This window comes from Sorangium sp. So ce1014 (genome assembly GCF_051521505.1).
Taxonomy (GTDB): Bacteria; Myxococcota_A; Polyangia; order Polyangiales; family Polyangiaceae; genus Sorangium.
Genome location: NZ_CP150356.1, coordinates 978,784 through 1,440,156, shown reverse-complemented (window position 1 = coordinate 1,440,156; position 461,373 = coordinate 978,784). Strand labels below are relative to the sequence as shown.

Below are 461,373 nucleotides of genomic sequence, written 5' to 3'. Positions count from 1 at the left end.
GTCGACTCCTGCCAGGGGCCGTTCACGCGGTGCACCTGGATGACGCCGGCGTTCGCCTTCCACGTGTGCGAGAACGAGAGGACCGCCGAGTCGACGTCGGAGCCTGCGGGGATGAACGACAGATCGAAGGCCATCACGCCCGGCTGCTCGCCCTCCGGCAGCGTGTTCGTGACGATGTACGGGTAATCGCCGTAAGGCCACGAGACCCCGGGCTGGATATGCGCATCCTGCACGGTCCCGTAGGTGCCGCGCTGCACGACGACGCACTGGGAGGACGGGGGCTCGCAGGCGTTGCCGATGCCGTCTGCGTCGGCGTCGGCCTGGGAGGGGTTGGCCAGCGCCGGGCAGTTGTCGCACGAGTCGAAGACCCCGTCCTGATCCGTATCGGCGGCGACCACCCTGACATGATCGAGGAGCGTCCCCTGGCCGTTCGAGATGCCCAGATCGTTGAACTGGAGGCGCGTCGTCGTGCCGGAGGCCACGAGGGTATAGGTATAAGTGACCCATGTGGTGCTGCCGGTCGTGAGCGTGGCCACCGGCTGGCCGCCCCAGACGACGCCGAGCACGTTCTGGCTCGCGTTGGTGCCGGGGCGCGCGGCGAAGGCGAACCGGAGCTGGTATGTCGCTCCCGGGACGGTCGTGAGATCCTGGTAGATGCCGCTCGAGTTCGTGGCGTCCAGCTCGGCGTGCTGGTTGCCGTGCGCGGGGCTCATGCCGCTCGAGTGGTCATGGATCTGGATCTGACCATAGGCAGCCTGCCAGCCGGAGATCGAGCTGTACAGCGACGACGAGCCGTTCGACACGTTCGGCGACTCGAAGCTGCCGTTCGTGACGATGTCGCCGGAGGGCAGCACCGAGCAGGAGACGAGCGCCGCCGCGCCCTCGCCGATGGCCTCGTCGTTGCCGTCCTGCGGCTCGGGTGCCGCCATGCAGCCGGAGATCATCAAGGCGAGCGCGAACGCAGAGATCGACGAATAGGTGGTTCTCATGGGAGAGCTCCTCGCTGGGGCGCCGGCATAGCTGGCGCCATGCAGTGCGGCGAGCTGCCGCACGCTGTGGATTCAAAAATACTTTTTCGATGCGTAAGCGATGCGTAAGCGATGCGTGAACGATGTGTAAACGATGCTTGAGAAGAGGTTGCTTTGCCCGAAGGCGGCTCGCGGAAGGCTCTATCCGTCAACCAGCGCTTGCAGCATGCACGACACGCCGGGACGGCCGTTACGAGGCGCTCGCCTCCCGGATCGTGGCCGACCTCGAGCTCCCCGGCCCCAGGAGGATCTCGCCCCCTGAAGCGGTGAGGGTCGTCGCCGGCCAGGCGATCGATGGAAGGAGTCGGGCGACCCCGGTCACGAAAGATTCTTGGAGCTGCCAGCCGTAGGGCTGTCTCGTTATATCATGAAATGGGCGCGCGGATCATCGTCTTTCGCATCATCGACCACATCGGCGACAAAGCTCGCCCCTCGGGTCTCACGACAAAAGGCACAATAGAGGGCGCCGAGGGCGCCGAGGGAAGAGGAGGGGTAAAAAAAATTCTACGCTCTCCTCTTCCCTTGGGTCCCTTGGGTCCCTCGGTTTCCCTCAGTTTCCCTCGGTGCCCGGGGTACCTCTGTGGTTCAATTTCTCCCCGTCACGGAAGCGGGCGACGGCGCGACGACAGGTCGCAGCCCTCGGGCACGAGGGTCCGCGCGCCGGGTCGGCGATCGGGAGGAGAGGGCGATGAACCAGGGACGAGATCCTCACGCGCGGTGGACCGAGGCCGACATTCCCAGCCAGGCGGGCCGGATCGCGGTCATCACGGGCGGAAACACCGGTATCGGCCTCGAGACGGCCCGAGCGCTGGCGGAGCGCGGGGCCACGGTCGTGCTCGCGTGCCGCGACAGGGGCAGGGCCGGCGCCGCGGTGGAGCAGATCAAGGCGCGCGTCCCGGGCGCGACCGTCCGCGCCGTGCGCCTCGATCTGGGCTCGCTCGCGTCGGTTCGCGAGGCCGCCGACGAGCTCCGGGCCACGTACGACCGCATCGACCTGCTCATCAACAACGCCGGCGTGCTGTCGTTCAAGCGCGAGGTCACCGCCGACGGCTTCGAGCTGCAGCTCGGCGTGAACCACCTCGGCCACTTCGCCCTCACCGGGCTCGTGCTCGATCGGATGCGTGAGGTGCCAGGATCGCGCGTCGTGACGGTGAGCAGCGTCGCGCATCGGCGGGCCGAGATCTCCTTCGACGATCTGCAGAGCGAGCGGGCGTTCCGGGGGTTCTCCGCGTACGGGCAGTCCAAGCTCGCGAACCTGCTGTTCACCTACGAGCTCCAGCGCCGGCTCGCGGCGGCCGGCGCGAAGACGATCGCGCTGGGGGCTCACCCGGGCGGGTCGCGTACCGAGATCGCGCGGAGCGCGCCTGGGTGGTTTCGCGGGGTGAGCCAGCTCGGCTCGTGGCTCCGGCTCGGGCAGAGCGCCTCGATGGGCGCCCTCGCATCGGTGCGAGCGGCCGTCGATCCGGGGGCGAAGGGCGGAGAGTACTACGGGCCGATAGGGTCGTTCGGGATGACGGGGTTTCCGGTGCCGCACGCGTCGAGCGCGCGGTCCTATGACGAGGGCGCGCAGCGCCGGCTCTGGGAGGAGTCCGAGCGGCTCACCGGGGTGAGGTATCCCCTCTGACGGAGACGAGGTGCCCTGTCGACCGGCGGCTCGACCGGCCAGGTCTCCTCACCCCTCGCCCACGCGCCGCTCACGCAACCCACGCAAGGGGAGCAGCAGCCCGAGAAAGACCACCGAGATCGCGGTCCCCAGGGCAAACAGGCCTGCATAGCCGAGCCGCTGGGCGAGCGTGCCCGACAGCCACACCGCAGGCGACTTCCCGAGCACCTCGACGCTCGCCAGCAGCGTGTAGTGCGTCGCGCCGACCGTTCGCCGGACGCGCGACATCATGAAGGCAAACACCGCGGTCGTGAGGGCGCCGCCGAAGAGGTGCTCGGCCACGGTGACCGCGATGACGGCCCCGGCGGTGGGTGGGCCCGCCGCGGCGAGGTACCACTCGCCCGCCATCGCGGCGGACCGGAGCGCCGAGGTCACGCCGACGGCGGCGAGCAGCGGTATGCGCTGCGACAGGAGCCCCCCCGCGAGCGAGCCGGCGATCGACGCGACAAGGCCGTACGTGCCCACCCAGAGGCCGATCCGGTGCGGCGGGAAGCCGGCGTCGACGAGGAAGGGCTTGAACATCATGTCGACCATCGCCTCGCCGAGCTTGTAGGTCCCGAGGAACGCGACGACCCAGAGCGCGCCCGGCGCCCGCAGGGCGACGAGCACCGTCGCGAGCACCTCGCGCAGCGAGCGGCGCGCGCGCGCCTCGGCCTCGCTCGCCGGCGGCTCGCGCAGCGCGAGCGAGGCGAGCACCGACAGGAGGATGAGCGCCGCCATCGCGCCGAACTGGCCGCGCCAGCCGATCCAGGCGCTCGCCCAGACGAGCAGCCCGCCGGCGACGAGCATCCCGACCTTGTACCCGACCGCCTGCGCGGCGTTCGCCAGCCCGAGCTCGCCATGACCGAACAGGTCGATCGCGAGCCCGTCGACCGCGATGTCCTGGGTGGCCGCGAGCAGGTTCATCAGGAAGACAAGCGCGAGCAGGGCGCCGAGGTGGCGCGACGGCGGGACGAACGCCGCGGCCGCGCACGTGAGCGCGAGCAGCACGCCGAGCGGCAGGATCCACGAGCGGCGCCTGCCGAGCCGCTCCCACCCGAAGCGGTCGACGAGCGGCGCCCAGAGCGCCTTCGCCACCCACGGCAGCGCGAGCGCCCCCGCGAAGCCCACGCCGGAGAGGGAGACGCCGTTCGCCCGCAGAAAGACGGGCAGCGCCGTCGCCTGGAAGCCGAACGGGATGCCCTGAGCGAAGTACAGCGCGCCGAGGGCGGCGATCTTGCCGGCGCGCGTTCGGTCTACCACGACCGGCGATCGTAACCGAGCGGACGAGCCTCGGTCGCCCGAAACACGGACACTGGGGGGGTCGATCTCGTTTCAATTGCGATCCGGTCTCGATCAGCACGCCGCGCCGGGCGCCGCCGAGCCTCCCCCGCCCGCAGGCCAGCCCCCGCGGCTCGGATGACGCTCCGGCCGCGCGGTGGCAGGCTCCCACGAGCATGAGCGCCCGTTCGACCGTCATCGAAGTACCGCCTCGGTTTCGTGTGATCCTCGGCGCGTGGGACGCGGAGATCGACGAGCGCACCATCGTCCTCGGCCCGAGCCACGCATTCGGCGACGGCCGGCACGAGAGCACGCGGATGTGCCTGCAAGCGCTCGCGTCGTTCGCGCCGCGAGGCGGCTTCCGCCTCTTCGACGTCGGGTGCGGAACAGGCATCCTCTCGATCGCCGCCGCGAAGCTCGGCGGCGAGGCGATCGGGGTCGACATCGATGCCGCCGCGCTCGCTGTCGCCGAGGAAAATGGACGGCGGAGCGCGGTGGAAGGCCGCGTGCGCTTCGCGACGACGTGGCCGGACGGCACGTTCGACATCGTCGTGGCCAACATCCTGCGCGGTGTGCTCGCGGAGCTCGCCCCCCGGATCGTGGCTCGCCTGGCCCCGCTCGGGACGTTGATCCTCTCGGGGCTCGTGTCCACCGACGCTCCCGAGATCGTCGCGCGGTATGCGCCGCTCCTCGCCGGCCGCCGGCCGGAGATCTTCGAGCGGGACGCGTGGCGTACGCTCGTGTGGCGCCTGAGCGCCCGACCCTCGCCCTGAGCCCGATCCGAAGCGAGGCGCGGAACAGAGCGTGTCCCGAGCCCCCCTTCGTGTCACCCGAAGCGCACGCTGTAGATGGGCGGCAGGTTCTGGGCAATGGCCTGCCAGCGTTCTCCGCCGTTGCTGCTCACATAGAGATTGCCGGTGGTGCTGCCGAAGGCGAGCTCATCGCCGCGGAGGGCGAGGGCGTGCCTGTACACGACATCGTAGGCGTTCTCCTGAGGCAGCCCCTCCCGGAGCGCCTGCCACGACTGTCCGCCGTCGCGCGTGCGGGCCACGAAGAGGCCGCCGCCGATGGTCATGCGCTGTTGATCCGAGACGCCGGGCACCACCCAGGCGGTGCGCCCATCCTCGTCGTGCGGGACGATGGGAAAACCGAAATGGACGCCCTGCTCGGGCTGGCTCACCTTCTTCCACGTCGCGGTGCCATCGCTGCTGTAAAAAACGCCGCAGTGGTTCTGCTGCCAGACGTGCTCGGGTTGACCGGGGCAACACTGGATGAAGTGAGCGTCGTGCCCCCACTCGGCTTGCTGCTCGGGCAGATAGTCGTTTGTCAGGCCCTTGTTTCTGCCGTGCCAGGTCTTGCCGCCGTCGCGGCTCTCGAGCACGCCTGCCGTCGAGATCCCGACCCGCACGCGGTCGGGGTCGCGCGGGTCCACGTCGATCGAGTGGATGCCGGCGGCGAACTCGCCGCCCTCGGACGCCGGCGTGCCGAACCAGTGCGTCTTGCCGCTGCCGTCCCCGTCAAACAGGTTTCCACCGCGGCTCTCGTGGTCCCAGAGCGGACGGTTGAGCTCGAAGCGTTCTCCCCCGTCATCGCTGACGAAGAGCCCTCCCGGGATGGTGCCGACGTAGACGCGGCCCGGCGCGCCGAAGCCGATGACCCATAGCTTGAGCAACGTGGCCGGGCGCATCGTGAAGCGGCTCTCTCCCTCGCCCTCCTGCCCCGGGTCCGGCGGCGACAGGTACCGTGCGCCTTCGGGATACTTGATCTGCGAAGGGGCGTCCTTCCACGTCTGCCCTCCGTCCCGCGACATCGACAGCTTGGCGCCCCAGTGCCCGAAGCCGAGCGCCGCCCACAAGGTGCCGTCGTGTGGATTGGCCGCCACATAGTTGGCGCACACGCCCGCATGACCCGCGAGGCGCAGGCGATAGCCGGTCGCCCCGCGCTCCGCGATGAAGGTGCCTTTGCGTGTACCGATGAGAAGTCGCTGGACCATGTTGTCGAGAGCTCCTGTCTGGGGTGGTTCAAGCCGGGGCCGGCGTTCGGGGACGTGCCGCGGCGCGTGGCTCAGCCGCCGCTGAGGGCTTGAGCGATGAAGACGCCCGTGTCCGAGGAGACGGCGTCGGAGAGGGCGCGTCGATCGACGATCATCTCCCCCGCCACGAACACATTGACGTGTTTGCGCAGCCGGCCTCGCTCGTCGCAGATGTAGAACGCCACTCCGGGCGCGAGCTCTTCGAGGCGCTGGATGACCTCGGCCACGGTCGACGCTTCGACGGAGAGCGGGCCTCCGGCGAGCTGAGGAAACAACGTGGGCAGATGAGTGCTGAACTCGACGCGCGCCATCGGCCGACGATCGCACATCGGGCGCCCTCCGTCGAGCCCAGAGGGGCGGCCGCGCCCCGGCGGCTCGCGGACCTGCGGAGCGTGCTCACAGAGCGCGCCTTCCTCCCGGCGTGGCGCGCCCTTCATCACGGTCCTGCCCTGTCAAGCGCGCAGCAGCAACTGGACGTCGCTGGCGCCACGGTCGGGCCCGGTCACGACGCCGGAGACATCGCGTGTCGTCATCGTGTCTGCCGGTCGACATGAATGGACGCGCGCTGGTACCGTCCTGCCGGCTCATCCATCGGAGAGCGGCGTGTGGCGCGTCCGCCGCCATGGCCGTCAGGAGGTGCTTCGTGACATCGTCTTCGTCTTCCAGTCGAGCTTCGTTGTTCGTGTTGGCAGGGTGCGCCGCGGCGTGCAGCGCCCCCGGATCGCAGGCGGTCGGGAGAGGTCCGGCCGAGCGTCCCGCGGAGAGCGCGCTCCGGCCGAGCGGCGCGGCGCCGCTCGATCTCGGGCAGATCGTGAGCCGGGCGCGGGCGCGCTTTCGATCCACGCCGCAGGGGCTCTCCGCCGAGGGCGCCGCCCATCGGATCGACCTCGAGGGCGGCGCGGCGCGGATCCGCGCGAGGTCCTCGGCGACGGCCGCGCGCAGGGAGCGAGAGAGGCAGGTCCAGGCGCTCCTCGAGGTGCGCACCGCCGCCGAATTTGAGGCGCGCCGCCGCGCGCTCCGGCGGACTCTCCTCGACGGCGCGTCCGGCGAGCTGGAGCCGGGGGGCGCGCTCACGCTGGCGACGCGGTCGATCGCCCGCGCCGGCTACGAGTGCGTGAACGGCGAGGGCCACGTGCGCATCGCCGCGGACGGCGGCGCGGAGCGCGCGTTCGAGACGTGCAGCGAGCTCTGGAAGAACCACGAGGCGAACGCCGAGCAGGCGTTCCGGTTCCCCGAGCGACCCGGCGGGCGCGGCGATCTCGTCGTGCGCGTGAGCGCCCGGCTCGGCGCCGCGGACGCCCCGCCCCCGGTCGCGAGCGACGCGCGCGGCCTCGTCCTCGGCGCGGCGCCCGAGCAGCGGTTCGTGTACGGCCACGGCACGTGGATCGACGCGTCGGGCCGCCGCGTGCCGGTGCCGGCCCGCTGGTCGGACGGCCACATCGAGCTGCGCGTGCCCGCCGCGGTCGTCGAGGAGAGCGGCTATCCGGCGCTGCTCGATCCGGAGGTGGGCCCCGAGATCGGGACGGAGCCGCCCGTGCCCGTCCACCACGACGTCGGGTTCGATCCGGAGATCGCGACCGACGGGGCCGGCTACGTCGTTGCCTTCGAGGATCTGGCGCGCATCCGCGCGGTCCGCGTCGACGCGAGCGGGAACGTGCTCGACCTCGACTGGCTGGATCTCAGCGAGGAGGGCGTCGGGCAGTTCCTGCCCAGCGTGGCGTACGGCGGCGGCCGTTACTTCTTCACGTGGTGCCAGTACGACGACGGCGGGTACACCATCCAGGGCCGCATGATGCGGCCCGACGGCACGCTCGAAGGGTCGGCGAGCTTCGCGATCCCGTCGTCCGGCGAGGGCCTGTTCCCCTCGGTCGAGTGGAACGGGGAGCGCTTCGTGACCGCCTGGCTCCGCCTCGCCGGCGACGGCGTCGGGGACGTCCACGCGACGCTCGTCGAGCCGAGCGGCAGCGTCGTTCCCGGCGCCGAGCGCGCCGTCTCCACGAGCGGCCAGGCGTCGCGCCCGGTGCTCGGCGCCGGGCCGGACGTCTCCGTCGTGGCCTGGGACGAGGCGAGCGGCGACGAGCGCGCTGTCCGCGCCGCGCGGGTGGCCGCCGACGGGACGGTGCTCGATGTCGGCGGCGTCCAGCTCTCGGAGGGCCCGGCCAACGCGCGGCTGGCCGCGCTCGCGTCCGGCGGGGCGAGCTTCCTGGCGACGTGGGTCCGGGACGATTGGCCGAGCGCGATCCGGGGCGCGGTGCTGAGCGCGGACGGCGCGGTCACAGCGCGGGACTTCCCCATCTCCCGGTCGAGCCCGGGCACCGGGGCCCCCACCGCGGCGTTCGACGGCAGCAGCTACCTCGTGGCCTGGGCCGATGAGCGGGACCGTCGCTCGATGTACGGGGCCCGCGTCTCGATTGACGGCGTCGTGCAGGGGACCGACGACGTCCGGCTCGCGGACGGGTCGCCGCGCTCTGTCTGGGATTCCGATCGGAACTCGCTCGTGTGGAGCGGCTCGCATTTCCTGCTCGCGTTCCACGGCCAGGGCGTCGAGGGCAGCCTGATCGGCCCGGATCTCGCGCTGGCCGCGGGCCGGATCGGGCTCAGCCCCCTGCCGAACCAGCAGTGGAGCCCGCGCGTGGTCTGGACCGGCGAGAGCTACCTCGTGGCCTGGACCCACCAGCCGGGCCTGGACCCGGTGCTGGCGCAGATGAGCGCGCGCGCGGCGCGCGTGAGCGCCGCGGGCGAGGTCATCGACCCGGTCGGGATCGATCTCGTGAGCCGCACCTTCGCGTTCGATCTGGCCTCGAATGGCGAGGGCACCTCCGTGCTCACCTGGCAAGAGCCGAGCGGCGAGAATTATCTGCGGCCGATCGCGAGCGACGGCACGCCCGGAGACAGGGTGGCTGTCTCGTCCCTCACCCTGGTTTCGTCGTCATCGGTCGAGGGCAACGGCGACGGTTATCTGGTGACCTTCGTGGAGCGGAGCGGGGATTCCCCCTACGTTTACACCGCGGCGGGCCGCCTGCTCGACGCATCGGGGAGCGCTGGCCCGGCGTTCCCCATCGTGCCCGCTGCCGGGTCGGAGTCGTACGCGCACCCGCTCCGTGCCGGGCAGGACTACCTGGTGGTCTACCGGAACGGGAGCGCGGGCGTGCGTCTTGTGCCCGTGAGCCGCACGGGAGAGGTCGGGGAGAGCTTCCTCCTGTCGGAGTCACCTGTCCCCGTCTCCGCGGCGACGGACGGCACGGACACGCTCGTGGTCTGGACGGAGGCCGCGGAGCGGCCGAAGCCCACCGGTAGGCTGGTCCACGGTCGAATCTACGCGGCTGGCGGCTGGCGGGGCGAGGCATTCGAGATCTCGCCGACGAGCGCGGCGTATTCGACGGCCGTGGCCTGGGACGGCGCGAGCTACCAGCTGGTGTGGGAAGAGGCGGGGACCCACAGGCTCCGTATCCGCGCCGTGGCGCCCGACGGGACGCTGGGCACGGAGACGCTGCTCATGGACGACGAAGGCAGTTCGCCGACGCTGGCCCGCGGCGAGGACGGCCGGTTCCTCCTGAGCTATGAAAAGCGCGGCCTCGCCGGGCTCATGCGACGCGTCGTGTCGCGCCTGCTCACCCTGGAGCCCTCGTCCGCGACCGGCGCGGGCGGCGGCGGGGGCGCGGAGGCCGGCGCGGGCGGCAGCGGTGGCGCAGAGGCCGGCGCGGGCGGCGGCGGGGGCGCGGAGGCCGGCGCGGGCGGCAGCGGTGGCGCAGAGGCCGGCGCGGGCGGCAGCGGGGGCGCAGAGGCCGGCGCGGGCGGCAGCGGGGGCGCGGAGGCCGGCGCGGGCGGCGGCGGTGGCGCGGCGCCGGGCACAGGCGGCAGCGGTGGCGCGGAGGCCGGCACAGGCGGCAGCGGTGGCGCGGAGGCCGGCACAGGCGGCAGCGGTGGCGCGGAGGCCGGCACAGGCGGCGGCGGTGGCGCGGCGCCGGGCACAGGCGGCGGAGCGGGCACGGGCGGCGGCTCCTCCAGCGTCTCTGCTACCAGCGGCGGCAACGACGGGACCGACGGCACCGGCGACGACGCGCAATGCAGCTTCCGCGGCGGCGCCGACCCGTCCGGGCATCTCGGGCTCACCGTCTCCCTGTTCGGCCTCGCCCTCGTCGCGCGACGCCGCGGCGCCGGGAGCGCGCAGGACGCGCGCTCGCGCGTCTTCCGACGCTGACACCACGTCATCTCAGACGTTGCCCTGGTAGCAAGCTCCACTCTGACACCTGGTGACATGGCGCCCGGCGGCCTGGGCCCTCCGCCTGCTGGTCCCCTCCGGACCGGCGGCCGCGCGCCTCGCGATCTCCATTGCAGCTGGCCCGCGACGGTGGCCTCCTGGATCTCGGGGACGAATGTTCGAACATCAGGATGACGTCGCCGCATGGTGGAGACCCGAGCCCGGGAACGCGGGGGTGAGCTCCTCGAACGGGGTGGGAAGCGAACGCGGCTCCACGGACAGGGCCATCGGACGCTCGCGGTGCCCGGTCCGTGTCATGGGCGCAGGCGCCAACCGCATCATCGCGACGTCAGGAGGAGCAGCGTCATGGGCTTTGCGAGGAAGGTAGTGTGGATCACCGGCGCGTCGTCGGGCATCGGTGAGGCGCTTGCGCTCGCGTTCGCCAGAGAGGGGGCCAGCGTCATCCTCTCGGCGCGGCGCACCGATGTCCTGGAGCGCGTGGCGAGCTCGTGCGCGACGCCTGCTCTCGTGCTCCCGTTCGACGCGACGCACCTCGACGCGCTGCCGGCCGTCGTGCACCGCGCCTTTGCGTGGTCGGGCGCCGTGGACACGCTCGTCAACAACGCGGGTATCTCGCAGCGCTCGCTCGGCGTCGACACGTCGTTCGATGTCTACCGGCACATCATGGAAGTGGACTTCTTCGCGCCCGTCCGGCTCACGCAGCTCGTGCTCCCGCGGATGCTGGAGCGCCGCTCGGGTCACCTCGTGGCGGTGGCCAGCATCGCGGGCAAGCTGGGCGTTCCTCACCGGACCGGATACTGCGCGGCCAAGCACGCCCTCGTGGGGTATTTCGATGCGCTCCGCGCCGAGGTGGCGGCCCGGGGCGTGCAGGTCTCGGTGGTCACGCCGGGGTTCGTGCGGACCGCCATCGACGTCAATGCCATTCGCGGCGACGGGACCACGGCGGGCTCGGTCGACCCGAACATCGAAGCCGGCATGGCTCCGTCCGCGGCTGCGGCCATCATCCTGAATGGGCTCGACAAGGGCAAGCGCGAGATCGCGGCAGGCAAGCGCCGTGATCTCGCGGCCCTGCTGCTCAAGCGGCTGTGGCCCGAGAGGCTCTTCGACGTCATGGCCGCGCGGGTCTCGAAGCTTGCTTGATCCTCATCGCAACCCACGCAAGGAGCACTCCATGCAGTCCCGAGCGACAGCCAGCGACGCACCCCTCGCCCCCTATTGCCTGTCCGGCGCGCCGCCGATCGACATGGCGCTGAACCACGGCACCTACTGCTCCGAGCGGTGCGCGGACGTCATGCGGCGTCATGACGGCAACGTGGCGCTGCGGCGCTATCCAGCTGCAGACAACGGAGATCTCCGGCGCGCGCTCGCCGAGGACGCAGGCGTGCGGCCGGAGAACGTGCTCGTCGCCAACGGGAGCGGCCCGCTGCTCAAGGCATGCATCCCGTTCCTCATCGAGGACAAGATCAAGCGTTCGGCGATGCGGACCCTGCGCTTCCTGTTGAGGCGTGTCGCGTACCCCATCATCACCACGCGGCTCACCTATTCCAAGGTGCCTGCCGCCGGCGTCCGGGTGGGGCTGCGATGCGTGCTGCTCCCGCTGGGTCCGGAGAACGGCTTCGCGCTCGACGTGGAGGGGCTCGCATCACGGCTCTCACGGCAGGACGGCCTTGTCTACCTCTGCAACCCCAACAACCCCACGGGGAACGTCCTCATCACGAGGCGAGAGCTCGAGCCGCTGCTCGCCCGGTTCCCTGACTCCTGCTTCTTCATCGACGAGGCGTATGTCCACTACCTCGAGGACAGCCCGGGCACCCGCATGACGGATCTGGTGCTGCGCTATCCCAACCTGACGGTGCTGCGCAGCTTCTCCTTTGCCCACGGGCTCGCGTCGGCGCGCGTCGGGTACGCCGTGGCGGACAAGCAGCTGGTGGCGCAGATGGAGGCCAGGCTGACGCCTCACCGTGTCGGGCAGCTGGCCGCCGAGCTCGCGATGGCGTCGTTGCAGGACAGAGGACACCTCGGGTTCGTCCGGCAGCAAACCGGGAGGGAGCGAGCCAGGCTCATGGCGGCCATCGGCGGTCATCGCCCCCTGGAAGCCTTCCCGTCACAGGCCAATTTCATCCTGTGCCGCGCGCGCGGGGCGTGGTCCGGGGCGAAGGTCCACGACGCGCTGCTGGCCCGAGGCGTGAAGGTGAAGGTCTTCGAGCCGTTCGGCGAAGAGCGATACGATGAATACTTCCGCGTGACCGTCGGCCTGCCGGCGGAGAACAGCTGTTTCATCGAGCAGCTCGACGCCGTGATGAGCCCGCGCCGCGCAGCGGCGGCCAGCGTGGCGGCGTGGTGCGAGGCGCCGCGCGCCGCTACCGTCGAGATTCAAAAACTCGGCGAGAGCAGAGAAATTGGGTAAGCGAGTGGGTCGTTGGAGGACAAAAGTGTTCGCGATCGACTCGTGATGTGTGGCTGACCGGACAGGTTCTGGTAGGTTCTAACCTCGGCGCTGTTGAGTCTCGGCGCCGGGAACCCATGTCAGCGCCGATCCATGGGGTCGGCGCTCGCACCAGCTCGTGCCTTTCGTCGGGCGCGGCGTGGAGGACACGGTGAACCCCGAGCATCACACGCATCGCTGGCCTTTCGAGCTCCCGGGCTCAAGACGCAGGTACGCTGCGCCGCTCTTGCTCGCGCTCCTCGCGGCTTGCAACGGCCAGATCGGCGGACCTGGCCAATCCACGCCGCCCGGCTCGGGCTCCGAGAGCGGCGGGGTCACGCCTGGAAGCGCCCAGACCCCGGAAGACGTGCTGGCCTCGCCCTTCTGCCAGACGCCGCAGCCCGGCGCGACGCCGCTCCGCCGCCTCAGCAACTACGAGTATTCCAATACGCTGAAAGATCTCTTCTCCGGCGTCTCGGGCGTGGCCTCCACCATCGACACGGTGGTCGCCACGTTCCCGAGCGAGCCCGAGTCGCTCGGCTTCCGCAACAACGCGAGCTTCTTGACCGTCGGCTCGCTCGTCGCGCAGAAGTACCTCGACGCCGCGGAGCAGATCTCCGCCGTCGCGGCGCAGGCTCCGGGCCTTGTCTCCTGCGATCCGGCGGCGCTCGGTGAGCTCGAGTGCGCCAGCGACTTCATCCGCACCTTCGGCGCCAGGGCGTACCGGAGGCCGCTCACCGAGGCCGAGGTCCAGAGCTACGAGGAGCGCTTCACCGCGGGCTCGGACGGGCACACCTTCAAGGACGGCATCGAGTGGGTCGTCTTCAGCATGCTGCAGTCGCCGAACGTGCTCTATCGCGTCGAGCTCGGCCAGGCGAGCACGGGTGACGTCACCGAGCCCACGCCGTACGAGATGGCCTCGCGGCTCTCGTACCTGATCTGGCAGTCGCAGCCGGACGCGGAGCTCACACGCGCGGCGGCGGCGGACGAGCTCGGCACGCCGGCGCAGGTCGAGGCCCAGGTGCGGCGCATGCTCGCCGATCCCCGGGCCGACCGCTTGCTCGAGTACTTCGACCAGTGGCTCGACATCGACCTGCTGAGCGGCATGACGCGCGATCCGGCGGTGTATCCGGACCTCGTGCCCCGCCTGCCCGACCTGCTGCAAGAGGAGACGCGCACGTTCGTGAAGAGCTTGTTCTCGAGCCCGAGCGGCTCGTTCGACGAGCTCTTCACCGCTGAATACAGCTTCGTGAACGGCGCGCTCGCGCAGCACTACGGCGTGGGCGGCGTGAGCGGCGACGGCTTCGTCCGGGTCGACATGCCCGGCCGCTCGGGCGTGCTGACCCAGGGCATGATGCTCACGCACGACAAGGCGACGCGCACCTCGATCGTCCGGCGCGGCCTCAAGGTGCGCACCGATCTCCTGTGCGCGATCGTGCCCGCTCCCCCCAACGACGTGAAGCTCGATCTCGAGGGCCTGGGAGAAGGGCTCTCGCAGCGCGAGCGCCTCGAGCTCCACCGCAGCGAGCCGAGGTGCGCGGGGTGCCACGCGATGATGGATCCCCTCGGCGTGGTGTTCGAGTCGTTCGACGCCGTGGGCCGCTCCCGCACCACGGACGAGGAGGGTCGTCCGGTCGCGACCTCGAGCGACATCTCGCTCACGCGTGACGCCGACGGCCCCGTGGCGAACGCCGCCGAGCTGGGCCAGCGCCTCGCGCAGAGCGAGCAGGCGCGCGCCTGCTACGTGCTGCAGAACTTCCGCTTCTCCCACGGCCGCGACGAGACCGACGCCGATCGCTGCTCGATGGCGGCGCTCTCGGTCGCGTTCAAGGAGAGCGGCTACAGCCTGTCCGAGCTCGTTGTCGCGCTCACGCAGACCGACGCCTTCCGCTACCGCCCCGTGATCACCCCGGAGAGACAATGAAACCGCTGAGCCGCCGTACTTTCCTGCGTGGCGCATCCGGAGTTGCGCTCGCGCTTCCGTTCCTCGACGCCATGCGCCCGAGCCGCGCGCGCGCCCAGACGACGCCCTCTCCGCGCCGCATCATGTTCGTGTTCCAGGCGAACGGCGACGAGACGGCGAAGCGCTTCAGCGCCGGCGGTGAGACGAGCTTTGAGCTCGGCGAGTTCCTCGCCCCGCTCGAGCCTTACCGCGAGGATCTCGTCTTCCTCAACAAACTGCACAAGCATTTCTACGACTTGCCGGAGGCCGAGCGGGCTGACAACCACCAGCAGGGCGGCAGCTCGCTCGCGCCGTGGAAGTCCGGCACCGGGTCGTTCCCGATCGGCGGCACCGAGTCCACCATCGGTTACGTGGAGGGGCCGAGCGCCGACTACGCGATCGGCGGTCGCGTGCTGGAGGCCGACGAGAGCGTCGCGCACCGGCACCTCGTGTTCCGCGTCGGGAACAAGCGGAACGACATCTGGAACACGCACGCCCACGCGGGTCCCGTGGGCAACCAGAGCCCGATCCCGCCGGAGACCGACCCGTACGAGGCCTACGCCCGCATCTTCGCCTTCTCGTCCGGCGAGGGGACCGCGCAGCAAGAGGTGCTGAGGCGCCTGGCGAAGAAGCAGTCGGCCATTGATCTTGTGCGCGAAGAGGGCAACTCCCTCCTCACCCGGCTCGGCGCCGAGGACCGCGCCAAGATCCAGCAGCACCTCGACGCGATGCGCGACGTCGAGCGCGCGCTCCAGACCGGCAACGACGCGGCCGCGTGCGTGCAGACCTCGCTCGGCACGAGGCTCGACCCCTACGCCGACGACAACCACGTGATCATGGGCGAGCTGTTCTTCAAGATCAGCGCCCTGGCGTTCGCCTGCGATCTGACGCGCGTGGTGAACTTCAACTGGAGCGGCAACACGAGCAACCGCGTCTACTCGAGCCTGGGCCTCAGCGAGGGTCACCACGACATCTCGCACAACAGCGACGCCGCCGCGTTCGCCGACGTGCGCAAGATCCACAGGCACCTCTGGGAGCAGAACACGAAGCTCTACGAGATCTTGAAGAACACGAGCGACGGCGACGGCACGCTCTGGGATCATACGCTCGTCGTGCACTGGAACGAGCTCGGGCAGGGCGACACCCACAGCATCGAGGACAGCCTGGTCGTCTTCGCGGGCAAAGCTCACGACCACTTCCGGCGCGGGCGGCTCGTCGACTTCCGGGGCGATCGCTCCTTCGCCGACATGCTCGTGAGCTGCTTCAATTACATGGGCTTCGACGACGTCACGAGCTTCGGCGAGGACGTCTTGAACGCCGGGGGCGCCCTGCCGCTCACCTGAGCAGGCGCCCCGACGGCTGCGGCCCGCTTCCTCTGCCACGCAGCAAGCCGCCGGGGCCACCCCGATGCCACGGACGCCCCGGTAATTCTCCTCTTCCGAGAGCCAACCCCTGTGCGCGCGCTCCCCCTCTTCGGGGCCGACGCGGGTCCGGATGGACCGGCGCTTGCTCCCTTCCCCGGCGCCGTGAACCGCGCGCCCACGAGCGGAGGCCACGGATCCCCGACGACGGCCTTGGCTGCCCTGCACGGGCTGAGGGCGAGGGAGGCGAGCCTGAGAACGTCCATGCATGTCGTGAGGGCGCTGGGGGTGGCCGCCGCGATCCCCGCGACGGCCGCCTGTACGCGCGGCGTCGACCCGGCCAGCGAGGGCTGTCTCATCGCGCCTTCGGCCCCATCCCCCGGCGCCGCGACGCAGCGGCGCCACGGCGACGGGTGGGAGATCGCCCAGACGGCCGACTTCAACGCCGACAGGATGGCGGATGTTGTCTGGTACGACGCCCAGCGAAACCGGATCGCCGTGTGGTTGATGAACGGAAGCGACCTCCTGGCGCCCGGACCCTTTATCCCGGGGCCCGGCGGCGACGGCTGGGTCGTCTGGGCGAACGATTTCGACGCCGACAGCATGGCGGACCTGCTCTGGTCCCATGACGAGCGGGGCCTGATGGCGGTCTGGCTGATGGACGGCAGCCGCCTGCGCGCGACCGGACCGTTCATTCGAGGACCGATCGGCGGTGGCTGGACCGCCTTGCCCGGCGATTTCAACTTCGATCGGATGTCGGACGTGCTCTGGATCAATTCCGATCGGAACCAGATGGCGGTCTGGCCGATGAACGGCACCCAGCGGCTCGCGGCGGGGCCCCCGATCCCGGGGCCGATCGGCGACTTCAGCTTCGGCTTTCCGGTCGACGTCAATGTCGATGGAATGGCGGATGTGATCTGGATCGATATCGAGCAGAGCCTGCTGCTTGTCTGGCTGATGCACGGAGGCCAGCCGCTCGCGGCGGGGCCCGTGATCCCGGGCCCGATCGGCGACGGCTGGGTCGCCACCGGCGTGGGCGATTTCAACGCCGACGGCATGATGGACGTGCTCTGGAGCCACGATGAGAGCGGGCGGATAGCCGTATGGCTGATCGAAGGGAGCCAGCTGCTCGCGGCGGGGCCCGTGATCTCGGGGCCGATCGGCGATGGCTGGAGCGCGCGCGCCGCCGGCGACGTCAACCTGGATGGGATGGCGGATGTGATCTGGCAGAGGGCCGGGACGACCGAGATGGCCGTATGGCTGATGGAGGGGAGCCGCGTCCTCGCGCCGGGGCCGGTGATCCCGGGCCCTCGCGGCGGTGACTGACCGGCGCCGCCTGTTCGCAACGGGAAGCCGGAATTTAACGCAAAGGCGCTCGGGTAGCCCTGGGGGATTGCTCCCCCAGGGCCCCCACAGATCCGGACGTGCGGGGCTACCGCATCCGGCTCTTCGCGACATGGATTCGCTACGCGGGTGAGTACGGCCTCGCGACCCGGGCAAGTGGGAGGGGGTAGCGTTCCAGCAGCATGTGCCTGCGGTCCCAGTTGATCCGCGCTCTCTGGGAGCGACGACCGAGCCACTTGCACCAGATGCCGATGACCCGCTCACGGAAGCGGCTGATCGCCTCGGAGTTCCCCGTGATGCCGAAGTACCCGAAGTGACCTCGCAGCTTCTGCGAGAGCGAGCGCTGCTGCTCCCCGATCGCCTGGTGCCGATGCTGCCGACACCACTCCGCGATCCGCTTCAGCGCGCGGCGGAAGCGATCGGAGGCGGTCTTCTGCTTGACCACCCACCTGCCTCGACGAGACAAGCCCCAGTAGTGGGTGAAGCCCAGCAGGTCGAACGTGTTGGGTCCACGATCCGATCGATCCTCCGGGGGAGGCCGACGGTCGGGCCGACGGAATTCGACGAGCCGGGTCTTGTCCGGGTGGAGCGCAAGGCCGTACTTGCCGAACCTCTTCGGGAGCACGGCCAGAACGCGACGAGCGTCTTCCTCGTGCGAGAACGCCAGGACGAGTCGAGTAGCCCGGGGGAATCGCACCCCCGGGCCCTCCCAGAACCGGACGTGAAGCTCTCGCCTCATCCGGCTCCTACGACCCAGCCTCGGGCCGGACGCCGAGCTGCCACAGGACGAACAACTTCGGATCCCGCTGCGCGATGCGCCCCAGCCAGTGCATCGACGCGCGCTCTCGACGTCGCAGCCGCTTGTACTTCCGTCGCGCCCATGCTGCGAGGGCCTCGTTGAGATGGCGAAGGACCTGGACGCACTTCGAGCGGTAGAACCGCCCGTAGTAGTTCATCCAACCCCGCACCACCGGATTGACGAGCTGCGCGAGATCTTCCAGGCGCTGGTTGTTCCTGGTCGACGCCATCCGCCATCTGCGGATGGTCTCGCGGACCGCCTTGGCTGCCTTGGTGCTCATCGCTGGCAGGAAGCTCACGAAGTGCTTCCCCCAGCGATTCTTCGCCCGTCGAGGTTGGAAGGTGTAGCCCAGGAAGTCGAACGCGACGTGCTCGAACTCCCCGCACCGATCGTCGTCCTTGCAGTAGACGATCCGGGTCTTCGTCGGATGAAGCTCCAGACCGCACTGCTCGAACCGACGACGGATGGCCTCCAGCACCATGCGGGACTGCCGCTCGCTCCTGCAGTGGACGATGGCATCGTCCGCGTAGCGCTCGAACGGGACGCTCGGGAAGGTCCTCCGCATCCAGTGATCGAACGCATAATGCAGGAATAGATTGGCCAACAGCGGACTGACGACCCCGCCTTGCGGCGTGCCCCTCGTACGCTGCTCCACCGTGCCATCCGGCTTCTGCACGGGGGCGCGGAGCCACCGGGCGATGTACAGCCGGATCCAGGGGTTGTCCGTGTGGTGCGCCACGGCGCGCTCGACCAGCTCATGGACCAGCGCATCAAAGAAGCCCTTGATGTCAAGGTCGATGATCCAGTCGGCGCTCCAGCATCGTCTCCTCGCCACCGCCACCGCGTCGAGCGCCGACCGACCGGGCCGATAGCCGTACGAATCCGGATGGAACATGGGCTCCACGACCGGATCGAGGACCATCTTCACGACCGTCTGCGCCACGCGGTCCCCCACCGTGGGGATGCCGAGGGGACGTGTGCCTCCGTTGCCCTTCGGAATCTCGACGAGCCGCACGGGCGGCGGAAAGTACGAGCCCGACGACATCCGGTTCCAGACCTTGTAGAGGTTGCCCTTCAGGTCCTTCTCGAACATCGCAAGCGACTCGCCGTCCACGCCCGCTGCGCCTCGGTTCGCCTTTACCCGCTGGTACGCATCCCAGACGAGCTGCTTCGGAATGTCGTAAGGCTTCGCCTCAGACATGGGCTCCTCCCGTTGCCGGTTGACCCATGCCCGCGGCCAGGTCGTTGGGCCCCTTCGCTCCGCCCGCGTTACCAGGCTTCAACGCTACTACGAGCCCATCCGCCCCTGCGCCCCGCATCGGTACTCTTCCCCCTCGTGGGTCCACCACTCGGAGTTCTCCCTTCGCATCGGAGCGACAGGTTCCCACGTTCCGCACGAGAGCCTGAGCCGGGCTCGCGCCGCCTTCATGCCGGTCACCGCTCGGGCAGCAAGCAGGAATCCCCCGAGCTTTGTCCCAGGCCAACGACTGGAGCCTGGTTTCGATGACGTCCCTACGCTTTCGACACGTCGTCAGCGGTTCACTCACGTTCGCCTTCCCGGCTCTCACCTGACGGGTTTGTCCCGCCTTTTCCGTGAACGCTCACCACCCGGGCCATTGGGCCCAAGCAGCTTCCGGTGGTTTGGGACCTGGCCCTGCGACCCGATCCCGAGGGGTCCTCCCTCATCTCTCGTGCAGCAAGGCTGCTTCAGGCGGCCATCAAGGCCTCCTTTCCGCGCCGTCGTGGCGCACAATCGTCCGCGTACCGGATGAGAAACGCGCGGCCTTGCAGCCGCGGCTTCACCTCCTGCTCGAACCACACGTCCAGCACCTCGTGCAGGTAGACGTTCGACAGCAGCGGCGAGATCACGCCGCCTTGAGGCGAACCAGACTCCGGGAAGGACACGGCCCCGGATTCCAGCACGCCCGCATGCAACCACTTGCCGATGAGCCGCAGCAGCACCCCATCGCGCACCCTTCGACGAAGGATCTCCTGGAGGTGGCCATGGTCGAGGGTGTCGAAGAACTTCCGGATGTCGACCTCCAGGACCCAGCCGCCGCCCATGCGCATCACCTGGTCACGGAGCGCGTGCAGCGCTTGATGCGCCGAGCGCCCCCTCCGGAAGCCATACGAGCCGTGTAGAAAGTCCTGCTCGTAGATCGCCTCCAGCACCATGACGACCGCGCGTTGCAGGACCTTGTCCTCGAAGGTCGGGATGCCGATGGGCCGCGTCTGCGACCCGTCCCCCTTCGGGATGAGGACCCGCCTCACGGGCGGCGCGCGGTACGTGCCGGACTTCGCGCGTTCATGCAGCGACCGGAGGTTGTCCTCCAGGTGCGCCGCGTACTCGTCCGCGGTCTGCCCGTCCACGCCCACAGCGCCGTCCTTGCGCGTGCGACGGTACGCCTCGCGCAGCCACTCGATATCGATGTGGTGCGCGAGCGTCGTGAACGCCGTACCAGGCGCTTCCCTCGCCAGCTTCGCTATCTGCTCGAGTTTCGTGGAGATGTTCTGGGAGCCCGGTGTCTCCTTCATCTTTCCCTCCAGCAGCCCCATGCCCCGGCACCCCCTTCCCTCCACGGGGTCCCTCGGGACGGTTCCCCCGCTTCATCGGTACTACGAGGTGCTCGGACGCCTCGTCACCCTTCCCGCCTCGCTTCGTTCCCTTCGCTCGGCGGTACCGCACCCGCCGTTGCGGCGGGCTCTTCTCGGAGGCGACGGGGCCTCCCAGGTTCCTGGGGAACCCTTGCGTGCACGCCCTGGTCTCCGACCCCGGGGGGTCCAACGCGCCGAGCCCTTCGCCGCGCGCGGCGTTCCAGCGCGCCGGTGTTGCCTTCCGCTCCTTTGACAGCTTGGGCACCCGCCGAGCATTGCATTTCGAGGCTCAATACAAGGCTTTCACGCTCGCTGTCTACGCTTCGCAGCCCGGGGTCTGCCCTCCGGACCACGCAAGACTCGCTTCCGGCTGGGGGCTAGCCTTGGCCGGGGAGATCCGCAGGACCTCCATGGGTTCCATCGCAAGGTTTCAGCTTTCTACATGAGCTTCCTCCTCGCCCAGGCTTGCCTGGCGCACCAAAGGCGCAAAAAGGCAAGGGCGAGGGGGAAGTCATTCCTGCAATCCGTCGACCACGCGATGGATACCCTGCCTCCAAGGCTGCGATGCACCTCGATCGCCGCGTCGACGACGATCTTGGCCATCTCATTCTCGTTCATTTCCTCTCCGTCGTTTTGCGCCTTTGCGCCTTTGCGCCTTTGAATTCTGGCTGCTCCGCAGAATATGCGCTGTGCGTACGGATAATGTCTCGAGATGTCCTCGACCGCCTCGATGTCGCGCAGCTGCTCGGCAAGACCGTCGATGCCGTACGTCGCGACGAGGTCCATGCTCTCAGGAAGGCAGGACAGCAGGCCGTGCTGACGAAGACACGCTGGATTCTTCTCAAGAATCGTACAGATCTCGCGCTCCGCGCACGGAGCGCTTTCGCCCACGGCGCCACCCCAGGCCTGGCCCCCTCACGACCCGGCGCGCAAGAACGCCACCTTGATCCGCTTCTTCCCCCACCCCGAGAACTTCACCGTCGCGATCGGATCCGCCCCCGGGTCCACGCTCTCCACCACGCCCGGCCCGAACCGCTCGTGGAACACCCGCGTCCCGCGCCGCAGCACCAGCCCCTCGCCGCCCTCACCGCCCGCGTCGACCGCCTCCCGCTCGACATAGCGCTCGCCCGGCGCCCGCTCGGGTCGCTCGACGCCGCGCGGGGCCGGCGCCCTCGCGGGCTCGCCTTCCGCCGCGAACCGCGACCACGCCAGCCGCTCCTCGGGCTGCGCCGCAGGCCTCCGATCCCGGCCCTCCCAGAAGCCACGGGTCTCTCCCGCGCCGCCGGACCTGGACCCGGCGTACCCGCCGCCCCCGACGTCGCCCCGGCGCTGCGCCATCATCGCCGTCGGCGTCGCCATCGGGCGCACTGCGGCCGGCGGGAGGTCGGCCAGGAAGCGGCTCGGCAAGCCGTAACGCGTCTGGCCGAAGATCGCCCGCCGCGCCGCATGCGTGATCCAGAGCCGCGCCCGCGCCCGCGTGATCGCGACGTACGCGAGGCGGCGCTCCTCCTCGATGTCCCCCTTGCGGTTCGGATCCTGGCTCCGGAACGGGAAGAGGTCCTCCTCCATGCCGGTCAGGAACACGGCATGAAACTCCAGCCCCTTCGCGGCGTGGATCGTCATCATCGCGACCTTCGGCATGTCCACGAGCGCGTCGACGTCCGACACGAGGCTCACCCGCTCCAGGTAGCCCGAGAGCGTCGCCTGGTCGCCGGCGGCGATCGCCTCCTGCTCGTAGTCCACGAGCGACTGCACGAGCTCGCGCAAGTTCTGGAGCCGCGCCTCGGCCTCGACGCTGTCGTCCTGCTCGAGCATCCTCGCGTAGCCCGACCGCGCGAGCACCTCCTCCGCGAGCGCGCTCGGCGACGCGCTCTTCGCCTCCGTCATGAGCCCCTGCATCAGATCGCGGAAGCCGAGCAGGCTCCGCTTCGCCGCCGTCGGCAGCGGCGGCAGCTGGCCCCCCGGCATCTCCGACGGCGGCACCGCCCCCTCCACGAGCGGCGTGATCGCCTCGTAGAGCGACACGCCGAGCACGTCCGCCGCCTGGATGAGCTTGTCCACCGTGCTCTGGCCGATCTTGCGCGCCGGCACGTTGATGATGCGGTTGAGATCCACGTCGCTGCGGGGGTTGGCCACGACGCGCAGGTACGAGAGCAGGTTCTTCACCTCCGCCCGCTCGAAGAAGCGCGTACCGCCGATGATCTGGTACGGGATGCGCGCCTCGCGCAGCACCTCCTCGAGCACGCGCGACTGCGCGTGGATCCGGTAGAACACCGCGATCTCGTTCGGCGAGACGCCCTGCGCGATGAGCTCGCGGACGCACTCGACGACCCACGCCGCCTCGTCGTGCTCGCTGTCGGCCGCCACCACGTCGATCTGCGCGCCGTCCTCGTTCGACGTCCAGAGCTCCTTCGGCTCGCGGTCCGAGGCGTGCCGGATCACGCCGAGCGCGCCGCGCACGACGTGCCCCACAGAGCGGTAGTTCTGCTCGAGCTTCACCACCTCCGCGTGCGGGAAATCGCGCCGGAAGCCGCGGACGATCTGGACGTCCGCGCCGCGCCAGCGGTAGATGCTCTGGTCGTCGTCGCCGACCACGCAGAGGTTGTCGTGGCTCCTGCAGAACGCCCGGACGAGCCGGTACTGCACCTGGTTCACGTCCTGGAACTCGTCGACGAGCACGTGGCGGAAGCGCCCCCGGAGATCCTCGCCGGCCAGGCTCGCCGGGTCCTCCGCGAGGCGGAGCACGGAGAGCAGGAGGTCGTCGAAGTCCACCGCGCTCGCCGCCTTGAGGTGCCGCTCGTAGGCCTCGAAGCACCGCACGATGGCGTCGTCGAAGTAGCCCTTGCGCTCGAACTCGCCGGGCCCCCGCCCCTCCTGCTTCTCGGCGTGGATGCGCGAGAGCACCTGGCGGGGCGGATAGCGCCGATCGTCGAGGTGAAGCTCCTTGAGGACGCGGTTCATGACGGCGCGCTGGTCGTCGTCGTCATAGATGACGAAGTTCTTGTCGAGCCCGGCCGCCTCGTGGTGCCGGCGCAGGAGGCGCGCGCACACGGAGTGGAACGTGCCCACCCAGAGGTCCTTCACGATGTCGGCCCCGATGAGCCCCTCCAGCCGGCGCTTCATCTCGGACGCCGCCTTGTTCGTGAACGTCACCGCGAGGATCCGGTAGGGCGGGACACGGTGCGTCACGATGAGGTTCGCGATCCGGTACACGATGACGCGCGTCTTTCCGCTCCCCGCGCCCGCGAAGATGAGCAGCGGCCCCGCCGCGTGGCGGGCCGCGCGCGCCTGCGGCTCGTTCAGCTCCTCGTAAGGGAGGCCAGGCTCGGGCGGCGGGGGGCGGTCGGCGTCGTGTGCGGCAAAACGATCCACACGGGGGTCGCTAGCACGACCATCGCGCGAGCGGGAGCCCGGCCAGTCCCATCGTATGCCGCCAGGCATCCCCGTTTTTTCCGCCGCAAATCAGGCGCGCTCACCGTAATCTCGCACGCGCAGGCGCCTCCGACAGAGCACAGGAGGCGCGGCCCGGACGAGCGGCACAGGAGAGAGCATGCGTATCGCGGTCACGCACAACCTGAAGATCACGGGGTCCGCCGAGGAAGCAGAGTTCGATAGCCCGGAGACGATCGCCGCCATCGCCGGCGCGCTCGAGCGGGCCGGGCACGAGGTGGAGCGGATCGAGGTCAGCGGGCCGGCCTCCCGGGTCCTCGCGCGGCTCGAGGCGGTCCAGCCGGAGCTCATCTTCAACACGGCCGAGGGCCACAAGGGCAAGACGCGCGAGGCGTTCTATCCGTCGCTCTTCGACGAGCTCGGCATCCCGTACACCGGCTCCGACGCCTACACGCTGAACGTCGCGCTCGACAAGTCGCTCACCAAGCGCGTCCTCGCGAGCTACGGCGTCACGACCCCGCGCGCCCGCCTCGTCAACCGGACCACCCTGGAGAGCGGCGCGCTCGACGACATGAGCTTCCCGGTCATCGTGAAGCCGAACTTCGAGGGCTCCTCGAAGGGGATCTCCCGGGAGTGGAGCGTCTGCGAGGACGCGTACCACCTCGCCGAGGTGGTCGAGCGGCAGCTCACGCGCTTCGAGGCGGGGCTGCTCGTCGAGCACTACATCGCCGGCGTCGACGTCGCGTGCTCCTTCGTCGACGGCCTCAAGGAGGCGAGCGGCGCGCGGCCGAACGGCGCGGGCGTCCCCGAGGGGGTCCTCACGCCCATCGAGTTCGTGATCGACCCCCAGGTGCCGGGCAACTACAACGTGTACGACTTCAACCTGAAGCACGGGAGGCCCGAGCAGGTGACGCGCCGGCCCGCGCAGCTGCCCGCGCCCGTCATCGAGCGCATCCGGTCGCTCACCGCGCGCATCGTGCGCGCGCTCGACCTCAAAGACCATGCGCGCTGCGAGTTCCGGGTCACGCCGTCGTCGATCCGCGGCCAGGGCCACGACGTGCACTTCCTCGAGGTCGACGGGCTGCCCACGCTCCAGCCGGGCGCCAGCGTCTTCGTGGCCGCGGCCCAGCGCGGCGTCGACTTCGACGGCGTGATCCGGGCCATCGTGAGGAGCGCCTGCAAGCGGCGGGGGCTCTTGCCGCTCCTGGAGAGCAGCCTGCCGCGCCGGGCGAAGCGGACCGCGCTCCGCGTCGGCTTCACCTACAACATGAAGCGGGGCGAGCCCGCCGCGGCCGACGGGGGCGCTGGCAAGGCGGGCGCCGGCGCCGCGTCCGACTCCGAGGCCGAGTTCGACTCGCCGCGCACCATCCAGGCGATCACGAGCGCCATCGAGAGCTACGGCCACACCGTGGTCCCGCTCGAGGCGACCCCGGATCTGCCGCGCGCGCTCGCCGCGTCCGGGGTCGACGTGGTCTTCAACATCGCCGAGGGGCTCCGGGGCCGCGGCCGGGAGGCGCAGGTGCCGGCGCTCTGCGAGCTGCTCGGCATCCCCTACAGCGGCTCGGACGCGACGACGCTCTCGCTGGCGCTCGACAAGGGGCTGACGAAGCAGATCCTGCGGGCCGCCGGCATCGAGACGGCCGAGTGGCAGGTGGTCACGACCGGGCGCGAGAAGCTGAAGCCGTTCCGCTATCCGGTGATCGTGAAGCCCAACGCCGAGGGGACCTCGAAGGGGATCAGCTCGTCGTCCGTGGTCAAGGACGAGGCCGCCGCGCGCGCCGCGGCGAGGCAGCTCGTCGATCGCTACCACCAGCCGGCCCTCATCGAGGAGTACGTCACGGGGCGCGAGTTCACCGTGGGCCTGCTCGGGGAGCGGCGGACGAAGGTGCTGCCGCCGATGGAGGTCGTCTTCGTCGACCCGCCCTCCTATCCGGTCTACGGCTACGAGGAGAAGCAGGCGGACACGCCGCGGGTGCGCTTCGATTGCCCCGCGCAGCTCACGCCGTCCGAGCTCCGCCGCATCGAGAAGGTCGTGCGTGACACGTTCGCGGCCCTCGGCTGCCGCGACGTGGCGCGGGTCGATCTGCGCATGACAAAGGACGGCAGGGTGTACGTCATCGAGATCAACCCGCTGCCCGGCCTGACCCCCGACTTCAGCGATCTCTGCGTGATCGCGAAGGTGGCGGGGATGGATTACCGCACGCTCATCGGCGAGATCATGGCCGGCTGCCTCAAGCGCCACCGCGAGGCCCGCGCCGCGGCGCCGCAGTCCGCCCTCGCCGCCGCGGCCCCTGCCGCCGCCGCGGCCCTCGCCGCCGCGGCCCCTGCCGCCGCGGCCCCTGCCGCCGCGGCCCCTGCCGCCGCGGCCCCCGCCGCCGCGATCTCGGCGGGCGCCTCGCCGACGGCCGAGCCGGGCCTGCAGGCCTCGCCCCAGCCGGCGCTCGCCGCGCCCGCGCCGGAGCCCGCCCCCCTCTCCTCCACGGCGTCCACGGCCGCCGTCGCGGGCCGCGAGGTCGCCGGCCCGTGAGCGCGCCCTCGACCTCGATCAGGCGCCCTCGGCTGCGCGATCTCGGCGTCGCGATCGGCCGTTTTCCGACCGGTCCCGAGAACGCGATCACGGACGTCACCGGGGTCCGGGTCCACCATGTGACAAAGATCGAGGGCGAGGGCGAGCTCGTCCCGGGCATCGGCCCGGTGCGCACGGGCGTGACCGCGGTGATCCCCGCCGACGGCGACATCTTCCTGGATCGGGTGTTCACCGCCAGCTACGTGCTGAACGGCGCCGGCGAGGTGACCGGCCTCTCGCAGATCAACGAGTGGGGCCTCTGCGAGACGCCGATCCTGCTCTGCAGCACGCTCTGCGTCGGCCGCGTCCTCGACGCGAGCGTCGCGTGGCTCTCGCACCGTCATCCGAGGATCGGCAGGGAGGACGACGTCGTGATCCCGGTCGTCGCCGAGTGCGACGACAGCTTCCTCAACGACACGGTGGGGCGCCACGTGACGCAGGCCGACGTCGAGGAGGCGCTCGACAATGTCCGGGGTGGCCCTGTGGCCGAGGGGAGCGTCGGCGCTGGCACGGGTATGCAGACCTTCCACTTCGCGGGCGGGATCGGCACCTCGAGCCGCTCGGTCCCGGTCGGCGGGGTCGAGTCCACGGTCGGCGCGCTCGTGCTCTCGAACTTCGGCGATCGCGAGCTGCTCCGCGTCGACGGGGTCCCGGTGGGCCGGCTGATCAGCGACCGCTTCACGCACATCCCGCGGCGGGGCCCTGCCGGCTCCATCATCGTGCTCGTCGCCACCGACGCTCCGCTCATCCACCGCCAGCTCGCGCGCCTGGCGCGGCGCGCCGCGCTCGCGATCGGCCGGACCGGCGGGTACGCGGCCAACAACTCGGGCGAGATCGTCCTCGCGTGGAGCACGGCGAACCGGGTGCCTCGCGTCGCCACCGAGCGGTGGAGCGCCCCCCGGTCGAGCCGCTCGCTCAGCGTGCACCCTCTCGCGCCCGGGCGGCACATGGCCGAGCTCGTCCTCGACACCGAGATCGACGAGCTCTACGAGGCCACCGTCGACGTGGTGGAAGAGGCGATCCTCAACGCCATGTGCGCCGGCGTCGACACGACCGGCCACAGCGGCCACCACGCCCCCGCCCTGCCGCTCGACGCCGTGGCCGAGATCCTCGCGCGGTACCGGCCGCCGCACCCGTGCGACCCGGCCCCCCTGTTCTAGCGCCGCGGCGCCCGCGCTCTGGCGTTATTCCGGATCTCCGTGGAGGAGCCACTCGTGGGCCGCGTCCTCGTCCCAGAAGCGGCGGAGGACCTTGTCCGTGCCGCTCTCGCGCGCCACGCGGTTGAGCTGGAGCGCGACGATGTCGCTCTCGATGATCTCGGCCACGCGCATCACCCCGAGCTCCAGGCCGAACTCCTGGACGGCGCGGATCTTCTCCGCCACATCGGGGGACATCGGCCGGAAGCCCCGGACATCGGCCTTGATCTTGATCTCCCGCCCCTGGAGGCCCTCGCACGCCTTCCTCAGCTCGCTGACGAAGTTCTGCATCTCTTCGAGGCGGACACGCCCCTCGAGGAGGAAATCCACGATGGCGTGGATCCGGTCGACTTTGATCTCGAACACGTTGAGGGACCTCCTGCCAGTTCCCGAAGGGGCGGGATGGGGCCGCGGAATCATACCCCGGATCGCGCGGGAGAGCCTCGGGATCGCGCCGCGCGCCGGAGAGCCTCGGGATCGCGCCGCGCGCGCGCGCGGCGCGATCTCCGGAGCCTCACGCGCGCAGGGAGCGCGCCCGGAGCCGTGCCTGCCGGGCGCCTGCTCCCTGTCGCGCGCGGCCGTTCACGCCGCGCGCGCCTCGCCGACGGGCGACTTGCCCTGTCCGCGCCGCGCGGCGATCGCCTGCTCGTAGATGGCCTGGTACTGCGAGAGCAGCGTGGGCCATTGCCGCTCCTTCAGGATCCACTCCCGCGCGTTCTTGCCGACGCGATCGAGGCGCTCCGGGTCCTTGAGCGCCTCGACGCACCGCCTCGTCAGGTCGACGCTGTCGCCCGCCTTGAAGACGAACCCGGTCTCGCCATAGCGCACGAGCTCGCCCATCGCCGGCACGTCGCTGACCATCACGGGCCGGGCCATGGCCATCGCCTCGAGGGGCTTCAGCGGTGTCGTGAGCGCGGTCGTCCGGGTCCGGATGCGCGGATAAACGAGCAGGCTCGCCATCGCGTAGATGTTGAACACCTCGTCGTGCGGCACCCGCCCCGTGAACGTCACCTTCGACTCCACGCCTCGCTCGCGGGCAAACGCCTTGAGCTCCATCTCCTGGCCGCCGGCCCCCGTGATCACGACGTGCGCGTCCGGGATCTCCCGGGCGATGTCGCCGATCGACGCGATGAGCGTCTGGAGCCCCTCGTACGGCTGGAAGGTGCCGACATACCCGATGAGCCTCTTCCCGGCGAGCCCGAAGCGCTCCCAGGCGCCGGGCGGGGCCTCCCGCGGCGCGAACTTGTCCGCGTCGACGCCGTTGCCCACCACGTGGAGCGCGTCCGTGCTGCGCACCCGCGGCGCGACCGCGTTCCTCAGGCTCTCGCAGATCGTCACCGTCGCGTCAGCGTACCTGTACACCACCGTCTCGAGGCCGGCCGCGATCTTGTAGGGGACCGAGTCCTCGGCGAACTTGCCCCGGTCGACGGAGGCGTTCTCCCAGAGGTCGCGCACCTCGTAGACGAGCGGCAGCCCGAAGCGGCGCGCCGCCGCGAGCGCCGGCAGCCCGACGAGCATCGGCGAGTGCGCGTGCACGACGTCGGGCTGAAACTCCCGAATCGCGTCCTCGACGCGCGCCTCCAGCGCCCGCACGAGCGAGAGCTCGCGGAGGAGCGGCAGCTTCTTGCCGGAAGGCTCGCGCGTCCGCCAGTACGAGATGCCGCCGATCTCCTCCTTCAGCGCGTCCCCGGACCCCTGCTGCCCCGAGGTCACCACCGCCGGACGCATCCCGTGCTCGGCCTGATGCTTGACGATGTAGTCGCTGCGGATCGTGTACCCCGCAATGACAGGCAACGACGTATGAAGAACATGAAGCACGCGCACGAATCACCACCCTTCTCTCTGATCGCCGCGCAGCCTACCCGAGGCCGTCGCGACCGTCACCAGGCACGTCCACGCAGGAGCGCCGCGAGCGGCAGGGCGACGCGCGCGATCCTCCGTCCGCCGCGCCGCCGCGGCCCGCCCGGCCCCCGGAGCGAGTGCCGGGCGCCGCCCGCGCGCGGCGAGGCGCCCGAGAGCCTAGCTCTCGCCTGCCCCGTTGCGGTACGCTCCGCCGCCCCATGACCCTCAAAATCGCGATCGTCGGCTGCGGCAAGATCGCCGACGGCCACATAGAAGAGATCCAGAAGATGCCGGAGCGGGCCCGGGTCGTCGCCGTATGCGACCTAGAGCTCCTGATGGCCGAGCAGATCGCGGTGCGCTACGGCATCCCGAGCCACTACGACTCGTTCGACCGGATGCTCGACGTCGAGAAGCCCGATGTCGTCCACATCACCACGCCTCCGCAGTCGCACCTGTTCCTCGCGCGGCGGGCCATCGAGGCGGGCGCCCACGTCTACGTGGAGAAGCCGATTGCGCTCAACCTCTCGGACGTGCGGCGCCTCATCGAGCTCTGCACCGCGGCCGGGAAGAAGATGACCCTCGGCTGGGAGTACCAGTTTGATCCGCCGGCCATCGAGATGCGGAGGCTCATCGGCGACGGCGTGCTGGGCGACCCCGTCCACGTGGAGAGCTGCTTCGGCTACAACCTCTCCGGCCCCTTCGGCACGGCGCTCCTCGGCGACGGCACGCACTGGGTCCATCGCCTGCCGGGCAAGCTGTTCCACAACAACATCGATCACCTGCTGAACAAGATCGTCGAGTTCGTGGACGACGAGCAGCCGAAGGTCACCGCGACGGCCTACGCGCTCCGCGAGAAGCGGTATGGCGACGCGCGCGACGACATGCTCGACGAGCTCCGCGTCACGGTGCAGGGCGCGCGCGTCAGCGCCTACGGGACCTTCTCGTCGCACGCGCGGCCGCCCGGGCACTTCCTCCGCGTCTACGGCACGAAGAACACGCTCCACGTCGACTACACGAGCCGCACGGTCACGCTCGACGCGTCGCCGAAGCTCCCGAGCGCCATCGGGCGCGTCGTCCCGGCCTTCGATCAGGCCCTCTCGTACCTGCGCGAAGGGGGCAGGAACGTGGTGAGGTTCGCCCGCAGCGACTTCCACTTCTTCTCGGGGATGAACCGCCTGATCGGGCTCTTCTACGACAGCATCACGCGGGGCGCGGAGCTGCCCATCTCGTACCGGGACATGATCCGGGTCGCGTGGATGATGGATGAGATCTTCCGGCAGGTCCCGCAGGAGAAGGCGCGCACATGAAAGTCCTTGTCACCGGCTCGAACGGCTTCCTTGGGTCGGCCCTCGTCGACCGGCTGCTCGCTCACGGCGAGACCGACATCCGCTGCCTCGTCCGCCCCGCGAGCAACCGCGCGCGGCTCGAGGCGATCGAGGAGCGGCACGGCGCCCCCCTCGAGGTCGCGGTGGGCTCCCTCGCCACGAAGGAGGCCGCCGAGCGCGCGGTCGAGGGCGTGGACGTCGTCTACCACGTGGCCGCGGCCATGGGCGGCGCGCCCGCGGACATGTTCCTGAGCACCGTGGTCGCCTCGAAGAACCTGCTCGAGGCGCTGGTCCACACCGGCCGATCGCCGCGCGTCATCCTCGTCAGCTCCTTCGGCGTCTACGGCGTGGCCGACCTCCCGCGCGGGTACATCGTCGACGAGAACACCCCGCTCGAGTCGCGGCCCGCGCAGCGCGACCTCTACTCGCAGGCGAAGCTCCGGCAGGAGAAGCTCTTCTGGGAGTACCAGGCGCGCTACGGCTTCCCGCTCACGGTGCTCCGCCCCGGCGTCATCTACGGCCCGGGCGGCAACGCCTTCTCCGGCCGCGTGGGGATGAGCCTGTTCGGCGTGTTCCTGCACCTCGGCGGGCGCAACCTCCTCCCGCTCTCGTACGTGGACAACTGCGCCGAGGCGATCGCCATCGCCGGCCGGAGCGAGGTCGCGAAGGGGCAGGTCTACAACGTCCACGACGACGACCTGCCCACTGCCGACGTCTACCTCGCCCGCTACAAGCGCGAGGTGAAGCCGATCCGCTCGCTCTCGGTGCCCTATGTCGCCCTCACCGGGATATCGAAGCTCGTCGAGCGCTATCACGCCTACTCGAAGGGGCAGCTGCCGGCCGTCTTCACGCCGTACAAGACCGCGACGTCCTGGAAGGGGAACCGGTTCGACAACACAAAGCTGAAGGCGCTCGGCTGGAAGCCGCTCGTCTCCACGGAGGAGGGCCTCCAGCGGGCGTTCGCCTATCTCCGGGAACGCGCGACATGACGCGCCGGGCGCCGTTCGCGTCGCTCGCCGTGGCGCTCGGCCTCGCGGGCCTGCTCGCCGGGTGCGACCGGCGGCAGACCCCGGGGCCCCCGGCGGTCCACAGCGGCGCCGACCCGCAGACGCAGGCCGGCGCCGCGGCGCTCGGGGTCGCGGCGCCGGGCGTCGCGGCGCCGCGCTTCGAGGGGCCGCCCGCGCCGGCCGCCGCGCCGGCCAAGGGGCACCCGCGGCTCTGGGTGCGCGCGGCCGACCTGCCGGGGCTCCGGGCGCGCGCCACGCCGGCGAACCCCCTCTTCAAGGAGCTCGCCGCCGTCACGGCCGAGGCCGTGGCCGCGATGGACAAGGGGAGCATCCCCTCCGAGGGCGACTGCGCCTTCAGCCGCGTCTACTGCGAGGCGCACGCCGAGCTGTTCGCCTTCATGTCGCTCGTTTCGAGCGACGAGGCGGCCCGCAACGACTACGCCGCTCGCGCGCGGAAGATCCTGCTTTACATCGTCGACCGCGTGAACAAGGGAGATCCGAAGGACCCTTTCAACCACAGGTTCTCGACGGGCGACCGCGCCCGCTGGACCGGCGAGTCGTTCGGCCTCACGGTCGACTGGATCTACGGGTACCTCTCGGCCCAGGACAAGGCGGCGATACGGCCCGTGTTCCTGCGCTGGGCCGAGGATCAGCTGAAGTCGTCGACGACGAGCCACGACCACCCCGAGCCGGTGGGCAAGCTGAACGACCCGGCGATGCTGAAGGAGCCGCGGAAGCGCAGGTACGCCGTGAACAACTACTTCACGTCGCACATGCGCAACCTCACGCTCCTGTCGCTCGCGTTCGACGAGGCCGACGATCCGCCGGATCCGAAGCACAGCGGCACCTACCCGCGGCTCAGGGACTACTTCGCGAACGTCACCGGGGCGTGGCTCTACATGACCGACCACATCCTCCGGAACGACGCGCGCGGCGGCGCGCCGCCGGAGGGCTTCCAGTACGGCCCCGCGACGCTCGCCTACGTGAGCCAGACGCTCCTCGCCATCCAGACGGCCGGCGAGGCCGATCCGGCGAAGTGGGGCCCGCAGGTGCACCTCGACGGCAACCCCTTCTGGCACGAGTTCATCCCGGCCCACGTCCACAGCCTGAGCCCCGCCGCGCCGGCGGGCCGGATCGGGCCGACCCACGAGGCCGCGTGGACGGGCGACGGCCAGCGCTACGAGTACACGGATCACATCGATCCGTTCGCGGCGCTCGGCCTCCACGCCCAGAACAGCGGCAACGCCGAGCGCCTCAACGCGCTCCGCTGGATGGCCGTCCACGCGAGCCCGGGCGGCGCCGCCGGCCTCGCGCGGCGCGCCCGCTCGCAGCTCGGCCAGGTCCACAAGCGCCACTCGATCCTGTACTTCCTGCTGCTCGACCCGGCGGTCACCCCGACCGATCCGCGCCCCTCCATCCCGCTCACGCACTACGGCCCCGGCCTCGGCCAGGTCTTCGCGAGAACGAGCTGGGGCCCCGAGGCGGCGTGGCTCCAGTTCCAGCTCGGCTGGGAGCACATCGACCACCAGCACGGCGACGGCCTCAGCTTCGGCTTCTACCGCGGCGGCGAGTGGCTCACGAAGGAGCGCATCGGGTACGGCGCCTTCTTCGGGAGCTCCGAGCAGCACAACACGCTCGCCGTCGAGAACGACCGGAACCGCCGCCACGACGACCCGAACCGCGGCGGGCTCTGGCGGAGCGGGTCCCAGTGGCCGCTCGTGCACACGAACGATCCCCGGGTGCTCGCGAAGAGCTTCGCGCAGGACCACGTCTACGTCCTCGGCGACGCGACCCCGCTCTACAACTCCGACTACGAGAACATCAACGACGTCACGCACGTCAGCCGCTCGCTCGTGTGGCTCAAGCCGGACCACCTCGTGATCTACGACCGCGCCGCGACGGGCAAGGAGGGGCGCTTCAAGCGGTTCTTCCTGCAGACGCCGAGCACGGCGCAGGTCGCGGGCAAGCTCGCGACCGTCACGACGGCCAAGGGGCAGAAGCTCTTCGTGACCGCGCTGCTGCCGGAGAGCGCCGTCGTCGTGGCCGAGCCGTACAAGCCGACCGGCACCTGGGACACGAAGCCGGCCGAGTTCGAGCCGATGCTCGCGACCCTGCGGACCGAGCCGCCGGCCCCGATGCCGAAGACCACGCGCTTCCTCCACGTGCTGGAGGGCGCCGCCGGCAACGCCGCGGCGGCGCCGGCGACGCTCGTGCGCACGAAGCAGGGGACGCCGTTCGCGGGCGCGGCGGTGAAGGGCACCCTGGTCCTGTTCCCGGTCGATCTGGGCGCCGTGTCCCAGGTGCAGTTCACCTCGCTGCCCGGCGTGACGAAGCACCTCGTCACGGGGCTCGCCCCCGGCGCCTCGTACGACGTGATCAGGAAGCCCGCGGGCGGCGGGGACGAGATCACGATCCGCCCCGGCTCGGCCGCCAAGGCCGACGAGGGCGGCGTCCTCACCTTCTGAGCCGCTCGCCCTGCCGCCCGCGGTGGACCTGGGTGGCCCCGCGCGCGGGCGGAGGAGCGAGGCGCGCGGGCGGAGGAGCGGCTCCCGGCCGGCTTGTCCTCGGCGCGGCGCGCTGCGATAATTCAGGTTCCCTGCCCGCATCCGCCACGGAGATGTCATGAGCAAGAAGCACCTCGTCTCAGCCGGCGCATTCCTCGTCGCGCTGGGCGCCCTGTTCATCCCCATCGAGGGCAAGGCCCCCGCGGCGACCGGCCCGATCGCGAAGGCCAGCGCGATCGATCTGTCGGGCTTCTCGAGCGCCCGGCCCGACACCCCGCTCGATCTCCTGTTCATCCATCACTCCTGCGGTGGCCAGCTGCTCACGGACCCAGGCGCCGAGAAGGAGAAGGCGTCGTGCGTCTACGAGGCGCACCCGAACGGAGGGGGCCTCAAGAAGAAGCTCACGGAGCACGGCTACCGCGTCCACGAGGCCTCCTACGGCAGCGAGATCGGCGAGAACACCGACCTCTTCGACTGGGCGCCCAAGTTCCGCGACAAGATGGACAAGGTGCTCCGGGTCGCGCTGAACGACGAGATGCACCCGGACGGCGTGGTGAACCGGATCGTCGTCTTCAAGTCCTGTTATCCCAACAACCGCTTCGTCGGCGAGGGCGCCGCCCCCGGCAACCCGGCCGGCCCGGAGCTCACCGTCTGGAACGCGAAGGCCACGCTGGCGTCGCTCCTGCCCGACCTCGCGAAGCGGAAGGACACGCTGTTCGTCTACGTCACCGCCCCCGCCAACGTCCTCAAGCGCTCGAAGGAGCCCGCCTGGAAGTGGACCGCGAAGCAGATCCTCGGCAAGCCGTCCGAGGCCGAGGTCGCGCAGCGCCAGGCCGACCTCGCCCGCTCGTTCAACAACTGGGTCAAGTCGCCCGACGGCTGGCTCAGCGGCTATGCGGAGAAGAACGTCGTTGTCTTCGACTACTACGATGTGCTCACGAACAAGGGCGAGTCCAACTTCTCCCTGTTCGGCTCGGAGGGGAACACCGACAACCACCCCTCGCGCGAGGGCAACGAGAGGACCGCGGACGAGCTCGTGCCGTTCCTGAACCAGGCCGTGCGCCGCATGGGCCTCAGCACGTAACGTCGAGAACGCGGTGAGCGCGGCGACCGATGTCGCCGGGAGGAGCGAGCGCAAGTTGCTTGACGCGGGCCGCGATTCTCCGGAACGTCCTTCTTCACCCGAACCGCGTCTTCGCTGAGGACCCTCGTCATGCTCGCGCTCCCCGGGGTCATCCTTCTCATCATCTTCATCTACGGCAGGCCCCAGGAATGGGACGAGCGCTTCGAGAGCCTGCCGTTCCTGTACCTCTGGTTCGCCCTCTCCTTCATGGGCATGGGCCTCGACCTCGCCATGGGCAAGGTCCGGCTGAAGGCGACCCCGCAGCTCCGGTGGGCCATCGTCGTCTACATCTGGTGCGTGATCACGCTCGGCCTGCGGAATCCCGGCGATTTCTCCGCGAACTTCGTCGCGATCAGCGTGACGTTCGTACTCTTCTTCCTGATCGGGCACAGCCCCGACGGCTTCAGGGGCTTCCAGAAGCTCGCGACCACGGTGCTCGTGATGGGCCTCTTCGTCGCGGGCGTCGCGGTGCACCAGGGGTTCTCATCGTTTCAGTGCCTCGCGATGACGCAGACCATCGGCGGCTCGCGCGGAGAGGCGGGCATCCCCGACGGCCGGCCCTGCGAGATGCGCGTGGACTGCCGCGAGGGGCCGGGCGCCGATCCCGAGGCCGAGTACCTGTGCGAGCGCGTCGGCCTCTTCAAGACATCGACGATCAACGGCCGCGTGCGCTGGCGCGGCGTGCTCCAGGATCCGAACGAGCTCGCGCTCACGTCGGGCATCGTGCTGCCGTTCAGCTTCGCCCTGTTCGAGCAGAAGCGCTCGTTCATGCGAGCGCTCCTGGTCCTCGCCTCGCTGCTCGTGATCGCGACCGCGATCATCCTCACGCAGTCGCGGGGCGGCCAGCTCGTCTTCGCGACGGTGCTGGGCGTCTACTTCGTCAAGAAGTACGGCCTCCGCGGCGCGGTCTTCGGCGCGGTCTTCGCGGCGCCGCTCATGCTCCTCGGCGGCCGCGGCGGCGGCGAGGCGGACGAGTCGGCGAACGAGCGCACGGAGATCCTCTCCGAGGGCCTCCTGATCTACCGGATGTTCCCGCTGATCGGCGCGGGCTACCGCCAGTTCACGGAGCACCACTGGCTCACGGCGCACAACGCGTACCTGCTCGCGCTCTCGGAGCTCGGCCCGCTCGGGATGTTCGCGTGGACGGCGATGATCTATCTCACGCTGAAGATCTCGCTTGTCGCGCTCAAGCGGTACGAGCACGGCGCCCAGTTCGCGATGATCCGCGCCTGGTCCATGGCGATCATGGCCGGGTTCTGCGGGATGATGGTCGGGATCTTCTTCCTCTCCTTCACCTACCACTACGTGCTCTGGATCTACTTCGGCCTCGCCGGCGCGCTGTATTGCGCCATCAGGAGCGTCGACCCGAACTTCTCGATCCGGCTCGAGAAGCGCGACGTGTACCGGCTCATCCTGGCCGACGTCGTCGTGATGCTCGTGATCGTCGTGCTCAGCAGGAGGGGCTAGCTCCGTGCGCCCGAAATCCCGCCGGGGATCGCTGGTGCGCAGAGCTCGGGCGCCCGCCACGCGGGCGCCGGGGTGCGGGGCGCGCGACGCCTGCTCAGCGCCCGAGGCCGAGGACCATCACGAGCGGCGTCTTCAGGATGATCGAGAGCTCCATCTGCAGGAACGTCGAGAGCTTCTCGAGCGAGGCGGCGTACGCGAGATCGAAGAGCAGCTTCATCCGCATGTCGTCGGCCTCGGCCCCTTCCGCCTCCTCGAGGCCGAACGGGTTCGTCAGCGTCGCCTCGAAGGCGGCGACCTCGCTCTCCGCCGGGGCGCGGCCGGTGTAGCCCAGCGACACCTGCGCGAGCCCCGTGATGCCCGGCTTGATGTCGCGCATCCGCTCCTCGAAGAAGGGAATGGCGAGCGCCAGGTTGACAAGCAGCTCCGGCCGCTCGGGGCGCGGCCCCACGATGCTCATGTCGCCCATGAGCACGCTCCAGAACTGCGGGATCTCGTCGAGGCGCGTCTTGCGCAGGAAGCGGCCGACGCGCGTGATGCGCGGGTCATCCTGCTGGGCGAGCACGGGCCCGGTCATCTTCTCGGCATCCACGCGCATGGAACGGAACTTGCGCATATGGAATTCGACGAACCGCGGGTAGCAGACGCCGTCCCGCACTTCCGTGCCGATGAGCATCCCGGCGCGGCGCTGCAAATAGAAGATCGGCCCGGGCGACTCGAGATAGATGGCCGCGCCGATGAAGGGGTAGAGCGGGAGGGTCAGCGTGAGACCCACGAGCGAGCCCGCGAGGTCGATCGCACGTTTCGCTACACGAACGCCAGGTGTCACTGTTTACCTTGTGGCTCCCATAGTCGAGAACGTGGTAGGGTACAAGCTCGGATGGAGGTTTGGGCGTGATCCGACTCCGCGTACCAGGTTCGTTGACCTATCGCCACCTCGCCCTCCGCGTGGTGGCGGCCGCATGCAAGATGGCCACGCCTGGGAGGGTCGAAGGCGGATCGCCCGGCATGACCCAGGAGGAGTTCGAGGACCAGACGGTCTCGGCGTTCGGCGAGGCGTTCAACAACATCGCCATTCACGGATACCGCGATGGGCCGCCGGGCGACGTCGACATTGAGATCGAATCCGACGCGGACGGCATCATCATCCGCTTGATGGACACGGGTTGCAGCTTCGATCCCGCGGCCATCGACAACCCTCCCATCGACGACCTTCCCGAGTCCGGGATGGGGCTCTTCATCATCAAGTCATTCATGGATGAGGTCGATTACTGTCCTGGCAGCCCGAATGTCCTCCGCCTGGTGAAGCGGCGGGAGGGCAGCTCATGCATCGCCGGCGACGACAGTGAAGGCAGCAGCGAACAAGAGCATTCCGACGCCGATTTCGCCGGAGCGACGGGGCATCGGACGAGCAGTTTTCGAATGCGGAGCGTCTCCCGCTTGGGCGCAGCCCGCGCCGCAGGGGGAATCAAAATCCAATGAGCTATACGCGGACCGATAACGGCAGTGAGACGGTTGTGCAGTTCGAGGGGACCCTCGACGCGGTGACCGCACCGGAGTTCAGGACGTTGGTGGACGAGCTGGTGGCCGAGAGCCGGCAGAACATCACGCTCGAGCTCTCGTCGCTCCGGCTGATCGACAGCTCCGGCGTCGGCGTCATCGTCTCGCTGTTCAAGCGGGTACGAGCCAACGGCGGCCAGGTGCGCATCGTGGGGCTCCGGGATCAGCCGCGCGCCATCTTCCGCCTGCTGCGCCTCGATCGGGTGTTCCCCACGTGACGCTCGGGGGCGGCGCGCGCGCCGCCGGCCCGGCGATAGCGTCCGCGGCGGCGCGCCGCGACGGGAGCGCCGGGAGCGCCGCTGCGACCGGGGCCGTGGCCACGCCGCTCCCTGCGTGCGCCGGGGGCGTGATGGGCGTGAGCTAGCACGCGGTGAGCACAGGCCGCGTGCAACAAGCTGGCGCCCGGGCGTCGCACGTCTACCATAGGCAGCCGTCTGCCGGACTGGGGTGCGCGTTCTCCGGGTCGGGCGGAGCAAGGGCAACGCAACCTTCAAGGAGCGCGGAATATGGACAAAGAAGATGAACCAGCAGACCTCCGGGCCTAACCCGCCCCAGGAGGCGCTCGGGGCGCTTCCCGTCGATGCAACGGCGCGACCTGGGGGCCCGCAGCCGCCCAGCATCAGCGCGATGATCAACCGGACCCTCGCGCACTGGTACGTGGCGGTGCTCGTGGCGCTCGCGGGGATCGGGTTCACGGTGCTCGTCGTGCAGTCGAGGAAGCCCGCGTACCGCTCCGAGACGGTGATCTTCTACCGGGAGGGCGTGAAGGCGACGTACCTCGGGCCGGACGGGCCCGACCCGCTCCGCACCCTCTCCGCGCGGCTGAAGGAGACGCTGCTCGCGCGCTCCAACCTCGAGAAGGTCGTGACCGAGTTCAGCCTCTTCCCCGAGGTCCTCGAGAAGCGGGGCATGGTCGACGCGGTCGACCGGCTCCGCCTCAAGATCACCTTCAAGGCCCGCTCGACCGACACCTTCGCGATCTCTGCCGAAGGCGAGACCCGCGAGCAGGCGCAGGAGGTGACGCAGCGGCTCGCCGACATCCTCGTCGAGGAGACGACGCGCATGCGCAGGTCGCAGGCGAAGCTGACGAACGAGTTCCTCGACGCCGAGCTGAAGCGCGCCGAGCAGGACGTCGAGAAGGCCGAGACCGAGCTCGCCGCGTTCCTGGCCGAGCACCCCGAGTTCGCCGCCGAGCAGAACACGGCCGGCGGCGCGCAAGGCGGCGCCGCCATCCGCGAGCGGGAGCGCCGCTCCACCACCACCGACCCGACGCTGGAGGCCCTCGAGCGGCAGGTACCCCGCCTGCGCAGCCGGCTCACCGGCAAGCCGGAGCAGGTGGCGCCGAGCGCCACGGGGGTGCCCTCCCCCGCGCTCGTCCGGCAGAGGGATCAGGCGGAGCAAGAGCTCGCGACCGCGCGGCGGGATCTGGGCGACAAGCAGTCCCGCTTCACCGAGCAGCACCCCGATGTCCGGGCCGCGGCCGCCCGCGTGAGCAACGCCGAGGCGGCGCTGCGGCGCGCCGAGGCGGCGCTCCTCCTGCCTCCCGCGCCGGAGCCCGTGATGGAGGTCCCCGCGACCGACGAGGCCGAGAAGGCGAAGATCAGGGCCCAGCTCGCCAAGATCGAGCGGGAGATCGCGGCGCGCAGGGGCGCGAAGATAGGGACCGCGGCCGACGCGAGCGAGACGGCGAAGGCGATCATCAACACCGAGACCGACTGGTCGCGGCTCAGCCGCGAGAAGGTGCGGGCGCAGCAGCGGCTCGCCGACCTCGAGGGCAAGTCGTTCCGCGCGGAGATGGCCGCGAGCTCGGAGCAGGGCGGCTACTCGGCGCAGATCGAGGTGCTCGATCCGGCGTACAGGCCGAGCGCTCCCTCGAGCCCGTCGCGGCTGATCCTCGCCGTCGCGGGGCTCTTCGTGTCCGTTGCGGCCGGGATCGCCGCCGCAGCGGCGCGTGGCATCGTGCTCGACGATCGGGTTTACGACATGGAAGATATCGATCGAATGGCGCTCGCTCCGGTGCTCGTCGTCGTGCCCGCCGCCGCGCGCGGGTCCCGAGGGCGCCGTGGCTGAAGCGGGCGGAGCTGAGCCGGGAAAGCCCCCGCCGGTCGCTTCCCTGGAGCGGGCGCTCGATCAGGTCTGCGACTTCCTGAGTCGCGCGGAGCAGACCGCGCGGGTCCGCGCGCTCGTCATCGAGGCGCGCCGGCTCCGCAACGTGGTCGGCAACTGGCGCTCGATCGCGCCGGATCCGGACGTGCGCGAGGAGATGATCGCCCGCGTCCTGCGCCTCGCGAACGACGCCGAGGACGTGGTCGCGGCGGAGCGCCCGAGCTCCAGCCACGAGGACCCGAGCGCCGCGTTCGACTCACCGACCATCCGCCAGGACCTGCCGCACATGGGCCACCAGCCCCCGCACGGGATGGGGCTGCGCCTCGGCGCCGCGCCGATGCCGGGGGGCCATCCCGGCATGCAGGCGCCGATCAAGGGGCCGCCGCAGGCCGCGGCGATGTTCCTGGCGGGGCTGTCCGGGGAGCACGGCGATCCGCGCGGCGCGCCCCAGGGCCACCCGGCGATGCACGGCGCGCCTGCGCCGGCGCTGCCGCCCGGCCCCGAGCGGCACTTCGCGGGCCCGGTGGTGACGCGCGTCGTGGACCTGAGCGCCACGCTGAGCAGCCCCGGGCTCGTGTCCAGCGGCCCGGGGGCGGCGAGCTCGCCGGCGCTGCCGGGGCCGATCGATCGGGTCATCGCGCCGCCGGCGCGCGACGCGGGCGTCCGCAACGCGGCCGGGCCTCCTGCGGGCGCGCCGCCGCTGGAGCGCGCGTTCAGCGCGACCTTCCGCTCGCCGCCGTCGCTCGTCTTCGATCGCGTGGTGCCGCGCGAGGTGACGGCGCGCGAGGTGACGGTGCGCGAGGTGCCGCCGCCGCCACGGCAACAGCAACAGCAGCCGCCGCCCGAGAGGCCGCTGGAGCGCTCGGGCACCGCCGCGTTCTCCTCGCCGCCGTCGCTCATGTTCAACCGCGTTGTGTCGACCCCGGCGCAACAGGCCGTGGACGCGAAGCTGCAGTCGCTGGACCCGACGTTCGAGGAGCCGCCGTCGCTGCACATCGAGCACATGCGCTCGCTGCCCGGCGCGCCGGAGAGCGCCGGGCTGCTCCCGGCGGAGCCCCTGGGCGGCCCGGGCGAGGTCACCGTCCGCCCGCTTCCGCTGCCGGACGCCGTGGATGCGAACATCGTGATGATCCACGCGCCGTACTCGCCCCAGGCCGACGCCTACCGGACGCTCCGGCGCAAGCTGCCGTCGGGCTCCGGGACCACGATCGCCGTGACGAGCGCCGGGCCGGGCGAGGGCAAGACGTCGTGCGCCATCAACCTCGCGCTCGCCCTCCGCGAGACCGTCCGCGGGAAGATCCTCCTCATCGAGGCGAACATCCGCAAGCCCGGCATCGCGAAGGCGCTGCGGTTCGAGCCCCCGAGCTGTTTCACGGAGCAGCTCCAGCGGCACGCCTCCGACCGGTTCGCCCCCTGGGTCGTCGTCGACCAGGCGGCGCCGGCGCCCGCCGTGGCGCCCGGCGACGACGGCATCGATCTGTCGGACCGGAACGCGGCGCCGATGGGCGGCAGGTCGCCCGACCCGAGGCTCTCCGTCCAGACGCCCGTCCACATCCTGGCCGTCGATCCGCGCACCGAGCGGCCGCCGATCCTCGACTCGGTGGCGTTCTCGACCGCGATCGAGAGCCTCAAGCGCGCGGGCTACTCGTACATCGTCATCGACACGCCGCCCGTGCTCGGCAGCATGGACATGAACGTGATCGGCGACTCGGTGGACGGCGTGCTCCTGACGTCGCTGGTCAAGAAGTCGACCCGCAAGGCGATCCGCCAGGCCATCGACCAGCTCCGGCCGGCGCCCATCCTCGGTGTCGTCCTGCTCGACGCCTGAGCGCTCGGCGCGCGGCCGGCGACTTCCCTGCCCGAAAGGTCGGGGAGGCGTAGCCGCGCGCCGGCTCCATTGTTACCTTGCGACCCTCATGCGCTCCGGACGAGGTATTGCGGTCGCGGCCTTCGGCTGCGCGATCCTCACCCACGACGACGCCCGAGCGCAGGACGCCTATCTCCAGGGCGTCTTCACCGGGTCGATCGGCATCACCGACAACGTGCGCTCGGCGGCGGAGCCTCCGGCCGGGCCCGGCCCCGACGCCGACGGCTTCGGGACCGCGAGCCCCGGCCTGATCTTCACCTACACGACGCCGCGGACCGCGCAGACGCTGTCCTACACGTTCTCGACGAGCTTCTTCTTCCTGCACTCGGAGGCGAGCTCGTACTCGAACATGGCCCTGTGGTCCGGCCGCTTCGTCACGTCGCCGAGGACGTCGCTGACGCTCGGCGCGGCCGGGTCGCAGGGCCAGCTCAACACCTTCCAGCTGGAGCAGGCGCCGGGGACCACGACGATCCAGGGCACCGCGGGCGGGACGACGAATTTCGTGCAGGCGTCGTTCAACGAGGGGTTCTCGTTCCAGGCCTCGCCGGTCTGGGCGCTCGGGCAGGCGGCGACGTTCCTCGTCTACAACCCGCTCCAGGATCGCCCGCAGCGCACGTACAGCGCGGCGAACACGCTGAGCGCGCAGCGCATCTTCCGCCACGACACCGCGGCCCTCGCGCTCTCGGTCGGCTACACCCATTTCGACAACATCCCGGTGACCGACACCGATCCGGCGACCGAGGACACGACCACGGCGCGCGACCAGCTCCTGACCACGCTCGTGGCGAGCTGGCAGCACGACCTCGGCCGCCGCTTCTCGAGCCAGCTCGACCTCGGCGGGGTCGTCGCGACGGACCTGACCGGCGGCGCCGACTCGCTCGTGCGGCCCGCGGGGCTCGCGGCGCTGCGCTACACGCACGATCGGGGCGAGGCCGAGCTCGCGTACGCCTACTCGGCCACGCCCAACGTCTTCCTGCAGCAGATCCAGCTCTCGCATCAGCTGACGCTCCGCGCCGCCGCGCCGCTCCGCCCTGCCTGGCACCTGTCGGTCGAGGGCTCGGCCGGCGGTCAGCTCGCGCAACCTCTCGAGGCGAACGCGGCCGGGGAGCTCGAGACGGGGCCGACCACGATCGCCGTGCTCACCGACGTCGCGCTGCTCTGGAGCCCTCCCCTCGTCATCCCCGACTTCGCGCTCGCGCTCCGGTACCAGCACACGAACCAGCGCACCGCGGCGAGGACGGCGGAGCTCCCCGACACGCGCATCGTCCGGAACGCGCTCCTCCTGTCCGTGTCGGGCGCGTTCCCGCGGCGGATGGAGCCGGGCTCGCGCATCTCGATGACCCAGCCCTTCGGCTCGGCGGGCCCCGTGGGCGCGCCGCGCCGGGAGCCGACGCCGATCGAGCCGACCGAGGGCGCGGAGCCGTCGTCCGCCGGCGACGCCGCGCCCTGAGCGCGAGGGCGCTCAGGTGCGCCGCGCGAGGAGGAAGGCCCTGTCGTCCTCGGGCAGCTGATCGCCGCGGAACTCCTCGAGCATGTGCGTGAGCTTGTCGGCGATCGACGCGACCGGGCGGCCGGCGTTCGTGGCGCACAGCTTGGCGAAGCCGGTGCCGAGCGCGTGCAGGCCGAGCATCTGCTTGGACGAGTTGCGCAGCTCGGTGAGCCCGTCGGTGTACATCGCGAGCACCTCGCCCGGCGCGAGCACGCTCTGGTGCGCCTCCATGGGCACAAGGCCGATCCCGAGCGCCGGGTTGACGGCCGCCTGGAGGTGGCGCAGGCCGCCCTCCGCGGTCGCCACGAGCGCCGGCGGGTGCCCTGCGTTGACGCATTCCATGCGCCCCGTCGCCGGGTCGAGCGCGACCGCCACCATCGTCACGAACGACTGCTCGGGCAGGTACTCGCAGAGATAGGCGTTCAGCCGATCCATCATGCCTGTGATGCCGCGGCCCGCGTCGACCGTCGCCCGCACCATCGTGTGCACGCTCGACCCGATGAGCGCGGCCTGGAGCCCCTTGCCGCAGACGTCCGCCACCGCGAGCATCATGCGGCCGTCCGGCATCGGGACGATGTCCACGTAGTCGCCGCCGACCCACCGGCACGGCTCGAAGCCGAGCGCCACGTCCAGCGCCTTGAACTCCAGCCGCTTCGGGACGAACGTCCGCTGGATCTGGTGCGCCATCTCGAGCTCGCGCTCGATCGCCGCGTGCGCCTGCGCGTGGCGCCGCGCCTCCCACGCCGACTCGGCCTGCTGATAGACCTCCGACGCGAGCGCGATGAGCCCGAGCCACTCGACGCTGCCGAAGTCGGGCGGCAGGGTCACGTAGAGCAGGTTCATCAGCTGCTCCTCGACGCGCAGCGGACAGGCGACGACCCAGAGCGCCATGACGTCGCGCGACATCGTGAGCTCGACCGTGGCGCTGTCGCTTACCAGGTTGCCGGCGAGCACCGGCTCGCGCGTGTCCTGCACGGCCGCGAGCACGCGGCGCGAGATGTACGGCGGGGCGACGGAGTCCTCGCGCCGGAGCGACTGGAACGGGCGGTGCGGCCCGGACAGGATCGTCAGCGCGCCGTTCTGCCGGAGCCGCAGCGCGAGCGCCATGCTGCCGTGGAAGTCCTCCCGGACCATCAGCTGGCAGAGCGCGTCGAACCGATCCGTGGCGTCCTCGATGCTGAGGAGCCGCCGTGACAGGTCCATCAGGGTGAACAGGTGCTTCGCCGCGATCCGCGGCGGGTCGAGCTCGCCGAGCTTGCGGATCGCGGTCGGTTTGTCCTCCTCGAAATGGAGCCCGCCCGGCTCGATCGGCACGCGGGGGGCGCGCGCCGTGAGCTGGAACTCGAGGACGTAGTCGCCGATCCCGATGCGATCCCCTGGCTTCAGCACCTTCTCGTTGACCCGCTCGTCGTTGACGAGCGTGCCGTTGGTGCTGCCGAGATCGCGGATCCACCACCGGCCGAACGGATCGCAGAAGAGCTCCGCGTGGCGCCGGGAGACCGTGTAGTGGTCGAGCGTGAGCTGCACGCCCGGCGCCCTGCCGATGACGATGTGAGACTCCGTCAGCGGCCGCCGGGTCGCCGGGAGATCGCCGAGCCGGATCTCCAGGTGGCCCTTCCAATCCGAGCTCGATGGCGCAGGGCCCAGGCTGTCATCTGCAGGCGACATCGTTCGACCTGGCCCGACCATGGGCGGCGGCGTGGACATGGACCGTCCTCGATGGGTACCGAACCGGCGCCCTGACATCAAGGGGATGCTCGCGATTTCGCGAGCGCGGCGAGATCCGCATCGGTGAGGCCGTGAGGTGAGTGAGCGGCCCCGCGCCGCGAGCGGCCCCGCGCCGCGAGCGGCCCCGCGCCGCGAGCGGCCCCGCGCCGCGAGCGGCCCCGCGCCGCGCCGCCCACAGCGCGGGCGTCGAGCGACACATCGCGGTGCGGGAGCGCGAGCGAGGCGATGGCGCCGCCGAGGGGTGCCCGGTCACCAAGCCCGCCGCGCTCTGCTGCGGCGCGCGCGGGCAGGCGACGCGGATCGAGCGCGCTCGCACGGGCAAGGCAAGGCGGAGCGCAGGCGTGCCGCTCGGGGCGCCCTCCGCTAGGCCTTGATGACCTTGGGGTTCGCCGCGCGGTAGACGCCGCGGGCGTCGACGATCAGGGCGGCGTGCTTGAGCACCATGTCGTAATCGACCACGGAGTGATCGGTGACGAGGAGGACCGCGTCGTGGCTCTTGAGGGTGTCCTCGTTGAGCGGGAGCGACGCGAGCTCCGGCAGGTGCGGCCAGGTGCGCATGCGGGGCAGCTTGGGCACGTGCGGGTCGTGGTAGCTGAGCACGGCGCCGAGCCGGCGCAGGAGCTCGATGATCTCGAACGCGGGGCTCTCGCGCGGATCGTCGATGTCCTTCTTGTAGGCGACGCCGAGGAGCAGGACCTTCGTGCCCTTCATCGGCTTGCCGCGGTCGTTGAGCCCGAGCTGGAGCTTGTCGACGACGTAGTGCGGCATCTCGACGTTCACCTCGCCCGCGAGCTCGATGAACTTCGTGGACACGCCGAACTCGCGCGCCTTCCAGGCGAGGTAGAACGGGTCGAGCGGGATGCAGTGGCCGCCCCAGCCCGGGCCCGGGTTGAACCGCATGAAGCCAAACGGCTTTGTCGCGGCGGCGTCGAGCACCTCCCAGACGTCGATGCCCATGGCGTCGTAGACGACCTTGAGCTCGTTCACGAGGGCGATGTTGATCGCCCGGAAGATGTTCTCGGTCAGCTTCGCCGCCTCGGCCGCGCGCGCCGACGAGACGGCCACGACGCGAGCGATCGCCTGGGAATAGAGCGCCTGCGAGAGGACCAGCGACGCGCGATCGACGCCGCCGACGACCTTCGGGATGGTCGCTGTGCTGTGATCGCGGTTGCCCGGGTCCTCGCGCTCGGGCGAGAAGGCGAGATAAAAATCCTCGCCCATGCGCAGGCCAGATTGCTCGAGGATGCCCAGGACGAGCTCATCGGTCGTGCCGGGGTACGTCGTGGATTCGAGGACGATGAGCTGCCCCTTCCGCAGGCGCTCCTTGATCTTCTGGGCCGAGCCGACGACGTAGCTCATGTCGGGCTCCCGCTGGGCGGTCAGCGGGGTGGGGACGCAGATGAGGATGGCGTCGGGCTCGCCGAGCCGCCCGAAATCCGCCGTCGCCTCGAGTCGACCCGTCTTGGAGGCCGCCGCGACGCGCGAAGGGTCGAGGTGCTTGATGTAGCTCTTCCCCTCGCCGAGCGCGGTGACCTTCGCCGGGTCGACGTCGAACCCCAGCACGCGGAAGCCCTTCTCGATGAACGTGAGCGCCAGCGGCAGGCCGACATAGCCCATGCCGATGATGCCCACCTGGGCTTCGTGCGAGGTGATCTTGGCCAGGAGGCTCTCGACCGCAGCGGGATGCGTCTCTGCCATATCCGTTTATCTCCAGTGGTGGAGGGGAGCCGCCACGCGGATCCCGACCCATGTTCGAAGAGAGGGGCCCGACGCTACCACAGGCCCCCAAAATTCGCTCGAGTGTCGAAAGGGTCCCCACGAGCGCCGGAAAAGGGCCTCCTCGTGAGGGTCGGCCGGTGACATGGACTTCATCTCAGCGACGGCGGCGCACCGCTTCGCGGGCGAGCTGGAGGAAGTCGCGCGACGCCTGCCGCGCGATGATCAGCGCGGAGCCGGCGAAGACCAGCCCGCCCGCGACCACCTCGGCGCCGAGGCGGAAGCCGCGGGGCAGCTCGCCGAGCGAGCGCATGCCGTAGCGGACGGCGAGCACGGCGGCGACCATGGGCAGGCACGCGACGAGCGGGCGGATCAGCGGGCGCACGAGCCGCATGTACGGCACGCCGTCGGCGCGCTTCACCACCCAGAGGCTCCCCAGGGCGTGGACCCCGAACGCAACGCCGACCCCGCCGCACGCCCAGAGGACGCCGCCGATCGAGCCGAGCAGCGCGATGCCGCCGATGATGGCGATCACCTTGAGCCACTCCAACACCATGATCGCCCGCGTCCGGCCGTAGACCTGCATGTACGAGGACATGACCCAGCCGATCGGACGGGTGACGCCGAGCGCCGACAGCACGGCGAGGAGCGGGCCGGCCGGCTCCCAGGCCGCATTGAAGAACGTGTCGTTGAGGATCGTCGGGGCGACCGCGCCGAGGCCGATGGCGAGCGGGAAGATGAGGAGCGAGAGCAGGGTGAGCGCGCGGACGAGGGCGACCTTGCGCTGCTCCGGCTCGATCTTCGAGAACGACGGGACGAGCACGTCGCCGATGCGCTCGCCGACCTGGGAGGCCGGGATGTCGGCGAGGTTCCACGCGAGGTTGTAGAGGCCGCCGACATGCTCGCCGAAGAGGCGGATCATGACGAGGTTGTCCCATTTCGAGGCCCCGAAGTTCGCCAGCGACCCGAAGTTGAGCGGGATGCCAAAGGCGAACAGGTCGCGCGCCTTCTCGCGCGACAGCGGGCTCGGCGTCAGCCACTCGGCGAGCTTCACCGCCGGGACCGTCGTGACCACGCGCACGACGGCGCGCAGGACCGTCGCGACAACGATGGCGTTCCCCCCCCAGCCGCGCATGGCGAGGACGACCGACGCCGCCGTGTAGGTGAGCTCGCCGGCCGCGTTGCGGAGGCTGACGCTGCGGAAGCGCATCTCGCGGATGAGCAGGCGATCGGGGATGTACCAGAGCCGATCGATGATCATCGCGACGATGAGCCAGGGCATGAACTCGAGCATCCCGGGCGCGCCGACGAGGTGCACGGCGATCGGCTCCCGGAGGAGGTACACGACGCTGATGGCGAGCAGGCCCGCCACATGGAAATAGATGGTGGCGTTGAAGACGGTCTGGCGGTCGAGCTCGGGCCTCGAGGCGATGTACTGGCCGATCCCGAGGCTCGACACGAAATGCGCCGTCATGATGACGACAGAGGCGGCCGAGACCTCGCCGTACACGTCCGGCGCGATGAACCGGGTGAGCACGAGGGTGCCAATCAGGCCGATCACGCGCGAGCCGAGCCCTGTCCCGATCGTCCAGACCGCGCCGAGGACGGCCTTGCGGGCGAGCGCGGAGGAGCCGGCCACGATCAGGGCACGAAGATGGTATCGCCCGACTTGAGCACGAGGTCCTGCTCGGGCCGCTTGCGGGAGGCGATATCGTCGTAGTTGATGGGGATGTGCCGGAACTTGCCCGGGCTATCCATGCGGATGAGCAGGATCTGGTCGGTCGAGGCGAACTGGTTTGGACCGCCGGCCATCGCGAGCGCCTCGGAGACGGAGACGAAGTAGTTCGAGTTGAAGATGCCGGTGCGCGCGACGTTGCCGCTGACCACGAACCGGTAGCTGTTGATGCCGGTCACGGCGACGGTGATCACGGCCGTCTCGTCCTTCACGAACTCGGTGAGCCGCTTCTTCATCTCCTCGCGCACCTGGGTCGGGGTCCTGCCGGCCACGTAGAGGTCGCCGATGAGCGGCATCGTGATGAAGCCGTCGGCCCTGACCAGCGCTTCGCTCGACAGGTCGGCCATGCGCCACACGTTGACCCGGAGCTGGTCCCCCACCCCGATCACGTACTCGTGCTTGCGCGGGTCGTACTCCTTCGCGTAGTTCGCCGGGTTGTAGACGTACGTGGGCGCACACCCGGCGGAGAGCGCGGCGAGGGCGAGGCCTGCCGCTGCTGTCAAAAGCACTCCTCTCATGAAGGACCGTTTCGTGGGACGGGCTGTGCCTTCCATGGGCGTCTGCATTGAGGAGGATGTCAGGCAGTCCGGGGTTGCGCTTACGAGGCTTACGAGGCGAGCGCGGCCGCGCGGCCGCGCGGCCGCGCAGCTCACGAGCGGCGCCAGCATTGCAGGAAGGCCGTCCGCCGCCAAGGGGAAGTTTTCATGCTGCGGCAGGACGCGGGATCCTTGGCGAGGAACCAACTTGACGGCCCGATGACGGCTCTCAAAGCTCGGCTTTGATGCTGCTTCATCTCCAACGGATCACCGTCCCCTTCGAGTACCCCGTCTATCTCACGAACGGCGTCTTTTCGCCGTGCAACGGCGACCTTGCGTCCGCCGTCGCGTCGAAGGAGCCGCGCCGGCGTCACCGGGTGCTGCCGGTGATCGACGGCGGCGTCGCCGCGGCGTGGCCGTCGCTCGCGGAGGACATCGCGCGGTACGTGGACGCGCACGCGGATCGGCTCGCGCTCGCGGCCGAGCCGATCGTGGTGCCCGGCGGCGAGGCGGTGAAGAACGACGCCGCGGCGACGGAGGCGCTGCAGGCGAGGCTCGACGCGCTGGGGATGGATCGGCAGTCGTTCGTGATGATCGTCGGCGGGGGCGCGGTGCTCGACATGGCCGGCTACGCGGCCGCGACGGTGCACCGCGGGGTGCGGGTCGTGCGCATCCCGACCACGGTGCTCGCGCAGGCCGACTCCGGCGTCGGCGTGAAGAACGGCGTCAACGCGTTCGGGAAGAAGAACCTGCTCGGCACGTTCGCCCCGCCGTTCGCGGTGATCCTCGACCCGCGTTTCCTGGAGACGCTGCCCTTGCGCGACAAGGTGGCCGGGATGGCGGAGGCGGTGAAGGTCGCGCTGATCCGGGACGCGAGGCTGTTCTCGTGGCTGTCCGAGCATGCGCCCGCGCTCGCGTCGGGCTCGGTCGGGCCGCTCGCGGAGCTGGTGCGTCGCTCGGCGGAGATCCACCTCCAGCACATCGCGAGCGCGGGCGATCCGTTCGAGCTCGGGAGCGCGCGGCCGCTCGATTTCGGGCACTGGGCCGCGCACAAGCTCGAGTCGCTCACGAAGCACCGGCTCCGGCACGGCGAGGCGGTCGCGATCGGGATCGCGCTCGACACCCTCTACGCCGAGCTGGCCGGCCTCTGCAGCGAGTCGACGTCGGCCGCGGTGCTCTCGACGCTCGAGGCGCTCGGCTTCGCGCTGTGGGACGACGCGCTCGCGCTCACGCGGCCGGACGGCGAGCGGGGCGAGCGGGGCGAGCGGGGCGAGCGGGGCGAGCGGGGCGAGCGGGGCGAGCGGGGCGAGCGGGGCGAGCGGGGCGAGCGGCTCTGCGTGCTCGACGGGCTGGACGAGTTCCGCGAGCACCTCGGCGGAGAGCTCACGGTGACGTTGCTCGAGGACGTGGGGCGCGCGCGCGAGGTGCACGCGATGGAGGAGCGGCACATCGTCGCGGCGATCGCGCGGCTGCGCGAGCGCGCCGGGCGGCGGGGCGCGCTGGTGGCGGCCGGGGTGGCCGGGGCGGCGCGATCATGAGGCTCGCGTGCGCGGGAGCGCCGCACCTGACGTACTGCACGAACATCCACCCGGGCGAGACGTGGGCGGAGGTGAAGCAGAGCCTGGAGACGCACCTGCTCGAGATCTGGTCGCGCGCGGCCGGAGGACGGGAGGGCGCGCAGCCGCGCGGAGGCGCCGGACCGGGCGGGGCGGGCGGAGGCGGCGGGGTGGAGCGCGCCGGGCACGGCGAGCGACGCCGCTGCGGGGTGGGGCTACGGCTCTCGGCGAGGGCGGCGGCGGAGCTCGCGGCGCCGGCGGAGCTCGAGGCGTTCCGCGATTTTCTCGAACGAAACGGCCTGTACGTGTTCACGCTGAACGGCTTCCCCTACGGCCGGTTCCACGGCGCGCCGGTGAAGGAGCGCGTGTACCTGCCGGACTGGCTGGACGACGAGCGCCTCGCATACAGCGATCTCCTGGCGACGCTCCTCGCCGCGCTGCTGCCGGCCGAGGAGGGCCTGATGGGGAGCGTGAGCACCGTGCCCGGCGCATTCAGGCCGCGGGTGCGCGGGCGGGAGGACGCGGAGGCGATGGCGCGGCGGCTGGTCAAGCACGCGGCGCACCTCGTCGAGCTCCGCCGCCGCACGGGCAAGCGCGTCGCGCTGGCGCTCGAGCCGGAGCCGTGCTGCTTCCTGGAGACGACGCCCGAGGCGATCGCCTTTTTCACCGATCACGTGTTCGCGCGGGAGCGCGCGCGGGAGCTCTCGGCGCTGGCCGGGATGAGCCTGCCGGACGCGGAGGAGGCGCTCCACACGCACCTCGGCCTCTGCTTCGATGCGTGCCACATGGCGGTGGAGTTCGAGGACGCGCCGGCGTCGCTCGCGGCGCTCCGCGCGGCGGGCGTCGGCGTGCACAAGGTGCAGATCAGCGCCGGGCTGCGCGCGCGCGTGGCGGAGCGCGATCCGGCGACGATGGCGAGGCTGCGCGCGTATGCGGCGGACATCGTCTACCTGCACCAGGTGGTCGAGCGGCGCGGGGGCGCGGGCGAGCTCGTTCGCTACCTGGATCTGCCCGAGGCGCTGTCGGCGCTCGAGGGCGCGGGGGCGGCATCGACGGAGGCGCGGGCGGAGGAGTGGCGTATCCACTTCCACATGCCGATTTTCCGGGGGATCGAGGGCGCGCTCGCGACGACGCAGCCGGAGCTTGCGACGCTTCTCTCGCACCTGCGAGAGTTGCCGGCGACGCAGCACCTCGAGGTGGAGACCTACACCTGGGATGTCCTGCCGGAGGATCAGCGGCGCGGCGGCCTGGTCGAGGCGGTGGCGAGGGAGCTTCGCTGGGTGGAGGAACGGATGGTGGTGGAAGGGAGCGGCGGCGCCGGAGCCGGCGCGGTCAGCGGAGGCGACGCTCGCGGCGGCGTCCTCGGCGCGGGTGGCGGAGAGGGGGTCTGACCATGAGCTCACGCGCGCGGGTGTATCTGCGGCTAGGCCGCGTCTCGAACCTGCCCACGGTCTGGACGAACGTGCTGTGCGGCATGGCGCTGGCGGGGTCCGGCCTGCGGGCGCCCGAGGTGGCGCTGGTGGGGCTTGCTGTGTCGCTGATGTACGTGGGCGGCATGTTCCTGAATGACGCGTTCGACCGGGAGATCGACGCGCGTGAGCGCCCCGAGCGGCCGATCCCATCCGGGCTGGTGAGCGCCCGCGAGGTCTTCGCGGTGGGGTACGGCCTGCTCGGCGCGGGGGTGCTGCTCGTGGGGGGCCACGCGTACCTGGAGGGCCGGGGCGCGGCGCCGATCGTGGCGAGCGCGCTCCTCGCGGGGGCGATCGTGCTGTACGACGCCTGGCACAAGGGGAATCTGCTGAGCCCGGCGCTCATGGGGCTATGCCGCGTGCTGGTCTACGCGACGGCGGCGCTCGCGGCGGGGGGGCGGCTCGGGAGCGCGGTGATCGGAGGAGGGGTGGCGCTGCTCTTCTATCTGATCGGGCTGACGGCGATCGCGAAGCAGGAGAATCTGCTGGCCGTGCGCAGCCTGTGGGCGCTCGGCTTCATGGCGGTGCCGTTCCTCTCTACGATCGGGGCGCCGCTCACCGGGTGGGTGGGGACGATCGCGTACGGCGCGCTCGCGGGCTGCGTGATCCACGCCCTGAGGCTGCTGCGGGGGACGCGGAAGGACCGGATCCCGCGCGCCGTGGTGACGCTCATCGCCGGGATATCGCTGCTCGACGCGGTGCTCATCGCGAAGAGCGGAGCGCCTGGAGCCGGCGGCGCGGCGGCGCTGGCGCTGATGGGATTCCCGCTGACGCTGGCGATGCAGCGGGTGGTGCGGGGGACGTGAAGCGTCGTGGCGTCTTGAAAGGACGCGACGAGGTGGACAAAGTTGCTGCTGGGAAGCGCTCGTTCAAGATACCAACGTAAAGGGCGATGAGCCGGGCGCAGCTCTCTCTTCTGCCTCATGCCATCGGTAGCTTCTCTGCTGGTCGGGAGCGTTCCCCGGGATCGATACCAGGAGCATATGTCAATGAGGTCTCATTCGTTCGGTGGTGCATTCAGTATCGCCCTCTTCGCCGCAGTTACGTGCGGCGGCTGCGGTCTCCTCCTCGGGTTGGATGAGTTCGAGGACACAGAGGCAACGACGGGAACTGGTCCAGGAGGAGGAGGCCAGCGAACGTGCGAGCCGGAAAGCATTGAGACCTGCCCGTACGGAGGTCCTCCCGAACGAGTCGGCATCGGAAACTGCAAAGCTGCCACACGGCAGTGCCTTTCAGATGGTGACAGCTGGAGCGCATGCGCGGGCGAAATACAGCCGAGAGACGAGGACTGCAACGAGCGCGGCGACGAAGACTGCGACGGCATCTCCTGCAGCGATGCGATATGGAGCAGAAGTTACTCAATCCCACGAGGGAGCATCAAACACATCGCCATCGACCAAGAAGGCAAAACGATCATCTCAGGACTGTTCGCAGGCACCATATCCATCGGAGAAAAAACACTGGAATCAAATACAAGCAACGAATTCGATTATTTCATTGCAAAAGTAGACAAAGAAGGAACAACAGAATGGATCAAGCACATCGAAGGCATCGGAGACAACGGCTACAATATCGACGTAGCCGTTGATGACAACAATAACATTCTCGCGGTCGGCGAGCTATCGGGAACGATTAGCATCGACTCCATCAGCCTGGAAGGGCCAGCTCTATACCGAGGGACAAGCATATTCATAGCTTCCCTTGCACCCGACGGAAAACACCGATGGAGCAAGGCCTTCCGATTCGAAGAAGGAGAGGCAGAGCTCGCCGCGCCCGCGATCGTTATAGATTACAACAACACCGCTATAGTATCAGGACCGTTCGCGGGCACAGCAAATTTTGGTGGACCCAGCATAGAATCCACTGAATGGGACATCTTCCTAACAGGTCTTTCCACCATCGACGGATCACATCGATGGACCCAACAAATAACCGATACACCTGGGGAAACATCAACTCATCACAAACAGCTTATCAGTGATATTACAGTCACCAAAAACAACAGACTGGTCATCACAGGATCGTTCGACGACTCCATCAGATTTCCAGGCGGAATGTACGACATCGGCCGAGACATCGCCAGCCCCGGAACACACGGGTTTGTCGCAAGCCTATCGAGCAGCAATGGAACTATACAGTGGAGCAAAGAGCTCGCAGGGTGCAACAACGTGGCCGTGGATACCGACCCAGAAGGGAACATACTCATCACAGGTGGGCTGACCACCGAGACTGATTTTGGCGGCGGAAGCAAGCTGTCCCCAAGTGGTGAAAGCGACATCTTTATCGCAAAATATGACGAGGACGACGATCATCACTGGAGCAAACGCTTCGGAGAGTTCAATACGAACGAAGGACTCGCCGTTGTAGCAGACAGCTCTGGCAACGTAGTAGTGGCTGGAACACTCGCGTCAAACGTAGACTTCGGCGGCGGTGTGCGTCGAGCAGAACCGCCGGCCGATCTTTTTCTATTGAAGATGAATAAGGGAGGGACGCACGTCTGGAGCAAGACATTTGAGGATTGTCACATCCAGCAATTCGCCGAATCTCCGCTTGCTTACGCGCTCGCGAAGCACCCGTCCGAAGACATTGTGGCACTCACAGCGAGGTGCACAAACGTCGACTTTGGGAATCGTCCACTGGAATCAGGTTCAGTCGTCGTCCACATCACTCCGTGATCGAGGGCGGAGTGGCCTTCTTCAGCGGTGCAGACTCATCCCGCGGTGAGATGCGACAGCACGATCCCTTTGATATCGCATGCGTGAGCAACATCAGGTGGCGCGAGGTGAGGCTCTGAGGTCAAGAACACCGGCCCCTGATCAAGACGATCGGTTAGCCTCCCATGCGATCCTTGAACAAGGCTAGAATTCAACGGCGTCAATCTCATCAAATATCGAAATCCAAGCTTCTTCTTCGCCAGTGTAAAGAGAGCTCGCGCCGGCGCCAAAGACAATCTGGGATCGACAAACAGCTCAACTGGATCATAACCTGGCTTCCGATGAATATCGACTGTGCGCGCGAACTCTGGCGCTTTGTCGTCATCGAGCCAATAGTAGTAACTGAACCATCTGTCCTGTTTGGCAATGGCCACGAGCTCGCCGGAGCGAGGATGGAGGAGCCCCATAGCCCGCTTTCCTTCCTCGTCCAGCACCGCCTCCACGCCCGGAAGAGCCTCGATCAACGATCTTACTTCGGCGACACGTGTTGACCTTCGCACGTAGACGTGCGCTACTTGGTGATCCGCCACCGCGAAGGCGTCGGACCCACCGGCGTCGAGCTTCTCCAGCCCGCGCTCCACGCGGACTCGCAAGAGACCGTGCTCCCGCAGCACGCGATTGATGTGCACCACGCCCGACACGCGCGTGATGCCGTACTCGGACAAAACCATCACCCGCGTCCCGTCGTTGCGCACATGATCGATGAGCTCCCCGCACGCGGCGTCGACCGCGCGGAGGTCGTCTTGGATCGCCGGATGGTCCGGGCCGAGCCGTTGCAGGTTGTAGTCAAGGTGTGGAAGGTAGACGAGCGTCAGCGTCGGCCGCCGAGTGTCGTAGACGTGACGTGCGCACCGTGCAATCCACTGCGTCGACTTGATGTTTGCGTTCGGTCCCCAGAAGTTGAACAGAGGAAACTCGCCCAGCCGGAAGACGAGCTCATCGCGCAACGACGCCGGCTCGGTGTAGATATCCGGTAGCTTGAGCCCGTCCGCCCAGTAGATCGGCCTCGGCGTCACCGCGTAATCCGCCGAGCTGTACATATTGTACCACCAGAACAGCTTGGCGCAGGTGAACGACGGATCGAGCCGGCGCGCAGTCTCCCAGATCTTCTCCCCCGCCACGAGCTGGTTCGCCTGGCGCCACAGGTTCACCTCGGCGATGTCGCGAAAGTACCAGCCGTTCGCGACGCAGCCGTGCCCGCTCGGGAGGAGGCCTGTCGTGAAGGTCGACTGGACCGTACACGTGACCGCGGGCACCACGGTCTGCAGAGGGCGCATCGCCCCTTCGCGCGCGAGCCGCTTCAGGTTCGGCGTGGCATCGCCGAGGAGCTCGCCGGTCAGCCCGACGACGTTAAGGACGACGGTGCGGTGCATGGGTGTGCTCGATCAGCTCTTCACGACAGGGGCCTGCCCGCGCAGGACCGAGTTCCCCTCGAACAGGACGCGCTGGTCCACCGCAGGCGCCTCGCCGAACTCCGCGAGGTCGAGCCGGCCGCTCTGGGCGAAGAAGGCGAGCGGGTTCTTCCAGACGATCCGCTCGATCACCTCGTCCGCGATGCCGTTCTCGCGCATCCGCGCCGCCGTCTTCGGCACCTTCAAGGGATCGCTCACGCCCCAGTCCGCCGCGCTGTTGATCAGGATCCGCTCCGCGCCGTATTTCTTGACCAGCGCGACCATCCGGTCTTCGTCCATCTTGGTGTTCGGGTAGATGGAGTGACCGGCCCAGCATCCGGTCGCGAGCACGAGCGGCAGCGTCTCCTCATTGTTGTGATCGATGAGCACGCGCTCCTCGGGGAATTTGAGCTCCCGCACCAGGGCCAGCGTCCGCTCGGTCCCCCGCTTCTTGTCGCGGTGCGGCGTGTGCACGAGGACGGGTAGACCGTGCTCTCGCGCGAGCTCGACCTGCTGGACGAAGTACTTCTCTTCCTCGGGCGTCATGTCGTCAAACCCGATCTCGCCGACCGCGACCACGCCCTCCTTATCCAGATAGCGCGGCAAGAGATCGATGACGCCCTGCGCTACGCGGGGGTTGTTGGCCTCCTTCGGGTTGAGCGCCAGCGTGCAGAGGTGGCGGATGCCGAACTGGCTGGCCCGAAAGCGCTCCCAGCCGAGCAGGGACGCGAAGTAGTCCTCGAACGTGCCGACGTGCGCCCTCGGCTGACCGAGCCAGAACGCGGGCTCGAGGACGGCGACGATGCCGGCATCGGCCATCGCCTGGTAGTCGTCGGTCGTCCGCGATGTCATGTGGATATGAGGATCGAATAGCTTCACTTGTCTCTCCGCCTCGCGCGCCTTCACTCGGGGATCCGAGTCGCGCGCTCGTGCTCGTGCTCCGGGGAGAGCAGGCCGATGTCGGCCGGAACGCTCCGGCCAGCCGCCCTCCGCTCACTCGCGAAATCGTTCGCCATCCTGGCGAGCTCGCTCGACCGCCGCTGTTCCAGCCCGACGATCCGCGCGAGCGCCACCCCCATGAACATGGCCTTGAGGACCATCTGGTTGAAATTGAGGTCCGGGAAATATGCCGCCGGATAACGGCTCTCGCAGGCGATCGCCTCGAAGACAGGCAGCTCGTTCGTGCGGCACGCATCGACCGCGAGCGGGAGGAAGCGCTCCGCTTCAGTCAGGAACGGCAGGGCCCGCAGGAGCGCCTGCCGCTCCCGGCTGTCGCCCTGCTGGTAGCCAATCGAGAGCAGCGGCTCGAGCTCCGTTGCGGGCAGGCGCCTCGACACAAGCGCCAGCATGGTGACCCGGCCGAGCTCGTCCATCCGCCAGCCATCCACCGTTCTGGCGGCCCCCGCAGCTTCCAGGGCGTCCCGCTCGTCGGCGTGGAGCCCGAGCGGCGCCTTGCCGAGCACCCGCGCGGCGGCAGTGAACGTCGACAGGAAGCGGTCACGATCGAACCAGGTAGACGTCTCGTTCGCCCCTGCGTCAGGCACCTCGCCACGTCGCACGCCAATCCCGGTCACCTGTTCGACGCGCTCTCGCCAGGAGCCGGCCGCAGGCGGAATCCGGCGTGACAGGATCTCGAGCAGCGGTAGGGAAGGGTCTTGCATTGTAATCGCGTTCACCGGTCCCGGCGGCATGGGAAGCCGCAGACGCGGCGCCATGAGGTGGAAAGTTATACCAAGGGGCGCGCGCTTCGGATAGTCTCCTAAGCCATGATGGACCAGAAGCGTTTCCTTTTGTCTTTCGTGCCCATCGCAGCCGCCGTCGTCGGTCTGAGCTTCACCTTGAATGGCTGCGGGGGCAACGACGCCGGACCAGGATCAGGGGGCAGCGGAGGAGCCGGTCCTGGCGGAACCGGCACCGGCGGCGGCGCTACCACGGGCGCGAACACGGGCACCGCCACAACTGGCAGCGGAGCCGGTACGACCACCAGTGGAACGGACGGGGCGGGAGCCGGGACCGGGACAGGAGCCGGCCCCGGGACAGGAGCCGGCCCTGCGACCGGAACCGGCGCGGGTGGGCATGGGACGATCGAGTGCGACGAGCCGGGCGGGACCGTGCCGCCGCTCAAGCTCACCGAGGTGGTGAGCGGCTTCGACCGGCCGCTCTACGTGACCAGCGAGCCTGCCGACGCGAGCCGACTCTACGTTATCGAGCAGGTCGGAAGGATTCGCCTCGTGAAGGACGGAGCGCTTCAGGAGGCATCGTTCCTCGACATCACGGGGCTCGTCACGCCGGTTGACACGAGCTACGATGACGAAAAGGGGTTACTCGGCCTTGCGTTTCATCCCGATTACGCAGAAAACGGGCGCTTCTTCGTGTACTTCAACGCACGCCGTCAGAGCGCTGAGCTACCGGCAGGCCTCACTCTCATGGAATTCTCGCGCTCACCGAGCAACCCGGACGTCGCCGTCCCCGAGAGCAAACGCAGTTTCTTTCGCATCACCTCCGGCGTCATGGGCAATCACAACGGCGGCATGCTCGCGTTCGGCCCTGACGGCATGCTCTACATAGGCGTCGGCGACGGCGGCGGTCAGAGCGACAACCCGGATCCGAACAACAATGGGCAGAACATCGAGGTGAAGCTCGCCAAGATCCTGCGCATCGACGTTGACAATCATCCGACGGCGCCGGCCGGGAATGTCACCGGTGGAGATCCAGACATCTGGGATTACGGCTTGCGCAATCCGTGGCGATTCAGCTTCGACCGCTGCCGAGGCGATCTCTACATCGGAGACGTCGGTGGGCGCCTGTTCGAGGAGATCAACATCGAGCCGCGCGGACAGGGTAACAAGAACTACGGATGGAGCGTCACCGAGGGGGCGACATGCCTGAAGGACGGCCAGGCGCCGGGCTGCGCTTCGCCGATGATCACTCCGCCCGTCAAGCGATACGATCACGACAACGGCGACGGCTCCGTGACAGGCGGTTATGTCTACCGCGGCAGCAAGATCCCCGCACTCCGTGGGAAGTACCTGTACGGCGATTTTGCATCGGACAGGATGTGGATGTTCACGTGGAAGGACGGTGTCGCCACGCCCGCGATGCCGACCGAGCTGGGGACGTCGCTCAGCCAGGATCTCGACTCCGTGAGCACCATCGAAGGCCTCGCCTCCTTCGGCGAGGACGCCGCGGGCGAGCTCTACATCGTCTCCTATGGAGGCACGATCTTCCGGATCGATCCGGAATAGGGCGCTCCGCGGACCGCATCACCGTAACGCCGTTCGTCATCGGTTCACGCTCTCCGAAGGGCAGCTTGCCAGAGCTGAATTCAAGCCATGCAGAAAAGGTCGAGACTCGGGGTCGGTTGGGTGCTCGCGTTCGGGCTGCTGAGCCGCGAGGCGGCGGCTGGAATCGATGACCTCCAGGGGACGGAGGCGGGCGCGATGCCAGAGCAGAACAACCTCGGCACCGCCGAGCGCTGCGCTGGATGCCATCGCGCCGAGGACGAGAGCGCCATGGATTACATGCCCACGGACACGTGGGCAGGTACCATGATGGCGAACGCGTGGCGCGATCCCGTCTTCAAGGCCGCCCTCGCCATCGCCAACCAGGACGCTCCGGGGGTCGGCACGTTCTGCTTGCGCTGTCACTCCCCGGTCGGCTTCGTGAACGGGCGGGCGACGCCCCCGGATGGCTCTGGATTCGACCCCAACGCCGCGTCCGACGGAAAGATCGTCGATGGCCAGGGGGTCAGCTGCAGCGTGTGCCATCGCGCGATGACGACCCTCGGCCCCGACGATACGAGATCGTACCTCCTCGGCAACGCTCAACTCGTGTTCGATACCACGCCGGAGGCTGCTGGATTCACAACTACCCCCTTGATATACGGTCCATATACAGAAGTCGTTTCTGAATCTCACACGGGAGCAGAAGAACCCATGCTCGCCGAATCCGAGTTTTGTGGCCAATGTCATCAAGTCACAAATCCGGGGGTCATGCTGAGGGACGCGAGCGGAAGCCCCACCACCATCGAGTTTCCGCTCGATACGACCTTCGAGGAGTGGGCCTCCAGCGACTTTCGTGATGGCGGCTCGGACCCTCGAAGCTGCGTCGACTGCCACATGCGCAGGAAGATCGGCGAGTTCCCTGTCGCCGATCTCGGCCCCGTCCGCGCCGACCCGCGCGACCACGTCCTCGTCGGCGGCAACCACTGGGGCATCCAGGCCGTCATGGCGGCCGACAAGACCCGCGCCGCGGAGTACGCCGACTCCTTCCAGCTCGCCCTCGACCGCACCCTCGAGAGCCTCGCCTCGGCCGCCTCCGTCGCGCTCGTCGAGGCCCCTCAGGAAGCGGAGGCCGGTGACGACATCACCCTCACCGTCCGCGTCGAGAACCTCACCGGACACAAGTTCCCGACCGGCTACGCCGAGAGCCGGCGCGCCTGGATCGCCGTGGTCCTCGTCGACGAGGACGGGCGCGAGCGGCCGCTGCTCGGCGGCTATGACGCGGACACCGGTGAGATCCAGCACGAGCCGCCCACCCACGAGTACCGGGCCGTGCACGGGCTCTGGAACAGCGGCGCGGGCGTGGGCGAGAAAGAGGAGCACCTCGCGCGCCACGACATGATCATCTCCGATACCCGCATCCCGCCGAAGGGCTTCGTGCCGTCGCAGAAGACCCAGCCGACGCCGGAGATCGACTTCAGCGACGGGAACGGCGGATTCCGCAACTACGATGAGGCGCGCTTCACGCTCACCGTGCCCGCCGGCACCTTCGGTACCCAGACGCTCTCGGCGCGCGTCTACTACCAGTCGATGACGAGGGAGTACATCGAGTTCCTGCGAGCCGAGAACGTCACCGACGACACGGGAGATCGGCTCCTGGAGATCTACGAGGAGACCGGCGAGGCGCCGCCGATCCTCGTCGCGAACGCCGATGCGCCGATCGATCTGGGAGCCCCGCCCGCCACCACCACCGGCGGGGGCAACGGCAGCGGCGGCAACGGCAGCGGGGGCAGCGGCGGCGACAGCCCGACCGGCAGCGGCACCGACGGCGCGCGCGACGCCGGCGGGTGCGGCTGCCGGACCCCCGGCGACGGCCACGACGGGTGGCTCCCCGCAGGCCTCGCTGGGCTCGCCCTCGCCTCCGCCGCAGCCCGGCGGCGGCGAGCGCAGCGGCGACGCTGAGCACCCACCCGCCATGAAAGGCAGCGCCGGAACGGGCGCATCGCCGCTCGCTTCCGTCCCGCCTTCGCAACGCGCCTCTTTTCGCTCGCGTCGCTCCCCGGCGACAGCATAGATAGACCTCCACCGAGCGCCTCACGGCGAGCCTCGCCTTGCCCATCGCCCGCCTCGTCGATCCCCTGTTCGTGCTCCTCGTCGTCGCGGGCCTCGGCCTCGCGCTGTCCGGCGGCGGGTGGACCTACCGCGCGCGCCGGGCGAAGGTCGGGCGGGCGCTCGCGTGGAGCGCCTGGCTCGCGCTGTGGCTCCTCTCCATGCCCTGGGTCTCCAGCGGGCTCGTGCGCCGCATGAGCACGCAGCCGAGGGACCTCCGCGCGGAGCTCGCCGGCAGCTCGCCCGAGCGGCGGGTCCTGGTCATCCTCACCGCCGGGATCGACGCCGACGAGTTCGGCACGCCCGCCATGGAACGGCAGTCGGCGAATGGCATCGAGCGCGGCCTCGGCGCCGCGCGCGTCTACCGCACCTACGGCTTCGGCCACGTCATCGTCTCAGGGCAGGACGTCCGGCTCGAGCGCACCGAGCTCGCCGGCGCCATGGCCGACCTGCTCGTCGAGCTGGGCGTGCCGAGGAAGAAGATCCTCCTGGAGACCGAGTCGCGCGACACCCGGGAAAACGCCATCTACTCCGCCAAAATCGCCCGCAGCCTCTCGGCCGAAGCCGTGGTCGTCGTGACGAGCGCGCTCCACATGCCGCGCTCGATCCGCATGTTCGAGCGCGCGGGCCTCGACGTCCTCCCCGCGCCGATCAGGTTCGAGGCCCTGCCGCACAAAGGGCCGGGGCAGCTGATCCCATCGTCGCTCACCCTCCGGCGATCGCACCGCGCCGTCCACGAGCTCGTGGGCCTGCTCGAGCCGTAGCCGCAGCCACAGCGATCACGGCGCGCGCTCGCGCGCCGCGCTTACCACGTGACCTTCTGCGAGCCGCGGACGAAGCGCCAGAGACCCACCACGGCCGCCGCGTTGAGGACCACGAAGGTGCGCGCGAGCGAGCCGAGCTTGCCCGCGGCGCCCCCGAGCGCCGCGAGCAGGTAGAACGCCGCCTGGCCCCCGAACATCGCGCGCGTCGCGTAGAGCGTCCACGAGACATCGCCGCTGGCCTCGGCGCCGATCCACGCGGCGGTCGACGCGATCAGCAGCGCGACGAGCGCCCAGGGGCACACGAGGCGAAGCAGCTTGTGAGAGAAGATCTCGAACCACGACGGGTTCCTGAACGGGACGAGCAGCGCCGGGAGCAGCGAGAAGAGCTGGTAGTTGCCCGCCAGGGTGCGCACCTTGCGGCCGAACTCGCGCTCGTCGCCGAAGGCGTCGTCGTACGCGATCGCGTCCTGCGCGAAGAGGATGGAGCGGCCCTCGAGCCGGAGCCGCATCGGCACCCACATATCGTCGAGGATGACGCCCTCCGGGAGCTGGCTCATGTCGGCGCGCCGGATGGCGTAGATGGGACCGGTCACCCCCACCATGCTCCTGAACCTCCCCTCCTGGAGGCGGATCCAGTTCTCGTAACGCCAGTACGCCCCCGAGCCCGCCGAGCCCTTCAGGACCAGGTTGCCGGAGACGCAGCCCGCGTTGGGATCGGCCAGGAGCCGCATGAGCGCGCGCAGCGCCCCGGGCACGAGCGGCTGGCGGATGTCCGTCATCAGCAGCACCTCGCCCGTCGCGACCCCGAGCATCGTGTTCACGCCGATCGGCTTGCCGCGCCGCGCCTCGTTGACGATCACCTTCACCCGGGGGTCGCGCTCCGCCAGCTGCCGGGCCACGAGCACCGTGTCGTCGGTCGAGCCGTCGGAGTAGAGCAGGACCTCCAGCTTGTCCCTCGGATAGTCGAGCGCGAAGAGGCTCTCGACCTTCGCCTGGAGATACGACGCCGCATTGTAGACGGGGATACACGCCGTCACGGTGGGGACGTAGCCCGGATCCTCCCTCCGCTGCGCAGGCCAGAGGCGCGCCAGGATGCCGATCACGATCGGGTACCCGAAGTACGTGTACACGAGCACCGCGACGGCCAGAAAGGAGGCAATGACCACGCTAAACTGTAAAGCGCCGGTCGGGGGCGGTTGTCAATCGACATGGATGAGCGCCGCCGCGACCCAGCGGCTCGCGTCTCCCGCGCGCCGCGATCAGTCCCGCACCTTCACGCTCCGGACGACGTCCCCATCCACGAGCGCAGCCCACGGCCCGGCGGCGACGCCGACCGCCGCGTACTGGCCGTCGAGGTGCGGCGCGCGAGCGTGCATGACGAAGAGCTGGCTCGATCCGGTGTCGCGGCCGGCGAGGGCCACGCCGACGCGCAGCGGCTCGAACGGGACGGGCGACGTCTCGCAGCGGAGCGCCGGCCTGCCGGGCGGACCGCCGGCGCCGTCGCCGAACGGAGCGCCGAACTGGGTGACGAAGCCGGGCACCACGCGATGGACGATCTTGCCGTCGTAGTAGCCGGAGCGCGCGAGATCGATGAAGCGGGTCACCGCGACCGGCGCGAGCGCGGGGTCGAGCGTCATCGTGAGCTCGCCGGCGTCCGTGTCGAAGGTCAGCACCGCCGGAGCGCGCACGAGCGCGGAGGCCTCGGCCGGCAGCTCGCCGGCCGGCGGCGCGATGGCCGGCCGCCCCGCGTCGCCCGGCAGCCCGGAGTCGCACGCGATCTTGCGGCCCCGGAGCACGCCGAGCGCCGTCCCCGCGCGCGCCCGCGTCGTGGGGTAGCTCGATCGGCAGAGATCCTCCAGGCGAGCCTCGGCCGGCTTGAGCGCGAGCGCCCCCACGGCGTCGATGACCGCGCCGATGAGCTCCGGATCGTCGCGCACGCCAGGGCGATCGAGCAGCGAGAGCAGCGCGCCCTCGATCGCCGGCGACGTGACCGCGGCGGGCGCGTCCTTGTCGTCGCGGCGCCGCTTGCGCTTCCGCTTCCCCTGCCCCGGCGCCTCCGACGCGCGCTGGGGCTGCCGCGCGATGACCGCCGCCGCCGCGGCGACGAGGCCCGGCTCCTCCGCGGCGAGCGCCTTCGCGAGCAGGTCGGGCGCACCGGCGATCTCCTCGTGCGAGGCGATGAGCTCGATCGCGGCCTCCCGCGCGCGCAGCTCGCCCGACTCGGCGTAGGCGCGGAGCGCGGCGAGCCGCGCGCCCGTGATCGCCCCGCGGCCGATCACCTCGACGACCGCCCGGGCGCCGATCGAGCCGCGCACCGGCGCGGCGGCGTCCGGCTTGCTCGCCGGATCCGCCGGCGCCGTGACGTCGCAGCCGAGGAGCAACGGTTCGCGGTGGTTCGCGCCCGCGAGGAGCCTGGCCGCGCCGCAGCGGAGCCACGCGACGCGACGGAGGATCGCCGCGGGCGCGCTCGGCGGCGGCGGCAGGGCGGCGAGCTCGCGGAGCGGCTTGCGCGCGGCGCCTGCAGATCCGAGCGCGTCGAGGGCGGTGAGCAGGACGCCGAAGTCCTCGCTCACGAGGCCCGTGAGCGCGATCGGGTCCGCGCTCGGGACGAGCGCGGCGAGCGCGTCGGCGAGCGCGCGCTGGCCGGGCGCGCCGAGCCGCTTGAGCGCGCGCGCGGCCTCGGCGCGCTCGCTCGCGGTGAACACGCCCTTCGTGCCGAGCACGCGCGCGAGCTCGGAGGCGGCCGCCTCCCCTGCCCGGCCGAGCGCGCGCACCGCGAAGAGCCGCGCGTCGCCCGCCTCCGCGAGCCGCGCGGTCGCGACGTCGCGGATGCGGGGGATGACCGTGAGCGGGACGTGCTCGAGCCGCCCGATCGGGTAGAGCGCCTCCGGGACCGGCGGGCTGGCCGCGCTGCCCGAGGCGAGGTTGAGCAGCGCGACGAGCGTCTCCTCGCGCAGCTTGAGCTTGATCGCGGCGAGGTCGCCGAGCGCGTACGCCGCGTGGATCGCGCGCTCGCGCGGCCCCTCGAGCCACGCGACAAGCGTCGGCTCCGACGCCTCGGCGCCGCACCGCCCGATGGCGCGGGCGAGCGCGCCGCCCGCGTCGAGCGGCGGCGCTCCCGCGGAGGCGCCGCCGCTCGCGGCAGCGGCGGCGCTCGGCGCGGCCGTCGTGCCCGGGCGGGCGTCGCGGGCGAGAGCGCGCGCGACGAGCGCCGAGACCGTCTCGCCCTCGTGGCCCTTGCACGAGAACCCGAGCCCGTAGGCGGCCCACGCGACAACCTCGTCGTCCTCGTCGGCGAGCGCGCGCCCGAGCCCGGGCCGCGCCGCGTCGCCGCCGATGCGCGCGAGCGCCCGCGCGGCGGCGCGCCGCACGTCGACGTCGCGGCTCTGCTGGGCTGTGGGGCTCACCTCCAGGGCGGCGCGGCGCTGCTCGGCGGCGAGGAGGGCGTCGAACCGCGCCTGCGCCCCGGCGCTCGTGGCCGGAGCCGCCGCGGAGCTCCCCGCGTCCGGCGCGGGGCCGGGCGCCGGTTGCCCGGTGCAGGCCGCGAGGGACAGGGGCAGCGCGAGGAGAAAGGAGGAGCGCCTGCTCGGCATGATCACGTTTCACCCCGGCGCGCGCGGTCGAGCAGCCAGGCGGCGCTCTCGCAGAGGATCCGCCGGCGGCGCATCGCGCGCGCGTCGAGCCACATCGAGACCACCTCGTGACCGCGCTGCCACGCGCGCGCAACCACCGACGCGCTCACGTGCGGCGCCGGCAGCGCGCAGGCGTCGATCCCGACCTCGCGGAAGTTCTGGAGAGCCCTCGTCATGTGCCAGGGGCAGGTGACGATCGCCGCCCGCCGCGCGCCCATGCGGCGCAGGAGGGCCGCGCTGAAGATCGCGTTCTCGTGCGTCGTCAGCGACCAGAGGTCCTGCAGGATCGCGTGCGCCGGGACGCCGGCGCGCCGCAGCTCGGCGGAGAGCACGCGCGCCTCGATCTGCGCGCCCCAGCGGCGCCCGCCGCTGGCGATCACCCACGGCGCGACCCCGTCGCGGTAGGCCTGCGCCGCGCGCGCCGCGCGGCGTGCGCCGGGGGCCGCCGGGCGCCCGGACGGGAGCATCCTGCAGCCGAGGACGACGATGGCGTCCGCGTGGAGCGGCATGCGCCCGACCATAGCCCATCGGCCGTGGCCGTCGCGCATCTGCTGCGCGGTGGCGTCCTTCCCGCCGGACGCCAGGTCGCCGCCGCCCCCGCCGCCGCCGCGACCTCCCGCCGCCGCGCCTCCACCGCCCCGCCGCCGCGCCCTCCCGCGCCGCCGTCCCCGGGCCGAGCCGTGGCCGCCTGCCAGGGGGGCTGCCGCGCCACCGCAGCCCGCGCCCCTCCGGCGCCCCCCCGCCTCCGCCTTCGCGGCCCTTCCGCCGCTGCCGCGGGCCTGCCGCTGCCCTGCGACCTACCCCGCAACTACATTGGCGCCGTGCCCCTGCTCCCCCGGCCAGGTCACCACGTCTGCGACCTTCCTTGCTCCCGGTGCACCAGGCAGCTTGACGCTGCCCGCGCTCGGAATCTAATAGCTCTACCTTGAAACGGGCGGGGTTCAGCGAGCGAGGCAGGATGCGGATCAAGATGTGGGGGGTTCGCGGAAGCATCCCCACGCCCGGTGCAGGCACGGTCGAAGTAGGCGGCAACACGAGCTGCTATGAGATTCGTGCCGGCGAGACGCTGGTCATCCTCGATGGCGGGACGGGGCTCCGTCTCCTCGGCCAGGACCTGGTCAAGGAGATGCCCTTCGAAGCCTGGATGTTCTTCAGTCACGTGCACTGGGATCACATCCAGGGCTTCCCCTTCTTCACCCCCGCGTTCGTGCGCGGGAACAAGATCCATCTGTACGGCGGCCTCAACGTCTCCCGGACGCTCGAGGAGACGCTCGCCGGGCAGATGGACTACCCGAGCTTCCCGGTGCACCTCACGGAGATGGGCGCGGCGATGACCTTCCGCGATCTCTACGAGGGCGAGGTCGTCACGATCGGCCCGAACGACGACGTGCGCGTGACCAACGCGCGCGGCAACCATCCGAACGGCGTGTACGCGTACCGCGTCGAGCACGAGGGGAAGGTCGTCGTGTACATCACCGACTCCGAGCACTACGCCATCGTCGATCCGAAGCTGAAGAAGCTCGCGATGGGCGCCGACGTGCTGATCTTCGACGCCATGTACACGCCCGAGGAGTACGCGGGCGAGGTCGGCGGCGGTCCGAAGACGGGCTGGGGCCACGCCACGTTCGTCGCGGGCTGCCAGCTCGCGAAGGAGGCGGGCGCCAAGCAGCTCGTCCTGCACCACCACGACCCCAACCAGACCGACGCCATGGTGCGCGAGAAAGAAATGCGCGCCCGCGAGCTCTTCCCGAACACCATCGCCGCCCGCGAAGGCACGGTCATCGAGATCTAGCGCCCCGCCGGGCTCGTGGCGCGCCCCCCTCGGCGCGCCGCGGTCGGCGACGGCTCGCCTACCCGAGCGCGCGCCGTCCAGGCCGCGGAGCGCTGCGCCGCCTCACGCGCTCTTCGCCAGCGGCGCAACGGGCTCGCGGGTGATCTCCTCGATGCGCGCGCGCATCCGCTTCTTCGCGCGCTCCTCGATCTGACGCACGCGCTCCTTGCTGACGCCGAAGTCGGCGCCGAGCTGCTCGAGCGTCACGGGGCTGTCGGTCAGCCAGCGCTGGCTCATGATGCGGCGCTCGCGGGGCGACAGCTCGCTCACGACCTGGAGCAGCGCGCGCGAGAGCTGCTCGCGCTCGTCGGCGGCGCAGGCCTCCTCCTCCGGCGTGTGCGAGCTCGACGCGAGCCGCTCCACCGGCGCCACACCGTCGTCGCTCGGAGAGCGCTCCAGGCTGACGTCGCGCGCCATGAGCAGCGGCAGCAGCTCGGTCGCCCGCTCCTCCGACAGGCCGCTCAGCTCCGCCAGCACCGCCGGGTCCTTCTCGTGCGTCTTGCGGTAGATGCGCAGCGCGCGGCGCTCGCTCTTCGACGAGCCGAGGCGCACGATCCGGTACCCCCGCGCCACGTGCTCGCGGATCTCCGCCCGGATCCAGTAGGCCGCGTAGGTCGCCAGGCGGCAGCCGCGGTCCGGATCGAAGCGCTCCGCGGCCTTCAGGAGGCCGATGTTCCCCTCCTGCACGATGTCCTCCATCGGGAGCCCCCACCGGCGGTACTCGAGCGCGATCGTCATGACGAAGGGCAGGCACGCCTCGATGAGGCGCCGGCCAGCATCCCGGTCGCCGGCTCGCCAGCGGAACGCGAGCTCCCGCTCGGCCTCTGGGCTCAGGGTGGCGTGGTTCGCGAGCTCCGTACGATAAGCCGAGAATGCCGCACGATCCCAGGTGATGCTCATGGTCTCTTCGTTCTCCGCCGCGCGCGCCGATCAAGGAGGCCTTGGGTTGGGAGACCCCTGCAAGCCGGTGGGCGGCACCGGGCCAGATGCAGGCGCGATGCCGGGATAAACCCTACAAAATCGCCTTTTTTTGCGCTGGAATGCGCAACGTGTTCGGATCTCCCGAGGGACGCGAAAGCTTTGCGGGAAAGCGGAGGAGCACGAATGCGCGGCGCTGAGCCCAGATCCACGGCGCGCGAGCGGCGAATGAGAACGGGGCGTGGCTTCCAGGTTTCGGGCGTGGACAGCGCCCGCCGCGCTCCGCGAGCGCGCGCCCCGATCGCCGCGGTCGCCTCTGCCCCCGCCGCCCGCGCCATGATATTCGGAGAGCCGTGAGGACACGCGTCGCGAGCTCCGTCGCGTGCATCGCCGCAAGCCTTGCGGCGCTCGCCTTGCTCTCGCGCGAGGCGGAGACGCCCCTCGCGAAGGCGCGGCGCGGGCTGGCTCGGCCCCTGCTCCACGCCATCGCGCCCGACGACGAGGAGATCGACGGCGCCGGCTGCGATCCGAACGCCCTCGACCGCGGCATCGCGGTGCCGACCGGGGCGCCGACCTCGCTCGGCTGCGAGCAGGCGCGCGCCATCGTCGCCCAGGCCCGCACCACGCTGGCCGCTCCGCCGCTCCGCGTCGATCCCGCAAAGTTTGCCGAGGCGACCTCCGACTGGCTCGATCCGCACGGGCTCTGGTCGGTCGCGCCCGACGCGCCCGTGGGGGCCTCGCTGGGGCGGGAAGCTGCCGCGCTCCTCGCCGAGCTGCAGGCGCCCGTGGGCAGCGGGCCGTGCTCGGCGGCGCTGCGCGTGGGCGAGGAGCTCTCCCGGTGGTCGCGCGAGCTCGATGGGCTCTTCGACGAGGGCTACCGGCGCGGGCTGGCCAGCCCGCCCGCGACCTCGGCCCAGGCGTGGGAGCTGATCTCCGCGGCGCCGTTCGAGGACGGCGAGGTGACGCGGAGCGCCCGGGATCTCGCGCGCGAGCTCGGTCGGGAGGTCGGCGGGCTGCGCGCGCGCTTCGGAGAGCCGCTCGCCCGCTACGCCGACGCCGTGCGCGAGCGCGCGGCGCCCTCGCTGAGCGAGGACGGCTGGGCGCGCACGGTGATCGCGGCCGCGGTGCGCGCCTACGTGCCCCAGCTGGACGCCCACGGCGCCTGGGCGCCGCTCGAGGAGGAGGTCTCCATCTACGACCTCGACCTCGAGGCGCGCCCGCCGGCCCGGCTCTGGCAGGAGATGACGCGCACCGCGATCGGGGTGCGCATCGACCGCGGCGCGCTCGCGCCGCTCGCGGACGGCGACGTGGTGATCCGGATCCAGGATCTGCCGATCTCCGGCATGAGCGTCGAGCAAGCCGAGCAGCTCGCCGTGCTGGCCGACGTGCGCCCCGGGACGACCGCGCGCGTGGCGCTGCTCCGGCGCGGCGCCGCGGCGCCCCTCGAGCTGGCCGTGGCGCCGCACCCGATCGGACCGCAGCCGGCGGAGCCCGCGCCGGCCTCGCTGCCGCTCGATCTCGTGCGGTTCGGCGACGGCAAGGTCGCGGTGATCACCATCCCCGACGTCCCCGACGACCTCGGCGATCGGGTGGCGGCGGCGCTCCTCCTCGCGCGCGCGCAGAGCGACACGCGGGGCGTGATGCTCGACGTGCGCGCGAACGGCGGCGGCTCGACCGACGGGGCGATCGCCGCGCTCGGGCTGTTCCTGCCGGGCGTGCCGCTGTTCCCGATGCGGCGCCGCGACGGCGGCGTCGAGGTGGAGCGCTCGCCCGACGTGCCCGAGGGGCGCGGGTGGAGCGGGCCGCTCGCGGTGCTCGTCGACGGCGACTCCGCGAGCGCGGCGGAGATGATCGCCGGCGCGATCGGCAGCTACCGGCGCGGCGTGGTCATCGGCGATCGCACCTACGGCAAGGGGTGCGCCCAGGAGTACCTCGACGACGACGCCCACGTCGGCGTCCTGCGCCTCACCACGCTGCTCTACGCGCTCCCCGACGGCGCGCCGGTGCAGAAGGTCGGCATCGTGCCGCAGGTGCAGCTCTCGCTGCCGGCGACGAACGAGCGGGAGGCGCGCGTGGACCGGGCGCTCGGCCCGTGGCGCGGCCCCGACGTGCGCGATCTGCACCGCGTGCGCGAGGTGCCGTGGTCGGCGCACGCGGGGCGGGTGGGGCCCTGCCGCGACGAGACGGTCTGCCGCGCGCTGCGGTCGCTCGGCGCGGTCCGGGCGGCGGCGCGCTGACGCGCGTCAGCGCTTCCAGAACTTGCCGAGGAGGCCGCCCGCGGGCGTCGGGTCGGTGCTCGCGCGGCTGCGCATCTCCTGCACGCGCACCTCGCGGATGGCGTCGAGGTTCTTCGGGTTGATCTCGGCCGCCAGGCGGAAATCGCGGCTCGCCCGGTCGACCCGCCCCGTGCGCTTGAGGAGCATGCCGCGGTAGAAGAGCGCCCGCTCGTAGCGGGGCTCCTTCCCCAGGACGACGTCCAGCGTCTCGATCAGGTCGTCGTAGTGCGCGCTCGTGGCCCCCTCCGCGAACGCGGGCGGCTCGCCGCGCCGCTGCGCCTGGATCCAGACGAGCAACGTCATGTACTCGGGCTGCTCCGGGTCGGCGTTCAGCGCGCGCCGCGCGCGGATCTCGGCGCCCACGAGGTCGTTCTTCTTGAGCAGGATCTCGGCCTTCTGGAAATCGAGCGCGGCGTCGACGACGCGGGCGATCTTCTCGTCGTCCTCCGCGGGGACCGCGGCCTCCTTCGGCGCCTGCATGTACTCGGCGCGCCGCTTCGGATCGCTCAGCGTCTGGTAGGCCTCGCTGATGCGGGCGAACACGCGCGCGACGAGCGGCTTGACGTCCTGGAGCTCCGCCGGCGTCCGGTCGGGGTGCCACTGCTTGGCGAGCGCAAAGTAGACGCCCTGCACGCGCTCAGGAGGGGTGTCCTCCGCGACGCCGAGCATCTGGAAGAAGCTCTCGCCGTCGATCGCGGCGGCGCGCGCCTCGATCTCGGCGCGGCGCGCGGCGAGCTCGGGGCTCGGCGCGGCGCGCGGCAGCGGCGGGAGATCGGGCGGGGGCGCCGCGGGCCCCTGCGGCCGCGCGGGCTCCGGGGCGCGCGCCGGCGGAGGCGACGTCGACCCGGCGCGCCCCGCCCCCCGCGCGGCCCTGCCCTCCTGGCCGACGGCCGCCATCTTGACGGTGGGCGCCTGCGGCTGCGGCGGCTGCGCGCGGGCGCCGGCAAAGGACGGCACGGGGGGCTGCTTCGGCCCCTTCGGATCCGCGCCGCGGGGCGCGCCGCCCGGATCGCCGCCGGACGCGCGCGGATCGAACGGCGCCGCGGGACGCGGGATCGGCGCGCCGCGGCCGTCCAGCGCCCCGGACGGGGGCGGCACGGTCGAGCGGCGCGGGACGAGCGGCTCGGCGAACGGCGCTCCCGGCCGCCTGCTGGACGGCGCCGGGGGGGCCTCGGTCTGCCGCGGCGAGGCGCGGCCGTCGGCCTCGCCGCGCGCCGGGCGCGGCCCGGGCATCGTCGAGCCCGAGGTGGGGCGCGGCGACCGCGCCGCCGCGCCGGCCGGCTCGCGCTGGGGGGCCTGGCCCGCGTCGGCCGGGACGGCGCCGGCGGCCCGCTCCCGGCCAGATCCACCGGACCCGCCGAGCCCCACAGGGCGACGGCCCGGCGCGCCGAGATCGAGGTGCCGCGTGATCGCGAGCGCGTAGATCGTCAGCCGCACGACGCGCTCCTGCGCGACGCCGGCCCCGAGGAGCTCGGCGAGCGTCATGCGCCGCGTCCGCAGCAGGTCGACGACGGCCGCCTCGTCGCGGTGGAGCTGGAACCGCTTCATCTCGGCCTCGACGTGCAGGCCGAGCTGCCGGCTCTGGATCCGGTCGAGGGTCGCGTCGATCAGCGGATCGTCGGCGTGGAGCCGGACGCCCGCCGCGATCACCGCGAGCGGCTCGCATCCGATGAGCTCCGGACCGCCGTAGGACGACAGCAGGTTCTGGCCGTCGTAGTAGGCGTACCGCGTCTCGGGCGGGAGATCGTAGAGCGCGACGAGCTTGCGCACGAGCTGCTCGCGCAGCACGGCGTAGACCGTCTCCCGGTCGAGCAGGCCCCGGGAGACGAGCAGCCGGCCGTGCAGCACCCGCCGCTTCGTGATGTCCCGGAGCGTCTCCCGGAGCGTCGCCTCGTCGAGGAGGCCGAGATCGAGGATCACCCGGTCGAGCGGGGCGATGATCGTCCCGGTCCAGATCTTGGCCGGCACGCCGTCGCTGAAGAAGATGCCGTGGCGGACGCCCCCCGGGTCGATGAAGCACGTGGTGCCGGTGAGGCGCCGGTCGAGCATGTACACGAGCAGGTGGACGAGCGGCGTGCGCGCGAGCGCGCCCTCCGCGGTCGGCGTCTCGCCCGGCAGCGACAGCACCGCGATGGGGCCGGCCATGGCCGAGGGAGGCAGGTCCGACACCGGGGTGCGCTCGCGCCGCGGTGACGGCTCTCCCCAGCCGCGGGGGCGCAGCGCGAGCGGCCGCGCGCTCTCCTCGGGAACCTCGTCTGGATCGCTGTCTGTCTGCACCGACCACGACTCCTCTCCGTGAGCGCCCGGCGGGGGCGAGTACCGGTCCGCCGCCGCGGCGGGCTCCTGCTGCTGCGGTGGATCCGGCCAGCGCGCCGTGGTGCGCCCGGGCCGCAACGTCGGCGAGCGCTTGCCGGACGGCGCCGGCGGCAGGTCCGCGAGCATCCTGGCCTCTTCGCCGCCGTCGCCGGCCGGCGCCGCCGGCGCAGCCTCGGCCGGCGAGGCGGGGCCGCGGCCGGCGTCGCTGGACCGCGGCTGCGTCCTCCGGCTCCCCGGCGAGCTGGTCACCGGCAGCGTGGGCGACGAGGGCCGCGTGATCTGCTGCGGCGGCGGCATGCGCAGGCTGGCGAGCGGCGACGCCGGCGCGGAGCGGATGGGCGGCTCCGCCGCGATCGCCGGCGACCGGAGCGACGCCTCCTGGACGGCCGCGTGGGCGCGCATCGACGCGGCGGCGGGGTCGTCGCTGGTCGCGACGATCCGGCGGATGTGCCGCGTCGGCTCGCCCTGGCGAGGCCGCTCGGCGAGATCGACCTCGAGCGCGCGCGCGGCGATAGGACCGCCCGACGCGTCGAGGACCAGGCGGACGCGCGGCTGCGAGTAGCGGGCCGGGTGCGCCGGCGTCTGCACCACCAGCGCGACCTCGCCGGTCGAGAGCTCCACGAGCGTGCCGGTCGGAAAGATCCCGAGCGCGCCGACGAGCAGCCGCAGCACCGTGCGGTCCGCCGGATCGGTCGCCTCCTGCTCGAGCTTGGCGATCGCCTCGTCGGCGGAGAGCGGCGTCTCGCCCGGCGCGGGCGTCAGGAGATCGTTGAAGGCGCGGGCGGTCGCGAGGATGCGCGCCTGCAGCGTCGGCTGGCGGAGGCCGCGGTACACCGGGCCGAGCGCCGCCTGGCGGCGCACCCAGTGCGCCTCGTAGGCCACCACGGTGCGCATGACGCTGGGCTCGTTGACGAGGCCGAGCGCGGTCAGCACGACCGCCGTCCCCGCGGGGACGTCCGCCTCCTGCTGCTCGCTCAGCTGCGGGACGAGCCCGCCCGCGCCGCTCCCCGCGGCGCCGGTGAGCCGCGGCCGCGCGATGTCGAAGAGCAGCGCCGCCATCGAGAGCCGCTGCAGGAGGACGACGTCGCCCGTGATCTGCCGGGCCATCGCGAGGCTCAGGATCGCGGTGTTCACCGCGCGCCCGGCGTCGTCGTGGTTCTGGTTGCGGAGCGCGGTGACGCCCAGGAAGGCCGGCGTCTCGTTCGCGGAGAGGTCGACGAGGCGCTGCGTGATGCGTTTGACGCCCTGCCGCAGGGTGTAGCGGCCGTGCCGGAGGTCGTCGTAGAACCGGCGGAGGATCACGATCGCCGTCGCGTAGGTCCGCACGATCGCCGAGGTCTCGTCGCCCTCGCGATCGGCCGCCACCTCGCGGCGGAGGACCGCCTCGTCCACGGCGCGCAGGCGGACGCGCGGCGCCGGGCGGTCCGCGAGCGCCGGCTTGGCGCTCCGGAGGGCCTCGGCGAGCGCGGAGGCGAGCGCGTAGAGATCGCTCGCGCGGACGTCCTTCGCGACCCCGATCTCGGAGTAGCCGCAGCGGCTCAGGACGTCGCCGAGCTCGAGCGCGCCCTCGTAGACGGCGCGGTTCGCCTTGAGGAGCTGCCCGGAGACGAAGACCGCGCCGCGGGTGAACAGGATGGAGACGTTGTGGCCGGAGCGCTGGCCGAAGTCCTGGATCAGCGAGACCGTCTCCTCGACCTGCCGCACCATCGCCTGGTTGTCGATGGCGTGCAGCGTCGAGAGCTTCACCAGCCGGAAGAGGGCCTGCACGACGCTGGCGGCGAGATCGCGCGCCTGCTCGCGCCGGATGTTCTCGGACACGTTCTGGCTGATGACGTCGACCTGGGGAGCGGTCACGGGAGATCTCCGGCCGTCGAGATCCGCTTGCCGAGGCGCGCGGCGATCGCCTCGGCGGCGGCGCTCGCGGCGTCGCGCAGCGCCTGGCTGTTCCAGGGCCGCCGCTTCGAGGCCGCGAGCGCGGCGTCGAGCGCCTCCTGCGAGCTCGCCTCGCGGCCGAGCAGCTCCGCCGAGAGGCAGCGGGTCTGCTCCGCGGCGTCGTCGGCGAGCAGGCCATGCCGCTGGAGCAGCTCGACGGCGATCGACTCGCCGCGCGCCGGGTTCAGCGTGTAGAGCGCGCCGAGGAACTCGCGCCGCTCGTCGAGGGCGAGCTGATGGAACGAGCCGTCCTGCACGCGGCGGACGAGCAGCGGGCCGGCCGCGCGGACCTGGTGGTGCGCCAGCGTGCGGAGCGCCGCGACGCGCACCTCGGGCGGCGCCGCCTCGGCGAGCGAGAGCAGCTCGTCCCGGATCTGCTCGGGGCTCGCCGCGAGGTGGGCGATCGCCTCGCAGCGGAGCGCCGCGTTCGCGCACCCGGAGAGCCGCTTCAGCGCGCCGAGGGCGCCCTGCGTCCGCGACGCGGCGAACATCTTGAGGATCGGACGGGCGACGTCGAGATCGAGCGTCATGAGCGCGTCGACGACCCCCTCCTCGTGCCCGGGCAGCGTCCGCTCGAAGTAGCCGAGGAGCGCGCGGCGCAGGGGCTCGTGGCCGATGTGCCCGACGACCTCCATGGCGACGGGCAGGGTGTCGCTGCCGAGCTTGTGCAGGACGGGCGCGAGGCGCTGCGCGACGAGATCGAGATCCACGGGGGCGGGCTGCGCCGCGGCGCCGGGGGTGCCCGTCATGACGACGCGCGTCGCCTCGCGGAGGAGCAGCCGCACCGTGTCGGGCGGGAACATGCCCCGGGCGAGCTCCGTCGCGAGCGCGCCGCCCTGCTGCCTGGGCGCGAGCGCGTCGAGCGCCTTCTCGACCGCGTCGTGCATCGCGAAGAGCATGTCGAAGCGGCGCGCGAGGATGAGATCGCGCGCCGAGGCGGCCATCGGCTCGGTCACGAGCGCGACGTCCTGGTAGCGCTTCGCGTTCAGGAAGGCGTCCGCCACGATCTCGACGAAGCGCTCGCTCCAGCGGTCCGGGCCGAGCACGAGCTGCGTGCCGAGCGCGCGCTGCGCGACCGGGTCGAGGGCGAGCGCGCTCGCGGCGCGGCGCGCCGCGCGCAGCGCGGCCGCGTCGGTGTCGATCACCATCGCGGCCGCCTCGGCGCGGTTCGCCTTCTCCTCGGCGGCGCGCCGGGCCATGCCCTCGAGGTCGTCGGCCTCGTGCCAGAACTGCTCGCGATCGGCCGCGTCGCCCTCGGCGAAGACGCTCACCACGTCGTAGCGCACGTGCTCGAGGCGGCGCTCCCACAGCGCGGCCGCGACGTCGTCCTCGGGGGCGAGGTCGCGCAGCGGGTCGAGCAGCAGCACCTCGCAGAACGAGCGCAGCTCTTCCTCCGTGATGCCCGGCAGCAGCTGGACGCGCCGCACGCCGGCCGCGAAGAGGTTGTACGGGACCAGGTCGAGCGGGTGCGGCGGCTCCCACACCGTCCGCCCGCGGTGCTCGAAGGCGTACGGCGTCAGCGCCCAGTGGACGAGGCTCCCGTCCGCGCGCAGCGCCTCCACGATGGCCTGGAAGGTCGCGCGGAGCTTGTTGTCCGCGTCCGGATGGCGAAAGCCGTAGTGGCGCACCGCGGGGAGCAGCCGCTCCACGCGGCGGAACACCTCGGCGAGCCGCGTGACCGCGGGATCGTCCGGCTCCGCGTCCCCCGGCTCCTCCTGGGGCGCGGGCTCCTCCGGCGGCCGCATCCCGACGGCCGTGGGCGAGTCGTCCGGCGGGGGGCGCCGCGTGCTCTGCGGCTCCGGGCGGCGCGGGGCGGACGCGCCGGTCTCCTCGAGGATGCGCAGCACCTCCTGCCGCATCTGCGCGGCCGAGTCGTGGCGGTTGCGCCGGTCCCAGGCGAGCGCCTTGTCGACGAGGCCGATGACCGAGGCGGGCAGCTCGGGCGCGATCCGCGCGAGCGACGGCGCCGGCGTCGTCGCGGCGAGGATGAACGCCTCGTTGTCCGAGCGCCCCTGGTGGAGGCGCTGGCCGCTGAGCACGGCGTACAGGGTCGCGCCGATCGAGAAGAGATCCGCCCGCCCGTCGACCCCCTCGGTCAGCCCCATCGCCTGCTCCGGCGCCATGAACGAGGGGGTGCCGAGCGCGGTGCCCGCCTTGGTCTTGTCGCCGGGCGCGCCGCGCAGCCTCGCCACGCCGAAGTCGAGCAGCTTCACCACGTTGTCCTTCGTGACGAAGATGTTCGCGGGCTTCAGGTCGCGGTGGACGATGCCTTCCCCGTGGAAGCTCTCCAGCGTCTCGAGCACCTCCCCGGCGATCCAGAGCGCCTCGGCGACGGGGAGCTTCCGGCTCTTGCGCTTCCAGAGCTGCTGCACGGTCTCACCGTCGAGCAGCTCCATCACGAGGAACGGCTCGTCCTGCTCGGTGATGTCGTCGTCGAGGATCGCGACCCGGCCGGGGTGATCGATCTTGTTGGCGACGTACCCCTCGCGCAGGAACCGCTCGCGGATGCCGACGTCCCGCGCGAACTCGGCGTGGAGGATCTTCAGCGCGGCGCGCGAGCCGTTCCGGTGGGTCGCGGCGTACACGGACGCCATGCCGCCCACGCCGAGGAGCGCGTCGATCCGCCACTTGCTCTTGAGGGTCATCCCGACGCGGGCGCGCGCCCGCTGCTTCTCGTCCGGCGCGTCCGAGACCTCCGAGGGAGGAGGGATGACGGACTCGGGGATGACGCCACGTGAGGTCATTCGGCCACCAGAAGGCGGGAAATCGTATCACCTCCGGGCCCTCGCCAGGTTCCGGATTTCGGGGGCAGGCAGTGCGCCTTACCGTTTCCTGGCGCCCGGCGGGCGCAGGGCGATCGCCGGTACGGGAGCTCGTTCCGCCCGCCAGGAGCCCGGCGAGGGAGGCGATGAAGCGCCGCGCGGGCGGCGATGGCGTCCGCGCGCACGGCGCCGGTCGCCGAGCGCCGCGCCGCGCGATGGCGCGCCTCGCAGGTCGACGAAGCTTCGTCCGGTGCCATCGCGACGCCTGCCAACACGACGTCCTGCGCACGGAGGAGCGTCAAGAGGCGCCGAGCGCCAGCTCCATGGCCAGCGCGTCCACCAGCGAGCGCAGCACCTCCGCCATCCGCGCCACGCGGTCCGGGTCGAGCACCGGGCGGCGCCGATCGCCCGGCGCGCACACGAGCGCCCTGGCCAGCTCGATCTGGATCGCGTCGATGTCGGGCGCGGCGTGGCGGACGACGGAGTAGCCGCCCGGAAACGGCGCCTCGATTCCGACGGACAGCCCATGGTCCCGCGCCGCGCGCGCCAGGGCGTCGCGCACCGCCGGGCGCGCGCATCGGCCGTTTCGGGTCCCGAGCACGACGTCCGCCGCGTCCTTCAGACCTCCGTCGGGGTACGTGTGGACCGCGAGGAGGGCGGCGCGACCGTGGCGCGCGCACGACGCCGCGAGCTCGGCGGCGACGGCGTCGTGGTACGGCTCGAAGACCTCTGCGAGGAGCTCGTCGACCTCGGCGCGCGATCGCCGGCGCTCCCACCACGTGACGCCGGCGCACGAGAAGCGGCGCACGTCGCCGAGCCCCGGCGGGCGCTTGTCTTCATAGGGAGTCGGCACGCGCGGCTCCACGTTGAGATCGATCACATAACGACTCGCCGTGGCGACGACGCGCCGCACGCCTCTGGCCTCGAGCCCCTCGCACACGGCGGCGGCGCCCACGTCGGAGTCGGCCCAGGGCGCGCCCGCCTCGAGCGCGATCGACGGGAGGCCGAGGCCCCGCGCGGTGAGCGGATCGAGCCCGAGGCCCGCGTGGGGGACCTCGACCACGACGGGGCCGGGCGCACCGGGGCCCAGGATTTCGAAGTGCGGAGCGGTCATCGTGCCAAGGGCCGGATTTCGCCGAAGGACGCGTCATCGCAAGGGGCGAGCGTGTGATGCGCGTGGCGCATGCGGCAGGAGGATACACCGGTCCGGCGAGCGCACCTCCACCGCGGAGGAGAGCCCTTCGAGCCCGCCCACCCCCGAGCCGCTACCCCGACGATCGCCGGCGGCAACCCCCGCCCCCCTTGACGTCGCGCGGGAGGGCTGGCGAAACTCATAGGTCGGCGGTCCTCGTGGATAAGTGTGATGCCCCCATAAGCGACGAGTCGTCCCTCGCCCAGGCCCTCGCGAAGCTCAACGAGGCCATGCGCCCGAGCCTCGGCGGCCGCACCGACCCGGCGCGGCGCCGGGGCGCCCAGCGTCTCGCTCAGCTCGCGCGTTGTGAGGACGAGGATCTGCCCGCGTTCGCGAAACGGCACATGCCCGGGCGCACCGTCGAGGAATCCGGGCTCCGCTCGGCCCGGGACCTCTTGCTGGCGATCGGCGGCATCGCGGACATGGAGGAGGGCGGCCCCGACGCATGGGCGGCGCTCGCCGAGGTGAACCGGATCCTGGAGCGCCGCCTGGCCGAGGCGAAGGAGGCGGCGCTGAAGCGCAAGGCCGAGGCGGAAGAAGCGGCCGCGGGCCCGCCGCCGCACGTCGCGCCGATGCTCTCCCAACGGATGCCAGCGCCGCTCGCCTCGCCGACGCCCCCGCTGGCGGACGCCACGCTGCCGCCCACGCGTCTGCCGCCCGCGCCAGGCGCGCTGCCTTTCGCGTCCACGACGAGCCCGCTCCCGTTCGCGGCGAGGGCGGGGTGGGACCGTCCCACTCCGCCGTCCTCGGCGCCTCGGTACGATTCGGTGCTGCCGTTCCGCCCCCCTCCATCGCCGGCCGTAGCTCCGCGCGAGGAGCGCGCCTCGATGGCTCCCGAGCTCGCATCGTGGCGCGCTCCGCCCCAGCCCGCCTGGGCAGCACCGTCCTCGGGCCCGGGCGCTGCCGCCAGCATCCCCCCGCTTACTTTGGAGCAGTATGCGGGGATGGTGGTGGCCTGCGAGCTCTATCCTCTCCATGCGCAGAGCACCCAGAGTCGATATGGGGTGAGGACCCCCGACGAACGGGCGGCGCTCGACCGCTTCTGGCACGCGCGGCTCTCGGCCGATCCGGTGCTCGCCGAGCACTGGGAGCGCATGCGGGAGAACGCGCGGAGGTACTTCCGCCAAGCCCCCTGACCGCCGGCCCCACGATCTCGCTGGCGTGCCGCCGGGGTACGGGCGCGGCGCGAGCGGTTGACACGGAACGAGGCCCGGCCGAGACTCTCCGTTCGCACTCCCCGCGTCGCAAGAGGCAAGACATGCCCACCGCGCTCTACTCGCTCACGTGCTCGAAGCTCGACAACGTCACGTTCGCCGGGTTCCGCGGCAAGGAGGAGATCTCCCGGCCGTACGAGATCGAGCTGTTCTTCACCGTCCCGGTTGGCACGGCCGTCCATGCCGCGGTCGGCGAGCGGGCCAAGCTCACGATCCGCCGCGGCGACGACACGGCCCCGATCGTGTTCCACGGCGTGATCGCGGAGACACGGCTGCTCCACCAGACAGCCGAGCGCGCCCTGTACCGGGCGCTGCTCGTTCCCAAGCTCTGGATGCTTCGTCACTTCTGGCGGAGCTTCATCTTCACCGACAAGACGGTGGACGAGCTCCTGACCGACACGCTGAAGGCCGGCGGCCTGATCACCAGCGAGTTCCGGTTCTCCGCCGTCGACACGTACCCGAAGGAGGAGTTCGTCGCGCAGTACCGCGAGACCCTACTCGACTTCTTCCACCGGTGGTGCGAGCGCGAGGGCCTCTACTATTATTTCGAGCAGAGCGACGACAAGCCGAGCGAGGTCCTCGTCATCGTGGACAACCGCGAGCTCAACGACGACTTCCCGGGCGGCGGCCACGTAAAGTACACGCCGATCCTGGGCGACGACGTCACGGCGCCGCCCGGGCTGCATTCGATGGAGGCCGACGTGCGGTGGCTCCCGAAGACGGTCACCATCGCCGACTACAACTACGCGAACCCGTCGGCCTCCGTGAAGAGCGACAGCGACGTGACCGAGCGCGGGATCGGGACGATCCGGGAGTACGGCGCTCGCGTGTTCGGCGAGAGCGACGCCAAGCACATCGCGACGGTCCGTGCCGAATCCATCGGCTGCCGCGAGCGCACGCTCCGCGCGGCGGGCAGCGCTCTCGGGCCGCGGGCAGGCTACCGTTTCACCATCGACGACGGACCGGACGACCTCGAAGAGAGCTGGCTCGCCGTGGAGGTGGAGCACGAGGGCTCCCAGGCGGGCGCGACGCCCGAGGTGGTCCGCATGACCGGCATCAAGGGCTCCGAGACGTACAGGATGAAGCTCTTCGCCGTGCCCGCGAGCGAACAGTACCGTGCGCCGCAGTCCACTCCGTGGCCGCGGATCTACGGCTTCGAGAACGGGGTCGTCAGCGGCCCGTCCGACAGCCCTTATGCCCAGATCGACGCCGACGGCCGGTACCTCGTCCGGTTCGAGTTCGACACGAGCGATCTCCCCGACGCGCAGGTGTCGACGCGCGTCCGGATGCTCCAGCCGCACGGCGGAGAGAACGAGGGTTTCCACTTTCCCCTGCGCAAGGGCACCGAGGTGATGGTCGGCTTCCTCGGCGGCGACCCGGACCGGCCGTTCATCGCGGGCGTCGTGCCCAACGCGCACAAGCCGAGCGTCGTCAAGGAGCGCAACCGCACGCAGAACGTGATTCGCACGGGCAGCAGCAACCAGATCGTGATGGAGGATGAGAAGGGCAAGGAGTTCATCTTCATCCAGTCCCCGAACAAGAGGACGGGCATCTACCTCGGCCATCCCTCCGGCGATCAATCGAGGATCTTCACGGGGGAAGGCGACCAGCCGACGAGCTGGTACTTCACGAACCCCGGAGCCGCAGCGAGCGGCGACACGAACGCGGGGAGCGACGTCGGCGTGAGCCTCTGGCAAACCACCGACGGCAACTCGGGCCTCTTCGTCGGCGGAGACTCCTGGGTCAACGTCTGGGGAACACAGAACTGGTTCGTGTACGGCGCCGTATCGCACGGTTACCTGTCGACGTTCACGCTCGACATCGGCGCCGACTCGAACGAGAAGTACCATGCCCGTCGGAATACGGAGATCACCTCCGGCCGGAGCGACAAGGTCATGGGTGGTGGCATGGTGCAGGAGATCCACGGCGGGCTGACCCAGACGATCGAGCCTGGAGGGAAGTCGACGGTCACCGGCGGATGGGAGCACAACGTGACGGCGACGAACACCGACCACTACGGGACGTGGGTGTCCAATATCGACAACGGGTGGACGGCGACCGTCGGACAAGCCATCTCGGTCACCAGCACGGGCGCGAGCATCGAGATCAAGGCCCCCGCCGGGAACGTCGACGTGAAGGGCCTCGGGGGCCACGTCAACCTCCAGGGCTCGGCGAGCATCGAGCTCACGGCGCCCAAGGTGACGGTCAATGGCACCGACGTGCAGGTGAAGAGCACCAAGTGGTTCGACTGGTACACCCACAAGGGCGCCGCGGGCATCCTCAAGCTGGACGAAGCCGCGGTCTATCAGTCCGCCTATGGCCTGAAGATCGACACCGTCGGGATCAAGATCGAGAACGAGGGCTGCAAGAAGATCACGGGCGGGATGTTCGTGCGCGCGTACGCCATGTCGAAGAAGACTTCCCTGTTCAGCCTCTCCGACTACGCGATCGGAATCTGGAACGGCGCGTTCAAGAAGGAGTAACTACGCCGGTGAAGGTCTGCAAGCCGCTCAAGATCCCGATCCTGACGCGAGTGGTCGAGCACCTGCGGAGACCCCAGTTCCACGTCGCCGCGATCATCGGCTTCCCCCTGGACCGCCCGCGGGCGCTCATCGACGAGTTCGCGTTCTGGCCGGCGGTCACCCCCGATCTCGGGATCGCCGCGCTCGACGAGGGGATCTCCAAGGCTCGCGGGGAGCTGCTCGTCGCCGGACGCTGCTGCACCCCCGGCGGCCGGCCCCTGACGGCGTCGCACGTCCGGGCCAAGGTGGGCGCGATCGACAAGAAGCTCATGGTGATGGGCGATCGCCACCGGCAGCTCGGCTTCGCCACGGAGCCGAAGCCCTTCGCGGAGATGCCCGTCGACTGGGCGCACGCCTACGGCGGCAAGGAGTATCCGCGGAACCCCTACGGCATCGGCGCGGAGGACATCGAACGCGACGGCAAACGCGTGCGACCGCTGCCCAACATCGAGCCGTTCGGCGGTCTCCTCGGCTCGAACAGCGACCAGCCGGACTCCCTCGCGCCGATGGACATGAGCTTCGCGCCGCGGCGCGCGCGGGCAGGGACCTTCGGGCGCGACTACGTCGAAAAATACGCGCCGGGCCTGCCCTCCGACCACGCTCCCACCGTGTACAACGCTGCGCCCGAGGACCAGTGGATCCCCGGCTTCTGGCGGGGCGACGAGCGCTTCCTGGTGGAGAACATGAACCCGTCGAGCCCTCGGATCGAGGGAGCGCTGCCGGGCCTCGGGGCGCGGGCGTTCGTGACCCATCGAACGGCGGACGGCGAGCGCTTCGTCGAGATCGGCCTTCGCTGCGACACGGTCTGGCTGTTCCCCACGGCCAGGATCGGCGCCCTGATCCTCCACGGCTGGAGGCTCGTCGCCGACGACGACGCGCGCGACATCGTCCACCTCGTCGTCGCATGCGAGGAGCCCTCCGCGCCGCGGCCCATCGAGCACTACCAGCAGGCCCTCGTGCGCAGGCTCGACAAGGACAAGGGGTCGCTGAACGATCTGAGCGACAGCGACCTCATGCCCACGCGCGCGTCCGGCGTGGTCGCCAACATGGACCTCGGGGCGATAGGCCAGTGGCTGAAGCCTGGGCAGATCGCGATGCAGAACGAGCGGCGTGGCGCCGAGCGCCGGCGCCAGGAGCGCGTGGCCCAGTTCGAGGCGCAGGGGATCGATCCTGCGCTGTACGGTCTCGCCGAGCCGCTCCCGGCCGTCGCGCTCCCGCCGACGGACGACCTCGACGCCATGGCGGAGTACCTCCTCACGATCGAAGCGCAAGTGGCCGAGGAGGAGGTGAAGGCAAAGCAGGCCTTCGAGAACCTGAAGGAGGAGCAGCGGGCGGCGATGGGCGCCGACGGCTTCGACCCGGCCACGGAGCAAGGCGAGATCACCGGCGGTCCACCGACGTTCCGCGCGGAGGCGCACCTTCGACAACAAGCCGAGCTCGCGAGCATCGCGCGGACGGCCGGCGAGCCGGACGTCGAGCTCGAGGCGAAGCTCGCGAGCCCCGCGTTTCACGAAGAGCTCCTCCGGCTCGAGGAGCTGACTCGCGCGGGGTACCAGCAAACAGCCCACCTCGCGCCCGCGGCTCCACCGATGACGGAGGAGGCGGTCGAGCTTGCGCGCGCGTTGCTCCGGGTGGCGCGGGACGCAGGCGAACCCCTCGCGGACCGCGACCTCACCGGCGCCGACTTTCGCGGGATGGACCTCACCGGCATGGACTTCTCGCGGGCGTTCCTCGAGGGCGCCGATCTGCGCGACGCCGACCTCTCGGGCGCCAACTTCGAAGGCGCCGTGCTCGCCAGGGCCGACCTGCGCGGCGCGAGCCTCAAAGGCACGCGACTCGCCGGCGCCAATCTCGGCGCCGCGAACCTCGAGAGGGCCTCCTTCGAGGGCGCCGATCTGTCGCAAGCCGTCCTCATGGGCGCGCGCGTCGAGGGCGCGAGCTTCGCCCGCGCCACGCTCACGGGCGCCGACGTGCTTGAGACGAGGTGGATCGGCGTGGACCTCGCGGGAGCACGGCTCGACAAGTGCACCTTCCTCAGGGCCGATTTCACGGGCTCGAGCGTCGCGGCCGCGCACCTCGTGCAGACGACGTTCATCGAGTGCCAGCTCGATCGCACGGACTTCTCGGGCGCTGACCTCCAGCGCGCCTGCTTCGTCACCTGCAAGGGGGAGGACGCCCGCTTCGTCCGTGCCCGCATGAGCGAGGCGGTGATCGGTCATATGAGCGAGCTCCCGCGCGCCGACTTCACCGACGCCGTGATGGAGAAGTGCTGCCTGCGGACGACCGCGCTGCGCGGCGCGAAGTTCGTCGCCGCCAAGATGGTGATGGCCGATCTGTCGGAGTGCGACGCGAGCGCGGCCACCTTCGATCGGGCGCTCCTGAGCAGCGCGCTCTTGATCCGGGCACGGCTCGACGGCGCGTCGCTGCGCGGCGTGAACCTGACCGAGGCGATCCTGTCGAAGTCCAGTCTGGCCGGCGCTGATTTCACGGGCGCCCAGCTCACACGCGCGGACTTCAGCCGCGCCATCGGCGACCGCGACACGCGCTTCGCCGACGCCGTCGTGAAGTTCACTCGCTTCGACCGAGGGGGAACGAGGCCCGCGCCGTGAACCGCAACGAGCTCATCGACATCATCCGCCACGGCACGGTGGTCCAGGGGGACATCTCGGGGCTCGACCTCTCGGGCGCCGACCTCTCGGGCGGCGTCTTCGACCGCGTGCGCTTTCCCGCGCGGATGGCCGGCGCGCAGCTCAAGGAGGCGAGCCTCAACGAGTGCGACCTGTCCGCGTGCGACTTCTCCGGCAGTGACCTGCACATGACGACGGTCTTCCGCAGCAAGCTCGACGCCGTCAGCTTCTCGCGCGCGAAGCTGATCTGCGCGACCTTCGTCGAGTCGCCGGCGCCTGGCTCGAGCTTCGCGGGGTGCGAGGCGCCGCTCGCCACCTGGACGAATTGCGCACTTTCGGGCAGCTCGTTCGAAGGAGCCAACCTCGATCGCGCCAACGTGCTCGAGTGCGGCCTTGACCGGACGGACTTCCGGCGTGCCAACCTCGACCGCGGGACCTACTACAAGCTAGACCTCGCGACGGCGCTGCTCGACGGCGCCAATCTCACGCTCACCACGTTCGTCGAGTCGAGCCTCGGAGCCCGCTCCTTCGCGGGCACGAAGCTCTTTCGAACGCAGTTCATGCGCGGCAGCGTGGCCGGATCGAGCTTCGCGGGGTGCGACGCGACCCAGTGCAACTTCACGGCCGTCGACGTCGGGGGCTGCGACTTCTCGGCGGCCGTGCTGACCCAAGCGCTCTTCGGCGAGGCGCGCGGCGCCAAGGTCAAGTTCACGCGCGCGAAGCTCCGGAGCGCCATCTTCGAGCGCGCGAACCTGCCCGGCGCGGACTTCGCGGACGTCGACCTGACGGAGGCTTACCTGGCGAAAGGGGCGTTTCCGGGCGCGCGCTTCGTCGGCGCGACGCTCAGCTACGCCGACTTCTCCCATTGCCAGTTGAACGGCGCGGACTTCAGCAGGGCTTCGATGTTTCGCACGAAGCTGCACCGCGCGGCGCGCGACGGCGCGGTGATCCCGGGCGGCGACTGGCTCGGTGACGACGCCGAGGTCGCCGCGCTCGAGGACTGGAAGGCGCGCCACGGGGCCGATCGGACGGCCCGCTGATCCCGAGGTAGGGCATGCACGCAACGAACATCGAGAGACAGGAACTGCACGAGGTCGCCCCGTACGAGGAGCGACCCTCGCTCGATCAGCTCGTCGACCTCGAGGCGCGCCCGACGCCCGAGTCCCGAGGTGAAGCCGGCCCGCCGGTGCTCGCCTACGGCACCGCGCTGGACGGCGACGAGCTCGCCGTCCAGCTCGATGGCGGCCCCCGTCCGGCGCGGCGGGCCAAGAGCTGCCTCGTCTCCGTCACGCCGGGCGACCGGGTCCTGTGCTCGGTCTCCGCCGACGCCGTGTACGTGCTGGCCGTGCTCGAGAGCGCCGGCGCCGGGCCGACCCGCGTGGTCGTAGGCGGCTCCCTCGAGCTGCAAGCCGACGGGGAGATCGCCATCGGCGGCGCCTCGCTCCGCATGCGCGCGAGGTCCGCGAGCATCGTGATCGAGGAGTTGAAGGTCATGGGCCGCTCCGTCGAGGCGAGCTTCGCGGAGAAGGCGACGTTGTTCGCCGAGCGCGTCGAGTCGCGGGCCTCGCGCGTGCTCCAGCGGGCGAAGCAGGCGTTCCGCTTCGTGACCGACCTCGAGCAGGCGCGCGTGGGCAACTACGACCTGCGCGCCGAGAACCTCGCCGCGATACGCGGCGAGAACACCATCGTCTCCGCGCGAGTGCTCGCGAAGCTCGATGGCGAGCAGGTCAAGATTGGTTGAACGGTTCGATGGAATGGATGGAGGACGCGATGCTCGCAAAGACGCAGGCTGGTGGGATGAATTTCGCGTTTCCCGACGTGTGCTTGACCCCGACCCCCGCGGGACCGGTGCCCATACCCTATCCCAACATCGCGCTCGAGCCGACGAACGTCGCCTTCGTGCCAAACGTGCTCATCACCTGCGCGCCCGCTCACAACATGACGACGATCGCGCCGATGACCAACGGTGACAACGCCGGCGTCGCGCTGGGCGTGGCCTCGGGGACGGTGATGGCACCGCAGCGGAACCTGACCGGAGCGTTCACCGTCATCGTCGGCTGCGCGCCAATCACCCGGCTCACGAGCCTATCGATGCAGAACAGCACGGACGCGTTCGGCGCCAAGATCGTGCCCAGCGTGACGAACACGATCGTGCTGTCGCCGTGACGTGGGCGCGGCGCCGCTCCTCATCCACCGGCCCTCGCCTCGAGGTCAGTGCGCGCGCCGGACGGGCCCCGGAACAGGACCCATAGCCGCGGCACAGGGGACCGCGAGGGCGGGGGCACCGCGGGATCGACGATCGCAGCCGACCCGCCGCAGTACTTGCACGTCACCCGGCGCACCCCTTCGGGCGCGTCGAGCGGCGCATGGCAGCGGGGGCACTCGAGCGCGATCACGGCGGCGCCACGGGCCGCGCGTGGCCGGTCAAAGACGAGCGCGACCACGCCGCGCGGCATCGCGCGCCGGACGAGCGCGGGCACCTCGCCCGAATGGCTCAGACCGCACGTGCACGCGCAGCGGCCGCCGCGCCACTGGGGTTCGACGAGAGCTCCGCACGCGCAGATCGGGTGGCCGGGGCCGGCGACGAGGTTGGCAGGCGTGTCGTCGGTGGGCCGGAGCCGCTCGCCGGGGGCGTCGGCGCGCTCGATGCCGACCTCTTTGAAAGGGTTGAGGGTTGCGATCGGCGGCCGGCCGGCCGCGCCGCCCTCGGGGTCGGGGCCAGCCATGTCGGCGACCGCATGCGCGTGCCGGAGCGCGGTGCGCCAGAGCAGGGCGGGGAGCTCCTGCGTGTGGCTACACGTCGGGCACACCGCGCGGCCGTCGTCCGCGAGCGAGGCGAGCGGCACGCGCCGGGAGCAGCCCGCGCACGCCCACTCGAAGGCGACATGGCCCCAGTACGCATCGTCGGCGCGCCGCACCACCTCAACAGGTTCGGGCGGGTCGTCGCCGCACACGCGGCATGCCTTCTGGCGCGTCGGCACGACGCGCCCGCACTGCGGGCAGATGCGCAGCGCATTCGCGGCGACGTTCGGCATCGGATCGCCGGGCCCGAAATCCGCCTCTGCGAACTCTGCCTCTGCGAACTCCGCCTCCGCGAGCTCCGCTGGCGGGACCGGCCGGCCGCAGTTGCGGCACAGCCGTGCCCCCCCGCTGTATCGGGTCTTGCAAGACGGGCACATGGCCATGCGGCGAGTATATACCAGCGAAGATCCCCCCGGCGGGACCGTTGATGCGCGGCGCTAGGACGGCCCGGCAGGGCCCCTGAGCGCGCGACAGCGCGCGTCGTCGAGCACGAGGCGCACGCCGCGGTTCGACGGAAAGAGCGCGTTGAGGCGCGCGGTGACCGCAGGATCCCCGGTGAAGACGTCGATCTGCCTTCCGACGACCTTGATGCCGCGATCCTCGGCGACGAAGCAGCCGTCGTGTCGGCCCCCACCCGGGAGCGGCAGCCCGGCGAGCTCGGGCACGAAGAGGGACGTGCCGAGCGGAATGACGCTCGAGTCGACCGCGACCGTGCGCAGCGGCGTGATGGCGCGCCCGGTCGCGCCGCGGCCATACGGGAACCGCCGCGGATCGAGCCGCTCGAAGCAGATCTGCTGGCCGGTGCGCGGGCAGACATCCGCGCACGCGCAGCCCCGTCGCGCGAAGCTCACCGTGTCACCCGAAGCGAGCCGGCCGCTGCCCTGGACGCAGACCTGGTCGTGGAACGCGCGCGGGACGCTCGCGAGCGGCGCGCAGGCAGCGTCGTAGAGGGCCGCGTCCTTCGGCCCTCCGCCCTCGCTCGGGAAGTCGTAGTAGGTGTTCCGGAACAGCCCGGGCGCGAGCCCCGGCGCCGCGGGTGGCGCCGGCACCACGCGGGCGGGCCTGCCGTGCTCGCGCACGAGGATCGCGGGCTCGTCCTGCGCAGAGGCCGCGCCCGCGGCGCCGCCCAGATCGGTCTGCGCCGCGTCGGGCGCCTCGTCGGGTCCGCCGGGGGCGCGGCCCCCGGGACCGTAGGCGGCGCCGGCCGTCGGGTCGCGATCGCCTCTGTCCGGCGGTTGCGCATGGAGCCAGCCGGCGCCCCCGCGCGCGATCCGCGGCGCGCTCGAGCCGTCCTCGGCCCAGTCCGGGCCCCCCTTCGCAGCGCACCCCGCGGCGAGCGCGAGCAGCAACGCACCGAGCCCGCGGACGACGGGCGCGCCCGCGCGCGCCACGCTCGTCAAAAGGCGCCTCCGAGGCGAGCGAGCTCCCGGATCGCCGCGGCGGCGATGTCGGCGCGCGCCCAGATCGCGGCGGGGGCGCCGGCGGCGGCCGGCGCGGCGCCGGCGGCGACCACCACGGGCGCCGGATCGCCCGCGCCCGGCTGGCCGAGGCGGCTCGCGACGAGCCGCAGCGGCTCGACCACCAGCGCGAACGCGATGTCCGCGCCGAGCGGGGCCAGCGCGGCCTTCATGGCCGGCACGTCGCCGAGGCTCTCCCCCTGGGCCGCGGCGACGGCGCTGCGGAGCCCCGCGCCAGGATCGTTGCCGACCGACGCGAAGAGGCCGTCGTCGCGGATCAGGTAGAGCAGCTCGATCGTGGCCGGCGGCAGCGCCGCGCCCGGCGCTCCCTTCCGCGCCGGCCGCGCCGGCGACGCGCCCGCGCCGCCGGGCTGGCTCGCCGCGGCGGTCTGCTCGAAGCGCACGCGCCGCACCTCGCCTTCGAGCTGCGGGAGCTCGGCCTTGCCCGTGGAGGCCCGGATCCCCTCCCGCTGCAGCGCGGCCTTGATCGGCGGGAGCTCCGCGGCGCCGAGGAGGTCCTGGATCGCGGCCTCGAGCTTGGCCCGGTCGCCCACGGCGGCGCGCACGAACGCCGTGGGGCCTCCACCGTTGAAGCGGAGCCCGCCGGCGAACCAGTCGCCGCGCGCGTCGGACGCCGCGCGGATCGCGGCGCCGAGCCGCTCCCGCTCGGCGGGCGGGAGGCCGCCCTCGATGAGCCCCGCGAGGGCGTCGACGAGCTTGGGGACGTTCTCGGCGCGCGACGCGGCCCGGTCGCGGACCAGGATCCCGGCGAGCGCGTCGGCGGGCAGATCGAGCAGCGGCGTCACGTCGCCGACCGCGAGATCGGTCGACGCCTTCGACGCCGGGCCGCCCCCGGCCTTCGGCGTTCCGGAGGCGCGCAGGTGCGCGCTCTCGTCCAGCACCAGCGTGAGGCGCGCCCGCTCGAGATCGCCGAGCACCGCGAGCCCGCCCTCGATCATCGGGGCGAGCGGGACCGCGGTGGCGGTCGGCGCGCCGTCCGGCCCGCGCGCCTTGTCCCAGGCGCTCCGCGCCGCCCTGAGCACCGGGCCCTCGATCGCGGGCCGCGGGAGCTCGATCGCGAGATCCTCCTTCGGCACCTGCGCCTGCGGCATCGTCCGCGCGACGTACGGGCCCAGGGTGGTCAGGTCGCCCGGGCTCTCCGCGACGAGCAGGTAGTTGCCGAGGACGCCGAGGGCCACCGGGCTCGCGCCCTGCAGCGGCTCGAGCAGCGCGATCGAGGTCGCCGCGTCGGGCTTCGCGCGGAAGCGCGCGCCCTCGCCCCGCGTGAGCTGGTCGATCAGACGCCCGCCGTCCTTCACGTGGATGCCGAGCGCGGCCCGGGGGCGCGGCCGGTCGGGAGCCTCCACGGCCACGCCGAGCACCGGCACATTGCCGTCGATCTCGGACGCGACGGCGATGGGCAAGCCGAGCAGCGACGCGGCGAGGGCGCCGGCGCTGCCCGGGAGGAGCGCCGCCGGGCCGCCGAGGAGGGCGCGCACCTTCGCCCACGTGGCGTCGGGCGTCGGGAGGAACGCCTCGGCGATGAGCCCCGCCGGCGCGGGCACGGGGCTCAGGCCCTCGACGCCGGCGTCGGCCGGCCCGCCCGGCGATTTGCAGCCGAGGGCGCCCGCGCTCAGGCCGAGGACGAGGGCCAGGAGCGCGGCGGCGCGGCGGTGCACGGCGGAGGTCGGTCGTACGATCACGACCGCACGGTAGCGCCTTCCTGCCGCGGTCGACCACGAACCTGCAGAGCCGCCGCGCGCCTGGGTCCCCGAGGCGCCGCCGCGCCGCGGCGCAGCGGCGCGTCAGGACCTCGGGGAGCGGCGAGCGGCGACGACCACGGCGGACTCCCCGAGGCAGATGCGCGCGAGCGAGAGCAGCATCGCGTTCTCGCGGACGCGGTGCAGGAAGCTCTCGCGCAGGGCGGGCTCCGGGATCGACGCGGCCCGGACGAGGAGCCTGTCGCGGCCCCGGGCAGCGGCGGCGCGGGCGCCCTCGAGGTCCCCCGCGGCGCGCGCCGCCTCGACGGCGGCGACGAGGACCAGCGACTCGAACGCCTCGAGGCCGCCGTGGCGCGCGAGGAGGCCTTCGGCCTCGCGCGCCGCCGAGAGCGCGTCGTCGGCGCGCCCCTGGGCGGACAGGGCGCGCGCGAGCGCGGCGAGCGCCCCGGCGCGGGAGGGCGGCACCACCTGGAGGAGCTCCGCGGCGTCGCGGGCGTCGGACTCCGCCGCGGCGAAGTCCCCGGCGGCGTGGGCGATGAGGGCGGCGTAAATGCGGGTGCCGCCCTCGAGGCGCAGGTTGCCCTGCGCGCGGGCCTCCAGGATGACCTGCCGCGAGAGCGCGAGCGCGTCGTCGAGCCGACCGCTGGCCGCGAGCACACGGCCGAGGTTCTGCCGGGCGCGCGTGGCGACGGTGCGCAACCCCATGCGCTCGGCGGCCGCGAGCGCGGCGGTGAGCTCCTCGCCGGCCCGCTCGACATCGCCGAGCTCGAGGAGCGCGCAGCCGAGGCTGACGCGGGCGTTGCACGCGTCGCGGACGTCGCCGGCCCGCTCGAACGCGTCGACCGCGGCCGCGTAGCCCGCCATGTCGCCCGCGGGATCGCCGAGGTGCCGCGCCTGCGCGCCGCGCAGCCGGTGCACCTCGGCGGCGGCGCGCGGCGCGAGGGACGCGAGATCCCCCGCGAGGGCGCGCACCCGCGCGATCAGCGCGTCCGCCTCGGCGTAGCGCCCTGCAGGGAAGAGCTGGCGCGCCGCCGAGCACAGGGCGATGACGCGCGCCGAGCGGAGGTCGGCCGCGGCCCGGGCCCCGGACGGCTCGCTCCGGGGCGCGCCCGCGTCGCCTGGACCGCCCGCCGTGGCCCCGGCATCACCGCACGCGGCGACCTCCTTCGCCCAGGCGGTCGTGAGCATGGAGTCGCCCCTCCGGCCGCTCGCGCTCATCAGCTCATCGGCGGCGCGGAACCAGGGCGGCGTGCCGCGAGGCAGGCGCCGCGCCGCCTGGGCGGCGCAGCGCTGGGCCTGCTCGAGCTCGCCGCGCCAGCGGTGCGCCTCCGCCTGGACCAGGCGCAGCGCGCTCAGCGTCTCGCCCTCGCGCAGGCCGCGCGGGCCGGCCGAGGCGCCGCGCTCCCCCGCGAGGTCCTCGTCCGCGAGCCGATCGCAGAGGTCTCCGTGCCGCGCGCCCCGCTCCGCGTGCGCGATCGCCGCGGCGAGATCGCCGCGATCGAGCGCGCGCTCGGCGCCGCGCAGGAACCACTGCATCGCCCGGCCGTGCTCTCCACCGTGGTCGAAGTGCTCCGCGAGCACGATCGGGTCGAGCTCCCCGGACTGCTCGAGCCACGCGCCCGCGAGCCGGTGGCCGAGGAGCCGGTCGCCCCGGGTGAGCGTCGCGTACGCGGCCTCGCGGAGGCGCGCGTGCCGGAACGCGTACTCCTCCTCGCCGGCGAACCTGCACGCGGGGCGCCGCTCGACGAGCGCGCGCGCGACGAGCTCGAGGAGCCACCTGTCCAGGTCCGGCGCGCCCTGCGCCCCGCCGAGCAGGGCGGCCACGCCGCCGCGCCAGAACGCCTCGCCGAAGAGGCTCGCCGCGCGGAGGATGCGGCGCACCGCCGGGTGCAGGTCGTCGAGGCGGGCGTGCGCCATCGCGAGCACCGTCTCGGGCGAGCCCTCGGCGTCGCCGCGGGCGACCGACCGGATCAGCTCCTCGAGGTAGAACGCGCGCACCGCCGCGCTGCCGTCGGCGCGCGCCTCCGCGGCGGCGCCCTGCCCCATCACCTCGCGGGCGAGCGGCCCCGGGGCACGGGGAGCGCGCTCGCCGGGCGGAGGATCGAGGGGGGCGCCGGCGGCCCAGAGCTCGGGAAAGAGGCGCTCCATCTCGTGACGGCCGAGCGCGAGCAGGCCGGCCGTCACGTCGTCGATCAGGACACCGCCGTGCGGCGGCGCGCCGTCGCTCCCGGCGCCGGCGGGGCGCTCACCCTCCGCACGCAACCGGGCGCCGAGCAGCGCCGCGGCACGATCGATCACCTGCCGCGCAGGCCAGCGGCCGGAGGCGACGTCCTGGCCGGTCGCGAGCGCGACGGAGACGTCCGCGGGCAGCAGCGAGCGCAGCGCGAGCGCGCAGCGCGCCGCGTGGGCGGCCTGGTCCGTCGGCGTCCTCGCCTGCGCTCCGGCGGGGCGCGGCGGCTCCTGCAGGTTGGCCTCGCCGCCGCCGGCGATCGTGACGAGGAGCCACCTGGCAGCGAGCCGGTCGACGCGCCCGCCAAAGGGCGCGACCGCGGCCCGGACCCCCGCCTCCATCGCGGCCCTCGGCGCGGGCTCCTGGGGGTGCGCCGGCGGCAGCGCGGCGCCCGGCGCGCCGGGCCCGGCGCCCGCGGCGGGCGCCGCCGCCGCGGCGTCGCCCGGGAGCGCGCCGTGGATGAGCACCACGCTGATGAGCCGCGGCTCGCCCGCGGCGCTCTCGGCCAGCGCCCGGGCGGGCCGCGTGCTCGGCGTCCCGCGCTCGCCGGTGTCCCTGGCCTGCTCCCGGGCGACGCGGAGCTGCGCCGCGCTCGCGAGGACCTCGTTCCCGTCCCGCGGCCGGCCGTCCGGATCCTTCTCGAGCATCCACGCGACCAGATCGTCGAGCGCAGCGGGCACGTCGGGTCGCAGCTCCGAGAGCCGGCGCGGGCCCACGAGCGCGGCCTTCGCGAGGATCGCCATCACCTGATCACCGGCGAAAGGAGGCCGGCCGGTGAGGCAGTTCCAGATCACGCACCCGAGCGAGAACACGTCGGCGCGGGCGTCGACGTGCGCGTCGCCGCGCGCCTGCTCGGGCGCCATGTACCCCGGCGTCCCGAGCGTCACCCCGTCGCGCGCGACCTCACCCTCCCGGAGGACGCCGGCGTCGTGCCCGCGCGCGGGCAGGCCCACGGGAGCCCCGGCGTCCGCGCCGGCGCGAGCGATCCCGAAATCGACGATCTTGGCGCCCCCCAGCGCGCCGCCCGGCAGGAAGATGTTCCCGGGCGTGACGTCGCGGTGGACGATGCCCCGCTCGTGCGCCGCGCCGAGCGCGCCCGCGAGGCGCTGCAGCAGCGTCACCGCGCCGTCCACGCCGAGCCGCGCGCGCGCCACGTGCGCGGCGAGGTCCTCGCCGTCGAGCCACTCGAGCGCGAGGTACCGCTGCTGATCCGCGGTGACCCCGTGCGCGACGTAGCGGACGATCCCCGGGTGACGCAGCCCGGAGAGGAGCTGCGCCTCGCGCTCGAGCCGCCTCTCCTGGTGCTCGGCCCCGCGGTGCAGGATCTTCAGCGCGACCGGGCTGTTGTCGGTCAGGTCGGTGGCCCGGTACACCGAGCCCATCCCGCCCGATCCCGCCAGGCCCTCGATCCTGAACCGGTCCGCGACCGTGACTCCCGGGCGCATCAACCGGGCGATTATACGTGAGGCCGCGGTCGCGGATAGGGGCAGCCATCGGCCTCGGCCGCGCCGCGCGTCCTCCGCCGGAGCGCGGCGCGCGCTGCCGCATATGCCCCCATCGCCCCGCGCTCGTCCGAGGCGGCGTCAACGGAAAGCTGCGGAGCAGGCACACTGCTGCGGTAAGCTTCGATCGATGCCTCGCCCCGGCCACGACAGCGTGGTGCTCATCACCGGCTTCCCCTCGTTCATCGCGCGGAGGATGCTGCAGCACATCCTCGCTTCGGAGCCGCGCACGCTCGTGTATGCCGTGGTGCTCGCGAACTCGTCGGCGCAGGCGACCGCGGAGCGCGACGCGCTCCCGGCGGCGGACCGCGAGCGCGTCGTGCTGCTCGAGGGGGACGTCGCGGCGATGGATCTCGGCCTGTCCGGCGCCGAGTTCCGGCAGCTCGCCCGCGAGGTCGACCGGATCCATCACCTCGCGTACGTGAGCAAAGCCGGCGCCGACCGGAGCGCCGCCCACGCCCTGAACGTCGTCGGGACCGCCGAGGTGCTCGAGCTCGCCCGCGCCTGCGCCTCGCTCCAGTGCCTCGTGCATCAATCGACCGCGTTCGTGGCCGGAGATCGTACAGGGACGGTGTACGAGGAAGATCTCGAGGCGGGTCAGGCGTTCCGCAACCCTGTGGAGGAGACGCGGATGCGCGCCGAGGTGCTCGTGCGGCGGGCGATGCGCCAGGTACCGGTGGCGGTCGTCCGGCCGACCACGGTGGTGGGCGACTCGGTGACCGGGGAGATCGACCGGCTCGACGGCCTGTACCTCCTCGTGCTGCTCATCATGGCGGCGCCGGCCGACATGGCGATCCCGATGCCCGGCCGCGGCGACGTGCCGCTCAACATCGTCCCCATCGACTTCGTGGTCCGCGCGACGCACGCGATCGGCCTGCACCGGCTCGCGCCGCGCCGCACGTTCCACATCGCCGACCCGCACCCGCTGTCGGCGCGGCGGGTCTTCGACCTCATCGCGCGGGCGAGCGGCCGCCGCGCCGCGCGCGGTCACATCCCGTCGAACCTCGCCAAGGCGCTGCTCCGCACGCCCGGGATCGAGCGCTTCCTCCGCAGCCCGCGCGCGTTCGTCGAGCAGCTGATGACCCCCGTGCGCTACGACGCCCGGAACGCGGACCTCGTGCTGAGCGGCGCCGGGCTCGCCTGCCCCCCCTTCGAGTCGTACGTCGACGTGCTCGTCGGCGCCGTGCAGGAGCGGGTCCGCGAGCGGCGCGTGCGCCAGGAGCTCGAGGCCACCGCGGACGCCGAGCTCGACATCGAGGACCCGCTCTCGTGAGCGGCGCAGCCCGCTCCGCGGCTCGCGCGGAGGCCACGGAGCGCAGCCTCTCCGCGCCACCTCGGCGCCTCGTCGCGGCGCTGCTCGCGGCCGCGGCGCTCGGCTGCAGCTCGACGCGCGAGCACGTCGCGCCCCCGTCGCCCGAGGTGGGGGCCGCGCCGCCCGCGCCGGCCGGGGCGCCCCCGTCGCGCCCGGCGGAGGTCGCCGCGCCCGGCGGCGAGCGCGCGGCCGCGCCGCGCCTCCCTGAGCCCCCGCCGGAGCTCGCGCTGCTGCGCCCGGAGGACGGGCCCTACGCGCACTTCTTCGCGGCGCTCCGCGCCCTCGAGCAGCGGCGCCGCAAGGATCACGTGCGCATCGCCTGGCTCGGCGACTCGCACGCCGCGGCGGACTTCTGGAGCGGCGCGGTCCGCTCGGCGCTCCAGCGGCGCTTCGGCGACGGCGGCGTCGGCTTCGTGCACCTCGGCTATGCCGCCTACCGCCACGACGGCGCGCGGCTCACGGCCGACGGCAAGTGGCGGACCCGCCCGAAGACGCCGGGCGGCTCCACGCCGATCGACGACGGCGTCTTCGGGCTCGGGGGGATCCTCTTCAGCGCGCACAAGGGCCCGGCGCGCGCGGAGATCACGGTCACCGGGGCGGGGCCTTCCACGCGGCTGCTCTGGGACGTGTGCTTCCGATCGAGCGCGCCGACCGACGAGCTCGCGGTGACGATCGAGGGCGGCCCGAGCGAGGTCCTCCGCGCGGCCGCGGGCGACGCCCCCGGCGCGCTCGCGCACGCGAAGCTCGCGAGCGTGGGCGCGACGAAGCTCGGCGTCGTGCCGTCGGGTGCGCCCGAGCTCTGCGGGCTCGTCGTCGAGACCGATCCGGAGGTCCAGCCCGGGGTGGTGCTCGACACGCTCGGCATCAACGGCGCCCGGCTGGCGACGGCGCTGCGGTGGAACGAGCTCGCCTGGGCTGCCGAGCTCGCGCGGCGCTCGCCCGAGCTCGTCGTGCTGGAGTACGGCACGAACGAGGCGGGCGACATCACCACGGATCCGTCGCTCTACGCGAAGCAGCTGGCCGAGCTGCTCGCCCGCACCCGCAGGGTCGAGCCCGACGCCGACTGCCTGGTCCTCGCGCCCACGGACCGGAAGGACACGGCGGAGCGCACGCCCGTCGTCCGAGACGTGCTGCGCGACGCCGCCCGGGAGGGCGGCTGCGCGTTCTGGGACACGTACGAGGCGATGGGCGGGCGGGGCTCCATCGAGACCTGGTACCGCGAGCGCCCGCCGCGCGCGTCGCGCGACGGCGTCCACCTGACCTTCCGCGGCTACCGGGAGCTCGGCGTGAAGCTCTCGAACGACGTCCTCGAGCGCTATCGCCCCTGACGAGCGGATCGACCCAGCGGCTCCGTTCGACGGCGACGGCGGATCGCCGAGCCCGTGGCCTTGCTCGTGCTTTTCGGCTCTCGTGGCTCGATCGGCGTGAAGGCTTCTCACGCGCGATGGGCGAAGGGGGCACATGCTGCATGCCGGGGACGTCGCAGGAGGTCGCTTCCGACTGATTCGGCCGATCGGCTCGGGCGGGATGGCGAGCGTCTGGTGGGCGCGCCACGAGCTCATCGGCCGGGACGTCGCGCTCAAGCTGTCCCCGGCGCACCGGGACGAGCAGGTCGTCGGGCGGTTCATCCGCGAAGCGAAGATCATCGGCAAGTTCCAGCACCGGAACATCGTCGGCGTGGTCGACGCCGGCGAGCTCCCGGAAGAGGGCTACCTCTTCCTGGCCCTGGAGCTCCTGCGGGGCGCGCCGTTCGCGGATCGCCTCCTCCCGAACCGGCCGCTGCCGCCCGAGGAGGTCGTGCCCGTCCTCATCGAAGTCTGCAGCGGGCTCTCCGCCGCCCACGCCGAGGGCGTCGTGCACCGCGACATCAAGCCCGAGAACATCGTGATGGCCATGGTCCCCGGCGAGGGGATCGTGCCGAAGATCGTCGACTTCGGCATCAGCCAGCTCACCGACGCGGGCGACGCGATCACCATCGACGGACAGCTGCTCGGGACGCCCTCGTACATGAGCCCCGAGCAGGCCCTGGGCAAGCGCACCATCGACGCGCGCGCCGACCTCTGGGCGGTCGGCGTGATGCTCTACGAGGCGCTCAGCGGCGCGCAGCCGTTCAGCGGGGGCAACCACCACGCGATCCTCCGGCGCATCCTCGAGACCGAGCCCGCGCCGCTCCCGTCCTCGATCCCGCAGCGCCTCCGGAAGATCGTCGGCCGCTGCCTCGAGAAGGAACCGGCGCGGCGCTACCCGGACGCGGCCTCGCTGCGCGCGGATCTCCAGGCCGCGCTCGGCGATCTCGGCGCGAGCGCGCCCGCGCCGATCGTGATCCTCTCGCCGGCTGCCACGGGCCCGCGATCGCTCGCGACGACGCGCCCCCGCGGCGCGCTCGCCGCGCCCCCGCGGCTCGCCCTCCGCGCCCTCGGGCGGCTCTGGACCGCGGGGTCGCGGGCGCCTCGGTGGCGCGAGGCCACGACGCTCGGGCGCATGCAGGGCGCCGGGCCGCCGCCGGCGGCGCGGCGGCGCGTGCGGGCGATCACGGCGCTCCAGCTCGCGGGCGCGGCGGTGCTCGCGGCGGCGCTCGGCTCGGGCGCGCTGCGGGAGCCGACGGACGCCGAGGCCGGGGACGCGGCGCGCGAGAGCCTCCGCCCCGTGCTGGCGGCGGCCTTCGCCGACAGCGGCGCCGCGTGGCGGCGCGGCGCGGGCGCGCCCGAGCCGGCGGGCTTCGACGCACCGCACGCACCGCACGCACCGCACGCACCGCACGCACCGCACGCACCGCACGCGCCGGCCGGCAAGTCGGCGAGCCGCGACGGCGCGCCGGGCTCGCCCGAGCTCGCCTCGGCGGACCCAGGCAGGCCCGAGATCACCGCGGCCCCGGAGGACAAGCCCCCGCGCGCGCCGGCGCCGCGCGGTCCTTCGAGATCCCGCATCACGAGCCCCGGGTTCTGATGAGCAGCGCCGCACCGATCTCCGCCCTGCGCAGGCGCGCTCGCCGGCGCGCCGCTGCGCTCGCGCTCGCGCTCGCCAGCTGCGCGCTGCTCTCGCCGTCCTGGGGACATGCGCAGGACGACGGCGCGACGCGCGCGCTGCGGCTCCAGTTCGCGCAGGGGCTGACCCTTGAGGTCGCCGGACGCTGGGCCGACGCGCTCGATCGGTTCGAGGCGATCGCTCGCCAGCGGCCGACGGCGAACGTGGCGTTCCACATCGGTCTCTGCCACGAGCGGCTCGGCCGGCTGCGGACGGCCGAGCGGACGTACCAGGATGCGCGCGCGACGGCGCGGGCCGCGGCGCCGGCGGTGCTCGCCGAGATCGACGCGCGCCTCCAGGACCTCGAGGGGCGCATGCCCCGGATCGTGCTGAACCTCGCCGGCGCGACCGAGGGCGTGACGCTGCTGCTCGACGGCGAGGTGGCGCAGCCGTCGCGGGCGATCCGGGTCGATCCGGGTCCGCACGTGGCCGTGGCGCTCCGGCACGGGATCCCGGTCGCCGCGAGCGCGTTCTCGAGCCACGAGCGCCGCACGAGGTTCGTGACGCTGACCGTTCACCCCGTCTCGATCGGCGTGCCGCGCCCGATCGGCGCGCCGCGCCCCTGAGCTGGCCGGGCCGTCGACCTCTGGAGCCTCCATGACGGACCGCTCGCCTCTCCGGGCGTGCGCCGGCGCTTCGCGCTCCGCCGCGCGCGGCGTCGGCCGGGACGGCCCACGTCGGCCCCCCCACACTCGAGCACGTGTGTGCGCGCGGAGGAGCTCGCACCCCTCGCTGCGAGCACGGGCGCGCTGTGGCCACGATCGCCTCGGGAGCGAGCTCGTCGCGGCCTGGAGCTCGTCGCGGACGTGTGTCGAGCCGCGAGGGCGACCGCGGCGCGCTGGCGAGATCGCGTCGAAACCAGGGCATTTCGAGGCGAGCGCGGCGCTGGCCAGAGCGCCGGGCGTCCGCTCGGACCGCGCTGGCAGCTCGCCTGACAGGGCGCTCCGGACAAGGCCAAGCTCGCGTTTTATCGGGCGTGAACGCTGGATCCAGCTTCTGACGTCCTGATAGCATGCAAGTCCCATGGCGCTCGACAGGCCGCCCGGTGCGGGCTCTGCTTCGCGACTCGGCAATTATGAGCTGCTGAAAGAGCTCTCCGGCGGCGGGATCGGGTCCACGTGGCTCGCGCGGACGGCGTCCGACGAGGGCGAGGCGACGAGCGCGTCGCCTGTCACGATCCTGCGCATCTACCGGCACCTCACGAAGAGGGCCGAGACCACGGACAGCATCCTGCGCGAGGCCGGGATGGCGCAGCAGGTCCGCTTCCCCAGCGTGCTCTCGGTGCTCGATGCCCGCGTCGCCGACGGCGAGGTCTTCATCGTCTCGGAGTACGTGGACGGCGAGCCGCTCGGCGCGCTCGTTTCGGCGGCCGGCGCCGAGGGGCTGCCGCTGCCGGTCGCCCTCCGGATCGGGGCCGACGTGCTGCGCGCGCTCGCGTCCGCGCACGCGGCGGAGCCGGCGCCGCTCGTGCATGGCGAGCTGAACCCGACCCACGTCACGGTCGGCATCGACGGGGTCACGCGGGTGAGCGGGCTCGGCGTCGCGCGGGCCATCGCCGGGCTCGCGCCCATGGGGACGAGGAACCCCGATCGTCTCGCCTACGCCGCGCCGGAGCGGGTCAAGGCGATGGCGACGCACATGGCGGCCCCGCTCGCTCCGCCCGCCGATCTCTTCTCGGTCGGCGTGCTCCTCTGGGAGCTGCTCGCGCGGCAGCGGCTGTTCTCGTCGAAGCTGGAGTCCGCGGTCATCCAGAAGGTGCTGACGGCGCCCATCCCGCCGCTCGCGGGCGCCGCCGGCAGCGCCGTCCCGGCCGAGGTCGGCGAGGTGCTCCGGACGGCGCTCGAGCGCGATCCCGCGCGCCGGTTCGAGAGCGCGTCGGCGATGCTCGCGGCGCTGGAGGCCGCGGGCGCGGGGCGGATCGCCGGGGTGGAAGACGTGGCCGCGGCGCTCAGCAGGGTGGCCGGCAAGGCGATCGAGTCGCGCAGGACCCTGGTCGCGGCGGCGATGGCGGGCCTCGCCGATGCGGCGAGCTCGCGGCCGCCGCCGCGCGCGCGCGGCGCGACGCTTGTGGGCCTGGCGATCCCCGACGGCGCGCTCTCCCCCCAGGGAGACGGCCCGCGTCACGCGATCACCGCGCCGTCTCCGCGCCCGCGCGGGACTCCGGGCCCGCCGCCGGTCGCGGTCACCGCGAGCCAGCTCCGCCCGTCGAGCGGCGCGACCGCGCCGAAGGAGGCCGCGGCGCTGAAGAACGGCCTGGCGGCCAGGACGGGGGCCGGCGCGTCGAACGGCGCCGCGCCAGCGGCGCACGCCGGCATCGACGCCGAATGGGGCTCGGCGGAGGACGTCGCCGCGCGCGGCCTGCCCGCGCCGCGCCCTCCTGCGGACACGCTGCCGCAGATCGAGCCGTCGAGCGAGAGGACGGAGAACCGCGGCGCCGCCGTGGCGAGACCCGAGGTCCCCGCGGCGTCGGCGACGCCGGCGGCGGCCTTGCGGAAGGAGCAGCCTCCTGCGCGGCCAGCCGTGCCGCGGCCGGGGGATCCGGGCGACAGCCTCGTGGCGGCACGGGTGACGCCGACGCCGGCCGAGGGCACGGTGCCGAAGCGGCCGACGCCCATCCCGGCCGGGCCGCACGCGAGGCCGCCGCGCCCGCCGCCGCCCCGGGTGGTGCAGCCGTCGCCGCCCGAGGTCCCCGGCAAGACCTCCGCTGCGGCGTCCACGGCCGTCGGCGCCGCGGCGTCCGCGGCTACGGGGCCTGCGACCGCGTCCAGCCCGGTGACGCCGCGTGCCCCTGTGTCGCCCGCGGCGCCGCTGGCCCCGGCCGCGCATCGCGTCCCCGTGGTGCCCGCCGCGGCGCGTGGCCCTCGTCAGACGCCGATCCCTCCTGCGCCGGCGCCGGCCACCGCGCCTGCGATCCCCGCCGCGCTGAAGGGTCCACCGCTCCCGCCGGCGGCCGCCTCCGCGGGCGGTGGGGCGGCGGCTGCCACGCAGGAGATCGCGCTCGGCGGCGCTCCGGCATCGACCTCCGGCAGGGCGCTCCTCACGCCGACCGGAGCCCAGGGCCCGATGAAGCTGTGGGGTCGCGCGGCATCGGCCGTGGACCGGCTCGGGCCGGGGAGCACCCTCGGCCGGTACGAGATCCTCATGCCGGTCGCCAAGGGAGGCATGGCGGCCGTCTGGGCCGCGCGCCTGCAGGGCACCCGCGGCTTCAGGAAGATCGTCGCGATCAAGACGATGCTGCCCGACGTCTCCGACGACCCCGACTTCGAGTCGATGTTCCTCGACGAGGCGCGGGTCGCCGCGCGCATCCGGCACCCCAACGTCGTCGAGATCCTCGACCTCGGCGAGGAGGACGACGTCCTCTACATCGTCATGGAGTGGGTCGACGGCGAGACGGCCGGCACGCTGCAGAAGGCCGCGAAGCGGCTCGGCGGCATCCCGCAGCGGATCGTGCTCCGCATCGCCTCCCAGATCTGCGCTGGCCTCCACAACGCGCACGAGCTCCGCGACGACAGCGGCGCGCTGCTCGACCTCGTCCACCGCGACATCTCGCCGGCGAACGTGCTCATCTCGACCGCCGGCTTCGTGAAGATCGTCGACTTCGGCGTGGCGAAGTCGAAGGGGCGCCTGCACGTCACGCGCGCCGGCGGCATCATCAAGGGGAAGACGCCGTACCTCTCGCCCGAGCAGCTCGGCGGGCTCTCCATCGATCGCCGGAGCGACATCTTCTCGCTCGGCGCGCTGCTGTACGTGCTCACCACGGGGCTGCACCCGTTCCGCGCCGAGACCGAGCTCTCGACCGTGGAGAACATCACGATCAAGAACCCGCTCCCCCCGCGCGAGCTGAACGGCGCGATCCACCCCGAGCTCGACAGGATCATCCTCAAGGCGCTCGAGAAGGATCGCGAGAGCCGCTTCTCGACGTGCGCCGAGATGCAGCGGGCCATCGATCAGGTGGCGTCGACGCTCGGCGAGCCCACGACCGACGAGGACGTGGCGGCCTTCGTGCGGCAGGCGATCGGCGAGATCCAGTCGAAGCGCGCGCAGGAGCTCCGCGACGCGATCGCAGCCGTCGACGCCGGCGCGGCCGTGAACTCGGAGCCGCGCTCCGGCGTCGCGCCGGAGCCCCACACCGCGCCGGCCGACGCGGGCGCGGGCGCCCGCGGGAGCGCGTTCGCTGCCGGCGCAGCGGCCCTCGCGACAGCGGGGCCGGCCGGCGTCAAGCCGACCTCGAAGGCCGCGGTGGCGTCCTCGGCGGCAGCGCACGAAGAGGAGAGCCCCGTCAGCCTGGAGCCGATCTCGTTCGAGGAGATCGCCGTGCCGGCGCAGCCTGCCGAGGGAGCGCCGCGGCTCATCATCGCGCCCTCGCTGCAGGCTCACATCCCGCTCGCCGAGCCGGTCGAGCCGGCGAGCCCGCGGCCCTCCTCCCGCGACGGCAAGCCGCTCGGCTCGTCCGTGCCGCGGGTCCTCCCGGCGGCCGGCAGCCCCGCCACGAAGGTGCTCGCCGCGGCGGACCCGCCCGCCTCCAGGGCGGCGGCGCTCGCTGCGCGCTTCGCGAGGGGCGGCTCCCGCAGCCTGGCCAACGACACCGGCGAGGTCACGGTCGTCGACAGGTCGTTCGAGACCGGGGAACGACGCAAGCGGCTCCAGCTGATCGTGGCCGGCGCGGCGATGTTCTGCGTGGCGATCGGCGCCGTCGCGCTGGTCGTGCGCAGCGGCGACGAGCGCTCTCCCTCGGAGATCGGCAAGGCGCGCGTCGACGCGCTGCCCGCGCCCGCGACGACGGGCACCGCCGCGCCCACGGTCACGGCCACGGCCGCGGCGGAGGCTGTCCCCGCGGAGCCGCCGGCGACCGCAGAGCCTCCGCAGGCGGCGCAGCCCCCCTCGCCGCCGCCTCCCGAGGAGGCGCCGACGCCTTCTTCGGCTCCGCTTCCCGAGGAGGCGCCTCCCCAGACGGCGCCTCCTCCCCAGACGGCCAAGGCTCCCGCTGCGACGCAGCAGCCTGCGCGCCCGACGTCGACGGGGCGCCCAGCGTCGACCGCGCGCCCTCGGACGACGTCCACGTCGACGAAGCCCGCGCCCAAGCCGGCATCGACCGCCAAATCGACCAACCAAAAGAAGTACAACCCTTCGGGTATCTGACCACCGTGCGATCTCGACCCTGGCTCCGTGCGCTGCTCTTCGGTGCGGTCTCTTGTCTCTGCCTGTGCACGCTCCCCGGGCCCGCAGCGGGCGCGGACGACGCCGCGGCCACGCCGGCGCCGGACGCGGTGGAGAAGGCGCAGAGCCTCTTCAAGAAGGGCGCTGCCCTCTACGAGAGCAAGCGCTACGCGCTCGCGCTGGAGCAGTTCCGGGCCTCGTACGCCGCGGTGGCGAGCCCGAACTCCCGCCTCTACATCGCGCGCTGCCTCGCGGATCTGGGCGAGCACGCCGAGGCGTACCTCGAGTTCGATCAGGTCGCGGCGGAGGCCGCGTCCCGGGCCAAGGCCGAGCCGCGCTACGTCCAGACGGAGCAGACGGCGCAGCTGGAGCGAGACGACCTCGCGCGCAAGATCGCGCTCGTGACGGTCACGGTGGCGCACCCGGAGGCCGCGACCTCGCTCGCGATCGCCGGCAAGGACGTCCCGCGCGAGCGGTGGGGCAAGCCGTTCCCGATCAAGCCCGGCAAGACCGAGGTCGTCCTGCGCACGAGGACCACCTCGATCCCGCAGACCCTCGAGCTCTCGGCGGGCGAAGCGAAGACCGTCGCGCTCGACGCCGATCAGACCGACCCAGGCGGCGCTCCGGTGCTCCTCGACGAGGGCGCGGGCCTGCCCGAGTCGGAGGCGCCCTCGGCGAGGGCGCACCTGCGTCCCTACGCCTACGCCGCCGGCGGCGTCGGCGTGGCAGGGCTCGCCGTGTTCACCGTCGCCGGGCTGATGGCCAACAGCACCTACGGCGATCTCGCCGAGACCTGCCGGGGCCCCTGCCCCGTCGATCGCAAGGACGACGTCGACGCGGGCAAGGCCCAGAAGACGGTCGCGAACGTCGGCGTGGTGGTCGGCGCGATCGGGCTCGTCGCCGGCACGACGCTGCTCGTCCTGAGCTTCACCGGCGGCAGCGCTGGCGAACCCCAGCGCACCCCCGCCTCGACGCAGCTGCTCGTCGGTCCCGGCTTCGCCGGCCTGCGCGGCACGTTCTAGACCGCCGCTCCGTCGAGGAGGAGGCGGCCCGCCGGGGCGAACGGCGCGTCAGCAATACAAATTCCTGAGCTCTTTCGCGCTCTTGGCGTCATGGCGATCGCGCGCTCCGCGCCCTCGCGCGGGCCGGCGGCCTGAGCTCGACCGGAAAAACGAACGGGCGGGATCGCTTCCGCGACCCCGCCCGCCTGTCGTCAATGCTCTCGCGTGGCCGCGGAGCGATCAGCGACCGCCAGGGCCCTTGCCGACCTTGGACTTCTTGTCCCCGGAGTGGCCGTGGAACGTGCGCGTCGGGGCGAACTCACCCAGCTTGTGGCCGACCATGTTCTCCGTCACGAACACGGGGACGAACTTCCTCCCGTTGTGCACGGCGAAGGTCAGACCGACCGACTCGGGCAGGATCGTCGAGCGGCGCGACCATGTCTTGATCACCTTCTTGGCATTGGTCGCCTGGGCCGCCTGGATCTTCTCCAGCAGGTGACCGTCAATGAAGGGCCCTTTCTTAACGCTCCTCGGCATGACTAACCCTTGGTCCCGCGCCGCCGGACAATCATGCCGTCGGTGCGCTTGTTGTTCCGCGTCTTGAGCCCCTTGGCGAGCTGACCCCAGGGCGAGCACGGGTGGCGCCCACCGCTCGTCCGGCCCTCACCGCCGCCCATCGGGTGATCGACGGGGTTCATCGTAACACCGCGGTTGTGCGGCCGGCGCCCGAGCCAGCGCGAGCGCCCCGCCTTGCCGAGGCTGATGTTCGCGTGGTCGGAGTTCGACACCTGCCCGATCGTGGCGCGGCAGTCGAGGTGCACCTTGCGGATCTCACCGCTCGGGAGGCGGACCTGCGCGTAGTCGCCGTCCTTCGCCATGAGCTGCGCGGCGACGCCGGCCGAGCGCACGAGCTGACCGCCCTTGCCCTTCTTGATCTCCACGTTGTGGATCGAGGTGCCGGGCGGGATGAAGCGGAGCGTCAGGCTGTTGCCAGGCTTGATGTCCGCGTTCCGGCTCGCGAGCAGCGTCGCGCCGACCGTGAGGCCGTCGGGCGCCAGGATGTAGCGCTTCTCGCCGTCCACGTAGTGCAGGAGCGCGATCCGCGCCGTCCGGTTCGGGTCGTACTCGATCGAGGCGACCTTCGCCGGGACGCCGATCTTGTCGCGCCGGAAATCGACGATCCGGTAGCGCTGCTTGTGACCGCCGCCGCGGAACCGCGACGTGATCCGGCCGTTGTTGTTCCGGCCGCCGCTGGACGTCTGCTGCTCGAGCAGCGACCGCTCGGGCTCGACCTTCGTGAGCTCCTTGAAGTCACTGACCGAGTAGTAACGCCGCGCCGGCGAGGTCGGCTTGAAGGATCTGATTCCCATGGCTATTCCGCCTTCTCGTCGAAGAACTGGATCTCGTCGCCTTCCTTGAGGGTGACGATCGCCTTCTTCCAATTGCGCAGCTTCGCGTAGCCGCGCCCCATGCGCTTTTCCTTGCCGCGCATGATCATGGTGTTGACGTCCACGACGCCCACCTTGAAGAGCGTCTGGATAGCGTCCTTGATCTGGATCTTGTTCGCCTCGCGGCGGACCTCAAAGATGACCTTGTTGCCTTGGTCGCGGAGCCGGCTCGACTTCTCCGTGAGGATGATCGGCCGGCGGATGATCTGCTCGGGCTGCATGGCGGACTCCCCTGACTAGCGAAGGCAACGCGCCTCGAGCGCCTTGGCGGCGTCCCTCGAGACGATGAGGTGGTCGTGCCTGAGGAGGTCGTAGACGTTGACCCCCTCCGGCGGCAGGTACTGGTGATTCTCCAGGTTGCGGAGGCTCTTCACCAGCTTGTCGTTCCCGGCCGTGTCGACGACCAGCGACTTGCGATCCGCTTGCAGCGTCAAGAGCGTGGCGGCGATCGCCTGGGTCTTGATCTCGGGGACCTCCAGGCTGTCGAGCACGATGAGCCGCCCCTCCTTCGCGAAGAGGGAGAGCGCGCTCTTCAGGGCGCCGATGCGCACCTTGCGCGGCGGACGATACGACCAGTCCTTCGGCTCCAGGGCGTGCGCCATACCGCCGCCCGCGTGGTGCGGCGCGCGGATCGAGCCCTGGCGAGCGCGACCGGTGCCCTTCTGGCGATAGAGCTTCTTCGAGGAGCCGGAGACCGCGCTCCGCTCCTTGGTGGCCTTGGTGCCCGAGCGACGGGAGGCGAGCTGCGCCTTCACGACCTCGTAGAAGAGGTGCTCTTTCACCTCGGTCCCGAAGACCTCGTCCGAGAGGTCGAGCTCGCCGACCTGCTCCCGCTTGAGGTTGTAGACGGTAACCTTCATGGTACCTGGACTCCTAGCTCTTGATCTCGACGTCGACGCCGGCCGAAAGGTCGAGCTTCATCAGCGCGTCGAGGGTCTGTTGAGTCGGCTCGATGATGTCGAGAAGCCGCTTGTGAGTCCGGATCTCGAACTGCTCGCGCGACTTCTTGTCGACGTGGGGCCCCCGGAGCACCGTGTAGCGGCGGATCTCGGTGGGCAGCGGGATGGGTCCCGCGACGTGCGCGCCGGTCCGCTTCGCCGTCTCGACGATATCGCTCGTCGACTTGTCGAGCAGCTGGTGGTCGAACGCCTTGAGGCGAATCCGGATCTTCGTTGTATCAGCCATGGTGCTCTTCCTACGCGAGGATCTTGGTGACGACGCCGGCGCCCACCGTCTTGCCGCCCTCGCGGATGGCGAAGCGCATCTGCTCCTCCAGCGCGACCGGGGCGATGAGCTCGATCGTCATCGTGATGTTGTCGCCCGGCATCACCATCTTCACCCCCTCGGGGAGGTTCACCGTGCCGGTCACATCCGTCGTCCGGATGTAGAACTGCGGCCGGTAGTTGGTGAAGAACGGCGTGTGGCGCCCGCCCTCCTCCTTCTTGAGGACGTACACCTCACCGGTGAACTTCGTGTGCGGCGTGATCGACCCGGGCTTCGCGAGCACCTGGCCGCGCTCGATCTCTTCCTTCTCCACGCCGCGGAGCAGACATCCGACGTTGTCGCCCGCCTGCCCCTGATCGAGCAGCTTCCGGAACATCTCGACGCCGGTGACGATCGACTTCTTCGTGTCCTTGAAGCCGATGATCTGCACCTCGTCGCCGACCTTGATGATGCCGCGCTCGATGCGGCCCGTGGCCACGGTGCCGCGGCCCTTGATCGAGAACACGTCCTCGATCGCCATCAGGAACGGCTTGTCGATGTCGCGCACCGGCTCGGGGATGTAGGTGTCCAGCGCGCCGAGCAGCTGCTGGATCGTCTCCTCCCACTTGGGGTCGCCCTGCAGCGCCGGCAGCGACGCGCCCCGGACGACCGGCGCGTTGTCGCCGTCGAACTTGTACTTCGACAGGAGCTCGCGGACCTCCATCTCGACGAGGTCCAGCATCTCCGGGTCGTCCACGGCGTCGCACTTGTTGAGGAACACGACGATGTGGTTCAGGCCGACCTGCCGGGCGAGCAGCACGTGCTCGCGCGTCTGCGGCATCACGCTGTCGAGCGCCGACACGACGAGGATCGCCCCGTCCATCTGCGCCGCGCCGGTGATCATGTTCTTGATGTAGTCGGCGTGTCCGGGGCAGTCGACGTGCGCGTAGTGGCGATTCACCGACTCGTACTCGACGTGCGCCGCCGCGATGGTCACCGTCTTGGTGTCGTCACGGACCGTCCCGCCCTTCGCGATGTCGGCGTACGAGATCGCCTTCGCCAGGTTGCGCTTCGACTGCACCTTCACGAGCGCGGCCGTGAGCGTGGTCTTGCCGTGGTCGATGTGACCGATGGTGCCCACGTTCACGTGCGGCTTCGTACGAGCGAACTTCTCCTTGGCCATGGCGTCTCTTTAACCTCGCTGCTTGGCGACGATCTCTTCCTGGATCGCGGCTGGAACCGGTGCGTAATGAGAAAACTGCATCGAATGAGTCGCGCGACCCTGCGTCTTTGAACGGACGTCGGTCGCGTAACCGAACATGGTGGCGAGCGGGACCTCCGCGCGGATCACCCGGGTGTTCGCGCGTTGCCCCATATCGAGGATGCGGCCACGTCGCGAGTTGAGATCTCCGATGACGTCCCCGAGGTAATTCTCGGGAGACACGACCTCGACGGACATCATCGGCTCGAGGAGCACGAGGCCCGCCCTCTTGGCGCCCTCCTGGAAGGCCATCGACGCGGCGACCTCGAACGCGGGGCCCGAGGAGTCGACCTCGTGGTAGCTGCCGAAGTGGAGCCGCACCTTGATGTCGACGACCGGGTAGCCCGCGAGCACGCCGCGGCCCATCGCGTCCCGGATGCCCTTCTCGATCGAGGGGATGAACTCCTTCGGGATGATGCCGCCGACGATGTCGTTATCGAACACGAAGCCCGCGCCACGCTCGGCCGGCTCGATGTCGATCCGGACGTGACCGAACTGGCCGTGCCCGCCCGACTGCCGGATGAAGCGCCCCTCGACGTCGGTCGCCTTCTTCGAGATGGTCTCGCGGTAGGCGACCTCAGGCTTGCCGACGTTGGCGTCGACCTTGAACTCGCGCTTCAGCCGGTCGACGATGATCTCGAGGTGGAGCTCGCCCATCCCGGCGATGATCGTCTGCCCGGTGTCCTCGTTCGTGAAGGTGCGGAACGAGGGATCCTCGTAGGCGAGCTTCTGCAGGCTGAGCCCGAGCTTGTCGAGATCGACCTTGGTCTTCGGCTCGATGGCGATCGAGATCACGGGGTCGGGGAACTCCATCCGCTCCAGGACGAGCGGCTGCTTCTCGTCGCAGAGCGTATCCCCGGTGCGGGTGTCGCGGAGCCCGACGGCGGCGTAGATGTTACCCGCGTAGCAGACGTCGATCTCCTCGCGCTTGTTCGCGTGCATCCGGAGGATGCGCCCGAACCGCTCCCGCTTGCCGCGGGTCGAGTTGAGCACGCTGACACCGCTCTTCGTCGTGCCGGAGTAGACACGGAAGAAGGTGAGGTTGCCGAATTGGTCGTTCATGACCTTGAACGCCAGGGCCGCGAACGGCTCGTCGTCGCTCGCCTTGCGCAGGACGGTCTTGTCCTTCTTGTCGGGCAGCGTCCCCTCGACGGCCGGGATGTCGACCGGCGAAGGCAGGTAGTTCACCACGCTGTCGAGCAGGAGCTGGACCCCCTTGTTCTTGAAGGCCGAGCCGCACAGGACGGGGACGATCTTGAAGCCGAGGGTGCCCGCGCGGATCGCCGCGTGGATCTCCTCCTCGGTGACCTTGTCGAGCTCGCCGGCGATGAACTTCTCCATCACCTTGTCGCTCGAGTCGGCGCACGCCTCGATGAGCCTCTCCCGGAGCTCCTTGCACCGCGGCAGGAGATCGCCCGGGATGTCCTTCCACGCGTACTGCTGGCCCTTCGTCTCGTCGTCGAAGACGGCGGCCCGGAGGGTCACGAGGTCGATGACGCCGCGGAACGAGTCCTCGGAGCCGAGCGGGTAGTGGATCGCCACCGGATTCGCGCCGAGGCGCTCGCGGATGGAGTCGACGCACATGTCGAAGTCTGCGCCGACCTTGTCCATCTTGTTGATGAACGCGATGCGCGGGACCTCGTACTTGTCCGCCTGCCGCCACACCGTCTCGCTCTGCGGCTCGACGCCGTTGCCGCCGTCGAACACCGCGACCGCGCCGTCGAGCACCCGCAGGCTCCGCTCGACCTCGATGGTGAAGTCGACGTGACCGGGAGTGTCGATGATGTTGATCCGGTGAGGGACGCCCTTCTGAGATCCCTGCTCCGGCGTCCAGAAACAGTTCGTCGCGGCGGACGTGATGGTGATGCCGCGCTCCTGCTCCTGAACCATCCAGTCCATCGTGGCGGCGCCCTCGTGGACCTCGCCGATCTTGTAGTTGACACCCGAGTAATAGAGGATGCGCTCGGTGACCGTGGTCTTGCCCGCATCGATGTGGGCCATGATCCCGATGTTGCGCGTCCGTTCCAGGCTGTACTCGCGTGCCACTTTTCCTTCTCCGTCGTGTGATGCGTGGGGTGAGGGTTTAGGACTCAGGATGCAAAACACCCTCTCCAGCCCGGCCCACCGCCATTGTGGCGGGCACTTGAACCTGGAGAGGGTGTCGGGGTACAGCAGCAGCTTTTATAGGTCTCGCCAAGGCGAGCGCTGTCGCGCTCCCTCGAGAAGACCGGCTCTGTAACCCGATCCTTATGTCGACTGTGCCATCTCGCTCTACGCGTCTCCTCGCCTGGAAATGCGACGTGACATACGTGAAATGGACGAACCAGCGCAGACCCTGGGTCTGCGCTGGCCGCCTCGCGGACCTACCACCGGTAGTGGGCGAACGCCTTGTTGGCCTCCGCCATCTTGTGCGTGTCGTCGCGCTTCTTGACCGCGTTGCCGCGGTTCTGCGCCGCGTCGACGAGCTCGGCGGCGAGCCGCTCGCGCATCGTCTTCTCGCCACGCCCGCGGGAGTAGGTCACGAGCCACCGCATCGCCAGCGCGACGCGGCGCTCCGGGCGGACCTCGACGGGGACCTGATAGGTCGCGCCGCCGACGCGCCGGCTCTTCACCTCGAGCTTCGGCTTCACGTTGTCGAGCGCCTTGCGGAAGACGTCGATCGGCTCCTCCTTGAAGCGCTCGCGCACGATGTCGAACGCGCCGTAGAGGATTCCCTCGGCCGTCGCCTTCTTGCCCGACTGCATCAGGGAGTTCGTGAACTTGGCGACGAGCTTGTCCTTGTACTTCGGGTCCGGAATGATCTTCCGCTTCGGGACTTCGCGACGACGGGGCATTCTTCGTTCCTCTGCTCGGCTTTCGCCAGATCAGGCCTTCGGGCGCTTCACGCCGTACTTCGAGCGCTTGCGGTTGCGGGTTGCCTTGTTGGTGGAGCTCGGCCCGGCGGCACCGGACGCGTCGAGCGTGCCGCGGACGACGTGGTAGCGCACGCCCGGCAGGTCCTTTACACGGCCGCCACGGATGAGGACGACCGAGTGTTCCTGCAGGTTGTGGCCTTCGCCCGGGATGTAGCTCGTCACTTCCATCTGGTTGCTCAGCCTGACGCGGCAGACCTTGCGGAGCGCCGAGTTGGGCTTCTTCGGCGTCGTGGTATAAACACGTACGCACACGCCTCGGCGCTGCGGGCAGGACTTGAGCGCAGGAGAGGCCGTCTTGTAGCGGGCGGCCTCGCGGCCTTGGCGAATGAGCTGGCTGATGGTCGGCATAGGGACGCGGATTTCCACCTGAGGGATGGGGACGCGCAGGATACCCAGGCGACCAACCATGTCAAGCGGTACGAGACCCGTTCGTGCTGGATGCGTCCACGCCCGGGCCTTCGGCGCTGCGCGCGGGGGCCGGGCGCGTCGCGGAGCGCATCGCCGGAGCGGTAGCTGACGCGCGCCGACGGCGCTCCAGGGCGCTCGTGGGGCTGCGCGTCGCGCCCGCGCGCGGCACGAGGCGGACGCTGACACGCGCCGGCGGCTCTTGGCGGCCCGGCGGCGGTTCGGTACGGTCGCTGCGTGGCGAAGAAGCTTTCACGGGCTCAGCGCAGAGAAAGCCGGCGGAAGGCGCCTCAGAGCGGCGCCGCGCCGGGGGCGGCGTCCCGCTTGGACACGAGGGTCGCGGGGCCCTCGTCGCGAAGCGACCCGGGCGGCAGCGCGACGGAGAGAGGGCCGGCCGCGGCGCGCCTCGATCGCACGACGAGCCGCCAGGGGGACGGCGCGCTCCGCGCGACAGCGCGCGACGCCGCCGCTGCGAAGGGCGAGCCACCGGCGCGAGCGCGCGGCGGAGGCACGCGCACGAAGGCGGGGAGAGATCGCGTGCTCCTGGTCTTCCTGGGCCTCGTGGCGCTCGCTGCGGTGATCGTGTTCGCCGCGCAGTCGCCCCGCGCGCCGGAGCGCGCCAGGGAGGAGCCCGCGAGCACGGCTCGGACGCCGCAGGAGCGCGAGGCGCCGGAGCCCTCCAGCGCGGCCCCCGCTGCGCCGACCGAAGCGGGCGAGCTGCCGGCGCGACCTCCCGTCGACTCGTCGCCGCCGACCATCGTCACGGCCGAGGCGGCCGCAGGGGCGCCGGCGAGCGCCGCGGCCTCGCAGCACGCAGCGGCCAGCGCCGGCCCGCAGGGAGCAGCGACCGGCGCCGCGTCCGCGGCAGCAGCAACGCCGAAGAAGCGAGCAGGCGCGACGAAGCCGGCCGCCGTGCCGAGCGGTGCGACGCCGACCGGTGCGACGCCGACCGGTGCGACGCCAGCGGGGACAACGCCGCCAGCCGGTGCGACGCCGCCAGCCGGTGCGACGCCGCCAGCCGGTGCGACGCCGCCAGCCGATGCGACGCCGCCGGCGGGGACAACGCCGCCAGCCGGTGCGACGCCGCCAGCCGGTGCGACGCCGCCAGCCGGTGCGACGCCGCCGGCCGGTGCGACGCCGCCAGCGGGGACAACGCCGCCGGCCGCAGCGCCACGGCCCGCCGAGGCTCCCCTCGAAGGATCAAAAACGCCGCGATGAAAGGACGTCCGAGATGCTTCGCTTGAATGCCTTGCCCGACGCCGCCCGAACGCCGCGCCGCTCGCCGCTCTCCTGCGGGCAGACGTTCGCCCTGCCGCTCGGCGTCGCGCTGTCCGGCCTCCTCGCCGCGACGACGGCGGTCGCACAACCGGCGCCGCAACGACAACCCCCTGCGGCATCGCCGGCGCAGCCTGGGGCGACTCCGCGGCAGCCCGGCGCGGCCGCGGCTCCGCCGGCTGCGGCGCCGCCGGCCACGGCGCCGCAGCCCGGCAGCGCTCCCCCCGCGACACCACAGCCCGTTCCGCCAGTTCCCGCCGGGCCGCCCTATCCCGCGGCGCCCTATCCCGCGGCGCCCTACCCTGCGGCGCCCTACCCTGCGGCGCCCTATCCCGCGGCGCCCTACCCCGCGGCGCCCTACCCTGCGGCGCCCTACCCCGCGGCTCCGGGTGCCGCGCCGCCGCAGGGGGGCCATCAGGCCGCGCCGGGAGCATCGCCTGGCTACCCGCCGCCAGGCTACCCGCCCCCCGGCTACCAGGGCGGCTACGCTCCCTATGGCGGTGCCTACCCTCCGCTGCCGCCGGGCTATCCGTCGCGCCCGACGGAGATCCCGCCTGCGCCGCCCCCGGCTCCGCTGCGTCGAAAGAGCCCGAGCCTGATGCTGGGCGGCATCGCGCTCACCGCCGGCGGCACGATCGCGTTCTTCGCCGGGACCGGCCTGCTCGCCTCGGCGAGCGAGCGCTACGAGATCTATTGCGATTTCGGGGGCTACACCGGCATCTGCGACACGCGCACCGACGGCCCCCGTCAGGTCGCCGGCGCGCTCGTCTCGATCGGAGGCGGCATCATGCTCGCCGTGGGCATCCCGCTCTGGATCATCGGCGGCAAGAAGGTGCCGGCCACCGCCGATGCCCCCGAGGCGCCCGCCCAGACGACGCTCTCGCTCGGCCCCGGGTCCGCCGCGCTGCAGACGCGGTTCTGATAGCGCCCCCTCGCCCGCTCCCGGCGCGCGCGCCGCGGCCCCGAGCGGCTCCCCTCGCCCGCTTCACCGCCTGCCCGCGCTCGAGGCCGCCAGGGCGCCCGTCGCTCACCAGGGCGCCCGTCGCTCAGGAGAGGCCCTTCTTCTTCTTGCCGCCCTTGCGGTGCCGCGACTCTCCGTCCGACGCGTTCACAGGCATGCGGAGGATGTGGAAACGCCCGCCGCCGCGCGCCAGCGGATCGCTGAGCTTCACCCGCTCGCGCGCGATCTCGATGAAGCGCTGCTGCGACCGCAGCGCGGGGGTGCCGGAGGGCACCTGGAGCTTGTGGTAGCTGCCGTCGCTCGCGAGCTCCCAGGTCTTCGCCGTGTCGGAGGTCGCGGTGCTCAGCATGTCCTCCACGCGCGCGCGGATGGCAGGCTCGATGATCGGGACCATCAGCTCGACGCGGCGGTGAAAGTTGCGCGGCATCCAGTCGGCGCTCGACATGTAGACCTCCTCGTTGCCGCCGTTCGCGAACCGGAACAGGCGCTTGTGCTCGAGGAAGCGATCGATGATCGCGCGCACCTGGATCCGCTCCGAGAGCCCAGGGATCCCAGGCCGGAGGCAGCAGATGCCGCGCACCGCGAGCTTGATGTCGACCCCGGCCTGCGACGCCGCGTAGAGCGCGTCGATGACGTCGACGTCCACGAGCGCGTTCATCTGCGCCACGATCTCCGCCTTGCGCCCGGCCCGCGCGTGCGCCGTCTCGCGCGCGATGAGGCCCAGCACCGCCTCGTGCAGGCCGAGCGGCGCCACGAGGATGCGGTTCCACTTGGGCGGCGCGCTGTAGCCCGTCAGGAGGTTGAAGAGCGACGTCATGTCCTCGCCGATCTCCCGGTTCGCCGTGAACAGGCCGATGTCGGTGTAGAGCCGCGCCGTCTGCGGGTTGTAGTTGCCCGTCGAGAGGTGCACGTAGCGGCGCAGCCTGTCCTTCTCGCGCCGCACGACGAGCAGCGCCTTCGCGTGCGTCTTCAGCCCGAGCAGGCCGTAGATCACCTGCACGCCGCTCTGCTCGAGCATCCTCGCCCACTGGATGTTGCTCGCCTCGTCGAAGCGCGCCTTCAGCTCGACGATGGCCGTCACCTGCTTGCCGCTCTCGGCCGCGCGGGCGAGCGCCTTCAGGATCGGCGAGTCGCCGCCGGTCCGGTAGAGCGTCTGCTTGATCGCGAGGACGTTCGGATCGTCCGCCGCGCGGGAGACGAACTCGGCGATCGGATCGAACGACTCGTACGGGTGGTGCAGGAGCACGTCCTGCTCCCGGATGACGGCGAAGATGTCCTCCACGTCCCGGAAGACCGGCGGGACCTGCGGCGAGAACGGCTCGTCGCGGTACTCGCGGCGCTCGTCGTCCGCGACGATGCCCATGAGGTCGGCGATGTGGAGCGGCCCCCGCACCCTGTAGACGGCGAGCGACGCGTCGACCTTGAGGGCGCGGCAGAGCCGCTGGACCGAGGTGCCGGCGCCCTCGCCGATGCCGATCTCCAGGCGCACGGCGTTGCCGCGATCGCGCCGGCGGAGCTCGGCCTGGATCGTCTCCAGGAGGTCCTCGCCCTCCTCCTCGTCGATCTCGAGGTCCCAGTTCCGGGTGACGCGGAAGGCGTACGTCCCGCGCAGCCTGCCCGAGGGGAAGAAGTCCTTCACGTGCCGGGCGATCACGTCCTCGAGCAGGACGAAGGCGCGCGTCGCGCCCTCCAGGCGCACCTTCATCAGCCGGCTCAGCATCGGCGGCACCTGGATGACCGCGAAGCCGGGCTCCTGCGCCTCATGCTCTCGGGAGAACATGATCCCGAGGTTGATCATCTTGTTGCGCAGGTGCGGGAACGGGTGCCCCGGATCGATCGCGATGGGCGTGAGGATCGGGAAGATGTCCGTGCGGAACCGATCGTCGAGCGCGCTGAGCTCGGCCGGGCCGAGCTCGTCCGGCCGGACGATCACGATGCCGGCGCGCCGGAGCGCCGGGATCAGGTCCGAGTTCCACAGCTGGTAGGCGTCGTCGACGAGCGCGTGGACCCGCGCGCCGATCGCCACGAGCTGCTCGTGGGCCGTGAGCCCGTCCGGCGGGACCTCCGCGATCGTGCGCTGCGTCTGCGCCTGGAGGCCGGCGACGCGCACCATGAAGAACTCGTCGAGGTTGGAGAAGAAGATGCTCAGGAACTTGAGGCGCTCGAACAGCGGCACCTCGTGCGATCTCGCCTCCGCCAGCACCCGCGCGTTGAACTCGAGCCACGAGAGCTCCCGGTTCAGGTAGTGCGCCGGGTCGCCCTCGATCGGGATCGGCCCCGAGGGGACAGGGATCGACACCGGACCGCTCGCCGGGGCGGCGCTCCCTCCAGACCTCGCTCCGGTCGGGTCGCTGGAGCCCGCTCCGGGCCTGTCGGCCTGGGCGGCATCCGTGTCGCCGCCGGAGCCGGAGGCGAGGGTTGTATCCGTGGAGGAGGGCAGGTCAGCCATGGTCGAAGCTCCGATTTTAGCCCAGGTCTGATAGGGTCCGCCCATGGATTTCTGGCGACATCCAGGCGAGCTGAGGCACGCCTGCGAGCGAGCGCGCGCGGCGGGACGCCGCGTCGGTCTCGTTCCGACGATGGGCGCGCTCCACGCGGGCCACCTCGCGTTGATCGCGGAGGCGCGGCGGAGAGCGGACTTCGTGGCGGTGACCCTCTTCGTCAATCCGACGCAGTTCGGCGCCGGCGAGGATCTCGCGCGCTACCCGCGGCCGCTCGAGCGCGACCGCGCCGCCTGCGCCGAGGCCGGCGCCTCGGGGATGTTCGCGCCGGAGGCCGCGGCGATGTACCCGCCCGGCGAGGAGACGCGCGTGCGCGTCGGCGCGACCGCGGCCCCGCTCTGCGGCGTCCACCGGCCCGTGCACTTCGAGGGCGTCGCCACCGTGGTCACGAAGCTGCTCGCGCTCGCCGGCCCGTGCGTCGCCGTCTTCGGCCGGAAGGACTACCAGCAGCTCCAGGTGATCCGGCGGGTCGTCGCCGATCTGTTCTTGCCGGTCGAGGTCGTCGGGGCGACGACGGTGCGCGAGCCCGATGGTCTCGCCATGTCGTCGCGGAACGCCTACCTGTCGCCCGAGCAGCGGAGCGCGGCGCGCGCCATCCCGCTCGCCCTCGCCGAGGCGTGCCGCGCCTTCGCCGGCGGCGAGCGGCGCCCCGCCGCGCTCCTCGGACCCGCGCGCGCGCGCCTCGCGGCCGTCGCGACGAGCGTCGATTACGTGGACCTCGCCGACCCGGAGTCGCTGACGATCTGGAGCGAGCAAGCGGCGATCGGCGAACGGGCCCTGCTCGCGATCGCCATCCGCCTCGGGACGGCGCGCCTCATCGACAACGTCGTCCTCGGGGAGGACGCGCCGCCCGTCGCGGTAGCGGGCGAGGAGGCCAGCTAGATGGTGAAGAGGAGCTCCGAGCAGGAGGGCCCCGCGCCCTCCCCGCGCCCGGCGGGAGAGACAGGCCGCGGCGTCTTCATCGTCTTCGAGGGCATCGACGGCGCCGGCACGAGCACGCAGGCCGAGCGCTACGCGGCGCACCTCAGGGCCGCGCGGCGCCTCGTCCACGTCACCCGCGAGCCGAGCGCCGGGCCGGTGGGCGCGCTGCTCCGGCAGGTGCTGACCCGCCGGATCTCGCTGCCCAGCGCCCGCCAGGCCGAGGTGATGGCGCTCCTCTTCTCGGCCGACCGCCTCGATCACCTCGGCGCCGAGGTCGAGCCGCTCCTCCGCGACGGGTACATCGTGATCTCGGATCGCTACGACCTGTCGAGCCTGGCCTACCAGTCCACGACGGCGGCCGACGGCGGGGATCCAGAGGAAATTCTGGAATGGATACGGATACTCAACCGCCACGCGCGGCGGCCCGACGCCACGGTGGTGATCGACGTGGCGCCCGAGATCGCCGAGAAGCGGCGCCGCGGCCGCGGGGGGGCAGAGGAGCTGTTCGAGAGGACCGAGCTGCAGGCGCGGCTCGCGGAGGCGTACCGGCGGGCGGAGGAGCTCGTGCCGGGCGACCGCGTCATCCACATCGACGGGGGTGGCCCGGTCGACGAGGTCTCCCGCGCGATCACCGCCGCGCTCGGGCCGTTCGTGGAGCGGTGAGCCGGGGCGGCGGCACATCGAACCTCCGAGAGGAGCTGCAGAGGACGCGGCGCGTCCGTGTCTCTCCGTGCTCTCTGCGCCTCGGTCGTCCGAGCCCTCGAGTCGCGCTCTACGGACAAGCCGCGTTCGCGATCTCCACGTCGTCGATGCTCCAGCTCGACACGGTGTCGACGAAGGAGTCCCGCCCGATCTCGTAGCCGAAGCGGATCCGCAGGCTCGCGTTCTTGTGGGGGGTCAGGTCGTAGCGCATCTTCGTCCAGGCCGAGTCGCGGACGCCGGGGTAGGGCCCCGACTCGAAGAGCACCTTCCACCGGACGCCGTCGTAGACCTCGACCCGGTTCGTCATGTGGGGCGCCTCATCGCTGTTCAGGAAGCGCCAGAACGTCAGGTACACGCCGCCCGTGACATCGGCGTGGATGACAGGGCTCGTCAGGTAGAAATACGGGTGAACGCCGGGGGGGGCGTTCCCTCCGATGACCACGCCGGCCAGCCCGTTGTCCGGCGTCGCCGTGTGATCGAGCGCCGGATCGGCGTGCCCGTAGGTCTGCCCGAAGGAGGCCGCCGCCGCGCCGATCTGCCAGGTCGGACCGAGCTCCCACCCGGCCGCGTTGCCCTCGAACGTATCCCGGAAGTAGACCGCCGGCGCCGTCGCGGCGCCGCCGCCTTGGCAGACGCCGGCCAGGCAGGACTCCCCCACGGTGCACCAGTCGCTGTCGACGCAGACGCCCCCGTCGGGGACCGAGCGCGGCGTGCACACCCCGGCGTCGCTGCAGACGCCGCGCGTGCAGCCGACCGTCTGTGAGGAGCACGATTCCCCGGGGGTAGGGATGGAAATACAGGCGCCGTGCTCGTCGCAGACGCCACGTTTGCACTCGTCGGTCCCGGAGAGACAGGCGCCGCCCGGCGCGATCGGCTCAGCATAGCAATTGCCAGAGCCCGGATCACAGGCACCATCGTTGCACCCGACGCTCAGCGCGCTGCAGTCCTTGGGGACGCCCCCCTCGCAGCGGCCGCTCTGGCAGGTCTTGCCGACCCTGCACAGGTCGCCGGAGTCCGCGCACGGCGTCCCCTCGTTCCCCGGGACCGCCTCGCACGCACCGGTGGCCGGGTTGCACGCGCCGACATGACAGGAGTCCGGTACTTGGAAGAAGAAGCAATCCCGCTGGGTCCCGACGCAGGCGCCGTCCACGCACGCCGCGTTGAGCACACAGCGGTCTTCCGTCGCGCACGACGCCCCGTTCTCCCTCGGCTCCAACCCGCAGCGGGGCTCGCCGCCCGCGTCGACGCACGTGACGAGGTGACAGCCGTCCGGCGCGATGCCGCAGTCCTCCTGCGCGCCGCCCTGACAGACGCCGTCCTCGCACGTCTCGCCGACCGTGCAGGCGTCCCTGTCGTCGCAGGGCCCCCCGCCCGCGCTGGGGACGAGCTCGCACGCGCGCGTCGCCTCGTTGCACACGGCCGTCATGCACTGCGATGTCGGGACGAGCGAGCAGTCTATCTGGCACGGAGCGCCGGCCCCGCCGCCGCCCCCACCGCTCGAGACATCCGGCCCCGCAGCGCCGCCGCCGCCCCCCGCCGCGCCCGAGCTGCCAGCGGACGTCGCGGTCGAACAGCCAAGATCCGTCAGGGCGACAGCGGCAATTACCCAGGGAATCCACCTAGTCATGTTCGCCTCTTTCCAGCAATCGTGACGCACCTCGTGGGAATTACGCGTCCTTCGCGGCTGCGCAAGGAAACATGATGTTCCGGCGCGCGAGCACCCGGAACGGTCAGCGACGACGAGGGGTGACGAGGGGCGGCGAAGGGCGACGAACGACGACGGACGACGGCGGCCAGGAGCGCAGCGCCGGCGGCGCGGGCGAGGACAAGAGAGCTGCGAGCAGCCGTGAGAAGCCGCGAAAGCAAAGACAGCGACGAGAGCGAAGACATCACGAGACAAGCAAGGCCCACAAACCGGAGAGCCCCTATCGCCCCGCGATCGAGAGATGCAGTATGCTGACGAGATCGTCTCGGAGCTCGGCCACCCCTCGATAGACAGACTACTTCGCGCGTGGAGCCCTCGCGGCCGCGAGCCACGTCGCATCCATTTGCAGAGGAGCGCAGAGATGTCCTTCCGACGTCATTCCGTGTTTGCCCCTTTCCTCGTCGCCGCCGCGCTGGCCGCGCTATCGGGCGGCTGCGCGGCCACCGAGGACAGGAGGCCCGCGCGCGCCAACCCGCCGGAAGACGCCGAGAGCGGCGGAGGCGGCGGAGGCGGCGCCTTCGGGGCGAGCAGCACGGGCGGAGGCGCGTCGCTCGGCGCGGGAGGGTTCGGCGCGACCGGCGCGGGCGGCTTCGACGAGGGGGCCTCCTGCGCACAGACGAGCGCAGCGGCCGCGCTCATGCCGCTCGATATGCTCGTCTTGCTCGACCGCTCCGGGAGCATGCTCGGCTCGAAATGGAGCGGCGTCACGAGCGCGCTCTCGACCTTCGTGAACGACGCCGCCTCCGCCGGGATGAACGTGGGGCTGACCTACTTCCCGCGGGGCAACAACGGAATGAACGACTGCGACCACACCGCCTACGACCAGCTCGCGGTCAGCATCGGCGAGCTGCCGCTGCACACGCCCGAGATCACCGGCTCCATCCGGGGCACCTCGCCGGGCGGCGGGACGCCCATGCGTCCGGCCCTCCAGGGGGTGCTCTCGAACGCGACCGCCTACAAGGACGCGAACCCGTCGCACAAGGTCATCGTCGTGCTCGCGACCGACGGCGACCCCTCCGGGTGCGCCGGAAACACCGTCGCGAGCACCGCGGAGATCGCGCAGCGGGCGCTCAACTACAACGGTGTTCAGACCTACGTCATCGCCGTGGAAGGCTCGACCCTGGCCAACCTGGACCAGATCGCCGCCGCCGGCGGGACGGCGCGCGCGTTCGACATCACCGCGGACGTCGCCGCGTTCGCGGCGAAGATGGCCGAGATCCGCGCGTCGGCGCTCCCGTGCGAGCTCCTCATCCCCGAGCCGCCCGCGGGCGCGACCCTCGACACGAGCCGGGTCGCGGTCAGGTTCGCGACGGGGAGCTCCAGCGCGCTGGAGATCCCGAGGGCGGACGACGAGGCCGACTGCGGCCGGGGGCCAGGGTGGTATTACGACGACGAGCTGCTCCCGAAGAAGATCATCCTCTGCCCCGCCTCCTGCAGGGCCGTGCAGGGCGAGGTGCAGGCGAAGCTCGACGTGCTCTTCGGGTGCGAGCCGACGCTGAACTGAGCGCCTCGCGGCCGGCCGCCGGCGCGGCGCTCACGGCCGCCGCGGCGCGGGGCTCACGATCGCCGCGGCGCGGGGCTCACGGCCGCCGCGGCGCCGCCGTCTTCAAGGCGTCGAGCGCGGCCAGGAGCTCGGCCTCGGTGAACGGGAGCCGCGCGAGCGCCGCCTGCTCGTCCGCGAGCGCGAGCTCGATCTCGCGCTGCGCGTCGCGGGCCCGGAGCACCCACCCCGACGACTCCCCGGTGCGGTCGCCGAGGCGGACGGTGCCGGCGAGCATCTTCTGCCCCTTCTCCAGGAGCACGCGGTAGCGCAGGCGCATCGCGCCCTCGAAGAGCTGCTTCTTCCGCGGGGTGTCGGCGCTCGGCGGCGGCGGGACCCGCATCACGTCGCGGTGGAGCTCCTTGTAGAGCTGCCCGATACGGTAGCCCGCCATCGCCGACCAGTGAGCGTCGAGGCTCCGCATGGCCTCGGTGTAGGCGCCCTGCGCATCGAGCAGCCCCTGGCAGCGCCGCTCCAGCGCGTCGGCGAAGCTCGCCGGCACCGGCACGAAGGCGATGGCCTCGCTCCGGCGCCGCCGCACCTCGCCGAGCGCAAAGCTCACCTGCGCGAGCTCGATCGGCGGCTTGCCCGACTCGCCCAGCCGGTGCGCCTCGATGAGATCGCGCGCGAGCCCGACCTGACGGGCCGCTTCATCCACGAGATCCTGCTCGACGAGGCCGAGCGCGAGGGCGCCGCGCGCCTCGATCGCCTCGAGCACGCTCAGATCGCCGAGGCGGAGCAGGCGGCGCGAGACCTCGACGAGCTCGGGCCACCGCTCGAGGGCGGCCGCCGCGCGCGCGAGCCGGAAGAGGGCGCCGCGCGCGACCGCGTGGTCCGGGAAGCGCCGCGCGACCTCGCGGTAGCGCTCGGCCGCGAGCGCGCGGTCGCCGAGCGCCTCGTGCGCGAGCCCGGCGTTGAACAGGCTCGGCGGCGCGACCTCGCCGTCAGGCGCGAGACGGACCAGCCGATCGAACAGGGGCGCCGCCTCGCGCGCCTTATCGGCCAGGAGCAGCGCGCGCGCCCGTTCGAACTCCGCCGCGAGCTCGGCGTCCGAGTAGGGCGATATGACGACCGGTGCGAGCTCGACCGGCGGACGCGCCGAGGCCGCTTGCGGGGAACGCGCCCGGGCCGGCGCCGTGGCCTCCGAAGTGCATCCACCGAGGAAGGCGAGGAAAGCCGGGACGATCGCAAGGCTGAGGAGAGCGAGCCGGGGAATGCTGGTGCTCGACATGACCCGGGAAGAATAGCCCCATGCTCGAGGTTGTTCCGCTTCGTGCATGGACGGAGCTCCCGGCCTGGCCGTCCCGAGCGGAGGTGGATTGCTGTGCGCAGTAGGGCAATCCCCGGTTTCGGCTGCTGCTCCATGGCGTTGCAGAGGGTACCGCCCGACAAAAAGCCTGCATTGATCCGCCATGTTGCGGTAATCTCGCATTCGTTCCACGGGCCGCTGTTTGGGCTCGTAGCTCGGCGGCGGTCTCCTCTCCAGCGACGATCAGAACGAGAGCTTCTGTTGTGGGCTCTCGAAGGGTTCACGGCCCTGTGGTGGGGCCTTGGAGGTGGGTACATGAAGCATCAGATCATCTCTCCTCGTGCGGTGACGTCGGTCGGCCCGGAGCAGCGGCTCAGCATGGCGGAAGCGCGTCACCGCGAGCTCGACTCGCGCCTCAGGCAGCTGGGTCGGCGGGCGTTCTTGACACCGGGGGAGAGCATGGAGGCAGCCCAGCTCAAGAAACGCAAGCTCGCCGCGAAGGACGAGATCGAGTCCCTGCGCCGGCGGCTGTCGTAGCGCAGCCCGACTGACCGGCGATCTCCAGCGCCACGAACGGCGCCCCGCCCCGCATCTCCCCCTCACTGTTCCTGTCCAGGCCATCCGGCGCGCCCACACGCTGGGACGCCCGCACGCGGCGCGATGCCAGCGCACAACGCGGTGCAGCGCGCGGCGGCACGATGTCGGCGCACGGCGCGATGCCAGCGCACGGCGCGGTGCCGGCGCATAGCGCAATGCGAGCGCGCGGCGCCAGCGCGCGGCGCGGTGCCAGCGCATAGCGCAATGCGAGCGCGCGGCGCCAGCGGTGCGCCGAGGCACGACGACCGCGGGCGCCGGCGCGCCGAGGTCAGAGCGTGGGCGCCGGGGCCTCCGGCGCATCGGCCGGCGATTCAGGAGCAGCGTCGGGCTGCGGCGCAGCGTCGGGCGCGGCGCCGGTCTCCGGCAGCGCCTCGGCGCCGCCGTACACATCGCGGTTGAGATCCGCGAGCGTCTCGGTGAGGCGGATCTTCTGCTCGCTCGTGACGCCTCCGGGGGTCTGCTTCTCGATCGCCGCGGCGAGCCCGAGCCAGTGGCGCGCGTTGTCGCGGTAGCCCTTGCGCGGATCGGCGACGCCGGTGCCCTGCGGCGCAAGCTCGGCCAGGCGGTAGTCCGTCATGCCCCGGAGGTAGGCGTACTGCGCCCGCTCCGGGAGCGAGAACGAGTCCATGTCGTGCTCGAGCGCGCGGAACAGCGAAAGCGCCTGCTCGAACCGGTTCGCCTCGTAGTGGCTGCGGGCGCGATCGAGATCCTGCGTGTAGGTCGCGCAACCCGGCGCGAGGGCGAAAGACGAGAGGAGAAGGACGCACGAGACCAGGCGGCGCATGCGCGGAGGGTATCCCCCGCGTCGCGGCGCGATCAAGCGGGAAGGCGGCCCACCGCGCGGCGGCCGCCGCCTCCCGGGGCGCCCCACCGGCTCGAGCGGAGCGCAGCGCCGGCCACCGTCGCCGTGGCGCTCGGCGATGAGAGGGTGTGGGCGGGCGATGAGAGGGTGTGGGCGCGGGGAGCGCCGCCCCGGCTCACCCCGCGAGCCGCCTGCCGAGGAGCCGCGCGGCGAGCGTCCGCAGCCAGTCCGCCCGCCGCGCGTCGGGCGGAACGAGCCGCCCCGTGCGCCCAGCCTCCAGGATCGCGGCCGTCTCCGGCGTCGGGTCGGCGCACGCCTCCAGCACCCGGAAGACCGTCGCGTCCTCGTGCGCGACGCCCGCCTCCGCCACCCAGGCGTCCACCGACGCCGCGAACGCCGGGTCGCCGGGGAACGGCTGCTCGACCTCGTTGCTCGGCCCAAGCCCGTTGATGCCGCTGATCACGAGGTCCTTGCGGTCCTTGTAGGTCAGCCCCGCGAGCTCCTCGGGGAGCAGCGGGCGGCCGATCCAGATGTCCTGCACGCCCATGCCCAGCGGGAACTCGAGCCGCGTCTCGAGCGGCTCGGGCGGCAGCGCGCCCGAGAAGCGCACGGGCACCACCGGGACGCCCACCGCGAGCGCCATGTCGATGAACGCGCCGCTCATCTTGCGCACCGGCGTGCGGCACTCGATCGACCGCGTGCCCTCGACGTGCACCATCACCCCCTTGCCAGAGCCCTGCATCTCGGCCCCGAGCTCCGCGATGATGGTCCCGAGCGACGCCCTGTCCTCGCGATCGAAGTACGTGATCACCTTCGGATCGCGCGCGCCCGGGTACGCAAAGCAGTGCGCGAGCATCGTGCCGAGCCACGTCGCCCGGTGCTCGGCCTTGGCCAGCGTGACGGTGGAGACCCCCGTGAGGCCCGAGACGGCGATGCCGAAGAGCAGCGACTCCACGGCGACCTGGTGGTTGCCGACGTAGAGCAGGCTCCGGCCCTTCACGGCGCGGAACGCCGCCGGATCGGCGATGTGCACCCGGCGGATGAACCGCTCGATGAGGCCGAAGTACAGGTCCTCCGCGGGCCACCGGCCGAGGCCCATGGCCGCGCCCCAGTAGCGACGCACAGGCTCGATGTCGATCACCGGCGGGCCGGCGTCGCGGACCACGACCTCGGAGCCCTCGCGCGCCACCGCGAACGGCCAGCGCGTCAGCGGCTGCGCCGAGGAGACGCCGCCGAGGGAGACCGTCGACGGGTGCACGCCGGCGCGCCGCGCGACGTGATCCTTCACGGCCGCCGCCTCGACGAGATCGCCCGACGCGGCGTACAGGTGCGCCACCGTGCCCGGCATCCAGTCCATCGTGCGCACGTCGGCCGGACCGCAGCGCGCCTCGCCCGACGCCGCGTCGACGCGCGAGACGGCGAGGTCGACCGGGGCGCGGTCGCGCAGGAACGCCCGGCGGATCCCGGGCGGCGCGCCGCCGACAGATCCCTGCGGGAGCAGCACCTCGACGAGGCGGAGCTCCAGCCAGACGCGCTCCCCGGCGGCCGTGCCGGCCCCCGCGATGGCCTGCACCCGGAACGAGACGAAGCGATCCTCGCGGCCCTCGTAGCGCACCTCGATGCGCACGGGCGCGTCGGGCGACGGCCCGAACAGGCGGAGCGACGGGATGCGCGACGGGAACGCGATGTGGGCGGGAGGGCTCTCCGGATCCCACAGGAACAGCCGGTCGTGCGGGATGGCGTGGGTCAGCGCGTCGAGCATGCCCTGGTGCAGCGCCCCGGGAGGCACCGAGCCCTTGCCAGGATCGAGCACCGCCGAGGCGCCGCGCGCGCCGAGCCGCAGCGAGGTCAGGTACCGGAACGCCGCGCCGTGGAACAGCGTGCCCACCGCGTAGGGATCGTCGGCCTCCGGCGCGTCGAGCGCCGGCTCCGGCGCGGGGGCGGGCGGGTACGCGCCGGCCACCCGCACGCGGCCGGTGCACACCGGCTCGAACCGCGAGAGCGCCGGGTTCGAGGCCTCGCGCCACGCGAGGAGCCGCACGTCGAGGACATCGCCGGAGCCGGTGGCCTCGGCCTTGACGCGCACCGGCCCCGGCACGGGCAGCCAGCGGAGCACCACGACGTCCTCCACGGCCACGACCACGCTCCCCGGGCGCGCCCGCAAGGCGGCGCCGGCCAGCCGGTCGACCATGCTCATGCCGGGGAGCGCCGGGAGCGTCCAGGTGGGGCAGTGGTCCGCCACCCAGCCGGCCGGATCCAGCACCTCCTCGGCGTCCTCGGCCTCCGGCGACGGGGCGGCCCGCCCCGCGGGCTGCTGCTGGAGGCGAGGGCCCTGGCTCCGGAGCGCGGCGCCAGGGAGCGAGGCGAGGTGGCGCGCGTTCCCGCGGACGTCGAAGCCGACGTCGCGCCGCGCGCGGGGCGGCGGAGCGCCGTCGACGATCCGCACGCCGAGCGTCGCGCCGTAGATGCGGAGGCCGTCCACCCAGAGGTAGGACTCGGCGATGACGAAGGGCCCGCGGTCGTCGCGGCCGACCTCGAGGATGTCGGTCTCGACCGTCACCCGCCGGCTGCTCGGCAGCACCTGGCCGCGGTAGCGCCAGGAGTGCTCGTGCCCCGTCATCACCGGCTCGAACCGCGGGTCGGCGAGGCCCGCGTGGAGGTCGTGGTGCAGCATCCAGAACTGGATCGTCTGCAGCATCGCCTCGATGCCGAGCGAGCCGGGCTGCACCGGATCGCCCAGGAAATGGGCCTTGAAGAACCACTCCGAGGCCTGGACGTCCCGCTGCGCGCGCAGCCGGCCGAGCCCCTTCCGGCCGCCGGTTGGCCACAGGCCATCGACGCGGTCGATCATCAGCAGAGACGGCCGCGCGAGCCCGAGCTTGTCCCCGCAGTAACGCGCGGGGCGCTCGCGGAGATCGACCTCGAAATCGGACGGCGCCTCCAGCGCGGCGAGCTCCTCGGGCTTCGGCGGGATGCCGATCTGCGTCGCGAGCGCGGCCTTCGGGAAGAAGCCGAACACCGTGTCGAGGTCGTACACCGGGGCGCCGCCGAGGCTGCACTCGACCCGGAACGCCAGGATGATCATGCCGCCCGACCGCGAGAGGTTCGTGAGCCGCGACGTCGTGCGCAGCGCGCCGCCGGCCGGCGCCGGCAGGACCTCGCCGCGCAGCGTGCCCTTGCCGTCGAGGTTGCGGAAGTACAGCGCGCCCTCGCTCGAGAGCGCGCAGCCGGCGTAGCTCGCGAGCCAGCCGCACGTCTGGAGCGCGGCCTCGAGCACCACCGCGAACGGCATGGTGAGGCTCGCGTTCTCGTCGAAGTACCAGGCGTCCTCCGGGACGTCGTACTCGACCTCGACCTTCGCGCCGGCCTTCATCGCGGCCATGGGGCTCGAGACCGAGAGGACCCGGCTCATGAAGTGGTACGGCGGCCCCGGGAGCCGGGCGACGTGCCGGCCCTCGTCGAACCTGCGGTAGAGCGGGCCGAAGGCGTCCGACGGCCTGCCCCAGGCGCACGAGAGCAGGCTCCGGTAGTCGAACGGGAAGCCACCGGCGTCCGCGCCGTCAGGGCCGGCGCCGTCGGGCGGCGGCGCGCCGAGCTCGGACCAGGGGACCCGCGCGACCGGCTTCGGCTCGACGTGGCCGTCGAGGAGCTCGGGGGCGCTCGAGAGCGGCCAGTCCGGGCTCAGGCGCAGGCCCACGCGGCGGGCATGGAACGCCTTGAGGCCGTCGACCGTGCACAGGAAGTCGGCGAACACCGTCGGGTGCGGGCCGTCGTGGACCTCCTCGATGAACACCTCGTACGTGAGCAGCCGGCTCGTCGGGACGACCTGGCCGCGGCAGCGGAGCAGGTAGGGGATCTCCGGCACCGGCTCGAAGCGGAAGCCGTCCGCGTCCACCGTGAAGCCCATCGCCGCCATGGCGAACGCGAGCGCCTGCAGGCAGCCCTCGAACATGAGCGTGCCCGGCATGCACGGGTCGTCCTTGAAGTGGCCCTCGAAGTACCAGCCGTCCTTCGTGATCGGCAGCGTGGCCCTGAGATAACCGCGCTTCCACGGGCCGCCCGCGGGATCGAACACGTCGACGCGTTCGAAGAACAGCATGGGCGGCGCGCTGATCCGCGGCGTCCTGACGTGGGTGCGCAGGCGCTCGAAGCCGGGGCCGAACGCCGCCGCGCCGTCGCCGGCCGCGAACGCAACGAGGTCGGCCCGGTCGAACGCGGACTTCTGGCAGGCGATCCGCGGCGGATCGAGGCGGGCGGTCGCCGCGTGCTCGGCGGTGTCGGCGTCCCAGAGGACGCCGCCGGAGCTCGCGAGCTCCTCGTCGGTGAAGAAGCCGGCCTGGCCCTTGCGCGTCTTCAGCCGCAGCTCGCCGCCGATGCGACAGTCGTAGTGGAAGAAGAACAGGCGGACGTCGCCGTGCTTCGCGTGCCCGTCGACGTGGATGTCGTAGACGAGCGTGTCGCCCGGGCGCGGCAGGCCGCCGTAGAAGGTGAGCTCGCAGCCGAGCAGCCGGTAGACGCGCTCGCCCTTGTTCTCGAAGTCGGCGCCGAGCCAGCTGATGAGCAGCAGGTCGGCCTGGCCGCTCTCGATCATGATGCCGGCCGGCATCGCGCCGTCGTGCAGGTACCAGGAGTCCCACCGGACGTCGGTCTCGGTCCACATCGTGCCGAGCTTCATCGAGCCGGGCTCGGCCTCGATCCCGGTGACCCGGTCGGCGAGCAGCAGCGGCGGCATCGGCATGCGCACCTGGCGGCGATAGCCGTCCTGCCGGGCGAAGAGCGGGCCGAACACGTCGGAGATCCGGCCCGAGGCGAGGCGCTCGAGCTGCTCGCGGCTGAACCGGGGGCCCAGCGGCGCGAGGGCAGCCGCGGCGGGGCGCGGCGAAGGCTGCGGCGCGGCGGCGGGGCGCGGCGAAGCTTGCGGCGCGGCGGCGGGGCGCGACGGCTCCGCCGGGCGCGGCGACTCGGCGCGGGTCGGGCGCGGCGTGTCCACCGGCCGCGGCGGAGGTTGCGGCGCAGCGGTGGGGCGCGGCGATTCCACGGGGCGCAGCGCCTCGATCGGTCGCGGCGACTCGACGCGGGTCGGGCGCGGCGACTCGACGGGGCGCGGCGACTCGGCGCGGACCGGGGCGACGCGGGAGACCTGCGCCGAGGCCAGCGCAGGCACCACCGCGGCCACGCCCGACGACGCCTGGACGAGCGAGTCCAGCGCGCGCTGCCGCATCTGCAGGAACCGGCGGTGGACCTGGGCCTGCTGCTCTGCCCACTCCCTGTGGATCTGCGCCAGCTGAACGGTGAACGCCGCCGCACCGGCGATCACGTCGCCCGGAATGTCCACGGCTCCGGCCTCGACGAGCTCCGGCGCGATCGGCAGCGGCTCGCTCGGGAGGACCATGGCCGCGGCCTCGACGAGCGCCGGCCCGACCGGCAACGGCTCGATCGGGAGGTGGGCGGCAGGGGCCCCGACGAGCGCCGGCCCGACCGGCCGCGGCTCGTCCCAGGACGGCAGCGGCGGCGCGTCGGCGGCAGAGAAACCCGTGGGCCCGGGGTACAGCGGCGGCAGGTCGTCGAGAGCGGACGGCAGAGGCGGCGCAGGTTCCATGGAGTCTCCAGAGGATGAGCAGGACGCCGCGCCGGGTACGACGATCGCCGGCGGGTGGGCGGGGAGCGTGAGCACCGGGCCCTCCGCCGATCGTGGCGGCGGGAGCGGCGCGGCCGGACCGCCGGCCCCGATGCGGACCGACAGCGAGCCCCCGCCGAGGCCGGCGCAGCGGACCTCGGCGACGCGGACGTCGTCGGTCCACGGCGTGCCGTCGGGCTTCCGGGCATGACGGCAGGCGAGCACCGCGGCGGCGACATGCAGCAGGCCGGAGGCGGCGTGCGCATGGCCGAACCGCGGCGCGAGATCCGTGGCCGACAGCACGAGCCCGGGGTCGGCCGGCTCGTCCACGACCACGGCCAGGACCGGGTGCCGCTGTCGAACGGCGTCGTCGAGCCGCTCGAGCACAAGGACGACCGCGGCGTCGCCGGGAGGCAGGTGAACGCCGAGCGCCTCGAGCGCGGCCACGTGGGCGGGCTCGCACGAGAGGTCCACGGCGCCGACGATCGCGGCGTCCACGGTGCCGGCGCGCAGGGCGCGGGACGCGACGCGCAGCGCCCAGGGCCCGGAGAGCTCCTCGGCCGCGATCGTGAACGACGGTCCGCCGACGTCGAGCTGGCTGTTCAGCCGGTTCGCCGGGATGTTCGGCATGTTCCCGACGACCCCCGCCGCCTGGAGCGCAGGGATGATCGAATCCCGCAGCGCGCCGACGTCGACCGACGGGCCGAGCCGCGCCGGCGCCGTCTCGGCGACCCGCCAGCGCGTCATGTACCGGCACACCTCGGTGTCGGCGCCCATGCCGATGAGCACGGCGGTGCGGTCGCGCGGCAGCGCGAGCCCCTCGGTCGCCTCGATCGCCGCCTCGAGCAGCAGCGTCTGCTGGGCGAGCGCCTGCTGCAGATCGCGCGGCGGGAACCGGAGGCGATCCGCGGGCAGCGCGACGGTCGCGCGGCGAGGATCCGCGCCGCCGCCCGAGAGGAGCGGCTCGGCGAACGCCCGGACGCCGCGGAGCTCACCGACGCACAGGCCCATCGCCACAACGGCCAGGTGACCCGCCGGGGCGGGGGGCGCGGCCGGGTGCGACGCGGCGTGCGTGGCGTGAGCGGCCTGTCCCTTCGGCGAGGCGGGCTCGTACGCCTCCACGAGGAGATGGGCGTTGTTCCCGCCGAACCCGAACGCCGACAGGCCCGCGAGCCGCCGGCCCTCCCACGGCTCGGCCCGCTGCAGCACCCGGAACGGGCTCGCGGCCACCGGGTCGCTCAGCGGATCGGCGTGCAACGTGGGCGGCCGGACCCCCGCCGCCATGGCGCCGAGCAGCTTGAGGAGCCCGGCCGCGCCGGCGGTCGTGACGAGGTGACCGAGGTTCGACTTGAGCGAGCCGAGCGGGACCTCGCGGGGGCCGAACACCTCGGTGAGGGTCGCGATCTCGGTCGCGTCGCCGAGGGGGGTGCCCGTCGCGTGGCACTCGAGCAGCGAGACCTCGCCGGGATCGAGGCCGGCCATGGCGTACGCGGCCCGCATCGCGCGCAGCTGGCCCTCGACCGCCGGCGCGAGCAGGCCGCGGCCGCGGCCGTCGTTCGACAGGCCGACCCCGCGGATCACGCCCAGGATGGGCCTGCGCGCGGCCTCCGCGTCGGCCAGGCGCTCGAGGACCACGAACGCCGCGCCCTCCGCCGGGACCAGGCCGTCGGCCTCCGACGAGAACGGGCGGCTGCGCCCGGTGCGGCTCATGGCCGACAGCGCGCAGAACCCGATGTGCATGAAGAGATCGTCCGACCGGCACACCGCGCCGGCGAGCATCCGGTCGGCCTCGCGGTCCTGCAGGCGCTCGCAGGCGAGCGCGATCGCGTAGAGCGACGACGCGCACGCGGCGTCGAGCGCGAACGCCCCGGCCCCGAGGCCGAGCGCGTCGGCGAGCAGGTGGGCAGGCAGCCCCGACATGAACCGGTTGCGCGGATCGGGCCGCGCGACGCCGGCGAGATCGCCGAGCCACGTCGACTCGCACCACGCCGACATCGCCGACGAGGGGAACGAGAGGTTCCCGACCACCGCGCCCGCGCGATCGGACCGGCCCTCGTGGCCCGCCTCGCGCAGCGCCTCGCGGCCCGCGTAGAGCACCCACTGGAAGAGCGGGTCGAGCGCGAGCAGGGACTCGGGCGGACCGCTGCGCCGCGGGAACGGGTCCCCGGCCAGCACGCGGCGGAAGTGCTCGTCGAACTCGGTGACGTAGCCGCCGCGGTCGCTCCACGCGCGGTCCTTCACGTCGCGCACGTCGCGCGCGCCGCCGGCGAGCGCAACGTGCGCGAGCGCGCGCTCGCGCGACAGGCGCCAGCGGCCGTCGGGGGCGCCGGACACGAGGTCCCTGCCGGCGAGCACGTTGTCCCACAGGGCCGCGGGGTGGAGCGCGCCCGGCAGGACGCACCCGCGGCCGACGATGGCGATGGGCTCGAACACGGTGGCCTCGATCACGCCTGGCCGCGCGCCGTGTCGGGGCGGAGCACGAACTGCACGTCGCGCAGCTCGGCGACGAGCGTGCCCTCGTTGTCGACGAACGCGATGTCCGCCTTGGTACGGTCGCGGGCCACGATCTGCCCGCGCACCACCGCGCGCAGCGGGCCGTCGGACGGCCCCTCGGCGAAGGTGTGCAGCGCGCCCACGGACATCGGGAGCGCCGCGCCGCCGAGCACGTGCTGCGTCCACAGCGTCGCGAGCTGCAGCCCGCCGTCGAGCGCCGCCGGGTCGGTCTTCCACGGCTGGGACACCCAGCCGGCCTCGCGCAGGCCCACGACCGTCCCCACGATCCCCTCGCGGCTCACGCCGTCGAGCTGCCGGATCACCTGGAAGTCGTGGCCGTGGAAGAGCGTGCGGCCGTCGTACAGGTCGCCGCCGGGCCACGGGCCGAGCGACGGCAGGGCCGGGCCCTTCGGGGCCACGCGCCCCTCGGCCTGCCCCATCTCGATGGTCGCCGCGTAGTGCAGCGCCCCCTGGGGCCCGCGCAGCTCCGCCGCGAGCACCGCGCCTTCGCCGTTGCTCACCTCGCGGCAGTCGACGCGGAACACCTCGCCGCCCGAATCGTACGCCGTGAGCTTGATCCCGCGCAGCACCCGCACGTCGCGGAGCTCGGTCACGACGAGATCCGGCCGGCACGCGCGCGCGGCGCGGGCGAACCACTCGAGGGCGATCACCACCGGCACGACGGGGACGCCGTTGATGGCGTGATCGCCGAGGTAGGGGTGCGTCGCGCGGTCGGCGCGGACGGCCAGCGCGACCCTCCGGCCAGGCTCGGGGGCCGCGAGCGTCGCCGGCTCGGCGCCGAGCACGAGCTCGACCGCGCCGGGCGAAGCGGAGCCCGGCCCGCTCGCGCCGCGGTCGCCCGAGCCGTCGCAGAGCTCGTCGAGCAGCATCTTCGCGCCGGCGGCGAGCGGGATGAGCGGCACGCCGAGCTGCGCGAAGTGCGCCTCGAGCGCCGCGTTCACCATGCCGCCCTGCCAGGGTCCCCAGCCGAGCGACTTCACGCGGCAGCCCGGGCGGCGGGCGGCCTCGGCGGCGGCGACCTTGTTCAGGACCTCGTTCGCCATCGCGTAGTCGCACTGCCCCTTGTTGCCGGTGCGCGCCGCGATCGAGCTGAAGAGGACGATCGCCTTGAGCGGGTCGCCCGCTGTCGCGCCGAGCAGGGCCCGGAGGCCGTCGACCTTGGTGCTGAACACGCGGTCGAACTGCTCGACCGTCTTCTCGGCGACGAGCTTGTCGGCGAGCACGCCCGCGCCGTGGACGATGGCGGTGACCGGGCCGAAGGCGCGGCGCACCTGGTCGAGCGCCGCGGCCACGGCGCGCGCGTCGTTCACGTCGGCGGGGACGTAGAGGGCCTCGCCGCCGGCCGCGCGGATCGCGTCGAGCGTCGCGCGGACCTCGCGGTTGGCGAGGATCTTCGCGACCTGGCGGCCGATCTCCGCCGGCGTCGCCTTCTGGCCCGCGGAGGACGCGGCCTTGACGAGCGCCGCCTTGAGCGCGGCCTCGCCGTCGGCGCCGCGGCACGCGACCGGGTCGTCCTCGATCGCGGTGCGGCCGAGCAGCGCGAACCTCGCGCGGCTGGCCCTGGCGAGCGCGATCAGCGTCGCCGCGGTGACGCCGCGGGCGCCGCCGCTCGCCACGACCACGTCGGACGGCCCGAGGGGGAGCGGCCCGGGCTGCGCGTCCTGCCGGACGCTGCGCGGCGTGGTGCGCCGGCCGTCCGCGCGCAGGCCGATCTCGAGCTCGACGCCGCCGGACAGGAGCTCCGCGACGAGGGCGTCGGCGAGCTCGGCGGCGGGCCGGCCGTCGCGCTCGATGTCGATCGCGCGGCAGGACGCCTCGGGCCACTCCATCGCCGCGGTCTTCACGAGGCCTGGCAGCCCGCCCACCCAGGCGCGGTCCGAGCCGGCGACGCCGAAGTCGCCGCCGGTGTCCTGGACCGTGACGAACAGGGCCGGCTTCGCCGCGATCGCCTGGGCCGCGAGGAACGCCTCGCGGTGGACGGCGAGCGTCTCGTCGGCCGTGGCGAGGTCGCGCAGGCCGCCGAGGAACACGGCGCCGCGGGCGCCGCGGGGCACGGCGGCGGCGTGCTCGGCGGCGATCCCGCGGGCCGCGAGGGCGGCGACGAGCGCGGGGCCGAGCGTGTCGTGGCCGGTCACCACCACGGTGCCGGCGTCGAAGAGGCCGGGCATCGCCAGACCGGCGGCGGGCGCGGGCGCCTCGACGAGCGTCCACCGGCCGAGCTGCGCGGCGGCCGGCGCCTCGGCGGCCGTCGCCGGGGCGTCGCCGGCGGCGGAGCCGAGGCTCGCGCGGAGGTGGTCGACGACCTGCCCGAGCGTGCGCAGCTGCGCCAGCGCCGCGGCGTCGACCTCCGACAGCCCGGGCGTGCGATCCCGCACCGCCGACAGGATCTCCACCCGCTTGATGCTGTCGATCCCGAGATCGCTCTCCAGCTCCATCTGCAGCCCGAGCATCTCGGCCGGGTAGCCTGTCGTCTCGGCGACGACCGCCATCACGACCCGCTCGACCTCGGCCGCCGCGGGCGCCGCGGCGGAAGCTCCGGCCGGCGCGGCTGCGGGCGCCGCGGCGGAAGCTCTGGCCGGCGCGGCTGCGGGCAGCGAGGCGCGGAGGTGGTCGACCACCTGGCCGAGCGTGCGCAGCTGCGCCAGCGCCGCGGCGTCGACCTCCGACAGCCCGGGCGTGCGATCCCGCACCGCCGACAGGATCTCCACCCGCTTGATGCTGTCGATCCCGAGATCGCTCTCCAGCTCCATCTGCAGCCCGAGCATCTCGGCCGGGTAGCCTGTCGTCTCGGCGACGACCGCCATCACGACCCGCTCGACGTCGGATGCCGCGGGCGCCGCCGCGGCGGGAGCGACGACCGGCGTGGCCGCAGGGGCGGCGACAGCCGGCCTGGCGGCGGCCGCCGGCGCCCCGGCGGGCAGCGAGGCGCGGAGGTGGTCGACCACCTGGCCGAGCGTGCGCAGCTGCGCCAGCGCCGCGGCGTCGACCTCCGACAGCCCGGGCGTGCGATCCCGCACCGCCGACAGGATCTCCACCCGCTTGATGCTGTCGATCCCGAGGTCGCTCTCCAGCTCCATCTGCAGCCCGAGCATCTCGGCCGGGTAGCCTGTCGTCTCGGCGACGACCGCCATCACGATCCGCTCGACCTCGGCCGCCGCGGGCGCCGCAGCGCCGGCGGATGCCGTTGCCGAGACGGGAGCGACGGCATCCGGCCTGGCGCTGGCCGCCGGCGCGGCGGCGGGCAGCGAGGCGCGGAGATGGTCGACGACCTGGCCGAGCGTGCGCAGCTGCGCCAGCGCCGAGGCGTCGACCTCCGACAGCCCGGGCGTGCGATCCCGCACCGCCGACAGGATCTCCACCCGCTTGATGCTGTCGATCCCGAGATCGCTCTCCAGCTCCATCTGCAGCCCGAGCATCTCGGCCGGGTAGCCTGTCGTCTCGGCGACGACCGCCATCACGATCCGCTCGACCTCGGCCGCCGCGGGCGCCGCGGCGCCAGCGCCCGCCGGCGCTGCGGCTGCGGGCGCCTTTGCGGCGGCGGGAGCAGCCACAGCCGGCCTGGCGCCGGCCGCCGGTGCGGCGGCGGGCATCGAAGCGCGGAGGTGGTCGACGACCTGCCCGAGCGTGCGCAGCTGCGCCAGCGCCGAGGCGTCGACCTCCGACAGCCCGGGCGTCCGGTCCCGGACCGAGGACAGGATCTCCACCCGCTTGATGCTGTCGATCCCGAGATCGCTCTCCAGCTCCATCTGCATCCCGAGCATGGGGACGGGGTATCCCGTCTTGTCGGCGACCACCTCGAGGACCATCCGCTCGAGATCGACGCCCGGCGCGGCGGCGACGGCCGCCTTCGCTGCCACGGCCGGCGCCGCGGGCGCGGGCGTCGCGACCGCCGCCTTCGCTGTCACGGCCGGCGCCGCGGGCGCGGGCGTCGCGACCGCCGCCTTCGCTGTCACGGCCGGCGCCGCGGGCGTCGCGACCGCCGCCTTTGCTGCCGCGACGGGCGCCGCGGACGCCAGCACTGCGACCGCCGCGTGATGCTGCCCGCCTGTGCCGTTCAGGCCGTCATGGATCGCGCTGCCTCTGCCCCCGCCGTTGTGCAGGGCCTGCGCCGCTGCGGGCCCCAGCGCCGCCTCCGAGACCGGCCCTCGATGCACCGGCGCGAGGAGCGCAGGCGCAGGCCACGCCTCGGGCGCCACCGTGGCAGCGACCGGGTACGAAGCGCCGGTCGCGAGCGCGGCGAGCCCTGCGAAGGAGGCCTCGGCCGCCTGCAGGAAGGCGATGTGGGTCTCGGCCATCGTGCGCTGGTACACGCTGTGGGCTTCTGCCGTGGCGCGCTGCGCCTCCTGGTAAGCGGCGAGCCACGACGCGCTCGCCACGGGCACCGACGCGCTCACGGCCGGCCGCGATGCGCGCACTGCCGGCGCCGACGTGCTCACTGCGGGCACCGACGCGCTCACTGCGGGCTCCGACGCGCGCACTGCGGGCTCCGGCGCGCGCACTGCGGGCTCCGGCGCGCGCACTGCGGGCTCCGGCGCGCGCACTGCGGGCTCCGGCGCGCGCACCACCGCGGCCGGCGCGCGCACTGCGGGCTCCGGCGCGCGCACCACCGCGGCCGACGCGCGCACTACGGGCTCCGGCGCGCTCACTGCCGGCGCCGACGCGCCCACGCTCCTCGGCCCCGACGCGCTCCCCGCCGGCCCCGACGCGCTCGCTACCGCCGCCCGCGCCGTCTCTTGCGCCGGCCGCCCAGCGCTCGCCTTCGGCAGCTCCTTCGCCCCGCCCTGCGGCGGGTACGGCTTGCCGTAGTTGCTGCCGTTGATCGGCAGCGCCAGCTTCGGCTTCGGCAGCGCCCGCGGGTCCACCGGCGCCGCGAACCCGTCCCAGAGGACCCGCGTGTCCAGCGGCACCCCGGCCACGGCGAGCCGCGCCACCGCCTCGAACAGGCTCGTCACGCCGTGCTTGCCCTTGCGGTCGAGCGCCACGGCGCGGTGCGGCCGCCCGCTCAGGATGTCGCCGACGAGGTTCGTGAGCACCGAGCCCGGCCCGACCTCCACGAACGTGCGCACCCCGGCCGCGTACATCCGCTCGATCTCCTCCACGAACCGCACCGGCTCGGCGAGCTGCCGCGCCAGCCGATCGCGCACCGCGTCGCCGTCGCCCGGGTAGGGCTCGACCTCCGCGTTGCTGTACACGGGCGCCCCCGGCGCCTGCACCGCGATGCCCGCCAGGAACTCGCGGAACGGCGCGCTCGCCTCCGCCACGAGCGGCGAGTGGAACGCCGCGGCCACGTCGAGGCGCCGCGCCTGGATCCCCATGCCCGAGAGCCGCTTCTCCGCCGCCTCGATCGCCGCGACCGAGCCCGACAGGACCACCTGCTTCGGGCCGTTGTGGTTCGCGACCACCACGTCGCCGAGGCCGATCGCCCGCACCTCGTCGATCGCCCGCGGCACCGCGATCATCGCGCCCCGCTCGGACGACGCCGCGCCCATCAGCTCGCCGCGCCGCCGGGCGACGCGCAGGAGGTCCGCCGCGGACAGCGCGCCGGCCGCGTGCAGCGCCGCGATCTCGCCGAAGCTGTGGCCCGCGAGCGCGTCCGCACGCACCCCGAGCGCCCCGAGCAGCGCGAGGTGCGCGAGGCTCGTCGCGCCGATCGCGGGCTGCGCCCACCGCGTCTCGCGGAGCCGCGCCTCCTGCGCCGCGCGGTCCTCGTCCGAGAACACCGGCCGCGGGAACACCACCTCGTGCAGCGGCGCGTCCGCGATCGACACGCCCGCCACCGCGTCCCAGGCCTCGCGGGCCGCGTCGAACGTCAGCAGCACGTCGGCGCCCATCGCGAGGTACTGGCTCCCCTGCCCCGGGAACAGGAACGCCACCTGCCCCGGCGCCTCCCCGCTCGCGTAGTGCACGAGCGGCGCGGCGAGCGCCTGCTCGGGCTTCGCCCCGAGGTGCGCCGCGACCTGCTCCAGCTTCTTCCGGAGATCCGCCTCGTCCGTGGCGCACAGCCCGAGCCGCGCGGGCCGCGACGCGTCGAACGAGAGCACCGACTCCCGCGCCAGGAAGCGCAGGCTCTCGGGCGTCTCCGCCGCCTTCGCCAGCGCCCGGACGCGGTCCGCGAGCGCCGCCGGCGTGTCCGCCGACAGGAGGACGAGCTCCGCCGGCGAAGACCGCACCCGCCACGCCCGCGGCGCCGGGCCCGTGTACTCCTCCAGCGCCACGTGGAAGTTCGAGCCGCCGAAGCCGAACGAGCTCACCGACGCCCGCCGCGGGTGGTCGCCCGCGCGGATCCACGGCCGCGCCTCGGTGTTGAGATAGAAAGGAGTCTTTTCGATCTCGAGCTTGGGGTTCGGCTTGTCGATCTTGATGGTCGGCGGGAGCACCTTGTGGTGCAGCGCCATGATCGCCTTGAACAGGCCCGCCGCGCCGGCGGCCGCCTTGGTGTGGCCGATCTGCGACTTCACGCTGCCGAGCGCGCACCACTGCCGATCGGCGCGCCCCGACTCGTCGAACATCGCGCGCAGGCCCTCGAACTCGGCCGCGTCGCCGGCCTTCGTCCCGGTGCCGTGGGCCTCCACGAGCTCCACGGTCTCGGCGCCGTACCCGGCGGCGGCGTAGGTGCGGCGCAGCGCCTTGGCCTGCCCTTCCGGCACCGGCGCGTACACGCTCTTGCTCCGCCCGTCCGAGGACGAGCCGATCCCGCGGATCACCGCGTACACCCGGTCCCCGTCGCGCTCGGCGTCGTCGAGCCGCTTGAGCGCCACCATCCCGATGCCCTCGCCGAGCAGCGTGCCGTCGGACTTGTCCGAGAAGGGGCGGCAGTCGCCCGACTTCGACAGGGCCGGCGTCTTGCTGAAGCACATGTACATGAAGGCGTCGTTCATCGTGTCGCAGCCGCCCGCGATCACGAGATCGGACTGGCCGAGCGCGAGCTCGTTCATCGCCATCGACATCGCCGACAGCGACGACGCGCACGCCGCGTCGGTCACGCAGTTCGTCCCGCCGAGGTCGAGCCGGTTCGCGATGCGCCCGGCCACGACGTTGCCGAGCAGGCCCGGAAAGCTCGACTCCTGCCAGGGCACGTAGCTGCCCGCGATCCTGTCGCAGGCGCGCTTCACCTCGTCCTCCGGATACCCGAGGTCCCGGAGCGCCCTCGCCCAGACCGGCCGCTGGATCCGGCTCACCATCGAGGCGAGGAGCTCCTGCGCCGAGGTGACGCCGAGGATCACGCTCATCCGCTCGCGGCTCATCGACTCGAACTGCCCCTGCGCCGCGTCCTCCAGCACCCGCTTCGCCACGATCAGCGCGAGCAGCTGCGTCGTGTCCGTGGCCGGCACGATCGAGGGCGGCACGCCCCACTCGAGCGGATCGAACGGCACGTCCCTCAGGAAGGCGCCGCGCTTCGCGTACGTCTTGTCCGGGGCGGACGGATCGGGATCGTAGTAGTCCTCGATCAGCCAGTGGGTGCTCGGGACGTCCGTGATGAGGTCGGTTCCAGCGAGGATGTCGCGCCAGAAGCCGTGAGCGTCGAGCGAGCCCGGGAAGATGGCGCTCACACCGACGACAGCGATGGGCGGAATACGCGAGGACGAAGGGTGCATGACGGACCTCAGCAGGGGATCAGGCGCTCAGTCGAGCGGGCGAGGAGTGAAATAGAAGGCGGCGCTCGGCACGGGGACGCCGTATGTCCGGAGCTGCTGTGCGCGCGTGACGACGGCCGCGCCCTCGAGCAGGTTGCGCGCGACCTGGACCACGGTGCGGCGCTCTGGGTCCTCGAGGAACGACCCCTTGACCCAGCGGTTGAAGGCGCCCATGGCCGGGCCACACCAGATCTGGAAATCGGCGCGGCGCTTCGGGTCCCCGGCGATCGCCCACTTGCTGGACATGCCGAGATACCAGCGGAAGATCAGCGCCATCTTGTGCTTCGGCTCGCGGGCGGCGCGCTCGAGCTCGGCCGGGTCGCGCTCCGCGAAGAACCGCTCGCAGCCCGCCCACACCTCGTCGCACGACATCTGGAACTGCTCTCGCTCGATGCGCGCGCGCACGTCGGCAGGCAGCGACGCGATGGAGTCGTGGGCGACGTACAGCTCGTAGAGCCGCTGCGCGCGGACCCCGAACATCGTGCCGCGCTTGAGCACCTGGACCTGCACGCCGAGCTCGAACATGTCGGCGGCCGGCGTCATGACCACATCCGGGAGGTCGGCCTGGGCGAGCATCTTCTTGCCCTCGTCGGACAGGCCCGACTCGATGCATGCCTGGTTGACCGAGCCCGTGAGCACGTACGCGGCCCCGAGCGCGAACGCGGCGGCGATCGTGGACGGCGTGGAGAGGCCGCCGGCCGCGCCGACGCGGATCGGGCGCTGATACCCGTGCTTCGCCGCGAGCTCGTCGCGGACGCCAAGGATCACCGGGAACAGCGCGACAAGGGGCCGGTTGTCGGTGTGACCCCCCGAGTCGGCCTCCACGGTGATGTCCTCGGCGACCGGGAGGCTGCGCGCGAGCTCCGCCTCCTCCCGGGTGAGCCATCCGTTCCGAACACACGTATCGAGGATCTCGGCCGGCGCGGGCGACAGGAAGCGCGCGGCGACCTCCGGGCGCGAGATCTTCGCGAACAGGTGGTTCTGCCGGTCGATCCGGCCGTCGGGCAGGCGCCTTATGCCGCTGTAGGCGAAGCGCACGACCATCGGGTTCAGGCCCATGTAGGCCGCCGCCTCGGCCCGGCGGACTCCCTTTCTCAGGTAGAGCTCCACCGTGTCGCTCTCCAGCTGCGGCTGGTTCGGAGCATGGATGAGGTTGCACCCCCAGGTGGGACCTTCCGTCCCGAGCGCAGCGATGATCTCATCGACGGCCTGTTCGATCCGGTGCAGCCCGAGGCCGGCGGCGCCGAAGAACCCCATCATCCCTGCCCTGGCCATCGCGATCGTGAGCCGGGTGGTGTGGATACCGTTCGCCATCGCGCCGGCCACGTAGGGGAAGCGCAGGCGGTGGACCTCCAGAAAGGAGCGGTCCCCGAGCCACTCCGGGTAGAGCGCCGGGAGCGTGCCGAGGAGCGGAAACGTGGGGACCCCGTTGACCTGATCTTCGCCGATGACGGCGCCGCCGCGCGACACGCCGACGCGCCCCTCCGGCATCTCGCGCACCACGTGCACCGGCTCGCGCACGCAGCAGACGGCCTCCCTCAGATCGGTCGACGTGAACGCGGGGAGCCACGGTCCGCTGCGCCAGATACCGATCGGCTGGAGGCCGGCGCTGCGGAGGGCCTGCGGTTCCTTAATCATGCTGAGCTGCCTCCCAATGACAAGCAGCCCCTCTGTAACATCCGTCGTCTCCGCCCCGCGGTAATGGTTCGGTCACGGAGCGCGGCACGGCCCGATCGCGGGATCCCCGGGCTCGGATCATGAAAGCGCTTTCCCTCCGCGCTTACGCGGCCCGCGCCCTCGTGACGCGCCGCGCCTCCGCTCCCGCGGGCGGCTGAACGAGCCCTGTGCCGGAGAGGGGCGAAGGCTCTTGCTTTTTCCGCGCCCCGGTGGATCCGAGACTCGACCCCTCTCTCCTTCCCCCGTCGACGAGCGTCGGACGACGCAAGCCCAAGACTGACCAGCTAGAGCGGCGGTCACCCGCACAGGAGACGGGCCCAGATCGGCGCTTTCGGCGCGGAAGCGTACTCCAGTACGCTGAGCACCGAAAGCGTCGAGGTGGGCCCGTATCCGAAGCGGGTGCCCGCCGCTCTAAAGCGAGTAGCCGCCGTCGCTGACGACGAGCGCGCCCGTCATGGTGGCCGAGGCGTCGGAGAGCAGGAACGCGATGAGCCCGGCGATCTCGTCGGCGCTCGCGAAGCGGCCGAGGGGCGTGGCCATCGCCGCCATCTGATCGAACGCGGCGCGCTCGCTCCCGGCCGTCGTGACGAGCTCCTGGAAGAACGGTGTCTGGGTCCAGATCGGCGTCTCGACGCCGCCGGGCAGGACGCCGTTCACGCGGATCCTGTCGCGCGCGCCCTCCTTCGCCGCGACGCGGACCAGCTGCGCCGCGCCCGCCTTGGAGGCCCCGTAAGCGGCGATGCCCGGCTCGGCCTTGACGGCCGCGGCCGAGGACACGACGACGACCGTCCCGCCCTCGCCCGTCTTCCTGAGGAGGCGAAGGCCCGTCCGGAGCGTCAGAAAGACTCCATCGAGGTTGACGGAGAGGACGCGCCGCCAGTCGTCGAAGGACGTCTCCGCGATCGGCGCCCCGTGGGCGATGCCGGCGTTCGCCACGACATGGTCGAGCCGCCCGAAGCCACGCTCGACGGCCTCCTCGATCTCGGCCCACGGGGCCTCGCTCCCCACGTCGCCGTCGCGCAGCAAGAGCTCCGGCCCGCGGAGCTCAGCCGCGAGCGCGTGCAGCGCGTCGCGGTTCCGATCGATCAGGACCAGGCCACCCACGGTTTGCGACAGCCTGCGTGCGGTCGCCGCGCCGATGCCCGACGCCGCCCCGGTGATGAGCGCAACTCGACCTGACATCTGCGGGCGCTCCTCTACCACGGCGGAGCCGCCGCGTGAACCTGCGCCGACTCGAGGCGGGTGGACGGTAGAGGACACGCGCTCTCGCCGGCACCGCTGGCCATGACGGGTATCTTCGACACGGCCGCAGCCGGCGCGCTTCCGCCGGGGCTCGACGAGAGCGACGGAAGGATTCATCCAGGGCACATGAGGGAGGACGGCTCGGCAGAGCCCGCGCGCTCGCTCAATATCCCCCAGCCGCTCGTGCTCAGCGGCTCGGTTCCTGTGCGGTCAAGCTTTGAGGTCGCTCGCGCTCGTCCTATGCTCCCGCGACAATAGAACGATGCGACGTCGCTACCGCCTCTCTGCCAGGGTCAGCAAGCTCCTCCAGGCCAGTCGAGCTCGCGCCGGACAGGCACAGACGTCCAGGGCGGCGCTGCCGGGCGAGGTGGACGAGGCGCGGAACGGCGCTGCCGGCAGCGCCGCGCGGGAGACCCTCGAGCAGCAGCAGGCGGTGCTCAAGTACGTCATCGCCAACGTCCCCCACGCCATCTTCTGGAAAGATCGTGAGGGCAGGTTTCTTGGAGGAAATCAGAACTTCCTCAACGACACGAACACGAAGGTCCTGGAGAACCTCGTCGGCAAGACTGATTTCGATGTCTGGGGACAGCATGACGCGGATTCCTTCGTGCGCGTCGACCGGGAGGTCATGGAGCGCGGCACGGCGTTCCTCGATATCGAGGAGCCGCTGCGCCGCCCGGACGGCGAGCGGCGGGTCCTGCTCACAAGCAAGGTGCCCATCCGCGACGAGCGCGGCGCGGTGACCGGGCTCCTCGGGATCTACGCGGACATCACCGAGCGCAAGCGGATGGAGACAGAGCTCCAGAAGGCCAAGGAGGCCGCCGACGCCGCCGCCTGCGCCAAGGGGGAGTTCCTCACGGTGATGAGCCACGAGCTCCGGACGCCGCTCTCGCTCATCCTCGGTCCGCTCGAGTCGCTCCTGTCCAGCCAGGACGAGCCGCTGTCGCCGCGGGTGCGGACGGATCTGGAGCGCATCCAGCGCAGCGGGCGGCGGCTCCGCCGGCTTGTCGACGATGTCCTCGATTACCAGAAGATCGAGGCCGGCAAGATGCAGGTCGACTGGGAGGCGGTCGACGTGAAAGAGCTCGTCGCGGACATGGTGGACGAGGCGCGCCCCGCGGCGGAGCGCGGCGGAGTGCAGCTGTCGCTCGGGGTGGATCCGGCGCTGCAGACGCTCCCCCTCGATCGGCGCAAGTTCGAGAAGATCGCGCTCAACCTGCTGGGCAATGCGCTGAAGTTCACCCCGCCGGGCGGCAGGGTCGAGGTCGGCCTGCGGGCGGCGAACGGCGAGTTCGAGCTGTCGGTCGAGGACACCGGTCCTGGCATCCCGCTGGACCAGAGACACCTGCTCTTTCAGCGGTTCCAGCAGATCGACGCGTCGGCGACGCGCAAGCACGAGGGGACGGGGATCGGCCTGTCGCTGGCCAAGGAGCTCACCGAGCTCATGGGGGGCACGCTCGGCCTGGAGAGCGAGCCCGGGGTCGGCTCCCGCTTCTTCGTGCGGCTCCCGCGCGCGGCGGACGGCGTGATGGCGTCGCGGGCGCCTCGCGCGGCGAAGCCGCCGAGCCCGGCGGGGGCGCCTCGCGCGGCGGAGCCACCGAGCCCGGCGGGGACGCCCCGCGCCGCGGACGACCTCGCCGCGCCCGCGCCCCGCACCGCCAACGATCCCGCCGCGCCCGCGCCGCGCAGCTCGGACCTCGCCGCGCCCACGCCGCGGGTCGCGGGGGCGACCCGCGGAGGCGGCCTCGCGAAGGCGCGCGCGTCGCGCGTGCTCGTCGCGGAGGACAACCCCGACATGGCGTCTTACCTGGAGGGCATCCTGTCGGCCGAGCACGAGGTCGTGCTGGCGACGAACGGCCGGGAAGCGCTCGAGTCGATCCGGGCGACGAGGCCCGATGTCATCGTGTCGGACGTGATGATGCCCGAGATGGATGGCTTCGAGCTCGTCCGGCGGCTCAAGGGGGATCCCGAGCTCCGCGACATCCCGGTCCTCCTGCTCACGGCGAGGGCGAGCCGCGCGGAGGCCGTGGGCGGGCTCGAGGTCGGCGCCGACGAGTACATGAGCAAGCCGTTCGACCCGCTGGAGCTCAGGGCGCGGGTGCGCGCGGCCGAGCGGCTGCACCGCGCCTATCTGGAGCTCGCCGCGAAGAACCGCGAGCTCGCGGCCGCGCTCGAGCGGCTCGCGGAGACGCAGGAGGAGCTCCTCCAGGCGGGCAAGATGGCGGCGATAGGCACGCTTGTCGCGGGGCTGTCGCACGAGATGAACAACCCCGTCTCGGTCATCCTGATGAACGCGCAGCTCCTGCTCAGGCGCCACCGGAAGGGGCATGGCCTGCCCGACGAGGCTGCGATCCTGAAGGCGCTCGGCACCATCGAGCGGCAGGCGAACCGCTGCTCGGACCTCGTGACGGCGCTGCTCGAGTACGCGCGCGGCAAGCCGATCGGCCGGCAACCGTGCGACGTGCGCGAGGCGCTCCGCCGCGCGGTCGACCTCTCCACGCCGCGGGCGCGCGAGCGCAGAGTAGAGCTCCAGGCGAACAGCACCGCGCCGGCGCTGCCCGCGGTGCTCGTCAACACATCGCAGCTCGAGTCGGCCCTGCTCAACGTGATCGGCAACGCCCTCGACGCCAGCCGTCAAGGCGGCGCCGTCGTCGTCGGGGCTCGCCCGCTCCCGCGCGGGGAAATCCACGGCGTGGAGATCGACGTGCGCGACACCGGCTGCGGCATCCGCGCCGAGGACCTGAGCCGCATCTTCGAGCCGTTCTTCACGACGAAGCCGCCCGGACAAGGGACCGGACTCGGGCTGTCGCTGACGCACCGGTTCATCGAGGAGCACCAGGGCAGCATCCGTATCGAGAGCGCGATCGGCCAAGGCACGACGGTGCGCATGTGGCTGCCAGCCCTGCAGGCGGAGAGGGCGGGCTGAGGGAGCGCCCGGCACGAGGCGCAGGACGCCTGTGCGGCCCCTGGGGACCGCCGCTGCCTTGGTTACACACTTCTCTACGTTTCACTTCAGCGCTCGTTGTTCATTGTCTCCATGCCTCTTGACAGATCCGTCCTCTCTGCGATGTCATCGTAGTGTCTGCAGGTGCCTTGGGCTCCGTGCCGATTTGCATTGCCTCTGTCGAATCGGCAGGTGGCCCGTTCATCCTTCATTGATTTCGCCCCCGTTCCCGTCCCCTGCCGCGCCGGGCCATGATCTCGCGGCGAGCGTGACGTTCACGCACGGGTGCGGCGCACGATCGACGAGCCAAGGACGAGGAGAATCTCATGGGGCGGATTGGACGATGGAGTACGATGGTCCTCGGGCTGGCGCTGACGACGGCGGCATGCGGGTCGGGCCAGCCCCTCGACGCGGGCGGGCAGGTCACGCCCATCCGGCGAGCTCCGGCTCCGGACAACGAATTCACGCCCGTGGAGCTCGAGGCGACGGCCGACCGCCTCGTCTCCGAGATCAACGCGAGCGCGATCCGGCCGATGCAGATGGCGGTCGTGCTGAAGAACGCCAACGGCTTCTGGAAGCCGGTCGTCACGGCGGCGAACCGAGCCATGGCGGAGCTCGGGGTCTCGGGGAGCGTGATCGGGCCCGTCGCGCCGTGGGAGGATGGGCCTGAATCGGAGGTGCTCCAGGACCAGCAGATCGAGCAGATGGTGGAGGACGGAGCGGAAGGGCTCGGCCTCGCGCCCTTCAACGACCTCCAGACCGCCGCCATCGACGAGGCCGTCATGCAGGGGGCCCACGTCGTGACGCTCGACACCGACGTGGCGACCTCGAAGCGCTCTATCTACGTCGGGACCCTCAACCGGTCTGCCGGAGCCACCGCAGGGAAGACCCTGCTCATGATGCTGCCCCCGCCCCCGGGGACGGTGATCATCCACGGCAGCACCAACGCGGACGGGAGCAGCGGCCTGGAGCGAACGCAGGGTGCCCAGGAGGTGCTCGCGAGAGCCGGCTACGTGGTCCTGGTGGGTCAATCCACCTGGACCTCCGACGGCGAGACCGAGGACGTCGAATGGATGACAACCCAGATCGGGACGGCGGACCCGCCCGTCGTGGGGATGATCGGCCTGTTCAACATCTCGTATCGATGCGCGATGGCCGCAGAAGCCGCGGGCGCGCCGGAGCTCCCCATCGTCACCTTCGACTTCGATCCGAGGACGGTCGACTACATGCGCCAGGGGCGCGTCAAGGCCACGCACATCCAGCGGCAGTACTACCAGGGCTATCTCGTGCCCTACATCCTCTACGGCATCAAGAACATCGGCCTCGACGCGACAAAGAAGATCCTCGCCCCGCAGCTGGTCGACGACAGCCGGGTCAACACCGGCGTCGATGTGGTCCCGGCGGACAAGATTGACGCCTACAACGACTTCCTCGGCTCGATCGACGCGAACCAGTAGCGGCGCCGCGGCCCGAGCGCCACGGCGTCCGAGATCGTCCGTGGGCTCATGAGGAATCGACAGCAGAGCCAGAGAAGGCATCGGCCAGCGCGCGCCCGTGGGCAACGGGTCGACAAACAGGCGCACTGCGCCTACATCGACAGCCAGCGCAGGCAATAGAATCCTGTTGCAAACTTGAAATGAGCTGCGTACCGTCTCGGACTGAAGGGCATCGCCGCGCACCTGTCCGCGCTCCCCCGGGGAGCTTCCGACGGCGTCCGGCCGTGCCTCTTTCTTCGTGGGGGCGCGGATGACGTACGCTCTTGGATTCGACCGTTCCTTGCATCGGGTGCGAGCTGCCGCGCCGAGCCCCTGATGCTGGGCGCCGGCGCCGTCTCCCCGCCTTCGACGCCCGACCGACAGCGCGCCGGGCGCGCCGGCTTTCCCCTCGGTATCGGCGCCAAGCTCGCTGCGGCGACGGTGGCAGTCCTCACCAGTGTCACCGTGCTGGTCGCCAATCACGTGATCCAGAAGACACGGGATGATCTCGTGTCGGCGAAGGCGAACGCCGCCTCGATGATGGCGGATCTGCTCTCGGGGACCCTGACCGCACCGCTCGATTTCGGCGATCACGACACGGCGCAGGGCGACCTCGGACAGCTCCGGTCGAACCGCGCGCTGATCGGCGCCGTCGCGTGGGGCAGCGACGCCGCCGAGCCCGTCGCCAGGGTCGGAAAGCTCCCAGAGGGCCTGTCGGCGTTCACCACGCGCGGCGCCGAGAACCAGGTCCTCGAGCACGAGATACGCGTCGCCCGCCCGGTCGTGCGCGACGACGGGCGGCGCCTCGGGACGCTCGTCCTCGTCTTCTCCCTCGCTCCCGAGAACGCCGCGTTCGCCGCGGCGCGCCGCAATATCCTCGAATACGCGGGGCTCGTCGGCGCGATGACCGCCTTCCTGCTCCTCGGGTTCGCCCGGTGGCAGATCGTGCGCCCGCTCTCGCGGCTCGTCGACGCGGCGCGGCGCCTCGGCGAGGGGGACCGCACCGTCCGCGTGGACGTCCGCACGAACGACGAGCTCGGCCAGCTCGCCGATGTCTTCAACGCGATGAGCTCCGCCATCCTCGAGCGCGAGGGCAAGCTGGAGATGGCCACGAAGAGCCTCCGCGAGCTCTTCGACAACATGCGCGAGGCCATCGTGGCCTTCGGCCCCGACGGCCGGCTGGGCAGCGAGGCATCGAAGCAGGCCAGTCAGCTCTTCGGCGAGCGCGCCGAGGCAGGCCGCCACGTTACGGAGCTCCTCTACGGCGGCGGGCCGCTCTGCGTCGAGAGCCAGGCGCTCCGGCAATGGGTCGACGTGGCGTTCGACGCGGAGCTCGACCTCTTCCCGGAGGTCGCCGAGCTCGCCCCGCGCTCGCTCTGGTTCGAGCGCGCGCCGGGCGACCGCAGATTTCTGCGGCTCGAGTTCTGCCCCGTCGTCTCCGGCCAGAAGATCGCGCGCATCATGCTGCTCGCGACCGACGAGACAGAGCTCCGGCGCCTCGAGGAGAGCGTCAAGACCAAGGACGAGGAGCACGCGCGCCAGATCGCGGCCATGCGCCGCCTCGTCGCCGGCGGCGGCCAGGTCTTCGTCCGCTTCGTCGAGATCTCGCGCGAGCGCGTGGCCCGGTGCAGCGAGCTCCTCGAGGCCGGCGGGCGGCTCCACCCCGCGGACCTCGACGAGCTCCTGCAGCAGCTGCACACCATGAAGGGTGAGGCCCGCTCGTTCGACCTCGAGCGCCTCGCGGACGAGATCATGACGCTCGAGGACGAGCTCGCCTCGGTCCAGGCGCGCGCGCGCTCGGAGGACGAGCCCTCCGAAGGCGGGTACGTGGCGTCGTTTCGCGCGCGGCTCGAGCGCGTGGCGGAGGAGCTCGCGCGCGCGCAGGAGACGTTCGTCGACGCGTCGCCCGTGGGCCGCGTGATCCTCGACCAGATCACGGTCCGCCGCACCGACGTGAGCCGGCTCGGCGAGCTCCTCGGCGGGCGGGGGGGCGAGGCCGCCGAGATCGTCCGCCGCCTCACGGCCCGGCCGTTCGGCGAGGTGCTCGCGCCGCTCGTCGAGCGCGTCCCCCGCTGGGCCGAGAAGGAGGGCAAGCGCGCCCTCCTCGAGATCGACGGCCGCGAGGTCCCCGTCCCCGCCGATCTCGCCGGCCTGCTCCCGGGCGTGCTCATCCACCTCGTGCGGAACGCGATCGCCCACGGCATCGAGCCCCCCGAGGCGCGCGTCCGGTTGGGCAAGCCCGAGCTCGGCGTGATCCGCGCCGTCTGCATCGAGGATCGGCCGCTGCCCACGATCGTCGTCGAGGACGACGGCCGGGGCGTCGACCTCGACGCCCTCGCCGCGAGCGCCGGCGTCGATCCGACGGATCTGCGCCGCGCGCGCGAGCTCCTGTTCGCCCCCGGGGTGAGCACGAAGGGCGACGTGAGCGACCTGGCCGGCCGCGGCGTCGGCCTCTCGGCGGTCCGCGCCGACCTCCTCTCGGTCGGCTGGCTCATCGAGGTGGACGCGTCGCGCCGGACCGGGACGGCGTTCGTGATCCGGCCCGGCAGCCAGGCTGTTCCTCTCAGCAACGGAGATTGAACCGATGTCACACGGCGGACGCATCCTGGTCATCGACGACAGCGAGATCGTGCTGATGCGGATCCGCGTCGAGCTGTCGAGCGCCGGCTACGACGTCGTCACGACGACGCAGCTCGTCGGCGCCGCGCGCCACCTGCTCGGCTGCGATCTGGTCATCATCGACTTCTTCATGCCGGGCCTCGACGGCGGCGCCGTCCTGCGCTCGCTCAAGGCGGCGATTCCCGAGGGCGAGCGGCCGCCGCTCTTCTATCTCTACACCACCGACGCGAAGGCCGGGGCCCGGTACGCGGAGCTCGGCTTCGACGGCGTCTTCGGCAGGAAGGGCGATCTCCTCGCCCTCACCCCGCAGGTGCAAGCGGCGCTCCGCATACGCAAGCTCTCCGGCCTGTCCCGCGCCAGGGAACGCAGGACGTGACGCTCTGCCGGCGCGCCTTCGTGCTCGGCCTCTTCGTCGCGGCCGCCCTCGTGCCGTGCCACGCCCTGGCCGAGCCAGCGACGGCGCCCTTCGCCGTGCAGGCGGAGATCGTCACGCGCATCCTGCCGTACGACCGGGGCTTCGCGGAGCGGGTGAAGGCGCAGGTCTCCTTCCTGCTGCTCACGAGGGCGGGCGACGCGGACTCGGCGAGCGCCGCGCACCAGATGAGGAGGGCGCTGCAGGACATCGGCAAGGTGCGGGACAGGCCGATCCGCGTGGACGGCATCGAGTACTCGAGCGCGCCCGAGCTCGCCGCGGCGTGCCGCGCGCGCGACGTCCACGTCGTGTACATCTCGTCCGGGCTCGCGAAGGACGTCGCCGCGATACGCGGCGCGCTCGCCGACACCGGCGTCCTGAGCTTCGCGGCCGTCGAGCCCTACGTCGCGCAGGGCGCCGTGCTCGGCGTCGACGTCGCGAACGGCAAGCCGCGCATGAGCATCAACCTCGCGCAGGCCCGGGCCCAGCGCATCGATTTCCCGGCGTCCATCCTCAAACTGGCAAGGATTTACTGACGTGAGCTCGACCCGTCTGGCACTGCTCTGCGCCGCGTCGCTCGCGTGGTCGACCACCGCCTCGCGCGAAGCGCGGGCCGAGGACGTCAGCTCCCTCCTCGAGATCCTCGAGGAGAACGTCGTGTCCGGCGCCTCCCGCTCCGCGGAGCGCGCGAGCGACGCGCCCGCCATGTCGTCGGTGATCACCGGCGCGCAGCTCAAGCTCTTCGGGATCCAGCGCCTCGCCGAGGCGCTCAACTTCCTCGCCAGCGGCGTCTTCGCGCACTACCGCATGTCCACCCCGGAGGTCGGCGCGCGCGGGGTCGCGCTGACCCGGGACGCGAACAGCCACGTGCTGCTCGTGCTCGACGGCATGGTCATGAACGAGCAGGGCGGCGGCTCCGTCTTCTTGCACGACATCCCGATCGAGGTCGTCGACCACATCGAGGTCATCCTGGGCCCTGGCTCCGTGCTCTACGGCGCGCAGGCCATGCTCGGGGTCATCAACGTCGTCACGAAGAAGGCGACCGACCACCAGGGCCTCCACGCCTCGCTGATGCTCGGGGCGTCGCCGCCGCTCGACGAGTCGGGGAGCATCAGGGCCCCGGCCGTCGAGAGCCCCGGGGGAGAGAACACGGTGGCGCTGAGCTTCGGGCGCGGCTTCACGCTGCTCGGGCAGCCCGCGGGCATCGTGGCGGCGCTCGACATGCACCACTTCAAGGGGCCGCACATCCGCTTTCCGAAGCAGCGGATCCCGGACGGGCCCGACGGCGCGCCCTCCGTGGATCTCGGCTCGCACGCCGAGCCCGGCGCCTGGGGCGGACCGGTGGAGGAGCAGTGGTTTCGCCGCAAGACGGGCGCGTACCTGCGCCTCGACGTCGGCGATCTGAGCGCCGCCGCGCAGGTGACGCGCTCGGTGTGGGCGGCGCCCTTCATGGATCTCTACGAGAACCGCGTGGGCGTCTATGACGACGCGCACAACGACAACACGCAGTCGCTCGTCCTGGGCAGCGTGCGCTACCGCGCCCGCCTGAGCGAGCGGATCGAGGGCGTGGCGCGCGGGTACTTCGGGTACAGCCGGCTCCTGCGCTCGCGCTACGTCGTGGGCCACGACGCGCTCGTGCCGCACGTGCCGCTCGGCGTGATCGATCCCGAGCAGTGCCCGCGCGGGCCGTCCGGGCCCTGCCGGAAGGAGTCGCTGCTCCTCTCCCGCTGGGTCGGGCTGGAGCTCCAGGCGGTGGTCGACTGGGCGGGCGACGGCGCCTTCTCGACCATGGCGGGCGTCGACGGGCGCCTCCGCACGGCCGCGTACGAGGCCGTCGCGTTCGACGATCTCACGGGGAAGAGCTATGGCTCCGACCCCGCGCGCACGCGCTGGCACGGCGGCGGAAACCGCCTCGAGGACGAGGGCGCGCTCGGGGCTTACGTGCAGCAGACGCTCCGCCCCTTCCGGTCCATCTCGCTCAACGCGGGGATCCGGGTCGATCTCGACTCGCGTATCCCGCTCGAGTACGTGGCGAACGCGATCTCGCCGCGCGCCGCGCTGATCGCCGAGCCGGACGAGCGCATCTCGCTCAAGCTCATCTACTCGAGCGCGTTCCGCGCGCCCAGCTTCGTCGAGCTCTACACCGTGAGCGGCAGGCTCCTGCCGAACCCGGACGGCCTCAAGCCGGAGAAGGTCTCGTCGCTGGAGGCGGTGTCGTCGTTCCGGACCGGCGCGTACTCCATCACGGCCGGCGGCTTCGCCTCGACCTGGCGGGATGTCATCGAGCTCCAGATCGTGAAGGCCAAGGCGCCCAGCGTGTCGAGCTACAACAACGTACCGGGCATCCGGAACTACGGCACGAACCTGGGATTCGAGGCGAGCTTCCTCGAGCGGCGGCTGCGCGTCGGCCTGAACTCCACGTTCGCCGTGACGCGGCGCCGCATGTCGGACCAGCAGATCGCCCGGAATGCGCGGTTCGGCGCCGGCGACGAGGTCCCCATCACCGTCGCGCCGCAGGTGTACGGCAATGCGCACGTCTCGTACGAGATCGGCTCCGGCGCCGTGTCGCTGGCGGCCGCATACATGGGCCGTCGGATCGCCGATCAGGCCTATTATGGCGGCGATCCGTCGAACATCGCGCCTCGCCCGGAGGTGCCGCCGCAGCTCGAGCTCCGCGCGGCGCTGACGGGCGCGCTGCCCTGGGTGAAGGGCGCCGGGTACACGCTCGGCGGGCAGTATGCGTTCTCGCCCTACGAGCCCTACGTCGTCGGGCCGAACCAGGGGCAGCCGCGCTATCTCGTGGAGCGCGGGCCCAGCGCGGATTTCGCGCTCACCAACCGGCTCACGCTCTTCGCCGGGATCGAGCTTCACCTCGACGACAGCAGCGCCGCGCCGGGGCAGAACCCGGCCGCGGCGGCCGGCCCCTCCTCCCGCGCGACGGCTTCGCGCGCACCCCTGGGAGCTTTGCCGTGAAGACAACGACGCTCCTTCCCTCGCTCCTCGTCAGCTTGTCGGCGGCCACAGGCGTCATGGCATGGGGCTGCATCGAGGTCGGCCACCCCGTCGAGGTGGGCTGCGTCGAGTACCACACCCCGAACTGCATCGACACGGGCGTCTCCTCGAGCTCCGCCCAGGCGAGCGGGACCACCTCGACCGGCGGCGCCGGGGGGGGCGGCGGCGCGGATGGGGGCGGCGCCGGCGGAGATGACGGCCGTGGCGGCGCCGGCGGAGACGGCGGCGCCGGCGGGACAGGCGGTGAGGCCAGCGCCGGCGGGACAGGCGGCGCCGGCGGGACAGGCGGCGCAGGCGGGACAGGCGGTGAGGGCGGCGCCGGCGGGACAGATGGTGACGGCGACCGAGCGTCGAGGTCCACGAACAGGGTGCCTCGATAACACATCTTCTCCCCTCGACCGGCGAGCTGGCGACGTCGGCGCCAGCACCAGGACAGCACAAAAGGCGTTGACAGCCAATTTCATCTCATCTAGTCGTAATATCGAATCTTGACTGCTCTCTCGTATTCTGATCGTGGAGGGGGACTATGCGCTATCGGAGCTTCTCTGGGGGTATTCTCTTGGCGACCAGCGTGCTTGCCTGCAGCGAGGGCGAGAGCGCGACGGGAGAGCCGATAACCATCGCCTACATCACACACAACAAGTGCAATCGGTTCCACGATCTCGGCCGCGAGGGCGCCAGACAGGCGAGCACGGAGCTCATGGCCACGAGCGCGCGGCCGGTCGAGGTGACGGTCATCGATCCCGAGTGCCCGGAGCTCAACGCGGACGGCAAGCCGACCGATCCCGGGGACTCCTGCTACTTTTCCCGGCCGCAGATGGCGGTGCTGCAGGAGGTCATCAACAGGAAGGTGGACGCGATCTCCATCGATGTCTTCGATGGGGTCTGCGAGAACGACCTCATCAACCAGGCGGTGGACGCCGGCATCAAGGTCGTCACGTACGGCGGCGACGCCCCGGCCAGCAAGCGCCACACCTACTACGGCATGGACAACAAGGCAGCCGCCGCCTTCCTCATGGATGCGCTCGCGACCCTCAACGGGAAGACCGGCAAGATCGCCTTCCAGACGATGATGGACGAGAACGCCGACGGAGGCTACACCCCCACCGCCGCGGGGACCTTCGTCGACCGGACCGCCGGGTTCGAGGAGGCGCTGGCGAAGTACCCGGACATGACGAACGCCGCGACCCTCCCCTGCGTCTGCTGCGACTACGAGGACCCTTTCTGCACGCAGCAGGCGGAGAAGGCGCTGGAGGAGGCCCCGGAGATCACGGGCTTCTTCCTCTCCTACAGCAAGCTCCTCGGCGAGCCGAGCCTCGAGGACAACGCGCCGCTGCTCACCGCGAAGGCGAAGGAGAGGAAGATTCACTCGGTGGCGTTCGATACGCTGCCGGAGTATCTGGGGCGCATGCGCGACGGATACGTGGACGTGCTCCTCGGCCAGAAGCTGTTCGGCTGGGGCTACGACACCGTGATGCTGGCGTACGATCTGGTCACCACCGACCGGCAAGTGACCCCTTTTACCGATGCTGGCTGGTACGTTGTCTGTCCGAACAACCTGGAGGAGTTCGAGCGCAACACCCAGGCGATGGACTACCGGACGCCCCTGTCACACTGCAGCCTGCTCCCCTGAGCCCGGGGGGGCTCTTCACGGCAGGCGACGTTGCGTGACGCGCGTCGCGATCGCTGCCCGCGCGGAGCAGGCTGGCGCGCCGCGCCAGGCGTCCTCGACAAGGATGCGCGGCGCCATCGTCGATTCCGTCGCGCGCGCGCCGCGGCCAGTGGCTATCATGCATCGAGCTCGGGCCCGCGGGTTTGCCGCCGCCCGGCCTGGTCAGGAGCCGTAATGAACAAGGCCGTGCCGGGATGAAGGAGACGATGGCCAAGGAGCCGCGCGGGGCGAGCGACGGGCGCGCCCAGCGGATGCTCGACGCGGCGCCGGCGATCCTGTGCGTCGTCGACATGACCGAGAGGCGCCTCACCGCGCACAACGCCGCCCTCGCCCGCGCGCTCGGTTGCACCGACGAGGAGCTCGCGATGCGCGGCGTCGAGGCGCTCGCGGCCCGGATTCATCCGGACGACCTCGCCGGGCTCGCCGCGCGCGCCGAGCAGCTGAAGGAGGCGCGAGACGGCGAGGTCGTCGAGGCCGAGCTGCGGGCGTACGGCCGCGGAGAGGGCGAGCGGCTCTTCGCCGTCCGCGCCGAGGTCTTCGCGCGGGGCGCGGACGGCGCCGCGCGCGAGATCTTCCTGTCGGCCGAGGACGTGACCGAGCGGCGGCGCCGCGAGCAGCGCCTCCACCGGAGCGAGGCGCTGCTCGCGACGTTCTGCGACCATGCACCGGTCCTCCTGTATGCGAAGGACCGGGACGGCGCCTTTCTCCTGGTGAGCCGCTCGCTGGAGGAGATCGTCGGGGCAGCCCCGGGCAGCATGCTCGGGAAGACCGACAAGGACTTCTTTCCACCGGAAGTCGCGGCGATTTACAGCGACGTCGACGAGCTCGTGCGCAAGAACGGCGCCCCGTTCGAGGCCGAGGATCCCGTCCCGCACGCCGAGGGCGAGAGGACGTTTTACACCATCAAGTTCCCGGTCTGGGGCGAGGGCATCCGGGAGGGCGCGGTGGCCGGTGTCTCCGTCGACATCACGCGCGTCAAGGCGGCGGAGCGCGAGCGGGAGGCGGCGCGGGACGAGCTCATCGCGGCGCAGCAGGACACGATACGGGAGCTCGTCACGCCGCTCCTGCCGATCGCCGAGGGCGTCCTCGTCATGCCGCTCATCGGCTTCTTCGACAGCGCGCGGGCGAGCGGGATCATCGAGACGCTGCTCCAGGGCGTCGAGAGACACTCGGCCCGCATCGCGATCATAGATATCACCGGCGTCAAGGCGGTCGACGTGTCGGTCGCCGAGATGCTGGTGCAGGCCGCGCGCGCGGCCGGGTTGCTCGGCGCCGACGTCGTGCTCACCGGCATCCAGCCCGCGATCGCGCGGACGCTGATCGAGCTCGACATCGACCTCCGGGGCCTGATCACGGAGGGGACCTTGCAAGGCGGCATCGCGTATGCGCTGAAGCGCCGATGACGGCAGTCCGCCTCCAGAGCGCGGCGTCCTCCCGCGCGGACGAGCGCGGGCGGCGGCAGCGCGAGGCCCACCTCCCGCGTGCGCGCCGGCTCCCGCGTGCGCGCCGGCTCCCGCGTGCGCGCCGGGCGAGCGTTCGTGCAAGCTTGGATAGAAGGATGGGATGCGCCCCTGTGTGGTAGCCTCGGCGCATGACCAGCGCGAGCGCGACGCTGCCAGTCCCGGTCGCGGCGCCGCGCCGAGAGGGCCTTCGGGCCCGCCTCATGGAGTTCCTGCTCGTCGGGGGCGCGACGCTCGCGCTCTTTCCGCTCGCGTGGCTGCTCCGCAGGGCCGTCGGGCTCGACGCGTCGGAGCTCGCGCTCGGCTTCCTGACGTTCCACGCCGCGACCGTGATCAACGATCCTCACTTCGCGGTCACGTACCTCCTGTTCTACAAGGACGCGCGGCGCCGCGCGTCCGGCGGCGCGCTCGCCCCGGCGCAGCGGGCCCGCTACCTCGTCGCCGGGCTCCTCGTCCCGCTCGCGCTGCTCGCGTGGGCGACCTGCGCGCTCGCGACCGGCTCCGCGCGGACAATGGGCTTCATGATCCAGCTCATGTTTCTCCTGGTGGGCTGGCACTACGTGAAGCAGGGGTTCGGCGTCTTGACGGTGCTGTCGGCGCGGCGCGGGTTCCGGTTCAGCCCGCTGGAGCGCAAGGTGGTCCTCTCGCACTGCTTCGCGGCCTGGGCCTATGCGTGGGCGAGCCCGGCCGATCCGGGCAGGGAGCTCGAGGAGAAGGGCGTGATCTACACGTCGCTCACGCACCCGCCTGCCCTCGAGCCCGTCACCCGCGCGGCCTTCGCGCTGAGCGTGCTCGCGCTGCTCTGGGTGCTCGCGCGAAGGTGGCGAGCGGAGCGGCGGCTACCGCCGCTCGGGCCGCTCTCGGGGTTCCTCATCACGGTGTGGCTCTGGACCGTGTACTCGAGCCTCGACCGGCTCATGATGTACGTGATCCCGGCGCTGCACTCCATCCAGTATCTGTACTTCGTCTGGCTCCTGAAGCGGAGCGAGGCGCGCGACGCCGAGGGCCCGCCGCTGTTCGGGAGGCCGACCGGCCTGCGCCTCGGCCTCCTGGCCGCGTCCGCCGTCGGCCTCGGATGGGTCGTGTTCCGCGGCGCGCCCGCGCTCCTCGACGGCGCGCTGGTGCTGGGCGCGAGCGACGATGAGACGATGGCCGGCCTGGGCCCGACGCCGTACTTCGCGGCCGTCTACGTGTTCGTGAACATTCACCACTACTTCATGGATAACGTGATCTGGCGCCGGGAGAACCCCGACACACGATATCTGCTGCGCCAGGACGCAGACGGGAGCGCGAGCGGCTGAACGAGGAGCTCGCGCTCCCGGGCCCGCTTCACGCCCTTCTCTTCAGGATCGCCCCCGCCGCGCGCGCGGCGAGCCAGACGGCGGACGCAGCAGCGCCGAGCGCGCTCGTCGCGACCACGGAGGCGCGGATCAGGGCTGGGGCGACCTTCTCCGGCCGGTAATCGGGCAGGTACGGGCGGACGGCGCGCGGCAGCACCCACGCCTCGCTCCCCGGGCCCTCGCCGCCGATCGCGCGCATCGCGCGGGCGAGACGGCCGCGGGGCTGCGTGCGGCTCTGCACCCACGGGATGAACCGGGCGAGCGGCATGTTGCCAGGCGCCTGCCGCTCCATCCAGGCGAGCGCGCGCCGCAGCTCGGCCGCCGTCGCGGGAGCGCCGCCGTCGCCCTCGAAGCGGTGCCACTCGCCATGGCTGGGCAGGAGCCACGCGAAGCGGAGGCGGCCCGCCTCCGCCAGGACGGCCAGGCGACGCACGGAGTGGATCTGGCGCTCCCAGTCGCCCCAGCACTGGAGCCGGAACGCGACCATCCGGCCGAGGCGGCGCGAGTAGGCGAGGTGGTCGCCGGTGAACAGGAAGCGGCCGCGGTACAGCAGGCACATCGAGCCCGCGGTGTGGCCGGGCTGGGAGAGCACGGCGAGCTCGGCGCCGGCGAGCTCGGCGTCGGCGAGCGGCGCGCCCTCGAGGGTCATGGGCCCGGGGCGATCGGGGAGCTGGATCTCCACGTCGGTGGTGATCGCGCTGTACGGGCCGCCGCTCGCGCTCACGTCCGCGAAGCCGAGGATGCGGCGGCAGCCGGGGAAGCGGGCCGCGAACTCGGCGTGGTGCGCGGTGTTGTCGCCGTGGGTGATGAAGATCCACCGCACGCCGCCGTGCTCCTCGAGGAAGCGGAAGATGGCCTCATTCGGCTTGGGCAGGTCGACGAGCACGTTGCCGCCGGGACGCTCGATGAAGTAGGCCGTGGCGCCGACGTTGTCGCTCGAGGGATGGCCGAGGGCCCAGACGTCCTCCTCGATGCGGCGCGGCCAGGTGCTGAAGGGGGCGCCGAGCGCGCCGGGGCGAGGGCGCACGGCGGGCGGCTTGAGGCGCAGAGCGTGGACCGGGCAGGCGGCCACCGCCGTGCGCGCCGCCTCGAGGTCGGCCTGGCTCCGTGGCTGGCGCAGGACGCCCGTGAACGACCCCTCGTCGTAGGTGCCCTCCAGCACGGCGGGGCCGCGGTGCTTCACGTCGCCGTCCATGGCTCCCCAGTGCGCGGGCGCGACCTCGCCCAGGAGCTCAGGCGCGAAGTTCCTGCAAACGCCTGCGCCGCAGCAGGCGCGCGTGACGTGCAGTCGTCCCCAGTCTTCCCCGCCGATGCCGTCCGTCGGTACATTGTCCATAGCCGCGCAGACTATCACGCTGCCCCCGAACCGGCAGTTGCGCCGTCGGCCTCACCGGCGATGAATCATCCCATCGGCGCGGTCCGGGCGCCTCCACTCCGCCGCCGTACCGCCCGGTCGTCCATGCTGTACACACCCGGCAGGCTCAGGCGAGCGAGCCGACGATCTCATCCGTCCATACGCGGAAGCTCTTCAACGTGTTCTCGCCGAAGGTCGTCGTGATCGCCACGTCGGCGGCGTCGCGCCCGCGGGCGATCAGCACGCGCCCGATGCGAGGCACGTTGTTGCGCGCGTCGAACGTGTGCCACTCGCCGCCGAGATAGGCCTCGAACCAGCCGGAGAAATCCATGGGCCCGTGGGGCGGAGGCACGCCGATGTCGCCCAGGTAGCCCGTGCAATACCGGGCCGGAATGTTCATGCAACGGCAGAGCGCGATCGCGAGGTGCGCGAAATCTCGACAGACGCCCTTTCGATCGTTGAACACCTCCCACGCCGTCTTGGTGGGGCTCGCGAACTCGTACCCGAAGGTGATGTGCCGGTGAACGAAATCACAGATGGCCTGCACGCGGCCCCAGCCGGTGGGCGACTGGCCAAACAGGCCCCATGCCGCCTCTGACAGGCGATCCGTCTCGCAGTACCGGCTGCCCAGCAGGAACACCAGCGTCTCCTCCGGCAGCGCATCGACCGGGTGCTGCGCGGCCGATGTCACGATGCGGTCCCGAGCGCCCGTGTCGTTCACCACCGCGTCGGTGGAGACCCTCAGCTGCCCCGCCGGCGCGACGATACGGCTGCACCAGTTACCGAACGCGTCCCGGTAAGACCGGGCCGGGGTCGGCGGACTGGTGATCATATGATCGGGCCGCACCAGATCCGATACGCGCGAGTAGTGGATGCTGAGCGTCAGGATCACCGGCGTGGGTTGTGGAAACTCGTAGACCAGCTCGTAACCTACGCGGATCTGCATGCGTGCACCTCGAGGTGATTGCGCGGCTCACGTCACGAGCAGGCCCCCTGCCCTCGCGGCCCGCGCCGTGTGACGACGCCGAGAGCACCAGAAGCCCGAGCGCGACAGAGGCTTCGACGCACGCTCGAACGGTTTGCTGGGCTATCCTGCACTCAGCGCGCAAGTGCGTCAAGGACGAACCGCCGCCGAGGACGGCCCACCGTCGAACCGTCGTGAACTCCAGTGAAACAGCGGCCCCGCGCTCAGGCCGCTCCGAGGAGGCGACACACACGACGCCGGCGACGTCAGCGACCTCAGCGACCTCAGCGACGTCAGCGACGTCAATGGCGGGCAGGAGCGACGTTGCACCTGGTAGCATAGATTTGTTTCCGCTCGATGAACTCGCTTGTTGCGGGCTCGCCGCACGGACGGATCGAGCGGGATGCGGACGTTCGTGCGCGAAAAACGCGGCTCCGGACTTGTCGGCGCATGACCATCCGCTGACCGCGTGCCGGCCCGCAATCGATGTACAAGCGAACCATGGAACTCGTGGCTGTCCTGATCGCTCACTCCACACTCTCTGTCTTCTTCCAGACCTTCTTCCTGCACCGGTACGCCTCGCATCGGATGTTCACGATGTCGACGCGCTGGGAACGGATCTTCCACGTACTCACCTACGTCACGCAGGGCTCCTCGTATCTTGTGCCCCGGGCGTACGCGATCTTGCACCGCATGCACCACGCGTACAGCGATACGCCGAAGGATCCGCACTCTCCACGATACTACGCGGAGCCGGTCTCCATGATGCTGTCGACCGCGAAGCGCTATGACGCCATCTGCGACGGAACGGCGGAGGTGGAGCCGCGCTTTCTGGGGGGCTACCCCGAGTGGCCCACGCTCGACCGCATCGGCAACTCGTGGGTCAGCCGCCTCGCGTGGGGGACGGGGTATGCGCTCTTCTACATCGCCTTCGCCACGCAGTGGTGGCAATTCCTGTTCGTCCCGCTCCACTGGACGATGGGCCCGCTCCACGGGGCGATCGTGAACTGGTGCGGCCACCGCTACGGCTATCGCAATTTCAACAGCGACGACGACTCGCGCAACACGCTGGTCCTCGACATCGTGACGCTCGGCGAGCTCTTCCAGAACAACCACCACAAGTACTCGCAGAGCCCGAGCTTCGCCGTGCGCTGGTTCGAGATCGACCCGGCCTACCAGGTCATCCGCGTGCTCGCCTGGGTCGGCATCCTCCAGATGCCGGAGAAGCGCCAGGTCGCCCGGCTGGACACCGGGACCGCAGGTGTCGAGGGATGAGCGCCCCTGCCTGCAAGAGACATTTCTCGTGACGCCCGAGGGGCACGGCGCGAAGGCGCGAACTCCGCGCGAAAGCGCCGCGAACACCGCGTGAAAACGGCGGGGAAACGGCACAGAAACGGCGGGTAGGCGCGAACACCGCGCGAAAACGGCGCGAACACGAGAACGAACACGAGAAAAAGCGTCACACCGGCGAAATCAGCGCGCGCTTCACCGATAAGCGTGGTGCCCCGGCGCTTCTTTCTGCTATACATTTGCGCACACGCAGTGAAGTTGTCGGCGATGCCGTCTGGCCCATCGACCAGACCCGGCAGGCACGGCCGTCATGCGACGTTCGAGGCAACTTTTGCACAGCCGTGGGGCGCACGTGCGTTTCGTGCCTTCCACCTTCGGAGAACGTCGAGATGAGCCACGCGTCCACGCCCAGCATCGCCGCCGCGCCGAGCAGCGCGGCGCTGGGTGACGGCCTTGCTCTGGACGCGCCATCGCGCGCCGAGCGGATGCCGACCGACCTGCGCGCGCTGGCGCTCTGCCTCGCCGGCCCCTTCGCTGGTCTCTCGAAGAGCGCGAGGTGGAGCCTGGCCCGCCGCTGCGACAGCTTCGCCGAGCTGATCGAGACCCAGGGAGCGCTCCCCGATGCCGCTGACGACGTGCGCTCGTGGCCTCGCTTTCTGCTGAGCGCGCTGTTCGCGCTCCGCTCCGCCGGGGACGCGCCGCCGCTCTCGGAGCAGGACGAGGCGTGGGTTGTGGCGGAGGTCGAGGCCGACTTCGGGGAGGCGCTCGCGCTGTTCGAGGGTCGGACGGGAAGGCCGCGCTCGCCGATCCCGCCGCGCCCGCTGCTTCCGCGCCGTGAGCTCGCGTGCTGAGCGCAGAGAGGTACAGACCATGAAAGAGGGGTTGTCACGGGTGGTGGACGGCGTGGAGCAACGGCTCTGCTGGCGCTTCCAGGTGCACGGGAGGAGCGATGTCACGTACGAGCCGGCGAGCGGCCAGCGTGGCCCCTTCGATCGCGACAGGCAGCGGCACCTCAGGACGGGTGAGACATTTCAGCGGCTCGACCGCTCGGGCTCTCCCCGGAAGTACAACGGGCTCGTCTGGCAGCCGAAGAGCTCGATCGCCGGCGCGCTCCCGTGAGCGCCTGTTCCACGGGCGCTCGGCCGCAGGACCATCCCGGAGAGATACGTCACCTGGGCCGCACGCAACGGCCATCAACGGAGCTGTTCAACACCGCCATGTCCATCCCCCAGAAGCCAGTCGCCTCCACCCAGTTGCTCGCCACCGCTGCTCCGCTCAACTTCCGCGCCACGTCGCGCGACCGGAGCGGCTCGACGCTCGGCGTGCTGATCGACGCGTCCGGCGCTCAGCAGCACCTCGTGATCGACGCGAGCGGCGCGGAGGGCACCTGGATGCTGTCCAGCGCGCTGCCCACCGGCCACGCCTCCTTTCTTCTCTACGAGAGCGCCGCCAACGTGCTGCGCGGCGGAAACCTGGGCGAGGGCGGGAGCATCTCCTACCAGGGAGCCCAGTACATGATCGAGTCGTCGCTCGACGGGAACACCCGCACGGCCAAGGTGAGCGGCAGCGTCTGATCGGCGGCCGGTCGATCGCGCTCGCCCACGCTCACCCGCCGGCCCACGCTCACCCGCCGGCCCACGCTCACCCGCCGGATCGATCGACGGCCGCTCCAGCTGTGTCGTCACCCTTCTCCGGCGCCTGAGCGGCGAGCGCAGCGACGACCCACAAGGCGGCCCGCGCGGCGCGGTCCTCTTCTTCAGGGCGTGAACAGGCCCGTTAGCCCCGGGCCAGGGCCGCTCCTTGGAGCACCGAACCGGTCCGGCTTTGTTCGGCGCTCTTGGCGGCCCAGATGCGCGGCCCAGATGCGCCGCCGACCGTGACCTCCGAATGCATGAACCGGTTAAGACGCTATGCCCGACGAGGGCCGACGGCGCTCGCGCAGCCACGCGCCCGCGGGCGCTCGACGCTGCCTCGACACGCACGCCGTTGACAGGCGATGACGCGGCGCAATACCGCGCCGAAGCGCGATCGGGGTGAGACCGGCACGAGACCGGCGTCGGCACCTCGCCCCGGAGGTGGCCGTTGACACTGAACCGATTCAGTCGTTTATTCTTGCCCTGCCACTTGTACCCTTCGCAGGGAAGAACCGATGAATCTTAACCAGCTCAGTCCACGCATCTGCGCCGCATTCCTTCTGTGCTTGGCAGCCGCCTGCGGGTCGTCGAACGACGGCACTCCGCCGGGGGACAACCCGCCCGACGACAACCCGCCGGATGACAACCCGCCCGACGACAACCCGCCCGACGACAACCCGCCCGACGACAACCCGCCGGATGACAACCCGCCCGATCCCGACGATGTGCCGGAGTTTCCGGACACGCCACGAGGCAAGCTCCTCGAGGACCTCTGGACCTCGTCCCGAGCCGGCAAGTTCCGGTTCGGATACGAGAACAGCATCCTGTGGGGGCTCTACGATCCGGGCGCGATGGAGTTCGTGTCGACCAACGACTGGTTCTCGACCCTCGCGGGCCCGGCCAGCCGCGGCGAGCGGGCTTGGGCGTCGGACGCCGGCGCCACCGTGGGCGAGAACCCCGGGCTGCTCGGCCTCTCCCTCGACGCGATGGTCTTCGACCCGGTCGCCTGGAATCGACGCGACGTCACCGCGGCCGGCGCGGTGCACGCGCTGGAACAGCCGGGCGGCATGGTGGCCATCGACTGGCACACGCCCCCGTGCAACTACGACATCGCGAGCTCCGACTTCGCGACCGACATCGCGACGCCGCTCGCCACGATCACGGTCGACGGCCAGAGCGTCCCGATCCACGCCCAGGGCGGCGGCACCCCGTTCTACGCCGAGACGTATTACTCGGGAGCCCTGAGCTCCAGCGCCGACATCCCCGAGAACCTCAAGTGCATCTGCAAGATCGCCAACGACGTGCCGATCGAGCAGGGGACCCACGCCGGGATCTCGGCGCGCGACTGGCTCGTGGCCCACGCGAAGTACGTGGCCCAGTTCTTCCGCGAGCACGGGCTCGAGGGCAAGCCGGTCGTCCTCAGGCCGTTCCACGAGCACACAGGCGGGTGGTTCTGGTGGGGTCAGCCCTACTGGAACTGCCAGGGCCTGCTCGGCGACGACCAGGCTGTCACCGGCCCCGACGCCTACCGCGCCGCGTACCGCACGTTCGCCGAGGCCATCCGGAGCGAGCCGGGGATGGAGAACGTGATCTTCGCGTACTCGACCGACAAGCTGCGCAAGCTGAGCGACAGCTCGGTGACGCCCGCCGAGGCGAAGGTCAGAGATCCAGAGAGCCTCTCGCGCGACATGCTCCGAGCGCGCCTCCTCGAGGAGCTCTCCGAGCTCGGCGCCACCTACGAGAGCCCGCCCCAGCAGGCGATCGTCGCCCACGACGGCCAGCCCCCCTCCGGGATGCTGGAGGAGTACTACCTCGAGGCGTATCCGGGAGACGACCTCATCGACGTCCTCGGCATCGATCTCTATTACCCGTACGAGCGGGCGGCGTCCCCGGCCGACCTCGAGGACATGAAGGCGATGGCGAGCGCCGTCGCGGCGATCGGCGAGGCCAGGGGCAAGCCGCACGCGCTCAGCGAGACGGGCACCTACCGGCTGCACCTCCTGCACCGGGTCAGCAAGCTCGCGGCGGGCCAGCCGCTCACGCTCTACTCGGCGGACCACGTGAGCCGGTGGTACGAGACCCTGTTCGATCAGGGCCTGCAAACGGAGTTCCTGGCCAACTACGGCCTGAGCTCGGCGTCCGCCGTCGCGCTCTCCTCGACCGAGGTGACGAGCCTCTTCCCGGACGCGGGGCAGGGAGCGCTCACCGAGGACTGGTACAACGAGCACCTGCTCGACCTGGCGAAGAGCGCCGGCGTCGCCTACGTGCTGACGTGGCAGACCTATTACGACGGCACCGACTTCGACGACAAGCCGGTCTACTATTATGTCCCGTTCCCGGGCCACCCCGAGGCGGACAACTTCCGTCGCTTCGCCGAGGATCCCGCGGTCTGCTTCGGTCCGATGGCCTGCAACTAGGCCCTGCCTGACGCGCGTCGCGCGCGGCCGCTGCCCGGGGAGCCTGCCCGGGCGGCCTTGAGCCGCCGGAGCGAGGGAGCTCACCCCCGCTCGGGCGAGGCGCAGATCACGGGCAGAAGGTGACCTCGAAGCTCGTCTCCGACGAGCAGGCGTGGAGACCGGCGGCGTCGTCGTAAGCATAGCTATAGGCGGTGGGGCACATCTGGTGCATCCGGATCACGTAGTCCGTGTGCTCCACGCTCCGCGGGTCCGCGGTGTTCCGGCACGCGTCCGAGGTCATGCACGCTCTCTCGGCGGTGCACTGGCCGGTGGCCGGATCGATGGGCGTCGGGCAGCAGAGGTGGAGCCCAGGATCGGCGCTCTCCGGCTGGCCCAGGCCCCAGGGCGCCGGATAGTTCCACTTCTTGCAGGGCGCCATGCAGCCGACCACGACGCCGTTCCTGTCGCGCACCCGGAGATCCTGGTGCGCGTACGCGGGGAACTGGCCGTTGCCGAGATCCTCGTCGCCGGGGCACTGCGAGAGCGACAGCCCGGAGCAGTCCGAGGTGATGCAGCTGCCCTGCTCGGCGCCGACGCCCCTGGGGACGACCTTGAAGGGCAGCGTGTAGCCGTCGACCTGGCTGAGGTTGTACCAGGTCTGCGCCGTGCTCCCCTTGGCCGCGAAGGTGGCCTCGAACTTCGACTCGAAGGGCGGCTGGCAGCCGCCGGCCGGGCAAGGCGCGACGCTGTCGCCCGTCGTGCAGTTGCGGCCGCTCTCGTCACACCCTGTCTTCGGCCAGAAGCGGGTCGCGCTGATGCCACCTTCGGGCACGTCGTAGGTGTACGCGGCGCCCCGGGTGAGCTTGACGTTCTGCGCGCCCTGCACGTTGGTGGAGTGGGCGACCCAGATCGGCGCCGCGCAGTTGTTGATGACCTTGAGCGTGCGGGCGCCGGGGGACGGACCGCCGCTCACCTTGTCGAGGACCCAGCGCTGGTTGGCGGTGCCGCCGTAGGGGTACTGGAGGATGTCCGTCCCGTCGGCGGCGTCGCCCCACGCGAGGTCCACGGCCTGGTCGGTGTGGCGCGCGTGGATGCTGAACTGGGTGCCCCCGCGATTCACGAGCTTCCACTGCTGATTGGCGCCGCCGCTGTAACTCCATTGCTGGATGACGGCGTTCTGCGCGGTGCTCACGTCGCGCACGTCGAGGGCCTTGTCGCTGTTGACGTTGACGATCTTCCAGTAGCCGTCGGTCGTCGGGGAGACGTGGAATTTTTGCGCGTTGGTCCCGTTGCAGGTCCACTGCTGCATCCGCGTGCCATCGGCGGTGCTGGACGAGGGCACGTCGAGGCACTTGTTCGTGGCGACCGAGCGGATGACGTAGTCCCCCTCGGAGACGCTGGAGACGAGGACAGCGTCCGAATCCTCGACGCTGGCCTCCATCAACGCGGTCTCGTCATCGGCGACCAGACACCCCCCCATCATCAGGGTCCACCCCAGCGCCAGCGACAGACCCCCCACCGCGATTTTTCGAGCCATGATGCCCTCCTCGGTGTGCCCTGGTTCCCGGCGCACACGCTGTGTCGAGGCGTCATTGCATCCGGCGTTCCACGTGGACAACCCAGGGCGCCCGGCCACGCCGCGGTGAATCCGCAGTTATTTCGCCGGAATGCGAGGGGCGTGGGGGTGATCTCCGGGATCGCCCTGCGCCCCGGCGGGGCGATCCGCGGGATCGCCGTGGGCCAGGGAGGGGCGATCTCGCGGAGCGCTCCCCGCGCAGCCGAGCCCCCTCCGAGAGCGATGGCGCTTGCAGGGGCACATGCGGGTAGTGGTCACATTTGCCCAGAAAGAACTCACATGAAGGCGAGAAGGCGACAACGCGACAACGCGACAAGATCATCGATGATCTTCTTCCCGCCTTCCTGCCTTCCTGTTCAAATGACCCTACTACCCAGCTGCGCCCCGAGCCCAGGAGATTGCGATGGCCCGCAGCGGCGGAGCGCATAGGCAATGCCGCTCTGGAGGGTGCCCATGGTGACGATCGAGCTCATCTCGATGTCCAGGCGCACCAAGGCCTGGGCCACCTCGGCGCGTATGCCGGTGAGCACGGCCTCGGTGCCGAGCAGGCGCAGCGCCCTCGCGGTCCTCAGGAGGGTCCCCGCGATGTGGGTGTCGATATGCTTCATCCCGGTGATGTCCAGTATCACGACCTTCGCCTGGCAGCGCTGGGCCCCATCGAGCGCGACCTCGAGCACCTGCGCCGCCCGCTCGGCGTGCATCGTGCCAATGAGCGGCATCACCATGATCCGGTCGGTGATCGGGATGAGCGGCGTGGAGAGCTCCGCCACCATGGCCCGCTGCGTGTCCAGCATCTGCCGCTGCAGCGCGGTCCGCTCCCGCTCCGCCTCCTCGCGCTGCACGAGCTCGATCTGCAGGCGCTCGTTGGCCGCGCCGAGCTCCGCGTTGGAGCGCCGGAGCTCCTCGGTGCGCTGGGCGACGTCGGCCTCGAGCCGCCCGTTGACGCGCTGGACCTCGTCGTTCGCCGCCCGTGTGCCCGCGAGGAGCAGCGCGTTCTCGATGGAGATGGCAGCCTGGGACGACAGGAGCCCGAGCAGCTCCACGCGGCTCGAGTTGAACGCACCGCAGGCGGCGTTGTTCTCGAGGTAGAGGATGCCGCTCAGGCGCGCCTGGTGGAGCATGGGCAGGCAGAGGACCGACCTCGTGCCGCGCGCGACGACGCAGGGATCGCCGGAGAACCGGGCGTCGGCGCCGGCGTCGTCGACGACCAGCGGCTCGCGGATGCGGGCCACGAACAGCGCCACCGCGTGCGGCACATCGGCGCGCGCGTCGAGCGGCTCGCTCGGGCCGAGCACGAGCGCCTCGGGCTCCACGCCGAAGGTCGCCTCCACGAAGAGCCGCCCGTCGCGCTCCAGGAGCAACGCCCCCCGCTGCGCGCCCGCGTTCTCGAGCACGAGCGTCACAAGGCGCTCGATCACCCGCTCGAGCGCCGTCTCGCCGGCGATGCCCTGCGCGGCGCGGACGATCAGCGCCGCGTCCCGCAGGTTGCCGACGGTCGTCCGGCCCAGGATCGTCCTGCCGGCCGCCGTGCCCGAGACGCTGGAGGGGATCGACGAGACCTTCACGCCGTCGCCGGACGACGGCAGCAGCCCGGCGTGGTCCCGCGCGAGCGCGTCCGCCTTGGCCGTCGCTCCCCAGTGCTGATAGCCGAGGTACGCGTCGATCATGTACGCGCGCGCCACCTTCGCCCTGCCCGCGCGGAGGTGCATCTTCGCGCACAGCTCGTTCGCGAGCGCCTCGTCCTGCGGAAACCCGTTCTCCCGGGCCAGCGCGATCGACCGGTCGTAAAGGCGCATGGCCTCGAGCTGCTCGCCGGCGAGGCGCGCCTCCTCGGCCTGGAGCAGCAGGAGCTGGTGCAGGAAGTTCATGGGCGCGCTCGCCGCGAGGCCCGCGATCCGCTCCCTGTGGCGGGCAACGGTCTGCGCGCGGCGCTCCGCCTCGTCGGGCGCGGCGGCGGGCAGCGCGAGGAGCGAGAGGCACGCATAAAAGGGCAGCCGGGTCGTGTGGTACATGCCGAACATGCCCACGCTCTTCGCCTCGGCGTCATCGGCCATCGCCGCGGCCCCCTCGTGATCGCCGTGGAGATACCGGAGCTGCAGCCTGAACATCGCGTGCAAGAAGATGGCCGCGCCCTGATCGCTCGCGTTCAGGCCCGCGAGGAACTGGTCCTCGTCGAAGTCGCCGTCGCTCAAGCTGTCGCGGGCCCGCGTCCGGCCCTGCAGGGCCGCGATCGCCTGCCTCACGACGAGCAGCACCGCCGTCGCGGTCGCGTCCTTGAGCCGCCGGGCCACGAGGAGGCCCCGGTCCACCTCCTCGCGCAGCTCCTCGAGCTGGTAGCCCGCGCCGAGCTTCACGTTGAGCATCGCGTACCAGGCGATGCCGAGATAGACGAAGTCGCCTGACTCCAGCGCCTCCTGGCGCGCCCTCAGATAATAGGGCATCGCGTCGCGCAGGGGCTCGGACAGATAGGAGTAGCCAGAGAACGCGGCGTTCACCTTGCCGGCCAGGCTCGCGTTCCGGAGCTTGTCATTCAGCGCGAGGGCGAGCCGGCCGAACGCGTGGCCGTCCGCGGGCCGCCCCTGCATGGTCGCGAGCATGAACCCGTAGACGAGGTACGCGAACGCGGACACGTCCGAGCTCCCGTGCTCCAGGGAGATGTTGACCTGCTTGAGGACGATCGCCTGGTAGAGCTCCGGCCTGGCGAAGAAGACCGGCATGGTCAGGTCGCACAGGAGCTGCAGCAGCGCCTTGCGCTCCGGGTCGTCCATCACCGGTGCGTCGATCAGATCCTCGATGCGCCTGCCCGCGAGGTTCCTGTCCACCGCCGAGAGCTCGGCCTCGACGCACGCCTGTCGCTCCGCCTCGCTGTCCGGCAGGGTGAAGCCGAGGAGGCGGAGGCCCTCGCGGCCCAGCTGCACCGCGTCGACGTACTTCCCCAGCGTCGAGTAGAGCACCACGCGCAGGTTGTGGATCTGCGCCTGCTCCGCGCTCGACCGCGCTCGAGGCAAGAGGGCTGTGAAGAGCTCCTCGGCCCGCTCCGGCGCGCCGCTCAGGTACACGCACTCGGCGTCCTCGCGGCTGAGCGCGAAGCAGAGCGCGTCGTGGCGCCCCCAGCCCGCGTCGCCCAGGAGCTCGAGCCCCGCGCCGAAGTAGTCTGCGCCCGCGGCGTAGGCTGTCCTCGCCTTGGCCGCCCTGCCGGCCCGCAGGTTGAGCCGGGCCACGGCCACCCGCTCGGCCTCGTCGCGCATGCCCCGCGCGCCGAGGTTCAGGTGGCGGACGACATCGAGCAGGTGGTCGTCGGGCGGCGTCTCGCCGGCCCGCGCCCAGAGGAGCCGGCCGATCTCCAGGTGGACCGCCTCCCTGCGCGCCGGCTCGACAAGCGAGTAGGCCGCCTGGCGCACCCGGTCGTGCAGGAATCGATACGATACGTTGAGCTCGCAAGGGACCGCCGAGGGCTCGGCGCCGGCGCCGCCGTCGAAGAAGCGATAGTCGCTGTCGAGCGGCACGATCAGGCCGCCGCGCAGCGCGTCCCACAGGTCAGCGGCCGTCGCGACGGGCGCCCTCTGCTGGATGGTCGCCAGCGTGGTCAGCTCGAACGCGTGGCCGAGGCACGCGGCGAGCTCCAGCGCGCGCCGCGTGGCCTTCGGGAGCCGGTGCAGCATGTCGAGCATCAGATCGACCACGTTGTCGCTGACCATCGCCTGCCGGACGCGCGCCACGTCCCACGCCCAGGCCTCCAGCGATGCGTCGAACCACAGCGCCCGCGCGTCGTGGAGCGCGCCGAGGAGCTGGCTCAGGAAGAACGGGTTGCCCTCGGTCTTCTCGAACACGAGCGCCGCGAGCGGCGCGACATCGTGCGGCTGCGCGCTCAGCGTATCGGCGACGATCTGCGTGACCGTGGGCAGGTCGAGCGCCCGGAGATCGAGCTCGGCGATCTCGACGCCCGCCTCGCGGAGCTCGCCCAGCGCCGCGAGCAGCGGGTGGGCGGCGTCCACCTCGTTGTCGCGGTAAGCGCCGATGACCAGGAGGTATCTGCACTCGACGTCGGTCAGGAGGCGCTCGACGAGCCGGAGCGACGCCGGATCGGCCCACTGCAGATCATCGAGGAAGATCGCCAGCGGGCGCGTCGGGGAGGCGAAGACCTGCACGAAGCGCTGCACCAGCAGATCGAAGCGGTTCCTGGCCTCGCTCGGCCCGAGCGCCGGCACCTCCGGCTGAGGCCCGATGAGCAGCTCGAGCTCCGGGATGAGCTCCACGAGCAGCTGTCCGTTCGCGCCGACCGCCCCGAGCAGCTTGCCCCTCCACGCCTCGACGGCGCCCGCCGACTCGGTCAAGATCTGCCGGATCAGCTCACGGAAGGCCTGGGCGATGGGCGCGAGCGGGATACCTCGGTGGATTGGATCGAACTTCCCCTTCGCGAAATAGCCGCCATGACGGGCGATCGGCCTGTGGATCTCGTTCACCAGCGCGGACTTGCCGACACCCGAGTAGCCGGAGACGAGCACGAGCCCGGCCGCGCCGTGGCGGGCCCGGTTGAACGCGGACAGGAGCGCCTTCACCTCGTGCTCCCGGCCATAGAGCAGCTGCGGAACGCGGAGATCGAGCGGCATGTCGCGCTGACCCAGCGGAAACGGCTCGATCCGGCCTGTCGCCTGCCACCGCCGGAGGCACTCCTCGAGGTCCGATTTGAGCCCGCGGGCGCTCTGGTATCGCTCCTCCGGCGTCTTGGCCAGGAGCTTCATGATCACCCGCGAGAGCGCGCCGGGCACCTCGGGCGCCCGCTCGTCCGGCGGGGTCGGCGTGCGGGCCATGTGGCTGTGGATGAGCGCCGTCGGGTCGAGCCCCGCGAACGGGAGGACCCCTGTCACCATCTCGTACAGCGTGACGCCGAACGAGTAGAGATCGGCGCGCAGATCCACGATCCGGTTCATGCGGCCGGTCTGCTCGGGGGCGATGTACGAGAGGGTGCCTTCGAGGGCGTCCGGCGGGGCGGTCTTCGGCGTCTCCCGCGACAGGCGCGCCGCGATACCGAAGTCGACGAGCCGCGGGCTGTACGTCTCCTCGTCGATCAGGATGTTGTGCGGCTTGATGTCCTTGTGAATGATGCGGAGTCCGTGGAGCGCGTCGAGCGTGCCCGCGAGCGCGATCGCGATACGGAGCGCTGTCCCCACGTCGAGCCTGCGCGTCCTCAGCACGGTCTGCAGCGAGGAGGGGCCGAGGTCCTCCATGACGAGCGCGAGGCCCCTGCCGCACTTCTCGAGGGCATACGCCTTGACGACGCCGGGCACCTCGCCCGCGTCCCGCAGGATGGCGAGCTCGCGCCGCAACCGCGCCAGATCCCTGGCTGTCGGGAAATCAGACCGGGTGACCTTCACCGCGACCGGCGTGCCGTCATCGTCGCGGCGGCCGCGGTACAGCACGCTCTCGGCGCCCTCGTAGACCCTCTCGGACAGGGTATAACCAGACAGATCGATCATCGCGGTAAGGGTCCCCCAACCCCGCTTCTTCCACCCGAAGAAGCCGTATCGCCCACCGTTCCACGACCCCCGCGCGCCAAAACGCCCTGGACACGAGTGGCCTGTACGGACAGAATACCGATCGGGGAATAAAAGTCCAGCGTTCGTGGCGCCGCGTGCGGCGTGGCGCATCACGCCGCCTCGCACACACCAACGCGCTCGATGTGCGCCTGGACATCGGGCGCCTCCGGGGCCGGATCGCGGCGCGCCGGCGTCGGTCCGACTGGCAACGAGACCTCGCGCTCACGGCGCAGGGCACGCGAGCCTCGTCGGGAGCTTGCCAGTTCCAGCACACGAGACCTTCAGGGAGCGAGAGCCGAATCCAGACATCGAATCCCTCGGTGTCGTGGGTCGCCCGCAACGAGGTCGCCCGTCAGCTCGCTGATCCCACCCCGGGTCGGGTCGCATCGGGCGACGCCTGCGCGAGCCCCTCGCCGAGCACGTCGAGGACGGCCGCGGTGAGCTCCATCGCGCCCTCGCGCGGCAGGTGGCCATCGAGGAACATGCGCGCGAGCCCGTAGGCCATCGCCCGGCCGGCGACCTCCGTGACGATGGGATCCGTGGGACGCAGCTCGCCCCGCGCCCGCGCCTCGTGAAGCATCGCCCGCAGCCGCGAGCGCGCCTCGTCCTGGGCGGCGAGGAGCTCGCGCGCGCCCTCCGGGTCGGCGCGGAAGGCAGGGCCGTTCAGGAGCTCGAACAGCGCGGGATGCTCGAGGGCGAAGCGGACCGAGGCGAGCCCGAGCGCGCGGAAGCGCAGGAGCGGCGTGGGCGCGGACGCGATCTCCGCCGCCGATACGAGCTCGAACCGCTCGAGCCCCGCGAGGGCCACCGCGCGCAGGAAGTCCTCCCGCGAGGGGAAGTGACGGAACGGCGCGGCCGGAGAGACGCCGACCCGCCGGGCGGCCTCGCGCACCACGACGGCCTCGATCCCGGCCTCCTCCAGGAGCGCGACCCCCGCGTCCACGAGGGCCCGCTTGAGGTCGCCGTGGTGGTACCCGCGCGCCGGCCGCTTCGAGGGCGCCCGCCTGGCGCGCGGCTCCCCGGCGGCCGCCTTCTTCGCGCGCGGCTCCCCGGCGGCCGCCTTCTTCGCAGGCGGCTCCCCGGCGCGCTTTCGACCCGGAGGCATGCCGCGCTTTCCCGGCGGCGGACGGCGGCGTCAAGCAGGAGACCTCCCCTCGCCTTCAAACAGCCGGCCCCCCGGAGGAGGATCCGGACGCCGAGGGCGCGCCTCCGAAGATCCCGCTTGCGCAAATGTGATCATTGATTACATCATCGATGCCCGATGTGATCGTCGATTACATTTACGCCCGGAGGTCCCATGTCCATCGCCCTGACCGCCCCCGTCCTCGACGCTGCCCTCGACGCCGCCTTCGCCGGCGCGCCCCCGCAGGCCGCGCGCGGCGCGCGCGCCCTCGATCACCTGCCCGATCTCGAGACCGAGTACGGCTTCACGCCGCTCTCCGTCGAGGGAGCGCTGCCCGAGGGCCTCGAGGGCACGCTCTTCCGCGTGGGCCCGGCCCGCGCCACCCTCTTCGGCGTCCGCGTGCCGCACCCGTTCGAGGCGGATGGAGGCGTGCTCGCCGTGCGGATGTCGGGCGGCCGGGCGGAGGGCGCGCATCGGATCGTGCGCAGCCGCGGCCTCGTGGAGGAGCTCGCGGCCGGCCGGCGCCTCTACGGCTCGACGCTGCCCTGGCCCGCGCGCCTGCTCCGCGCGCTGAAGCGCAGGGGCGAAGGCAAGAACGTCGCGAACACGAGCCCCTTCGCCGCCGGCGGCCGGCTGTTCGCGCTCATGGAGGCGGGCAGGCCGACGGAGCTCGACCCCGCGACCCTCGACACGCTCGGCGAGAGCGATCTCGGCGGCGTGCTCGGTCCGACGTTCTCAGCCCATCCGCACCGGGTGGCTGCCCGGAGGACGAGCTACAACTTCGGCGTCCGCTACGGGCGCAGGCCCGTCCTCGACCTCTACGCCGTCGACGACGACGGGCGGGCGCGCGCGCTCGGCGCCGTGCCGCTGTCCGCGCCGGTGATGCTCCACGATTTCTGCGCCACCCGGCGGCACCTCGTGTTCTTCGTCTCGCCCGCGGTCATCCGGACGGCGCGCGCGCTCCTGCGGTGGGGGAGCTTCGACTCGTGGGTGCGCTTCGAGCCCCGCCGGGGCACGGAGGTGATCGTCGTGGACATCGACGACGTCTCCCGCGTGCGCCGCTTCAGCGTCGACGCGTTCTTCCAGTGGCACTTCGCGAACGCCTACGACGACGGCGAGGACCTCGTCGTCGACCTCGTCCGCTACCCGGAGCTCGGCACGCTCGGCGCCATCGGCAAGGATCCCGAGCGGCCCGAGCTCGCCTCCGTGGAGGGCGGCGTCCTCGTGCGCCATCGCGTGCGCCCGGGCCGCGAGCAGCTGCTCGTGGAGGACCTCGGCGGCGTCCTCGGCGAGTTCCCGCGCTGCGACCCGCGGGTCGAGGGGGATCGCCACGGCGTGATCTTCCTGGCCACGGAGGGGCGGGCCGGGGAGCCGCACGGAAACGGCATCGCCCGCGTGGACATCGCCACGGGCGCGATCACCCGGGCGCACCTCGCGCGCCACGAGCTGCCCTCCGAGCCGGTCTTCGTCCCGCGCGCGCCCGGCGCCCCCGAGGGGGACGGTCACGTGCTCGCCCTGGTGACCGACGTGCAGGCCCGCAAGAGCGCCATCCACGTCTGGGACGCCGCGCGCCTGGGCGAGGGGCCGCTGGCGCGCGCCCATCTCCCCTTCGCCTCGCCCCAGACCTTCCACGGGGCGTTCCTGCCCGCCGGCGCGGAAGCCCACGGCGGATAAACCCACCGGCCCGGAGAAGAAGACCGCGATGAAGCGGCGGTCACCCGCACCGGGTAGTTGAACGATGGCGAGGAGACGATGCCGCCCATGATGCTCCTGAACGTGGCGGCGCCGCCTCTCGGGTACCCGACCGACAGCGGAGCGCCACCCGCGCACCGGGCCGAGACGCCGCGGCGCGGCCGGCGCGTCACGGCTCGCCGGCGAGCTTCCTCACCGCGGCGAGCAAGAGGTCCGGCTTGAACGGCTTGATGATCCAGCCCTTGGCGCCGGCCTTCCGGGCCTTCTCGATGAGCTCGGGCTGCCCCTCGGTGGTGAGCATGAGGACCGGTATGGCGGACGCGAGGTTCTTGTCCCGCAGACTCTGGAGCATGTCGATGCCGTTCATCACGGGCATGTTCACGTCCGCGATGATCATCGCCAGATCGCCCTTGTGGGCGGTGACCGCGGCGACCGCGTCCCGACCGTTGTCCGCCTCCACGGTGCTGTAGCCCGCCGCCGACAGGAGGATGCCGACCTGCTGGCGGACCGTGTTCGAGTCCTCGACGAGAAGAATTTTCTTGGCCATCTGTCGTGTCTCCTTCGGCGTGCGGGGCCCGCGGCTCAGAACAGCAGCACTTCACCTTCGCGCTGCGGATCGGGCATGTCGACCTCCTCGAGCTCCAGCGCCGTGTCGGGGGCCATCGCGTCGAAGAGCACGGCGAGCCGGTCGGGCCCCGCGTCGAACACGAGCCGCCGGAAGCCCTCGCTCTGCTCCTCCCGGGCGCGCAGGTGCTCGCCGATCGCGGCGCTCGGCGTCGAGAGCACGACGATCAGCCCGAGGTGGCGCAGGCGGTTCTTCACCCGCCCGAGGAGCTGGTTGGCGAGCTCGCTCGCCCAGTCGCACACCATGTCCTCGCCGAGCGCGCGCCGCTCTCGCAGCGGGTGGCAGCGCTTGATGAGCGCCACCGGGGCGACGATCGTCAAGCTGCCGCGGAGGTGATCCCCCGTGAAGCCGATGAAGGAGACCACCGCGTTGCCCGGCGTCGCCTCCGACTCCGCGTTCTCCAGCAGCCGGAGCTCGACGCCGTTGTCGCGAAACAGGTGGACGCACGAGGCGGCAAGCTCCTCGTAGATGCGGTGCCAGCTCTCGGAGTTCATTCGCCTCTCCTCGATCTCTCGCTCTGCAGGGTCGATGCGCTCACGATGTCACCCGATCCGGGTGGCCCGCGCTCGTCGAAGGTCCCGGGCTCGATCCGCCGCGCGATGGGCCGGCGAGGAGCGCGCCGCGCCGGCTCGACGGCGGCAGCGGCGCGGACGGCGGCGAGGCGGCGGCCTCGCCGAGCGCCCGGGGGAACCGGAAGCGGAAGGTCGTCCCCTTGCCGCGCTCCGTCTCGGTCTCCACGCGGCCGGCGAGCCGCCGGCACTCGTGGAGCGCGACGCCGAGGCCGACGCCGCGGCCCGAGACGTCGGTGACCTGCTCGGCCGTGCTGAAGCCAGGAGAGAACAGCGCGGCCTCGAGATCCCGCCGCGTGGCGCTCGGCAACCCGACGGCCGCCGCCTTCTCGCGCACGCGCTCGAAGTCGATGCCCGCGCCGTCGTCGCCGATCTCGATGACGACCTCGTCCGAGGTCGCGCGCGAGCGGAGCGTGAGCGCGCCCCCCGGCGGCTTGCCGGCCGCCTCGCGCACCTCCGGCCGCTCGATCCCGTGGTCCATCACGTTGCGCACGACGTGCCCCAGCGCCTGCCACATGGCGGCGAAGCGCGACGCGGGGAGCCGGACGCCCCCGTCGTCGATGTCCACGTCGGGCTTCGGCTTGCCGAGCTTCCGCGCCAGGGTCTCGGCCTGGTCCTTCATGCGGTTGAACCGCACCTCGGTCCGCTCGTCGCGGAGGGCCCCGATGGCCCGCTCCACCTCGGCGTGGTCGCGGCGCTGGCGCACCATCGCGAGCAAGGCCTCGATCTCCTCGTCGTCGACGTCGAGGCGCGAGGCCTGCGCCGTCGAGGCGAGCAGGCCGCCTACCCGCGCGACGAACGCGGACCAGGCGTCCCTGAGCGCGTCGATCTGCTCGTCGGGGGGCAGCGAGCGCTCCTCGACGACGAAGCTCTCGATCTCGTGCGCCACCTTCGCCACGCTCGTCACGTCCCACAGCCCGGCGTTGCCCTTGATCGTGTGCACGAGGCGCATCACGTGGTCCACCTCGCCGATGGTCCGCGAGCTCACCGCGTCGACGAGCTTGCTCGTGTCGCTGACGAACCCGAGCAGGCCGAGCCGGTCCTTCACGGCGCGCTCGAACACCTGGATGTACTCGCGCTGCCGCTCGGATTCCCGCACGGAGTCCATCGTGGCCGTGACGTCCGTGATCACCATCAGCGCGCCGCTGAACTGGCCCTCCGGGGTCAGGATCGGCTTGAAGCCGAGCGTGAGGTGGCGGCCCTCGCGGTGCAGGATCTTCGGCAGCTGGTCGAGGACGACCTCGAGCGGGAGGAAGTCGTCGCAGGCGGCCTCCCACCCCATCCTGAGGAACGCGCGGGCCCGGGGGTCGTGGCCGGCGATGCGATCGGCGAAGTGCTCGTCGACCGCCGGCACGCCGAAGAGGCGCTCGAAGGCGGCGGAGTGCACGGGCTCCATCGTGCCGTCGCGGTGGATCGTCACGAGGGCCTGATCGACGTTGTCGAGCACGAGGCGCATCTCCCGGTTGCGCTTCTCGAGCTCGCAGGTCCGCTGGGCGACGGTGGCCTCGAGGTTCTGCCGGTGGCTCTCCAGGGCCTCGTCGCGCGCCTGGATGCCCGCCAGCATCTCGTTGAAGGCGTCCGTGAGCGCGCCGAACTCGTCGTCGGCGGTCTTGCTGGCGCGCGTCCTGTAGTCGCGCGTCTGCCGGACGTGGGCCGCGGCCTCGCCGAGGACCACGAGCGACCGGGACAGGCCCCGCACGAGGACGAACGCGAGCGCGACCGACACGATGAGCACGAACGCCGAGACCGCGACGCCGTTGGTCACCGTCCTCCGCGTGTCCGCGACCCGGGCCGAGGCGGCGCGCCGCATGCCGGCGATCGCCTCGTGCTCGATCGCGGCGAGCCGGTCGATGCGCCCTTGCTGCGCGTCGAACCACGCGTCGTGGTCGATCGCCAGGTCCTCGTCCGTCGACGCGATCGCGGCGGCGCGCAGCTCCTCGGCGCGCCGCACGCGCGGATCCGCGCGCGCTGTGTCGTAGAGCGCCCGCGCCGAGTCCGAGGCGTTGGCCATGAACACCTCGCGATAGAGCTGCTCCTCCGTCATCAGCGTCACGAGCGTCTTGAAGGCGCCCGGCTCGAACTGCGTGGACGCGAAGGCGTGGGCGAGCAGCGCGTGCTGGCGGCTGGCGCGCTCGGCGAACTCGTGCACGGCGACGAGCGACTGGATCCTGCGCAGGAGCTCGCCCTCGTCGCTCAGCTCGGAGAGCCCCGCGTTGGCCCGGATCAGGCTCACGTTGATGCCGCCGAAGACCTTCAGCACGCTGTCGAGCGGCGCCGCCTTCGCGTCGGCGCCGCTCCGGAACGGGCCGAGCTCGGCGACGTGGGCGCGCGCGTCCGCGAGATCGCGGGCGAGCCGGGGCGGCAGCCGGGAGAGGTCGCGCTCGGCCAGGAACGCGTCGAGGTGGGCGAGGCTCTCGTCGGTCGCCGCCCGCGCGGCCGTGAGCTGGCTGCTCGCGCGCGAGAGCGCCGCGTCGCGCTGGAACGGCCGCGCGGCGCCGCGCGCGGCCTCGGCGTCCCTCGCGTCGGGCGGCCGGACCTCGAGCCCCTCGACCAGCGCGGTCCACGCCCGCTCCTTCTGGAGCGCGTGCAGCGGCTGCGCCATGATCGACGAGAGCTGCGCGAGGTCCTCGATCGAGCCGATCGCCGCCGCCCTGACCGCCTGCTGCCGCGCATCGCCGACGATCATCGCCGCGAGCAGCAGGGCACCCACGACCGGGACGCCAGCGAGCGACCACAGCTTCAGACGAATCGAAGCTCTACGCAATGTCGGCATGCCTCCGTCTCCCCGGAGTGGCCCGCGCGGCACGACGACCGCTCGCCCTCGTACGCTCTACTGCAAGGCGCCCCACGAGGACGACTGAATCCCGCGCCTCACTCTCCTGGAGCCCCGGAAGAGATGAAGAGAGCAAACGACAAGGGAAGCAGGCGATCGCGGCCGTCATGCGCGCGCCCTCGCGCACCATGTGCGCTTCTCTGATTCAGGCTCTTTCCTGTTGCGACGTTTCACTTGCTGTGGTGCGCCCGTTCGAGGCGGATCGAGTTGTTCACCACCTCGCATCGAGGGTGTGTATGCTACGCGCGAAGGTCGCGAGTCCGCAAGAGCGCGCGCGGCGTCGGCCTGTACAGCAACGGAAGCTCTTCGAACAGGGAGAGAGCAATGAACATGGGTCGGAGTTCACAGCGGCGGCCGCGAGAAGGGTGCCTCGCGCGCGCATCGGTCGCCGCCATCGCAGGAGTGCTTTCCACGGCATCTCTCGCGCACGCGCAGAGCCCTGCCGCCGGCGTCGCCCCGGAGCCGGCCGCTGCGCCCGCCACCGGAGCGCCCGCCGCTGCGCCCGCCACCGGAGCGGCCGTCGCTGCGCCCGTCGCTGCGCCCGCCACCGGAGCGGCCGTCGCTGCGCCCGTCGCTGCGCCCGCCACCGGAGCGGCCGTCGCTGCGCCCGCCACGACCGGAGAGGCTTCCCTCGCCGCGCGGCTCGACGCGGCGGAGAAGAGATCGGCGGCGCTCGAGAAGCGCCTCGCGACGCTCGAGGACGCGCAGGTCTCGCCGGAGGACGATGACAGCAGGGAGCTCCTCCGGCTTTACGGATTCATCGACGTCGGCGTCCAGCGCACGTGGGTCCCGGAGAACTCGGGCCTCGCGGCCGCCCTCCCGCAGGCGAACGCGCTGAACTTCGTCGTGGGGAACATGAACCTCTACCTCGACGCGCAGCCGAGCGATCACTTTCGCTTTCTCGGGGAGCTGCGGTTCACGACCTCGCCCGGCGGCGCCCCGGTCCCGGTGACGGGGCCGCTGCCGCCCGACCTGGCGGGGCGGATGACCACGCAGCCGTACGGGACCTTCGACTCGACGACGGTCGCGATGGGCTCGCCGACCACCTATGGCGGGCTTGTGTCGATCGAGCGCGCTCACGTCGACTGGACGCGCTTCAACCTCTTCAAGGTGCGCGTCGGCCAGTTCTTCACCCCGATCGGCATCTACAACGTCGACCATGGCAGCCCGGTGCTCATCACGGCCGCCGTCCCTTACTTCATCACATCGCGCCTGTTTCCCACGCGGCAGACCGGGGTCATGGTCTACGGCAACATGTTCACGGGCCCGTGGGAGCTCGGGTACAACGCGTACGTGAGCAACGGGCGCACCGAGAACGCGCCGTTCGCCTTCGACGACAACCGCGGGTTCGGCGGCCGCCTGCACGCCAGCTACGAGGACCCCGGCAAGCTGACGTTGAAGCTCGGGGGGTCGTTCATCGCGAGCAGGTCCCGCGACTGGGTCTCCGATACAAAGCTCGGCGAGTTCGCTCCGACCATCCATTCGACGTGGGCGCTCCGGGAGTACGTCGGCGCCGGAGACGTCTCGCTCGACGTCGGGAAGACGCGCCTGCGCGCGGAGGCGGCGGTCATCCGCGCCGTCTTCGAAGAAGGGAAACGCCAGGGGGGATTCGGGTTCTTCGCGCCGAACGCCTGGAAGACCTCCGCGTATGCCGTGGCGGCGCACCGGCTGGATTTCCTGAACATGGAGCCGTTCGTCATCGGCGCCACCGTGCACGCGCCGTTCTACGGGCACGACACCATGTTCCAGGTCGGCGGCGGTCTGAACTTCTACATCACCCCGGACGTCACACTGCGGACCCAGGTGCTGCGCACGATCATGACCGTCATGCGTGAGGAGAACGAGGTGCCGGGGTTCCCGCTGCCGGACCTCCACATCACGAACGCGCTCGCTCGTCTCATCCTGGCCTTCTGAGAGAGGTTCAACGCAATCATGAAGCGTTTATCCCTTCTGCTCCTCCTGGCCCTCCTCGGCATGACCCCGTCGGCCTCGTCGTTCGCGGAGGAGGACGAGATCGTCATCGTTGTCAACCAGGCCAACCCCGCGCGGGCGGCGGGGCGCGACACGCTCCGCCCGCTCTTCCAGACGACACGTACGGAGTGGTACGGCAGGTCGGCGATGCCGGTGAACCTCCCCGAGGACTCCTCGATGCGGCAGCGCTTCGACATGGCGGTGCTGGGCCTCGATCCCGAGGGCGTCGCTCGCTACTGGATCGATCGAAAGATCCGCGGCGGCGAGCGGCCGCCGCGCAAGGTGCCGAATCCGAGCGCCGTCCTCCGCGCCGTGGGCGAGCAGGCTGGCGGCATCGGGTACATGGCTGCCAGCGATGTCAACCCCACCGTCAAGGTGATCGCGCGCATCCGCGACGGACAGGTGGTGCCGCCGTGAGCCTGTCGAGAGAGGAACGAACGATGGACATCCAGTCGACTCGCCTATTGCTGTCCAGCTGCCGAGGGGCCTTGGTCGTCGTCCTTGGCGCCCTTTCCGCGGCGATGCTTGTGGGTTGCTGGGACTCGGACCCCTGCGAGCCGGGCCAGGTCGTCTTCTTCAACGGCTGCGTTCAGCCCCCCCCGCTGCCCCCCCCCACGGGCACCGGCAGCACGACCGGCACCACCGGCACCGGCGGCGCCCCGGGCACTGGCGGCGGTGATGGCGGTGGCGGCGGCGCCACGGGCACTGGCGGCGGTGATGGCGGTGGCGGCGGCGCCACGGGCACTGGCGGCGGTGATGGCGGTGGCGGCGGCGCCGCCGGCACCGGTGGCGGCGCCCCGGGCACCGGCGGCAGCGGCGCCACGGGCGGCGGCGGTGGCAGCAGCCCCGCCGGCACCGGCGGCGGCGGCGGCGGCGGCGCCTAGAGCACCGGTCCGCTTGCAGACCGAGAATGAACCACAGAGGACAGGCAGGGGAATGGCACGTTCATTTCTCTCTCCCCTGCGCCTCTCTGTGGTTCAAAATCTCTTTTTCTCGCGGCCTTTCAACCTGTTCGATGTTCTAGAGTCGAGTCCGAATGAGAAGGAGCCGACCGTCCCGACGCCAGGATGAAAACCTCCTGGCCTCTCTGACGTCCTGGCGTCTCCTGCCTGATCCGCCTCGCGCCGCCCCCACGCTCCTTCGCCCCCCCATGCCGTCCTCCTGTGCATGCGCCCCCGAGCGGCGGTCGCCCGCACAGGAGACGGGTCCAGCTCGGCGTTTTCGGCGCGCAAGCGCACTCCAGTGCGCTGAGCACCGAAAGCGCCGAGATGGGCCCGTATCCGAAGCGGGCGACCGCCGCTCAGAAGAGGATGAGTTTGCCGTCGAGGGGGAGCGGGGACGCGTTCGAGAACACCAGGGAGCTCTCGTCGAAATCGCCGCTCAACGAGACGAGCACCTCGCCCTTCAACGTCCTGAAAGAGTAGCAGAACTGCTGCTTGCCGCTCCGGGCCCGGCGCTCCACGTCGCTCGGGTGGCGCAGCTGCGGCAGCTCGGCGTGAAGCGCGATCTGGAACCGGGCGAGGCGGCTCTTCACCTTGCCCATGAGCTGATTGGCCACCTCGCGCATCCAGTCGCCCACGCCGTCGGCCATGGGCGGCACCCCGCTCATGGAGCGAAACACGCCAGGGTGCGCAGACAGGGCCAGCACGCCGGTGAAGCCGCGCGCCGAGAACTCGACCGTGCTCGCGGGATCGCTGTGAAGGCGCACCTCCTCGCGGCTATCTCCAGTGTCCGCCGGCGCGATGGCGACACCATAAAAATGAAAGAGCTCCACGGTCGCGCCTTGAATCAGGACGTCGATCGTCCGTACCTTGCGCGACGGAGGCGGCCGGGAAGTAGGCGACGGCTCGCTGGGCGGGCTGGAACGCCCGGGCACGGACGGCGGCGCAGGTCGCTGCGAGGAGCTCGGGGCGCGGTGCTCGATGCCCGGGCGCTCGTGGATGCTGGGCCCAGGCCGCGCCTCGGACTGACGATCGCTCGTGATGCCCCGGCGACGCACCATACTAAACGCACAGCGTAGCTCATCGATCCTTTATGGGGCAATGATGTTCGCGGACGAGATGCGCGAGCACGCCGCGCCACGTTCACCTACGTCAATCGACATCTGACCCCCTTGTAGGTGCCCCCCGGCCGCGCGGGCGCTCGTTCAACCCACGCCACCCACGCCACCCACGCCCGGCCGCAGAGACGCGCTGCGCATGTGTCGAACGGCGCTCGGCTCGGCGCCTGCCCGTCGCGGTCCTCGTCACGCGCTCGCGCGTGAAGGTTCGCACGGCGAGCTCCACAAGGAGGTTGACACCCGAGAAAGTTCCAGGATTCCCTGAATGCTCCATGCTGAAGCGCAGAGATTTCCTTCGAGCCACCCTCGTTACCGCCGGCGCGCTGGTCGTCCCGGCCTGCGGCCGCGACCCCGAGATCATCAATCCGCTCGACGCCGAGCCCGAGCGCGAGCTCACCGACGGCTCCGCGTACTTCCCCCAGTCGATCGCCTCCGGCGACCCTCGCCCCGGCAGCGTCGTCCTCTGGGCCCGCGTGCAGGACGGCGAGGAGGATCTCGATCTCGAGGTCGAGGTCGCGACCGACGCCGGGTTCACGCAGCGGGTGGCGCTCGACGCCGGGCAGGCGAAGGTGAAGGCGCTCGCGAGGCACGATCACTGCGTCAAGGTGAAGGTCCGCGGCCTGTCGGCGGGCGCGGTCTACTACTATCGCTTCGTCTACGTGAAGGGCGACACGGGCTACGTGTCTCGCGTGGGGCGCACAAAGACCGCGCCTGCCGAGGAGGCCGACGTCAAGGTCCGATTCGCCTACGTGTCGTGCCAGGATTACATCGGACGGTTCTACAATCCCTACCTGGCGCTCGCCCGGGAGGAGCTCGACTTCTTCGTCCACCTCGGCGACTACATCTACGAGACGACCGGCGATCCCAGCTTCCAGAACACCGACGGGCGCCGCGTCGTCTTCACCGACGCGGCCGGCGCCATCGCCCTCGGCGAGGGCGATACCGCCTTTCACGCGGCCAGGTCGCTCAGCAACTACCGGGAGCTCTACAGGACCTATCGCTCCGACGCGAGCCTCCAGAAGGTCCACGAGAGCTTCCCGATGATCGCCACGTGGGATGATCACGAGTTCTCGAACGACGCCTTCGGCGCGACGGCCACCTACTTCGACGACCGGAAGGACGAGACCGACGTGGAGCGCCGCAAGGCCGCCAGCCAGGCCTGGTTCGAGTACCAGCCCGTCGATTACGGCGACGACGTCGAGCAGGACCCCGGCGCCTCGCTCCCGGACAATTTCCGCATCTACCGCGACTTCGTGTTCGGCCAGCACGTCCACCTGGTGATGACGGATCTGCGCAGCTACCGGCCGGATCACCTCATCCCCGAGGGCGCCTTCCCCGGCACGGTGGTGCTCGATCATGGAAAGCTCGGGGCCGAGCTCGGGGATGTCCCCGAGCTCGCCATGCCGTACGTGAACGACATCGAGACGTACGCCGACGGCATCTACGCCTCGGCCCTCAAGGGGGCCGCGGAGGCCGCCGGCTACGACGCCGCCGAGGTGACGGGGAAGATCAGCGTCCTCGCCATCAACCAGATCGTCGCCGGCGTGAACGAGGGCCTGCCGGGGGACATGCAGATCCCGCTCATCGATGCGGCGGAGTCGAACTTCTTCGATCGGGGCATCGCGTATGTGGATCTCGGCAAGTTCAGCGCCCACGGCGCGATCGGGGCTCGCTACCTCACGATCAAGGACACCTTCGATATCTACGCTGCCATCCGTTACAAGGAGACGCAGGGCGCGAGCGAGGACATGATGGGCGCCGAGCAGGAGTCCTGGTTCCTCGACACCATGGAAGGCTCGAAGGCGACCTGGAAGGTCTGGGGCAACGAGCTCTGCCTCCTCCCGCTCGCCGTCGATCTCGGCCCCTACAGCGTCCCCGAGCAGTTCAAGCGTCGCTTCATCATGAACGCCGACACCTGGGACGGGTTCCCCAGCAAGCGGAACGAGCTCCTGGAGCGGCTCGCCGAGGTGGGCGGCGTCGTGGCGATCACCGGCGACATCCACGCCTTCTACGCGGGGACGGCGGGCGTCAGCGGCGATCCCTCGAAGAAGATCGTCGAGTTCGTGGGCGGCGCCGTCTCGTCGGCGTCCTTCCGCGAGATGCTGCTGAGCCAGCTGGCCGGCGATCCGGTGCTGAGCGCGGTCCCGGGGGCCACGCTGCTCGCCGCCGGCATCGACGGTCTGCTCACGTCGACCGCGACGAAGGTGAACCCCCACCTCGCTCACGCCAACAGCTATGCCCACGGCTATGTGGTGATCGAGGCGAGCGGAGAAGAGCTCGTCGCCGACATGCGGAGCATCGACGCCGCCGAGGCGCTGACCGATCACGCGGAGAACGGCGACGCGCTGGAGGTCGGGAGCGAGCGGTTCCGCACCCTCCGCGGGGAGAGCGAGATCTACCGGGACGTCCGCGGCGCGTGGAAGCGCTGGGACCCCGCCACGCAGAAGTGGATCTGAGCCTGCGCGCCCGGCGGACGCCGCGCGCCCGGTGAAGGCGCCGGCGGAGCTGTCGTGGGGCCGGCGAGCGGGCCGCTCACCTCTCCCCGACCCGTGACATTGCGGTGACCTTCCCGTGCGATCCTGCGCCCGTGCTCTCCCCCCGGGCCAGCCGCCTGCGCGACTGGGCGCTCTTCGCCGCCGCCGCGAGCGTCCCCGCGATCTGCGTCGGCGTCCTCGGCCTGCGCGCCCTCGCCAACGAGGCCGACGGCGCCCGCCGCGAGGTGGCGCTCGGGCTGTCCACCGCCTCCGCCCGCCTGTCGCGCGCGCTCGACCAGGAGACCGACAGCGCCGCCGCCGCCCTCGCCGCCCTCCCGATCGACGGCGCGCCCGAGGCCGCCGCGGCGGCGCTCGCCGGGATCGCGCCGCCGTTCGCCGCGCCGGTGCTGCTCGCGCCGGATCGCTCCGTGCTGCTGCCGCCCCAGGCCGCGCTGCCGCTTGCGCCCGCGCCCGGGGGGTGCGCCGCGCTGGCCCGCGCCGCCGCCGGGCCGGACGCCCAGGGCCGCGCCGGCGCGCGCCGCGACTTCCTCGCGCGCTGCGCCGAGGCCCGGTCGCCCGCGGGGCGGTGGCTCTGGCCCGTCCTCGCGCTCGACGCCGCGGAAGGCCGCGCCGTCGACGTCGACCAGCCGGCCGTCGCCGCGTGGCTCGAGGCGCACGCGGCGGGGCTCTCCGAGGCGGAGCGACAGGCCGCCGCGATCGAGGTGGACGCGGCGCTCTCGGGCGAGCCGCGCGAGCGAGCGCGCGCGGCCCTCGCGGCCCCGCGCCCGGAGCGGGACGCGCTCGTGGCCGAGCTCCGGCGCGGAGGCCTCGACGCCGCGCTGCGCGCGCGCCCCGACGCGCGCGGGCTCGTCTCGTGGCGCGCGGGCGCCTCCGCGGGCACGCTGCGGGCGCTCCCGGACGGGCGCTCCGCCGGCTTCGTGATCCACGCCGGGTCGCTCGCCGGCTGGCTCCGCGGCGGCGCGGGCCCGGTGCCGCCCGACGTGCGCGCCGACGTCCTCGCCGGGGCCGCCGGTCGGGCGCCCGCCGCGCCCGAGCTCGGCGGCGCGCCCGCGGCGCTCCTGTCGATCGCGCCCGAGCTCGCCGTGCGGCTCTCGCCCGCGGATCCGGCGGCCGTGGCGCGGCACGCGGCGCGGGGCAAGCGGCTGCTCGTCGGCGTCGGCGCCGCCGCCGCGGCGCTCGCCCTCGGGCTGGCCGCGCTCCTGTTCGCGCGCATGCGCGCCGCCCGGCGCTCCAGCGAGCTGCGCACCGACTTCGTCGCCGCCGTCTCGCACGAGCTCCGGACGCCGATCGCGTCGGTGCGCATGCTCGCGGAGCTGCTCGAGGAGGGGCGGCTCGCGCCGGAGGAGCACCGCGAGGTGTTCGAGGCGCTCGGGCGCGAGTCGCGGCGGCTCGGCGAGACCGTCGAGCGGCTGCTCGGCTTCAGCCGGATGATGGCCGGACGCGCGGCCGCCGATCGCGCCCCGGCGCGCGTCGCGGAGGCGGTCGCGGCCTCGATCGACAGGTTCGAGGAGCGGAACCCGGAGATGCCCGGGGTCGAGCGCGAGCTCGACCCGGCCGCGGAGGCGAGCATCGACGCGGGCCAGATAGAGCTCGCGGTCGACAACCTCCTCGCCAACGCCCTGAAGTACGCGCCGCTCGCCGCCCCCTACCGCGTCCGCGTCGCGCGCGAGCGGGGCGGCGTCGCGATCGCCGTCGAGGACCGCGGCCCGGGCGTCGCCCGGCGCGACCAGCGCCGCATCTTCGAGCCGTTCGAGCGCGCCGACGACCGGCTGAGCCACGCCGTCTCGGGCAGCGGCATCGGGCTGTCGCTTGTCCGGCACGTCGCCCGCGCGCACGGCGGCAGCGCCCGCGTCGAGAGCGAGCCGGGCCGCGGCGCCGCGTTCACCCTGTGGATCCCGGGACCGAAGGAGCCGACTCCATGACCGAGAAGACGCCCCATGGCAGGCTGGAGACCGTCCTCGTCGTCGAGGACGACCCGACGCTGCGCCTCGGCCTCCAAAAGACGCTGCGCTCCGCGGGCTTCCGCGTCGAGGTGGCGAAGACGGGCGCCGAGGGGCTCTCGATGGCGCTCGCCGCGCGGCCCGATCTCGTGCTGCTCGACGTGATGCTGCCCGAGATGAACGGCTTCGAGATCTGCGAGGAGCTCCGCCGGCACGACGCCGATCTGCCCATCCTGATGGTCACCGCCAAGGGCGAGGAGCAGGACAGGGTGCGGGGGCTCCGGCTCGGCGCGGACGACTACATCGTGAAGCCGTTCGGCGTGTCCGAGCTCCTCGCCCGCGTCGACGCGGCGCTCCGGCGGCGGCGGCTCGGCGACGCCGAGCGCGCGGTCGTGCAGTTCGCGGAGGTCGTCGTCGACTTCCGCGCCCACCGTGTGGAGCGGCGCGGGGCGCCCGTCGAGCTCACGGCGCTCGAGATGAAGCTCCTGCGCTTCTTCGTCGAGCGCGAGGGCGCGCTCCTGCCGCGCCAGCGCATCCTCGACGCGGTCTGGGGCGCGGACTACTTCGGCACCGATCGCACGGTCGACAACTTCATCAACCGGCTGCGCGCGAAGCTCGAGCCCGACCCGCGTTCGCCGCGGCACCTCGTGACCGTGCGCGGCGCCGGCTACCGCTTCACGCGCGCTCCGGCGCCGGAGACAGAACGGTGACATGGCGAGGACGGAGCCAACAAGGACCGTGCGCACAATGCCTCTCACGCGCTGCCGCAAGCGGGCCGCGCGCCGGAGGACACGAATCGCCATGAACACGATCCATCACCGCGCCGCCGCCGTCATCCCCCTCGGTCTGCTCTCGCTCGCCTCGTGCGTCGGGGGCCCGGAGACCGCCGCGCCGGGCGCCGAGGTGCGCGTCGAGATCTCCGCGGGCACCGACAGGCGCCCCGACATCTCGCTCGCGATCGAGCAGGCCGAGCGCAGGCTCGACGCGGGCCGGGAGATCGCCGCCGCGCGGCAGGCGCTCACCGAGGTGCTCGCCGATCCGGCGCTGGCGCCGGATCAGCGCGATCAGGCGAGGCTCGCGATGAGCCGGGTGCTCGACGCGGAGGGCGACCGGGAGGCCGCGATCGCCGCCGTGGAGTCGCTCCTCGGCGATCACCCCGTCGGCGAGCCCTGGTCGTTCCAGAAGGCCGCCGAGGGGCGCCTGCGCCTCCTGGTGACCGGCAGCGAGGAGATGCCGCGGCCGGAGGAGCCGAGCGATGCGAGGCTCGCGTCACCGTTCGCCCGCGCGCTCGCGCGGTATTTCCCCGTGCCGGAGTCCGGTCCCCGGGAGCTCACGATCCGCGTGTTCGCGTTCGGCGGGAGCCGGCCGGTGAGCGAGCGCCTCAGGACCTTCGCGCTCCCGCCCGCGATCCGCGCGCTCCGGAAGGAGGCCTGCCCGCGCTGCGACGACCACGTGGCGATCCATCACCTGTCGTACGGGACCGACGGCTGGGCCCAGATCCCGGCCGCCCGGCCTCTGCTTGGGTCGAGCCTCGCGGTCTTCTACTTCGATCTCGGCAACCAGCGCATCCCCGCGCGGTACGACGCGGAGCTGCCGCTGCCCTCGGCGGACATCGTCGCGCGGCTCGAGAAGGGGGAGGGGCTCATCGCGGTGCGCGAGCGCGGCGGGGCGCCGCCCGCGATCCTGATCGCCGCGCCGCGCCAGGCGCAGCTCCCCGCGGTCGAGGAGGCGCTCGCCGCGATGACGGAGCTGCCCGCGGGGCCGGTCGCGGTGCCGCTGCCGAGCGAGCTCGAGCCGGCGGAGATCCAGGCCGTGGTGCGTGGCTCGTTCGGCCGCTACCGGGTCTGCTACGAGGAGCTCGTCGCGCGGAGCCCGGCCGCGGCGGGGTCGGTCCCGCTCACGTTCGCGATCCTGGGCGACGGGACGGTGGCCGACGCCGCGGTCGACACGGCCAGGTCGACGCTGCGCGACGCGACCCTGGAGAAGTGCATGGTGGCTGCGACGAGGGCGCTGGCGTTCCCGGGCATCGGGAAGAAGACCACGGTCGTCTATCCGATCGTGTTCTCCCCCGGCGACTGAGCGAGGCGCCGGCGCCCGCGGCGGGTGGCTACTGCGCGAACGCGCCGATGGTGAGCGTCGGGCCGTCGTTGCGCGGCTCCGCCTGCTGGTGCAGCGAGTACTGGTGGTCGACCGGGGGGAGGCCGTCGAGCGCCGCGCCGGCGCCGATGAGCGGCGCGCCCGTGGACGGGATGAAATCGTGGGATGCCGCCGAGGCGAACGCCGGGTCGACGCCGAAGATCGAGCTGTCCAGGCCGTCCACCCGCCCGAGCAGCCTCGGGCCCGGCACCGGGTCGAACGCGGTCCACCCCTGCCTCACCCAGTTCCCGGCGAGGAGGAGGACCCCGGACGCCACGTCGTCGCGGTCCCCGAGGAAGGTGACCGCGCGGAGGGACGTCGGCTCGTGGCTGCTGGCGAACACGTTGTTGCGCGCGTCGATCCGCTCGTCGTTGGTCGAGGCCTCGAACACCGCAGAGCGCTCGTAATCCTGGTACGTCTCGTTCTTGACGAAGACGGTGTTGGCGAAGAAGCGGAGCGTGCCCTTCCGGTAGTACTCGGTCTGCCCGCTGTCCCCGCCATAGTGGATCATCGACGGGCCGTAGCCGGTGCGCAGGAGCACGTTGCCGTAGATGAAGGTCTCGTGGAACGACGGCATCGCGACCGAGTCGGTCGCCTCCTGCGCGTCGACGAGGTCGATCAGGTGGGCGCCGTCCTCGATCCAGTTGTACCGGATCACGACGCCGGCCGAGCGCTCCTTGATGTTGTTGCCGTTGCCGCCGCGCGTGGGGCCGAAGCGGTTGAACTGATAGATGACGTTCGACGCCTCGTTGTAGACGTTGTGCTCGTTGTAATCCGAGAGGCTGCCGTTGTCGTGGATGTAGTTCGACTCGATGAGCACGTTCGTGGTGAGGATGTCCCCGCCGGCCGTGCCGATGAAGAGGCCGTTGGCGTTCTCGTGCACCTCGCAGCCGCGGACGGTCACGTGGTCGCCGCGCTCCACGAAGACGCCTGCCGCGTTGCGCGCGTAGGGCGCCGCCGATCCCGCCTTGTCGGTGAAGCCGAAGGGGGTCGAAGCGTTCTTGATCTCGAGCCCCTCGATCGTGATGTGGCTCGGCTCGAGATCGTACGGGTCGTCGTGCTTGTGCCCGACGACGATGAGCCCCCTCACCTGGTGGCCATCGAAGGGGAAATCGAGCTCGGGCCGGGTGGTGGCGTCCTCGCCGTCGATCACCGGCAGCTCGCCGTTCGGCCCCGGGACGCCGCATAGCCGGATCGGCTGCTCCGCGGTCCCCTGGCCGCCGAGCATGATCTTCTCGCGGTACCCCTCGGCGCGCCAGAAGACGCGCACCGTGTCGCCCGCGACGAGCGACTCGAGCGGCACGTCGCCGATCGCCTCGAACTCCTTGCCGGGGCCGACCTGGTAGTCCTTGCCGCTCCCGACGTGGGTGCAATCGATGTTGACCGGAGGGATGTTGGCGGGCGGCGGGAGCGCCACCGGGCCCCAATCCGTGCTGCCATCCGTCGTTCCGCCGAGCTCGCCGGTGCAGCCGGCGACGAGGAGCAACCCGGTGATGCAGGCTCGAACTCTCACAGAAGCGTCCTCCTCAACTATTTGCAAAGTTCCACTGGAATTTTACAATACCGTGGTGAGGCATTCTTGCCTCGATGAGGCAACATGACACGCCTACGTCCGTTGTCATCCGACCGAACACTGCTGTTGTCGCAGATCGTGCGCCTCAGGTAGCAGGATGTAATCCGAGATCAGGCCCGACGCCGCGTCCGCGAAGCCTTGCTGGCGGTGCGTTCCTTACATGCCGTAGGCCTGCTCAGCGGTGGACGTGCTCTGTGGACGCCGCCGCCTCCAGCACCCGGGACGACGCGGTGAAAGCAGGGTTGTCGCGCCGGAGGGGCATCTTGCTCATCGCCCGTTCGGCCATGGCGGTGATGGTGAGCGACGGGTTCACGCCCAGATTCGAGGGCACCATCGAGCCGTCGACAACGTACAGGCCCTCGTGGCCGAACACCTGGTTGCGCTGGTCGATCACCCCGCGCTCCGGGCTGTCGGCGATGGCGCAGCCGCCGAGGATGTGCGCGGTGGTCGGGACGTTGAGCACGGCCTCGTTGATGGCGTTGCGCGGGGTGCCGTCCATCAGCACGCCGAGCCGCCTGCCGACCTCGTTGGCGATGGGGATGTACGCCGGGGGCTTCGGCTGGTCGGGCGGCCTGTGCGTGGTCATGCCGCCGCGCTTCCAGACGAGCTGCATGTAGTTGTCCACCGTCTGCATCACGAGGAGGATCGTGGAGCGCCTCGCGAACTTGAACGGCAGGAGCCCGAAGATCAGATCGATGGGGTGGAGCAGCCGCCGGCCGAGCCAGCGCAGCCAGCGCGGCAGCCCGGGCCCGTCGTCGGTGAGCACCGTGCCCAGCGCGCCCATCACGTCGGAGCCGGCCGGGTAGCGCACCGGCTCGATGTGCGTGCGCGCGTCCGGGTAGATGCCGCTCGTGATCGCGATGCCCCGGGAGTAGTCGACCCGGTCGTCCCTGGCGGTCACCCCGAGGATGACCTCGCTGTTGGTGCGCACGTAGTTGCCGAGCTGCCCGGAGAGGTGCGGTAAACGGCCCTCGGCCCTCGCCTCGAGCAGGAGCTTCACCGTGCCCAGCACGCCGGCGCTGAGCACCACCCCGCGCGCCCGGAGCGTGCGTCGCCGCTTGCCGAACACCGCGGTGGAGCGCTCCAGGGTGAGCTCGTAGCCGCCGCCCGGGAGCGCGTCGATGGCCGTGACCATCGTCTCGGGCTGGATGGTGCAACCCTTCTTCTCCGCCAGGTAAAGGTAGTTGAGATCGAGCGTGTTCTTGGCGCCGAAGCGACAGCCCACCATGCAGCCGCCGCAGTGGACGCACGTGGCGCGCTCCGGCCCCTCACCGCCGAAGAACGGGTCGGGCACGCGCTGCCCCTCCTGCTCGCCCTCCTTCGCGAAGAGCACGGCCACGTTGGTGACGTGGAAACTGTCCGCGCGGCCCATCTCGTCGGCGATCTGCCGGAGCTGATGGTCCGCCGGCCAGAGCTTCGGGTTCGGGGTCACACCGAGCATGCGCTTCGCGGTCTCGTAGAAGGGCATCAGCTCGTCACGCCAGCTCGTGCCGGCGGGCCAGCCCGGGCTGGCAAAGGCCTCAGGCGGTGGCACGAGGAGGGTGTTGGCGTAGACCAGCGAGCCGCCGCCGACGCCCGCGCCCGAGAGGATGAGCGTGTCGCGGAGCAGGGTCAGCCGCTGGATTCCGTAACACAGCAGCCTGGGCGCCCAGAGGAACTTCCGGACATTCCAGTTGGTTTTCGGGAAATCCTCCTTGCGCCAGCGCTTGCCGCACTCGAGCACGGTGACCTTGTAGCCCTTCTCGGCGAGGCGCAGCGCCGAGACGCTGCCCCCGAAGCCGGAGCCCACGATCGCGAAGTCGACGTCGAAGTCCATTGTACGCACCTGCTTCTCGGCGCGGAGTATGGTTCAACCGGTCTCCGGCGCCTACCGGAGCGACGAGCGGGTTCATCTCGTGGCTGCTCCGTACGCCCGCTCCACCTGCAAACCCGGGCTCCGGGGCGGCGAAGGCAGGCTGTACCGTGGAGGGCCAATCTCCAGCAGCGCTCCGCCGGCCGTCCATGCTCGCCTGGGCCGCAGGAAAGCGACACACGGCGCGGGACTTCGGTGAAGATGAATGGATGCCGATGGACTACCGGCTGGGGAAGGTGCTGTACACCGGCGCGGAGACGCGGGTCGTGGCCGGCGTCGACCTGAGCAGCCGGGCCGCCGTCGTGCTGAAGATCCCGCGCCACGAGCTGCCGGACGACCGGGTCGTGGACCGGCTCCGCAGCGAGCACGCGCTGCTCCGCGAGCTCAACCTCCCCGGGAGCGCCCGCGCGCTGGACCTCGTGCCGTACGGCGCCGGGGTGGCCCTCGTGCTCGAGCGCTGGGGGGACTGCTCCCTCGATCTCGCCCTGGTGAGCGGGCCCCTGCCGGTCGAGACCGTGCTGCGCCTCGGCGCCTCGCTCGCCCGGCTGCTCGGGCAGCTGCACCGCCGGGGCATCATCCATCGCGACGTCAATCCGCAGAACATCCTCGTGGACGCAGCGCGCTCCCAGGTGCGGCTCATCGACTTCGGCCTGGCCACGCGGCGGGCGGCGGCCGGCGACGCCGCCGACGCCGATGGCGCGGTCATCGGGACGCTCGCCTACATGGCGCCCGAGCAGACCGGCCGCATGAAGCGCAGCCTCGACGCGCGCGCGGACCTCTACGCGCTCGGCAGCACGCTCTACCAGATGCTGACAGGCAAGCTGCCCTTCGAGCAGACGGACGAGCTCTCGCTGATCCACGCGCACATCGCCCGGAGGCCGCCGCCGCCGCACGAGCGCGCGCCGGCGCTCCGGATCCCCGAGGCGGTCAGCGCCGTCGTGATGCGGCTCCTCGAGAAGAGCCCGGAGCAGCGCTACCAGACCGGCGACGGCGCGGCGTGCGACCTGGAGCGCGCCCTCGAAGAGCTCCGCGAGACAGGCACGATCCGGCCGTTTCCGCTCGGCGCGCGCGACTGGGAGGACCGCATCCGGAGGCCGTCGCGGCTCGTCGGCCGGGAGCGGGAGCAGCAGGCGCTCCGGGAGGCGCTCGAGCGCGCGCGCGGCGGCGAGACCGAGCTCGCGCTGTTCTCGGGGCCGTCCGGCGTCGGCAAATCGGCGCTCGCCGGGGCGCTGCGCGAGGAGGCGCGCCTCGCCGGGGGCCTCTTCGCGCCCGGCAAGTTCGACCTGCTCCAGCGCGGCACCCCCTACGCGGCGCTCGCGCAGGCCTTCCGCGCCATCGCGCGCCGCAGGCTCTCGGACAGCGCGGAGGCGCTCCATGGCTGGGCCGAGACCTGCCGCGCCGCGCTGGGCAGAAGCGCGCGCATCCTCGTCGACATGGCGCCGGAGCTCGCGCGCATCCTCGGCGAGCCGCCGGCCCTCCTGGAGGTGAGCCCGGCCGACGCGAAGCACCGCTTCCAGCTCACCGTGCAGCGCTTCGTCCGCGCGACGGCGAGCGCCGCGCACCCGCTCGTGCTGTTCATCGACGACCTCCAGTGGGCCGACGCGCCGTCGCTGGCCCTGCTCGAGGCGATCGCGACCGACCCGGAGATGAAGCACCTCCTGCTGCTCGGGGCCTACCGCGACGGCGAGGTGGGCGAGGCGCACCCGCTGCGCGCGCTGCTCGAGGCGACCCGGGCGAGCGGGCGGCGCGCGGCGGTGCACGCGCTCGGGCCGCTCGACGACGAGGCGCTCGTCGGGATGGTCGACGACATGCTGCACGGCGCCGGCGACGAGGTGCAGGCCCTGTGCTCGCTCGTGCGGGCGAAGACCGACGGCAGCCCGCTGTTCGTGGCGCAGTTCCTGCTGGCGCTGCACGAGCAGCGGCTGCTCTCGCGCGACCTCGCCACGGGCAAGTGGCGGTGGGAGGCGGAGCGCATCGAGCGGACCGCCGTCACCGACAACGTCGTGGCGCTCTTGACGGCGAAGATGGGCCGCCTCCCCGAGGAGCCCCGGCGGACGCTGGCCGCGGGGGCGTGCGTGGGAGCGGGCTTCGAGGCCTCCCTGGTGAGCGCCGCCGCGGGGCTCCCGGCCGAGGCGGTGCGGAGGGCAGCCGAGGCGCTGCTCCACGAGGGGCTCCTGGTGGCCGCAGGCGAGGGCGAGGGCGAGGCGTACGCGTTCGTGCACGACCGGGTGCAGCAGGCCGCGTACGAGCTGCTCGGGCACGGCGAGCGCCTCGACCTCCACCTCGCGCTCGCGCGCGAGCTCGATCGGCGCTGGTCAGAGCACGGGGGGGACGCCGAGCTGTTCGCGCTCCTCGACCACTACCTCCGGGCCACGGAGCGCCTGACCGAGCCGGCCGAGCGGCGCCGGGTGGCCGATCGCTGCCTCGCCGGCGGGCTGCGGGCGAAGGCGGCCTCGGCCGACGCCGAGGCGGTGCGGTTCCTGCGGGCCGCCTGCGAGCTCCTGGGCGACGCCGCGGCCGCGGCGGACGACGCCCCGGCCGCGGCGGACGACGCCCGGGCGCTCCGCTTCGAGATCCTGCTCGCGCTCGCGGAGGCCGAGTGGCTCGCCGGGCAACCCGAGGCGGGCGAGCGGCGGTTCGCGGCGTGCCGGGAGAGCGCCGCGGACGCTGTCGCGCGCGGGCGCGTGGCGCTCTCGCAGGTGCCGCTGCTCACCGTCGCCGGGCGCTACCCCGAAGGCCTCGGCGTCGGGCTCGCCGCGCTCGCGGAGCTCGGCTGGTCGTTCCCGCGCGAGCCCGGGGCGCTGGCCGCGTTCTTCGCCGCCCAGGCGGCGCGCATCGCCCCCCTGATCGCGGCGATGAGCCCGGAGTCGTTCCGCGCGCTGCCCTGCTGCGCCGATCCGGTCGCCCGCGTGGCCGGCGAGCTGATCGGGGCCTCCATCACGGCGGCGGCGCTCAGCGAGCCGCCCCTCGCGCGGAGCCTGATCTTCGCGATGCCCGAGATCGCCCTCCTGCACGGGCTGTATCCGCGCGCGGCCTACGGGCTGAGCATGAGCGCGGTCGTGCTCACGGGCGTGCTCCAGGAGCTGCCCCTCGGGGCCCGGTGCGTCGAGCTTGTGTACGCCGCGCAATCGACCGAAGGCCTGCTCCTCGCCGGCGCCCTCCACACAGGGAACCTCGCCGGCCAGTTCGTGCACCCGGACCTCGCCGCCGTCCACGAGCGCTGGCGCGATGTGCCCGAGCTCGGCGCCCGCGAGGGGGCCATCACCCACAGCGAGGTCAGCCAGATCATCCTCCCCGCCGCGCGGATGGCCGCGGGGGCGCGGCTGTCGAGCTGCCCGATCCCCGCGGGGCCCTGGAGGGACCGCATCGCCGGCCAGAGCGCCCCGGTGTGCCGCGCCGTCCATCACCTGCTCGCCCAGGCGGACGAGCCGGACACGGGCGCGGCGATCCGCCGTATCGCCGCGCTCCCGGCCAGTTCGGCGATGATGCAGGTTATCATGCTCGGCGCCGCCGCGTTCGCCGCCGTGCACCTGGGCGAGGATCGCGAGGCGCTGCGGCTCGGGGCGGAGGCGAGCGCCCAGTGGACGGCCGGCTGGTGCAACCCGCCGGCCCTCTGGGCGCTCGAGCTCCTGACGATCCTCGGCGCCGCGCTGCCGCCCGCCGGGGCCCCGGGTGCTGCGGACGAGGACCGCGACGTCCGCGCCGCCTTCGCCGCCCAGCGCGGGCGGCTCGCCAGGCTGGCGGCGTTCAACCCGGCGACCTTCCGCCACGCCCTCCTGCTCACCGAGGCCGGGGAGGCGCAGGCCGCGGGGCGGCACGAGGACGCCGAGCGCCTCTACGACGAGGCCATCGAGCACGCCCACCGGCAGGGCTTCGTCAGCGGCGAGGCCCTCGGCCTGCGCCTCGCGGGCGAGTACCTGCTCGGGCGCGGCCGCGCCCGGATGGCGCGCGCCTACCTGCGCGACGCGCACGGCGCCTACCTGCGCTGGGAGGCCACCGCCGCCGCCGCGGTCCTGCGCCGCAGGCACCCCGCGCTCTTCTGCGTGGCCGAGCCGGACCGGACCTCCGTGGCCGAGCCGGGCCGGGCCGAGCCGGGCTGGACCGAGCCGGCGGTCGCCGCGGCGCCCCCGTCGCGCAGGACGGCGACCGCGCCGGGCTCCGCGGGCAGCCAGCTCGACGTTGTCTCGCTGCTCAAGGCCGCCCAGGCGCTGGCCAGCGATCGTGAGCCGGACTCGCTCATCGCGCGCATGATGCGGCTCCTCGCCGAGAACGCCGGCGCCGAGCGCGCCGTGCTCGTGCTCTCGCGCGGCGACCGCCTCGTCGTGCGCGCGGAGCTCACCGTCGAGCCCGAGCGGATCACGCTCCACCGCGACGAGCCGGCCCTCAGCTCCGCGCTCCTGCCCGCCGAGGTCGTGCGCTACGTGGCGCGCAGCCGCGAGCCGCTGGTGCTCGGGCGCGACGGGGGCGACGGGCGCTTCGACGACGACCCGTACCTCGAGCGCCGCGGCCCGGCCTCGCTGCTGCTCGTGCCGCTCCTCCATCAGGGGCGGCTCCTCGGCGTGATGGTGCTGGAGCACGCGGGCGTCTCGGGCGCCTTCCCCGAGGCGCGGGTGCAGGTGGTCTCGCTCCTTGCCGCCCAGGCGGCGACCGCCGTGGAGAACGCCGCCCTGTACAGCGAGCTCTCGAGCTCGCACCAGCGCCTGGAGCAGCTGGTCGAGGAGCGCACCTCCGAGCTCAAGGCGGCCAAGGAGGCGGCCGACGCGGCGAGCCGCGCCAAGAGCGATTTCCTCGCGAGCATGAGCCACGAGCTGCGCACGCCGCTCAGCGGGATCCTGGGCTACGCGCAGATCCTCCAGCGCCTGGAGGGGCTATCGCCCCGGCACCTGCGCGCCGTGCAGATCATCCAGTCGTCCGGCGAGCACCTGCTCACGCTGATCAACGACGTGCTCGATCTCGCCAAGATCGAGGCCGGCAAGCTGAGCCTCACGCCCGACGAGGTGCACTTCCCCTCGTTCGTGCAGGCGGTGCTCGGCATCTGCCAGGTGCGCGCCGAGGCCAAGAGCCTGGCCTTCCTGTTCGAGCAGGAGGGCGCCGCGCTCGGGACCGTGATCACCGACCAGAAGCGGCTCATGCAGGTGCTGCTCAACCTGCTGGGCAACGCCATCAAGTTCACCGAGAGCGGCCGCGTGGTGCTGCGCGTGACGGCGGGCGAGGCGCTCCTGGACTCAGGAGAGCCACGGGAATCGAGGGCCGGCGCGCCGCGGCCGGTCCGCTTCCGCGTGGAGGACACGGGCCCCGGCATCGCGCCCGGGCACCTCGAGCGGATCTTCGAGCCGTTCGAGCAGGTTCCGCCCGAGGGCGCGCCGGTCGAGGGGACCGGCCTCGGGCTCGCGATCACGCGGCGGATCGTGGAGCAGATGGGCGGCGCGCTCCGGGTCGAGAGCCAGCTCGGGCAGGGCAGCGTGTTCGAGTTCGAGGTGCCGCTCGTGGACGCGAGCGCCGCCCCGGCCGCCGCGGCGCCGCAGCTCGAAGCCCACGCGGGCATCGCCTCGGCGCGCTCCGAGCCCGCGCCGCGCGCGGCGGAGCCCGCGCTCGCCGCGGTCGAGGCGCCGGGGCGCGCGCCGCCGTCGGCGGAGACGCTCGCCGGGCTGCTCGACCTGGTGAACCGAGGCCGGATGAGCGGTCTGCTCCTGGAGCTCGAGCGGCTCGAGCGCGAGGACGCGCGCTTCGCCCCGTTCCTCGACGAGCTGCGCGGTCTGGCGAAGGGCTTTCAGGTCAGCCGGCTGCGCGAGCTCCTCCGCGCTGCCGCAGGCCCCGCGCCGGCGACGGCGACGCCCGAGACCCGCGCCGCATCGAGGTGATCGCCCGCGCGCCGCCGGGGCAACCGCGTCACCCGCGCGCCGCGGAGTTTGTCGCGCGGCGCGGCGGCGAGCGGGTCTTGCTCATGGCGTAGGCGATGCCGCCCTGGAGCGTGCTCTGCGTCACCATCTCGGTCATCTCGGCGCCGAGCGCCACGAGCTCCCGCGCGACCTCGGGGCGGATGCCGGTGATCACGACCTGCGCGCCGAGCAAGCGCACCGCTCGAGCCGCCCTCAGAAGCGCCTGGGCCACGCGCGCGTCGACCCGCGACACGCCGGTGATGTCGAGGATCATGACCGCCGCCCTGCGCCCGCTCACCCCCATCGTCGCCGCGTCGACCATGCCCTGCGCGCGCTCCTCGTCGACCATGCCGATGAGGGGCATGACAAGGATCTGGTCGCTGATGGGGATGATGGGCGTCGACAGCTCGGCCAGCCTCGCCGCCTGCGCCGCGATGATCTGCGCCTGGAGCGCGGAGCGGGCCTCCTCGAGCGCCGCTCGCTCGGCGAGCTCGCGCTCGAGCCGCTCGTTCGCGCGCTGCAGCTCGCGGGTGCGCCGCGCCACCGTCTCCTCGAGCGACTCCTTGGCTCGCTCGAGCTCCGCCACCGCCCGGGCGAGCGCCTCCGTCCGCTCCTCCACCCGCCGCTCGAGCTCGTCGGCCAGCCGGACGAACTCCGTCTGTGCGGCGGCGCGCACCTCGATCTCGTTCTCGAGCTCGGCGTTCTTCCTGGCCAGCGACGTCAGGGCGCGCCGGAGCGCCAGCTGCGTCTTCACGCGCGCGAGGAGCTCGTCGCGCTCGAACGGCTTGGTCACGTAGTCGACCGCGCCGAGGCGAAACCCGCGCAGCTTGTCCGACATCGCGGCGTGCGCGGTGGTGAAGATGACGGGGATATCGGCGGTCGCCGGGCTCGATTTCAGCCGCTCGCAGACGTCGAAGCCCGTCATGCCCGGCATGGTGACGTCGAGCAGGATGAGATCGGGAGTCTCGTATTCCAGGCGTTCAAGCACCATGGGGCCGTCGGTCGCGATGCTGACCTCAATCCCAGCCGACTCAAGCGTGCTTGAGAGCACCTCGAGGTTCACGAGTACGTCGTCGGCAACGAGCACGAGCCCGGGCGACGGCTGCTCGGTCCCCATCCCTTCACCTCCCCTGAGCGCCTGCGTGGGAGCGCTGCCGTTCCCCCCGGCGTGAGTGCGTTAACGCGTCGCTGACCTCGACCGCATCGTCACGTACCCGGTTTCGGCTGTCAAGCGCCTTACCTCTCCGGTGCGATCGCCCGCAATCTCGGCCTGCTCGGCCTTGCGACGAGGGCGCGAGTCGCACGCGCGACTTGTGGGCTCGGAGGCTCATGTCTTGATGGATCCGCTGCCGGCCGGCTGCTGGTTCGGGTGTGTGGTCCCGTGATTCGCGGCCAGGAGCGCCAGGCTGTGCGACCGGGCGGGCGCGTCGTCGTCGGGGGGCGGCGGCGCCGCGGGGCCGGCGAGCAGGCTGGGCGCGGTGGCCACGATCGTGACCCCGGCGAGGAGCACGAGCCCGGCGGCCGCGATGCGCATCGAGAGGGCCTCGTCGAGCTGGATCCAGGCGAGCAGGGCGACCAGGGGCGGCCGGAGAAAGACGTAGATGGCCACGAGCGTCGGCGAGGCGCGGCGGAGCACCCAGGCGTTCACGGCGTAGGCCAGGACGGTCGGCACGAGGACGCAGAAGGCGACGAGGAGGACCGCCGGCAGGGACCACGAGGGCGCCTCGCGGACGAGGGCGACGCCGCCGACCGGCGCGAACAGGAGAGTACCCCAGCCGAACACCCAGGCCATGACCGTGACCGTCCCGAGGCGCTGCAGGGCCGATTTCGCGTAGATGACGTAGATGGCGGTCGAGAGGGCATAGACGAGCGCAAACGAGTCGCCCAGCCGCGGGACGGCGAAGCCGGTGAGCATGGCGGCCCCGAAGAGCGCGACCGCGGTGCCGACGCCGGCGCGCCGGGAGAACGGCTCGCGGCCGGTGAGGGCGGCGAGGGCGGCGGTGAAGACCGGGATCATCGCGATGAGGAGGGTCGCGGACACGGCCGAGGTGATGCGCAGGCCGACGAGGAAGAGCGCCTGGTTGCAGACGACGCCGAAGAAGGCGAGCACGGCGAGGTGGAGCGCGTCCGCGCGACGCGCGACGCGCGGCGTCCGGAGGGCGAGGTGCGCGCCGGCGAAGACCACCGCCCCGCCGAGGAAGCGCGCCATCGTCAGGGCGGTGGGCGAGACGTCGTGAGGCGGGCTCATCGCGAGCTTGCCTTCCACGGAGAGCGACGCGAAGGCGAGTGTCGCGAAGAAGAGCGCGGCGTGGATGCCGGCCGAGGCGCGGCGCTCTCCAGGTGGCTTGGACGGATCGCTGGTCGGCATGGACTGGCTCGCTCCCTGGCTGGGTGCTCCCATGCCGCCAGCGCGGTTGGCTCACCCGCCCCCGATCAAGCGCGGGACGAGCTTGCCGCGGCGCGCGTCATCTTTCCCCCAGGCTGGAGAGGATGCCATGAAGGCTTCGCCGGGAGACAGAAGATTCCGGCTGGTGACAGAAGAACCGTCGCGGCGGATGCGGATGATGCGATGCGGAGCATGTCTCACCCTGTGCGCCCGCTGACGCCTTTCCGCGGAGGAGGCGCCGAGAGGCGCGGAGTGCCTGTCTTCGAGCGCCATGCGATCGGATCACAGAAAAAACCGCCAAGGCGCCGAGAGACGCGAAGAGCGAAAGAGAAGCGACAGAAAGAGAAGAGAGAAGTCACAACAAAGGCGCCATGCGCACAGGGCACATTCTCTCTTCTCTCTTTCTCCCCTCTTGGCGCCTCTTGGCGTCTATTTGTGTCTTGGCGGTTGTATTCTTCTCGCCGGATCGCCGGGCCAGAAGCGCTCACCGAGCAGCGCAGGTCACCGGCGCCGCGATCCGCGCGGTCGCCTCGGCCACGCCAGGAGGGCGGCCTGCGCGATGCGCTCCAGCTCTTCCCTCGAGGCGCCGTCGCGGGCCTGCGCCGACATGCCCTGGATCACCGCGCCGTAGAACTTGGCGAGCGCGGCCGCGTCGGTGTCCGCGGGGAGCTCGCCCTCCGCGATCCCGCGCTCGATGCGCTGACGAAGCACGCCCTCGCTGGCCGCCCGGCGGTCGCGCAGCGCGGCCTCGACCTCGGCGGAGTCCGGCGTGCAGTTGGTGGCCCCGTGGACGATGAGGCACCCGTGCGGGTGATCCGGCGCGCTCGCGATCGACGCGAACTCCACCAGGACGCGCGCCACCGCAGCCCGGGCGGTCGGCTCCTCGCACAGCGCTCGCGCAAGGCTCGCCCCGTACCTCTCGACGTACAGCGCCACCGCCTCGAGGAACAGCTCCTTTTTGCTGCCGAACGCCGCATACAGGCTGGGCGGCGTGATCTTCATCGCGGCCGTCAGCTCCGCGAGCGACGTCGTGTCGTACCCGTGCCGCCAGAACACGTGGAGCGCCGCCTCGAGGGCGACGCCACGATCGAAGGTGCGCGGCCGGCCGCGCGCCGCTCGGGGGGTCACGTTTTTCATAGCGATCGCTATACAATGTCTTGACGAGCGGGCTCGTCCAATTTACATAGCATTCGCTATGAATATAAAGCGTTCTTCGGCTCTCGTGCTCACCTCGGGTTTGCTGCTTTCGCTGCTGCCTGCCACCCTCGGAGGATGCGCGAGCCCGGCGCCGCCCGCTGCGGCTGCGGCTGCGGCAGCACCGGCGCCGGCGACGCCGGCCGTGGCGGCCGCTCCCCGCGGTGACGAGCCGCTTCAGCGCCGGCTCGATGCGGTGGTCGAGGCCGCCACCGCCGAGGGGCGGATCGTCGGCGCGGTCGTCGTCGTCGCGCGCGACGGCCAGGTCGTCTACCGGCGCGCCGCCGGCTTCGCCGACCGGGAGGCGGGGCGGCCTGTGCGCGAGGATACGGTGTTTCGCCTCGCGTCGATGACCAAGGCGATCGTCTCGGCGGCCGCCCTCGCGCTCGTGGATGCGGGCACGCTCGGGCTCGACGATCCGGTGACGAAGTGGCTCCCGGCGTTCGCGCCGCGGCTCGCGGACGGCCGGGCCGCGACGATCACGGTGCGGCACCTGCTCACCCACACCGCGGGCCTCAACTACACCTTCATGGATCCGCCGGACGGGCCGTACCACCGCGCGCGCGTGTCCGACGGGCTCGATCAGCCCGGCCTCTCCCTCGAGGAGAACCTCGCGCGGATCGCCCAGGCGCCGCTCCTCTTCGCGCCTGGCACGGCGTGGCACTACTCGCTGGCCACCGACGTGCTCGGCGGCGTCGTGGCCAAGGCGGGCGGCGCGCCCCTGCCGGACGTGGTCCGCCGGCTCGTGACCGGGCCGCTAGGGATGGAGACCGCGTTCACGGTCGCCGACCCGGACCGGCTGGCCATCCCCTACGGCGACGCGGGCGCGCGCCCGGCGCGCATGGCGGAGCCGCACGTCGTGTCGTTCGGACCGGCCAAGGTCACGTTCTCGCCGGGCCGCGCCCTCGATCCGCGCTCGTACCCGTCGGGCGGCGCCGGCATGGTCGGCACCGCCGACGACTACGTGAGGTTCCTCGAGGCGCTGCGCACCGGCGGCGGGAAGCTCCTGCGGCCGGCGACGGCCGCGGCCATGACCTCGAACCAGATCGGTGAGATCCAGGTGCAGCAGCCCGGCGGGACATGGGGCTTCGGCTTCGGGTTCGCGGTCCTGAAGACGCCGGATCCGGCGGCGATGCCCTCCGGCGCGGGCACCTGGCAGTGGGGCGGCGCCTACGGCAACCACTTCTGGGTCGACCCGAATGCCAAGCTCACGGTGGTCGTCCTGACCAACACCGCCTTCGCCGGCATGCAGGGCGAGTTTCCGGACGCCGTGCGGCGCGCGGTCCACGGCCCGGCGCAGCCGTGACGCGGAGGCGCGCGGCGTGGGAGCGCCTCGGCTCGAACCGGGTGCGCCGGGAGGAGGGACCGGCGTCCGGCTCCAGACCAGCACGGCGCTGCGAGCCCTCCGGAGACGTGCCCTGATCCCTAATCACCCACTTCTTCCTCGGGATTCGGCGTGGGCCGAGACACATCATCGTCCTGCCGAAGACCCGCATATACGAGAATGGATCCCACGACTGGCAGTATCCATATCAGCACGCTCTGAGCGAGCTTGTGCTCACGCGAGTAAAGATCGCTCCGCCACAGGCGGGCCGTGATGACCGCCTGAGCGAGGATCGCCGCGGCGATCGTGGCCCAGCTGATGGCCTGAAGCATGGCTCGCAACGTAGCACGCTTCCGCGCCTGCCTTAATCCAGCCACATCGACCCCGTGTCCGTCGTCCGATCGGCCACGCGCGCCGGCCCGAGCAGCGGGTTCTCCGTGGTCCGGGCCGAGCGCACGAGGCGTGCATGACCCTGCCAGCAAGCCCGCACGCACCGCCGCCGGGATCGCTGTCATCCGCGGCGGTATTCTGGTCCTGGCGAAGCGGGCGCGCGGATCGCGCCCGCTAGCGGCAGATACTGGCGTCCCGGAGTAGGAGCAAGTCGCGACAACGAGGTCGCCTGGCCGCAACTCCGGCCAGCATCCCCTCACCGGAAGCACCAGGGAATTGCGGAGCCCGCGGGTCCGGCCACTGCGGCGGCAGCCAGACGTTCGAGATGTGCTCGGGCCAGTCGCGCTCGATCGAGACGGTCGGCGTGTAGCCTCGCAATGCGACGTACGCCTCGATGTCCGCGGGGGACACGCGGCGCGTGACCGGCAAGCCGGGGAAGGTCAGCTTCATCCGGAAGGTGGGGTCGCGGAAGGTCATCCCCGCCTCCGGAGCAGCAGGGACAGCGTCTCTCGGGCGCTCCTGAGCCTGGATGCCGCCGTGCGGGGGTTCATCCCGCGCGCCTTTGCCCAGGCGACGAGCGTCTCGGGCTCGTCCACAACGAGGAGCGCCTCCAACTGCCATGGCGGTAAGTCGACCAGCACCGTCAGCACCTCCCGCGCCTCAACCTGCGCGTGCAGGCTCGGCCCGGCGAGCTCGCGCAGCAGGCCGAGCGGCTCGGGGCAGAGCACGGCGCGGCGTACCCACGCGCTGTCGAGGTAGTGCCCCGCGTGCTTCCACGCGACGCCAGCGATCCAGCGGCGGAGCGCCTTGCGGGCGGGCTCCGCCGGATCGGGCTGGTACATCCCGCGCTCGACGGAGCGCCTGGCACCGAGCACGATGCCTTGGGCGACGTCCTCGCGGTCGCGCTTGGGCACGCCGCTCGCGACGAGCACGGTGGCGATGAGCGAGCGCTCGGCGATGATCGCCTGGACGCTCGGACGGGCTGCGGGATCCCGTCTCGCGGACGGCTCATGCTCCGCACGCGTGTTGCGGCGAGTTTCGGCGCTGGACCGCCGTGCTCGGCGGTGAAGCAAGCGATTGGGCTGAGATTTGGGATCGATGGACGAATCGATCTATTGGCTCTCTTCGGGCCGTGGGCGTAGCTTCGCCATGTCGGACCTCGTTCCGCGGGGTTCCGGCCACGCTCCCCGGTCGGTTGGCGCCGACGCGGGGAGCACTTTTTGTGGCCCGTACAAGGTACGGCCGGCGATCGCTCGTCGTCAACAAGTATAGCTATCAGCACGTTTTTCTGTGGGCGAGGGACAGCTACGCCCGTCGTGTGGAACCCTTGGCTCTCGACACGCTGCTCCTCTACGTCGCGGCCAACATCCGACGGCATCGCCAGAAACAAGCCATGACGCAAGAGGCGCTAGCCGAGCGCTCTGGGATCGACTTGCGCTACCTTCAACAGATAGAGAGCGGACGTAAGCAGATGAGCATGGACGCTCTCTTGGCCATCGCCAATGGTCTTAGAATCGCTCCAGCAAACCTTCTTCGTCCTGCCACGATGCCAGAGGTAAAGCGAGGTCGTCCGCGGAAGGCGACGAGGTGACAGGCGCCTGCCCTCCACGGTCGCCGCTGGTGTCCCCGCGCTGCACTCTCCGCTCCGAGCCAGAGTAGCGCTGCAACGGCGGCGTCGTCGGACATCCCCGACCGTCCCGACATGACGCGGGCGCGCTCTTCTCAGTGACGGTGAATCCGGCGAGAGGTCCGCCCGGCTCCCGTCAGGTCTGTGTACGTCCGTCCTGTCAGACCACGTCGTGCTTGATGAGGGGGCGGGCACCAACCTCGTGGGGCGCCACCAGCGACCGCAGCCTGTGCTTCGGAGGGGCCGGCCGAAGCGGTCCGCTTCGTAACCTTCAGCGCGCGCCAGATGGCCAAGGTTCACGGCACCTCGCGCCGGATCGCCTCGCACGCGGCGCGGTAGCGGCGTTCGCGCTCGTCGACGTCCCTCAGCCCAGGGCCGGCGACCCATCGGATCAGGTAGTAGGGCGCGCCGAGCGCGTCGAGGGGCCACCACGTGTCGCCGAGCGCAGCTGTTACTCACCCTCGACAGAGCATACCTGCCCATTTACAATTACGGCCGGAGGACAACTATGGGGCGATTAGCGTGCGTTGGTACGGTACTGTTGTGGGTGGCCTCTCTGGTAGGGTGCGCGCCATCTCATCGGGATTTTGGACAATCGAATGACGGGGGCGGAGGTGAAGCAAGCGACGCCTCCAGCGTTGCATCTAGCGGACCGGGGGTCAGCTGTGAGGGAACGGCTGTTTACTGCGGGGGAACCTGTGTAGAGACCAGCGTTGACCCGAACAACTGCGGCAAGTGTGCTCATAGTTGCCAGGGCGGTACTTGTGAAGAATCGAGATGCCAGCCCGTTGTGTTGGCTACTGTAGGCCGCGTTGCGGACCTGGTTGTGGATACGGCGAACCTCTACTTCACAGACCCATCTGTGAGTGGCAAGGTGACAAAGGTTTCCACCGCCGGGGGCAACACCACTGTGCTGGCCTCACAGCAGGAGTCGCCACAGGGTGTCGCGGTGGACTCGACTAGCGTCTACTGGACGAGCCCTGATCATGGCCTGGTAATGAAGGTTGCCCTCGACGGAGGCGACCCTGTAGCGATCGCCTCCGAGCAGGCAGGCCCGACGAGTATAGCAGTAGACGCGACGAATGTCTACTGGGCGAATGAGCGAGACGGCACATTGAAGAAGGTGGCGATTGACGGTGGCGAGCCTGTGACACTTCCCTCCAGGCAATCGATTCCGGTGAGTGTAGCCGTGGACGCAAACAATGTTTACTGGACAGATCGAGACGGTTCGGTAATGAAGGTGGCGATTGAAGATAGCGATCCTGTAGCGCTCGCCACCGGGCAGGCAGCCCCACAAAGCGTGGCCGTAGACGCAGCGAACGTCTACTGGGCCAACAACGATGATGGCTCGATAATGAAGGTGGCAATTGATGGCGGTGAGCCAAGACCGCTGGCCTTTGGACAGTTGCACCCGCAGAGCATTGCCGTGGACGCAGTTGATGTGTACTGGGTAAATTGGGACGGCAACTCGTACCAGTTGATGAGAGTGCCAATTTCTGGAGGGAGCCCGGTGGAGCTCGTCTCTGAACAGCTAACAGGCGGGCAGGTGGTTCTCACTGTGGATGAAACGAGTATCTACTGGAGTGCTAACCGCAAGCTGATGAAGCTGGCAAAGCACTAGACGCGCTGCTCCAACCGCGCCGAGGCGGAGGCTGGTGTTTGATAAACAAGAATGCCAGTTTCACGCCACGTTAATTACAGCCGTAGCACGCACCACGGCAGCTATCGAATTCGATGCTCCCCGCGTAAACGATGGTGCTCCCTGTCCCGATCCTTCTCAAGCGTTAGGACCGGAAACCTGTACACCACGGCAGAGTACACGTCCCCTGGAGTACAAAGCGCGGTGGTCCGCGCGGGCGCGCTAAACTTCGGCATCGGTTGTTCGGACACCGGACGTCACCGAAAGAGGTTGCCTATGACCGGTACTCTTGCACTCCCCGTGGATGCCGCCCTGTCGAGTGGATCCAAAGCGGATCTCGTCGTCGCCCTGGAAGAGGCGCAGGCGAACGAGGCCCTTCCCCTCGCCATCGAAGCCCCGCTGACAAACGTCATTGCGGGCGGAGTGTCCTACGCCGACGAGCGACACAACGACGGCGACACGGTCAAGGTCGCGGTCGCCGCGGTGAGCGGCCTCGGCGCTGTGCTCGCCGGTGACGCCAACCCGGGCGTGCATGCGATCTGCCGTGCGGCGGCGCTCGGGGCGACGAACGCGATCAGCGCGAACGCGGGCCGCTCGATGGGTCTGAAGCACAAGGCGGAGGCGGCGCGACCGCCGCCAAGGGCGAGGCGACGCTCGCCGAGAGCGCTCCCCGGGCCGGCCGGTCGATGATCTGCCGTACTGACGTCTCAGGATCCTACACATCTCGCTTGATGTGTGCTGGACGGCGTGATCAAAGCTGCGGATGGGTTCACCTGCGGCAGAGCACGCGGCGGCACTCGCCGAGGAGATGAGCGAAGCGCACTTCGGTGATGCGCGGCTTTCGAAGCGCCAGAGCAAGCTGGTGCAGAAGCTGGCGCAGGCGCCGGACAAGAGCTTCCCCTCGCTCTTGTCCGACAGCGAGCTGGAGGCGGCGTACCGCTTCTTCGGCAACGACGCCGTCACGCCCGCGGCGATCCTGGCTCCCCATGTACGCGCCACCCTCGCGCGCATGGAGGCCGAGCCGGTCGTGCTCGCCATCCATGACACCACGACCCTCTCCTTCCGCTCCGACGGCCAGCGACAGGGGCTGGGTCGGCTGCGCTCCTCTGGGCAGACGTTCTTCGCCCACTTCACCCTGGCGGTCAGCGGCGATGGAGCGCGCCGCCCGCTTGGCGTGCTCGATCTGAGCACGCACGTGCGCAACGACGCCACGACGGGCAACGAGCACGACCGCTGGGGAGACCAGGTGGAGCGAGTCGCGGCCCTGGGCTGTGCTCCGCATGCCTTGGTGCACGTCATGGATCGTGAAGGCGACGACTACGGCCTGTTCGCGCAGCTGCTGAGCGCAGGGCATCGGTTCGTGATCCGGCTCGCCCACAATCGCCTCGTGGAGGCTGCCGTCCCCGGAGAGGAGGCCAAGCTCGAGCAGGCGCTCGCACACGTCCGAGCGGTAGCCGTGCGCGAGGTGGAGCTGTCCTTAAGGCCGGCAGGCAACCGCAGCCCTCAGCAGAAGCGCCTGCGTCCCTCGCGCGCCGGACGCTTGGCGAAGCTGGCCCTCGGCAGCACGCGCGTGACTCTCCGACGACCGAGATCCCAGCCGCGCGGGCTGCCGGCGACGCTCTCGCTCCAGGTCGTACGCGTCTGGGAGCTCGATCCACCGCCGGGCGAGGCGCCCGTCGAGTAGGTGCTGCTGACGAGCGAGCCGGTCGAGTCCGATGCGCAGATGGCCCAGTTGGTCGACTGGTACCGCGCCCGCTGGATGGTGGAGGAGTTCTTCAAGGCCCTCAAGACCGGATGCGCCTACGAAGAGCGCCAGATCGAAGACCTGCACGGCTTGCGCAACGTGCTGGCGCTCTTCGCTCCCATCGCTTGGCAGTTGCTGCTGCTGCGCAGCGAGGCCCGGCGCGCTCCAGAGCAGCCGGCGAGCGCCGTGCTCACGCCCACCCAACTCGACGTGCTGCGAGTCTTCGCCCGCAAGCCGCTCCCCGACAACGCCACGGCCCGCGATGCCTTCCTGGCGATCGCCGCGCTCGGCGGACACCTCCGGAGAAACGGCGAGCCCGGCTGGCAGACCTTGGGGCGTGGCTACGAGCAGCTCCTCATCCTTGTCCAGGGCTGGAGCGCCGCGAAGCAGGAGGGGGAAATAGGATCAATCCTGAGCCGTACGTACCTCCAGCGCTCTCGTTCGGCTCACCGAAAATGCCGTGGTACTGCCAGCGGAAGTCTCCTGTGACGATATCACTGCTCGCGGCGGCGAGGCGGTCCTCGGACGCAGAGAGAGCGCGCGCAGCGCGACGGTGAAATGCCGCCTGCGCTGCCTCGAGCGTGCCCTTGCGGTAGAGATCGCGGAGGATCCGGCAGAGCGCAGCTGGTTGGTTCGAGAGGATCTGGATCGTTCCTCGTCCGATGGCGCGATCGAGGCTCGACCCGATCCTCGGTTCCTGGTACTCACGGGTTGTTCTTCTGCCGGGGGGGCGCTCCAGAGGACCCACGCGCAGAGCGTTCACGCGCTCCGCACGCCGAGCTGCGCGAACAGGTCGTCGCGACGCCGCTGGATCTCCTCGGCGGAGAGCGGCTCGATCTGCTGGCTGAGGATCCACAGGTGCCCGGCCGGATCGCGCACCCGGCCCATGCGCTCGCCGCAAAACTCCCCGAGCGGGAAGACGACCTCCGCCCCCGCCACGCAGGCGCGGGCGAAGACGGCGTCGACGTCGTCGACACGGAGCTGGAGGACCACCGGTGAGCCTCCGAGCGACGGCGGCGCGTCGCTGTTCCAGGCGCGGGCCTCCTCGGTGACCGAGAAGAGGGCGTCGCCGATGGCCAGGTCGGCGTGGCTGATCCCCACGCCGTCGGGCAGGACGAAGCGAGCGAGCTCTCTGGCGCCGAACGCTTGCACATAAAAAGCGATGGCCTGCACGGCGCCGCGGGTGATCAGGAGAGGTGTGATGCGGGGGTTGTTCATGGCCCCATGGCTACCGCTGCCCCGCCGGAAGCAGCAGCTGTTTTCGTCCAGTGCGCCGAGGGACGGTCCGGAGACCTGCGCTCCGGCGTCTCGCGACGCGCGACGTCGCTGCCTCAGCGCGACGAGGCGCGCGGCGTCGCGATCGGGGGCGCTGGCCTCTCCTCGGCCAGCGCCTCCTACTCCGCCTGGCGATGCCAAGCTGGCGGATGCGCTGGTATCCGTGGGCACGCAACCAGGGACGAAGTTGGGCCTCGTCCATGATGCCGTGGAGCGAGCGGTGGAAGAGCAACGATTTCGATAGGTTCCGGAGAATCGTTCCTTTTCCAGTGGCCCAGCGCGGGCCCAACGGGCCGCCTCGGACGAGGACGTCGCCCCTCGCCAGCGCGCGCCGCTATGCTGGTCGACGTGCCGACCGCCCCGGAGACCACGCTCGTCGACCTGATCTCGGCATCCCCAGTGGAACCTCGCGCGTGCTCGGGATGCACGGCCTTCTGGAGATCGGGCGCCTGATGCCCTATGCGCTCGCGCAGCGGACCGAGTTCGCGCCCGAGGACCCGATGCGGCTGCTCGTCGCCCGCGAGTTCGGCCGGGGCACGTCATGATCGACGAAGCGAAGATCGAGCGCGAAGGTGGGAGCATCGAGCGTGCGCTCTTCCTCCTGTCGCTCGACTGCGTACGGCCGCACTACGAGAAGATGGGCCTGCGCGTGACGAGCGAGGAAGAATTCCAGGCTACCGTGCGGTCGTGCACGGCCGACCGCGACGGGTCCGTCAACACGCGCGAGGCCCCGTATCGGGTCACCGTCGCCGCGCTCGGGTGCCTGCGCGCGCGCGCCCCGGAGCTCGCGGGCGCGCTGCTCGGCTGGGTGACGTCGGCGCTCGGCGGTGCCGGCTACTGGCTGACATGGATGTTCGTCTTGCGCGTACAGCCGCGCGCAGGGGACCTGTTCGGGCTCGCCGAGGGCGCGCGGGAGGCGCTGTGGTGCGCGTTCGATGCGGCCGAGCGCGCGAGCGAGGACGTGCCGTCCCTCGACCCGGCCGAGCTGTCCGAGTTCGACCACCAGGTCCTCAGCGAGAAGGGGTACCTGGAGGACGAGATCGACCCCATGGACACGGTGCAGGAGCTCGCGGAGGCGCACACGTTAGCGAGGTGCTGGCGCGAGACCGTCGCACCGCTCCTGTCCGAGGACGAGCGTCGAGCCCTCGTCGCAGCAGCCGCCGGGTTCTTGCGTGGCCAGGGGCGTGACGGAGAGGCCGACGTCCTGGTTTCGGGGGCGCGCGGGTGAGCGCCGTCGAGCGGGAGAAAGCAGCTCGTGGAGATCGAGATCGCCAGCGCGACAGGAGGCTTCTTTCGAAAAAGAGATGGCCGCACACGATGGGGTGAAGGACGGCCCGCCACCGCGGTATCCAGCAGGAGAGGGAGACCGGGATGCGAGCGGTCCCCTCCAGTAAAAATTCTCAGGAGAGTACGGTGTCCGAGAGGGCCTATCCCCCGCCCGGCGGCGCCCCGCCCCCGGCTTCGCGCGGCCGCCGGCGGTAGAGCAGGCGGTTCACCGGCAGCCCGTCGGCGATGGCGTGGTGCTCGCGCGGGCTCCTCGCGCCGTAGGGGTTCTCGCCGAGGTGCGGCGAGCCGGGCGCGTCGCCCGCCGGCTCGAACGCCGGGTGCGCGCCGATCTGCTCGGCGTAGAGCACGGCGCGCTCCTCGACGTCGGTCTGGACGAAGAGCTCGCCGCCGTCCACCAGCAGGCGCGCGATGCTGTCGAGCAGCGCCGGGCCCATCACGAGGCGCTTCTCGTGGCGCTTCTTCCACCACGGATCCGGAAAGTGCAGGTAAAACCGCGCGATCGACGCGTCAGGCCGGAGCCGCGCGAGCGCCTCGCGCGCGTCGGCGTTCAGCGCCCGCACGCGGCCGCCCAGCCCGACCTTCCTCAGGCGCTCGTCGACGATCGCCGACCACTTCAGGCGGATCTCCAACCCGAGCAGCCGCGCCTCGGGGCTCGCCGCCGCGCGCTCGAACAGGAAGCCGCCGCGGCCGGGGCCGATCTCGATCTCGACGGGGCCGGTGCCCGGGAGCAGCTCGTCGATGGAAACGTCGTCCCCGTCGGGGAAGCGGGGCGCGTCGGCGTAGGGGTGGTTCGGGCGCGGCTGGAAGACCATGGAGCCCCGGCGCTCTACCAAATGCCGGCCGCGCACGCGCGGGAAATCGCGGCCCTCCGGGCGGGGCGCGGTGGTATTCGTCGGGCCCCATGGCGGCTCCCCAGGCCCCCTCCCCGCTGCGCGCCCTCGCCGCGCGCGCCCTCCCCTACGCGCCCGCGCTCGCCGCGAGCGGCGCGGTCGGCGCGGTGTGCATCCGGGCGGTCCTCGAGCAGGCGGGGCGCCCGGCCCTGCCGCTCGACGATGCGTTCATCCACATGCAGTACGCCCGGCGGCTCGCCGAGGGCGGCTTCTTCAGCTTCGTCGCCGGCGACGGGTACTCGACCGGCGCCACGAGCCTGCTCTGGCCCGTGCTGCTCGCCCCCTTCCACGCGCTCGGCCTGCGGGATCTCTCGCTCGTCTACGCGATCTGGGCGCTCGGGCTCGTGTTCCACGCCGCCCTCGCCGTCGAGACCGCGCGCCTCGCGCGCCCCCTGGCCGGCCCCGCGGCGGCCGCCGGCGCCGGCGCGATGTGCGCCGGGTTCGCGGCGTTCGCCTGGTTCGCCTGGAGCGGCATGGAGACGGTCGCCTTCGCCTGGATCCTCACCCGCACGGCCCGCCTGGCCGCCGCCCTCTGCGAGCCGGATCCGCCGGAGCCCGCCGCGGACAGCGCACAGCCCGCGCCGCCCTCCGCCTCCGCCCAGCCGCCCTCCGCCTCCGCCCAGCCGTCCCCCGCCTCCACCCAGCCGCCCCCCGCCTCCGCCGCTCGCGCCCTCGCGCTCGCCGGCTTCACGGCGCCCCTGCTCCGCCCCGAGGGCGCCCTCGCCTCCCTGATCGCCGCGCTCGCGCTCGCCGTCGTGGCGGCGCGCCGCCCCCCTCCCGCCCCTCCCGCCGCCCCCCTCCCGCCCCCGCCGCCCTCCCCTGGCCGCCGCGCCCCCCGCCTCCTCGACGGGCGCCTCCTCATCCTCGCGCCGCTCCTCGGCCCGCTCGTCGTCCCCGCCTTGAACCAGCTGCTCGCGGGCCACCCGACCTCGTCGACGACCACCGTCAAGTGGCTGCTCGGCAACCCCAACTACGACGGACCGACGCTCCGGGCCGCCATCCTCGAAAACATCCGGCTGCTCGTGACCGACGTGATCGACGGCGGCCAGTGGACCGCCGTCTTCCTCCCCGAAGGCTCCGCCGCCGTCCTCGCCCTCGGCGCTGTCGCGCTCGCCGTGGCGGCGCACCGGCGGGGACGGCCCGTCCACGCCGCGATCGTGGTCGCCCTCGCGCTCGGCGCGCTGCTGCCCTGCACGTACCTGAGCTTCCTCTGGAACCGCGTGCGCTACGTCTGGCCCTTCGCCCCCGCGTGGATCGTCATGGCCGCGTGCCTCGCGCGCGAGCTCGGCGACGCCGCCCAGCGCCTCCGGCCCTCGCTCCACCACGTCACGCCCCTCATCGCCGGCGCGTTCGCCGGCGCCCTGGCCACGCGGCTCCCGTGGGCCATCGACGACCTCGCCAACTCGGCGCGCGCCATCGATCGGCAGCAGGCCTCGCTCGGCCGATGGGCCGCGCTCCACCTGCCCGCGGACGCCAGGATCGGCGTCAACGACACCGGCGCCCTCGCCTACCTCGGCGGCCGCAGCACCTTCGACGTCGTCGGCCTGACGACCGAGGGCGAGGCGCGCTACTGGGTGGCGGGCGCCGGCTCCAGGTTCGAGCACTACGAGACGCTGCCCCCGGAGCGCCGGCCGACGCACTTCATCGTCTACCCGCACTGGATGGCCTGCGCGCCGGTGCTCGGCCGCGAGCTCATCGACGCCACCGTCGAGGATCAGTCCATCCTCGGCGGCACCACGATGGTCGCCTACGAGGCGCGCTGGGACCTCCTCGGCTCCGGGGCGCTGCCGGTGCGGTCCGTGCCCGGCGAGAAGATCCTCGACGAGCTCGACGTCTCGGACCTCGAGTCCGAGTCGGCGCACGCCTACGCGCTCGAGCCGCTCGCCGACCAGCGCAACGTGGCGCTCTCGCTCGCCGCCCCCGAGAGCGACGCGCCTGGAGAGCTCGACCCCACCCGCGCCGAGATCGCCGACGGCGGCCGGTACCACCGGACCGCCGACCGCTTCGTCGCCCACCTCGCCGCGCCCCCCGCCGAGGCGCGCCTCGTGCTCCGGGTCGCCTCGGACGACGGCGCCGAGCTCGCGATCTCCGTGGCAGGCGAGGAGGCCGGGACCGTCGATGTGCCGGCCGGAGCCTGGGTCGAACGCGCGCTCCCCCTCCCCGCCGCGCGCTTCACCGGGCCGACCCCCATCGCGATCACCCTGCGGCGTGGCTCCGGATTCCACGCCTTTCATTACTGGGTCGCCGGACGCTGACACGCCGTTGACGGATCCGCGCGTTCGTGTAGCATCCTGGACGTTCGCACAACATAGCAAGGCAGCGCGCAAACCACGGTAACAGTCGTGGGGGGAAGACCGGGCAGCGCGCGCTCCCTACATCCACGCACCGCCGCGCGCAGCAGATGGCCGGCGGTCCACGCGTACTCCAGAGGACATCGGGCGACCGGCACGCGGGCTCGCCCGAGGACATCCCTGCTCGCGCTGCCCGGCTCTCGAACGATGGGGGGATTCTATGCGAAGGTCGGCTCTGCTCCTCTGCTGCTCGCTCCTCGCTCCGATGGGGGTGACCGGGGCCTCTCGGGCGCAGGAGCCCGCGCGCGGGGCGCCGGCCGGAGGCGATGACGGCGGTGAGGCGCAGTTCCTCTCGCTCGATCTCGAGGAGCTGCTCAACGTGAAGGTCTCCTCGGCCGGCTTCTTCGAGACCGAGAGCAAGTCGTCGACAGGGCAGGCGCGCCTCTACGACGCGCGCACGCTGAAGCTCTATGGCGTCCGCTCGCTCGACGACCTCCTGCAAGCCCACCAGCCCGGCGTCGTGATCGGCGAGCACGATCGCACCTCGCGCCTCATCGGCGTGCGCGGGGTCCTCATCGACAACAACGCCAAGACGCTCGTCATGCACGACGGCGTGAACACGAACATGCGCGCCCATTTCGGCGCCATCGGGAGCACGCTGGCCGTGCCGCTCACCGGGGACATCGAGAAGGTGGAGGTGATCCTCGGCCCCGGCGCCATCGTCCACGGCTCCGGCGCGATCGGCGGCTTCGTCAACGTCCTCAGGCCCACGGGGATCACCCGCCCGGGGCTCTGGGGCAAGGCGTCCTATGCCTCCGGCGACACGCGCACCCTGGAGGCCAGCTATGGCGGCCTGCTCAGCGAGAAGCACAACGCCGATTACTTCCTCTACTTCGGAGTCGCCGACAACGAGGGAGAGAAGCCCGCGGCCCCCCGGCCGGACACGGCGGAGCTCTACGGCAGCGGCTACGCCGGCGTCACGACGTCTCCCTTCCTGCACCACACGCGCGTCGACGCCCTCGGCGAGCCGAGCTACAAAGGCTTTGGCCGCTTCCGCTACGGCTCGGAGCGCAGCCTCGTCAGCGTCGATCTGCGGCTCGACTACGCGCAGACGTCGATCATGAGCAACGTCCCGAACCGGACGACGACCGTCGACCAGATCATCGCCCAGTGGGCCGACAGCAACACAGGCCATGTGCGGCAGCGGAGCCTCGCTGTCACGCCGGAGATCCACGTCCGCCTGTCCGAGGAGCACAAGGTCGAGCTGATCCCGACCTTCTCGACCTTCGAGACCACCCTCGTCCCGGCCGACTGGGTCATCCACGAGGTGGAGAAGGTCTCCGGGCCGGGCTCCGGCGAAGGGGTCGTGTCGACCGGGGGCCTCGGCGAGGAGCACAGCGACGTCAAGCTCGTCTACAAGACCACGGCGATCCCGAGCACCCAGCTCGCCCTCGGCGCCTCGGCGAGCCACAAGCGCTTCGACGGCCACAGGTCCCGATGGGGGCTGATCCACGGCGCCTCCTACGAGTCGCCGGAGAGCTTCTCGTGGACCGAGCTCGCCGCCTTCGCCGAGAGCACCGCCACCCTCCGCGATCTCACGGTCTCCGCAGGCCTGCGCTTCGATCACGCGCGCTTCGGCGAGCTGGTCCTGAGGAACGGCTCCCGCGAGGTCGCGCCGGTGGTCAGCCCCTCCTACCGGGTCGCGGCCGCCTATGCGATCAGCGACACGCAGAACGTCAAGCTGTCCTACCAGAAGGGGTTCCGCTTCCCGGACGCCGCCTACTTCAACTGGCTCGAGCAGTTCAACGCCGCCTTCGAGGACGAGCCGATGGCGCCGCTGCCCGCGCTGAAGCCGGAGTCCTCCCACCTCGTGGAGCTCGACTACCTCGTGGGCCTGCTCGACGAGCGCCTCGTCCTCGACGTCGCCGTCTTCTACGAGCGCTACAGGGACACCCTGGGCTGGGTGTCGTGGGACCTCGTGCGGCCGGACGACTACCAGGAGCACGTGGTCAACAACCCGAGACACCCCTCCAGCGGCGGCTGGTGGGGCAGCTTCGCGAACAGCACAACCGACGTCCACGCCCTCGGCGGCGAGCTCGGCGTGCTCGGCGAGCTCGGCGGCGGGTTCGCAGGGGACGTGTGGTACAGCGTGACGAGGCCGTTCGGCGCGCAGAGCCCCATCCACATCCTGACCAGCTGGGACGCCGAGGCCTGGGCCAACTACCCCATCCACCTCGTCAAAGGTCACCTGAGCTACAGCGCCAGCCGGTTCACGGCGGGCCTCGCGGCGACCTTCCGGACTGGCATGAACAGCCACGGCACCCGGGACGCGCCCGCCCCCGACACGGACGACCTGACGCCGAGAGACAGGCTGTACGCGCGCTCGGCGTTCAACCTCGACGCGGCGGTCTCCTTCTCGCCGCTGGAGCACGTCTGGGTCTCGGTGTTCGGCAAGAACCTCACCTTCAACAATGTTCCTCCTCCGACCTACGGCGCCCACCGGTTGATCCTCGCCACCGGCCGCCCCTACGTCGGCGCCTCGGTCGAGGTCGCTCACTGACGCCGCCTCGCCCTTGTGATAATCCGGAGAACACCTTGTCCGAAGCGCTCAATCAGGTTCACGAGCTGCTCGACCTGCGCGACGACGCCCCGGACAAGGGGCCGCGCGAGAGGGCTGTCCTCGACCTCCTGCTCTTCGAGCTCGGCGCGGTGACCTTCGCCCTGAGGGCGCAGCAGGTCGAAGAGGTGATCGCGTGGCGCACGCCCCTGCCGCTGCCGCGCACCGATCCGCGGGTGATGGGCATCCTCCAGGACCGGGGGAGGATCATCGTGATCATGTCGGCCCCGCTCGCCGAGCCGGCGGCCGCGCCGCTCCGCATCGTCGTCTGCCGCACACAGCGCGGCTACCTGGGTTTGCCCGCGGGCAAGACGCGGTGTGTGGCCGCGGTCAAGGTGTTCGGCGAGCTCGTGCCGAAAGCTGTGGTCGACACGAGCGAGGGGGTAGTAACCTTCCTGGACGTGGTCCATCTGCTCGACGCTTCCGAGGCCGCGCCGCAGCCGTCCGTCGCGCCGCGCGGCGATCCGGCCGCCGGGTCGAGTCGATGAGCGAGCCGAGCTCCCGGTCGCCTCTGCCGAAGTCCAGGCCGCCGAGCGATCCGGTCGATGAGGCGGGGACCTCGGTGAGCTCGTCCTCGCCGCCGAGGTCGCCGTCGAGCGTGCCGTCGAACCCGCCCGTGCTCGTCATCGACGACAGCGAGATCGCCCGAGAAGAGGTGTGCCGCGTGCTGGGCGCGGCCGGCTTCCAGGTGATCGCGCTCCCCTCCCCCATCGGGGCGACGCAGGCCATCGTGCGGCACCAGGCGCGCGTCGTCGTCCTCGACGTCTTCATGCCCACCATCCGCGGGGACCGGCTGCTCACCCTATTCCGGAAGAACCAGCGGCTCGGGCACCTCAGCGTCATCCTGATGTCCGGGCACTCCGAGAAGGAGCTCGAGCAGCTGCAAATGGAGGTCCAGGCGGACGCGGTCCTCTCGAAGAATCACCTCGATCGCCTGCCGGCCCTCGTCCGGCGGCTCGCCGGCAAGGAGCGCTGACGTGGGGGCCGTGGTCGCCATGCTGCACGCCGGGCTGCGATGCGCGTTTCCAGCGCAGCAGGTGCTCCTCGCCGAGGGCGGCCCCGCGCCCGAGCGCGGCGCCTGTCTCTGGGGGAACGCTGGCCCGCATCGCGCGGCGCCCGAGCCGGCGACGCGGAGCGTGCGCCTGTCGACCCGCGGCGGCGCCCTGGCGATCCCCTGCGCGTTCCCCAGGCTCGTGGAGGTCGACCGGGAGCACGTGTGGCCGCTGCCGGAGCTCCTCGCGGAGCTCCTGGCCCTGCCCCACGTCGTCGGGCTCGCCGAGATCGACGGCGCGCTGCACTGGGTGATCGACGCCCGCCGCCTCCCCCACGCCTGATGCGGCGCCCATCGAGGACCCGTCCGAGGTCGTTCAAGGCTGACCAGAGAAACATGGTGTCTCCGAGCTCTTCGATTCGAATGCTGATGGCCCTCCTGCTCGTCACCACCGCGAGCGCCGAGGGCCGCTCCGCCGCGTCCGTCCCGTACGAGCTGCGGGGCGCCATCCTCCTGCGCTCGATCGGCTACGAGCGCGGGTTCGCGAGCCGGAAGGGCCCGGCCGTGCTCGCCGTCGTCGGCGGGGAGTCGGGCGAGAGCGCGGAGGACGCGAACGCGATGGCGGCCGTGCTCTCGAAGCTGGCCGCGAAGACGACCGTGGCCAGCCGGCCGGCGAGCGTCCTGCGCGTGACGTACAGCGGAAAGGCCCAGCTGCAGGAGGCGCTGCGCGCCGGCGGCGCCGAGGTGGTCTATGTGGCGCGCGGGCTGGCCGCGGCCATCCCCGACGTCCCGTCCCGCGAGGGCGCCGTGGTCCGCATCGTCGTGTGCGGCGACGGCGACGACACGAAGCGCGGCTGCGCCGTGGCCGTGGGGCTGGCCGGCGCCAAGCCCGAGCTCCTGCTGAACGTGAAGCACGCCAACGCCATCGGCCTCCGCTTCGACCCGCAGTTCCTCCGGCTCGCCCGCATCGTCGACTGACGCCCTCGCGACGTCGGCCGCCCGACACGGCGCGTCCGTCTCTCTCACGATTCACGATTCACGATTCACGATTCACGATTCACCATTCACGACTCGCGGTTCACGACTCACGGTTCACGACTCACGATCTCTCCTTCAGCGTCCGTCACCGTTCCTCCCTCAGCCGCCATGTTCAACTTTCGCTCCATCCGCTGGAAGATCGCCGCCCTCGTCGCGTCGGTGGCCATCGTGCTGTCGGCGCTCGATCTGTGGTTGATCCCCGATCGCACGGCGCGGGCGAGCGAGGCCGAGCTGCGCGAGCGCGCCGGGATCCTCGCCACGATGCTGAAGGAGCCCATCGGCGTGGCCATGGACCTCGAGCAGCCGCCGGAGACCTTCCCGGACACCCTGCGGACCGCGATGACGGATCCCCTTGTGAGCTGGGTGTCCGTCTACGACGCCAAGGGGGAGCGCATCGCCGCGATCGGCGCGGTGCAGGCGCCCGAGAGCGCGCAGGGCGCGCAGGGCGAGGGCGACGCCAGCGTCGTCGTCAGCGAGGCCCCGATCCGCTCGCGGAACGGCGATCGCCAGCTCGGCACGCTCGCCGTGGGGCTGCGCAGCGACCGGATCGCCCAGCGCCGCGCCGACTCGCGCCGGACCATCGCCCTCCAGTCGGCGGGGATCATGCTGCTCGGCCTGGGCCTGGCGTGGGTCATCTCGGCGCGCATGACGCGCTCGATGGCCCACATCAAGGAGGCGGCGGACCGCATCGCCCGCGGCGACGTCTCGGCGCGGCTGTCGCTCAGGATCTCCGACGACGAGCTCGGCGACATGGCCAGCGCGTTCGAGCGGATGAACACCCAGCTGCGCGAGCTCCAGGAGACGGCGGCGCGGGTCGCGGGCGGCGATTTCACCTGCAAGATCACCGGCGACGGGGAGCTGTTCGCCGCGTTCCGGGCCATGGTGACGAGCCTCCAGGAGCTCGCCACGCGCATCGGCAACACCTCGTCGGAGGTCGCCTCGGCCGCCGCCGGGATGTTCTCGTCGGTGCGCGAGCAGGAGACGACCGCCAACCAGCAGAACGCGGCGCTCGAGGAGATCCGGAGGACCGTGGAGGCCCTGACCGGCAGCGCGGATCACATCGCGAAGGACGCCACGACCGTGCACGAGATGGCGCAGCGGAGCCTCGTCAGCGTCCAGCACACCGCGGAGCAGACGCGCCTCGTCAGCTCCCACTCGGACCGCATCGGCGAGATCCTGTCGCTGATCCAGAGCATCGCCGACAAGTCGGACCTGCTCGCGCTGAACGCCGCGCTCGAGGGCACGAAGGCCGGCGAGGTGGGGCGCGGCTTCTCGCTCGTGGCCGCCGAGATGCGCCGGCTGTCCGAGCACGTGATGGACTCGGTCCGCGATATCCGCAAGCTTGTGGCAGACATGCACGCGGCCTCCCACGCGTCGGTGCTCGCGACCGAGGACGGCATCAAGCTGGCCCGCGACACGGCCGCGGCCGCCGCGAAGATCTCGGACGCGGTGGACCACCAGCGCGAGGGGACGGCGCAGGTGAAGACGGCGATCGTCGATATCGTCGGGGCGGTGAACGACACGCTGACGAGCAGCGCGGACGCGACGCGCTCGGCCGAGTCGCTGCTCCAGCTGTCGCACGCGCTCAAGGCGACGGCGCGGGCCTTCCGGGTCAAGGCGGCCGGGGCGAAGCGCGAGAAGCCGGCCATCGCGGAGGCGGACGCGGATGAGGAGCCGGGCTGACCTCGTCGCCACGTTCCACCGGGCCATGCCGGACCGCGTGGCCCAGGCGACGGACCTATGGCTCGGCTACGAGCAGGGCCAGAGCGGCAACCTCCCCGTCCTGCGCCGGCTCCTGCACACGCTGAAGGGCGAGGCGCACATGCTGGAGCTCGCCGCGTGCGGCGACCTCGCCGAGCTGACCGAGACCGTCATCGACGCGGTGCGGGGCGGCGGGCGCCCCACGCAGCTCATCGGCGACAGCGTCCTCGGCGCGCTGGAGGCGCTCGGGCTCCTGTCGGCGAGCGTCGGCGAGGAGGCCGCGCCGGACCTCGACGTCGTGAAGCAGACGCTCCGCGCGGCGCACGCGGAGCTCACGAGCGGCCGCTCGCCCGCCGGGGAGCCCGCGCCGCCGCCCGCCCGCGCGGCCGAGAGCGCCCTGCCGCCGCGGCTGGACCCGGCCGCGCCGCCGGACCCGGCCGCCCCGCCCGCGGTCCTCGACGCGGAGGCGGTGGGGGCGCGCGTGCACGAGCTGCAGCGGCTCCACGGCGAGCGGGAGGTCCTCCAGCGGAGGCTCCGCGAGGCCCAGCGCATGCTCCGCGCGCTGCTCGTGGAGATCGATCCGCGGGGGGGGACGGACCGCGTCGCCGAGCGCATCACGAAGACGCTCGGCTACGGCGCGGAGATCGAGCGCCTGCTCGGCGCCGTGCGGGCGGACTGGTCGAGCAACGAGTTCGCGTCCGGGCGCGCGCTCGGCGAGCTCGACGAGGTGGTCCGCGCGGCGTCGGTGGTGCGCACCGAGCGCCTCTTGAACCAGGTCTCGCTCGCCGCCCGGAGCGCGGCGCGCATGCTGGGCAAGGACGTCGAGGCGCGGGTCGAGGGGACGGGGCTCCTCGACGCGGCGGTGGAGCGCCGCCTCGAGCCGGTGCTCCTGCACCTCGTGCGCAACGCCGTCGATCACGGCATCGAGCCGGCGGACGTCCGCGCGCGCCGCGGCAAGCCCGCGCGCGGGACGGTGGCGGTGACCGTGGTCCAGACCGACGCCGCCGTGCGGGTCGAGGTGAAGGACGACGGCGGCGGGGTCGACTTCGCGCGCCTGCGCGAGGTGCTCGCGGAGGCGGTCCCGGGTGCCGCGTCCCTCGACGACACCGCGCTGATCCCGTACCTGTTCGCGCACGGGCTCACGACGAGCCGCAGCGTCGGCGCGATCTCGGGCCGGGGCGTCGGGCTCGACGTCGTGGCGCGGGAGATCGGCGCGCTGGGCGGGCAGGTCCGGGTCGACTCGAGGCCCGGGCTCGGGACGACGATCCTGCTCGTGGTGCCGAAGAACCTCCACGGCGAGGAGGTGGTCCCCGTCTCCTGCGGGCGGTTCCGGTGCGCCGTGCCGACGCACGCCGTGCACTCGGTGATGCTGCTCGACGAGCTGCTGCACACCTCGGACGGGCCGCGCGTGCGCCTGACCAGCGGCCCGAGCGCGGAGCTCGTGCCGCTCTACGCGCTCGGGGCGGTGCTCGGCGACGGGGGCCAGCCCGAGCCGGGGGACGCGGCGCTCGTGCTGCACCACGCCGCGGGCCTGTTCGCGGTGAGCGTGGACGGCTACGAGAACCCGCGGCTCTGCGCCCTCGTGCGGTCGGAGGAGCTGCCGTGGAGCTCGCCGCTCGTGCGCGGCGTGGCGCCGACGGCGGACGGCGAGGCGATGCTGCTCCTCGACGTCGAGCGGGTGTTCGCGTGCGCGCGGCAGGCGCCCCGGGAGGCGCCCTTCCCCGCCGCCCCCGAGTCGAAGCGCGAGCCGCTCGCGCTCGTCGTGGAGGACGCCCCTGTCGCGCGGGAGCTGCTCTGCGGCATCCTGCGGGCGCTCGGCCTGCGCGTGGAGGAGGCGAGCGACGGGCGGGAGGGGCTCGCGCGGGCGCGGGCGACGCCGCCGGACGTGGTGCTGACCGACCTCGAGATGCCGTACATGAACGGCCTCGAGATGGTGGCGGAGCTCCGGCGCACGCCCGCGCTCGCCCGGGTGCCTGTCGTGGTGCTGACCACGCAGACGACCGCGACGCACGCGCAGAACCTCGCCGCGCTGCGCGGGCTCGGCGTGCGCGCGGTGCTGTCGAAGCAGCGGTTCGTCGAGGAGGAGCTGCGCCGGATCATCGCGGAGAGCCTCGGGGGCGCGTGAGCACGCGCGTCGTGATCGCTGACGACTCGGACATCGCCGCGGCCCTGCTCGAGGCGATCCTGGAGGAGGACGCGGCGATCCGCGTGGTGGGCCGGGCGCGGACCGGGGCCGAGCTCCTGTCCTTGCCGGCGGTCGCGATCGCCGACGTGGTGCTCGTGGATCTGCTCATGCCCGAGCTCGACGGCCTGTCCGTGATCCGGACCCTCGCCGCCCGCGCCGGCGTGATCGTGGTCAGCTCGCTCCCGCGCGGCTCGGCGGTGGTCCGCGAGGCGCTGGCGCGGGGCGCCGGCGCCACCGTCGAGAAGCGCGAGCTCTCGGGCGCCCCGGCCCGGGCGCGGCTGCGCGCCGAGGTGCTGCGCGCGGCCCGGCGGCCGGCGGCGGCGCGGGGCGGGCGGGTGATCCTCGTCGCGGGCTCGACCGGGGCGATCCCCGCGCTGGAGGCGCTCGCGCGGGGGCTCGGGCCGCTCGATGTGCCGGTGCTGATCGTGCAGCACCTGCCGGATCGGCGGGAGCGGGACCTCTCGCGGGCGCTCCGCGGGCTGGGCGCGCGGGCGCGGCCGGCGCGGGCCGGGGACGCGCTCTCGCCGGGGTTCCTGCTCGCGCCGTCGGGGTTTCACATGGCCATCGACGCGCGCGAGCGGATCCAGCTGACGGGCGATCTGCCCGTGAGCGGTCACAGGCCCTCGGCGGAGGTCCTGTTCGCGTCGGCGGTGCCGCTCGCCCGGCGGGTCGCCGCGCTCGTGCTGTCGGGCCTCGGCGACGACGGCGTCCGCGCGCTGCCGGGGCTCTCGGACGGCGGGGGCCTCTGCTTCGCGCAGGAGCCCTCGGAGTGCAGCGCGCCGGGCATGCCGCGGGCGGCGCTGCGCTCGTCGCCGCGCGTGCGGCCGATCCGCGTCGTGGATTTCGTCGCGCTCGCGCGGAGGTGGGTGCTCGGTGAGGGATGATCGCTCGCTGGAGCGCGCCCTCGCGCGCGTCCTGTCGCCCCGGCTGGGCCACGTGCCCTCGCGGTGGCCCGAGACGCTCTATCTGCACGTCCGGGAGCGCGCGCAGCGGGCCGGGCAGGGCGAGGCGGAGTACGTCGAGCGCGTGGGCCAGGCCGGGGAGGCGGCCCTGCTCGCGATGCTGATCGACGCCGCGACGATCGGGCACACGGCGGCTTACCGGCACCCGGAGCAGTTCGACCGCCTGCAGCGCGCGCTGGCCGGCCTCGCGGGGAGGCGGCCGGGCCCGCTGCGCATCTGGTGCGCGGGCTGCTCGACGGGCGAGGAGGCGTACAGCGCCGCCCAGAGCGCGCAGGCGGCGGGGGTGGACGCGGCGGTGCTGGGCACCGACGTCAACCCGGTCGCGATCGCGGTGGCGCGAAGCGGCCTCTTGCCGCAGCGGCGGTCGGTGGGCGCGCCCTTGCCGGCGGCGTGGGCCGAGCGGGTGCCGGAGGCGCTGCGGCGGCGCGTGCGCTTCGAGGTGGCGTCGCTGATCGACGCGCAGCCGGCGCTCGGGGCGGGGCCGTTCGACGTCATCTTCTGCCGCAACGTCCTCATCTATTTCGATCGGGAGCAGGTGCCGCGCCTGCTTGGCCGTCTCGCCGCGGAGCTCGTTCCCGGCGGCCACGTCATCCTCTCGCCGGCGGAGGGCATCTTGCCGCTGCCCCCGGAGCTCCGGCGGGGTCCTGCGCCGGGCTGGCTGCGGCTGCCGGAGGGCGACGGCGACGACGGGCCGGAGCCGGCGAGCCCGAGGGCGCCCGTCGCGCAGGTCGAGGCGGAGAGCGGGCCGGCCTCGGCGCGGGGGGGCGCGACGGCCGGCGGCGTCGCGGCTGTCGCGCAGCCGCCCGGCGCCGCGGCCGCGCAGGCCCCCGCCGGCGCCTCGGTCGCGCAGGCCGGCGCCTCGGTCGCGCAGGATCGACGCGCGGAGGCGGCGGCCAGGCTGCTGAGCGCCGGGCGCGCCGCCGAGGCCGAGCAGGTGCTGTCGGCGCTGCTCAACGCGGATCCGGAGCACCTGGAGGGGTGGTTCTTGCTCGGGGAGGCGCTGCTGGCGCGGGGCGAGCGGGCGCAGGCGCGGGCGGCGTTTCAGCGGGTGCTCCGCTGCTCGGCCGCCGGCACCCGCAACGTCGACGCGGACGCGCTGCGGCGCGCGGCGGTGCGGCGGGCGGAGGCGCTGCGCGACCCTCGCTGAATCGCTGACGAGGCGGGAGACGTTGCGCGCCGGGCCCCCCGGCGGCCGTCACTTCGCGTCGCGCGGCCCGCCCGGCAGCGCGATGGAGATCTCGACCCGCTCCGCGGGCAGCTTTGTCTCTCCGAGCGCGGCGCCGGCGGGGTCGTGCTCGGCGTGACCGACCGCGGACAGCCGGGCTCCCGGCACCGCGCACGCCTCCTGGAGCGCCTGCGCGACGCTGGCCGCCCGGGCCGCGGAGAGCGCCCACGGCGTCGGATAGTCGCGCTGCAGGACGGGCGCCACGAGGTCCGGAGGACCGCTGACCGCGCCGACGCGGATCGGCGCCGGGCCGACCGCCGCGACGGTGCTCGCGACTTGGCACAAGAGGGCTCGGCCCTGCGGGCTCACGTCGACTTTGTACGGAAGGAACACCGCGGTCTCCGGGAGCACGACGAACGCCTGTCCGTCTGCGACGGCGAGCGCCGCGACCCCCTTCTTGATGTGCTTGTCGAGCTTCGCTGCGAGCTCGGTCTTGAGCTGCTCGACCCGTTCCAGGCCCGATTTCTTCGCGGCCTCGGTCTGCTGCCGCTCCGCTTCGAGCTTCTCGACCTGCGCCGTCTTTGCCTGGAGCTCTCCGCGCACCTGGCTCAGCGTCTGTTCGAGGTCTTTGCCCTTCTCGTTCGACTTTCGCTGCTCCTCGAGCAGGAGCACGTGAGCGCGGCGAAGCGGAACGTAATATGCCGCCACGAACGTCGCGCTCGCGACGAGGAGGAGCGCCGGCACAAGCCGGATCCAGCGTCGGAAGCCGGAGGCTCCAGCGCTGTTGCTGGCCGCGACCGCCTCATTCGCTGTGCTCATGAATGTCTCCATGCTCCGCCCCCATCGGCGGCGAGAATACCGACATGGCGAGGATCCTGCCAGCGCCACGGGGCGCACCTCATTCATTGCAAAAATCCGCACCGTCTCGAAAGCGCTCCGTGCCTCATGTCGGTGTGTACAGGTGCGCTCGTGCCGTGGCATCCTCGTGCGCGCAAGGGAGGACTTTGTATGAAACCGCCGCCCCTTCCGGCCAGGCGCCCGGCGCCGCCCGTTCCCGCCAGGCGCCCAGCGCCGCCCGTTCCTGTGACCGATGATCGCGAGACGCTCTGGCACGTCGCGGTCACGCCGGACGACATCAAGGTGCTCACGTTGGAAAAGCTCGACGATCTATTTCGGCTCGACCTCATCGACGAGTCGACGAAGATATGGCGGCCCGGGATGGCCGCCTGGCAGCCGCTCGGCGTCGTGGCGGGCATCGATCCGGCCCCGGCCGAGTCGGCGCGGGTCCAGGGTCCGCCGAGCGCGTCGCGTCGGGGCCCGCAGCGCCCGCCCGTTCCTGGGTCGCGGAACATGGAGTCGGATCATCCGACGCCGGTGGTGTCGAGCCTGTCGTCCACGATGCCGCTCGCGGGCACGATGACGATCGAGTCGCTGGACAGCTCGCCGCAGCACCTCGTGACGCGGACCGAGGTGCACGCGCCGCCCGCGGCGATGCTCGCGGCGTCTCGGCCCACCGCGCCGCCGGGGGTGCCGGATCTGCGGGCGCCGGATCTGCGGGCGCCGATGTTGCTGCAGCGCGACGTGACCGAGGTGACCGCCGCGGCGCCTCGGGCGCGCGACACGGGCCGGGCGCAGCACCTGATGCTCGCGCTGTCGGTGGTGGCGGGGCTGATGGTGACGCTCTACCGCAATGACGTCCTCCTCGACGCCGCGCGCTCGGCGGGTCGCGAGGGCGTGTATCAGCGGATCGAGACGGCGCTCGGCGGCCCCGGCTTCGGGACCCCGCGCTCGATCGAAAAGCTCGGCGTCTCCTCGGCGCCGGCGCCCGCCAAGTAAGAGCGCCGCGCTGCGGCATCCCCGCGGGGCTGCGCGACACGCCACGTCGCGACGTTCAGCTGCCCCGAGACAGCGATCCGGACAGGAAGACCGCCAGGGCGCCAAGCACGCCAGTAGACCCCAGAAGGATCCTCTTCTCGGGCTCCCTGGCAACTCGGCAGCTCATCTCCTTCTCCCAGGAGCATCGCTGTCACGCCATTCGCTGTCAGCCATGGATCGCATGGATCGCATGGATCGCTCCGAGGCTCGTCACCGCCTCCGCGGGTCGCGCTGTGCGCTGGCTGGCACAGCAACGCCCGTGCCACTGAACTCAGCATCTCGCTCACGCGCCGTGTCATCCATCGACGTCATAAATCAACCTTGATGGTGCAGGCGAGCTCGGCGCTTGCTATAGTAAAGACCTTACTCTAACCGGGGGACGACTTACCGGACGCCATGCGGTCCCCGGTTTGACGCCGAAGCTTTGTCAGCACGCCCGCCGCGCTCTGACGCGGCGGGATTCGGTCAGCACCGTCACTTGAAGAGAAAAGTGAGGTAGTTGCATGTCGCTATTTATCGCACGCGGCTCAGCTGTTTTCCTGACTCAAGTTGGTTTGCTCACCACGGCTTCATGGGCGCTCGCCGGATGCGGCCACGCGGATCTCCCGGACGATCCGCTCGAATCGCACGGTCAGGCCATCGGCTCCGGGGATCCCGGCGATGGCGAGGAGGAGTGCGCCGACGAGGAAGCGTCGTTCGCTTCGCGCGAGATCACACGGGATCTCTCGTTTCCGATGCGGATCGTCTGGGGACCGGATGGCTATCTCTGGTTGACCGAGCGCGTCGGAAAGCGCGTCGTCCGCGTGAGGCCGGAGGACGGCGTGCGGACGACCGCGCTCACCCTCTCGGAGGTGTTCCAGTCGGGGGGTCAGGACGGGCTGCTGGCCCTGGCCCTGCACCCGGATCTGCTGAAGGGCAAGGGGAAGGACTACGTGTATGTCTCCTTCACCTATGACGTCGATCCAGGTCCAGCGGTGGACCGCAGGACGAAGATCCGCCGCTACACGTACGACCCGGCGACCGAGACGCTCGGGAGCCCCTTCGACGTCATCACGGGCCTGCCGGGGAGCGACGATCACAACTCAGCTCGGCTCCTGTTCGGCCCCGACCGGAAGCTCTATTACACCGTGGGGGATCAGGGGAACAACCAGTTCGCCAGGAAGTGCATCCCGATCCGCGCGCAGGCGCTGCCCACGGCGGCCGAGGTCGCGGCGCAGGACTGGTCGACGTATGTCGGCAAGGTCCTGCGCTTGAACGTCGACGGCTCGATCCCGCACGACAACCCGTGGATCGGCGGGGTCCGCAGCCATGTCTATTCGTACGGCCACCGCAACCCGCAGGGCCTCACGTTCGGCCGTGATGGCAAGCTCTATGCGAACGAGCATGGGCCGAAGAGCGATGACGAGCTGAACCTCATCAAGCCCGGCAAGAACTACGGCTGGCCCCACGTCGCGGGCTATCAGGACGACCAGGCCTACACGTACGACAACTGGTCGGCCTCGAGCCCGGAGTCCTGCGAGTCGCTCGCGTGGAACGACTACGTGCCCCCTCCCTCCGTCCCGCGGCAGCTGGAGAGCGCCTTCAGCCACCCGTATTTCAAGGAGCCGCTCCTCACCTTCTTCACCGTCGACAACGACTACGACTTCTTCGACCCGGCGTGCGGCTTCCTCCAGTACATCTGCTGGCCGACGATCGCGCCCTCCTCGCTCCACTACTACCCTTCCGGGGGACACGGCATCCCCGGGTGGGGGAACACTCTCCTGATGACCGCCCTCAAGAAGGGCGCGCTGTACCAGGTGAAGCTGAGCGCGAACGGGAAATCCGTGGTCGGCGAGCCCGTCGTCCACTTCCAGAGCACCAACCGCTACCGCGATCTCGCGATGAGCCCGGACCGCAAGACACTCTACATCATCACGGACACCGCCGGGAACGCGAGCTCACCGACCGGCGGGGCCACGACGGCCCTGGATAACCCGGGGGCGATCCTCGAGTTCAAGTACACCGGATCGCACTGAGCCAGCGCCGGGGTCGCAGGGCCTGCGTCGTAACCGGCGCGGGCCCTGCGATCGCGCCTGGCTCCGCGTTTCAGAGATCCGGCCAGGAAATCCCGGTTCGCGACGCGCCGCGGGTAGAGAGGGTGGCGAGGCTGCTCAGGAGGGTGGCGAGGCTGCTCAGGAGGGTGGCGAGGCTGCTCAGGAGGGTGGCGAGGCTGCTCAGGAGGGTGGCGAGGCTGCTCAGGAGGGTGTCTGGACGGCGCAGGCGGGGCGGCGGGCTGGCGCAGGCGTCGCAGAATGGCTGCGCAGGATACAGAAAGGAGTGCGCAGGAGGGTGGCGGGGCTGCGCAGGAGCCGAACGAGTGTATCGCAGGACACCGAATGTGGCGCAGAGGAGGGCGCCGAGGCTGCGCAGGCGGGGTGGCGAGGCTGCGCAGGCGGGGTGGCGAGGCTGCTCAGGAGGGTGACGAGGCTGCGCAGGCGGGGTGGCGAGGCTGCGCAGGCGGGGTGGCGAGGCTGCGCAGGCGGGGCGTCAGGGTGGGCCAGCCATTGTGCGGCGCCCGCGTTCCGTCCGCTAGGCGCGTGCGCGTGTTCGGTGGTCGTCTTCGACAAGAGGGCTACCCGTCCCGCAGCTCGGGGCCTCGCCGGCGATCAGGGTACCTGCCGCGCCCGCGTTCGTGCTCTCATAAAAAGGAAACCAAGAAAGGTCCGGTGCTACGAGATGCGTGTGTCGTCATCCTTGACCGTGGGGCACCTGCTCCTGCTCCTGTCCGCGCTCGCCGGAGCCGCCTGCGGAGCCGATTCGCCGCCAGTTGAAGAAGAAGATCTCACGTCGTCGACCTCGTCCGGCGGGGAGGGCGGCACCGCGGGCGCCGGCGGGCTGGGTGGCGGCGGCGGGGATGCCAGCGGCGGGGGAGGCGCCGGTGGTGAGGGCGATGGGGGTGGCACAGGCGGCGCCGGCGGCGCCGGCGGTGGGGGTGGCTCCGGTGGCCAGGGCGGCTCCGGTGGCCAGGGCGGCTCCGGTGGCCAGGGCGGCTCCGATGGCCAGGGCGGCTCCGGTGGCCAGGGCGGCTCCGGTGGCCAGGGCGGCTCCGGCGGCCAGGGCGGCTCCGGTGGCCAGGGCGGCTCCGGCGGCGAGACTGGCAGTGGCGGCTCCGGCGGTACTGGCGGCTCCGGCGGCGACGGCGGCTCCGACGGTACTGGCGGCGATGGCGGCGATGGCGGCTCCGGCGGCTCCGGCGGCTCTGGCGGCTCCGGCGGCGGCGAGGAGCTCCCCCCGGTGCGCGTCCGGCTCATGGCCGCGAACCTCACGAGCGGCACGCGTCAGAGCTACGACCCCGGCCACGGACAGCGCATCATCCAGGGGGTCGGACCGGATATCGTCCTGCTCCAGGAGCTCAACTACGGCGACAACAGCGCGGACGCGCTCCGCGACTTCGTGCACGACACCTTCGACAGCACCTTCAGCTACTACCGCGAAGAAGGCGCGCAGATCCCGAACGGGATCGTGAGCCGCTATCCGATCCTCGAGGCCGGCGAGTGGACCGACAGCGAGGCGCCCAACCGGGACTTCGCCTGGGCGCGCATCGACATCCCCGGCCCGATCGACCTCTGGGCCGTCAGCGTCCACTTCCTGACCGCCGGATCGAGCCAGCGCCAGGCCGAGGCGCGGCAGCTCGTCGCGAGCATCCGCGCGAGCCTGCCCGAGGACGATTACCTGGTCGTCGGCGGGGACTTCAACACCGACAACCGGAGCGAGCCGTGCCTCTCGACCCTGTCGGAGGTCGTCGTCACCTCCGGCCCCTACCCCGCCGACAGGAACGGCGACACGGACACAAACGCCGGCAGGAACAAGCCGTACGACTGGGTGCTCGTCGACGGCGACCTCGATGCGCACGAGACCGCCGTCGTGATCGGCGAGAGCAGCTTCGCCAGCGGCCTCGTGGCGGACACACGCGTCTACGCGCCGATCGAGGAGCTCAGCCCCGCCCTCGCGGACGACAGCGGCGCCAGCCAGATGCAGCACATGGGGATCGTGCGCGACTTCCTGATCCCCGTGGACACGACGACCCCCGTCGATCCGACGCCGGGCACAGCCGCCGTGATCCTCAACGAGATCCTCGCGAACGAGCCGGGCAGCGACACCGCCGGCGAGTTCGTCGAGATCGTGAACGTCGGCTCGGCGGCCGCCGACCTCGGGGGGTGGACGCTCTCGGACAGCTTGTCGACGCGGCACACCTTCGCCGCCGGAACGACGCTCTCGCCCGACGCGGCCCTCGTTGTGTACGGCGGCTCGACGGCCGTGCCCCCCGGCGCGAGCTGGGCAGTCGCCGCCTCCTCGGGGCGCCTGGATCTCGCCAACGCCGGCGATACGGTGACGCTGCAGGACGCGTCGGGCGCCACGGTCGACGCCACGACCTACAACCGCACCCTCTCCGGCACCGACGGCGTCTCGATGAACCGCGACCCCGACGCCGTCCCGGGGGAGCTCTTCGCGCTGCACACCGCGCTCTCCGCGAGCGACAGCTCGCCCGGCACGCGCATCGACGGGTCGCCGTTCTGATCCGACGCTGCCTGTCGGGCGCCGCGTCCGGCGCGCCCGACAGGCAGCCGCCGCGACGGCGCGCCTCCGCTCAGTTCCAGAGCCGCGCGACAAGACCGTACGTGGGGAACGTCTGCCGCGTGCCGGCCACGAGCAGCTTGCCGTCTCCAGCGACCGTCATCGACTGAACGGCGTTCTCCTCGCCGAGGAAGAGCCCCTGCACCCCCTTGTCGCCGAACGTCGGATCGAGCGCGCCGTCGGGCAAGAAGCGCACGAGCGTGGGCCGGCTGGCCGCATGCTCACCCACGTTGCCGGCGACAACGATGCGGCCGTCCCGCTGGAGCGCCATGTCGACCGCGACGCCGCCCGGAACCCCGGCGAGCGCGTACCCGTCCTCCCCGAAGGTCGTGTCGAGCCCGCCGTCCGGCTCGAAGCGCACAACGAGGAAGTCGGTCGCTCCCGCCTCGACGCTCCGGGCGCCCACGAGGATCCGGCCGTCGGGCTGGACGGCCATGGCGACCGGCTCCTGATGGCCGGCCCGCGTAATCATCCGTTGTTGCTCCAGGTCGCCGATCGCGCCGTCCGGCGTGAGCTCCAGCAGCACCATGTCGCGATCGCCGTCCACCTCGATCCAGCCGGCCACGAGCGTCGAGCCGCCCGCGTCCGCGACGAGCGCCGTGCCCGCGCTCGGGCTGCCCGTGAACGGGGCGGTCCACCCCTCCGCGCCGAAGTCGCGATCGAGGTAGCCGTACGTGGGGTTGATGGCCGCGACGAAGAGCTCGCCGTCGCGCTCGCCGGTCACGAGGAGCCGCTCCGAGGGCGACAGATCCATGGCCGCCACAGACTCGTCGCCGCCGAGATCGATCAGGCCCTTGCCCGTGTTGGCCGAGTCGACGCCGTCCCGGGTCCCGTCGTCGCGGTAGCGGAGGAAGGCGATGTCGTCCGTCGTGTCCCCGCTGGCGTGGCCGACGAGGAAGACGGCGCCGTTCAGGAGGCGCGTAATGCCGCGAATTTGCTGATATTTCGTGCACCCACAGAAGGCGTCGGCCACGCTGCCGCCCGCGAAGGACGCGTCGGCCGCGCCGTCGCCGAGCAGGCGAAAGCCCTTGAGCGTGGCCCCGCCGAGGCCGCCGATGCCGTTGCCGGCGGTGAGGATCTTTCCCTGCGCCGTCTGCCGGATGTCGTCGAGCCCGCCGCCGTCGGAGCCGAGGTTCCAGGCGGCGATGCCCGCCTGACCGAAGCTCTCGTCGAGCGTGCCGGGCTTGCCCGTGACCACGGCGCGCACGGAGTCGGTGCGCGCGGTCCCGCCGGAGGTCGCGATGAGGTCGAGGTCGAACGCGGTGCCCAGCGTGAGCGCGCCGGAGGCGCCGACCTCCAGCCTGCCCGCGCTGCTGCCCGGCGGGATGGTGATCGCCGCCGCGACGAGGCCCGGAGGCGGCGCCTGCACGTCGACCTCGACGGGCCCATCGAAGCCGGCGATCCGGGTGATCGCGACGTCGACATGGTTGATACCGTTGTACGGGACGTTGACCCCGGTCGACTGGATGGCGAACGTGAAGTCGCCCTCGGCCTGGCCCCCCTGCCCTCCGCCCCCGTCGGCCGCCCCCCCGCCGTGCGTCGAGGTCGAGGTCGAGGCGGAGGACGAGGACGCGCCGGCGCCGCCGCCGCCTGCGCCCGGGTCGAGCGACACGTCCTCGATGCCGAGGAGCGCCTCGCAGCCGAGGAGCGCCACGGCGCCCCCGAGGAAGGCCGCGCTTGCGGTGATGCGGGCCAGGGCGGCGGTGGTTCGATGGGGTGTGCTGTTCACGGCACCGAGGAGGCTAGGCCACCGGCGGCACCGCGTCGAGACGGCGGCCGCGGCGCTTGACGGCCTCATGGCGGAGCGCGGCCTGCCGCGGGCGGGCAGGATGAACCCTTGCGGCGCCGACCGCATCCAAGCCCTCCGAGGAGAGACACCCATGTTGCGTCATCGCCTACATTTGCTCACGCTGAGCAGCGCGCTCGTTCTGATGTCGGCCCGCACTGCGCTGGCGGCCGGGGAGGCGCAGCTCATTGTCACGTCTCCCCGCCTGGGTGAGGTCGCCCGCCCTACCCTGCACCTCGATATCACCTGCACCAGCGGCGGCTCCGTGGTCTGCACCGGGATAGAGGTCACCATTCTCAACTACCGGGGCGAGTATCTACAGCTCTCCAGATCCACGCAGGATCGGCGGTCCGTGGACCCTATGTGGAGCTCCACATAAAAGGAAGAACCGGCTCTTCGTGGGCAGCAAGGACGGCGCCGAGTGGAACGCCACCATCGTGTCGCTCATCGCTTCCTGTGCGCTGCACGGCATCGAGCCCTGGGCCTACTTGCGCGACGTGCTGATCAGGCACCGCGCGCAGCGCGGGTCCAGGCCGCCGAAGGCGCCCGCGCAGCGGGGCGAAGCGCCTGGAGGCGCGCGAGTACGGCGCCACCCTCGCCTGGCGACGGCGGAGCTCCTCCGACGTGTCCAGTGGCGCGGCCACGGTCGGCAGGTGCGGGAACCAGCAGGATCGACCTTGCGGCCGACACGTTTCCATGATGCCTAGCCCCTTCGAACATGAACTCTCCCCGTGCCTTTCGATACCTGGATCTAGTCACCGCCGCCTTCGTCTGCGTCCTCGTCGTCAGCAACGTCGCCTCCTCCGCGAAGATCGTGGACCTGGGCTTCTCCCTCTTCGGGATCCCGATGGCCTTCGACGGCGGGACGCTGCTCTTCCCCGTGAGCTACATATTCGGCGATATCCTCACCGAGGTCTACGGTTTCCGGACCGCTCGGAGGGTCATCTGGACCGGTTTCGTCGCCTTGGCGGCGAGTTCCCTCGTGTTCTTCGTCCTGAAGGCGCTCCCCGGCGACTCCTCCTGGGAAGGATATGCGGGACAGGCCGCCTACAACGCCATCCTCGGCGGCATGAGCTCCGGCGGCATCGTCGCGGCGAGCCTTGCCGGATTCCTGATGGGCGGGCTCTCCAACGCCCTCGTGCTGGCGCGCCTGAAGGTGCTCACCGGGGGCAAGGCCCTCTGGATGCGGACCCTCGGGAGCACCCTGGTGGGGCAGCTCGTTGATACGGTCGCCTTCGTCGTCGTCGCGAGCGCGGTCGGCGTCTTCGGCTGGGATCTCTTCGTCTCCCTGGTCCTGACCAACTACCTGTTCAAGTGTCTCGTGGAGGCACTGATGACCCCTGCGACGTACCGGGCCGTCCGGTTCCTGAAGGGAGCCGAGGGCATCGACGTGTACGACTGGGATCTCAGGATCACCCTTCCCCGCTTCCGCCCGGAACGATAGGTGGACGTGGGATGCCAATCGAGGGTGCGCGTCCAGCTGTGCAGCACCCCCGGCGCCAAAGTCGGGCTCAGCGTTTCGTGGTCAAGAGACGTCCGTGGAAAGGCGGTCTCGTCATCGGGCAGGGCGCAGCCGATATCACGACTTCCGTCTCTTCCTGCTCGACCAGCTCTCGACCTTCAGGCCCCGAAATGGCTGGAAGTCGCGAACATTCACTGTCTCAATGATGGAGGGAAGATGGGCTCGAGCTTCTGCGACGGAGTAGCGACGCGCCATCCTCGTCATGTACACGATCATGTACATCTGTTCCACCGTGCGGTCGGGCGGGAGCCGCCCGGCGCCTTCGGTTCGGGTAGCCGGGGGATCGGTCACCCATGGCTCACGGTCTTGTACCAGGCTCCGATGCTGCACATCCGAGGAGAAACAGAGTACAACCTGCCAGCTCATCCGAGGGAGTTCGCCATGAACCCCGAGGTGCTCCAAGATAGCCTGACGCTCGCCTTCCAGCGGTCCGGCGACTGGCGAGCCTGATCGCCGCGCAGGCAGCGCCCGGAGCCTCGTCGGGCTCGGGTCGAGGCGCTTCGGCCTGCGCCGTCGCGCGCTCGCCTCCCCGCCCTGCGGCTCACTGGATGATGTATTTGTCGCCCGTGTACACGAGGACGAAGCGCGTATCCGCTGACGTGCCGCCTTCGTCGAAGCAGGCGACGCTGGCCTGCGTCTCCGACCCGTCACCGGACCAGCCCACGACCTTGCAGTACTCCGATCCGGTTCCGTAGGCCGTGACCTGTACGTTCGAGCCCGTTGCCGACATGCCGGGCAGGTTCACGGAATAGCGGCCCGCGGACGTGCGCCCGGCCGTGATGTCGGCCTCGACGTCGCCCGCGTCGCCCGAGATGAAGCCCTTCTGATAAGCGAGGCTGGGCGTGTACGACGCCGCCGCGGTGTCGTGCGCCCAGGCGTAGCTGTAGGAGAGCCCGCCGTTGGGCGGCGCCGAGCGCGCGAAGTTGAGAGTGAAGCGGCCATCCGCCAGGGCGCCCGCGCTGTCGAAGCACCGCACGTTGACCGCCGTGTCGTCCCCGGATTGCCCCCAGCCCGCTACCTTGCAGTGGTCGCTGTCCGGGCCGTAGGCCGTGACCTCCACCGTCCCGCCCACCGCGGTTTGCCCCGGCAGGGTGACGGCGTAGCGGCCCACACCCTGGCGCACGATCGTGTTGTTCACGCCGCTCGAGTTGAACTGATGCGTCAAGTCCGGCGTGTACGCCGCCGCCGTCGGATCGTTGGCCCAGACGTACGCTTCGTCCGACGAGCCGGTGCCCGATTTGCGGACGTACGCGACGCTGAAGCGGGTGTTGATGGCCGCCCCGCCGGCGGTGAAACAATTGACATAGACGTTGACGCCACCGCCGCTGCTGTTCCAGTGATCCACCTTGCAGCGCTCGGCGCCGGAGCCGTAGGCCGTGACCTGGACATTGCCGCCCGAACTGGCGCCAATACCAGGAAACTGCACGCGGTACCGGCCGGTACCGAGCTGCGTGACGGTGTTGTCCACTCCCTCCCCGGAGACGTCTCCGGAGGAATTTCGCGCGTAGCTCGAGTTCGCGGTGAACGAGCCCGTCGCCTGCTGCGCCCAGGCATACGCCCACGTACGGGAGACGAACGCTTGATGAACGGAGCCGATTTCACCATCCACGGTCTCGTCGTAGGAAACGCCGCAACCCGCGCTCATGATGCCGGCGGCAAGTGAACCCAGCAGCAGTGTCTTGCTCTTCATGCTATTTCCCTCTCCCGATCTCGACGTCGGTCACGGTCATCGCCGTCGTGGCGTGACCGCGGAGGGGCGATTGCAACGCGCGCGCCATGCGCGGCCGCCAGGCGGGTCGAGCACCGGTGATCCATCCCGATCACGGACGCGACGCCCGATCGAGCGTGGTGGCGCCGCGATCAGGGGCTCCGGCGGCATCGCGGCTGACTTGCCGGACGCGTCGCTGTCGCGCCGCCATGACACCGCTGCTATCACGCTCTCGTGACACCGTCACCGCCGCGTGTCAGGTCGTGGGGGGGGCCCCGCTCCCGAGCGTCAGACCGGTTTGAACTTCACCACCAGGCTCTTCGGGAACGGCCCGCCATACCGGAGCTTCCCCGCGGGGCCGAGCGCGCGCCGGAGGTGCGTCTGGCGGAGCAGGCTCTTCAGCACCTCGGGCACCTCGACGCCGGAGGTTGGCGGCTGTGCCCGGCAGGGGCGGCGGCCCGCGGGCGGAGCCTACCCGTCCGCGTCCCCGCCCTCCGCGCCCCCGTCTCCACGCAGGCCGTAACGCTTCATCGCGCGCTGGATGAACTTCCGGTTTACCCGCGCGAGCTCCGCCGCGCGCGACACGTTGCCGCCCGTCTGCCGGAGCGCGGCGTCCAGATAGGCCCTCTCGTACGCCTCGGCCACGCGCTCCCGGCCGGCGAGCAGCGGCTCGGTCAGGTCCACCGCGGGCGGGCCCTGCGCGCCCTCGCTGGGCACGGCCGGCGCCGGGGGGCCGCCCGCGCCGCCGGCCGTGCCCAGCGCGAGCGCGCGGGCCAGCGCGTTGCGCAGCTCGCGGACGTTGCCGGGCCACGAGCGCGCCGCGAGCGCCGCCACCACGTCCCCGGAGAGCGACGGCTGCGACCCGGATCGGGGCCTGAGCCCCTCCTCGAAGTGACGGACGAGCAGCGGGATGTCGCCCGGCCGCTCGCGCAGCGGCGGCACGGCGACCTGGAGGACAGCGAGCCGGTAGTAGAGATCCTCGCGAAACCTCCCGCGCTCCACCTCGCGGGCGAGGTTTCTGTTCGTGGCAACGACGATGCGCACGTCCACCCGCCGCGTCACGTTGGAGCCCACCCGCCGCACCTCGCGCCGCTCGAGAGCCCGCAGGAGCTTGGGCTGCAGATCGAGCGGCAGCTCGCCGATCTCGTCGAGGAACAGGGTGCCGCCGTCCGCCGCCTCGAACGCCCCCGGGCGCTCGGACACGGCGCTGGTGAAGGCGCCCTTCACATGGCCGAACAGCTCGCTCTCGATGAGCGCGGCGCTCACCGCCGGGGAGCTGCGCTCGCGGCTCCCCGGCGCGCGCTCGGCACGGTGGGCGCAACGATGGCTCGCAGGAGGCAGGGCGATGCGCGGTAGGATGCGGAGCGCAGGCAGCGGCCGTGGAGGCGCGGGACACATGACCCGATGGAGTGGATGGATCGGAGGCCTGACGTCGCTCCTCGTGGCCTGGCTCGCGCTGGCGGCGAGCGCCCACGCCGCCGAGCCGCGCGGCGCCGTGCTCGGGCCGGGAGATACGACGGCCGCGCTCTGGTACATGAGCGAGGACTACACAGCCGAGGCACGCTGGGCAGAGTCCGACATCGCATCCCACGAGAAGCGGCCATCGAACCGCGGTGGCCTCGCCGGGGATGCGGTCCAACGTGACGCGACAATCTTCCCTGATCTGATGGATCTCGGGGCCGCGCGGATGGGGACCGGAGAGTACTCCAGCGCCGTGCCGCTGCTCGCCCGCGCGCTCGCCGTGGCAGCGCGCGATCACGCAGCGCAGCCGGAGGACGACGCTCAGCGCGGCCGGCTCGCGATGGCCCTCGCGCTGCTCGGCGAGCTGCGCATGAAGCAAGGCGATTACGCCGCTGCGGAGCCGCTCCTCACGCGCGCGACGTCGCTGTGGGGAGAGGCTCATGCCCGGTGGGCTTACAAGGGATTCGTTGGAGCCCTGGACAGCCTCGCTCGCCTGCTCCTGGCGAAGGCGGAGTACGGCCGGGCCGACGCGCTCCTGAGCGCGCTCCCGAAGGGCACAGCCCGCCAGGATCACTTCATCCTGACCCTGGCGGAGCTCGAGATTGCCCGCGCGCAGCACGGGCGCGCCGAGGACCGCCTCCGGAGACAATCGAGCGGGAGATGCGAAGAGGGCGACCGCCCGAGCGCCGCGCGCTGCCTCCAGGACCTCGCCGACATCCACACCGAAGCGGGCGATCCGGCGCTGGCCCGGCCGCTCCTCGAGCGCGCGATCGGCCTCCTCGAGAGGGTGCTCGGCCCGGAGCACCCGAGCCTCGCCGCCGCGCTGGACCGGCTCGCGGCGGTCCAGCTGCTGCAAGGGGCCGAGCCCTCGGAGGTCGAGCCGCTCGTCGAGCGGGCGCTCTCGCTGCGCGACAGGACGCTCGGCAAGGGTCACGTGGGACGGAGCACCTCCCTGATGCTCCGCGGCGATCTCGCGCTGAGGCGCGGCGATCCTGCGGCCGCGGAGCGCGCCTACCGCGACGCGCTCGCGCTCCGCGAGCAGCGCCTCGGCGACAGGCACCCGGGCGTCGCGGAGGCGCTCGCCGCGCTCGGCCAGCTCCGGGAAGAGGGCGGGGAGCCTCGGGCCGCCGAGCCGCTCTACCGGCGCGCGCTCGCCATCGAGGAGGCCGCCTTCGGCCCGGACCATCCGCGCGTCGTCCGCGCCCTGCAGCGGCTCGGCCGGCACCGGCTCGACCAGGGGGCGATCGGCGAGGCCATGGGCCTGCTCGCGCGCGGCGCGGACATCCAGGACCGGCGCGCGCTCGCGCTGCTCCCCGCGGCGAGCGAGGAGCAGCGGACCGCCCTCGCCGGCGCGCTCCGCGACGAGACCGATCTCCTCCTCTCGCTGCACGCGGACAGCGCTCCTTCCGACGCGGAGGCGGCGCGCCTCGCCTTCACCGCGGTGCTCCGGCGCAAGGGCGTGGTCCTCGACGCCGCCGCGGACCGGATCGCCGCGCTCAGGGACCGGAGCCGCCCCGACGACGCGATGCTCCTCCGGCAGCTCGTCTCCGTCGAGTCGCGGCTCGCCGATCTCATCATCCGCCTCCCCTCCTCGGGGCAGCCTGGCGAGCTCCGCGCGTCGATCGACGAGCTCGAGCGAAAGAAGCGGGCGCTCGAGGAAGAGATCGGCCGGCGCGGCGCCCCGCTGCGGATCGACGACGAGCCGGTCACCCTGGACCGCGTGGTCGCCGCCCTGCCGCAGGGAGCGGCGCTCGTCGAGCTCGTCGTGCGCCGCCCGCGCGTGCGCGAGCGCGGCGGCGCCGCGCCGCTCGCCTGGGGCGCGCCGCGGTATGCGGCGTACGTGCTCCACTCGGACGGCCGCGTCGCCTGGGCCGACCTCCGCGACGCGGCGCCGATCGACGCGGCCGCCGGCGACCTGCGGCGCGCCTTCGCCCAGCTGCTCCGTGACCCGCAGCGCGCCGCGCGCGCCGTCGACGAGCGCGTCATGCAGCCGGTCCGGGCGCTGCTCGGCGGCGCCCGCTGGATCTTCCTCAGCCCCGACGGCGAGCTCAACCTGGTCCCCTTCGGCGCGCTCGTCGACGAGCAGGGCAGCTACCTGCTGGAGCACAGCTCGTTCACCTACCTGACGAGCGGCCGCGATCTGCTCCGCGCCCGGCATCACGACCCGCGGCGCGCCGAACCCGGGTTGCCTGCGCTTGTCATCGGGGCGCCGGAGTTCGGCGACGCGACCCGGCACGCGCGCTTCCGCCGCGAGGCCCCGGCCGGCGCGGCGCCGGCGAGGCGGTCGATCGACATGCGCGCGCTGTCGTTCCCGGCCCTGCCCGGCACGCTGCCCGAGGCGACGGCGATCGCGCGGCGGTTCCCGGGGGCGAAGGTGCTCACCGGGCTCGGCGCGACCGAGGAAGCGCTCAAGAGCGCGGCGCACCCGCGGATCCTCCACCTCGCGACGCACGGGTTCTTCCTCCCCGACAGCGAGCACGCGGGCGGGGCCGCCGGCGAGAACCCGCTGCTGCGCGCCGGCGTGGCGCTCGCCTCGGCCAACCGGCCCTACGACGGCCCCGAGGACGGGGTCCTGACCGCGCTGGAGGCCTCGGGCCTGGACCTGTACGGCACGCAGCTCGTCGTGCTGTCCGCCTGCGAGACGGGCCTCGGCGAGGTGAAGCGGGCGGACGGGGTCCACGGCCTGCGGCGCGCGCTGGTGCTCGCCGGGGCGGAGACCCAGGTGATGAGCCTCTGGAAGGTCCAGGACCGCGAGACCCGCAACCTGATGGAGGCCTACTACGAGAAGCTCGCCGCCGGGGGGGGCCGGGTCGAGGCCATGCGGCAGGCGCAGATCGAGATGCGGTCCCGACCCGGAACGGCGCACCCCTTCTACTGGGCTGCGTTCATCGTCTCCGGCGACGGCGCGGCCCTCGACGGCCGCGAGGTGGCGCCGCGGCCGGCCGCGCCTCGCGCCGCGCCCTCCGTGCCGCCCGGGCCCCGCGGCTGCGCGTGCGACGCGGCCGGTACGGGCGCTTTCTCCGGGAGCGCCGGGAGCGGCGCGCTCCTCGCGACGGGCCTCCTCGCCGCGGGCCTCCGGCGACGGAGCGCCGCCCTGCGGCCACGGGCCGCTTGATCCGCCGTCCGGGAGGCCTGTCCGGGCGGTTCACGCCGGCTTCGTCGTGGCGACCCACGCCCGCGCCTCGTCCATCAGCCCGAGCGTGAGCGGGCGCAACGTCACGCCCGACCCGGCGGCCTCGGCGACCGCCTCCTCCAGGGCCGCGACAACGAGCTCGCCGCGCCGCGCGAGGTGCAGGAGCTCCCACAGCCGCGCGCCCATCGCGAGATCGCGGTCGGCCCGGGCCTCCGCGACGCTCCTGGCCGCGCGCGCGTCGGTGAGCGCGTCGTCGGAGCGGCCGGCCAGGGCCAGGATCTCCGCGCGCCGCAGGAGGGTGAGCGCCTGGCGGCGGTCGCGGTGGGCGCGCTGCAGCGCCTCGGCCTCGTCGGCCGCGGCGAGCGCGCCAGGGAGATCTCCGACGCGCCGGAGCGCGTCCGCGCGCAGCGACAGCGCGCTCGCGCGCAGCCCCGGATCGCCGGCCTCCGCCGCGAGCTCGGCCGTGCGCCTGGCCGTCTCCGCGGCCTCGATCGCGCGGCCGTCGCGTAGCAGGAACGCGGCCAGGTTGGTCAGCACGAGGCGGAGCTGGCCACGCATGCCGTCCGCCTCGGCCTGACCGGCGATCCTCTCGAGCCGCCCGATCGCCTCGCCGAGCCGGCCGCGCTCGGCGTCGAGCACCGCGAGATCCGCCTCGATGTGCAGCCTGTGCCAGCGCGATCCGAGCGCCGAGGCGATCGCGAGCGCGCGCGTGAGGTCCTCCTCGGCCACCGCGAGATCGCGGCGGTTCGAGGCGTAGTTCAGCTCGAAGCGCAGCACGCGCGCCCCGAACTCCAGCGCCGGCCCGGCGCGCGCCGCGAGCGCCACCGCCTCGCCCGCGAGCTCCATGGCCCGCTCGGGGACGGCGACGCCGGCGAGCGCCATGCGCGCCTCGCAGCGGAGCGCCTCGTCGGGCTGGGCGTCGGCGGCCGCGAGCAGCCCGGGATCGTCGTAGCCCTCGTCGCGCAGGCCCCGCGCCACCTCCAGCCGGCAGAGCCGGCGCCGCAGCGCCACCTCGGCGCGGCGCGCGGGGAACACCGCCGCGCGCGCGTCGAGCGCGTCGAGCCGCCGCCGCGCCTCCTCGGGCTTCCTGCCGCGCAGCAGGGCGCGCACCACGTCGATCTCGGCGGCGGCGCGCTCGTCCGGATCCTCGATGAGCGCGGCGAGGCGCTCGCCGAGCTCCACCGCCTCGGTGAACAGGCCGGCCGACATCACCGCCGCCATCGCCGGGCCCAGCCAGCGCCGCGCCTCCGGGGCCGCGCCCAGGCGCTCGTAGCCGGAGGCCAGGAACGCGGCGTCGGCGGCCGCCGTGGGGCGGCGGGCGATGGCGTCGAGCAGCGCGCGGTGCAGGCGGCGCAGCCAGGGGCGCGGCCGGACCAGGTTGAGCACGGAGAGGCGCACCATCTCCTGGACGAAGCTGTACTCCGGCCCGTGCTGGCCGGCCCCGGAGGCGGTGAGCAGGCCGGCGTCCACGAGGGGGAGCAGCGCGGCCTCCAGCGCCTCGTCGTCGCGGCCCGCGGCCTCGGTGAGCACGTCCACGCCGAGGCCGCCGCCGTGGAGCGCCACGGCGGCCAGCGCGCGCAGGGCGAGGCGGCCTTCGTCGCTCGCGGGGTCGAGGTAGCTGGCGAGGCGCGCGACAACGAGGTCGGCGACCCCCGGGACGCCGCGGCTCGCGAGGTCGGGCTCGGCGGCCTCCCAGGCGCCCCCGCGATAGACGAGCGCGCCGGTCTCGCGCCACGCGACGAGCGCGTGCACGATGAAGAACGGCACGCCGCCCGAGCCGCGCACGACCGCGCGCTCGAGCGCGGGCGCGACGGGGAGCGTGGCCTGGGCGAGGCGCGCGGCGTCCTCGTCGCCGAGCGGGCTGAGGGCGAGGTGCCGTGCGCCGGGGCGGGCGCGCCCGCGCGCCTCGGCGAGCAGGGCGCGCAGGGGTGGCGAAGGGCTCGGCTCGTCGCGCGCGGCCGCGAGGACCAGGAGGCGCGCCTGCGCGCCCCTGCGCGCCACCGTCGCGCCCACGCGCTCGACAAGGAGCCGCAGCAGCGCGAGGGTGTGCGCGTCGGCCCACTGGAGGTCGTCGAGGGCGAGGACCAGCGGCGCCTCGGTGCTCGCCGAGAGCAGCGCGTCCTCCACGCCCTCCAGCGCCGCGGTCGCGTCGGGCGCGCCGGGGAGCACGCTCGGCGAGAGGGCCCGCTCGATCGCGTCCACCACCAGGCCGAGCGCGCTCGCGGCCTCCGGCGGGAGCGCCTCCAGGGCGCGGAGCAGCGGCCGGAGGGGGCTCTTCCGCTCCGGGGAGCAGGCGGCCCGCAGGACGCGGTCCGCGCCGAAGCTCTCGCGCTCGAGCGCCGCGGCGAGCAGGTGGGTGCGGCCGATGCCGAGCGGTCCGGTGATCAACGCGGCGCGGACCCCGCCTCCGCGCGCCTCCGCGGCGAGGCGCGCGAGCGCCGCGAGGGCGTCGTCGCAGCCGAAGAGCGGGGTGTGCAGGCAGGGCGCGTGCGGCGCGAGGGTCTCGGTCGGCTCCCTCGCTCCGTCGACCTGCGAGGCCGGACGCGAGACCGGCGCGGTCGGGCTCCCGACGTCCGCGGCCGGGCGCGCGACAAGCACGGTCGGGCCCTCGACGTGCGGGGCCCGCCCCGCGATCTCGCGCGGGGCGGTGGGCATCGCAGGCTGGGAGTCGAAGGCGGCCAGGTCGTGCGGGACGGCTCTCTCGCCCGGAGGACCGGGCTCCGCGCGCCGGAGGTGCGGCGGGACCTCGCCGCTCGAGAGCGCGAGCACGCGCTCGAGCTCGCGCGCGACCCACTCGGCGTGGCGCGGGCGCGCGCGGGGATCGGGATCCAGGAGGAGCGCGGTGAGATCCGCGAGCGGCGCGAGCGCGGGCGTGTCCGGCGGCAGGATCGCGTCGAGCCGGGGTGCACGCCGCCGGGGATGGAGGGCCACGGGCCCGCCCGCGGGGTCGAGCGGGACCTGGCCGGTGCACAGGCGCAAGACGGTGGCGCCGAGGGCGTAGAGGTCGGCGGCAGGGGTGGTCGCACCGCCGAGCAGGATCTCCGGCGCGATGAAGCCGGGGGTGCCGACGAGGAGCGGCGCGGCGGCGCCTCGCGGCCGGAGCGCGGGGTCATCGACGACGATGCCGAAGTCGATCAGCTTGTGGACCGGCTGGGCGGCGAGGCCCTGGCCTCCGCCGCGCGCCCCTTTCGCTGCGGCGCGCTCGATGATGTTGGCCGGCTTGACGTCGCGGTGCACGAGGCCGGCGCCGTGCACGGCCGCCAGCGCCCAGGCGACGCCGAGGGCGGCCCTGGCGACCGCATCGGAGCTCAGCGGGCCGGCCTCCGCGAGACGGACATCGAGGCTCACGCCCGCGATGTGCTCCATGGCGAGGCCCACCACGCCCCAGGCGTCGTCGCGGTGCAGGGCATAGAAGCGGACGACGTTCGGGTGCTCGACGCGGCAGAGGGCGCGCGCCTCGTCGAGGATCGCATCGCGCCAGCGCGCGGCGTCCGCCGAGCCCGGGGAGAGGCCCATCGGCAGGAAGAAGAGCTTGACCGCAGCGTCGCGGAGCTTGCGTCCCTCGTAGACCTCGTCGGCCAGCCAGACGGGGGCGAAGCCGCCGCGGCCGAGCTGACGGATCAGCCGGAACGGACCGAGCCAGCGATCCGCAGCGGGGCGCTGCAGGAAAGCGGGAGCTACGGAGGAGGTGGGAGACGGCATCCAGCCGGCGACGATGCTACCGCGGCCGGGCCTGCGCCGGCTCACGGTTCGTGGGGGACATGTAGGGTCACCCGGCGGGTCTCGAAGGGTGGCCGGGGCATGACCGGACTCGGAGTCCGAGCGCGGGTGCGACACGGCAGGGGCACGAAAGGCGACGCCTCCGGCCTCGGTGCGACGCCCTCGTCCCGGCAAGGGCCCGCGGGACGGCCCTCTAAAGCCACCGGTGGGTCGCGCCGCCGGGGCGCCGAGGAACGGCGTCCCCTTCACGCTCCGGCGGATCCCCTCCACGAACCGTGGCCCTGCGGCAGGCGGCGGCGCGGGACGCGCGGCGCCGGGTACGGCGTGGAATGCTGGTTGCCAAGAGGGTGCTCCTTGAGACCCAATCGCCGCACCGCGCGCGCCGGATCCCCGGACGCAAGCGGATGTTGCCCACGTGCCATCACGGAGAGTTGTCATGTCCCGAAGCCTGATCCTGATGCTTCTCTCGTCGCTCGCCCTCACGACGGCCGCCTGCCAGAGCAGCCAGCCGCAGCCTGCCGACGCCCCTGCCGCGGCCACGCCCGCCGGGGCGCGCGAAGGCGCGACCCCGGACACCGTACCTGCCAGCCGCGCGCAGACGACGGCCGCCGGTGAGGCCGAAGAGGACGTCTGCGCGGACCAGCAGCCGACCGGCGATCCACCTGTATGCCCTTCAGGCTGCGTCTGGGACGAGGGCAAACAGCGGTGTACGCAGCTCCGCGGCGTGATCGTCGACCAGCGCCCCGGAACGCTGCGGCCCCTGCCCATCCCGGACATCCGCCCCGTGAAGGTCCCGACGCCCTGATCCTTGCGCGCGTTCGGCCGGCCTGCTCGTGCTGGCCGCCCGTCGTTTGGCCGAGGTGGCGAGCTGGCGCCCCGGGCTCGGACACTGACCCTCGCTGAGCATCGGCCAGGAGAGCTCCTCCGCGACGCTGAAGCTTGAGCTGGTCGAGCACGAGCGCTCCCCAACGCGAGCGGCCGCCATCGCCTCGATCAGAGACCACACCGGCAACCTCTACAATCCGAAGCGACGGCGTTCACGGCTCGCCTGCATGAGCCCGATCGGGTTCGAATTGAAGACCTACGTGACCGCGCTCGCGGCATAGTGAGACTGTCCACGGGAGCGAGGGGGGGACCAGGGAATGGAACTGATGGAGTATGCGCTGGGGGACATCGCTTACGAGGGAAGCGAGACGCGCGTCTATCGCGCGGTGCATCTCCCCTCGGGCGCGCAGGTGGCGATCAAGGTCCCGCTCGCCGAGGTGCCAGGCCCGCGCGTCATGGGGCGACTGGCCCACGAGCATCAGGTGCTCCGGCGACTCGCGGCTGTGCCCGGCGTGGCGCGCGTGCATGCGTTCGCGCAGCGGAACGGCGCGGCGGCGCTCGTGCTCGAAGACCCTGGAGCGAGCTCGCTCGATCAGGTGCTCGCCAAGCAGGGTCGTTTGCCGGTGGCGGCCGGGCTGCGGTTCGGGCGACGCCTTGCTCGGGTGCTCGAGGGCGTGCATGCCGCCGGCGTGATGCACAAGGACATCAAACCGCAGAACCTGCTCGTGGAGGAGACGTACGAGCAGGTCACCCTGCTCGACTTCGGCATCGCCTCGCTGCTGTCCCAGGAAGCGACCGAGGCGAGCATTCCCGAGGCGCTGGAAGGGACCCTGGCGTATATCTCGCCAGAGCAAACGGGGCGCACGGCGCGTGCGCTCGATACGCGCACGGACCTCTATTCGCTGGGCGTGACGCTCTTCGAGGTGCTGTCGGGGCGGCGGCCCTTCACGGACCGCGATCCGCTCTCGCTGGTGCACGCGCATCTGGCCAAGACCCCGCCTCCGCTCGATACAATCGCGCCGGAGGTGCCGAGCGCCGTGTCGGCGATCGTATCGAAGCTCCTGGCGAAAGATCCCGAGCGGCGGTACCAGACAGCCAGAGGCGCGGCGGAGGATCTGGAGGAGGCGCTCCGCGCGCTCGACGAGCGTGGTACGGTGGAGCCCTTCTCGCTTGGGAAGAAGGACTTCTCACGGAAGCTGCGGCTGCCGCAGGTGCTCGTGGGGCGGGAGCACGACGTCGAGCGGGTAGGCGAATCGTTTGCCCGCGCCGAGCGGGGCGCGGCGGAGCTCTTGCTCGTCGGCGGCCCGTCGGGCATTGGCAAGACGGCGCTGGTGCGCACGGTCTACCACGACATCGCGAAGGCGGGGCGCGGCCTCTTGATCGCAGGAAAGCACGACCAGCTCGCGCGATCGACGCCGTACGCCGCGATAGCGCAAGCGTTCGGTGGGCTGATGCGTCAATGGCTCTCGAGCCCGAAGGCGGTCCTGGAGACCTGGCAGGATCGGATCCGGAGCGAGGTCGGGGACAACGCGCGGCTGATCGCAGATGTGGTGCCGGAGCTCGACCTCGTCATGGGCAAGCTGCCGCCGGTGCCGCCGGTGGAAGGCGAGCAGGTGCTCAATCGGCAGAAGCTGACGTGGCTGAACTTCGTTCGAACCGTCACGACGCCGAACCCGCCGCTCGTCATGTTCCTGGACGACATGCAGTGGGCGGACAGCGCCACGCTGATCATCCTGCAGACGCTGCTGACGGACGTGGAGCGGAGGTCGCTGCTGGTGATCGCAGCCTACCGTGACAACGAGACGCCGCCCGAGCATCCGCTGTGGAAGCTCGTGGAGGCAGTGGAGGCGAGCGATGCCAAGGTCTCGAGGCTGACGGTGGGCCCCCTGTCGGAAGAGCAGGTGCAAAAGTGGCTTTTGCGCACGCTCGAGGGCGAGCCGAGGCGCGTGGAGCCGCTCACGCGTGTGCAGTGGCAAAAGACGCGTGGAAACCCGTTCTTCCTGGAGCAGCTGCTGCTCTCCCTGCACCGGCAGAAGCTGCTGGTGAGGGACGCGGAGAGCGGGGAGTGGCGCTGGAATCAAGCGGACCTGGAGCGGGCGCAGATCACCGACAACGTGGTGGCGTTCTTGACGGACAAGGTACGAGAGATGCCGGACGCGACGCAGCAGCTCATGGGGCTCGCGGCGTGCGCAGGGCACACGTTCCATCTCCACGATCTGGAGCGATTGAGCGGGTGGGAGCGCGCCCGGGTGACGGGGGCGCTCTGGCCGGCGCTGCAAGAGGAGCTGATCGTGCCGGTCGATGGGGCTTATCGCCCCGCGCAGGCGCTCGGAGGGGTGCGCGACGGGGCACTGGACGCCTCGTACCGGTTCCTGCACGACCGCGTGCAGCAGGCGAGCTACGAGCGGATCTCGCCGGAGCAGCGCGTCCTCGCGCACCTCGAGATCGGCCGGCGGCTCTGGGCGGGGTATCGAGCAGAAGGGGGCACGGCTCAGCAGCTCCTGGAGCTCGCGCGGCACATGAACCAGGGTTCGGCGCGGCTCACGTCCGTGGAGGAGCTCAACGACGTCGCGCGGATGAACCTGGAGGCCGCTCGCGTCGCGAAGGCCGCGAGCTCCCACCGGCTGATGGCCAGCCTGCTGGAGAACGCGCAGGCGCTCCTCGGCGAGCGAGCCACAAGCGAAGAGCTGGCGCTGTCGGTGGAGATCGCGCTGGAGCACCTGGAGGCGGCCTATCTGCTGCGAGATTTCGACGACGTCGAAGCACGTGCGCTCGATTTGCTCGCGCGGCCTCTCGGGGCGGTGCCCTGGCTGTCGGCCCAGGAGATCCGCGTCCGCTGCTGCCTGGCGACGGGCCAGTATGCGCGGGGAATCGGGCTTGGCATCGCGGCGCTCGCGGAGCGGGGCTTCACCTTCCCCGACACGGACGAAGCGTGTCAGCCGGCGCTCCTCGAGGAGTCCGCCGCGCTGGACCGATGGCTGGAGCAGGACCTCGGCGCGTTCAATCGAATGCCGCCCGAGCAGTCCCCGGAGCACCGGCTCATCGATGCCCTGATGACGCAGACGCAGCTCTGCTCCATCTACGGCGGCCGGCCGATGCTCTACACGCTCATCATCGTTCGCCTTGTCTCCGAGGCGGTGCGACGGGGGGCCCTCACGCCGGCTGCCCCCCTCATGCTCTGCAGCTTCGCCAATGTCTGGTCGGTGGCCACGGGCATGTATCGCCGCGTCTTGCGCTGGGTCGAGCCCGGGGTGCGCGCCGCGGAGCGCGTCGGGTCCCCGATGCTCCCCGAGTGCCTGGTGCTCCATGGTATCTACATGGTGTATTCCAGGCCTGTCGACGAGACGGCTGTCCTCTACGAACAAGGCATGGCGGCCGGCCTGAAGATCGGTTCGTTCCAGGGCACGAGCTGGGGCCTCCTGGCCGAGCTGTTCTATCACCGCGTCTGGCGTGGCCTGCCGCTCGGCCAGGTCGACTCGCAGCACAAGGCTCGCTGGGATCTCGTGCAGCGCGCGGGGGACGCCGTGGGGCGGCACCACTTCGAGGCGATCGCGTCCTATTGTGCGGTGCTGATGACCCCTGACGACGCCCCGAAGCTCCTGAGCGACGAGCCGTTGTCGCGAGGTTCGCACTCCCTCCTGGCCGACGGGGACGGGTTCACGGGAGGGCTCGCTCGCACCCTGGAAGCCTATCTGTTCTGTGTCACCGGCAGGTGGGAGCGAGCGCTATTGCGGGCGCGGGAGGCAGACCAGTTTCGAGCGGACATCCTCGGCATGCCGCCGGTGACGGATATCCCGTTCTTCCTCGCGCTCTCGGCGGCGAAGTGCTGGCATGACGCCGCCGGCACCGAGGAGCAGGCGCGGCTGCGGGAGCACATCGAGCACGGCCTCGAGCGGCTGCGCTACTTCGCGGGAGGTTGTGCGCCGAACTTCCTCCACAAGCTGCGCCTCGTCGAGGCCGAATACGCCCGCGTCCTCGGCAAGACCGAGGAGGCCATCGCCAGGTACGACGAGGCCATCGAGCTCGGGCGCGAGCACCGCTTCCTGCACATCGAGGCTCTCTCGATCCAGCTCGCCGCCGAGTTCCGACTGCAGACGGGCAAGAGCCACATCGGTGCCATGTACCTGCGCGAGGCTCGCGACGCCTATGCGCGCTGGGGCGCAGTCAACATGGTCGCCCACCTGAACGCGAAATACCCCGCCTTGCTCAGGGCGTCCATGCACGGGGCGGCTGTCGAGCGCACGACGATGGCGGCGGCGACCACGACGACCACGGGCGCCTCCGCGGGCGCGAGCCTCGACGTGAACACCGCGGTGCGCGCGGCGCAGGCGCTCTCGAGCGAGCTCGACCCGGAGCGCGTCGTGGGCCGGCTGATGGAGCTGCTGCTGGAGAACGCGGGGGCGCAGCGCGGCGCCCTGGTGCTCCGCGAAGGGGACGCGCTCTCCGTCGTGGCGCGGCTGTCGGTGGAGGGGGCTCGCATCGAGACGGGGCTGTCGGAGCCGCTCGGGCAAAGCCACGACGTGCCGGCGACCGTGGTGCAGTATGCGGCCCGCACGGGCGAGCCGGTGGTGACAGGCGACGCGACGAGCGAGGCGCGCTTCGCCATCGACCCTTACCTCGCGTCGCGCGCGGTGCTCTCGCTGCTGGCCCTGCCCTTGACACACAGGGGCCATCTCGTGGGCGTGCTGTACCTCGAGCACCGCGACGTGCCGTCGGCGTTCCCTCCTGCGCGCGTGGAGCTCCTGTCGGTGCTGGCCTCGCAGGCGGCCATCGCCGTCGAGAATGCCATTCTGTACCGGGACCTGGAGGCCAAGATCAAGGAGCGCACGGCCGAGCTCCGGATCGCCAAGGAGGCGGCCGATCGGGCGAACCGGGCGAAGAGCGATTTCCTCTCGAGCATGAGCCACGAGCTGCGCACGCCGCTCAACGGCATCCTCGGTTATGCCCAGGTCCTCTCTCGCGCGCCCGAGCTCTCCCTGAAGAGCCGTGATGGGGTGCAAGTCATCAAGAAATCGGGCGAGCATCTCCTTTCCTTGCTGGAAGACGTGCTGGACCTCGCGAAGATCGAGGCCGGCAAGATGGAGCTCGCCTCGAGGAAGTTCGACTTCCAGGCCCTTGTGCGCACGGTGGTGGATCTGTGTCGCGTACGCGCGGACCAGAAGGGCATCGCCTTCACCCATGAGATACGCGGTGGAGCGACGTCTGCGTTCTATTCTGCGTTCTATGGCGACGAGAAGCGCCTGACGCAGGTGCTGTTGAACCTCCTGAGCAACGCCATCAAGTTCACCGAGCGAGGAAGCGTCGCCCTCGTCATTGACGAGCTGAAGCGCGGCCCCGATGAAGGGAGCACGTTGCGGTTCCGGGTCGAGGATACGGGCCCCGGGATTGCCTCGGAGCACGTCTCGCGCATCTTCGATCCCTTCGAGCAGCTCGGAGATCACAAGGCGAAGAGCGCCGGCACAGGGCTCGGCCTCGCCATCACGAAGAAGATCGTCGACCAGATGGGCGGCACGATCGACGTCGAGAGCGAGCTCGGCCGAGGCAGCGCCTTCACGGTGACGCTCGCGCTCGCGGAGGGGCCTGCTGCCGCGGGCGCCGACAGAGCCCTCGGGTGGCATACCATCACCGGGTATCGCGGAGAGCGCCGCACGATCCTCGTCGTGGATGACAACCCGCATAACCGTGCCCTGGTGAGCGATCTGCTGGTCCCGGTCGGCTTCGAGGTCGTGGAGGCCGAGGACGGTGAGGCGGCGCTCCGGCTGGCCGTGGAGCGGAGGCCGGCGCTCGTCTTGATGGACCTGGTCATGCCGGGCATGGACGGCCATGAAGCCACGCGCCGCCTGCGGCAGATGCCCGAGCTCGGCGAGGTCGTCATCCTGATCTCGTCGGCGAATGTATCCGGCGCCGAACGGCAGGAGGGCGTCCGCGCCGGTTGGAACGACGCCTTGCACAAGCCCGTGCAAGCGGGCGCGCTCTTCGACAAGATCCAGCGCTTCCTCGGCGTGGATTGGATTCATGCCGAGGAGAAGGCCCCTGTCACGGCGGCGCGGGAGAGTGGTCCGCTGGTGCCGCCTTCGGCCGAGGAGCTCGCCCTTCTATCGCGGCTGGTGGCGTCGGGGCGGGTCCGGAACGTGGTGGCGGAGGCGGTGCGGATGGAGGAGACCGACCCGCGACTCGGCCCGTGGCTCGAGCGGCTCAGGGGCCTCGTGCGGACGTACCAGATGCGGAAGCTGCAAGAGTTCGTCGATGGATATGCCGCAGGCACGGCCCTGCCCGGCGAGAGCGCCTAGCGAGCTCCGACGGCAACCTCGAGCGTGAGACGGCGCCGCCTCACAGCGCCGCGCGAGAAACGGCTAGCGCGGCAGCCCTGTATGTCCGTAGAATGGCGGATCCTTGAACTCTGAACGAGGTTGGCAGTGGAAAATAGTACCATGGTTAAACGACCGCGCTTTGCCCGGCTTCGCCGCTCCATCTCGCTCGCCCTCGTCGCTTTTTGCGTCGCCTGTGGCCAGGCGCCGTCCGATGCCGGCGGACCGGGCGGCGACGGCGCCACGGAGATCCCGTCCCTGATCGGGGATGTCGCGTTTTCCACGCCTAGCCAGACGTTCAGGGATCAGATCCAGGTGGAGATGTCCACCACGCTCGCGGAGGCGGAGATCCGCTATACGGTGGACGGGCAGCGGCCGACCGCGGCCTCCACGTTGTACACGGGCGAGCCCGTGACCCTCACCACCACGACGCAGATCCGCGCGCAGGCGTTCGCGGGGGGCGCCGCGAGCGGCGCGGTGAGCACCGGCATCTACATCGCGCGCACCGTCGACGTGACCTCCGACCTTCCCATCGTGATCATTGACGGTTACGGCGAGGGCAAGCCGACCGACAAGGAGATCTACTTCGACGCGGCGGTGATGGTCTGGGAGCCGGTCAACGGGGTGGCCTCGATAGCCTCGCTGCCCACGATGGCGATGCGCGGGGGGTATCACGTGCGCGGCCAGTCGTCGCGGAACTTCCCGCAAACACCGTACAAGCTCGAGCTGTGGGACAACGACGACAAGGACCTCGACTACCCGATGCTGGGCATGCCCGCCGACTCGGACTGGGCGCTGATCCCTCCCTACTACGACCGCACGTTGATCCGTAATCCGTTCACCTTCACCCTCGGCCGCGACATGGGCCTCGAGGCGCCGCGCACCGAGTTCGCCGAGGTCTATCTGAACTTCGACGCGCGCTCCATCGGCGAGGCGGATTACCAGGGCATCTACTGGATCTCGGAGACCATCAAGAACAACAAGGTCCGCACCGACCTCAAGAGCCTCGAGGAGACGGACCGGGGTCTGCCCGAACTCAGCGGCGGTTACATCTTCAAGTTCGACCAGGCGGCCGCCGAGGAGCCGCAGCTCACCTGCACCGGCTCGGACCCCCTCCCGTCGTTCGGAGGCTTCGGGGGCCCGGGCGGAGGCCCGCGCCCCGACGAAGGCGGCACGTGCTGGATCGATCTCGAGGTCGTGGATCCCGATCCCCTGAACGACGAGCAAGCGACCTGGCTGACGCAGTACATCCAGCAGTTCCACGACACCGTCCATCAGACGCCGATCGGCGACTACTCGGCGTACATCGACGTGCCGTCGTTCATCGATTACCTGATCATCAGCGAGCTGACGTTCAACGTCGATGCTTACGTGCGGAGCTGCTATTATCACAAGGATCGCGATCAGAAGCTCAAGGCCGGCCCGCTCTGGGACTACAACTTCGCGCTCGGCGGCGTGGGCGCCCAGAGCCCGACGCCGGAGTCGAACGGCGAGACCGGCTGGCGCTTCAGCGGCCAGAGGAACGTCAACAACTGGTATCAGAAGCTCACCGCAGATCCGGCCTTCATGGCGCAGGTGAGGACGCGCTACACGGCGCTTCGCCAGACGCTCCTGTCCGAGGCCGCGATCGACCAGCGCATGAACGGCCTGAGCGCGCCGCTCGCGCAGGCCGCGGCGCGCGACCTCGCCAAGTGGCCGGTGTCGGACATCATCGAGTCGAGCGAGGGCTTCCTCGGCGGCCCCACCGCGCCGACGTGGGAGGGGCAGCTGCAAGTCATGCGCGACTTCATGATGGCCCGACTCGCCTGGATGGACGCCAACTTGCCGTGACACGTCCGGGACGGGGCGCTGTCGACACAGATCGGATGGCAAGGCTCCGGGGAAGGCTTCGGAAAGGCGTTCCCCGCCCGGTGCTCACCCGGGTGGCGTCGCGGCCCGCTCGTCGCGTGGCGGCACCGACGTCGACCGATGTTTTCCTATCCGGCTCTTGGGGTTAAGCTCCCTTCCGGTGAGCACCTGGTGCGCCGTCTGCGCGTGGCCGCTGAAGGACGCCGATCGCGCCTGCAACATGTGCGGTGCGCCGGTGCAGGGGCTCGCCCCGCAGCCCGTGCTCGCGTTCCAGGCGGGCGGCTCCTCGCGGCCGTCGCCACCGGGCGCGCCCGCGCTTGCGGTGTTCCCGAGCGGCTCCTCGCCCTGGCCATCCGGTCCCGGGCCGGTGGAGGTGTTCATCTCGCACGTGCCGGCGGATGAACGCCATCGCGCGCGGCTCGAGGTGCACCTCGGTCTCATGATGCGGCAAGGGCTGCTCCGCACGTGCCACCGGGGGCGCGTGCGCGCCGGGGAGGTGGTCGACGCCGCGGTGGCGGCCAGCCTCGAAGGCTCCTGGCTCGTCCTGCTCCTGGTGAGCGCCGATTACCTCGCTTCCGAGGAGTGCTTCGCGTGCGAGGTGCTCCATGCGCTCATCCGCCACGAGCGCCGCGAAGCGCAGGTGGTCCCCGTGCTCCTCCATGCGTGCGACTGGGCGAGCGCGCCGTTCGGCAGGCTCATGGTGCTCCCCACGGGGAGCAAGCCCGTCTCGAGCTGGCGCAATCGCAACGAGGCATGGGCAGACGTGGCGCGCGGCATCCGACGCCTCGTGGAAGCGCGTGCGAAGAGCGCCCTCGCGATGCGCGAGATTGGCTTTGGGAGCCCTCCGACGTTTGGGAGCCCCCGGATGTTTGGGGGCCCTCCGATGGCGGCGCCCTCTCCGCCAACCGAGGGCTCCGTGCCCGGCGCCGCCGGCTCCGTGGACGGCCGCGCAATCGAAGGGGGCGGCCGGTACGCCCCCGCAATCGAAGAGGGCGACCGGTACCCCCTCTCGCCGTGGTCGCGTCCGCCGCCCCTGGGCGCTCCTGCCCTGTCGTGGCCCGGCAGCAGCGACACCCGCACGGACGGCGGCGCCCTCTCGCCGCGGCGACACACCCGGCTCTTGCTCCCCGCGCCGCCCGTGGACTTCCTGGGCCGCGAAGACGACATCTCCGATCTCCTCCAGAACCTCGGCCCCGCGGGCGCCGCGATCATCGGCCCCGCGGGCGTCGGGAAGACCACGCTCGCCCTCCGACTCGCCCTGGAGCTCGAACCTCACTATGCCGAGCGGCGGATTCACGTCGAGCTCGGGGGCGCGGGCCCCATGTCCCTGCATCCGACCCTCGCGATGGTGCGCGTCCTCGAGAAGATCATCGCGGGCTTCAAGCCTCCGGGCGATGCGGCGACGCTCGAGGCGATGTACCGCCACACCCTCTCTTCGACCCCCGCGCTGCTGCTCCTCGACGATGCAAGAGATCCCGAGCAGGTGGCGCCGCTCGTCGCCGGCTGCACGCGGTCCCTCTTCCTGGTCATGTCGTCGCAGCCGCTCGCGCTCCCGGGGCTGTACACGCGGCAGCTCGGCGCGCTCTCGGCGGACGACGCCTGCGCGCTGGCGCGCGCCCTCGCTCCGCGCCTGGACGAGGTCGGCGCCGGAGCGCTGGCGGCGCAGTGCCAATTCCTGCCGCTCGCGATCCGGGTGGCCGCGAGCGCGCTCGCCGCGGAGGCGACCCTGGCTCCGGCCGACCATCTCGATCGGCTCCGGGCCGCGCTGCGCCGGCTCCCCCCGGCCGAGGCGGCGCTCTGCTCGAGCGTCGACCTGCTCCCGCGCGGCCTGCAGCAGACGTGGTGCAGGCTCGGCGAGCTCGACGAGGACTTCGATGCCACGGGGGTCGCGCAGGTCAGCGGTGTGACGCCGGAGCTCGCGCACGAGCAGCTCCGCGAGCTCGAGACGCGGGCCCTGGTCGACCGGGACCCCACGCAGGATCGCTGGAGCATGCACGAGCTCGCGCGCGGCCACGCCCGGAGGCACGGCTACGACTGCGCCGCTCCGGGACTCGTCAGTGGACGGAATGCCGGTTGAACGGCGCCTCGCGGATTGTCATATCCAGCGTCGTGAGGTCCTCCTCCGTCACGAGGACGCGGCCCTTGCGCACCTCTTCCGCGACGCGAGGATCACGGCAATTGAGCGGCAGAGACTTGCGCGAATCTGCCGGATCCCTTGTCGAACGAGTTGGCGCGGATCTGCCCCATCGAGTTGCCGTACCCGCCGGAGCTCAGGTTGGCGCCGTAGGGGTCGATGTGGACCACGGGCTTGAACCCCGGCAATCCTCGATTCGATCCGATCCCCCTGGAAAAGCGACGCTATAGCGGAGTCCGGGAGTCGCGGAGAAGGCGAATCTGCACCCCGTTCGCGTCGCGGTCGAGTCTGCAGCTGGATGACCCGCGGCGCTCGCCCCGGGGCCGCGTTGACGCAGCGCGGCCCCGCGGATAGACGGGCGGCCTTGATGGAGCTTGCATGAGCCGTACTTCGCTCGCGCCTGCCGGGGACAACGCTCGCGCCGAGCTGCGGACGCTCGCCCGTCTCGCGCTGCCGCTCACCCTCGCTCAGCTGGGCCTCGTGTCCATGGGCCTGGTCGACACGGCGATCATCGGCCGCGCCTCGGTGCAAGATCTCGCGGCGATCGGCATCGCTCGCTCCATCATGTTCGCGGTGACGGCGTTCGGTATGGGGTTCGCGTTCGCCCTCGAGCCGCTCGCGTCGCAGGCGATCGGCGCCGGCCAGCCTGCGCAGGCGTGGGCGGCGCTGCTATCGACGATGCGTGCCTGCGCGCTCCTCTCGCTGCCGAGCATCGCGCTCGCGTTCGCCGCGACGCTGCTGCTCGAGCCGCTCGGCGTCGAGGCCGCGCTCATCCCGGGCGTACGCGCGTACCTGCTCGGCCATGCTCCCGGGTTTCTCCCGTTCCTTGCGCACCTCGCCTACAGGACGTTCCTGCAAGCACACGGCGAGACGCGGCCCGCGCTTGTCGCCTCGCTCGCCGCCAACATCGTCAATGCGGCGCTGTGCGGGCTGCTCGTCCGCGGCGACGAGATGCTGGCGTGGTTGCACCTCCCGCAGCTCGGGTTGCCGCGCCTCGGCGCCCTGGGCGCTGGGCTCGCGACGAGCGCCGGGAGCTTCGTCCTCGCCGCCGTCGTCCTGAGCGCGGCGCGGAAGCGCCGGCCCGCGCAGGCGCGCGAGCGCGTCGCGATCGGGGCGGTCTTCCGCCTCGGCCTGCCCATCGGGCTGCACCTGCTCGTCGCCGGCGGCGCCTTCGCGCTCCTCGGGATGATCGTGGGGCGCCTCGGGGCCCACACCGTGTCAGCTCACCAGATCGCCCTCGGACTCACGAGCTTCACCTTCATGGGGGCGCTCGGCGTGGCGGGCGCCACGTCGGTGCGCGTCGGCCACGCGATCGGCGCCGGCGCCCCTCCGCGGCGATCCGCGCTGCTCGGGCTCGCCCTCGGGGCGTCCGTCATGACGTGCGGCGCCCTCCTGTTTGCCCTGGCCCCACGCTGGCTCGTGGGACTGTTCACGTCGGACGCCGAGGTGCTGCACATCGGTGTCCAGCTCCTCTCTGTGGCTGCGCTGTTCCAGCTCTTCGACGGCGTCCAGGTGGTCACGGCAGGAGCGCTGCGAGGCGCGGGGGATGTGCGGTTTCCGTTCCTCGCCAACATCGCCTCGCACTGGCTGGTCGGCTTCCCGCTCACGCTCCTGTTCGGCTTCACGCTGGGCCTCGGCGCCAAAGGGCTCTGGTGGGGGCTCACGGCAGGGCTCGTGACGAACTCGGTCCTCCTCGTCGTCCGGCTCCTGCGCCTCACGAGGGGCAACATCCTCCGCGTCGGGGCAGGCGCCGCCGGCGCAGCGCGGGTCGCCTGAGCGGATCGCCGGGACTCGTGAGCGTGCCCGCGGGCGGCGACCTCGGCGTCGACCGCCGTCTCCTCCGCTCGCTGCTGGGCCCAGCCACCCTTCGTCGCAGACCGCTCTTACTCTCGCATCGCGTCGCGTCGCGAATCGAGAAGGAGACCCCTGTCCGCTGTCAGCGACAGCATGATCAGGAGCCGCCGAGACGTTCCTTGGCACGCGCCCTCACGAACAACTCTTCGTCACACGCAAGCCCCGACAGCACGGCGGCCGTGGCTTGCGGGTGGTTCGCGACGGCGTAGCGGACGTGCTCGTTTTCGTCGGTGGCGCGCCGCTTCAGGATGTCGAGCGGACAGTCAGCGCGCCATACGACGTGACGGCGCACGACGAAGTATGGGTCGTGTTCGAGGTCGAGCAACAGGGGCAGTGGACATGTCTTGTTGCTGGCGACGCTCAAGCGCGCAAACGAATCGGCGTCACGCGCGAGCTGCGACAGCACGCGCTCGGGCGTGCTCGGATTATGCGCGACGGCGCCACGAACGAAGACGTCGGGGGAGTCGGCCAGCCTGGCGAGCACCTGCTCCGGTGTGAGCGGGTGTTTTGCGATCTCGCGATGGTTGTCGGGCAGGGCGCTCGCGGCGGCGAGGATGTCCGGCGTCACGCTTGGATGCGCGAGCACGACGCGACGCAACCATTCGCTCGGGGCACGGCTCCATTGGCGTAGCCATGCTTCGGGACAATCGGCTCGCTTCGCGAGCTCGAGCTTCACCTTGTCGTCGTCGTTCGCGAGCGCTTCGAACTGCTCGGCGCTCAACGCGCGGCGCCGCGCTACACGCTGACGAACATCCGCGAGCGGGTCGCGCAGCAAGCGTTGCAAGTGCGCGGCATCGAGCGCTTCCTGGGTTGCGAGCAGCAGACGCACGGCGGGTGGCGGATTGTCTGTGATCTGTGCGTAAAACGCAGCGGGAAAATCTGGGCGTCGCAAGAGCGCGAGCAAGACTTGTTCATGCCGATCAGCGAGCAGCGTGGGCATCATCGCGTCATTCCACGGCAGCGATGTGGCTGCGATGACGCGATAAGAAGGCGATGCACGTCGCGCGAAGGCGCGCAATGCGTCGAGGGAGAGACCTATGCGCGTTTCGGCGACGAGCCGCACGGCTGGGTCGGCGTCGTGACGGAAGCGTTCGAGCCAGTCGCGTGGACACTCGCGATGCGAAGCGACGGCTCGGCGCGCTTGGCCTCCGAGCTCGGCAAACTCGGCCAGCAGTGAAGCGGGCACTGGCTCGTTGCGCACGATTCGTGCGATGTTTTCGCCGAAGTGAGGCGGCATCGCTGCGGCGTGTTTTGCGACCGCGCGCACGTTGCCGTCGCTGTCGGTCCAGAGCAGGCGGCGGAGCAATTCGTCACAGCCTGGATGGGCGGCGACAGCGCACCGAACGGCGCGCGTCGGGTCACGCGCGAGTTGAGCGAGGATTTCGCGCGGAGAGTCCATGCGGCGAGCGAGGGCGCGACGAACGCCGAGGCTCTGGTCGGTGGCGAGTGAGAGAAGTATCGCGAGCGGCGCGTGCTGGTGCAGCGCCGCTTTGACGCGCAGACCTTCACAGGCGGAGCGCGCGAGCGCCTGCAAATCATCGACGCTGAGGTCTGCTCTACGTCGCTTCATTCATGGTGGTGCTTAGCAGAAATACGTTCAGCGCATGAGTAAAAAAGCCGGCTCGCTGCGCGATGAGGGCGAGCCCCGCAGGTGGAAGAGCGCGTGCAGCACACGCTCTGCGGGACGTGACGACGAATCGCGCGGCGTCCTCGCGGGCTTGCCGCGCGCTCTCCCGGGATTAGGAAACAGGAGATGAGCACGAAAAAAGACCAGCAGACCGCCGATCCCAGCGCCGCGGGGCAAGCAGGCGAACAGCGGCCGTCGAACGTCCAGAAGGATCCGCGCGACTGGAAGACGGGCGACGAGCCGATGACGGGCGCGCAGACGTCGTACCTGCACACGCTCGCGGAGCAGCAGGGCGAAGAGGTCCCCGACGACCTGACGAAGGCGGAGGCGTCCGAGAAGATCGACGAATTGCGGGACGCCGTGGGCGTCTCCGGCGGCGCGGGGGGAGCTGCCGGCGTCGAGAACACGCGCAAGGACCCCGAGCAGTGGAAGACGGGCGACGAGCCGATGACAGGCGCGCAGGCCTCGTATCTCCAGACGCTCTCCCAGGAGGCGGGCGTGGACTTCGAGGCGAACCTGACCAAGGCGGAGGCGTCGAAGCGCATCGACGAGCTGCAGGCGAAGACCGGGCGCGGGCAGAAGCTGCGGGAGTGACCGGAGGGGCGCTTCAGCTCGCCGCCCCGGAGGCGTGGGGTCTCCGCTGAACGTCGCGCCCCCACGCGACATCAAGCGTGCGCGCCCCGAGCTCAGCGAACATGTGGATGTCGCAACCCATCGCGCCTCATTCGATCCATGCGCCGAACGACTTTATCCTGGCAGAGCATGCGCTGGTCGCGGCCGCGTGGCGCGACGCCCGGGCGGCCCTCGAGCGGCTGGAGAGGGACGGGCTCCTGGCGTAGCCGCGTCCGCCGGGTCCGGCGAGCGCCGGATCAGCGGCATGGACTTGACGGCCATCCCCCTGCCGGAAGGACAATCCTCCACGATGATGGCGATCCCTCGTTTTTCGGAGACGGCCGAGCTGCTCGAGCGCACCGACGCGTACGTGGTGGCGGTGTGGCGGCGGCTCATGCTGCTGGTCTGGCGGGGCAAGGCCAGCGCGGCGGGGATCGATCGTTCGCGGGAGCTCTTCGATCGCTGGGCGGCGAACCAGCCGGGCGGCGCGGGCTTCCTCGTCGTCCTCCCCCTTCAGCCCACCGGACCGCCGGACGAGGAGAGCCGGGCCGCGATGCAGCGGGCGGCGCGCTCCCCTTCCCGGCACCTCAGGGGCACGGCCACGCTCGTCGAGGCGGAGGGGTTCATCGCCGCCTCGGTCCGCTCCATCATGATGCGGCTGCAGTCGAGGCAGGCGCCGAACCTCTTCCGGACGGCCGACGAGGTCGCGACCTGGGCGGCGGCGCTCCTGGAGGACCCCGAGCTCACCCCCGCCGGCGTCGCGGAGGCGATCCGCGTGGCGCGCGCGGGTTGAGCCACCCCGCGCCCGCGAGCGCGGCCGGTTCTCCGGCCTCGCGCACCACGTCCTCTCCCCTGTGCAGGTCCCGCTCGACCAGGTACCGCGCCGGTTTCTACTCCGCCAGGACCGGCGCCATCCACGGCACGTCGGCGGGCGGATCCTCATACAGCTTCCGAGCCCATTCCTCGTCGGTGAGTCGGGTGAAGCCCTCTGCCAGGTGCTCGTGGTAGGCGAACACGGCGCCCGCGTACGCGCGAGGCCCCTGACAGGTATCGACCGTCATGACCATCATGCGTGGATTGCCGGTGCCCACGTGCAACACCGACGGAGATCGCGGGACCGGCAGTTCGCCTCCGATGTCCGTGTGCACATCGGCGATGGTCGGGTCGCTCTTCAAGCCGTCGACGGGATCGAAGAACAGATCTTTGTACCAGCCCGTTTGCCAGGGGTCACCGCTGCCCCCGCCCTCGATGTGAATCGCCTGCTTGATGAAGGTCATGTGCTCTTCCGAGTGCGGCATGCCCGTCCGCTGCGCCTCCGCCATTTCACTCAAGGTGGTCGCGATACGTGACAGGGTGCCGAAGTAGGCGCTCACCTGCTCCGCCAACGCTCCGTTCCCGTTCAAGCTGAAGTCGAGGGTATCGACCAGGGCCTGGCCCTGGTCGGCGAACCTGGCGATCCTTTGAAACAGCTCGGGGTAGGGCTCGACGTACGCATCCGGAAAGTCGCAGCCATTGCTGCCGGTATACGACTGCTTGGCATACAAGATCGTGTCGTGCCTGAGCTGTGCCCACGATCCGAGCTGGGTGTTCAGCAGACGGCGCCCCCACGCCTCGCTGCGCGCCACGCTGGGTAGACCTTCCGCGGCCGGCCCCAGGGTCGTGGCGTTTGTCGAGAGCGTCTGCAGCGCCCCAAGCCAGGACGTGTACAGGCTGCCTTCCCAGTACGATGGCGGGTGGGCGTCGGCGATGGCGCGAACGGCCGCCAGATCGCCGGCGTAGTTCCACTCTTCGAGCTCACTCGCGAGCAGGCTCACCGCATGGTCGTTCTTCAGCGCGGCGAACGCGGCGTCGAGCGGGTTCGGAACCACGCGTGTCGCGGTGCGGTCGTACACCACGTTGGAGAACACGTGGCTATCGATCACGTAGCGCTGCCCGAAGAACGCAAAGCTCGCGTTGAGCGGGAACGTGGAATCGCCGCCATTCTTTCGCATGATGTGGCTTGCGATGCGCTGCTCGCCGTAGTGCCCGTCGATGATCGCCTGAGCAATCGTCGTGTCATCGATGGCAGCAAGCCCGCTCGTATCAGACACCCCCAGACCTTTCAACAGCTCGTCCAGCTCGGGCACGATCATGTAGTCGTGCTCACCCACGAACGCGGTGACGGTTCGATCGATGCCCGACCAGTCCTCCAGCGCCGCGGCATCCATCAAGTCACGCATCGCCAGCGCGGCCTCGAGCTGACGGCGCCAGAAGACGCGCGAACCGTCGGGCATGGTCTCGATGAGCCGAAAATCGATGCGTCCCATCCACATCATGGCGCGAAAATAGCGCTCGAGCGCCGCCGTGTCCGTGTAGTGCCCCCGAGGCTTGAATTGCGAGAAGTCGAAGCGGCGCGGAACGCCGAACATGGACCTCTTCTGTTCTCCGTCGGCCGCTTCGGCGTGAGTCAGGAAGGAAGCCACGTCCGCTTTGCTGGCTCCCGCCACGGGTTCGCTCGGCGCTCCCATCAGCAGACTGCGCGCGACGGTCAGGTAGAAGTCCGCGTCGGCGGCTGCCTGCGCCGAGAGCCCGGAATCTCCGGACGCCAGGCGAGAACGCATCGTGTCGAGCAAGCGGGTGACACGCGGGATCAACACGGCTTGCTCCAGGGTCTGCAAGATGTCGTCGTACGAACGGTGCATGGCTTCGAGCACCATGTCGCCGCTCACGAAGACCGGCAAATCGTGCACGTAGATGGCAGCGTAGGCGTAGGGAAAGCTGGGATAGGCAAGTCGACTGGAAATGACGAAGCCGTTCGCGGCCAGGACCTCGAGCTCCGCGTCATTCAGACCCAGCTCTGATCTCTGGATCAGATCGAGGTTCTGAACGTCCGTGAGACCGTACCCCAGATCGTTCGAAAACGAGACCGCGTAGGCCTCCTGGACGGATGCCGCGTCGTGTTGTCTGGCGGCGGCCACCTCGGCTTCGACTTCGGTCGCGGCGACCGAGCCGAGATCGAGCTGCACCTGGGTTCCGACGTCCTCGGGACGCTCGTCGCCGGGACCTGCGGGGCCCGGCCCGCCCTGTTCGATGGAAACAGAACACGCCGCCAGCAAGCCGACGCTGACCAGGGTGGAGACAATTCGTTGGGTGCGCACGGGTTTCCTGCTCCTTTGGCGGCACGGGGCCTGGTGTGCCAGTGTGCCAAACCCGGATCGTCGTGCCGCGGCCCCAGGCCGAAGGACGCTCGAATTTCGGATTTCATCCACACCATGTGTGCCAATGCCACAGACAGAGCAACCGGCGTGCCAGCCCTCCGAGCCGACAAGCGGCTTCCTGCAGGGCCACTACAGTGTCGCGGGTGTGGAGGTTGTACGGCGCCAGCGGTTACACGGGAACGCTCACCGCGGAGCGGCCCGTTATCGACCCGCGTTTCTGGCAGGATTTCTGACCCGCGGCACTAGCGGCGCTGCAGCCGGCCGGCGGCGAGCGCTCCGTCGCCGAGGAGCGCCTGCGCGCCGAGCGCGATCATCAGGAAGGCGACGTACTCCCAGCCGCCCCCCTGGCCGGCGAACATCCAGCCGTTGGGGAGGTGCACGAGCAGCGCCCCGGCCATCACGGGCAGGAGCGCCAGCGCGACAAGGCGCGTCCTGAGCCCGGCCAGGAGCGCCGCGCCGCCGAGCAGCTCGGCGAGGAACACCGGGTACGCCGTCCAGCCCGGGAAGCCGCTCGCCGCGAAGAACGCCGCGGTGCCCGGCAGCGTGTACACGAGCGGCTTGGCGAGCGCGTGCGCCAGGAACACGGCGCCCAGCCCGACACGCAATATCAGCGCGGCCAGCTCGGCCGAGCGGGGAACGGAGAGGATCTTGTCGAGACGGCTCATGGGTGATGCCTCCATGACCCGAGGAGTAAGCCCCGGCGCCGCGCGACGGTAGAGCGCGCCCGGGAACGAATTGTTCTCGCAGGAGAACGATCTGGCCCTACGCCCACGAGATCCCGCGAAACGCGGCCGCCAGGTGCTCGATGAGCCGCCGCACCCGCGCGGGCGGGCGCCGGCCGGCCGCGTGCACCGCGTAGATGCCCATGGGCCGGGGCGCGAACGCGTCGAGCAGCGGGACCAGGCGCCCCGCCCGGAGATCCTCGTCGACCATGAAGCGCGGGAGCACCGCGAGGCCGATCCCGGCCACGGCCGCCTCGCGGAGCGCCGTGCCGTTGCTGGCCGTGAGCGGGCCGGAGACGGGGACGGAGACGCGCCCCGAGGCCCCGTAGAAGCGCCACTCGTCCTCGGCGCGCAGGTGGAGGTAACGCAGGCAGTCGTGGCGCAGGAGATCCCCCGGCTGCTCGGGCCGCCCCCGCCGCTCGAGGTAGCCCGGCGCGCCGACCACGAGCAGCGCCGTCGTGGCGAGCTTTCGCGCGACAAGGCTCGAGTCCTTCAGCTTCGTGATCCGGATGGCCAGGTCCACGCGCTCCTCCACGAGGTCGACAAGCCGGTCGTTCAGCACGAGCTCGACGTGCGCGCCCGGGCTGGCCCGCAGGAACCGAGAGAGCGGCTCCGCCAGGTACATCTGCGCGAAGCTGACCGGCGCGTTGAGCCGGATGCGGCCCCGGTCGGCGTCGGACGCGCCCCGCACCGCCGCCGCGGCCTCCTCGAGCACGCGCGCGCAGCGGGCGTAGAGGTTCATGCCGGCGTCCGTGACGGTGAGCTTGCGCGTGGTGCGCACGAGCAGCCGCTCGCCGAGGCGCTCCTCCAGGCGCGCGACCCGGGTGCTCACCATCGACTTCGACACCCCGAGCCCGGCCGCGGCCGCGGTGAAGGAGCGGCGCTCCACGACGCGGGCGAAGCACAGCAGGCCAGGCAGGTCGTCGAAGAGCGGGTCGATCATGCGCCCACTGTGCGCGGCGGGACGGATTGTTCGCAAGGAAGAACACCGTCCGCGACGGCGAGGACGGCAGTCCTCGACGAGCGCAGCGCCACGGAGGCGGCGAGGCGGCTGCCGCGACGGGCCGGCGAGACGTTCTGCACCTCTCCTGGTACAAGCGCGCACGCAGCGTCGCAATCTGCCACAACCGCGCTCCTGGCGCATCGCCGCGCGCCGGAGAGGACACGCGCGATCCTCAGCGCAGAGCGCCTCCGAGCGCCCGAGGAAGCGGCGCAGTGCGACCTGGCATGGACGGTGCTTGAGATGAGAGCTCGATAGCGGGCCCGCGGCGCATTACTGCGAATCGGGCTACGCGTGAGGCCGCCATCCGAAATTCTGGCGAGCTGCGAGAGAGGAAACAATGATGCAAAAGTGTCTCTGGGCTTCTTTGGCCACGACGATCTTCCTGGTTGGGGCCGCCGGCTGTGACGACGCCGCGGACACCGTGAACGACGTGCTACCGGGCGAGGCGTCGCGCGAGGCGCGCATAACACAGATCGCCGAGGCGGCGTGCGACCGGTACGCCGACACCGAGGCGGGCTGCCCCGGTTACGGCACCAGCGACGACCAGACCTATGCAACGGAAGAGGACTGCGAGCGCGATTTCGAGGATCGCGCTGGCGAGCTCTGGCCCGCGACCGAGTGCGGCTCGGGACAGATCAACGATAGCCGCTACGACGTCTGCGAAGAGCGCGCAAAGGCGGTCGCCTGCTCGGAGGGTATCTTCGACGCGATCGCCGCGCTGGATGAGTGCAGCGCCGGGAGCGTGTGCACGGATCCCGCCGACAAGTGACGCCCTCTCTCGGCGGGCTGCTGCTGCACAGGCAGCCCGCCGAGAGCATACCTCTCAGCTTCGCCCGCGCATCGCCCGTTCAGGCCTGCGACGCGAGCAGCGAGAGGGCCTCGACGCGCTCCGGGGTGAACGCGCGGTCCGGATAGGCTCCGATGACGAGGAGACGCCGCGTATCCAGGTGAGTGAGGACGTGCTTGAGTAGAGCCAGGCTGGCTGCCCCTGCCGATCACGGCGACGCGAGCACGCCTGTCGAGCCCGAGGGGCCGGCGCCGCGAGCGGAGGGGCCGCGACCCGGTAGGCGGGCGGGCGCGGGGCTGCTTTACTGCGCGGCCGGAGGTCCCCCCGATGCCCGCGCCCTGCTGGAGATCACGGAGAGTCGCGCAGCTGCCGTCCCTGCTCGCTGCCGCGCTGCTGCCCGGGGGCTGCGGAGCCGAGCCGGAGGACACCTCGGCCGCCGCGCTGCGGCTGCGCTTTCCGGACCACGCGGACGCGGTGCTGTCGACGCGCGAGGCGTTCGTGCCGACGGTGGACGGGTTCCGGCTGGCCGCGGCCGAGCAGGGCGGGCCCTGGCTCCGGGCCGCGCGACCCGAGATCGAGCTCCCTCGCGAGGGGAGCGGCGCGATCCGGTTCCGTCGCCCGAACGGCAGCGAGATCCGCGTGCGGGAGCTCGGCGCCGAGGGCGAGGGCCGGATGGTGGAGCGCGCGGTGAGCTACCGGCGGGCCTTCGGGACGTCGTTCTGGGCGCCGACCGACGGGGGCGTGGAGGAGTGGCTGCTGCTCGAGGAAGGCGTGGCGCGCGGCGGCGACGTGGTGGCGGCGTGGCAGGTCGAGGGCGCGGCGCTGCGCGCGCGCGGCGAGGCGGTGGAGCTCGTGGACGAGGAGCGCGGCGTGGCCATCCTGCGCGTCACGGCGCCGCGCGCCTACGCGGCCTCGGGGCGGCCCGTGGCCGCGGCGCTGAGAGCGCGCGGCGCGCGCATCGAGCTTTCGGTGGACGCCGGTGGCGAGGCGGCGCTCGTCGACCCGGCGTGGGAGCCGGCGGGCCGGATGAACGCCATCCGTGACGCCGCCAGCGCGACGTTGCTGCTGGACGGCAAGGTCCTTGTGGCCGGGGGATACGACTACACCGGGGCGAGCTCCCCCGACACCGCCGAGCTGTACGACCCCGCGGACGACACCTGGACCCCCACGACATCCATGCACGCACCGCGCTACGGGCACGTCGCGGTGATGTTGACGGACGGCCAGGTGCTCGTGGTCGGCGGAACCACCGGAGATCCCGCCCTCGGGAGCATCCACGGCGCGGAGCGGTACGATCCGGAGACCGAACGATGGACCCCGACGGAGCCGGTCATCACGGCGCGCAAAGGGTTCACAGCGACGCTGCTGGCGGGTGGCAAGGTCCTTGTGACGGGCGGATACACCGGCTCGCATCCCGACCTATCGTACCTCGACACCGCGGAGCTGTACGACCGGAGGTTCGACGTGTGGCACTCCGCGGCGCGCATGGGCGCCCCGCGCGCTGCCCACGCTGCGCTGCTGTTGCCGAGCGGCAAGGTCCTTGTGACCGGCGGGTACGACGGGAGCACTTACCTCGATGACGTGGAGCTGTACGACCCGGCGACCGACACCTGGGCCGCCATGGGGACGATGAGGCGCACGCGCTCTCAACACACCATGACGCCGTTGCTGAGCGGCGAGGTCTTGGTGGCGAACGGACAGAGCACCGACGCCAACGGCCTCGACGCGGAGCTGCACGATCCGGCCGCGAACACGTGGACCCTCACGGGGAGGATGCATCGCGTGCGCGGCGGGCACAGCGCGACGCGGCTTCCGAGCGGCCACGTCCTTCTGGCCGGCGGAATCACCCTGGAGGCCTGGACCAGCGCGGAGCTGTATGACCCGGGAACGGGCGAATGGACCCTCACGGCGCCCATGAGCAGCGTGCGCGAGGCGCCCACGGCGACGCTGTTGCCGAACGGCCAGGTGCTCGTGGCCGGCGGCAATTCCACGGACGCCGAGCGGTTCGTGAGCCTCGGCGTCGCGTGCACGGAGGAGCTCGGCTGCGGGAGCGCGTTCTGCGTGGAGGGGTTCTGCTGCGACTCGCCGTGCACCGAGCCCTGCCACACGTGCGCTCGGAGCTCCTCTCTCGGCCGCTGCGTGCCCCAGCCGAGAGGCTCGGACCTCCGCATGGACTGCTCGCGCACGGGCTGCAGCGGCGCCTGCGACGGCTTTGGCGCCTGCTCCGCCGTCCCGGTGGACAGCGTGTGCCTCCCGGCCGTGTGCGTCGATGAGACGCACAGCGCGGCGGAGGCCCGCTGCCCCGCCGACGGGGTGGCCTGCCCGTCCCCTGCCGAGCAGGAGAGAGAGACCCGGGACTGCGCGCCCTACCGCTGCGATCGCGTGGGCGGCGCCTGCAAGGAGGAGTGCAGCTCGCTGCAGGACTGCGCGCCCGGCTTTGCTTGCGACTTCTCGAACCGGTGCGCGCCCGCTCCGCTCGCCCCGAACCGCGGTTGTCACATGGCGCAACCCGCCGCCTCGGTCGCCACGAGGAGCGGTCTCGGCGCCCTGTTGCTTGCGCTGCTCGCCATGCGGAAGCGAAGATCGTCGCCCCTTCCGGGCGCCCCGATGCGTGCACCTGAGGCCTCCTGATGCCCCCGCGCGGCCCCCTCCTTCGCGTTCTGCGCCGATCCTCTGGCCTGCTCTGGGCCTCCGCGTTCCTCTCCAGCTGCAGCGCGGAGCCGGAGCCCCCGGCGTCCGCCACGTTGCGCCTCGTGTTCCCGGACCACGCCGCCGCCGTGCTCGCGGCGCGCGAGGCATTCGTCCCCGCCGAGGCGGGGTTCCACCTGGACACCGCGGAGGCGGCCGGGAAGCTCCCGCGGCCTACCGTGGTGCTGCCGCGCGACGCCGGCGGTGCCGTCAGGTTCCGCTCGCCGGGGGGCGCCGAGGTACGGGTGCGGGAGATCGGGGCGCTCGGCGAGAGCACGCCGGTGGACCGGGCCGTGGCCCACGGGCGCGCGGGCGGAACCTCGTTCTGGACGGCGACCGACAGCGGCGTGGAGGAGTGGTTGCTGCTCGACGAGGGGATCGCGCACCGCGACAGGACGGCCGCGGCGTGGCAGGTCGAGGGCGCGGCGCTGCGCGCCCGCGGCGAGGCGGTGGAGCTCGTGGACGAGGAGCGCGGGACGCCCCTGCTGCGCGTCACGGCGCCGCGCGCCTATGCGGCCTCGGGGCGGCCCGTGGCCGTGGCGCTGAGGGCGCGGGGCTCGCGCATCGAGCTCTCGGTCGACGCGGACGGCGAGGCGGTGCTCGTCGATCCAGCGTGGGAGTCGGCCGGCGTGATGAACGTTCCGCGGGGCGGACACACCGCGACTCTGTTGCCGAGCGGCAAGGTCCTGGTGGCGGGCGGATACCATACAGACGACGCTGGCGCGTTCGTTCGTCTCGGCAGCGCGGAGCTGTACGACCCGGCGACAGACACCTGGACCCTCGCGCGGCCGATGCACGCGCGCCGTGGGGAGCACAGCGCGACGCTGCTGCCGAGCGGCCTTGTCCTGGTGGCGGGCGGATCCGACATGAACGCCGGGTTGGACAGCGCAGAGGTGTACGACCCTGAGGCGAACGCCTGGGTTCCGGCGCCTTCGATGCGGCACGCGCGCGCCGGGCACACCGCGACGCTGCTGCTGAGCGGCAAGGTCCTCGTGGTCGGCGGCCTGAGCGCGAGCCATCCCGGCGAGGACGCGGAGCTGTACGACCCGACCGACGCCTCCTGGACCTTCACGGGGCCGATGCTGCACCCGCGCGGCAGGCACACCGCGACGCTGCTGCCGAGCGGCGAGGTCCTCCTGGCGGGTGGAAGCGGCGAGATCTCCCTCCTCTACGACCCGGCGGCCGACGCCTGGGCCCTCACGACGGGGCCGCTCCAGCACCCGCGCGACGGACACACAGCGACGCTGTTGTCGAGCGGCGAGGTCCTCCTGGCGGGCGGCCTCGGCGAGAACGCCCCCGATAACACGGAGCTGTACGACCCGGCGGCCGGCACCTGGCGCTCCACGGGGCCGATGCGGCGTCTGCGGGGGCACCCGACCGCGACGCTGCTGCCGAGCGGCGAGGTCCTGGCGACGGGTGGAATGGGCGAGTCCTTCGTGCCGCTCGTCGTCACGGAACTGTACGACCCGACGGCCGGCGCCTGGGACGTCGCGGCATCGATGAGCGCCGCGCGCTCCGGGCACACCGCGACGCTGCTGTGGACCGGCGAGGTCCTGGTCGCGGGGGGAGGTGATGACACGGTGCTCCACCCGAACGCTGAACGGTACGGCCTCACGCGAGGCGAGGCCTGCACCGGCACGTCCGGCCAGAGCTCGTCCGGCTGCCTCTCCGGCCTCCCCTGCGTCGACGGAACCTGCTGCGACGCGCCCTGCCCGTGCGGCACCTGCAGCACCGAGGGGCGATGCGGCGACGATGGCAGCCTGGCGAAGGCCGGCACGATCTGCGCGCCGCGCGCGTGCGCCGACGCGACCCACAGCACCGAGCCGGCGCGGTGTACCGTCGCGTCCTCCGCCTGTCCAGAGCCGGCTCGTGTCGACTGCGTCACGTACCGCTGTGACCAGAAGAGCAAGGCGTGCAAGACGAGCTGCGCCTCGCTCGACGACTGCGCGCCGGGCTTCGTCTGCAACCTGCGAGGCCACTGCGTCCCGCCCCCGTCCGCGCCGATCGCCGCGAGCGGCTGCAGCGCCGCCTCTCGCCCCCCTGACCCGACCGCGGTGCGCCTCCTAGGCGTCTTGCTCGTCGGGCTCGGCGCTGCGCGACGGCGGCGGCGCGCGGCCGCCGCCGCGCTCTTCGCCAATGTCGCCGCCGTTGCCGGGGAGCGGCGGGCTGGGCGAGCGTGAAAGCTGGGGGGCGGGACGCTGGTTGCTTGTTCCGCTGGGTTCCGTCCCGAGTTATCCTTTGCTGTTCCGAACCGAGCACGGCGTCGTGTTACCGTGCGCCGCATGAGGATTGCCATCGTTGGGCCTGGCGGGATCGGAAGCACATTTGCGTTTCAGCTCGCGCGAGCGGGGCACGAGGTGACGGTGGTCGCTCGTGGAAAGCGGCTCGAACACCTGCAGCGAGACCAGGCGATCGTGAACGCCTCGGGCCAGCGTGCCGATGTGCACGTGAGCGCCGCGCTCGACACGACGGCGGAGTGGGACCTCGTGCTCGTGACGGTGCTCGTGTCGCAGGTGGACGCGGTGCTGCCCGCGCTGGCCGCCAGCGCGGCGAGGACGGTGATGTTCATGTTCAACACCTTCGAGTCGCTCGGCCGGCTCCAAGGTGCGGTCGGCTCGGCGCGCTTCGCCTTTGGCTTCCCCGCGATCCTGGCGAGCCTCGATGACGGCAAGCTCACGTCGAAGATCGTCTCCCGGGGCATGGTCACCACGGTCACCGATGCAGCCTGGGCGAAGGTCTTCACCGACGCAGGCATTCCCAGCGTCGTGCACTCCGACATGGAGAGCTGGCTGCGCACGCACGCGGTGTTCGTGGCGCCGGCGATGGTTGCCTTCATCACGTCCCACACGCGGAGAGCAGGCGTGTCGTGGACCGAAGCGATGGACCTGGCGCGCGCCCTGGAGGAAGGAATTCGCCTTGTGCGTCAGCTCGGAAACACCATCACCCCGGAGCCGATGGCGTGGTTGAGCCACTTGCCCCGACCGATGCTCGCCACGCTCCTGTGGACGTCCAGCAGGATCGAGGCCGTCCGCAAGACGGGCGCCGCTGGGCCCGGCGAGCCACGCGCGCTGATCGACGCGATGGCCGCCGCGGCCCCCGGCCAGACGCCGGCGCTGCTTGCCATCAGGCCCTGAAGACAGCCAGAGGAGCAGCCGAGCCGCGTCTCAGCGCGTGGGCGCGTTGACGAGGCGAGCCGCACACCGGCCGTCCTTGCAGAGGCAGCCGCCGCCGCAATCCATCGTCCCTGGCCGGCACTCTTGCGTGCACATCAGCCCTTCCTCGCACGCGGGCGCCGTGGCCTTCGCGACGCAGGCGGCCGGGTGGCAGCCGCAGACGGGCACACAGTCCGCGTCGCTCTGGCACGGGTCGCTGCCCGCGACGATCGTCTCGTCCGTCGGGGAGGCGGCGGGCGGCGTGGCCGGGTCCTGCACCGGGGGCGAGTTCGAGCCGGGAGGCTCGTTCGACGACGCCCCGCACGCAGCACAGCAGAGCACGGTGGCCAGGAGGAGCCCCATCGAGCGCGCGATGATGTGTCTCATGTGCGTGCTCTCTCACGGATCAACACGAGCTTCCACCCTCACCGGCGATCTCTTCCGGGCGCGCCCGGCAGGCCGCTCCCCCGGGCCCCTCGGCCCTCCCCGCGGCCGCGCCCCGGCCCCTCCGCCGCTCCGGCGGCGGCGAGGGGAGCTCCCTCAAAAAAAAATCTCGACGCCATGTCGAGCCGGCGCGTCGTGCTCCGACATCGCGCGGCTCGAGGAGGCCGCCCGGTAGCGCAGCGAGCGCCCCGATCGCGGAGCTTCAACGTCGTGCTGAGCTCGGGCGGGCCGGCGAGCACCACCCCCGAGCGGCATCGACGCTCAGGCGACCTGGTAGTACGCGTCCGCGCCGTGAGCCGCTGGGCGGCGCCGGCACCTCACGCGAGCGCCCGGATCTCGCGCACCACCGCCTCGACGTCCGCCTCCGAGTTGAGCAGGCTCGGCGCGACGCGGGCATAGGAGATCCCGTACGGCGACGTCGACGCGATGATCTTCCGCTCGCGGAGCTTCCCCACGACCGCCGCCGGCGTCATCCCCGCCACCTCGAAGCAGACGAGCCCCGCGGAGATCGCGTCGTCGAGCGGCGTGTGCAGCGTGACGTGGCGCATGCCCTTGAGCCCCTCCTTGCACTGCCGGTTCAGCGCGTGGATGCGGTCCGCGACCTTGCCCTTGCCGATGCGCCGGTGGAACGCGAACGCCGCGGGCAGCGCCCAGCGGTGCTCGAAGGAGTGGAACCCTCCGGGAGACATCATGTCGGCGGTCGTCGGCGGCGCCGGCTGCCCCCGCAGCCAGGCGCCGTATCCCTCCCGGCCGAAGTGCGGGATGCTCGGGCGGAGCATCGGCCAGAGCTCGGCCCTGCCCCAGAGCACGCCCGTGCCCCGCGGCCCCAGGATCCATTTGTGACAGGCGGCCGCGAAGAAATCGCAGCCGAGGTCGGCCATCGTGACGTCGTCGACCCCGAAGCCGTGCACGCCGTCCACGCAGCAGACGACGCGATCCTCCGGCGCCCGCCCCTGGTTTGCCCTGGCGACGACCTCCGCGACGGCGCGCACCGGCGTCTTCACCCCTGTGCTCGAGTGCACCCACGTGATCGCCACGACCCGCGTGGCCGGCGTGATCGCCCGCTCGATCGCGCCCGCCATCTCCGTCGCCGTCGCCGCGCTGCTGCGCTCGTAGAGCGCGATCTTCCGCACCGCCGCGCCCGTCCGCTCGGCCGCGAACCGGAGCGACTCGTGCGTGGAGTAGTGTTCGTGCACCGTCGTGAGCACCTCGTCCCCGGCCCCGAGCGGCAGGCCGAGGTACAGCGAGGCGAGCCCCATCGTGGTGCTGTCCGTCAGCGCGATCTCCTCGGCGCGGGCGCCCATGTACGCCGCGGCGGCCTCCCGCACCGGCGCCGGATCCTCGTGCTCGTGGAGCGCGTCCACGGGGTTCTCGTCGAGCTCCCTCCGCAGCGCCTCGATCGCCTCGCGCACGGGCCTCGGGTGCGAGGCGAGCAGGAAGCTCGCCATGTGGATCCACGCCGGCGACACCTCGATCTCGTCCCGGACGCGCTGCCATGCGTCGGCCGGCGCCTGCGGCCGATCGCCCGCGGCCTTCACCGCCTCCGGGGCCGCGCAGCCCACGGCGCCGATCGCCAGCAGGCCTTCGAGCAGGCTTCGCCTGGGTAGCTTGGTCGTCATCGCAGCTTCCTCCCTCCGTGCCGGCGCAGCCCCTCCGGAGCCGCAGGATCGCTCGCCCGCGAGCGCTTCGATGCCGCGAGCAGGGAGGTTCCCCCTCGCCGCGCCGGCCGCGAGTATGCACGGGTGCCGCGAACGAGCAGTAAACAACTGCAAGAAATCAGCTTTTTACAGCGCGCAACGAGGGGCAGATCGCGGTGTTCCGCGCTGTCGGCTCCGTCCCGTCACGCCGCACGGGCGCGAGATTCCTGGCTTGTCGCGGAGGACTGCTATCCCCGGCGCGGGAGGGCTCTCGGGTCGTCGTGGTCTCAGCGGATGAGGTATCTGCCGATGAACGACTCGACGTCTCCGGCGAGGGTCCCGACCTCGACGGGGATGCCGGCGGCGCGCAGCAGCGCGATCCCGCGGCCGAGGTTCCTCGGATCGCTGTCGATCACGGCCACGAACACCGCGCCGATACGCCGCGCGATCAGCGCCCTGGCGCAGGACGGCGTGCGGCCGGCGAACGAGCACGGCTCCAGCGTCACGAACGCCGCGCAGCCGGAGAGATCGCCCGGGAGCGTCGCGAGCGCCATGGCCTCGGCGTGGTGGCAGCCGGGCGCCTGCGTGAACCCCTCGGCGACGATGCTCGCGCCGCGCACCACGACGCAGCCCACCGGCGGGTTGGGGCGGCAGCGCGGGAGCGCGCCGCGCGACACCTCCAGGGCCCGCGCCATGAAGCGCCGCTTCTCGGCCTCGGACCACGGGAGCCGGGCCCGCCGGGCGAGCGGCGCCTCCAGGGCCGGCGCGCTCACGGCGCCGGGCTCGGGTAGCGGGCGTGGATCTGGTCGATCTCGGCGAGCACCTCCTTGCCGAGCACCACGCCCGCGCTCTTCACGTTCTCCTCGAGCTGCCCGAGCGTGGTCGCCCCGAGGATCGTGCTCGCCACGAACCAGCGGCTGCGCACGAAGGCGAGCGCGAGCGAGGCCGGGGTGAGGCCGTGCGCGCGGGCCAGCTTCACGTAGGCCTGCACCGCCTCCTCCACGTTGGGCTTCCGGTACCGCTGGCCGAAGGTCTCGAACCGGGCGAGGCGCGAGCCCGGCGGAGGTCCGCCGAGGTACTTGCCCGTGAGCAGGCCGAAGGCGAGCGGGCTGTACGCGAGCAGCGACACGTCCTCGCGGCGCGAGGCCTCCGCGAGCGCCGAGTCGAACGTGCGGTTGACGAGGCTGTAGGCGTTCTGGATCGACACCGGCCTCGGGAGCCCCAGGTGCTCCGCGATGCGGCTGAACTGCGTCACTCCCCAGGCGGTCTCGTTGCTGAGCCCGAGATAACGGACCTTGCCGTCGCGGATCACCTCCGCGAGCGCCGCGAGCTGCTCGGGGATCGGCGTGCTCGAGCGCTCGCTCGCCGGATCGTAGGCGGTCGCGCCGAACTGCGGCACATACCGATCTGGCCAGTGGATCTGGTAGAGATCGATATAATCGGTCCTGAGCCGCCGCAGGCTGTCCTCGACCGCGCGCCGCACGTTCGCGCGGTTGACCGCGAGAGACCCGTTGCGGACCCACGGGATAGGGCGGCCCGGCCCCGCGATCTTCGTGGCGAGGACCACCCTGTCGCGCGGCTTCTGGCTCAGCCACTCGCCCACGTAGCTCTCCGTGCGCCCCTGCGTCTCGGCGCGGGTCGGCACGGGGTACATCTCGGCCGCATCGACGAAGTTGATGCCCGCGTCGAACGCGTAGTCGAGCTGCGCTTTCGCGTCCTCGAGCGTGTTCTGCTCGCCGAACGTCATCGTCCCAAGGCAGAGCTCCGAGACCCGGAGCTCGCTGTCACCCAGCTGTCGGTAGTTCATCGCTGTTCCGTCCGTGGGGCGTCCAGTACCACGGAGCGGCGGCCTTGTCCACCATAACGGACATAACATCTTATATGACGGACGTGCCCGGGCGGCGTGGCTATGATCAAGGCGAGCGCTGGAGTCGCGGCGTGAGCGCTTCGACGAGGAAGTCACGAAACGCCGCGATGCGGTGGGGCAGGTACCGCGCGGAGGGGTACACGAGGTGCAAGGGCGCCCCCGAGGCCACGTGCGACGGCAGCACGCGCACGAGGCGGCCTCGCGCGACCTCGCGGGCGCACAGGACGGCCGGGAGCAGGCCGATGCCGACGCCCGCCAGCACCGCGCGCCGCGCGAAGCTGAGCTCGTCGACGGCGAGCGGCCCCTCGACCTCCACCGTCTCGTCCCCCGCGGGCCCCTGGAGCGTCCACGCGGCGCGGCCGCGCGTCGCGCGAAAGAGGACGCACCGGTGCGCTGCCAGGTCGCCGAGGCTCCCGGGGACCCCGGCGCGCTCGAGGTACCGAGGCGAGGCGTACAGCGCGACTTCCACCTGCCCGATCCTTCGCGCGATGACCGAGCCGTCGCGGAGCGGCCCGGCCCGCAGCGCCAGATCGAAGCCCTCCTCCACGAGATCCACGACGCGCCCCGTGAGGACGACGTCGATGCGGACGGCCGGGTGGCGCCGCACGAACCGGGCGATCGCCGGCTCGAGCATCGCGACGCCGACGTCGACGGGCGCGGTGATGCGGATGGTGCCGCGCACCACGGCCTCCAGATCGGCCGCCATCGCGGCGGCTTCCTCGAGGCTCGCGACGCCGCGCGACGCCCGCTCGTAGAACGCCGCGCCGGCCTCGGTGAGCCTCACGCTGCGCGTCGAGCGGTGCAGGAGCCGCGCTCCGAGCGCCTGCTCGAGGAGCGCGACCGAGCGGCTGACCGAGGACTTCGGCAACCCCAGGACCCTGGCCGCCGCGGTGAAGCCCTGCTCATCGACGACGCGGACGAAGACGGCGATCCGGTTGAGGTCCATTGTTCGTCCCTGGAGAACAGCCTGTTCTCAAACGCCTGTCTAGTGCGTTCCCAAGCAACGATGCATCTTGCCTCCTGTGACCCACGGCCAGCGCGCCCCGGATGACCCGGGCGCGGCGAGCCCGAACCTCTTCAGAGGAAGGACAACCAGCCATGAACACCACGACCAGCACCACCACCCCGAGCGCGACCCCCTCCCAGGCTGCCCGGTGGACGATCGACGCGGCGCACTCCAGCGTCTCGTTCTCCGTACGCCACATGATGATCTCGAACGTGCGCGGCGAGCTCGAGGGCGTCGCCGGCGAGGTCCTCTACGATCCGCGACACCCCGAGGCGACGAAGGTCTCCGCCACGATCGACGCGGCGTCGATCCACACCCGCGAGAAGCAGCGCGACGCGCACCTGCGGAGCGCCGACTTCCTCGATGTCGAGACGTACCCGACGATCACGTTCGCCGGACGGAGCGTCCTGCGTCGCGGCGGCGGGCTCGACATCGTGGGTGACCTGACGATCCGCGGCGTCTCTCGCGAGGTGACGCTCGCGGTCAGCGAGCTCTCGGGCGAGCACCGCGATCCGTACGGCAACCGCAAGCTGGGCGCGACCGCCACGACGAAGATCCGCCGCAGCGATTTCGGGATGAGCTTCAACGCCGTCCTCGAGACAGGCGGCGTCCTCGTGGGCGACGAGATCTCGATCACCCTCGATATCCAGCTGATCAAGCAGGCGTGAGCGCCGGCAGGGCCATCCGCCCGGCGCCGGCGCCCACGAGCAGTCTAGTCCCCGGTGGACAGGATGCGTACGTCGCGCCCGTCGCATTCCGTATCGTCGAGCGGCTGCCACATGTCGCTGGCAAACTCGAAAAAGTCAGGTGGGACCACCATCGAGAAGGTATCTCCCTTCTGCTGGTTGCGCCGCTGCACGCGCTCGCGGCGCAGATCGCGGGGCGCATCCAGCACGTGGATGGTCATGCGATGCCCGCTGACGTCGACACGCTCGTAGAATCGCTCCCGGTGGTCCCGGCGAATGAGGCCAATCTCGAGCACGACGCTGGTGCCCACCTCGAGCATCCTCTCGGTCAGCGTCCAGATCTGCTCGATGCACCGTCCGGTGCGCTCGAGGTACCACTCCAGGACGCCCGTATCCGGGCGGTCCGGCCGGAAGAGCGCCGCCATCCACTCGTCCAGGTTCAACCGCACGGCGCGCTGCTCTCGACAGAGCTGCAGCGCGAACGTCGACTTGCCGGCACCCACTGGCCCCACGATGAGGTGAAGGTGCGCCATGCCGCGCGGCGCCGCGTGCTGCTCGCCGGGCGCGGCGCGCATCGAAGATGTCCTGTCCTCGTGGGTCGTCATCTTTTTCATCGATCTCTCCTCGGTGTGGGGCGCCACGCGTCGATCCGCGACCCGCGACCCGGGGCAGGGCGTGATCGCCTCGGAGCATGGGCCACGATCGTGCGATGGGGGGCGAGCGCTCGTCGCGCTCCGTTGCGGGCGACGTGCGTCGCGGGCCTGCGGTGAAGCGCGCGCAGTGAGCTCGTCGCGGGCGGGATCAGAAACGAAAACGCCAGCTGGAGGGCTGGCGCTCCCGAGGTTGTACCGAGAGGGGCCGGGGGTCGCAAAGCAAAATCGTACGGGGCCCATAGCGGCCGAAGCCCTGACGCGCGTACCGCGTCCCGCAGGACCCCTCGGAACCCCACGTGCCTAGGATCTCGCTCGTGCCCGGGGGGGTTCCCCCGGAATTTCGGGGGGACGTGACGGGGGTCGGGTGGTGTTGAGCGCGGGAGATGGGGCCGCGGAGGACCCGCCCGCTCACGGCCGAGGCGATCGGCTGAGGGCGGGTCGGCCCTCCAGGAAGACGCCGACGAGGACGCCGAGGTAAGCGCCGGCATGGAGCCCGCTGCAGACGAGGTACCGCGTGGCGGCACCGTAGGACCACGCGCCGAGGCTCGCCTCGCGCACGCCGAACGGGTCGAGCGCCGCCATGACGGCCGGGCAGAGCGCGAGTGCCGCGGCGAGCGCCGCCATGATCCTGGTCAGCCAGGCGCGCCACGAGAACCTGTCGCTGAGCCCGGCGCGGAGGAGGCCCACGCCGGTGACGAGGGCGCCGAGCGGCAGACCTCCGCGGAACCCCGTCCACGCGACCGCGAGCCGGAACGGCAAGCTCGAAGCGGCGAGGCCCTTTCCGTCGAGGAAGTACTCCGGAGAGATTGTGGCGGTGACCTGATCGAAGAGCGCTCCACAGGCGCCCGCGGCCAGGGCGCCAGCGAGGAGGGCGAGGTACTCGCGAGGACGGGAGGGCGAGGCGGGTGGGCGAGGCCGCATGGCGCCCACGATACGATGGGCGGAGGCGATCGCGGCAAGCTTGCCGGTACTCCTCGGCCTTGGCCACGGCCCCTGAGGAATCCCCTCAAATTTTTCGGAGAATTCACAGGGAGGCGGGGAGACGGGGAGTAAAATCTCAGAAAAACTCCCCGCCTCCCCGCCTCCCTGTTCAATTTCCCGCTGTAAACGGGCACAAAATGAGGGGATTCCCCAGCCACGGACCCGCTGCTCTCCCAGCGAAGGTGGGTGCCGCGCGAGCCAGTTGAGCGAGCTCAGGGCGCGGCGCGACCGAGGAGCGCGGCGCCGCGCTCGCGCCCTATCGCCGTCGTCTCCTTCGTTCGAGCCGGCCCGTCATGCGCGCGCGGGACGCGGGCCGCACAGCGGGCGTAGCGCGTCGCGCTCGGCCGTGGACAGCACCGTGACCGGGCACGCTGGATTGCCGCTCGCGCGGTCGAAGAACGGGTGTGGCCACGTCTTGCCGCGGACCTTCCAGCCGAGCACCTTCCGGATCGTGCGCGCGATGAAGCGCACGTTCGGCTTCACCGAACCAGGCGGCGGCTCGCCGATCGCGAACTTGCCGAAGAGCCGGCCGCGCGGCGCGCCGAAGACCTCGTCGCACGGGCGTGCGCTCGGCGATTGCTGGAACAGCTCGGTGGCGAGGCCGACGAACGGCAGTCGCGGCGTCCACGTGTCGCCGAGCGGCGTCTTGCAACAGCTCGCGTACCAGCGATAGGCGCCCTTCGGCGTGAGGCGCACGGCGGCAACGAGCTCGCCGCCGCGGTCGAACGAGACGGTCGAAGGAGCAACCTGCACGAGGTCCGAGCCGCCGTGCTCGTCGAGCAGATCCGCACGGCCGAGATGGTGCAGGAATGCCTGGCAGTCGTCGCAGTAGCAGACAACGCGGTTCACCGCGCTCGGCGACGCATCGCGCAGCCATCCGTGAAGCTTTCCGCAACGACACTGGAGCTCGACGTCTCGGGCCATGGAGCTTGCGTATCACGTCTCGACGCGCGATGCGCGTGCTTCTCCCGCCGCGCGGCGGACGGCGGCTGACAGCGCCCCGATCACGGCCCCGTGAAGAGGGCAGAGATGTGGATCTTCACCAGCGGATCCGTCGCCTCGGTGTAGACGACCTCGCTCACCCCGCCGATCTCCCGGCGGACGATCACGTCCTCGAAAATCCCGGGCCCGCCTCCGAACTGGAGCAGCGCCCCGCACCCGTCGAGCTTCGATGTCGACGCGCTGACCTCGGCCGCTTCCGCCGGAAGAGGAGGGAAGACGCCGAGCCGCGTCGCGTTCCCGCGCCCGTCCACCTCCCAGAGCTCCTGGCTGCTGCCGTCGTCGCTCGGCGCCTCCGAGCCAAGCACCAGCAGGAACCTGTCCGGTGCCTTGGCGCGCGCGGTGTGGAGCCGCTCGATGCTGGGAAGACCCACGATGGGCATCGACGTCGACGTGGCAAGGTGAATCACGCTCTGCTCGGTCAGCGCGAGATCGCCGTGGCCCAGGTGGAGCAACCCGTTGTCCGGATCGGCGTGGACAACGGCTCCGCGCTCATCGTACCAGGTGGCCAGGTCCGATCGGCAGCGGTGCAGCACGGTGCCTGCGGGGGACACGAGGAAGCCGGCGAGCGGGTCGGACTCCGGATCGCACGGCGGCGTGGACAGGACGGCATCGTTCTCGAGCGGCGCTGCCGGGTAGGCGTCGCCAGCGTAAGGGCAGCCGTCGCAGCGGAACTCGCGGAGCAGGTCCTCGAAGACGTTGATATAGAGCAGCCGTCCGCCGGCGGGGAGGATCTGGGCGCTTCGCTCGTTGACATCGCAGTCGAACCCCACCGCGGCCGATCCCGGCGAGCCCCAGTGCACAACCGCGTCCTGCCCGCAGATTCCCTCGAACAGCGTCCCGGCGAGGTAGACCTGCTCGGGATCGAGCACGTCTCCGGCGACCGCCGCGGAGGCCCCGCTGCAGTCCGGCGCGTGGTCGCCGCCGCTGCCACCGCTGCCGCCTTCGCCACGCCCGCCGCTGCCGCCTTCGCCACGCCCGCCGCTGCCGCCTTCGCCACGCCCGCCGCTGCCGGAGCCGGCCGCCCCCGCGCCGCCTGTCCCGCTCGCCGTCGGGCCCCCGGCGCCGCCGCTGCCCGCACCGTCGCTGCTCGCGCTGATAGCCGGCGCGTCGCCGCCGCTGCCACCGCGCCCAGCGGGCGTCTCCACGCTCGAAGAGCAGGCTGCAAGCAGGATGAACGCGGCAGGACTGACGAGGTGACGCATGAATTGACCTGTCTGCGGGGAGCGGGACGCCCGCTCAGGACGGGTCGCGCGCAGGGCCGCAGTCGACGAGGGTTGAACAAGCGATGGGGTCAGTAGCTCCGGCCCCATCATGGCGTGGGCCACCGAATGCGTCGACTGACCGTGGCGTGCTGTCCCGGGCGCTGGGACGCGCGAGCGCGCGCGCCTGCCCGCTGGCAGCAGCGGCGGCATGCGGCAGTGCCAGCGGGGCGGACGGACGCGCGCGCGACGCATTCGCCCCTGACGTTCTCTCATCGCTCCGCTGTTCGTCACCCCCGTGCGGGGCCTGGTCGGCGAAGGTCCTTGTTGGCGTCGTCCCCCTGCGTCTCGTCCCCTGCCCCGTTCAGGAGGTGTCCGGGATGTGATGTCGGGAGCTCGTGAATCAGCGACGCCCCATGGAGATCTCTGCCATCGTTCGCGCTTCGCGCGTCTCGCGCGCTCGCCCCTGCTGCTGGAGCAAGGGTGTCCTCCAGGCTGCACAGCTCGATTATCGACCCATCATCGCTTTCTCAGGAGGGCGGAATGCGCGCCTCTCGTTCCGTCGCGAACCCGTGAATGCAACGTGACTGTACGACCGAAACAGCTGCACGAGGAGCTTGACTTCGGACCGTGTTTACGTGTTTCAATATCAGCTCATGCTCGGGCTCCTCTCACGCCGAGCATGCCGGTGCGAGACCCACTTCAACAGCCACGGTGTGACCGGGCACACGGTCGGTGCAGATGGGTGTACACGGTCGTGATAAAAAGAGCCCTGGCCGGGAATTTAGTGAACCCGGACAATGGGCGGCTGAGCTCGCAGGCAGATTTCTGGTTTACTTATCCATCTTGAGCAGAAGCCTGCGACCCGGCCGGCCGGATCATGGAGAACTTTGATGCGAATCGATCGCTTGCTTGGTCATGTGTCCCTGTCGTTCGCGTGCTGCCTGCTCGCCTGCAGCATCGAGCCAGCCGATCTGGAAGACAGCGACTCCTTCGACTCCGCGGTGAACAGCGCGGATAACACGATGGCGGCGGACCTCGTGCTCCAGTCGCAGTGGGGCAGCGGGTACTGCGCGGAAGTGACGGTGACGAACAACGGCCCCGGCGCGGCCACCGCCTGGAGCCTGGCCATCGCGCTCAACGGCTCGACGGTGACCAACCTGTGGAACGGGATCTCCACGACGTCGGGCGGGCAGATCAACGTCAAGAACCAGAGCTACAACGGATCGCTGGCTGCTCGACAAAATACGAAATTTGGGTTCTGCGCGAACGGCACCGGGAGGCCCACCGTCGCCTCGGTCAACGGCAATGGAGGCTCGGGCACCAGCACGACCGCGTCATCGTCGAGCAGCAGCGCGAGCTCGTCCTCCAGCGCCTCGTCCACTAGCGCCTCGTCCTCCAGCTCGTCGTCATCGACCTCCTCGTCCTCGAGCTCCTCGTCGAGCAGCGGCCAGGGCGGCGCCGGCGGTGCGGGCGGCTCCGGCGGCGGGGGCGGCTCCGGCGGCTCCGGGGGCGGCGGCGGCGGGACGCCGGGCGCGAAGTTCGTGGGCAACATCACGACGAGCGGCCAGGTGCGCAGCGGCTTCGCGAACTACTGGAACCAGATCACGCCCGAGAACGAGGGCAAGTGGGGCGATGTCGAGAGGTCCCGCGGCGTCCGAGACTGGAGCAAGCTCGACGCGATCTACAAGTACGCGAAGGACAACAACATCATCTTCAAGCAGCACGTCTTCGTGTGGGGCAGCCAGCAGCCGAGCTGGCTCGCGAACCTCTCCGGGGCGGATCAGCAGGCGGCCGTGAAGGACTGGATGCGGTCGTTCTGCGCGCGCTACCCCGACACGAAGTACATCGACGTCGTCAACGAGCCGCCGCCCCACACCACGCCTTCCTACAAGAACGGCATCGGCGGCGACGGCGCCAGCGGCTGGGACTGGATCGTCAACTCCTTCAAGTGGGCCCGCGAGTACTGCCCGCGCGCGGTCCTCATCCTCAACGACTACAACAACATCGAGTACGAGAACGACCACAACAACTTCATGCGGATCGCGAGGGCGGTGATCAACGCAGGCGCCCCGGTCGACGCGCTCGGCGCCCAGGCGCACGACGCCTACAAGATCAACACGAACACGGTGAAGGGGTACATCGACAAGATGGCCGCGCTGGGCAAGCCCGTGCACATCACCGAGTACGACATCGGCATCGCGAACGACGCGGAGCAGCGCCGGGTGATGCAGGAACAGTTCACGATGTTCTGGAACCACCCCTCCGTGCCCGGCATCACCCTGTGGGGTTATATCGTCGGCGCGACCTGGAGGGACAACACGGGTATCCAGCATTCGAACGGCACCATGCGGCCGGCCATGACCTGGCTGATGGACTTCCTCGACCGCTGACGAGCCGCGGGCCCGGCCGCCGCGCCGGGCTGCCCGGATCGCAGAGGACGACAGCGCTCCGGGCCGCACGCGAGCAGGAGGGCGCCGAGCGCATCCGCAACAGAATCGCTGCGCCCTCCTCGCCGCCATGATTATGCATTGGATGCATGGTCGCTCACGGCAGGAAAACGACGAGGACGGCCACGATGCCCTTGTTTGGGCGGATACGACTGCCCGCCGCTACCGCTGCCTCCGTTGCGGCGGCCGCACCGTGCTCGTCGTCGTGCCTCACGGCGTGCTTGGCCGACGCGTGTACAGCGCCGCCGCGCTCGGCTTGGCCCTTGCGCTCTGGGCTTCGCGCTCGCGACGGCGGCCGAGGTCCGTCGGCGCGCGGGCCCGGCGAGGATCCTCGGCGAAACGCCGCCAGCGGCTGAACCACGCTGCGCGGGCGGGCACGCCATATCTCGCACAGACGTCTCTTTGCTGAAGCCCCGGACCCAGGCCCCTCCGCATCGCTCCCCCAGAGCGCGGCCGTCGCCGCGGGGTCGCAAAGTAGTCGGGCCGACGCACTACGACAACCCGTCGTCCTGGCCGGGCGTGAAGTCGAGCGTGTGCTTGTCGAGGTCGGCAATGACCCAGCCTCCGCGGTTCTCGGGTCTGATAATTTCTCTGAATACCTTGAAGCCGTCGAGGAACGCACGCTCCCATTGCCAGGCTGCACATCGCTCAGCCTCGAAGCCACGGACGAGGTCCTGGACGAGCTTCAAAAGGTCGTAGTCAAGACTCCTGAGGCCCTCGAACAGCTTGCGCTCCAACGCGCGCCCAAATACAAATGTTGCGATGCCCTCCTCGATGAGAATTGCCCGTGCGCCATCCTCGCTCTCATCAAGTTCCGGGCAACTCTTTCGCTTCACGCGGAACAGAGATCGTAAAACGGGCGACCATTCCAGATGAACAGCATTTGCGATATGAAAAACGTCGTGGAAGCGATAGTCATCCTTCTCGGACTTGTTGTCCGTCAATCGGTCGCCGATAATCACGCCATTTCGCTTCTGAAGGACGTACGTCTTTCCACCGACCGGATATTCCTTGATGAACATCCGGAATTGGCGAGGAAGGCGCTCGTTCAGCGGCAACTCGCGATCTGATGGAACCGGTTCCGGGTACGGCGTGTCAGCGAGCGGCCAGCGGCTGAACGTTTTTTCCAGGTTGCCGTGTGCCGCCAAGTCAAGATCGACACCCGCGGCGTCGGCCGTTGAAACGAGGGCTCGCAGGATTCCCAAGATACGGCCCGAGATCGCGTCACGATTACCGCTCAGCTTACCGGTTCGGTGCGCCTCGACAAAGTCGCCCGCGCAGGCGGCGAGTTCCTCCGCCGCCATTGTCACGTCTTTCTCCGGGTCCTTCGTAGCGTGCTTCTGAACGTTGCCGAATGTAATCCCGGCAATGTTGGTCTCTTCGTCCCAAGTGTGAAGAGCGCTGTGCGGTACCCGCTGAGCAACCAACGCCAGACGAATGTGCGAGTGGGAGGCGACGGTACTCAGGTACCAGAGTGCATCGCCAAGCTCCTCTAGTATGGTTGCGTCGTATGTTGCATACGCTTCGCCTTCGCGGCGCTTCTTCTTGAGCGCCGCCAGCAGGCTCCCGATCTCGCCGAACAGGCCGAGGATCGGCGTGCCAAGATCGTCTCGGCCCATCCTGTCAGTTCGGTGAGCTGCATCCTGATAACCCTGGATCGTGACCGTCGCTTGGCCTGTGACTTCTGGCGGCAGGACTACGAAAGGCTTTTGTCGCGACATTGTCACCTCGATCTCTTGCTAACCGTAAGCATCCACGATTGGCGTAGCATTGCGCGTCTTACCGCGGCACGTTACCAACAAGGGCGCCACTTCCCCTTTTTTCCACCCCCACTTTTTTCCGTGCTCAAGTACGGCCATCGTCGAGTGGCAAACGAGAGGTCCAGTGGCCACGCCAACTTGCTCGGCGACGAACGCTTGGAGGCGCGCGAGACCAAGCAAATTCCCGTACGCGCGCTGAATGTAATAGTGCGATCGGTACATCACGGTAAGGTGCACCTTGCCACCGATCAGCTTGAAGCTGAGATGGCTCAGACAGGGGCCGCCCAGGCGTGAGCCGCGATCCTCATCATCGTCGTAGGTGGCGAGGTCGAAGCCGAAGCCGAGTCCGACTTCGTATGACGCACGAACAGGGTTTTTCTGACGCATCTTCTTGATGAGTTCTGCGAGGGGATTGTACTCGCGCCCATTACAGTCGGTGCGCCGAAGCAGACGGTGGGCATACGTACCCCAGTGGCGGAATTGAGGATGATCTTTGATCCGCGGGAAGATCTCATCGGGGTAGCTTTTATACACACCGTCCAGCCCGCGATGCACGTATTCGTAGCCAGGAAAAATCGTCTCAGCAACGGTGTGGCTATTGTACTGATCATGAGCAATCAGGAACGCGTCGAGCGCCTCGGCTACGGCTTTATCGTGCCGTCGTACGCGTGCCGGTTCTTTGATGTGAAGAACGACGGTCGTGTCGACCCAGCCGGGCTGGGCGAGCAAATGCTCGCATGCATCGAGCCAGCTTTGCGCGAGCGTCGTGCCCTGAATCAGCTTCATCTCTCGGTTCCTTGTCTCCGCTATGTGATAACGCCGGTCATTTCAAGTTGCGGCGTGAGATACAGATCGTGCAGCCAGCCGTGGCCGGCTTGACCCCATGTTGTTCCCCAACTGTTGCGGACTAGCATGTACTGGCCGTCACCGGAATGGCCAGAGCCCACCGCCAGCAGCGCGTGCCGGCGAGTCGTCACAGTGTCGCCAGCGCGGGCGCGGACGATGGCGTCCTTGTCCGGCGTGTACATCGCGACTGTGAGCGTCACGATCAGTAGAACGGGTGTGCCGGTCTGAATGAGTTCTCGAACCTGCACGACGTCTCGTTGGGCGAACGCGATCGTTGCCTTGTGAGTGGGTACCGTGACAGCTGGAGGCTTCCAGTTCGAAGCGTCAGGCGTCTTCACGGCGTACGGCCACACGATCTCCGGTGGTTGACCATCATGTATTAGCGCATCGCGAACCACGCTCCGCGTCAAGCCCTTCTTTGGATCGTTGTGGGATCGCTGAACACCGCTATAGAACAGGAACTCCGGCGAAAGATAGTCGCTCGAACCACGCTTGGCTTCATGCGCCGCGGAGACAGCGAACACCAAACATGTAGGTCTCTGGCCTTGGTCGCGCGCCTCGGCGAGGCGATCACGAAGGTCAGCGTCGATCGTGATGGTCATGCCGCCGCCGCTGCCTCTCGAGTAATGCGGGGAAGCCCTTGCTCCTTCCCCTGCAGATCGAGAATGACGGAGAGCTTTGCTGCGGAGTCCTCCGGGTGCCACGGCCGTCGCTCGGAAAACGACACCCGATATTCACCCGCAGCACGTACCCGCGTAACGAGCACACGAGTCAGTTCGCCGCCCAATTCGTCTCCGTCGCTCTCCTCGCGATAATCCTCGATGATCTCCAATCCGTGCTGCTGAAGACGAGTCTCGTCCCAGAGGTACCCCGCTGACGGGCGCTCCTTGCACCGAAAGACAACGATGTCGTCTGGGCCGCCCTCGAACGTGAGCCCGTCATCAGCTTCATCGATGATCCACACGTCCGCCCACGGGTTCGTCAGCTCGGCACGTCCTGCAAGGACAGCGAGTTTGATCTTTTTCGGTTCCGTCTCTCGAAGCTTGTCTACGATCCTTTGATCCAGGATTTTATGCCCGGAGAGCCCCCAGCAAGTCGCGTCGAAGCTCGCTCCCATGCGAAGCGAGAGCTGATATACGTTCTGAGGGCTAGCGAGCGCCTGAGTGCCCCAACGATGACGCCCGGCATGGTGGATGTACAACCACCGGGGCAGCATGAATTCGGATGCAAAGGCGTCCGCAGCGATCTCCTGAGGGTCCTTAGACTCGCCGCGCCAGAGCCCGATCTGCTCGTCAAGGCTGGAAGCAGTATGGCCCATGAACAGGTGACCGAGTTCGTGAGCGGCCGTGAAACGCTGCACGTGTAGGTCGCGTTGCGTCGACACGAGGATACCTGGCATCGGGAAGTTGGGCGGTCCCAGGTATGCGCCCAGCAATCCACTGAGAGGACGAAAAAGGAGCAGTGCGCCGAGTTCAGTTGCAGCCCGAAAAACGTCGATACGGGAGAGCGCACTACCCTGGAAGGCAATCCGCGTCCCGAGCTTGGCGTGAAGCCGCTGCGCTGCCTGCGTGCCCTCCAGAATCGCGTCACGTCTCGCCATTATCAGCCCTCCCCCTTGGCCGGCGCTTTCGTGCTGAGGAACTCGGCGAATCGAAGCAATTCCGCGCGGTCCGCCTCCGTAAGCTTGACAGCTGCACGTGCAAGATGCTGTACAGTCAGGGGGACGGGTGCGTCGATCACATCAGTGTCACCAGTGAACTCGGCAACGGGGCGCTGGTACAGCTCTGCAAACCTCTTCAACTCAAGGGCATCGACCCTTCGCTGCCCGCTCTCGATCAATGAAACAGCCGAGCGCGTCACCCCAACAGCTTTCGCGACTTCGTCCTGCGATAGCCCGAGGTATTCGCGGGCGTCCCGAAGCTTGAGGCCGAGGCGCTTCCTGTCTTCGCTCATGGCAGTACCCGTGAAGAGGGTCTGGACGGAGCTGCTGGTATACCAGCGCTCGCCAGCCCAGGTTTTGCGACATCGAGACATTTCTCTCGGATTTTCGGGAGCAACTTCCCGATCAGGTCATCCACAGACGCGTATCCGCCCGCTTTGATTACTGAAACAGGAATTCTGCAGCCGGGTCCGAGAAGTCCCTCAAGATCGATGAGTAGTGAAACACAACGTTTCGAATCGATGGCAGGCATGTCCCAGATCGAGCCATCGTCCGTGTCTGCATCGCTCGCACGGCGAACGGCCTCATCGAACGAGGTGCACTCGCGCTCAGCCCAGTCGCGCGTCAACGCCTGCAACGCCGGCAGCAGAACGTCAAATTTGGCCTTGTTCGGCAGACGAACGCTCATTGCTACCTCGACTCAGAGAACTTCCGTTTCCCCGAGCTACATGGGAGTATTGTTCGAAAATCGAACGCCGTCAAGGCACGGTGCTATTTTTTCGCACAAGTACAGGGAAGCATGGTACAATCTGGAGCGTGATCCGTGTCCCCTCGCCCATGATCGTCGGCGGTCCTCGTCCGCACTGGACCACGGCTGAGGTCGCTGGTTGTCCATTCGGGGTACTCGTCGCTGCGCTCTGCCCAGGGAGGGCACCGGACGAGCTCGTGGCGTCGCTCGCCGTGGATGAGCAGGCGTACGCGAACGCTCTCCCCTCGTCTTCGCGCCGCAGCGAATGGCTCGGGGGGCGCCTCTGTCTAGCGAAGGCGATGGCTCGTTTCTCGACGATGCGGCCGCCGATGCTGTGCACAGACTCGGGTGCGGCTGTCCTACCCGAAGGCTTGGCCGGCTCAGTGAGCCACAAGGACGCGGTGGTTGTCGCGTTGGCGGCGCAGCTGACGGGAGGCCTCGGAGTCGACGTGGAGTGCATCAGCGAACGCGATGCTTCCCTCGAGCGGAAAGTACTGACGGAGGCAGAGCGCTCGCGTCTGCGCGAGTGCACCGATATTCCAGTCGCACAGTACGTGACTGCTCACTTTTCCATTAAAGAGGCGATTTACAAGGCGTTGGAAACCAAGGACCAGGTGGACCTCGAGTTCGACGATATCGACGTAGAACTCGCGACGGTCACCCAACAGGTGTGGCTCATGCCGGCAGTAAAACTGCTCACCCGGCACTCGGTCGTAAGGACGGCCATCTTGCTGGATGGCGACTGGGTGCTCGCGGCGGCGCTTCGTGAGCCGTGCACCTGAGTTCGCGGGTCTCCAAGCCGAAGTCCTGTTCACTGCTATGAACACACACAATTGTCGAACAACATGCCTCGACGGCCTGCAACGGTGAGGGAGTGCCGCGCATCGCTGCCGTGCGTGGATTCAGCACGGCCGCCCTAATGCCCGCGAACATCAGTTGCGCTCGCCGCCTAGGACATGAGCGTCAACTGCACGTGACGTCGAGTTGCTGCGCGAGCGGCGGCCATAGACGGCGGGGAGACAATGTGCCATTTCGGCGGATACCATTGCGGCAGCGGGCGACTTGCGGCGACAAATCGCTGCTTGATGCGGGTGCGTCCCGAGGCGCCCGAGCATTTCGGGTGAGCAACACGCGCATACTTGTCGACCTCGCAAAATAGGTTCTGACAGTCGATGAGTTGAAGGGGTCGGCCCCAAAGATCTTCAAAAGCAAGCCCCCGCCGCTCAAATTCTACAGCGGCGCGTTCCGTCACAACTCGTATAATATCCTCGTCAGTCAGTCCGGCGGAATCCACAAAGCACTTTCGAATTCCATCGCGCGCTCCGGGGCCGGCGACCACAAAATCCATTTCTGAGAAGGAACAAACATCGCTATAGTTGATGTCGATCGCAAACTGGAAGGCTAAGAACGGGCCCAGCGAGGGGTAGGTCAGCAGTAGGTTGAAGACACCCTCAAGCGAGTCCGCCTTAGCAATTTTGCTAGGCACTCGATCCTCCATCATTCGCTCGAGCAATCGGAGATGGTTGCGGTGCTTCCGTTGGTTTCCGAACGGTGGAGACGGCATGATATAGGCGCCCGAGTAAATACTGTTCCCCCGTTCCAATTGCTGATCGAGCAGGTTCGCGTACTTCTCAAACTCGTACCCCCGCCAACTCACTTTTTCGAGATTGGCTTCCAGGTGCTCCCAAGTGTCGATCCGGTTGAAGATCTTAAATACCAGGCATCGAAAGAAGACCTCCTCTTCAGCTTGATCGCCTGTGTATAGAACGTTTCGAATCAGGAACTGACTCACGCGATCGGCTGCCCTATAAACATTCGTGAAGCGATAGCTGGCCAGGATCGGGTCATCAGTCCAAGGCGGGGGCTCGGCCCGGGCGCGCCGGTGGAAGACGGCCTGTCTCGCGTGCGCGAACAGCCAGTACGTCTCGTAGACCGGCGTGGGCTGGAGCGTCCGTCCGCTTCCGGCCGGGACTTTGGCGATGCTATCCATGCGTGCAGCGTACATCTTCCTGACCGTTTCGCCGATGGTTTCTGTCGCCTACTGAAGCCTTGGTCGGTACGTCGCGGCCGTCGATCTCGCAGTCCACCTTGACCGCTACGGTACAGCATGCTAGGGGCCACTGCTACGGCCGCACCTGCCTGTGCGTGGGTAGGCGGCCCAGTTAGACGCGGCTGTAGCAGCAGTTCCGCGCGACCTTGAGCCAACGGGCGTCCTGGGCGACGCCAACCTCGATCTTCGACGCCGGAGGACAGCACCTCGCCGGGCCCCTTCCATGCCCGCCCGGGTCCACCCGTGCCATGGCGGACGCCTCCCCGCGCCCAGCATCGTCGACCCCGGCGAGGGCCGCAAGGGATCGCGCCCATGAGGATGGCTGAGTGCCTACTCTCCGCCTTCTGGCCCGCTCCGCCTTGCCCCAGGCGACGTCCTGCCCATTCTCTCCGCGAGGGCCGCTCCCGTACCAGCAAGGCTCCAGCGGCGACTCGACGCGAACGGCGGGTCCGACTACCGGCGCGAGCTTGCGCGCTCCTCCGGTGCCGCCGGCAGACCGAGCAGCCGACCGACTGCCTCGTGAACGACCCCGGCTGCCACCTGATCCGCGCGCGCGACTGTGCGGCTCCAGGTGGTGGCTAGCGAGGCGACCACGGCCGCCCGAGGCGACGGATCGGTCGGCGCGAGTTCGAGCTCCCTTGGCCCGGGGCTCGTCGCTTGGGCCCGGGGTTGGGACAATGCCTTCCGAGGGAGTGCGATCCGTCGTCACGCTTCCCGGAAGTCCGACGGAACCCACGGATCGCGACGGTTCGCCATCGCAAATTCGTCCTTGGGCCTCTTCCCTGACGGTGAGGGAGTTCACCAGGAGCGCGCCAACCGCCGACTCGGGATGCGCGCCTGGTACACCGAGGTCAGATCTGGGCCGAACCACCGTGGACGAAGAGCTCGATGTTAGTGATATAGCTGCTGTCCTCGGAGGCCAAGAAGACGACAGCCTTGGCGATCTCATCGGGTGTCCCAGCACGGCCGAGCGGCGCCGCGTCGGCCGTGCTGGCCTTCAATTGATCGATTTGCTCGTCGGTCATCCCCGAAGCGCTCTACGCCGGCGTCACGATGACGCCGGGGCTGTGGCATTCACGCGGATGTTGCGGCCCTTCAGATCGACCGACCAGGTGCGTGTGAAGGATCGCACGGCCGCCTTCGACGCGCAGTAGACGCTGAGCCCGGGCTTGCCCTGGCTCGAGGAGATCGACGCGTTGCGGATGATCGACCCGCGCCTTTCATTAGCGGCAGCGCCTTCTGCACGGTGAGCAGCACGCCCTTGGAGACGTGGCCCTGGACGGTGATGGCGTTCCTGCCGATCTGCGCCGCCGCTGCTTCCAGCTCGGCCATTCGCCGGCCGGTGATGAAGACGGAGGTCGCACCCCGGAGCGCCGATCACGTCGCTCCACGGAGCAATGAACCGCCAGGGCGCCAAGGTCTAGATGGATCTCTTGCTGGCGTCCTTGGCGCATTGGAAGTTCGAATGTCTGCCCTCCTCGGCGGTTTCAGTCCGCCTGGCGCTCTACGGCGGCGGCCAGCGGAGGCCGAGGCCCTGGTGCGGCGAGTCGGCGCTCAGCCGGACGTCGTCCGCGGGGGGCGGCAGCGCGCGCCACACGTCGGGGTGCTGGTCGGGCTGCTTGCCCTGGTTTTCGTCGATCGCCTCGTAGAGCGCGCCCTGGTGGAGGACGTGGAAGCCCTTCGGGTACACCACGGCGCGCTCGTCCGGGCTGAGCGTCGCGCGGTCGGTCCACCACTCCAGGCGACGGGTGTTCTCGTCGATGGCGCCCGCCATGAAGTCGCGGAAGCGCACCCGCGGCACCGCGACCGTCGGGTTGTCCTCGGCCGTCACGCTGTCGAAGAGCCACTTGATGAACGGATAAGGCCCGTCCACCCGGTTGTCCGTCAGGAGGTGCGGATTGGGCGCGTTGCTGCCCACGCCGAAGACCTGCACCGGCACCTCCGTGTCGGGATACACCTCATCGTAGTTGAAGTGGAACCCCAGGAACACGTTGCGCTCGAAGCGTATCGTGGCGCCGGTGTCCACCGCGTGCGTGTACACGCCGGTGAGCGACGTGTCGGCGAAGTAGTTGTCCGTGAACGAGATCGTGTCCCCGGGCGAGCGCGGGTCCTGGTCCACGCGCGTCGGGAACAGCTCGACGAAGAGGTCGCCCGTCCCGATCACGATGTTGTGGTGGAAGCTGGAGCTGCCGTAGCGCTGGCCGAACTGCACGTTGCCGTCCTGGTAATGGTCGAACGCCGACCGCCAGCGGACCGCCCCGGGCCCGAGGACGTTGTGGTGAATCTCGCAGTCCGAGCCGAGCTGGCCGACCTGCAGCGCCTCGGTGCCGGTGCGGAGGAAGCGGTTATCGTACACCTCGAGGCGCTCGAACGCGTGCTGCGGCTGCGCCTGGGTGCTGCCGAAGTAGATGCCCTCGGATCCGACGTCGTGCACGTACAGGTCGTGGATCTTCACGTTGCGCATCGTGGCCTGCCCGTCGTCGTCGGTCTTGGCGATGACCCCGGCGAACTCGACGCGCGCGACCTCGAGGGTATCCAGCTCGAAATCCGACGCCCCGCCGCCGATGGCCAGCCCCGACAGGCCCTCTTTGCTGAACCCGTCGTCGATGAAGATACCGTACGTCCCCTGGCTGTGGGCGAACCCGCCCTCGGCGTGCCCCCTGAACCCCTCATGGCCGGTCTTCGAGACGGGATCGTGGCGGCCGGTCAGGATCCAGCCCTTCCCGCCCTTCAGCACGAACACGTAGTTGGCGGCGTCTCCGCCGACCTTGACCTGGCCGCCGAGATTCGTGATGACGAGCGGGCGCTCCGCGCTGCGCTCGGGCAGGCCGCCGAGCAGGATGCTCCGGTAGTCACCCGCCGGGATGTAGAGCCGGTCGAGCGCGCTCCAGTCGACCTCCGGGAACGCCTTGGCCAGCTCGGGATACGCGATCTCGGGGCGCTCCCCCTCGTTGGGGGTCGGCGCCGGCAGCGTGAAGGTGGTCCCGGCCTGGCCGAAGCGCCCGTAGGCCGGGACGCCCGGCGCCTCCCCGCCGGCCCCGGTGGCCGCGCCGGCCCCGGTGCCCGCGCCGGCCCCGCCCGCGCCCGGCGAGGAGGCTCCGCCCGTGGATGTCGCGTCATCGCCGCCGCACGCCGCCATCGCGACGAGCAGCGCCCCTAGCCTCGCGCTTTGCCTCATGCGATGGAGACTACGCGCTCAGGCCGCCTCGTCGCGAGCGCGTCGCCGTCCCGCCGCCTCGCCTGCCGGTAGGCGATGGGGCTCACGCCGTGGGCGCGCGCGAAGGCGCGGGCGAACGCGGGCTCGCTGTCGTAGCCGACGCGGGCGGCGACGAGCTTCACGGGGAGCGTCGTCTCGCCGAGCAGCACCGCGGCGCGCGAGAGGCGCAGCCGGCGCACGTGGTGGCCGAGCGGCTCGCCGAGGAGCGCCGTCGCCCGCGCAGCGAACGCCGAGCGCGAGAGGCCGGCCTTTCGCGCGAGATCCCCGAGCTCCCACGCGCGCTCGGGCGAGGCGCGCACCCGCGCGAGCGCGGCCGCGATCGGCTCGTCCCGGAGCGCCTCCGCCCGCGGCAGCGACGCCGCCGGGTCGCGCAGCGCGATCGCGAACAGCGCGTGCGCCCACGTCTCGCCGACCGAGCGGCGCAGCGCCGGCGACAGCTCCGGCGCGCCCGCGAGCAGCGCGAGCGTCTCGTTGAGCCAGCGCGCGAGCCCCGGCGTCGCCCCCGTGACGTGCACGACAGGCGGCAGCAGCGCGATCCACGGGGCGTCCGCCGCGTCGAGGTGCAGGTCGACGATGACGAGCTGCGCCTCCGGCGGCCCCTCGGTCGCCAGGGCGCCCTCGGCCACGGCGTGCATCCCGCGACAGACGGCCTCCGGGTGCGCGAGCGACGTCGTCGGCCGATCCCGGATGGCGTGCTCGTCGGCCCGCGGGAGGAACACGAGCTCTCCCGCGCCGAGCGCGAGCCGCCGCCGCGCCACGTCGATCCATCCGCCGCCGCTCCTCGCCGCGTACACCCGGGCGGACGCGCGCCGCGCCGGCTGCCGCTTGCCCCAGCGATCGCCGAGCGCGAAGCGCATCACCTCGGTCTCCCGGAGCGCGACGCTCCGGGCCAGCTCGTCGAACGCGGCAGACATGGTGCGATCGACTGTACCGCACGCGCCCGGCCCCGCCAGCGGCGCGCGCCGTGGACGCGCGGATCGTGGAGCTGGACGCGCGGTGATCGCGGCCTCGCTACGCTGACCTCGTCACAACGAAAGAAAGAGGCCTTGTATGACTCCCGCTCTGCCGCACCCCCGCCCGCTCGACGCCGCGCAGGCGCTCGACGCCCACCTCGACCTCATCGGCAGCGACATCGAGGGGTGGCTCGCCCTCTTCGCCGACGACGCCATCGTGGAGTTCCCGTATGCGTCCGCGGTCGGCGTGCCGGGCCGATTCGAGGGCAAGCCGGCCATCCGGCGCCATTTCGAGGGCATTCTCGAGAGCTTCCGCGACCTGTCGCTCCGCGACGTGCGGCGGTATCCGACGACCGACCCCGACGTCGCGCTCGCCGAGGTGCACGGCTCGGCGACCCTCCTGCCCACGGGCAAACGCTACGAGCAGGACTACGTGATGGTCGTCACCACGCGAGACGGCAAGATCGTGCGGTACCGCGAGTACTGGAATCCGGCGCCCGTGCTCGAGACCTTCGGCGGCGCGCTCGCCGCGCATCGCGAGGCGGCGTCGTGAGCGCGCGCGCACGGAGCGGCGGGCCGCGCGTCCTGCTCACCGGCGGGACGGGCACCACCGGGCGAGCCATCGCCGCGCGGCTCGAGGCCGCCGGCGCGCGCGTCCGCATCGCGAGCCGGACGGCGCGCGACGCGGACGCGCGCGAGGGCGTCGAGCACGCGCGCTTCGACTGGGCCGACCCGACGACGCACGAGGAGGCGCTCCGCGGCGTCGAGCGCGCGTACCTCGTGGCGCCCGCGATGGTCGAGGAGCCCTCGGCGCTCATGGTGGCCTTCATCGAGCGGGCGCTCGCGGGCGGAGCGCGCCGCTTCGTGCTGCTCAGCTCGTCGGCCGTGCCGGAGGGGAGCCCCGGGATCGGCCTCGTCCACCGCGCGCTCCGCGAGCGCGCGCCGGAGTGGACCGTCCTTCAGCCCTCATGGTTCATGCAGAACTTCATCGATCCGCGCCACTGGCACAGGGCGGGGATCGCCGGGCCCGGCGAGCTCACGACCGCGACGGGCGGCGGCCGCGTCGGCTTCGTCGACGCCGGCGACATCGCGGAGGTCGCCGCGCGCGCGCTCCTCGACGAGGCGCCCCACAACGCGTCGCACGTCATCACCGGCCCGGAGGCGCTCAGCTACGATGACGTGGCGGCCATCGTGTCCGAGATCGCCGGCCGGACGATACGCCACGTCCGCGTCGACGAGGACGCCGCCCGCGCGCACCTCGTGAAGGCGGGGGTGCCCGCGCCGTACGCCGCGTTCCTCGTGCGGCTCGACCTCGCCATCCGCGACGGCGCCGAGGACCGCGTCACCGACGTCGTGCAGCGCGTGACCGGCCGCGCGCCGCGCGCCTTCCGCGACTTCGCGCGCGCCCACGCGCACGCCTTCACGTGAATCCGCGCGGCGCGGGCCGTCACCCGCGCCAGAGCTCCTTCACGCCGTCGGCCATGAACTGCACCGCGATGGCCGCCAGGATGAGGCCCATGACGCGCTCGAGCACGGCCACGCCGGACGCCTTGAGCGCCCGCTGCACAAGCCCCGCGCCGCGCAGCACGAGGTAGGAGGCCACGAAGGTGATGGCCACGCTGGCGAGCACGAGCGCCATGGCCACGGGGTCGCCGCCCCCGCGCGACATCAGCACCATCACCGTGGCGATGGCGCCCGGCCCGGCCAGGAGCGGCATGGCCAGCGGCACGAGCGCCACGTCCTCCTTCGCGATGCCCTCCTGCTCCTCGGACGGGGTGGTGCGCGTCGCCGAGGAGCGGGCGCGCAGCATGTCGAGCGCCGTGATGAGCAGCAAGAGGCCCCCTGCGATCCGGAACGCGGCCAGCGAGACGCCGAAGACCTTGAAGATGACGCCGCCGAAGACGGCGAAGAAGAGCATGAGCCCGCCGGCGACGGCGCACGCCCGGAGCGCCGTGCGCCGCACCTTCTCCGGCGGATCGCCCGCCGTCATCGTCAGGAACAGCGGCACGATGCCGATCGGATCCACGACGAAGAAGATCGCCGACAGCGACATGAGGAAGACCGAGACGTAATGGGCCATGCTCACCGGACGCGTCGCGGACCCCGCGGGCCAGGCGCATCTCCCACATCGTCGAGGGTCGCGCTAGCGCCGCGTCGCCCAGGGATGGATCTGCGGTGTCGAGTCAGCGGAGCTGCGGCGGCCGACGTGACGGCGGGCGGCCGCCAGGCAGCTTCGCTGCGCGAGGGCGGGGAGCAACGGGGAGCAAGGAGAGGAGAGCGGGCGGGCGACCTGTGCCGGTGACCGGGCCATCGCCGCCCGCGGCGCGAGGAGGACCCTAGCGGCCCAGCAGGGCGTCCAGCACCTTGTTGTAGGTCTCCTTCTTCTGATACTGGTCATTGAAGAGCAGAGACTGAGAGCTCTGCCCGTTGCACAGCGCCCCGCTCCAGCTGTTGAGCCACGACCTGCCGTCGTTGACCCCCCAGAAGGTGATGCCGACGCACTTGGGCAGCACGAAGCAGGCCTCGACGATGTCGTGATAGAACGTGAGCTGTTCCTCTGCGGAGACCTGACCGCCGCAACGGTTGATGTCCATCTCGGAGATCAGCACTTCCAGGCCCAGATCGGTGAAGCGCTTGAAGTTCGCCGCCACGTCCGCTCCACCGGCTTTGTTGTTCGGTGGGCCGATGTGCATCTGGAACCCGACGCCGTCGATCGGGACCCCGCGCTCGACCATCCCCTTGATCATCTCGTAGACAAAGTCGGCCTTTTCATTGAGCGCATCGATGCTGTAATCGTTATAATAGAGCTTGGCGGTAGGGTCTTGCTCTCTCGCGATCTTGAAGGCGAGGTCGATGAACTCCGCGCCCAGGGCGTTCTGGAACACCGAGGGTCGCATGCGGGGATTGCCGACGCCGGTGTCGCTGTCGGTCAGGACCGCTTCGTTGACCACGTCCCAGTCTTTGACCCGGTCCTTGAAGTGCCCCATCACGCCTTCGATGTGCCTGCGGATGGCCTGTTCTACCGCTGCCTTCCCGCTCAGGGAGTTCGCCCACCCCGGCAACTGGTTGTGCCACACCAGGGTGTGGCCCTTGACCTTCATGTTGTTGTCACGCGCCCAGTTCACGATGTTGTCCGCGGCGCCCCAGCTGAACTGCCCCGCGTTGGGCTCCAGCGCGTTCCACTTCATCTCGTTCTCTGCTGTCACGTAGTTGTGCTCAGCAGCAGCGACGCGCTTGTAGTTGTTATCACCGAGGCCGGAGCCCGAGATGGCCGCGCCGATCAGGATCGGGGGGTTCGCCTTCTCACCGGCCTCCCTCATGGTGGCGGCGCTTGCAGCAGGAACTCTGGCCGCCGTGCCGCCGCCGCCCGTGCCCGTGCCACCGCCGCCCGTGCCGCCGCCGCCCGTGCCGGCCGAGCTGCTCGTCGCGCCACCCGTGCCGCCGCCGCCCGTGCCGGCCGAGCTGCTCGTCGCGCCACCCGTGCCGCTCGTCGTGCCACCCGAAGTGCCGCTCGTCGCGCCCCCCGTGCCGCCTGTCGTGCCGCCTGTCGCGCCCGTCGTGCCCGCGCCGCCGGTCTCCCCTCCCCCGTCGCCACCGCCGTCCGAACAGCCGGTAGCGCACAGGAATGCCGAGAGTAGAAGGGTAAGGGGTGTTGACCTCATGCTTGCATCCTCCGAAGGGAAAATCCCTGCCATAAATCCCGCGAAGGCGTGCCCTGATCATCGCCGCGGCCACACCGCGCACGGGCAGCCCCCGAGGGGGTCCGAAGCGGCAGTCGATCGGCCGCCATCACCCCAGCCTACAGCTTCACGATGCGGGCTTGTAGGGATATGTGTCTCCGGGAAAATTCCACGCTTAATTTATAATTTCGCTGTGGCAACAACGTGCGTCGGAGGGCGAATCAGTAGGGCTCCCCACACCTGACTCGCCCTGCTCCTGGAGCGCGCCTGCCGCCCGCTCGAGCAGCCGCCAGCAAGCGCGACAGGTGCCCTCACCAGCGGAGCTCGGCCGGCAGGAGCTCGGCGATGAGATCCTTGTAGAACGGCTTGAGCCGCTCCACGTCCGGCGGGGCGTCGGCCTTCGAGTACAGATCGTACGGGTTGAACCGCCGCACCCACTCCATCAGCCGCCGATCTTGCTCGTTCATCAGGTGCCCGTACGCGCCCTCGCGGTGCGCCGCGTAGAACGAGTGATATCGGATCATGGTGAGCGCCTCGAGCGGCAGGTGGTCCTTCACCACATGATACAGATACTCGTCGTGCCCCCACGACATGTGCACCCGGGAGAGCCCCGCGCCCTCCTCGTAGATCCCGCACGGCGTCTGGTACGCCGGGTTCGCCATGTCCGGGTTCCGCGCGAAGAGCTCGGGGAAGACGATCCGGTCCGAGAAGGCGCAGCCCACCGGGAAGGTGTCGCCCACCACGGCCCACTGCGGCTCGCCCCACGTGCACAGGATCTTCCCGGCGTCGTGGATGAGCGCGGTCAGCACGAACCACCGCGGCTGCCCGTCCCGCCGCGCCGCCTCCGCGGACTGGAGCGCATGCGCGATCTGCGACAGCTCCGTGTCCGGATCGCTGTCGTCGACCACCTGATCGAGCAGCTCGAGCACCTCCCACATGCCCATCCTGCGCCGGTCGAGCCCGAGGTACTGCCGCTCTTTCTCCTGGACGAAGGCGAGCGTCTGCCCCTCGTGGTTCAGCCGGTAAAACTCCTTCACGCTCGGCCGCGCCTCGGCGCGGTAATCGCGGAACGCCGACGCTTCCGTCTTTCCCGCCTCTCCGCGCGCGGCGCTCCCCTCCACGCCTGACGTCTTCTCACGCTGCTCGCCCATCGCTCCGGCCATAGCGTACGCCCCTGTCCAGCGCCAGTGCCAGGCGCCAGGCGCCAGCGGCAGGGCCCTCGCGGCGCCGCGGCGCCGCGGCGCAGGCGGGTGGCACCGCGCGGGTTGCGAGCGGGCCGATGCGCTGGCGCTCACATCCAGGACAGCGCCTCGAGCCGGGTCATTTCGTGAACAGGAAGCTCGCCGTCACCTGGGTGGTCACGCGGATCTCCCCGGGCTCGACCGGGAAGCCGTTCACCGTCTCCATGGCGTCGGCCATCATGGCCTTCTGCGCGTATCCGTAGCTCTCCGCGGCCACGGTCTTGATCGTGCGGAGCCCGCTCACCGTGACGTTCGCCGCGCCGGCCACCACCTTTGCGTTCTCCCGCGCGTCGCGCACGGCCGCGGCGAGCGCCAGCCTGTGCGCCTCCCGCGGCTTGCTCAGGAAGAAATCGACCCCGCCGACGACATTGGCGCCCGCGGCGAGCGCCGTATCGAGGATACGCGAGCCGTGGGCGCGCAGCTCCTTGACGGTGACGTCGCGCAGGGCGACCGAGAGCCTGCTCTCCGCCTCGTAGCCGATGATCCGGGGCGGCGTGTCGTCCCCCGGCCTCTGGCGTTCCGGGATCGGCGTCACGGCGATCTCCACGGTCCGGACCTGCAATGCCTGGATCCCGAGGCCCTCCAGCGCCGCGATCACCGCCCGCGTCTTGCTCCCGGCCTCCGCGCGCGCCTGCGCCAGCGTCTCCGCCCGCACCCGGATCGAGATGCTCGTGCGCAGTGAATCCGGGTTCAGCATCACCTCCCCGTGTCCAGCGACCGTCAGGAGCCGAGATGCGGCCGCATTCTCCACATTTGCCGCCTGCGTACCCGCGCCCCCCAGCGCGAGCGCGGGCGCGGAGACGGCGGATATCACGCAGGTCGCGAGCAAGGCGAAGAGTCTTGTCGTATTCGTCATGGGTCCCTCCATTCCGCGGAGAATCTAAGGCGGACGCATAAGGAAGCACAGGGCCCCGGCAGCGGACGCGCCATTGACGGCCGCCTGCGCGCCGCCAGGTTTCACGGGACGCGCAGAAGGCGAGGAGGTGTACGGTGTCCGATCGAATCATCGAACGGAGATCCAGCATTTCATGAAAGCGGGTCATTACGCGCTCGCCCGCGCAGGGCGAAGCCGTGCGAGGTCACCGCGACGTGCCCGGCGGGATGCGGTTGTCGCTGGCGATGTCGACCGCGCGGCGCTGCGGGGAACTTCCGACCCCAGGCGGTGAGCGTCGACGCAGGCGTCGCGCGACGTGAGCCGCACGGGCGCACGCCCGCGCGTCGTACACACCTGCAACGGTCCCACGAGGCAACGCGGGCAACGTCAACCCTGCTGGCTCCTGCACTTGCCGATCGTAGCGGTGCGACCGGACACGTGGGAGGAGCTCCGCGGCCGCCTGGCGAGGGTAGCAGCGTGTCAATGGAGTTACGGTCACCGGGTCAAGAACTCCCCGTCGGGCCAGGCCGCGCCGCCGGCAAAAATAGGGGCTGGTCGGCTGGGATCCCACCGACCGCCTGCACCCCCGCGCTTTAGATGCCGCTCGCTCGGTTCCGGGCTGCGCCAGCACGCCAGCACGCCGACGCGGATCCGGGACCGGCCGCGCTGGGCTGCTGCCCGCCGTGGAGCTCCGTGGAGTCCCGTGCCCTGATGTCACCTGCCGAGCCCACCGCCGGTGGTGTCCCGTTTGCGCCGGTCCGCCGCAAATCTAGCGTCGTTGCAATCTGTCAGGTCACACGCAGGGCACACAAAGAAAAAAGACACAGCTCTCGCCGTGTCTTCTTGGTGGAGGCACCGGGAATCGAACCCGGAGCTGAAGCTGAGGCCCAGATGCGCGCGAGATACGGCAGATGCCGCGTCGGAGGCCTCGGAACGGTGTCAGAGGCCATCGAGGGCTCGATTCCTCTCGTACCCTCTCGATCCCTCTCGTGGAGCCCCGTGCCCTAACGTCGGGGCACACGGAGGTCACACGGCGTCCGCTGCGTCGTTTTGGCGCGGTGTACCGCCCTCGTTTATTACATAGGAATGTTGTTCGACATGAGAAATTCGGCATAGTATGTGGTGCGTACCCATTTGGTGGGAGGAACTGTATGCGACTCATTCACTCGGTGGCGACATTGGTCTCTGCTGCATGGCTGTCCGTCGTGGGCGTCGCCTGTCTGTCCGAGGCGGTTCAGGATGGCGACGGTGATATTTTAGAAGTTCAAGATGCAGTTACAGGAGAGACGGCAAACTGGCCAGCTAGTCAGATCTGCTGGAACACTGCCAATGTGCCGAGGCGTGGCATCAACAATGGCCCTGGTGCTCACTTCATTCGGCCGGAACGTGTTGAGCATCCGGGCACCGAGGGGGGCGGGCCAGGGGGCGGCGGTGGAGGTGATTGTGCAACTTGCACGTGTACTGCTGGAGGCGGAAAATGCAGGGCTGTCAAGTATATGGGTACCTGCTACTGCGGTTTTTCCTCTCCCTGCACGGCCTGCAAGGCGAGCTGGTAGACCAAATCGTTGGCCTGCAGGATTGATGGACACCTCATGCCGTGGCTCGTCCCGCGCCTCCACCTTCGACAGCCGCCGGACCCATGTCATAGCGACGGGGCCACGGAAACGTAAGCGCCCGGCCAAGGGCATCGTGACCGTCCGCGTGGCGTCGGTTACCTGTTCCCATCGCGACGAAGGAGGAAGCGATGGCGACGAGAATGGAGTGGGCCGAGCGGGTGGGTCGATGGGAGCGGAGCGGGCTGAGTGCCGAGAAGTTCGCGCGCCGCGAGGGCTACAAGCCCAAGCAGCTGTACTGGTGGCGCTGGAAGCTGCGGGCTGATGGGCCCGCGCAGCCGGCGCCGTCGTCGCTGGCGGAAACGCCGCGCTTCCTGCCGGTACACGTGGTGACCGACGCATCGCCGGTCGCGTCGGAGCCGATCGAGATCGCGCTGCCCAACGGGCGGGTGGTCCGCGTTCGGCCGGGCTTCGACCCGGCCACGCTCGAGCGCGTGCTGGCGCTCGCTGCCGAGGAGGTGCCGTGCTGACGCTGCCGCCGTCGGTGCGCGTGTACGTCGCGGCCGAGCCTACCGACCTGCGCAAGAGCTTTGATGGCCTGTCGGTACTGGTCGCTCAGTGCTTCGGAGCCGATCCGCTCTGCGGCCATCTGTTCGTGTTCAGGAATCGGCGAGGCGACCAGGTGCGAGTCTTATTCTGGGACCGCACTGGCTACGTGATTGTGGCGAAGAAACTCGCCCGCGGCCGATTCCACCTTGCCCGCGGCCTGCCCAAGGGAGCGACCCACATTGAGGTCGAGGCGGCCGAGCTGTCGCTGATGCTCGAAGGCATCGACCTGTCGCAGGCCGTACGGCGCAAGCGCTGGAGGCCCGGCGTGAGAAATTTCGACGCGTCGAAGCAACGCTTGATGGATGCGCGCGGGATAGATATCCAACGCGCCACGTGAGCAGTCCCCCTCCGTCCCAAGCACAGCTCCCCGCCGATCTGGCCGATGTGCGACGCAAGCTCGAGCAGCTCGCGGCCGACGGGCAGGTCGCGGCGCTCATCGAGCTGGTACTCGGGCTTCTGCTCCAGCTGCGCGACAAGAACACCGCGCTGTCGGCGAGGCTCGCGAGCGCGCTGCGTGAGCTGTACGGCCGCAAGAGCCAGAAGGTCTCTACCGAGCAGCTGATGCTGCTGTTCGCCGAGCTCGGCGCCCAGACGCCGCAGGGGGGCGGTGACTGCGCGCCCTCGTCAGACCCTGGCGCGGAGGCTCCTGAGCAGCCGGGGCAGGGGCTGGTGCCGCAACCTCCTGAGCCGCCGAAGCCGCCGCGAGGACGGCGTGGGCGCGCGCCGCTTCCCGCACACCTGCCGCGCGAGACGCGCGTTGTGCCCGTCGCCGAAGCCGAGCGGAAGTGCCCGCAGTGCGGCGCGGACAAAAAGTGCATCGGTCACCGTACGAGCGAAGTTCTCGAGTTCGTCCCTGCACAGTTCCGGGTCATCGAGGAGCAGAGGGAGAAGCTCGCCTGTCCGCGCTGTCCCGAGCAGGGGGTGACGACGGCGGACAGCGAGAAGGTGATGGATCGGGGTCGCCCGGGGCCGGGGCTGCTCGCGAGCATCATCGTCGAGAAGTTCGAGGACGCGATGCCGCTGTATCGGCAAGCGCAGCAGTATGCCCGCTTCGGCGTGTCGCTGTCGCCGTCGACGCTGGGTGAGTGGTCGGCGTTCGCACTCGATGTGCTCGCCTCGGTGGCCAAGAGGATCCAGGAGCGCGTGCTGGGCGCATGCTACCTGCGCGCCGATGACACCGGGATGCGCGTGCTGGATCAGGATCATCCAGCGGGGGTGAAGCGAGGGCACATCTGGGCCTTTGTCGGGGCTGAGCTCGTCGCCTTCCTGTACGCACCCGACTGGAGGGCGAAGCATCCGGCTGCCCAGCTGCAGGGCTTCACCGGCTACCTGCAGGGCGATGGTTATGCAGGGTACGGCGCGATGTTGCGCGGAGACGACGGTGGCGAGGTGATCGTGCCCGAGGAGCGCCGGCTCGGCTGTGGAATGCACATCCGCGCGAAGTTCGAGAAGGCGGCGAAGGGCGGCGACGAGCGAGCCGCTGTGGCGCTTGCGTACTTCAAGGCCATCTACCGCATCGAAGCTGCCTGCAAAGCTGAGGCGCTGTCCGCGGAGGCACGCCTGACGCGCCGGCAGGCGCTGTCGCTCCCCGTGCTCGAGGAGCTCTATAAGTGGATTCACGATCTGCACCTGCGGCTCGTGCCAAGTACGCCGCTATACGTCGCGACGCTGTACGCCATCAACCAGGAGGCAGCGTGGCGGCGCTGCTTCACGGATGGGCGCTTCGAGATCGACAACGGTGAAGTCGAACGGCGGATAAGATGTGTGGCGCTCGGAAGGAAAAACTACTTGTTCGCGGGCTCGGACAAGGGAGCTGAACGCCTCGCCGTCGGCTACACCGTATTTGGCTCGTGCCGGATGCACGGAGTCAACCCGCTCGCCTGGGCGACGGAGGTGATCGGCAAGCTGCAGGCGGGCTGGCCGCGCGAACGGCTGGACGAGCTGCTGCCCGACGCGTGGGCGCGAGCGTCGCTCGCGGCTCCGGCCGCCGGCGACGCCGACGCGTCCTGAACGACGCGGACCTCAATCCTCGCCGCCGGGGGTCCGGGGGGAAAGCTTCTCGCCGGCCCTCTCGTGTCCGCCCGCGTCTGCCCGGACCATCGGTAGGCGCCGCCCCGCGCCCAGCATCGTCGACCCCGGTGAGAGCCGCAAGGGGCCGCGCCCATGGCGATGGCTGGGCGCTTACACGGAAACCACACGGCCGCGCTTGACTTTCCTAGAACTGCCAATTGAGGTCTTCACGGGTGTGGGGAAGTTCGTCAGGCCTATGCCTCGCCCACGCCGGTCTCGCAGAGGGAGCCCCGTGCCCTGGCGTCGGGGCACACGGAAGTCACACGGCCGCGCCGCCATGCCTTGAACCCTGCGGGCCGGAGGTCTCCGCGGCCGCGGTGGCGCGGAAGCACGTCCTCGCGAGCACTGACCTTACTGCGGCCGTCGGCGATGCCTGATGGCTTGTCGTTACGGCCGCCCAGAACGCTGCCCTACTTTTGCTTCTGACTGTGGGGGGGCTCTGCCTGGCGTAAATCTGTCTGGGAGGAACCGGCTTCTACTGCGGCCTTGATCATACGAGAATGCTTCATTGCGATCTCGTACACTTCTTCTGGACTACGGAGTACAAACTTCGCAGCTCTTGCGCGGTCCGCATCTGCTGGTTTGCTGCGCCGCGTTACTGTACTCATGATGTCATCTCCTGAGCGACGATGCCCACTGTCATGGCCGCGATTTTGCGCACTCGTTCACTGAGCTCGTCGTGTCGCTGAATGCCGACGTGCAGTAAAGTGTTGCGCATCCTGTCACGGTCGATGTATCTCCCGTGTTCTTTACGTGGCCTCTTCATCGCGAAGAAGTAATTGTATCTTCGAGGTGCAACGCCACTGTACGAGTCAAATTCCACGCCGTCGCTGCTCTTGCCTGGATCTTTAATCGCGTCGTTGTGTAATTTTCGCGCCAGACTTTTTTCGTACGGTTCTAAGAAGACCAGGCGTTTAATTCCAGTGGCAATAATGTGCTTTGCACAATTATGGCATGGATACGTGGTCGTATAGATTGTGGCCCCGACTAGTCCTGTCTCGCCTGCTCTCGCCACCGCCAGAATTGCGTCCATCTCAGCGTGGACGGCTCTTGAGAATTCAATTAGGCCGTTGATTCGTGTCTTGCCAAGAGCCTTCTTGATTTCTTGCTTTATATCCGCGTTCGCCTTAATGGCAGGTATCTCGTTCAATACAGAGAGTAACTGCTCGACGATCAGACTCTTTTCGTCGTCGTTGTAGCATTTAGCTCCCAGGGTCCAACAGCGCTTGTCTTCTAAAGTTTCAGAAGTGTACAATCCGCCGCCGAATTTGGGAACGTCGTTGCACCCCGTCGCAAGAACGGTGCCACGACTAGAGAAGATGGCCGCTCCTACCTGGCGAGACAGGCAAGCCGAACGTGCCGCTGCCTCAAAAGCAACATGCATCCCGAACTCGTCGGTAGATGGGGATACTATACCCACATCAAACACAAGTTGTAGAAGCCTGCCGGCCTCTTGGTCCAAATCAGTAGCGGTTGAGAAATTGTTCGCGAGAAAGTAGTCCGCCTTGAGAATCGCTTCGGCTGCCTTTTGGCCGTGCTCTTTGTGTTCGTCTGCGTCTATGTCAGAGAGAGTGTCGAACCTTGCCGCACCCAGGGACTTTCTTTCCCTTAACCGTTCTTTTCGCCGCTCATCTGAGCTGACGACCGCGACCATCACGAATGCATCGTGAAATACTGTCCTTAGGAGGTCAACCTCCTCGGGCCGCTTGAGGCTATCGATGATAAATGCGGTTCGTTTGCTCGTGTCCGACTTCGTTAGCCAAGGGTTTATGACATGGCTAATGCACAATCTTGAGATGATGTCGTCTCCGTACTTGCTGCGCAGGAAGTTTCCTCGTCTCTGCAACTCAGCAATACGTTCACCAGCGCTAGAAAATTGAGCTTCGAAGGACACATTGGGATCTGCGCCCGAAGTGCTGCCTGTCTGGAAGAGCTCAATGAGGAACACACGCGTTACGTCGATGATCTCGACCTGATAACCGTATGTTTGTAATCCCTGATGAATTTTGTCGCGGACGAATGAAACGCCGGCCCCGATGCGGCCCGCGAGGCCGAAAACGAGTAGCGGAAGCTGCTCTTGCGTTCGCGTGTCGACCACGAGTTGCTCACCATCTTGAACGGTTCGGTCGGCGGCCGGCTGAGCTCAACAACAGTGACACGTACGATTCCGAAGGCGCCGAACCACTTGTCCAGCGTTAGTCTATGGCACCAGACTGTGCTATTAGCTCAGCTCGCCACCGTCGAACACTGTAGAAACCCTTGTAATGCCGCGAGACATGCGAGACATGCGAGACATGCGAGACATGCGAGACATGCGTTCTGTGAGATAAAATGTACTAGTCAGGTTTGCAAACGGAAATCCTCGTGGCTGGCAACCGATGGAAATTACTCGCAAATTCCATCGGCGAGCTGACGGGATATGTCATGGCGGTCGTAGACGGATCATGTGCAGGGGCCTTCCAACGCAGAATTCCGTTGGAACTGGACGTTTTTGGTTAGATTAATTACTAGAATCCATGGATAACGAGAGGTCGAGAGAACAATCAGAGGTAGCCTGCTGAGCTGACACAGCTCCCACCTTGAGCGCGGCATCGGCCAGCACCGCCTTGCTGGAGCAAGGGTGCCGTCGGCTCTCCGGGCGGCGCCGAGGGAGGCATCGGCGGCTGCCCCTCCTCCCCGTCAGCTCGGGCACCTCGCCGTCCTGGTCCCCCGCTGCCCCGTCCGTCAGATCACGATCCACGTCGCGCCGTCCGTCGCTCACCAAGCGGATGGTCATGTAAGGTTACCCGTCCCGCGCGACCTGCTGGCCCGTGCTTGCGAGCACCTCGATCGCCTCCTCCACCCCGGCGACCTCCTTGACCACGATCTCGGCGCCGACATTCCCCGCGGCCGGTGGAAGCCGGATCGACACCCCGTCATGCGCGTTGACCCGCACGAGTTCGCCCGGCCGGGCCGTGTAGGTGCCCGTGACCACCGGGCTGATGAGCCACACCCCCGGGATGAACACGTCGGTCCGGTTCTCGGCCGGGTTGTCGGTGACCACCGCCCCGACGAAGTTGAGCACGGGGCGCTCCGGCAGCTCGACGCCCGCGGCGAAGATGCGGCGGACGCCGAAGAACAGCGTGTCGATCCAGTTCAGGACCCTCGACATAGTTACCTCTTCAGGTGCAGGACGCGAAGGACGAAGGCGTCGTAGATGCCGAGCTGCCCAGGGTCGCCGTTCCGCGTCTTGCCCTGGAGCTTGATGCGGTAGTTGCCGGGCTGCAGTGGGACGAAGGACCCGGAGATCGCGACGGGGGCCCGCGAGTTGCGCAGCTCGGATGCGATGTGCGCGCCGATGGGAATCAACGTCGTGCCGTTCGGCGCCACGGCGACGAGCCGGACGCGCGCTTGGTCGTTGGTGCCGCTGGCCAGGAACTCGAGCGTGAAGGAGCAGTCCAGGAGCAGCACGTCGCGCGACTCCACGTTGGGCACGTCGACGCGGAAGACGCGGGAGCCGGCGGCCAGCCAGTCGGCGTACGTCGTGGTCGGGGCCAAGTCGACGCTGACCTCCTCGTTGCCCCACGACGTGAAGTGCACCGCTTCGACGCGGCGCTTGCTCTACGAGGCCATCGAGCGCCCGCATGGCACCGGCGAGGGGGCGTAGGTTCTCCTCGACGAGCTCGTCACGCTCGGCGACGGCGAGCTACGTCAGCGCTTCGCTCGGCGGAGTACCTCCCGCAATTGCCTTCTACCGCGGTGCATCCGCCTGTTCGTTGTGAGCGGGTTTTGCCCGAGCGCCACCGCTATCTCCTTGCAGGTGTAACCCAAGGCGATGCCCGCAAGCACAGCACGCAGCTCGGGGGTGAGCCGCTCCAGACCACGCAGAGCCAACCGGGCCTCCACCTGGCCGAACGGCGAAGGTGCGTTCCCCGGAATCGTGGATGCCGCTCGCTCCTTGTGCCACCGGTACATGTGCCCGCGGTAGTGGAACACGTGGTGCCAAGCGACGGCGAATAGCCAACGTTGCAGGGCCTCGTTCACTGGCACGTGCTGGGAGGGCCGGAAGCGCCCGGTCTCCACGCTGCGCCAGGCGGACAGGAAGATCTCCTGCATGAGGTCGGGCCAATCGCACGCGGGCACGGCATATTGACGCAACACCGTATGGATCATCCCCGACTGTCGCATGATGGCATCGAACGGAACGTGCACTGCGGGATTTGAAGCAGCTCCGGTTGGACGCGATGTCCCCCTACGCTCCGCCACGGCTCGCTGCCCCGGCGAGGTGGCGTTCAGCGGCAACATTCCTTTCACGACGTCGCGTCTCATGGACGTGCTCATTCTCCTGGCCCGGCGCAGGGCGGATCTCGGCCTGGCGTCGCTCAAGACCGCCGCCGCCTCTACCGCTGGCTACCTGTCGCCGGGCCGCCGACGACTCAGCGAAGTTGCAGCAGCAGCGCCTCGCGTTCCCCGGCGAGCTGACCCCGCGGGAACTCCATGGCGTGCATGTCGAGCAGGCGTCGCGCCTCCACGTCAGCCCTGGCATTGTGGGCCTCGATGGCCTTGCGCGCCTGGCGGATCAGGCTCTTCTCACGCTCGCTGGCGACCGGGCGCGCGGAGCCGACCCGAGATGGGGTATGCGCAGCTATCGTGGCAGGCGAAGCAGCCTTGCCGCTCATCGCGACCGGTGGATGCTCGCCGGGGGTTGACACGCTCTGCACCAGAAGCGCGGTGGTGGCGACCGCCGGGGGCACGTCCGGCGGGCCGGCGAACGGCGCGGTGTCCTGCGGCAGGAGCGCGCCCTCGGACGCGCGGACCGCTGCCGGCTGGAACAGCGGCGTCGTGTTGGCCGTGCTCGTCGAGGAGGGAGGCGTCGCAACGACGGCGCCGATCAGCCCGACAAACGCTGCCTGCGCGAGGAGCCTCGCACCCACCTTCTGCAGGTGCAGCACGTCCGCCCACCACGAGCGACCGTGCAGGCCGAACGCCACCGGAACGCATGGCTCCTTGTCCCAGCCCCGGGATTCTTGCTGCGCCATCCAGCGCCGCGTCGCCTCGTCCAGGTGCTCGCGCGCCCGGCGGTGTCGGGTCTTCACGGTGTTCAGCTTGAGCCCCAGCTCTGCGGCGATCTCGGCGAACGGCATCTCCTCGAGATCGTGCTTGACCAAGATGTCGCGGTACGTGGGATCGACCTGGCCGATCAGGGTGCGCATGAGCGCCTCCCGCTCCCGCCTGCGGATCAGGTCCTCCGGACTGGGGCACTCGTCCCCCAAATCGAGGTCGTCAAACGACGTCAGGACCTCTCCCCGACGGCGCGCGTTGCGGGTGTGATTCCGCGCCTGGTTCCGGGCGATCGTGACGGCGTACGGCGCCGGATCCCCGCCCGGCTCGATGCGCTCTCGTGACTCCCACCCCCGCAGAAGCGCTTCCTGCGCGATATCCTCGGCATCTCGCGCGGGAACGCCGGCGCGCCTCGCGAGGCGCCGGAGGAGCTCGAAGCGGGGGGTGGTTCTTGCTGGCCTGCCCACAGTGGGTAGCACCCCCGAGCCTCTCGGAAGGGTTCAGGAAAATGAACGGAGCGGCGACTTTGGTAGGACAATGTGACACCATGTGTGCCCACGCGCCTGTGGCACCCCTGTCCGGAGAGGACCAACCCTTTACGTCTCCGGGTTGATCTTTGCCGTTGAAAACGGTCCTCTCTCGACGAATTCATCGCCGTTGACGCCGCACGCCTGGCGTAAGTACGGTCCCGCCATGCGATTCGTTGCGCCTTCGTTGCTTCTCTGCCTGATGTTCGGGGCCGCAACTGGCTATACGAGATCGGCGCGTGCCGAGGATATCTACTCAACGCTGGAAGAGGGCGACGGTTCGGCGGTGAAGGACCATGTTCGCCGCGCGAAACGAGCGCGCGACGCAGGACGGTGGACCGAGGCTCACGTGGCCTACAAAGCAGCCTTCGAGGCAGCAGACCCGGCGTCGAGCACGGAGAGAGAGCGCGCGGAGCTCGCCGGAGAGCTCGGCCTGTGCGAGCTCGAGCTGCGCAAGTACCGTGATGCAGCCGAGCACCTGGCCTGGAGTCTCGAGCAGCGTGACGCGCTGCCGCTCCAGCTACAGCTACGGTTCGAGGCCGGGCAGCGCAAGGCGGCACCGCACGTAGGGACGCTGTACCTCTCGGTCGACCCGCCCGATGCAGAGGTGCTCATCGACGGCAAGCCCATCAGCGCGCCCGCGCGGATCTACCGGCTGTTCTTGGAGCCCGGTCAACACATGGTGCGGGCCCGGCTGGCCGGTCACGAGGAAGCGTTCCAGTCGTTCGACGCGCAGGCGGGCAAGGCGACCACCATCTCGATGCAGGTGCCGCGCGCCGCGACGCCGGCAGCCGAGGCGAAGGACACCGCCACGGGGGTTCGTACGGCGAAACGGTCCGCGCGAGGCGCACAGGCCTCGCCCGTGACGCCGTCCGCCACCGCGTCCAACCTGCGCATCGCTGGCGCGATCCTGGCGGGAGCAACCATGGCAGTCGGCGGCGGGTTCCTGATCTGGAGTGCCTACACCGAGGACCAGCTCCACGATCGAGCCGCCACGCTGCGTGGCGCCGACAGAGAAGCGGATCGGTGTGCCCGCCCGAATGCGCCGCGTGCGTGCTCGGAGCTGCGCGACCTCCAGGAACGGCGGGATCTCCTGGAGCAAGTCGGATGGGTGAGCCTTGCGACCGGCGGCGCGCTCGGTGCGCTGACGCTCGCGTCGCTGCTCGTGGGCCGGACCTCGCCGCCTAGCGACGGGGCACGCATCGTGCCCACGGCGGGCGGGCGGAGCGCGGGGTTGATGATGGTTGGCGTGTGGTGACGGATGTGGAGCGCGGGGACATGGATATTTCATCAAGACGTCGACGCGTGGTGGCTGTGTTGTCTCCCATCGCGCTGGGGTGCGGATTCGCGGCGGTCGTGTGCGGGTGTTCCTCCGGCCCTGACCCTAGGGAGCCCATCTGCGACGGCGATCCCACGGTGAGGCCTCCGCAAGATGGGTGCGGCCTTTTCGTCAGCGCAAGTCTCGGCGACGACGCGAATCCAGGAACGCGCGCGGAGCCGCTGAAGACACTGCGCAAAGCCCTCGAGCTCACGGAGACGGGCAGCCACCCCCACCATGTCTACGCGTGCGCGGAAACCTTCGACGAACGTATTTGGTTCTACGACACGAGCATCTGGGGTGGGTTCGACTGCACGAACGGCTGGCAGTACCTCGGTGCCGATGCGAAGACCGTCATCGCCCCGAAGCGGCCCGTTCGTGAAGTGGTGACGTTTGGAGGGCGGGGAATCACGCTCGCGAACCTGCGGATCGTGGCGCCCGACGGGAACGAGGTGGACCGAACAGAAGCGTGCTCGATCGGAATCGTCGCCGTGCGCGATGAGGCCGATCTCAAGCTCGTGGCGAGCGAAATCATTACAGGACGAGGCGCGAAGCCGGGCGGCAACTCGCTCGGGATCTATCTCACCGCGGACAGCGAGCTCGAGGTGATCGACAGCCTCATCGTCACAGGTGACGGAGCCGACGGTGAGCCCGGAGCTCCGGCGGAGGACGCAGCGGCGGCCGGCGGGCTGCCTGGACACCCGGGAGCCGACGCATGCACGGTCAATGACGTGGTCGCAACCCCAGCGGTCACGACGGAGTGTGGCGACGGAACCTCGGTCAGCGGCCACGGCGGCCCCGGGCTGCCCGATGAGGGCTTCAGCGCAGGTCATGGGGAGCCGCTGCCCGACCCGAACCCGACGGGCGCCGGTACCGGGGGCGTCGGCCAGCAGGGAAGCACGGCGTGCACCGACGGCCAGCACGGCCTCAACGGTGCCGCGGGTGTGCACGGCCAAGGGGCGACGCGCCCTGGCGTTGTCGGATGGGTCCGCACGCTGGGCAAGGGGCAGGACGCGACACTCGGACGCCCGGGCCAGGGTGGCGGCGGTGGTGGCGGCTCGCGCGGCGGTGCGACCGCGTGTGGTGCCGGGCCGATTGGGGGGGCGTTCGGCGGCTCGGGCGGTTCCGGCGGTTGTGGCGGCAAACAGGGAACAGGCGGTTTCGCCGGAGGAGCGAGCATCGGCATCGTCACAAGAGGTTCGAAGGTCACCGTCCGCGGATCGACGATCGAGACGGGCCGCGGCGGCCGGGGTGGTGCGGGAGGGGCGGGCTTGCCAGGGGGAAGCGGAGCTCCTGGGGGCGAGGGCGGGAGAGGCGTGCCCGGCGCGCTCCCGGGGTGCCGCGGAGGCGACGGCGGCAACGGGGGGCCCGGTGGGGGCGGAGGCGGCGGGCTCGGCGGTCATTCGGTGGGCATCGCGTACCTGGAGACCACGGAGGTCACGCGCGAGAACGTCCAGGCGACGTTTCTCCTTGGAACCGCTGGGAAGGGAGCGCCCGGCGGCGATCCGAACGCCACGGAGAGCAAGGGCGACGATGGCGTGGCGGCCGAGTTCCTGCCGTTTGCGGCCATCGATCCGAACGATCCAGACTCCAATGAGCTGCAGTAGAGGGCGCCATGTGGGAAGAGAGGACGAGAAAGGAAACGGGCCTCCGTGCGCTGGGTGCTCGGCCTTTGCTGTTCGGAGCCGCTTTGTTCAACGGGATCGCGGCGATCGGATGCGGTAGCGAATCGGGGGTGTGGGAGCGTTGTGAGGAGACCCTCACATGCGCGCCGGTGGAGCCGGTGGAACCTTGCAACGCGGATCCCGGCAGCCCCGACCGTCCGGTCGGCTGCGAGGGCGTGTACGTGGCAGACAAGGGCAATGATGCTAGTCCTGGCACGCCGAATCTTCCGGTGAAGACGTTTGCGCGTGCGTTCGATCTTGCCCGCGATCGTGGCATGCGGGTGTACGCATGCGCGGAGACGTTCCCTGTCGAAGTCCGTGTGCCAGCAGGAATGGAGGTGTGGGGCGGGCTCGACTGCCGCGGTCTGCCGAGTCATTGGCCGCTGCATCCGCTCGGCGAGCTCACCACGATTGCTTCAGGGCCGAACCTCATCCCGCTCACCGTCGTGAATGATGCAGCGGAACCGGCGCCGGGGGGCACTGCGGCCACGACCATCACGAGGATGAGAATGATCGCACAAGACGCCACGGTGCCGGGCGGCTCCGCCATCGCCATGCGCGCCTTGTCGGGAGTGACGGTGGAGGTGCGCTTGAGCGCGCTCATCGCGGGCGATGGCGCGGATGGAGATCCCGGCGCGGACGGCGGAGCAGAACCAGCACAAGAGGGGGCGCCGGGGAACCCAGGTGCGGTGGCGTGCTCCGCGGATACGGTTGAAGGAGGCGCGCGGGTCACGACGTCCTGTGATGACGGCGTTTCCTCAGGCGGAATGGGCGGCGTTGGCACGAAGGGTGATGGTGGTGATGGCGAGGATGGTACCGAGACACCGAACCCGAATCCTGGCGGTTTGGGTCTTGGCGGATCTGGTCAGTCTGGCGCTTCCCAGTGCCGCGCGGGAGCAGAGGCGCAGCACGGTGCTGACGGCGCGCGGGGCAACGGTGCGTCGGGGCCGGGGAGGCTCACCGACGCGGGACTGGAAGGCATCGCGGGCGAAGATGGCGAGGCGGGCCAGCATGGCTATGGAGGCGGTGGTGGAGGCGGCTCGCGCGGCGGATTCATGTTTTGCGGCGCTGGCTTGACGCAGGGAGGCGCTTCGGGAGGCTCGGGAGGCGCTGGAGGTTGCGGCGGCAAGCCCGGCAAGGGCGGCGGTCCAGGCGGGTCCAGCATCGGCATTCTGTCTCATCACGCCAGCGTCCGTGTGAGCAGAACGCTCATCGCCACGGGTCGGGGCGGCAACGGCGGACGCGGTGGAAACGGTCAGTTCGGCGGTGTGGGTGGGTACGGCGGTACTGGCGGGGAGAACAGAGCGGGGTCACATCCGGGCTGCGGCGGCGGCGATGGCGGGAAGGGAGGCAACGGCGGCCGGGGAGGTGGCGGACACAGTGGGCACTCGCTCGCCGTCGCGCATACCGCCGACCTGGGTCCCAACGTCGATCCCGACTCTGTGATCAACATCGGAACTCCTGGTGATGGTGGTGGCGCTGGCGATCTGGACGCGAACGCGGGCGAGCCTGGCACCGCAGCAGTCTCCATGGGTTTCCAATATTAGATGAGTGCCATCCGGAGCGTGTCGGTGGCGCTGGTCTACCCGCTCTATAGTCGCCGCAGAATTCGACGGATCCGCGCGAAGCGCCTCGGGCGGAGCATGGCTTGTGTGGACGAAGGGCACGGATGGGTTGGTCAGCGGCGCCGCCGAGGTGCGCTGTGACCGACAAGGTCACACGCGCGCTCCGCTGGATGAAAACCCCTGATCCGCACGGCCCCCGGAGCCGACGCGAGACCTGCGCCCCGACGCGCGTCTTGCGCCTGCTCGTCCTGCCTCCTTGATCAATCGGTCACCCCGCGGAGAAACCTCCGCACGTGCGTCAGGACCATCTTGACCTTCGGTATCTCTGACAGCGCCTCCGGCACCGTCACCCGCACGGCCCGCTCGCGGCCCACGATGTCGGGCAAAACCGTGACGAGCTCGTCCCCGGCGGGCCCATCGATCATCGCATCCGGGATCAAGGCAACACCCAGCCCGGCCAGACAGCACTGCCGGACGAGGTGAATGTCGGTCGCGATCAAGGCCGGCTCCACCGGGAATCTCCCGCCATTGCGAGTAGGCCAGCCGGACGCGTCCTCGCCCGGCGCTCGCCAGGAGAGGAGCTCGTGGCCCGCCAGATCGTCGATCGAGGCCGGCGTCCCCCGCCTGGCGAGGTATTCCTTGCTCGCGCATAATCGCTCTCGAATGCGCATGATCGCGAGCGAAAGCCAAGGCCCTCTCGGCGCGCCCTCTCCGAAATGCACGGCGACATCGATGTCGACGAGCGACTCGGAGAGCGGGTCGTTGCTGAACTGGCAAGAGAGGCGTAATTGCGGGTACGCGCTCCGGATCGATGCATAGAGCGGCGCCATGAGGTGCGGCGGCAGGCCGACGGGCAGGACCAGGCGCAGGAGCCCCGAGGGCTCGCGCCCGAGCTCGCGGATCGACGAGACCAGCGCGCTCGCCTCCTCGACCATCGCTTGCCCCCGGCCCGCCAGCGCGCGCCCCGCCTCGGTGAGCACGACGCCTTGCCGGTTGCTCTCCAGGAGAGAGACACCGGCGCGCGCTTGCAAGGACTCGACGCGGCGCCTGAGCGTCGTGCGCGACATGCCGGTCGCCTCGGCAGCCGCGTGAAACGAGCCTTGCTTGACGACGTGCAGGAAGGCTTGGAGCTCCTCGAGATCCATCAGGTCCTCTCGTTGGCCAGAACGCGGCCCACGGTGGGCCATCCGCGGTCATTGTACGATCAGCGGCACAACCTATCCTGGATCTCGCAGGCTTTCAATTCAAAGGAGAACGAACCATGCGCCGCTTTGACGCCTCCACGCTCCGCCCCCTCATCGCCGCTCCCACCTTTTGCGCCATCGCCGCCCTCTCCGGCTGCGTCGACCTGCCTGAAGACGAGCGCTTCGAGGACGAAGAGATCGCGTCACATGAAGAGGCGATCGAGACCTTCGATAGCCCGTTCAGGCTCATCCCGAAACACAGCAACAAATGCGTCACCGTGAAGGACGCCGACCCGGCCGACGGCGCCCGCGTCTGGCAAATCACGTGCGATGGCGCGGATCAGCGCAAATTCTCGCTGGAGTCCACGGGCGATGGATATTACCGCCTCGTGGCCAGGCACAGCGGCAAATGCCTGAATGTCGCCAACCACGGCACCAGCAATGGGACCGCGATCGACCAGTGGACATGCCATGACGCGGACAACCAGAAGTGGAAGCCCTTGCCGATGGGCAACGGGTATTTCTCGCTCAAGTCCAAGCAGAGCGGGAAATGTATGGAGGTCAGCAACATGAGCACCGCCGACGCCGCGGGTATCCGGCTGTGGGATTGCCACGGCGGCGACAACCAGAAGTTCAAGCCCAGCCGCGTGGAGACGACGGGCAACCTCCTGTATGGCTACTGGAAGAGCTCCGGCGGCCAGAGCGCGACGAGCGCTAAAAACCGGTCGTTCCTCGTCGACTACGCCGGACCGACCCGCGCGGTCACGTTCGACCTGACCTCGCCTGTCGACACCTATCTGTACCTGCTCGACGCGAGCGGCAACGTGCTCGCGCAGGACAACGACAGCGGAGACGCCGCCAACGCGCGCATCACGCTCACGCTCTCGACAGGCACCTACAAGCTCGTGGCCGCGACGTATGCCTCAGGCAAGGCGGAGGAGTTCGCGATCTCCTCCAACTTCGCCTCGCTGCGCTACCCGCAAAGCCTGCACGTCCAGCCGGCGACCGAGTTCCTCTGGATCTACGACGACGACGGCACCGGCGCCGATGACGACGTCTCGATCTGGCGCCCGGACCTCGGCCAGCATCCAGGCTATTATTCCCTCGGCGATGTGGCCATGCCAAACCATGACGGCGCGCCGCGGAGCACGTTCGTCGTCAAGGGGGACGGCGACGTGCTCGCGGCGCCGCTCGATTACCACCTCGTCTGGAAAGACACGGGCTCCGGCGGGGATCACGACGGGAGCTTCTGGGAGCCGGTGGCGCCGCCGGGGTATACTTGCCTCGGCCATGTCGCGACCGGCAATTACACGAAGCCGTCCACGAACCTGATTCGTTGCGTGAAGAGCGCGTACGTGCTCTCCGGCAATTCGGCCAAGATCTGGGACGACGCCGGGTCGGGCGCGGACATGGACGCCGGCATCTGGGAGGCGACGACGAAGAGCTACCGCGGGCTCCCGACCTCGACGTTCGTCTCGCGGCCGAGCCACGGCGACGACGGCGGCGCCGGTCGCTACTGGGTGCTGAACAAGAGCGCCACGGCGAACGAGGAGCTGCGCGGCGGGCCGGTGACCGGCCTCTCGGCCACGATGTTCGCGCCGAAGGTCACGCTCGACCCGAGCGAGGCATATTTCCCTTCCTCGGCCGAATTCTTCCTCGCGAACGTGCACGAGGACAATGGGTTCCTGGTGACGAACGAATCGCTCGGCTGCAATAACTGCACGAACCCTGCCTTCCTCGACGGGCAGCGCCCGGATCACGTCGGCGTGCCGGTGTATGCCGAGATCGTCAAACGCACGGGCACGCCGGTCGACACGACGGACGTCATCTACTGGATGTTTTACCCGTACAACAACGGAAAGGTCGTCTGCCTGCTCTACGTGGACTACCTGTTCGGGACGACCTGCGGCTACTCTCTCCGATTCGGCAACCACGTGGGAGACTGGGAGCACATGACCGTCCGCTTCATCGATGGGCGACCCGCGGACGTGTACCTCGCCCAGCATTCGCACGGGGATACGTTCGCTTATGGGCAGAAGCACCTCGGCATCGACGGCTGGCACGCCGAGACGTACTCGGCGAAGGGCTCGCACGGGCTGTATGCGGAGACGGGCAAGCACGTCTACCGGGACCTGCCGAACGGGGATTATCTGGCCGACTACACGGGGGATGGTATCCAGTGGCAGACGTGGACCACGGTGGTGCCGTTCGAATGGCAGGCGATGGGCAGCTACACGGGCGCGCTGTCGTTCCTCAACAAGACGAGCCGCTGGGGCAACCGGAAGTCCGGCTGCGATTTCTGGGAGGCCCTGGCGGACGAGTGCGAGCTGAACGACGGGCCGGAGGGGCCGATGGTGAAGGGTCTTGCGGCGCCGTCGTCCTCGGCGCTCGAGTGAGGAGGGCGAGCCCCGCGGGCCACCTCCGTTGACGTTCGCGACGCTCACGGAGCCACCCGGTCGTGCCGGGGCTCGTCCTCTCGTCGGGGCGGTCGTCGTGGCGCGGGCGAGCCAGAGCCGCGGAGCGCCGCTGTGCTCAGCTCTTCGCGCCGTCCGCGCCCCGGCGCTCCTCGCGGAAGTCGTCGGCGGACAGGCCGCAGCGGCGGAGCAGCCGGTAGAAGCTCTCGCGCTCGACGCCCGCGTGCGCGGCGGCCTTCAGCACGTCGCCCCGGAAGCGGCGCATCACGGCCTCCAGGTAGCGGCGGTTCATCTCCTCGCGCGAGGCGTCGACCGCCTCGCGGTACGAGAGCTGGGCAAGGTCGATGTCGCTCGAGCTCGTGAGCCGCAGCGGGCTCGCCCCCTGCACCTCGGGCGGCAGCGACTCCAGCCGGATCTCGCCCGCCGTCTCGACCACGAGCGCCCGCTCGACAGCGCTCTTGAGCTCGCGCACGTTGCCCGGCCAGCGGTACGTCTGGAGCGCGCTCATCGCCGCGGCCGAGAACCCGGTCACCGCCGACCGCGGCTGCGGCGCCCGCTCGGCGAGGAACCGCTGCGCGAGCAGCGGGATGTCCTCGGCGCGATCGCGGAGCGGGGGCAGCTCGATGACGCAGACGTTGAGCCGGAACCAGAGATCCTCGCGGAAGGCGCCCGCCTTGACCATCGCCCGGAGATCGCGGTGCGTCGCGCTGATGAGCCGCACGTCGACCTTGCGCTCGCGCGACTCGCCGATGCGCCGCACCGCCCGCTCCTCGAGCACGCGCGTGAGCTTCGCCTGGACCGTCGGCCGGAGCTCGCCGATCTCGTCGAGGAACAGCGTGCTCCCGTGCGCCTCCTCGAAGAGGCCCGCGCGGTCGGCGACGGCGCCCGTGAACGAGCCGCGGACGTGGCCGAACAGCTCGCTCTCGATGAGCGAGCGCGGGATGGCCGCGCAGTTGACCGCGATGGGGCGGAGCGACGCGCGCGACGAGTGCTCGTGGATGGCCCGCGCCACGAGCTCCTTGCCGGTGCCCGTCTCGCCGAAGAGGAGCACGGTCGCGTCCGTCGGCGCCACGCGCTCGATGATCGTGTAGAGGGCCCGCATCGCGGGCGCGCGCCCCGTCATGGCCGCGAAGCCCTGCGCCTCCGGCGCGCTCGGCTCGCCCTTCAGCACGGCGGCCTGCGCCGTCGCCCGCTCGACGAGCGCGCGCAGCTCGTCCGGATCGAACGGCTTCATCACGTAGTCGTAGGCGCCCTCGCGCATCGCCTGGACCGCGGTCGGGACCGACGCATACGCGGTCATCAGGATGAACGGCACCCCGGGCCAGCGCGCCCGCACCGCCCGCAGCACGTCGAGCCCGTCCCCGTCGTTCATGCGCAGATCGCAGAGCACCGTTGTGACCGGCTCGGTCTCAAGGACCTGGAGCGCCGTCCGCACCCCCCGCGCCGTCACGACCCTGGCGCCCTTGCCGAGCACCTTCGAGAGCAGCGTCAGCATGTTCGCCTTGTCGTCCACGACAAGCACCGTCGGCTTCATGCGCGCTCCTGGCTCTCCCTTGCTTCGTCGACGAGGACGCCCGGCAGCTCGACCACGAACCGGGAGCCGCCCCCCGGCCTGGGCTCCGCCCGGATCGTCCCGCCGTGCGCGGTGACGAGACCATAGCAGACCGCGAGACCGAGTCCGGTGCCGTCGCGGCGGGTGGTGAAGAACGGCTCGAACAGCCGCTCGCGCGCCTCGTCGGGGACGCCGGCGCCCCGGTCGAGGACCTCGATGAGGTACCCGCCGTCAAGCCGCCTCCCGCGCACGACGATCTCCTCGTCTCCCGCGGTCGCCTCGCGCGCGTTGGCCACGAGGTTGACGACGACCTGCCGGATCCGGAGCGGATCCACCGCGATGAAGGCCGGCTCGGCGTCCACGCAGAGGCGCGGGTCGCCCCGCCCGGGCGGCCCGTCGCAGTGCGAGGCGGCGTCCCGCAGGAGCTCGTCGGCCTGCACGGGGCGCGGCGCGAGGACCGGCGAGCGCGCGTACATGAGCAGCTCCTCGGCGATGCGCTGGCAGGCCGCCGCCTCCTCGTCGAGGATCGCGAGCTCCTCGCGGAGCTCGGGCGTCCCTGCCTCCTTCACCATCGTCTTCACGTAGCCGCGGATCACGGCGATGGGGTTGTTGATCTCGTGCGCCACGCCCGCGGCGACGCGCCCGACCGCCGCGAGCCGCTCCGAGGCGACGAGGCTGGCCTCGGCGCGCGAGAGCGCGTCCAGCATGCGGTTGAACGCGTCGGCGACCGCCGCGAGCTCCACGGCCGCGACCGGCTCGACGCGCGCGCTGCGATCCCCCGTGGCGACGCGCTCGGCGACGCGCTCGAGCGAGGCGAGCGGCGTGGAGAACGAGCGCCAGAGGTTGCGCCCGGCGATCAGGGCGAGCGCGGCGGCGAGCGCGCAGACGGCCGTCGCGAGGATCAGCGCGAACCGGATGAACTGCTCGGCCCGGCGCTCCGCGGCGAGGGCGCGCTCGTCGTAGTGCCGCGCCAGGCGGTCGGCGTGCTCGGTCATCCGGTCGACGAGCGCGTTCGCGCGATCGTGCGCGTGGTGGACAGCGTGCCAGTCCTGCCTGTCGATCGCCGGGAGGATCTCCTTCGCGAACAGCTCGCTGAGCTCGCGGCTCGCCCTGCCGATGTCGTCGAGCTGCGCGGCCGCGCCGGCGCCGAGGCTGGGCCGCAGCTCGGCGAGCTTGTCGCCGAGCTCGCTCACCCAGGCGTCGTGGTGCGCGACGTGGGAGCGGTCGCGCAGGATGATCGTGTGGGCCTCGTGGATGTACTGCTCGCGCGCGGTGACGCTGAGGAGCGCGGCCCGGCGGGACGCGACCTCGAGGTCGTGCGCCTCGAGGATCGCGCGGCGGGACGCGAGGCCCGTGAGCACCGTGGCGGCGCCGCTCGCGACCACCAGGGCGACGAGGAGGCTGATGACAAGGAGCAGCCGGCGGCGGAGCCGATAGAGGCGCTGCGGAGCGGGAGGCGGAGCCATGGCCGAGGACACCGCCGGCCGCGTCGCAAGCCGCGTACCGGGGCCGCGAGAGGCGTCCCCGGCCCCGATCCGGCCGGGCGACGCGCTCGCCGATCCCGGCGAGGGGGCGATCTGTGACCGAGAGGGTCACAACGCGGTGACCCTGGAGGTCACTGAGAGAGCGATCTGCCGCACCGGAGCGCGGGATCCGCGCGTGTGACGTCTTGGCGCGCTCGTTGCTCGGGGGCATGCTCTCCCGGGCAAGAACCTCGGCTCCAGGAAAGCACGATGCGCCAAATCCTTTTCTCATTGCTCGTCTCGATCCCGCTCCTGGCCTGTTCCACGAAGGAGGCGCCTGGCCACGACCACGCGAAGGCCGGCCCAAAGCAGGGTCCCGCGGCCGCGCCGGCGGCGGCGCCCCACGACCACGCCGCGAGCGAGAAGCGCCCTCACGCGGATCACAACCCCCGCCACGGCGGCCTGGTCACCATGGAGGGCGACAACCACGTCGAGGTCGTCGTCGGGGCCGACGGCGCCGTCGACCTCTACGTGAGCGACGCGGTGCGGACGCCGATCCCGCCGAAGGACGTGGCCGGCACCATCACGATCGAGCCGAAGGGGAAGGAGAAGAAGACCCTCCCGCTCGCGCCGGACGAGGCGAAGGGGTCGCTCTCGGCGAAGGGCCCGGCGCCGGACAAGGCGGATTACACCTGGGATCTGAAGGTGCGCGGCGCGCCGATGAAGATGACCCTCACGGTGCCGGCCGGAGGCACCGCGGCCTTCGCCGACACGCCGGCGCATCACCCGACCGGAGAGCACGCCCACGGCTCGCCCCACGGCGGCGTCGTGCAGTCGCTCGGGGACGGCCACGTCGAGGTGAAGCTCGAGAAGACCGGCGACATCACGGTCTGGATGCTGGACGCGGGCGAGAAGCCCCGCTCGGCCAAGGGCGTCACCGCGAGCCTCCGCCCCGTCGTCGCGGGGGCGAAGGAGGCCGAGCTCGCCTACGACGAGAAGGCCGACGTGCTCCGGGGCAAGGTCGATCCGGTCCAGCAGGATCACCTGGACGGGGTGCTCAGCATCACGCCGGCCGGGGGCGCGGCGGCCTCGCTCCGGTTCGCGTTCCACCTCGAGGGGCACGGCCACACGGGGCACGAGGGGCACGGCCACGACGGGCACGGGCACTGAGATGACGACCCCGCGGCACAGGCGAAAGCAGGGCGTCGCTGCCGCCGCCCTGGCCGCGGCGCTCGCGCTCTGCGCGGCGGCCCCGCGCGCCCTCGCGCACGGGGGCGAGGACCACACGGCGCCCGCCGCGCCGCGCGCCGCGAGCACCGGGACGGAGCACGTCGTGTCGGGAGAGACAGCGAGGTTCTCGGTGGTGGTGAAGTACCCGGCGCGGAACGCGGAGGGCACGCTGCCCGCGCGCGTCTACGTGGCCCGCGCCGACTCCAGCGCGCCGGTCGAAGGCGCGCGCGTCCGGCTCGAGCTGAAGGGCGGGCTGACCTTCGCCGCCGACGCCGCGAAGACGGGCGCGGCCGGCGTGTACGAGCTCGCCCTCCCCGCCGCTGCCCCGGGGACGACGGCCAACGGGGTCGTGTCGGTCGAGGCCGGGGACGCGTTCGACCTCGTGATCGTCGGCGATCTCCGCTTCGGCGCCGCCCCGCCCGCGGCGGCGCCGCCCGCCGCGGCGCCGGCCCCGGGGGTGCCCGCCGGCAGCCTCGCCGTCGGCGCAGGCGCGCTCGCCGTGCTCAGCGGCGCGATCGGGTATGCGCTCGGGCGGCGCGCGCGGAGGAAGCCGCCTGCGGGGAGCCAGCCTCCGGAGGGCCGGCCCGCGCTCTCGCAGGTGGCCTCGTGAGCCGCGCGCGCCCGCTCACCGCCGGCGCCGTCGCCTCGGCGCTCGCGGTCGCCTCGGCGCTCGCGGCCTTCGGCCTCGAGGAGCGCGCCGACGCGCACGGGGGCGAGGATCACGGCGCGCCGGCGAGGCCGTCCGCGGCGACGGCGGCGGATCCGAACGTGGCTCAGGTGCCGATCGAGACGCAGTTCCTGCTGGGGCTCCGCACCGAGCGCGCGCGGCGCGGCGCGCTGGCGGTGGGGCTCGGGCAGATCGGCACGGTGATCGCGCGCCCGGCCGGTGAGCTCGCCGTGGTCGCCCCGACGGCGGGCCGCCTCTTCCCGCCCGAGGGCGGCTTCGTCCGGCTCGGCGACGAGGTGAAGAAGGGGCAGCCGCTCGCCACGCTCAGGCCGAGCCTGGGCGGCGCGGAGAGCGCGCAGCTCGGGCTGTCGCGCAGCGACGCCGCGTCCCGGGTCGCGGTCGCCGACGCGCGGCTCGGCGTGGCCGAGCGCGAGCTCGCGCGGCGCCGCGAGCTCCGGGGCCTCGTCGCCGAGAAGGAGATCCAGGCCGCCGAGGCCGAGGTCGAGATCGCCCGGGCCGAGGCCGCGCGCGCCCGGGCGGACGTCGGGGCGCTCGCGGGCGGGGCGGGCGCGCAGAAGCTCGGCGCGACGATCGACGGCACGGTGGTCTCCGGCCGCGTGAGCCCGGGCGCCCAGGTCGCCGAGGGGACCGAGCTCTGGCGCATCGTGGATCTCGCGACGCTCTGGCTCGACGTGCGCATCCCGGAGGCGGACGCGGCGCGCCTCTCCGGCGACCGCGCCGAGGCGGCGCTCGTCGCGGATCCCGCGGCGCGCTTCGAGGCGAGGCGCCTCGCCGTCGCCGCGCTCGTCGACCCGGCGACCCGCACCGTCCAGGCGCTCTTCGAGATCGACAACAAGGACAGGCGCGCGCGGGTGGGCGCGCTCGTCCACGTCCGCATGGCCGGGGGCGCGGCCGTCGAGAGCGTCGTCGTCCCCGTGTCGGCCCTGCTCGATCGCAGCGGCGCGCCGACGGTGGTCGTGAAGACAGGCCCCGAGACGTTCGAGCTGCGCGCCGTCGCGGTCGGGCCGAGGTCCGCCGGCGCCGTGGGGATCACGGCGGGAGTCGCCGCGGGCGAGCGCGTCGTCGTCGAGGGCGCCATGACCGTCCTCCTCGCCGCGGGGGGCTAGCCGCGACGATGTTCGACGCCCTCATCCGCTTCTCGCTCAGGAACCGCCTCTTCGTCCTCGCCGCCGCCGCGCTCGTGCTCGTCTACGGGACGTACTCGCTCCTGAAGCTCCCCATCGACGTGTTCCCCGACCTGAACCGGCCCACGGTCACGCTCATGACCGAGGCGCCGGGCCTCGCGCCCGAGGAGGTCGAGACGCTCGTCACCATCCCGCTGGAGCGGGCGATGAACGGCGCCCCCGGGGTCGAGCGCGTGCGCTCCACCTCGGGCGTGGGGCTCAGCGTCGTCTACGTCGAGTTCGACTGGTCCACGGACATCTACCGCGATCGCCAGCTCGTCGCCGAGCGCCTCGCCACGGTGACCGAGCAGCTGCCGCGGGGGATCACGCCGCAGATGGGGCCCGTCGCCTCGATCATGGGGGAGATCCTGCTGATCGGGGTGCAGGGCGAGGGCGTCTCGCCGAGGGTCCTGCGGACGCAGGCCGACTGGGTGATCCGGCCGAGGCTGCTCACGATCCCCGGCGTCGCGCAGGTGATCCCCATCGGCGGCGAGGTCCGCCAGATCCAGGTGACCGTCGATCCGGCGAGGCTCGCCGCGGCGGCTGTATCGCTCGACGAGGTCGCGCGCGCGCTCGCCGGCGCGAACGCCAACGCGACGGGCGGGTACGTCGACCGGCGGGGGCTCGAGTTCCTCGTCCGCACGCTCGGCCGCGCCCGGACCGAGGCGGACATCGCCGCCACGGTCATCGCCGTGCGGAACGGCACGCCGGTGGCCCTGCGGCAGGTCGCGACGGTCGAGGAGGCCGCGCGGGTCAAGCGGGGCGACGGGTCGATCGACGGCAAGCCCGCGGTCATCCTCTCGGTGCAGAAGCAGCCCGGCGCCGACACCGTGGCGCTCACCGAGCGGATCGACGCGGCGGTGGCCGAGCTCGAGAGATCGATGCCCGCCGGCGTCACCCTCAACCCGCGCCTGTTCCGGCAGGCGACGTTCATCGAGAGCGCGATCCACAACGTGGCGGAGGCGCTGCGCGACGGCGCGATCCTCGTCGCGATCGTCCTGTTCCTGTTCCTGCTCAACCTCCGGACGACCGCGATCACGCTGACCGCCATCCCGCTCTCGTTCCTCGTGAGCGCGCTCGTCTTCCGGGCCGCCGGCCTGTCGGTGAACACGATGACCCTGGGCGGGCTCGCCGTGGCGATCGGCGAGCTCGTCGACGACGCCATCGTCGACGTCGAGAACGTGTGGCGGCGCCTGCGCGAGAACCGGGCGCTCGCCTCGCCGAGGCCGCCGCTCGACGTCATCCGCGACGCGTCGAGCGAGGTCCGCGGCTCGATCGTCTTCGCGACGATCCTCGTGGTCCTCGTCTTCGTCCCCCTGTTCGCGATGAGCGGCATCGAGGGGCGGCTCTTCGCCCCGCTCGGGATCGCCTACATCGTGTCGATCCTCGCCTCGCTGGTTGTATCCCTGACGGTCACACCTGCGCTCTGCTCGGTCCTCTTGCCGTCGATGAAGGAGATGAGCCACGAGGACGGCTGGCTCGTCCGCAAGCTCAAGGCCGCGGATCGCCGCGTGCTCGCGGTGTCGTTGCGGCACCCCGGGGCGGTGATGGCGGCCGCGGGCGCGCTGGTCCTCGCGGCGGCGGCGGCGGTGCCGCTGCTCGGGGCCGAGTTCCTGCCGCCGTTCAACGAGGGGACGCTCACGGTCAACGTGGTGGCCAGGCCGGGCACGTCGCTCGCGGAGTCGAGCCGGCTCGGCACGCTGGCCGAGCAGCTGATGCACGAGGTCCCCGAGGTCGTCTCGACAGGGCGGCGGACCGGCCGGGCCGAGCTCGACGAGCACGCGGAGGGGGTCCACTACACGGAGATCGACGTGGATCTCGCCGCCTCCGGGCGGGCGCGCGAGGCGATCCTCGGCGACATCCGGGCGGCGCTCGACAGGATCCCCGGCGTGGCGATCAACGTGGGCCAGCCGATCTCGCACCGGCTGGATCACCTGCTCTCGGGCGTGCGCGCGCAGATCGCGGTGAAGATCTTCGGCGAGGATCTCGGTGAGCTGCGGCGCCTCGGCAAGGCGGCGCAGGGCGCGATGGAGGCCGTCCCGGGGGTGAAGGATGTCCAGCTCGAGCCGCAGGTGCTGATCCCGCAGATCGCCATCCGGGTGGACCGGGAGCGCGCCGCGCAGCTCGGCGTCAACGCGGGTCAGCTGTCCGAGCTGCTGGAGCTGGCGCTCGCGGGCGGCACCGTCACGCAGCTCCTGGAGGGCCAGCGGACCGTCGATGTCGTGCTCCGGTACCCGCCGGAGCTCCGCGAGGACACGGACGCCCTGCGGCGCGCGCTCGTCGACACGCCGAGCGGCGCGAAGGTCCCGCTCTCGGAGCTCGCCGACGTGACGGAGAGCGCGGGACCGAACCAGATCAGCCGCGACGACACGCAGCGGAGGATCGTTGTGTCCGCCAACGTGGCCGGGCGCGATCTGGAGCGGGTGGTCGGCGAGGTCCAGCGCGCGGTGGGCGCGATCCCGAGGCCGCCGGGCTACCACGTGACGTACGGCGGGCAGTTCGAGAGCCAGCGATCGGCGTCGCGGCTCATCGGGCTGCTGTCGATCGCGAGCCTCGCCGGGATGCTCGTGGTGCTCTATTCGCAATTCCGCTCGTGGACTGTCGCGCTCCAGATCCTGCTGAACATCCCGCTCGCGCTTGTCGGGTCGGTGCTCGCGGTCGTCCTCACCGGCGGCGTCCTGTCGGTGGCGACGCTCGTCGGGTTCATCACGCTGTGCGGGATCGCCTCGCGCAACGGCATCATGATGATCTCGCATTACATCCACCTCATGAAGGCCGAGGGCGCGCCGTTCGGCGAGGCGATGATCGTGCGCGGCTCGCTGGAGCGCCTCGTCCCGGTGCTGATGACCGCGCTCACGGCGGCGCTGGCGCTCGTGCCGATCGCGCTCTCGGAGGGGCAGCCGGGGAAAGAGATCCTGCAGCCCGTGGCGGTCGTGATCCTCGGCGGGCTGCTGTCGTCGACGCTGCTCGATATCGTGGTGACGCCGGCGGTCTTCTTCCGGTTCGGCAGGGCCTCGGCCGAGCGGCTGGCGCGCGCCCCGGAGGTCGCGAGCGGGGAGACGCGTCTTCAAGGAGACGCCAGGCCCGCGGAGGGGTAGCAGGCAGCGCCGCGCCGCTCAGACCGCCAAGGACCTGACGCGCTCGTTCGATCTCATCGCTGCGTTCGCGGTCGCTCCCCGGTCATCGCCGCGGAGAGCCAGCCCCGGAGCGCCGCGATCTCCTCGCGCGCCGCCGCGCCCGGGAGGTGCACGAAGTGATAGCGATAGCCGTCGAGCGCCGGGCCGAACGGCTGCACGCAGCTCGCGATCCTGACGTCGCGCGGCGACGAGGTCAACCGGTGTGCGCGACGGCGCGGATTTCAATCAGCTGATGAGGGAACGCCAGACCCGACACGCCGATGAGGGTGCCTGCCGGACGATGTTGCCCCATATACGCCTTGTACAAGCCCACGCATCGCTCGAAATGCTCGCTCGGGTTCGTGAGATAAATCACCATTTCAGCGATATTGGACTTCGTGATGTTGAATCCCGCCAGCACCCGATCAAGGTTCTCCAGCGTCTTCCGGGTCTGTGCCTCGAAGTCGCCCTCACCGACGAACGCGCCCTGCATGTCGTGGGAAAATTGGCCCGAAATGTAGATGGTGCCATTCACGCTGTACCCCTGGGTGACGCCGAAGCCTTCTTCCCACGGGACACCGTGGTCGTAGGTGGTGGCCTTTTTTGTCATGTTCGTTTCCCTTCTGCTGGTAGTTCCCCGCCGCGACATCGACGAGGCGCTGAGAACTGTAGTCAGTCGATTGACGAACGGATTTCTACACAGACGCGAAGGACTTTCTTGACACGTTCCAGGCGCCCGGTTCAGCCCAGCGCCGGAGCAGGTGGAGATGCGATATGCCGCGCGCGAACCTGAACGAGATCCTCGTCTTCATGGCCGTCGTCGATGAAGGGAGCTTCATCGCCGGGGGGCAGGCGATGGGCCTGACCCGGTCGGCGGCGGGCAAGGCCGTGAACCGCCTGGAAGACAGGCTGGGCGTGCGCCTCCTGAACCGCACGACAAGGGCGCTGAGCCTCACCGATGAAGGTCGGGTGTTCTACGACCGCGGTTTGCAGATCCTCGAGGCGGTCGATGACGCCGAGGCGAGCGTGGCGGGGCGTCATGGCACGCCGAGGGGAGTTCTGCGGCTCACCGTCCCCGATGCCTTCGGGCGGCTCGTGGTGCTTCCGCTGCTGAAGAAGTATCTCGATGCCTGGCCCGACATCCAGATCGAGGTGAACCTCACCGATCGTCAGGCGGACATCGTCGAGGAAGGCTTCGATCTGGCGGTACGAATCGGAGAAGCGCCCCCGGACACGCGGCTGGTCTCCCGGGTGGTTGCCAAGTACAAGGCCATGCTCTGCGCCTCTCCGTCCTACATCGCCGAGCGCGGCGAACCGCTCGACGTCGATGAGCTGGCGGCCCACGATTGCTTGATCTTCAGCAGCCGCAATCGCAGGCAGAGCTGGCGCTTTCTCGGCGACGATGGAGCCTGGGTCAAGGCGCAGGGTCGAAGCCGCTTGCGGCTGGATAGCGGCGAAGCCCTCCGGAATGCCGCCGTCGCAGGGCTCGGCATCGCGTTTCTTCCGGACTTCCTGGTGGCCGAGGACCTGGCTGCCGGTCGCCTCCGGCAGGTGCTGCCCGAGCTCGAGGCTGGGGACGTGAAGATCGTGACGATCTACCCGACCCAGCGTCTTCTGGAGCCCCGCGTCAGGCGCTTCCTCGATCTCATGATCCAGGAACTTGGGACGTGATGCGCCACGTCGCCAATCGATGCCCCCTCGCGCGCTACCGCGACATCCTGAGCTCCACGGGCGAGGGCTCCGGCGCTCCGTCCTTCGGGAGCCGCGGGGCCGGCTTCGGCGGCGGGGGCGGTGGAGCCGACACTCGCGGCCGCGACGGCGGGTCCAGCGGCGGCCCGGCCGGCGGCGACGTGACCGGCGGCGTCGGCGGCTCGGGCAGCTCGGGCAGCTCGGGCAGCTCGGTCGCGCTGAGCTGCCGCAGGCTGCCGTGCCCGGACAGCGTGGTGTCCGTCGAGGCCGCGTAGGCCTCGGCTTGCTCGAGGACCCGCAGGAAGTTCCCGCCCAGCAGGCGGAGGATGTCCCCGTCCGAGTAGCCGCGCCGGACGAGCTCCAGCGTGAGGTTCGGGAGCCCGTCGATGCCAGCGAGCCCGTCCTGGAGCGCCTCGTCGCCCCCGAAGACGGAGCCGAGGCCGACATGAGCGATCCCCGCGACCTTCACGACGTGGTCGATATGGTCCACGATCCGCGAGAGCGGCGGCGGCGGCGCCATCGGCCCGTCCTGGGCCTTGAGCTTCTCGACCAGCTCGCGGAGCCCCGTCGCGTCGCCCTGGAACCTCTCGCCGAGCTCCTTGATGTACGCCCCGTACTTCTGCGCGAAGCGCGCTGACTGCGCGGCATACGCCTCGTCCAGGAAGAACGCCCAGGAGTTCACCATGACGAGACCGCCCTTCTCCGCGATCGCGCGCAGCATGTAGTCGTCGAGGTTGCGGCGGTGGTGGCCGGCGGCGCGCATCGTGGAAGAGGTGATGACCGGCGCACTGGCCACCTTCATGACGTGCTGGAACGTGCTGTCCGACGCGTGCGAGACGTCGACGAGCATGCCAATCCGTTGCATCTCGCGGACCACCGCTTCTCCGAAGGGGGAGAGGCCGCGGTGGCGGATGAGCGCGGGCTCGTGGGCTCCTCCCGCGGAGTCCGCCCAGTCGTTCGTCGTCGTGTGCGTGAGCGCCATGGTGCGGACGCCGAGGCGGTAAAACGAGCGCAGCGCAGGCAGGGAGTTCTCGATGGCGTGCCCTCCCTCGATGCCCATGAGCACGGCGATCTTGCCTTCACGCTCGGCGCGGCGCACGTCCCTGGCGCTGCGCGCGAGCACCAGCGTCTCGCGGTGGCGCTCGATCTGCCGGTGAGTCGCGTCGATGAGGTCGAGCGCGCGGCGCGCGACGCTGCCGCCGAGCGACGAGGGCGCCTGCGGCGCGGGCGGGCCGACGTGGATCGAGAAGAACTTGCCCGTGACGCCCGCCGCCTTGAGCCTCGCGAGCTCCGCGGCCGTCGGCTCGCGGCCCGGGCTCACCGGATCGGACGAGCCGCCGGGGAGCAGCGAGGGCACGCTGCTGTGGCCGTCCACGAGGAGCGCCCTGGCTTGCAGCCGCGCGGCCCGCTGCTCCGGCGTCGCGGGTCCCGCCGGGCTCTCCATGACGTCGGGCGCGGCTTCGGCCCACGGCCCTACCTCGTCGACGCTCGACGCGAAGGGATCGGGCGCCTCCGCAGGCGCAGAGGGAGGAACGCACGCCGCGAGCGCCGCGGCGGCGAGGAGCACGAGGGACAGGGACGTGCGCATGAGTAGATCGTATCATGCGGGCTCGGCGGGCGGAGGGTCCAAGCGGCGACCCGATCGTGCGCCGGAGATGGGCGTCCACAGCGCCGACGGAAGCCGGCGCGGCGAATGAAAAGCCTCCGCGATCGGCTAGGCTCGAGCAGGAGACCTCATGTCGATCCGACAGCGCGATTACATCCTCCGCATGATCGAGCAGCTCGCCGAGGCCCTCGGCCGGATCGCCGGGCTCCGGCGCGCCGGCCAGCTCGACGAGGCGGAGCGGCTCGTCCGCTCCACCGCGGACGGGCTCTTCGGCCCGATGCGGGACATGCTCGACCGGCTCGACGCCGCGGGCGCGGCCACCCTGCTCGGCGACCACGAGAAGATCGGCGCGTACGCGGCGCTCTGCGCGGAGCAGGCCGAGCTCCTCGAGCTCCGGGGCCGGGCCGGGCAGGCGCTCGCGGAGCGCAGGCGCGCGCTCGAGCTCCACCTGGAGGCGATGAGCCGCGCGCCCGAGGGCAACCCCCGCGCAGAAGAGGCCGCCCGCGCGCTCCTCGGCCGGGTGGACGCCGCGCGCCTGGCCGAGCGACACCGCGCCCTCGCCGCGAAGCTCGGCTGACCCGGATAGCGCCGGCTCGCTGTCGGATTGCCATGACACCGGCGTGAACCCATGAGACGGGGAGCCCCCGTGGAACCGACCAATCCGTCCGTCAGCTTCGCCTCGCTCGGCATCGGGCCCGCCCTCCTCGGCGTGCTCGCCGAGCTCGGCTATGAAGAGCCCACCCCGATCCAGCGCGAGGCGATCCCGCACCTCCTGAGCGGGCGCGACCTGCTCGGGCAGGCCGCCACCGGCACCGGGAAGACGGCCGCGTTCGCGCTGCCGCTCCTCGAGCGGCTGGAGATCGGCAACGAGCCGCCCAGCCGCCCCGCGGCCCTCGTGCTCGTGCCGACCCGCGAGCTCGCCATGCAGGTGGCCGAGGCGATGCACCGCTACGGCCGCCGGCTCGGCGTGCAGGTGCTGTCGGTCTACGGCGGCCAGCCGTTCGGGCAGCAGCTGCGCGCGCTGCGCCGCGGGGTCCACATCGTCGTGGCCACGCCGGGCCGGGCGCTCGACCACATCGGCCGAGGGACGCTCGCCCTCGACGGCATCCGCACCGTCGTGCTCGACGAGGCGGACGAGATGCTCGACATGGGCTTCGCCGAGGCGCTGGAGGCGATCCTCGCGGCCACGCCGGCGGCGCGGCAGACGGTGCTGTTCTCCGCGACGCTGCCCCCGCGCATCGCCGCCATCGCCGGCCGGCACCTGCGCGAGCCGGTGCGGGTCAAGATCGCGGGCGAGAAGACCGCCCCGGGCGAGCTCCCGCGCATCCGCCAGACGGCGTACATCGTGCCGCGCGCGCACAAGCCCGCCGCCCTGACGCGGGTGCTCGACATGGAGGACCCGTCGTCAGCCATCCTCTTCTGCCGCACCCGCAACGAGGTGGACGAGCTGAGCGAGGCGCTGCGCGCCCGCGGCTACGAGGCCCAGGCGCTCCACGGCGGGTTCTCGCAGGAGCACCGGGATCGCGTGATGGCCCGCTTCCGCGCCGGCACCGCCGACCTGCTCGTCGCGACCGACGTCGCGGCGCGGGGGCTCGACATCGAGCACGTGTCGCACGTCATCAACTACGACGTCCCCTGCGCCGCCGAGGTGTACGTCCACCGCATCGGCCGCACGGGGCGCGCCGGCCGCGAGGGGGCGGCGATCACGCTGGTCGAGCCGCGCGAGCACTACCTGATCCGCAACGTCGAGCGGCTCACGGGCCAGCGCATCACGGTCGCCACGATCCCGACCGTGGCCGACCTGCGCGCCCGGCGCCTCGAGCTGACGCGCGCTTCGCTCCGGGAGACGCTCCTGGAGGGCGGCGCCGAGGGGTTCCGGGTCGTCGTCGAGGGGCTCGCCGAGGAGTTCGACGTCATGGACATCGCCGCCGCGGCGGTGAAGCTCGCGCACCAGGCGACGGAGGGGGAGCGGCAGGGGGACGAGGCGGAGATCCCCGCGATCCGGCCGCCGCCGCCCGGGCCGGAGCGCGGCTACAACGACCGCACGTGGCGGGGCCCGCCGGGGGCGCGCGGGCGCCCGGGAGAGGGGCCGGGGCGGCCGCGGCGCGAGGGACGCGAGGAGCGGGAGACCGACGGCAACGTCGCGCGGCTCTACATCGGCGCGGGGCGCACCGCGGGCATCCGGCCGGCCGATCTGGTCGGCGCCATCGCGAACGAGGCGTCGCTGACGTCCCGCGATATCGGCGCCATCCAGATCGCCGACGGCTTCTCGGTGGTCGAGGTCCCGGCCGACGCGGCGGACAGCGTCATCGAGGCGCTGCGCTCCACGCGGATCAAGGGGCGCAAGGTCCAGGTCCGCCACGACGAGGGGCCCGGCGGCCCGCGAGGCGGCGCGCGCGAGGCGCGAGGCGGCGCGGACGAGGCGCGGGGCGGCGCGCGCGAGGCGCGAGGCGGTGTGGACGAGGTGCGGGGCGGCACGGACGAGGTGCGGAGCGGCGCGGACGAGGCCCGGAGCGGCACGGACGAGGCCCGGAGCGTCGCGGCCACGGAAAAGCCGCGAGCCAGCGCGGTCAAGGCGCGGGGCGACGCGGCCGAGGCGCCGGACGACGCGACAAAGGCGCGAGGCGGCGCGGCGAAGACCAAGGCCCGGAGCGTCGCGGCCACGGAAAAGCCGCGGGCCAGCTCGGTCGAGACCCGGGACGGCGCGACCGGCATGTCCCCCCCTCGGCGTCGGGTGGTGGTGCAGTCATTCGAACGGGAAGGCAGGAAGGTGGGCAGAAAGCCTGGATGAATTTGCCGCCTTGCCGACTCCATGTCGAACCTCTCTGGGCAAATGACAGCACGACCCGGCGTCGAATCCGGGTCTGAGTCCACGGCTGCCCGGGCCGGCGCCTGCTCCGCGGGAGAGCCGGTGAAACGGCTCGTCATCACGGCAGCTCGGATCGACGAGGTGGCCAGGATCTGCGGCCAAGCGTTGGCGGTGGCCTGTCGGTAGCTTCCGTCGGTGGGATCATCCGCTGGCAGTGCGGGTGCCAGACAGCACCCATCCCTTCGACGCCAGGATATCCCATGCGAGGTGGATCTGACGTGCGGAGAACGCGCGCTTCCGCTCGTTCCACTGATGCACGGCGTCGACCGCCGCAACGGGTCCGGCAACCTCCTCGCGCGTCGCCACCCAGTGCACGGTCGCCAGGAGCTCCATGCCGAACGGGGTTTCGAAGCCTTCGACCAGGTCCGCCACGCGATCGAAGCGTGCTCGTGTGTCGGGATGACCGGAGAGGAACGCGGCGGCGTCCGAGGCCGCGCCGGGGACGAGCTCGAGCTGCTTCTCTGGCGCGTCGCCGCCGTCCGCATAGCCCGATAGGAGGTGTCCTTCGATCCGGGCGAGCACGTGCCGGAGATTCTCGGCGTACGGACCGAACGGCCCCTTCTCATAGCGAAGGCGCAGGGGCTCGCCCGCCTCCTGCATGAAGTACATGAGCTTGTGCACCTCGAGCAGCGAGACGAACGGGTCCAAGAGCCCGCCGAGGTAGCGCTCCATCAGGCCCACGAGCACGGCTCGGCCGGGCGTCATCTCCGGAGGGTCGGTGGACCTGGTCATCTGTCCGGCTGCCGGTGGGCCCGACGGCTCGTAAACGAGCACCCGGACGTTAGAAAGGGCCGCGAACGCCCGCTCGATCCGTGGCCGCACGTCCGCCCAGTCGAGTCCGCCGAGGCCGCACCCGAGCGGAGGAACGGCGATCGACTTGATGTGGAGGCGCTTCACGTCCGCGATCAGCGCTTCGAGCCCGGCGTCGATGTCCGCGAGGCGGCTCTTGCCCTTCCAGTGCCGCTTCGTGGGGAAATTGACGATGTACCGCGGGCTTGTGAGCTGCCCGGTCTCGACGACGAGCATGCGTCCGGGCTGCACCTCGCCGCGTTTGCACGCCGCCACGTATTCGGCGAAGTTCCTGGGGAAGGCGTGCTTGAACTGGAGCGCGATGCCGCGCCCCATGAAGCCGACGCAGTTCACCGTGTTGACGAGCGCCTCGGCCTCGGCCCTCAGAATATCGCCCCGGGTGAGCTCGATCATGATCGCGACCTTCCTCGATGCATCTAGTAGTACCAGTTCCGATGGACGACGACCCGGGGCTGGTGTGAGCCCCTCGCGATCGCGGCGACCGCGCGCGCCCGGATCGCCGGCGCGTGGACACCGATGAGGCTGACCAGCTCCCAGGGAAACGAGCCATGGACGAGCAGCTCAGCCTGCTTGGCCTCCTTGACCGCCGCCGGCCGGAAGTCCGTCGCGGCGATGGCCATCCAGTCGAGCTGATCCAGCTCCGCGACGCTCGCCGAGAACTGGGTGTAGTAGGCGCCGGCGTTGGACAGGCTGAACGCCCAGCGCCGGCCCGCGGCTGTCGCCCAGGCGATGACGTCGTGAAGGTCGGCCTCCAGGTGGACGATGGGCCCCTGTCCGCCGCGGTAGATCAGGTCCGGGTTGGTCGCGCAGTGGATCACGAAGAGCATGATCGACCGAGGGCAGAAGTAGAACGGAACGTAGTCGCCGACGTGGTCGCCTGGGTGACAGTGCACGGGCAGCGAGAGACGCCGTTGCTTGATCTTGGACATGCCGATCGGGGTGGCCGGGCCGCCACGGGCGATCATCGCAGCGTCGGAGATGAGGCCGCCGTCGGAGATGATGGCCGGAAGATTGTCCACATGGGTGATGTGGTAGATCTTCGGCCGCGACGGCGGTGGCGTCATGCCTCGGCCTCCTCGAGGACTCCGTCAAGGGCGGCTTCCTCATCGTCCTCGGACAACGCGCGTTGTTCCTCGACCGGACACCAAAGAATTGGAAGAGTAAAGACTTGCCCCAGTCGGAGATGCCCCACGGTGCTGCCATTCGTTGCCAGCTCAATGCACGTTCGGGTAAGTGGTCCGTAGATGTTCAAGAGCAAGAACTCTGGATCGAGCTGCGCCGGGTCTGGCCTGCAGTACATCATCCGCTGACCCATGCACAAGTCATCGCGGTTGGGCACAAGGCACGCCTCGCCTGCGGGGGCCTCTCTCATGTCCACCAGAATTTTGATGACGCCTTCAGCGGCAGCTCAACCTCCTCGGCGCGCCATGCCGCATAGGAGAGCGCCGCCATCACGTCGTCCCTCTCGAGGTAGGGATAGAGCTCGAGCACCTCCTCGATCGCGTGCCCCGCGGCCAGCAGCCCCACGAGGGTGCCCACCGTCCCCCTCATCCCTCGAATGCAGGGCCGGCCCCCCATCACGGCGGGGTCGTGCGTGATCCTTGCCAGCAGCTCCGTCGACATGCTGTCGAGGCTACCTCATCGTCGGCTCCTCGGCTCCCCTCAGCCGCTTTCTCGGGGAAAGCGGGACGACATCGGCCGGCGGCGCGGCCCGCACCCGAGCCGACGCCCGAGCCGGCGCGGCCGGCGCCCGCGGCAGCGCGGCGGGCACGGCACCCCCGCGGCACCGCCCTCGGGCCTGAGCTCCACCGCCGCCCGGGAAGCGCAGCTCAGTCGGCGGCGGTCTTCCGCCGCTGGAACTGGGCGAACAGCGCGGCGCGGACCTCGTCGTGCAGCGGCTCGCCCGGGATCCCCCGGAGCGCGTCGACCGTCAGCTCCATCTGCCGCAGGTAGGTGCGACACCTGTCACACCACGCGAGGTGACGCGCACAGCCCTCCTCTTGCTCCGAGGACAGCTTTCCCTCTTTCCTGTCGGTGATCATCTCCGTCAGCTGACAGCACGTGACGAGCATGCGCGCTCACCCCCTCGTCAGGTATCGCTCCAGCGCGGTCCTGAGCGTCGATCTGCCACGGTGCAAGAGGACCCTCTGGTTCGCCTCGCTGATGCCCAGGATCTCGCAGACCTCGCCGGAAGGACACCCCTCCACGTCGCGTAACAGGACCACCGCGCGCTGTCCAGGCACCAGCGCCTCGATCTCCCGCTGGAGCACGGCGCCTATCTCCTTGCGCAGCAACAAACCTTCCGGGCTCTGCTCCGTCCACGGGACAGGCGGATTCACCCAGTCGCCCGTGCCGTCGAATCGGGCCGGATCGACCGCCGGCTCGCTGCCCTGCTCCCCATCCTCCTGCCACGCGACAGGGACCGTGCGCTTCTCTCGCGTGCCCCAGGTCCTGGCGCGGTTCGTCAGGATCCTGAACACCCATGTCTTCAGCGCGGAGCGCCCCTCGAAGCGGACGAGCCCGTCGAAGACCGCCGCCCAGGTCTCCTGGACGACCTCCTGCGCGCCTGCGGGACCGGCGAGGGTCCGGGCGAGCCGGAGCATGGGCGTGTGGAGCTGGGTCACGAGCTGCTCGAAGGCCCGCTCGTCCCCCGCGAGCAGCCGGTGGACGAGCGCGATGTCGTCCCCATGCGCTGCGCACTCGGGCGCAGCGGAGGACGCCGCGCCGCCCGGCTCGCCCGCCGCGACGAGCGGGCCTGTCTCGGCCGGTGCGCGCCGCGCCGGTGCGGCCGCTGTGCCGTCGGCGGCGCCGGCGCCGACGCCGGCCGAAGAGTCGTGGGACACGCGGAGCACGGTATCACGCCGCCCAGCCCCGCATCAATCGACGCCGAGGGTCGACGCCGATCCGGCGCGGCCCGTCCCGCGGAGGACGACGGCCGCCGCCCGCGTCACAGGGACGTCAGCGCGTCCGCGACCTCCTGCGGCTTCGTCAGGAAGGGGGCATGGCCCGCGTCGATCGAGATGACCCGCTCGCAGGGCAAGGCCGTGTACTGCGACTTCTGCTCGGCCGGGCTGATGGCGAGATCCTTGAGCGCCTCGATGTAGACCCGGGGGACGCTCCCCCACCCCTCCTCCGTGACATGAATGGGCTCGCCGAACGGCTTCGCGGGCTCCTCGCGCAGGTGGCTCTCGAGCCGCTCGATGTCCTCCGGAGAGCAGTCCTGGCAGAAGGCGTTCTCGGCCCACCCCTCCTTGAAGGACAGCGAGGTGCCGTCGTCCGACGGGACCGCGTACGCCTTGATCTCCGCCCCCTGGTCGTCGGCCCACTCCTCGTTCAGCGACTGACCGTCCTTCATCAGAAACGCGGTCAGGTAGACGAGCGTCTTCACCTTGTCGGGCCGCTGCTCGGCGGCCTGGGTCACCACGATGCCGCCCATGCTGTGGCCGACGAGGACCACGGGGCGCGAAGCGCCGTCGATGGCCGCCACCACGGCGTCGGTATAGGCCTGCAGGCTGGCGCTCGCGAGGGGCGTCTCGTCCTCGCCGTGCGCGGGGAGATCGAGGGCGATCACCTCGTTGCCGCCGGCCTCGAGGAGCGGCACCACCTTGTCCCATGCCCAGCCGCCCACGAAGGCGCCGTGGACCAGGACATACGTGTTCTTGCCCTCCCCCTGGGAGCCGCCGCCGCTCGTCCCGCCGTCACCGTCCCCGCCGCCGCAGCCGGGCAACGCGGACGACATGAGCGCCGCGGCCGAGATCATGGTGCCAAACCGCAGGACATTGCGAAGCAGACCGTTCATGGATGTCTCCTCATCGTCGCCAGGCTCTCCTCGAGCGCGACGTCATCGGTGTTTCGAGCTGCGATGGATGCGCGCGCCCATGCGCCCGGGCGTGTCCCCGGCGCCGCGGCGGCTCATCCCGCCAAGGGCACAGTCTCGGAGGGGGGGCGAACGTTACAGGCCGATCGAGGAATCGTACGGAGGGGGGTCGCGGCCTCGCGCCTCCGGCGTGGCGGCGCCGGGCAGAGGGCGTCGGGCACCGCAGCACCGGGCATCGGGGAGCCGCCGGGCACCGCAGCACCGGGCACCGGCGAGCCGCCGGGCGCCGCGGCGGCTCGCCCGGCGGCCCCTGGTGGCGCTGCGCGTCCTGGGCTAGACGCGTCGCGATGCCCTGGCGATCGGTCGAGCTCCGAGGAACCCGCGCGCTCGCGCGCCGCAGCCCGCCGGGTGGGCTGCTCGAACAAGCCCGCAACCCGCCGGCCTGCCAGGCATCAGGAGAGCTCCGTGCCTAGTCGAGACGATCTCATCGCGCGCGACCGCCGCTGCGTCATCCACCCCTACGCCGCGCCCATCTCGACCGCCCCGCTCTTCGCCGTCGAGCGCGCGGAGGGCGTTCGTCTCACGCTGACCGACGGCCGCGAGCTGATCGACGGCACGTCCTCCTGGTGGGCCGCCATCCACGGCTACGCGCACCCCGCGCTGACGGCGGCCGTCAGCGACCAGCTCGGGCGGATGAGCCACGTCATGTTCGGGGGGCTCACCCACGAGCCCGCGGTCGCGCTGTGCGAGACGCTCGTAGCGATCACGCCCGAGCCGCTGACGCGCGTCTTCCTCGCCGACTCCGGATCCGTGGCCGTCGAGGTGGCCATCAAGCTCGCCCTGCAGTTCTTCATCGCGCAGGGGCAGCCCGAGAAGCGCCGCCTGATCAGCGTGCTCGGCGGCTACCACGGCGACACGTTCGGCGCGATGGCCGTCACCGATCCCGTCAATGGCATGCACCACCTCTTCCGCGGCGCGCTCGCGCAGCACCTGTTCGCGGCGGCGCCCGGCCCGGCCTTCGACGCGCCCTGGTCGCCGGGCGCCCTGGGCAGCATGGCCGCGCTGCTCGAGCAGCACGCGCACGAGGTCGCGGCCGTCATCCTCGAGCCGATCGCGCAGAACGCCGGCGGGATGCGCTTCTACCACCCGCAGTACCTGCGCGAGCTGCGCGCCCTCTGCGACCGCCACGGCGTGCTGCTCATCTTCGACGAGATCGCGACAAACTTCGGCCGCACCGGGGAGCTGTTCGCCTGCCAGCACGCGGGCGTCGCGCCGGACATCATGTGCCTCGGCAAGGCCCTCACCGGCGGCACCATGACCCTGGCCGCCGCGCTCTGCACGGAGCGCGTGGCCGAGACCATCGCCGGGAGCGAGCCGCGCGTGTTCATGCACGGCCCCACGTTCATGGGCAATCCGCTCGCCTGCAGCGCCGCGCTGGCCAGCATCCGGCTGCTGCTCGGCTCGCCATGGCGCGCGCGCGTCGCGGCCATCGAGGCGCAGCTCCTCCGCGAGCTCGCCCCCTGCCGCGCCCTCGACGCGGTGGCCGACGTGCGCGTGCTCGGCGCCATCGGCGTGGTCGAGCTCAAGCAGCCCGTCGACATGGCGCGCGTGCAGCCGGCCTTCGTGGAGCGCGGCGTCTGGCTGCGGCCTTTCGGGAAGCTTGTCTATACGATGCCGCCGTACATCATCGAGCCAGCGGACCTGTCGCGCATCAGCGAGGCCATCGTGGGCGTGCTGTCCGAGGTTTGAGACGCGGGCGGCGGCTCGCCTCAGGTAGACATCGACGGTGCGGCTCTGGCCGGGGGGATCTCCAGCACCGGCAGCCCGACGACGTCCGCGTTCACGAAGACTGCGCCCGCGGCGGTCGTCCCGCGAGCTGGACGTGGATATCGCGCGTGTCGAGCGTCCACGTCCGTTCGCCGGCGTCGTTCGACGCGACCAGCCGGACGTGCAGCGCGGGAATCGGCTCGCCGCGACCCAGCTCGACCTCCCTGACACCGAGGGTGGCCACGCGGACGTCGCCGCGCGGCTGCTCTGGCGGTAAACGGCATCTACAGCCGCGAGCAGGCGCTCCGCGCCGCGGCCGACTCGGCCCGATCTTGTTCGTCGACGCGCCAGGCAACCTGGTTCACAACGCCGTCCTCTACCGGCGTCGCGCCGGGTCGAGCGACGCCTGCGCTTCGCGCGGGCTCGTGACGCCCCGCTTCGCCTCACCCGCCGCGAGCGCCGAGCCCTCATTCCCGAGTTCCTGCCATGTCCACCACCGCCCCTGCCAGCACGCGCCGCGCAAAGGCAGCGCTGCAAGTCCTCGTCGTCGCCGCCATCCTGCTGGCGCTCATCGCGCTCGGCCAGGCGGCGGGCCGCGACGCGCGAGCTCTCTCATCGCGGGACATCGCCCAGGGCGTCGCCCTCGGAGGTGGCGCCTTGCTCGGCAGCGTCGCCGTCATGCTCGCCGTGCTTCGAGAGCCCTGGAGCACGCTCGGCTTCCGGCGCGAGGCTCCGAGCGCCGTCCTGACCTCGGGCCTGCTCGGGCTCGTGGCCAGCTACCTGGCCGCCGGCGTGGGCGCGGCCGTCTACGCGCTGGTCGCGGGCCTCGACCCTGAGCGGCTCGCCGCCGAAAAGACCGCCGCGCTCGGCGGCTTCTCCGAGCTCCCGCCGGCCCTCGTCCTTCCGCTGGCGCTCTTCACCGGCATGTACGAAGAGCTGGTCTTCCGTGGCTTCTTCGTCTCGCGCTTGCGCGCCGCCCTGTCCCCCAGACCCCATGACCGCTCCGCCGCCATCGGCGCCATCGTGCTGTCGTCCGCCCTGTTCGCGGCCGGCCACTTCTATCAATCCATGCTCGGCGTCGTGCAGACCTTCGCCATCGGCCTGGTGCTCGGGACGCTCGCGGTGCGACGGAACAATGTCTGGCCGTGCGTCGTGGCGCACGCGGGCATCAATCTGATCGGGATGATCGCGCTGCGGTCCATCTGAGGCGGCGCAGGGGCAGCGCTGGCCAGCCCGCGGGGCCGCGGGGCCGCGGCTCGATGGGACGGCAACAGAGGATTCGAGGCGCTGGCCCTCTCCGACCCGCGGCTCTCCGATGTCGCGTCGAGCACCGGATCCGGACGCGTGCCTGTGAACCCCGCGGTGCTAACGTGCGCGCCCAGGTATCACTCCGGCTCAGACGGCTCACCCACGACCTCGAGAGGTACGACCATGACCCAGGGCGCGTGTCTATGCGGGACGGTCCGCTACGAGATCAGCGGTCCATTCCAGACCATGCTGAACTGTCACTGCTCGATGTGTCGCAAATTCCACGGCTCGGCGTTCGCCACGGCCGTTGTCGCGCCGCTGTCGGGCTTTCGCTGGCTCGCCGGCGAGCACGCCATCCGCGCGTCCTGCGCGAGCGACAATCGCTCCTTCTGCATCACCTGCGGCTCGGCCGCGCCGCTGCTCGTCCCCGAGGCGCAGCTCGCCCTGGTCCATGCCGGGAACCTCGAGGGCGATCTCGGCATCGAGCCGCAGTTCCACCAGTTCGTCGGCTCCAGGGCGCCCTGGTACACGATCACCGATTCCCTGCCGCAGTTCGAGGGTTGGCCGCCCCAGATCCAGAGGCCGGTCGTCTCGCGCCCCGCGGTCCCGCCCAGGGAGGGCGTCACCCAGGGGAGCTGCCTTTGCGGCGACGTGGCCTTCGAGCTCGACGGCGCGCCCATCCTCATGATGAACTGCCACTGCTCGCGCTGTCGCCGCGGACGCAGCGCCGCGCACGCGACAAACGTCCTCGTCGCCCTGGACAAGCTCCGCTGGGTCCGCGGCGACGCGCAGGTCGCGAGCTACAAGGTGCCCGAGGCGCGGCGCTTCGGCGTGGCGTTCTGCACGCGCTGCGGCGGCGCGGCGCCGCGCAAGTCACCCGAGCACGGCTTTGCCGTGGTGCCCGCGGGAGCGCTCGACACCGATCCCGGCATCCGCCCGAGAGCCCACATCTTCGTCGGCTCCAAGGCGAGCTGGTTCCCGATCACGGGCGAGCTGCCGCAGTTCGCCGAGCTCCCACCCCAGATCTGACATCCAGGGGATCACCTGCCCTCCACGCCCCACGCCTCCGCGAGCGCAAGGACGCGGGCGTGCTCGGGCACGGCCTCGAGGAAGCTGCGGCGCAGGGCGGGGCACTCGATGGCGTCCGCCTCGGCGCACAGCTGGTCCCGCGCCGCGGCGAGCGCTGCCCGGGCCGCGCCGACGTCGCCGCAGGCGTGGAGCGCCTCGGCCCAGGCGAGGTGCACGAGCGCTTCGTCCTCATCGAGGTTTCCAAGGCGCTCGACGATGGCGGACGCGCGGCGCGCCGCGGCGAGCGCCTCCTCGGCGCGTCGTTCCTGGAGGAGGACGTGCGCGAGGATCGCCTGCGCGATGGCGTGGAGCGCGGGGTATGCCTCCGTCTCGCCGACCGCAGCGGCGGCGTGCTCGCGGGCCCGCGCGAGCTCGCCGAGATTCAGCAGCGCCTGCGCAAGGACGATCCGCGCCTGGCCCACCTGCCTGACGTCGCCGAACGCCCCCGCCTTGTCGACGACCCTTTCGGCCAGCGCCACGGCAGCAGCGCTGTGCCCCTGCGCCGCGTGGATCAGCCCCAGATGGATGCTGGCCGCATTCACGACGAAGCGGAGATCGAGCTGAACCGCGACTCGCCTCGCCTCGCGAAGCGCCGACTCTGCCGGTCCGTAAGCGCCGAGTTGCTTCTGCATCCCGCCGAGCGTCACGCGCGTCAGGCATACGTCCCGCAGCGCACCGCCGCGCTCGTAGGCCTGCAATGCGGCCTCGGTGAGGCGCAAGGCGAGCTCGATGCGCCGCGGGCTGAAGCACGCCGCTGCGCTCTTCGTAATGTAGATGTGTCCGGCCAGAACGGGCTCCAGGTCTTCGGGCCGCACTCCGGCCATCGCCCGCTCGAGCGCATCGGCCGCGGCGTGGCGCCCGAGCTGCCGCAGCCAGGTCGTGGCGCTGTACCAGGCCAGGACGAGCTCCCGGTCGAGCGCCGCGCCCTCCCGGTCGAGCGGCAGCGACGACGCCACCGCCTCGAGCTGCTCCGCCTTCCCGAGCGCCCCGCTCGCCCAGGCCAGCATCGCCAGCGCGGCATGCGCCACGCTGCCCCCGGCGGGCGCCAGGGCCACGGCCGCCTTCGCCGCGCGCTCCGCGTCCCCGAACGCGCCCCGCCAGTTGTGGGCGATCGCCGCGAGCCCGTGGAGCCGCCCGGCGGCGTCCTCCCCCGGCGCGCAGGCGAACGCCCGGTCCACCCGCGCGAGCGCACCGTCGAGATCGCTCGCCTCCAGCGCCTGCTCCGCCGCCCGCTCGTAGCACCGCGCCGCCGCCTCGATCGCCTCGCCGTGCTCGAAGTGCTCCGCCAGCACCAGCGCGTCGCGCTCGCCGGCCTCCTCGAGCCACGCGCCGGCGAGCCGGTGGCCGAGCTGCCGATCCACGTCCGTCAGCATGCTGTAGGCCGCCTCGCGCACGAGCCCGTGCCGGAAGGCGAACTCCGCCTCGCCCGCGAACCGCGGCTCGGGCTGCCGCACGATCCACTCGCGCCGCTCCAGCTCCGCGAGCCGCGCGTCGAGCGCCGCGCCCCCCTCCTGCCCGAGCCCCAGGAGGCGCGCCGCCGCGCCCCGCCAGAACACCTCGCCGAGCACGCTCCCGGCGCGCAGGAGCCGCCGCGCCTCGGCGTCGAGGTCCTGGAGTCGCGCCTGCACCATCGCCAGCACCGTCTCGGGCGCCTCGCGCGCGTCCCGTCCCTCGGCCGCGGCGCGCACGAGCTCCTCCACGAAGAACGGGTTGCCCGCGGCGCGCCGCACGATCTCCGCCATGTGATCCGCGTCGGATCGATCGCCCAGCGCCGCCCGCACCATCCGCTCGCAGGCCCGGCGGGGCAGCTCGCCGAGCCCGATCTCCATCATGCCCCGCCCGGCCCACAGCGCAGGGAAGGTCGCCCGCACCTCCGGCCGCGCCAGGGCGAGCACCATGAGCGGCTGCTCCCCCAGGAGGCGCAGCGCCGCGTCGACGCACTCCACGGTCGGGAGGTCGCCCCAGTGCAGGTCCTCCAGCACGAGCAGCACCGGGCGCGTCCGGCACTCGGCATCGACGAAATCGACCCACGCCCGGCGAAGCTGATCGCCCATGAGCAGCGGATCGCGCCGGGCCGCGCGCAGCTGCACGCGCTCCCCGCCCGGGAGCGGCGTGCCGACCATCTCCCCCAGGAACTCGGTCACCCGCTCGCGGAGCGCCGGGTCGACGTGCCGGGCCACGCGGGCCGCGAGCTGCTCCCGGCGGCGCTCCAGGGGCTCGCCGTCGACGAGGTGCACGGCGCGGCGCACCACCTGCCCGAGGAGGTCGAGGGGCGCCCCTGCGCGCGCGGGATCCGCCTGCGCGATCCAGATCTCGGGCGGCTCGGCGCGCGCCCTGAGCCGCCGCACGAGCTCCAGGCGCAGGCGTGACTTGCCCATCCCCGCCGCCGCGATCACGAGCCCCACCCGCGCGCAGGGCTCGCCGGCACACTCGTCGAACAGGTCCTCCAGGGCGCGCAGCTCCCGGTCGCGCCCCACGAACGGGGTGGGCTTGCCGAGCAGCGTGCGCGCCTCGTCGAACGGCTCGCGCTCGCCGACGACCGCGGGCGCCAGCGGCCCCCCCGCCATCTCGAACCCCGGCCCGAGGAGGCTGGCCGTGATCGCATCCACGAGCACCGGGACCGGCGCTTCCGGCGCGCCGTCGTCCGGCGGCCCGGCGTCGCCGCCGGCGAGCAACGCGGAGGCGCGGTCGATGACCGGGCCTATGGGTTGCCCGCCGCCCAGCGCGTCCCAGCCGGTCGCGATCGAAAGGCGGGCGCCGGGCAGGAGCTTCCGCAGCGCGAGGCCGCAGCGCACGGCGCGCGCGGCCAGGTCGGTCGGGGTCGCCGCGCCCGTGAGGACCGCGGCGACCCCGCCATCCTGCAGTGGCTCGAGGCGGCCACCGTGCTCGGCCGCCGCGCGGCGCAGGTCCGGCAGAGGCGGCGCCGGCCCCGTCGGCGTCGCGACCTTCGCTCGTGCGTCGATCGTCGTGGCCTCGGCGCACGGCATCGTGGAGGCTTCGGCGCCGGCGCCCATCCGCGTGGCGGCCTCGGCCCACGGCGCAGGTTGCGTGGCCCAGGGGAACGGAGCGCCCATCCTGGCCAGGATCACGCTGACGAGCCCCCGCTCGCGGCGCGTCAGCGCGGGCGCAGGCAGCTCCGCGGCCGCGTGCTCCGCCGAGCGCGCCGCGAGCGCGCTCGCCGCCGCGGTCGCGTCCTCCGGCCGGCCGTCGCGGTCCTTCGCCATGAGCCGCGCCGTGAGCAGGTCGATGACCTCGGGCACCTCGGCGCGCAGCGCGCTCGGCGGCGGAGCGTCCTCGAAGAGCACCTTCACGAACACAGCGAACGCGTGCTCGGCCCAGAAGGGCGGCTGGCCGGTGAGGCACTCGAACAGGATGCACCCCAGCGCGTACACGTCCGCGCGCGCGTCGATGTCCAGCTCGCCGCGGACCTGCTCCGGCGCCATGTAGGCCGGCGTACCCAGGGGCACGCCGGGCTCGGTCAGTCCGCCGGTCGCGGCCGGGTCGCGCGCGATCCCGAAATCGAGGATCTTCACCTGGTCGAGCCGGCCGCCCTCCAGAAACAGGTTCGCCGGCTTGAGATCGCGGTGGATCACGCCGCGCGCGTGCACGAGCGACAACGCCTCGGCGACGCGGCGGACGAGGGCGAGCCCCTCCTCGACGCCGAGCGGCCCGCGGGCGAGCCTCGCGGCGAGGTCCTCGCCATCGAGCCACTCCATGGCGAGGTAGTGCTGTCCCTGGTCCGAGACGCCGTGGCCGACGTGGCGCGCGATCGCCGGGTGCCGCAGCTCGGCCAGGAGCCGCGCCTCCCGCTGGAACCGCGCGACGAGCTGCGGGTCCGCGCTCCTCAGGACCTTGAGCGCGACCGGCTCGCCGTCTTGCCGATCGCGCGCGCGGTAGACGTCGCCCATGCCCCCGGCGCCGGCGACGCTCTCGAGCTCGAACCGGCCGGCAAGGACCTTCGGCGGATCCCCCCTTCTCACGCCCTGATGGTACCGCTGCAGTCGTCCGGCGAACGGGACAAGATTTGAGGTGTTGGGCGAATGCGAGGCGCTCGCATTCCTGGACGGACAGAATGCGCTCGCCGCACGCATGCGCAGGTGGCGGAGAGCTCGCGCTCAGGGACCTCGCCAGCGGCGCGCCCGAGCGCGACGAAGTGGACGTCGACAGCCCCGGGCTAACCGACGTGCGCCTCGACGCCGCGACTGCGATCGATGGCCTGCAATCTGAACCTCAATATCGGAGGAGGAGAAGGGGTCACGTGACCAGAATGGACTGCAACCGTTCATGCAGCCGTCGACGAGGGCCCTCATCGACTCCCGAAGCAACATTGGCTGTGAATGGCAAGACCGCATCCGTGCACCGGCGCCAGAGCAGCCGGCGCGCGCCGCGGGGCCAGGCGGCGTCATGGGACCGGGGCCCGCCTGGCCCGGAGCGCGTCTCGCTGAGCGAGCAGCCACGCGCGCGCCTCGCCCTCCGTGCCGAAGAACTGCTGCGGGTAGGATTGCCCTGTGAGCATCTGCACGCCCTTCGCAAGGAGCGTCAAGATGACGCGCACGGAAAATCCCGCTCCGATGATCGCGACGGCATCGATGCGCGCGCTGCGCAGCTCTTCCGCCACCACCTTGCGCGCCGACGGCGGGATAGCGCCCGTGTGATCCGCGTCGGCGAGCACCAGGACCTCGCGGCCGCTCTCCGCCACGCGCCGCAGCGCGCCGACGAGAGCGCGCGCTCGGTCGTCCGTGAGGTCGCCGTGGAGCGACACGCGCAGGATGCCGTCGGGCTCGTCACGAGCTTCAGGGTATGCGTTCTCGAGGCCGACACCGCTCATGCCAAGCATCCTAGCCGAGTCGCGGCGGCGGTTCAGCCCATCACTTCGCGCCCGCGAGCCTCAGCACCTCCGCCCGCTCGGCGTCGGTCGGCTCACGCTGGCAGTCCTTGCCGGCGCTCTCGAGGGCGTCGAGCTGGCGGACGAGATCCCCGGGGTCGACGCTCATGCAGCCCTCCTCGAACTCCGAGCACTCGGCGACGGAGAGCGCGGTCCCCGCGACGTAGCGGCAATCGAGATCCCCGGGAGGGTACCTCAGGAAGGCGGAGGCCTGGGTGAGCAGACACGTCGCGTCCGACGGCGTGCCCGCCTTCTTGCAGCGCGCGGCGGCGATGCGCGCCATCCGCTCCAGATCCGCCGCCGGATACACATGGACCCGAGGGCGAACAGGCGGCGCGCTGGCAGCGCCGGCGGCCCGAGGGCCCGCCGCGGGCCGCGCCGTCTCGGAGCACGCGCACGCGAAGAAGGCGCACGCGCCGACGAGGGCGAGCAAGGATCCCCCGGGCTTCATGGTGCGACAAGTACCACGCCTGCTCGAGCGCCCGCAACCGAGCGCCCCTCCTCCGGTCCGCCAGCCAGCCCGGACCGAGCCCTGCCGTACAGCAGCCCCCGGGCCGGGGGCGTCACGGCGGGGACAGCGGTGCTGTCAGGTTCATCGCAGTCGCGAACGCGATCCCGCTCTGCAGGTCGCGGCGGGTCACGATGCCGGTGAGGTCGATGTCGAGGTCGATGATGGCCCGGGACACCTCGGGCCGGAGGCCTGTCAGGATGACCTGCGCCCCGAGCAGCCGGACCGCCCGCGCCACCTGCAGGAGGGCGCTCGCCGAGCCCGTGTCGATGTGCGGCACGCCCGTGACGTCGATGATCGCCACCTGCGCCTGCCGCTCGACCACCTTGCCCAGCAGGTTCTCCATCATCTGCTGCGCCCGCGCCGCGTCCAGCACGCCCACCAGCGGCAGCACGAGGACGCCCTGGCTGATGGGCACGATGGGCGTCGACAGCTCCTGGAGCGTCTTCGCCTGCATCCGGAGCGTATCCTCGAGCCGCTTTCGCTCGGTGATCACCTCCGTGAACAGCATGATCCCGCCGATCTCGCCGCTCGTCGTGTACCACGGGAAGATCTTCCAGCGCACCCAGTCGACGCGCCCGTCGCTCCGCGGGAAGGGCTCCTCATCATTCCCTTCCGAGGCCCCTGCGAGGCAGCGCCGGTGGACCGCCTTCCAGTGCTCGGGGATCTCGGGAAAGAGCTCATAATGGCACCGACCAGTGATCTCTCCTTCTTTCAAGGCGAAATCCGCCAGCCAGCGGTGACTGGCCAGGATGTAGCGCATGTCCCGATCGAACATGGCCACCGCGGCCGGTGTGTAGGTGACAAAGATGCGCGCGTGCTCCTCGCTCTGGCGCAGCGCCGCCTGGAGGCGATCCCGCTCCTCCTCGGCCTGCTCCAGGTCCCGGACGCGCTGCTTCAGGTGCTGGTTCTCCGCGACGACATCACTGTAATTCACGTCACAGTTCATCCGGTCCCTCGGTCCTATTCTGACCGGGAGGTATATCAGGTTTTCATGCGTCACAGCGGTCGCCCACATCGGCGGTGGTTGGGGAAGGCGCGCACGGGCTCCATGGAGCGGGATGTGTCGTGGTGGGGGGGAGCCGAGGCGGAGCTCGGCCTGGCGCCGTCCTGCGATACCACCGCTCCGCCGCCGGCGCTCCATCCATGGAGCGCCGGCGGTTCAGCGGATTCGCTTCAGCAGCGCTTCAGGCTCCGCGGCGAGCCGACCGCGCGGGAGCTCCCGCGCGTGCCGTTCTACGCTGCGGCGCTGATGGACGGCCACATGCCTGCGCGCGACGGCTACGCGGAGATCCGCCGCGCCGAGCGGCCAGGCGCAGAGGAGCGCCGGCGCTCAGCTGGCCTGGCAGTAATAGAAGGCCATGTTGTCGCAGTGATCTCCGTCGCACTCCGCGCCTGCGATGTAGTAGCCCGGCGGGAAAGAGATCGTCCCACCGTTCTCCTCGGAGATGAACCCGCTCCAGTAGCAATTGCCCCAGGTCTTCCCGTTGAGATGGGAGCATTGGAGCGACACGTTGTCGCAGTAGGAGCCGGTGCACGCGAGCCCCGTGACGAAATCCCCGTAGCCGCACTTCCGCTGGCCGGTGCCTTCCTCGGAGAAGTAGGAGGTCCAGTACGTGGACGTGTTGGAGGTCCCAAGGGAGGAGCAATAGCCCCTGATATTGTCACAGTCGGAGCCTCGGCAACGGAACGCGCTCATGGCGTTGCCGCTGTCGCATGCGACGGGCGCCCAGCCGTCGGACGTCTCGGCCGTCCATCCATTCGTGATGGCGTCGGCCGCCTCTCCGACCTCCTCATCCGTCTCAAAGTCGGCGTCGGTCGCGCTGTCGACCGACGAAGCCATGCAGCCGGCGACCATCAGCAGGGTCGTTCCGAGCAGCGAAACAAGCGACAGCGTCGATGTGATCTTCATGATGAACCTCGTGGCGCGACCGTGCACGCGCCGGCTTCGCGTCGGCGGCACGGTCGCGCCTGGTGGAATTAGAGTTCCAAGGCTTGGCGCGGGTATCGAGGCTTCGAGGCCCGCGCCGCCGACATGAGCAACGCGCGTACCGTCGCCGTCGGGCCCGGTCCCGCCCCGACATCGCGTCGGAAAGGCCCGAGTTCAGGCGGGCGCCAGGCGCGTCGCCCTGACGGACGGGCGTCGTTGCGCAGAACTCGCGCAGCTGTTGAGCGAAACCTCGCCCAATTGCGCAGAACGTGGTGTCGGGACGAACGTCATGGCGTGCAGCCGGAATGACCGGTTCGCGTGGCTCTCGGCGTGCAAGTCTCGGCGTGCAAGGGAGCGCGCGAAGGGCTCGGGACCGACGCGACCCCCCCGAAAGCGGGCCGCGACATTTCCGGAGGAGCCCGCCCGCGCACGTGATGGCGTCCAGAGCTTGTCGACCTGCTGCTCGAACGAGGGCGCGCGGGCTCGTCGTGATGCCGATGAAGTATCGTATCGTTCCCACGAGGCACCGAAACACCATGCGCAAAGAGCGGCTCGCCCTCTCTCTCCTGCAGATCACCCTGCTCGCGGCGTGCGCGCAGCAGCCCCCTGACCCGGACGACGGCGCAGCGACAGGGGCCGCGCCCACGTTCCCGTGCCCGCCGGGCGCGCTGGAGACCGGCGCGGGCTGCGAGCCGGCGGGGGTCCCGCCCGGGCGGTGCGGGAGCGGCTTCGCGTCCGACGGAGCGCAGGGCTGCGTGCCCGTCCTGCCGGAGGAGGCGGGCCCGCCAGGTCAGATGGCCGTCCCCGGCGAGACGGCGTGGCGTGAGGTCGCTCCGTGCGGCGCGGACCGGTGGGGCGGTGCGCCGATCGACGAGACGACCGAGTTCGTCGACGCGGCCTACGCCGGGACGGACAGCGACGGCACGGAGGCCAGGCCGTGGTCGACGATCCAGGACGCGGTCGACCACGCGGCCGAGGGCGCCCTGGTGGCGATCGCGGAGGGCAGCTACGTCGAGGATCTGCTGATCTGGAGGCGGCCCGTGCGGCTCTGGGGCCGGTGCCCCGCGCTCGTCGAGGTCGTCGGGCCGACCGCGGGGGGGATCGCCGTCCAGGTAGACCGGGGCGCGAGCGGCACGGAGATCCACGACCTCGCTGTCCGCGGACAGGGCATCGGCCTCGGCGTGAGGAACGCGCACGATGTCGTGGTCGAGCGGGTCTGGATCCACGACACGAGCGCCATCGGCCTCGTCGCCTTGGGCGAGGCGACCGCGACGAGCCTGACCGTGCGCGGGGCGCTCGTGGAGCACACAACGGGCGCGGGCATGGTCGTGACGGGCGCCGCCGTGACGCTGGAGGGCACGGTCCTGCGCGACATCGATCTCGCCACCGGGGACCCGAGGCACCCGTTGAACGGCCATGCGATGGCGGTGCAGGTCGAGTCGTTCAAGCGCCGCGCGAGCGTGACGGCGCGATCCGTCGTGATCGAGCGTGTCGGGGGGCTCGGGATCAGGTTCTCCGGGGCGGACGGCGTGGTCGAGGACAGCGTCGTCCGCGACGTCGCCTGGCTCGCGGCGGACCTGCCGGGCGCTGGGCTCACGGCGACCCACATCCCGGACTTCGATCCGGGGACGCTCACGGTCCGGGGCAGCGTCCTGGAGCGGAACCACACCGCCGCCATCGCGATGATCGGCGTGGAGGCGACCCTCGAGGCGACGGTCGTGCGCGACACGGGCTCGGGGCCGGCCGAGGGCGATCCGGGCCCGGGCATGGGCCTCTACGCCGAGCCGAGCCGCATCGACGGGCGCCCCTCCCGCGTGGCGCTCCGGCACGTCCTCGTCGAGCGGAGCCGCGAGAGGGGCGTCGTCGTCAACGGCTCCGACGTCGAGATCGATGGCCTCCTCGTGCGGGACCTCGTGCCCGGCGCGCCGGACTACGGCGCGGGGATCGAGATCGCGCACGATCAGCGACGCGCGAACGTCCGGGTGCGCGGCAGCGCAGTGGAAGGCAGTTACGGGACCGGGATCGCCGTCTTCGGGGCCGACGCGGCCCTGGACTCGACGGTTGTGCGCGACACGAGGCCGCTGCCGTCGAACCAGGATTTCGGCCGGGGCGTCAATGTCCAGTCGCTGCCCGACCTCGGCGAGCGCGGGAGCGCGCGCCTGCACAACGTCCTGATCGAGCGGAACAGCGACGGCGGCCTCTTCCTCAGCGACTCGGACGCGACCGTCGAGTCGACGACGATCGCGGACACCCTGGGGCGCGTGCTCGACGGCACGAACGGCTGCGGCATCATCGCCTACAACAACGAGACGGGCCAGGCGAACGTCCTCGTCCGGGACAGCGTGATCGAGCGGAGCGCCGCGGCCGGCATCTACAACTTCGGCGCGACGGTGCAGATCGCGTCGACGACCTTCACGTGCGAGCCGCTCGACATCGTGAGGTACGTCGATGAGCGCTCCCCGGCGGTCTACGAGGATCTGGGCGGGAACGTCTGTGGCTGCGAGGGCCGCACCATCGACTGCAGGGCGGAGCCGACGCGCATCGAGCCCCCCCGCGCGCTGCCGCCGCCGCCGCCTCTGCCCGAAAGCGAGGGCTGAGGCTCACGCGACCGCCGCGGAGCGGCCCGCTTTCCTGGACCGGATCCGGGCGAGGCCGCGCGGATCCGCCCGGCAGGACGAGGCGTCGAGGCGCTGCGGCTCGAGGCCGAGCTCCCGCATCCTCGCCTCGTCCCAGGCCTCGATGGGGTCGCGCCCGGCGATGTAGCTGCGCGAGCGGTTGACGAGCGGCCCGCGCAGGCTGATCACCTCGGGCGCCGACATCAGGACGCTCGCCTTGTAACGAGGCAGATCGCTCGCCATCAGCCGGTTCCAGACGTGGCGGCCCACGTTCCGCAGGCTCCCCAGCGCGCGGCTCAGGCGCTGGAAATGCTCGATCGCCTCGGAGGGGTGCAGCCGGGTCGGCCGGTGGCAGAGGGTGTACCCGTCGAGGTCCCGGCTGGTCACCCCGGGCAGGAGCCGGCCCTCGGCCGCCACCTGCGCGAAGAAGGGCGTCTCCGGGTACGGGCAGACGATCCCCAGGAACGTCGGGCAATGATCCCCGAGGTCGTGGAGGTACTCGGGCAGCCGCTCGAAGTACTCGTTTGTATCCCCGTCCGCGCCGACGAGGAGCCCGAAGGAGAGCACGATCCCGCTCGCGAAGGCCCGCTGCATGACCTCGCGGACCTCGCTCAGCTTGTTCTGGTCCTTGTTCATCGCGCTGATCGACTCGGGGTTCAGCGACTCCAGCCCGGTGTAGACGTAGCGGCACCCCGCGCGCCCCATGAGGCGGACCAGCTCCGGGTCGCGCAGCACGTTGAAGGTGAGCGCGCAGCCCCAGATCTTCTTGAGGGGCATCAGCGCCTCGCAGAGCTCCCGCAGGTAACGGGGCGAGCCTCCCAGGTTGTTGTCGACGAAGGCGAACGTATCCTTGATCAGCCCCGGGACGCGCTGGTTGAAGATCATCCGGTCGCGGATGTCCCGGATCACGTGGTCGACGGGGCGATAACGGTACTGCTCGTGCCCGGTCAGCACGCAGAAGTTGCAGGAGAAGGGGCAGCCGCGCGACGCCTCGATGCCCGGCATCCGGACGAGGTTGGTGCGGTAATCGACCAGATCATAACGGTACGTGGGGATCTGCTCCGGGGGCACCGGGGGCAGCGCGTAGACGGGCTGGAGCGCGCGCCGCCGGAAGTCCGCGATGAGGGCCGGGACGTTCGCCTCCGGGTCGCCCGCCACCACCGCGTCGAAATGCTCCAGCGCGTCCGCGCGGAAATGGCTCGCGTGCCGTCCGCCGGCCACGGTGGTCATGCCCCGCCGCCGGAACAGCGTGGAGAGCACCTTTGTGTGCTCGTAATAGGCGTGCAGGTACGAGAAGAACACGAGGTCCCAATCCCGGTCGAGCGGGACGTCCGATTCCTTCTCGTTGTAGAGCTCGATCTCGGCGTCCGGCGGGCACAGGGCGGCGAGGAGCTCGGGCACGGTGGATTGCATGATCGAGCGCTCCTTGCGGTGCAGGCGGCTCGGGTGCGTGTAGGTCGAGATGATCGCGATGCGCATCGAGGGGAGCTCCTGGTTCAGTTCAGGCCGACAGCGACGCTCGCGAGGCCCAGAGCGGCGTGCGCGAGGGTCACCCCGAAGAGGGTGCGGTGCCGCGCATAGAGCGCGCCGAAGAGAAGGCCGATGGCGAAGGTGAGAAGGGCGAAGCCGAGCGAGACGTGCAGGTGGTAGACGCCGAAGAACGCCGAGGTGAGCGCGAGAGGGGCGGCCCGGCCCGACCGGGGCAGGAAGCGCTCCAGGGAGGTCTGGATCACGCCGCGCGCCACGAACTCCTGGAGCAGGCAGTGGGGCGCGTAGAGGACCAGGAAGAGCGCCCGCCAGGTCGCGTCGTAACCGGCGATCGATCCCCAGGTGATCAGCGGCTCGCCGCGGGTCCACGCGCCGAACCGCAGCGCGGCGCAGGCGGCGGCCAGGCCGAGCGCGACGACCAGCGACTCCGTCACGCTGCGGCGCAGGCCGGCCGTGGTCACGCCCATCCGCGAGAGCGGCAGCGACTGGCGGCGCACGTACCACGCCACGGGGATGAGAAGGACCAGCAGAAGCCCCCAAGAATAGGCCATGTGCAGGGCGGGGGGCAGCCCAGGAGTCACCGTTCGCTGGACCACGCGCGCCATGAGGAGAAGCCCGGCGGCGAGGGCGATGAACGAGGTGATCTCGCGGCGGAGCTTTCGCGCAGGGGCCCCACAGGAGGGCTCGAGGCTGCGCTCGCGCACCTCGGGAGCGACGGTTGCCGGAGCGTCGATGGCCATACAGGCTCACCGAGCAGTCGGCATGCCACACCGCGTCCCGCGGCCGGAGGGCGGCGCGCGCGGGCGATCGGCGGCGCGGGACGCCCTCGGCCGGCAGGCGCCTTGCGCGGACGCAGCGCCGATTGAGCCAACACGGCGCAACGCAGGACCTTGCGGTCACGGCGAGCGAGGAGGCAAGCTCCGCCTCGATGCTCCCTGGCAGCGTGATCGACGGCCGCTTCGAGGTGGAGGCGCTCGCCGGCGCCGGAGGCATGGGGACGGTCTACCGCGCCCGAGACAGGGCGAGCGGCGCGACCGTGGCGCTCAAGCTGCTGCGAGAGGCCGACGCGCAAGCGGCGGCGCGCTTCGCCCACGAGGCGCGGGTGCTCTCCGGCCTCGAGCATCCGCACATCGTGCGGTACGTGACCCACGGGACGACGCCGCCGGGAGAGCCTTTCCTCGTGATGGAGTGGCTCGCGGGGGAGACGCTCTCGGAGCGCCTCTCGCGCGGCGCGCTGCGCCTCGAAGAGGGGCTCGCGCTGGCGCGCGCGGTGGCCGAGGCGCTCGGGACGGCGCACGCGCGCGGGATCGTCCACCGCGACATCAAACCGAGCAATCTGTTCCTCGTGGAGGGCTCGATCGAGCACGTGAAGGTGCTCGATTTCGGGATCGCGCGCCAGCACGCGACAGCGACGCGGCTGACGCAGACGGGCTCCGTGCTCGGCACGCCCGGGTACATGGCGCCGGAGCAGGCGCGGGGGGACCTGGCGCTGCTCGACGCGCGCGCCGACGTGTTCTCGCTCGGCTGCGTGCTGTTCGAGTGCCTGACCGGGCTGCCGGCGTTCTGCGGGCAGCACGCGATGGCGCTGCTCGCCAAGCTGCTGATGGAAGAGCCGCCGCGCGCGCGGGAGCTGCGGCCCGAGCTGCCTGCGGCGCTCGACGACCTGGTGGCGCGGATGCTGGCCAAGGAGCCGGCGGCGCGACCGGCCGACGGCGCGGCGGCGGCGCGGCTCCTCGCCGAGATCGGGGAGGCGACGGGCGGCACGGCCTCGACGGAGCCGAGCCGCTCGCCGATCACCGGCGACGAGACGCGGCTGCTCTCGGTCGTGGCGATCCAGCCGCTCCGCGAGCGCCCGAGCCCCCTGCAGGAGACCGTGCCGCTCAACGCGGTGTCCCTCGACGCGCTCGCGCAGGTGCGTCGCGTGGCGGAGCCGCTGGGCGCGCGGGTGGAGCAGCTCTGCGACGGGACGGTGGTGGCGACGGTGACCGGCGCGGGCAGCGCGACCGACGTGGCCTCGCTCGCGGCCCGCTGCGCGCTGCGGATCCGCGCGGTCCTGCCGGCGGGGGCATGGAGCGTCGCGCTGGCGACGGGCCGGGGCGAGGACACGGGCCGCGTACCGCTCGGCGAGGTGCTGGAGCGGGCGGCCTCGCTGCTCGAGGGGCGCGCGCCGGCCGGCGGCGCGCACGAGCCCGAGGAGCGCCGCGGGGGCGTCCAGATCGATGCGGTCACGCAGGCGCTGCTCGACGTGCGCTTCGAGGTGCTCGAGCAGCAGGGCGCGCGCTGGCTGCAGGCGGAGCGGGAGGTCGGCGCGGGAGCGCGCAAGCTGCTCGGCAGGCCGAGCCCCTACGTGGGCCGCGACAGGGAGCTCCACGGGCTCCTCCAGATCGTCGAGGGGAGCTTCGAGGATCGGCAGGCCGCGGCTGCGCTTGTGACGGCGGCGGCGGGGATGGGCAAATCGCGCCTGCGCCACGAGCTCCTCGAGGCGCTGAAGCGGCGCTACCCCGCGATGGACCTCGGCGTGAGCCGCGGCGATTCCATCGGCGCGGGCTCGGCGTTCGCGATGCTGGCCGGGGCGCTGCGCAGCGCGCTCGGCATCGCCGCGGGCGAGGCCGCCCCGGTGCGCCGCGAGAAGCTCGAGCGCGCCGTGGGCCGCCTGCTCGCGGGGGCCGATCCCCCGCGGGTGGCGGCGTTCCTCGGAGAGTTGATCGGCGCCCCCTTCCCCGACGACGACCGGCCGCTGCTGCGGGCGGCGCGGCAGAGCCCGCCGCTGATGGCGGACCGCATCGAGCAGGCGTACCTCGACTACGCGCGCGCGGTGACGGACGCCCAACCCATGCTGGTGGTGCTGGAGGATCTGCACTGGGGAGACGCGCCCTCGGTGCGCCTCTTCGATCGCGCGCTGCGCGAGCTGAGCGAGCGGCCGTTCGTGGTGATCGCCTTCGCGCGGCCCGAGGTCCACGACCTGTTCCCCCGGCTCTGGATGGAGCGGGGGCGCTCGGAGGCCCAGCTGCGCCCGCTGTCCGCCCGGGCCGCCGAGCGCCTCGTGCGGAGCGCGCTCGGCGAGGCGGTCGACGCGGAGACCGTCGCGGCCGTCGTGGCGCAGGGAGGCGGCAACGCGTTCTACCTCGAGGAGCTGATCCGGGCGATCGCCGAGGGGCGCGCCGGCGCGCTGCCGGAGACCGTGCTGGGGATGGTGGAGGCGCGGCTCGCGGCGCTTGGGTCGGAGGAGCGGCGGCTGCTCAGGGCCGCGAGCGTCTTCGGCGAGGTGTGCTGGACCGAGGGCGTGCGCGCGCTCTCGGGCACCCCGGCGCCCGGCGCGCGGGAGAAGGACGCCTGGGCCGAGCTCTTCGAGCGCGAGATCCTGGAGCGCCGCCCGGCGCCGCGCTTCGCAGGCCAGGAGGAGGTCGCGTTCCGCCATGCGCTCCTGCGGGAGGGCGCCTACGCGATGCTCACCGACCGCGACCGGCGCCTCGGGCACAAGCTCGCGGGGGAATGGTTGCTCCGGGCCGGCGAGCAGGATCCCACGGTGCTGGCCGAGCATTTCGAGCGCGGCGGGGAGTCGGCGCGCGCGGCGGAGCTTTACCTGCAGGCGACCGAGAAGGCGCTGCTCGCCGCCGACATGCCGGCGGTGCTCGCGCGCGCGCGGCGGGGTGTCGCCTGCGGGCCCGAGGAGGAGGCGCTTGTCGCGCTCCACGTGATCCAGTCGGAGCTGCTGTTCACCATGGACGACCAGGCGCAGAGCTACGCGCACGCGCTCGCGGCGCTGGAGAGCGCCTCGCCCGGCAGCCTGAGCCACGGGAGAGCCGTGGGGAGCGCGCTCCTCTGCGCGATGCATGGGGGTGACCGGCAGGTCGCCCTCGACCTGGTCCGGCGCGCACCCCCTGCGGATCTTCCCCTCGATCCCCGGGCGGTGCCCTGGACCCTCCGCACCATCTACGCGCTGCTCTGGGAGGGGATGCCCGACCTGGCCGGGCGAACCCTGCGCAGGCTCGATCAGGACGTGGCGCCGTTCGTGGGAGGCGATCGCAGCGCCGCGATCGGGGTCGACGTCGCGTGGGCGTTATGGTGCGCCCACGCCGAGCGAAATGAATGGGGAGCGTTCCAGCGGTATCGCGCCGCTCTGGAGTACTTCGAGGCGCTCGGCGACCGCTTCGCCGAGATGCCGTTGCGGCTGCACGCGGCCCAGAACGAGCTGAGCCTCGGCGCCTTCCAGCTCGCCGACAAGACCCTCGACGCGTTGCGCGCCGGGGAGCACACACCGGCCTATTATGTGGCCACGGCGCTCTGGTTCCGGAGCATGGGGCTGCTGGAGCAGCGGAGGGTCCCGGAGGCGCTGGAGCTGGCCGGGGAGATGCTCCGGCTAGGCTCGACCCGCGGCGATTTCTTGCGCTTCGCGCAGGCGCGGCTGCTCCTCGCCGAGGGGCGCCTCCTGGAAGGGGATCTCGCCGGGGCCGAGGAGGAGGTGTGCGCGGCCGGGGATCCTGGCAGGCTGGTGCCCTTCTTGCGGTCCGTGCGCCTCTCGCTGCTCGCCGAGATCCGGCTCCGGCAGAAGCGGACAGCGGAGGCGGTCGCGCTGGCCCGCGAGGCGCTCGCCCTGGAGCGGTCGACGGCGTGCCTCTTCGTGCTCCGGCAGGAGGTGGTCCCCGTGCTGCTGGCCGAGGCGCTCCACGAGAGCGGCGAGGTCGAGGCGGCCCACGAGGTCATCCGGGAGGCGCGCGCCGAGCTGCTCGCCCGCGCCGGGAAGATCGAGGATCCCGCAACCCGGAGGAGCTTCCTGGAGGACATCACCGCGCGCGCACGCACGCTGGAGCTCGGGCGCGCGTGGCTGGGGGAGTGAGCGGTACGGGGGGCTCAACCCGGGTCGGGGGCTCAACCCGGGTCGGGGGGCTCAACCCGGGTCGGGGGGCTCAACCCGGGTCGGGGAGCTCAACCCGGGTCGGGGAGCTCAACCCGGGTCGGGGAGCTCAACCTGGGTCGGACCGCGGCCGGTTGATGGCCCCGCCCGCGGCGCGCCGGGATAGAACGAGCGGCAGGAAGCGAGGAGAGAGAAGTGCCTGGCGCGACGCCCCCCCGGAATGATCCACAGAGCGCGCTCGACCTCGCAGTGTTCGCCGGCGGCCGTGTGACCCGGTACCCGTTGCCGGCCGATGGCCAGGTGTCGCTCGGCCGGTCGCAGGAGAACGACATCCCGATCGACGACAGCTCCGTCTCGCGCCGGCACGCGCTCCTCCACCTCGGCCCGCGGATCGCGCTCGAGGACCTCGGGAGCGCCAACGGGACCCGCCTCCGCCGCGAGCGCGCCGCCGGACCGACGACCAAGCTGCTCGAGCTCCAGCTCGAGCAAGGCAAGACCGTGGAGCTCTCGGTCGGCGACGCGGTCAACCTGGGGTCGACGCTGATCGTGATCCTGCCGCGCGAGGGCGCCGCGAGCGCCGCCGCCGGCCAGGGGCCGGGCGCGCCCATCGTGCGCGATGCGGCGATGCAGCGGCTCTACGCCCTCGCCGAGCGCGTGGCCGGGTCGCCCCTCAGCGTGCTCTTGCTCGGCGAGACGGGCGCCGGCAAGGAGGTGCTGGCCGAGCACATCCACCGGCGGTCGCCGCGCGCGCAGGGGCCGTTCTTGCGGCTCAACTGCGCGGCGCTCGCCGAGTCGCTCCTCGAGAGCGAGCTCTTCGGCCACGAAAAGGGCGCCTTCACGAGCGCCGGCCAGGCGAAGCCGGGCCTGCTCGAGACGGCCGAGAAGGGCACGGTGCTGCTGGACGAGGTGGGCGAGCTGCCCCCCGGCATGCAGGTGAAGCTGCTGCGCGTGCTCGAGGACCGGAAGGTGATGCGCGTCGGAGGGCTGAGCCCGCGGCCGATCGACGTCCGCTTCCTCTCGGCCACGAACCGGGACCTGGCCGCCGAGGTGAAGCGGGGCGCTTTCCGGGAGGATCTCTTCTTCCGGCTCAACGGCATCGCGCTGACGATCCCGCCGCTCCGGGCGCGCGTCTCCGAGATCGCGCCGCTCGCGCGCGCGATCGCCGACCGGATCGCGAGCATGCTCGGGCATCGGGCGCCGGCGCTCGACCTCGAGACGCTCGCCGCGCTGGAGGCGCACCGCTGGCCCGGAAACATCCGCGAGCTGCGCAACGTCATCGAGCGCGCGGTCGTGCTCGCCGGCGGGGACGCGCTCTTGCCGGAGCACCTCCTGCTCGACGCCCCCGCGACGCCGCCGCCCGTCGAGGCTCCCGCCGCGACGGCCCTCATCGAGGCGCGCCCCGCCGAGACGCCCGCCGCGGCCGCCGGCGCCCCCCAGCCGGGCGAGGCCGCGGGCGGCCTGCGCAGCGAGCTCGACGCGATCGAGCGGCGCCGGATCATCGACGCGCTGGAGCAGTGCGCCGGCAACCAGACGCAGGCCGCGGCGCTCCTCGGCATGCCCCGCCGCACCTTCGTCGCCCGGCTGAGCGCCTACGGCATCCCGCGCCCGCGCAAGGGCAAGGGCTGACGCGGCCGGCGCGGCCTGCTGGCGAGGGCGCCGGATCGGATTGCGCGGGCCTTGCTCGAATCGAGCGGCGACGACTCGAACCGCGGCGCCGGGGCGCGAGGGCGCCCAGGATCCGGCCCAAAACCTCGTGTCCTCGCGGTGGCACGACGCCTGCTGAGAGGCCAAGCGCCGCGCGCAGAGCCGCTATCTCGGCAAGAGAGCGCGCAGGCAACCCTTGAAAGGAAGCTTTACCACGATGCGTGCATTGTTTGCTTCGCTGGCCGTCCTGTCGTTCGCTGGTTGCGCCGCGACGCCGGCAGGAGATGCGGCCGATGAGGATCTCTTCCCGTCGGACACGGCGGCAGAGGCGTCAGCGTCGAGCGCGGTGTTGCTCAAATGTCCGCCGGAGCGATGCGAGAAGGCCGAGTTGCTTCGCCCCGAGCCGATGCCCTGGAGGTCCCTCCAGGACCGCATCGCTCTGGGCCATCGTGACCTGGGAGCCCCCGGCGACATCGACGGTGCGGAGGCCGAGGTGGACGGCGACGCGGCCGCCTTCTCCTCGGCGGTGACGTTTCATTCGGAGACGCCGTTCTACATCCCCCCGCGCGTCGGCGGCGACGCTGACTTCGGCGGGCACGGGCCGCGCGTCGACCTGGCCGTGCAGCTCCACGTCTTCAATGGCAGCGAGGTCTGGGCCTCCGTCCATATCGACGCCAGCGAGACCAAGAGCGACTGGACGCGCGCCGAGGGGACCGGCTGGTTCCACCTCTACACAGCATCCGGCAGCATCGCCCAGATCCTCGGACCCACGTACTTCGAGCACGAGTCCGTCGACTCCGACCACGCCCGCGACTTCTACTCGTTCTCGCCTGGAAACCTCGTCTCCCTGCTCGACTACGTCGGCGACACGAGGGGCAACGCGGCGGGCTCCAGGACCGGCGTCCGGGTCGTCTTCCAGCCCATCACGCTGGGCCTCCTCTGAGCCTCCCGAGCGCGAGGGGACACACCCCCTCGCGCTCGGCGAGACAGGGGCTTCACGGCGAGCCCGCGAGCTTCAGCACCTCGGCCCGTTCGACCTCGGTCGGCTCGCGACTGCAATCCTTGCCGGCGTTCTGCAGGGCGGTGAGCTGGTGGTCGAGATCCTTGGGATCCACGCTCTGGCAGCCCTCGGCGAAGTCGGAGCACTCGGCGACCGACAGCGCGGTCCCCGACACGTAACGGCAATCCGGGTCCTCGGGCCTGTATTTCAGGAACGGCGTGGCCTCCGCGAGGAGGCACGCCGAGTCCGAGGGCACATTCGCCTTCTTGCAGCGCGCGGACGCGACCCGGGCCACCCGGCGCAGCTCCTCGGCGGGATAGATGCGCCCCCGGGGACCCGCAGCGCTCGCCGTCGCGGCGCCCCCGGCCGGCGCCGGCGCGCCCGCCGACGGCACGCCGTCCCCCGGCGCGCGCCTGCCATCCCCCGCGCTCTCCGGCAGCGACGGAGACAGCGGCGACGACGAGGCGCACCCGCAGGCGAGAACCAGCGCAATAGTGTTGAAAAGAATTCCCCCTACCTTCATAGGCGACACATATCACACCTCGCGTCGCGCTCGCAATGCAGAATTCCCGCGCCGAGCGCCGGCACCGAGACGTGGTTCAGCCCGTCATGGCGCCCCTGCGCGAAAATTGCAGTGCGAGCACCCAGCGCAGCGAGCCGCCCTGTTGCGCTGTCCAGCGATTGCAGCGTTCGTCTCGGTCATCACCCATCACGCGCGCTGGAGCGCGGCGTCGCCGAGCCGCTCCTGTGACGTCCAGGCCAGCGGTCGCTGACCCGGCCATGGTGAACGAGCGCGGCTCGGCGCGCTCCGCCGGAGACCGCTAGAGCGACGACGCTGCGCCTCCCCCGGTCCGCCGCAATCAACGCCGGGCAGCCGCGCTGCCTTTCTGCCATGTTGTCAATCGCTCTCGCTGGCCCGGATCCGACGAGCGCCCGTGGACACCGCTCCTGCCCGAGGCCTCTTCGCCTCCTCGCCGGGGGCCGCATTGCCCGCTCCCTCCGCGCGGGCAGCGCGAGACGCAGCGGCGCGCCTCTTCAGCCCGGGTCCTGGTACGGCCTCGAATCGAGGGGCAGCTCCAGGGTGAACGTGGTCCCGCGCTCGGCGTCGCTCTCCAGCGTCACCCTTCCTCCGTGCGCCTCGGCGCACCCGCGCACGAACGCGAGGCCGAGCCCCCACCCCTGCGGCCCGCCCGCCTTCGACGCCCTGGTCCGGAAGAACGGCGCAAACAGGCGGGCCTGTTCGTTGGCCGGGATCGGCGAGCCCTCGTTGTGCACCATCACGGCGGCGCGCTCCGCGGACTTCTCGACGGTGACGACGACCGGCGCGCCCGGCGCTCCGTACTTGAGCGCGTTGCTCGCCAGGTTCCAGATCGCGCGACGCAGCCCCCCCTCGCTCCAGACCCCCCGGGCGCACCGCTCTCCCTGGACGACGACGCGCTGATCGTGGAAGGCCGCGAGGTCGTCGGCGGCCGCGCGCGCGATCGCGGCGAGATCGCACTCGCCGAGCGCCATCAAGAGGCTGTGGCCGGCATTGAGCCGCTGCACGTCCAGGAGATTGCGGATCATCTCGTCCATGCGGCCCAGGCTCAGGACGATGCGGCCGGCGAGCTGCTGCGGGTCGTGCCCCACCCGGCCCATCTCGATGACCTGGGCGGAGAACATCGCCGCGGTCAGCGGGCTCCGCAGGTCATGGGTGATGAACGACGTGCACTGCTCGCGGACCTGCTCGAGCTCACGGATCCGCGTCACATCCCGATAGACGTTCATCGCGAGCGCCACCTGCCCCCGCGCGTCGCGCACGGCGGCGCTGCTCAGGACGATGTGCCGCACCGTGCCGTCGGGCGCGTGCAGGAGCACCTCCAGCTCGGCAAACGGCTCATCCCGCAACATCCGGGACAGCACGTCCTTCTCGAAATCGAGGGGCGCTCCGTCGAGATGCTGGAAGTCGCAGCGGCGGTAGTCGTCCAGCGTGGGGCTCTCGCTGGAGAAGCCGAGCATCGCGCGGCCGACCGGGTTCACCAGGACGACCTCGCCGGTGGCGCCGAACACCGTCACGCCCTCGGCCATCGCGGCGAGGAGCGCCTTGATCTCGGCCGCCCTCTGGCTCGCCTCATCCGCGAGCTCCTGCTCCCGGATCCCCGCGACGAGGAGCCGCTCGTTGGCCTCCTTCAGGTCCCGGGCAGCCTGGGCCTCGCGAGCGCGCCCCGTGACCTGCCCCGTTGTGTCGAGGATCTGCACGAGGAGGCCCCGCTCGTCGAGGAGCGGGGCCGCGATCGCAGTGCCGTGGAAGACCCTCCCTTCCCAGCAGGAGAACGCGACATTCGTCGCAACGTCGGTGACACCGTCCCGGAACACGCGATCCAGCAGCGCATCCAGCGCCTCCGCTCCCCGGAAGAGGCTGGTAAAGCGAACCCCGGCGGGGACCCCCGACGGGATGGCAGACAGCCTGGAGAACGCGGGGTTCGCATAACGGACGAGGTGCTCTTCCGTCACGGTCAGGACCGCTGGAAGCGGAGACCGCTCGATCGCGGGCTGGTGCAGGCGGATGAGATTCCCCGCTGCATCGGACACCTGGATGCCCTCTCCCTTGCACGGCGCGTATCCCATCGAGTTCCCCTCTTGTCGTGTTATTCACTCTCCGGCTGTCCGAGCGGGCGCACGACCGACCGGTACAGCACCTTCCCGTCCTCGTCGACAGCGATAAGGTAGTTCAGGTCGACCAGACGGGCCAGGGCGCGTGACAGCGCGGGAGGGTCCACCCCGAGCGCCTCGGTCAGGCGCTCGGCCGTCGCTTCGCCCAGCGCCAGGACCCTGTCGAGCACGGCGCGCTCCCGGCCGGTCAGCCCCGGCAACCCCGCTGGATCGGGGCGCCGCGGGGTCGGGACGCCCGTCAGGATGCCGCTGTAGCCGGTGAGCGGCCCGGCCACCCTGAGCCCCTTGGACGAGATCTCGTAGGCGTGCAGGTACGGGCTGTGCTGGCTCCTCCGCATCTTGGCGACGGTGAGCACCTTGCGAAGCTCGCCGTCGATCTCGGCATAGCGCAGGAAGATGATGTTGTGCGCCATGAAAGAGACGGTGTGCGGGCTGAAATTGATCCTGTCGAAGGACTCCGTCACCTCGACCGTGAGCAGGACGCTCACGCCTCCGCCCGTCAGCGCCCCGACCATGCGGTAGAGCGACTCACGGAAGTCCTCGCGAGAGCTGGGCGACAGCGCCAGCTCGAGGCCGTTCAGGGAGTCCATCACGAGCCGCCTGGCGCCGATCTGCACCACCGCCTGCTGCACCTCGTGGAGGATCTCGTCGGCGGAGAGATCGAGCGGCCTGAAATAGAGCACGCGCAGCCGATCCTGCTGCATCATGGCCTCGAGATCGAACCCCATCTCCGCCGCCCGCGTGACGAACTCTTCCGGGTGCTCCTCGAAGAGGGCAAGGACCCCTGGCTCTCCGTGCCTGACCCCCTCGCCGGTGAACTGGATGCTCATGGCCGTCTTGCCCGTGCCGGACGGGCCCGCCACGAGCGTCGCGTCGCCCGTGAGCAGGCCGCCGCCCAGCATCTCGTCGAGCCCGGGCACACCCATGGTGACGCGGCTCCGCTCGGGGAGCGCCTCCGCGCCCGGGAGCCGGGACATCGTCCGCGGGAAGACGTGGATCCCCTGCTCGCTGATGCGGAAGGTGTGGAGGCCGGGGATCGTCGCCTGCCCCCTCATCTTCATCACCTCGATCTTGCGGACAATGGAGTTCCGCTCCTTGTTCTGCGTGAGCCAGCAGATCGCGTCCGCGATGGTGAAGACGGCGTTGTTGCTCAGCTCGCCGTCCGAGTACTCGCCGATGAGAAACGAGGTCACCTGCCAGCTCGTGAGGTGGAGCGCGAGCCGCTGCAAGAAGCCCTGCAGCTCCACGTCGCCCCCGGCGTACGCGCGCGTCACCGTGCGGAAGGAGTCGACGACCACGATGGCGGGGTTCGTCTGCTCGACGTGCTGCACGATGCTGTCCAGCAGCGCGTCGGGGTCCTCCGCGAGCACCTCGCGGCTCAGGTCGATGAAGCGGATCACCGTGCCCACCTTCTCGGGGTCGAAGAACCCCATCTGCTGCTGGTAGCGCAGCATCTTGAGGGACGGCTCCCCCAGGACGGTGAAGTAGAGAGCCGGTCGCTCGGCCGAGGCGTTGGCGAACGTCAGCTGGTGGGCCAGGGTCGTCTTGCCGGCGCCCGGCGGGCCGGCGATCAGGTTGAACGAGTACTCGGGGAGCCCTCCGCCGAATACCTTGTCGAGCCCCGGGATCCCGGTCGACAGGAGCTTCAGACCCATTCTCTCTCCGTTCCTCATGGAACCTAGGCCTCCTCCGCGCCGGAGCCTTCCCCGCCGCCGGGCAACCCCGCCCAACCCCTGCGCAGCAGGCGCAAGGTAAGGTCTTCGCCGATGAAGCTGCAGAGCAAGGCGATGATATGGTCGAGGAGGGCCACGGCAGCCGCGCCCGCCTGGTCTGGGTGGTGTCCTAATTTGAGAACTCTTGTCCTAGTTTGACTCCGGGCTTCGCGTGAGCGGCTAAGTTCGGCCGGAAGTAGTGCAGCCCGCGGGTGTACCACCACCCCGGGCTGCGTGGCCGAACCCCGTACCAACCGGAGTCCGACAAGTGCAGCTATACCTGATCCCACCCGACGGTGGGCAAGGCGAAGGTGCGCCCGCGCGCCGCTCGTACCACCGAAGCCCCTCCCTCTCCCTCACCCCTGACGAAACCCGGCGGCTGCGCGCCGCCCTGCGCGGCATCAAGGCCCGCCTGGGTACCTGGCGCGCCGTCTCCGAGGCCATGGACGGCGTGAACATCCGCACGCTGTGCCGCGTCGCTTGCGGCGCCGAACGCGGTTCGCCCGCGCTCGTGCTGCTGGCCGCGCGCGCCGCGAAGACGACCGTGGAGCGCCTCCTGTCGCCCGGCGTCGTCGATGCCCGAACGTGCGCGTGCTGCGGGAGATCCGGGTGAGGCGCCCGCGGAAGGGGGCGCAGAGCCCGCCTGCCGCGCGACATCGAAGCCAGCGACCGACGATCGAGGCGATCCTCGCGGAGCGCTCGGTCATCGTCGCCGTGCTCATCGCCAGCGGCGTCCCGTCGCGCGACCGTGCCGACGTGGAACAGCAGGTGTTGCTCGGCGCGTGGAGCTCCGTTCGGCGCGGCATGTTCAGGCCGGACCCCGCAGAGGACGCCCGCAGGGCGCTCCGGAAGTGGCTGTACGGCATCAGCTGGCGCAAGGCCGGGCACTACATCAACAGCGCGTGGGTGCGGCGTGCGGCGCTTCATGCGCAGCCTCTCGGCAGGCTGCACGAGCCCGTCGGTCCGAGCCTTGAAGCGCAGCTCCAAGCGCGCGAGGTGCTAGAGGCGCTCGCCAGCCTGCCGCCCTGGCAGGTAGAGGCGCTCCTGTCCGTGGACGACCCTGACTCACTCGTCGCGTACGCCAAGCGGCGCGGCATGAGCCCGGGCACCGCGGCCAGCCGCTTGCGCATCGCCCGGGAAGCGCTGGCGCTGAAGTTGAGGAGGTGGAGGCGATGAACGACCGAGCTAAGCGGAGGCGCGCCCGCAAGAAGCTGCCGAGGCCGCCCACCCCGATCCTGACGGACGTCGTGCTGACCGAGGCCGACTTGAGCGCCGTCGCAGAGGCCGCACTGGCGCTCCTCCCGTTCCCCGTCCGCCCCTGGAACCGCGAGAAGCTCTGGACCGCCGTGCTCGACGCCCAGATCAACGCGAAGACGCGCGTCGACAGGGAGCTCGTCGCCGAGGCGCGAGGTGCCTTGCAGGTGCTCGACGCCATCGAGCGGCACTTCGTGCGCCGCGACAAGTAGGCTCCCCTGAGAGGCGCCAGCCGGTTCAGCGGCGCTCTCACCGGCCCCCTCACCGCAGCGCTCGATCGATTCGCCGGCGTGCCCCCGTGGGACCTTTCGACGTTCGCGTCCGCAAGCCGCGCGACCGCGAGCAGTTCCAGCAGGCGAGCGGAGTGCTGAAGGTGCTCGGACGTACTGGACCGCGCGTAGGTGCGGCGGCGGGTAGGTTGTGGGAAACGTCGCCATGCCCCCCCCCCGGGGGGGGGGGAGGGGGGGGCAGCGGCCGCCGTAGCTCTCGCCTGGACGCACGAACGACCAGGACCGTCGAGCCCCCACCCAGCCCCAAGGTCGAGGCTTGACATTGTACTTAGTACAAGCATAATTCGCGTAGCAGTCCGCTACAACGCAAGAACCACGTTCGACCACATATCCACTGGTTGACCCGCTGACCATGGGCCGGCTACAGTCATGCCCCGATGGCCAGAAACGCGCAACGCGCGAAGTATCCTCTGCCAGAGGTCCAAAATTCCATACGGAACGCCTTTATCGGCCGGAGGGTGCGCGAGCGCACTGCGCTGGACTATCCACTCGACCCATCCGAGGTTGAGCGGTTTATCAGAAAAGTGATCCTGGAACTTGAGACGGGCGCCTTTGTCTGCGTAGAGATGCAAAATTACAGAGATCGCTCACCAATTCCAGCAGACATTTATGCCGTAAAGAACGATGAGGGAGTTTGGTATGTCAAGTTTTACATGGAGCATGGCAATGTAACTATACTCTCATGTCATGAACCAGATGAACGACCACTCCATCGCGTCGATGGCAAAGTCATCAGGGTACGACGATGAGCACATTCCAGTCCTTCTCATGCGCAGAATGCGGCCATGCGGTACAACTCGCAGTTGGCCCTGGGCGTACGCGAGAGTACGTGACAGGCTGCCCGTTAGCCATTCCTGACAACTTCGAGATTCCCACGTGTGTTTCATGCGGCGAAACTTACATGTCGGAAGAGTTGTCTGAGAGACTGGACACTGTGCTGCGCAAGCAGTTTCTGAAAATTCAATCATCACACTACCGAGAGCTTATCGACATCTTGGTGCAGCGCCACTGCGTTACTCAAAAAGACATTGTGCGCGCATGCGCAATTACTCCATCGTATTTGTCGCACGTCATTGCCGGCAAGCGGCAGGCTAGTACGACGCTCACTCGACTTCTCGAGGCGTTTGTCGCAGATAATGGAGAATTTGAGAGGCATATCCATGGCAAGCCGTGGAAGCGGACGCTGAGCACTGTTCCGTTGTTCGCCGTGAAGGCTAACAGGTGGAGCGGCGGCGCGTCGCGAAAACAAGAATGGCACCAGGTGGACGCGCCGGCCAACGATCGGGATTGCGAAGCGATGGCGGAGGGCGCTTCGTGAGTGCAAGGCGTCTGATTAAGCCCGACGTCGGAATTGCAACATCGCTATCAGCAAGGTTGCGGTTAAACGATATATCATGCGCGTCTATCACCGCAAAGGTGACCTCTCCCGCAGAGACGAGGCGGCTCAGTTACAAGGTTGGCCATCTTTATATTGGATGGCGCCTATTGAACGACAAGTCGCTGACCGTAATACTGCCTTATAGCCTGAGTGCGTATTCTGAAGATGGCGAGAAGAAGGATGACGATGGTGTTCAAATCGCAGCTTTCTCTGTCGTTCTTCGGGCTGATTATGGTTGTGCGGCGCACGGCGATATGCCGGGTGTCGATGAGTTGCCGCACTATGCCGGCCTGATGAGCTACATGCATACATGGCCCTATTTTCGCGCGGACATTCAGTATTTGTCGACGAAGCTAGGATTTCCGCCACTGGTGTTGCCTGTTGTGCTATCAGGGCACGTCCCAGCGCGCGCATCAGTATTTGCCGATCCGGTAGAGGCGGATGAGGCGAATGACGAATCAACAATAAAGCGCCTGGCCTCGTCAGCAGCAAAAGCCACAAAGCGGGTTAAGAGGGCGCGCGCGCCGAAATAGTGTGGCCGTACCTTCGGACCCAGCCGACCCGGTACCGTCTATTCTGCACCGTTCGGTGACTCGCCGAACAGGCTCAGCTGCACCGGTTTCCGCGGCTTCGCCCGCCACGCGAACAAGTCAAGTTGGCCGGTCTGCTCGGCGCCGGACGGAAGCTGCTGCACCTTGGACATCTGCGAGATTTCGTCCGCTGCCTCGACGGTCACAACGGCCGGTGGTGCCGCTGGGGCAGCGCCGGGTGCCGTGGGCGGCGTCTGCGGTCCGGGCGTCGCGCTGAGTTTCTCGCCGCCCACCACCCGGAGCCATCCCCGACCGCCAGGGAGCTCCCTGGCCGGCCCCTCTGGCTTCGGGATGGCGAGCGGCTGCGGCTCTGGCTTCTCGTCTGCGGGCTCTGCCAGCGCCGCGTCCATGAGCTCCTGCAACGACCACACGCGGTCGGTGACGCCCGCGGCCATCGCCGCAGTGACGCGCATGTTCCGCGGGATGTGGCAGAAGTTCACGTGAACGTAGTGGAGCGCGACGGCCGCGCAGTGCCGCGAGAGCTTCTTGCTGAAGGCGAGCGTGCGGCGCCGCAGCCGCGCGTTCCACTGCCGCGCCGTGAGGTTGCTCCGCTCGATCGCGTAGTTCGTCGCCTTGGCAGGGTCGGGCGTCCCGAAGATGGCGCGCTTCTGGATGAAGTCGACGCCGCGCGGCACCGCGTACTTCTCCGAGGTCCCCGGCTTCCCAGGGCGCGAGGAGAAGTTCTTGACGGTCTGCATGTACGGCACGGCTCGCCCGAAGTTCGCCGCGATCGACTGCGCGTAGAGGCCGAGCCCGTCGGTGGTGATCTGCGGCATGACCGTGAGCCGTGCGCGCACGTCTTCGACGAGGGCATCGGCGCTATCCTGGTCACGCTTTCCAACGTGCCAGGCGACGATGAGCTTGCTTGTGCGGCAGATGGCCGCCCACGTCCACTGCTCGCCCACGGCCGCCGCGTCGTCCTTCGCCGCGTCCACCTTCATCTGGCGCTTGCGGCACCACGAATGCTGCTCGTCCAGATCCACCAACGAGCACGTCAGATCGCGCACCATGCGGTCATGAAGCCGCGCGCAGCCCTCGCCCATCGCCTGCGCGAAGCGGCCGATCGTGTCGCGATGGACGCCGGTCATGCGCTCGGCTGCGCGGACGCTGGTTCCGTTCACGAGCGCCGCCAACACCTCTAGCCGTCGCTCCGCTGGGAGCACGTTCGCCATGGCCCTTGCACCTCTCCAGAGGCGAGCCCATGATCGCAGTGCGTCGTGCGACGGGTGGCCCACCATCCGGCGTTCCGCAGCCCCGTCTCGGGTACCAGCCGAGACGGGGCGCTTTGCCTGTGCAAGTGAGTATAACCCTTGTTTCCTGCGTCTCCAGCGCAGCTAGGACAGCGGTTGTCCGAGCCATCTGCGCAGATCCAGCGTCGAACGCGGGCTTTTATGCTCAGTCAAGGGGAACGGCTGCGCCGTGTGACACGGCCCGTCCTACGGGCGGCTGGACGCCTTGACGGGGCGCGTAGGCGGATCGCCTCATGGCGAGATGTCGTGGTGAGGGCAGGTGTGATAGATGATGGCGGATGCTGGGTGGCGCCGAGCCGATGGCTTCGAGGCGGTCAAGGTGTCGAGGGGCCCTCTGTCCTAATTAGGACACCACCCTGGTCTGCTCCCTCGCGCTCGATCATCTCCGAAATCCCTCTCATGACGAAGGTGTCTCCACACGCGATCTCGCAGGCGCCGAGGCCGGGATAGTCCCGCCTCGTGAGGTGAACGGCGCGGGTCAGGACCGCCTGGAAGCCCAGCGGCCCGATGACCGTCGCCATGATCTGGTAGAGCTGGCGAAAGACGCCCTCGATCCCCGCCGCGATCCCGGCCGGCCCCGCTCGGCCGGCGAGCTCGCGCTCGACGATTCGCCGCGACAGGGCACGAGCGCTGGAGCCGGGTGTGCTCACCGGCTCTCCTCGGGGCGGCCGGCGGCCGTCCCCCGCCGCTTCACCCGGCGCTCCGAGGGCAGCCTCGCTATCGCGGTCAGCAGCCCCTCGGCGCTCTCCTGCCGCGAGAGCACCCGGATCCCCTCGCCGCCGATCTCGTACTGTCGGATGGAGTGGTCGTGCATGGTGCCCCGCATCTTGAGGATCGACAGGATCCGCCGGAGAGCGCCCCGGAACTCGACATAGCGGAGGAGGATCACGTTCTCGGCGAGCACCTCGAGCGGCGAGCCGGCGAAGTCGAGCTCGGGCCCCACCAGCTGCCCTGTCTCCCGCGTGAAGAGCGCCGTGACGCCGCGCGCGCGCACGAACTCGGCCAGGGAGGCCAGGACGCCGAACCGGCGCCGCTCGTCGACGATCGTGTCATCGAGCTCGGCCAGGCCGTCGATCCCCAGGCGCGTCGCGCCCGTGCGCTCCAGCTCGGCCAGCACCTGGGCGAGGACCTCGTCGATCACGAGCTCCGCGGGCACGTGGCGGACGACGGTCAGCAGGCCTTCCCTCACCGGGCCATCGAGGTCCAGCCCGAAGGAGCGCGCCTTGGCGCTCAGATCACGGTACGGCTCGCGGAACCCCACGAGGAGCCCCTTCTGGCCCTGCCGCGCCCCCTCGACGAGGTAGTGCAGCAGGACGAGCGTCTTGCCCGTGCCGGACGCGCCGGCGGCGATCGTGACGCTGCCGCCGGGCAATCCGCCCGACATCATCGCGTCGAGCTCGGGCTGCCCGGTCGACAGCCGCTCTGCCGGCGAGGGCGCCGAGGGGGGGAGCGGGCGAGTCTCGAACCGCGGATGGACGGTCAGGCCGTCTGCGGTGATCCGGACCGCGTGGCTCCCGAGCACGCACGGGGCGCCGCGGTTCTTCCACACGCTCAACGCGCGGACCTGCGGCCGGCTCCCCTCGGGATGCCGGAGCTCGACGACGGCGTCGCTCATGGTGAACTCGGGCGGCGTGCTCCCGCGCATGTCGGCCACCTCCGAGGTCGTCACGACGACGGTGCAGCCGAGCGCCGCGAGCGCGACGCCGACCTCGTGGAGAAAGTAACGGTGCGCGGCCGACTCGGGGTGGAGATCGCGGATCGTCATCAGGCCGTCGAGGATGAGGAGCTGGGCCCCGTGCGATCGTGCGGTCCCGATCAGGGCGCTGGCGACCTCGGCGACGCCTTGACGGACGAGCGGGTAGATGCTCTCGATGAAGAGCCGCTTGCCGATCAGGCGCGGGTCCCAGAAGGACAGGGTCCCGACGTGCTCGATGAGCCGGGGGGCCGGCTCGGCGAGCGTCGAGACGTAGACGACCCGGCGACCCGCCGACGCGGCGTGGAGCGCCATCTGGAAGACCATCGTGGTCTTGCCCGCGCCGGGTGGGCCGAACACGAGGAGCATGCCTCTCTCGAAGAAGCCGCCGCCGAGCACGTGGTCCAGGCCGGGGATGCCGGTACCGAGGAGTTTCGTCGCGTTGCTCGTCATGTCCACGTCAGCGCGCTGCGGAGGCTGGCCGTGACCGGAGCTGCTGCGCCGGGAGCCGTGTTCCGTCAAAGCATGAGCGTGGCGCGGCGGCAAGCGACCGCCTCCGCGCGGGGCGAGGTCGGAGCGTCTGGCTCCTCCTCTCCATTCATTTCCATTCATTGAGGACGGCAGTCTCGCGATCCGTGCACTGTCGAGCTCGCTGCCGGGCGCCGAGCGCGCGCATCCGAGACGAGCGGGGCTAGCTGCGCAGCGCCGCGGTCGCCTGAGGTCGCAGCGCGGGGCGCGGCCGCTTGGCGATCTCTGCTTTGCGGGGCACGGAGGGCCTGGCGTCGGCTCTCCAGGGCTGGAAGCGCTCGTCTTTCCACATCACGAGGCCGCCCGACAGGGGCGCCTCGGGGCCCGCGCCCTCGTCGGAGCGCAGCCATACGAGCGGGCGCGCCTCGAAGACGGGCTTCGTGCACGCGATGTCCTCGAACGCCGCGGACCAGGAGCCGGTGTTCCCGAAGAACACCCCGTCCTCCCAGCTGCCCTCCGGGCTGTGGGTGTGCCCGAAGATCACGGCCTTCGCGCGGTGCGCCCTGGCCACGCGCCGCGCCGCCTGATTCACGCCCTGCCAGACCGCATCGAGCGTGGGCTTCGGGAGGGCACGCTCATAGGCGACGAGGAGCGTCGGGGCGAGCAGGGCCGCCGGCGCGAGCCCCGCCGGCATCCAGCACAGGCACGCGAGCGCCGCGACGAGCCCGACGAGCACGAGCCCGAGCCGATCGAGCCAGAGCTCGCGGGCCACCCGGCCGAGGCAATCCTCGGCGGGCCGGGCGAACAGCCGCGCGTGCTTGACCACCGCGGGGAACGGCGCGCCCGTCTCGCGGGCGGCGGCCCCGAGGTCCGCTCGCCGGAGCGCGCGGCGGCACGGGTCGCGCCGGCGCACGAGCTCGATCATCGTGCGGAGCGCGCCCAGGGCGAACGCGAGCACGAGGGACCGGCCCGTGAACAGGTAGTACCGCGCCCAGTGGGCGAGGTACCCGAGGCCGGAGAGCATGAACGAGGAGTCGACGTGCGGGTTGAAGTACCCCATGCGCGACACGAGCAGGCGGCTCACGAGCGAGCCCATGGTCGGCTGGATCTCCCCCGGCTTGCGGCCGAACGGCGCCATCGGATAGCGGTAACAGCAGTACGAGTCGTACTGATTGCCGTGCTCGACGATCACGCCGTCCTGGGTGCGGTGGAACCAGGCGCGGAAGAGCACCCGCGCCGCGAGCGCCGCGCGGAGCGCCGGGGCCGCGCTCGCCGGGGGGGCGCCGTCGCGGGCGGAGAGCGCGTGGAGGGCGGCCTCGACGAGGCGCCGCTTCACCGCGTCGCGCACCTCGGGGAGCGTGAGCTGGATGTCGTGGTTGCCCGCCACGAACACCACCGTGTGCCCGTCCGCGACGACCCGGCCGACGGCCGCGACGAACACGGGGTGATCGCGCAGGATGGCCTCCATCGCCGGCACCGCGTGCTCGGCGGTGCGCGGCAGGTCGTGGACCACGCTCTCGTTATCGAGCACGCGAGGCGCATCCAGGTCGAAGATGTCACCGTTGAGGACCAGCGTGAGCTCGTCCCGCGGCGCGTTGAGCCTGTTGAGCCCGTTGAGCCCGCCCGCCCCCTTCCGAATCTCTCCTCGGAGGGCGTCGAGCATCGCCGCGATCTCCCCGTCCGGGGAGTACGGCGCCTGCCGGTAGCGCATCCAGAGACCGGCGGTCGGCTCGAGCTCACATAGATGGATGTCTGAGATAGCCACCGTGTGATGCATCGGCGGAGAACCTGACATATCCACGTTTCCACGCCAGCCACGGGACCGTCAAGACTTGGTGTCATGGACCCCGGGGGGCGCCCTGCTGCAGTTCGCCCGGAGCATGATTCCATGGCCAGGGCGCGCTCAGCACACCTGTTCGCCATCGTGCATTCCTTTGAATGTCGCGAGCTCGCCACAAGCGCTGTCGGGGCGCCGGTGCACAAAGTGCATTGAGTTCCTCCTTCAGAGATTCTCATCAGGCGAGCGGACCCCATCGGGTGGGGGGTCAATCGAGCCGGCCCCCACTCTGTTGGGGTCGCACCCGGGGAGGGCGGGTCCGGGGCGCACGGCGGGCGGCCCCGGCCGGGGGCGGACAGGCTGGTCGCTGGCGAGCCGCTGCGCCGAGGTGGGCGCGGGCTCGCTGCGCCGGGGTGGGCGCGGGCTCGCTGCGCCGGCCTCTGGTACGGTGCACACTGGCGGGGCAAGGTGGACGCTCGCCAGCCTGGCTGGACGGACGGCCGAGGTCGCGGGGGTCCCGCGCAGGGACGTGGAGAGGTGATCATGTCGACCCATTTCATCGGCGGCAGCTGGGTGTCCGGCACGGGGGAGCCGTTCGCGAGCCGGAACCCCGTGACGCAGGCGCTCGTCTTCGAGGGGCGCGCCGCGGCCGAGGGGCAGGTGGACGCGGCCGTGACGGCGGCGCGCGGCGCGTCCAGGGCGTGGCGCGACGGCGGCGTCGAGCAGCGGGCGGCGCTGGTGAAGCGGTTCGCCGGGCTGCTGGGCGAGCACAAGGCCCGGCTGGCCGACGTGATCGGCCTCGAGACAGGCAAGCCGCGGTGGGAGGCGCTCACCGAGGTCCAGACGATGATCGGCAAGGTCGACGTGTCGCTCATGGCCTTCCGGGAGCGGACGGGCGAGCGGCAGGCCGAGGCGGGCGACGCGACGGCCGTGGTGCGGCACCGGCCGCACGGGGTGGTCGCGGTGTTCGGGCCCTACAACTTCCCGGGCCACCTGCCGAACGGCCACATCGTGCCGGCCCTGATCGCGGGCAACTGCGTGATCTACAAGCCCTCCGAGCTCGCGCCGAAGGTCGCGGAGGAGATCGTGCGGCTGTGGCAGGAGGCGGGCGTCCCGGCCGGGGTGCTCAACCTGGTTCAGGGGGGGAAGAGCACCGGCGTCGCGCTCGCGGGTCATCCCGGGATCGACGGTCTGTTCTTCACGGGGAGCTCCGGCACGGGCAGCGCCCTGCACCGGCAGCTGGCGGGCCAGCCGGAGAAGATCCTCGCCCTGGAGATGGGGGGCAACAACCCGCTGATCGTGCAGGACGTGGCCAACACCGAGGCGGCGATTCACCATATCCTGCAATCGTCCTTCATCTCGGCGGGCCAGCGGTGCACGTGCGCGCGGCGGCTGCTCGTGCCGTCGACGCCGGAGGGCGACGCGCTTGTGGAGCGCCTCGTCGACGCGGCGGGCCGGCTCAAGGTGGGCAGGTACGATGACGCCGAGCAGCCGTTCATGGGCGCGGTGATCTCGCTCGCTGCCGCGGATCAGCTGCTCGGGGCGCAGGCGCGGCTGCTCTCGCTCGGGGGCGAGGCGCTGCTGGAGATGCGCCGGATCGAGGAGGGGACAGCGCTGCTCTCGCCCGGCATCATCGATGTGACGGCGGTCGAGGCGCTCCCGGACGAGGAGTTCTTCGGGCCGCTCTTGCAGGTGCAGCGTTACGCGAGCTTCGATGAGGCGATCTCGCTGGCGAACCGCACGCGTTATGGGCTCGCCGCGGGGTTGTTCTCGGATCGCAAGGAGCTTTACGAGCAGTTCTGGCGGGAGGCCCGGGCGGGGATCGTCAACTGGAACAAGCCGCTGACGGGGGCGTCGAGCGCGGCGCCGTTCGGCGGTATCGGCAGCAGCGGGAACCACCGGCCGAGCGCGTATTACGCGGCGGACTACTGCGCATACCCGGTCGCGGGGCTGGAGGCGGCGAGCGTGGCGCTGCCGGCGCAGCTGGCGCCGGGGATGGGGCTTCGTGAGACTGCATGATGCGCGAGCACACGGCACATCTTCCGCTCACAAGTCGGCGGCCTCCGCGATCGGCTGGTACTCCGGCGCCGACAGCGGGGCGAAGCCTTCGGGCCAGGGGGACTCGAGCCGGCACAGAACGCCGAGCCAGGAGGGGGTCGACTCTGGATTGACATGCGCGACTGTGAGGCTAATGCCTTGCCCGAGACGGCGCAGCTCGTGAATATCCGCACAGTGGACGCGAGGAACCCAGCCGAGAAGGTGATTGTCTTCAGTGCGGATCATGATGGCGCCGGGATCGACCGGGTTCTGCCAATCACTTAGGAGGAACAGCTTCTCCCCGAGGCTTGCACGCGAGCTGCGCTCTCGCGCCTCCGGTCGCACATAACGTAGACCATGAACGAAGAAGCTGAGCATATAACGATGCTCATTCTCCTGTGTGACGATCCTGCTGGGAGCCGGAAAGAGCTGAAATGCGAAGGAGTCGGTCGGCTTTCTGCCTCCGCTCCGCGCGAGGATCTCGAGGGGGTCGCGCGGCTCTTCGCGGAAGCCAAGTCGTTCGATGTATACCGGATAGTCTTCTCGGCTCCGTGACATGATGCGATTTTGAAACTGGGGGAAAAGGGCATCGGAGAGGTAACGCTGAGCGCTCTCACCGAAGCCGAGGATAGGCTGCATCCCAGATTCGCGCTGGGCGGCCTCAAAGCCGCGGATGTAAACGAACTCGTACATACCTTGCGGCAAGCGGCGAAGGCGTCCCACAGGAAACCACCGGCGCGAAGCGGCGTCCTGCCATGCCAGATAGAGGACAGGTGTGGGATCAATCATGAACTTCTCTGTTGAGGGCGGTGAGGTGATCACGATTGCTCTTCAAAATTCGCTCCGCGAAACGTCGATGAGGCACCGAGCAACGCTCGCCAGGAACGCGGTCCCAAACGCCAGCGACGACGCTGTCGTCGATGTCGACAAGCCGCGACAGCCAGTACCGGGCAGCTTCGGGGTACAGCGATCGAGCATGCTCGAATGCGTCGCGAGTGGTCATTGGGCGGGTCATGCCCTGAGATAGGTAGAAGGCGGATCGACATTTCGATGCGTACAAATCGACGGTGAACCGTGAATCTCTTCCAACGAGGCGCCTCTCTATTTTCTCAACCTGCTCGTTCCTTCCCAGCGAGCTCGCATGATCGTACGAAGGAGCAAGAAAACGCTGACTACCACGCTGGACGACGGCCCAATTTTCATGATGCCGATCGGAGTTCCCGATCCAGGCATCGAGCAGAAGATATCCAACGAACACACCCTGCGCGCCGAAAGTCTCAGGAATGAATGGCTCGATCGTTTCCCAGGGCATCGCACGAAACTCGTCGAGCGCGCCCATGACGGCGTCAACGGTATGCTGACGAACATGATACTGTCCCGCACCGGGATACCCAGGATCGATATGCAAAAGCAGCTCGTTGCCGTGAACAAGGCGGTCACCGTTGCTCAAAAACGATGGTGAAACGATCCCTGCGCGACCGTCACATTCGGCGAGCTCAACGGATGCGCACGGCAGCCCGAGGAGCCGTGCAAGCTCGGTACCGACCTTCTCGGACCAATCTTCGTTCTCGCGCCCCAACTTGAAAAGGCTCCACCGGCCTGGACCGTCGCGGAACCAGAACTTCCTCTTGGATCCGAGTTGTTCGTCGCGACGCTCGGTGCCCGGCACATGGATGACCCGGATGGGAAACTCGTCACGTGTTGCCATGGGCACCTGCGGGCCGACGTACGACTTCCTGGATTACAGGTAGGGCTTCGCCGAAACTCCGGACGGACAGTAGTCTCCGGCCGCCCGGGCTCGCAAGGGTCCCGGCGTGGAGCGGAGGCGCATCGATTGGCTATCCAGGGCAGGCGCTTCGAGGAACTCGCGCACGCGCTGTCGTGAAGTAGCCGACGGGCGGCCAAGAGCCGCCGTCGATGCTGCCAACGAGCGCAAGCGGAGGGGGAACATGGACGATCGAGGCGCGGCCTCTGTAGCAGACAAAGCAGGAAACGTGCCAAATGCGCCGGCGTTCTTGCCCCGGGGCTTCATGGCTGAGCGCTCAGCAACCAGTTCAGGCAGGTCGTCCGCGCCCAGGGGCCCCCTCGCGGCCGGCGTCCTGGCAGCATGCCTCGGGCGCCCGCGCGTCATGCTGACAGATAGGGCAGCGGCAAGGATGACTATGAAGCGGTAGCCAGGGATCCCAGCTCGACGGGGATGGCGGTGAGGCCGCGCACGCCGGGGGTCTGGCGCCAGGTCAGCGGGGCGGAGGAGAGCTCGGCGTTCGGGAAACGGCGCAGGAACGTGACGATCGCGGCCTGGACCTCCAGCCGGGCCAGCGCGGCGCCGGCACAGTAATGGACGCCAAGACCCAGGGAGATGTGACGGATGTCCGTGCGGCGGAAATCGAGCCGGTCGGGATCGGGGAACTGCGCGGGATCGCGGTTCGCCGCGCCGAGCACCAGAAACGCGCGATCCCCCTTCGGGATGCGCACGCCGTCGAGCTCGATGTCCTCGAGCGCGACGCGGCTCATCCACTGCACCGGAGAGTCGTAACGGAGCAGCTCCTCCGTCGCGGGGCCGATCAACGCGGGAGACGCGCGGAGCGCGTCGCGCTCGGACGGGTTGCGGAGGAGCGCGAGCAGACCGTTGCCGATCAGGTTCTTCGTCGTCTCGTGGCCGCCGAAGAGCAACATGCAGCACGTCGAGAGCAGCTCCTGCTCGCCGAGGATCATGCCCTGCTCCTCCGCGACAAGGAGCTGGCTGAGCAGATCGCTCCCGGGGCTCTGCCGCCGGGCGGCGATCACGCCGCGGAAATAGTCCTCCAGCTCGGCCACGGCGGTCATCGCGTTCCCCGCGATCTCCAGCGTCGGCCGGCCCGAGCCAAGGAAACCCCCGAGCGCGTTGGACCAGCCCTTCAGCCGGTGCCGATCCTCGGCGGGCACGCCGAGCACCTCGCCGATCACGAGCAGCGGCAGGAGGTCGCCGAGGTCGCGGAGGACGTCCATCCGCCCCGCCGGCGCGACCGCGTCGAGCAGCTCGCCGACAAGCGCCTCCACCCGGGTGCGCAGCCCCTCGACGAGCCGCGGCACGAACGCCTTGTTGATGAGCGAGCGGATGCGCGTGTGCTCCGGCGGGTCGAGCAGCAAGGCCCACGACGCCAGGTTGCGGCGCAAGGGCTCGAGCCGCTGCCGCACGTCCTCGGGCAGCTTCGTCACGAAGGCGCTGGAGCGCTTCGCCGACAGCCGCGGGTCGCGGAAGCCCGCCGCGACCTGGTCGTAGCGGGTGATGAGCCAGCCGTTGTAGGCCGCGCTGAAGTACACCGGCGCTTCCTCGCGAAGCCGTGCGTACACGGGATACGGGTTCGCGAGGGTCTCCGGCGATTGAAGGCGAAACGGGTCGAGATCAGCGTCCGCCGCTGGAGTGGCCGCGGGCGTCGCGTCGGGCTTCGGTGCGTCGGGCGAGTTCATCGGCCCAGGGTACGCCGGTCGCGCTCGCTTGGGAACCGGCGCGGCCCGCGCCCGCTTGGGAAGCGGCGTGGCCCACAGCCGCGAGCGCCCGCCCTCGGCCGGCGCGCCGCGGATGACGAAGCCGGGCCCGCCCGCGCGGCGCTAGGCCCAGAGCTTGATGCCGCCGAGCAGGCCGGCGACGTTGTCGACAACGACGGCGTTCTCGGGCAGCCGCGAGACATCGAGCAGGCGCGCGTTGCCGCCGCCAAGGTAGAGCTTGCGGTAATTGAAGATCGGCTCGAGCTGCGCGATCATCTGGCGCACGCGCTTGTTCCAGCGCTTCGGGCCGATGCGCTTGCACTCGGCGTCGAACACGCGATCCTCGTACTTCAGGTCGCGCTTTCCATAGGGGTGGTGTCCGAGCTCGAGGTTCGGCACGTAGTGGCCGTCGATGTACAGGGCGCAGCCGAGCCCCGTGCCGAAGGTGAGCACCATCTCGAGCCCCCTGCCCTCGATGACGGCGAGCCCCTGGATGCCCGCGTCGTTGGCGACGCGCACAGGCCTCCCGAGGCGGCGCTCGACGGCCTCGGCGAGCGGGTAGCCTCTCCACTTCTCGTTGTCGAGGTGCGGCGCCGTCATGGTCACGTTGTCCATCACGACGCCGGGGAAGCCGATCGAGACGCGATCGAACTCCCCCTGCGCGCGAGCGACGTCCGCGATGACGTCGAGGATGGGGTCCGGCGAGGCCGGCTGCGGCGTCGCCACGCGCACGGGATCCGTCATCGGAGTCCCCTGCTCGTTGAGGATGGTGGCCTTGATCCCCGTTCCGCCGATATCGATGCAAAGCGTGCGCATGGATCCCTCTGTCTCCTCCCGGAGCTCGTCCTCCGGGGCTGCCGCGGGCACGTCGGCGCGCCCGCGATCGCGGCGGACATCATCTAGAGCTCTGGCTGCGTGTCAACAGCAGCCTCGACGGCGCGCGCCCGAGCGGCCCACGGCGCCTCCGCGGCCCGGGCCGGCGCCCTCGCCGTCGCTCTCCCGCGCCGCCGCGGCGGCTCCCGAGCGCGCCCGGAGGCGCCCCGGCGCCGGGTCCGCCGCGTCGAGGGCGGTGCTCACCCCACCCCGGCGTCCCCTCTACGGCGAGCCGCAGCTGTCGCAGGCGACGCTCTGCGGCGGCTCGCCGTTCACGAGCGCGTCGAGCCACCGCACGAGCCGCGCTCCCCCCGATTCGACGGAGTAAAACTCCGGCCGCCAGAGGATGCAATGATCGCTGCCGGGGGCGAGGAACGAGCGGAAGCTCGGCGTCGACGCCTCGATACGGGCGATGGAAGCCCTCATGGCGTCCGACCACGCCTCCGCGCCGCCGCCGCCCATCGCATTGAAGAAGAAGATCTGGTCGTCGTCCTGGACCGTGTTGTACTGCGACAGGCGCATGTCGGGGTAGTGCGCGCCGAGCTTCTCGTAGAGCACGAACAGCTTCGCGAGCTCGGACGGGTCGAAGCCGGGTATCCAGGTCGGGTAGGCGCCCTCGGGCTTCCAGGAGGGGAAGCTGTCCTCGAAGAAGGCCTCGGTGATGATCCCCGCGCCGCTGTCGGCGAACTGGACCACGGACGCGTCCTTGTAGTGCTCCCGCAGGTGCGCGGACCACAGGATCGACCCATACGCGCCCGCGCTGCACCCCGTCACGAAGATCTTCTCGGGGGCGGGGACGTTCGCGTAGACCCAGTCGAGCGCGGCGCGGACATTGACGGCGCCCTTGTGCCGGACGGTGACGGCGCTGCTCCCCTCTCCGTACGTGGCCACGTGGTCGCCCCAGTGGATATCCCCGGTGCAGTAGGGAATATAGACATGATGCCAGTCCCTGAACGGGTTATCCGGGTTCTCATGATCGTAGATCCCGGTCGCCATGGGATCCTCGCTGACCGTCTCCTGGAAGATACCTACTCCAGGGGCGCAGGTGGCGGCGCTCCAGCACGCGCCGCCGCCGCGAAACTCGACGACGAGGCGATTCACGGTGCCCGGGCGCACGAGGTACTTGAACGGATCGCCGCGCGCGCACGTCGTCTCACCGCCCGGCTCGAGGGTGTTCCAGCCGGACGGCAAGCTCAGGATTCCAGCCCGTGGCGGGCTTGTCGGGCCTTCGTCCTTGGCGGACGGGCCGCCACAGCCGGCGACGGCGAGCAGACACAGCGGGAGGTGGGACGGAAGGAACGCGAGGGCCTTGAATCGCATGACAGGCGAGAGGATAGCATTCCGCGACTTGCGGGCCTGTCCGCCGGAAACGTCGGTGGGGGAGGATGCTGCGCGCTAGGGCGCCGGGCCTTGCTCTGCCCAGAGCTGCGCCGCAGCCGCGCTGACCGCGCGGCGAACCGAGCCCTCGTCGAGGCGCGCTCTGTCGCGCGGCGCGAGGACGGCGCAGATGGCGAGCGCGACGAGGTAGAGGGCGCCGAGGAGGCCGATCCAGCGCAGACCGGACGCGCCCAGCCGGGAGATGATCTCGATGGGCACGATCTGCGCGCGGATCTGGATCGCGCCGATCACGAGCACCGCGCGGTCTCCTTCCTGGAGCTCGATGTCGGCGGGGCCTGTCAGCAGGCGCCCGAGCCCGTCGGCGCCGTGGACGCGCGCCCGCGTTCGCCGCGGTACGTGCAGCACATAGCGCGCGCCGGTCACCTCCGCGATGACGGGGGCCGCTCTATCCAGCTCTCCTGACGGCACGCGCGCGATGGACGCGGGCGTATCGCCGATGTGCGCCCGCCCCTCGGCGAGCAGGTGGCGGACGCCGATCACGTCCTTGCCTCGGACGGCCACGAGCTCCAGCGCGCGCCGCGCGGAGGTGCTCGCCGCGGGCGGCCGTGACTTCCGGTCGCTGACGGGTTCGGCCTTCGATGCCTCATTAGGCCTTTTCGCCATACTCTACAGCCCCCTTCGTCGCCCACGGGCAGGGGTCGACTCTGCATGTCCTGTGGAGACCTGCCCTCGGCGGAGCCGCCCCGCGCGCTCCCACATCACTCCCCTTCCCCGGCTCCTCTGGCATGGATCGTTCCGCAACCAAGCGCGCAGGGACGTGGCGCCCCGGCGGCCCCTGCCGGCGCGCGGGCCGCGGGAGGGGCGCCCTTCGCCCGGAGGCGGCGGCTCGATGGGGCACGCCTGACCCCGGGGCGACCCCGCCGCTCCGGGCACGGCGGCGCGCGCGACGCGGCGCGCCGTCTCGCCGGTGATCTCGCGACCTCCGCGACCCCAGCGCCGTCGATGAGGGAGAAGGACGGAGAAGACGACGGAGACGGCGGCAGCGCCGGTGGCGGCCAGGTGGGGGCGGCCGTCGTCGCTGACGGACCGGCGCGCGGGCTCGACCTCGACGTCCGGACCGACGGGCGAGCAGGTCGCGCGGCGCGCCGATCGCGGCGCGCGCTCAGGATGCCAGGTCGGCTCGGAGGCGCGCGGCGCCCGTGCAGTAGGAGAGCTCCAGCCCGTCGTCGAGCGGGATGGCGACGGAGAGATAGCCGTTGCCGTCCTCCCGGACGTATTCGAGATAAGGTGTCACCGACTCCGGGTACACCGTCGTGTCGTCCGCGATGACGAGCGCTCCCGGGCTCAGGTGCGGCTCCAGGAGCTGCAGCACCGGCAGGTAGATCTCTTTCCAGCCGTCGAGCAGGAACATGTCGACCCCTGCGTCGAGTCCGTGGCGCAGCGTCTGAAGCGCATCGCCCTCACGAAGCTCGACAAGGTCGGCGAGGCCCGCGGAGCGCAGGTTTTCGCGCGCCTTCGCGGCCTTGATCGGGTTGAGCTCGGTGGCGATCAGCCGGCCTGCGCCGTTGTCGCGGAGCGCGGAGGCGAGGTGGATCGCCGAGATGCCGAACGAGGTGCCGAACTCGACGATGACCTGCGGCCGGCGCGTCCTCGTCAGCATGTACAAGAAGCGACCGACGTCCGGCGCGACCGGCATGTACGCGCGGTCGAGCTCCTTCGCCCAGTACTGGGCGCTCTTCGGAGCGCCGGTCCTGTCGATCTCGGCGATGATGTGATCGAACACGGCAGGATCGGTGTTGTCCGCCTCGCGGTAGATCCGGGCAAGAACGCGGGAAACTTCGGGGGTGCTCAGTGAATCCATCGGGTAGCTCTCCTGTGGGGCGCGGGTTGATCGGGTCGAAGGCAAGCAGGGCTCGGGCCTCGTCCGAGGACGCGTTGGCCATGAGGACCCTTGATCCATGAGGCCCCTGCCCTCGCTCTTGTCCTGGCCATGAGCAATGCCCGTGCCCGAACCGCCGATCGCCAGCGCCCGCCCGGCGTCGAGCGGATGAATCCCGGCCCGATCCGCTGTCGCGCCGATCTGACGCCCGGACGAGCCCTCTGCTCGCGGGTCCGCCTCCCGAACCTTGCTCACCCGTGTTGCGCGGTCGCGCAAACGTTCGCCTGAAGCACGCCGATGGCCCCGCCCGCCGCGTGAACCGCGTGAGCGCGGCCTGCGCGGGGAGAGGCGCGATGGCCGCCAGATGGACCGCGCGTTGCACTCGGTCGCGGCGTTCGTGTCGCCCTGTAGGTTTCATTGCATCGAAAGGATGTTCTTCATGCGTATCAAAGTCTCGTTTGGCTCGAGCGACGACTGGAGCCAGGCCGTCGCCCTGGTTCGTCAGAAGTACCGGCGCTCGTTCGGCGCCGAGGTGATGCCCAGCCCCGATTGCTTCGTCGTCTGCACCGCGGACCACGGCCTCGGCGCTGGCGCCTCGAAGGTGGTCGCCTGCGCGGGAATGACCTTCAGCTCCGGCGCCCGCTTGTTCTCCGAACAGTACCTCGATGAGCCGATCGAGCAGATCATCTCCGGGATGGAGCGGCGACCGGCGGACCGCGATGCGGTCGTGGAGGTCGGGTCGCTCGCGTCCGTCGAGCGCCGCGCCGGGACCGAGCTGATCCGCGCCGTGCCGATCCTCGCCTGGTGCCTTGGTAAGAGGTATATCCTCTGCACGATCACCTCGAGCCTGAAGCTCATCTTCGACGCCGTCGGCCTCAACTTCCAGCCCATCCGGGGCGCGGACGCCGCCCGGCTCGGCGCCGGAGAGCAGGACAGGTGGGGCAGCTACTACGACCAGGGGCCGCAGACTGGCTACATCAGGCTCGAGGCGATCGCCGAGATGTTCGCCCGGAGCACGGGCCGCTACCGGTTCACGGCCCTCGATCTCGACCTGGAAGAGCACAGGCGAGCGGAGCGCTACCATGAGGCTCCTTGAGGACATCGTCGCCAGGGGCGAAGCGCGGCCTGATGCCGTCATGATCGAGGTGCTGGACGCCGCGCCCGGCGCCAGACGCAGCTATCGCTGGCGTGAGATGCTCGACGCGGTCTCCGCGCTGCGAGGCCTGCTCATCGACCTGCAGGAGACGGCCGGAGGCAGCCTGCGGGTCGGGCTGGTCATGGCCAATTCGCCGGAGTGGGTCGCGGCCGATCTGGCGCTCTTTCTCGGCGGGGCCGTCGAGGTGCCGATCCCGCTCGCGTTCTCGGCGGAGCAGGCCAGGCACCTGCTGGAGCACGTCGACATCTGCCTTGTCGACGGGCCGGGGCAGCTCAAGCTCCGCGCGTGGGCCGAGGCCGGCGTCGTGGCCCCGAGGTGCCTTCCTGTCGACGTCGACGCGCTGATCCGGCGCGGCGGTTCGAGGGACCTCATGCCCCGTCAGGGCGAGGATTTCCTCTGCAAGATCATCCATACCTCGGGCACCACGAGCGCGCCGAAGGGCGTGAAGATCCGGGCTCTTGGCGTGGCCGAGCTCGTCAATTCCCTTCGCCGCAACGTGCGACCGGGCACGTACGCGCGTTATCTGTCCATCGTGCCCCTGAGCCTGCTCATCGAGCAGGTCACCGGGATCTACATGACGCTGAGCGACGGCGGCACGCTGGTGCTCCTGTCGCCGCCATCGCTGCTCCTCGGCACCCCGGGGACGACGGCGAAGGCGATCTTGCCGTACCTCCGGCTCGCGCGCCCCTCGGCCATGACCCTCCCGCCGGCCATGGTGGAGGCGATCGACCGCTCCTGCCAGGCCAGCGGCGAGAGCGGAGAGGCCCTGTTTCAACAGCTCTTCGGCCGCGACGAGCCGGCGTTCCTCGGCTGCGGCGGTGCCCCCGTCGCGCCGGACGTGCTCTCTCGGCTCGCCCGGCGCAAGATCCCCGTCTACGAGGGCTACGGGCTGAGCGAGAACTCCTCCGTGGTGACGTGGAACGTCCCCGGGAGCGCCAGGATCGGGACGGTGGGCCGGCCGCTCGATCATGTGGAGGTGAAGCTCGGCGCGGACGGCGAGCTGCTCGTCAGGAGCACCTCCCTGTTCGCCGGCTACACCTCGGCCGACCCCTCGAGCTGCGTCATCGACGCGGAGGGCTGGCTGCACACCGGCGACCTCGCCGAGATCGACGGCGACGGCTTCGTCCGCATCACCGGCCGGAAGAAGAACCTGATCATCACGGCCAGCGGCAGGAACGTCTCACCGGCGTGGGTCGAGGCGATGTACAAGTCGCTCGATTGCGTGGAAGAGGCCGTCATCTTCGGCGATCGCCTCGAGAAGATACACGGCCTCTTCATCGTGGAAGAGCGCACGGATCCGGACGCGGCGCGGGCCGCGATCGACGACTTCGGCCGGCGGCACCTGTCGGAGGTGGAGCGGGCCGCCGAGATCGTCGTCCTGCAGAGCACGCCCGAGCTTTACCGGCAGTGCTTCACCATCACCGGCCGGCCCATTCGCGCCGAGCTCTGGAAGCGGCTTTCGCTGGCGCTCGGCATCAGGGAGACATCATGTCCGGTTTGACGACGAAGGTCAGCGATGATCACGGCGGCGGCGCGCTCATCACCGTGCAGCCCGGCACGCCGCTCGACGTCCTCGACAGGTCCTCTGTGATGGAGACGCTGGCGGACGCCGGCTTCCTCCTGCTGCGTGGCTTCGCCGCGAGCCTGAGCGAGTTCTCGCGGCTCGTGTGGCGCATGAGCGATCGGATCACGCTCGACCCGGCCCGGTCGCTCCACGGCGGGGTGGCGCAGAAGGTCGACGCCGGGCTCGATGCCATCGGGCTCCACTGCGAGAACGGCAACAGCCCGTTCATGCCGCACCTCTGCTGGTTCTTCTGCGAGCGCGCGGCCGCGGTCGGCTCGGAGACGACGGTGTGCGACGGCTACAGGGTGTGGGACGCGCTCACGCCGGCGGCGCAGCGGGCGTTTCTGGACAGGGACATCGTGTACAGCCGCCACGTCGAGGCCGCGAAGTGGAAGGGCTTCGTCTACCACTCGCTGCAAGGGAAGAAGGAGATCGAGGACATCACCCTCGAAGACCTGCTCTCGCTCGCCGACGGCCGGCCCGGCACGGTGATCCGCGCCAGCGCCGGCGGGTCGATTTACTACGAGTTCCAGGTGCCGGCCGCCAGGAAGACGTTGTTCTCGGGCCGCATCGCCTTCGCGAACAGCCTCCTGGGCCCGTCTCATAATTACGAGAAGCCGAGGATCACGTTCGCCGATCGCGAGGAGATCCCCCCGTCGCTCCTGAGCGAGGTGGTCAGGGTGACGGAGGCGATGACCCTGGATATCGCGTGGCAGAACGGCGACGTGCTGCTCGTCGACAACACCCGGGTGATGCACGGTCGCCGCGCGATCCTCGACCCTCGCCGCACCATCTACAACGCCCTGAGCTTCATCAGATGAGGTGCGAACGAGGTGCCGATGCGATCACCGCAACGATCCATGGAAGACGGGCAAACAACGATTCGATGAAGGAGGAGCTCGTGGAATTCAAGGGGATGAACCGCGGCGCCCTGGGCGGGGGCCGAGACGTCGTGCGAGAGACGCTTCGAGGAGAGGGGTGAGGGGCATGCGCTCCGAGCTGCACGACATCAACCGGCAGGCTCACCTGCGGACGATGCACCCGAACGGCCTTGGCTGGCCCGAGCGGATGCCCCCGGAGGAGCTCGACTTCATCTCGCGCGTGGCGTTCGGCGCGCCGGGGCGCCGCTCGGGGGCGGTCGCCTACCTGGTCAAGGAGCTCGCGCAGCTCGCCGAGATAGAGCGTCACGTCTCGGCGGTGATGACCTACGTCATGGCGGAGATCCAGGCGGACGCGACGCCCCTCGGCGACGGGTTCGAGCTGAACCACGCGCTGTCCTGCTTCGCCGCGGAGGAGCTCCAGCACGCCGGCATGTTTTACCGCTATGTCCGGCTGCTGTCGGGCCGGGACTTCAAGTGTCCCGACAACCTCTTCGCGCAGCGGGTCGCGCTGTACCAGGGCGGTGACTCGCCGTACGTGAAGCTCTCGGCGCTCTGCTGTTCCGCGTACGTCGGCGAGTCGGTGATCACCGTGTTCGAGCACCGCCTCAGGGCGCTGGATCCGGGCAAGCGGTTCTTCTTCACCCAGCTCCTGCACGCCCACGGCCTGGACGAGGCGCGCCACGTCCAGTTCGACCATTTCCTGTTCGACTATGTGGTCCCGGCCCTGAGCCGGCAGGAGAGGCGCCGGATGCACCAGATCCTGGAGGGCACCGAGATGCTCAACACCGAGCTGGCGAGGCGCTTCGAGGAGCACGCCAAGGCGACGTTCGACATCGACTACACGGAGCAGAACGTGGCCCACGAGACGCAGCTCAAGCTCGCGAGAGCGTTCCGCGGCCTCGTGCTCGACGAGGAGATCGTCCGCAAGGTCGATGACGGGATGAGCGACGCGGACCGGCGCGTGATCAGGGAATTCGGCCACACGGAGGCCATCCACGGCTGAAGCCACGGCTGAAGGGGAGCCGCGGAGGCCCACCGCGGGTGACGGCTAAGCCGGCTCGCCATCGCCGGCGGCGGCCTGCTCGACGATCCCCCCGGCAGCGGAAGCGCCGGCGGCGGGCCGGGCGGGAGCGGCGGCGAGCCGAACGGGAGCGGCGGTGGGGCGGGCGCGGGCAGCTCCCGACTCGGGCGTCGCCGCCGGCGGCGCCGGGCGCGGGCAGCTCCGGCTGCACGGCAACGGCTGCGCGGCGAGCGGCGCCGCCGGCAGCGCCGCGGGTGACGCCGGCCACGGCCCGCTCTGGCTCCTCCTGGGGCTGCTCCTCGCGCGCCTGCCTATTTCGTGGCGCCCTCCCCGCGCTGGTGTAGATCGCCGCCCGTGAGGAAACGCCACCTCGGCAAGACAGCCCTGCAGGTCTCGGAGCTCGCCCTAGGCACCTGGGGCCTCTCGAGCGACGGCTACGGCCCGGTCTCCCAGGTCGAGGTCGATCGCGTCATCGACCGCGCGATCGCCGTCGGCATCGACCTCTTCGACACGGCCGACGTCTACGGCCGCGGCGACATGGAGCGCCTCCTCGGCAAGCGGCTCCAGGGCGCCGGCACGACCTTCGTGGTCACAAAGATCGGCACCGATCTCGACGGCCTCCCGCCGACGAAGCGGTTCGACCCGGCCTACCTCCGCACCGCGTTCGAGCGGTCCCAGGAGCGGCTCGCCCGCGACGTGGTCGACGTCGTCCTGCTCCACAACCCCACCGTGGCTGCGATGCGCGACAAGGAGCCCCTCGCCTTCCTGAAGGAGCTCAAGCAGGCCGGGAAGATCCGCGCCTTCGGCGTGAGCGCCGGCTCTGCGGACGTCGCCCGCTCCGCGCTGCGCGACGAGGCCGACGTCATCGAGATCGCCTACAACGCCTTCCACCCCGGCGATCTCCACGAGGTCGCCGGCGACGTCTCCGAGAGCGGCGCCGCCGTCCTCGCCCGCTCGGTGCTCGCGCACGGGCTGCTCGCCGGCCAGTGGAGCGCCGACCGCGAGTTCTACGCCGACGATCACCGCGTCAACCGGTGGACCCGCGAGGAGCTCAGGACCCGCCTCCGCCAGCTCGACGCGCTCCGGCCGCTTGTCTCGGGCGCCGTCGTCTCGCTCCGCTCGGCGGCGCTCCGCTTCGTGCTCGCGAACAACCTCGTCTCGTCGGCGGTGCTCGGCCCCCGCTCGGTCGCCCAGCTCGACCAGCTCGTCCGCGAGGCCGGCATGCCCCCCTACCTCCGCGACACAGCGCTCGCGGAGCTCGCCGGGCGCCTCAATCAGGCCGGGATCGAGGGGTGATCAGGATGGACCAGAGCGACAGGGAGCTCGACGAGCTCGTCCGCATCGCGCGCGCGGCGGCGGCAATCGTGATGGACGTGTACGCGACGCCGTTCATCGTGGAGATGAAGGGCCCGGGCGATCCGGTGACGCGCGCCGATCGCGAGGCGAACGCGCTCATCTGCGGCGCGCTCGAGGCCGCGTTCCCCGGCGAGGCGATCCTCGCCGAGGAGAGCGTCCCGGCCGCCGACGAGCTCGCCGCGCGCTTCGGGCGGGAGCGGGTGTTCTTCGTCGACCCGCTCGACGGCACGCGCGAGTTCGCGGACAGGAACGGCGAGTTCGCCGTCATGATCGGGCTCGCGGTCTCCGGCCGCGCGGCGCTCGGCGTCGTGCTGATGCCCACGACCGGCGAGGCGCTGGCCGGCCGCGCCGGCGACGGCGGGGGCTTCGCCTTCCTGGAGGCGAGGGACGGCAGCCGCCGCCCGCTCCAGGTCTCGCCGGTGGCCTCGCCGGCCGACGCCACGCTCATCGTCTCGCGGTCGCACCGGCCGAAGGAGATCGAGCCGCTCCTCTCGCGGCTCGGCATCTCGAAGGTCGTCCCGTGCGGCTCGGTCGGCGTGAAGATCGCCCGGATCGCGACGGGCGAGGTCGACCTCTACGTGCATGGCGGCGGCGGCGCCAAGCTCTGGGACAGCTGCGCGCCCGAGGCCGTGCTCCGCGGCGCCGGCGGCCGGTTCACCGACCTCACCGGCGCGCCCATCGACTACACCGGCCCCGGGCTCAAGCTCGCGCGCGGCATCATCGCCTCGAACGGCGTCCTCCAGGACGCCGTCGTCGCCGCGGCGAGGGCGGAGCTCGGCTGAGGCGCGATGCGGGCGCAGGCGGAGATCGTCGTCGTCGGCGCGGGGATCATGGGCCTCGCGATCGCCTACAACCTCGCGCGGCACCACGGCATCACGGACGTCGTCGTCGTCGACCGGAGCTACCTCTGCGGCGGCGCCAGCGGCCGCAACGGCGGCGGGGTCCGCGCGCAGTTCTCGAGCGAGGGGAACATCCGGCTCATGCAGGAGAGCATCCGCATCTGCCGGGATTTCGCCCGCGAGATGAAGATCAACATCTGGTTCCGGCAGGGCGGCTACCTCTTCCTCGTGCGCAGCGAGGCCGGCCGCCGGACGCTCGAGAAGAGCGTCGCCGTGCAGAACGCGTGCGGCCTCGGGACGCGGATGCTCACCGCCAACGAGGCGCGCGCGATCGTGCCGGAGCTCTCCACCGACGGCGTCGTCGCGGCGAGCTACAACCCCGACGACGGCGTCGTCTTCCCCTGGCCGTTCGTCTGGGGATACGCCGAGCGCGCCCGGAAGCTCGGCGTCGACATCGCCACCTTCACGAACGTCCTCGGTTTCCGCACGCAGGGCGCGCGGATCGACGCCGTGGTCACCGACCGCGGCGAGATCCGGACGCACCGGGTGGTCAACGCCGCCGGCGCGTGGAGCCCGGAGATCGCGCGCCTGCTCGGGGTGGAGCTGCCGAACCGCCCGCACCGCCACGAGATCTGCTCGACCGAGCCGCTCAAGCCCTGGCTCGGCCCGCTCGTCGCCGACCTCTCGAACGGCCTCTATTTTTCCCAGTCGATGCGCGGCGAGATCGTGGGCGGCATCTCCAACGAGGACGTCCCCGAGGGCCTCGACATGGGGTCGAGCCACAAGTTCCTCGCGCTGTATGCGCGGGCGCTCGTCACGGCGTGCCCCGTCCTCGGCAGCGTGAAGGTGCTGCGGCAGTGGGCTGGCTGTTACGACCTCACCCCCGATCAGAACCCCATCGTGGGCGGGGTCGACGACGTGGAGCACTTCTACCAGGCCTCCGGGTTCATGGGTCACGGCTTCATGATCGCGCCGGTCATGGGCAAGCTCATCGCCCAGCACATCGCCGAGGGCACCGCCCTCCCCCTGTTCGATCGCTGGAACCTCCGCCGCTTCAAGGAAGGCCGGCTCCTCAGCGAGGCGATGATCATCGGCTGAGCCTCGCGCGGGCAGGCTGAGGACGCCGCCCGCGCCCATTCGCCCGCCCTCCCCGCCCCGCGCTTCGCCTAGACTCGCCCCCCTTCCCCATGGGTCACCTCGTCCTCGTCACCGGATCCTCGAGCGGCATCGGCCTCGCCACCGCGGTCGCGTGCGCGGCCGCGGGCCATCGGGTCATCGCCACGATGCGCCGCCCCGAGAAGGCCGGCGCCCTCCTCGCCGCGGCCGCCGCGCGGGGCGCCTCGCTCGAGGTCGAGCCGCTCGACGTCGCCTCGCAGAGCGCCCCCGACCGCGTCCGGGAGATCCTCCGGAAGCACGGCCCCGTCTATGCCCTCGTCAACAACGCCGGCATCGCGGTCGGCGGCGCCTTCGAGGAGCAGGCGGACGACGACGTCCGCGCGCAGTTCGAGACCAACGTCTTCGGCCTCATGGCCACGACGCGCGCCGTCCTCCCGGCGATGCGCGGCGCCGGGCGCGGCCGCATCATCAACGTCTCGAGCGTCTCCGGGCTCGTCGGCCTCCCCGGCGTGAGCATCTACGCGGCCACGAAGCACGCCGTCGAGGGCTTCAGCGAGGCGCTGCGCTGGGAGGTCGCCCCGTTCGGCGTCCACGTCTGCCTCATCGAGCCCGGCACCTTCAAGACCGAAATTTTCTACGAGAACCAGCGTCGCGGCGCCCACATCTCGCCCGAAAGCCCCTACGCGGCCATGACCAGGACGATCGAGCAGCTCGTCCTCCAGGACGCCGCCAAGGCCCCGCCGCCCGCCCCGGTCGCGGCGGCGATCCTCCGCCTCATCGAGGCCCCCTCGCCCCCGTTCCGGACCCTCATCGGCCGGGACGCACGGGCGCTCGTCGCGCTGCGCCGTGTCATCCCCGACCGGCTGTTCGCGACGGGGATCCGCCGGCTGGTGTCCACGCAGCGCTCGCGTTGACACGATCTCTGGCCCCGAATAGTTTCGGCACCGCCGTTTCCATGACGGAGCGGCGCCACGTCGTGGCCAAGGGGGGCTGCGCCCCCTGCCGCGCGCTGTTTTTGTCCGCTTTCGTCCCCTCAGGCTAACGAAGGCTAGCCGCTGACCCCCTCCCCTGCAGCGCGCGCCGCGCGACGGCGAGGTCAGGCCGGCAGCATCACCGAGGTCCCGGAGGAAACACCATGTCCCGCTCAGCACGCAGCATCCTGCCGCTCCTTCGCTCGCTCCTCCTGGGGGCCGCCACCGCGTCGTCGATGGCGCTCTCCGCAGGGATCGTCGCCGGGTGCGCCGACGAGAACGACCCCGAGACGCACGTCAAGCGGCTCGACGACCCGGCGACGGTTACCCCCTCGGTCAACCGGCTCGTCCAGTTCTTCGAAGACGCGATGACGCGCGACAACAAGGACCGGAGCGGCCCGACCGTGAAGCCGCTCCTCGACAAGATCATCGAGCCGATGACGCAGCGGTGCGTGGCCGGCGACCTCGATGAGCGCACGAACTCGAAGCTCATCAAGTTCATCTCCGACACGCGCGACCCGCGCGGCGACGCCTGCCTCATCAAGGCGCTCAAGGACTACAAGCCCGAGTCGACCGAGGAGGACGTCCGCTGGGCCGTGCGCGGCCTCGGGGCGATGAAGTCGGAGAAGGCCGCCGAGGCGCTCATGGGCGTCTTCACGAAGCTCCAGCACGGCAAGGCGAAGGGCTCCAGCATCTCGCGCGACGTGCACGACGCGATGATCGACATCAACAGCAAGTCCTGGGAGGACGGGCTCATCACGATGCTCGGGCGTCCGATCAACGATCCGAAGGACGTCGCCACGATGCGGAACGAGCTGTTCTGGCAGATCACGGCGGCGGAGGTGCTCGGGTGGCAGCGCAGCGAGAAGGCGGTCGTGCCGCTGCTCAAGATGGTGCTGTCGCCGCTCAAGGCGGACGCCGCCACCACCGCGATCCTCGCGCTCACGAAGATCGGCAAGCCCGCCATCCAGCCGGCGATCGCGCTGCTCCAGGGCGAGCAGAAGGAGCTCATCGAGTACTCGAAGGTCGAGAACCTGAAGGGCGCCGGCGACAAGGCGAGCGCGGAGCAGAAGAAGGCGGCGGAGACCGCCCACGTGGCGGCGGCCGCGCTCGTCCTGGCGACGATCGGCCGGCAGGAGTCGGTGCAGCCGCTGCTCGCCGCGCTCTCGAAGGCCGAGGACGTGCCGCGCGCCATCATCGCGCGCGAGCTCACCAAGGTGCCCAAGACGCCGGAGACCCTCGCCGCCTTCCAGGCGGCCTACGAGAAGACGCCCGCGGGCCTCGAGATGCCGCCGGCCGGCCTCAACGCGCGGGTCATGCTCGCCGAGGCGGCGAGCAACTTCTTCGACGCGAGCCTCGTGCCGTGGATCGTGAAGACCGGGCTCGAGGCGCGCGGCGAGGAGGACGACGTCGCGCAGATCCGCGACGTGTCGCTGCAGACCGCGCTCAAGCTGATGAAGCCCGACCAGGTCGCCGACGTCGACAGGCTCGCGAACACCCGCACGAGCGGCGGCGGCACGGTCGGCAAGTCGATGGAGAAGGAGATCAAGCTCGCGAAGGAGCTGCTCGGGGCCTGCGGCGCCAAGGTCGAGTGTTACATCGGGAAGCTCGGCGACCCGTCGGCGCAGACCAAGGAGACCCAGTTCACGGGGATCAAGGCCGCCTACATGACGGGCGTCCTCGGCTCCCCCGACGTCCGGCAGCAGATCATCGACGCGCTGCCGAAGGCCTCGAACGCGGCCGTGCGCTTCGTGTCGGTCTCGGTCATCGACGCGCTCTCGCCGAAGGGCGACGCCGACGTCGCGAGCAAGCTGCAGAAGATCGTCGACGACGGCGAGGCCTCGAGGGACGCCGAGAAGATGGCCGGCAACGCGCCCTTCAAGACGGTCATCTACCGCCTGACCGCCCGCGCCCAGTAAGCCCGCAGCGCCACGCCCCGTCCCGCGGCCAGCTCCCGGGACGGGGCGAGCGCGCCGGCGTGCAAGCGTGCAAGCGTAACAACCAGCACCCATTTACAGATTTTCTTTTTCCGGCGCTTTCCGGGGCGATGTTTCGCCGGGGTGCCTGGATCCCCGATTTTTCCTGGCATCTCCTCCGTCTTGACGGTTTACTCCGGGCCCTCTTCACGGGGCCTTCCTGGCTGAACGAACCATGATCGTGCTCGAGGTAACCCAGGGTCTCGCTGCCGGGCGCACCTTCGAGCTCCAGGGCGAGCTGATCACGCTCGGGCGCTCGCCGGACAACCGGGTCGTGCTCGACGATCGCCACATCTCCGGGGCGCACGCGCGCATCGTGAACGGCGGCGACGGGGTGATCCTCGAGGACCTGCGCTCCACGAACGGGACGAGCGTGACGCGGCGGGGCGAGCGGCTGGAGCTCGGCCCCGGTCGCAGCGCGGTCGCCCTCCAGACGGGGGACGTCATCGAGCTCGGCTCGGGCGACGCGGTCACCCGGATGGTGGTGAAGATCCCGGAGGAGGCCGACGAGGCGCGGGTCGTCTCGATCCGGCGCCTCGACGAGATCGAGCCTGCCCAGGCGAAGATCGAGCGCGATCCGAGCGCGCTCTCGGCCATGTACGCGGCGCAGAAGCGCATCGGCGCCGCGAACGATCTCGACCAGGTGCTCGCCGAGATCGCCGACGCGGTGCTCGCGCTGGTGCCGAGCGCGACGCACGTCACGGTGGTGCTCCGCGACGACGACCAGGAGGCGGGCGCGGCGCCGGCGGTGTTCGTCCCGGTGCTGACGCGCGTCCGCTCCGCGTCGGGCGGCGGGGCGCCGCCGGCGGGGCCGGTGCCGATCACGCGCAGCGTGTACCGGAAGGTGATCAAGGAGCGGGCGGCCGTGCTCGCCGCCGACGCCCCGATCGAGGTCGGGCAGACCGAGTCGCTGATGGGCGCCTCGATCCGCAGCACCCTGGCGGTGCCGCTCTGGAAGGGCGAGGAGATCATCGGCGTGCTCCAGGCCGACAACCGGAGCGCGCCCGGGATGCTGAACGCGGGCGACCTGGAGACGCTCCTCGTGCTGGCGGCGAACGCGTCGCTCGCGGTGGCGAACGCCCGGCTCATCAAGCGGCTCGTGCTCGCGGAGGAGCGGCTCCAGAAGGAGAACAGCTTCCTCAAGGGGCGCGAGGAGAAGCGCCGGGGCGGGGGCGGGGGCGCGGTCGACATCATCGGCAACAGCGACGCGATGCGCAAGGTCATCGGCCAGCTCGACAAGGTGGTCGACACGCGCGTCACGGTGCTGATCGAGGGCGAGACGGGCACGGGCAAGGAGCTCATCGCCGCCGCCGTGCACTACCGCTCCCGCCGCCGCGACAAGCTCTTCGTCGCGCAGAACTGCGCGGCGCTGGCCGAGAGCCTCCTGGAGAGCGAGCTCTTCGGCCACAAGAAGGGGTCGTTCACGGGCGCGACCGAGGAGAAGAAGGGCCTGTTCGAGATCGCCGACGGGGGCACGCTCTTCCTCGACGAGATCACCGAGACCCCGCTGTCGCTCCAGTCGAAGCTCCTCCGGGCGCTCCAGGAGGGCGAGATCCGCGCCGTGGGGGCGACGAGCCCGAAGCACGTCAACGTGCGCATCGTCGCGGCGACGAACCGGAACCTCGAGGACGAGGTGGCCAAGGGGCGATTCCGCGAGGATCTCTACTACCGGCTCAAGGTGTTCCCGATCCGCCTGCCGCCGCTGCGCGAGCGACGCGACGACATCCAGCTGCTCGCGGCGCACTTCCTGGAGCGCTACGCGGACGAGATCGGCAAGCCGTGCGGCGGGTTCAGCCAGCAGACCCTGGAGCTCATGGTCGCGTACGACTGGCCGGGCAACGTCCGGGAGCTCCAGAACGAGGTGCAGCGGCTCGTCATCCAGCTGGAGCCGGGGGCGTTCGCGACGCCGGAGCTGCTGACGCCGCGGATCCGGCAGGTCGAGGGGCTCGTGGCGCGGGCGGGGACGCCCAAGGGGTCGCTCAAGGAGATGATGGACGCGGTCGAGAAGTTCTTCCTCCTGGAAGCGCTGCGCGGGCACAACAACAACAAGACCAACGCAGCGAAATCGCTCGGGATCACGCGAGAAGGGCTCCACAAGAAGCTCCGGCAGTTCGGGATCTGACGGCGAGGGCGCCTGCGACGCGGGGGCGCCGCAGCGGAGGGGGTCGGCCCGTCCGCGGCGTGCGCTCCGCGTCGCATCGACCTGGGCGAGGGCTCGCCCCCTCCGCGCGGCTCGGCGACGAGTCGCTCAGTCGCTCAGTCGCTCAGTCGCTCTGTCGCTCTGTCGCTCTATTGCTTCGGATTGGCGCGCATTCGCTTCGAGATCTGCTTCCAGCGCCGCTTTTCCTCGACCCTCGCGCGCACGTCCTGCTGCCGGGCGAGGTAGCGTCGCTCCGCCCCGAGCTTGAGGTACGCGCCGAGGCGCTCCGGGTCGAGCTCGCCGTCCTCGATGGCGCGGCGCACCGCGCACCCCGGCTCGCCGTCATGGGCGCAGTCCCGGAAGCGGCAGGCGGCGGCGCGGGCCTCGACGTCGTCGAAGCCTGCCGGACCTGCCCCATCCGAGGACCAGAGGCCGAGCTCCCGCACACCCGGCGTGTCGATGAGGAGGCCGCCGCCCGGGATCAGGAACAGCTCCCGGTGGGCGGTCGTGTGGCGGCCGCGCTCGTCTGACGCCCGGATCTCCCCCTCGAGCTGGATCTCGGCGCCGAGCAGGCGATTGCTGAGCGCGGACTTCCCCACGCCGGACGAGCCGACCAGGGCGAGGGTCTCCCCTGCCCCGATCTCGGCGCGGAGCGCGTCGAGGCCGGCGCCGGACAGGGCGCTGACGAGCGCGACCGGCGCGGTGGGCGCGACCTCCCGCGCGGCGTCGATGAACCGCCCCGGATCGGGGCAGACATCTGCCTTGTTGAGCACGAGCACCGGGCGAGCGCCGCTGTCGAGGACCGCCTCGATGTACCGTTCCAGGCGGCGCACGTTGAAGTCGGCGTTCAGCGACGTGACGATGAGCACCTTGTCGACGTTGGCCGCGAGCACCTGGGCCTCCACCGTGGGCCCCGCGGCCTTGCGGCGCAGGCACGTATTCCGCGCGAACGTGTGGACGATGTACGCGGGCCCGGCGCCGTCGCCGGGCCTGAGCCCCACCCAGTCGCCGACGGTGGGGAGCGCCGCGCGGTCGGCGGCCTCGTGCGCGAGGCGCCCGCTGATGACCGCGAGGCGCGGGCCGTCCGCGGTCTGCACGTGGTGCCTCGAGGCGGAGGCGAGGATGACACGCGCGGGCTGCACGGCGTCCTCCAGACAGGCGAGCTGGCTCGCGAAGAAGGGAGTCCATCCGAGCCCGATCAGATCGGGTCGCGGTTCGTTCTGAGAAGACGGATCAACGAGAGAATCGGAGTCGATTTGCATGACGGACGAGCGCTCCATGGCGTTCGGCCGCGCGGCGCAAGCTGCGGCGCGCGGCGATCGACGGACAGGGCGCGGCGGCGCGCGAGTGCGCGCCCGCGCCGGCCATTCCACGCGCGGGGCCGCCGCGGTGCGGAGCTCGTCGACCGATCAGGACGTCACGCCGGAGGGCGCGCCCGACCAGGGCGGATGCCCTGCGAGGCGCGCGCAGCGCAGGACGGACGCGCGCCGATCAGGGCACGCGCGCGCCGGCGCGAAGGCGTGGAGACGAGCTCAGCTGGCCGCGGCGGAGACGACGGCGGCGGCGCAATGGGTGTGCTGTGTATTCCCACTCATGACCTAACCTCCGTGTTCGGCTCACGTCACAACGACGCGGCAGCACCTAGAATCCGCCAGCGCCGCGCCGCCGTCAAGCGCCTCCGTAAACGGACGAGAACCGACGAGAACTGACGAGAACCGGCGAGAACTGACGAGAACCGACGAGAACCGACGAGAACCGACGAGAACCGACCCCCCTGCCCCTCTGGAAAGGGCCAGGCAGGGCAGGGCGCCCCGGCCGTCCGCCCTGGCCGCGGGGGAGGTTGCGAGGAGGCCCTCGCCGCACTAGGGTCCTTCGCTCCATGCCCACACCCTTCGAGCTCGTCTCCGAATTCAAGCCGTGCGGTGACCAGCCTCGCGCGCTGCAGGAGATCTGCTCCGCCTTCGAGCAGGGCGAGGCCTTCCAGGTCCTCCTCGGCGTCACGGGCAGCGGCAAGACGTTCACCGCGGCCAAGGTGATCGAGAAGCTGCAGAAGCCGACCCTCATCATGGCGCCGAACAAGACGCTGGCGGCCCAGCTCTACGGTGAGATGAGGGAGCTCTTCCCCAACAACGCCGTCCACTATTTCGTCAGCTACTACGACTACTACCAGCCCGAGGCCTACGTCCCGACGAGCGACACCTTCATCGAGAAGGACGCGATTATCAACGACGCGATCGACCGCATGCGCCACGCGGCGACGCACGCGCTGCTCTCGCGGCCGGACGTGATCATCGTCGCCTCGGTGAGCTGCATCTACGGCATCGGCTCGGCCGAGAGCTACCACGGGCTCCTGATCAAGCTCGAGCGCGGCACCGAGATCCGCCGCGACGAGCTGCTGCGGCGGCTCGTCGACATCCAGTACACGCGCAACGACGTCGATTTCCACCGCGGCACGTTCCGCGTCCGCGGGGACGTTGTCGAGATCTTCCCCGCCTACGAGGAGTCGCTCGCGATCCGGGTCGAGTTCTTCGGCGACGAGATCGAGGCGATCAAGGAGGTCGACCCCGTCCGCGGCAAGGTGGTGGGCCAGCTCGATCGCTACGCGGTCTTCCCCGGCTCCCACTACGTCACCGAGCAGCAGCAGCTCCGGCTCGCGATCCACGCGATCCGCGAGGAGCTGCGCGAGCGCATCGACCACTACGACAAGGCCGTGCGCTTCCTCGAGAAGCAGCGGATCGAGCAGCGCACGATGTACGATCTCGAAATGCTGGAGCAGATGGGGTTCTGCAATGGCATCGAGAACTACTCGCGCCACCTCTCGGGCCGGAAGCCCGGCGAGCCCCCGCCCACGCTGATCGACTATTTCCCGAAGGATTTTCTCCTCATCATCGACGAATCGCACCAGACGGTCCCGCAGGTCGGGGCGATGTTCCGGGGCGATCGGGCGCGGAAGGAGACGCTCGTCGAGTACGGGTTCCGGCTCCCGAGCGCGCTCGACAACCGGCCGCTCAAGTTCGAGGAGTTCGAGCAGCACTACGCGCAGGTCCTGTTCGTGAGCGCGACGCCCGGCGACTACGAGATCCAGAAGTCGGCCGGCTCGGTGGTCGAGCAGATCATCCGGCCGACCGGGCTCATCGATCCGCAGATCCGCATCCAGCCGGTGGGCGGGCAGGTCGACGACCTGCTCGCGCGCATCCGGGAGCGGGTGGCCCGCGGCGATCGCGTGCTCGTCACGACGCTGACCAAGCGGATGGCCGAGGATCTCACCGAGTACTACACCGAGCTCGGCATCCGGGTCCGTTACCTCCACTCGGACATCGACACGCTCCAGCGCGTCGAGATCCTCCGCGATCTCCGGCGCGGCGAGTTCGACGTGCTGGTCGGCATCAACCTGCTGCGCGAGGGGCTCGATCTGCCCGAGGTGTCGCTTGTCGCCATCCTCGACGCCGACAAGGAGGGCTTCCTCCGGAGCCCGCGCTCGCTCATCCAGACGATCGGCCGCGCCGCCCGCAACGTGAACGGCGAGGTCATCATGTACGCCGATCGCATCACCGACGCGATGAAGCGCGCGATCGACGAGACGACCCGGCGGCGCGTGATCCAGGAGGCGTACAACAAGGAGCACGGCATCACGCCGGCCACGGTCAAGAAGGCGATCCTCGACCTGTCGCCCACGTCGGGCACGCGCGACTACTACGCCGTGTCGAAGGGCCCGGCGAAGCTCGCGGCCGACGCGGCGCGCGCCGCGATGGACGTTGTCGACCAGATCGACGCGATCCGGCAGGAGATGTTCGCGGCGGCGGAGAACCTCGAGTTCGAGAAGGCGGCGCGGCTGCGCGATCAGCTCCGCCAGCTCAAGGCCCAGCAGGGCGACGGGGAGGCCGGCGCCGCGCGCGAGGTGGCCGAGGAGAAGCCGGCGCGCTCCGGGCGGACGGCGAGCCGGCGGGGCGCGAACGGCAAGGGCACCGCGGCCGGCAACGGCGGCGCGCGGGCGGCGGCCAGCAGCAAGGGCGGCGGGCGGGCGGCGGCGGGGCGCGGGGGCGGGCGCTACCGATAGCGACGGAGCCCGCAGCGGGGGAATAAGGAGCGTGATCCGGCAGGCGCCCTCCCCTCCCTCGCGCGCGATCCACGTCGACCCTGCGGCGCGGCCCTGTTAAGGGGCCCGCGATGGCCGCCTCCGATCCCATCCTCGTCACGGTCACGGGCAGGGACCACCCTGGCATCACCGCCCGGCTCACCGGCGTCCTCAGCGACATCGGCGCCACGCTGCTCGACATCGAGCAGGTGGTGATCCACGGAAACCTGAACCTCGCGCTGCTCGTGCTCCTCCCCGAGGCGCGCAGCGCGCTCAAGGAGCTCCTGTTCGCCGCCAGGGAGCTCGGCGTGGCGCTCGACTTCAAGCCGCTCGACGGCGGCGCGCCGCCGCGCGCTCCCGGGAGCCGCTACGTGGTGACGGCGATCGGCCGGGAGCTCGGCGCCAAGGAGCTGCACGACGTCGCCTCCACCCTCGCCGCCCACGACGCGAACATCGAGAAGGTCGCGCGGCTGTCCGTCGAGCGGCTCTCCTCGGTGGAGATCCAGGTGCTGCTCCAGCGCGAGGAGGAGGCGGACGCGCTCAAGCAGGCCCTCCTGGCGCTCGCCACGCAGAGCAGCTTCGACCTCGCCTTGCAGCGAGAGGGCCTCTTCCGCCGGAGCAAGCGGCTCGTCGTGATGGACATGGACTCGACGCTCATCCGCATCGAGGTGATCGACGAGCTCGCGCGCGCAAAGGGCGTCGCGGAGCAGGTCGCGAAGATCACCGAGCGGGCGATGCAAGGGGAGATGGACTACGACGAGTCGCTCCGCCAGCGGCTCTCGCTGCTCCGCGGCCTCGACGTCGGCGTGCTCCGGAAGCTCGCCGCCGAGCTCCCCATCACCGAGGGCGCAGAGACGCTCATCCGCGTGCTGAGGCGGCTCGGCTACCGGACCGCGGTGATCTCGGGCGGCTTCTCGATCGCGGCGGAGGCGCTGAAGGCGCGGCTCGGGATCGACTACGCCTACTCGAACGCGCTGGAGGTCGAGGGCGGGAAGCTCACCGGCCGGGTCACCGGGCCCATCGTCAACGCGCAACGCAAGGCGGAGCTGCTCGAGACCATCGCGCAGGCGGAAGGCGTGCTGCTCGATCAGACCATCGCCGTGGGCGACGGCGCCAACGACCTCCTGATGCTCCAGCGCGCCGGCCTCGGCGTCGCGTTCCGGGCGAAGCCCAAGCTGCGCGAGGCCGCCGACACGTCGCTGTCCGCGAGCGGCCTCGACGCCATCCTCTTCCTGCTCGGCATCACCGAGCGCGAGCTCCTGGAAGTGACGTGACCGGCGCCGCCCTCGACAGGCGCGCCGGCCCACAAAACTGAACCGATTCAGTCCACGGCCGGCCTGTCGACACGGCGCCGAGCCGAGCGCTCGCCCGCCGCGGCCCCTCGCCCGCGGCGCCTGCGGTGGGTGAGGGTGTGGGAGCGGCTGCGCTGGCTCGGCGGCCTCGCGCGGCGTCCGGCCGTGCGCGGCGTGAGGTTCGCCCGCAGGCCGCCGTGCTATCCACCGAGGCCATGAGACGGAGCAGGTCCACACGGCAGGCGGGCTCCGTCGCCTGGAGCGGAGGTGAGACGTGAAGCGTCCGACGATCACGGACATCGCGTGGCGTGCGGGAGTGTCCAAGGGAGCGGTGTCCTATGCGCTGAACGGCAGGCCCGGCGTGTCGGAGCCGACGCGCGAGCGGATCCTGGCCATCGCGGCGGAGCTCGGCTGGCAGCCGAGCAACGCGGCGCGGGCGCTCTCCGACGGCCGGGCCAGCGCCGTCGGTCTGGTCATCGATCGGCCCGCGCACACGCTCGGCATCGAGCCGTTCTTCATGCAGCTCATCTCCGGCATCGAGGCGGAGCTGTCCGACAAGGCGGAGGCGCTGCTGCTCAAGGTGACCGAGGATCGCGCGGCCGAGCTGGAGACGTACCGCCGCTGGTGGGCGGAGCGGCGGGTGGACGGGGTGATCCTCGTCGACCTCTGCGAGGGCGATCCGCGCGTGAAGCTGATCGAGGAGCTGAAGCTCCCGGCGGTGGTGGTCGGCGGACCGGCGGGCAAGGGGCGGCTCGCGGGCGTGTGGAGCGACGACGCGAGCGCGATGCGGGCGGTCGTCGACTACTTGGCCGCGCTCGGCCACCGGTCGATCGCGCGGGTCGCCGGCCCCGCGGAGTTCATGCACACCGCGCTCCGCACCAAGGCGTTCAACGCGGCCGCCCGCCAGCGCCGGCTGGAGCGGGTGCAGACGGTCCACGCGGATTACACGGGCGAGGCGGGGGGCCAGGCCACGCGGCGGCTGCTCGCCGGGACCACGCCGCCCACGGCCATCGTCTTTGACAACGACGTGATGGCCGTGGCCGCGCTCGCCGTCGCCCAGGAGATGCGCGTCCCCGTGCCCGAGCGCCTGTCGATCGTGGCCTGGGACGACTCGGCGCTGTGCCAGCTCGTGCACCCCGCCCTGACCGCGGTGCGCCGCAACATCGTCGAGCACGGCTCCCACGCCGCCGCGCTGCTCCTGCGCCTCGTGGCCGGCGAGGCGATCGCCGACGTCGAGTGCAGCGCCCCGACGCTGGCGACGCGGGGCAGCACCGCGCCGCCCCCTCGCGCCTGAGCCGGCCTCGCCCCGCCGGGGGTGCGTTCCTCCCTTGCACGCTGTAGACTGAACCGATTAAGTCGATTGCTCGAGGGATATGCACCGCAATTTCGCCAAAGTCGCTGTTCGTCAGCAGGCCGTCGCCTGGCTCGGGGCCAATTTCTGGTCGAGGCGCGGCGGCCCGCTCATGTGGCAGAGCTACGATCCGGCCCTGGTCCGCGAGGAGCTCCGGGTGCTCGCCGAGCACGGCCTCACCATGACCCGATCGTTCTTCTACTGGCCCCATTTCATGCCGGAGCCCGACCGGATCGACGAGGGCTGCGTGGAGCGCTACGGCGATTTCCTCGACGCGCATGTGGAAGCCGGCCTGACCACGATCCCGACCCTCCTCGTCGGCCACATGTCCGGCGAGAACTGGGACCCGGCCTGGCGGCGCGGGCGAGATCTCTACGGGGACGTGTGGATGGTCGCCCGGCAAGCGTGGTTCGGCGAGCAGATGGCGCGGCGCTTCGCGGGCCACCCGGCGGTGACCGGCTGGCTCATCTCCAACGAGATGCCGATCTACGGCGAGCGCGAGCGCTCCGTCCGCGAGACGGTCACGAGCTGGGCGAGCCTGCTCGTGCAGGCGCTGCGGGCCGGCGGGGCGAGCCAGCCTATCTCGATCGGCGACGGCGCGTGGGGCATCGAGGTCACCGGCAACGACAACGGGTTCTCCGTCCGCGACCTCGGCGCCCTCGTCGATTTCCTCGGCCCGCACGTGTACCGGATGGAGAACGACCTGGTGCGCCAGCATTACGGCGCGGCGTTCGTCTGCGAGCTCACGGGCTTCCTCGGCAAGCCGGTGGTGCTGGAGGAGTTCGGCGTGTCCTCGGGCTTCGCGTCCGACGAGAACGCCGCGCACTACTACCGGCAGGTCCTCCACAACACCCTGCTGGCCGGCGCCACCGGCTGGATCGGCTGGAACAACACCGATTTCGATCTCATTCACCAGGATCCCTACCGCCATCACCCCTTCGAGCTCCACTTCGGGCTGACGACCACCGACGGTCGCCCCAAGCCGCAGCTCAAGGAGATGGCCCGCTTCGCCAGGGTGCTCGCCGACATCGACGTCCTCGGCTGCGAGCGCGAGCCGGCCGACGCGGCGCTGATCGTGCCGTCGTACCTGGAGGGCGCGTTTCCGTTCACGGAGGCCGAGGATCGCACCTACCTGTTCACGATGCTGCGGCAGGCCTACATCGCGGCGAAGGAGGCGGATCTGCCGCTCGGGCTGACCCGGGAGCGGGACGGGATCGCCGAGGATTGCCGGCTGTATCTCCTGCCGTCGGCCAAGCAGCTGACCGCGCCGAGCTGGCATCTCCTGGAGCGGCTGGCCGCCGGCGGCGCGGTGGTCTACGCGTCGTACTCCCACGGCACGCACGGGTCACAGCGCGGCCCCTGGTACGCGCACCTCAACGCGATGTTCGGTGTCGAGCATCAGCTGCGCTACGGCATGGTCGACCCGATCGAGGGCGATCGCGTGACGCTCACCTTCGAGCGTCGGTTCGGCACGATCGCCGAGGGCACGACGCTCACGTTCCCGGTCGCCGGCACCGACCACAGCCGCGCTTACCTGCCGGTGCGGCCCCGGGGGGCGGAGGTCGTCGCGGTCGACGAGCGCGGCCGGCCGGCGCTGCTGCGGCGCCAGGTCGGGAGCGGCAGCGTCGTGCTCTGCACCTACCCGATCGAGCACTTCGCCGCGGCGACCCCGCGGATCAACCCGGAGCCCACCTACAGGCTGTACGACGCGCTCGCCGAGCTCGCCGGCGTGCGGCGGCCGGTGATCGTGGACGACCCGCGCGTCGCGGCCGACACCCTGCGCCACCGGGATGGCCGCCGCTTCGTGTTCCTGGTCAGCCAGGCCGGCGAGCCGCTCTCGGTCGAGCCCGTGGTGGCCTCGGGGCACCTGACCGAGCTGGGCGGCAAAACGCCGGTCCGCGCCGTCGAGCTCGCGCCGTACGACGCGCGGATCCTCGAGCTGCGGGCGGGGCCGCGGTGAGCGCGGGGCCGCGGCTCAGTACCAGCGCGGCGTGCCGCAATCGATGTGCAGGTGGTCCCGGTGGCTCGCGTCGAAGTCGGGCCCGAGGACGCGCGAGGTCGCCCCCTCGGCGCGGAGTCGACGGGTCACGCCGCGGAGAAAGCGCCCCTCGCGGGTGCTCGGGTCGTTCCCGTAGAGCACGTAATCGCGGAGCACGCTGATCGCGCGGCCGCGCTTGGGCGAGAAGCGCGCGACATCGAATGCATTGCCGAACGAGTGCTCGCTCAGCCCCTCGCTCCACCGGCGCATCCTGCCGACCACTTCCCTGCAGGCGAAGCTCCCCAGGGTGCTGATGCGGGTGATCGGCGAGCTCAGGTGCGCTTCCGCCTCTTCCTGGATCACGCGCTCGATATCGGTCAGCCGGAGGGCGAGCGAGCAGTCGACCTGAAGCGGAGGCGAGTAAACGATGCCAGTCGGGCCGCGCGTCAGCAGCACGCCGTGCGGGATGCCGCACCCCTTCTTGTTGGGCTTCGCGATGTCCGGCAGCGGCTGAAACCGCGCGCCGGAGAGCTTGAGCGCGTCGCGGCACTCCGCGCCTGCGGCCGCGGCGATGTGGTTCCACTGGCGCTGCGCTCGCGGCGGCCGCTCGCCGAGGCCGGCGGCGTCGGCGAGGTGCTCGACCCAGGTGCCGGCCCATCCCGGCGATGCCGCCGGCGGCGTCGCGGGCGCTCCGCCGGCGCCGGCGGGCGCCGGTTCCGCGGGGGCCGGCGCTGCTCCTGCGAAGGCCGGCGCTGCTCCCGCGAGGGTCGGTGCCCCCGCGAGGGCCGGCGCCGGGGGCGCCATCAGCGCGGTTCCGCCGAGCTCCGCGAGCGTCGGGCCGCCGTGAGAGCAGGACAGCACCGAGGTCATCGCCGCCGCAGCGAGCCCCGGAAGAAAGCGTGCGTGCACATCGATGTCCGTACCGCAGCGGGCGACCGGCGCAAGACGCGCGATCCGCCCATCCCCGCGCGCCCGCCCACACGGCGCCCGCGTTCGCCAGCCTCAGTCCTCTCCCGCGCCGCCCCCCGCAGGCCCGCTTCCTCGGCGCTCGCTCCCTTCCGTCGCCGCCCCGTCTTCCGGCTCTCCCGGCACCGTCGACCGGAGCAGGAGCAGCCCGGCCACCGACACGACCGCCCCCGCCGCCGTCACGCTCCACGGCAGCACCTCTCCCTCGATGATGCCCTGCACCGACGGCGGCTTGAAATAGAGCAGCGACACCGCGAGCCCGTTGTTCAAGGCGTGCAGGAGCGCCCCGGGCAGCGCCGAGCCGGTGCGGTGGCGCGCGTAGCCGAGCACCAGCCCGAGCGAGAACGTCGGCAAGAGCCGGTACACCGAGCCGTGCGCGAGCCCGAAGAGGAGCGCCGACACCCCGATCGCCACCGCGGGCCCGGCGCGGCGCAGGCCGGAATAGACGAGGCCGCGGAACAGCAGCTCCTCGCAGACGGCCGGCGTCACGGCGACGAGCAGCAGCACGACAGGGTACGGCTGCCCGCCGAGCAGCACGAGCTCGCCGAGCTCGCGGGCGAAGGGCTCCGGCGCGGGGAACCACCGGAGGACGGTGCCGCCGATCGCGGCCCACGCCGACACCCCGAGGAGCAGCGCCCCGGCGAGGCCCCGGACCGAGGGCCGCCGGAGGCCGAGCGTCGCCCGCGGCGAGTAGCCGAAGCCGGCGACCAGCGCGAGGGTCGGGGCGAGAAAGAAGCCGACCTGCGAGACCGCGAGCTGGACCACCACGCTGGCGCGGGCGATGAGCAGGCTGCCATAGAAGAAGAGCACCTGGACGCCCGCGAACGCCGCCAGCGAGAACCCGGCCGACGGCGTCCCGCCGGCCCGGCGCCGGAGGCCCAGCACGGCGCGCGCCGACTCCTGGCCCCCGAGCAGCACGTTCTCGCGCTCGAACACGCGCGCGGCGAAGAGGAGCGCGAGGCAGGCGTAGAGCGCCGAGGAGAGGAGCGCCGTGAAGAGGAGATCGGCCGGCGCCTCCCCCACGAACAGCGCCTTGATCAGCACCGCGATGTTGAGGACCGGGGCGTAGGCCGTCCAGGGGTTGAGCTCGACCACCGGCAGGGCCGTGATGCCGGCGAGCAGCGAGAGCGGCAGGTACGCCGGCATGAGCGCGTTCTGGCCGTCCTTGAAGTCCTTCGCGAACACGGCGAGCGCGAGGAACAGCGCCGAGAACAGGAGCGTGACCGGCACGAGCAGCACGAACGCCAGCGCGAAGATCCAGGGATCGACGACCATCACGTCGGGCAGCATCCGGCTCACCGTGAGCGACAGGCTCACCACGTTGCCGAGCGCCGTGAGCAGCGAGATGACCCACACGGCCAGGAATTTGCCCGAGATGATCTCGATGGATCGCACGGGCGCGCACAGCAGCGTCTGCATCGTGCCGCGCTCCTTCTCGCCCGCCGTGAGGTCGATCGCCGGGAGGAAGCTGCCGAGGAGCGACATCAGGATCAGCATCATCGGCATCATCGAGCCGAGGATCTGGCCGACCTTGCGGCTGTCGGCCGCGACGTCGCGCGGCACGACGTCGTAGGCGATCGAGAACCCCTCGGGCAGGCCGCGCGCCGCCTCTCGCTCCGCGACGATGGCCGTGCGGGCGCGCCGCAGCGCGCCCTGGAGGCGCGCCTCCGCCGTGGCCGAGTCGGCGCGGACCGAGTCGAAGTAGATCGCGACGGAGCCCTTTCCGCCGCGCCCGAGCTCGGTCCCCAGCGACGGCCACGGGACGAGCACCGCGTCGACCTTGCGCTCGCTCACCGCGGCGCGCGCCGCGGCGAGCACGGGGTTCTCCGGCTCGGTCCACCGCGGCGGCGGGTCCTCGGCCCCGGGCGCCTCCTCCTCGCTCCGGGGCACCGGTCCCGCCGGCGGCGCGAGCGCCCCCGAGAGGAGCCCGTCGCGCACGTCCGGCGGCGCGCCGGCCCACGGCACGAGCTCGAGCTTGCCCGCCGGATCGAGCCGCGTTCGCAGGCCCTCGGCCAGCTCCCCCCACACCGCGATCCGCGACGAGCGCGCCTCGCGCGCCGCCGCCTCGGAGCCGATGAGCTTGCTCATCCCGAGCGCGAAGAGCGGATAGAGGAGGATCGGCACGAGGATCAGGCGCACGAGCGTGCGCCGGTCCCGGAGCGACTCGACGAGCTCCTTGCGGAGGATGGTCCAGACGATGGCGAGCCTCATCGCGCCGTCCCTCCCGGAGCGGGCGCGCCGGCGCTCCCGGGCGTATCGCGCCCCTCGCGCGGGCGGCTCCGCTCCACGTGGTGGAGGAAGGCGTCCGTCAGGTTCGTTGTGGCGGTGCGCTCGAGGAGCTCCGGCAGCGCGCCGGTGTCCGCGATGCGCCCCTCGTGCACGAGGGCGATTCGATCGCAGAGGTACTCGGCCTCGCCCATGATGTGCGTCGAGAAGAGGACGGCCCTGCCCGCGGCGCGCTCGCGCCGGATCGACTCGACGATGAAGCGGCCGCTGATGATGTCGAGCGCGGTCGTCGGTTCGTCGAGGATGAGCACCTCGGGCTCGTGGAGGAAGGCGCGCGCGATGTTGGCGCGCTGCTTCTGCCCCGCCGACAGCGTGCTGCACGGCCGCGAGGCGAACGCGTCCATCTCGAGGTCGGCCACGAGCGCGTCGATGCGGCGCGAGAGCGCTGCCTCGCCCATGCCGTACAGCCTGCCGAAGTAGCGGAGCACCTCGCGGGGCGTGAGCCGCTGGTAGAGCTGGGTGTCGCCCGAGAGAAAGCCGATCCGCTGCTTCGCCTCGAGCGGCCTCGCGGCGAGGTCGACGCCGCCGATGAGGACGCGCCCCGCGGTCGGCGACAGGATGCCGGCGAGCATCCGCAGGGTCGTCGTCTTGCCCGCGCCGTTCGGCCCGAGCAGGCCGACGACCTCGCCGCTGTGCACGGCGAGGTCGATCCCGTCCACGGCCGTGAAGTCGCCGTACCGCTTCACCAGATGCTCGGCGCGAAGTGCGGGGCGCATGGCGGCATGTCCTATTCGGTCCGCGGCGGGGCGCAAAGCGCCGGTCGGCGCGCAGGGCCGATGCGCAAGAGCACGGCCCAGGCCGCGAGACGCCTGCCCGCGCCGCCCGACCGGCTCCCTCCGGGGCCGTTCCGCGGCGCCCCCTCGACGTCCGCCGCAGCCCCCCCTAGACTCCCCGGCCGGAACGTCATGTCGACGAGCACGCCTTCCATGCCCTACCGCAACCGCACGACGTCCGGGCCGCTCCAGTGTCCCTGCGGACACGGCCGTGACCACTACATGGTGAGCGCGGAGGCACAATACCGCATCCTCGGGTACATCCAGCTCGCGTTCGGGATCTCGGCCCGGCCGACGAAGGTGAAGTACAGGTGCCGTCGCTGCGACACGGTGTTCTCGACGACGACGGATCCCGCGGTCCTCGACAAGCATTACTGACGTGCGGCGCGGGTGCTCCTGAACGACACATGGCCGGCCGCCCCGCGCGGCCCGGAGGCTTCATGAAAGGCCGCGTCCTCATCGTCGCCGGGTCCGACTCGGGCGGCGGCGCCGGCATCCAGGCGGACCTCAAGACGGTCACCGCGCTCGACGCGTACGGCGCGACCGCGATCACCGCGCTCACCGCCCAGAATACCCGCGGCGTCCCCGCCGTGTTCCCGGTGCCGCCCGACTTCATCGGCCGCCAGATGGAGCTCGTGCTCGACGACATCGGCGCCGACGCGATCAAGACCGGCATGCTCCACTCGGCCGAGGTCATCGCCGAGGTCGCGCGCGTCTACGAGCGCCTCGGCCGCGGCACGCCGCTCGTTGTCGACCCCGTCATGGTCGCCAAGGGGGGCGCGCGCCTGCTGGAGTCCGACGCGGAGGGCGCCCTGCGCGTCCAGCTCCTGCCGCTCGCCGCGCTGCTCACGCCGAACATCCCGGAGGCCGAGGCGCTGACCGGCACGGTGATCGACAGCGTGGACGCGATGCGCCGCGCCGCCGCGCAGTTGCTCTTCATGGGCCCGCGCGCCGTGCTGCTGAAGGGGGGCCACCTCCCTGGCGCCACGGTCGTCGACGTCCTCCGGACCGCGCCGGAGCCCGGCGCCTCCGGGCACCCCGGGGGCGAGCAGCTGTTCGAGGACGCGCGCATCGAGACGCGCGCGACCCACGGCACGGGCTGCACGCTCGCCTCGGCCATCGCCGCCGGCCTCGCCCAGGGCCTGGCCCTCGTCCCTGCGATCGCGCGTGCGCGCCGCTACCTCCGCGAGGCGATGCGCGCCGCGCCCGGGCTCGGCCACGGCCACGGTCCGCTGAACCACGCCCACACGGCGCGGCCGTTCTCCTGAACACCGCGCGCGGCGGCGTCCTCCTGTGGACGGCGCCGCGGCCGCGGCGGCCCCGCCCAGCCGGCCGCGCGGGGCCGGCCCCGCCCAGCCGGCCCCGCACGGCCGGCCCCGCCCAGCCGGCCCCGCACGGCCGGCCGTGCGGCGCGCGCGCCGGCCCCGCCCCGTCCCGCGCCGAACGGGCAAGCCGCAACGCTTGTGCAACGACTCGTTGCGCCCGGGGCTCGAATGGACGACCCTGCGCGCAGTCCGTATCGACGTGCCGGCGCGTCAGCTTCGGCGCCGGCGCGGAGCTCTTCCTCACCCTTCGTGCGCCCGTGGCCGTGACCAAAGATCCCCTCCCTCCCATCGACGTCGGAACGGTCATCAACGACCGGTACGAGGTCCTGAAGAGCATCGGCAAAGGCGGCATGGGCGAGGTCTTCTTGGCCTTTGATCGCCTGACCCAGCAGCAGGTGGCGCTCAAGGTGGTGCCCGAGGCCTCCGCCATGCCGGGCGACGACGAGGCCCTGCGGCAGGAGGTGATCCTCGCGCAGAAGGCGCGTCACCCGAACGTCTGCCGCGTGCACGACCTCGCGCCGAGCACGTGGGGGCCCATCCTCGTGATGGAGTACATCCCCGGGCAGACGCTCCACAACCACATCCGCAAGCGCAAGACGTCCGGCGGGTTCAGCGCCGACGAGTTCCGCAAGATCTCGACCGACGTCTGCGCGGGGCTCGCCGCCATCCACCAGCAGGGGCTTGTGCACGGCGATCTGAAGCCCGGCAACGTGATGGTCGCCGACGATCGCGCCGTCATCCTCGACTTCGGCTTCGCGAAGGAGCGCGCTCGCGCGGCCGTGCGCAAGCCGGGTGCGCCCCCGGACGGCGGCACGCCTCATTACATGTCGCCGGAGCGGCTGCGCAGCGGCGGGGCGAGCCCCGAGGACGACGTCTACGCCGCGGCGCTGACGCTCTGGGAGATGTGGACCTGCCGCGTCCCCGAGCCCGGCTACAAGCCGCGGCTCAAGACGATGAAGCAGCAGATCACGTTCGACGTGCCCGCCGCGCTGACGAACGACGAGATCAGGCAGATCTTCCGCGGGCTGAACCCGGATCCGCAGATGCGCCCGCAGGCGCGGCACATGCGGTTCTTCAACCCGACGCAGACCACGACCGCGCCGATCCAGCTGCCGCGCGAGCGCATCGACCCCGGCCCGGCGCCCGGTCGGGCCATCAAGACGCAGTTCACCCCCGGTGCGCAGTCGCTGCTCATCACGTACGCCACGAACGCGCCCGACAGCGTCACCACGCTGTTCCCGCTGCAGAAGCCGGTGCTCTCCATCGGCCGCCGCAGCGATCAGGATCTCGTCCTGGCCGAGGCGACCGTCTCCGGCTCGCACGCGCTCCTTCGCTGGCAGACGGGCTCCTGGCTTGTCGAGGATCTGAACAGCACGAACGGCACGTACGCGGACTTCCCGTTCGAGCGCAAAGCGCAGGTCTCGCTGCTCCACGGCGCCGAGGTGCAGCTCGGCGAGTGCCGCCTCATGGTGGTCACGTTCGGACCGGACTCGCCGCACCACGACAAGGCGAAGCGCTACCTTGCGCGGCGCGACGGCCTCACGGGGCTGCTCGTGCGCGAGCACCTGATGAAGGCCATCGACGAGGACGGCTTCTTCGCCGAGTGGGCCGAGGTGCCGATGGAGATCGCGCGCTTCGAGCTCCGCGGCCAGAACGGCCTCGTGAGCCTGCGGCCGACGATCCTCGAGATGCTGGCGCTGCGCAAGGCGGCGCTTCAGGTCGTGGACCTGACCCAGACGCTGCTGCTCAGCCTGACGCCGGCCGCGGCCGGTCGCACCGGCCCGCTCACGTTCGTCGTCTCGATCGTGGGTCCCAACCTGGACGAGGCCCAGCATGTGGTCGAGCAGGTCGTCGCGCAGGTGCAGGGCACGCTCCCCGAGACGCTCGAGCTGACCGCCACGCTCGTGAAGTGCGAGCCGGGTCGCCCCGCGCGCACGCTGATCGACTGAGGGCGACGCCGCGCCGTTGCGGCTGCCGCGCGTCGCCGCCGACGAGCCGTCATTCAGCCGGCGCCGCCGCGTGCTCGTCCGGAGCCGCCGAGCCCGTCACGCAGGCGCATGACCTTTGGCGCGAGCCCTCGCTCGCCGGCAGCTCCCGCGCCGGAGCGGCGAGCGCCTACTGGGACGATCCGCTGCAGGCCTCGCCCGGCGCGGCGACGTGGTCGATCACCACCTCGCCGGACAGCTTCCGGACGTCGATCTCCCCCTGCCAGATGAGCTCCGCGCTGCCCTGCGCGTCGACGACGTCCCGCAGCAGCCGCACGTAGATCTTGCGCGGGGCGACCTCGGGAATTGCCACCGCGAAGTCGAACGCGCAGACCGAATCACACCTCGGGTTCGCCGCGTCGGGCTCGTCCCTCTCGGTGATCTCGTAGATGCTGTCGATCCGGTCCACGTGCATCACACGCTGGCCGCAACAGTTGAGCAGGAGCCGGCTGTCCGCGACCGTCAGGGATCCGCTCGATGGGTCGTAGCGCCAGCGCAGCACCTCGGCGCCGCAGTAGCTCTCCTCCCCCTCGACGGCGAGCCTCCGCTCCGGCTCCACGAACCCACCGGCCTCGCTCACGGTCCCCACCTGCGCAGGCTCGGTCTCCAGACACGCGTTCAGGAGAACCAGCGAACCCACCGTTGCAAGTGCCCTACAGACCGGCGCGTACTTCATGCACAGACTTCCTTGGTTATCTCGCCCCACTGTTAAAATACGCCCAAAATGAAGAATCAGGGCTTCAATAAGAAGGCGCGATCTGTCTCCGCGATAACTATCGCCGAAACAGCCGCTGTCTGGCGTACGTAAGAGGCGCGTGCCACCACACCCCGGAGCAGCTGCACGCACATTCGAGTGTGATCTACGCGTTTCGGGAATAAATGTCCAGGTGAAACGTGGCAGAATACGCCCGGCCCTCTGACCTTGGACGTCGTGGTCGGTCGATCTGCTCCACCATCCCACCCTCAAGGCACGGTGCCAGACAGCCGCGCGCGATCCGCTGCCGGCCGCCCATCCCGCCGGCCCAGCGCACGGCGGGGCGACGGGGGCGCGGTGGTCACCTCGAGGCGACGGTCGTGCTGCGCCGGGGCGGCGAGCTCTGCTCGTGGCAGTCGGCGTCCGCGGGGGCGTCGTCGAGGACGACCGCGCCTGCGGTGACGTCCAGGTCGAGGGTGCCGCTCCAGACCACGGCCGGGCTGCCCTGCTGATCGACGACGTCGCGCAGCAGCTTCACGTAGATCTCGCCCCGCGGGACGTCCTGCACGCCCACGGACAGATCGAAGGCGCACTGCTCGCTGCAGCGCCCCTCGGCGTCGTCCGGCTCGTCCCGCTCGGTGACCTCGTAGAGGCTGTCGATCCTCTCGACGTGGATCGCGCGCTTCCCGCAGCAATCGAGCATCAAACGAGAATCGGCGAGCCGGAGCGTCGCTGACGGCTCGTCGTACTGCCAGCGGAGCACCTCGGCGCTGCAGTATCCCCCGTCCTCTCGCGGGGCGAGCCGGTGATCCGGGTTCCGGAACCCCCCCTGCTCGCTGATCCTCGTTTCGTGAACCGCCGCCACCGAGCTGCAGCCACCGGCGCAGAAGGACCCGACGATCGCGATGGCGGTCCAGATACGGCTCGACACCATGCTCTTCTCCATGTTCGTTTCGCTGGCTGACCAGGGCGGCCTACAGCAATTCCCGTGCAACTTTCCAGCCAACTCCCCCCTGAGCAGTCCGGAGGCTAACTGCGTCCGACGCAGCGGGCCAAAGAAGCGGTGACCGCCGGCGCGGTCTCCCTTCGCTCCGCTCTCCGCGGCGACGCACGTGATCGCGCAGGAGCTCGCCACGTCAGACGGGCCTGGGCCGAAGAAGTTGTCGGACGGAGAGCCCCTGGATCCAGCCGCGACGCGGCGCCCGCTGTTCCCGCGCGCCGGATGGCCGGGCCGCACCTCCCGCGGCGCGGCGCGCGGCGTGTCGCTCGCTGGATCGTGGCGCTGGAGGCCGACCGTGCGGGACGCCTTGCCACAGCGTGTGCAGCGTCCGCACGCCGCGCCCCCGATCTGCGCAGCACCGCCGAGCTCGGGTCAGCGGGCGCCGCGCTGGGGCGGCGCCGGCGAGCGGGTCAGTTCTTCGCCTCGACGGCCTTGCCGGGAGGAAGGGGATCCCAGCGCAGCGAGTCCCCGAGCAGGTTGGAGATGCGCTTGGGGCGCTGCCCGTCGACGCGCATGATGTAGAGCCCCGGGCCCTCGCCGGACGTGCGCGTGGAGAAGAAGGCCACGAGCCGCCCGTCAGGGCTGCAAGCCGGGTACCCGTTCCTGCCCTGGCTCTGGGTCAACCGCGCGAGGCCGCCGCCCGTCTCCCCCGAGACGACAAGGTCGGTGTTCTTGCCGGCCCCGACGGCATAGACCGCCTTCACCCCGTCGGGGTGGTTGCAGAACGTGGGCGCCGACGCGAAGAGCCCCTCCGGCGAGATCGCCTTGCCGCCCACGTAGATGCGCTGCCCGTACCTGCCCTCGCCGGAGAAGGCGAGCTTGCCTGTCGGCGTGAACGCCGGGTGGAGCGCCATCCCCACCTCGGACGCCGGCTTGATGCTCTGGAAGTCGGGCCCGGAGAACAGCTTGATCGTCGACCCCACCCCGATGCTGAGCGCAACCTGGGAACGATCCTTGGAAAAGGCGATCCCGTAGACCGAACCCTTCACCGGCAGCGCCAGCGGGCCTCCCGCCGGCGTGAAGATCTTGTACTCGTCGCCCTTCACGCTCGCCGCGTAATGGAGCTGCTCGTTCTTCCCGAACACCGGGGCGATGGCTGTCTGCTCGGGCGGCGAGACGGCCTTGGCGTCGTGCCCGTCGGCGTCGATCGTGAAGACGCGGCGCAGCGAGCCCGAGCCCGAGGCGAACGTCATGTGGCTGGCGAAGCCGCCGTTCTGGCCGGTGAGGGCGCCGATGAGCTGGTCGGCCACCCGGTGCGACTCGAAGCGCACGTCGCGGAGCGGCACGATGAACTTCTTGTCGAACACCGGGGCCTGCCCGCGGTTCACCAGGAACGCCTGGCCGACGAGCTCGACCTTGTCCGGGGCGACCTTCTTGCCGCGCACGCTCACGACCGCCTCGACCCCCTTCGCGGACCACGCCTTCACGTCCACCGGGCTGTCGGAGAGGTACAGACCGTCGGGCGCGGCGCTGTCGGGCAGCACCTCGAACTCGCCGCACAGCTCGAGGTCGCGCCGGACCACGCTGTGGAGCGTCACGTCCTCGGGGTCGGAGACGAGCGACGGCAGGACGCCGATCTTCGGGAGCGGGCGCGACGCGCCGGCGACGACCGTGATGTGACCGAGGATCTCGTCCGGGTTGGGGGGCGCCGTGGAGGCCGGCGCCTGCGCCGGAGCAGGGGGGGCAGCGAGCGCGGCGGCAGCGAGCGCCAGCGCGCCGAGGGCGTATTGAGCTAGTCGCATGTGGTCTCCCTACAGACGAACGTGACGCTGACCTGCTTCTGACCGAGGTCGGGATAGTTCTCGGGCGGCGGCGGCAGCGCCTGCCCCTTCGCCCCCTCGAGCGTCGCCCGCGCGGCCGCGTCGAAGATGGCATTCCCGCTCGGCGTCAGCGTGTAGCTCACCATCTGCCCGTCGGATAAAACGATCACCGCGCGCGGCTTGTGCTTCGTGAGCTCCTCCGGCGGGAGCCCCGAGCCGTTCACGCGGAACCTGCTCGAGAACCAGCCCGCGATGCGGGCCAGGTACAGGTCCACCGCGCGCGCCTTGAGGGGATCGGTCTCCGTCCCCTCGGCGACGCCGTCCTGGTGCCCCTCCTGGTCGACGTTGGCGACCTGGCCGGCGTCGGTCGTCGGATCGAGCTCGGTGTCGACCTGCTTCGCGATCTCGGCGTCGGGCGGCGGCGGCGCGGTGCCCGCGTCGGCGACCTTCACCTCCGGGGGCGGGATGTCCTCCTCGGTCTTGCCCGCGTCCGGCGACACGAACGCCTTCTGCTCGACGCGCGGCTTGGGCGTCTGGCGCACCCACCGGTCGGGCAGCTTCATCTTGTCGCGCTTGCCGCCCAGCTTGAGCAGCGGCGTGTCCATGTCGAGCACCGGGACGACCTTCACCGGGACGCTCGGCCCCTTCTCGATCTCGGCCACCGCCGCGGGCACGGTGAGGTCCGCCAGGCTGACCGCGACGGCGGCGCCCGCCTGCACGCCCATCGCCACCGCGAAGGCGAGCGCGACGTCCCGCGGGCGGAAGTCGCTCTTCGTCCGGCGCTTCCCCGGCGGCGTCATCGGCCCGGGCGCGCGCGCCGCGGCCGGGCTCAAGGCGCCGCTCCTCCAGGTGGCGGCGCGCCGCCGCCGGGCCGCGGCGCCGCGCCCTCCGGCTCGATCTCCGGCTGGACGAGGAGGTTCAGCCCCTCGACCCCGGCGGCCCGGGCGGCGGCGACGACCCGCGCCACGGCGCCGTAGCGGGCGTCCTTGTCGGCGCGGATGTAGAGCTCCTTCTCCTTCTGCACGCGCCCGTTCGACGCGAGCACGCCCTCGATGTCGGCGGTCGCGTCGTCCTCACCGAAGAGGATCTTCTCCTCCTTCGTGATGGTCACGACGAGCTTCGTGTCCTTTGTCGGCGCCTCCTCGGCGGAGACGTTGGGCAGCTCGACCCGGAGCCCTGCCGTGAGCAGCGGGGCGGTGACCATGAACACCACGAGGAGCACCAGCATCACGTCCACGAGCGGCGTGACGTTGATCTCGCTGAACCCGCCGCCCCGCCGCCTGCGCCCTCCGCCCACCGACATCGCCATGATCGGCCCTGCCCCTCAGCCCTTCGGCATCACCGGCGTGGGCCGGTCGCTCGTCCGCTGGAGCGCCAGCGGGATGGACTCCTGCACCGCGCGCGCCGAGAGCGACGCGATCTCCACCCATCCCTCGCTCGCGGCCTCGAGCGCCGAGAGCAGGTCGTCGATGCGCTTGTTGAGCCCGTTGTAGGCGATGACGGCGGGGATCGCGGCGAACAGCCCGATCGCGGTCGCGATGAGCGCCTCGCCGATGGCCGGGGCGACGACGGGCAGCGACGCGCTCTTCTGCTGACCGATGCGGAGGAACGCGTCCATGATCCCGTAGACGGTGCCGAACAGGCCGATGAACGGCGACGCCGCCGCGATCGACGAGAGCGTCGGCATGAGCGCGCTCGCCCGCTGCGTCTCGGTCACGATCGCGCGCTTCGCGATCGAGTCGAGGAGCTTGTGGGTCCCGGTGCGGCGGCTGAGCTCCAGCACGACGCGGGCGCCCGGCGCGTCCGCGTGCCGCTGCGCGAGCGCGAACAGCTGATCGGGCGAGTGGGCGTGCGCCGACTCGTGCTCGAACCGCGCCTGCTGCGCCGAGAGCCGGGTCAGCTGGAGGAGCTTCAGGACGGCGATCACCCAGACGAGGATCGCCGCGAAGATCAGCAGCCAGACGACAAGGAAGACCGGACCGGAGGCGTGGAGGACCAGGGAGACGGGATCAAGCTTGATCGGGACCGCCGTCGCCGCCTCGGGCGCGCTTTGCAGGAAGGCCATATCGATCTCTTCGGGTCAGGGAATCGGCTCGTCGGGGATCCGCGCGCGCGGCCCCGTTCAGTGCAGTTTGCGACCGCGGCCCCCTCTCTCACCTGGAAGCGCGGCCGTGGCCCTCTTCACGTCGTCCAGCGCCGCGCGCGGCGCGGCGCGGCGCTCAGTCCGCCAGCAGGATGTCGACCTTCCTGTCGCGCGCCCAGCCCTCTTCGTCCGCGCCGGTCGCCTCGAACTCGCCCTTCGACGAGGTCGCGATGCGGCCCTGCTCGAGGCCCTTCTTGGCCAGGTACTCCGCGACGCTGCCGGCGCGCTTCTGGCCGAGGCCCAGGTTGTACTCCGTCTCCCCGCGAGGATCGGCGTGACCGATGAGCTTCATCCCCTTGCCCTTGAGCGGGCCCGAGACGAAGCAGCGCGCCAGCGCGTCGAGCGCGCTCGCCGCCTCGCCCTCGATGGCCGTCGAGTCGAACGCGAAGCGGGCCGTCGGCAGATCACCGCAGGCCTTGAGGATCTTGTCGTCGATACGGATCGACCCGCTCGTCGGCTTGGCCGTGTCCTGCTTCGGGGCGGGCGCCACCGTGTTCGCCACCGGAGGGGGCGCGACGGTGCCGCCGACATTCGCCGGCGGCTGCGGATCGGAGCCGCAGCCGGCCGCGAAGGCGGCAAGGGGCGCCGAGACCACGAGGATCAACGCGGGCAGTTTTGTCATGGGCATGCCGTTACCACGCCACGGAGCGCGTTGCAGCATTTTGAGCGGCCGCCGGCGGGCCGGCGCGCCGGGAGGACAATCATTCCTGTAAAGTGCCGCGATGCATCGCCAGCCCCCGGTGCGGGAATATTTTGGGCACCAACGATCTGGCCCGCCTCGCGCCTCTCGTAGCGCCTTCCATGCCTTCGGTGCCGCGCTCCTCTCGCTCGGCGCGGCGGCCGCGGTCGCCGCCCCCGGCGCGGCGCAGGCCGAGGTCCCGGTGCAGCGCACGTTCTTCCGGCTGCCCTCGTCGAACGGGTTCGGCGCGGTGCTCCTCGATCTGAGCCAGGCGAGGCTCACCCACTTCCGCGAGCATCTGTTCGCCACCGAGGAGCCGCTCCTCGACGAGCGCGGCGAGGAGGTCTGGATCGGCAACCAGCCGCAGGCCGTGCCCACGCGCGATCTGCTCTACGACGCGTACTTCGGGCTGCGCTCGGAGGGCAGGCAGCGGTGGTTGACCGAGGTCCCCGTCGATCTCGACGCGAGCGGCTACGCCGGCTGGACCGACGGGGAGCGCGGCGGCACGGGCGTCGTCACGATGGTGCAGCGGGTCGGCAACCTCGAGTGCACGCAGCTCTTCTTCGCGCCGCAGGCCCTCGGGCAGGCGGGGTTCGTGATGGCGATGCGCGTCGAGAACCGGGGCGAGGTGCCGGCGGAGGGCGTGTCGGCCTTCTCGCTGCACAACTTTCACCTCGGCTTCGGGCGCCCGGGCGTGATGACCGACATCGGCGAGTCGGGCGAGACGGTCGCCTACGACGGGAGCGGGGGCCGGCGCGACTTTCTCGAGCGCGCCTTCGCCGGCGTGGTCGCCGCGCGCGCGCTCGAGCCGGCCGCGCGCCACGGCGCGTCGCGCGCGGGCGGCCCGGCGGACCTCGACGTCTACCGGATCGTCGCGGAGGGCGCCGTCGCCGATCTGCCGGACCTCGACGGGGCCGCGCCCACCGCGGACGGCTCCGTGAGCGCGTTCCAGTGGGACCTCGGCAGCATCGGTCCCGGCGAGGCGCGGTGGGTCGGCGTGGCGTTCGCGCATCACGGCGACCCCTCGGGCGCGGCGGACCCGCTCGTGCAGGGCGCCCTCGACGCGTACCTCGGCGCGAAGGGCGCGGCGGAGGTCGTGGCGGACGAGATCGCCGCGTACCGCGCGTTCCAGGGCGCGCTGAAGGTGCCGCCCACGGCGACGCCCGGGGAGACGGCGTTGCTCCGGCAGTCGGCCGTGATGCTCCGGATGGCGCAGTCCCGCGAGAGCCACGCGTTCCTGCGCGAGCACCTGACGCGCGACGGCGAGCCGCGCGCCACGCGCTTCGGCACGACGCTCGGCGGCGAGCCCGCCGCGCTGCCGGCGACGATCGCCCACCGCGGCCGCGGCGCCGTCCTCGCGAGCCTCCCGCCGGGCGAGTGGACGGTCGCCTGGATCCGCGACGGCGCCTACGCGACCGTGGCCATGGCCGTCCTCGGCATGGAGGCCGAGGCGCGCGATGCGCTGAGCTACTACCTCGACGCGGAGGCGGGGCGCTTCCAGCGCTGGAACGAGCTCGCGTCGTACGACATGCCGCCGTACCAGATCAGCCTGGTGCGCTACCACGGCTTCGGGGTCGAGGAGACCGACTTCAACGATTTCGGCCCGAACCTCGAGTTCGACGGGTTCGGCCTGTTCCTCTGGGCGCTGCGCCGTTACGAGGAGCTCACCGGCGACACGGCCTTCGTGGACGAGCGCTGGGCCACCGCGTCGTCGAAGGTCGCGGACGCGCTCGTCGCGCTCATCGACCCGGACACCGGCCTCGTCCGGAAGGACTCGTCGATCTGGGAGACCCACTGGAACGGGCGCGAGCGCTCGTTCGCGTACACGAGCATCACCGCGGCGCGCGGCCTGTGCGACGCGGCGGAGATCGCGGCGCGGCGCGGCGAGGCGCAGCGGGCCGCGGGGTACCGCGACGCCGCGAACCGGCTGCGCGACGCGATCGCCGCGCGGCTCACGGACGCCTCGGGCGCGCTGGCCGCGAGCCTGGAGGAGCTCGAGTCGGGCGCGGGCTACTGGGACGCGGCGGTGCTCGAGGGGATCGCGATGGGCCTGTTCGATCCGCGGGGCCGCATCGCCGCCGCCACGCTCGCCGGGCTCGACGAGCACCTGCTCGTCCCCGCGGGCGCCGGGTGGTCCCGGAACGACGATCGCTTCGATCACGCCGGCGTGGACGACCTGAGCCCCTGGGGCAGCGAGTACGACAGCGCCGAGTGGGTCGTGACCGATCTGCGCGGCGCTGTCGCCGCGCGGCTCATGGGCGACGAGGCGCGCTCGGACCGGCTGCTCCGCTGGGTGCTCGATCAGTCGGCCGCGAACTACCTCGCGATCACCGAGACCTACGACGAGGCGAGCGGCGCCTACAAGTTCAACGCGCCCATGGTGGGGTTCGGCGCGGGCGTCTACGCGCTCGCGCTCGCGGCGCGCGACGGGCGGGTCGTCGGGCCGGCCTGCGGCGCGTACTTCGACGAGAGCGCCACGGGCGGCACCGGCGCAGGGGGCGGCCCCTCGAGCGGCAGCGCCGGCTCCGGCGGGGCGGGCGTCGGAGGCGCAGGTGGAGGCGCAGGTGGAGGCGCAGGTGGAGGCGCAGGCGGCCTCCAGGACGACGCCGGCTGCGGCTGCCGACTCGCGACGGCGGAGGGCGCGGCGCGCTGGCCGCTGCTCGCGGCGGCCGTGGCCGCGGCCGGCCTCGGGCGACGGCGGCGCGGGAGGGCGCGGCGCTGACGCTCGCCGGGCGCGCGCCGCGTTCGTGGGCTACTTCTCGCTTGTGTCCTCCTGCCGCTCTGTCTGCGCGGCGGCGGGAGACGGGGTGCCGGCGACCGCGGCGGCCATCGCATCGGTGAGCGACACCGGCGGCGCGGGCCGCGGCGTCTCCTCGGACGCGGGCGGCGGCGCAGGCGGGTGCGCAGGCCGAGCGCGGGCCCCCGACGCGGAGGCCGCGCGCGCGCCTGCCGCGGCGAGGGCGCGGACGCCTGCGCTGGAGGCCGTGCGGGCGCCTGCACCGGTGGCCGCGCGCGCCCCCGCCTCGATCACGGCGGCCGGCTTCGGCGCCGCGCCGGGCTCGGCAGCATCCGCCTTGCCCTCGCCAGCCCCAGGTGCCTGCGCCTCGTGCCCGCGGGGCGTCGTGTTGGGGTATCCGGGCGCCTCGTCCGGCGCGCTCACCTCGCGCGCGATCTCCCCTGCCCGGGAGACGCCGCGCTGCGCGGTGGGGGGCAGCAGGACGTCCCCCGGCGCGCTGGACCTCGGGCCGGCGACCAGCGCGAGCCCGGCGGCGATCGCCAGAGCGCCGGCCGCCGACGCCATGAGCGCGCGCACGCGGGCCCGGCGCCGCGCCCGCGAGGGCGCCGCGACCGGCACGAGCGCGTCGTAGACCCGCAGCACATCGGTCACGCTCGGGGGCGCATCGACCGCGACCAGCGGCGCCGCCGCGACCGGCGTCCCGGCCGCGACCCGGCCCGTCGCCGGCGCAGCCGAGCTCCCCGCCGGCGCCGCCGCCGCCGTCCTCGGGGCGGGGGGGTTCGCGAGGAACGACTTCAGCGCGAGCGAGCGGAGATCCATCATCGTCGGGTCGTCGTCGTCCCGCGGCACCGGGGGCGCGCTCGACCGCCGGAGCGGAGGAGGAGGCCGGCTCGATCGCCCCCCGGCGCCCGCCCCCGGCAGCCCGGCCGTGCCCCTCCCCTGCGCGCGGAGCATCGTGCCGCCGCAGACGCGGCACTCGGGCGCGGCCCCGCCCCGCGCGCCGCTGGAAACCGTGGTGACGAGTCCGCAGACTTCGCAGTAGACGTCCATGAGCCCCCCGCAGGCCTCGCACCATGACGGCGGCGAGAGCCCGCTTCGCCAAACCTGTGATCTAACTTACATCTCGAGTATGGCGTGCTCGGGCCGGGCGTGCATGCGGTCTCCCCGCGAATCGAACGCGAATCGAACGGCAATCGGACGGGAAGCGGACGGAAATCGGACGGGAAGCAGACGGAGATCGGACGGGAAGCAGACGGAGATCGAGCGCTGGACGCGCGATGTGCGGCCATCCTGGACGGTCGAAGAGGAGCAGAAACCGTCCTGGACCGAAGGGTTTTCGGGTGGGCGCTTGCGATGCCTGCCTCTGAGCTGCTGTGGTAAGAGCCGCGCTTCGATGTGGTCGGGAGCGGGCCGGAGGTCCGCTCGACGTGGTCGGGGCTCCCTGCCGGGGGTCACGCTGACATGGGGCTGGGGGCCGCGTCCGGTCCCCGAAGCGCCCGGAGGAGTTCGAGAATGGGTCTCAGCGAAACGCTGCTCGATGCGAACAAGAAATCACGGGTCATCGCCGACTGTTGCACGCTGGTCGACGAGGAGGTGGCTTCGAAGGGCGGGCTCTCCGGCCTGGCGGTCAAGGCCGGCTACGCGGCCGTGAAGGGCATCAAGCCCGGCTTCATCGCCCAGGTGGTCGAGAAGCTCTTGCCCGAGTTCGCCAAGAAGCTCGATCCCCTCTGGGTCGAGGCTGCGGGCAGCGGCAATGCGAGCTCGTTCCTGACCACGAACCGCTCGCGGGTCGCCGACGCGCTCCTCAGCGTCACCGACGAGAAGGCGAAGACCTCGACGAGCGGCGTGGTGCGCGGCACCTACGAGAAGCTGCGCGGCTCGGCGAAGAAGAACGTCGAAGACGCCGTCCCCCGCCTCGCCCAGCTGATCCAGAAGCACGCGTCCTGAGCGGCCCGGCGCCCAGGCCCGCGCGCCCGCGCCGGCCTGGGACGCGCGGCGCCCGCGCCGGCCCGCTGCGCTCCGCAGCGCGGCCGGTGCGCCTCACGTCGACGAGAGGTGTCGTGGGGACGGGAGGCGCTCCGCGCGCCGGCTCAGCCGGGCTCGCCGAAGCTTCGCGCGAAGAGATCGCGGATGGCCTCGCGGCCAGCGTCGTTGAGGTCCTGGGTGCCGATGCCGGCGAAGTTCTCGCTGATGATGCTCGGCTGCCGCGCCATCTCCCAGGCCGAGCCGCTCCAGCGGAACCAGCCGCGCTTCTCCTGATCGTAGACGAACAGCGGCTTCTTCCAGAGGCGCGCGAGCTCCGCGCCCCAGCCGGTGCCGCCGCGCACCGTGCCGTCGTCCTGGAGCGTCCCCACGACGAAGACCTGGCTGGCCGCGTTGATCTGGTGCCAGATCGTCTGGAGGATGTTGCGCACGAGCGGGATCTCGCTCAGCACGCGGCCGAGGCGCCGCGACACGTAGACGAGGCTGAAGTCGCCCTTGCGCAGCTCGTCGTCCCCGAGCACGACCACGCCCCGCTGGCGCTCGAGGAGCCGGTGGCCCTCGAAGCTGTAGTTCAGCTCCTGCACCCCGTACCGCTCGGCGCAGGCGCCGAACTCAGCCTCGGCCCCCTTGGCTCCGCCCGAGTGCAGGCGGAACTGCCGTGGGTCCTTCGGCCGCTCCGAGGGGGGGCGCACGTCCTCGTCGATGACCCGCATCGAGTGCGGATCGAGGCGCAGGTGGAGCTCGGCGAGGTCCTTGTTGCCGTGGTCCTTCAGCAGCCGCAGGCGAACGACGTCGCGCTCCGGCTGCAGGTAGACGACCACGCTGAGGTGGCGCTCGACCTTCTCGAGCGCGGCCGGCAGCTTGCCCGGGGGGATCGACTCCTCGACCTGCGCCGCGATCCAGATCTCGGCGGAGCGCTCCTTGGCGAGGCGGCCGAGCGCCTCCATCGCCTGCTCCGACGCAATCGCCACGTCGAAGCCGTCGACGATGATCACGTCGGGCTCGAAGTGGGCGACGCCACGCGCGAACGCCACCGTCTCGAGCATCTTCTCGACCCACAGCCGCGCCGCCTCTTCGGTCGCGTCGGGCGGCGCCTTCACATGGCCGAGGTGCGAGTAGATCTGCCGGTGCCGCTCGACCTCGAGCCGGACGGCCTCAGGCTCCTGGAGCCGCATCGACTGCGCGAGATCGTGGAAGATCTCGTCGTAGTACGCGCGGACGTGGTCGACCGCGTTCTCGTGCGAGATGTGCAGGACCCTGCGATCCCGGAGCAGATCGTCGAGCGCGATCTGCACGAGCAACGCCGTCTTGCCCACGCCGGGCCGAGCGACGATGACGCCGACGTTGCCGCGACCCAGCCCGCCGTGCATCGACCCCTCGAAGACCCGCATGGGGCTCCGCTCGTTCACCTCTTTGCGGTACATGCCGACCCCCTCACTTCGCCTTCTTGGCCAGCTCTTCCCGGTACTTCTTGATGAGCTCCTCCGAGAGAGCCGCCGGAAGGGGAGCATAGCGCGAGAACTCCATCGTGAACTCGGCTTTGCCCTGGGTGGCAGAACGAAGGATGGTCGAGAAGCCGAACATATCGGCAAGCGGCACCTCCGCCTCGACACGGCAGAAGCCGTCCGCCTCGGTCGAACCGATGATGATGCCGCGCCGCTGCATGAGGATGCCGACGATGCCGCCCTGGTACTCGCCCGGGCCCTCGACGGCGACCTTCATCAGCGGCTCCAGGATCTGCGGGCCGGCCTTGGGGTACGTCTCGCGCCAGGCGCCGCGCGCGGCCTCCTGGAAGGCGATGTCGGACGAGTCGACCGAGTGGGAAGCGCCGTCGTTCAGCGTGACGGACACGCCCGTGACCGGCGCGCCGATGAGCTGCCCCTTGGCGAGCATCGACACGAAGCCCTTCTCGACCGCCGCGATGAACTCGCGCGGGATCGCGCCGCCGACGACCTCGTCCTCGAACCGGAACGGCGCCTCGGTCCACGGCTCCATGAAGCCGCCGACCTTGCCGTACTGGCCAGAGCCGCCGGTCTGCTTCTTGTGCGTGTAGTTGTAGTCCACGCGGCGCGTGATCGTCTCGCGGTAGGCGACGCGCGGCGGGCTCGTGACGACCTCGGCCGCGTACTCGCGCTTCATGCGCTCGATGTAGACGTCCAGGTGGAGCTCGCCCATGCCCTGGATGATCGTCTCGCCGCTCTCCGGATCCGCCCCGACGCGGAAGGTCGGGTCCTCCTTGGTGAAGCGGCGCAGCGCCTTCGACATGTTCGCCTGGGCCTTGTTGTCCTTGGGCGTCACCGTCAGCGAGATGACCGGGTCGGGCACGTGCATCGACGTCATCGCGACGGCCAGGCCGCCCTCGGTGAACGTGTCGCCGGAGTTGCAGTCGATGCCGAAGATCGCGACGATATCGCCCGCGCTCGCGCCGTCGATGTCCTCCATCTCGTCCGAGTGCATGCGGACGAGCCGGCCGACCTTGTGGCGCTTGCCCGTGCGCGTGTTCGTGACCTCTTTCCCGCGGCTCAGGGTGCCCTGGTAGATGCGGATGTACGTGAGCTGGCCGAAGCGGCCATCCTCGAGCTTGAACGCGAGCATGACGAGCTGCGCTTCCGGGTCGCTCGACAGCGAGATCTCGGCCTCGTCCTTGTCGAGATCCACCGCCTTGTTGGTGATGTCGGCGGGCGTCGGGAGGTAGCGGGTCACGCCGTCGAGCAGGACCTGCACCGCCTTGTTCTTGTACGCCGACCCCATCATCATCGGGACGATCTGGAGCTTCACGGTCGCGTCGCGGATCGCCTTGTAGAGGAGCTCCTCGGTGACGCGCTCCTCGAGGATCGCCTCGGTGAGCTCGTCGGAGTACATCGAGAGCGCGTCGAGCATCTCCTCGCGCGTCGCCTTCACCTCGTCGGCCATCTCCGCCGGGATCTCGCCCGTGATGATCGTCTCGCCGTTCTGCCCCTCGAACCGGTAGGACTTCATCGCGACGAGGTCGACGACCCCCTCGAACTTGTCCTCGAGCCCGATCGGCAGCTGCAGGAGGACCGGGTTCAGGTTGAGCTTCTCGCGCAGCTGCGTGCGGACCCGCAGCGGGTTCGCGCCGGCGCGGTCGCACTTGTTCACGAACGCGATGCGCGGGACGCCGTAGCGGCGCATCTGGCGGTCGACGGTGAGCGACTGGCTCTGCACGCCGGCGACGGCGCAGAGGACCAGGATCGCCCCGTCGAGCACGCGCATCGCGCGCTCGACCTCGATCGTGAAGTCCACGTGGCCGGGCGTGTCGATCACGTTGATCTGGTGCCCGTTCCAGAAGCAGTGCGTGGCCGCGGACTGGATGGTGATCCCGCGCTCGCGCTCGAGATCCATCGAGTCCATCTTCGCGCCGACGCCGTCCTTGCCCTTGACGTCGTGGATGGCGTGGATCCGCTTGGTGTAGAAGAGGATGCGCTCGGTCAGCGTCGTCTTGCCCGAATCGATGTGGGCGCTGATCCCGATATTGCGCAGCTTGGACAGATCGCTGATCACAGAAGGCTCCCCGCCGCGCACCCGTGAGGGCGTGCCCGTGGAGGGCGTGCGGCACGCAATGAACCTCAGCCGGGCGTGCGCACTCTTGCGATCGCCCAGTCAGAAATTCGGCGCGGCTCTTAAATCGGCACCATCCCCAGCGCCAGGGGGAAAATGATTCTTCGCGATTATTTCAACTACTTGGCCTGGATCCTGGAAAGTCCGACCGTCTCGTCCCACTCCGGACCGTAGCCGTCGTAGTGGATGCGGTAGCGCTCCTGCCCCACGATGCCGGTGACGACCGCCGGGTACATCTGCCCGTGCCACTCGACGCGCACCCTGTCGCCGATCTTGTAAAGGTTGGTCTGCGAAGCCTGCAGCCCCTTGCTCCGGACCTTCGGCGGCGGCGGGGGGTTGACAACGTCGCCCTCGACGAGGCCGCGGATCCGCTCACGAGGTACAGTTTCATCCCAGATGTCATCGTATCCCTGGTAGTGGACCTTGAACTTCGTCGGACCCACGACCTCGATGACCTTGGCGGGGTAGTCGTTTCCTTCCCACGTCACGAGGACATCGTCACCGATGGCATATTGGCGCTTGCAGCCCCCCAGAACCAGGGCAAGGGCCAGGAGGAGGGCCGCAGCGTGAGCGCGCGCTGCGGGCATACGTCTGGCCCCGCCTTACCGTCCTCCCCGGCGCCCCGCAAGGGGCTTCGTGCCGGGGTGGCCCCGGGTCCGCCGGGGGGCGGCGCCGCGCTGTGCTGCGCCTCGCCTCGCCTCGCGCCGGGCGCTGCAGCGCGGCACGAACCCGTGTAGAGAACGCCCCATGACCCGAGACGTTCGTCCTGGCACGGGCATCCTGTCCCGCCCGTGCCCGTGCGGCTCGGGGCGCTCGTACCGCGAGTGCTGCGCCCCCTGCCATCTGGGTGATCGCGAGGCGCCCGACGCCGTGGCGCTGATGCGATCGAGGTACGCCGCGTTCGCGGTCGGAGACGCCGCCTACCTCTGGCGGACGCTGCACATGGGCCACATCCATCGAGCGCGCGACAGGGACGAGGCGCTCCGCGAGCTCAAGGCGACGACCCACCACCACCGGTACCGCGGCCTGAAGATCCTCGACAGCCTGCAGAGCGGCGACTCCGCGTCGGTGCTGTTCCTCGCCAAGATCTTCGAGGCGGGCGCGGACCGCTCGTTCATCGAGCTCTCCGACTTCCTCCACGACGGCGAGGGCTGGCGCTACCTCCACGGCGTGGCCGTCCCCCGGGCCCGCATCGGCGTCCCGCCCGACGAGCTGACGATCGCCCGGTTCTCGTCGCTCGTCGGCTGACCTCGCCCTCGCCGGCCGAGGGCGCGGTCAGCCGGCCGCTGCGCCTCAGCCGGATGCCGCGCCGGAGGCGCGGGCCTCGTGCCACCCCATCGCCTCGACCACGGCGCGGTTCTTCTCCATCCACAGCGTGATGCGCTCGCGCGTCGTCCGGTAGGCGTACTCCAGGATGGCGCGCCGCGCGCGCAGGTTGGCCGGGTTGTGGAGGAACAGGAGCGCGTCGTTCCGCGCGGGCTCGAGCACGAGGACCTGCATGTTCCCCTCGGCGCGCGTCCGACCCACCGCCTGGTGGAGCCGCGCGTGCGCGCCGATGCGCATCGCCTGGTTGAAGACCCAGAGCAGGCCCTTGTCGCGCACGCTCTCGCGCACGCCGTGCCCGGTCGGGACCGGGCGGTGCGCGGTGGAGACCGGCACGAGCGGGCTCACGACGATCGTGAGCTCCGCGCCGGCGGCCTGCGCGAGATCGAGGTGCGCCACGTGGCCGAGCCCGCCGTCGAGGTAGTGCCGCTGGTCGATCCGCACCGGCGAGAAGAACAGCGGGAGCGCGAGCGACGCCGCGCAGGCGAGCGACACGGGGACGTCGTCGAACCCCTCGGCGCCGAAGATCACGCGCTCGCCCGAGTCGAGGTCGTACGTCGGGATGCGCAGCGTCCGGGGCATCGCGCGGAACGAGTTCGGGATGCCGCGCCGCAGGAAGAACTCGGCGAGGAACCGCTCGTAGCGATCGAGCTGGAACAGGCCCGCGGGGAGCGAGTCGTTGAAGCGATCGAGCTGCTCGAACAGGTACTGCTGCGCCGGCGCGTTCGGGGTCGCGTCGCCCCGGGTCGAGAGCCGGACGATCGCGTGGCGGAGCGCGACAAGGCTGGTGGTGAGCGCGCGCCGCCACTCGCTGACGTCGAGGTGGAGCAGGTGGCTGCGCTCCAGCGGGAAGAAATTGTCGACCGGATCGAGCAGGGCGCGGTAGAGCCGCTCGATCGGGATGCCGCCGGCGAGGGCCGCGGCCACCGCGGCGCCGCTGCCGTGCCCGAGGTAGAGCGAGAAGCTCTGGTTGTCGATCCCCTCGACGCCGTCCTCGAGCGCCGCGAGCGCCCCGATCTGGTAGAGCGCGCCCGTCAGGCCGCCCCCCGGCAGACAGAGGCTGACGCGCGCCCCCTTCGCCTCGCGGCGAGGGGCAGCGCGGCGCTCGCCGTTCGCTTCCACGGTCCCGGGGGCGCGGCCTTCGCCGTCGCCCGCTGCGATCTGCGCGGGTCGGCTCGCGCCGCCGCCTTGACTCTCGACAGCCGGCATCATCGGAGGTCCTCTTCCCTCGCGCGGGCTGCCCTCTCGGCGCGGTTGCCGAGGGCGCAGGCGAGCGCGGTCAACACAAGCGCGCAGGCGGAGCTCACCGCCACGAGCCAACCCGGGATCGACGCGGTCTCCGGCAGCGCCGCGCCCGCGGCGGCGGGCACCTCGTCGACAGGGCCCGCGCCCCCGGCCGAGAGGAGCGCGAAGCACTGGATCGCGTTGTAGACCCCGTGCATCACGACGGGCGGCAAGAGCGAGCCGCTCGCGACCCGGACGACGCCGAGGGCCACGCCGAAGATCGCGATCGGCAGGAGCTTCTGCCACTCGCCGTGGGCCGCCGCGAAGAGCGCGGCCGTGGTCGCGACCACGAGCGGGGCGCCGTGCTGCCAGCGCAGGGGGCGGGCGAGCGCCCCGCGAAAGAAGGCCTCCTCCAGCGCGGGGCCGAGCGCGATGAAGATGAGGCCGAACGCGACCCGATCGAGCGCGCTCGCCTCGACGAAGGCCTGGACGAGCCGGGCGTCGCTGAGGCCCGACGGCCAGCGCCGCTCGATCGCCTCGTAGAGGGCGGCGACGGGCCCCGCGAGCGCGAGGCCGAGCGCGGCCGCGAGCGGGTAGAACGCCGCGTGCGTCCTGCGCACCCCGAGGAGCTCGCGGACCGGCGCGCGCGGCGCGTGGACGCGGCGCACGCCGAGGAGGCCGAGCAGGTACGCCGCGGCCTGGCACGCGAAGCTGCCGACGACGTCGAGCTTCGTCGCCGGCTGGAGCGCGCTGACCGCGCCGCCCGACGCCGGCGCCGACCGGAGCAGGGCGAGCACGCCGAGCAGGCACAGAAAGACGAAGGTGACGGCCGCCGTCCAGCCGGCCGCCGCGAGGACCGACATCGGTCGCTCCCCGCTGCCGCGCTGGACGAGCGGGCCGGGCGCTCCGTCGCTGGGCGGAGGCCCGGCGGTGCCGCGCAGATCGCTCATCGACCTCGCAGATGAGGCAGGACACCCCGCTTGACGACCGTGTCCGTGCCGAGGCGAGCGTCCGGCTCCGGGTAGTCGATGGTCGTGTGCAGCCCCCGGCTCTCGTGCCGGGCGGCGGCGCAGCCGACGATGAGCTCGGCCACGGTGGCGATGTTGCGCAGCTCGAGCAGATCCCGGGTGACCAGGTGCTTCCAGTAGTATTCGCGGATCTCCTCCTGGAGCAGGGAGATCCGCCGGGCGGCGCGCCGGAGGCGGGCGTCGGACCGGACGATGCCGACGTAGTTCCACATGGTCCGGCGCATCTCGTCCCAGTTGTGGGCGACGACGACCTCCTCGTCGCTCGCGACCGCGTTGCCGGCCTGCCACTCGGGCACCTCGGGGAACGGGCTCTGCCGGAGCTCGTCGATCTGCGTCGAGAGGCGCGCGGCGGCGCGGTGGCCGAAGACGAGCCCCTCGAGCAGCGAGTTCGAGGCGAGCCGGTTCGCGCCGTGGAGCCCCGTGCACGTGCACTCGCCGATCGCCCAGAGGCCGGGGATCGTCGTCCTGCCATAGAGGTCGGTGGTGACGCCGCCGCACATGTAGTGGGCGGCCGGGACGACGGGGATCGGCTGCGCGGTGATGTCGATGCCGTAGCGGAGGCACTGCGCGTGGATCGTCGGGAAGTGCTCGCGGACGAAGCTGGCTGGCCGGTGGGTGATGTCGAGCAGCACGTAGTCCGAGCCGGTCCGCTTCATTTCGAAGTCGATGGCCCGGGCCACGATGTCGCGCGGCGCGAGGTCCTTCCGCGGATCGTGGCTCGCCATGAAGGCCGTGCCGTCCGGCAGCCGGAGGATGGCGCCCTCGCCGCGCAGCGCCTCGCTGACGAGGAAGCTCTTCGCTTCCGGGTGGAAGAGGCACGTCGGGTGGAACTGGTAGAACTCCATGTTCGCGATCTCGGCGCCGGCGCGGTAGGCCATGGCGACGCCGTCGCCCGTCGCGACGTCGGGGTTCGTCGTGTAGAGGTAGACCTTGCCTGCGCCGCCGGTGGCGAGCACGGTCGCCCGCGCGAGGTAGGTCTCGACGACGTGCGGCTTCGAGGCCGGTCGGTGCCGGGGCGCGGGCCGGTCCGAGTCGCGCGGCCGCGGCGGCACGGGGTTGAGCGCGGCGTCGGTCTCGTCGAGCACGTAGGCGCCGGCGCAGATGTCCGGCCCGCCGAAGCGGGAGAGCAGGATCAGGTCGATGGCCGTGTGGTGCTCGGCGAAGCGGATGTTCGGGTTCTGCCGGGCCTGCTCGAGGAGGGCGCGCTCGATCTCGAGGCCGGTGGCGTCGGCGGCGTGCACGATCCGCCGCGCGGAGTGTCCTCCCTCGCGCCCGAGGCGCACCTGGCCGTTCTCGTGGTCGAACTGGGCGCCCCGCGCGATGAGCTCGCGCACCCGCTCGGGGCCTTCCCGCGCGCAGATCTCGACGACCACGTCGTGACAGAGGCCCGCGCCTGCCTCGAGCGTGTCGGCGATGTGCGCCTCGGGGGAGTCGTCCGGCGCGAAGACCGCGGCGATCCCTCCCTGCGCGTATTTCGTGTTGGACTCGTCACGCGCCCGCTTGGTGATGATGATCACCTCGCCGTGCTCGGCCGCCTCGAGCGCAAAGGTAAGCCCCGCAACACCGCTGCCGATGACGAGAAAATCGGTGGTTATCGCCACGGCCCGGAGGGTAGCAGGAGCGGGGCGTGTGAAGGTAGGCCGTGGCGCGCGTCCTGCACGCGACGGCGCTGCGGGCGGGCCGGGCGGGCGCCGCGCCGAGGGAGCCGCGTCGACGGAGCCGCGTCGACGGAGCCGCGTCGACGGAGCCGCGTCGAGGCGAGCGCCGCGAGATCACGCGTGAGCTCCTCCAGCTTCCCGCCACGGAATCGGTAGGCGCGCAGCTCGCCGACCCGGACCACGTACGCCGCCCCCGGCGCGAGCAGCAGCCCCGCGAAGCTCGTGGGTGCTCCGCTCCATCCAGGCTCGGGGCAGTCGCTCTCGGGGCGACGATGGATTGTTCGACGTGGGCTCATCATGAGCCGCACTTCGTCACGCCATCTCGCCGCGGTCATCTCCCCTGCACCGACGTCGTCCGCACTGTCCACCTCGACCCTTGCGTGCACGCTCTGGGTCGCCGTGCGGGAGAGGATCTCTCCACCTACCCCATCGGTGACCACGAACAGCCCCAGACACGGCAGCGCCCCATGGCTCTCCGCGTTGCGCGCATGACGCCTCGACACAGGGGCCTCCGCCCCGGCCTCGATGGCCTCGATAGCGAGCGTTGGGCATACCATCATCCACCTCGCACGCTCGTCCCAGGGACGAGCCGAGTCACGACGCACCACGCCCGCGATGCGCCAGATCCTGGTTGTCGCCCTGCGCACGGCGCCGCCGCCGTGCGGCCTCAGCGCGCCTGGGCTGTCAACGTCTGCTCGCTCGAACCGGCGCCTCGAGGCGGGGGCCCGTCGCCCGAGCGCTCAAGAATCCTTGCGCTCCTGGCCCGGCGAGCGCACGAGCTCCAGCGTGCCGCGGCGAGGGCTCTGCCGTTCTCGAGCCCTCGCCCCGGGTGAGGTCGTCGCCCAGCCAAGGCTCAGCAGCAGCAGCTTCGCTCGGTGCTCCGACGGCGGCACGAGCTCTTCCACCGCTTCATCGCGAGCCGCTCGCTTCGCGATGCAGAGCTCGCAACACGGCTCGGGGTCTCATGGGATGTCGTCGAGGCCGAGCTTCCGTACCCACGTCCGCTCCCACTCCCCCAGCCCGCTCAGGCTGGGACGCCGGCGAGAGGGAGGGAGGTCGTCTCGGCGGGACTTCCGGCGCATCGCGCATGAGGGCTCCTTCGAATCGGACGGTGCCGATTCTGCCGATACCGAAAGAAGTCGCCAAGCGGTTTCTTCCCGAAATCGATGCTCTTTCGCCGGCTTACGCTCAACCATGTCGAGTTGTCACCAAATCGTTCGGCCGTCCTCATTTTTCACAGTCCTCGCGCGCAGCTCGCAGCTCGCGCTGGCGTGCACAGGAGAAGAGAGAGGAATACAACGATGCCCACCCCCGGCCCGTGCTCGGCCCTTCGCGCGGTCCGCCCCTCCCACGCCCCGCGCTGCGCGCGGGACGGGAGGGGTCCCCTGCTCGCCGGCGGCTCTCGCCGCTGCCCTGCGACGCATCCGCCAGGCCACCGATCGCGGGTTTCGCGCCGCGTAAAAGCGATCTGCTGCTGGGCTGCCTTCAGCGACCGTCGGATAATATCCGTACTCGCGGCCCGACACAGAAGGGGTCAGCAAATCTACGGTCCATCCGCCCGCGCCTTGGGCATTCCACGCTGTGGTGGCGAGGTTGTAAGCGCCGGGCAGCCCACCGTGCCGCGTCTCCGCGACAAACCACTCCCTACCACCCACACGCGGGGGGCGTCCAACCATTTCTTGTTGTCTCCTTCAGCTCAGCAGCTCACGGATCACAGCGCGCGCTCTTCCGTCGTTTGCATTGCGTTCAGCGCTGCGTATTTCTCACCCAACATCACCGCGCTTCTCACTGCCCGCAGCTCGCATTGCCGCTGAGGTCCCAGCACGCTCCGGTTGCCCCCGGTTCGCCGCCGTTCCCGCCCCACGCCGGGCTGCCGCCGTCCCCGGCCGCACCCTCGATGAGATCCTTCAACGCGACCGCTGCGCTCGGCGCCACGGCGTAGGCGATCCCGACTGCATGGCCGCCTCGACCGCCGCCGCCGGGGCCGCCGAGGCCGCCACGACCCCCATCGCAGCCGGAGCCACCAAGAGACGTCGCGGCACCTGCGGTCCCGCCATTGCCCCCGCTGGCGCCAGGTCGTCCGGATCCGCCCTTTCCTCCGTTGCCCGCCATACCCACGGCGACGGTTACCTCGGTCAGCACCAGCTTCGTTCTCAGGCTGAGGAGGCCGATGCTCGATCCGCCGGCTTGGCCGCCGCCTCCTCCTTTGCCTCCGCAGCCGCCGGCTCCGCCGCCGCCGCCTCTCCGCTCCCGCTCACCGGCGCGCTGTCCTCCCTCTCCACCCCGCGAACGCCGCCTCCCGCTCCGCCTTGATCCGCTCCTGCGCCAGCCGTCGCGCCAGCACGTGTCCTGCCGGCACCGTGTCTCTCAGCAGCGACCGGAGGTCCCGCGCCACATCGTCGAACCTCGGATACCGCTCCTCCACGTCGATCGCTATGCAACACGACACCACCGGCCACACGAACTCAGGGCAATCCGGCACGATCTCGTGCACGGGCTCCGGCGCCGCCACAAGGTGCCCCGTCAGCGTCTCCTCCGCCGTCGCCGGCTCGCTGTCGTCCAGGAACAGGTGCTTGCCCGTCAGCACCTCGTAGAAGATCGCTCCGAACGCGTAAATGTCCGTCCGACCGTCCGGCTTCGCCCGCTCCGCCTTCTTCGACGCCCCGTACAGCTGCTTCACCTGCTCCGGAGAGATGTACCTCACCATCCCCACGTCCGGCAGGTCGTCCGTGTTCATTCCGCCGTCCGCGAACTGCGCGCCGCCCGCCCCTCCCAAGTCCCGCGTTACGCGCGGGACGGGAGGGGTGCCCTGCCCGATCCCGTACCTTCTCCCTCGCTACACTCTCGTCCTTGCACACCACCCCTCCTCACGGGCTCCAACTCTCAGTTGTCGCCGACGCGCGCAAGAAGGCACGTCACGTGCTCGGCCTCGCCGTGCTCATGAGCACAGTCCATCAGCAAGCTCGCCGCGAGGCGCAGCTCATGGTGCGCCGCAAGGATGCCGCTCATACGGTGCTCCGGCACAGCACGCCAAAGCCCCGCCGAGCACACGAGAAAAATGTCGCCCGGCGCGGTGCTCTCTACCTGGGTCTTCATCTCCACCGCCGCATCGCAGCCGAGCGCGCGTGTCGCTGCATTCGCGTGCTGGGCCAACATGGCCAGTGCATCCGGCGAGATGGATCCATCCGACACGCCATCGTCGAGCGCTGCGAGATCACGCGTCCGTTCCTCCAGCTTCCCGCCGCGGAATCGGTAGACCCGCAACTCGCCGACATAGACCATGTACGCCGCCCCCGGCGCGAGCAGCACACCGGCGAAGCTCGTGGGCACGTCACACCATCCCGGCTCCGGGCAGTCGCGCTCGGAGCGGCTCGCTCGACGCGGGCTCATCATCATCCGCACCTCGTCCCGGCGTCTCGGCGCAGTCATCTCATCAGCACAGACACCGCCTGCATTGTCTTTTTCGCGTCTGGGATGTGCGTGCACCATCTCAACCGCAGTACGGGACACCGCCTCTCCGCCGAAGTCACCCGCGACCAGGAACAGCCCCAGACAAGGCAACGGCTCAAAGCTCTCCTCGCTCCTCGCACGACGCCTCGACACAGGAGCATCCGCCCCTGCCTCGATGGCAAGCGTTGGGCACACCATCATCCACCTCGCGCGCTCGTCGCAGGGACGAGCCGAGTCGGGGCGCACCGCGCCCGCGGTACGCCGGGTCCTATCTATCGCGCAACGCTGCGCGTCGCGGCGCTGCCGTGCGTCGTCAGCGCGCGCAGACCGTCAAGTAGGCTCGCTCGAACCGGTGCCCTCGAGACGGCGCCTTTCGCTCAAGAATCCTTGCGCTCGCGAAGCGCCGTTCGCTCGAGCTTCACCAGCCTCAGCTTGCCGCGGCGCTTGCTCCGCCCTCTTGGACCAACCGCCGTGGGTGGAGTCTTCGCCCAGCCGAGGCTCACCAGCAGCTTCGCTCGGTTCTCCGACGGCGGCACGAGTTCCTCCACCGCCTCTCCGCGAGCCGCTCGCTTCGCGATGCAGAGCTCGCAACACTGCTCGGGGTCCCACGGGATGTCGTCGAGGCCGAGCTTCCGTACCATCATCCGCTCCCACTCCCCCAGCCCGCTCAGGCTGGGGCGTCGGCGAGAGGGAGGGAGGTCGTCTCGACGGGGTTTCCGGCGCATCGGCATGAGGGCTCCTTCGGATCGGACGGCACCGATTCTGTCGATATCCGAAGAGGTCGCCAAGGGGTTTCTTCTGGAAACGGACGTCCTTTCGCGCACTTACGTTCAGCTATACGGAGTTGCCACCAAATCGTGCAGCTGGCCTCACTTTCCGCAGCCCTCACCCGTAGCCACGCTCCGGTAGCCCTGCGCGCTCGCCGTGCACGTCCCCCTCGGGACGCACCTCTTCCCTTCGATCGCGGCCCTCGCGATCGCCACCACCTCCTTCCGCTCCGTCCCGCGGCGGTGCGGGCGGCGCTCTCGATGACGCCGCCTGCTACCTCACCGCTCGCTCACGGAAGCTCCTGCTCCGCCGCTTCCGCGCCTTCGGCGCCCGCGTTCTCCAACACGTTGCTGTTTCCGCCGGGCCCGCCCGCGCCCGCCGCGCCAGGCATCAGCATCATCTCCCCTTCCTGCTTCACCGCCTCCCCTCGGTACGCGATCGCAAGCGACGGCCCGCCGAGACCTCCGCCGCCGGGGCCGCCGTTGCCTCCCTGGCCTCCCTTTCCTCCATCGCACGCGTTCTTCGACCCGCCGACACCCGTGCCGCCGACGCCTCCGACTCCGCCGGCTCCGCCCGGCTGCAGGTCGCCGCCCGCGCCTCCCTTGCCGCCGTTGCCGGCCGTCAGCACGCAGTCCTTCAGCGTCACCTTTCCCTCCACGCTCGCCAGCGCGATGCTCGCTCCGCCCGCTCCACCGCCTTGCCCAGGCAGCCCGCCGCAGCCGCCGGGTCCGCCGCTGCCTCCGCTCGCTCCCGCTCCTGGCACGGCGCCTGCGCAGATCGCCGCGCCGCCCTTCGCGCCCCCGCCTCCGCCTCCGCCTTGCCCTGGCTTGCCCGGTCCGCCCGCGCCTCCGCTCACGCCCACGTAGCCGGATGAGCTCAACGCGCCGAGGCCGCTCGCCGCGGGGCCGAATTCGCCGGGGGGGCCGTTGTCGCCGCCCTGGCCTGTTCCACCCGCGGCACAGCTCCAATCGCCTGCCGCGGGCTCTCCAGAGCCTGCTGCGCCGAGCGCGCCAGGCTCTCCGACCTGTCCACCGCCACCGTTGTTCACCCTGCCTGCGCCGCCCTCGCCGCCGATGGACAGCGCATCGCCGCCGCACGCGCTTTCCACCTGCGCTCCTCCTGGTAGCGTCTCATCAGGCGCTCCTGATGTATCCAGGTCGCTGCACGCGTTGGTTCCGGCATTCCCGGGAGCCGCCTGCGCCGGCACCTCGCTCGGCGCATCCGTTCCCTCCGCGCCATCCGCCCCGTTCCCGGCGATCAGCTCGCACCGCGCCAGCTCCGCCGTCGCGCCATCCACCAGCACCGCGATCGACGACGCTCCCGGCGTCTGCGCATCCGCAGCACGCACCGACACGTCCTCGATCCTCGCCGTCCCCACGCCCCGCATCACCTTCAGCGCGATCGCCTCTTCGGCCGGCGCCACGATCGTCCTCTTCTCCTCGCCGATCCACTCCCACCCGTTCGCGCAGTCGAGCCCGCCGAATACCGCCACGCCTGCGGGCACCTCCGCCGCCTCCGTGAACTCCTCAGCGCACGCGTACACCGCGCCCTGCTGCTCCGCGACCCGCGCGATCGCCGCACTCAGCGTCTTCACGGGCTCCGCCTTCGTCCCGGCGCCATCGTCGTTGCCGCTCGCCGACACGAACACGCCGCAGGCGTCCCCTACCGCATCCGCGTTCTCGCTCGGCACGCAGCTCCCTGGCGTCCCGCCGCCACTGCCGGCTTGAACGAAGTGGTCGCACGTCAGCATTCGCGTACAGTCCTCTGTCACATCGAGCCACAGCGCATTACAACCGGTGGCCATGATGGCGGTCCCCACGATCGCCCATACCCGCTGCTTCGTCTGGCTTCTCATCATTTTCTCTCTGGAACTCGTTACCAAACGCCGAGCAGGACGATCCGTGCGCTATGAACACCCACATCGGGCAACACGCGCACTGGCACCGCTATCCGCGCCTCCGCCCGAGGCCACAGGGCATAAGTCACTGCGGCGACGACCAGCACACCTGATGCTACGTACGCTACTCGTGCCGCGTTGCCGAACGTTTCCTGCCGTGAGCCGGCGTCATAGAGCTTTGAGCAATTGTCGACGAACGCGCTCGGCGGCTGCTTGCACTGCCCGCCTGCATCGAGGATGGCCCGCCCCTGCACGTCGACATCACCGCTCGCAGCATTCGACGCAACCGTCGTCCCGATACCCACGCCGAGCCCCACCACGCTCGCCGCGCCCAGCGCGATCACCGGCACCCAGTTCCTTTGCTGCGGCGGAACCGGCTTCTCCGGCGTACCAGGCGTCATCTCCGCGGCGGGCGCACCGGCCCGCGCGCCCGGCGCGCTCGCACCCTCCGCAGGCTTCGCTACCGGCGTCGCCGCCTGCGCTTCGCTCGTCGCCAGCGCCATCGCCAGCGTCACTTCCACCGTCCCTCCCTTCGCCGCCTGCACCGTCTGCTCGCACCACGCAGTTCGCGCGGGTGTGCAGAAGACAACAGAGAGGAACACAGCGATGCCCACCCCTGTACCTTTTCCGGGCGTCGGGGACTGGCGGCGCGTCCGTCCGTCCGCGGCTCGCAGCTCTCGCAAGAAGCAAAAGCGATCTGCTGCTGGGCTGCCTTCAGCGACCGTCGGATAATATCCGTTCTCGCGGCCCGACACAGAAGGGGTCAGCAGATCTCCGGTCCGTCCGCCCGCGCCTTGGGCATTCCACGCTGTGGTGGCGAGGTTGTAAGCGCCGGGCAGCCCACCGTGCCGCGTCTCCGCGACAAACCACTCCCTACCACCCACGCGCGGGGTGCGTCCAACCATTTCTTGTTGTCTCCTTCAGCTCAGCTGCTCACCGACCGCAGCGCTCGTGACTCAATCAACCGCATTCCGTTGAGCCCTGCGGAGTTCTCACGCAGCGGCACTTTCTTTCTCACTGCCCGCAGCTCTCGTTTCCACCGAAGTTCCAGCAAGCGACGCTCACACCGGGCGTGCCGGCGTTGCCGCCGAACCCGAGCTGCCCGCCGTCGCCCGCCGCCCCCTCCTTGAAGTCCTTCAGCTCCACCGCCGCGTTCGGCGCCGTGGCGTAGGCGATTCCCACCGCATGGCCGCCTCGACCGCCGCCGCCAAGGCCGCCACGGCCGCCGGTGCCGCCAGGACCACCCTCGCAGCCGGCGCCACCAAGAGACGTAGCGCTACCTGCGGTCCCGCCACTGCCCCCGCTGGCGCCAGGTCGTCCGACTCCGCCCTTTCCTCCGTTGCCCGCCTTGCCCGCGGCGACGGTCACCTCGGTCAGCACCAGCTTCGTTCCCAGGCTGAGGAGGCCGATGCTCGATCCGCCGGCTTGGCCGCCGCCTCCTCCTTTGCCTCCGCCGCCGCTGGCGCCAGAAGCCTCCACGGGGCTCCTCGGGTTCCCGCAGAAATACCCCGCCTTCCCTCCGCCGCCTCCGCCGCCTCCTTGGCCTTTCTTGCCGGTGATGCCGGGGGCGCCGTCGCCGCCGGTGATGCCGGTGAGCGCGAGGGTGGTGGCGCGACCGGCGGGGCCGGGGGTGTCGGAGGCGCCATCGCGGCCGGGTTGGCCCTGTTCGCATTCGCCCGTCTCCGTTTGGCCCATGCCGCCGAGACCCGGGCTGTTGGGGAGGATTGGGTCGGGCAGGGGGATGCCGGCCTGGCCGGGCCGGCCGTTGCCGTCGTCCATGCCTGGGATGCCGCCGAGGCCGCCTTGGCCGCCGCGGGTCTCGCCGTCTTCGCAGATGGTGACGCCGGGGTCGCCGCCGTAGACGGACGGATAAATGATGCACGTGCTCGAGGCCGTATTCGTCGACCCGCTCGCTCCTGTGTGCGGCCGCTCGCTCGACGTCTTGCCGTCCGCGCCATCCATCCCGTCGCTTGCGCTCACCGCCACCTGCGCCAGTTCCGCCTCGATGTCCGCGACCGCCACCCCGATCGACGACCCGCCCGCCTTCGTCGCGCTCGCAGCGCGCACCGCGAAGCTCCGTACCTTTGCCCCGTGCGCTCCCTCCCCCAACGTGAGCGCGATCTGATCCGGCGGCCCCTCGATCGCGCTCCGCGCCTCTGCGCTCCACGTCCACCCGGCGTCACAGTCGAAGCCGCCGATCACCTCCAGCCCCGCTTCGATCGTCACGCTCTCCGCGAACGCTCCGCTCGTGCACGCCAGCACCCGCTTGCCGTTCGCGTTCGCGACCGCCTCCGCGAGCGAAACGTACGGTTTCTCCTTCGTCCCATCCCCGCCCGGCTCCGCGTTCGCGCTCGCGAACACCGCGCACTCATCTGTCACCGTGCTCGCATCCTCGGTCGGATCCGCCTCGCACGCGGGGTTTGTTCCACCGCCGCAGCCGCCCGTGCCTGACGGACACAAGGAATCGCACGTCAACATCAGGTCGCAGTCGCCCGCCACATCGCTCCAGACGACGTCACAACCGCTCGCGGCGAGGACAAGCATCACATTCGCCGCAATCCAGCCCCTTGCTTTCGTTTTCATTCCGTCCTCTCCTGGGCTCTTCACCACGCACCGACCAGCACGACACCGGCGCCCGTCGGGTGCGCGGTGGCAACCAACGGCGGTCGGCCCGCCGTCTTCGCGTCAGCGCGCGGCCACAGCGCATACGTCACTGCCGCGGCGGCCAAGACACCCGAAGCAACGTAGGCGATGCCCGCCACATGGCCCAGCGTGTCCACGCGCCCGCCGGTGCTGCTCAGATCCGCGCAATCATCAACGAATGCCTCTTGCGGCTTCGTGCACTGTCCTCCGGCGTTTCGGATCGCCTGTCTCTTCGCGTGCACGTCATCAAGCACATTGCTCCCCGCCACCGTCGCTCCCACCCCCACGCCGAGCGCCACCGCGCTCACCGCCCCCAGCGCGATCACCGGCACCCAGTTTCGCTTGTCCTTATCCTCTGGCGCCGGCCCTCTCGGCACCTCCGGCGCAGCCGGCGGCGTTTCCGCCAAAGGCGCTCCCGTTCCAGGTGCGCTGGCCTGGGCTCCGCCTCCAGTCCCACCGGCCTGCGTTCCCGACATCCCCAGCCCCTCCGTTGCACCGGGCTGCGCCTGCGCGATTTCGCGCTGCACTGGCACGCTTGCAGCGGGCTCCTGCGGCGCGGCGGACTGCGCGGCAGCGACGTTGGGGGCGGCGATCAAGCTCGCCGCAGTCAGCATCATGGCAAAGGATCGGCAGTCCATCATCCGACAGGTCATCATCATGGCTTCAGGTGGCTTCACCCCATCAACTCCTTACGATGGTCAGCGCGGGTGCTGCGGCCGGGTCGATGGCCGACCGCTCCCGCGCTGCGCCCCAACTCGACGGCCGACCGCACGGCACACGAGTCCCTATCACCCCAGCAGGGGGCGTGTTGATTCATGGGTTGTCCTCTCCTTCAGCTCCGCCGTTTACGGTGCGCGATACTCACTCTGCCGTTTGCGGTGCGCGATGCTCGCTCTGCCATCGAATGCACTCCGTTGAGCCAGCCGGATTTGCCGCAAAAAGAATAACATCGATGGTCATTCCTCACTGGCCACAGCTCTCGTTCGGTTCGAAGCTCCAGCACGCGCCGCTCACGCCGGGCGTGCCGGCGTTCCCAGCCTGCACCGTGCTGCCGCCTTCGCCTGCCGTGCCCTCGACGAATTCCAGCGCCACCGCTGCGCTTGGTGTTCCGGCGTATGCGATCCCCACGGCGTGGCCGCCTCGGCCTCCACCGCCTGGGCCGCCGGGACCGCCTCGACCACCATCCCCGCCTTTGCAGCCGGGGATGGAGTCCACGTGGTCCGAGGCGGTACCTCCAGTCGCGCCCATGCCTCCATCGGCGCCGCGTCTTCCGCTGGCGCCCTGTCCACCGTTGCCCGCCTTGCCCACCGCGACCGTCACCTCCGTCAGCACCAGCTTCGTCCCCAGACTCACGATCCCGATGCTTGACCCGCCGGCTTTCCCGCCCCCGCCTCCCTTGCCGCCGCAACCGCCGGCGCCGCCTCCGCCTCCGCTCGCGCCGGGACCTTCGATGGTGTTCGGACCGGCCGGGCAGAACAGCCCCGCCTTCGCTCCGCCGCCGCCTCCTCCACCTTGACCTCGCTTCCCGGTTGGGCCGTTACTGCCATCGCCTCCAGCGATGCCGGCCAGCGTCAGCTGCGTGTCGCTCCCGGCATCCCCGGCGTCGCCGGGTCCACCAGGCGCGCCGGGCTCGCCCTGCCGGCAGTTGCCACCGGTCTGCCCGGCGCCGCCTAGCCCGTACTCTTCGGGATTCGGTTCGGGCAGCGGCGCGCCGTCTGCACCCTTCTGCCCGTTGCCCTCCTCGGTACCCACAATCCCGCCGAGCCCACCGGCGCCGCCGCGCGTCTCGCCGTCCTCACACGTCGTCGCGCCAGGATCGCCACCTCGAACTGCCGCGGGTAGACCGCACGCATTCGACGCGCGCGTCTGCTCCGTGTCTGGCGCGCTCGCTCCCGCCTGCGGCGTCTCCGTCGGCGTCTCCCCGCTCGCCCCATTCATCCCATCGCCCGCGGTCACATCCACATGCACCAGCTCCGCCTCGATGTCCGCCACCACCACGCCGATCGACGACCCGCCCGGCTCCGTCGCGCTCTCCGCACGCACCGAGAGGCTCCGCACCTTCGCCCCGCTCGCACCTTCCCCCAGCGTGAGCGCGATCTGATTCGCAGGCGCCTCGATCGCGCTCCGCGCCTCCGCATTCCACGTCCACTCCGCCCCGCAGTCGAAGCCCCCGATCACCTCCAGCCCCGCCTCGATCGTCACGCTCTCCTCGAACGCTCCGCTCGTGCACGCAAGCACCCGCTTGCCGCCCGCGTTCGCGATCGCCTCCCCGAGCGACGCGTACGGCTTCGCCTTCGTCCCGTCTCCACCAGGCTCCGCGCTCGCGCTCGCGAACACCGCGCACGCGTCGCTCACCGTACTCGCATTCTCGGTCGGATCCGCTCCGCACTCGGGGTCGGGCGTGCCCCCTCCCGTGCCTGACGGATAGAAATGATCGCAGCTGACCAGGAGCTCGCAGTCTTCCGCCAGATGGCTCCAGAAGCTATCGCAACCGCCGACCGCCAAGACGAACGCCAACCCGCCGACTGTTCTGCGCATGTTCCGCATGTGCCTTGCCTTCCGGAGCTCCATCACCACGCCCCCATCACTGCGATGCCCGCGCCGTCCGAGTGCACCACGGGCAGCGCAACGGCAGATTCGGAGCGCTTCGGCTTGGGCCATAGAACGTACGTTGCCGCAGCGATCGCGAATGCGCCCGACGCGATGAACGCCACGCGTGCGACGTTCCCCAACGTGTCGGCGCGCGACGCATCGCTCCGGACCTGCTCGCATGGCCCAACCCACGCTGACGCCGGCTTCACGCACTGTCCGCGGCCCTGAATGATCGCAGCGCTCTGCTTGTGGGCGTCATCGCTCGCAGCGTTCGACGCAACCGTCGTCCCGATACCCACGCCGAGCCCGACCACGCTCGCGGCCCCAAGCGCGATCACCGGTACCCAGCTCCGCTTTTGCGGCTCCGGCCCCGGATACGCCGGCACCGCGGGCGGCATCTCCGCCACGGGCGCCCCCGCTGCAGCGCCCGGTGCGCTCCCCCCCTTCGCCGCCCTCGCCCCCGGCGCCGCCTCCTGCCCCTCGCTCTTCAGCGGCGGCAGCGCCAGCGCCGCTGCCGCCGTCCCTCCCTTGGCGACCTTCACCGTCTCGCTTGCCGGCGCATACCCCTCCAGCCTCGCCTCCACCCGGTGCTCGCCGGCTTCGACAAACACCTCTCCTTCCAGCGGCGCCTTCCCCACAGCCTTGCCGTCCACCACCACCTCCGCCCCCGCCACGCCCGCCGTCACCACGAGCGCTCCCACCTGCGCTCGCGACTCCGCCAGCCGCTTCTCCGCTGTCGGCTTCAGCTTCGCCGCCGCTTTCATCAGCGGCCAGTGCCGCAGCGCATGCGACAGGTACTGCGCTGCTTCCCGGTGCTTCTTCAGCTGGTACTTCGTGTTCCCGAGGTTGTACGCCACGTCGAACGTCGGATTCAGCTCCCATGCCGACAGCAGCATCGCCTCTGCTTCTTGGTACTTCCGTGGCCGCAGCTCGGACAACTGACCGAGCTCCTCGCATCGCGCAACTCGCGCTGGGGTGCAGAGGAGAACAGAGAGGAATACAACGATGCCCACCCCCGGCCCGTGCTCGGCCCTTCGGGCCTGCGCGCGGTCCGCCCCTCCCCCGCCCCGCGCTACGCGCGGGACGGGAGGGGTCCCCTGTTCGCCGGCGGCTCTCGCAGCTGCCCTGCGACGCATCCGCCAGGCCACTGATCGCGGGTTTCGCGCCGCGTAAAAGCGATCTGCTGCTGGGCTGCCTTCAGCGACCGTCGGATAATATCCGTACTCGCGGCCCGACACAGAAGGGGTCAGCAGATCTACGGTCCATCCGCCCGCGCCTTGGGCACTCCACGCTGTGGTGGCGAGGTTGTAAGCGCCGGGCAGCCCACCGTGCCGCGTCTCCGCGACAAACCACTCCCTACCACCCACGCGCGGGGGGCGTCCAACCATTTCTTGTTACCTCCTTCAGCTCAGCTGCTCACGAAGTGCAGCGCTCGCTCACCGACCGATTGCATTCCGTTGAGTTCTTTGGAATTACCACCGCAACGACACTGCACTCCTCACTGGCCACAGCTCTCGTTCGTTTCGAAGCTCCAGCACGCGCCGCTCACGCCGGGCGTGCCGGCGTTCCCATCCTGCACCGTGCTGCCACCTTCGCCTGCCGTGCCCTCGACGAATTCCAGCGCCATCGCTGCGCTTGGTGTTCCGGCGTACGCGATCCCCACGGCGTGGCCGCCTCGGCCTCCGCCGCCTGGGCCGCCGGGGCCGCCTCGACCACCATCCCCGCCTTTGCAGCCGGGGATGGAGTCCACGTGGTCCGAGGCGGTACCTCCAGTCGCGCCCATGCCTCCATCGGCGCCGCGTCTTCCGCTGGCGCCCTGTCCACCGTTGCCCGCCTTGCCCACCGCGATCGTCACCTCCGTCAGCACCAGCTTCGTCCCAAGGCTCACGATCCCGATGCTTGACCCACCGGTTTTCCCGCCACCGCCTCCCTTCCCGCCGCAGCCGCCGGCTCCCCCGCCACCACCGCTCGCGCCGGGCCCCTCCACGGGGTTCGTCGTCGCCCCGCAAAACTGCCCCGCTTTCGCTCCACCACCCCCGCCTCCTCCTTGACCTTTCTTCCCAATTGTGCCGTTCTCGCCGTCGCCACCCACCACGCCGGTCAACGTCAGCGTCGTGCTGTTCCCGGCTGCCCGAGCGACACCGGCGGCGCCGGGCGCGCCGGGTTGTCCCACTCTGCAATTGCCTGCAGCGTCCATCTGTCCCACACCACCAAGCCCGTACGCGTCAGGGTTCTCCTCCGGCAACGGCACGCCATCCGCCCCGCTCTGCCCGTTGCCGTCTCCCATGCCCGGGATCCCGCCGAGCCCACCGGCGCCACCGCGCGTCTCGCCGTCCTCACACGTCGTCGCGCCCGCCTCGCCACTCCGTACTGCAGCAGGTAGCTCACATGCATTCGACGCGCTCATTTCCGGTGCGCCCGCTCCCGCCTGCGGCGTCTCCGTCGGCATCTCCCCGCTCGCCCCGTCCATCCCATCGCCCGCGGCCACGTCCACCTGCACAAGCTTCGCCTCGATGTCCGCCACCACCACGCCGATCGACGACCCGCCCGCCTCCGTCGCGCTCTCCGCACGCACAGAAAAGCTCCGCACCTTCGCCCCGCTCGCACCTTCCCCCAGCGTGAGCGCAATCTGATTCGCAGGCGCCTCGATCGCGCTCCGCGCCTCCTCATTCCACGTCCACTCCGCCCCGCAGTCGAAGCCCCCGATCACCTCCAGCCCCGCCTCGATCGTCACGCTCTCCGCGAACGCACCGCTCGTGCACGCCAGCACCCGCTTGCCGCCCGCGTTCGCGATCGCTTCCCCGAGCGACGCGTACGGCTTCGTCTTCGTCCCGTCTCCGCCAGGCTTCGCGCTCGCGCTCGCGAACACCGCGCACTCGTCGATCACCGCGCCCGCGTCCCGCGTCGGGTCCGCATCGCACGCGGGGTTCGGCGTCCCGCCTCCCGTGCCTTCCCACAGCCCGCGGTGGTGCTCACACATGAGGGTGAACTCGCAATCCTCCGCGACGTTGCTCCACACCGTGTCGCAGCCGGCGGAGCAGACAATAAACCCCATGGTGCACAGTTTCCAAGGCACTCGATTCCTCTTCATCGCATCCTCGTGTCGGCTCTTCACCATGCCCCCTGGGCCACAATTCCCCCGTAACCGATATGCGCTTCGGGCAGCACACGCAGCTCGCCTGAAGCCTTGGTCCCCGAACGCGGCCACAGCGCATAGGTCACAGCTGCAATGGCCAGCACGCCCGACGCCGTATACGCCACGGTGGCTGCACGCGCGAAGGTGTCGACCCGCGAAGCCGTCGTTCGGAGATCAGAGCACGCTTGGCTATATGCAAGCGGCGCGTCCGGGCAGCCACCGCCAGCCTTGAGGATCGCGTCTGCCTGCGTGCGCCCATCCGCGCTCGCGTTATTCGACGCGACCGTCATCCCGATACCCAGGCCAAGTCCCACCGCGCTCGCCGCCCCCAGCGCGATTACCGGCACCCAGCTCCGCTTTTGCGGCTCCGGCCCCGGATACGCCGGCTCCGCCGGCGGCATCCCCGCCACGGGCGCCCCCGCAGCAGCGCCCGACGCGCTCCCCCCCTCGACCGGCTTGGCGCCCGGCGCCGCCTCCTGCGCCTCGCTCTTCGCCGGCGGCAGCGCCAGCGCCGCCACCGCTGTCCCCCCCTTGGCGACCTTCACCGTCTCGCTTGCCGGCGCATACCCCTCCAGCCTCACCTCCACCCGGTGCTCGCCTGGCTCGACAAACACCTCTCCTTCCAGCGGCGCCTTCCCCACAGCCTTGCCGTCCACCACCACCTCCGCCCCCACCACGCTCGCTGTCACCACGAGCGCTCCCACCTGCGCTCGCGACTCCGCCAGCCGCTTCTCCGCCGTCGGCTTCAGCTTCGCCGCCGCTTTCATCAGCGGCCAGTGCCGCAGCGCATGCGACAGGTACTGCGCTGCTTCCCGGTGCTTCTTCAGCTGGTACTTCGTGTTCCCGAGGTTGTACGCCACGTCGAACGTCGGATTCAGCTCCCACGCCGACTGAAGCTCCGACTCCGCCTCCACGTATTTTCCGTCCGAGTACAGGCGCAGGCCGCGCCGATACGACGCATCGGCGCGCGCCGCCGCATCGGCGCTGGCAGCGGCTTCCCGCGGCGCCGCAGGCTGCGCGGCGGCGATGTCAGGGGCGGCGATCACGGTCGCCGCAGTGAGCAACAGAGCAAGGGGTCGGCAGTTCATCGTCATGGCTCCACGCGGTTTCACTCCATCACGTCATCAGCGAGCGGCTTGTCGGCCGGCACCGGCGCGACCGGCGCCTGCGGCGGACGCGGCGCCGCTGGCGCAGGCCGCGCAGGCGCCTGCGGCGCAGGCGGGTCGCTCTCGGTCACCACATCGTCAAGGCTTGGCTCGACCTCCTCCGGCGGCGGCAGCTCCGAGGCCACCGGCGGCGCCACCGCGCTCCGCGCCGGCGCCCCGCTCGACCGCGGCGCTGGCTCTTTTTCTTTCGGCGGCGTCTGTCGTCGCGCGATCGCCAGCGTCACGAACGGCATGCTCAGCGCCAGCAACGCGAGCGCCACGACCCACCACCGCCTCCTCCAACGACCCTCGGCGGTCGCCTGCGCATCGGCCGGCGGCTTCTGTGTGGTCACGGGCGGTGGCGTCACGGGCAGCAACGACGACGGCAGCAGCGCCCTGTCGATCGGCGGCAGCCCCCGGTCCGCCCACTGGCTCGGCGCCATCGCGCCGTGCGATGCCGGCGCGCCCTGCTGCACCGCTGCGCTCGGCCCAACCACGGCACCTCGTGGCGCTGCCGCTCCATGCACCGCCGCCGCACCGCCGTACACAGGCGCCGCCGCACCGCCGTACAACGGCGCCGCCGCACCACCGTACAGCGGCACCGGCGCACCGGACGGCGCTGACGCGCGCTGCTGCGGCGCTCCGCCCGGCGGCATCACCCCGACGTGCTGCGGCATCATCGGTCCGTGCTGCGACGCTGCGCCCTGCCGCGTCACCGACCGCTGCGTCTCCATCACCGGCAGCGGCGGCATCACCGAGCGCTGCGTCTCCATCACCGGCAGCGGCGGCGGCACCGCTCGCTGCGGCGGCCCTGCCCCCTGCGGCTGCCCTGCCCCCTGCGGCGCCGCCTGCCCCTTGGGAAGTGCCGGCACCACCGGGAACTGGAACAGCGGCTGCCCTGCCGCCTTCTGGTGCTGCATCTCGGACAGCGCTCGGTCCAGCTCCGGGTTGTCCAGGGCCTGCTGCAGCTTCCGCTCCGCCACCGCCGGATCCGCCTCGCGCTGGATGCTCTCCAGGTCCGGCAGGTACTGCCGGATGTCGTCGCTGTCCTTGTTGCTGCCCATATCCAAGACCTCTCTCCATCAGCGACTAGAACGGCCTGCACCCGACGGACGGGCACGGGCGCGCTGGCTTCGCGCCCCCTTGCTTCGCCGGCGCCGCCTTCGGTGCCGGCGCCGCCTTCTTCTTCTCTTCCGCCAGCACCCGCAGAAACGACGGCTTCTGCCGCTTCGGCATCTCGTAGATGTCCTCGTCGTCCTCTGCCTCCGCCGGGGCGGTCCTCACCGGCAACGGCCTCGCCGGCGCCGCCGGCGGATCCTTCGGAGATGCCTCCGCTTCCGCGGCTGCCTCGGCCCTCGCAGGGGCTCCGGCTTCCGCGGCCGCCTCGGCCGGGCTCACCGCCGCCGCGCTCGCCGTCGCCTCCGGCGCGGGCGCCGTGGATACAGCCGTGGCCGGCGGCGCGGGCGCGACCCTCGCCGACGCCGCGCTCGCCGTCACGCTCTCGGCCGGCGCCGCGGTGGCCGCCGGCTCTTCTATCGCCGGCTCCGACGCCGCGCCGCTCATCGCTCGGAGCCCCAGCGCAGCCCCCACGCCCACCACCGTGATCCCCAGCGCCACAAGCGGCGCCAGCACGTACGCGCGCATCGCCCGCTGCGGCGGTGCGATCATCACCGTCGGCAAGCTCGGCGTCTCGCTCTGCAACCGCTTCGGCGGTCGAGCGTTCGGTGCCGTCGGCGGCCCGGCGACCGGCAGCGGCGCCGATGCCGCTCGCTGCGCCTCCGTCACCGATGATGGGAACGGCGGCGTCACGTACCGCGCCGCAACCTCCTCGGGCTGCGGCGTCACGTACGGCGACGCAACCTCCGGCGGCGGCGCCTCTCGCTGCGTCACCGGCAACGGCGGCGTCACGTACCGGGCCGCAATCTCCCGCAGCTGCGGCGTCGCGTACGGCGCTCCAACCTCCGGCGGCCCCGCATAGTGCTGCGCCTCTCTCCAGGGCGACTGCGGCGGCGCTGCGTGCGGCGTCTCCATCACGGGCAGCGGCGGCCCCGCGTACGCCTGCGCCCTCACCTCCGGCGGCGGCCCTCCTCGCTGCGCCGTCCCTTCCGCCCACGGCGCCCCCAGCACCGCGGTCCGCTCCCGCGACGTCCTCGCCGGCCTCGCGGCTTCCCGCGCCCTCAGCGACGGCAACGTCGACGGCAGCGGCTCCGTGTATCCCACCCCGAGCCCCCGCAGCGAGCGCGCCGGCGCCCTCGACGCCGGCGCGAACGGCAGCGCGCTCGCGGGCGCCATGAAATGCGCCAGCGGCACCGTCTCCCCGTGCACCACCCGCCGCGCTCTCCTCTCCCGCTCCTCCTCCTCTACCTCCCTCGCTCCTCCCATCCCGCCCCCCTTCCTCTCGCCCTCGCCGCGCGCCTCCTCCCCCGCCTCTCCGCTCCCGCTCACCGGCGCGCTGTCCTCCAGCTCCACCCCCGCGAACGCCGCCTCTCGCTCCGCCTTGATCCGCTCCTGCGCCAGCCGTCGCGCCAGCACGTGTCCTGCCGGCACCGTGTCTCTCAGCAGCGACCTCAGGTCCCGCGCCACCTCGTCAAACTTCGCATACCGCTCTTCCACGTCGATCGCGATGCAACGCGACACCACCGGCCACACGAACTCAGGGCAATCCGGCACGATCTCGTGCACCGGCTCCGGCGCAGCCACAAGGTGCCCCGTCAGCGTCTCCTCCGCCGTCGCCGGCTCGCTGTCGTCCAGGAACAGGTGCTTGCCCGTCAGCACCTCGTAGAAGATCGCTCCGAACGCGTAAATATCCGTCCGACCGTCCGGCTTCGCCCGCTCCGCCTTCTTCGACGCCCCGTACAGCAGCTTCACCTGCTCGGGCGAGATGTACCTCACCGTCCCCACGTCCGGCAGGTCGTCCGTGTTCATCCCCCCGTCCGCGAACTTCGCTATCCCGAAGTCCAAGAGCCACACGTGACCTTTCGCGTCCGCCTTCGTCCCCACCATGATGTTCTCGGGCTTCAGATCACGGTGCCATATCCCCTTCGAGTGCACGAACGTCATCGCGTCCGCCACCTGCAGCATCACGTGCATCGCGCTCAAAAAATCGAGTCGGTACGCCTTGGTCAGCAGCTTTCTCAGCGTCCTCCCCTCGAGGTAATCCATCACGATGTACGCCACGTGCTCCGGCGACACCCCGGCCTTCCTCATCCGCACGATGTTCGGGTGCTTCAGCTTCGGGTAGAACTTGCACTCCTGCCGGAACCGCCTCGCGAAGTCCTCTCTCCTCACGTGCCGTGGCGACATGCACTTGATCGCCACCACATCCTCCGAGTAGTCCTCCACCGCTCGGTACACCTCCCCCATCCCCCCCGCGTCGATCAGCTCCGTGATCCGGTAGTCCAGGAACACGTCGCCCGCCTGCAGCGGTCCCCGCCCCATCACCACGCCCCCAGCCCGCGCGGAGAGAGAAGAAGAACGAGAAGAAGAAGCAGCAGCAGCAAGAGAGGATGCCCACCCCCGGTCGGTGCTCGGCGCTTCGCGCCTGCGCGCCGCCCGCCCCTCCCAAGTCCCGCGCTACGCGCGGGACGGGAGGGGTCCCCTGCCCGATCCCGTACCTTCTCCCTCGCCACACTCTCGTCCTTGCACACCACCCCTCCTCGCGGGCTCCAACTCTCAGTTATCGCCGACGCGCGCAAGAAGGCACGTCACGTGCTCGGCCTTGCCGTGCTCATGAGCACAGTCCATCAGCAAGCTCGCCGCGAGGCGCAGCTCATGGTGCGCCGCAAGGATGCCGCTCATACGGTGCTCGGGCACGACAACCCAAAGCCCCGCCGAGCACACGAGAAAAATGTCGCCCGGCGCGGTGCTCTCTACCTGGGTCTTCATCTCCACCGCCGCATCGCAGCCGAGCGCGCGCGTCGCTGCATTCGCATGCTGGACCAGCATCGTCAATGCATCCAGCGAAATCGATCCGTCCAACATCCCACCGTCGAGCACAGCGTCATCACGCGTCCGTTCCTCCAGCCTTCCGTCGCGGAATCGGTAGACGCGCATATCGCCGACATAGGCCATGTACGCCGCCCCCGGCGCGAGCAGCACGCCAGCGAAGCTCGTGGGCACGCCACACCCTACCGACTCCGGACAGTCGCTCTCAGCACGACATCCGCTCGCTCGACGCGGGCTCATCATCAGCCGCACTTCATCCCGGCATCTCGGCGCAGTCATCTCATCAGCACAGACACCGCCTGGGTTGTCTTTTTCGATTTCAAGATGTGCGTGCACCATCTCAACCGCAGTACGGGACACCGCCTCTCCGCCGAAGTCACCCGCGACCAGGAACAGCCCTAGACAAGGCAACGCCTCAAAGCTCTCCTCGCTCCTCGCACGACGCCTCGACACAGGAGCATTCGCCCCTGCCTCGATGGCAAGCGTTGAGCACACCATCATCCACCTCGCGCGCTCGTCGCAGGGACGAACCGAGTCGGGGCGCACCGCGCCCGCGGTACGCCGGGTTCTATTTATCGCGCAACGCTGCGCGTCGCGGCGCTGCCGTGCGTCGTCAGCGCGCGCAGACCGTCAAGTAGGCTCGCTCGAACCGACGTCCTCGAGACGGCGCCTTCCGCTCAAGAATCCTTGCGCTCGCGACGCGCCGTTCGCTCGAGCTTCACCAGCGTCAGCTTACCGCGGCGCTTGCTCCGCCCTCTTGGACCAACCGCCGTGGGTGGGGTCTTCGCCCAGCCGAGGCTCACCAGCAGATTCGGGCGGCTCCCTGATGGCGGCACGAGCTCCTCCACCGTCTCTCCGCGAGCCGCTCGCTTCGCGATGCAGAGCTCGCAACACTGCTCGGGGTCCCACGGGATATCGTCGAGGCCGAGCTTCCGTACCCACTTCCGCTCCCACTCCCCCAGCCCGCTCAGGCTCGGACGCCGGCGAGAGGGAGGGAGGTCGTCTCGGCGGGACTTCCGGCGCATCGGCATGAGGGCTCCTTCGGATCGGACGGCACCGATTCTGTCGATATCCGAAGAGGTCGCCAAGGGGTTTCTTCTGGAAACGGACGTCCTTTCGCGTACTTACGTTCAGCCATGCCGAGTTGTCACCAAATCGTGCAGCTGGCCTCACTTTCCGCAGCCCTCACCCGTAGCCGCGCTCCGGTAGCCCTGCGCGCTCGCCGTGCACGTCCCCCTCGGGACGCACCTCGCTCCTTCGATCGCACCCACGCGATCGCCACCACCTCCTTCCGCTCCATCCCGCGGCGGTGCGGGCGCCGCTCTCAACGACGCCCGCTACCTCACCGCTCGCTCACGGAAACTCCTGCTCCGCCGCTGCCGTGCCCTCGGTGCCCGCGTTCTCCATCACGTTGCTGCTTCCGCCGGGCCCACCCGCGCCCGCCGCGCCGGGCATCAGCATCGTCTCCCCTTCCTGCTTCACCGCCTCCCCTCGGTACGCGATCGCAAGCGACGGCCCGCCGAGACCTCCGCCGCCGGGGCCGCCGTTGCCTCCCTGGCCGCCTTTTCCTCCATCGCACGCGGCTTTCGAGCCGCCCATTCCCGTGCCGCCGACGCCGCCAAGACCACCGAGCCCGCCCGGCTGAAGGTCGCCGCCGGCACCTCCCTTGCCTCCGTTGCCGGCCGTCAGCACGCACTCCTTCAGCGTCACCTTCCCCTCCACGCTCGCCAGCGCGATGCTCGCTCCGCCGGCACCGCCGCCTTGCCCAGGCAGCCCGCCGCAGCCGCCAGGTCCGCCGCTGCCTCCGCTCGCTCCCGCTCCTGGCACGGCGCCTGCGCAGATCGCCGCGCCGCCCTTCGCCCCTCCGCCTCCGCCTCCACCTTGCCCAGGCTTGCCCGGTCCGCCCGCACCTCCGCTCACGCCCACGTAGCCGGATGAGCTCAACGCGCCGAGGCCGCTCGCCGCGAGGCCGAATTCGCCGGGGGGGCCGTTGTCGCCGCCTTGGCCGGTGCCACCGGCGGCGCAAGTCCATTCGCCCGCCGCCGGCTCTCCAGAGCCTGCTGCGCCGAGCGCGCCGGGCTCTCCGATCTGTCCACTGCCACCGTTGTTCACCCTGCCATCGCCGCCCTCGCCGCCGATCGACAACGCGCTGCCACCACACGCATTTTCGACCTGCGCGCCTCCGGGCAGCGTCTCATCAGGCGCTCCTGATGTATCCAGGTCGCTGCACGCATCGGTTCCGGCATTCCCGGGAGCCGCCTGCGCCGGCACCTCGCTCGGTGCATCCTCTCCCTCCTCGCCGTCCGCCCCGTTCCCGGCGATCAACTCGCACCGCACGAGCTCCGCCTCCGCGCCATCCACCAGCACCGCGATCGACGACGCTCCCGGCGTCTGCGCATCTGCCGCCTGCGCCGACACGTCCTCGATCCGCACCGTCCCCACGCCCCGCATCACCTTCAGCGCGATCGCCTCTTCGGTCGGCGCCACGATCGTCTTCTTCTCCTTGCCGATCCACTCCCACCCATTCGCGCAGTCGAGCCCGCCGAACAACTTGGCGCCCGCCGGCACTTCGACCGCCTCCACGAACGTCTCGGCGCACGCATAGACCCCCGTACCTGTCCCGGAAGTGAGCCGGAGCGCTTCGGCGAGCGTCGCGACCGGCTCGGCCTGGGTACCTGCGTTGCCGTCCTTGCCAGTCGAAGCCACGAAGATGCCGCATTCATCGTCTACAGCTCCGTCGATCTCGCTCGGCACGCACCCAGACGGCACGACCTCGCTGCCCCTCCCCCGGTATTTCTCGCATGTGAGCATGAGCTCGCAGTCGTTCTCGATGTGGTACCAGAGCCCATCGCAACCGCTGGAGGCCAAAGCGGTAGCGACAATTCCCCCAAGCAGGACTCGCCTAGACGTTCTCATCCCTCGTTCTCCTGCTCGACTCACCATGCGCCCACCATCACAAAGCTGACGCCATCAACCCGCGGCTCCGGAAGCACGAGCAGGGCGGTAGATGCCTCTGCTCGTTTCTTTGGCCACAGCGCATACGTCAGAGCAGCCGTGGCGAGCACGCCCGACGCGATGTAGCTGCCCAACGCAACGTCCCCCAGGCGGCCGGCGCGATCACCTGCGCGATGAAGCTCAGCGCATTGTCCTGCGAACGACGGTGACGCCAAGCACCCGCCACCCGCGGCGAAGATCTTGTCCTGTTGAGCACGAGCTTCCGAGTTCGCGCTGTTCGACGCAACCGTCATCCCGATACCCACGCCGAGCCCCACCGCGCTCGCCGCCCCCAGCGCGATCACCGGCACCCAGCTCCGCTGTCGCGTTTCTCGCGCCAACCCCGCTGGCGCGGGCGGAACGAGCGTCGCCCCCCGCGTACTCGCCCCCACCTCCCGCTCCTTCTCTTTCGTACTCGGCTCGTGCTGGCCTGACGTCGGCGGCAACGTCAAATGGACAGTTTCGATGGCGCCTTCCGCGAGCGACACACGCGCGTCGGTCTGGCTGCCATCAGCCCACCTCGCGACGAGCACATGGGTCCCGGGATCGACGGGGAGCTCGCCTCCAAGACTGCCTTGCGGAAGAGGGTCCTGGTCAAGCAGCACCTCCGAAGGTGCCGACGTGCCTTCTGCGATCTCAACCGTAAGCTTGGGTACGCGCGGCACGAGCTCCGTGATGCGCTGCTGGACGACCGGCCGGCGGACGTCTCCGGGCTCTAGCTTCCTTAACAGCTCTTCGAAGTGCTGCCATGCGCTCGCCACCCGCCCGACCTCGGCCTCGCACTCCGCCAAATTGAATAAGGTGCCGCGCGCCGGGTACATGCCATAGCTGCGATGGAAGAGCGGGATCGCACCGGCGCAGTCCCGCGTCTCCACTGCCGCGCGGCCCCGCTCGAAGAGGTCGCGCGCTGCATTCTTCTCGTTCTCGGCCTGCGCAGCCGCCCCGTAACTCATCGTGCAGAGGAGGACCAGCGGTAGAACGCAACGGCACGCAGCGCGCCGTGTTGCTTGCCTCAATCCCATAACTTCTCCGGATCATCAGGCTTCTCTGGCGCGCAGGCCGACGGTCGGGGCATCGTCCTCGGCGCAATCGCGGTGCTAGGCCCAGCTTCACCATCGGCGCCGGCGACACCGGATATGCGGTGGGCTTCGCCACGGCTTTCGCCGAGTTGCTCACTGCAGGCGTCGGACTTGGATTGGCCACGCAGCCCCATCGCTCTTCTCACTGCCCGCAGCTCGCATTGGCGGTGAAATCCCAGCATTCTCCGCTCGCGCCCTCGTCGCCGGCGTTCCCGCCCAGCGCGGTGCTGCCTGGGGCGCCAGCTGTGCCGGACGTGAAGGTCGCCAGCTCGGCGGCTCCGCCCGGTGCCACGGCATACGCAATGCCTACCGCGTGGCCGCCTCGACCGCCCCCGCCGGGGCCGCCGGCTCCGCCTCGGCCGCCATCTCCGCCTTTGCAGCCTGGAATCGAGGGCGGATTCGCAGACGCTGCTCCGCCGGTAACACCGACACCACCATCAGCCCCATTCTGCCCGGCCACTCCATCTCCCCCCTTGCCCGCCGTGCCTACCGCAACGGTCACCTCAGTCAGCACCAGCTTCGTCCCCAGACTCACGATCCCGATGCTCGACCCGCCGGCCTGTCCGCCGCCACCTCCTTTCCCGCCGCAGCCGCCGGCTCCACCGCCACCGCCGCTGGCGCCAGGCCCGTTCACGAGGCCCGTGCTGGGCCCACAGAACTGCCCGGCTTTCGCGCCGCCACCGCCACCTCCTCCTTGCCCTCGCTTCCCGGTTGTGCCCCTGTCCCCATCCCCGCCAGCGATGCCGGCCAGCGTCAGCTGCATGTCGCTCCCGGCATTCCCGGCGTCGCCGGGTCCACCAGGCGCGCCGGGCTCTCCCTGCCGGCAATTGCCACCGGTCTGCCCGGCGCCGCCTAACCCGTACTCATCGGGATTCGGTTCGGGCAGCGGCGTGCCCTCTGCTCCCTTCTGCCCACCGCCGTCGTCGGTACCCGTAATCCCGCCGAGCCCGCCGGCGCCGCCACGCGTCTCGCCGTCCTCACACGTCGTCACGCCGGGGTCGCCGCCGTACACCGCCGCCTCCACAACACACGCCGCCGACGCGCTCATTTCCGATGCGCCCGCGCCCGCCTGCGGCACCTCCGTCGGTGTCTTGCCTTTCGCGCCATCCATCCCACTGCCCGCGGTCACATCCACCTGCGTCAGCTCCGCCTCGACGTCCGCCACCGCCACGCCGATTGACGACCCGCCCGCCTCCGTCGCGCTCTCCGCACGCACCGAAAAGCTCCGCACCTTCGCCCCGCTCGCACCTTCCCCCAGCGTGAGCGCGATCTGATTCGCAGGCGCCTCGATCGCGCTCCGCGCCTCTTTGCTCCACGTCCACTCCGCCCCGCAGTCGAAGCCCCCGATCACCTCCAGCCCCGCCTCGATCGTCACGCTCTCCTCGAACGCTCTGCTCGTGCACGCAAGCACCCGCTTGCCGCCCGCGTTCGCGATCGCTTCCCCGAGCGACGCGTACGGCTTCGCCTTCGTCCCATCGCCGCCCGACTCCGCGCTCGCGCTCGCGAACACCGCGCACTCGTCTATCACCGTACTCGCGTTCAGCGTCGGGTCCGCATGGCACTCGGGGTTCGGCGTACCCCCTCCCGTGCCTGACGGATAAAAGTGATCGCAGGTGACCAGGAGCCCGCAGTCCTCCGCCAGATGGCTCCAGAAGCTATCGCAACCACCGACCGCCAAGACGAACGCCAACCCGCCGACTGTTCTGCGCATGTTCCGCATGTGCCTTGCCTTCCGGAGCTCCATCACCACGCCCCCATCACTGCGATCCCCGCGCCGTCCGAGTGCACCACGGGCAGCGCAACGGCAGATTCGGAGCGCTTCGGCTTGGGCCATAGAACGTACGTTGCCGCAGCGATCGCGAATGCGCCCGACGCGATGAACGCCACGCGTGCGACGTTCCCCAACGTGTCGGCGCGCGACGCATCGCTCCGGACCT

At 71.1% G+C, this 461,373-nt stretch carries 336 protein-coding genes and 1 pseudogene (2 of these 337 cut by a window edge); 160 read left to right on the top strand and 177 right to left on the bottom strand.

The window, feature by feature from the left end; genetic code table 11:
* Window positions 1-989, bottom strand: partial view of a DNRLRE domain-containing protein gene (locus WME75_RS05435; RefSeq protein ID WP_437487039.1) — the 5' portion only. 244 nt of this gene lie to the left of the window's left edge; only the first 989 of its 1,233 coding nucleotides appear in the window; the start codon lies at window positions 987-989; its stop codon lies off the left edge, out of view.
* Between the two features lie 727 nt (window positions 990-1,716).
* Here WME75_RS05435 and WME75_RS05430 point away from each other — a divergent pair.
* Window positions 1,717-2,652, top strand: coding sequence for an oxidoreductase (locus tag WME75_RS05430; protein WP_437487038.1), 936 nt, complete (start codon window positions 1,717-1,719; stop codon window positions 2,650-2,652).
* Between the two features lie 48 nt (window positions 2,653-2,700).
* Here WME75_RS05430 and WME75_RS05425 read toward each other — a convergent pair whose 3' ends face one another.
* Window positions 2,701-3,933 carry an MFS transporter gene (locus WME75_RS05425; protein WP_437487037.1) on the bottom strand — a complete coding sequence of 411 codons (1,233 nt, stop codon included), beginning with the start codon at window positions 3,931-3,933 and terminating at the stop codon, window positions 2,701-2,703.
* Between the two features lie 194 nt (window positions 3,934-4,127).
* Here WME75_RS05425 and WME75_RS05420 point away from each other — a divergent pair, with 194 nt between their 5' ends.
* Window positions 4,128-4,724: a 50S ribosomal protein L11 methyltransferase gene (locus WME75_RS05420; RefSeq protein WP_437487036.1), complete on the top strand. Its 597-nt coding sequence runs from the start codon at window positions 4,128-4,130 to the stop codon at window positions 4,722-4,724.
* A gap of 53 nt (window positions 4,725-4,777) precedes the next feature.
* On the opposite strand, the gene WME75_RS05415 is transcribed toward WME75_RS05420, so the two are convergent.
* Window positions 4,778-5,944: a WD40/YVTN/BNR-like repeat-containing protein gene (locus WME75_RS05415; protein ID WP_437487035.1), complete on the bottom strand. Its 1,167-nt coding sequence runs from the start codon at window positions 5,942-5,944 to the stop codon at window positions 4,778-4,780.
* Between the two features lie 71 nt (window positions 5,945-6,015).
* Window positions 6,016-6,312: a MoaD/ThiS family protein gene (locus WME75_RS05410; protein WP_437487034.1), complete on the bottom strand. Its 297-nt coding sequence runs from the start codon at window positions 6,310-6,312 to the stop codon at window positions 6,016-6,018.
* A gap of 353 nt (window positions 6,313-6,665) precedes the next feature.
* Here WME75_RS05410 and WME75_RS05405 point away from each other — a divergent pair, with 353 nt between their 5' ends.
* The 6 genes from WME75_RS05405 to WME75_RS05380 all read left to right on the top strand — a co-directional run bounded on the left by WME75_RS05405 (window position 6,666) and on the right by WME75_RS05380 (window position 17,259).
* Window positions 6,666-10,184 carry a hypothetical protein gene (locus tag WME75_RS05405; protein ID WP_437487033.1) on the top strand — a complete coding sequence of 1,173 codons (3,519 nt, stop codon included), beginning with the start codon at window positions 6,666-6,668 and terminating at the stop codon, window positions 10,182-10,184.
* A gap of 366 nt (window positions 10,185-10,550) precedes the next feature.
* On the top strand, window positions 10,551-11,345 hold the full coding sequence (locus WME75_RS05400) for an SDR family oxidoreductase (protein WP_437487032.1): 795 nt from the start codon (window positions 10,551-10,553) through the stop codon (window positions 11,343-11,345).
* A gap of 31 nt (window positions 11,346-11,376) precedes the next feature.
* The gene (locus tag WME75_RS05395) at window positions 11,377-12,612 is read left to right on the top strand and encodes a pyridoxal phosphate-dependent aminotransferase (RefSeq protein ID WP_437487031.1); all 1,236 of its coding nucleotides are present in this window, start codon (window positions 11,377-11,379) and stop codon (window positions 12,610-12,612) included.
* A 157-nt stretch (window positions 12,613-12,769) separates the two neighbouring features.
* On the top strand, window positions 12,770-14,554 hold the full coding sequence (locus tag WME75_RS05390; protein WP_437487030.1) for a DUF1592 domain-containing protein: 1,785 nt from the start codon (window positions 12,770-12,772) through the stop codon (window positions 14,552-14,554).
* Window positions 14,555-14,625: 71 nt separating this feature from the next.
* The gene (locus WME75_RS05385) at window positions 14,626-15,915 is read left to right on the top strand and encodes a DUF1552 domain-containing protein (protein WP_437487029.1); all 1,290 of its coding nucleotides are present in this window, start codon (window positions 14,626-14,628) and stop codon (window positions 15,913-15,915) included.
* A gap of 282 nt (window positions 15,916-16,197) precedes the next feature.
* Window positions 16,198-17,259 carry an FG-GAP repeat domain-containing protein gene (locus WME75_RS05380; protein ID WP_437487028.1) on the top strand — a complete coding sequence of 354 codons (1,062 nt, stop codon included), beginning with the start codon at window positions 16,198-16,200 and terminating at the stop codon, window positions 17,257-17,259.
* Between the two features lie 139 nt (window positions 17,260-17,398).
* On the opposite strand, the gene WME75_RS05375 is transcribed toward WME75_RS05380, so the two are convergent.
* The 5 genes from WME75_RS05375 to WME75_RS05355 form a co-directional block, all read right to left on the bottom strand.
* The gene (locus WME75_RS05375; protein ID WP_437475747.1) at window positions 17,399-18,016 is read right to left on the bottom strand and encodes a group II intron maturase-specific domain-containing protein; all 618 of its coding nucleotides are present in this window, start codon (window positions 18,014-18,016) and stop codon (window positions 17,399-17,401) included.
* Window positions 18,017-18,023: 7 nt separating this feature from the next.
* Entirely contained in the window at window positions 18,024-19,277 is a 1,254-nt protein-coding gene (gene ltrA / locus WME75_RS05370; RefSeq protein ID WP_437475748.1) for a group II intron reverse transcriptase/maturase, read from the bottom strand.
* 506 nt (window positions 19,278-19,783) lie between these two features.
* The gene (locus tag WME75_RS05365; RefSeq protein WP_437475749.1) at window positions 19,784-20,611 is read right to left on the bottom strand and encodes a reverse transcriptase domain-containing protein; all 828 of its coding nucleotides are present in this window, start codon (window positions 20,609-20,611) and stop codon (window positions 19,784-19,786) included.
* A 498-nt stretch (window positions 20,612-21,109) separates the two neighbouring features.
* Window positions 21,110-21,562, bottom strand: coding sequence for a hypothetical protein (locus tag WME75_RS05360; RefSeq protein WP_437487027.1), 453 nt, complete (start codon window positions 21,560-21,562; stop codon window positions 21,110-21,112).
* Between the two features lie 24 nt (window positions 21,563-21,586).
* On the bottom strand, window positions 21,587-24,043 hold the full coding sequence (locus WME75_RS05355; RefSeq protein ID WP_437487026.1) for an ATP-dependent helicase: 2,457 nt from the start codon (window positions 24,041-24,043) through the stop codon (window positions 21,587-21,589).
* A 178-nt stretch (window positions 24,044-24,221) separates the two neighbouring features.
* Here WME75_RS05355 and WME75_RS05350 point away from each other — a divergent pair, with 178 nt between their 5' ends.
* Entirely contained in the window at window positions 24,222-26,588 is a 2,367-nt protein-coding gene (locus WME75_RS05350; protein ID WP_437487025.1) for a D-alanine--D-alanine ligase family protein, read from the top strand.
* The gene (locus WME75_RS05345) at window positions 26,585-27,787 is read left to right on the top strand and encodes a P1 family peptidase (protein ID WP_437487024.1); all 1,203 of its coding nucleotides are present in this window, start codon (window positions 26,585-26,587) and stop codon (window positions 27,785-27,787) included. Before WME75_RS05350 ends, WME75_RS05345 begins: the two co-directional genes overlap by 4 nt.
* A 24-nt stretch (window positions 27,788-27,811) precedes the next feature.
* Here the strand turns inward: WME75_RS05345 and WME75_RS05340 are convergent, their stop codons facing one another.
* Together WME75_RS05340 and WME75_RS05335 are read right to left on the bottom strand one after the other, a co-directional pair.
* The gene (locus WME75_RS05340; protein WP_437487023.1) at window positions 27,812-28,189 is read right to left on the bottom strand and encodes an STAS/SEC14 domain-containing protein; all 378 of its coding nucleotides are present in this window, start codon (window positions 28,187-28,189) and stop codon (window positions 27,812-27,814) included.
* Window positions 28,190-28,405: 216 nt separating this feature from the next.
* Window positions 28,406-29,617 (bottom strand): glycosyltransferase, encoded by a 1,212-nt coding sequence (locus tag WME75_RS05335; protein ID WP_437487022.1) that lies wholly within the window; start codon window positions 29,615-29,617, stop codon window positions 28,406-28,408.
* 266 nt (window positions 29,618-29,883) lie between these two features.
* On the opposite strand from WME75_RS05335, the gene WME75_RS05330 reads away from it, so the two are divergent.
* The 5 genes from WME75_RS05330 (at window position 29,884) to WME75_RS05310 (ending at window position 37,091) form a co-directional block, all read left to right on the top strand.
* On the top strand, window positions 29,884-30,972 hold the full coding sequence (locus WME75_RS05330; protein WP_437487021.1) for a Gfo/Idh/MocA family protein: 1,089 nt from the start codon (window positions 29,884-29,886) through the stop codon (window positions 30,970-30,972).
* Window positions 30,969-31,979, top strand: coding sequence for an NAD-dependent epimerase/dehydratase family protein (locus WME75_RS05325; protein WP_437487020.1), 1,011 nt, complete (start codon window positions 30,969-30,971; stop codon window positions 31,977-31,979). The genes WME75_RS05330 and WME75_RS05325 overlap by 4 nt, the downstream gene beginning before the upstream one ends.
* On the top strand, window positions 31,976-34,462 hold the full coding sequence (locus tag WME75_RS05320; RefSeq protein WP_437487019.1) for a hypothetical protein: 2,487 nt from the start codon (window positions 31,976-31,978) through the stop codon (window positions 34,460-34,462). The genes WME75_RS05325 and WME75_RS05320 overlap by 4 nt, the downstream gene beginning before the upstream one ends.
* 157 nt (window positions 34,463-34,619) lie before the next feature.
* The gene (locus WME75_RS05315; RefSeq protein WP_437487018.1) at window positions 34,620-35,585 is read left to right on the top strand and encodes a hypothetical protein; all 966 of its coding nucleotides are present in this window, start codon (window positions 34,620-34,622) and stop codon (window positions 35,583-35,585) included.
* Between the two features lie 129 nt (window positions 35,586-35,714).
* Complete coding sequence (locus WME75_RS05310) at window positions 35,715-37,091, top strand: O-antigen ligase family protein (RefSeq protein WP_437487017.1); 1,377 nt, start codon at window positions 35,715-35,717, stop codon at window positions 37,089-37,091.
* Between the two features lie 94 nt (window positions 37,092-37,185).
* Here WME75_RS05310 and WME75_RS05305 read toward each other — a convergent pair whose 3' ends face one another.
* On the bottom strand, window positions 37,186-37,917 hold the full coding sequence (locus WME75_RS05305; protein ID WP_437487016.1) for a sugar transferase: 732 nt from the start codon (window positions 37,915-37,917) through the stop codon (window positions 37,186-37,188).
* 179 nt (window positions 37,918-38,096) lie between these two features.
* Here WME75_RS05305 and WME75_RS05300 point away from each other — a divergent pair, with 179 nt between their 5' ends.
* The 5 genes from WME75_RS05300 to WME75_RS05280 all read left to right on the top strand — a co-directional run bounded on the left by WME75_RS05300 (window position 38,097) and on the right by WME75_RS05280 (window position 44,071).
* Window positions 38,097-38,570 carry an ATP-binding protein gene (locus WME75_RS05300; RefSeq protein WP_437487015.1) on the top strand — a complete coding sequence of 158 codons (474 nt, stop codon included), beginning with the start codon at window positions 38,097-38,099 and terminating at the stop codon, window positions 38,568-38,570.
* Window positions 38,567-38,866 (top strand): STAS domain-containing protein, encoded by a 300-nt coding sequence (locus tag WME75_RS05295; protein ID WP_437487014.1) that lies wholly within the window; start codon window positions 38,567-38,569, stop codon window positions 38,864-38,866. The genes WME75_RS05300 and WME75_RS05295 overlap by 4 nt, the downstream gene beginning before the upstream one ends.
* A gap of 409 nt (window positions 38,867-39,275) precedes the next feature.
* Entirely contained in the window at window positions 39,276-40,718 is a 1,443-nt protein-coding gene (locus tag WME75_RS05290) for a GumC family protein (RefSeq protein ID WP_437487013.1), read from the top strand.
* Window positions 40,711-42,582 (top strand): CpsD/CapB family tyrosine-protein kinase, encoded by a 1,872-nt coding sequence (locus WME75_RS05285; RefSeq protein ID WP_437487012.1) that lies wholly within the window; start codon window positions 40,711-40,713, stop codon window positions 42,580-42,582. The genes WME75_RS05290 and WME75_RS05285 overlap by 8 nt, the downstream gene beginning before the upstream one ends.
* An 88-nt stretch (window positions 42,583-42,670) precedes the next feature.
* Window positions 42,671-44,071 (top strand): hypothetical protein, encoded by a 1,401-nt coding sequence (locus tag WME75_RS05280; protein ID WP_437487011.1) that lies wholly within the window; start codon window positions 42,671-42,673, stop codon window positions 44,069-44,071.
* A gap of 12 nt (window positions 44,072-44,083) precedes the next feature.
* Here WME75_RS05280 and WME75_RS05275 read toward each other — a convergent pair whose 3' ends face one another.
* From WME75_RS05275 to WME75_RS05260, 4 genes are all read right to left on the bottom strand, one after another.
* Entirely contained in the window at window positions 44,084-45,778 is a 1,695-nt protein-coding gene (locus WME75_RS05275; protein ID WP_437487010.1) for a SpoIIE family protein phosphatase, read from the bottom strand.
* A 423-nt stretch (window positions 45,779-46,201) separates the two neighbouring features.
* Window positions 46,202-47,536, bottom strand: a complete 1,335-nt coding sequence (locus tag WME75_RS05270) for a nucleotide sugar dehydrogenase (protein ID WP_437487009.1) — start codon at window positions 47,534-47,536, stop codon at window positions 46,202-46,204.
* A 175-nt stretch (window positions 47,537-47,711) separates the two neighbouring features.
* Window positions 47,712-49,193, bottom strand: a complete 1,482-nt coding sequence (locus WME75_RS05265; RefSeq protein ID WP_437487008.1) for an oligosaccharide flippase family protein — start codon at window positions 49,191-49,193, stop codon at window positions 47,712-47,714.
* A 2-nt stretch (window positions 49,194-49,195) separates the two neighbouring features.
* Complete coding sequence (locus tag WME75_RS05260) at window positions 49,196-49,798, bottom strand: polysaccharide biosynthesis/export family protein (protein ID WP_437494751.1); 603 nt, start codon at window positions 49,796-49,798, stop codon at window positions 49,196-49,198.
* Between the two features lie 272 nt (window positions 49,799-50,070).
* Here WME75_RS05260 and WME75_RS05255 point away from each other — a divergent pair, with 272 nt between their 5' ends.
* The 4 genes from WME75_RS05255 (at window position 50,071) to WME75_RS05240 (ending at window position 55,525) form a co-directional block, all read left to right on the top strand.
* Window positions 50,071-51,363, top strand: coding sequence for a 3-dehydroquinate synthase (locus WME75_RS05255; protein ID WP_437487007.1), 1,293 nt, complete (start codon window positions 50,071-50,073; stop codon window positions 51,361-51,363).
* Window positions 51,360-52,772, top strand: coding sequence for a metabolite traffic protein EboE (gene eboE, locus WME75_RS05250; RefSeq protein WP_437487006.1), 1,413 nt, complete (start codon window positions 51,360-51,362; stop codon window positions 52,770-52,772). The genes WME75_RS05255 and eboE overlap by 4 nt, the downstream gene beginning before the upstream one ends.
* A 2-nt stretch (window positions 52,773-52,774) precedes the next feature.
* The gene (locus tag WME75_RS05245) at window positions 52,775-53,656 is read left to right on the top strand and encodes a UbiA family prenyltransferase (RefSeq protein ID WP_437487005.1); all 882 of its coding nucleotides are present in this window, start codon (window positions 52,775-52,777) and stop codon (window positions 53,654-53,656) included.
* Between the two features lie 177 nt (window positions 53,657-53,833).
* Complete coding sequence (locus WME75_RS05240; RefSeq protein WP_437487004.1) at window positions 53,834-55,525, top strand: hypothetical protein; 1,692 nt, start codon at window positions 53,834-53,836, stop codon at window positions 55,523-55,525.
* Between the two features lie 35 nt (window positions 55,526-55,560).
* On the opposite strand, the gene WME75_RS05235 is transcribed toward WME75_RS05240, so the two are convergent.
* The 3 genes from WME75_RS05235 to WME75_RS05225 are packed head-to-tail and all read right to left on the bottom strand — an operon-like array spanning window position 55,561 to window position 58,499.
* Complete coding sequence (locus tag WME75_RS05235; RefSeq protein WP_437487003.1) at window positions 55,561-56,937, bottom strand: alkaline phosphatase family protein; 1,377 nt, start codon at window positions 56,935-56,937, stop codon at window positions 55,561-55,563.
* Between the two features lie 12 nt (window positions 56,938-56,949).
* Window positions 56,950-57,834, bottom strand: coding sequence for a TatD family hydrolase (locus tag WME75_RS05230; RefSeq protein WP_437487002.1), 885 nt, complete (start codon window positions 57,832-57,834; stop codon window positions 56,950-56,952).
* Between the two features lie 23 nt (window positions 57,835-57,857).
* The gene (locus WME75_RS05225) at window positions 57,858-58,499 is read right to left on the bottom strand and encodes an EboA domain-containing protein (protein WP_437487001.1); all 642 of its coding nucleotides are present in this window, start codon (window positions 58,497-58,499) and stop codon (window positions 57,858-57,860) included.
* A gap of 222 nt (window positions 58,500-58,721) precedes the next feature.
* Between WME75_RS05225 and WME75_RS05220 the strand changes: the two genes are divergently transcribed.
* The 3 genes from WME75_RS05220 (at window position 58,722) to WME75_RS05210 (ending at window position 63,049) form a co-directional block, all read left to right on the top strand.
* The gene (locus tag WME75_RS05220) at window positions 58,722-60,200 is read left to right on the top strand and encodes a PQQ-dependent sugar dehydrogenase (protein WP_437487000.1); all 1,479 of its coding nucleotides are present in this window, start codon (window positions 58,722-58,724) and stop codon (window positions 60,198-60,200) included.
* A gap of 747 nt (window positions 60,201-60,947) precedes the next feature.
* On the top strand, window positions 60,948-62,138 hold the full coding sequence (locus WME75_RS05215; RefSeq protein WP_437486999.1) for an MYXO-CTERM sorting domain-containing protein: 1,191 nt from the start codon (window positions 60,948-60,950) through the stop codon (window positions 62,136-62,138).
* 149 nt (window positions 62,139-62,287) lie between these two features.
* Complete coding sequence (locus WME75_RS05210) at window positions 62,288-63,049, top strand: YdcF family protein (protein WP_437486998.1); 762 nt, start codon at window positions 62,288-62,290, stop codon at window positions 63,047-63,049.
* 41 nt (window positions 63,050-63,090) lie between these two features.
* Here the strand turns inward: WME75_RS05210 and WME75_RS05205 are convergent, their stop codons facing one another.
* The 3 genes from WME75_RS05205 to WME75_RS05195 all read right to left on the bottom strand — a co-directional run bounded on the left by WME75_RS05205 (window position 63,091) and on the right by WME75_RS05195 (window position 67,190).
* Complete coding sequence (locus tag WME75_RS05205; protein WP_437486997.1) at window positions 63,091-64,215, bottom strand: glycosyltransferase family 2 protein; 1,125 nt, start codon at window positions 64,213-64,215, stop codon at window positions 63,091-63,093.
* Between the two features lie 93 nt (window positions 64,216-64,308).
* Window positions 64,309-66,642: a peptidylprolyl isomerase gene (locus WME75_RS05200; protein ID WP_437486996.1), complete on the bottom strand. Its 2,334-nt coding sequence runs from the start codon at window positions 66,640-66,642 to the stop codon at window positions 64,309-64,311.
* 2 nt (window positions 66,643-66,644) lie between these two features.
* On the bottom strand, window positions 66,645-67,190 hold the full coding sequence (locus tag WME75_RS05195) for a YdcF family protein (protein ID WP_437486995.1): 546 nt from the start codon (window positions 67,188-67,190) through the stop codon (window positions 66,645-66,647).
* A gap of 449 nt (window positions 67,191-67,639) precedes the next feature.
* Between WME75_RS05195 and WME75_RS05190 the strand changes: the two genes are divergently transcribed.
* Window positions 67,640-68,473: an MBL fold metallo-hydrolase gene (locus WME75_RS05190; RefSeq protein WP_437486994.1), complete on the top strand. Its 834-nt coding sequence runs from the start codon at window positions 67,640-67,642 to the stop codon at window positions 68,471-68,473.
* A 102-nt stretch (window positions 68,474-68,575) separates the two neighbouring features.
* On the opposite strand, the gene WME75_RS05185 is transcribed toward WME75_RS05190, so the two are convergent.
* A complete protein-coding gene (locus WME75_RS05185; RefSeq protein WP_437486993.1) occupies window positions 68,576-69,412 on the bottom strand; it encodes a sigma-70 family RNA polymerase sigma factor in 837 nt (278 codons plus the stop codon).
* 371 nt (window positions 69,413-69,783) lie between these two features.
* Here WME75_RS05185 and WME75_RS05180 point away from each other — a divergent pair, with 371 nt between their 5' ends.
* A complete protein-coding gene (locus tag WME75_RS05180) occupies window positions 69,784-71,667 on the top strand; it encodes a S41 family peptidase (protein ID WP_437486992.1) in 1,884 nt (627 codons plus the stop codon).
* Between the two features lie 6 nt (window positions 71,668-71,673).
* Here WME75_RS05180 and WME75_RS05175 read toward each other — a convergent pair whose 3' ends face one another.
* The 3 genes from WME75_RS05175 to WME75_RS05165 form a co-directional block, all read right to left on the bottom strand.
* Complete coding sequence (locus WME75_RS05175) at window positions 71,674-75,876, bottom strand: DnaJ domain-containing protein (protein ID WP_437486991.1); 4,203 nt, start codon at window positions 75,874-75,876, stop codon at window positions 71,674-71,676.
* Window positions 75,873-78,698, bottom strand: coding sequence for a protein kinase domain-containing protein (locus WME75_RS05170; protein ID WP_437486990.1), 2,826 nt, complete (start codon window positions 78,696-78,698; stop codon window positions 75,873-75,875). The genes WME75_RS05175 and WME75_RS05170 overlap by 4 nt, the downstream gene beginning before the upstream one ends.
* Window positions 78,699-79,014: 316 nt before the next feature.
* Window positions 79,015-79,830 (bottom strand): N-formylglutamate amidohydrolase, encoded by an 816-nt coding sequence (locus WME75_RS05165; RefSeq protein ID WP_437486989.1) that lies wholly within the window; start codon window positions 79,828-79,830, stop codon window positions 79,015-79,017.
* 236 nt (window positions 79,831-80,066) lie between these two features.
* On the opposite strand from WME75_RS05165, the gene WME75_RS05160 reads away from it, so the two are divergent.
* The 6 genes from WME75_RS05160 (at window position 80,067) to WME75_RS05135 (ending at window position 88,437) form a co-directional block, all read left to right on the top strand.
* Window positions 80,067-81,044: a hypothetical protein gene (locus tag WME75_RS05160; protein ID WP_437486988.1), complete on the top strand. Its 978-nt coding sequence runs from the start codon at window positions 80,067-80,069 to the stop codon at window positions 81,042-81,044.
* 122 nt (window positions 81,045-81,166) lie between these two features.
* A complete protein-coding gene (locus tag WME75_RS05155) occupies window positions 81,167-83,605 on the top strand; it encodes a type VI secretion system Vgr family protein (protein ID WP_437486987.1) in 2,439 nt (812 codons plus the stop codon).
* An 8-nt stretch (window positions 83,606-83,613) separates the two neighbouring features.
* Window positions 83,614-86,253 carry a DUF2169 family type VI secretion system accessory protein gene (locus WME75_RS05150; RefSeq protein WP_437486986.1) on the top strand — a complete coding sequence of 880 codons (2,640 nt, stop codon included), beginning with the start codon at window positions 83,614-83,616 and terminating at the stop codon, window positions 86,251-86,253.
* Window positions 86,250-87,311 carry a pentapeptide repeat-containing protein gene (locus WME75_RS05145; protein WP_437486985.1) on the top strand — a complete coding sequence of 354 codons (1,062 nt, stop codon included), beginning with the start codon at window positions 86,250-86,252 and terminating at the stop codon, window positions 87,309-87,311. The genes WME75_RS05150 and WME75_RS05145 overlap by 4 nt, the downstream gene beginning before the upstream one ends.
* A 14-nt stretch (window positions 87,312-87,325) precedes the next feature.
* Window positions 87,326-88,012, top strand: coding sequence for a DUF3540 domain-containing protein (locus tag WME75_RS05140; protein WP_437486984.1), 687 nt, complete (start codon window positions 87,326-87,328; stop codon window positions 88,010-88,012).
* A 29-nt stretch (window positions 88,013-88,041) separates the two neighbouring features.
* Entirely contained in the window at window positions 88,042-88,437 is a 396-nt protein-coding gene (locus WME75_RS05135) for a DUF4150 domain-containing protein (RefSeq protein ID WP_437494749.1), read from the top strand.
* Window positions 88,438-88,457: 20 nt separating this feature from the next.
* Here WME75_RS05135 and WME75_RS05130 read toward each other — a convergent pair whose 3' ends face one another.
* From WME75_RS05130 to WME75_RS05115, 4 genes are all read right to left on the bottom strand, one after another.
* Window positions 88,458-89,456 carry a double zinc ribbon domain-containing protein gene (locus WME75_RS05130; RefSeq protein WP_437486983.1) on the bottom strand — a complete coding sequence of 333 codons (999 nt, stop codon included), beginning with the start codon at window positions 89,454-89,456 and terminating at the stop codon, window positions 88,458-88,460.
* Window positions 89,457-89,510: 54 nt separating this feature from the next.
* On the bottom strand, window positions 89,511-90,464 hold the full coding sequence (locus tag WME75_RS05125) for a 3D domain-containing protein (RefSeq protein WP_437494748.1): 954 nt from the start codon (window positions 90,462-90,464) through the stop codon (window positions 89,511-89,513).
* Between the two features lie 5 nt (window positions 90,465-90,469).
* A complete protein-coding gene (locus WME75_RS05120; protein ID WP_437486982.1) occupies window positions 90,470-92,233 on the bottom strand; it encodes a hypothetical protein in 1,764 nt (587 codons plus the stop codon).
* A 102-nt stretch (window positions 92,234-92,335) separates the two neighbouring features.
* Window positions 92,336-95,926 (bottom strand): protein kinase domain-containing protein, encoded by a 3,591-nt coding sequence (locus tag WME75_RS05115; RefSeq protein WP_437494746.1) that lies wholly within the window; start codon window positions 95,924-95,926, stop codon window positions 92,336-92,338.
* Between the two features lie 187 nt (window positions 95,927-96,113).
* Between WME75_RS05115 and WME75_RS05110 the strand changes: the two genes are divergently transcribed.
* From WME75_RS05110 to WME75_RS05085, 6 genes are all read left to right on the top strand, one after another.
* Window positions 96,114-97,256, top strand: a complete 1,143-nt coding sequence (locus tag WME75_RS05110; RefSeq protein WP_437486981.1) for an SDR family oxidoreductase — start codon at window positions 96,114-96,116, stop codon at window positions 97,254-97,256.
* Window positions 97,253-98,623, top strand: coding sequence for a GDSL-type esterase/lipase family protein (locus WME75_RS05105; RefSeq protein WP_437486980.1), 1,371 nt, complete (start codon window positions 97,253-97,255; stop codon window positions 98,621-98,623). Before WME75_RS05110 ends, WME75_RS05105 begins: the two co-directional genes overlap by 4 nt.
* A 133-nt stretch (window positions 98,624-98,756) precedes the next feature.
* Window positions 98,757-100,241: a protein kinase domain-containing protein gene (locus WME75_RS05100; protein ID WP_437486979.1), complete on the top strand. Its 1,485-nt coding sequence runs from the start codon at window positions 98,757-98,759 to the stop codon at window positions 100,239-100,241.
* Complete coding sequence (locus WME75_RS05095; protein ID WP_437486978.1) at window positions 100,241-100,885, top strand: tetratricopeptide repeat protein; 645 nt, start codon at window positions 100,241-100,243, stop codon at window positions 100,883-100,885. Before WME75_RS05100 ends, WME75_RS05095 begins: the two co-directional genes overlap by 1 nt.
* 457 nt (window positions 100,886-101,342) lie before the next feature.
* The gene (locus tag WME75_RS05090) at window positions 101,343-105,458 is read left to right on the top strand and encodes a protein kinase domain-containing protein (RefSeq protein WP_437486977.1); all 4,116 of its coding nucleotides are present in this window, start codon (window positions 101,343-101,345) and stop codon (window positions 105,456-105,458) included.
* A 5-nt stretch (window positions 105,459-105,463) separates the two neighbouring features.
* Window positions 105,464-106,498, top strand: coding sequence for a tetratricopeptide repeat protein (locus WME75_RS05085; RefSeq protein ID WP_437486976.1), 1,035 nt, complete (start codon window positions 105,464-105,466; stop codon window positions 106,496-106,498).
* Between the two features lie 219 nt (window positions 106,499-106,717).
* On the opposite strand, the gene rpsS is transcribed toward WME75_RS05085, so the two are convergent.
* The 10 genes from rpsS to WME75_RS05035 all read right to left on the bottom strand — a co-directional run bounded on the left by rpsS (window position 106,718) and on the right by WME75_RS05035 (window position 114,473).
* The gene (gene rpsS, locus WME75_RS05080; protein WP_437486975.1) at window positions 106,718-107,014 is read right to left on the bottom strand and encodes a 30S ribosomal protein S19; all 297 of its coding nucleotides are present in this window, start codon (window positions 107,012-107,014) and stop codon (window positions 106,718-106,720) included.
* A 2-nt stretch (window positions 107,015-107,016) separates the two neighbouring features.
* The gene (gene rplB / locus WME75_RS05075; protein ID WP_437486974.1) at window positions 107,017-107,847 is read right to left on the bottom strand and encodes a 50S ribosomal protein L2; all 831 of its coding nucleotides are present in this window, start codon (window positions 107,845-107,847) and stop codon (window positions 107,017-107,019) included.
* Between the two features lie 2 nt (window positions 107,848-107,849).
* On the bottom strand, window positions 107,850-108,146 hold the full coding sequence (locus WME75_RS05070) for a 50S ribosomal protein L23 (RefSeq protein WP_020733177.1): 297 nt from the start codon (window positions 108,144-108,146) through the stop codon (window positions 107,850-107,852).
* 15 nt (window positions 108,147-108,161) lie between these two features.
* A complete protein-coding gene (gene rplD, locus WME75_RS05065) occupies window positions 108,162-108,785 on the bottom strand; it encodes a 50S ribosomal protein L4 (protein WP_437486973.1) in 624 nt (207 codons plus the stop codon).
* 13 nt (window positions 108,786-108,798) lie between these two features.
* Entirely contained in the window at window positions 108,799-109,110 is a 312-nt protein-coding gene (gene rpsJ / locus WME75_RS05060; protein WP_012233476.1) for a 30S ribosomal protein S10, read from the bottom strand.
* A 10-nt stretch (window positions 109,111-109,120) separates the two neighbouring features.
* Complete coding sequence (tuf, locus tag WME75_RS05055; protein WP_437486972.1) at window positions 109,121-110,311, bottom strand: elongation factor Tu; 1,191 nt, start codon at window positions 110,309-110,311, stop codon at window positions 109,121-109,123.
* A gap of 9 nt (window positions 110,312-110,320) precedes the next feature.
* Entirely contained in the window at window positions 110,321-112,435 is a 2,115-nt protein-coding gene (gene fusA, locus WME75_RS05050; RefSeq protein ID WP_437486971.1) for an elongation factor G, read from the bottom strand.
* Window positions 112,436-112,752: 317 nt separating this feature from the next.
* Window positions 112,753-113,223, bottom strand: a complete 471-nt coding sequence (gene rpsG / locus WME75_RS05045; RefSeq protein WP_437486970.1) for a 30S ribosomal protein S7 — start codon at window positions 113,221-113,223, stop codon at window positions 112,753-112,755.
* Between the two features lie 30 nt (window positions 113,224-113,253).
* On the bottom strand, window positions 113,254-113,652 hold the full coding sequence (rpsL, locus tag WME75_RS05040; RefSeq protein WP_012233473.1) for a 30S ribosomal protein S12: 399 nt from the start codon (window positions 113,650-113,652) through the stop codon (window positions 113,254-113,256).
* 347 nt (window positions 113,653-113,999) lie between these two features.
* Window positions 114,000-114,473 carry a hypothetical protein gene (locus tag WME75_RS05035; RefSeq protein ID WP_437486969.1) on the bottom strand — a complete coding sequence of 158 codons (474 nt, stop codon included), beginning with the start codon at window positions 114,471-114,473 and terminating at the stop codon, window positions 114,000-114,002.
* A gap of 467 nt (window positions 114,474-114,940) precedes the next feature.
* On the opposite strand from WME75_RS05035, the gene WME75_RS05030 reads away from it, so the two are divergent.
* Window positions 114,941-115,906 (top strand): hypothetical protein, encoded by a 966-nt coding sequence (locus WME75_RS05030; RefSeq protein ID WP_437486968.1) that lies wholly within the window; start codon window positions 114,941-114,943, stop codon window positions 115,904-115,906.
* A gap of 124 nt (window positions 115,907-116,030) precedes the next feature.
* Here the strand turns inward: WME75_RS05030 and ppk1 are convergent, their stop codons facing one another.
* Complete coding sequence (ppk1, locus tag WME75_RS05025; protein WP_437486967.1) at window positions 116,031-118,394, bottom strand: polyphosphate kinase 1; 2,364 nt, start codon at window positions 118,392-118,394, stop codon at window positions 116,031-116,033.
* 43 nt (window positions 118,395-118,437) lie between these two features.
* Between ppk1 and panC the strand changes: the two genes are divergently transcribed.
* Window positions 118,438-119,328 (top strand): pantoate--beta-alanine ligase, encoded by an 891-nt coding sequence (gene panC / locus WME75_RS05020; protein ID WP_437486966.1) that lies wholly within the window; start codon window positions 118,438-118,440, stop codon window positions 119,326-119,328.
* The gene (gene tmk, locus WME75_RS05015) at window positions 119,329-120,030 is read left to right on the top strand and encodes a dTMP kinase (protein ID WP_437486965.1); all 702 of its coding nucleotides are present in this window, start codon (window positions 119,329-119,331) and stop codon (window positions 120,028-120,030) included.
* Window positions 120,031-120,139: 109 nt separating this feature from the next.
* On the opposite strand, the gene WME75_RS05010 is transcribed toward tmk, so the two are convergent.
* Entirely contained in the window at window positions 120,140-121,696 is a 1,557-nt protein-coding gene (locus tag WME75_RS05010; RefSeq protein ID WP_437486964.1) for a hypothetical protein, read from the bottom strand.
* A 439-nt stretch (window positions 121,697-122,135) separates the two neighbouring features.
* Between WME75_RS05010 and WME75_RS05005 the strand changes: the two genes are divergently transcribed.
* Window positions 122,136-123,278: a vWA domain-containing protein gene (locus tag WME75_RS05005; protein ID WP_437486963.1), complete on the top strand. Its 1,143-nt coding sequence runs from the start codon at window positions 122,136-122,138 to the stop codon at window positions 123,276-123,278.
* A 76-nt stretch (window positions 123,279-123,354) separates the two neighbouring features.
* Here the strand turns inward: WME75_RS05005 and WME75_RS05000 are convergent, their stop codons facing one another.
* The gene (locus tag WME75_RS05000; RefSeq protein ID WP_437486962.1) at window positions 123,355-124,545 is read right to left on the bottom strand and encodes a tetratricopeptide repeat protein; all 1,191 of its coding nucleotides are present in this window, start codon (window positions 124,543-124,545) and stop codon (window positions 123,355-123,357) included.
* Window positions 124,546-124,878: 333 nt separating this feature from the next.
* Between WME75_RS05000 and WME75_RS04995 the strand changes: the two genes are divergently transcribed.
* Entirely contained in the window at window positions 124,879-125,100 is a 222-nt protein-coding gene (locus WME75_RS04995) for a YdcH family protein (RefSeq protein ID WP_437486960.1), read from the top strand.
* A 328-nt stretch (window positions 125,101-125,428) separates the two neighbouring features.
* On the opposite strand, the gene WME75_RS04990 is transcribed toward WME75_RS04995, so the two are convergent.
* From WME75_RS04990 to WME75_RS04970, 5 genes are all read right to left on the bottom strand, one after another.
* A complete protein-coding gene (locus WME75_RS04990) occupies window positions 125,429-125,944 on the bottom strand; it encodes a hypothetical protein (RefSeq protein ID WP_437486958.1) in 516 nt (171 codons plus the stop codon).
* A gap of 193 nt (window positions 125,945-126,137) precedes the next feature.
* Complete coding sequence (locus WME75_RS04985; RefSeq protein ID WP_437486956.1) at window positions 126,138-134,027, bottom strand: beta-ketoacyl synthase N-terminal-like domain-containing protein; 7,890 nt, start codon at window positions 134,025-134,027, stop codon at window positions 126,138-126,140.
* Window positions 134,024-141,688 (bottom strand): SDR family NAD(P)-dependent oxidoreductase, encoded by a 7,665-nt coding sequence (locus WME75_RS04980; protein WP_437486954.1) that lies wholly within the window; start codon window positions 141,686-141,688, stop codon window positions 134,024-134,026. The genes WME75_RS04985 and WME75_RS04980 overlap by 4 nt, the downstream gene beginning before the upstream one ends.
* Before the next feature lie 27 nt (window positions 141,689-141,715).
* Entirely contained in the window at window positions 141,716-143,365 is a 1,650-nt protein-coding gene (locus WME75_RS04975; RefSeq protein WP_437486952.1) for a PfaD family polyunsaturated fatty acid/polyketide biosynthesis protein, read from the bottom strand.
* Between the two features lie 450 nt (window positions 143,366-143,815).
* The gene (locus WME75_RS04970; protein WP_437486950.1) at window positions 143,816-144,586 is read right to left on the bottom strand and encodes an SDR family NAD(P)-dependent oxidoreductase; all 771 of its coding nucleotides are present in this window, start codon (window positions 144,584-144,586) and stop codon (window positions 143,816-143,818) included.
* A gap of 322 nt (window positions 144,587-144,908) precedes the next feature.
* On the opposite strand from WME75_RS04970, the gene WME75_RS04965 reads away from it, so the two are divergent.
* The 10 genes from WME75_RS04965 to WME75_RS04920 all read left to right on the top strand — a co-directional run bounded on the left by WME75_RS04965 (window position 144,909) and on the right by WME75_RS04920 (window position 159,541).
* Window positions 144,909-147,572: an ATP-binding protein gene (locus WME75_RS04965; RefSeq protein WP_437486948.1), complete on the top strand. Its 2,664-nt coding sequence runs from the start codon at window positions 144,909-144,911 to the stop codon at window positions 147,570-147,572.
* A 344-nt stretch (window positions 147,573-147,916) separates the two neighbouring features.
* On the top strand, window positions 147,917-149,047 hold the full coding sequence (locus WME75_RS04960; protein ID WP_437486946.1) for a substrate-binding domain-containing protein: 1,131 nt from the start codon (window positions 147,917-147,919) through the stop codon (window positions 149,045-149,047).
* A gap of 459 nt (window positions 149,048-149,506) precedes the next feature.
* On the top strand, window positions 149,507-151,645 hold the full coding sequence (locus WME75_RS04955; protein ID WP_437486944.1) for a HAMP domain-containing protein: 2,139 nt from the start codon (window positions 149,507-149,509) through the stop codon (window positions 151,643-151,645).
* 4 nt (window positions 151,646-151,649) lie between these two features.
* Window positions 151,650-152,060 carry a response regulator gene (locus WME75_RS04950; protein ID WP_437486942.1) on the top strand — a complete coding sequence of 137 codons (411 nt, stop codon included), beginning with the start codon at window positions 151,650-151,652 and terminating at the stop codon, window positions 152,058-152,060.
* Window positions 152,057-152,632 carry a YfiR family protein gene (locus WME75_RS04945; RefSeq protein ID WP_437486940.1) on the top strand — a complete coding sequence of 192 codons (576 nt, stop codon included), beginning with the start codon at window positions 152,057-152,059 and terminating at the stop codon, window positions 152,630-152,632. Before WME75_RS04950 ends, WME75_RS04945 begins: the two co-directional genes overlap by 4 nt.
* 1 nt (window position 152,633) lies before the next feature.
* Window positions 152,634-155,069: a TonB-dependent receptor plug domain-containing protein gene (locus WME75_RS04940; RefSeq protein ID WP_437486939.1), complete on the top strand. Its 2,436-nt coding sequence runs from the start codon at window positions 152,634-152,636 to the stop codon at window positions 155,067-155,069.
* The gene (locus tag WME75_RS04935) at window positions 155,066-155,488 is read left to right on the top strand and encodes a hypothetical protein (RefSeq protein ID WP_437486937.1); all 423 of its coding nucleotides are present in this window, start codon (window positions 155,066-155,068) and stop codon (window positions 155,486-155,488) included. Before WME75_RS04940 ends, WME75_RS04935 begins: the two co-directional genes overlap by 4 nt.
* A 179-nt stretch (window positions 155,489-155,667) precedes the next feature.
* Window positions 155,668-156,741, top strand: a complete 1,074-nt coding sequence (locus WME75_RS04930; protein WP_437486935.1) for a substrate-binding domain-containing protein — start codon at window positions 155,668-155,670, stop codon at window positions 156,739-156,741.
* Window positions 156,742-156,974: 233 nt separating this feature from the next.
* Window positions 156,975-158,183 carry a PAS domain-containing protein gene (locus tag WME75_RS04925; protein ID WP_437486933.1) on the top strand — a complete coding sequence of 403 codons (1,209 nt, stop codon included), beginning with the start codon at window positions 156,975-156,977 and terminating at the stop codon, window positions 158,181-158,183.
* Between the two features lie 188 nt (window positions 158,184-158,371).
* A complete protein-coding gene (locus tag WME75_RS04920; protein WP_437486931.1) occupies window positions 158,372-159,541 on the top strand; it encodes a hypothetical protein in 1,170 nt (389 codons plus the stop codon).
* A 28-nt stretch (window positions 159,542-159,569) separates the two neighbouring features.
* On the opposite strand, the gene WME75_RS04915 is transcribed toward WME75_RS04920, so the two are convergent.
* Window positions 159,570-160,916, bottom strand: coding sequence for an MBL fold metallo-hydrolase (locus WME75_RS04915; protein ID WP_437486929.1), 1,347 nt, complete (start codon window positions 160,914-160,916; stop codon window positions 159,570-159,572).
* A gap of 145 nt (window positions 160,917-161,061) precedes the next feature.
* Window positions 161,062-161,880, bottom strand: a complete 819-nt coding sequence (locus WME75_RS04910; protein WP_437486927.1) for a transglutaminase domain-containing protein — start codon at window positions 161,878-161,880, stop codon at window positions 161,062-161,064.
* Between the two features lie 519 nt (window positions 161,881-162,399).
* Here WME75_RS04910 and WME75_RS04905 point away from each other — a divergent pair.
* The 5 genes from WME75_RS04905 (at window position 162,400) to WME75_RS04885 (ending at window position 167,239) form a co-directional block, all read left to right on the top strand.
* Window positions 162,400-163,173: an acyl-CoA desaturase gene (locus WME75_RS04905; protein WP_437486925.1), complete on the top strand. Its 774-nt coding sequence runs from the start codon at window positions 162,400-162,402 to the stop codon at window positions 163,171-163,173.
* Between the two features lie 404 nt (window positions 163,174-163,577).
* Window positions 163,578-164,039, top strand: a complete 462-nt coding sequence (locus WME75_RS04900) for a hypothetical protein (protein ID WP_437486923.1) — start codon at window positions 163,578-163,580, stop codon at window positions 164,037-164,039.
* A gap of 19 nt (window positions 164,040-164,058) precedes the next feature.
* Window positions 164,059-164,307: a hypothetical protein gene (locus tag WME75_RS04895; protein ID WP_437486922.1), complete on the top strand. Its 249-nt coding sequence runs from the start codon at window positions 164,059-164,061 to the stop codon at window positions 164,305-164,307.
* Between the two features lie 98 nt (window positions 164,308-164,405).
* Window positions 164,406-164,762, top strand: a complete 357-nt coding sequence (locus WME75_RS04890) for a hypothetical protein (RefSeq protein ID WP_437486920.1) — start codon at window positions 164,406-164,408, stop codon at window positions 164,760-164,762.
* Between the two features lie 626 nt (window positions 164,763-165,388).
* Window positions 165,389-167,239, top strand: a complete 1,851-nt coding sequence (locus WME75_RS04885) for a glycosyl hydrolase (RefSeq protein WP_437486918.1) — start codon at window positions 165,389-165,391, stop codon at window positions 167,237-167,239.
* A gap of 106 nt (window positions 167,240-167,345) precedes the next feature.
* Here the strand turns inward: WME75_RS04885 and WME75_RS04880 are convergent, their stop codons facing one another.
* The 3 genes from WME75_RS04880 to WME75_RS04870 all read right to left on the bottom strand — a co-directional run bounded on the left by WME75_RS04880 (window position 167,346) and on the right by WME75_RS04870 (window position 175,436).
* Window positions 167,346-168,755 (bottom strand): RICIN domain-containing protein, encoded by a 1,410-nt coding sequence (locus WME75_RS04880; RefSeq protein WP_437486917.1) that lies wholly within the window; start codon window positions 168,753-168,755, stop codon window positions 167,346-167,348.
* A gap of 395 nt (window positions 168,756-169,150) precedes the next feature.
* The gene (locus WME75_RS04875) at window positions 169,151-174,271 is read right to left on the bottom strand and encodes an AAA family ATPase (RefSeq protein ID WP_437486915.1); all 5,121 of its coding nucleotides are present in this window, start codon (window positions 174,269-174,271) and stop codon (window positions 169,151-169,153) included.
* 412 nt (window positions 174,272-174,683) lie between these two features.
* The gene (locus tag WME75_RS04870) at window positions 174,684-175,436 is read right to left on the bottom strand and encodes a WHG domain-containing protein (RefSeq protein ID WP_437486913.1); all 753 of its coding nucleotides are present in this window, start codon (window positions 175,434-175,436) and stop codon (window positions 174,684-174,686) included.
* 192 nt (window positions 175,437-175,628) lie between these two features.
* On the opposite strand from WME75_RS04870, the gene WME75_RS04865 reads away from it, so the two are divergent.
* The gene (locus tag WME75_RS04865) at window positions 175,629-177,128 is read left to right on the top strand and encodes a carotenoid oxygenase family protein (RefSeq protein WP_437486911.1); all 1,500 of its coding nucleotides are present in this window, start codon (window positions 175,629-175,631) and stop codon (window positions 177,126-177,128) included.
* Window positions 177,129-177,315: 187 nt separating this feature from the next.
* On the opposite strand, the gene WME75_RS04860 is transcribed toward WME75_RS04865, so the two are convergent.
* From WME75_RS04860 to WME75_RS04850, 3 genes are read right to left on the bottom strand one after another with little or no spacing between them, the layout of a single operon-like run.
* Complete coding sequence (locus WME75_RS04860) at window positions 177,316-177,693, bottom strand: response regulator (protein ID WP_437486909.1); 378 nt, start codon at window positions 177,691-177,693, stop codon at window positions 177,316-177,318.
* 35 nt (window positions 177,694-177,728) lie between these two features.
* Complete coding sequence (locus tag WME75_RS04855; RefSeq protein ID WP_437486907.1) at window positions 177,729-178,265, bottom strand: chemotaxis protein CheX; 537 nt, start codon at window positions 178,263-178,265, stop codon at window positions 177,729-177,731.
* Window positions 178,266-178,305: 40 nt separating this feature from the next.
* A complete protein-coding gene (locus tag WME75_RS04850; protein WP_437486905.1) occupies window positions 178,306-181,050 on the bottom strand; it encodes a nitrate- and nitrite sensing domain-containing protein in 2,745 nt (914 codons plus the stop codon).
* Window positions 181,051-181,575: 525 nt separating this feature from the next.
* On the opposite strand from WME75_RS04850, the gene WME75_RS04845 reads away from it, so the two are divergent.
* The 3 genes from WME75_RS04845 (at window position 181,576) to WME75_RS04835 (ending at window position 184,028) form a co-directional block, all read left to right on the top strand.
* Window positions 181,576-183,087, top strand: coding sequence for a hypothetical protein (locus tag WME75_RS04845; protein WP_437486904.1), 1,512 nt, complete (start codon window positions 181,576-181,578; stop codon window positions 183,085-183,087).
* 18 nt (window positions 183,088-183,105) lie between these two features.
* The gene (locus tag WME75_RS04840) at window positions 183,106-183,561 is read left to right on the top strand and encodes a hypothetical protein (RefSeq protein WP_437486902.1); all 456 of its coding nucleotides are present in this window, start codon (window positions 183,106-183,108) and stop codon (window positions 183,559-183,561) included.
* Between the two features lie 104 nt (window positions 183,562-183,665).
* Entirely contained in the window at window positions 183,666-184,028 is a 363-nt protein-coding gene (locus WME75_RS04835; protein WP_437486900.1) for a hypothetical protein, read from the top strand.
* Window positions 184,029-184,444: 416 nt separating this feature from the next.
* Here the strand turns inward: WME75_RS04835 and WME75_RS04830 are convergent, their stop codons facing one another.
* A complete protein-coding gene (locus WME75_RS04830) occupies window positions 184,445-185,146 on the bottom strand; it encodes a chemotaxis protein CheX (protein WP_437486898.1) in 702 nt (233 codons plus the stop codon).
* A gap of 329 nt (window positions 185,147-185,475) precedes the next feature.
* Here WME75_RS04830 and WME75_RS04825 point away from each other — a divergent pair, with 329 nt between their 5' ends.
* The 4 genes from WME75_RS04825 to WME75_RS04810 all read left to right on the top strand — a co-directional run bounded on the left by WME75_RS04825 (window position 185,476) and on the right by WME75_RS04810 (window position 191,717).
* Window positions 185,476-187,659, top strand: a complete 2,184-nt coding sequence (locus tag WME75_RS04825) for an alkaline phosphatase D family protein (protein ID WP_437486896.1) — start codon at window positions 185,476-185,478, stop codon at window positions 187,657-187,659.
* A 104-nt stretch (window positions 187,660-187,763) separates the two neighbouring features.
* Window positions 187,764-189,620: an ATP-binding protein gene (locus WME75_RS04820; protein ID WP_437486894.1), complete on the top strand. Its 1,857-nt coding sequence runs from the start codon at window positions 187,764-187,766 to the stop codon at window positions 189,618-189,620.
* Window positions 189,617-190,348, top strand: a complete 732-nt coding sequence (locus WME75_RS04815) for a response regulator transcription factor (protein ID WP_437486892.1) — start codon at window positions 189,617-189,619, stop codon at window positions 190,346-190,348. Before WME75_RS04820 ends, WME75_RS04815 begins: the two co-directional genes overlap by 4 nt.
* Before the next feature lie 91 nt (window positions 190,349-190,439).
* Window positions 190,440-191,717: an AgmX/PglI C-terminal domain-containing protein gene (locus WME75_RS04810; RefSeq protein WP_437486890.1), complete on the top strand. Its 1,278-nt coding sequence runs from the start codon at window positions 190,440-190,442 to the stop codon at window positions 191,715-191,717.
* A 28-nt stretch (window positions 191,718-191,745) separates the two neighbouring features.
* Here WME75_RS04810 and WME75_RS04805 read toward each other — a convergent pair whose 3' ends face one another.
* Entirely contained in the window at window positions 191,746-193,287 is a 1,542-nt protein-coding gene (locus WME75_RS04805) for a right-handed parallel beta-helix repeat-containing protein (RefSeq protein WP_437486888.1), read from the bottom strand.
* 235 nt (window positions 193,288-193,522) lie between these two features.
* Window positions 193,523-195,163 carry a GMC oxidoreductase gene (locus WME75_RS04800; RefSeq protein ID WP_437486886.1) on the bottom strand — a complete coding sequence of 547 codons (1,641 nt, stop codon included), beginning with the start codon at window positions 195,161-195,163 and terminating at the stop codon, window positions 193,523-193,525.
* A 245-nt stretch (window positions 195,164-195,408) separates the two neighbouring features.
* Between WME75_RS04800 and WME75_RS04795 the strand changes: the two genes are divergently transcribed.
* Complete coding sequence (locus WME75_RS04795) at window positions 195,409-201,060, top strand: AAA family ATPase (RefSeq protein ID WP_437486885.1); 5,652 nt, start codon at window positions 195,409-195,411, stop codon at window positions 201,058-201,060.
* 28 nt (window positions 201,061-201,088) lie between these two features.
* Here the strand turns inward: WME75_RS04795 and WME75_RS04790 are convergent, their stop codons facing one another.
* From WME75_RS04790 to WME75_RS04780, 3 genes are all read right to left on the bottom strand, one after another.
* A complete protein-coding gene (locus WME75_RS04790) occupies window positions 201,089-202,195 on the bottom strand; it encodes a response regulator (RefSeq protein WP_437486884.1) in 1,107 nt (368 codons plus the stop codon).
* A gap of 210 nt (window positions 202,196-202,405) precedes the next feature.
* A complete protein-coding gene (locus tag WME75_RS04785; protein ID WP_437486883.1) occupies window positions 202,406-203,446 on the bottom strand; it encodes a DMT family transporter in 1,041 nt (346 codons plus the stop codon).
* A gap of 519 nt (window positions 203,447-203,965) precedes the next feature.
* Window positions 203,966-204,601, bottom strand: a complete 636-nt coding sequence (locus WME75_RS04780) for a TetR/AcrR family transcriptional regulator (RefSeq protein ID WP_437486881.1) — start codon at window positions 204,599-204,601, stop codon at window positions 203,966-203,968.
* A gap of 85 nt (window positions 204,602-204,686) precedes the next feature.
* Here WME75_RS04780 and WME75_RS04775 point away from each other — a divergent pair, with 85 nt between their 5' ends.
* A complete protein-coding gene (locus WME75_RS04775; protein ID WP_437486879.1) occupies window positions 204,687-205,964 on the top strand; it encodes a serine hydrolase domain-containing protein in 1,278 nt (425 codons plus the stop codon).
* 119 nt (window positions 205,965-206,083) lie between these two features.
* Here the strand turns inward: WME75_RS04775 and WME75_RS04770 are convergent, their stop codons facing one another.
* The 3 genes from WME75_RS04770 to WME75_RS04760 all read right to left on the bottom strand — a co-directional run bounded on the left by WME75_RS04770 (window position 206,084) and on the right by WME75_RS04760 (window position 207,304).
* Entirely contained in the window at window positions 206,084-206,314 is a 231-nt protein-coding gene (locus WME75_RS04770) for a hypothetical protein (RefSeq protein WP_437486877.1), read from the bottom strand.
* Window positions 206,315-206,546: 232 nt separating this feature from the next.
* A complete protein-coding gene (locus WME75_RS04765) occupies window positions 206,547-206,849 on the bottom strand; it encodes a hypothetical protein (protein WP_437486875.1) in 303 nt (100 codons plus the stop codon).
* The gene (locus WME75_RS04760) at window positions 206,846-207,304 is read right to left on the bottom strand and encodes a sigma-70 family RNA polymerase sigma factor (protein WP_437486873.1); all 459 of its coding nucleotides are present in this window, start codon (window positions 207,302-207,304) and stop codon (window positions 206,846-206,848) included. Before WME75_RS04760 ends, WME75_RS04765 begins: the two co-directional genes overlap by 4 nt.
* Window positions 207,305-207,426: 122 nt before the next feature.
* Between WME75_RS04760 and WME75_RS04755 the strand changes: the two genes are divergently transcribed.
* From WME75_RS04755 to WME75_RS04735, 5 genes are all read left to right on the top strand, one after another.
* Window positions 207,427-207,963 carry a helix-turn-helix domain-containing protein gene (locus tag WME75_RS04755; RefSeq protein WP_437486871.1) on the top strand — a complete coding sequence of 179 codons (537 nt, stop codon included), beginning with the start codon at window positions 207,427-207,429 and terminating at the stop codon, window positions 207,961-207,963.
* 862 nt (window positions 207,964-208,825) lie between these two features.
* On the top strand, window positions 208,826-209,620 hold the full coding sequence (locus WME75_RS04750; protein ID WP_437486869.1) for a DUF5050 domain-containing protein: 795 nt from the start codon (window positions 208,826-208,828) through the stop codon (window positions 209,618-209,620).
* 222 nt (window positions 209,621-209,842) lie between these two features.
* Entirely contained in the window at window positions 209,843-210,328 is a 486-nt protein-coding gene (locus WME75_RS04745) for a hypothetical protein (protein WP_437486867.1), read from the top strand.
* Window positions 210,329-210,401: 73 nt separating this feature from the next.
* Window positions 210,402-211,322, top strand: coding sequence for an IS4/Tn5 family transposase DNA-binding protein (locus WME75_RS04740; protein WP_437486865.1), 921 nt, complete (start codon window positions 210,402-210,404; stop codon window positions 211,320-211,322).
* Window positions 211,323-211,871 (top strand): transposase, encoded by a 549-nt coding sequence (locus WME75_RS04735; RefSeq protein WP_437486863.1) that lies wholly within the window; start codon window positions 211,323-211,325, stop codon window positions 211,869-211,871.
* 270 nt (window positions 211,872-212,141) lie between these two features.
* Here the strand turns inward: WME75_RS04735 and WME75_RS04730 are convergent, their stop codons facing one another.
* Complete coding sequence (locus WME75_RS04730; RefSeq protein ID WP_437486861.1) at window positions 212,142-212,600, bottom strand: VOC family protein; 459 nt, start codon at window positions 212,598-212,600, stop codon at window positions 212,142-212,144.
* 479 nt (window positions 212,601-213,079) lie between these two features.
* Here WME75_RS04730 and WME75_RS04725 point away from each other — a divergent pair, with 479 nt between their 5' ends.
* A complete protein-coding gene (locus WME75_RS04725) occupies window positions 213,080-213,202 on the top strand; it encodes a hypothetical protein (RefSeq protein ID WP_437486859.1) in 123 nt (40 codons plus the stop codon).
* Complete coding sequence (locus tag WME75_RS04720) at window positions 213,199-213,885, top strand: hypothetical protein (RefSeq protein ID WP_437486857.1); 687 nt, start codon at window positions 213,199-213,201, stop codon at window positions 213,883-213,885. The genes WME75_RS04725 and WME75_RS04720 overlap by 4 nt, the downstream gene beginning before the upstream one ends.
* A gap of 199 nt (window positions 213,886-214,084) precedes the next feature.
* Here WME75_RS04720 and trmB read toward each other — a convergent pair whose 3' ends face one another.
* Window positions 214,085-214,756, bottom strand: a complete 672-nt coding sequence (trmB, locus tag WME75_RS04715) for a tRNA (guanine(46)-N(7))-methyltransferase TrmB (RefSeq protein WP_437486855.1) — start codon at window positions 214,754-214,756, stop codon at window positions 214,085-214,087.
* An 89-nt stretch (window positions 214,757-214,845) separates the two neighbouring features.
* On the opposite strand from trmB, the gene WME75_RS04710 reads away from it, so the two are divergent.
* The 10 genes from WME75_RS04710 (at window position 214,846) to WME75_RS04665 (ending at window position 227,766) form a co-directional block, all read left to right on the top strand.
* A complete protein-coding gene (locus tag WME75_RS04710) occupies window positions 214,846-217,089 on the top strand; it encodes a hypothetical protein (protein ID WP_437486853.1) in 2,244 nt (747 codons plus the stop codon).
* A gap of 256 nt (window positions 217,090-217,345) precedes the next feature.
* Window positions 217,346-219,685 (top strand): TonB-dependent receptor plug domain-containing protein, encoded by a 2,340-nt coding sequence (locus WME75_RS04705; protein WP_437486851.1) that lies wholly within the window; start codon window positions 217,346-217,348, stop codon window positions 219,683-219,685.
* A 35-nt stretch (window positions 219,686-219,720) separates the two neighbouring features.
* Complete coding sequence (locus tag WME75_RS04700; protein ID WP_437486849.1) at window positions 219,721-220,230, top strand: chemotaxis protein CheW; 510 nt, start codon at window positions 219,721-219,723, stop codon at window positions 220,228-220,230.
* Window positions 220,227-220,718 (top strand): response regulator, encoded by a 492-nt coding sequence (locus WME75_RS04695; protein WP_437486848.1) that lies wholly within the window; start codon window positions 220,227-220,229, stop codon window positions 220,716-220,718. Before WME75_RS04700 ends, WME75_RS04695 begins: the two co-directional genes overlap by 4 nt.
* 1 nt (window position 220,719) lies before the next feature.
* Window positions 220,720-221,076: a hypothetical protein gene (locus tag WME75_RS04690; protein ID WP_437486846.1), complete on the top strand. Its 357-nt coding sequence runs from the start codon at window positions 220,720-220,722 to the stop codon at window positions 221,074-221,076.
* Window positions 221,077-221,156: 80 nt separating this feature from the next.
* Window positions 221,157-221,711, top strand: a complete 555-nt coding sequence (locus WME75_RS04685) for a YfiR family protein (RefSeq protein ID WP_437486844.1) — start codon at window positions 221,157-221,159, stop codon at window positions 221,709-221,711.
* Window positions 221,712-221,879: 168 nt separating this feature from the next.
* Window positions 221,880-223,454, top strand: a complete 1,575-nt coding sequence (locus WME75_RS04680; protein WP_437486843.1) for a methyl-accepting chemotaxis protein — start codon at window positions 221,880-221,882, stop codon at window positions 223,452-223,454.
* The gene (locus WME75_RS04675; protein ID WP_437486841.1) at window positions 223,438-225,597 is read left to right on the top strand and encodes a response regulator; all 2,160 of its coding nucleotides are present in this window, start codon (window positions 223,438-223,440) and stop codon (window positions 225,595-225,597) included. The genes WME75_RS04680 and WME75_RS04675 overlap by 17 nt, the downstream gene beginning before the upstream one ends.
* A complete protein-coding gene (locus WME75_RS04670; RefSeq protein ID WP_437486839.1) occupies window positions 225,594-226,541 on the top strand; it encodes a chemotaxis protein CheB in 948 nt (315 codons plus the stop codon). Before WME75_RS04675 ends, WME75_RS04670 begins: the two co-directional genes overlap by 4 nt.
* Window positions 226,531-227,766, top strand: a complete 1,236-nt coding sequence (locus tag WME75_RS04665) for a CheR family methyltransferase (protein WP_437486837.1) — start codon at window positions 226,531-226,533, stop codon at window positions 227,764-227,766. Before WME75_RS04670 ends, WME75_RS04665 begins: the two co-directional genes overlap by 11 nt.
* Window positions 227,767-227,814: 48 nt before the next feature.
* Here WME75_RS04665 and WME75_RS04660 read toward each other — a convergent pair whose 3' ends face one another.
* Window positions 227,815-228,603 (bottom strand): hypothetical protein, encoded by a 789-nt coding sequence (locus WME75_RS04660; protein WP_437486835.1) that lies wholly within the window; start codon window positions 228,601-228,603, stop codon window positions 227,815-227,817.
* A 264-nt stretch (window positions 228,604-228,867) separates the two neighbouring features.
* Here WME75_RS04660 and WME75_RS04655 point away from each other — a divergent pair, with 264 nt between their 5' ends.
* The 3 genes from WME75_RS04655 (at window position 228,868) to WME75_RS04645 (ending at window position 234,216) form a co-directional block, all read left to right on the top strand.
* Window positions 228,868-229,620, top strand: coding sequence for a DUF4339 domain-containing protein (locus tag WME75_RS04655; RefSeq protein ID WP_437486833.1), 753 nt, complete (start codon window positions 228,868-228,870; stop codon window positions 229,618-229,620).
* Between the two features lie 593 nt (window positions 229,621-230,213).
* A complete protein-coding gene (locus tag WME75_RS04650; protein ID WP_437486831.1) occupies window positions 230,214-231,674 on the top strand; it encodes a glucose/sorbosone family PQQ-dependent dehydrogenase in 1,461 nt (486 codons plus the stop codon).
* Between the two features lie 706 nt (window positions 231,675-232,380).
* On the top strand, window positions 232,381-234,216 hold the full coding sequence (locus tag WME75_RS04645) for a lamin tail domain-containing protein (protein ID WP_437486829.1): 1,836 nt from the start codon (window positions 232,381-232,383) through the stop codon (window positions 234,214-234,216).
* A 70-nt stretch (window positions 234,217-234,286) separates the two neighbouring features.
* Here WME75_RS04645 and WME75_RS04640 read toward each other — a convergent pair whose 3' ends face one another.
* A complete protein-coding gene (locus WME75_RS04640) occupies window positions 234,287-236,002 on the bottom strand; it encodes a delta-60 repeat domain-containing protein (protein WP_437486827.1) in 1,716 nt (571 codons plus the stop codon).
* Between WME75_RS04640 and WME75_RS04635 the strand changes: the two genes are divergently transcribed.
* The 4 genes from WME75_RS04635 (at window position 235,992) to WME75_RS04620 (ending at window position 238,031) form a co-directional block, all read left to right on the top strand.
* Window positions 235,992-236,438, top strand: a complete 447-nt coding sequence (locus WME75_RS04635) for a hypothetical protein (RefSeq protein WP_437486825.1) — start codon at window positions 235,992-235,994, stop codon at window positions 236,436-236,438. The two genes, WME75_RS04640 and WME75_RS04635, sit on opposite strands and share 11 nt — an antisense overlap.
* 19 nt (window positions 236,439-236,457) lie before the next feature.
* A complete protein-coding gene (locus WME75_RS04630) occupies window positions 236,458-236,766 on the top strand; it encodes a transposase domain-containing protein (protein ID WP_437486824.1) in 309 nt (102 codons plus the stop codon).
* Between the two features lie 11 nt (window positions 236,767-236,777).
* The gene (locus tag WME75_RS04625; protein ID WP_437486822.1) at window positions 236,778-237,503 is read left to right on the top strand and encodes a queuosine precursor transporter; all 726 of its coding nucleotides are present in this window, start codon (window positions 236,778-236,780) and stop codon (window positions 237,501-237,503) included.
* Window positions 237,504-237,902: 399 nt separating this feature from the next.
* Entirely contained in the window at window positions 237,903-238,031 is a 129-nt protein-coding gene (locus tag WME75_RS04620; RefSeq protein ID WP_437486820.1) for a hypothetical protein, read from the top strand.
* A gap of 91 nt (window positions 238,032-238,122) precedes the next feature.
* Here the strand turns inward: WME75_RS04620 and WME75_RS04615 are convergent, their stop codons facing one another.
* Both WME75_RS04615 and WME75_RS04610 read right to left on the bottom strand, forming a co-directional pair.
* Complete coding sequence (locus WME75_RS04615) at window positions 238,123-239,271, bottom strand: hypothetical protein (RefSeq protein ID WP_437486818.1); 1,149 nt, start codon at window positions 239,269-239,271, stop codon at window positions 238,123-238,125.
* Window positions 239,272-239,760: 489 nt separating this feature from the next.
* The gene (locus WME75_RS04610; protein ID WP_437486816.1) at window positions 239,761-240,555 is read right to left on the bottom strand and encodes a sigma 54-interacting transcriptional regulator; all 795 of its coding nucleotides are present in this window, start codon (window positions 240,553-240,555) and stop codon (window positions 239,761-239,763) included.
* Window positions 240,556-240,685: 130 nt separating this feature from the next.
* Between WME75_RS04610 and WME75_RS04605 the strand changes: the two genes are divergently transcribed.
* The gene (locus tag WME75_RS04605) at window positions 240,686-243,865 is read left to right on the top strand and encodes a CHAT domain-containing protein (protein WP_437486814.1); all 3,180 of its coding nucleotides are present in this window, start codon (window positions 240,686-240,688) and stop codon (window positions 243,863-243,865) included.
* A 30-nt stretch (window positions 243,866-243,895) separates the two neighbouring features.
* On the opposite strand, the gene WME75_RS04600 is transcribed toward WME75_RS04605, so the two are convergent.
* Window positions 243,896-247,585 (bottom strand): serine/threonine-protein kinase, encoded by a 3,690-nt coding sequence (locus WME75_RS04600; protein WP_437486812.1) that lies wholly within the window; start codon window positions 247,583-247,585, stop codon window positions 243,896-243,898.
* 454 nt (window positions 247,586-248,039) lie between these two features.
* Between WME75_RS04600 and WME75_RS04595 the strand changes: the two genes are divergently transcribed.
* The 4 genes from WME75_RS04595 to WME75_RS04580 all read left to right on the top strand — a co-directional run bounded on the left by WME75_RS04595 (window position 248,040) and on the right by WME75_RS04580 (window position 258,661).
* Window positions 248,040-248,408, top strand: a complete 369-nt coding sequence (locus WME75_RS04595) for a hypothetical protein (RefSeq protein WP_437486810.1) — start codon at window positions 248,040-248,042, stop codon at window positions 248,406-248,408.
* Between the two features lie 337 nt (window positions 248,409-248,745).
* Window positions 248,746-254,718: an AAA family ATPase gene (locus tag WME75_RS04590; protein ID WP_437486808.1), complete on the top strand. Its 5,973-nt coding sequence runs from the start codon at window positions 248,746-248,748 to the stop codon at window positions 254,716-254,718.
* 141 nt (window positions 254,719-254,859) lie between these two features.
* Window positions 254,860-256,566, top strand: coding sequence for a CotH kinase family protein (locus tag WME75_RS04585; RefSeq protein ID WP_437486806.1), 1,707 nt, complete (start codon window positions 254,860-254,862; stop codon window positions 256,564-256,566).
* A 178-nt stretch (window positions 256,567-256,744) separates the two neighbouring features.
* Window positions 256,745-258,661, top strand: coding sequence for a TIR domain-containing protein (locus WME75_RS04580; RefSeq protein ID WP_437486804.1), 1,917 nt, complete (start codon window positions 256,745-256,747; stop codon window positions 258,659-258,661).
* 92 nt (window positions 258,662-258,753) lie between these two features.
* On the opposite strand, the gene WME75_RS04575 is transcribed toward WME75_RS04580, so the two are convergent.
* Window positions 258,754-258,888: a hypothetical protein gene (locus WME75_RS04575; RefSeq protein ID WP_437486802.1), complete on the bottom strand. Its 135-nt coding sequence runs from the start codon at window positions 258,886-258,888 to the stop codon at window positions 258,754-258,756.
* Window positions 258,889-259,096: 208 nt separating this feature from the next.
* Here WME75_RS04575 and WME75_RS04570 point away from each other — a divergent pair, with 208 nt between their 5' ends.
* Window positions 259,097-260,494, top strand: coding sequence for an MATE family efflux transporter (locus WME75_RS04570; protein WP_437486800.1), 1,398 nt, complete (start codon window positions 259,097-259,099; stop codon window positions 260,492-260,494).
* A 175-nt stretch (window positions 260,495-260,669) separates the two neighbouring features.
* On the opposite strand, the gene WME75_RS04565 is transcribed toward WME75_RS04570, so the two are convergent.
* Window positions 260,670-262,142 carry a hypothetical protein gene (locus WME75_RS04565; RefSeq protein ID WP_437486798.1) on the bottom strand — a complete coding sequence of 491 codons (1,473 nt, stop codon included), beginning with the start codon at window positions 262,140-262,142 and terminating at the stop codon, window positions 260,670-260,672.
* Window positions 262,143-262,325: 183 nt separating this feature from the next.
* Here WME75_RS04565 and WME75_RS04560 point away from each other — a divergent pair.
* The 4 genes and pseudogenes from WME75_RS04560 to WME75_RS04545 form a co-directional block, all read left to right on the top strand.
* Window positions 262,326-262,565: pseudogene (locus WME75_RS04560) on the top strand (DUF3072 domain-containing protein); the annotation flags it as partial.
* Complete coding sequence (locus tag WME75_RS04555) at window positions 262,560-262,793, top strand: DUF3072 domain-containing protein (RefSeq protein ID WP_437494744.1); 234 nt, start codon at window positions 262,560-262,562, stop codon at window positions 262,791-262,793. The pseudogene WME75_RS04560 and the gene WME75_RS04555, both read left to right, overlap by 6 nt.
* Window positions 262,794-262,900: 107 nt before the next feature.
* A complete protein-coding gene (locus WME75_RS04550; protein ID WP_437486796.1) occupies window positions 262,901-263,038 on the top strand; it encodes a hypothetical protein in 138 nt (45 codons plus the stop codon).
* Between the two features lie 38 nt (window positions 263,039-263,076).
* On the top strand, window positions 263,077-263,604 hold the full coding sequence (locus WME75_RS04545; protein WP_437486794.1) for a hypothetical protein: 528 nt from the start codon (window positions 263,077-263,079) through the stop codon (window positions 263,602-263,604).
* Between the two features lie 97 nt (window positions 263,605-263,701).
* Here WME75_RS04545 and WME75_RS04540 read toward each other — a convergent pair whose 3' ends face one another.
* From WME75_RS04540 to WME75_RS04530, 3 genes are all read right to left on the bottom strand, one after another.
* Window positions 263,702-265,948 (bottom strand): DUF3160 domain-containing protein, encoded by a 2,247-nt coding sequence (locus WME75_RS04540; protein ID WP_437486792.1) that lies wholly within the window; start codon window positions 265,946-265,948, stop codon window positions 263,702-263,704.
* Window positions 265,949-266,250: 302 nt separating this feature from the next.
* A complete protein-coding gene (locus WME75_RS04535) occupies window positions 266,251-266,673 on the bottom strand; it encodes a DoxX family protein (RefSeq protein ID WP_437486790.1) in 423 nt (140 codons plus the stop codon).
* Window positions 266,674-266,770: 97 nt separating this feature from the next.
* The gene (locus WME75_RS04530; RefSeq protein ID WP_437486788.1) at window positions 266,771-267,673 is read right to left on the bottom strand and encodes a LysR family transcriptional regulator; all 903 of its coding nucleotides are present in this window, start codon (window positions 267,671-267,673) and stop codon (window positions 266,771-266,773) included.
* A gap of 397 nt (window positions 267,674-268,070) precedes the next feature.
* Between WME75_RS04530 and WME75_RS04525 the strand changes: the two genes are divergently transcribed.
* The 4 genes from WME75_RS04525 (at window position 268,071) to WME75_RS04510 (ending at window position 274,342) form a co-directional block, all read left to right on the top strand.
* On the top strand, window positions 268,071-268,502 hold the full coding sequence (locus tag WME75_RS04525) for a DUF6184 family natural product biosynthesis lipoprotein (RefSeq protein WP_437486786.1): 432 nt from the start codon (window positions 268,071-268,073) through the stop codon (window positions 268,500-268,502).
* A 345-nt stretch (window positions 268,503-268,847) separates the two neighbouring features.
* The gene (locus tag WME75_RS04520) at window positions 268,848-271,151 is read left to right on the top strand and encodes a Kelch repeat-containing protein (RefSeq protein ID WP_437486784.1); all 2,304 of its coding nucleotides are present in this window, start codon (window positions 268,848-268,850) and stop codon (window positions 271,149-271,151) included.
* Complete coding sequence (locus WME75_RS04515; RefSeq protein WP_437486782.1) at window positions 271,151-273,388, top strand: Kelch repeat-containing protein; 2,238 nt, start codon at window positions 271,151-271,153, stop codon at window positions 273,386-273,388. Before WME75_RS04520 ends, WME75_RS04515 begins: the two co-directional genes overlap by 1 nt.
* 102 nt (window positions 273,389-273,490) lie before the next feature.
* Complete coding sequence (locus WME75_RS04510) at window positions 273,491-274,342, top strand: ketopantoate reductase family protein (RefSeq protein ID WP_437486780.1); 852 nt, start codon at window positions 273,491-273,493, stop codon at window positions 274,340-274,342.
* Between the two features lie 30 nt (window positions 274,343-274,372).
* On the opposite strand, the gene WME75_RS04505 is transcribed toward WME75_RS04510, so the two are convergent.
* The 5 genes from WME75_RS04505 to WME75_RS04485 form a co-directional block, all read right to left on the bottom strand.
* Window positions 274,373-274,747: a hypothetical protein gene (locus WME75_RS04505; RefSeq protein ID WP_437486778.1), complete on the bottom strand. Its 375-nt coding sequence runs from the start codon at window positions 274,745-274,747 to the stop codon at window positions 274,373-274,375.
* A gap of 374 nt (window positions 274,748-275,121) precedes the next feature.
* Window positions 275,122-276,423, bottom strand: coding sequence for an aminotransferase class V-fold PLP-dependent enzyme (locus WME75_RS04500; RefSeq protein WP_437486776.1), 1,302 nt, complete (start codon window positions 276,421-276,423; stop codon window positions 275,122-275,124).
* Window positions 276,424-276,728: 305 nt separating this feature from the next.
* Complete coding sequence (locus WME75_RS04495; protein WP_437494743.1) at window positions 276,729-277,136, bottom strand: bifunctional diaminohydroxyphosphoribosylaminopyrimidine deaminase/5-amino-6-(5-phosphoribosylamino)uracil reductase RibD; 408 nt, start codon at window positions 277,134-277,136, stop codon at window positions 276,729-276,731.
* Between the two features lie 74 nt (window positions 277,137-277,210).
* Window positions 277,211-278,248, bottom strand: coding sequence for an aldo/keto reductase (locus tag WME75_RS04490; protein WP_437486774.1), 1,038 nt, complete (start codon window positions 278,246-278,248; stop codon window positions 277,211-277,213).
* A gap of 106 nt (window positions 278,249-278,354) precedes the next feature.
* Complete coding sequence (locus WME75_RS04485) at window positions 278,355-279,254, bottom strand: LysR family transcriptional regulator (protein WP_437486772.1); 900 nt, start codon at window positions 279,252-279,254, stop codon at window positions 278,355-278,357.
* 152 nt (window positions 279,255-279,406) lie between these two features.
* Between WME75_RS04485 and WME75_RS04480 the strand changes: the two genes are divergently transcribed.
* Window positions 279,407-279,982 carry a YceI family protein gene (locus WME75_RS04480; RefSeq protein WP_437486770.1) on the top strand — a complete coding sequence of 192 codons (576 nt, stop codon included), beginning with the start codon at window positions 279,407-279,409 and terminating at the stop codon, window positions 279,980-279,982.
* Window positions 279,983-280,026: 44 nt separating this feature from the next.
* Here the strand turns inward: WME75_RS04480 and WME75_RS04475 are convergent, their stop codons facing one another.
* From WME75_RS04475 to WME75_RS04460, 4 genes are all read right to left on the bottom strand, one after another.
* Window positions 280,027-280,575 carry an AAA family ATPase gene (locus WME75_RS04475; protein ID WP_437486768.1) on the bottom strand — a complete coding sequence of 183 codons (549 nt, stop codon included), beginning with the start codon at window positions 280,573-280,575 and terminating at the stop codon, window positions 280,027-280,029.
* Between the two features lie 486 nt (window positions 280,576-281,061).
* A complete protein-coding gene (locus tag WME75_RS04470) occupies window positions 281,062-281,574 on the bottom strand; it encodes a hypothetical protein (RefSeq protein ID WP_437486766.1) in 513 nt (170 codons plus the stop codon).
* A 351-nt stretch (window positions 281,575-281,925) separates the two neighbouring features.
* Window positions 281,926-282,558, bottom strand: coding sequence for a DUF6151 family protein (locus tag WME75_RS04465; RefSeq protein WP_437486764.1), 633 nt, complete (start codon window positions 282,556-282,558; stop codon window positions 281,926-281,928).
* Window positions 282,559-282,638: 80 nt separating this feature from the next.
* Complete coding sequence (locus WME75_RS04460) at window positions 282,639-283,838, bottom strand: hypothetical protein (RefSeq protein ID WP_437486762.1); 1,200 nt, start codon at window positions 283,836-283,838, stop codon at window positions 282,639-282,641.
* 890 nt (window positions 283,839-284,728) lie between these two features.
* Here WME75_RS04460 and WME75_RS04455 point away from each other — a divergent pair.
* Complete coding sequence (locus WME75_RS04455; protein ID WP_437486761.1) at window positions 284,729-286,228, top strand: endo-1,4-beta-xylanase; 1,500 nt, start codon at window positions 284,729-284,731, stop codon at window positions 286,226-286,228.
* 548 nt (window positions 286,229-286,776) lie between these two features.
* On the opposite strand, the gene WME75_RS04450 is transcribed toward WME75_RS04455, so the two are convergent.
* Genes WME75_RS04450 through WME75_RS04425 form a run of 6 tightly spaced genes read right to left on the bottom strand, consistent with a single transcriptional unit; the run spans window position 286,777 to window position 291,239 of the window.
* Window positions 286,777-288,006, bottom strand: coding sequence for a nucleoside triphosphate pyrophosphohydrolase family protein (locus WME75_RS04450; protein ID WP_437486760.1), 1,230 nt, complete (start codon window positions 288,004-288,006; stop codon window positions 286,777-286,779).
* 18 nt (window positions 288,007-288,024) lie between these two features.
* Complete coding sequence (locus WME75_RS04445; protein WP_437486758.1) at window positions 288,025-288,831, bottom strand: hypothetical protein; 807 nt, start codon at window positions 288,829-288,831, stop codon at window positions 288,025-288,027.
* Window positions 288,832-288,851: 20 nt separating this feature from the next.
* Window positions 288,852-289,493 carry a C1 family peptidase gene (locus WME75_RS04440; protein WP_437486756.1) on the bottom strand — a complete coding sequence of 214 codons (642 nt, stop codon included), beginning with the start codon at window positions 289,491-289,493 and terminating at the stop codon, window positions 288,852-288,854.
* Window positions 289,490-290,491, bottom strand: a complete 1,002-nt coding sequence (locus tag WME75_RS04435; protein WP_437486754.1) for an ImmA/IrrE family metallo-endopeptidase — start codon at window positions 290,489-290,491, stop codon at window positions 289,490-289,492. Before WME75_RS04435 ends, WME75_RS04440 begins: the two co-directional genes overlap by 4 nt.
* A 2-nt stretch (window positions 290,492-290,493) precedes the next feature.
* Window positions 290,494-290,844, bottom strand: coding sequence for a helix-turn-helix domain-containing protein (locus WME75_RS04430; protein ID WP_437486752.1), 351 nt, complete (start codon window positions 290,842-290,844; stop codon window positions 290,494-290,496).
* On the bottom strand, window positions 290,841-291,239 hold the full coding sequence (locus WME75_RS04425) for a hypothetical protein (RefSeq protein ID WP_437486750.1): 399 nt from the start codon (window positions 291,237-291,239) through the stop codon (window positions 290,841-290,843). Before WME75_RS04425 ends, WME75_RS04430 begins: the two co-directional genes overlap by 4 nt.
* Before the next feature lie 257 nt (window positions 291,240-291,496).
* Here WME75_RS04425 and WME75_RS04420 point away from each other — a divergent pair, with 257 nt between their 5' ends.
* Window positions 291,497-292,081: a 4'-phosphopantetheinyl transferase family protein gene (locus tag WME75_RS04420; protein ID WP_437486748.1), complete on the top strand. Its 585-nt coding sequence runs from the start codon at window positions 291,497-291,499 to the stop codon at window positions 292,079-292,081.
* Window positions 292,082-292,248: 167 nt separating this feature from the next.
* On the opposite strand, the gene WME75_RS04415 is transcribed toward WME75_RS04420, so the two are convergent.
* The 5 genes from WME75_RS04415 to WME75_RS04395 form a co-directional block, all read right to left on the bottom strand.
* Window positions 292,249-293,289 (bottom strand): nucleotide kinase domain-containing protein, encoded by a 1,041-nt coding sequence (locus WME75_RS04415; protein ID WP_437486746.1) that lies wholly within the window; start codon window positions 293,287-293,289, stop codon window positions 292,249-292,251.
* A gap of 911 nt (window positions 293,290-294,200) precedes the next feature.
* On the bottom strand, window positions 294,201-294,374 hold the full coding sequence (locus WME75_RS04410) for an SDR family oxidoreductase (RefSeq protein WP_437486744.1): 174 nt from the start codon (window positions 294,372-294,374) through the stop codon (window positions 294,201-294,203).
* Between the two features lie 23 nt (window positions 294,375-294,397).
* A complete protein-coding gene (locus tag WME75_RS04405; protein WP_437494741.1) occupies window positions 294,398-294,730 on the bottom strand; it encodes an SDR family NAD(P)-dependent oxidoreductase in 333 nt (110 codons plus the stop codon).
* A gap of 123 nt (window positions 294,731-294,853) precedes the next feature.
* Entirely contained in the window at window positions 294,854-296,527 is a 1,674-nt protein-coding gene (locus WME75_RS04400; RefSeq protein ID WP_437486742.1) for a right-handed parallel beta-helix repeat-containing protein, read from the bottom strand.
* Window positions 296,524-297,480 carry a helix-turn-helix domain-containing protein gene (locus WME75_RS04395; RefSeq protein ID WP_437486740.1) on the bottom strand — a complete coding sequence of 319 codons (957 nt, stop codon included), beginning with the start codon at window positions 297,478-297,480 and terminating at the stop codon, window positions 296,524-296,526. Before WME75_RS04395 ends, WME75_RS04400 begins: the two co-directional genes overlap by 4 nt.
* A 136-nt stretch (window positions 297,481-297,616) precedes the next feature.
* Between WME75_RS04395 and WME75_RS04390 the strand changes: the two genes are divergently transcribed.
* Together WME75_RS04390 and WME75_RS04385 are read left to right on the top strand one after the other, a co-directional pair.
* Window positions 297,617-298,072 carry a nuclear transport factor 2 family protein gene (locus WME75_RS04390; protein WP_437486738.1) on the top strand — a complete coding sequence of 152 codons (456 nt, stop codon included), beginning with the start codon at window positions 297,617-297,619 and terminating at the stop codon, window positions 298,070-298,072.
* Window positions 298,069-298,947: an NmrA family NAD(P)-binding protein gene (locus WME75_RS04385; protein WP_437486737.1), complete on the top strand. Its 879-nt coding sequence runs from the start codon at window positions 298,069-298,071 to the stop codon at window positions 298,945-298,947. Before WME75_RS04390 ends, WME75_RS04385 begins: the two co-directional genes overlap by 4 nt.
* Window positions 298,948-298,966: 19 nt before the next feature.
* On the opposite strand, the gene WME75_RS04380 is transcribed toward WME75_RS04385, so the two are convergent.
* The 4 genes from WME75_RS04380 to WME75_RS04365 all read right to left on the bottom strand — a co-directional run bounded on the left by WME75_RS04380 (window position 298,967) and on the right by WME75_RS04365 (window position 303,296).
* A complete protein-coding gene (locus WME75_RS04380) occupies window positions 298,967-299,599 on the bottom strand; it encodes a MarC family protein (RefSeq protein WP_437486735.1) in 633 nt (210 codons plus the stop codon).
* A 256-nt stretch (window positions 299,600-299,855) separates the two neighbouring features.
* The gene (locus WME75_RS04375; RefSeq protein WP_437486733.1) at window positions 299,856-301,181 is read right to left on the bottom strand and encodes an endo-1,4-beta-xylanase; all 1,326 of its coding nucleotides are present in this window, start codon (window positions 301,179-301,181) and stop codon (window positions 299,856-299,858) included.
* Window positions 301,182-301,510: 329 nt separating this feature from the next.
* A complete protein-coding gene (locus WME75_RS04370) occupies window positions 301,511-302,350 on the bottom strand; it encodes an inositol oxygenase family protein (RefSeq protein WP_437486731.1) in 840 nt (279 codons plus the stop codon).
* 169 nt (window positions 302,351-302,519) lie between these two features.
* The gene (locus WME75_RS04365; RefSeq protein ID WP_437486729.1) at window positions 302,520-303,296 is read right to left on the bottom strand and encodes an SIMPL domain-containing protein; all 777 of its coding nucleotides are present in this window, start codon (window positions 303,294-303,296) and stop codon (window positions 302,520-302,522) included.
* A gap of 1,762 nt (window positions 303,297-305,058) precedes the next feature.
* Here WME75_RS04365 and tnpA point away from each other — a divergent pair.
* From tnpA to tnpC, 3 genes are read left to right on the top strand one after another with little or no spacing between them, the layout of a single operon-like run.
* Window positions 305,059-305,397, top strand: a complete 339-nt coding sequence (tnpA, locus tag WME75_RS04360) for an IS66 family insertion sequence element accessory protein TnpA (protein ID WP_437476348.1) — start codon at window positions 305,059-305,061, stop codon at window positions 305,395-305,397.
* On the top strand, window positions 305,391-305,813 hold the full coding sequence (gene tnpB, locus WME75_RS04355) for an IS66 family insertion sequence element accessory protein TnpB (RefSeq protein ID WP_437486727.1): 423 nt from the start codon (window positions 305,391-305,393) through the stop codon (window positions 305,811-305,813). The genes tnpA and tnpB overlap by 7 nt, the downstream gene beginning before the upstream one ends.
* Window positions 305,810-307,486: an IS66 family transposase gene (gene tnpC / locus WME75_RS04350; protein WP_437486725.1), complete on the top strand. Its 1,677-nt coding sequence runs from the start codon at window positions 305,810-305,812 to the stop codon at window positions 307,484-307,486. The genes tnpB and tnpC overlap by 4 nt, the downstream gene beginning before the upstream one ends.
* A gap of 664 nt (window positions 307,487-308,150) precedes the next feature.
* Here the strand turns inward: tnpC and WME75_RS04345 are convergent.
* The 5 genes from WME75_RS04345 to WME75_RS04325 form a co-directional block, all read right to left on the bottom strand.
* Window positions 308,151-309,644, bottom strand: a complete 1,494-nt coding sequence (locus WME75_RS04345) for an anti-phage dCTP deaminase (RefSeq protein WP_437486723.1) — start codon at window positions 309,642-309,644, stop codon at window positions 308,151-308,153.
* Between the two features lie 684 nt (window positions 309,645-310,328).
* Window positions 310,329-310,697 carry a hypothetical protein gene (locus WME75_RS04340; RefSeq protein ID WP_437486721.1) on the bottom strand — a complete coding sequence of 123 codons (369 nt, stop codon included), beginning with the start codon at window positions 310,695-310,697 and terminating at the stop codon, window positions 310,329-310,331.
* Window positions 310,698-310,699: 2 nt separating this feature from the next.
* The gene (locus WME75_RS04335; protein ID WP_437486719.1) at window positions 310,700-311,125 is read right to left on the bottom strand and encodes a hypothetical protein; all 426 of its coding nucleotides are present in this window, start codon (window positions 311,123-311,125) and stop codon (window positions 310,700-310,702) included.
* Between the two features lie 111 nt (window positions 311,126-311,236).
* Entirely contained in the window at window positions 311,237-311,737 is a 501-nt protein-coding gene (locus WME75_RS04330) for an RNA polymerase sigma factor (protein WP_437486717.1), read from the bottom strand.
* A 224-nt stretch (window positions 311,738-311,961) separates the two neighbouring features.
* Window positions 311,962-313,053 carry an RNA polymerase sigma factor gene (locus WME75_RS04325; protein WP_437494739.1) on the bottom strand — a complete coding sequence of 364 codons (1,092 nt, stop codon included), beginning with the start codon at window positions 313,051-313,053 and terminating at the stop codon, window positions 311,962-311,964.
* A gap of 226 nt (window positions 313,054-313,279) precedes the next feature.
* On the opposite strand from WME75_RS04325, the gene WME75_RS04320 reads away from it, so the two are divergent.
* Window positions 313,280-314,371: a PEGA domain-containing protein gene (locus WME75_RS04320; protein ID WP_437486715.1), complete on the top strand. Its 1,092-nt coding sequence runs from the start codon at window positions 313,280-313,282 to the stop codon at window positions 314,369-314,371.
* A gap of 158 nt (window positions 314,372-314,529) precedes the next feature.
* The gene (locus WME75_RS04315; RefSeq protein WP_437486713.1) at window positions 314,530-316,038 is read left to right on the top strand and encodes a hypothetical protein; all 1,509 of its coding nucleotides are present in this window, start codon (window positions 314,530-314,532) and stop codon (window positions 316,036-316,038) included.
* Window positions 316,039-316,468: 430 nt separating this feature from the next.
* On the opposite strand, the gene WME75_RS04310 is transcribed toward WME75_RS04315, so the two are convergent.
* Window positions 316,469-316,699, bottom strand: a complete 231-nt coding sequence (locus WME75_RS04310; RefSeq protein WP_437486711.1) for a hypothetical protein — start codon at window positions 316,697-316,699, stop codon at window positions 316,469-316,471.
* A 1,221-nt stretch (window positions 316,700-317,920) separates the two neighbouring features.
* Entirely contained in the window at window positions 317,921-318,805 is an 885-nt protein-coding gene (locus WME75_RS04305) for a LysR family transcriptional regulator (RefSeq protein ID WP_437486709.1), read from the bottom strand.
* Between the two features lie 116 nt (window positions 318,806-318,921).
* Here WME75_RS04305 and WME75_RS04300 point away from each other — a divergent pair, with 116 nt between their 5' ends.
* Window positions 318,922-321,240, top strand: a complete 2,319-nt coding sequence (locus WME75_RS04300; RefSeq protein WP_437486707.1) for an RICIN domain-containing protein — start codon at window positions 318,922-318,924, stop codon at window positions 321,238-321,240.
* Window positions 321,241-321,376: 136 nt separating this feature from the next.
* On the opposite strand, the gene WME75_RS04295 is transcribed toward WME75_RS04300, so the two are convergent.
* Window positions 321,377-322,792, bottom strand: coding sequence for a sigma-54-dependent transcriptional regulator (locus tag WME75_RS04295; protein ID WP_437486705.1), 1,416 nt, complete (start codon window positions 322,790-322,792; stop codon window positions 321,377-321,379).
* Window positions 322,789-324,276: a sensor histidine kinase gene (locus WME75_RS04290; RefSeq protein WP_437486703.1), complete on the bottom strand. Its 1,488-nt coding sequence runs from the start codon at window positions 324,274-324,276 to the stop codon at window positions 322,789-322,791. Before WME75_RS04290 ends, WME75_RS04295 begins: the two co-directional genes overlap by 4 nt.
* Before the next feature lie 267 nt (window positions 324,277-324,543).
* On the opposite strand from WME75_RS04290, the gene WME75_RS04285 reads away from it, so the two are divergent.
* From WME75_RS04285 to WME75_RS04270, 4 genes are read left to right on the top strand one after another with little or no spacing between them, the layout of a single operon-like run.
* Window positions 324,544-325,443, top strand: coding sequence for a hypothetical protein (locus WME75_RS04285; RefSeq protein WP_437486701.1), 900 nt, complete (start codon window positions 324,544-324,546; stop codon window positions 325,441-325,443).
* 1 nt (window position 325,444) lies between these two features.
* On the top strand, window positions 325,445-326,113 hold the full coding sequence (locus tag WME75_RS04280; protein WP_437486699.1) for a hypothetical protein: 669 nt from the start codon (window positions 325,445-325,447) through the stop codon (window positions 326,111-326,113).
* Complete coding sequence (locus WME75_RS04275) at window positions 326,110-327,297, top strand: efflux RND transporter periplasmic adaptor subunit (protein WP_437486697.1); 1,188 nt, start codon at window positions 326,110-326,112, stop codon at window positions 327,295-327,297. Before WME75_RS04280 ends, WME75_RS04275 begins: the two co-directional genes overlap by 4 nt.
* 8 nt (window positions 327,298-327,305) lie before the next feature.
* On the top strand, window positions 327,306-330,452 hold the full coding sequence (locus tag WME75_RS04270) for an efflux RND transporter permease subunit (RefSeq protein ID WP_437486695.1): 3,147 nt from the start codon (window positions 327,306-327,308) through the stop codon (window positions 330,450-330,452).
* Between the two features lie 53 nt (window positions 330,453-330,505).
* On the opposite strand, the gene WME75_RS04265 is transcribed toward WME75_RS04270, so the two are convergent.
* Window positions 330,506-330,688, bottom strand: a complete 183-nt coding sequence (locus WME75_RS04265; RefSeq protein WP_437486693.1) for a hypothetical protein — start codon at window positions 330,686-330,688, stop codon at window positions 330,506-330,508.
* Window positions 330,685-331,080: a RidA family protein gene (locus tag WME75_RS04260; protein ID WP_437486691.1), complete on the bottom strand. Its 396-nt coding sequence runs from the start codon at window positions 331,078-331,080 to the stop codon at window positions 330,685-330,687. The genes WME75_RS04265 and WME75_RS04260 overlap by 4 nt, the downstream gene beginning before the upstream one ends.
* A 164-nt stretch (window positions 331,081-331,244) precedes the next feature.
* Between WME75_RS04260 and WME75_RS04255 the strand changes: the two genes are divergently transcribed.
* A complete protein-coding gene (locus tag WME75_RS04255; protein WP_437486689.1) occupies window positions 331,245-332,141 on the top strand; it encodes a LysR family transcriptional regulator in 897 nt (298 codons plus the stop codon).
* Between the two features lie 34 nt (window positions 332,142-332,175).
* On the opposite strand, the gene WME75_RS04250 is transcribed toward WME75_RS04255, so the two are convergent.
* Complete coding sequence (locus WME75_RS04250; protein ID WP_437486687.1) at window positions 332,176-333,747, bottom strand: dipeptidase; 1,572 nt, start codon at window positions 333,745-333,747, stop codon at window positions 332,176-332,178.
* A gap of 148 nt (window positions 333,748-333,895) precedes the next feature.
* Here WME75_RS04250 and WME75_RS04245 point away from each other — a divergent pair, with 148 nt between their 5' ends.
* Both WME75_RS04245 and WME75_RS04240 read left to right on the top strand, forming a co-directional pair.
* Window positions 333,896-334,342, top strand: coding sequence for a hypothetical protein (locus tag WME75_RS04245; RefSeq protein ID WP_437486685.1), 447 nt, complete (start codon window positions 333,896-333,898; stop codon window positions 334,340-334,342).
* 69 nt (window positions 334,343-334,411) lie between these two features.
* On the top strand, window positions 334,412-336,556 hold the full coding sequence (locus WME75_RS04240) for a DEAD/DEAH box helicase (protein ID WP_437486683.1): 2,145 nt from the start codon (window positions 334,412-334,414) through the stop codon (window positions 336,554-336,556).
* A gap of 219 nt (window positions 336,557-336,775) precedes the next feature.
* On the opposite strand, the gene darG is transcribed toward WME75_RS04240, so the two are convergent.
* From darG to WME75_RS04210, 6 genes are all read right to left on the bottom strand, one after another.
* Complete coding sequence (gene darG / locus WME75_RS04235; protein ID WP_437486681.1) at window positions 336,776-337,837, bottom strand: type II toxin-antitoxin system antitoxin DNA ADP-ribosyl glycohydrolase DarG; 1,062 nt, start codon at window positions 337,835-337,837, stop codon at window positions 336,776-336,778.
* Between the two features lie 23 nt (window positions 337,838-337,860).
* Window positions 337,861-338,508, bottom strand: coding sequence for a type II toxin-antitoxin system toxin DNA ADP-ribosyl transferase DarT (darT, locus tag WME75_RS04230; protein ID WP_437486679.1), 648 nt, complete (start codon window positions 338,506-338,508; stop codon window positions 337,861-337,863).
* Window positions 338,509-338,812: 304 nt separating this feature from the next.
* A complete protein-coding gene (locus tag WME75_RS04225; RefSeq protein WP_437486677.1) occupies window positions 338,813-339,067 on the bottom strand; it encodes a DUF433 domain-containing protein in 255 nt (84 codons plus the stop codon).
* 206 nt (window positions 339,068-339,273) lie between these two features.
* Complete coding sequence (locus tag WME75_RS04220) at window positions 339,274-339,516, bottom strand: anti-sigma factor family protein (RefSeq protein ID WP_437486675.1); 243 nt, start codon at window positions 339,514-339,516, stop codon at window positions 339,274-339,276.
* Between the two features lie 6 nt (window positions 339,517-339,522).
* A complete protein-coding gene (locus WME75_RS04215; protein ID WP_437486673.1) occupies window positions 339,523-340,287 on the bottom strand; it encodes an RNA polymerase sigma factor in 765 nt (254 codons plus the stop codon).
* A gap of 104 nt (window positions 340,288-340,391) precedes the next feature.
* Window positions 340,392-341,243: an alpha/beta fold hydrolase gene (locus WME75_RS04210; protein ID WP_437486671.1), complete on the bottom strand. Its 852-nt coding sequence runs from the start codon at window positions 341,241-341,243 to the stop codon at window positions 340,392-340,394.
* Between the two features lie 483 nt (window positions 341,244-341,726).
* Here WME75_RS04210 and bioA point away from each other — a divergent pair, with 483 nt between their 5' ends.
* Window positions 341,727-343,010 carry an adenosylmethionine--8-amino-7-oxononanoate transaminase gene (gene bioA, locus WME75_RS04205; RefSeq protein ID WP_437486669.1) on the top strand — a complete coding sequence of 428 codons (1,284 nt, stop codon included), beginning with the start codon at window positions 341,727-341,729 and terminating at the stop codon, window positions 343,008-343,010.
* Window positions 343,011-343,101: 91 nt separating this feature from the next.
* On the opposite strand, the gene WME75_RS04200 is transcribed toward bioA, so the two are convergent.
* Window positions 343,102-343,272 carry a hypothetical protein gene (locus tag WME75_RS04200; protein ID WP_437486667.1) on the bottom strand — a complete coding sequence of 57 codons (171 nt, stop codon included), beginning with the start codon at window positions 343,270-343,272 and terminating at the stop codon, window positions 343,102-343,104.
* 242 nt (window positions 343,273-343,514) lie between these two features.
* Here WME75_RS04200 and WME75_RS04195 point away from each other — a divergent pair, with 242 nt between their 5' ends.
* Window positions 343,515-344,234, top strand: a complete 720-nt coding sequence (locus WME75_RS04195) for a CPBP family intramembrane glutamic endopeptidase (protein ID WP_437486665.1) — start codon at window positions 343,515-343,517, stop codon at window positions 344,232-344,234.
* A gap of 225 nt (window positions 344,235-344,459) precedes the next feature.
* Window positions 344,460-345,305: a GFA family protein gene (locus WME75_RS04190; RefSeq protein ID WP_437486663.1), complete on the top strand. Its 846-nt coding sequence runs from the start codon at window positions 344,460-344,462 to the stop codon at window positions 345,303-345,305.
* 11 nt (window positions 345,306-345,316) lie between these two features.
* On the opposite strand, the gene WME75_RS04185 is transcribed toward WME75_RS04190, so the two are convergent.
* The 5 genes from WME75_RS04185 to WME75_RS04165 form a co-directional block, all read right to left on the bottom strand.
* Complete coding sequence (locus WME75_RS04185) at window positions 345,317-349,324, bottom strand: serine/threonine-protein kinase (protein ID WP_437486660.1); 4,008 nt, start codon at window positions 349,322-349,324, stop codon at window positions 345,317-345,319.
* Window positions 349,325-349,746: 422 nt separating this feature from the next.
* Window positions 349,747-350,172: an STAS/SEC14 domain-containing protein gene (locus WME75_RS04180; RefSeq protein ID WP_437486658.1), complete on the bottom strand. Its 426-nt coding sequence runs from the start codon at window positions 350,170-350,172 to the stop codon at window positions 349,747-349,749.
* Window positions 350,173-350,212: 40 nt separating this feature from the next.
* Window positions 350,213-350,680: a hypothetical protein gene (locus WME75_RS04175; protein ID WP_437486657.1), complete on the bottom strand. Its 468-nt coding sequence runs from the start codon at window positions 350,678-350,680 to the stop codon at window positions 350,213-350,215.
* A gap of 112 nt (window positions 350,681-350,792) precedes the next feature.
* Window positions 350,793-351,674: an STAS domain-containing protein gene (locus WME75_RS04170; protein WP_437486655.1), complete on the bottom strand. Its 882-nt coding sequence runs from the start codon at window positions 351,672-351,674 to the stop codon at window positions 350,793-350,795.
* A 396-nt stretch (window positions 351,675-352,070) separates the two neighbouring features.
* Entirely contained in the window at window positions 352,071-352,649 is a 579-nt protein-coding gene (locus WME75_RS04165; RefSeq protein ID WP_437486653.1) for a hypothetical protein, read from the bottom strand.
* A 554-nt stretch (window positions 352,650-353,203) separates the two neighbouring features.
* Here WME75_RS04165 and WME75_RS04160 point away from each other — a divergent pair.
* A complete protein-coding gene (locus WME75_RS04160) occupies window positions 353,204-355,264 on the top strand; it encodes a hypothetical protein (protein WP_437486651.1) in 2,061 nt (686 codons plus the stop codon).
* A gap of 3 nt (window positions 355,265-355,267) precedes the next feature.
* On the opposite strand, the gene WME75_RS04155 is transcribed toward WME75_RS04160, so the two are convergent.
* Window positions 355,268-356,761, bottom strand: coding sequence for a B12-binding domain-containing radical SAM protein (locus tag WME75_RS04155; RefSeq protein WP_437486649.1), 1,494 nt, complete (start codon window positions 356,759-356,761; stop codon window positions 355,268-355,270).
* Between the two features lie 17 nt (window positions 356,762-356,778).
* Window positions 356,779-357,510 (bottom strand): CPBP family intramembrane glutamic endopeptidase, encoded by a 732-nt coding sequence (locus WME75_RS04150; RefSeq protein ID WP_437486647.1) that lies wholly within the window; start codon window positions 357,508-357,510, stop codon window positions 356,779-356,781.
* 188 nt (window positions 357,511-357,698) lie between these two features.
* Here WME75_RS04150 and WME75_RS04145 point away from each other — a divergent pair, with 188 nt between their 5' ends.
* From WME75_RS04145 to WME75_RS04135, 3 genes are all read left to right on the top strand, one after another.
* Window positions 357,699-361,607, top strand: a complete 3,909-nt coding sequence (locus WME75_RS04145) for a protein kinase domain-containing protein (protein WP_437486645.1) — start codon at window positions 357,699-357,701, stop codon at window positions 361,605-361,607.
* Between the two features lie 213 nt (window positions 361,608-361,820).
* On the top strand, window positions 361,821-363,251 hold the full coding sequence (locus tag WME75_RS04140; RefSeq protein ID WP_437486643.1) for a sigma 54-interacting transcriptional regulator: 1,431 nt from the start codon (window positions 361,821-361,823) through the stop codon (window positions 363,249-363,251).
* A 424-nt stretch (window positions 363,252-363,675) separates the two neighbouring features.
* The gene (locus WME75_RS04135; RefSeq protein ID WP_437486641.1) at window positions 363,676-364,212 is read left to right on the top strand and encodes a hypothetical protein; all 537 of its coding nucleotides are present in this window, start codon (window positions 363,676-363,678) and stop codon (window positions 364,210-364,212) included.
* 52 nt (window positions 364,213-364,264) lie between these two features.
* Here WME75_RS04135 and WME75_RS04130 read toward each other — a convergent pair whose 3' ends face one another.
* The 3 genes from WME75_RS04130 to WME75_RS04120 all read right to left on the bottom strand — a co-directional run bounded on the left by WME75_RS04130 (window position 364,265) and on the right by WME75_RS04120 (window position 368,576).
* Window positions 364,265-364,792, bottom strand: coding sequence for a hypothetical protein (locus tag WME75_RS04130; protein WP_437486640.1), 528 nt, complete (start codon window positions 364,790-364,792; stop codon window positions 364,265-364,267).
* Between the two features lie 512 nt (window positions 364,793-365,304).
* Window positions 365,305-366,876 (bottom strand): ATP-binding protein, encoded by a 1,572-nt coding sequence (locus WME75_RS04125; protein WP_437486638.1) that lies wholly within the window; start codon window positions 366,874-366,876, stop codon window positions 365,305-365,307.
* A gap of 20 nt (window positions 366,877-366,896) precedes the next feature.
* Window positions 366,897-368,576 (bottom strand): ATPase domain-containing protein, encoded by a 1,680-nt coding sequence (locus tag WME75_RS04120; RefSeq protein ID WP_437486636.1) that lies wholly within the window; start codon window positions 368,574-368,576, stop codon window positions 366,897-366,899.
* Between the two features lie 325 nt (window positions 368,577-368,901).
* Here WME75_RS04120 and WME75_RS04115 point away from each other — a divergent pair, with 325 nt between their 5' ends.
* The 5 genes from WME75_RS04115 (at window position 368,902) to WME75_RS04095 (ending at window position 372,088) form a co-directional block, all read left to right on the top strand.
* Entirely contained in the window at window positions 368,902-369,246 is a 345-nt protein-coding gene (locus WME75_RS04115) for a transcriptional regulator (protein ID WP_437486634.1), read from the top strand.
* Window positions 369,243-369,809, top strand: coding sequence for an RNA polymerase sigma factor (locus tag WME75_RS04110; RefSeq protein ID WP_437486632.1), 567 nt, complete (start codon window positions 369,243-369,245; stop codon window positions 369,807-369,809). The genes WME75_RS04115 and WME75_RS04110 overlap by 4 nt, the downstream gene beginning before the upstream one ends.
* Window positions 369,806-370,099, top strand: a complete 294-nt coding sequence (locus WME75_RS04105; protein ID WP_437486630.1) for a hypothetical protein — start codon at window positions 369,806-369,808, stop codon at window positions 370,097-370,099. Before WME75_RS04110 ends, WME75_RS04105 begins: the two co-directional genes overlap by 4 nt.
* A gap of 1,012 nt (window positions 370,100-371,111) precedes the next feature.
* Window positions 371,112-371,495 (top strand): helix-turn-helix domain-containing protein, encoded by a 384-nt coding sequence (locus WME75_RS04100; protein WP_437486628.1) that lies wholly within the window; start codon window positions 371,112-371,114, stop codon window positions 371,493-371,495.
* 167 nt (window positions 371,496-371,662) lie between these two features.
* Window positions 371,663-372,088 carry a hypothetical protein gene (locus WME75_RS04095; RefSeq protein ID WP_437486626.1) on the top strand — a complete coding sequence of 142 codons (426 nt, stop codon included), beginning with the start codon at window positions 371,663-371,665 and terminating at the stop codon, window positions 372,086-372,088.
* 38 nt (window positions 372,089-372,126) lie between these two features.
* On the opposite strand, the gene WME75_RS04090 is transcribed toward WME75_RS04095, so the two are convergent.
* From WME75_RS04090 to WME75_RS04075, 4 genes are all read right to left on the bottom strand, one after another.
* Entirely contained in the window at window positions 372,127-373,317 is a 1,191-nt protein-coding gene (locus WME75_RS04090; RefSeq protein ID WP_437486624.1) for an IS1 family transposase, read from the bottom strand.
* A 392-nt stretch (window positions 373,318-373,709) separates the two neighbouring features.
* On the bottom strand, window positions 373,710-374,045 hold the full coding sequence (locus WME75_RS04085; protein ID WP_437486622.1) for a hypothetical protein: 336 nt from the start codon (window positions 374,043-374,045) through the stop codon (window positions 373,710-373,712).
* Window positions 374,042-375,541, bottom strand: coding sequence for an RAD55 family ATPase (locus WME75_RS04080; RefSeq protein ID WP_437486620.1), 1,500 nt, complete (start codon window positions 375,539-375,541; stop codon window positions 374,042-374,044). The genes WME75_RS04085 and WME75_RS04080 overlap by 4 nt, the downstream gene beginning before the upstream one ends.
* A gap of 238 nt (window positions 375,542-375,779) precedes the next feature.
* Window positions 375,780-377,321 carry a hypothetical protein gene (locus WME75_RS04075; protein ID WP_437486618.1) on the bottom strand — a complete coding sequence of 514 codons (1,542 nt, stop codon included), beginning with the start codon at window positions 377,319-377,321 and terminating at the stop codon, window positions 375,780-375,782.
* A 555-nt stretch (window positions 377,322-377,876) separates the two neighbouring features.
* On the opposite strand from WME75_RS04075, the gene astD reads away from it, so the two are divergent.
* Window positions 377,877-379,352, top strand: coding sequence for a succinylglutamate-semialdehyde dehydrogenase (gene astD, locus WME75_RS04070; RefSeq protein WP_437486616.1), 1,476 nt, complete (start codon window positions 377,877-377,879; stop codon window positions 379,350-379,352).
* Window positions 379,353-379,379: 27 nt separating this feature from the next.
* On the opposite strand, the gene WME75_RS04065 is transcribed toward astD, so the two are convergent.
* From WME75_RS04065 to WME75_RS04035, 7 genes are all read right to left on the bottom strand, one after another.
* Window positions 379,380-380,159, bottom strand: a complete 780-nt coding sequence (locus WME75_RS04065; RefSeq protein WP_437486614.1) for an HIRAN domain-containing protein — start codon at window positions 380,157-380,159, stop codon at window positions 379,380-379,382.
* Entirely contained in the window at window positions 380,152-381,078 is a 927-nt protein-coding gene (locus tag WME75_RS04060; RefSeq protein ID WP_437486613.1) for a HipA-like protein, read from the bottom strand. Before WME75_RS04060 ends, WME75_RS04065 begins: the two co-directional genes overlap by 8 nt.
* A gap of 452 nt (window positions 381,079-381,530) precedes the next feature.
* Window positions 381,531-382,820: a cytochrome P450 gene (locus WME75_RS04055; RefSeq protein ID WP_437486611.1), complete on the bottom strand. Its 1,290-nt coding sequence runs from the start codon at window positions 382,818-382,820 to the stop codon at window positions 381,531-381,533.
* 141 nt (window positions 382,821-382,961) lie between these two features.
* Window positions 382,962-383,654: an ROK family protein gene (locus tag WME75_RS04050; protein WP_437486609.1), complete on the bottom strand. Its 693-nt coding sequence runs from the start codon at window positions 383,652-383,654 to the stop codon at window positions 382,962-382,964.
* Window positions 383,655-383,933: 279 nt separating this feature from the next.
* Window positions 383,934-385,031 (bottom strand): pectin acetylesterase-family hydrolase, encoded by a 1,098-nt coding sequence (locus WME75_RS04045; protein ID WP_437486607.1) that lies wholly within the window; start codon window positions 385,029-385,031, stop codon window positions 383,934-383,936.
* 75 nt (window positions 385,032-385,106) lie between these two features.
* A complete protein-coding gene (locus WME75_RS04040; RefSeq protein ID WP_437486605.1) occupies window positions 385,107-385,712 on the bottom strand; it encodes a hypothetical protein in 606 nt (201 codons plus the stop codon).
* Between the two features lie 499 nt (window positions 385,713-386,211).
* Window positions 386,212-386,910 carry an O-methyltransferase gene (locus WME75_RS04035; RefSeq protein WP_437486603.1) on the bottom strand — a complete coding sequence of 233 codons (699 nt, stop codon included), beginning with the start codon at window positions 386,908-386,910 and terminating at the stop codon, window positions 386,212-386,214.
* A gap of 457 nt (window positions 386,911-387,367) precedes the next feature.
* On the opposite strand from WME75_RS04035, the gene WME75_RS04030 reads away from it, so the two are divergent.
* From WME75_RS04030 to WME75_RS03985, 10 genes are all read left to right on the top strand, one after another.
* Entirely contained in the window at window positions 387,368-388,024 is a 657-nt protein-coding gene (locus tag WME75_RS04030) for a thermostable hemolysin (RefSeq protein ID WP_437486601.1), read from the top strand.
* Window positions 388,011-389,585, top strand: coding sequence for an AMP-binding protein (locus tag WME75_RS04025; protein WP_437486599.1), 1,575 nt, complete (start codon window positions 388,011-388,013; stop codon window positions 389,583-389,585). Before WME75_RS04030 ends, WME75_RS04025 begins: the two co-directional genes overlap by 14 nt.
* Complete coding sequence (locus WME75_RS04020; RefSeq protein ID WP_437486597.1) at window positions 389,573-390,469, top strand: TauD/TfdA family dioxygenase; 897 nt, start codon at window positions 389,573-389,575, stop codon at window positions 390,467-390,469. Before WME75_RS04025 ends, WME75_RS04020 begins: the two co-directional genes overlap by 13 nt.
* Window positions 390,470-390,635: 166 nt before the next feature.
* The gene (locus WME75_RS04015) at window positions 390,636-391,532 is read left to right on the top strand and encodes a diiron oxygenase (RefSeq protein WP_437486595.1); all 897 of its coding nucleotides are present in this window, start codon (window positions 390,636-390,638) and stop codon (window positions 391,530-391,532) included.
* 372 nt (window positions 391,533-391,904) lie between these two features.
* Window positions 391,905-392,846: an aldo/keto reductase gene (locus WME75_RS04010; RefSeq protein WP_437486593.1), complete on the top strand. Its 942-nt coding sequence runs from the start codon at window positions 391,905-391,907 to the stop codon at window positions 392,844-392,846.
* Window positions 392,847-392,851: 5 nt separating this feature from the next.
* Window positions 392,852-393,688 carry a 3'(2'),5'-bisphosphate nucleotidase CysQ family protein gene (locus tag WME75_RS04005; protein ID WP_437486591.1) on the top strand — a complete coding sequence of 279 codons (837 nt, stop codon included), beginning with the start codon at window positions 392,852-392,854 and terminating at the stop codon, window positions 393,686-393,688.
* Window positions 393,689-393,694: 6 nt separating this feature from the next.
* Window positions 393,695-394,843 carry an NAD(P)/FAD-dependent oxidoreductase gene (locus tag WME75_RS04000; RefSeq protein ID WP_437486589.1) on the top strand — a complete coding sequence of 383 codons (1,149 nt, stop codon included), beginning with the start codon at window positions 393,695-393,697 and terminating at the stop codon, window positions 394,841-394,843.
* Between the two features lie 89 nt (window positions 394,844-394,932).
* Complete coding sequence (locus WME75_RS03995) at window positions 394,933-395,775, top strand: SDR family oxidoreductase (RefSeq protein WP_437486587.1); 843 nt, start codon at window positions 394,933-394,935, stop codon at window positions 395,773-395,775.
* Between the two features lie 221 nt (window positions 395,776-395,996).
* Entirely contained in the window at window positions 395,997-397,751 is a 1,755-nt protein-coding gene (locus WME75_RS03990; RefSeq protein ID WP_437486585.1) for a hypothetical protein, read from the top strand.
* A gap of 232 nt (window positions 397,752-397,983) precedes the next feature.
* Window positions 397,984-399,930: a sigma 54-interacting transcriptional regulator gene (locus WME75_RS03985; protein ID WP_437486583.1), complete on the top strand. Its 1,947-nt coding sequence runs from the start codon at window positions 397,984-397,986 to the stop codon at window positions 399,928-399,930.
* Between the two features lie 167 nt (window positions 399,931-400,097).
* Here the strand turns inward: WME75_RS03985 and rsgA are convergent, their stop codons facing one another.
* Window positions 400,098-401,090: a ribosome small subunit-dependent GTPase A gene (gene rsgA / locus WME75_RS03980; RefSeq protein WP_437486581.1), complete on the bottom strand. Its 993-nt coding sequence runs from the start codon at window positions 401,088-401,090 to the stop codon at window positions 400,098-400,100.
* 737 nt (window positions 401,091-401,827) lie between these two features.
* On the opposite strand from rsgA, the gene uvrB reads away from it, so the two are divergent.
* From uvrB to WME75_RS03960, 4 genes are all read left to right on the top strand, one after another.
* Complete coding sequence (gene uvrB, locus WME75_RS03975) at window positions 401,828-404,005, top strand: excinuclease ABC subunit UvrB (protein ID WP_437486579.1); 2,178 nt, start codon at window positions 401,828-401,830, stop codon at window positions 404,003-404,005.
* 110 nt (window positions 404,006-404,115) lie between these two features.
* Entirely contained in the window at window positions 404,116-405,297 is a 1,182-nt protein-coding gene (serB, locus tag WME75_RS03970; protein ID WP_437486577.1) for a phosphoserine phosphatase SerB, read from the top strand.
* A gap of 292 nt (window positions 405,298-405,589) precedes the next feature.
* Window positions 405,590-406,609, top strand: a complete 1,020-nt coding sequence (locus WME75_RS03965; protein ID WP_437486575.1) for a LacI family DNA-binding transcriptional regulator — start codon at window positions 405,590-405,592, stop codon at window positions 406,607-406,609.
* Window positions 406,610-406,688: 79 nt separating this feature from the next.
* Window positions 406,689-408,626 carry a glycoside hydrolase 5 family protein gene (locus WME75_RS03960; RefSeq protein WP_437486573.1) on the top strand — a complete coding sequence of 646 codons (1,938 nt, stop codon included), beginning with the start codon at window positions 406,689-406,691 and terminating at the stop codon, window positions 408,624-408,626.
* A 15-nt stretch (window positions 408,627-408,641) separates the two neighbouring features.
* On the opposite strand, the gene WME75_RS03955 is transcribed toward WME75_RS03960, so the two are convergent.
* The 3 genes from WME75_RS03955 to WME75_RS03945 form a co-directional block, all read right to left on the bottom strand.
* Window positions 408,642-409,553: an extensin-like domain-containing protein gene (locus WME75_RS03955; RefSeq protein ID WP_437486571.1), complete on the bottom strand. Its 912-nt coding sequence runs from the start codon at window positions 409,551-409,553 to the stop codon at window positions 408,642-408,644.
* A 93-nt stretch (window positions 409,554-409,646) separates the two neighbouring features.
* Window positions 409,647-411,821, bottom strand: a complete 2,175-nt coding sequence (locus tag WME75_RS03950) for an ABC transporter permease subunit/CPBP intramembrane protease (RefSeq protein WP_437486569.1) — start codon at window positions 411,819-411,821, stop codon at window positions 409,647-409,649.
* Window positions 411,818-412,612, bottom strand: a complete 795-nt coding sequence (locus WME75_RS03945; protein WP_437486567.1) for an ABC transporter ATP-binding protein — start codon at window positions 412,610-412,612, stop codon at window positions 411,818-411,820. The genes WME75_RS03950 and WME75_RS03945 overlap by 4 nt, the downstream gene beginning before the upstream one ends.
* A gap of 189 nt (window positions 412,613-412,801) precedes the next feature.
* On the opposite strand from WME75_RS03945, the gene WME75_RS03940 reads away from it, so the two are divergent.
* The 3 genes from WME75_RS03940 to WME75_RS03930 all read left to right on the top strand — a co-directional run bounded on the left by WME75_RS03940 (window position 412,802) and on the right by WME75_RS03930 (window position 415,943).
* Window positions 412,802-413,047 carry a hypothetical protein gene (locus WME75_RS03940; protein ID WP_437486565.1) on the top strand — a complete coding sequence of 82 codons (246 nt, stop codon included), beginning with the start codon at window positions 412,802-412,804 and terminating at the stop codon, window positions 413,045-413,047.
* Between the two features lie 62 nt (window positions 413,048-413,109).
* Window positions 413,110-413,937, top strand: a complete 828-nt coding sequence (gene thiD, locus WME75_RS03935; RefSeq protein WP_437486564.1) for a bifunctional hydroxymethylpyrimidine kinase/phosphomethylpyrimidine kinase — start codon at window positions 413,110-413,112, stop codon at window positions 413,935-413,937.
* Window positions 413,938-414,257: 320 nt separating this feature from the next.
* Window positions 414,258-415,943, top strand: a complete 1,686-nt coding sequence (locus tag WME75_RS03930; RefSeq protein ID WP_437486562.1) for a protein kinase domain-containing protein — start codon at window positions 414,258-414,260, stop codon at window positions 415,941-415,943.
* Between the two features lie 166 nt (window positions 415,944-416,109).
* Here WME75_RS03930 and WME75_RS03925 read toward each other — a convergent pair whose 3' ends face one another.
* The 7 genes from WME75_RS03925 to WME75_RS03895 all read right to left on the bottom strand — a co-directional run bounded on the left by WME75_RS03925 (window position 416,110) and on the right by WME75_RS03895 (window position 422,198).
* Window positions 416,110-416,619 (bottom strand): hypothetical protein, encoded by a 510-nt coding sequence (locus WME75_RS03925; RefSeq protein ID WP_437486560.1) that lies wholly within the window; start codon window positions 416,617-416,619, stop codon window positions 416,110-416,112.
* A gap of 415 nt (window positions 416,620-417,034) precedes the next feature.
* Complete coding sequence (locus tag WME75_RS03920) at window positions 417,035-417,607, bottom strand: hypothetical protein (protein ID WP_437486558.1); 573 nt, start codon at window positions 417,605-417,607, stop codon at window positions 417,035-417,037.
* Between the two features lie 476 nt (window positions 417,608-418,083).
* A complete protein-coding gene (locus WME75_RS03915; RefSeq protein WP_437486556.1) occupies window positions 418,084-419,415 on the bottom strand; it encodes a tolB protein in 1,332 nt (443 codons plus the stop codon).
* A complete protein-coding gene (locus WME75_RS03910; protein WP_437486554.1) occupies window positions 419,406-420,266 on the bottom strand; it encodes a TonB C-terminal domain-containing protein in 861 nt (286 codons plus the stop codon). The genes WME75_RS03915 and WME75_RS03910 overlap by 10 nt, the downstream gene beginning before the upstream one ends.
* A complete protein-coding gene (locus WME75_RS03905) occupies window positions 420,263-420,742 on the bottom strand; it encodes a biopolymer transporter ExbD (RefSeq protein WP_437486552.1) in 480 nt (159 codons plus the stop codon). Before WME75_RS03905 ends, WME75_RS03910 begins: the two co-directional genes overlap by 4 nt.
* Before the next feature lie 15 nt (window positions 420,743-420,757).
* Window positions 420,758-421,498, bottom strand: a complete 741-nt coding sequence (locus WME75_RS03900; protein ID WP_437486550.1) for a MotA/TolQ/ExbB proton channel family protein — start codon at window positions 421,496-421,498, stop codon at window positions 420,758-420,760.
* 154 nt (window positions 421,499-421,652) lie between these two features.
* Window positions 421,653-422,198 carry an OmpA family protein gene (locus tag WME75_RS03895; protein WP_437486548.1) on the bottom strand — a complete coding sequence of 182 codons (546 nt, stop codon included), beginning with the start codon at window positions 422,196-422,198 and terminating at the stop codon, window positions 421,653-421,655.
* A gap of 100 nt (window positions 422,199-422,298) precedes the next feature.
* On the opposite strand from WME75_RS03895, the gene WME75_RS03890 reads away from it, so the two are divergent.
* On the top strand, window positions 422,299-424,977 hold the full coding sequence (locus tag WME75_RS03890) for a glycoside hydrolase family 15 protein (protein ID WP_437486546.1): 2,679 nt from the start codon (window positions 422,299-422,301) through the stop codon (window positions 424,975-424,977).
* A gap of 30 nt (window positions 424,978-425,007) precedes the next feature.
* Here WME75_RS03890 and WME75_RS03885 read toward each other — a convergent pair whose 3' ends face one another.
* Window positions 425,008-426,042, bottom strand: a complete 1,035-nt coding sequence (locus WME75_RS03885; RefSeq protein WP_437486544.1) for a hypothetical protein — start codon at window positions 426,040-426,042, stop codon at window positions 425,008-425,010.
* 462 nt (window positions 426,043-426,504) lie between these two features.
* Here WME75_RS03885 and WME75_RS03880 point away from each other — a divergent pair, with 462 nt between their 5' ends.
* On the top strand, window positions 426,505-426,939 hold the full coding sequence (locus WME75_RS03880) for a DUF6918 family protein (protein WP_437486542.1): 435 nt from the start codon (window positions 426,505-426,507) through the stop codon (window positions 426,937-426,939).
* A 143-nt stretch (window positions 426,940-427,082) separates the two neighbouring features.
* Here the strand turns inward: WME75_RS03880 and WME75_RS03875 are convergent, their stop codons facing one another.
* The 3 genes from WME75_RS03875 to WME75_RS03865 form a co-directional block, all read right to left on the bottom strand.
* Window positions 427,083-428,399, bottom strand: a complete 1,317-nt coding sequence (locus WME75_RS03875) for a hypothetical protein (protein WP_437486540.1) — start codon at window positions 428,397-428,399, stop codon at window positions 427,083-427,085.
* A 10-nt stretch (window positions 428,400-428,409) separates the two neighbouring features.
* Entirely contained in the window at window positions 428,410-430,497 is a 2,088-nt protein-coding gene (fusA, locus tag WME75_RS03870; protein WP_437486538.1) for an elongation factor G, read from the bottom strand.
* A gap of 176 nt (window positions 430,498-430,673) precedes the next feature.
* Window positions 430,674-431,141, bottom strand: coding sequence for a Tudor-knot domain-containing protein (locus WME75_RS03865; RefSeq protein ID WP_437486536.1), 468 nt, complete (start codon window positions 431,139-431,141; stop codon window positions 430,674-430,676).
* 160 nt (window positions 431,142-431,301) lie between these two features.
* Between WME75_RS03865 and WME75_RS03860 the strand changes: the two genes are divergently transcribed.
* On the top strand, window positions 431,302-431,802 hold the full coding sequence (locus WME75_RS03860; protein WP_437486534.1) for a YchJ family protein: 501 nt from the start codon (window positions 431,302-431,304) through the stop codon (window positions 431,800-431,802).
* Window positions 431,803-431,847: 45 nt separating this feature from the next.
* On the opposite strand, the gene WME75_RS03855 is transcribed toward WME75_RS03860, so the two are convergent.
* The 21 genes from WME75_RS03855 to WME75_RS03755 all read right to left on the bottom strand — a co-directional run.
* On the bottom strand, window positions 431,848-433,089 hold the full coding sequence (locus WME75_RS03855) for a patatin-like phospholipase family protein (protein WP_437486532.1): 1,242 nt from the start codon (window positions 433,087-433,089) through the stop codon (window positions 431,848-431,850).
* Window positions 433,086-434,051 carry a CPBP family intramembrane glutamic endopeptidase gene (locus tag WME75_RS03850; RefSeq protein ID WP_437486531.1) on the bottom strand — a complete coding sequence of 322 codons (966 nt, stop codon included), beginning with the start codon at window positions 434,049-434,051 and terminating at the stop codon, window positions 433,086-433,088. Before WME75_RS03850 ends, WME75_RS03855 begins: the two co-directional genes overlap by 4 nt.
* Window positions 434,048-435,730: an L-aspartate oxidase gene (locus WME75_RS03845; protein ID WP_437486529.1), complete on the bottom strand. Its 1,683-nt coding sequence runs from the start codon at window positions 435,728-435,730 to the stop codon at window positions 434,048-434,050. Before WME75_RS03845 ends, WME75_RS03850 begins: the two co-directional genes overlap by 4 nt.
* Before the next feature lie 2,311 nt (window positions 435,731-438,041).
* A complete protein-coding gene (locus WME75_RS03840) occupies window positions 438,042-438,524 on the bottom strand; it encodes a hypothetical protein (protein WP_437486527.1) in 483 nt (160 codons plus the stop codon).
* Window positions 438,525-438,670: 146 nt separating this feature from the next.
* Window positions 438,671-439,183 (bottom strand): PP2C family protein-serine/threonine phosphatase, encoded by a 513-nt coding sequence (locus tag WME75_RS03835; RefSeq protein ID WP_437486525.1) that lies wholly within the window; start codon window positions 439,181-439,183, stop codon window positions 438,671-438,673.
* Window positions 439,184-439,614: 431 nt separating this feature from the next.
* On the bottom strand, window positions 439,615-440,025 hold the full coding sequence (locus WME75_RS03830; protein WP_437486523.1) for a hypothetical protein: 411 nt from the start codon (window positions 440,023-440,025) through the stop codon (window positions 439,615-439,617).
* 269 nt (window positions 440,026-440,294) lie between these two features.
* The gene (locus tag WME75_RS03825; RefSeq protein ID WP_437486521.1) at window positions 440,295-441,863 is read right to left on the bottom strand and encodes a PGRS family protein; all 1,569 of its coding nucleotides are present in this window, start codon (window positions 441,861-441,863) and stop codon (window positions 440,295-440,297) included.
* A 17-nt stretch (window positions 441,864-441,880) separates the two neighbouring features.
* Window positions 441,881-442,423: a hypothetical protein gene (locus tag WME75_RS03820; protein WP_437486519.1), complete on the bottom strand. Its 543-nt coding sequence runs from the start codon at window positions 442,421-442,423 to the stop codon at window positions 441,881-441,883.
* A 493-nt stretch (window positions 442,424-442,916) separates the two neighbouring features.
* Window positions 442,917-444,485: a hypothetical protein gene (locus tag WME75_RS03815; RefSeq protein WP_437486517.1), complete on the bottom strand. Its 1,569-nt coding sequence runs from the start codon at window positions 444,483-444,485 to the stop codon at window positions 442,917-442,919.
* A 20-nt stretch (window positions 444,486-444,505) separates the two neighbouring features.
* Window positions 444,506-445,222, bottom strand: coding sequence for a hypothetical protein (locus WME75_RS03810; RefSeq protein WP_437486515.1), 717 nt, complete (start codon window positions 445,220-445,222; stop codon window positions 444,506-444,508).
* Between the two features lie 286 nt (window positions 445,223-445,508).
* Complete coding sequence (locus WME75_RS03805; protein ID WP_437486513.1) at window positions 445,509-446,900, bottom strand: hypothetical protein; 1,392 nt, start codon at window positions 446,898-446,900, stop codon at window positions 445,509-445,511.
* A 215-nt stretch (window positions 446,901-447,115) separates the two neighbouring features.
* Window positions 447,116-448,033 carry a PEGA domain-containing protein gene (locus tag WME75_RS03800; protein WP_437486512.1) on the bottom strand — a complete coding sequence of 306 codons (918 nt, stop codon included), beginning with the start codon at window positions 448,031-448,033 and terminating at the stop codon, window positions 447,116-447,118.
* Between the two features lie 602 nt (window positions 448,034-448,635).
* Entirely contained in the window at window positions 448,636-450,192 is a 1,557-nt protein-coding gene (locus WME75_RS03795) for a hypothetical protein (protein ID WP_437486510.1), read from the bottom strand.
* A gap of 56 nt (window positions 450,193-450,248) precedes the next feature.
* Complete coding sequence (locus tag WME75_RS03790) at window positions 450,249-451,367, bottom strand: PEGA domain-containing protein (RefSeq protein ID WP_437486508.1); 1,119 nt, start codon at window positions 451,365-451,367, stop codon at window positions 450,249-450,251.
* Window positions 451,368-451,381: 14 nt separating this feature from the next.
* Window positions 451,382-452,488: a hypothetical protein gene (locus WME75_RS03785; RefSeq protein ID WP_437486506.1), complete on the bottom strand. Its 1,107-nt coding sequence runs from the start codon at window positions 452,486-452,488 to the stop codon at window positions 451,382-451,384.
* A gap of 19 nt (window positions 452,489-452,507) precedes the next feature.
* Window positions 452,508-454,856: a protein kinase domain-containing protein gene (locus WME75_RS03780; protein ID WP_437486505.1), complete on the bottom strand. Its 2,349-nt coding sequence runs from the start codon at window positions 454,854-454,856 to the stop codon at window positions 452,508-452,510.
* 234 nt (window positions 454,857-455,090) lie between these two features.
* Complete coding sequence (locus WME75_RS03775; RefSeq protein WP_437486503.1) at window positions 455,091-455,537, bottom strand: PP2C family protein-serine/threonine phosphatase; 447 nt, start codon at window positions 455,535-455,537, stop codon at window positions 455,091-455,093.
* Window positions 455,538-456,716: 1,179 nt separating this feature from the next.
* Window positions 456,717-458,174, bottom strand: a complete 1,458-nt coding sequence (locus WME75_RS03770) for a PGRS family protein (RefSeq protein ID WP_437486501.1) — start codon at window positions 458,172-458,174, stop codon at window positions 456,717-456,719.
* Between the two features lie 125 nt (window positions 458,175-458,299).
* Window positions 458,300-459,310: a tetratricopeptide repeat protein gene (locus WME75_RS03765; RefSeq protein ID WP_437486499.1), complete on the bottom strand. Its 1,011-nt coding sequence runs from the start codon at window positions 459,308-459,310 to the stop codon at window positions 458,300-458,302.
* Window positions 459,311-459,578: 268 nt separating this feature from the next.
* Window positions 459,579-461,147 carry a hypothetical protein gene (locus WME75_RS03760; RefSeq protein ID WP_437486498.1) on the bottom strand — a complete coding sequence of 523 codons (1,569 nt, stop codon included), beginning with the start codon at window positions 461,145-461,147 and terminating at the stop codon, window positions 459,579-459,581.
* A gap of 32 nt (window positions 461,148-461,179) precedes the next feature.
* Window positions 461,180-461,373 carry the 3' end of a PEGA domain-containing protein gene (locus tag WME75_RS03755; protein ID WP_437486496.1) on the bottom strand. 871 nt of this gene lie beyond the right edge of the window, so 194 of the gene's 1,065 nt are visible here — the last part of the coding sequence; its start codon lies beyond the right edge, outside the window; the stop codon is at window positions 461,180-461,182.

Bases quoted from the DNA above. Each gene is read 5' to 3' on its own strand.
- WME75_RS04995 (WP_437486960.1), top strand. From the start codon at position 124,879: ATGAAGCATCAGATCATCTCTCCTCGTGCGGTGACGTCGGTCGGCCCG.
- WME75_RS04245 (WP_437486685.1), top strand. From the start codon at position 333,896: ATGTCGATCCGACAGCGCGATTACATCCTCCGCATGATCGAGCAGCTC.
- WME75_RS04030 (WP_437486601.1), top strand. From the start codon at position 387,368: ATGCGTATCAAAGTCTCGTTTGGCTCGAGCGACGACTGGAGCCAGGCC.
- WME75_RS04195 (WP_437486665.1), top strand. From the start codon at position 343,515: ATGTCCACCACCGCCCCTGCCAGCACGCGCCGCGCAAAGGCAGCGCTG.
- WME75_RS05420 (WP_437487036.1), top strand. From the start codon at position 4,128: ATGAGCGCCCGTTCGACCGTCATCGAAGTACCGCCTCGGTTTCGTGTG.
- WME75_RS03880 (WP_437486542.1), top strand. From the start codon at position 426,505: ATGGGTCTCAGCGAAACGCTGCTCGATGCGAACAAGAAATCACGGGTC.
- WME75_RS04135 (WP_437486641.1), top strand. From the start codon at position 363,676: ATGCCCTGGAGGTCCCTCCAGGACCGCATCGCTCTGGGCCATCGTGAC.
- WME75_RS04875 (WP_437486915.1), bottom strand. From the start codon at position 174,271: ATGATCGATCTGTCTGGTTATACCCTGTCCGAGAGGGTCTACGAGGGC.
- uvrB (WP_437486579.1), top strand. From the start codon at position 401,828: ATGCCCACACCCTTCGAGCTCGTCTCCGAATTCAAGCCGTGCGGTGAC.
- WME75_RS04455 (WP_437486761.1), top strand. From the start codon at position 284,729: ATGCGAATCGATCGCTTGCTTGGTCATGTGTCCCTGTCGTTCGCGTGC.
- WME75_RS04395 (WP_437486740.1), bottom strand. From the start codon at position 297,480: ATGTCTGCCGCGTTCGACGAGCTGGCCCGGAGCGTCGCGCTCCGGGAG.
- WME75_RS03795 (WP_437486510.1), bottom strand. From the start codon at position 450,192: ATGGGGTTTATTGTCTGCTCCGCCGGCTGCGACACGGTGTGGAGCAAC.
- eboE (WP_437487006.1), top strand. From the start codon at position 51,360: ATGAGGCTCGCGTGCGCGGGAGCGCCGCACCTGACGTACTGCACGAAC.
- WME75_RS05165 (WP_437486989.1), bottom strand. From the start codon at position 79,830: ATGACCGCTCCGCACTTCGAAATCCTGGGCCCCGGTGCGCCCGGCCCC.
- WME75_RS03765 (WP_437486499.1), bottom strand. From the start codon at position 459,310: ATGAGTTACGGGGCGGCTGCGCAGGCCGAGAACGAGAAGAATGCAGCG.
- WME75_RS05000 (WP_437486962.1), bottom strand. From the start codon at position 124,545: ATGTCGAGCACCAGCATTCCCCGGCTCGCTCTCCTCAGCCTTGCGATC.
- WME75_RS04300 (WP_437486707.1), top strand. From the start codon at position 318,922: ATGCGCCGCTTTGACGCCTCCACGCTCCGCCCCCTCATCGCCGCTCCC.
- WME75_RS05365 (WP_437475749.1), bottom strand. From the start codon at position 20,611: ATGAAGGAGACACCGGGCTCCCAGAACATCTCCACGAAACTCGAGCAG.
- WME75_RS04190 (WP_437486663.1), top strand. From the start codon at position 344,460: ATGACCCAGGGCGCGTGTCTATGCGGGACGGTCCGCTACGAGATCAGC.
- WME75_RS04515 (WP_437486782.1), top strand. From the start codon at position 271,151: ATGCCCCCGCGCGGCCCCCTCCTTCGCGTTCTGCGCCGATCCTCTGGC.
- WME75_RS04525 (WP_437486786.1), top strand. From the start codon at position 268,071: ATGATGCAAAAGTGTCTCTGGGCTTCTTTGGCCACGACGATCTTCCTG.
- WME75_RS03900 (WP_437486550.1), bottom strand. From the start codon at position 421,498: ATGGCCTTCCTGCAAAGCGCGCCCGAGGCGGCGACGGCGGTCCCGATC.
- WME75_RS05005 (WP_437486963.1), top strand. From the start codon at position 122,136: ATGTCCTTCCGACGTCATTCCGTGTTTGCCCCTTTCCTCGTCGCCGCC.
- WME75_RS05280 (WP_437487011.1), top strand. From the start codon at position 42,671: ATGCGCTCCGGACGAGGTATTGCGGTCGCGGCCTTCGGCTGCGCGATC.
- WME75_RS05350 (WP_437487025.1), top strand. From the start codon at position 24,222: ATGCGTATCGCGGTCACGCACAACCTGAAGATCACGGGGTCCGCCGAG.
- WME75_RS04590 (WP_437486808.1), top strand. From the start codon at position 248,746: ATGGAACTGATGGAGTATGCGCTGGGGGACATCGCTTACGAGGGAAGC.
- WME75_RS04495 (WP_437494743.1), bottom strand. From the start codon at position 277,136: ATGGCGCGGGCCCTGGAGGTGTCGCGCGGCGCGCTCCCGCGCTGCCGC.
- WME75_RS05190 (WP_437486994.1), top strand. From the start codon at position 67,640: ATGCGGATCAAGATGTGGGGGGTTCGCGGAAGCATCCCCACGCCCGGT.
- WME75_RS04460 (WP_437486762.1), bottom strand. From the start codon at position 283,838: ATGCGTCACCTCGTCAGTCCTGCCGCGTTCATCCTGCTTGCAGCCTGC.
- rpsG (WP_437486970.1), bottom strand. From the start codon at position 113,223: ATGCCCCGTCGTCGCGAAGTCCCGAAGCGGAAGATCATTCCGGACCCG.
- WME75_RS04950 (WP_437486942.1), top strand. From the start codon at position 151,650: ATGTCACACGGCGGACGCATCCTGGTCATCGACGACAGCGAGATCGTG.
- WME75_RS04280 (WP_437486699.1), top strand. From the start codon at position 325,445: ATGACGACCCCGCGGCACAGGCGAAAGCAGGGCGTCGCTGCCGCCGCC.
- WME75_RS04725 (WP_437486859.1), top strand. From the start codon at position 213,080: ATGCACGGCCTTCTGGAGATCGGGCGCCTGATGCCCTATGCGCTCGCG.
- WME75_RS04470 (WP_437486766.1), bottom strand. From the start codon at position 281,574: ATGCGGCCTCGCCCACCCGCCTCGCCCTCCCGTCCTCGCGAGTACCTC.
- WME75_RS04450 (WP_437486760.1), bottom strand. From the start codon at position 288,006: ATGTCGCGACAAAAGCCTTTCGTAGTCCTGCCGCCAGAAGTCACAGGC.
- WME75_RS04870 (WP_437486913.1), bottom strand. From the start codon at position 175,436: ATGCCTCCGGGTCGAAAGCGCGCCGGGGAGCCGCCTGCGAAGAAGGCG.
- WME75_RS04520 (WP_437486784.1), top strand. From the start codon at position 268,848: ATGCCCGCGCCCTGCTGGAGATCACGGAGAGTCGCGCAGCTGCCGTCC.
- WME75_RS04980 (WP_437486954.1), bottom strand. From the start codon at position 141,688: ATGCACCCTTCGTCCTCGCGTATTCCGCCCATCGCTGTCGTCGGTGTG.
- WME75_RS04810 (WP_437486890.1), top strand. From the start codon at position 190,440: ATGAACACGATCCATCACCGCGCCGCCGCCGTCATCCCCCTCGGTCTG.
- WME75_RS04480 (WP_437486770.1), top strand. From the start codon at position 279,407: ATGAACACCACGACCAGCACCACCACCCCGAGCGCGACCCCCTCCCAG.
- WME75_RS05095 (WP_437486978.1), top strand. From the start codon at position 100,241: ATGAGCAGCGCCGCACCGATCTCCGCCCTGCGCAGGCGCGCTCGCCGG.
- WME75_RS04680 (WP_437486843.1), top strand. From the start codon at position 221,880: ATGTTCAACTTTCGCTCCATCCGCTGGAAGATCGCCGCCCTCGTCGCG.
- WME75_RS04260 (WP_437486691.1), bottom strand. From the start codon at position 331,080: ATGACAAAAAAGGCCACCACCTACGACCACGGTGTCCCGTGGGAAGAA.
- WME75_RS04090 (WP_437486624.1), bottom strand. From the start codon at position 373,317: ATGGCGAACGTGCTCCCAGCGGAGCGACGGCTAGAGGTGTTGGCGGCG.
- WME75_RS03770 (WP_437486501.1), bottom strand. From the start codon at position 458,174: ATGCTCACATGCGAGAAATACCGGGGGAGGGGCAGCGAGGTCGTGCCG.
- WME75_RS04415 (WP_437486746.1), bottom strand. From the start codon at position 293,289: ATGGATAGCATCGCCAAAGTCCCGGCCGGAAGCGGACGGACGCTCCAG.
- WME75_RS04380 (WP_437486735.1), bottom strand. From the start codon at position 299,599: ATGGCCCATTACGTCTCGGTCTTCCTCATGTCGCTGTCGGCGATCTTC.
- WME75_RS05270 (WP_437487009.1), bottom strand. From the start codon at position 47,536: ATGGCAGAGACGCATCCCGCTGCGGTCGAGAGCCTCCTGGCCAAGATC.
- WME75_RS04435 (WP_437486754.1), bottom strand. From the start codon at position 290,491: ATGGCGAGACGTGACGCGATTCTGGAGGGCACGCAGGCAGCGCAGCGG.
- WME75_RS05275 (WP_437487010.1), bottom strand. From the start codon at position 45,778: ATGTCGCCTGCAGATGACAGCCTGGGCCCTGCGCCATCGAGCTCGGAT.
- WME75_RS05155 (WP_437486987.1), top strand. From the start codon at position 81,167: ATGCCCACCGCGCTCTACTCGCTCACGTGCTCGAAGCTCGACAACGTC.
- WME75_RS04285 (WP_437486701.1), top strand. From the start codon at position 324,544: ATGCGCCAAATCCTTTTCTCATTGCTCGTCTCGATCCCGCTCCTGGCC.
- WME75_RS05385 (WP_437487029.1), top strand. From the start codon at position 14,626: ATGCGCCCGAGCCGCGCGCGCGCCCAGACGACGCCCTCTCCGCGCCGC.
- WME75_RS04990 (WP_437486958.1), bottom strand. From the start codon at position 125,944: ATGCGCCGCCTGGTCTCGTGCGTCCTTCTCCTCTCGTCTTTCGCCCTC.
- WME75_RS04425 (WP_437486750.1), bottom strand. From the start codon at position 291,239: ATGAGCGTTCGTCTGCCGAACAAGGCCAAATTTGACGTTCTGCTGCCG.
- WME75_RS04130 (WP_437486640.1), bottom strand. From the start codon at position 364,792: ATGAAGGTAGGGGGAATTCTTTTCAACACTATTGCGCTGGTTCTCGCC.
- WME75_RS04160 (WP_437486651.1), top strand. From the start codon at position 353,204: ATGCGCAAAGAGCGGCTCGCCCTCTCTCTCCTGCAGATCACCCTGCTC.
- WME75_RS03905 (WP_437486552.1), bottom strand. From the start codon at position 420,742: ATGGCGATGTCGGTGGGCGGAGGGCGCAGGCGGCGGGGCGGCGGGTTC.
- WME75_RS05330 (WP_437487021.1), top strand. From the start codon at position 29,884: ATGACCCTCAAAATCGCGATCGTCGGCTGCGGCAAGATCGCCGACGGC.
- WME75_RS05130 (WP_437486983.1), bottom strand. From the start codon at position 89,456: ATGGCCATGTGCCCGTCTTGCAAGACCCGATACAGCGGGGGGGCACGG.
- rpsJ (WP_012233476.1), bottom strand. From the start codon at position 109,110: ATGGCTGATACAACGAAGATCCGGATTCGCCTCAAGGCGTTCGACCAC.
- WME75_RS04155 (WP_437486649.1), bottom strand. From the start codon at position 356,761: ATGCGCATCGCGATCATCTCGACCTACACGCACCCGAGCCGCCTGCAC.
- WME75_RS04220 (WP_437486675.1), bottom strand. From the start codon at position 339,516: ATGCTCGTCACGTGCTGTCAGCTGACGGAGATGATCACCGACAGGAAA.
- WME75_RS05290 (WP_437487013.1), top strand. From the start codon at position 39,276: ATGATCAACCGGACCCTCGCGCACTGGTACGTGGCGGTGCTCGTGGCG.
- WME75_RS04910 (WP_437486927.1), bottom strand. From the start codon at position 161,880: ATGCAGATCCGCGTAGGTTACGAGCTGGTCTACGAGTTTCCACAACCC.
- WME75_RS05030 (WP_437486968.1), top strand. From the start codon at position 114,941: ATGCTTCGCTTGAATGCCTTGCCCGACGCCGCCCGAACGCCGCGCCGC.
- WME75_RS04025 (WP_437486599.1), top strand. From the start codon at position 388,011: ATGAGGCTCCTTGAGGACATCGTCGCCAGGGGCGAAGCGCGGCCTGAT.
- WME75_RS04740 (WP_437486865.1), top strand. From the start codon at position 210,402: ATGGGTTCACCTGCGGCAGAGCACGCGGCGGCACTCGCCGAGGAGATG.
- WME75_RS04445 (WP_437486758.1), bottom strand. From the start codon at position 288,831: ATGAAGCTGATTCAGGGCACGACGCTCGCGCAAAGCTGGCTCGATGCA.
- WME75_RS04550 (WP_437486796.1), top strand. From the start codon at position 262,901: ATGTCGCAACCCATCGCGCCTCATTCGATCCATGCGCCGAACGACTTT.
- WME75_RS04400 (WP_437486742.1), bottom strand. From the start codon at position 296,527: ATGAGGCAAAGCGCGAGGCTAGGGGCGCTGCTCGTCGCGATGGCGGCG.
- WME75_RS04710 (WP_437486853.1), top strand. From the start codon at position 214,846: ATGGCGGCTCCCCAGGCCCCCTCCCCGCTGCGCGCCCTCGCCGCGCGC.
- WME75_RS04295 (WP_437486705.1), bottom strand. From the start codon at position 322,792: ATGAAGCCGACGGTGCTTGTCGTGGACGACAAGGCGAACATGCTGACG.
- WME75_RS04825 (WP_437486896.1), top strand. From the start codon at position 185,476: ATGCTGAAGCGCAGAGATTTCCTTCGAGCCACCCTCGTTACCGCCGGC.
- WME75_RS04545 (WP_437486794.1), top strand. From the start codon at position 263,077: ATGGACTTGACGGCCATCCCCCTGCCGGAAGGACAATCCTCCACGATG.
- WME75_RS04765 (WP_437486875.1), bottom strand. From the start codon at position 206,849: ATGACCTTCCGCGACCCCACCTTCCGGATGAAGCTGACCTTCCCCGGC.
- WME75_RS04565 (WP_437486798.1), bottom strand. From the start codon at position 262,142: ATGAAGCGACGTAGAGCAGACCTCAGCGTCGATGATTTGCAGGCGCTC.
- tnpA (WP_437476348.1), top strand. From the start codon at position 305,059: ATGGCGACGAGAATGGAGTGGGCCGAGCGGGTGGGTCGATGGGAGCGG.
- WME75_RS03860 (WP_437486534.1), top strand. From the start codon at position 431,302: ATGACCCGAGACGTTCGTCCTGGCACGGGCATCCTGTCCCGCCCGTGC.
- thiD (WP_437486564.1), top strand. From the start codon at position 413,110: ATGAAAGGCCGCGTCCTCATCGTCGCCGGGTCCGACTCGGGCGGCGGC.
- WME75_RS04250 (WP_437486687.1), bottom strand. From the start codon at position 333,747: ATGCGCACGTCCCTGTCCCTCGTGCTCCTCGCCGCCGCGGCGCTCGCG.
- WME75_RS04770 (WP_437486877.1), bottom strand. From the start codon at position 206,314: ATGCTTCAGGCCATCAGCTGGGCCACGATCGCCGCGGCGATCCTCGCT.
- WME75_RS05070 (WP_020733177.1), bottom strand. From the start codon at position 108,146: ATGCAGCCCGAGCAGATCATCCGCCGGCCGATCATCCTCACGGAGAAG.
- astD (WP_437486616.1), top strand. From the start codon at position 377,877: ATGTCGACCCATTTCATCGGCGGCAGCTGGGTGTCCGGCACGGGGGAG.
- WME75_RS04310 (WP_437486711.1), bottom strand. From the start codon at position 316,699: ATGAGCGCGCTCAAGCGCACCTCCACCGTCACTCCCGACAAGGCGCGC.
- WME75_RS04390 (WP_437486738.1), top strand. From the start codon at position 297,617: ATGACTCCCGCTCTGCCGCACCCCCGCCCGCTCGACGCCGCGCAGGCG.
- WME75_RS04905 (WP_437486925.1), top strand. From the start codon at position 162,400: ATGGAACTCGTGGCTGTCCTGATCGCTCACTCCACACTCTCTGTCTTC.
- WME75_RS04705 (WP_437486851.1), top strand. From the start codon at position 217,346: ATGCGAAGGTCGGCTCTGCTCCTCTGCTGCTCGCTCCTCGCTCCGATG.
- WME75_RS04040 (WP_437486605.1), bottom strand. From the start codon at position 385,712: ATGGCGAAAAGGCCTAATGAGGCATCGAAGGCCGAACCCGTCAGCGAC.
- WME75_RS04925 (WP_437486933.1), top strand. From the start codon at position 156,975: ATGAAGGAGACGATGGCCAAGGAGCCGCGCGGGGCGAGCGACGGGCGC.
- WME75_RS05245 (WP_437487005.1), top strand. From the start codon at position 52,775: ATGAGCTCACGCGCGCGGGTGTATCTGCGGCTAGGCCGCGTCTCGAAC.
- WME75_RS04730 (WP_437486861.1), bottom strand. From the start codon at position 212,600: ATGAACAACCCCCGCATCACACCTCTCCTGATCACCCGCGGCGCCGTG.
- WME75_RS05310 (WP_437487017.1), top strand. From the start codon at position 35,715: ATGCTCGCGCTCCCCGGGGTCATCCTTCTCATCATCTTCATCTACGGC.
- tmk (WP_437486965.1), top strand. From the start codon at position 119,329: ATGGTGAAGAGGAGCTCCGAGCAGGAGGGCCCCGCGCCCTCCCCGCGC.
- ppk1 (WP_437486967.1), bottom strand. From the start codon at position 118,394: ATGGCTGACCTGCCCTCCTCCACGGATACAACCCTCGCCTCCGGCTCC.
- tuf (WP_437486972.1), bottom strand. From the start codon at position 110,311: ATGGCCAAGGAGAAGTTCGCTCGTACGAAGCCGCACGTGAACGTGGGC.
- WME75_RS04815 (WP_437486892.1), top strand. From the start codon at position 189,617: ATGACCGAGAAGACGCCCCATGGCAGGCTGGAGACCGTCCTCGTCGTC.
- WME75_RS05170 (WP_437486990.1), bottom strand. From the start codon at position 78,698: ATGACCTCACGTGGCGTCATCCCCGAGTCCGTCATCCCTCCTCCCTCG.
- WME75_RS04965 (WP_437486948.1), top strand. From the start codon at position 144,909: ATGCGACGTCGCTACCGCCTCTCTGCCAGGGTCAGCAAGCTCCTCCAG.
- WME75_RS03890 (WP_437486546.1), top strand. From the start codon at position 422,299: ATGCATCGCCAGCCCCCGGTGCGGGAATATTTTGGGCACCAACGATCT.
- WME75_RS03855 (WP_437486532.1), bottom strand. From the start codon at position 433,089: ATGATGCCGGCTGTCGAGAGTCAAGGCGGCGGCGCGAGCCGACCCGCG.
- WME75_RS04695 (WP_437486848.1), top strand. From the start codon at position 220,227: ATGAGCGAGCCGAGCTCCCGGTCGCCTCTGCCGAAGTCCAGGCCGCCG.
- rpsS (WP_437486975.1), bottom strand. From the start codon at position 107,014: ATGCCGAGGAGCGTTAAGAAAGGGCCCTTCATTGACGGTCACCTGCTG.
- WME75_RS04035 (WP_437486603.1), bottom strand. From the start codon at position 386,910: ATGGATTCACTGAGCACCCCCGAAGTTTCCCGCGTTCTTGCCCGGATC.
- WME75_RS04780 (WP_437486881.1), bottom strand. From the start codon at position 204,601: ATGAAAAACGTGACCCCCCGAGCGGCGCGCGGCCGGCCGCGCACCTTC.
- WME75_RS03875 (WP_437486540.1), bottom strand. From the start codon at position 428,399: ATGTACCGCAAAGAGGTGAACGAGCGGAGCCCCATGCGGGTCTTCGAG.
- WME75_RS04165 (WP_437486653.1), bottom strand. From the start codon at position 352,649: ATGAAGATCACATCGACGCTGTCGCTTGTTTCGCTGCTCGGAACGACC.
- WME75_RS04860 (WP_437486909.1), bottom strand. From the start codon at position 177,693: ATGGCCAAGAAAATTCTTCTCGTCGAGGACTCGAACACGGTCCGCCAG.
- WME75_RS04370 (WP_437486731.1), bottom strand. From the start codon at position 302,350: ATGGGCGAGCAGCGTGAGAAGACGTCAGGCGTGGAGGGGAGCGCCGCG.
- WME75_RS04465 (WP_437486764.1), bottom strand. From the start codon at position 282,558: ATGGCCCGAGACGTCGAGCTCCAGTGTCGTTGCGGAAAGCTTCACGGA.
- WME75_RS05200 (WP_437486996.1), bottom strand. From the start codon at position 66,642: ATGCCGAGCAGGCGCTCCTCCTTTCTCCTCGCGCTGCCCCTGTCCCTC.
- WME75_RS05375 (WP_437475747.1), bottom strand. From the start codon at position 18,016: ATGAGGCGAGAGCTTCACGTCCGGTTCTGGGAGGGCCCGGGGGTGCGA.
- serB (WP_437486577.1), top strand. From the start codon at position 404,116: ATGGCCGCCTCCGATCCCATCCTCGTCACGGTCACGGGCAGGGACCAC.
- trmB (WP_437486855.1), bottom strand. From the start codon at position 214,756: ATGGTCTTCCAGCCGCGCCCGAACCACCCCTACGCCGACGCGCCCCGC.
- WME75_RS04065 (WP_437486614.1), bottom strand. From the start codon at position 380,159: ATGATTGATCCCACACCTGTCCTCTATCTGGCATGGCAGGACGCCGCT.
- WME75_RS04210 (WP_437486671.1), bottom strand. From the start codon at position 341,243: ATGAACGGTCTGCTTCGCAATGTCCTGCGGTTTGGCACCATGATCTCG.
- WME75_RS05115 (WP_437494746.1), bottom strand. From the start codon at position 95,926: ATGCGCCCGGGAGTCACGGTCGCGGACCGGTTCAGGATCGAGGGCCTG.
- WME75_RS03780 (WP_437486505.1), bottom strand. From the start codon at position 454,856: ATGGGGCGGGGACCGCTGCAGGCGGGCGACGTGTTCCTGGACTACCGG.
- WME75_RS04840 (WP_437486902.1), top strand. From the start codon at position 183,106: ATGAAGCGTTTATCCCTTCTGCTCCTCCTGGCCCTCCTCGGCATGACC.
- WME75_RS03950 (WP_437486569.1), bottom strand. From the start codon at position 411,821: ATGAGGCTCGCCATCGTCTGGACCATCCTCCGCAAGGAGCTCGTCGAG.
- WME75_RS03840 (WP_437486527.1), bottom strand. From the start codon at position 438,524: ATGAACACGGACGACCTGCCGGACGTGGGGATGGTGAGGTACATCTCT.
- WME75_RS04535 (WP_437486790.1), bottom strand. From the start codon at position 266,673: ATGAGCCGTCTCGACAAGATCCTCTCCGTTCCCCGCTCGGCCGAGCTG.
- WME75_RS04835 (WP_437486900.1), top strand. From the start codon at position 183,666: ATGCTTGTGGGTTGCTGGGACTCGGACCCCTGCGAGCCGGGCCAGGTC.
- WME75_RS05185 (WP_437486993.1), bottom strand. From the start codon at position 69,412: ATGAGCATCACCTGGGATCGTGCGGCATTCTCGGCTTATCGTACGGAG.
- WME75_RS04660 (WP_437486835.1), bottom strand. From the start codon at position 228,603: ATGAGCACAGCGAATGAGGCGGTCGCGGCCAGCAACAGCGCTGGAGCC.
- WME75_RS04440 (WP_437486756.1), bottom strand. From the start codon at position 289,493: ATGACCATCACGATCGACGCTGACCTTCGTGATCGCCTCGCCGAGGCG.
- rplB (WP_437486974.1), bottom strand. From the start codon at position 107,847: ATGGGAATCAGATCCTTCAAGCCGACCTCGCCGGCGCGGCGTTACTAC.
- WME75_RS03800 (WP_437486512.1), bottom strand. From the start codon at position 448,033: ATGCTGCTGTCGGCATGGGAGCTGAATCCGACGTTCGACGTGGCGTAC.
- WME75_RS04305 (WP_437486709.1), bottom strand. From the start codon at position 318,805: ATGGATCTCGAGGAGCTCCAAGCCTTCCTGCACGTCGTCAAGCAAGGC.
- WME75_RS04270 (WP_437486695.1), top strand. From the start codon at position 327,306: ATGTTCGACGCCCTCATCCGCTTCTCGCTCAGGAACCGCCTCTTCGTC.
- WME75_RS04795 (WP_437486885.1), top strand. From the start codon at position 195,409: ATGCCGATGGACTACCGGCTGGGGAAGGTGCTGTACACCGGCGCGGAG.
- WME75_RS04800 (WP_437486886.1), bottom strand. From the start codon at position 195,163: ATGGACTTCGACGTCGACTTCGCGATCGTGGGCTCCGGCTTCGGGGGC.
- WME75_RS04320 (WP_437486715.1), top strand. From the start codon at position 313,280: ATGCGATTCGTTGCGCCTTCGTTGCTTCTCTGCCTGATGTTCGGGGCC.
- WME75_RS05195 (WP_437486995.1), bottom strand. From the start codon at position 67,190: ATGCCGCTCCACGCGGACGCCATCGTCGTCCTCGGCTGCAGGATGCTC.
- WME75_RS05090 (WP_437486977.1), top strand. From the start codon at position 101,343: ATGGCGCTCGACAGGCCGCCCGGTGCGGGCTCTGCTTCGCGACTCGGC.
- WME75_RS03895 (WP_437486548.1), bottom strand. From the start codon at position 422,198: ATGACAAAACTGCCCGCGTTGATCCTCGTGGTCTCGGCGCCCCTTGCC.
- WME75_RS03940 (WP_437486565.1), top strand. From the start codon at position 412,802: ATGTCGACGAGCACGCCTTCCATGCCCTACCGCAACCGCACGACGTCC.
- WME75_RS04900 (WP_437486923.1), top strand. From the start codon at position 163,578: ATGAGCCACGCGTCCACGCCCAGCATCGCCGCCGCGCCGAGCAGCGCG.
- WME75_RS05315 (WP_437487018.1), top strand. From the start codon at position 34,620: ATGAGCAAGAAGCACCTCGTCTCAGCCGGCGCATTCCTCGTCGCGCTG.
- WME75_RS04125 (WP_437486638.1), bottom strand. From the start codon at position 366,876: ATGGGATACGCGCCGTGCAAGGGAGAGGGCATCCAGGTGTCCGATGCA.
- WME75_RS04340 (WP_437486721.1), bottom strand. From the start codon at position 310,697: ATGTCGAGGGTCCTGAACTGGATCGACACGCTGTTCTTCGGCGTCCGC.
- WME75_RS04060 (WP_437486613.1), bottom strand. From the start codon at position 381,078: ATGGCAACACGTGACGAGTTTCCCATCCGGGTCATCCATGTGCCGGGC.
- WME75_RS04120 (WP_437486636.1), bottom strand. From the start codon at position 368,576: ATGGGTCTGAAGCTCCTGTCGACCGGGATCCCGGGGCTCGACAAGGTA.
- WME75_RS04585 (WP_437486806.1), top strand. From the start codon at position 254,860: ATGGTTAAACGACCGCGCTTTGCCCGGCTTCGCCGCTCCATCTCGCTC.
- WME75_RS04000 (WP_437486589.1), top strand. From the start codon at position 393,695: ATGCGGGCGCAGGCGGAGATCGTCGTCGTCGGCGCGGGGATCATGGGC.
- WME75_RS05100 (WP_437486979.1), top strand. From the start codon at position 98,757: ATGCTGCATGCCGGGGACGTCGCAGGAGGTCGCTTCCGACTGATTCGG.
- WME75_RS05240 (WP_437487004.1), top strand. From the start codon at position 53,834: ATGTCAATGAGGTCTCATTCGTTCGGTGGTGCATTCAGTATCGCCCTC.
- WME75_RS03825 (WP_437486521.1), bottom strand. From the start codon at position 441,863: ATGATGAGAAGCCAGACGAAGCAGCGGGTATGGGCGATCGTGGGGACC.
- rpsL (WP_012233473.1), bottom strand. From the start codon at position 113,652: ATGCCGACCATCAGCCAGCTCATTCGCCAAGGCCGCGAGGCCGCCCGC.
- WME75_RS05415 (WP_437487035.1), bottom strand. From the start codon at position 5,944: ATGGTCCAGCGACTTCTCATCGGTACACGCAAAGGCACCTTCATCGCG.
- WME75_RS04505 (WP_437486778.1), bottom strand. From the start codon at position 274,747: ATGAGACACATCATCGCGCGCTCGATGGGGCTCCTCCTGGCCACCGTG.
- WME75_RS04620 (WP_437486820.1), top strand. From the start codon at position 237,903: ATGCTGCACATCCGAGGAGAAACAGAGTACAACCTGCCAGCTCATCCG.
- WME75_RS04375 (WP_437486733.1), bottom strand. From the start codon at position 301,181: ATGAGGTCAACACCCCTTACCCTTCTACTCTCGGCATTCCTGTGCGCT.
- WME75_RS04080 (WP_437486620.1), bottom strand. From the start codon at position 375,541: ATGACGAGCAACGCGACGAAACTCCTCGGTACCGGCATCCCCGGCCTG.
- WME75_RS03995 (WP_437486587.1), top strand. From the start codon at position 394,933: ATGGGTCACCTCGTCCTCGTCACCGGATCCTCGAGCGGCATCGGCCTC.
- WME75_RS04720 (WP_437486857.1), top strand. From the start codon at position 213,199: ATGATCGACGAAGCGAAGATCGAGCGCGAAGGTGGGAGCATCGAGCGT.
- WME75_RS04615 (WP_437486818.1), bottom strand. From the start codon at position 239,271: ATGAAGAGCAAGACACTGCTGCTGGGTTCACTTGCCGCCGGCATCATG.
- WME75_RS04880 (WP_437486917.1), bottom strand. From the start codon at position 168,755: ATGGCTCGAAAAATCGCGGTGGGGGGTCTGTCGCTGGCGCTGGGGTGG.
- WME75_RS04485 (WP_437486772.1), bottom strand. From the start codon at position 279,254: ATGGACCTCAACCGGATCGCCGTCTTCGTCCGCGTCGTCGATGAGCAG.
- WME75_RS04855 (WP_437486907.1), bottom strand. From the start codon at position 178,265: ATGAACTCCGAGAGCTGGCACCGCATCTACGAGGAGCTTGCCGCCTCG.
- WME75_RS04105 (WP_437486630.1), top strand. From the start codon at position 369,806: ATGAACGACCGAGCTAAGCGGAGGCGCGCCCGCAAGAAGCTGCCGAGG.
- WME75_RS04225 (WP_437486677.1), bottom strand. From the start codon at position 339,067: ATGTCGACGGAGCTGCTGGCAAGGATCACGCACGACCCCGCCGTGATG.
- WME75_RS04595 (WP_437486810.1), top strand. From the start codon at position 248,040: ATGTCCCGAAGCCTGATCCTGATGCTTCTCTCGTCGCTCGCCCTCACG.
- rplD (WP_437486973.1), bottom strand. From the start codon at position 108,785: ATGAAGGTTACCGTCTACAACCTCAAGCGGGAGCAGGTCGGCGAGCTC.
- WME75_RS05010 (WP_437486964.1), bottom strand. From the start codon at position 121,696: ATGACTAGGTGGATTCCCTGGGTAATTGCCGCTGTCGCCCTGACGGAT.
- WME75_RS04365 (WP_437486729.1), bottom strand. From the start codon at position 303,296: ATGACGAATACGACAAGACTCTTCGCCTTGCTCGCGACCTGCGTGATA.
- WME75_RS04830 (WP_437486898.1), bottom strand. From the start codon at position 185,146: ATGGTGCGTCGCCGGGGCATCACGAGCGATCGTCAGTCCGAGGCGCGG.
- WME75_RS04605 (WP_437486814.1), top strand. From the start codon at position 240,686: ATGACCCGATGGAGTGGATGGATCGGAGGCCTGACGTCGCTCCTCGTG.
- WME75_RS04970 (WP_437486950.1), bottom strand. From the start codon at position 144,586: ATGTCAGGTCGAGTTGCGCTCATCACCGGGGCGGCGTCGGGCATCGGC.
- WME75_RS04005 (WP_437486591.1), top strand. From the start codon at position 392,852: ATGGACCAGAGCGACAGGGAGCTCGACGAGCTCGTCCGCATCGCGCGC.
- WME75_RS03885 (WP_437486544.1), bottom strand. From the start codon at position 426,042: ATGGACGTCTACTGCGAAGTCTGCGGACTCGTCACCACGGTTTCCAGC.
- WME75_RS04625 (WP_437486822.1), top strand. From the start codon at position 236,778: ATGAACTCTCCCCGTGCCTTTCGATACCTGGATCTAGTCACCGCCGCC.
- WME75_RS04290 (WP_437486703.1), bottom strand. From the start codon at position 324,276: ATGGCTCCGCCTCCCGCTCCGCAGCGCCTCTATCGGCTCCGCCGCCGG.
- WME75_RS04180 (WP_437486658.1), bottom strand. From the start codon at position 350,172: ATGAGCGGTGTCGGCCTCGAGAACGCATACCCTGAAGCTCGTGACGAG.
- WME75_RS05135 (WP_437494749.1), top strand. From the start codon at position 88,042: ATGCTCGCAAAGACGCAGGCTGGTGGGATGAATTTCGCGTTTCCCGAC.
- WME75_RS05400 (WP_437487032.1), top strand. From the start codon at position 10,551: ATGGGCTTTGCGAGGAAGGTAGTGTGGATCACCGGCGCGTCGTCGGGC.
- WME75_RS03920 (WP_437486558.1), bottom strand. From the start codon at position 417,607: ATGGTGTCGAGCCGTATCTGGACCGCCATCGCGATCGTCGGGTCCTTC.
- WME75_RS05140 (WP_437486984.1), top strand. From the start codon at position 87,326: ATGCACGCAACGAACATCGAGAGACAGGAACTGCACGAGGTCGCCCCG.
- panC (WP_437486966.1), top strand. From the start codon at position 118,438: ATGGATTTCTGGCGACATCCAGGCGAGCTGAGGCACGCCTGCGAGCGA.
- WME75_RS04045 (WP_437486607.1), bottom strand. From the start codon at position 385,031: ATGCGATTCAAGGCCCTCGCGTTCCTTCCGTCCCACCTCCCGCTGTGT.
- WME75_RS03915 (WP_437486556.1), bottom strand. From the start codon at position 419,415: ATGCGACTAGCTCAATACGCCCTCGGCGCGCTGGCGCTCGCTGCCGCC.
- WME75_RS05295 (WP_437487014.1), top strand. From the start codon at position 38,567: ATGAGCTATACGCGGACCGATAACGGCAGTGAGACGGTTGTGCAGTTC.
- WME75_RS03945 (WP_437486567.1), bottom strand. From the start codon at position 412,612: ATGCGCCCCGCACTTCGCGCCGAGCATCTGGTGAAGCGGTACGGCGAC.
- WME75_RS04790 (WP_437486884.1), bottom strand. From the start codon at position 202,195: ATGGGGACCGAGCAGCCGTCGCCCGGGCTCGTGCTCGTTGCCGACGAC.
- WME75_RS04785 (WP_437486883.1), bottom strand. From the start codon at position 203,446: ATGCCGACCAGCGATCCGTCCAAGCCACCTGGAGAGCGCCGCGCCTCG.
- WME75_RS05325 (WP_437487020.1), top strand. From the start codon at position 30,969: ATGAAAGTCCTTGTCACCGGCTCGAACGGCTTCCTTGGGTCGGCCCTC.
- WME75_RS04960 (WP_437486946.1), top strand. From the start codon at position 147,917: ATGGGGCGGATTGGACGATGGAGTACGATGGTCCTCGGGCTGGCGCTG.
- WME75_RS04890 (WP_437486920.1), top strand. From the start codon at position 164,406: ATGTCCATCCCCCAGAAGCCAGTCGCCTCCACCCAGTTGCTCGCCACC.
- darG (WP_437486681.1), bottom strand. From the start codon at position 337,837: ATGATCGAGCTCACCCGGGGCGATATTCTGAGGGCCGAGGCCGAGGCG.
- WME75_RS04050 (WP_437486609.1), bottom strand. From the start codon at position 383,654: ATGCGCACGCTTTGCATCGATATCGGCGGAACGGGGATCAAGGCCACC.
- WME75_RS03850 (WP_437486531.1), bottom strand. From the start codon at position 434,051: ATGAGCGATCTGCGCGGCACCGCCGGGCCTCCGCCCAGCGACGGAGCG.
- WME75_RS05215 (WP_437486999.1), top strand. From the start codon at position 60,948: ATGCTGAGGGACGCGAGCGGAAGCCCCACCACCATCGAGTTTCCGCTC.
- WME75_RS04145 (WP_437486645.1), top strand. From the start codon at position 357,699: ATGCTCCCTGGCAGCGTGATCGACGGCCGCTTCGAGGTGGAGGCGCTC.
- WME75_RS04500 (WP_437486776.1), bottom strand. From the start codon at position 276,423: ATGACGACCAAGCTACCCAGGCGAAGCCTGCTCGAAGGCCTGCTGGCG.
- WME75_RS05395 (WP_437487031.1), top strand. From the start codon at position 11,377: ATGCAGTCCCGAGCGACAGCCAGCGACGCACCCCTCGCCCCCTATTGC.
- WME75_RS04975 (WP_437486952.1), bottom strand. From the start codon at position 143,365: ATGATTAAGGAACCGCAGGCCCTCCGCAGCGCCGGCCTCCAGCCGATC.
- WME75_RS04175 (WP_437486657.1), bottom strand. From the start codon at position 350,680: ATGAAGCCCGGGGGATCCTTGCTCGCCCTCGTCGGCGCGTGCGCCTTC.
- WME75_RS04015 (WP_437486595.1), top strand. From the start codon at position 390,636: ATGCGCTCCGAGCTGCACGACATCAACCGGCAGGCTCACCTGCGGACG.
- WME75_RS04430 (WP_437486752.1), bottom strand. From the start codon at position 290,844: ATGAGCGAAGACAGGAAGCGCCTCGGCCTCAAGCTTCGGGACGCCCGC.
- WME75_RS04570 (WP_437486800.1), top strand. From the start codon at position 259,097: ATGAGCCGTACTTCGCTCGCGCCTGCCGGGGACAACGCTCGCGCCGAG.
- WME75_RS03790 (WP_437486508.1), bottom strand. From the start codon at position 451,367: ATGACGATGAACTGCCGACCCCTTGCTCTGTTGCTCACTGCGGCGACC.
- WME75_RS03990 (WP_437486585.1), top strand. From the start codon at position 395,997: ATGTCCCGCTCAGCACGCAGCATCCTGCCGCTCCTTCGCTCGCTCCTC.
- ltrA (WP_437475748.1), bottom strand. From the start codon at position 19,277: ATGTCTGAGGCGAAGCCTTACGACATTCCGAAGCAGCTCGTCTGGGAT.
- WME75_RS04895 (WP_437486922.1), top strand. From the start codon at position 164,059: ATGAAAGAGGGGTTGTCACGGGTGGTGGACGGCGTGGAGCAACGGCTC.
- darT (WP_437486679.1), bottom strand. From the start codon at position 338,508: ATGACGCCACCGCCGTCGCGGCCGAAGATCTACCACATCACCCATGTG.
- WME75_RS05320 (WP_437487019.1), top strand. From the start codon at position 31,976: ATGACGCGCCGGGCGCCGTTCGCGTCGCTCGCCGTGGCGCTCGGCCTC.
- WME75_RS05410 (WP_437487034.1), bottom strand. From the start codon at position 6,312: ATGTGCGATCGTCGGCCGATGGCGCGCGTCGAGTTCAGCACTCATCTG.
- WME75_RS04150 (WP_437486647.1), bottom strand. From the start codon at position 357,510: ATGGCCATCGACGCTCCGGCAACCGTCGCTCCCGAGGTGCGCGAGCGC.
- WME75_RS03960 (WP_437486573.1), top strand. From the start codon at position 406,689: ATGCACCGCAATTTCGCCAAAGTCGCTGTTCGTCAGCAGGCCGTCGCC.
- WME75_RS04920 (WP_437486931.1), top strand. From the start codon at position 158,372: ATGACCAGCGCGAGCGCGACGCTGCCAGTCCCGGTCGCGGCGCCGCGC.
- WME75_RS03985 (WP_437486583.1), top strand. From the start codon at position 397,984: ATGATCGTGCTCGAGGTAACCCAGGGTCTCGCTGCCGGGCGCACCTTC.
- WME75_RS04490 (WP_437486774.1), bottom strand. From the start codon at position 278,248: ATGAACTACCGACAGCTGGGTGACAGCGAGCTCCGGGTCTCGGAGCTC.
- WME75_RS04915 (WP_437486929.1), bottom strand. From the start codon at position 160,916: ATGGACAATGTACCGACGGACGGCATCGGCGGGGAAGACTGGGGACGA.
- WME75_RS03865 (WP_437486536.1), bottom strand. From the start codon at position 431,141: ATGCCCGCAGCGCGCGCTCACGCTGCGGCCCTCCTCCTGGCCCTTGCC.
- WME75_RS05380 (WP_437487028.1), top strand. From the start codon at position 16,198: ATGCATGTCGTGAGGGCGCTGGGGGTGGCCGCCGCGATCCCCGCGACG.
- WME75_RS03815 (WP_437486517.1), bottom strand. From the start codon at position 444,485: ATGAAAACGAAAGCAAGGGGCTGGATTGCGGCGAATGTGATGCTTGTC.
- WME75_RS04410 (WP_437486744.1), bottom strand. From the start codon at position 294,374: ATGACCGACGAGCAAATCGATCAATTGAAGGCCAGCACGGCCGACGCG.
- WME75_RS03835 (WP_437486525.1), bottom strand. From the start codon at position 439,183: ATGATGATGAGCCCGCGTCGAGCGAGCCGCTCCGAGCGCGACTGCCCG.
- WME75_RS04675 (WP_437486841.1), top strand. From the start codon at position 223,438: ATGAGGAGCCGGGCTGACCTCGTCGCCACGTTCCACCGGGCCATGCCG.
- WME75_RS03760 (WP_437486498.1), bottom strand. From the start codon at position 461,147: ATGCGCAGAACAGTCGGCGGGTTGGCGTTCGTCTTGGCGGTCGGTGGT.
- WME75_RS05255 (WP_437487007.1), top strand. From the start codon at position 50,071: ATGCTGCTTCATCTCCAACGGATCACCGTCCCCTTCGAGTACCCCGTC.
- WME75_RS04510 (WP_437486780.1), top strand. From the start codon at position 273,491: ATGAGGATTGCCATCGTTGGGCCTGGCGGGATCGGAAGCACATTTGCG.
- WME75_RS05300 (WP_437487015.1), top strand. From the start codon at position 38,097: ATGACCCAGGAGGAGTTCGAGGACCAGACGGTCTCGGCGTTCGGCGAG.
- WME75_RS04685 (WP_437486844.1), top strand. From the start codon at position 221,157: ATGCTGATGGCCCTCCTGCTCGTCACCACCGCGAGCGCCGAGGGCCGC.
- WME75_RS05430 (WP_437487038.1), top strand. From the start codon at position 1,717: ATGAACCAGGGACGAGATCCTCACGCGCGGTGGACCGAGGCCGACATT.
- WME75_RS05110 (WP_437486981.1), top strand. From the start codon at position 96,114: ATGCCTCGCCCCGGCCACGACAGCGTGGTGCTCATCACCGGCTTCCCC.
- WME75_RS05220 (WP_437487000.1), top strand. From the start codon at position 58,722: ATGATGGACCAGAAGCGTTTCCTTTTGTCTTTCGTGCCCATCGCAGCC.
- WME75_RS04530 (WP_437486788.1), bottom strand. From the start codon at position 267,673: ATGATCGACCCGCTCTTCGACGACCTGCCTGGCCTGCTGTGCTTCGCC.
- WME75_RS04865 (WP_437486911.1), top strand. From the start codon at position 175,629: ATGTCCATCGCCCTGACCGCCCCCGTCCTCGACGCTGCCCTCGACGCC.
- WME75_RS04255 (WP_437486689.1), top strand. From the start codon at position 331,245: ATGCCGCGCGCGAACCTGAACGAGATCCTCGTCTTCATGGCCGTCGTC.
- WME75_RS04600 (WP_437486812.1), bottom strand. From the start codon at position 247,585: ATGCCGTCTCCCACCTCCTCCGTAGCTCCCGCTTTCCTGCAGCGCCCC.
- WME75_RS05235 (WP_437487003.1), bottom strand. From the start codon at position 56,937: ATGCACCGCACCGTCGTCCTTAACGTCGTCGGGCTGACCGGCGAGCTC.
- WME75_RS04055 (WP_437486611.1), bottom strand. From the start codon at position 382,820: ATGAACTCGCCCGACGCACCGAAGCCCGACGCGACGCCCGCGGCCACT.
- WME75_RS04475 (WP_437486768.1), bottom strand. From the start codon at position 280,575: ATGCGCGCCGCGCCCGGCGAGCAGCACGCGGCGCCGCGCGGCATGGCG.
- WME75_RS04020 (WP_437486597.1), top strand. From the start codon at position 389,573: ATGTCCGGTTTGACGACGAAGGTCAGCGATGATCACGGCGGCGGCGCG.